Origin of the sequence: Pseudomonas siliginis, assembly GCF_024072275.1 — a bacterium.
Taxonomy (GTDB): domain Bacteria; phylum Pseudomonadota; class Gammaproteobacteria; order Pseudomonadales; family Pseudomonadaceae; genus Aquipseudomonas; species Aquipseudomonas siliginis.
This window is the reverse complement of the sequence record NZ_CP099598.1, coordinates 5,662,129-5,992,118: the sequence shown is the minus strand read 5'-3', so window position 1 is coordinate 5,992,118 and position 329,990 is coordinate 5,662,129. Positions and strand designations below refer to the sequence as shown.

The 329,990-nt window shown below is 59.3% G+C and carries 297 protein-coding genes, 1 other RNA gene and 6 pseudogenes (1 of these 304 running past the window's edge); 175 read left to right on the top strand and 129 right to left on the bottom strand.

Going from position 1 to position 329,990, the window contains the following annotated elements:
- Positions 1 to 566: 566 nt before the first annotated feature.
- The 5 genes from rpmH (at position 567) to mnmE (ending at position 4,488) form a co-directional block, all read left to right on the top strand.
- Positions 567 to 701 carry a 50S ribosomal protein L34 gene (rpmH, locus tag NF676_RS27550; RefSeq protein ID WP_003213577.1) on the top strand — a complete coding sequence of 45 codons (135 nt, stop codon included), beginning with the start codon at positions 567 to 569 and terminating at the stop codon, positions 699 to 701.
- Between the two features lie 16 nt (positions 702 to 717).
- On the top strand, positions 718 to 1,119 hold the full coding sequence (gene rnpA, locus NF676_RS27545) for a ribonuclease P protein component (RefSeq protein ID WP_024014946.1): 402 nt from the start codon (positions 718 to 720) through the stop codon (positions 1,117 to 1,119).
- Positions 1,112 to 1,357: a membrane protein insertion efficiency factor YidD gene (yidD, locus tag NF676_RS27540; RefSeq protein WP_027901580.1), complete on the top strand. Its 246-nt coding sequence runs from the start codon at positions 1,112 to 1,114 to the stop codon at positions 1,355 to 1,357. The genes rnpA and yidD overlap by 8 nt, the downstream gene beginning before the upstream one ends.
- Positions 1,358 to 1,359: 2 nt before the next feature.
- Positions 1,360 to 3,039, top strand: coding sequence for a membrane protein insertase YidC (gene yidC, locus NF676_RS27535; protein ID WP_041476523.1), 1,680 nt, complete (start codon positions 1,360 to 1,362; stop codon positions 3,037 to 3,039).
- An 81-nt stretch (positions 3,040 to 3,120) separates the two neighbouring features.
- A complete protein-coding gene (mnmE, locus tag NF676_RS27530; protein ID WP_041476524.1) occupies positions 3,121 to 4,488 on the top strand; it encodes a tRNA uridine-5-carboxymethylaminomethyl(34) synthesis GTPase MnmE in 1,368 nt (455 codons plus the stop codon).
- Positions 4,489 to 4,530: 42 nt separating this feature from the next.
- On the opposite strand, the gene NF676_RS27525 is transcribed toward mnmE, so the two are convergent.
- The 3 genes from NF676_RS27525 to NF676_RS27515 form a co-directional block, all read right to left on the bottom strand.
- A complete protein-coding gene (locus tag NF676_RS27525) occupies positions 4,531 to 6,966 on the bottom strand; it encodes a TonB-dependent siderophore receptor (protein WP_252887059.1) in 2,436 nt (811 codons plus the stop codon).
- Positions 6,967 to 7,084: 118 nt separating this feature from the next.
- Positions 7,085 to 8,035 carry a FecR domain-containing protein gene (locus NF676_RS27520; RefSeq protein WP_252887058.1) on the bottom strand — a complete coding sequence of 317 codons (951 nt, stop codon included), beginning with the start codon at positions 8,033 to 8,035 and terminating at the stop codon, positions 7,085 to 7,087.
- Positions 8,035 to 8,541, bottom strand: coding sequence for a sigma-70 family RNA polymerase sigma factor (locus NF676_RS27515; protein WP_252887057.1), 507 nt, complete (start codon positions 8,539 to 8,541; stop codon positions 8,035 to 8,037). Before NF676_RS27515 ends, NF676_RS27520 begins: the two co-directional genes overlap by 1 nt.
- Positions 8,542 to 9,111: 570 nt before the next feature.
- Here NF676_RS27515 and mnmG point away from each other — a divergent pair.
- From mnmG to NF676_RS27425, 18 genes are all read left to right on the top strand, one after another.
- Entirely contained in the window at positions 9,112 to 11,010 is a 1,899-nt protein-coding gene (gene mnmG, locus NF676_RS27510) for a tRNA uridine-5-carboxymethylaminomethyl(34) synthesis enzyme MnmG (protein ID WP_252877167.1), read from the top strand.
- Entirely contained in the window at positions 11,007 to 11,651 is a 645-nt protein-coding gene (rsmG, locus tag NF676_RS27505; protein ID WP_095182341.1) for a 16S rRNA (guanine(527)-N(7))-methyltransferase RsmG, read from the top strand. Before mnmG ends, rsmG begins: the two co-directional genes overlap by 4 nt.
- An 18-nt stretch (positions 11,652 to 11,669) precedes the next feature.
- Entirely contained in the window at positions 11,670 to 12,467 is a 798-nt protein-coding gene (locus NF676_RS27500) for a ParA family protein (RefSeq protein WP_016772400.1), read from the top strand.
- 9 nt (positions 12,468 to 12,476) lie between these two features.
- Positions 12,477 to 13,349: a ParB/RepB/Spo0J family partition protein gene (locus tag NF676_RS27495; protein WP_007960777.1), complete on the top strand. Its 873-nt coding sequence runs from the start codon at positions 12,477 to 12,479 to the stop codon at positions 13,347 to 13,349.
- A 148-nt stretch (positions 13,350 to 13,497) separates the two neighbouring features.
- The gene (locus tag NF676_RS27490) at positions 13,498 to 13,905 is read left to right on the top strand and encodes a F0F1 ATP synthase subunit I (RefSeq protein ID WP_056791105.1); all 408 of its coding nucleotides are present in this window, start codon (positions 13,498 to 13,500) and stop codon (positions 13,903 to 13,905) included.
- A 16-nt stretch (positions 13,906 to 13,921) separates the two neighbouring features.
- Positions 13,922 to 14,791 (top strand): F0F1 ATP synthase subunit A, encoded by an 870-nt coding sequence (gene atpB / locus NF676_RS27485; protein WP_016772402.1) that lies wholly within the window; start codon positions 13,922 to 13,924, stop codon positions 14,789 to 14,791.
- A 133-nt stretch (positions 14,792 to 14,924) separates the two neighbouring features.
- Positions 14,925 to 15,182 (top strand): F0F1 ATP synthase subunit C, encoded by a 258-nt coding sequence (atpE, locus tag NF676_RS27480; RefSeq protein WP_003097235.1) that lies wholly within the window; start codon positions 14,925 to 14,927, stop codon positions 15,180 to 15,182.
- Between the two features lie 58 nt (positions 15,183 to 15,240).
- Complete coding sequence (locus NF676_RS27475) at positions 15,241 to 15,711, top strand: F0F1 ATP synthase subunit B (RefSeq protein ID WP_016772403.1); 471 nt, start codon at positions 15,241 to 15,243, stop codon at positions 15,709 to 15,711.
- Positions 15,712 to 15,723: 12 nt separating this feature from the next.
- On the top strand, positions 15,724 to 16,260 hold the full coding sequence (locus NF676_RS27470) for a F0F1 ATP synthase subunit delta (RefSeq protein WP_016772404.1): 537 nt from the start codon (positions 15,724 to 15,726) through the stop codon (positions 16,258 to 16,260).
- 21 nt (positions 16,261 to 16,281) lie between these two features.
- Positions 16,282 to 17,826: a F0F1 ATP synthase subunit alpha gene (gene atpA, locus NF676_RS27465; protein ID WP_016772405.1), complete on the top strand. Its 1,545-nt coding sequence runs from the start codon at positions 16,282 to 16,284 to the stop codon at positions 17,824 to 17,826.
- Between the two features lie 50 nt (positions 17,827 to 17,876).
- Entirely contained in the window at positions 17,877 to 18,737 is an 861-nt protein-coding gene (gene atpG, locus NF676_RS27460; RefSeq protein WP_007911960.1) for a F0F1 ATP synthase subunit gamma, read from the top strand.
- Positions 18,738 to 18,764: 27 nt separating this feature from the next.
- Positions 18,765 to 20,144 (top strand): F0F1 ATP synthase subunit beta, encoded by a 1,380-nt coding sequence (gene atpD, locus NF676_RS27455; RefSeq protein ID WP_016772406.1) that lies wholly within the window; start codon positions 18,765 to 18,767, stop codon positions 20,142 to 20,144.
- 45 nt (positions 20,145 to 20,189) lie between these two features.
- A complete protein-coding gene (locus NF676_RS27450; protein WP_016772407.1) occupies positions 20,190 to 20,615 on the top strand; it encodes a F0F1 ATP synthase subunit epsilon in 426 nt (141 codons plus the stop codon).
- Between the two features lie 116 nt (positions 20,616 to 20,731).
- Positions 20,732 to 22,099, top strand: a complete 1,368-nt coding sequence (gene glmU / locus NF676_RS27445; RefSeq protein ID WP_056791096.1) for a bifunctional UDP-N-acetylglucosamine diphosphorylase/glucosamine-1-phosphate N-acetyltransferase GlmU — start codon at positions 20,732 to 20,734, stop codon at positions 22,097 to 22,099.
- A gap of 207 nt (positions 22,100 to 22,306) precedes the next feature.
- Complete coding sequence (locus tag NF676_RS27440; RefSeq protein WP_016772409.1) at positions 22,307 to 23,083, top strand: DeoR/GlpR family DNA-binding transcription regulator; 777 nt, start codon at positions 22,307 to 22,309, stop codon at positions 23,081 to 23,083.
- 2 nt (positions 23,084 to 23,085) lie between these two features.
- Positions 23,086 to 24,918 carry a glutamine--fructose-6-phosphate transaminase (isomerizing) gene (gene glmS / locus NF676_RS27435; RefSeq protein WP_252868518.1) on the top strand — a complete coding sequence of 611 codons (1,833 nt, stop codon included), beginning with the start codon at positions 23,086 to 23,088 and terminating at the stop codon, positions 24,916 to 24,918.
- A 76-nt stretch (positions 24,919 to 24,994) separates the two neighbouring features.
- Positions 24,995 to 25,921, top strand: coding sequence for a LysR family transcriptional regulator (locus NF676_RS27430; RefSeq protein WP_041476539.1), 927 nt, complete (start codon positions 24,995 to 24,997; stop codon positions 25,919 to 25,921).
- Between the two features lie 104 nt (positions 25,922 to 26,025).
- Entirely contained in the window at positions 26,026 to 26,652 is a 627-nt protein-coding gene (locus NF676_RS27425; protein ID WP_252868517.1) for a glutathione S-transferase family protein, read from the top strand.
- Positions 26,653 to 26,662: 10 nt separating this feature from the next.
- On the opposite strand, the gene NF676_RS27420 is transcribed toward NF676_RS27425, so the two are convergent.
- From NF676_RS27420 to NF676_RS27385, 8 genes are read right to left on the bottom strand one after another with little or no spacing between them, the layout of a single operon-like run.
- A complete protein-coding gene (locus NF676_RS27420; protein WP_252887056.1) occupies positions 26,663 to 27,793 on the bottom strand; it encodes a glycosyltransferase family 4 protein in 1,131 nt (376 codons plus the stop codon).
- Positions 27,794 to 28,924 carry a glycosyltransferase family 4 protein gene (locus NF676_RS27415; protein ID WP_150637253.1) on the bottom strand — a complete coding sequence of 377 codons (1,131 nt, stop codon included), beginning with the start codon at positions 28,922 to 28,924 and terminating at the stop codon, positions 27,794 to 27,796.
- A complete protein-coding gene (locus NF676_RS27410) occupies positions 28,908 to 30,275 on the bottom strand; it encodes a glycosyltransferase family 4 protein (RefSeq protein ID WP_252887055.1) in 1,368 nt (455 codons plus the stop codon). The genes NF676_RS27415 and NF676_RS27410 overlap by 17 nt, the downstream gene beginning before the upstream one ends.
- Positions 30,272 to 31,525, bottom strand: a complete 1,254-nt coding sequence (locus tag NF676_RS27405; protein WP_056791071.1) for an ABC transporter ATP-binding protein — start codon at positions 31,523 to 31,525, stop codon at positions 30,272 to 30,274. The genes NF676_RS27410 and NF676_RS27405 overlap by 4 nt, the downstream gene beginning before the upstream one ends.
- Positions 31,525 to 32,322, bottom strand: coding sequence for an ABC transporter permease (locus NF676_RS27400; protein WP_236167826.1), 798 nt, complete (start codon positions 32,320 to 32,322; stop codon positions 31,525 to 31,527). Before NF676_RS27400 ends, NF676_RS27405 begins: the two co-directional genes overlap by 1 nt.
- A complete protein-coding gene (locus NF676_RS27395) occupies positions 32,323 to 33,765 on the bottom strand; it encodes a mannose-1-phosphate guanylyltransferase/mannose-6-phosphate isomerase (RefSeq protein WP_056791065.1) in 1,443 nt (480 codons plus the stop codon).
- A gap of 3 nt (positions 33,766 to 33,768) precedes the next feature.
- Positions 33,769 to 34,740: a GDP-mannose 4,6-dehydratase gene (gene gmd, locus NF676_RS27390; protein ID WP_095181177.1), complete on the bottom strand. Its 972-nt coding sequence runs from the start codon at positions 34,738 to 34,740 to the stop codon at positions 33,769 to 33,771.
- Positions 34,737 to 35,651, bottom strand: coding sequence for a GDP-mannose 4,6-dehydratase (locus tag NF676_RS27385; protein WP_252887054.1), 915 nt, complete (start codon positions 35,649 to 35,651; stop codon positions 34,737 to 34,739). The genes gmd and NF676_RS27385 overlap by 4 nt, the downstream gene beginning before the upstream one ends.
- Positions 35,652 to 36,077: 426 nt before the next feature.
- Here NF676_RS27385 and NF676_RS27380 point away from each other — a divergent pair, with 426 nt between their 5' ends.
- From NF676_RS27380 to NF676_RS27355, 6 genes are all read left to right on the top strand, one after another.
- Positions 36,078 to 37,655 carry a glycosyltransferase gene (locus tag NF676_RS27380; protein WP_252887053.1) on the top strand — a complete coding sequence of 526 codons (1,578 nt, stop codon included), beginning with the start codon at positions 36,078 to 36,080 and terminating at the stop codon, positions 37,653 to 37,655.
- Positions 37,649 to 38,950 carry a glycosyltransferase gene (locus NF676_RS27375; RefSeq protein ID WP_252887052.1) on the top strand — a complete coding sequence of 434 codons (1,302 nt, stop codon included), beginning with the start codon at positions 37,649 to 37,651 and terminating at the stop codon, positions 38,948 to 38,950. Before NF676_RS27380 ends, NF676_RS27375 begins: the two co-directional genes overlap by 7 nt.
- Positions 38,947 to 40,101 carry an acyltransferase family protein gene (locus tag NF676_RS27370; RefSeq protein ID WP_252887051.1) on the top strand — a complete coding sequence of 385 codons (1,155 nt, stop codon included), beginning with the start codon at positions 38,947 to 38,949 and terminating at the stop codon, positions 40,099 to 40,101. Before NF676_RS27375 ends, NF676_RS27370 begins: the two co-directional genes overlap by 4 nt.
- Positions 40,095 to 40,934: a class I SAM-dependent methyltransferase gene (locus NF676_RS27365; protein WP_252887050.1), complete on the top strand. Its 840-nt coding sequence runs from the start codon at positions 40,095 to 40,097 to the stop codon at positions 40,932 to 40,934. The genes NF676_RS27370 and NF676_RS27365 overlap by 7 nt, the downstream gene beginning before the upstream one ends.
- Positions 40,935 to 41,070: 136 nt before the next feature.
- Complete coding sequence (locus tag NF676_RS27360) at positions 41,071 to 42,255, top strand: DUF3142 domain-containing protein (protein ID WP_236167821.1); 1,185 nt, start codon at positions 41,071 to 41,073, stop codon at positions 42,253 to 42,255.
- A complete protein-coding gene (locus NF676_RS27355; RefSeq protein ID WP_252887049.1) occupies positions 42,242 to 44,377 on the top strand; it encodes a hypothetical protein in 2,136 nt (711 codons plus the stop codon). The genes NF676_RS27360 and NF676_RS27355 overlap by 14 nt, the downstream gene beginning before the upstream one ends.
- Here NF676_RS27355 and NF676_RS27350 read toward each other — a convergent pair.
- On the bottom strand, positions 44,374 to 45,003 hold the full coding sequence (locus NF676_RS27350) for a LysE family translocator (protein WP_252887048.1): 630 nt from the start codon (positions 45,001 to 45,003) through the stop codon (positions 44,374 to 44,376). The genes NF676_RS27355 and NF676_RS27350 overlap by 4 nt on opposite strands.
- A 146-nt stretch (positions 45,004 to 45,149) precedes the next feature.
- Between NF676_RS27350 and NF676_RS27345 the strand changes: the two genes are divergently transcribed.
- Positions 45,150 to 45,623, top strand: a complete 474-nt coding sequence (locus NF676_RS27345; protein WP_252887047.1) for an Lrp/AsnC family transcriptional regulator — start codon at positions 45,150 to 45,152, stop codon at positions 45,621 to 45,623.
- A gap of 99 nt (positions 45,624 to 45,722) precedes the next feature.
- Here NF676_RS27345 and lpdA read toward each other — a convergent pair whose 3' ends face one another.
- Positions 45,723 to 47,123: a dihydrolipoyl dehydrogenase gene (gene lpdA / locus NF676_RS27340; protein WP_252887046.1), complete on the bottom strand. Its 1,401-nt coding sequence runs from the start codon at positions 47,121 to 47,123 to the stop codon at positions 45,723 to 45,725.
- Positions 47,124 to 47,333: 210 nt separating this feature from the next.
- Here lpdA and hflK (NF676_RS27335) point away from each other — a divergent pair, with 210 nt between their 5' ends.
- The 5 genes from hflK (NF676_RS27335) (at position 47,334) to cfaB (ending at position 54,638) form a co-directional block, all read left to right on the top strand.
- Positions 47,334 to 49,295 carry a protease modulator HflK gene (gene hflK / locus NF676_RS27335; RefSeq protein ID WP_252887045.1) on the top strand — a complete coding sequence of 654 codons (1,962 nt, stop codon included), beginning with the start codon at positions 47,334 to 47,336 and terminating at the stop codon, positions 49,293 to 49,295.
- A complete protein-coding gene (hflC, locus tag NF676_RS27330) occupies positions 49,292 to 50,320 on the top strand; it encodes a protease modulator HflC (protein WP_252887044.1) in 1,029 nt (342 codons plus the stop codon). The genes hflK (NF676_RS27335) and hflC overlap by 4 nt, the downstream gene beginning before the upstream one ends.
- Positions 50,317 to 51,366 (top strand): protease modulator HflK, encoded by a 1,050-nt coding sequence (hflK, locus tag NF676_RS27325; protein WP_252887043.1) that lies wholly within the window; start codon positions 50,317 to 50,319, stop codon positions 51,364 to 51,366. Before hflC ends, hflK (NF676_RS27325) begins: the two co-directional genes overlap by 4 nt.
- Positions 51,363 to 53,273 carry a heavy metal translocating P-type ATPase gene (locus NF676_RS27320; RefSeq protein ID WP_252887042.1) on the top strand — a complete coding sequence of 637 codons (1,911 nt, stop codon included), beginning with the start codon at positions 51,363 to 51,365 and terminating at the stop codon, positions 53,271 to 53,273. Before hflK (NF676_RS27325) ends, NF676_RS27320 begins: the two co-directional genes overlap by 4 nt.
- Positions 53,274 to 53,450: 177 nt before the next feature.
- On the top strand, positions 53,451 to 54,638 hold the full coding sequence (cfaB, locus tag NF676_RS27315) for a C17 cyclopropane fatty acid synthase CfaB (RefSeq protein ID WP_095181188.1): 1,188 nt from the start codon (positions 53,451 to 53,453) through the stop codon (positions 54,636 to 54,638).
- Positions 54,639 to 54,648: 10 nt separating this feature from the next.
- On the opposite strand, the gene cls is transcribed toward cfaB, so the two are convergent.
- The gene (cls, locus tag NF676_RS27310; RefSeq protein WP_252887041.1) at positions 54,649 to 56,088 is read right to left on the bottom strand and encodes a cardiolipin synthase; all 1,440 of its coding nucleotides are present in this window, start codon (positions 56,086 to 56,088) and stop codon (positions 54,649 to 54,651) included.
- 131 nt (positions 56,089 to 56,219) lie between these two features.
- Between cls and NF676_RS27305 the strand changes: the two genes are divergently transcribed.
- Complete coding sequence (locus NF676_RS27305; RefSeq protein WP_016772436.1) at positions 56,220 to 56,738, top strand: DUF3617 domain-containing protein; 519 nt, start codon at positions 56,220 to 56,222, stop codon at positions 56,736 to 56,738.
- A gap of 81 nt (positions 56,739 to 56,819) precedes the next feature.
- Here NF676_RS27305 and NF676_RS27300 read toward each other — a convergent pair whose 3' ends face one another.
- From NF676_RS27300 to NF676_RS27280, 5 genes are all read right to left on the bottom strand, one after another.
- A complete protein-coding gene (locus NF676_RS27300; RefSeq protein ID WP_095181190.1) occupies positions 56,820 to 57,695 on the bottom strand; it encodes a metal ABC transporter substrate-binding protein in 876 nt (291 codons plus the stop codon).
- Between the two features lie 11 nt (positions 57,696 to 57,706).
- Positions 57,707 to 58,576 (bottom strand): metal ABC transporter permease, encoded by an 870-nt coding sequence (locus tag NF676_RS27295; protein ID WP_252887040.1) that lies wholly within the window; start codon positions 58,574 to 58,576, stop codon positions 57,707 to 57,709.
- Positions 58,576 to 59,244, bottom strand: a complete 669-nt coding sequence (locus NF676_RS27290; RefSeq protein WP_252887039.1) for a metal ABC transporter ATP-binding protein — start codon at positions 59,242 to 59,244, stop codon at positions 58,576 to 58,578. Before NF676_RS27290 ends, NF676_RS27295 begins: the two co-directional genes overlap by 1 nt.
- Complete coding sequence (gene folE2, locus NF676_RS27285) at positions 59,241 to 60,137, bottom strand: GTP cyclohydrolase FolE2 (protein WP_252887038.1); 897 nt, start codon at positions 60,135 to 60,137, stop codon at positions 59,241 to 59,243. The genes NF676_RS27290 and folE2 overlap by 4 nt, the downstream gene beginning before the upstream one ends.
- 83 nt (positions 60,138 to 60,220) lie before the next feature.
- Complete coding sequence (locus NF676_RS27280) at positions 60,221 to 60,598, bottom strand: hypothetical protein (RefSeq protein ID WP_056790999.1); 378 nt, start codon at positions 60,596 to 60,598, stop codon at positions 60,221 to 60,223.
- 209 nt (positions 60,599 to 60,807) lie between these two features.
- Between NF676_RS27280 and zigA the strand changes: the two genes are divergently transcribed.
- Together zigA and NF676_RS27270 are read left to right on the top strand one after the other, a co-directional pair.
- Positions 60,808 to 62,013 (top strand): zinc metallochaperone GTPase ZigA, encoded by a 1,206-nt coding sequence (gene zigA / locus NF676_RS27275; RefSeq protein ID WP_252887037.1) that lies wholly within the window; start codon positions 60,808 to 60,810, stop codon positions 62,011 to 62,013.
- Positions 62,013 to 62,663 carry a DUF1826 domain-containing protein gene (locus tag NF676_RS27270; RefSeq protein ID WP_150637216.1) on the top strand — a complete coding sequence of 217 codons (651 nt, stop codon included), beginning with the start codon at positions 62,013 to 62,015 and terminating at the stop codon, positions 62,661 to 62,663. The genes zigA and NF676_RS27270 overlap by 1 nt, the downstream gene beginning before the upstream one ends.
- 4 nt (positions 62,664 to 62,667) lie before the next feature.
- Here the strand turns inward: NF676_RS27270 and NF676_RS27265 are convergent, their stop codons facing one another.
- Positions 62,668 to 63,024 (bottom strand): NADH:ubiquinone oxidoreductase, encoded by a 357-nt coding sequence (locus NF676_RS27265; protein ID WP_150637215.1) that lies wholly within the window; start codon positions 63,022 to 63,024, stop codon positions 62,668 to 62,670.
- 40 nt (positions 63,025 to 63,064) lie between these two features.
- Between NF676_RS27265 and NF676_RS27260 the strand changes: the two genes are divergently transcribed.
- Positions 63,065 to 64,030 (top strand): CobW family GTP-binding protein, encoded by a 966-nt coding sequence (locus NF676_RS27260; protein WP_252887036.1) that lies wholly within the window; start codon positions 63,065 to 63,067, stop codon positions 64,028 to 64,030.
- Positions 64,031 to 64,036: 6 nt separating this feature from the next.
- Here NF676_RS27260 and NF676_RS27255 read toward each other — a convergent pair whose 3' ends face one another.
- Positions 64,037 to 64,450, bottom strand: coding sequence for a DUF3301 domain-containing protein (locus tag NF676_RS27255; protein WP_252887993.1), 414 nt, complete (start codon positions 64,448 to 64,450; stop codon positions 64,037 to 64,039).
- Positions 64,451 to 64,567: 117 nt separating this feature from the next.
- On the opposite strand from NF676_RS27255, the gene pdxY reads away from it, so the two are divergent.
- A complete protein-coding gene (gene pdxY, locus NF676_RS27250; protein ID WP_252887035.1) occupies positions 64,568 to 65,440 on the top strand; it encodes a pyridoxal kinase PdxY in 873 nt (290 codons plus the stop codon).
- Between the two features lie 105 nt (positions 65,441 to 65,545).
- On the opposite strand, the gene NF676_RS27245 is transcribed toward pdxY, so the two are convergent.
- Positions 65,546 to 66,028, bottom strand: a complete 483-nt coding sequence (locus NF676_RS27245; protein ID WP_016772447.1) for an acyl-CoA thioesterase — start codon at positions 66,026 to 66,028, stop codon at positions 65,546 to 65,548.
- 278 nt (positions 66,029 to 66,306) lie between these two features.
- On the opposite strand from NF676_RS27245, the gene NF676_RS27240 reads away from it, so the two are divergent.
- Complete coding sequence (locus NF676_RS27240) at positions 66,307 to 68,070, top strand: cation:proton antiporter (RefSeq protein ID WP_041476574.1); 1,764 nt, start codon at positions 66,307 to 66,309, stop codon at positions 68,068 to 68,070.
- Between the two features lie 21 nt (positions 68,071 to 68,091).
- Here NF676_RS27240 and NF676_RS27235 read toward each other — a convergent pair whose 3' ends face one another.
- The 3 genes from NF676_RS27235 to uvrD all read right to left on the bottom strand — a co-directional run bounded on the left by NF676_RS27235 (position 68,092) and on the right by uvrD (position 71,994).
- On the bottom strand, positions 68,092 to 68,499 hold the full coding sequence (locus NF676_RS27235) for an SMI1/KNR4 family protein (protein ID WP_056790981.1): 408 nt from the start codon (positions 68,497 to 68,499) through the stop codon (positions 68,092 to 68,094).
- A 135-nt stretch (positions 68,500 to 68,634) separates the two neighbouring features.
- Positions 68,635 to 69,510, bottom strand: coding sequence for a Tim44 domain-containing protein (locus tag NF676_RS27230; protein WP_122506273.1), 876 nt, complete (start codon positions 69,508 to 69,510; stop codon positions 68,635 to 68,637).
- A 300-nt stretch (positions 69,511 to 69,810) separates the two neighbouring features.
- Positions 69,811 to 71,994: a DNA helicase II gene (uvrD, locus tag NF676_RS27225; RefSeq protein WP_095181201.1), complete on the bottom strand. Its 2,184-nt coding sequence runs from the start codon at positions 71,992 to 71,994 to the stop codon at positions 69,811 to 69,813.
- Positions 71,995 to 72,250: 256 nt separating this feature from the next.
- On the opposite strand from uvrD, the gene NF676_RS27220 reads away from it, so the two are divergent.
- The 3 genes from NF676_RS27220 to NF676_RS27210 all read left to right on the top strand — a co-directional run bounded on the left by NF676_RS27220 (position 72,251) and on the right by NF676_RS27210 (position 76,555).
- Positions 72,251 to 75,124 carry a GGDEF domain-containing phosphodiesterase gene (locus tag NF676_RS27220; RefSeq protein WP_150743149.1) on the top strand — a complete coding sequence of 958 codons (2,874 nt, stop codon included), beginning with the start codon at positions 72,251 to 72,253 and terminating at the stop codon, positions 75,122 to 75,124.
- Between the two features lie 127 nt (positions 75,125 to 75,251).
- A complete protein-coding gene (gene hexR / locus NF676_RS27215) occupies positions 75,252 to 76,118 on the top strand; it encodes a transcriptional regulator HexR (protein ID WP_007962240.1) in 867 nt (288 codons plus the stop codon).
- A 233-nt stretch (positions 76,119 to 76,351) separates the two neighbouring features.
- Positions 76,352 to 76,555 carry a PA3496 family putative envelope integrity protein gene (locus tag NF676_RS27210; protein WP_080902479.1) on the top strand — a complete coding sequence of 68 codons (204 nt, stop codon included), beginning with the start codon at positions 76,352 to 76,354 and terminating at the stop codon, positions 76,553 to 76,555.
- On the opposite strand, the gene NF676_RS27205 is transcribed toward NF676_RS27210, so the two are convergent.
- A complete protein-coding gene (locus NF676_RS27205) occupies positions 76,497 to 77,459 on the bottom strand; it encodes a LysR family transcriptional regulator (protein ID WP_095181203.1) in 963 nt (320 codons plus the stop codon). The two genes, NF676_RS27210 and NF676_RS27205, sit on opposite strands and share 59 nt — an antisense overlap.
- 190 nt (positions 77,460 to 77,649) lie before the next feature.
- Between NF676_RS27205 and NF676_RS27200 the strand changes: the two genes are divergently transcribed.
- Complete coding sequence (locus tag NF676_RS27200; protein WP_024014853.1) at positions 77,650 to 79,065, top strand: acetyl-CoA carboxylase biotin carboxylase subunit; 1,416 nt, start codon at positions 77,650 to 77,652, stop codon at positions 79,063 to 79,065.
- A gap of 11 nt (positions 79,066 to 79,076) precedes the next feature.
- Positions 79,077 to 80,885, top strand: a complete 1,809-nt coding sequence (gene oadA, locus NF676_RS27195; protein ID WP_252887034.1) for a sodium-extruding oxaloacetate decarboxylase subunit alpha — start codon at positions 79,077 to 79,079, stop codon at positions 80,883 to 80,885.
- A 209-nt stretch (positions 80,886 to 81,094) separates the two neighbouring features.
- On the opposite strand, the gene NF676_RS27190 is transcribed toward oadA, so the two are convergent.
- Positions 81,095 to 83,281: an autotransporter family protein gene (locus tag NF676_RS27190; protein ID WP_252887033.1), complete on the bottom strand. Its 2,187-nt coding sequence runs from the start codon at positions 83,279 to 83,281 to the stop codon at positions 81,095 to 81,097.
- 370 nt (positions 83,282 to 83,651) lie between these two features.
- Between NF676_RS27190 and NF676_RS27185 the strand changes: the two genes are divergently transcribed.
- Positions 83,652 to 85,001, top strand: coding sequence for a HipA domain-containing protein (locus NF676_RS27185; RefSeq protein ID WP_252887032.1), 1,350 nt, complete (start codon positions 83,652 to 83,654; stop codon positions 84,999 to 85,001).
- Positions 84,998 to 85,276, top strand: coding sequence for a helix-turn-helix domain-containing protein (locus NF676_RS27180; RefSeq protein WP_041476582.1), 279 nt, complete (start codon positions 84,998 to 85,000; stop codon positions 85,274 to 85,276). Before NF676_RS27185 ends, NF676_RS27180 begins: the two co-directional genes overlap by 4 nt.
- Positions 85,277 to 85,283: 7 nt before the next feature.
- On the opposite strand, the gene NF676_RS27175 is transcribed toward NF676_RS27180, so the two are convergent.
- Together NF676_RS27175 and NF676_RS27170 are read right to left on the bottom strand one after the other, a co-directional pair.
- The gene (locus NF676_RS27175) at positions 85,284 to 86,120 is read right to left on the bottom strand and encodes an amino acid ABC transporter permease (RefSeq protein WP_252887031.1); all 837 of its coding nucleotides are present in this window, start codon (positions 86,118 to 86,120) and stop codon (positions 85,284 to 85,286) included.
- The gene (locus NF676_RS27170) at positions 86,117 to 86,935 is read right to left on the bottom strand and encodes an ABC transporter substrate-binding protein (RefSeq protein WP_016772458.1); all 819 of its coding nucleotides are present in this window, start codon (positions 86,933 to 86,935) and stop codon (positions 86,117 to 86,119) included. Before NF676_RS27170 ends, NF676_RS27175 begins: the two co-directional genes overlap by 4 nt.
- A 113-nt stretch (positions 86,936 to 87,048) precedes the next feature.
- On the opposite strand from NF676_RS27170, the gene NF676_RS27165 reads away from it, so the two are divergent.
- A complete protein-coding gene (locus tag NF676_RS27165) occupies positions 87,049 to 87,951 on the top strand; it encodes a homocysteine S-methyltransferase family protein (protein WP_056790957.1) in 903 nt (300 codons plus the stop codon).
- A gap of 122 nt (positions 87,952 to 88,073) precedes the next feature.
- On the opposite strand, the gene NF676_RS27160 is transcribed toward NF676_RS27165, so the two are convergent.
- From NF676_RS27160 to NF676_RS27150, 3 genes are read right to left on the bottom strand one after another with little or no spacing between them, the layout of a single operon-like run.
- On the bottom strand, positions 88,074 to 88,745 hold the full coding sequence (locus tag NF676_RS27160; protein ID WP_056790955.1) for a GNAT family N-acetyltransferase: 672 nt from the start codon (positions 88,743 to 88,745) through the stop codon (positions 88,074 to 88,076).
- Positions 88,746 to 88,757: 12 nt separating this feature from the next.
- Entirely contained in the window at positions 88,758 to 89,204 is a 447-nt protein-coding gene (locus NF676_RS27155; protein WP_095181207.1) for a GNAT family N-acetyltransferase, read from the bottom strand.
- A 10-nt stretch (positions 89,205 to 89,214) separates the two neighbouring features.
- Positions 89,215 to 89,838 (bottom strand): FMN-binding negative transcriptional regulator, encoded by a 624-nt coding sequence (locus NF676_RS27150; protein WP_252887030.1) that lies wholly within the window; start codon positions 89,836 to 89,838, stop codon positions 89,215 to 89,217.
- Positions 89,839 to 89,931: 93 nt separating this feature from the next.
- Here NF676_RS27150 and pdxR point away from each other — a divergent pair, with 93 nt between their 5' ends.
- Positions 89,932 to 91,482 (top strand): MocR-like pyridoxine biosynthesis transcription factor PdxR, encoded by a 1,551-nt coding sequence (gene pdxR, locus NF676_RS27145; protein ID WP_252887029.1) that lies wholly within the window; start codon positions 89,932 to 89,934, stop codon positions 91,480 to 91,482.
- On the opposite strand, the gene NF676_RS27140 is transcribed toward pdxR, so the two are convergent.
- From NF676_RS27140 to aspA, 7 genes are all read right to left on the bottom strand, one after another.
- The gene (locus NF676_RS27140; protein ID WP_252887028.1) at positions 91,439 to 96,043 is read right to left on the bottom strand and encodes a dermonecrotic toxin domain-containing protein; all 4,605 of its coding nucleotides are present in this window, start codon (positions 96,041 to 96,043) and stop codon (positions 91,439 to 91,441) included. The genes pdxR and NF676_RS27140 overlap by 44 nt on opposite strands.
- Before the next feature lie 142 nt (positions 96,044 to 96,185).
- Complete coding sequence (locus NF676_RS27135) at positions 96,186 to 97,280, bottom strand: polyamine ABC transporter substrate-binding protein (protein ID WP_252887027.1); 1,095 nt, start codon at positions 97,278 to 97,280, stop codon at positions 96,186 to 96,188.
- Positions 97,277 to 98,302, bottom strand: coding sequence for a histone deacetylase family protein (locus NF676_RS27130; RefSeq protein ID WP_133335582.1), 1,026 nt, complete (start codon positions 98,300 to 98,302; stop codon positions 97,277 to 97,279). The genes NF676_RS27135 and NF676_RS27130 overlap by 4 nt, the downstream gene beginning before the upstream one ends.
- Before the next feature lie 199 nt (positions 98,303 to 98,501).
- On the bottom strand, positions 98,502 to 99,494 hold the full coding sequence (locus NF676_RS27125) for an AraC family transcriptional regulator (protein ID WP_095181211.1): 993 nt from the start codon (positions 99,492 to 99,494) through the stop codon (positions 98,502 to 98,504).
- A gap of 245 nt (positions 99,495 to 99,739) precedes the next feature.
- A complete protein-coding gene (locus tag NF676_RS27120; protein WP_252868484.1) occupies positions 99,740 to 100,744 on the bottom strand; it encodes an asparaginase in 1,005 nt (334 codons plus the stop codon).
- Between the two features lie 171 nt (positions 100,745 to 100,915).
- Positions 100,916 to 102,364, bottom strand: a complete 1,449-nt coding sequence (locus NF676_RS27115; RefSeq protein ID WP_150637183.1) for an alanine/glycine:cation symporter family protein — start codon at positions 102,362 to 102,364, stop codon at positions 100,916 to 100,918.
- A 484-nt stretch (positions 102,365 to 102,848) separates the two neighbouring features.
- Positions 102,849 to 104,273 (bottom strand): aspartate ammonia-lyase, encoded by a 1,425-nt coding sequence (gene aspA, locus NF676_RS27110; RefSeq protein WP_016772472.1) that lies wholly within the window; start codon positions 104,271 to 104,273, stop codon positions 102,849 to 102,851.
- A gap of 180 nt (positions 104,274 to 104,453) precedes the next feature.
- On the opposite strand from aspA, the gene NF676_RS27105 reads away from it, so the two are divergent.
- The 5 genes from NF676_RS27105 (at position 104,454) to NF676_RS27085 (ending at position 108,269) form a co-directional block, all read left to right on the top strand.
- Entirely contained in the window at positions 104,454 to 105,362 is a 909-nt protein-coding gene (locus tag NF676_RS27105) for a LysR substrate-binding domain-containing protein (RefSeq protein ID WP_024014837.1), read from the top strand.
- Between the two features lie 335 nt (positions 105,363 to 105,697).
- A complete protein-coding gene (gene purE, locus NF676_RS27100; RefSeq protein ID WP_007920220.1) occupies positions 105,698 to 106,189 on the top strand; it encodes a 5-(carboxyamino)imidazole ribonucleotide mutase in 492 nt (163 codons plus the stop codon).
- Positions 106,190 to 106,199: 10 nt separating this feature from the next.
- Positions 106,200 to 107,282 carry a 5-(carboxyamino)imidazole ribonucleotide synthase gene (locus tag NF676_RS27095; protein ID WP_041476593.1) on the top strand — a complete coding sequence of 361 codons (1,083 nt, stop codon included), beginning with the start codon at positions 106,200 to 106,202 and terminating at the stop codon, positions 107,280 to 107,282.
- A 111-nt stretch (positions 107,283 to 107,393) separates the two neighbouring features.
- On the top strand, positions 107,394 to 107,639 hold the full coding sequence (locus NF676_RS27090; protein ID WP_016772475.1) for a GlsB/YeaQ/YmgE family stress response membrane protein: 246 nt from the start codon (positions 107,394 to 107,396) through the stop codon (positions 107,637 to 107,639).
- A 93-nt stretch (positions 107,640 to 107,732) separates the two neighbouring features.
- Positions 107,733 to 108,269 (top strand): DUF3299 domain-containing protein, encoded by a 537-nt coding sequence (locus tag NF676_RS27085; RefSeq protein ID WP_056790934.1) that lies wholly within the window; start codon positions 107,733 to 107,735, stop codon positions 108,267 to 108,269.
- Positions 108,270 to 108,482: 213 nt separating this feature from the next.
- On the opposite strand, the gene NF676_RS27080 is transcribed toward NF676_RS27085, so the two are convergent.
- Positions 108,483 to 109,382, bottom strand: a complete 900-nt coding sequence (locus NF676_RS27080) for a D-hexose-6-phosphate mutarotase (protein ID WP_150637181.1) — start codon at positions 109,380 to 109,382, stop codon at positions 108,483 to 108,485.
- 57 nt (positions 109,383 to 109,439) lie between these two features.
- Positions 109,440 to 109,844, bottom strand: a complete 405-nt coding sequence (locus NF676_RS27075) for an acyl-CoA thioesterase (RefSeq protein ID WP_003229628.1) — start codon at positions 109,842 to 109,844, stop codon at positions 109,440 to 109,442.
- 377 nt (positions 109,845 to 110,221) lie between these two features.
- Between NF676_RS27075 and NF676_RS27070 the strand changes: the two genes are divergently transcribed.
- The 8 genes from NF676_RS27070 (at position 110,222) to NF676_RS27035 (ending at position 121,164) form a co-directional block, all read left to right on the top strand.
- On the top strand, positions 110,222 to 111,520 hold the full coding sequence (locus tag NF676_RS27070) for an MFS transporter (protein WP_110599782.1): 1,299 nt from the start codon (positions 110,222 to 110,224) through the stop codon (positions 111,518 to 111,520).
- A gap of 234 nt (positions 111,521 to 111,754) precedes the next feature.
- Positions 111,755 to 112,753 (top strand): phosphate ABC transporter substrate-binding protein PstS, encoded by a 999-nt coding sequence (locus tag NF676_RS27065; RefSeq protein WP_016772480.1) that lies wholly within the window; start codon positions 111,755 to 111,757, stop codon positions 112,751 to 112,753.
- A gap of 252 nt (positions 112,754 to 113,005) precedes the next feature.
- Positions 113,006 to 115,291 carry an ABC transporter permease subunit gene (locus NF676_RS27060; RefSeq protein ID WP_024014834.1) on the top strand — a complete coding sequence of 762 codons (2,286 nt, stop codon included), beginning with the start codon at positions 113,006 to 113,008 and terminating at the stop codon, positions 115,289 to 115,291.
- A gap of 16 nt (positions 115,292 to 115,307) precedes the next feature.
- The gene (gene pstA, locus NF676_RS27055; RefSeq protein WP_016772481.1) at positions 115,308 to 116,978 is read left to right on the top strand and encodes a phosphate ABC transporter permease PstA; all 1,671 of its coding nucleotides are present in this window, start codon (positions 115,308 to 115,310) and stop codon (positions 116,976 to 116,978) included.
- 143 nt (positions 116,979 to 117,121) lie between these two features.
- Positions 117,122 to 117,955, top strand: a complete 834-nt coding sequence (gene pstB, locus NF676_RS27050) for a phosphate ABC transporter ATP-binding protein PstB (protein ID WP_041476597.1) — start codon at positions 117,122 to 117,124, stop codon at positions 117,953 to 117,955.
- 119 nt (positions 117,956 to 118,074) lie between these two features.
- The gene (gene phoU, locus NF676_RS27045) at positions 118,075 to 118,836 is read left to right on the top strand and encodes a phosphate signaling complex protein PhoU (RefSeq protein ID WP_016772483.1); all 762 of its coding nucleotides are present in this window, start codon (positions 118,075 to 118,077) and stop codon (positions 118,834 to 118,836) included.
- A gap of 176 nt (positions 118,837 to 119,012) precedes the next feature.
- On the top strand, positions 119,013 to 119,951 hold the full coding sequence (locus tag NF676_RS27040) for a response regulator (RefSeq protein WP_056790928.1): 939 nt from the start codon (positions 119,013 to 119,015) through the stop codon (positions 119,949 to 119,951).
- Positions 119,952 to 120,267: 316 nt separating this feature from the next.
- The gene (locus tag NF676_RS27035) at positions 120,268 to 121,164 is read left to right on the top strand and encodes a peptidoglycan DD-metalloendopeptidase family protein (RefSeq protein ID WP_150742875.1); all 897 of its coding nucleotides are present in this window, start codon (positions 120,268 to 120,270) and stop codon (positions 121,162 to 121,164) included.
- Positions 121,165 to 121,336: 172 nt separating this feature from the next.
- On the opposite strand, the gene NF676_RS27030 is transcribed toward NF676_RS27035, so the two are convergent.
- The 3 genes from NF676_RS27030 to phoB all read right to left on the bottom strand — a co-directional run bounded on the left by NF676_RS27030 (position 121,337) and on the right by phoB (position 124,914).
- Positions 121,337 to 122,677, bottom strand: coding sequence for a hemolysin family protein (locus NF676_RS27030; protein WP_016772486.1), 1,341 nt, complete (start codon positions 122,675 to 122,677; stop codon positions 121,337 to 121,339).
- 123 nt (positions 122,678 to 122,800) lie between these two features.
- The gene (gene phoR, locus NF676_RS27025; RefSeq protein ID WP_231991049.1) at positions 122,801 to 124,087 is read right to left on the bottom strand and encodes a phosphate regulon sensor histidine kinase PhoR; all 1,287 of its coding nucleotides are present in this window, start codon (positions 124,085 to 124,087) and stop codon (positions 122,801 to 122,803) included.
- 137 nt (positions 124,088 to 124,224) lie between these two features.
- Positions 124,225 to 124,914 carry a phosphate regulon transcriptional regulator PhoB gene (phoB, locus tag NF676_RS27020; RefSeq protein ID WP_007896474.1) on the bottom strand — a complete coding sequence of 230 codons (690 nt, stop codon included), beginning with the start codon at positions 124,912 to 124,914 and terminating at the stop codon, positions 124,225 to 124,227.
- Positions 124,915 to 125,065: 151 nt separating this feature from the next.
- On the opposite strand from phoB, the gene NF676_RS27015 reads away from it, so the two are divergent.
- Positions 125,066 to 125,449: a COG4315 family predicted lipoprotein gene (locus NF676_RS27015; RefSeq protein ID WP_252877130.1), complete on the top strand. Its 384-nt coding sequence runs from the start codon at positions 125,066 to 125,068 to the stop codon at positions 125,447 to 125,449.
- 115 nt (positions 125,450 to 125,564) lie between these two features.
- Here the strand turns inward: NF676_RS27015 and ubiA are convergent, their stop codons facing one another.
- Both ubiA and NF676_RS27005 read right to left on the bottom strand, forming a co-directional pair.
- Positions 125,565 to 126,455, bottom strand: a complete 891-nt coding sequence (gene ubiA, locus NF676_RS27010) for a 4-hydroxybenzoate octaprenyltransferase (RefSeq protein WP_041476601.1) — start codon at positions 126,453 to 126,455, stop codon at positions 125,565 to 125,567.
- Complete coding sequence (locus tag NF676_RS27005) at positions 126,455 to 127,015, bottom strand: chorismate--pyruvate lyase family protein (protein ID WP_076564594.1); 561 nt, start codon at positions 127,013 to 127,015, stop codon at positions 126,455 to 126,457. Before NF676_RS27005 ends, ubiA begins: the two co-directional genes overlap by 1 nt.
- A 201-nt stretch (positions 127,016 to 127,216) precedes the next feature.
- On the opposite strand from NF676_RS27005, the gene NF676_RS27000 reads away from it, so the two are divergent.
- The 3 genes from NF676_RS27000 to NF676_RS26990 all read left to right on the top strand — a co-directional run bounded on the left by NF676_RS27000 (position 127,217) and on the right by NF676_RS26990 (position 129,018).
- Positions 127,217 to 127,384: a rubredoxin gene (locus tag NF676_RS27000; RefSeq protein WP_003177199.1), complete on the top strand. Its 168-nt coding sequence runs from the start codon at positions 127,217 to 127,219 to the stop codon at positions 127,382 to 127,384.
- Positions 127,385 to 127,403: 19 nt separating this feature from the next.
- On the top strand, positions 127,404 to 128,552 hold the full coding sequence (locus NF676_RS26995; protein ID WP_252887026.1) for an NAD(P)/FAD-dependent oxidoreductase: 1,149 nt from the start codon (positions 127,404 to 127,406) through the stop codon (positions 128,550 to 128,552).
- A 190-nt stretch (positions 128,553 to 128,742) separates the two neighbouring features.
- Complete coding sequence (locus NF676_RS26990) at positions 128,743 to 129,018, top strand: HU family DNA-binding protein (RefSeq protein ID WP_003213368.1); 276 nt, start codon at positions 128,743 to 128,745, stop codon at positions 129,016 to 129,018.
- 97 nt (positions 129,019 to 129,115) lie between these two features.
- Here the strand turns inward: NF676_RS26990 and NF676_RS26985 are convergent, their stop codons facing one another.
- The 5 genes from NF676_RS26985 to tssI all read right to left on the bottom strand — a co-directional run bounded on the left by NF676_RS26985 (position 129,116) and on the right by tssI (position 135,551).
- On the bottom strand, positions 129,116 to 129,472 hold the full coding sequence (locus NF676_RS26985) for a hypothetical protein (RefSeq protein WP_150637178.1): 357 nt from the start codon (positions 129,470 to 129,472) through the stop codon (positions 129,116 to 129,118).
- Positions 129,473 to 129,566: 94 nt separating this feature from the next.
- Positions 129,567 to 131,897: a lipase family protein gene (locus NF676_RS26980; RefSeq protein WP_252887025.1), complete on the bottom strand. Its 2,331-nt coding sequence runs from the start codon at positions 131,895 to 131,897 to the stop codon at positions 129,567 to 129,569.
- Entirely contained in the window at positions 131,894 to 132,685 is a 792-nt protein-coding gene (locus NF676_RS26975; RefSeq protein WP_252868481.1) for a hypothetical protein, read from the bottom strand. Before NF676_RS26975 ends, NF676_RS26980 begins: the two co-directional genes overlap by 4 nt.
- Entirely contained in the window at positions 132,682 to 133,530 is an 849-nt protein-coding gene (locus tag NF676_RS26970) for a DUF4123 domain-containing protein (RefSeq protein ID WP_252879114.1), read from the bottom strand. The genes NF676_RS26975 and NF676_RS26970 overlap by 4 nt, the downstream gene beginning before the upstream one ends.
- The gene (gene tssI / locus NF676_RS26965) at positions 133,527 to 135,551 is read right to left on the bottom strand and encodes a type VI secretion system tip protein TssI/VgrG (RefSeq protein ID WP_252887024.1); all 2,025 of its coding nucleotides are present in this window, start codon (positions 135,549 to 135,551) and stop codon (positions 133,527 to 133,529) included. Before tssI ends, NF676_RS26970 begins: the two co-directional genes overlap by 4 nt.
- A gap of 698 nt (positions 135,552 to 136,249) precedes the next feature.
- Here tssI and tssA point away from each other — a divergent pair.
- The 32 genes from tssA (at position 136,250) to NF676_RS26805 (ending at position 174,007) form a co-directional block, all read left to right on the top strand.
- Complete coding sequence (tssA, locus tag NF676_RS26960) at positions 136,250 to 137,812, top strand: type VI secretion system protein TssA (protein ID WP_252877123.1); 1,563 nt, start codon at positions 136,250 to 136,252, stop codon at positions 137,810 to 137,812.
- 32 nt (positions 137,813 to 137,844) lie between these two features.
- Positions 137,845 to 138,348, top strand: coding sequence for a type VI secretion system contractile sheath small subunit (gene tssB / locus NF676_RS26955; RefSeq protein WP_016772498.1), 504 nt, complete (start codon positions 137,845 to 137,847; stop codon positions 138,346 to 138,348).
- A gap of 28 nt (positions 138,349 to 138,376) precedes the next feature.
- Entirely contained in the window at positions 138,377 to 139,852 is a 1,476-nt protein-coding gene (gene tssC / locus NF676_RS26950) for a type VI secretion system contractile sheath large subunit (protein WP_016772499.1), read from the top strand.
- A gap of 9 nt (positions 139,853 to 139,861) precedes the next feature.
- Entirely contained in the window at positions 139,862 to 140,269 is a 408-nt protein-coding gene (tssE, locus tag NF676_RS26945; protein ID WP_041476611.1) for a type VI secretion system baseplate subunit TssE, read from the top strand.
- A gap of 19 nt (positions 140,270 to 140,288) precedes the next feature.
- Positions 140,289 to 140,720 (top strand): hypothetical protein, encoded by a 432-nt coding sequence (locus NF676_RS26940; RefSeq protein ID WP_252887023.1) that lies wholly within the window; start codon positions 140,289 to 140,291, stop codon positions 140,718 to 140,720.
- 11 nt (positions 140,721 to 140,731) lie between these two features.
- Positions 140,732 to 141,238 (top strand): PAAR domain-containing protein, encoded by a 507-nt coding sequence (locus NF676_RS26935; RefSeq protein ID WP_056790890.1) that lies wholly within the window; start codon positions 140,732 to 140,734, stop codon positions 141,236 to 141,238.
- 4 nt (positions 141,239 to 141,242) lie between these two features.
- The gene (locus NF676_RS26930) at positions 141,243 to 142,094 is read left to right on the top strand and encodes a hypothetical protein (RefSeq protein WP_095181221.1); all 852 of its coding nucleotides are present in this window, start codon (positions 141,243 to 141,245) and stop codon (positions 142,092 to 142,094) included.
- Positions 142,091 to 142,468 carry a hypothetical protein gene (locus NF676_RS26925; RefSeq protein ID WP_056790885.1) on the top strand — a complete coding sequence of 126 codons (378 nt, stop codon included), beginning with the start codon at positions 142,091 to 142,093 and terminating at the stop codon, positions 142,466 to 142,468. Before NF676_RS26930 ends, NF676_RS26925 begins: the two co-directional genes overlap by 4 nt.
- Positions 142,469 to 142,547: 79 nt before the next feature.
- On the top strand, positions 142,548 to 144,335 hold the full coding sequence (gene tssF / locus NF676_RS26920; protein ID WP_252887022.1) for a type VI secretion system baseplate subunit TssF: 1,788 nt from the start codon (positions 142,548 to 142,550) through the stop codon (positions 144,333 to 144,335).
- The gene (gene tssG / locus NF676_RS26915; RefSeq protein ID WP_095181222.1) at positions 144,299 to 145,306 is read left to right on the top strand and encodes a type VI secretion system baseplate subunit TssG; all 1,008 of its coding nucleotides are present in this window, start codon (positions 144,299 to 144,301) and stop codon (positions 145,304 to 145,306) included. Before tssF ends, tssG begins: the two co-directional genes overlap by 37 nt.
- A gap of 11 nt (positions 145,307 to 145,317) precedes the next feature.
- Positions 145,318 to 147,975, top strand: a complete 2,658-nt coding sequence (gene tssH / locus NF676_RS26910; protein WP_252887021.1) for a type VI secretion system ATPase TssH — start codon at positions 145,318 to 145,320, stop codon at positions 147,973 to 147,975.
- A 10-nt stretch (positions 147,976 to 147,985) separates the two neighbouring features.
- Positions 147,986 to 149,506 carry a sigma-54 interaction domain-containing protein gene (locus NF676_RS26905; protein WP_056790872.1) on the top strand — a complete coding sequence of 507 codons (1,521 nt, stop codon included), beginning with the start codon at positions 147,986 to 147,988 and terminating at the stop codon, positions 149,504 to 149,506.
- Positions 149,507 to 149,803: 297 nt separating this feature from the next.
- Positions 149,804 to 149,944 (top strand): hypothetical protein, encoded by a 141-nt coding sequence (locus NF676_RS26900; protein ID WP_003229566.1) that lies wholly within the window; start codon positions 149,804 to 149,806, stop codon positions 149,942 to 149,944.
- A gap of 18 nt (positions 149,945 to 149,962) precedes the next feature.
- A complete protein-coding gene (tagH, locus tag NF676_RS26895) occupies positions 149,963 to 151,159 on the top strand; it encodes a type VI secretion system-associated FHA domain protein TagH (protein ID WP_016772508.1) in 1,197 nt (398 codons plus the stop codon).
- 5 nt (positions 151,160 to 151,164) lie between these two features.
- Positions 151,165 to 151,665, top strand: a complete 501-nt coding sequence (tssJ, locus tag NF676_RS26890) for a type VI secretion system lipoprotein TssJ (protein WP_016772509.1) — start codon at positions 151,165 to 151,167, stop codon at positions 151,663 to 151,665.
- Between the two features lie 2 nt (positions 151,666 to 151,667).
- On the top strand, positions 151,668 to 152,999 hold the full coding sequence (gene tssK, locus NF676_RS26885; RefSeq protein ID WP_016772510.1) for a type VI secretion system baseplate subunit TssK: 1,332 nt from the start codon (positions 151,668 to 151,670) through the stop codon (positions 152,997 to 152,999).
- 5 nt (positions 153,000 to 153,004) lie between these two features.
- Positions 153,005 to 153,880 (top strand): type IVB secretion system protein IcmH/DotU, encoded by an 876-nt coding sequence (gene icmH / locus NF676_RS26880; RefSeq protein ID WP_016772511.1) that lies wholly within the window; start codon positions 153,005 to 153,007, stop codon positions 153,878 to 153,880.
- A 14-nt stretch (positions 153,881 to 153,894) separates the two neighbouring features.
- Positions 153,895 to 157,434 carry a type VI secretion system membrane subunit TssM gene (gene tssM, locus NF676_RS26875; RefSeq protein ID WP_056790861.1) on the top strand — a complete coding sequence of 1,180 codons (3,540 nt, stop codon included), beginning with the start codon at positions 153,895 to 153,897 and terminating at the stop codon, positions 157,432 to 157,434.
- The gene (locus NF676_RS26870) at positions 157,434 to 158,162 is read left to right on the top strand and encodes a PP2C family protein-serine/threonine phosphatase (protein WP_041476618.1); all 729 of its coding nucleotides are present in this window, start codon (positions 157,434 to 157,436) and stop codon (positions 158,160 to 158,162) included. Before tssM ends, NF676_RS26870 begins: the two co-directional genes overlap by 1 nt.
- Positions 158,159 to 159,160, top strand: coding sequence for a serine/threonine-protein kinase (locus NF676_RS26865; RefSeq protein ID WP_252887020.1), 1,002 nt, complete (start codon positions 158,159 to 158,161; stop codon positions 159,158 to 159,160). Before NF676_RS26870 ends, NF676_RS26865 begins: the two co-directional genes overlap by 4 nt.
- 28 nt (positions 159,161 to 159,188) lie before the next feature.
- On the top strand, positions 159,189 to 161,225 hold the full coding sequence (locus NF676_RS26860) for a type VI secretion system Vgr family protein (protein ID WP_252887019.1): 2,037 nt from the start codon (positions 159,189 to 159,191) through the stop codon (positions 161,223 to 161,225).
- Between the two features lie 5 nt (positions 161,226 to 161,230).
- Positions 161,231 to 162,250, top strand: a complete 1,020-nt coding sequence (locus NF676_RS26855) for a tetratricopeptide repeat protein (protein WP_252887018.1) — start codon at positions 161,231 to 161,233, stop codon at positions 162,248 to 162,250.
- Between the two features lie 18 nt (positions 162,251 to 162,268).
- On the top strand, positions 162,269 to 165,406 hold the full coding sequence (locus NF676_RS26850; RefSeq protein WP_252887017.1) for a glycoside hydrolase family 19 protein: 3,138 nt from the start codon (positions 162,269 to 162,271) through the stop codon (positions 165,404 to 165,406).
- On the top strand, positions 165,381 to 165,962 hold the full coding sequence (locus tag NF676_RS26845; RefSeq protein WP_136493193.1) for a hypothetical protein: 582 nt from the start codon (positions 165,381 to 165,383) through the stop codon (positions 165,960 to 165,962). The genes NF676_RS26850 and NF676_RS26845 overlap by 26 nt, the downstream gene beginning before the upstream one ends.
- Positions 165,963 to 166,419: 457 nt before the next feature.
- On the top strand, positions 166,420 to 167,814 hold the full coding sequence (locus tag NF676_RS26840; protein ID WP_150637146.1) for a TIGR01777 family oxidoreductase: 1,395 nt from the start codon (positions 166,420 to 166,422) through the stop codon (positions 167,812 to 167,814).
- A 9-nt stretch (positions 167,815 to 167,823) separates the two neighbouring features.
- A complete protein-coding gene (locus NF676_RS26835; RefSeq protein ID WP_252887016.1) occupies positions 167,824 to 170,274 on the top strand; it encodes an alpha/beta fold hydrolase in 2,451 nt (816 codons plus the stop codon).
- Positions 170,271 to 170,780, top strand: a complete 510-nt coding sequence (locus tag NF676_RS26830; RefSeq protein WP_236167776.1) for a hypothetical protein — start codon at positions 170,271 to 170,273, stop codon at positions 170,778 to 170,780. The genes NF676_RS26835 and NF676_RS26830 overlap by 4 nt, the downstream gene beginning before the upstream one ends.
- Before the next feature lie 86 nt (positions 170,781 to 170,866).
- Positions 170,867 to 171,322 carry a hypothetical protein gene (locus NF676_RS26825; protein ID WP_056790842.1) on the top strand — a complete coding sequence of 152 codons (456 nt, stop codon included), beginning with the start codon at positions 170,867 to 170,869 and terminating at the stop codon, positions 171,320 to 171,322.
- A 4-nt stretch (positions 171,323 to 171,326) separates the two neighbouring features.
- Positions 171,327 to 171,683 carry a hypothetical protein gene (locus NF676_RS26820; protein WP_056790839.1) on the top strand — a complete coding sequence of 119 codons (357 nt, stop codon included), beginning with the start codon at positions 171,327 to 171,329 and terminating at the stop codon, positions 171,681 to 171,683.
- A gap of 34 nt (positions 171,684 to 171,717) precedes the next feature.
- Positions 171,718 to 172,266 (top strand): hypothetical protein, encoded by a 549-nt coding sequence (locus NF676_RS26815; RefSeq protein ID WP_056790838.1) that lies wholly within the window; start codon positions 171,718 to 171,720, stop codon positions 172,264 to 172,266.
- Between the two features lie 169 nt (positions 172,267 to 172,435).
- Positions 172,436 to 173,509, top strand: a complete 1,074-nt coding sequence (locus NF676_RS26810) for a tetratricopeptide repeat protein (protein ID WP_056790835.1) — start codon at positions 172,436 to 172,438, stop codon at positions 173,507 to 173,509.
- A 66-nt stretch (positions 173,510 to 173,575) separates the two neighbouring features.
- Positions 173,576 to 174,007 carry a hypothetical protein gene (locus NF676_RS26805; protein WP_095181232.1) on the top strand — a complete coding sequence of 144 codons (432 nt, stop codon included), beginning with the start codon at positions 173,576 to 173,578 and terminating at the stop codon, positions 174,005 to 174,007.
- A 57-nt stretch (positions 174,008 to 174,064) separates the two neighbouring features.
- On the opposite strand, the gene NF676_RS26800 is transcribed toward NF676_RS26805, so the two are convergent.
- Entirely contained in the window at positions 174,065 to 174,427 is a 363-nt protein-coding gene (locus NF676_RS26800; protein WP_252887015.1) for a DUF6124 family protein, read from the bottom strand.
- Positions 174,428 to 174,795: 368 nt separating this feature from the next.
- Here NF676_RS26800 and NF676_RS26795 point away from each other — a divergent pair, with 368 nt between their 5' ends.
- On the top strand, positions 174,796 to 175,179 hold the full coding sequence (locus tag NF676_RS26795; RefSeq protein ID WP_056790828.1) for a hypothetical protein: 384 nt from the start codon (positions 174,796 to 174,798) through the stop codon (positions 175,177 to 175,179).
- A gap of 188 nt (positions 175,180 to 175,367) precedes the next feature.
- Positions 175,368 to 177,932 carry a hypothetical protein gene (locus tag NF676_RS26790; RefSeq protein ID WP_252887014.1) on the top strand — a complete coding sequence of 855 codons (2,565 nt, stop codon included), beginning with the start codon at positions 175,368 to 175,370 and terminating at the stop codon, positions 177,930 to 177,932.
- 88 nt (positions 177,933 to 178,020) lie between these two features.
- Here the strand turns inward: NF676_RS26790 and NF676_RS26785 are convergent, their stop codons facing one another.
- The 6 genes from NF676_RS26785 to exbB all read right to left on the bottom strand — a co-directional run bounded on the left by NF676_RS26785 (position 178,021) and on the right by exbB (position 184,863).
- Positions 178,021 to 179,421: an aminoacyl-tRNA deacylase and HDOD domain-containing protein gene (locus NF676_RS26785; protein WP_041476626.1), complete on the bottom strand. Its 1,401-nt coding sequence runs from the start codon at positions 179,419 to 179,421 to the stop codon at positions 178,021 to 178,023.
- Positions 179,422 to 179,500: 79 nt separating this feature from the next.
- Positions 179,501 to 181,576: an ATP-dependent DNA helicase RecG gene (gene recG, locus NF676_RS26780; RefSeq protein WP_252887013.1), complete on the bottom strand. Its 2,076-nt coding sequence runs from the start codon at positions 181,574 to 181,576 to the stop codon at positions 179,501 to 179,503.
- Between the two features lie 9 nt (positions 181,577 to 181,585).
- Complete coding sequence (locus NF676_RS26775; protein WP_016772533.1) at positions 181,586 to 182,515, bottom strand: hydrogen peroxide-inducible genes activator; 930 nt, start codon at positions 182,513 to 182,515, stop codon at positions 181,586 to 181,588.
- A 216-nt stretch (positions 182,516 to 182,731) separates the two neighbouring features.
- Entirely contained in the window at positions 182,732 to 183,478 is a 747-nt protein-coding gene (locus tag NF676_RS26770) for a TonB family protein (protein WP_042608108.1), read from the bottom strand.
- Entirely contained in the window at positions 183,475 to 183,903 is a 429-nt protein-coding gene (exbD, locus tag NF676_RS26765) for a TonB system transport protein ExbD (protein WP_016772535.1), read from the bottom strand. Before exbD ends, NF676_RS26770 begins: the two co-directional genes overlap by 4 nt.
- 6 nt (positions 183,904 to 183,909) lie before the next feature.
- On the bottom strand, positions 183,910 to 184,863 hold the full coding sequence (gene exbB / locus NF676_RS26760) for a tonB-system energizer ExbB (RefSeq protein WP_041476629.1): 954 nt from the start codon (positions 184,861 to 184,863) through the stop codon (positions 183,910 to 183,912).
- A gap of 188 nt (positions 184,864 to 185,051) precedes the next feature.
- Between exbB and NF676_RS26755 the strand changes: the two genes are divergently transcribed.
- Entirely contained in the window at positions 185,052 to 185,909 is an 858-nt protein-coding gene (locus NF676_RS26755; RefSeq protein ID WP_252887012.1) for an SDR family oxidoreductase, read from the top strand.
- Between the two features lie 140 nt (positions 185,910 to 186,049).
- Here the strand turns inward: NF676_RS26755 and NF676_RS26750 are convergent, their stop codons facing one another.
- The 6 genes from NF676_RS26750 to NF676_RS26725 all read right to left on the bottom strand — a co-directional run bounded on the left by NF676_RS26750 (position 186,050) and on the right by NF676_RS26725 (position 191,352).
- Positions 186,050 to 186,790, bottom strand: a complete 741-nt coding sequence (locus NF676_RS26750; protein ID WP_024014801.1) for a hypothetical protein — start codon at positions 186,788 to 186,790, stop codon at positions 186,050 to 186,052.
- Between the two features lie 65 nt (positions 186,791 to 186,855).
- Positions 186,856 to 187,236, bottom strand: coding sequence for a RidA family protein (locus tag NF676_RS26745; protein ID WP_014340863.1), 381 nt, complete (start codon positions 187,234 to 187,236; stop codon positions 186,856 to 186,858).
- Between the two features lie 24 nt (positions 187,237 to 187,260).
- Positions 187,261 to 189,366, bottom strand: coding sequence for a bifunctional GTP diphosphokinase/guanosine-3',5'-bis pyrophosphate 3'-pyrophosphohydrolase (gene spoT, locus NF676_RS26740; RefSeq protein ID WP_252887011.1), 2,106 nt, complete (start codon positions 189,364 to 189,366; stop codon positions 187,261 to 187,263).
- Between the two features lie 57 nt (positions 189,367 to 189,423).
- Positions 189,424 to 189,687, bottom strand: coding sequence for a DNA-directed RNA polymerase subunit omega (gene rpoZ, locus NF676_RS26735; protein ID WP_008030604.1), 264 nt, complete (start codon positions 189,685 to 189,687; stop codon positions 189,424 to 189,426).
- A 168-nt stretch (positions 189,688 to 189,855) separates the two neighbouring features.
- The gene (gene gmk, locus NF676_RS26730) at positions 189,856 to 190,476 is read right to left on the bottom strand and encodes a guanylate kinase (RefSeq protein ID WP_039757364.1); all 621 of its coding nucleotides are present in this window, start codon (positions 190,474 to 190,476) and stop codon (positions 189,856 to 189,858) included.
- 12 nt (positions 190,477 to 190,488) lie between these two features.
- Positions 190,489 to 191,352: a YicC/YloC family endoribonuclease gene (locus NF676_RS26725; RefSeq protein ID WP_016770639.1), complete on the bottom strand. Its 864-nt coding sequence runs from the start codon at positions 191,350 to 191,352 to the stop codon at positions 190,489 to 190,491.
- Positions 191,353 to 191,620: 268 nt separating this feature from the next.
- Between NF676_RS26725 and rph the strand changes: the two genes are divergently transcribed.
- From rph to gltS, 3 genes are all read left to right on the top strand, one after another.
- Positions 191,621 to 192,343: a ribonuclease PH gene (gene rph, locus NF676_RS26720; protein WP_027610407.1), complete on the top strand. Its 723-nt coding sequence runs from the start codon at positions 191,621 to 191,623 to the stop codon at positions 192,341 to 192,343.
- A 25-nt stretch (positions 192,344 to 192,368) separates the two neighbouring features.
- Positions 192,369 to 192,737 carry a DUF4870 domain-containing protein gene (locus NF676_RS26715; protein WP_252887010.1) on the top strand — a complete coding sequence of 123 codons (369 nt, stop codon included), beginning with the start codon at positions 192,369 to 192,371 and terminating at the stop codon, positions 192,735 to 192,737.
- A 370-nt stretch (positions 192,738 to 193,107) separates the two neighbouring features.
- A complete protein-coding gene (gene gltS / locus NF676_RS26710) occupies positions 193,108 to 194,316 on the top strand; it encodes a sodium/glutamate symporter (RefSeq protein WP_056791569.1) in 1,209 nt (402 codons plus the stop codon).
- 68 nt (positions 194,317 to 194,384) lie between these two features.
- Here gltS and crc read toward each other — a convergent pair whose 3' ends face one another.
- Positions 194,385 to 195,164 (bottom strand): catabolite repression control protein Crc, encoded by a 780-nt coding sequence (crc, locus tag NF676_RS26705; RefSeq protein ID WP_016772543.1) that lies wholly within the window; start codon positions 195,162 to 195,164, stop codon positions 194,385 to 194,387.
- 82 nt (positions 195,165 to 195,246) lie between these two features.
- Between crc and pyrE the strand changes: the two genes are divergently transcribed.
- Complete coding sequence (gene pyrE / locus NF676_RS26700; protein ID WP_056791572.1) at positions 195,247 to 195,891, top strand: orotate phosphoribosyltransferase; 645 nt, start codon at positions 195,247 to 195,249, stop codon at positions 195,889 to 195,891.
- Positions 195,892 to 195,993: 102 nt separating this feature from the next.
- Here the strand turns inward: pyrE and NF676_RS26695 are convergent, their stop codons facing one another.
- The 7 genes and pseudogenes from NF676_RS26695 to coaBC form a co-directional block, all read right to left on the bottom strand.
- Entirely contained in the window at positions 195,994 to 196,386 is a 393-nt protein-coding gene (locus NF676_RS26695) for a hypothetical protein (protein WP_056791575.1), read from the bottom strand.
- The gene (locus tag NF676_RS26690) at positions 196,373 to 196,555 is read right to left on the bottom strand and encodes a hypothetical protein (protein ID WP_052392124.1); all 183 of its coding nucleotides are present in this window, start codon (positions 196,553 to 196,555) and stop codon (positions 196,373 to 196,375) included. Before NF676_RS26690 ends, NF676_RS26695 begins: the two co-directional genes overlap by 14 nt.
- A gap of 115 nt (positions 196,556 to 196,670) precedes the next feature.
- Entirely contained in the window at positions 196,671 to 196,901 is a 231-nt protein-coding gene (locus NF676_RS26685; protein WP_236167770.1) for a hypothetical protein, read from the bottom strand.
- Between the two features lie 196 nt (positions 196,902 to 197,097).
- Positions 197,098 to 198,003, bottom strand: coding sequence for an acetylglutamate kinase (argB, locus tag NF676_RS26680; protein WP_016772548.1), 906 nt, complete (start codon positions 198,001 to 198,003; stop codon positions 197,098 to 197,100).
- Positions 198,004 to 198,020: 17 nt separating this feature from the next.
- Positions 198,021 to 199,424 (bottom strand): annotated as a pseudogene (locus NF676_RS26675) (phosphomannomutase/phosphoglucomutase); the annotation flags it as partial.
- 303 nt (positions 199,425 to 199,727) lie between these two features.
- Positions 199,728 to 200,183 (bottom strand): dUTP diphosphatase, encoded by a 456-nt coding sequence (gene dut / locus NF676_RS26670; RefSeq protein ID WP_016772550.1) that lies wholly within the window; start codon positions 200,181 to 200,183, stop codon positions 199,728 to 199,730.
- A gap of 5 nt (positions 200,184 to 200,188) precedes the next feature.
- Entirely contained in the window at positions 200,189 to 201,397 is a 1,209-nt protein-coding gene (coaBC, locus tag NF676_RS26665) for a bifunctional phosphopantothenoylcysteine decarboxylase/phosphopantothenate--cysteine ligase CoaBC (protein WP_016772551.1), read from the bottom strand.
- Positions 201,398 to 201,530: 133 nt separating this feature from the next.
- Here coaBC and radC point away from each other — a divergent pair, with 133 nt between their 5' ends.
- Positions 201,531 to 202,205, top strand: a complete 675-nt coding sequence (radC, locus tag NF676_RS26660) for a RadC family protein (protein ID WP_041476636.1) — start codon at positions 201,531 to 201,533, stop codon at positions 202,203 to 202,205.
- Positions 202,206 to 202,350: 145 nt separating this feature from the next.
- On the opposite strand, the gene NF676_RS26655 is transcribed toward radC, so the two are convergent.
- Positions 202,351 to 203,937: an ABC transporter substrate-binding protein gene (locus tag NF676_RS26655; RefSeq protein ID WP_150742912.1), complete on the bottom strand. Its 1,587-nt coding sequence runs from the start codon at positions 203,935 to 203,937 to the stop codon at positions 202,351 to 202,353.
- A 446-nt stretch (positions 203,938 to 204,383) separates the two neighbouring features.
- Here NF676_RS26655 and rpmB point away from each other — a divergent pair, with 446 nt between their 5' ends.
- Together rpmB and rpmG are read left to right on the top strand one after the other, a co-directional pair.
- The gene (gene rpmB, locus NF676_RS26650; RefSeq protein WP_007920377.1) at positions 204,384 to 204,617 is read left to right on the top strand and encodes a 50S ribosomal protein L28; all 234 of its coding nucleotides are present in this window, start codon (positions 204,384 to 204,386) and stop codon (positions 204,615 to 204,617) included.
- 11 nt (positions 204,618 to 204,628) lie between these two features.
- Positions 204,629 to 204,784 carry a 50S ribosomal protein L33 gene (rpmG, locus tag NF676_RS26645; protein ID WP_016772554.1) on the top strand — a complete coding sequence of 52 codons (156 nt, stop codon included), beginning with the start codon at positions 204,629 to 204,631 and terminating at the stop codon, positions 204,782 to 204,784.
- Positions 204,785 to 204,987: 203 nt separating this feature from the next.
- Here rpmG and NF676_RS26640 read toward each other — a convergent pair whose 3' ends face one another.
- Positions 204,988 to 205,350 (bottom strand): cupin domain-containing protein, encoded by a 363-nt coding sequence (locus NF676_RS26640; RefSeq protein WP_150742913.1) that lies wholly within the window; start codon positions 205,348 to 205,350, stop codon positions 204,988 to 204,990.
- Between the two features lie 236 nt (positions 205,351 to 205,586).
- On the opposite strand from NF676_RS26640, the gene NF676_RS26635 reads away from it, so the two are divergent.
- The gene (locus tag NF676_RS26635) at positions 205,587 to 207,080 is read left to right on the top strand and encodes an aldehyde dehydrogenase (RefSeq protein WP_041476638.1); all 1,494 of its coding nucleotides are present in this window, start codon (positions 205,587 to 205,589) and stop codon (positions 207,078 to 207,080) included.
- 262 nt (positions 207,081 to 207,342) lie between these two features.
- A complete protein-coding gene (locus NF676_RS26630) occupies positions 207,343 to 208,485 on the top strand; it encodes an MFS transporter (protein WP_252868468.1) in 1,143 nt (380 codons plus the stop codon).
- Between the two features lie 87 nt (positions 208,486 to 208,572).
- Here the strand turns inward: NF676_RS26630 and NF676_RS26625 are convergent, their stop codons facing one another.
- Positions 208,573 to 210,141 (bottom strand): phospholipase D family protein, encoded by a 1,569-nt coding sequence (locus tag NF676_RS26625; RefSeq protein ID WP_252887009.1) that lies wholly within the window; start codon positions 210,139 to 210,141, stop codon positions 208,573 to 208,575.
- Between the two features lie 61 nt (positions 210,142 to 210,202).
- On the bottom strand, positions 210,203 to 211,624 hold the full coding sequence (locus tag NF676_RS26620) for an aminotransferase-like domain-containing protein (protein WP_073470921.1): 1,422 nt from the start codon (positions 211,622 to 211,624) through the stop codon (positions 210,203 to 210,205).
- Between the two features lie 175 nt (positions 211,625 to 211,799).
- On the opposite strand from NF676_RS26620, the gene NF676_RS26615 reads away from it, so the two are divergent.
- Positions 211,800 to 212,042, top strand: a complete 243-nt coding sequence (locus NF676_RS26615; RefSeq protein ID WP_252887008.1) for a DUF1127 domain-containing protein — start codon at positions 211,800 to 211,802, stop codon at positions 212,040 to 212,042.
- 120 nt (positions 212,043 to 212,162) lie between these two features.
- On the opposite strand, the gene NF676_RS26610 is transcribed toward NF676_RS26615, so the two are convergent.
- Positions 212,163 to 213,473 carry an NAD(P)/FAD-dependent oxidoreductase gene (locus NF676_RS26610; RefSeq protein WP_252887007.1) on the bottom strand — a complete coding sequence of 437 codons (1,311 nt, stop codon included), beginning with the start codon at positions 213,471 to 213,473 and terminating at the stop codon, positions 212,163 to 212,165.
- Positions 213,474 to 213,619: 146 nt separating this feature from the next.
- Here NF676_RS26610 and NF676_RS26605 point away from each other — a divergent pair, with 146 nt between their 5' ends.
- Positions 213,620 to 213,973, top strand: a complete 354-nt coding sequence (locus tag NF676_RS26605) for a YkgJ family cysteine cluster protein (protein ID WP_095181431.1) — start codon at positions 213,620 to 213,622, stop codon at positions 213,971 to 213,973.
- Between the two features lie 120 nt (positions 213,974 to 214,093).
- Here NF676_RS26605 and NF676_RS26600 read toward each other — a convergent pair whose 3' ends face one another.
- Complete coding sequence (locus tag NF676_RS26600) at positions 214,094 to 214,582, bottom strand: Lrp/AsnC ligand binding domain-containing protein (protein ID WP_010465173.1); 489 nt, start codon at positions 214,580 to 214,582, stop codon at positions 214,094 to 214,096.
- A gap of 153 nt (positions 214,583 to 214,735) precedes the next feature.
- Here NF676_RS26600 and dadA point away from each other — a divergent pair, with 153 nt between their 5' ends.
- The 6 genes from dadA (at position 214,736) to NF676_RS26570 (ending at position 220,857) form a co-directional block, all read left to right on the top strand.
- Positions 214,736 to 216,040 carry a D-amino acid dehydrogenase gene (gene dadA / locus NF676_RS26595; protein ID WP_252887006.1) on the top strand — a complete coding sequence of 435 codons (1,305 nt, stop codon included), beginning with the start codon at positions 214,736 to 214,738 and terminating at the stop codon, positions 216,038 to 216,040.
- Positions 216,012 to 216,365: a RidA family protein gene (locus NF676_RS26590; protein WP_041476645.1), complete on the top strand. Its 354-nt coding sequence runs from the start codon at positions 216,012 to 216,014 to the stop codon at positions 216,363 to 216,365. Before dadA ends, NF676_RS26590 begins: the two co-directional genes overlap by 29 nt.
- Before the next feature lie 93 nt (positions 216,366 to 216,458).
- Entirely contained in the window at positions 216,459 to 217,532 is a 1,074-nt protein-coding gene (gene alr / locus NF676_RS26585) for an alanine racemase (protein ID WP_252887005.1), read from the top strand.
- Between the two features lie 88 nt (positions 217,533 to 217,620).
- Positions 217,621 to 218,169, top strand: a complete 549-nt coding sequence (locus NF676_RS26580) for a cupin domain-containing protein (protein ID WP_016772566.1) — start codon at positions 217,621 to 217,623, stop codon at positions 218,167 to 218,169.
- Positions 218,170 to 218,350: 181 nt separating this feature from the next.
- Positions 218,351 to 218,764 (top strand): c-type cytochrome, encoded by a 414-nt coding sequence (locus tag NF676_RS26575; RefSeq protein ID WP_039757383.1) that lies wholly within the window; start codon positions 218,351 to 218,353, stop codon positions 218,762 to 218,764.
- Between the two features lie 170 nt (positions 218,765 to 218,934).
- On the top strand, positions 218,935 to 220,857 hold the full coding sequence (locus tag NF676_RS26570; RefSeq protein ID WP_252887004.1) for an acetyl-CoA hydrolase/transferase C-terminal domain-containing protein: 1,923 nt from the start codon (positions 218,935 to 218,937) through the stop codon (positions 220,855 to 220,857).
- 132 nt (positions 220,858 to 220,989) lie between these two features.
- On the opposite strand, the gene NF676_RS26565 is transcribed toward NF676_RS26570, so the two are convergent.
- Positions 220,990 to 221,562: a xanthine phosphoribosyltransferase gene (locus NF676_RS26565; protein ID WP_042607125.1), complete on the bottom strand. Its 573-nt coding sequence runs from the start codon at positions 221,560 to 221,562 to the stop codon at positions 220,990 to 220,992.
- Positions 221,563 to 221,619: 57 nt separating this feature from the next.
- On the bottom strand, positions 221,620 to 223,629 hold the full coding sequence (gene rep, locus NF676_RS26560) for a DNA helicase Rep (RefSeq protein ID WP_016772574.1): 2,010 nt from the start codon (positions 223,627 to 223,629) through the stop codon (positions 221,620 to 221,622).
- 272 nt (positions 223,630 to 223,901) lie between these two features.
- Between rep and NF676_RS26555 the strand changes: the two genes are divergently transcribed.
- Positions 223,902 to 225,575: a putative bifunctional diguanylate cyclase/phosphodiesterase gene (locus tag NF676_RS26555; RefSeq protein ID WP_041476648.1), complete on the top strand. Its 1,674-nt coding sequence runs from the start codon at positions 223,902 to 223,904 to the stop codon at positions 225,573 to 225,575.
- 128 nt (positions 225,576 to 225,703) lie between these two features.
- On the opposite strand, the gene NF676_RS26550 is transcribed toward NF676_RS26555, so the two are convergent.
- Positions 225,704 to 227,098 carry a NorM family multidrug efflux MATE transporter gene (locus NF676_RS26550; RefSeq protein WP_236167766.1) on the bottom strand — a complete coding sequence of 465 codons (1,395 nt, stop codon included), beginning with the start codon at positions 227,096 to 227,098 and terminating at the stop codon, positions 225,704 to 225,706.
- Between the two features lie 160 nt (positions 227,099 to 227,258).
- On the opposite strand from NF676_RS26550, the gene NF676_RS26545 reads away from it, so the two are divergent.
- The 3 genes from NF676_RS26545 to NF676_RS26535 all read left to right on the top strand — a co-directional run bounded on the left by NF676_RS26545 (position 227,259) and on the right by NF676_RS26535 (position 231,754).
- Entirely contained in the window at positions 227,259 to 228,179 is a 921-nt protein-coding gene (locus tag NF676_RS26545; RefSeq protein ID WP_236167765.1) for a LysR substrate-binding domain-containing protein, read from the top strand.
- 188 nt (positions 228,180 to 228,367) lie between these two features.
- On the top strand, positions 228,368 to 230,344 hold the full coding sequence (locus NF676_RS26540) for a methyl-accepting chemotaxis protein (protein ID WP_016772578.1): 1,977 nt from the start codon (positions 228,368 to 228,370) through the stop codon (positions 230,342 to 230,344).
- Between the two features lie 195 nt (positions 230,345 to 230,539).
- Entirely contained in the window at positions 230,540 to 231,754 is a 1,215-nt protein-coding gene (locus NF676_RS26535; protein ID WP_150742921.1) for an aldose 1-epimerase family protein, read from the top strand.
- On the opposite strand, the pseudogene NF676_RS26530 reads toward NF676_RS26535, so the two are convergent.
- Positions 231,751 to 232,398, bottom strand: a pseudogene (locus NF676_RS26530) (ATP-binding protein); the annotation flags it as partial. The gene NF676_RS26535 and the pseudogene NF676_RS26530 overlap by 4 nt on opposite strands.
- A 235-nt stretch (positions 232,399 to 232,633) precedes the next feature.
- On the opposite strand from NF676_RS26530, the gene NF676_RS26525 reads away from it, so the two are divergent.
- From NF676_RS26525 to NF676_RS26505, 5 genes are read left to right on the top strand one after another with little or no spacing between them, the layout of a single operon-like run.
- Positions 232,634 to 233,185 carry a TnsA endonuclease N-terminal domain-containing protein gene (locus tag NF676_RS26525; protein WP_252887003.1) on the top strand — a complete coding sequence of 184 codons (552 nt, stop codon included), beginning with the start codon at positions 232,634 to 232,636 and terminating at the stop codon, positions 233,183 to 233,185.
- Positions 233,182 to 235,101, top strand: a complete 1,920-nt coding sequence (locus NF676_RS26520) for a TnsB C-terminal domain-containing protein (protein ID WP_252887002.1) — start codon at positions 233,182 to 233,184, stop codon at positions 235,099 to 235,101. Before NF676_RS26525 ends, NF676_RS26520 begins: the two co-directional genes overlap by 4 nt.
- Positions 235,098 to 235,991 carry a TniB family NTP-binding protein gene (locus NF676_RS26515; protein WP_252887001.1) on the top strand — a complete coding sequence of 298 codons (894 nt, stop codon included), beginning with the start codon at positions 235,098 to 235,100 and terminating at the stop codon, positions 235,989 to 235,991. Before NF676_RS26520 ends, NF676_RS26515 begins: the two co-directional genes overlap by 4 nt.
- On the top strand, positions 235,943 to 237,061 hold the full coding sequence (locus NF676_RS26510; protein WP_252887000.1) for a TniQ family protein: 1,119 nt from the start codon (positions 235,943 to 235,945) through the stop codon (positions 237,059 to 237,061). The genes NF676_RS26515 and NF676_RS26510 overlap by 49 nt, the downstream gene beginning before the upstream one ends.
- Positions 237,058 to 238,512, top strand: coding sequence for a hypothetical protein (locus NF676_RS26505; protein ID WP_252886999.1), 1,455 nt, complete (start codon positions 237,058 to 237,060; stop codon positions 238,510 to 238,512). Before NF676_RS26510 ends, NF676_RS26505 begins: the two co-directional genes overlap by 4 nt.
- 256 nt (positions 238,513 to 238,768) lie before the next feature.
- Here the strand turns inward: NF676_RS26505 and NF676_RS26500 are convergent, their stop codons facing one another.
- From NF676_RS26500 to NF676_RS26485, 4 genes are all read right to left on the bottom strand, one after another.
- Positions 238,769 to 240,508, bottom strand: a complete 1,740-nt coding sequence (locus tag NF676_RS26500; protein WP_252886998.1) for a hypothetical protein — start codon at positions 240,506 to 240,508, stop codon at positions 238,769 to 238,771.
- Between the two features lie 193 nt (positions 240,509 to 240,701).
- Entirely contained in the window at positions 240,702 to 241,340 is a 639-nt protein-coding gene (locus tag NF676_RS26495; protein ID WP_252886997.1) for an antitoxin Xre/MbcA/ParS toxin-binding domain-containing protein, read from the bottom strand.
- 158 nt (positions 241,341 to 241,498) lie between these two features.
- Complete coding sequence (locus NF676_RS26490) at positions 241,499 to 241,831, bottom strand: DUF6957 family protein (protein WP_252886996.1); 333 nt, start codon at positions 241,829 to 241,831, stop codon at positions 241,499 to 241,501.
- Between the two features lie 332 nt (positions 241,832 to 242,163).
- Entirely contained in the window at positions 242,164 to 243,144 is a 981-nt protein-coding gene (locus NF676_RS26485) for a toll/interleukin-1 receptor domain-containing protein (protein ID WP_252886995.1), read from the bottom strand.
- A 736-nt stretch (positions 243,145 to 243,880) separates the two neighbouring features.
- On the opposite strand from NF676_RS26485, the gene NF676_RS26480 reads away from it, so the two are divergent.
- The gene (locus NF676_RS26480) at positions 243,881 to 244,864 is read left to right on the top strand and encodes an AAA family ATPase (RefSeq protein WP_252886994.1); all 984 of its coding nucleotides are present in this window, start codon (positions 243,881 to 243,883) and stop codon (positions 244,862 to 244,864) included.
- Positions 244,865 to 244,885: 21 nt separating this feature from the next.
- Entirely contained in the window at positions 244,886 to 247,300 is a 2,415-nt protein-coding gene (locus NF676_RS26475; RefSeq protein WP_252886993.1) for a S8 family peptidase, read from the top strand.
- A 118-nt stretch (positions 247,301 to 247,418) separates the two neighbouring features.
- Here NF676_RS26475 and NF676_RS26470 read toward each other — a convergent pair whose 3' ends face one another.
- Both NF676_RS26470 and NF676_RS26465 read right to left on the bottom strand, forming a co-directional pair.
- A complete protein-coding gene (locus NF676_RS26470; protein ID WP_252886992.1) occupies positions 247,419 to 248,165 on the bottom strand; it encodes an SIR2 family NAD-dependent protein deacylase in 747 nt (248 codons plus the stop codon).
- Between the two features lie 58 nt (positions 248,166 to 248,223).
- Positions 248,224 to 248,397, bottom strand: coding sequence for an MbcA/ParS/Xre antitoxin family protein (locus NF676_RS26465; protein WP_252886991.1), 174 nt, complete (start codon positions 248,395 to 248,397; stop codon positions 248,224 to 248,226).
- A gap of 320 nt (positions 248,398 to 248,717) precedes the next feature.
- Here NF676_RS26465 and NF676_RS26460 point away from each other — a divergent pair.
- From NF676_RS26460 to NF676_RS26425, 8 genes and pseudogenes are all read left to right on the top strand, one after another.
- Positions 248,718 to 249,130, top strand: a pseudogene (locus tag NF676_RS26460) (GGDEF domain-containing protein); the annotation flags it as partial.
- A gap of 432 nt (positions 249,131 to 249,562) precedes the next feature.
- A complete protein-coding gene (locus tag NF676_RS26455; RefSeq protein ID WP_252886990.1) occupies positions 249,563 to 250,555 on the top strand; it encodes a TerC family protein in 993 nt (330 codons plus the stop codon).
- Positions 250,556 to 250,790: 235 nt separating this feature from the next.
- The gene (locus tag NF676_RS26450) at positions 250,791 to 251,720 is read left to right on the top strand and encodes a LysR family transcriptional regulator (protein ID WP_252886989.1); all 930 of its coding nucleotides are present in this window, start codon (positions 250,791 to 250,793) and stop codon (positions 251,718 to 251,720) included.
- A 640-nt stretch (positions 251,721 to 252,360) separates the two neighbouring features.
- Positions 252,361 to 254,073 (top strand): sigma-54-dependent Fis family transcriptional regulator, encoded by a 1,713-nt coding sequence (locus tag NF676_RS26445; RefSeq protein WP_252886988.1) that lies wholly within the window; start codon positions 252,361 to 252,363, stop codon positions 254,071 to 254,073.
- A gap of 296 nt (positions 254,074 to 254,369) precedes the next feature.
- Complete coding sequence (locus NF676_RS26440; protein WP_252886987.1) at positions 254,370 to 254,948, top strand: nuclear transport factor 2 family protein; 579 nt, start codon at positions 254,370 to 254,372, stop codon at positions 254,946 to 254,948.
- Between the two features lie 265 nt (positions 254,949 to 255,213).
- Positions 255,214 to 256,689 carry an aldehyde dehydrogenase family protein gene (locus tag NF676_RS26435; RefSeq protein ID WP_252886986.1) on the top strand — a complete coding sequence of 492 codons (1,476 nt, stop codon included), beginning with the start codon at positions 255,214 to 255,216 and terminating at the stop codon, positions 256,687 to 256,689.
- A gap of 58 nt (positions 256,690 to 256,747) precedes the next feature.
- Positions 256,748 to 257,347, top strand: a complete 600-nt coding sequence (gene wrbA / locus NF676_RS26430; RefSeq protein WP_252886985.1) for an NAD(P)H:quinone oxidoreductase — start codon at positions 256,748 to 256,750, stop codon at positions 257,345 to 257,347.
- Positions 257,348 to 257,642: 295 nt separating this feature from the next.
- On the top strand, positions 257,643 to 258,185 hold the full coding sequence (locus tag NF676_RS26425) for a putative antibiotic biosynthesis monooxygenase (RefSeq protein WP_252886984.1): 543 nt from the start codon (positions 257,643 to 257,645) through the stop codon (positions 258,183 to 258,185).
- Positions 258,186 to 258,332: 147 nt separating this feature from the next.
- Here NF676_RS26425 and NF676_RS26420 read toward each other — a convergent pair whose 3' ends face one another.
- The 4 genes from NF676_RS26420 to NF676_RS26405 all read right to left on the bottom strand — a co-directional run bounded on the left by NF676_RS26420 (position 258,333) and on the right by NF676_RS26405 (position 260,417).
- On the bottom strand, positions 258,333 to 258,539 hold the full coding sequence (locus NF676_RS26420) for an SDR family NAD(P)-dependent oxidoreductase (RefSeq protein WP_252886983.1): 207 nt from the start codon (positions 258,537 to 258,539) through the stop codon (positions 258,333 to 258,335).
- A gap of 88 nt (positions 258,540 to 258,627) precedes the next feature.
- On the bottom strand, positions 258,628 to 259,026 hold the full coding sequence (locus tag NF676_RS26415; RefSeq protein WP_252886982.1) for a nuclear transport factor 2 family protein: 399 nt from the start codon (positions 259,024 to 259,026) through the stop codon (positions 258,628 to 258,630).
- 285 nt (positions 259,027 to 259,311) lie between these two features.
- Complete coding sequence (locus NF676_RS26410) at positions 259,312 to 259,602, bottom strand: YciI family protein (RefSeq protein WP_252886981.1); 291 nt, start codon at positions 259,600 to 259,602, stop codon at positions 259,312 to 259,314.
- Entirely contained in the window at positions 259,599 to 260,417 is an 819-nt protein-coding gene (locus NF676_RS26405) for an NAD(P)H-dependent oxidoreductase (RefSeq protein ID WP_252886980.1), read from the bottom strand. The genes NF676_RS26410 and NF676_RS26405 overlap by 4 nt, the downstream gene beginning before the upstream one ends.
- Before the next feature lie 90 nt (positions 260,418 to 260,507).
- Here NF676_RS26405 and NF676_RS26400 point away from each other — a divergent pair, with 90 nt between their 5' ends.
- Positions 260,508 to 261,428 (top strand): LysR family transcriptional regulator, encoded by a 921-nt coding sequence (locus NF676_RS26400; RefSeq protein ID WP_252886979.1) that lies wholly within the window; start codon positions 260,508 to 260,510, stop codon positions 261,426 to 261,428.
- A 1,554-nt stretch (positions 261,429 to 262,982) separates the two neighbouring features.
- Positions 262,983 to 263,129, top strand: a complete 147-nt coding sequence (locus tag NF676_RS26395) for a hypothetical protein (RefSeq protein WP_252886978.1) — start codon at positions 262,983 to 262,985, stop codon at positions 263,127 to 263,129.
- A 170-nt stretch (positions 263,130 to 263,299) separates the two neighbouring features.
- Here NF676_RS26395 and NF676_RS26390 read toward each other — a convergent pair whose 3' ends face one another.
- The 3 genes from NF676_RS26390 to NF676_RS26380 all read right to left on the bottom strand — a co-directional run bounded on the left by NF676_RS26390 (position 263,300) and on the right by NF676_RS26380 (position 267,055).
- A complete protein-coding gene (locus tag NF676_RS26390; RefSeq protein WP_252886977.1) occupies positions 263,300 to 264,616 on the bottom strand; it encodes a sensor histidine kinase in 1,317 nt (438 codons plus the stop codon).
- Complete coding sequence (locus NF676_RS26385) at positions 264,613 to 265,287, bottom strand: response regulator (protein WP_252886976.1); 675 nt, start codon at positions 265,285 to 265,287, stop codon at positions 264,613 to 264,615. Before NF676_RS26385 ends, NF676_RS26390 begins: the two co-directional genes overlap by 4 nt.
- A 658-nt stretch (positions 265,288 to 265,945) precedes the next feature.
- Positions 265,946 to 267,055 carry a GGDEF domain-containing protein gene (locus NF676_RS26380; RefSeq protein WP_252886975.1) on the bottom strand — a complete coding sequence of 370 codons (1,110 nt, stop codon included), beginning with the start codon at positions 267,053 to 267,055 and terminating at the stop codon, positions 265,946 to 265,948.
- Between the two features lie 661 nt (positions 267,056 to 267,716).
- Here NF676_RS26380 and NF676_RS26375 point away from each other — a divergent pair.
- On the top strand, positions 267,717 to 268,730 hold the full coding sequence (locus tag NF676_RS26375; protein ID WP_252886974.1) for an NAD(P)-dependent oxidoreductase: 1,014 nt from the start codon (positions 267,717 to 267,719) through the stop codon (positions 268,728 to 268,730).
- Between the two features lie 531 nt (positions 268,731 to 269,261).
- Here the strand turns inward: NF676_RS26375 and NF676_RS26370 are convergent.
- Positions 269,262 to 270,104 (bottom strand): annotated as a pseudogene (locus tag NF676_RS26370) (YifB family Mg chelatase-like AAA ATPase); the annotation flags it as partial.
- Between the two features lie 383 nt (positions 270,105 to 270,487).
- A complete protein-coding gene (locus NF676_RS26365; protein WP_082530345.1) occupies positions 270,488 to 270,952 on the bottom strand; it encodes a hypothetical protein in 465 nt (154 codons plus the stop codon).
- Between the two features lie 253 nt (positions 270,953 to 271,205).
- Between NF676_RS26365 and NF676_RS26360 the strand changes: the two genes are divergently transcribed.
- Entirely contained in the window at positions 271,206 to 271,475 is a 270-nt protein-coding gene (locus NF676_RS26360) for a HigA family addiction module antitoxin (protein ID WP_252886973.1), read from the top strand.
- A gap of 212 nt (positions 271,476 to 271,687) precedes the next feature.
- Here NF676_RS26360 and NF676_RS26355 read toward each other — a convergent pair whose 3' ends face one another.
- Positions 271,688 to 271,948, bottom strand: a complete 261-nt coding sequence (locus tag NF676_RS26355) for an accessory factor UbiK family protein (RefSeq protein ID WP_007920416.1) — start codon at positions 271,946 to 271,948, stop codon at positions 271,688 to 271,690.
- Positions 271,949 to 272,342: 394 nt separating this feature from the next.
- On the opposite strand from NF676_RS26355, the gene glnK reads away from it, so the two are divergent.
- From glnK to sutA, 4 genes are all read left to right on the top strand, one after another.
- Entirely contained in the window at positions 272,343 to 272,681 is a 339-nt protein-coding gene (gene glnK, locus NF676_RS26350; protein WP_002555808.1) for a P-II family nitrogen regulator, read from the top strand.
- Between the two features lie 37 nt (positions 272,682 to 272,718).
- Positions 272,719 to 274,056 (top strand): ammonium transporter, encoded by a 1,338-nt coding sequence (locus NF676_RS26345; RefSeq protein WP_041476939.1) that lies wholly within the window; start codon positions 272,719 to 272,721, stop codon positions 274,054 to 274,056.
- Positions 274,057 to 274,271: 215 nt separating this feature from the next.
- A complete protein-coding gene (locus NF676_RS26340) occupies positions 274,272 to 274,697 on the top strand; it encodes a secondary thiamine-phosphate synthase enzyme YjbQ (protein WP_252886972.1) in 426 nt (141 codons plus the stop codon).
- A gap of 101 nt (positions 274,698 to 274,798) precedes the next feature.
- A complete protein-coding gene (sutA, locus tag NF676_RS26335) occupies positions 274,799 to 275,125 on the top strand; it encodes a dormancy-specific transcriptional regulator SutA (protein ID WP_056791627.1) in 327 nt (108 codons plus the stop codon).
- Positions 275,126 to 275,315: 190 nt separating this feature from the next.
- On the opposite strand, the gene NF676_RS26330 is transcribed toward sutA, so the two are convergent.
- From NF676_RS26330 to lptM, 6 genes are read right to left on the bottom strand one after another with little or no spacing between them, the layout of a single operon-like run.
- Complete coding sequence (locus NF676_RS26330; protein WP_252886971.1) at positions 275,316 to 276,023, bottom strand: HAD family hydrolase; 708 nt, start codon at positions 276,021 to 276,023, stop codon at positions 275,316 to 275,318.
- Positions 276,020 to 276,919: a tyrosine recombinase XerC gene (gene xerC, locus NF676_RS26325; protein WP_024014773.1), complete on the bottom strand. Its 900-nt coding sequence runs from the start codon at positions 276,917 to 276,919 to the stop codon at positions 276,020 to 276,022. Before xerC ends, NF676_RS26330 begins: the two co-directional genes overlap by 4 nt.
- 2 nt (positions 276,920 to 276,921) lie before the next feature.
- Positions 276,922 to 277,647: a DUF484 family protein gene (locus NF676_RS26320; protein WP_252886970.1), complete on the bottom strand. Its 726-nt coding sequence runs from the start codon at positions 277,645 to 277,647 to the stop codon at positions 276,922 to 276,924.
- Between the two features lie 13 nt (positions 277,648 to 277,660).
- Positions 277,661 to 278,491, bottom strand: coding sequence for a diaminopimelate epimerase (dapF, locus tag NF676_RS26315; RefSeq protein WP_041476933.1), 831 nt, complete (start codon positions 278,489 to 278,491; stop codon positions 277,661 to 277,663).
- A gap of 3 nt (positions 278,492 to 278,494) precedes the next feature.
- The gene (lysA, locus tag NF676_RS26310) at positions 278,495 to 279,742 is read right to left on the bottom strand and encodes a diaminopimelate decarboxylase (protein WP_056791636.1); all 1,248 of its coding nucleotides are present in this window, start codon (positions 279,740 to 279,742) and stop codon (positions 278,495 to 278,497) included.
- Between the two features lie 9 nt (positions 279,743 to 279,751).
- On the bottom strand, positions 279,752 to 279,922 hold the full coding sequence (lptM, locus tag NF676_RS26305; RefSeq protein WP_016772589.1) for an LPS translocon maturation chaperone LptM: 171 nt from the start codon (positions 279,920 to 279,922) through the stop codon (positions 279,752 to 279,754).
- 314 nt (positions 279,923 to 280,236) lie between these two features.
- Between lptM and cyaY the strand changes: the two genes are divergently transcribed.
- From cyaY to rnk, 3 genes are all read left to right on the top strand, one after another.
- Positions 280,237 to 280,569, top strand: coding sequence for an iron donor protein CyaY (gene cyaY, locus NF676_RS26300; protein ID WP_056791639.1), 333 nt, complete (start codon positions 280,237 to 280,239; stop codon positions 280,567 to 280,569).
- Between the two features lie 3 nt (positions 280,570 to 280,572).
- Entirely contained in the window at positions 280,573 to 280,794 is a 222-nt protein-coding gene (locus tag NF676_RS26295) for a DUF1289 domain-containing protein (RefSeq protein ID WP_252886969.1), read from the top strand.
- 254 nt (positions 280,795 to 281,048) lie between these two features.
- Entirely contained in the window at positions 281,049 to 281,468 is a 420-nt protein-coding gene (rnk, locus tag NF676_RS26290) for a nucleoside diphosphate kinase regulator (RefSeq protein WP_024014769.1), read from the top strand.
- Positions 281,469 to 281,477: 9 nt separating this feature from the next.
- Here the strand turns inward: rnk and NF676_RS26285 are convergent, their stop codons facing one another.
- From NF676_RS26285 to NF676_RS26275, 3 genes are all read right to left on the bottom strand, one after another.
- Positions 281,478 to 284,321, bottom strand: a complete 2,844-nt coding sequence (locus tag NF676_RS26285; protein WP_252886968.1) for a class I adenylate cyclase — start codon at positions 284,319 to 284,321, stop codon at positions 281,478 to 281,480.
- 182 nt (positions 284,322 to 284,503) lie between these two features.
- Positions 284,504 to 284,749 carry a TIGR02647 family protein gene (locus tag NF676_RS26280; RefSeq protein WP_003229392.1) on the bottom strand — a complete coding sequence of 82 codons (246 nt, stop codon included), beginning with the start codon at positions 284,747 to 284,749 and terminating at the stop codon, positions 284,504 to 284,506.
- 197 nt (positions 284,750 to 284,946) lie between these two features.
- On the bottom strand, positions 284,947 to 285,237 hold the full coding sequence (locus tag NF676_RS26275; RefSeq protein WP_150637099.1) for a hypothetical protein: 291 nt from the start codon (positions 285,235 to 285,237) through the stop codon (positions 284,947 to 284,949).
- 123 nt (positions 285,238 to 285,360) lie between these two features.
- Between NF676_RS26275 and NF676_RS26270 the strand changes: the two genes are divergently transcribed.
- A complete protein-coding gene (locus NF676_RS26270) occupies positions 285,361 to 286,020 on the top strand; it encodes a glutathione S-transferase family protein (protein WP_056791651.1) in 660 nt (219 codons plus the stop codon).
- A gap of 119 nt (positions 286,021 to 286,139) precedes the next feature.
- Here NF676_RS26270 and argH read toward each other — a convergent pair whose 3' ends face one another.
- Positions 286,140 to 287,534: an argininosuccinate lyase gene (gene argH / locus NF676_RS26265; protein WP_252886967.1), complete on the bottom strand. Its 1,395-nt coding sequence runs from the start codon at positions 287,532 to 287,534 to the stop codon at positions 286,140 to 286,142.
- Positions 287,535 to 287,851: 317 nt separating this feature from the next.
- Between argH and NF676_RS26260 the strand changes: the two are divergent.
- The 8 genes and pseudogenes from NF676_RS26260 to rsd form a co-directional block, all read left to right on the top strand.
- A pseudogene (locus NF676_RS26260) lies at positions 287,852 to 288,007 on the top strand (sensor histidine kinase); the annotation flags it as partial.
- Entirely contained in the window at positions 288,004 to 288,750 is a 747-nt protein-coding gene (locus NF676_RS26255; RefSeq protein WP_016772598.1) for a LytR/AlgR family response regulator transcription factor, read from the top strand. The pseudogene NF676_RS26260 and the gene NF676_RS26255, both read left to right, overlap by 4 nt.
- A 137-nt stretch (positions 288,751 to 288,887) precedes the next feature.
- Positions 288,888 to 289,829: a hydroxymethylbilane synthase gene (gene hemC, locus NF676_RS26250; protein ID WP_252882855.1), complete on the top strand. Its 942-nt coding sequence runs from the start codon at positions 288,888 to 288,890 to the stop codon at positions 289,827 to 289,829.
- A pseudogene (locus NF676_RS26245) lies at positions 289,826 to 290,524 on the top strand (uroporphyrinogen-III synthase); the annotation flags it as partial. The gene hemC and the pseudogene NF676_RS26245, both read left to right, overlap by 4 nt.
- Before the next feature lie 84 nt (positions 290,525 to 290,608).
- Positions 290,609 to 291,751: a uroporphyrinogen-III C-methyltransferase gene (locus NF676_RS26240; RefSeq protein ID WP_056791721.1), complete on the top strand. Its 1,143-nt coding sequence runs from the start codon at positions 290,609 to 290,611 to the stop codon at positions 291,749 to 291,751.
- Positions 291,748 to 292,986, top strand: a complete 1,239-nt coding sequence (locus NF676_RS26235; protein ID WP_252886966.1) for a heme biosynthesis protein HemY — start codon at positions 291,748 to 291,750, stop codon at positions 292,984 to 292,986. Before NF676_RS26240 ends, NF676_RS26235 begins: the two co-directional genes overlap by 4 nt.
- 216 nt (positions 292,987 to 293,202) lie before the next feature.
- Positions 293,203 to 293,754: a disulfide bond formation protein B gene (locus NF676_RS26230; protein WP_041476921.1), complete on the top strand. Its 552-nt coding sequence runs from the start codon at positions 293,203 to 293,205 to the stop codon at positions 293,752 to 293,754.
- Positions 293,755 to 293,935: 181 nt separating this feature from the next.
- Positions 293,936 to 294,394 carry a sigma D regulator gene (gene rsd, locus NF676_RS26225; RefSeq protein ID WP_252886965.1) on the top strand — a complete coding sequence of 153 codons (459 nt, stop codon included), beginning with the start codon at positions 293,936 to 293,938 and terminating at the stop codon, positions 294,392 to 294,394.
- Positions 294,395 to 294,452: 58 nt separating this feature from the next.
- Here the strand turns inward: rsd and NF676_RS26220 are convergent, their stop codons facing one another.
- Positions 294,453 to 295,118: an FKBP-type peptidyl-prolyl cis-trans isomerase gene (locus NF676_RS26220; protein WP_041476919.1), complete on the bottom strand. Its 666-nt coding sequence runs from the start codon at positions 295,116 to 295,118 to the stop codon at positions 294,453 to 294,455.
- A gap of 192 nt (positions 295,119 to 295,310) precedes the next feature.
- Here NF676_RS26220 and NF676_RS26215 point away from each other — a divergent pair, with 192 nt between their 5' ends.
- The gene (locus NF676_RS26215) at positions 295,311 to 296,504 is read left to right on the top strand and encodes an AlgP family protein (RefSeq protein WP_252886964.1); all 1,194 of its coding nucleotides are present in this window, start codon (positions 295,311 to 295,313) and stop codon (positions 296,502 to 296,504) included.
- On the opposite strand, the gene NF676_RS26210 is transcribed toward NF676_RS26215, so the two are convergent.
- The gene (locus NF676_RS26210; protein ID WP_095181264.1) at positions 296,501 to 296,962 is read right to left on the bottom strand and encodes a TIGR02444 family protein; all 462 of its coding nucleotides are present in this window, start codon (positions 296,960 to 296,962) and stop codon (positions 296,501 to 296,503) included. The two genes, NF676_RS26215 and NF676_RS26210, sit on opposite strands and share 4 nt — an antisense overlap.
- 50 nt (positions 296,963 to 297,012) lie before the next feature.
- On the opposite strand from NF676_RS26210, the gene NF676_RS26205 reads away from it, so the two are divergent.
- The 3 genes from NF676_RS26205 (at position 297,013) to rhtB (ending at position 300,290) form a co-directional block, all read left to right on the top strand.
- A complete protein-coding gene (locus tag NF676_RS26205; protein WP_056791667.1) occupies positions 297,013 to 298,923 on the top strand; it encodes an ATP-binding cassette domain-containing protein in 1,911 nt (636 codons plus the stop codon).
- On the top strand, positions 298,923 to 299,504 hold the full coding sequence (locus NF676_RS26200; RefSeq protein WP_056791670.1) for a mechanosensitive ion channel family protein: 582 nt from the start codon (positions 298,923 to 298,925) through the stop codon (positions 299,502 to 299,504). Before NF676_RS26205 ends, NF676_RS26200 begins: the two co-directional genes overlap by 1 nt.
- A 153-nt stretch (positions 299,505 to 299,657) precedes the next feature.
- Positions 299,658 to 300,290: a homoserine/homoserine lactone efflux protein gene (gene rhtB, locus NF676_RS26195; protein WP_024014759.1), complete on the top strand. Its 633-nt coding sequence runs from the start codon at positions 299,658 to 299,660 to the stop codon at positions 300,288 to 300,290.
- A 217-nt stretch (positions 300,291 to 300,507) separates the two neighbouring features.
- Here the strand turns inward: rhtB and NF676_RS26190 are convergent, their stop codons facing one another.
- The 5 genes from NF676_RS26190 to NF676_RS26170 all read right to left on the bottom strand — a co-directional run bounded on the left by NF676_RS26190 (position 300,508) and on the right by NF676_RS26170 (position 305,277).
- The gene (locus NF676_RS26190; protein ID WP_252886963.1) at positions 300,508 to 301,254 is read right to left on the bottom strand and encodes a penicillin-binding protein activator LpoB; all 747 of its coding nucleotides are present in this window, start codon (positions 301,252 to 301,254) and stop codon (positions 300,508 to 300,510) included.
- A 3-nt stretch (positions 301,255 to 301,257) separates the two neighbouring features.
- The gene (gene lpoB, locus NF676_RS26185) at positions 301,258 to 301,845 is read right to left on the bottom strand and encodes a penicillin-binding protein activator LpoB (protein ID WP_016772610.1); all 588 of its coding nucleotides are present in this window, start codon (positions 301,843 to 301,845) and stop codon (positions 301,258 to 301,260) included.
- A 36-nt stretch (positions 301,846 to 301,881) separates the two neighbouring features.
- Positions 301,882 to 302,253: a YcfL family putative periplasmic lipoprotein gene (locus NF676_RS26180; RefSeq protein WP_095181265.1), complete on the bottom strand. Its 372-nt coding sequence runs from the start codon at positions 302,251 to 302,253 to the stop codon at positions 301,882 to 301,884.
- Positions 302,254 to 302,269: 16 nt separating this feature from the next.
- The gene (locus tag NF676_RS26175; protein WP_056791673.1) at positions 302,270 to 303,664 is read right to left on the bottom strand and encodes a COG3014 family protein; all 1,395 of its coding nucleotides are present in this window, start codon (positions 303,662 to 303,664) and stop codon (positions 302,270 to 302,272) included.
- Positions 303,665 to 303,870: 206 nt separating this feature from the next.
- A complete protein-coding gene (locus tag NF676_RS26170; protein WP_150637080.1) occupies positions 303,871 to 305,277 on the bottom strand; it encodes a COG3014 family protein in 1,407 nt (468 codons plus the stop codon).
- 242 nt (positions 305,278 to 305,519) lie between these two features.
- Here NF676_RS26170 and NF676_RS26165 point away from each other — a divergent pair, with 242 nt between their 5' ends.
- Positions 305,520 to 307,418: an FTR1 family protein gene (locus NF676_RS26165; protein ID WP_095181268.1), complete on the top strand. Its 1,899-nt coding sequence runs from the start codon at positions 305,520 to 305,522 to the stop codon at positions 307,416 to 307,418.
- Between the two features lie 102 nt (positions 307,419 to 307,520).
- Positions 307,521 to 307,976: a YaiI/YqxD family protein gene (locus tag NF676_RS26160; protein ID WP_041476910.1), complete on the top strand. Its 456-nt coding sequence runs from the start codon at positions 307,521 to 307,523 to the stop codon at positions 307,974 to 307,976.
- A 104-nt stretch (positions 307,977 to 308,080) separates the two neighbouring features.
- On the opposite strand, the gene elbB is transcribed toward NF676_RS26160, so the two are convergent.
- Both elbB and NF676_RS26150 read right to left on the bottom strand, forming a co-directional pair.
- Positions 308,081 to 308,749 carry an isoprenoid biosynthesis glyoxalase ElbB gene (gene elbB / locus NF676_RS26155; protein WP_016772616.1) on the bottom strand — a complete coding sequence of 223 codons (669 nt, stop codon included), beginning with the start codon at positions 308,747 to 308,749 and terminating at the stop codon, positions 308,081 to 308,083.
- A gap of 167 nt (positions 308,750 to 308,916) precedes the next feature.
- Positions 308,917 to 309,576 (bottom strand): DedA family protein, encoded by a 660-nt coding sequence (locus tag NF676_RS26150; RefSeq protein WP_095181269.1) that lies wholly within the window; start codon positions 309,574 to 309,576, stop codon positions 308,917 to 308,919.
- 207 nt (positions 309,577 to 309,783) lie between these two features.
- Here NF676_RS26150 and hemB point away from each other — a divergent pair, with 207 nt between their 5' ends.
- A complete protein-coding gene (hemB, locus tag NF676_RS26145) occupies positions 309,784 to 310,797 on the top strand; it encodes a porphobilinogen synthase (protein ID WP_252886962.1) in 1,014 nt (337 codons plus the stop codon).
- An 18-nt stretch (positions 310,798 to 310,815) separates the two neighbouring features.
- On the top strand, positions 310,816 to 313,041 hold the full coding sequence (ppk1, locus tag NF676_RS26140; RefSeq protein WP_095181271.1) for a polyphosphate kinase 1: 2,226 nt from the start codon (positions 310,816 to 310,818) through the stop codon (positions 313,039 to 313,041).
- A gap of 245 nt (positions 313,042 to 313,286) precedes the next feature.
- On the opposite strand, the gene ppx is transcribed toward ppk1, so the two are convergent.
- From ppx to NF676_RS26115, 5 genes are all read right to left on the bottom strand, one after another.
- Positions 313,287 to 314,789, bottom strand: coding sequence for an exopolyphosphatase (ppx, locus tag NF676_RS26135; RefSeq protein WP_041476907.1), 1,503 nt, complete (start codon positions 314,787 to 314,789; stop codon positions 313,287 to 313,289).
- Between the two features lie 220 nt (positions 314,790 to 315,009).
- Positions 315,010 to 315,747: an amino acid ABC transporter ATP-binding protein gene (locus NF676_RS26130; RefSeq protein ID WP_007911148.1), complete on the bottom strand. Its 738-nt coding sequence runs from the start codon at positions 315,745 to 315,747 to the stop codon at positions 315,010 to 315,012.
- The gene (locus tag NF676_RS26125; protein WP_016772621.1) at positions 315,734 to 316,384 is read right to left on the bottom strand and encodes an amino acid ABC transporter permease; all 651 of its coding nucleotides are present in this window, start codon (positions 316,382 to 316,384) and stop codon (positions 315,734 to 315,736) included. Before NF676_RS26125 ends, NF676_RS26130 begins: the two co-directional genes overlap by 14 nt.
- Positions 316,381 to 317,049: an amino acid ABC transporter permease gene (locus NF676_RS26120; RefSeq protein WP_122612308.1), complete on the bottom strand. Its 669-nt coding sequence runs from the start codon at positions 317,047 to 317,049 to the stop codon at positions 316,381 to 316,383. Before NF676_RS26120 ends, NF676_RS26125 begins: the two co-directional genes overlap by 4 nt.
- A 21-nt stretch (positions 317,050 to 317,070) precedes the next feature.
- Positions 317,071 to 317,856 (bottom strand): transporter substrate-binding domain-containing protein, encoded by a 786-nt coding sequence (locus tag NF676_RS26115; protein WP_041476905.1) that lies wholly within the window; start codon positions 317,854 to 317,856, stop codon positions 317,071 to 317,073.
- Between the two features lie 256 nt (positions 317,857 to 318,112).
- Between NF676_RS26115 and NF676_RS26110 the strand changes: the two genes are divergently transcribed.
- The 6 genes from NF676_RS26110 to NF676_RS26085 all read left to right on the top strand — a co-directional run bounded on the left by NF676_RS26110 (position 318,113) and on the right by NF676_RS26085 (position 324,305).
- Positions 318,113 to 318,820, top strand: a complete 708-nt coding sequence (locus NF676_RS26110; RefSeq protein ID WP_056791723.1) for a FadR/GntR family transcriptional regulator — start codon at positions 318,113 to 318,115, stop codon at positions 318,818 to 318,820.
- Positions 318,821 to 318,940: 120 nt separating this feature from the next.
- Entirely contained in the window at positions 318,941 to 319,270 is a 330-nt protein-coding gene (gene trxA / locus NF676_RS26105) for a thioredoxin TrxA (protein WP_003206727.1), read from the top strand.
- Between the two features lie 248 nt (positions 319,271 to 319,518).
- Positions 319,519 to 320,778 (top strand): transcription termination factor Rho, encoded by a 1,260-nt coding sequence (rho, locus tag NF676_RS26100; protein ID WP_003229334.1) that lies wholly within the window; start codon positions 319,519 to 319,521, stop codon positions 320,776 to 320,778.
- 239 nt (positions 320,779 to 321,017) lie between these two features.
- Positions 321,018 to 322,484 (top strand): 4-hydroxy-3-polyprenylbenzoate decarboxylase, encoded by a 1,467-nt coding sequence (ubiD, locus tag NF676_RS26095; RefSeq protein WP_039757427.1) that lies wholly within the window; start codon positions 321,018 to 321,020, stop codon positions 322,482 to 322,484.
- Positions 322,484 to 323,452 (top strand): CDP-6-deoxy-delta-3,4-glucoseen reductase, encoded by a 969-nt coding sequence (locus NF676_RS26090; RefSeq protein WP_252886961.1) that lies wholly within the window; start codon positions 322,484 to 322,486, stop codon positions 323,450 to 323,452. Before ubiD ends, NF676_RS26090 begins: the two co-directional genes overlap by 1 nt.
- 184 nt (positions 323,453 to 323,636) lie before the next feature.
- The gene (locus NF676_RS26085) at positions 323,637 to 324,305 is read left to right on the top strand and encodes a gamma-glutamylcyclotransferase (RefSeq protein WP_024014748.1); all 669 of its coding nucleotides are present in this window, start codon (positions 323,637 to 323,639) and stop codon (positions 324,303 to 324,305) included.
- Here NF676_RS26085 and glpT read toward each other — a convergent pair.
- Entirely contained in the window at positions 324,281 to 325,630 is a 1,350-nt protein-coding gene (gene glpT, locus NF676_RS26080) for a glycerol-3-phosphate transporter (RefSeq protein ID WP_024014747.1), read from the bottom strand. The two genes, NF676_RS26085 and glpT, sit on opposite strands and share 25 nt — an antisense overlap.
- A 257-nt stretch (positions 325,631 to 325,887) precedes the next feature.
- The gene (locus NF676_RS26075; protein ID WP_122603415.1) at positions 325,888 to 326,865 is read right to left on the bottom strand and encodes an NADPH:quinone oxidoreductase family protein; all 978 of its coding nucleotides are present in this window, start codon (positions 326,863 to 326,865) and stop codon (positions 325,888 to 325,890) included.
- Between the two features lie 150 nt (positions 326,866 to 327,015).
- On the opposite strand from NF676_RS26075, the gene NF676_RS26070 reads away from it, so the two are divergent.
- On the top strand, positions 327,016 to 327,423 hold the full coding sequence (locus tag NF676_RS26070; RefSeq protein WP_056791694.1) for a flagellar basal body-associated protein FliL: 408 nt from the start codon (positions 327,016 to 327,018) through the stop codon (positions 327,421 to 327,423).
- 141 nt (positions 327,424 to 327,564) lie between these two features.
- Here the strand turns inward: NF676_RS26070 and NF676_RS26065 are convergent, their stop codons facing one another.
- Entirely contained in the window at positions 327,565 to 328,017 is a 453-nt protein-coding gene (locus NF676_RS26065; protein WP_252868452.1) for an EVE domain-containing protein, read from the bottom strand.
- A 197-nt stretch (positions 328,018 to 328,214) separates the two neighbouring features.
- Here NF676_RS26065 and NF676_RS26060 point away from each other — a divergent pair, with 197 nt between their 5' ends.
- A complete protein-coding gene (locus NF676_RS26060; protein ID WP_024014743.1) occupies positions 328,215 to 328,370 on the top strand; it encodes a hypothetical protein in 156 nt (51 codons plus the stop codon).
- Positions 328,371 to 328,405: 35 nt separating this feature from the next.
- On the opposite strand, the gene NF676_RS26055 is transcribed toward NF676_RS26060, so the two are convergent.
- From NF676_RS26055 to NF676_RS26040, 4 genes are all read right to left on the bottom strand, one after another.
- Positions 328,406 to 329,011, bottom strand: a complete 606-nt coding sequence (locus tag NF676_RS26055) for a 5-formyltetrahydrofolate cyclo-ligase (protein ID WP_125925392.1) — start codon at positions 329,009 to 329,011, stop codon at positions 328,406 to 328,408.
- Between the two features lie 80 nt (positions 329,012 to 329,091).
- Positions 329,092 to 329,270: non-coding RNA, 6S RNA (gene ssrS, locus NF676_RS26050), on the bottom strand.
- A 30-nt stretch (positions 329,271 to 329,300) separates the two neighbouring features.
- Positions 329,301 to 329,618 (bottom strand): cell division protein ZapA, encoded by a 318-nt coding sequence (locus tag NF676_RS26045; RefSeq protein WP_016772632.1) that lies wholly within the window; start codon positions 329,616 to 329,618, stop codon positions 329,301 to 329,303.
- A complete protein-coding gene (locus NF676_RS26040) occupies positions 329,615 to 329,824 on the bottom strand; it encodes a TIGR02449 family protein (protein WP_007911197.1) in 210 nt (69 codons plus the stop codon). Before NF676_RS26040 ends, NF676_RS26045 begins: the two co-directional genes overlap by 4 nt.
- 125 nt (positions 329,825 to 329,949) lie before the next feature.
- Here NF676_RS26040 and NF676_RS26035 point away from each other — a divergent pair, with 125 nt between their 5' ends.
- Positions 329,950 to 329,990 carry the 5' portion of a YecA/YgfB family protein gene (locus tag NF676_RS26035; RefSeq protein WP_041476897.1) on the top strand. It continues 520 nt past the right edge of the window, so 41 of the gene's 561 nt are visible here — the first part of the coding sequence; its start codon is at positions 329,950 to 329,952; the stop codon falls past the right edge of the window.

Below are 329,990 nucleotides of genomic sequence, written 5' to 3'. Positions count from 1 at the left end.
GGATATCCCCTAAGTTGAAAGCCGGTGAGGCAAAAACAAGCGGCCATTGTAGCGGCGAGCGGTTCACTTATCCACATGCAGGTAGGTCCATCTCCATCATTTATCAATGCGTTAAAGCATTAAAAGGCGACCAACGGCACATAAATAAGCCCTGTGGATAAACACCTCTGAGGGCACTGGACAACTGGGGGCTAAACCCGGTGGATAACCAGCCTGTGGATAACAAGCCCTTTCACACACAGCTTTTCCGATAGCGCAGCACAGGCTGAACACGGTTTTCCACTGTAGTTGTCATTCTCTGTACACCACACAAAATAAGGCCTGATAGCAGTTATCCACAGAAGATGACGTGTCTAGCTTTTACAAGCTTTACAGAAAAGCTTTAAATAATTCCCTTCTTTATTTCTATATCAGGCTGACAGGCTTTCGAGCTGAAACCCTCCCCGGATCTATTTATAAGGAAACGCTGGTTGGAAATTGACCTGAAGGCTTGCTTTCTCTAGAATCCCCGGTCTCTTAAAACGGGGGCCATTCCGGCCCGTTGTGGACGAACCAGGTAACACGACATGAAACGTACTTTCCAACCAAGCACTATCAAACGCGCTCGTACCCACGGTTTCCGTGCTCGCATGGCTACCAAGAACGGCCGCGCAGTCCTGTCGCGTCGTCGCGCCAAAGGTCGTGCGCGTCTGGCAGTTTGATAATCCGGTACTGGAGGTGAGTCAGGACTTCAGTCGGGAAAAGCGTCTGCTTACCCCCCGGCATTTCAAGGCAGTCTTTGACTCCCCTACCGGCAAGGTTCCGGGGAAAAATCTCCTGCTCCTTGCACGCAACAACGATCTTGATCACCCCCGTCTCGGGCTGGTTATCGGGAAAAAGAGCGTAAAGCTCTCCGTTGAGCGCAATCGCCTTAAACGTCTGATGCGCGAATCGTTCCGTCTGCACCAGGATTCACTGGTCGGCTGGGACATCGTTATCGTCGCGCGCAAAGGTTTGGGTGATGTAGAAAACCCCGAATTGATTCAGCATTTCGGCAAACTCTGGAAGCGTCTGGCACGCAACAAGCCCGTTCCGGCAGTCAAAACCGAAACTGTAGGGGTAGACAGTACCGATGCGTAAACTGGCCCTCGTTCCGATCCAGTTTTATCGCTATGCCATTAGTCCTTTAATGGCCAGCCACTGTCGCTTCTACCCCAGTTGTTCCTGCTACGCGTATGAAGCCATTGAAAATCATGGCCTTCTGCGCGGTGGCTGGCTGACCTTTCGTCGTTTAGGTCGCTGTCATCCGTGGAATCCCGGTGGTTATGACCCGGTTCCACCTGTCCCTACCTCCCGTTCTTCTTCGATGGCCGAGTAATCATGGATATCAAACGCACGATCCTGATCGTCGCCCTGGCAATCGTGTCCTACGTCATGGTTCTTAAATGGAACCAGGATTATGGCCAGGCTGCCCTGCCGACTCAGAATGTTGCTTCCAGTACGACTACATCCGGTTTGCCGGACACCGCCACTGGCACAAATGCTGCCAGTGACGATATTCCGCGCGCCGCCAGCGATACCAGCGCACCTGCCGAAACGCCGGTCGCCGCCAGCAAGGATCTGATTCAGGTCAAGACCGATGTGCTCGATCTGGCGATCGATCCGCAGGGTGGCGACGTTGCGCAACTGACTCTGCCTTTGTATCCACGTCGTCAGGATCGTCCTGACGTTCCGTTCCAGCTGTTCGATAACGGCGGCGAGCGTGTATATCTGGCGCAAAGCGGTCTGATCGGTACCAACGGCCCGGATGCAAACCCGGCCGGTCGTCCGGTTTATTCCTCGGAGAAGAAGGTTTACCAACTGGCTGACGGTCAGGATCAACTCGTCGTTGACCTGAAATTCAGCAAAGACGGCGTCAACTACATCAAGCGTTTCACAATGAAACGTGGGCTGTACGACGTCGCTGTCTCCTACATTGTGGATAACCAGAGCGCTCAGCCCTGGAACGGCGCAATGTTTGCCCAGTTGAAGCGCGACGCCAGCGCTGATCCTTCGTCGACCACTGCTACTGGCACCGCGACTTACCTGGGCGCCGCCCTGTGGACAAGTTCCGAGCCGTACAAGAAAGTGTCGATGAAGGACATGGACAAGGCGCAGCTCAAGGAAACCGTCACCGGTGGTTGGGTAGCCTGGCTGCAGCACTACTTCGTGACCGCGTGGATTCCGGCCAAGGGCGAGAACAATATCGTCCAGACCCGTAAAGACAGCAAAGGCAACTACATCATCGGTTACACCGGTCCGACTCTGACCGCTGCTCCAGGTGCAAAAGTTGAAACCAGCGCTGTGCTGTACGCAGGTCCGAAAAGCCAGGCTGTGTTGAAAGAGTTGTCCCCAGGTCTGGAACTGACCGTCGACTACGGCATTCTGTGGTTCATTGCCCAGCCGATCTTCTGGCTGCTGCAACATATCCACGCCATTGTCGGTAACTGGGGCTGGTCGATCATCTTCCTGACCATGCTGATCAAAGGGATCTTCTTCCCGCTGTCGGCCGCCAGCTACAAATCGATGGCGCGCATGCGTGCCGTGGCTCCGAAACTGGCTGCGCTGAAAGAGCAACATGGCGATGACCGGCAGAAAATGTCGCAGGCCATGATGGAGCTGTACAAGAAAGAGAAGATCAATCCACTGGGCGGCTGCTTGCCGATCCTCGTGCAGATGCCGGTCTTCCTGTCGCTGTACTGGGTTCTGCTGGAAAGCGTGGAAATGCGCCAGGCGCCGTTCATGCTGTGGATCACTGACCTGTCGATCAAGGATCCGTTCTTCATTCTGCCGATCATCATGGGCGCAACCATGTTCATCCAGCAGCAGCTGAACCCGACGCCTCCGGATCCGATGCAGGCGAAGGTCATGAAAATGATGCCAATCATCTTCACCTTCTTCTTCCTGTGGTTCCCGGCGGGCCTGGTGCTGTACTGGGTTGTGAACAACTGCCTGTCGATTGCACAACAGTGGTACATCACGCGTAAGATCGAAGCGGCGACGAAAAAAGCCGAGGCGTAACTTGCACTGTGGATAACACCACTCAAAGCGCCCCCTAGTGGGGCGTTTTGCTATCTGCCACTTTTGTCTGGATGCCGCTTTATGAGCACACCCCGTGAAACCATCGCCGCTGTCGCCACCGCTCAAGGGCGCGGCGGTGTGGGCATCGTCCGTATTTCCGGGCCGTTGGCCAGCGTTGCGGCAATAGCCATCAGCGGCCGAGAACTGAAACCACGTTACGCCCATTACGGACCGTTTTTCAGTGACGACCAGCAGGTGCTGGACGAAGGTCTGGCTTTGTATTTCCCGGGGCCGAACTCGTTCACCGGCGAAGACGTCTTGGAATTGCAGGGCCATGGCGGCCCGATCGTTCTGGACATGTTGCTCAAGCGTTGTCTGGAACTGGGCTGCCGTCTGGCCCGTCCAGGTGAATTCAGCGAGCGCGCCTTCCTCAATGACAAACTCGATCTGGCCCAGGCCGAAGCAATAGCCGATTTGATCGAAGCCAGTTCTGCACAGGCTGCGCGCAATGCGCTGCGTTCATTGCAGGGTGCGTTTTCCCAGCGTGTGCATAACTTGACCGAGCAGCTGATCGGTTTGCGTATCTACGTCGAAGCCGCCATCGACTTCCCGGAAGAGGAAATCGACTTTCTCGCCGACGGTCATGTATTGGGCATGCTCGATAAGGTACGCGATGAGTTATCCACAGTGCTGCGCGAAGCGGGGCAGGGCGCATTGTTGCGTGATGGTATGACAGTCGTCATCGCTGGGCGGCCGAATGCCGGTAAATCCAGCCTGTTGAATGCATTGGCCGGTCGCGAAGCCGCCATCGTCACCGAAATTGCCGGTACTACGCGGGATATTTTGCGCGAACATATCCACATCGACGGGATGCCGTTGCATGTGGTCGATACTGCAGGGCTGCGTGACACCGATGATCATGTGGAAAAGATCGGTGTGGAACGGGCGTTGAAAGCCATCGGTGAAGCGGATCGGGTTTTGCTGGTGGTCGATGCGACCGCACCAGAAGCACTGGATCCTTTTGCCTTGTGGCCAGAATTCCTTGAGTCTCGACCGGATCCGGCGAAAGTCACCCTGATCCGGAACAAAGCCGATCTGACCGGTGAAGCGATTGCTCTGGAAACCAGTGACGACGGCCACGTGACCATCAGTCTCAGTGCCAAGTCTGCCGAAGGCCTCGATCTGCTGCGTGATCATCTAAAGGCGTGCATGGGTTACGAGCAGACCTCGGAAAGCAGCTTCAGCGCACGTCGCCGGCATCTGGAGGCACTGCGCCACGCCAGCGCGGCATTGGAACATGGCCGCGCGCAACTGACCCTGGCGGGCGCTGGGGAGTTGCTCGCTGAGGATTTGCGCCAGGCTCAACATTCCCTGGGTGAAATTACCGGGGCGTTCAGTTCTGATGATTTGCTCGGACGGATTTTCTCCAGCTTCTGCATTGGCAAATAAAAGAGGGGGCTGTGGATAATTCATCCACAGCCCCTTTTTTGTTCACCAGTTATAGGACACCGTACCGAGCAAAGTACGATCCTCGCCCCAGTAACAGCGACCTGCATCGTTGCATCCCGAAACGTATTCCTTATCGAACAGGTTCTTCGCGTTCAGATCGACACTCCAGTGTGTATCGATCTGATATCCAACTGCCGCGTCGACCAATGTCACGTCGCCGGCATCCAGTTTTCCGTAGAGAGAAGGCGAAGTGTAGGCAAACGCACTGTCGAAATAACGCACGCCACCGGCCACATACAAGCCTTTCAAATCACCGTCGAGGAAGCGATATTTCGCCCAGGCCGACGCTTGATTACGCGGCACGCCGGTCATTTGGTGGCCCTTGACCAGCGACGTCGCCGAATCCTTGGTAATTTTTGCGTCGGTGTAGGTATAAGCCGCCGTGACATTAAGGTTCTGCGTCAAATTACTGTTGAGTTCCAGCTCCACCCCTTTGGCGCGGCTTTCGCCCACCTGGCGATAGGTTGACGTCGTCGCGTCGAAATAGGTGTCGTCCTTCTTGCGCAGGTCATACACCGAAGCGGTGAAAGCGGTGTCCCAGCCCATCGGTTCGTACTTCAAACCCACTTCGTACTGGCTGCTGGTGATCGGATCAAGCGGTGCGCCGGCATTGGAAATCTGCTGCACCGGCACGAACGCTGTTGAATAGCTGACATACGGCGTCATGCCGTTGTCGAACTCATACATCACGCCGCCCTGATAGGTGAACTTCTTGTCCTCGGAGCTGATGTTGCTGCCTCGCGCCACCTTGTCGCGGAAGTCACTGTCGACCCAGTCCTGGCGCCCGCCCAGCAGGAACAGCCAGTGGTCGTACTTGCTCTGAATCTGTGCATAAACACCCTTCATCTGCTGCTCGAGCAAAGTGTTCTGCACGGCAATTGGCGTGGTCGGATCGCGCAGGTAAACCGGGTTATACACATCGATCGGCCCGACAACGCCGGCATTCCAGTCCTGGTTGAACGAGGTGCGATCGTAGCTGACGCCCAACAGCACGGTGTTTTCCAGCTCGCCCGCCTCGAACTTGCCTTCGAGCTGGTTATCCAGCGAATACACCATGGATTTGTTGAAGCGATCGTAAGCGGTCACGTTCAACCGCGTGCCGAAACCGGCGTTGTTCAGATTGCCCGGCCAGGTTTCGTGGCGGGTGATGCGCGACTGCATGTAGCGCGAGTTCTGGCGGAACTGCCAGTCGTCGTTGAACGAGTGGCTGAACTCGTAACCGCTGCTCCAGGTTTCCCGTTCGAAGGTATTCCAGTCCGGGTCGCCGAGCATTGTGTCTTTGGATAATTGGCCGTTGGGATTACTCAGCAACGTGCCGGCGGCCGGCAGGCCAAGCTCCATGTTGGTGTGGTCTTTCTGGTAGTTGGCCAGCAGCGTCAGCGTATTGAAATCGTCGAAGTTCAGGGTCAGCGAAGGGGCGATATAAATCCGGTCGTCAGGAACGTGCTCGGTCTGGGTATCGGATTTGCGCCCCTGCATCACCACGCGTCCGAGAACGTTGCCGTTGTCATTGAGCGGGCCGGAGACATCTACGCCGATTTGCCGGCGATTGTTCGAGCCATAGCCCAGTTGCACTTCGCCCTGAGGCGCGGCGGTCGGGCGTTTGCTGACCAGATTGACCAGACCGCCTGGCGCATTTTCGCCATACAGCAGCGAAGACGGGCCACGGAACACCTCGACCCGCTCAAGTCCGTACGGCTCGGTGCTGGTGTCATAGCGATTGCCCTGCACGCGCAGTCCATCGCGCAGCAAACCGTAGCCGTAATCGGTGGCGTTGAAACCACGGATATAGAACAGGTCGCCAGCCAGACTGTCACCGGCGGCAAAAGGTGGGGCGAAGATCCCCGGCACGTAGCCGAGTACGTCGGTGAGTGTCTGGGATTTCTGATCCTTGATGCGCTGCCCGGTCACCACTGACACGGAACGCGGTGTTTCCGACAGCGGCGTATTGGTTTTCGTACCGATCCGGCTGTTTTGCGCCTTGTAGCCGACGTCGGCGGTGTAATCCAGATTCATTGGATTACCCAACTGCGCATTGATGTTGGTCGGCGCCAGCTCCAGGGAGTCACCGCTGGGCACGTTCTGCAGAATGTAACTGCCGGGTGCTTGTGGCACTGCCTGTAAACCCGAGCCTTGCAGCAATTGAGCGAAACCTTGTTCGACGCTGAAATCGCCATTTAAACCGGCACTGCGCAAGCGGCTGGTCTGCTGCGGCGAGAACGACAGAATCACATTGGCGGCAGCGGCGAACTGGCTCAAGGCACTATCCAGCGGGCCGGCGGCAATGGCGAAGCGCTGGGATGTCGACGCCGCGAAGGCGCTGTTGCTGATCACCAGACAAGACGCAGCGCTGGCCATCAATAAGCTGCATGCAATGCAATGTGGAGAAAAGCGCTGACGGAACGTGGGAAGACGCATGTGTGGATTAGCCCTGAAGGTGGCGAAGAGCCGCGTTTATCGCGATTACCTGTAGGGCCGGGTCAGGGCGAAAAAAGATAACCCTGCTTGAAATTATTTTTCCCCAGGCATTTTTTGATCAAGCGCTATGGCTGATCGAGATCCAATAACGGCTGAAATAACGCACGTTGATTGGCAACGAGGCCTGAAGGTTGGCCAGCACTGCGTCGGTCGAATCGAGCCGGAAAGTCCCGGAGACCCGCAGATCCCGGGCGCGGCGATCACAATGCAATACACCACTGCGATAGCGTCCCAACTCCGCGATTACATCGCCCAGGCGCGCGTCGAAAACGATCAACTGGCCGTTGATCCAGGCCACTTCTGATGACTGGAAGGAATGACTGAGGCCGATGTGCCGACTATCGAAATCCGCGCCTTCGCCTGCTTTCAGAATGAGCGCAGCAGTGGATGACTGCGCGGGTTGAACGCTGACTCGATCTTCCAGCACCCCAACTCTGGTTGAGCTGGACATCTGATGCACCGAGAACCGGGTGCCCAAAGCTTGAATCCGCCCGTCGCGGGTTTGCACATAAAACGGCCGCTGATCGCCAAGCTTGCCGGTTTGGATGAGGATTTCACCGGCACGCAGTTGAATCAGGCGTTGCGCTGCGTCGAAAGAAACATCGATGGCCGAGTCGGTGTTGAGCTGGATCTGGCTGCCATCGGCCAGGCTGATGGTGCGACGCTGACCCACACCGGTTTTATAGTCGGCCCAAACGTTGCCGAGGGATGTGTGTCGTTGAGCACTCCAGCCAACGAAGCCTGTTCCCGCTGCGAGCAGCAACAGCTTGAGCACCTGCCGGCGGTGCTGACCAGTGTTATTGAGCGCACATCGTTTCAGATCCTGCGGCAGCGTACCGAGGTGGCGCTGCAATTGTTCCATCTGGTTCCACGCCGCCAGATGCGCTGGATCGCTGTCTATCCACAACTGCCAGGCCTTTTGTTCGGCAAGGCTCGGTGGCTGAGACTGAAACTGCACATACCAGCTGGCGGCAGTTTCCAATAGCTGACGGTTTGCAGCGGCGGCCATCATGGCTGCGCCATGAGCAGGGCGCACTCAGTCAGGGCGCGGATCATGTGTTTTTTTACTGTGGTCAGCGAGACTCTCAATTGCACGGCGATCTGTTGATAAGTCAGTCCGTCGACTTGCGAAAGCATGAAGATCTGCCGTGTTCGCGGACCCAGCCCGGTCAATGCTTTATCCACAGCGATCAGGGTTTCAATGATCAGCGCCCTGTCTTCTTCGCTAATGACTGACGCTTCCGGCCGAGCTGCGAGGGCCTGCAGATAAGCGCTTTCAATCGCCCTGCGTCTATAACGATCGATGACCAGGCCGCGCGCAATAGTCGTCAGGTAATCCCTCGGCTCACGAATATGAGCTGCATTGCGCGCCGCCAGAACTCGCAAAAACGTGTCATGCGCCACATCGGCTGCATCGCAGGCGTTGTGCAGTTTGCCCTTGAGCCAACCATACAGCCACGAATGATGTTGCTCGTAGATTTGCTCGATCGCAGCGGTGTGGGCGGGTAGGGGCATGGGAGAAACTGATGTTTTAATGATAATGGCTATTATTAGCTTCTGTTACGTCCTCTCACAATAGCCTTTTCATTTCCTGCCCTTGGCTTGCCGAGCGTCACTAATCCCTAGCTGACGCTTTTTTTGCGTCCGGAAAAAGACATGTTGGCGATTTTCTGTGGACTAAGCCCTGTGAATAACTGCTCCTGAGGTCAGTTGATAAAGGGGGTTGAAAACTGGATATAACCCGCTCTGTGGATAACCATCCCTTTCATCCACAGGCTTACACCGGTTATCCAAGGGCCTCATTGCCACATGAGCACAGGGTTTTTAATCTCTGTACACATTGTAATACATGGCCTGTAGCGATCTATCCACAGAAATGGTGCTCAGTAAGAATAAACATAAAAACAAAGGTTTTATAAATTTCTCTCTTTTTTATTTTTTTTAACCTCGAGTTCTCCACAGCTGGTTAAATTTTGTGCAAAGGGTTCTTTAGAAAGGGCGAAGTCCCTATACTTGCCGACCAGGTCCAGAAACCTGGTTTCAATATTTCCTGAATGACCTACTTAAGCAGGCACGAGGTGCGTGGTGGATTTCCCTTCCCGTTTTGAAGTGATCGTCATCGGCGGCGGTCATGCCGGTACCGAGGCAGCACTGGCGTCAGCACGCATGGGGGCAAAAACCCTGTTGCTGACGCATAACGTGGAAACCCTCGGCGCCATGAGTTGCAACCCGGCCATCGGTGGCATCGGCAAAAGCCATCTGGTCAAGGAAATCGATGCCCTCGGCGGCGCGATGGCCATGGCTACCGACAAGGGCGGCATCCAGTTTCGCGTGTTGAACAGCCGCAAAGGCCCGGCAGTACGGGCCACCCGTGCGCAAGCCGACCGAATTCTCTATAAGGCCGCTGTCCGCGAAATCCTGGAAAACCAGCCAAACCTGTGGATATTTCAACAGGCTGCTGACGACCTGATCGTCGAGCAGGAGCAAGTCCGTGGTGTGGTTACACAGATGGGGCTGCGTTTCTTCGCCGATTCCGTGGTGTTGACCACCGGTACATTCCTCGGCGGACTTATCCACATCGGTTTGCAGAATTTCTCCGGCGGTCGCGCCGGTGATCCACCGTCGATTGCTCTGGCCCACCGTCTGCGTGAGTTGCCATTGCGTGTCGGGCGCCTGAAGACCGGTACACCGCCGCGTATTGATGGCAAATCTGTGGATTTCTCGGTGATGACCGAGCAGCCGGGTGACACTCCGATCCCGGTGATGTCGTTCATGGGCAGCAAGGAGCAGCATCCGCGCCAGGTCAGTTGCTGGATTACCCATACCAATGCGCGTACCCACGAAATCATCGCGGCGAATCTTGATCGTTCGCCGATGTATTCCGCTGCCGGTGAAATCGAAGGTGTCGGCCCGCGTTATTGCCCGTCGATCGAAGACAAGATTCATCGCTTTGCCGACAAGGAAAGCCATCAGGTGTTCATCGAACCGGAAGGTCTGACCACCCATGAGCTGTATCCGAACGGGATATCCACAAGCCTGCCGTTCGACGTGCAATTGCAGATCGTGCAATCGATCCGCGGTATGGAAAACGCGCACATCGTGCGTCCGGGTTATGCGATCGAGTACGACTACTTCGATCCCCGCGATCTGAAGTACAGTCTGGAAACCAAAGTCATCGGCGGTCTGTTCTTCGCCGGGCAGATCAACGGCACCACCGGTTACGAAGAAGCCGGCGCTCAAGGTCTGCTCGCCGGGGCCAACGCTGCGCTGCGGGCCAAGGGCAAAGAAGCCTGGTGTCCGCGCCGCGATGAAGCGTACATCGGCGTTCTGGTAGACGACCTGATCACCCTCGGTACCCAAGAGCCGTACCGTATGTTCACGTCCCGCGCCGAATACCGCCTGATTCTGCGCGAAGACAACGCCGACCTGCGCCTGACCGAAAAAGGTCGCGAACTCGGTCTGGTCGATGACGCGCGCTGGGCGGCCTTCTGCAAGAAACGCGAAAGCATTGAGCTTGAAGAGCAGCGCCTGAAAAGCACTTGGGTGCGGCCAAATACTCCGCAGGGCGATGCTATTGCTGACAAGTTCGGCACGCCGCTAACCCACGAATACAACTTGCTCAACCTGTTGAGCCGTCCGGAAATCGATTACGCCGGTCTGGTCGAAGTGACCGGGCAGGGCGCCGAAGATCCACAGGTCGCCGAGCAGGTTGAGATCAAGACCAAATACGCCGGTTACATCGACCGCCAACAGGACGAAATCGCTCGTCTGCGTGCCAGCGAAGACACAAAATTGCCTGTGGATATCGATTACACCAACATCTCCGGTCTGTCCAAGGAGATCCAGAGCAAGCTCGGCGCCACACGTCCCGAAACGCTGGGCCAGGCTTCGCGGATCCCGGGCGTAACCCCGGCGGCGATTTCGCTGTTGATGATTCATTTGAAAAAACGCGGCGCGGGCCGTCAGTTGGAGCAAAGCGCTTGAGTGCCAAGGTCACTTCGCAACACGCCGAAGAGTTATCCACAGGAGCCCGCGAGCTCGGTGTCAATCTCACAGAAACCCAGCACAAATTGCTGCTGGGTTACCTGGCCCTGTTGATCAAATGGAACCAGGCCTACAACCTGACCGCTGTGCGCGATCCGGACGAAATGGTTTCGCGGCACTTGCTCGATAGTCTCAGCGTGATGTCGTTTATCGAAAACGGTCGCTGGCTCGATGTCGGCAGTGGTGGTGGCATGCCTGGTATTCCGCTGGCGATCCTGTATCCGGACTCGCAGGTGACCTGTCTGGACAGCAATGGCAAGAAAACCCGCTTTCTGACTCAGGTCAAACTCGAACTGAAGCTGGATAACCTGCAAGTTATCCACAGTCGCGTCGAAGCGTTCCAGCCTGCGCAACCATTCAACGGGATCATTTCCCGGGCCTTCAGCAGCATGGAAAACTTCACCAACTGGACTCGCCACTTGGGCGATGCCGATACACGCTGGCTGGCAATGAAGGGCGTTCATCCGGCCGATGAGCTGGTAGCATTGCCGGCAGATTTCAAACTCGATAGCGAACACGCCCTGGCCGTCCCCGGTTGCCAAGGCCAACGCCATCTGCTGATACTGCGCCGCACGGCATGATTGGGAACACAAGCAAGAATGGCTAAGGTATTCGCGATAGCGAACCAGAAGGGTGGTGTGGGCAAAACCACCACCTGCATCAACCTCGCAGCATCCCTGGTCGCGACCAAGCGCCGGGTGCTGTTGATCGATCTCGATCCACAGGGCAACGCCACCATGGGTAGCGGTGTGGATAAACATGGTCTGGAAAACTCGGTCTACGATCTGCTGATCGGTGAATGCGACCTGGGTCAGGCCATGCACTTCTCCGAGCACGGCGGTTATCAATTGCTGCCGGCCAACCGCGATCTGACCGCGGCCGAAGTGGTGCTGCTGGAAATGCAGATGAAGGAAAGCCGTCTGCGCAGCGCGCTGGCGCCGATCCGTGACAACTACGATTACATTTTGATCGACTGCCCACCGTCGCTGTCGATGCTCACACTCAACGCACTGGTCGCCGCTGACGGGGTGATTATCCCCATGCAGTGCGAATACTTTGCGCTGGAAGGTTTGAGCGACCTTGTGGATAACATCAAGCGCATCGCCGAGCTGCTCAACCCGAACCTGAAAGTCGAAGGCCTGCTGCGGACCATGTACGACCCGCGCTTGAGCCTGATGAACGATGTTTCGGCGCAGCTCAAGGAGCACTTCGGCGATCAGCTGTACGACACGGTGATCCCGCGCAACATTCGCTTGGCCGAAGCACCGAGCTACGGCATGCCGGCGCTGGCTTACGACAAGCAATCGCGTGGTGCCCTGGCCTATCTGGCTCTGGCAGGCGAGATGGTTCGTCGTCAGCGCAAAAATTCACGCATTGCTGCTGCTCAGCCAACTTAAGGAATCCCCATGGCCGTCAAGAAACGAGGTCTCGGACGTGGACTCGATGCACTGCTGAGTGGTCCGACGGTCAGCGCGCTGGAAGAACAAGCCGCGCAGGCCGACACCCGCGAACTGCAACACCTGCCGCTGGACCTGCTGCAGCGTGGCAAATATCAGCCGCGCCGTGACATGGACCCGCAGGCCCTGGAAGAGCTGGCGCAGTCGATCAAGGCCCAAGGCGTGATGCAGCCGATCGTGGTACGCCCGATTGGTGGCGGCCGGTTTGAGATCATTGCCGGTGAACGCCGCTGGCGCGCCAGTCAGCAGGCCGGGCAGGAAACCATCCCGGCGATGGTTCGCGATGTGCCGGATGAAACCGCCATTGCGATTGCGCTGATCGAGAACATCCAGCGTGAAGACCTCAACCCGATCGAAGAAGCCGTCGCCTTGCAGCGCTTGCAGCAGGAATTCCAGCTGACTCAGCAACAGGTTGCCGAGGCTGTGGGTAAGTCGCGGGTGACTGTGGCTAACCTGTTGCGACTTATTGCACTGCCCGAAGTGATCAAGACCATGCTGTCGCACGGTGACCTGGAAATGGGTCACGCGCGTGCCTTGCTCGGTCTGCCGGACAATCAGCAGGTCGAAGGGGCGCGACATGTTGTCGCACGAGGACTGACCGTGCGCCAAACTGAGGCACTGGTTCGTCAGTGGTTGAGTGGCAAACCGGAGCCTGTGGAAGCTGCAAAACCTGACCCGGACATCGCTCGCCTCGAGCAGCGTTTGGCCGAGCGCCTAGGCTCTGCGGTGCAGATTCGCCATGGCAAGAAGGGCAAGGGCCAATTGGTGATTGGTTATAACTCGCTCGACGAGCTTCAAGGTGTGCTCGCACACATCCGCTGAAACATTTCCTCATGTAGCGCGCAGTCGGAAATCACTACCTGACAGTTGAATAGGGGCAGAACCGCCCCTATACTCTGCGCGCATTTTGTCGGCACAAATTATGCCAAGTTATTGGATTTCGGCAGCCGACCATTGGAGAGCAACTGTGATGGGAACCCGCACGCCAAACCGCTTGCCTTTCCATCGCCTGGCGGTTTTTCCGGTGTTGATGGCTCAATTTGTCATTCTGCTCATTGCCGCTTTGGCGCTCTGGCAATGGCATGGAGTCGTTGCCGGATACTCGGGACTTTGCGGAGGCCTGATAGCCTTGCTGCCCAATGTTTATTTCGCTCACAGGGCATTTCGGTTTTCCGGCGCCCGAGCAGCCCAGTCCATCGTCCGGTCTTTTTATGCCGGCGAGGCAGGCAAACTTATTTTGACGGCAGTGCTGTTTGCACTGGTGTTCGCAGGTGTGAAGCCACTGGCGCCGATCGCAGTATTCGGCGTGTTCGTGCTGACGCAGTCGGTCAGCTGGTTCGCTCCCCTGCTGATGAGAACAAGACTTTCGAGACCTTAGGGCGTTTGAGGCAACCATGGCAGAGACAACCGCTTCGGGCTATATCCAGCACCACTTGCAGAACCTGACTTTCGGTCAGCTACCCAACGGCGGCTGGGGCTTTGCCCACACCGCAGCAGAAGCCAAGGAAATGGGCTTCTGGGCTTTCCACGTCGATACCCTCGGCTGGTCGGTCGCGCTGGGTCTGATCTTCGTTCTTCTTTTCCGCATGGCGGCAAAGAAAGCGACTTCGGGTCAGCCGGGTGCCTTGCAGAACTTCGTTGAAGTATTGGTCGAATTCGTCGATGGCAGCGTGAAAGACAGCTTCCATGGCCGTAGCCCGGTGATTGCACCGCTGGCACTGACCATCTTCGTCTGGGTGTTCCTGATGAACGCCGTCGACCTGGTACCGGTCGACTGGATTCCTCAGCTGGCCATCCTGATCTCCGGCGATGCCCACATCCCGTTCCGCGCCGTGTCGACTACCGACCCGAACGCGACTCTGGGCATGGCGTTCTCGGTGTTCGCACTGATCATTTTCTACAGCATCAAGGTCAAGGGCATCGGCGGCTTCATCGGCGAACTGACCCTGCACCCGTTCGGCAGCAAGAACATCTTCGTTCAGGCCCTGCTGATACCGGTGAACTTCCTGCTGGAATTCGTCACCCTGATCGCCAAGCCGATCTCTCTGGCTCTGCGTCTGTTCGGCAACATGTATGCCGGCGAGCTGGTGTTCATTCTGATCGCTGTGATGTTCGGCAGCGGCCTGCTCTGGCTCAGCGGCCTGGGCGTTGTTCTGCAGTGGGCGTGGGCTGTATTCCACATCCTGATCATCACCCTGCAGGCGTTCATCTTCATGATGCTGACCATCGTCTACCTGTCGATGGCGCACGAAGAAAACCATTAAGACCAGTCTCGACTAGTCTGATGTTCCTCCCGGTCAAACGGGAGGGAGCTCCTTGCGGGGCAGCTGAAACGATTTGTTTTACCGCTTTAATCTAAAAAACCTAAACCATACGACGTAAAAGTCGGGAGGAAAGATGGAAACTGTAGTTGGTCTAACCGCTATCGCTGTTGCACTGTTGATCGGCCTGGGCGCACTGGGTACCGCAATTGGTTTCGGCCTGCTGGGCGGCAAGTTCCTGGAAGGCGCAGCGCGTCAGCCAGAAATGGTTCCAATGCTGCAAGTAAAAATGTTCATCGTTGCCGGTCTGCTCGACGCCGTAACCATGATCGGTGTTGGTATCGCTCTGTTCTTCACCTTTGCGAACCCGTTCGTTGGTCAGATCGCTGGCTGATTACTCGGATCTTCCGGGTAATTTGGTGTGATGGACAACGTAACTGCGAGGTGTTGGCGTGAACATTAATGCGACCCTGATTGGCCAGTCCGTTGCGTTCCTGATTTTTGTACTGTTCTGCATGAAGTATGTATGGCCTCCGGTCATCGCTGCTCTGCACGAACGTCAAAAGAAGATCGCTGATGGTCTGGACGCTGCCAGCCGTGCAGCTCGCGACCTGGAGTTGGCCCAAGAGAAAGCGGGTCAGCAACTGCGCGAAGCGAAAGCTCAGGCAGCTGAAATCATCGAGCAAGCCAAGAAACGCGGTAACCAGATCGTCGAAGAGGCTGTTGAAAAAGCCCGTATCGACGCTGACCGTGTGAAGGTTCAGGCTCAAGCCGAGATCGAACAGGAACTGAACAGCGTCAAAGACAAGCTGCGTGCCCAAGTGGGCTTGCTGGCTGTTGGCGGCGCCGAGAAGATCCTGGGTGCCACAATCGATCAAAACGCGCACGCAGAGCTGGTTAACCAACTGGCTGCTGAAATCTAAGCGAGGGCGATCATGGCAGAACTGACCACGTTGGCCCGACCTTACGCTAAGGCGGCCTTCGAGCACGCTCAGGCCCACCAGCAACTGGCCAATTGGTCAGCCATGCTCGGCCTGGCAGCAGCGGTGTCGCAAGACGACACCCTGCAGCGCGTGCTCAAGGCCCCGCGACTGACGAGCGCAGAAAAGGCCGCCACGTTCATTGACGTGTGCGGCGACAAGTTTGATGAAAAGGCACGCAATTTCATCAACGTCGTTGCCGAGAACGACCGTCTCCTGCTTCTGCCGGAGATCGCCGCTCTGTTCGACCTGTACAAGGCCGAACAAGAGAAATCGGTAGACGTTGAAGTAACCAGTGCATTTGCATTGAACCAAGAACAGCAAGACAAACTCGCCAAGGTTCTCAGTGCACGACTCAACCGGGAAGTGCGCCTGCAAGTTGCGGAGGACGCTGCCTTGATTGGTGGTGTCGTGATCCGCGCCGGCGACCTGGTTATCGATGGCTCGATTCGCGGCAAAATCGCGAAACTTGCCGAAGCATTGAAATCTTGAGTTTGAAGGGGCAGCAGAGCAATGCAGCAACTCAATCCTTCCGAAATAAGTGAAATTATCAAGGGCCGCATCGACAAGCTCGATGTGACCTCCCAAGCCCGTAACGAAGGCACTGTCGTCAGCGTATCTGACGGCATCGTGCGGATTCACGGTCTGGCCGACGTCATGTACGGCGAGATGATCGAGTTTCCGGGCGGCGTCTACGGTATGGCCCTCAACCTGGAGCAGGACTCCGTAGGTGCCGTGGTATTGGGCTCCTACCAGTCGCTGGCTGAAGGCATGAGCGCCAAGTGCACCGGCCGCATCCTCGAAGTTCCTGTTGGTAAGGAATTGCTGGGCCGCGTAGTCGATGCTCTGGGTAACCCTGTTGACGGCAAAGGTCCACTGGGCAACACCGAGACCGACGCGGTCGAGAAAGTTGCTCCAGGCGTGATCTGGCGTAAGTCGGTAGACCAGCCTGTACAGACTGGCTACAAGGCTGTCGATGCCATGATCCCTGTCGGCCGTGGCCAGCGTGAGCTGATCATCGGTGACCGTCAGATCGGTAAAACCGCTCTGGCGATCGACGCGATCATCAACCAGAAAGACAGCGGCATTTTCTGCGTCTACGTAGCCATCGGTCAGAAGCAATCGACCATCGCCAACGTGGTTCGCAAGCTGGAAGAAAACGGCGCCCTGGCCAACACGATCATCGTGGCTGCCAGTGCTTCGGAATCTCCTGCGCTGCAATTCCTGGCACCGTACTCCGGTTGCACCATGGGTGAATTCTTCCGCGACCGCGGTGAAGACGCGCTGATCGTTTATGACGATCTGTCCAAGCAGGCAGTGGCTTACCGCCAGATTTCCCTGCTGCTGCGCCGTCCACCAGGCCGTGAAGCTTACCCAGGCGACGTGTTCTATCTCCACTCCCGTCTGCTGGAGCGCGCATCCCGCGTTTCGGAAGAATACGTAGAGAAGTTCACCAACGGCGCAGTGACCGGCAAAACCGGTTCCCTGACCGCACTGCCGATCATCGAAACCCAGGCTGGCGACGTTTCCGCGTTCGTTCCGACCAACGTGATTTCCATCACCGACGGTCAGATCTTCCTGGAATCGGCCATGTTCAACTCGGGCATCCGCCCTGCAGTGAACGCCGGTGTTTCGGTATCCCGTGTGGGTGGTGCCGCTCAGACCAAGATCATCAAGAAGCTCTCCGGTGGTATCCGTACCGCTCTGGCTCAGTACCGTGAACTGGCGGCATTCGCCCAGTTCGCTTCTGACCTGGACGAAGCGACCCGCAAGCAACTTGAGCATGGTCAGCGCGTTACCGAGCTGATGAAGCAGAAGCAATACGCACCAATGTCGATCGCTGACATGGCGCTGTCGCTGTATGCCGCTGAGCGTGGGTTCCTGACTGACATTGAAATCGCCAAGGTCGGCAGCTTCGAACAAGCGCTGATTGCTTTCTTCAACCGCGATCACGCCGATTTGATGGCCAAGATCAACGTTAAAGGTGACTTCAATGACGAAATCGACGCTGGCATGAAAGCCGGTATCGAGAAGTTCAAGGCCACCCAAACCTGGTAAGCCGCAGCGGGAGCCGCGAGGCTCCCGCTTGCTAACCTGATAGGTGTTACATGGCAGGCGCAAAAGAGATTCGCAGTAAGATTGCGAGCATCAAAAGCACGCAAAAGATTACCAGCGCCATGGAAAAAGTGGCGGTCAGCAAAATGCGCAAGGCACAAATGCGCATGGCTGCTAGCCGTCCTTATGCGGAGCGTATCCGCCAGGTAATTGGGCATCTGGCCAACGCCAACCCGGAATACCGCCACCCGTTCATGATCGACCGCGAAATCAAGCGCGTCGGTTATGTCGTTGTGAGCAGTGACCGTGGTCTGTGCGGCGGCTTGAACACCAACCTGTTCAAGGCCCTGGTCAAGGACATGGCGGTAAACCGCGAAAACGGCGTCGAGATTGATCTGTGTGTAGTCGGTAGCAAGGGTGCGGCCTTTTTCCGCAACTTCGGCGGTAACGTCGTTGCAGCTATCAGCCACCTGGGTGAAGAGCCGTCGATCAATGATCTGATCGGCAGCGTCAAGGTGATGCTGGATGCCTACCTGGACGGCCGTATCGACCGCCTGTCCGTGGTGTCCAACAAGTTCATCAACACCATGACGCAACAGCCTACCGTGGAGCAGTTGATTCCACTGGTGGCAACCCCGGATCAGGATCTCAAGCACCACTGGGACTATCTCTACGAACCGGACGCCAAAGAGCTGCTTGACGGCTTGATGGTCCGTTACGTCGAGTCGCAGGTCTACCAGGCGGTGGTCGAGAACAACGCGGCTGAACAGGCTGCGCGGATGATCGCGATGAAGAACGCTACCGACAACGCCGGTGATTTGATCAGCGATTTGCAGCTGATCTACAACAAGGCGCGTCAGGCTGCGATCACCCAAGAGATCTCGGAAATCGTCGGCGGCGCTGCCGCGGTTTAACGGTTCAAATATTCAGAGGATCCAGCTATGAGTAGCGGACGTATCGTTCAAATCATCGGCGCCGTTATCGACGTGGAATTTCCACGCGACAGCGTACCGAGCATCTACAACGCGCTGACTGTACAAAGCGCGGCCGCAACCACCCTGGAAGTTCAGCAGCAGCTGGGCGACGGCGTGGTGCGTACCATTGCGATGGGTTCCACCGAGGGCTTGAAGCGCGGTCTGGAAGTCACCGACTCTGGCGCAGCCATCTCCGTACCGGTCGGTAAAGCGACCCTGGGCCGGATCATGGACGTCCTCGGTAACCCGATCGACGAAGCTGGCCCGATCGACACCGAAGAGCGCTGGGGCATTCACCGCGCAGCACCTTCGTTCGCCGAGCAAGCAGGCGGCAACGACCTGCTGGAAACCGGCATCAAGGTTATCGACCTGGTCTGCCCGTTCGCCAAGGGCGGTAAAGTCGGTCTGTTCGGTGGTGCCGGTGTAGGCAAAACCGTAAACATGATGGAACTGATCCGTAACATCGCCATCGAGCACAGCGGTTATTCCGTGTTCGCCGGTGTGGGTGAGCGTACTCGTGAGGGTAACGACTTCTACCACGAGATGAAGGACTCCAACGTTCTGGACAAAGTGGCACTGGTTTACGGTCAGATGAACGAGCCGCCGGGAAACCGTCTGCGCGTAGCACTGACCGGCCTGACCATGGCCGAGAAGTTCCGTGACGAAGGTAACGACGTTCTGCTGTTCGTCGACAACATCTATCGTTACACCCTGGCCGGTACTGAAGTATCCGCACTGCTGGGCCGTATGCCTTCGGCAGTAGGTTACCAGCCGACCCTGGCTGAAGAGATGGGCGTTCTGCAGGAACGTATCACTTCGACCAAGGAAGGTTCGATCACCTCGATCCAAGCGGTATACGTACCTGCGGACGACTTGACCGACCCGTCGCCAGCGACCACCTTCGCCCACTTGGACGCCACCGTCGTTCTGTCCCGTGACATCGCTTCCCTGGGTATCTACCCAGCGGTAGATCCACTGGATTCGACTTCGCGCCAGCTGGACCCGAACGTGATCGGTCAGGACCACTACGACACCGCTCGCGGCGTTCAGTATGTTCTGCAGCGTTACAAAGAGCTGAAAGACATCATCGCGATCCTGGGTATGGACGAGCTGTCGGAAGCCGACAAACAGTTGGTTAACCGTGCTCGTAAGATCCAGCGCTTCTTGTCGCAGCCGTTCTTCGTGGCTGAAGTCTTCACCGGTGCTTCGGGTAAATACGTTTCCCTGAAAGACACCATTGCTGGCTTCAAAGGCATCCTCAACGGTGACTACGACCACCTGCCAGAACAAGCGTTCTACATGGTTGGCGGCATCGAAGAAGCGATCGAGAAAGCCAAGAAACTGTAATCCCGGCGCCCGGCAACGGGCGCTAATTTAGGTTGAGGCAATCAGATGGCTATGACAGTCCATTGCGATATCGTCAGCGCGGAAGGGGAAATCTTTTCCGGCCTGGTCGAGATGGTGATTGCGCACGGTGCACTGGGTGATCTTGGTATCGCTCTGGGTCACGCGCCGCTGATCACTAATCTCAAGCCGGGTCCGATCCGCCTGATCAAGCAAGGCGGGGAAGCCGAGGTGTTCTACATCTCCGGTGGTTTCCTCGAGGTTCAGCCGAACATGGTCAAGGTACTTGCCGATACCGTGCAACGTGCCGCCGACCTGGATGAAGCTCAGGCTCAGGCAGCTCTCAAGGCTGCCGAGAATGCCCTGAACGAAAAAGGCGCGGACTTCGATTACGGCGCCGCTGCCACTCGTCTGGCCGAGGCTGCAGCCCAGCTGCGCACCGTCCAGCAGATCCGCAAGAAGTTTGGCGGTTAATCCGTCATCCGCTTGTTGTGCGATTGATAAAAAAGGGTAGCCTCGGCTACCCTTTTTTCTTTTCCGAATTTCAAACCCGGTCGCAGTTGCTGACCACCCAGGATTGGTAGCCAGTCATGTCTCTCGAAATCGTTATCCTCGCGGCCGGTCAAGGCACGCGCATGCGCTCGGCGCTGCCCAAGGTGCTGCACCCGATTGCCGGCAATTCCATGCTCGGCCATGTTATCCACAGCGCTCGGCAACTTGATCCACAACGCATTCACGTGGTGATCGGTCACGGTGCCGATGTGGTGCGTGAGCGGCTGGCAGCTGATGACCTGAATTTCGTGTTGCAGGACAAGCAACTGGGCACTGGCCACGCCACCGCCCAGGCGGTGCCGTTCATTGATGCCGACACCGTGCTGATTCTTTACGGTGATGTGCCGCTGATCGAAGTCGAAACCCTGCAACGTCTGCTCAAGCATGTCGTACCGGGGCAGATGGGTTTGCTCACTGTCGAGCTGGATGACCCGACCGGTTACGGCCGCATCGTGCGCGATGCCGACGGCAAGGTCGCGGCCATCGTCGAGCACAAAGATGCCAGCGAAGCGCAACGAGCCATCACCGAGGGCAACACCGGCATCCTCGCTGTGCCGGCCAATCGGCTGGCAGACTGGATGAGTCGCCTGTCGAACAACAACGCGCAGGGCGAGTACTACCTCACCGACGTGATCGAAATGGCGGTCAGCGATGGTCTGGTGGTTGCCACCGAACAGCCGCACGACCCGATGGAAGTGCAGGGCGCCAACGATCGCAAGCAGCTCTCTGAACTGGAGCGTCATTATCAGTTGCGCGCCGGCCGCCGCCTGATGGCTGAGGGCGTGACCCTGCGTGACCCGGCCCGCTTCGACGTGCGCGGCGAAGTCAGCGTCGGTCGCGATGTGCTGATCGACATCAACGTGATCCTCGAAGGCAAGGTCATCATTGAAGACGACGTACAGATCGGCCCGAACTGCGTGATCAAGGACAGCACCCTGCGCAAAGGCGTGGTAATCAAGGCCAACAGTCATATAGAAGGCGCCATTCTCGGTGAAGGCAGTGACGCTGGTCCCTTCGCGCGTTTACGCCCGGGCACTGTGCTCGAAGCGCGCGCCCATGTGGGTAACTTCGTTGAGCTGAAAAATGCACACATGGGCGAGGGTGCCAAGGCTGGCCATCTGACCTATCTGGGCGATGCAGAAATCGGCGCACGCACCAACATCGGCGCCGGCACCATCACTTGCAACTACGATGGCGCCAACAAGTGGAAAACCGTGCTGGGTGCTGATGTGTTCATCGGTTCCAACAACTCGCTGGTCGCGCCTGTGGATATCTCCAACGGTGCGACGACTGCGGCCGGCTCGACCATCACGCAAAATGTGGATAACGCTCAGTTGGCGGTAGGCCGAGCCCGCCAGAAGAACATCGACGGCTGGAAGCGGCCGGAAAAAATCAAAAAATCCTGATTTATCCACAATCCCCTGTGGGAGCGTGCCTGTTCGCGAATGCGGTCTCTCCGTCACGTCTTGAGTGGCTAGGACTCCCCTTTCGCGAGCGGGCTCGCTCCCACAGTCATTTCAATCTTTCTGAATTTTTCTCTTCGTGTCTTGACGGCAACCTTTCGATAGAGTTTCATTGCTTGCGTTATCTTTCGAATCGAAACTTAAGTCGCCATGTCCAAGCGTAACACTCCCCAACGTCGCCATAACATCCTCGCCTTGCTCAATGAGCAGGGCGAAGTCAGTGTCGACGAGCTGGCCAAGCGTTTCGAAACTTCGGAAGTTACGATTCGCAAGGATCTCGCCGCGCTGGAAACCCATGGTTTGTTGCTACGTCGTTACGGCGGTGCGATCACCATGCCTCAAGAGCTGGTCGCAGAAACGGCGCAGAGTATTTCCAAGTACAAGCAGGCGATCGCCCGCGCGGCGGTCAAACGCATCCGCGAGCACGCGCGCATCATCATCGACAGCGGCAGCACCACCGCCGCGATGATTCCCGAACTGGGCCAGCAACCGGGTCTGGTGGTGATGACCAACTCGCTGCATGTCGCCAATGCCTTGAGCGAACTGGAACACGAGCCGGTGCTACTGATGACCGGCGGCACCTGGGATCCGCACTCGGAATCCTTTCAGGGCCAGGTCGCCGAGCAGGTACTACGCTCTTACGACTTCGATCAACTGTTCATCGGCGCTGACGGTATCGATCTGGTGCGCGGCACCACCACCTTCAATGAACTGCTCGGCCTCAGCCGGGTGATGGCCGACGTTGCGCGAGAAGTGATCGTCATGGTCGAGGCCGACAAGATCGGTCGCAAGATTCCCAACCTGGAGCTGCCCTGGAGCAGCATCCATACCCTCATTACCGATGATCGCCTGTCTGTCGAGGCACGCGATCAGCTTCAGGCCCGCGGGATCACTTTGATCTGTGCGGCTGTCAGTCAGGAGAAATAACCATGTGTGGCATTGTCGGCGCTGTAGCTGAACGTAATATCACCGCCATCCTTCTCGAAGGCCTGAAGCGCCTCGAATACCGCGGCTATGACAGCGCCGGTGTGGCGGTTTATACCAATGACCAGACCCTGGAACGCATGCGCCGTCCGGGCAAGGTCAGCGAACTGGAAACCGCGCTGGCCGAACAGCCGCTGTCCGGTCGTCTCGGTATCGCCCACACTCGTTGGGCGACCCATGGCGCGCCGTGCGAGCGCAACGCTCACCCGCATTTTTCCGGTGACATCGCGGTGGTGCACAACGGCATCATCGAGAACCACGAAGCCCTGCGCGAACAACTCAAAGCCTTGGGTTACTCGTTCAGCTCGGACACCGACACCGAAGTCATCGCCCACCTGCTGACCCACAAGCTCAAGGAACAACCGGACCTGACTGCCGCGCTCAAAGCGACTGTCAAGGAGCTGCACGGTGCCTACGGTCTGGCGGTGATCAATGCGAGCCAACCGGATCGCCTGGTTGCCGCGCGCAGTGGCAGTCCATTGGTGATCGGCCTGGGTCTGGGCGAGAACTTCCTCGCTTCCGACCAACTCGCTCTGCGTCAGGTCACTGACCGCTTCATGTACCTGGAAGAAGGCGATATCGCTGAAATCCGTCGCGACAGCGTGCAGATCTGGGACGTGAACGGCAACGCTGTCGAGCGCCAGACCGTGCAGTACACCGATGGTGCCGAAGCCGCCGACAAGGGCGAGTTCCGCCACTACATGCTCAAGGAAATCCACGAGCAACCGGCCGTGGTCCAGCGCACTCTCGAAGGTCGCCTGGGCAACAATCAAGTGCTGGTTGAGGCCTTCGGTCCGCAAGCTGCCGAGCTGTTTGCCAAAGTACGCAACGTGCAGATCGTCGCCTGCGGCACCAGCTATCACGCCGGCATGGTCGCGCGTTACTGGCTCGAAGAACTGGCCGGCATCCCGTGCCAGGTGGAAGTCGCCAGCGAATTCCGTTATCGCAAAGTGGTAGTGCAGCCAGACACGCTGTTCGTGACCATCTCGCAGTCCGGTGAAACCGCGGACACCCTCGCGGCCCTGCGCAATGCCAAGGAGCTGGGCTTCCTCGCCAGCCTGGCGATCTGCAACGTCGGCATCAGCTCGCTGGTGCGCGAATCCGATCTGACCCTGTTGACCCAGGCCGGCCGCGAAATCGGTGTGGCCTCGACCAAAGCCTTTACCACGCAACTGGTCGGCCTGTTGCTGCTGACCCTGTCGCTGGGACAGGTGCGCGGCACTCTGGCCAACGGCGTCGAAGCCACACTTGTCGAAGAACTGCGTCGCCTGCCGACCCGTCTCGGCGAAGCGCTGGCGATGGACAGCACCGTGGAAAAAATCGCCGAGCTGTTTGCCGAGAAAAACCACACCCTGTTCCTCGGCCGTGGCGCGCAATTCCCGGTCGCGATGGAAGGTGCCTTGAAACTCAAGGAAATCTCCTACATCCATGCCGAAGCCTACCCGGCCGGCGAGCTCAAACACGGGCCGCTGGCACTTGTGGATAACGACATGCCAGTGGTGACCGTCGCGCCGAACAACGAACTGCTGGAAAAGCTCAAATCCAATCTCCAGGAAGTCCGCGCTCGCGGCGGCGAGTTGATCGTGTTCGCGGATGAGAAGGCTGCGATGACCAACGGCGAAGGTACCCACGTGGTGCAAATGCCGCACATCCACGACATTCTCTCGCCGATCCTTTATACGATCCCGTTGCAACTGTTGTCGTACTACGTCGCCGTGCTCAAGGGCACCGACGTCGATCAACCGCGCAACCTGGCGAAATCGGTCACCGTGGAATAAGTTATCCACCGTTGATCTAAGCTCTCCCACAATCGCAGCCTCGGCTGCGATTGTCGTATCCGCCCGGAGGAATTCGATGGACCGCTTTCAGGAAATGCAGATCTTCGTTGTCGTCGCCCAGGAGCAAGGCTTTTCGGCGGCGTCGCGGCGTCTGGGTCTGTCGGCGGCGAGTGTCACCCGGGCGGTGGCGGCGCTGGAGCAGCATATCGGTACGCAGCTGCTGGTGCGTACCACGCGCACCGTGCATCTCACCGAAGCCGGGCAGCGTTATTTCGATGACTGCCGGCGGATTCTTGCCGAGGTGCAGGAGGCCGAGGATTCGGCGGCGGGCAGCCATGCCTTGCCGCGCGGGCAGTTGACGATTACTGCGCCGGTGCTGTTTGGCGATCTGTTCGTGACGCCAGTGATGGCCGATTACCTTTGTCGTTATCCGGATGTGTCGATCAACGCGCTGTTGCTGGACCGGGTCGTCAACATGGTCGAGGAGGGCATTGATGTCGCGGTACGCATCGGTGAGCTGCCGGACAGCAATCAGCATGCGATTCGCGTTGGGGAAGTGCGGCGGGTAATCTGCGCTTCGCCGGGGTTTCTGGCTGAACATGGCCGCCCGGAGCATCCGCAGGCCTTGGCCGGGCTGCCGGTGGTGGCGACGTCGGCGATCGGCCAGCAACGCAATTGGCCGTTTCTCGACGGCGGTGAAGCACTCAGTGTGCGCACCGAACCGCGCCTGACCGTCACGGCCAATCAGTCGGCGATCACCGCTGCGCGCAAAGGCCTGGGCCTGACGCGAGTGCTGTCCTATCAAGTGGCGGACAAAGTCGCGGCGGGGGAGCTGGAAATCGTCCTCGCCGAGTTTGAATTGCCACCGTTGCCGATCCATGTGGTGTATCAGGGCGGGCGCAAGGCACCGGCGCGGATCCGCAGTTTTGTCGACTTCGCCGTGAAGGCGCTGCGTGAGCATCCAGCCTTGAGTGCTGCGGCGTTATTGCACGAGATGAAATAATCGATTGCAGTGGCTGGTTATTCTGTTGTTCCGGCAACCCATAGATGATGACTCCATCGGCGCGCTCATCCCCGTAGCGGCGTCACTTTCCAGCGGAGTCGACCATGCAAGCGATCAAACTCTACAACTTTCCCCGTTCCGGTCACGCCCACCGCGTCGAGTTGATGCTGTCGCTGCTGCAACTGCCGACCGAGCTGATCTTCGTCGATCTGGCCAAAGGTGAGCACAAGCAGCCGCAGTACCTGGCGATCAACAGCTTTGGCCAAGTGCCGGCGATTGATGACAACGGCGTGGTGCTGGCCGATTCCAATGCGATTCTGGTTTATCTGGCGCAGAAATATGGCAACGGACGCTGGCTGCCGGCCGACCCGGTGGGCGCAGCGCATGTGCAGCGCTGGCTGTCGGCAGCGGCGGGACCGATTGCATTTGGCCCGGCGGCGGCACGCCTGATCACGGTGTTTGGTGCGCAACTGAATGCCGAGGAAGTCATCGGCCGTGCGCACAATCTGCTCAAGGTCATGGAGCTGGAGTTGGGTAAAACTGCGTATCTGGCGGGCGAAGAGCCGACCATCGCTGACGTGTCTGCCTACAGCTACATTGCGCATGCCCCGGAGGGCAATGTCGCGCTGGACGACTACGCCAACGTTCGCGCCTGGCTGGCACGGATCGAGGCATTGCCGGGTTTTGTCGCTATGCCGCGCACGGTGGCCGGGTTGCAGAAGACGGCGTGATCTCCCGCCTTCAAGCGTAGGACAGCGCTTTTTCTGCCAACAGTTCTTGATACAACTCCGTCCACTTGCGGCCCATTTCATCGGCGGTGAACAACTGCCGATAGCGCGCTTCGGCTTTGGTCCCCATCTCGGCAGCACGCTCAGGGTTGTCCCATAGCGTACGCATGGCTTCCCGAAAGGCCTGTGGATTGCTCGGCGGCACCACCAGTCCGGTTTCATTGTGGATATTGATGAAACTGGTGCCGGTGCCGATTTCGCTGGAGATCATCGGTTTGCCGTACATCGCGCCTTCGAGCAACGAAATCCCGAAAGCCTCGGAGCGCAGGTGCGAAGGAAATACGATCGCGTAACTCAATTGCAGCAACGCCACTTTGTCCTCGTCACTCAGACGGCCGAGGAAATGAATATTGCGCAGGCCCAGCGCGGCGGCCTGTGCATGCAGTTCCTGCTCCAGCGGACCGGCACCGACAATCACCACGGGATAATCGATGTCTTTGAGCGCATCGAGCAGGATGTGCAGGCCCTTGTAATAACGCATCACCCCGACGAACAGAAAAAACTTATCCCCAAGCTGTTGGCGCCAGCGGTTCATGCGTTCGGTATCGGGCTGTGGATAACCTGCTTTATTCAGGCCGTAGGGGATAACGCGGGTCTTGTCCTGAAACTGCTGCAGCACATCGCTGGTGTGCAGATAGTTCGGCGATGCAGCAACGATGCGGTCGGCGCTGGCGAGGAAGCGATTCATCAGTGGCCGATAGAGCTTGAGCAGATGCTTTTGGCGAATGATGTCCGAGTGATAGGTGACCACGCTCGGCTTGTTCACGGCGCTGGCGAAATGCACCAGGTCCATGAACGGCCAGGGGAAGTGATAGTTGATCACGTCGGCTTCGGCGGCCAGCTCACGGAACTGCTTGAACACACTCCAGGAAAACCCGGTCGAGGCGAACTGGATATCCAGCTTCGCCCGATGTACTTCGTGCTGACCCAGTTGCACCACGGGCGGTGTCGGATTGGTGCTGAGGGTCAGCACTTGCCCATCGATGCCATGCTGAGCGCCGCTTTCGCACAACTGAAAGATGACTTGTTCGATGCCGCCGACCGAATCGGGCAGGTACGTCTTGAAGAAATGAAGAACGCGCATTCAACCTCCCATGGCCTGGCGGTAGGCACCAGCCGTAGCCTGTGCACAACGTTGCCAGGAAAAAAGTGCCGCCTGCTGCAATCCCGCTTCGCGGCAGGCCTGCCAATGCAGCGAGTCGTCGATCAGCCGGCCCATTGCATCACGCAGACCCTCGGCATCGTCCGCTTCAATATAGTTGCCAGCCGCGCCAGCCACTTCCGGCATCGCCGAAGAACGGGTGGTCACCACCGGTGTGCCACTGGCCATGGCTTCCAGCACCGGCAAGCCAAAGCCCTCATACAACGACGGAAATATCAGCGCCCGGGCGCCGGCCAGCAGTTGCGCCAATTGCTCATCGGGCAGATAGCCGAGCAGGCACACGTGGCCGCTGGCCAATGCCTGGCGCAGTGGCTCGCTGAACTGCTCGCGCTGCCATCCGGCCATGCCTGCAATCAACAAGGGAAAGCGCTGGCGCACGGCGTCTGGCAGCAGGGCGTGGGCCTGCAACGCCAGGCTCAGGTTCTTGCGCGGCTCCAGGGTGCCGACACAGAGGAAATATTCCCGTGCCTGGACGGCGTGAGCCTTGAGCACACTGTCGATTTCCTCAAGTGGCCGGGGACGGAAGCGCTCGGACACACCCAACGGCGCCACAACGAATTGCTGTGCAGGGAGATTAAAGTAGGCCTGCGCCTCGTCAGCGATCGCCTGCGAATCGGTCAGAATGACCCGCGCCTGCTCCACGCCGGCGGCCAGACGACGTTCGATTTCCCTCAAACGTGCAGGTGGCTGGGTTTCTGGAAAATGCAGGTGCGTCAGATCATGCAGGGTGATCACGGTCGGGCCGTCGAAGGCCAGCGGCCACAGGCTTGGCTCGTGATAAAGATCAATCTTTTGTGCACGCACCTGATCGAAACGTTTCTGCTCCAGCCAGCGGCGTGCCTGATAGGCCCCGGGAATTTTTCGCAGCAATGGCGTCATGCGCGAGTAGCCGGGCATGGCCGCGTCCGGCAGGGCCGAACTCCAGCCCCATCCGTGAAACAGGCTTACGTCCACATCGGGTTCGCTGCGCAAGGCGTTGACCAGTTCGGCGACGTAGTGGCCAATGCCGGTGCGCGGCGCTTGCAGGATGCGGGCGTTAAGAGCAATGCGCATGCGGCCTCGCTTGCACGCGCAGGGCCTGCTGAACATGGGCAAGGCTGCGTGTCGCCAACTGCTCACTGGCCTCGCGCCAGCCGATCCAGCGCCAGTCAGCGACGTCGCGGGCGGCGGGAAACTGTCCGCTGCGCTGATAGGTTTCGATCAGATCGGCAAGGTTTTGTGGATCCAGCAGATCGAAATACGCCATGAACTCGCCACCGATTTCGCGGAATACCGCGACGTCGCTGCCCATCGCTGGCAAACCGCGCTGCATGGCTTCTACCAGTGGCAGGCCGAAGCCTTCGACAAACGAAGGAAACACCAACGCGCTGGCCTGCGCATAGGCGTATTCGAGGCTGGTGTCGCTCAGGTCATTGAACATGAACAGGCGCCGATTCAGTTCCGGATGATTGCGGATTCGCTCAAGCAGCGCCTCGCATTTCCAGCCGATACGCCCGGCGATGCACAAGCGTGCGGTCGAACCGGCAGCCCAGGCGCGTTCGAAGGCGTCGAGCAGGTACCCATGGTTCTTGCGCGGCTCGATGGTGCTGACCATCAGAAAAACCGCTTCGGTCGCAGTGAACAGGTCACTCAGGCGCGGTTCGACCGTGGCTTCGCTGTGCTGCAGATCGAGCTCGGACCCCAGATAAAAGTAATCGAACCAGCGCTTTTCAGTCTGCTCGGCACCGACTCTGCGTTGCAATTCACCACGCACCTGATCACGCACTGTGGCGGAAATCGCCATGTAGCCATCGGCCGTGCGGGTGATCCAGTCGAACCACTCGTTGAAAACTTCGACCAGCCGCGTGTCGTAAAACTGCGGATGCGTCAGCGGAATAAGGTCGTAGATCACCGCGATCATGCCGACGCCGTCGCGTTTGAGCTGCTCGACATGGGCGAAAAAGTCCGAGTGCCAGGATGAATCCAGCAGCACCAGTTGATCGCCCGGGTGGTGTTGAAGCGGCGAGCAACGTTTAAGCAGCTGCCTGCGATTGATCCGTCTGACGAGCCGAATCGGCAGGCCGAGCACGGCAAACTGGGTCAACCGATAGCTGGCGTAAAGGAGCCGCCGCGCCAGTTTCGAAGTGCATAGCGCATCGCGGCGCTGATGCCACTGCCAGAAACGATGGGCGAGGCGCTCCAGGCGTTCACCGAAGGTTTCGAGGCTGTTCCAGAACGGTGTATCGAGTGGCGCCAGTTGCAGCACGCGGTAGAGCTGGCGATTGATCACCACCACCGGCATGCACTCAACGCCGTCAGCGCTGGCGGGCAGCTGCTTGATGACGTTGCGCACCACGCGCTGGATCCCCGAATTGATCTTGGGGTGTTTGAATACGTGAGTGCATTCAACCAAGAGGCGGGTCATGGCGCACGCTCGACAGGCCGGGCCTCGGTGTCGCGGCTGATGGTGGTTTTAGCGTCCAGCCAGGTACAGCCGACGAAGTCTTCCCGACGGCTGTTGATCACCTGGAACACCATCCCGTAGTCACGCCACTCGAAATTGCGATCCAGATGTGAGTCCAGACGCGACAGGCTCAGCGACACCGAATAGTTGCCTTTGCCCAGGCCCATGATGAAGGCGAAGCGATAGGTGAAGCGTTCACCGGCGCGCAGATCGGTCAATGCCTTGTTCAGCCGGTGGGTGTTGATGCCGTACATCATCTGGCCGAGGCGATCCTTGAGGATAAAGCCCAGCACCAGCCGTTCGATGTCCTTGCGCACTTCGACCTGCACTTCGAGCACCACCGGTTGGCCGACTTCGACAGCCTCAATGCTGCGCTGGTTTTCATCGAGCAGGCGTACGCTCAGAATCGCCGCCTCGCCGGTGCCGGAGACCGTTTGCACCTCGCCGCCGGCGAGCGTTTCCTGGCGTACTACCTGACCCTCACGTTCGGCCATCAGCGCATTGTAATAATCGAGAACCGGCTCCGGTTTGCCGCGCATGGCCACGCGCCCATCCTTGAGCAGGATCGCCGAGTCGCAAATCGACTGAATCGCGAAGCGATCATGGGACACGATCAATAACGTCGTGCCGGATTTGCGAAAGCTGCGGATGCGTTCGAAGCTCTTGTGCTGGAAATAGGCATCACCCACCGACAGCGCTTCGTCGACGATCAGGATGTCCGGGCGCCGGGCGGTGGCGACACTGAACGCCAGGCGCATCTGCATGCCACTGGAATAAGTGCGGACCGGGTGGTCGATCGCATCGCCAATTTCAGCGAAGTGCTCGATATCGGGCATCAGGGCCTGGATTTCTTCAAGCTGCATGCCCAACAACTGACCGGCCATGATTGCGTTCTGCCGACCGGTAAAGTCTGGGTGGAAACCCATGCCCAGCTCCAGCAGCGCTGCGACGCGCCCTTGCAATTCAATCTTGCCTTGGGTGGGTTGAGTGGTGCCGGTGATCATTTTCAGCAAGGTGCTTTTGCCTGCTCCGTTGGCGCCGACGATACCCACCGCTTCACCCGGAGCAATCTCGAATTCGACATCTTGCAGTACCCAGTGCTGTTGATGCCGAAGCGGCGAAAACGGAATCAGCCACTCGGCCAGCCGTGCCCAGCGGTTTGGGTATTGCTTATAGGCCTTGCCCAGGCCGGTGACGCGAATATGTCCCATCAGAGTTCATCCACCATTTCGCCGACGCGCTGGCGAAACAGCCGCAGACCGATCAGACAGAACACCACGCCAGTAATGAATACCGGCAGCAGCGAACTCCATACCGGCCACTGACCGTAGAGAAACAGGTTCTGATAACTGCTGAACAGCTTGGTCAGCGGGTTGAGTTGCAGCAGGCGCTGCACCCATTCCGGCAGGATCGTGATCGGGTAGACGATCGGTGTCAGCCAGAACCAGAACTGCAGGCAGATGCCGAACAACTGGCCGACATCGCGAAAGAACACGTTCAACACGCCAAGGACCATACCCAGCCCGGCGCAGAACATCATTTGCAGAGCAATCAGCGGAATCAGCGCCAGCAAAGCCATTCCCGGCCAGCGCCCGGTGATCAGCAGAAAACCGAGAAACAGACTGATGATGATGGCGAAATTGATCCCGGCATTGATCAATACAATCACCGGCAGGCAGATCCTCGGGAAGCTGATTTTCTTCAGCAGGTTGGCGTTTTCCAGAAACATGTTCTGACTGCGCAGGGTTATTTCGGAAAACAGTCCCCAGGCCAGCAGACCAGCGCACAGGTAGACGCTGTAGGCCATGCTGTCGTCCACACCCGGTAAACGCGCGCGCATGATCTGGGAAAAGATCACCGTGTAGACAATGATCATCGACAGCGGATTGAAAATCGGCCATAGCGCGCCGAACAGCGAATTGCGATAACGCGCTTGAAACTCGCGCTGCACGCTGCCGAGGATGAATCCACGGTAGCTGTGCAGCGAGCGGTACAGGGAAAGCAGCATTCAGACCGTCCTGCCGTATTGATCTTCGAAGCGAACGATATCGTCCTCGCCCAGGTACTCGCCGCTTTGCACTTCAATGATGACCAGATCTATCACCCCGGGGTTCTCCAAGCGATGCTTGTGGCCGGCGGCAATGAACGTCGATTCGTTCTTGGCGACCAGAGTCGTGCCGGAACCGTTGTTGGTGACCTTGGCCATGCCTTCGACCACCACCCAGTGCTCGTTGCGGTGATGGTGCATCTGCAACGACAATTTGCCACCGGGTTTGACCACGATGCGCTTGATCTTGAAGCGCGGGCCTTCTTCAAGAACGGTGTAGGTGCCCCAGGGCCGGCTGACGGTGCGGTGCAGGCGATAGGCTTCGTGGGATTTGTCCTTGAGCTGCTTGGCGACGCGCCGCACATCCTGAGCGCGGTCGGCATGGGCCACGAGCACCGCGTCGGCGGTGTCGACGATGATCAGGTTATCCACACCGACGGTCGCCACCAGCCGGCCTTCGCTCTGCACGAAGTTGTTGTGGCTGTCGATGAAGATCGCTTCGCCGCTGGCGCGGTTGTTATCAGCATCGGCGGGAATCAGCGCGGCGACCGCGTTCCACGAACCGATGTCGCTCCAATCGAAACCGGCGGGCACTACCACGACTTTTTCCGAGCGCTCCATCAATGCGTAATCGATGGAGATGTCAGTGATCTCGGCAAACAGGGTCGACGACAACTCCTGTTGCAGGCAGCCGACCGTTTCGACCGGTGCGCTGACGGCCATGCAGGCGCGGGTCTGTTCCAGCAACTCGGGTGCGTGCAGTTGCAGTTCGGCAATGAGCGTCGCGGTGGTGAAGCAGAACATCCCCGAATTCCACAGGAAGTTGCCGCTCTCCAGGTAATGCGTGGCGGTCTGCAGGTCGGGTTTCTCGACGAAGCGCTGCACCTTGGCCGCGCCTCTGGCGTCCAGCGGCGCACCGGTTTCGATATAGCCGAAGCCGGTTTCCGGCGCGGTAGGGACCACGCCGAAGGTCACCAGATAACCGTCCTTCGCCAGATTCACTGCGTGCTCGACCGCACACTTCAAGGCGTCCTGATTGACGATCAAATGATCCGCCGGCATCACCACCATGATTGCGTCGTCACCATGCAGCGCCTGTAATGACAGTGCTGCCGCTGCGATCGCCGGTGCGGTATTGCGCCCGCTCGGCTCCAGCAGAAAGTGCCCGCGATGGCGCGACACCTGAGCCGCGCAATAGTGATCCTTGCTCTGGAAGTAATACTCGCGGTTGGTCACCGTGACGATGTCGCCCCAGCCGTCCAGCAACGCCGCCGCACGCTGGTAGGTCTTGCCCAGCAGTGACTGGCCGTCGGGCAGGGTCATGAACGGCTTGGGGTGGCCCTCACGGGACACCGGCCACAAACGGGTGCCGGCACCGCCGGACAGAATCACCGGAATCAGCATGGCCTACTCCTTGGCGACGCGTTTCATGTCCGCATCCATCATCATGCGGATCAAGGTATCCAGGTCGGTTTTCGGTTTCCAGCCCAGCACGCGCTGAGCCTTGGCCGGATTGCCGAGCAGCACTTCGACTTCGGCCGGGCGGAAAAACGCCGGGTCGATCTTCACGTAGTCACGGTAGTTAAGGCCAACGTGATCGAAGGCAATGCGGCACATTTCGCGCACGGTGGTGGTGACGCCCGTGGCGACCACAAAATCGTCGGGTTTGTCCTGTTGCAGCATCAACCACATGGCCTCGACGTAATCGCCGGCAAAGCCCCAATCGCGCTTGGCGTCAATGTTGCCAAGCGCCAACTCGTGCTGTTTGCCCTGCTTGATGCGCGCGGCGGCGTCGGTGACTTTGCGTGTGACGAACTCCATACCGCGCAACGGTGATTCATGGTTGAAGAGGATGCCGCTGCTGGCGTGCAGGTTGAAGCTTTCGCGGTAGTTGACGGTGATCCAGTGGCCGTAGAGCTTGGCCACCCCGTAAGGGCTGCGTGGATAGAACGGGGTGTTTTCGTCCTGCTGCTCTGCCTGGATCAGGCCGAACATTTCGCTGGTCGAGGCCTGATAGAAGCGCGTGTGCGGGCTGAACTGGCGAATCGCTTCGAGCAGGTGCGTCACGCCCAGCCCATCGACGATGCCGGTGGTGACCGGTTGATCCCACGAGGCGGCGACAAAGCTCTGTGCGGCGAGGTTATAGATTTCGTCTGGTGCTGATTTGATTACCGCACGCTGCACCGAGCAGGCATCGGCCATGTCGCCGTCGAGGTAGACGATGTCGGCTTCGACACCCATCTCGCGCAGGCGCCAGCGTGAATCGCTGCTGCGTCGAGCAACGAGGCCGTGAACCTTGTAACCCTTGTCCAGCAGCAGTTTGGCCAGATAGGCGCCATCCTGGCCCGTGATCCCGGTAATCAGTGCACTTTTTGTCATTGTTGTCGTACTCGCATCTCCCAGTCGGACAGGATCGCCCGCAGGGATTGTTGTGTGGTGATGGCTGGCACCCATCCTGTGGCGTTGGCCAGTTTTGCGTGGCTGCCGCAGACGCGGCGCTGGTCGGCGCGACGCATGCGCGCCGGATCCGGCACCAGTTCAACGTCGACTTCGGCCAGATCGGCCAATTGCTCGATCAGGCTGCGAATGCTTTGCTCGCGGCCCGAGCAGATGTTGTAGACCTGCCCCGGTGTACCGTTTTCCAGCAGTGCGAAATACGCTGCGATCACGTCGCCGACATCAAGAAAATCCCGTGTCACGTCGATATCGCCGACTTGCAATTGCGGCGCTTGCAGACCCTGTCTGATACAGCAGATCTGCCGGGCGGCACTGGCGATCACGAAGCTGTCCTTCTGCGCGGTGCCGATGTGGTTGAACGGGCGTGCGACCAGCACTGGCCAGCCTTCACTCAGGCCCCATTGCAAACTGAGGAACTCCGCTGAAAGTTTGCTTACCGCGTACGGATTGCGTGGCAGCGGTGGTTGTTGCTCGGTGATCGGCAGGTGCTGCTCGCCGACTTGCCCGTAAACGTCGCCGGAGCTGACGTACAAAAACGTCCCGGCAAAGCCGCGAGCCTTGAGCGCCTGCAACAGATTGAGGGTGCCGAAGAAATTGATGTCGAGGGTGCGGGCCGGGTCACGAAAGGCTTCCGGCACGAAGGTCTGTCCGGCCAGATGAATGACTGCATCCGGCATCTCGGGCCAAAGGTCGATGAGGCTGTCGGCGTTCGTAAGGTCGTAGGCCGATGCGGCAGGCAGCAGCTCCCACGACGAGCCCGGCGACGCCAGACGAGACTGAATGTGTTGTCCCACGAAGCCGCTGAGGCCCGTGACGAACAGACGTTTTTTCAAACAGCGACCCCTTGGTCATGACTCGCGCCGCTTTCCCGGATGCTTTTGGGATAAGTCTGAAATACAGCGGGGAATATCCGCGCAAACAGCAGGCGAAGCCGTTGTTGTAGTTGTTTGGTTGCCAATCTGTGCCAATTGCTCGGCAATTTCAACCGGGCAAACCGTGACTGGTCAGTTCTCGTCAGCATAGTCCGATTTATTCTCGCCCGGCGGTTCCCGGACTCGCGATGGATGTGTTTAGAATGGCCTTCGTCGCGAGTTGGCCGATTGTTTTCCGGACGCCGCGACGCGGGGTGAAACTGACCACTAAAACAAGAACAGAGACGTGCCCGATGATGACGGACGAGTGCCGGCCCTGCCGACCCGATCCGACGCGCGGCCGTCATAGCATGAAGTCGCCGGGATGGCGCTTCATCGTGGGATGCCATGAATTTCATTCTCTACTCGGACGTCAACGACAGCTCCATCAGTGCCAGTCTGGGGCGTCCGGAATACAGCTATTACTTTGTCCTCAAAGCCTATCGCCCGGTGCTGGAAAGCCTGGGGCGCGTGCACGTGGCCGGATCTGTCGCCGACGTCGATGTGATTTACCGGCAATTGCTCGCCGCAGGTGAAGACAGTGTGTTCCTGTCCTTCACCCCACCGCAGAAGACCCCGGTTGATCTGGAATGCCCGACGATCTGCGTGGTGGCCTGGGAGTTCGATTCGATCCCCGATGAACAGTGGGACGACGATCCGCGTCAGGACTGGACACGCATGCTCGCACGCCACGGCCGGGTCATCACTCTGTCGAGCCACACGGCAGCGGCCATCCGCCGCGCCATGGGCGAAGCGTTCCCGGTGCTTGTTTTGCCGACGCCGTTGTGGGACAGCTTCGCAACGATTCGTCAGCAACACCAACCCATGCCGGTCAATCCCGGGACTGCACTGGCGATCAAGGGCTGTATTTTCGATTCACGCACCCTCGGCCTGTCAGCCGATGCGCTGATCCCAACGCCAATCAGCCCTGAAGAGCAGGCTGCACTGGCCGCAGCAATTGAAGCCGCGCGCCCGCCACCGTTGACGTTCAAACGCCGACTGGTCATTGCTCGACATTATCTGCGCCTGTGGGTGCTGGATCTGGGACACGAGCAGGCGGAACCAGTGCCACGGGTGAAATTTCTGCACAACTGGTACTGGGAGGGCATTCGCGATCTGCTGCCGGACGCTTTGCATGGCTGGCTGCAACAGCGTTGGCCTGAGGTGTGCGGCGCTGCGCCGGTGCCCGTGATCGAACCGGCGCCACTCGATCTGCCGGACACCTCATCGGTGGTCGAAACCACAGTCGAGGGTGTGGTGTACGTCTCGGTATTCAATCCCAAGGATGGCCGCAAGAACTGGCATCGACTGATCAGCGCATTCTGCTGGGCGTTCCGCGAAACGCCCGACGCGACGCTGGTGCTCAAGATCACCCAGAATGATCTGGCGTCCTATTACAGCGAGTTGATGACCCTGCTGGCGCAACTCACACCGTTCGCCTGTCGGGTCGTGGTGATGCACGGTTACCTCGACGACGCGCAGTACGCCAGGCTCTATCAGGCGGCCAGTTTCTACGTCAACGCGTCACGTTGCGAAGGGCTATGCCTGCCCTTGATGGAGTTCATGTCCAGCGGTAAACCGGTGATCGCCCCCGATCACACGGCGATGGAAGATTACATCGATGACTCGGTGGCGTTCGTGGTCAGGTCCAGTGAAGAGCTGACGATCTGGCCGCAGGACACGCGGATCATCTACCGCACGCTGCGGCACCGCCCCGACTGGGGCTCGCTGAAAAACGCCTACGAAAACAGCTATCGAATGGCCAAGGCCCAGCCGCAGGAGTATCAGCGGATGTCTGCCGCCGCCGTCGCGCGCATGCAGCAATACTGCGCCTTCGCGCCGGTGCGCAAACGGCTCGCGGAGTTCTTTGCGCTGACAGCAGGCCCCACCGATGCTGCGCCTGTGACGGATAACGCCTCATGCTGATCATCATTCATTCGGAAACCAACCGGCACACCATTGCGCAGAACCTCGGGCGTTCGGAGTACAGCTATTACTTCGTGCTCAAGGAGTATCGTCCGGTGCTCGAACGCATCGGTCGGGTCGTGGAAGTGGCCGATCCGCAGACGGAAGTCGATGCTCTGTATCTGGAGTGTCTGAGCCGTGGCGAGCCCTGCGTGTTTCTGTCGTTCTCGCCGCCGCATCGCACTCCCGTTCAGCTGGCCTGTCCGACGCTGCCGGTGTTTGCGTGGGAGTTCAGCACGATCCCCAATGAAGCCTTCGCGGGCGAGCCGCGCAATGACTGGCGTAGCGTCTTGCATGCCTGTGGCGCAGCGATCACCCACTCCAGCTACACGGTCAATGCCGTGCACGAGGCGATGGGTGCCGAGTACCTGATCGTCGCGGTGCCGGCGCCGGTCTGGGACCGCTTTGCTGCCCGTGGCGCGAAAATGCCCGAGCAAGCCCTGGCCACCGCCTACAGCCTGACGATCAAAGGGCTGGTCGCGGACAGCCGCACCCTCAATCTGAATGCATTCGGGCCGGCGCACCTGCGCAGCGGCAACGGCATCGACTTCGCCGCGCCGGCCTCCGAGCAGACGCTGGTGCTTGACGGCGTGGTTTATACCTCGGTGTTCAATCCCGGTGACGGGCGCAAGAACTGGGAAGACATGCTCAGCGCTTTTTGCGTTAGTTTTCGCGATGTCGAAGACGCGACGCTGGTGCTCAAGCTCACTCACCACGACGCCGAAGAAGCGCTCAGCGATATCCTCCACCATTTGTACAAAAACCAGTCTTACCGCTGCCGCATCGTTCTGATCTACGGTTACCTTGCCGATCCGGACTACGAGCAACTGGTGCAGGCCACGCGGTATGTGGTCAATACCTCGTACGGCGAAGGTCAGTGCCTGCCGCTGATGGAGTTCATGTCCTGCGGCAAGCCGGCGGTGGCGCCGCGTACCACGGCGATGATCGATTACCTGAGCACGGAAAATGCCTTTCTCATCGAGTCCACCGACGAGCTGACAGCCTGGCCCCACGACCCGCGCAAAGCCTTCCGAACCCTGCGTTATGTGACCAACTGGAGCTCATTGTGCGAGGCCTATCGGGCCAGTTACGACGTCGCGAAAAACCAGCCGCAGCGCTATGCCGAGATGTCGGCGCAGGCAGTCGTAAGTTTGCAGGCGTTCTGCAGCCAGACTGTGGCTGAACAGCGTTTGCGAGGGTTTCTGACGCAGTTGTTCGAGCATCGTGCGGCTGCCTTGGAAGCCCCCCAAGCATGAACGCCAAGCGCATCATGGACGTTGAAGTCCTGCGTGCGGTCGCGGTGCTCGCGGTGTTGTTCCACCATTTGCCGGACAATCTGTTCACTGACCCGGTGCCGTCGCTGGCCCGGATCCACGAATGGGCGCAGACGTGGTGGGGCGTCGACCTTTTTTTTGCGATCTCCGGTTTTGTCATCGCCCGCAGCTTGATCCCGGTGCTGCAAGGCTGCACGACGGGCCAGGAGCGCTGGCAACAGGTGCGCCATTTCTGGCTGCGCCGGGCTTTTCGCCTGTTGCCTTCGGCCTGGTTATGGCTGGCGGTGATCCTGCTGGCCTGTATGTTTTTCAACCGGTCCGGTGCGTTCGGTACGCTGTCCGCCAATCTTCAGGCGACCCTCGCCGGGGTACTGCAATACGCCAATTTCCGCTTCGCCGACAGCTTTTTCCAATACGAATACGGCAGCAGTTTCGTCTACTGGAGCCTGGCGCTGGAGGAGCAGTTCTACCTGCTCTTTCCGTTGCTGATCCTGTTGTTTCGCCGACACCTGGTCTGGGCATTGCTGGCGCTGGTGGCGGTGCAGATTCTGACTGTGCGCACGCCTTTGCTGATGGTAGTACGCACCGATGCGCTGGCCCTTGGCGTGCTGTTGGCGATGTGGAGTGCGCAGCCGGGTTTTCAGCGCTGGCAGCCCTCGTTCTTGCGCCGACCATGGCTTGGCATTTCAGCGTTGATGGTCATTGGAGCGCTGTTGAGCTTCATGGCCACCGACCGTTTTACCCTGGCCAGTTTCCGCATCGGTTCGATCGCCGTGCTCAGTGCGCTGCTGGTCTGGATCGCCTCGTACAACCGTGACTACCTGATGCCTGCCGGACGCATTCAGCGCTGCCTGGCCTGGATCGGCAGCCGCTCCTACGGTATCTATCTCATTCACATTCCGGCGTATCTATTGGTGCGTGAACTGATCTTTCGCTTGCAGAGCAGTGGCCTGCCGAGCCCCGCCGGACATCCCATCATTACGATGCTGATTGCCTTTGGCCTGATCGCGCTCCTCAGCGAACTCAACTACCGCGTGGTCGAAATGCCGATGCGCAATCGCGGTGCTGCACTGGTCAAGCGCCTCGACACCTCCCGAACTGCAGTTACCTCACCCGGAGCCACCTCATGCTGAGCTTTTTGAAGAAACTCTCGGCGATAACGCCTGCACAGACTGCAGCAGAACCGGTCGCTGCGGTTGCCGACAAGGTTGATCCGTACTCGCTCGGCCTTTACGACGCGAAACTCAGCGGCTGGTACAACCAGGCAACCCACGAGCTGTACACGGGATTCCCTGTGAGTGCCGACGATACGTTGCTTGATGTCGGCTGCGGTGATGGCGGCAACGTGCACTTCTGCGGTATGCGCGGAGCGAAGATCATTCTTGCCGATATCGATGGGGCCAAGGTCGAAGCCACCCGCCAGCGTCTGAGCGACACGCCGGCCCGGGACATCGAATGCCACATTACCGACTGCAACCCGCTACCGATCGCCGACGCAACGGCGACGCGTGTGGTCTCCACCGAGGTGATCGAGCATGTTGATGATCCCGCGCAGTTTCTTGCCGAACTGGTGCGTGTCGGCAAGCCGGGCGCTTTGTATCTGCTGAGCGTGCCGCATCCCAGCTCCGAGGACCTGCAAAAGGACATCGCCGCGCCGGAGTATTTCCAGAAACCCAATCACATACGCATTATCAGCGAAGACCAGTTCAAGGCCATGGTCAGCGACGCCGGGCTGGAGATCATCAGCCACAGTAAATATGGCTTCTACTGGTCGATGTGGATGATGTTGTTCTGGGAAGCCAAGGTCGATCTCAGCAACCCCGATCACCCGATGCTCGAGCACTGGGCCAATACCTGGCAAGCGGTGCTGGATTCCCCGCGCGGCGCGCAGATCAAGCAGGCGCTGGATGCGGTGGTGGCCAAGAGTCAGGTGATTATCGCGCGCAAGCCTGCGGCATCCCTGTAGGCGCTACGGCACGCTGCGATCTTTTGATCTGGAGTCTTGAAGCAAGATCAAAAGATCGCAGCCTCGTTTCACTCGTCAGCTCCTACACGGTTTTTGTGTAACCTTGCAGCCCTGTGGTTTCAGGAATTTTCAAGGTATGCGGTTGATTGTGTGTCTGTTCCTTGGCGTCTTGCTTGCGGGTTGCGAGCAACACGTCGCGCCGGCCCTCGACCAGCAACTCTACGTCTGGCAGCGCCAATGGACACCTGCGCATGAACCGGCATTGCGTGACAGTCGCGATGATTTCTCGACGCTGCGCGTACTGGCATTGCAGGCCTTTCCCGGCGAACGGTGGAGCAGGGCGCGGGTTGATCCAGCCTTGTTGAGAGCCGATGGCCGGCCGTTGATTGCAGTGATTCGCCTCGATGGCCAGTTGCAGTCGCTGGACCAGCAGCAGGTCACCGCGCAGATTCTGCAAGTCATCGCCGATTGGCAGGCGCAGGGCCTCACGTTGAGCGGCGTCGAGATCGATCACGACGCCGGTACAGCACGGCTGCCTGCGTATGCCCAATTGCTCAAAGATCTGCGCGCGACCTTGCCGCCATCGTTGCCTTTGAGCATCACCGCACTGCCGGCCTGGCTCGACAGCGCGCACTTGCCGGCGCTGTTGCAGAGCGTCGACAGCAGCGTGCTGCAAGTCCACGCCGTGAGCGATCCGCGACTGGGTCTGTTCGATCCCGAGCAGGCGTTGAAATGGGCCAAGGCCTGGGCACGTATCAGCGACAAACCCTTCTATCTGGCGCTGCCGGCCTACGGCGTTGCGCTGTTGAGCGATGACGGTGGCGCGCCGGTAGTGGAAAGCGAAGTGCAACTGGAGCGCGGCGGGCAGCGCCGGGAGTTGCTCGCCGATCCGCAGCAACTCAGCCAATTGGCCAAGACCTTGCGCGAGGATCCGCCCGAGCATCTGGCCGGGCTGATCTGGTTTCGCCTGCCGCTGGCCAACGATCGTCGCGCCTGGAGCCTGACTACTTTGCGCGCCGTGGCGCGGGGCGATGTGCTGAAGAGTCATCTGCATCTGTCATTCAAAGGGCAGGGCGGACTCTATGACATCCAGCTCGATAACCGCGGCAATCTCGACAGTCCGTGGCCCGCGCAAATCACGCTGAAGGCGCAGGATTGTGCAGGCGCCGATGCGCTCGCCGGTTACTCGTTGCAACAAAGTGCCAATCTGCTTACCTTCACCCGCCTGCGTGACGGCCGCTTGCCGGCGGGCGGGCAGCGCGCTGTCGGTTGGGCGCGTTGTGCATATATTGATCAAGGAGGTTCGCATGTTGACCCGTAACTGGCCCCGCCATCTGCTCTGCCTGAGCCTCAGCCTGCCGCTGGGTTCGGCGCTGGCCTGCGGCCCGGACTTCCCGATGCGCTTGCTCGACAACCGCGCGCAGACCTTGGCCGATTTGCCCGAGGGCAGCTTCAGCTTCGAAATCAGTCGCCTGGGTAAAACCATTGCCGGGCTGAAAAACGTCACCGCGGCGACCCATAACCCCAACGACTATGCCGAAGACAACGCGTCAGAGCTGGCGCGCGAACAGGCTGAGCAGGTGGGCCTGAGCGCTGAGCAATACGCCGTGGTCAAGCGACTGCGCGGGCTCAGCGATGCACGTCAGGCCGAGGAGCAGGGCGCCAGTCTGCCGGTGGAAATCCGTTTGTACGTTGCCGGCGCGGTGGCTTTTGCCACCGGTGATCATCAATTGGCCAGTGAGTATTTCAACAAGGTGCTGGCCCTGCCGGCGGACCAGCGTCCGTTGCGCAGCACGTGGGCGGCGTATTCCCTCGGGCGCATCGCCTTCGCCATGAGCAACGAGGCGCACGATCGCATCGAAGCGCTGGAGCAGGCGCGCGATGCCTTTCGCCAAGCCCGGCAACTGAGCATCGACGGCTTCAGCGATCCGCTGGAACTGGGCGTTGCCAGCCTCGGTGAAGAGGCGCGGGCGTTGCGCAGCGCGGGCGACTGGAGCGGCGCCATCGAACTGTACGAAGCACAGAACCTGCACGGTTCGGCCGTCGGTTACACCTCGCTCAAGCAACTGATGAACGAACTGGCCGAGTTGCCGGAATCTCAACTGGCCAAACTGCTGCAGCAGCCAGCGGTGCAGCAACTGGTCACGGCGTCGCTGGTCAGCCGCCAGGGCTGGTCATTTGGCGAGCAGCCGGCCAACGAAAAGAAATTGGTAACGCTGTTGCAGAACAGCACCCGTGGCAGCCTCGACAATGCCGATCGACTGGCGGCGATGAGTTATCAACAGGGTGACTACGCGTCTGCCAAGGCCTTTCTGGTAAACGCCGGGGACGGCGGGCTGGCCTGGTGGCTGCGGGCAAAACTCGCAGTGCGTGAGGGCGACACGACTGCCGCTGCCGCCGCCTACGCCAAAGCCGCCCAGGCCTTTCCGCAGAATGAAGACTGGGGCTATCGCCGCACGCCGGACTGGGCGTTTGAAACGGTACAGCCAAAATGCCGGGTCGAGGGCGAAAGCGCGATCCTGGCGCTGCAACGCGGCGAATACCTGCAAGCATTCGTGCAGCTGTATCACAGCAACAGCCTTTACTGGTTCGATGCCGCCACCGTTGCCGAGCGGGTGCTGACGGTCGATGAGCTCAAGCGTTACGTCGATGAGAACGTGCCGGCGCCGCCGCCATTGACGCAGCAAGAGCGCGATAACTATGTGCCGCTGTCGGTGGCCGCCAATCTGCGCAATCTGCTCGGTCGGCGCTTGCTGCGAGAAGGGCGATACGAGGAGGCGGTCGGTTATTTCGCCAGTGACGATCTGCAGCACAAGGCCCGGCTCTATGGCGAGCAACGGCTCAAGGCCGAGTCGGCGTGGTGGCCGAGCAAACGCGCCAGTGCGTTGTACAACGCCGCGTGGACAGCCCGGGAGTGGGGCATGGACATCCTCGGTTATGAGATGGCGCCTGATTACGCCACCTTCGGCGGCAATTACACGCTGGAGAGCACGAAGCTGGATGTCGGCCCGCTGATTTCCACGGCGGAAGTGCAGCGCCAGCAGGCCAGCGCCGCGCAACCGGATCAGCGTTATCACTATCGTTTCGTCGCCACGGCACTGGCCAGTCGCGCCGCCGATAACCTGCCGCACACCAGTCAGGCGTTTGCCGCCGTGTTGTGCAACGCGGCCGGCTGGAACAGCAGCCTTGAGGACCAGAGCGCGCTGTATCAACGCTACGTCAAGGAAGGCCCTTATGTGCCGTGGGCGCAAGACTTTGGCAATCAATGCCCGTACCCGGACTTCGAAAATGCCGACAAGCGCTACGTCACCCAGGTGACCGATGCCGTGCGTGGGACGCTGCGACCGTACAAGTGGCCGGTACAGATCGGCGCGATCGTCGTAGTCGCGGCCATCGCGTTATTGCTGATCACCCGTCGTCAGCGCAAGGTGCGCAAGGCTTAAGTCTGCTGAAGGAAGCTCAGGCGTACGGCGAAGCCAATCAACAGGCTGCCGAACAACCATTGCTGAACGCGCTGGGCGGTTGGACTGTGTTGCAGCCAACGGCCCAGTGCCGCGCCGGTCAGGGCAACCACGCTGTCGAACAGCAGACCGACGGCGACCAGCACCATGCCAAGCACGGCAAACTGGCTCAATACCGGCGCGCCGTGACTGACGATGAATTGCGGCAGCAGCACCGAGCAGAACAGCAACGCCTTGGGATTAAGCAGGTTGGTCAGCAAACCGCGACGGATCGCATCGCGCCACTGGCCGGGAGCAGGTGCCTGCTCTTGGTTTTGCAGACTCGGTACCAGCGAGCTGCGAAAACACTGGATGCCGATCCACAGCAGATAGGCCGCGCCGGCGATGCGCACCACGTCAAACGTCCACGGCGCCGTTTTGAACAGCGCCGCCAGCCCCAATGCCGCCAGTGCCACGTGGCAGGCGCGGGCGATGGCCAAACCCAACGCCGTGGCCAGCGCCGCCGCTCGACCTTGCCGCGCTCCGGTTTGCAATAGCAGGATCATGTCCGGTCCCGGCAACAGTAGAACTACAGCCAGGGTCAGGATAAACAGCCACAGACTTGCCACATCACACCCCGTTTTCGATGTCGATTTTCTCGCGCCAGTCTAGAGCGAGACGGCAGGGCAGGTGCTTGCGTAGTCGGCTTCAATTGTTCACAGCTTTGGCATAACCTGCTGATTTTCAACCGTCAAACTATCGGGATCTGCCAAAGATGAAACTCGACGCTTATGACCGCAAGATTCTCGCTGCGCTGCAGCGCAACGGCCGCCTGAGCAATGTCGAGCTGGCGGAACAAATCGGCCTGTCGGCCTCACCGTGTCTGCGGCGGGTGCGCATGCTGGAAGAGGCGGGGGTGATTCGAGGCTACCAGGCCAATCTGGATCGCGATGAAGTCGGGCTGGGGCTGACGGTGTTTGTCGGGGTCAAGGTCGAGCGGCACAACGAAGAACGCGCCGAGGCTTTTTATGCGGCCGTCACTGCGTTGCCTGAAGTGGTCTCAGCATTTCTGGTGTCCGGCGAATCGGATTTTTTGTTGCAGGTAGTGGTGCCTGACTTGCGCGATTATGACCGCTTTGTCAGCGGCCATCTGCTCAAGCTTCCGGGTGTGAGCGATATTCGCAGCAACTTTGCCATTCACACGGTGAAAGCACCGGGGGCGTTGCCGTTGGGGCATCTGCCGCTGTAGATCGGGTGGCGCCATTCGCGAGCAGGCTCGCTCCCACAGGGGGAACGCTTCCAAAGTGGGAGCGAGCCTGCTCGCGAAGACGGCGGCAAGGTTTGGAACCTACATCTGCGTCGCCATCCCCTCGACATTCATCGCTGCCTGCCGCAACGCTTCCGAACGCGTCGGGTGCGGATGGCAGGTCAGGGCAATGTCCTCGGCCGACGCGCTGAACTCCATCGCCACGCAGAACTCGCCGATCATCTCGCTCACGCTCGGCCCGACCAGGTGCACGCCAAGGACTTCGTCCGTGCGCTCGTCGGCAAGGACTTTGGCAAAGCCCTCGGTTTCGTGGTTGATCTTCGCCCGGCTGTTGGCAGTGAAGGGAAACTTGCCGACCTTGTAGGCGCGGCCCTCGGCCTTGAGCTGTTCTTCGGTCTGACCGACGCTGGCCAGTTCCGGTTGGGTGTAAATCACGTTGGGGATCAGCGCGTAATTGACCTCACCGGCCTTGCCGTGGATCTGCTCGACGCAGGCCATGGCCTCGTCTTCAGCCTTGTGCGCGAGCATCGGCCCGGACGTGACGTCGCCGATCACCCAGACCCCGGCGGCTTCGGTGCGATGTTGCTTGTTGGCGAGCATGCCGCGTTTGTCGGTACTGAGGCCGACGTTCTCCAGCCCCAGGCCCTGGGTGTACGGCCGGCGACCGATGGCCACCAGCACATAGTCGGCTTCGATCAGCTCAGCCGTACCACCAGCGGCAGGCTCGACGCTCAGCTGCACGCCTGTGGCGGAGCTGGTGGCGCTGGTGACCTTCGAGCTCAGTTTGAAGGCAATGCCTTGCTTGCTCAGCGCGCGCTGCAAGGTCTTGCCGGCCTCGCCATCGACGCCGGGGCAGATGCGATCAAGGTATTCGACCACGGTGACCTGCGCGCCAAGTCGCCGCCATACCGAACCCAGCTCCAGGCCGATCACCCCGGCACCAATGACCACCATATGTTTGGGCACCTCACTCAACGACAGCGCGCCGGTGGAATCGAGGATGCGCTGGTTGTCGATCTCGACGCCGGGCAGGGGAGTGGGCTCGGAACCAGTGGCAATAATGATGTCCTTGGCGCTGAGTTCGCTCTTGTTGCCTTGGGCGTCGGTCACCGTCACTTTGCCCGGGCCGTCGATGTGGCCCCAACCCTTGATCCAGTCGACCTTGTTCTTGCGAAACAGAAATTCGATGCCCTTGGTCAGGCCGCCGACGCTTTCGTCCTTCTGCTTCATCATCTGCGCGAGGTTCAGTGTTGGTTTGACCTCGATGCCGAGATTGGCGAACTCTGTCCCCACCGCAGAGGCGTACAGCTCCGACGCGTGCAGCAAGGCTTTGGACGGCATGCAACCGACGTTCAGACAGGTGCCGCCGAGGGTTGCACGTCCTTCAACGCAAGCGGCCTTGAGCCCGAGCTGGCCGGCGCGGATCGCCGCGTTATAACCGCCGGGGCCACCGCCCAGAATTACCACGTCATAGTTGCTCATGCGCTTGCTCCAGATTGCTCGATAGGGATAGCCAAGATTAGTCGCGATAAAAATTATGTACGTAATATGAGCTTCGTCGAACATTTCGGTCAAGGCTTCAGGCAAGCGACAGCTGCGGCATCTTTGAATAGAAGCAATTGTGTACGAATATTTCACAGTGTCCGTTATATCGTAACGCTATGAACGCTGAGCCTACATTTTCGGGGTGTTATGCAAGTCGATCTTGAGTTGGACGCCACGCCAGTCACCGGGCTGCCGCGCTTTCAGCAAGCAGATGCGCAGTCACGCAAATTACGTCGGCTGGCTTATGGACTCGGCGCATTGGCCGGTTTGGGCTGGGTGCTGGCGTTTTTCGTCGGCCTGTTTGCGCCGCAGTCCCTGTGGTTGCCGTTGTTGGTCAATCAGAGCGCGGCGTTGCTGGTGCTGGTCGCCGGTCTACAATCGGCGTGGTGGGTGACGCGATGGCGCGCGCGGGTGATGCATCCGCCCGCTTCGCAATCGACCGTCGAGGAGGAGGGCGCTGCAGCCGAAGGCTGGTACGAAAGGCTGCTGGAGCGATTGAGTCAGCGGGGCCGCCATCTGCTTGGACAAATCGGTGCGCCGACGTTGTGGCTCGGCGGCTGGGCGTTGCTGGTTCTGCTTGGTATTGAGCAGGTGTGGAATCTCACGTTGCCTGCGGCGGCCTTGGGGCTGTCGGCGAGCATCGGTGCGGCATTGGCGTTGTTGCTGGCGTTTGCCCTGCTGGTGCTGGAGCGGCAACTGGCGCAGGAACCGCCGGCGCAATGGCCGGAAGCGGCTGCGCTGGCGCAACTGACCCGGGTGGTGATCATCATTCTGTTGATCGGTGCGCTGTGTCTGTTGTTTGCCAGCGAAGACGCAGTCTGGCCGGCGCGTGTTGCGGTATTCAGCGCAATCCTGCCGATGTTGGTTGCCATCGAACTGTTATTGCGCGCGGTGCTGTCTGTTTTCAGCCCGCGCCGCGAACAACTCGAACCGACCCTGCTGGCGCGCAGTTTTATCGCCGATATGCTGCGTTGGCCGCCGCAGCCGTGGCTGGCGTTACAGCATGAAATGCACAACCGTTTCGGCATCGATTTGCGCCAGATCTGGGCCTTCAGTTACATGCGCCGGGCCTTGTTGCCAGTGTTGGCGGTGGTCGCCCTTAGCGGTTGGCTGCTGACCGGCGTACATGAAATTCCCCTGCAAGGTCGCGGCATCTATGAGCGCTTCGGTAAACCGGTACAGGTTTTCGGCCCGGGTTTGCATAGCGGGTTGCCTTGGCCATTGGGGCGTGTGATCTCCGTTGAAAACGGCGTGGTCCATGAACTGGCAACCAGTGTCGGCGACAAGCCAATCGCCGTGCAGTCCGATTCCGCTGAAGGCCCGGCGCCGCTGACCGCCAACCGTTTGTGGGACGCCAGCCACGTCAACGACAAATCCCAGGTCATCGCCAGCAGCCGCGGCGCGCAACAGGGCCTGCAAATCGTCAACATGGACGTGCGCTTCGTTTATCGCATCGGTTTGAACGACGAGGCGGCGCTCGCCGCGACCTATAACAGCGCCGATGTACCGACGCTGATTCGCAGCACCGCCAGCCGCATTCTGGTTCACGATTTTGCCTCGCGCACCCTCGACGGTCTGCTCGGCGACGACAGGGCAGGGCTGGCCGAGGAAATCGGTCGCGCGGTGCAAAGCGATCTGAACAGATTGAACAGTGGCGTGGAGATCCTTGCCACAGTCGTCGAAGCGATTCATCCACCGGCCGGCGCGGCGAATGCCTATCACAGTGTGCAAGCGGCGCAGATCGGCGCGCAGGCGTTGATCGCTCGCGAACGCGGGGCGGCTGCGCAGGCCACTAACGAGGCGCAGTTGCAGGCGAGCGCGGCGCGGGATCAGGCAACGGCAAATGCGCGGGAGATCAGTGCCGCTGCGCAAACGGCAGACCTGAAATTCAGCGCCGAGCAGAAAGCGTTCGCCAGTGCTGGCCAGGCTTTTGTGCTGGAGCAATATCTCAGCCAGCTCAGTCAGGGCTTGAGTAAAGCGAGGTTGCTGGTGCTCGACCATCGACTTGGCGGGAGCGCAAATGCGCCAACCATCGATCTGCGTACTTTCACACTGCCGACTGATCCGTCGTCCCCCCGCACCACCGCTCAACCAGGAGCCACCCATTGAGCCAGTCGCCTGTTCATGACGTTCACGACCACAGCGGCCACGACCACGGCCACGGCGGGCATCACCATCATCATCACGGCGAGGTGCCAGAAGCCGGACCAATTCCATGGCGGCGTGTGGCCTGGGCTGCGTTGCTGGTGGCGTTTGCCATTGCCGCCGCGAGTCTGGTGCAAGTGCGCTCCGGCGAAGCCACGGTCATCACCCGTTTCGGAAATCCGTCGCGGGTATTGCTTGATCCCGGTTTGAGCTGGCGCTGGCCTGCGCCGTTCGAAGCAGCGATTCCGGTGGACTTGCGTCTACGTACCACCTCAAGTGGTTTGCAGGACGTCGGCACCAAGGACGGTTTGCGCATCATCGTTCAGACCTACGTGGCGTGGCAGGTGCAGGGTGACCCTGAACACGTGCAGCGTTTCATGCGTGCCGTGCAGAATCAGCCGGATGAAGCGGCGCGGCAGATTCGCACCTTTGTCGGCTCGGCACTGGAGACCACGGCCAGCAGTTTCGATCTGGCCAATCTGGTCAACACTGATGCCAAACAAGTGCGCATCGGCGATTTTGAAGCGCAGTTGCGTCAGCAGATCGACCAACAGTTGCTCGCCACTTATGGCGTGCGCGTGGTGCAGGTCGGTATCGAGCGGCTGACTTTGCCCTCGGTCACGCTCAGTGCAACCGTCGATCGCATGCGCGCCGAGCGTGAAACCATTGCTACGGAACGTACAGCGATCGGCAAACGCGAAGCGGCGCAAATTCGCTCCGCCGCCGAGCGCGATGCGCGAATCGTCCAGGCTGATGCGACGGTGAAAGCCGCCGATATCGAAGCGCAATCCCGGGTCGAGGCTGCGCAGATTTATGGGCGCGCCTACGCCAGCTCGCCGCAGCTTTACAACCTGCTGCGCTCGCTCGATACCCTCGGCACCATTGTCACACCGGACACCAAATTGATTCTGCGCACCGATGCTGCGCCGTTCCGTGTGTTGGTCGACGGCCCACCGACTCTCGACAAAAAAGTCGGATCGCAGCCATGAGCAAAGAAGTTCCACGTGGAACACATGCGTTGAACAGTCCCTGGATTCAGGCCGGCCGTCTGACCTTCATCGCCTTGTATGCGATCACTGTTTTGGCCGCATTAACGTGGGCGGTCTCGAATGTGCGGCAGATTGATCCGCAAAACCGCGCAGTAGTACTGCACTTTGGCGCGCTTGATCGCGTTCAGAATGCCGGGCTGTTATGGGCGTGGCCGCAACCCTTTGAGCAGGTGATTCTGTTGCCGGCGGCTGATCGGGTGATCGAGCGTCGAGTGGAAAATCTGTTGCGCAGTGACGAGGCGTTGAAGGCTGACCGGGTGGCGTCCTTCGCTACGCCATTGAGCGATGCACTTGCCGGGTCTGGTTATTTATTGACCGGTGACGCCGGTGTGGTGCAATTGGACGTGCGAGTGTTTTACCAAGTCTCCGATCCCTATGCGTTCGTGTTACAGGGCGAACATGTGCTACCAGCGCTCGATCGGTTGGTGACGCGCAGCGCCGTAGCCCTGACCGCCGCGCGAGATCTCGACACCATTCTGGTCGCTCGCCCGGAATTGATCGGCGCCGACAATCAGGCAGCCGAGCGCCGTGAGCGATTGCGCGGTGATCTGGTGCAAGGCATCAACGCGCGTCTTGCTGAACTGAAGGCGAGCGGGCAGGGCATCGGTATCGAGGTGTCGCGGGTCGATGTGCAATCGAGTCTGCCGGAGCCAGCGATCACTGCTTTCAATGCGGTTCTGACGGCCAGTCAGCAGGCTGACAAAGCAGTGGCAAACGCGCGCACCGATGCCGAGAAACTTGCCCAGTCCGCCAACGAACAGGCAGACCGCACGCTCCAGGTGGCTCACGCGCAGGCAGGCGAGCGTCTTGCAAAAGCCTCAACCGATACCGCCACCGTCACGAGTCTGGCCACGTCTACCGACCCGCAAATGCTCCTGCGTCTGTATCGCGAACGCCTGCCGAAAATTCTCCGTCAGGCCGGGTCGGTCACCACCGTCAATCCGAAAGACGATTCCCGGTTGATCATTCAAGGAGCCAGTCAATGACCGCGACCACCGCTGCTTCAAGTCTGTTGTCCTCGGCCGAACAACGTCGCGCCGCGCGCCAATTGACCCTGGCGATGCTTGCGCTCGGGCTGCTGGGTCTGGGGCTGGTCTGGCGCTGGATACTCCCGGAGCAAATCGGTGTCAGCCAACTGCTGCTCGGTTTCGCCTCGTTGCTGGTAGCGGTTCCGGTGATGCGTTCGGCGTGGTACAGCCTGCGTTACCCGAGCCTGCACGGCATCACCGATCAGTTGATCGCGCTGGCCATGCTCGGTGCCTGGGCGACCGGTGATCTGCTCACTGCGGCGTTGTTGCCGATCATCATGATCTTCGGCCATGTGCTTGAGGAGCGCAGCGTCATCGGCTCCCAGGAAGCGATTAATGCGCTTGGCCAGTTGACCCGCAGCCATGCGCGCAAGCTGCAAGCAGACGGTTCGATCATCGAAGTGGACAACGGCACGCTCAGCGCTGGCGATGTTGTCGAGGTGCGGGCCGGTGATCGGGTGCCGGCGGACGGTCGGGTATTGTCCGGCCAGGCGAGTCTCGATACGGCGTCGATTACCGGTGAATCGGTACCGGTGGAAGCGGGCGTGGGCATGCTGGTGTTCGGCGGCGCGATCAACCTCGATGGATTGCTGCGCGTCGAAGTCACCCGCATCGGCGACGAATCCACCTTGGGCAAAGTCATCGCCCTGATGCAAAACGCCGAGCGCTCGAAACCGCCGATCACGCGATTGCTCGAACGCTATGCCGGCAGTTACATGGTGCTGGTCTTGTTGCTGGCGGCGGTGACCTGGTTCGTCACCCATGATGCACAGGCGATGCTCGCGGTGCTGGTGGCGGCGTGTCCGTGTGCGTTGGTGCTGTCGGCGCCGGCCACGGCGATTGCCGGTGTCGCCGTCGCCGCGCGCCACGGGATTCTGATTCGCAGCTCGGCGTTCCTCGAAGAACTTGCCGATCTGACCTCGCTGGTGGTCGACAAGACCGGCACGCTGACTTACGGCACGTTGCGTTTGCAGTCGATCGACAGCCTCAGTGTGGACACTAAAGAAGTGCAGGCGCTGGCCGCCAGTCTTGGCGCGGCGAGCAGTCATCCGGTGAGCCGGGCACTCGCCGGGATGGCCGATCAGGAAGCCTATTGGCCTCTGACCAAAATCCATGAGCGCCAAGGCTTGGGCGTAGTGGCGACGACAGAGAAGGGCGAAGCTGCGCTCGGTCGTCCAGAGTTGTTCGCGCAACTGGGCATCACAACGCCCCTCGTTCCTGAACACGATGGCCCGATTGCCGGCCTGGCTTTGAACGGTGAATTCCTCGCCTGGCTGCTGCTAGCAGACAGCATCAAACCGGAAGCGCGCTTTGCCTTGAGCGAATTGCGCGAACTGGGGCTGGGACGCCAACTCCTGTTGACCGGTGATCGTCAGAGCGTTGCCCTAACCCTGGCGCAGGAAGTCGGGCTGAACGAAGTGCAGGCGCAAGCGCTACCGGAGGACAAACTCAATCGCGTGCTCAAGGAAATCGATCACGGCTTCCGCCCGATGGTGGTCGGTGACGGCATCAACGATTCACTCGCGCTCAAGGCCGGCGTGGTCGGCGTGGCGATGGGCGCTGGCGGGGCCGATATTGCGCTGGCTTCAGCGGACATTGTGTTGATCGGCAGCGATTTGCGCCGCCTCGGTACCTGCGTGCGCTTGAGTCGTCAGTGCCGGCGTACTTTGCAGGTCAATGTGATCATCGGTCTGGGCTGGACCCTGGCGATCGTGGTCTTCGCGGCTTTCGGTTGGCTTGGCGCGGCCGGGGCGATGATCGCGGCGCTGCTGCATAACCTGAGTACCTTGTTGGTGTTGGGCAACGCCGGACGTTTGCTGCGCTTTCAGGAGCCATTGCTCCGGCTCGACCCTCAGGCTAAATGAAAGAAAATTCATCGAACCGCCGAGTGCACAGGCAGTCATCTATCGTAAGGCACGCCGCCTGTGGCGTTCAGCCGATGTGCCGATCACGATAGACAAGGCCGATCGAATCGATAGCCTGCTATTTTTCAAGGTTGGTCTACCCTCAGATCAGACGTCTGAAACAAGGGGGGATTTTCCATGCTTGCGCAACTTCCACCGGCCTTACAGAATCTGCAGTTACCGCTTCGCCTGCGACTCTGGGACGGCCACGAGTTCAATCTGGGGCCGACGCCCAGCGTAACCATCGTGGTCAAGGACCCGCAGATGGTCACTCAATTCACCCACCCAAGCCTGGATGCGCTGGGTGCGGCGTTCGTCGAAGGCAAACTGGAACTGGAGGGCTCGATCAGCGAGGTCATCCGGGTTTGCGATGAGTTGAGCAATGCGCTGCTCGACGAAGACGAAGACAGTCAGCCGGTGCGCGCGCAACACGACAAGGACACCGACGCCAAAGCCATCTCCTATCATTACGACCTGTCGAATGCCTTTTATCAGCTGTGGCTGGACAGCGACATGGCGTATTCCTGTGCCTATTTCGAAACCGGCAGCGAAACCCTCGAACAGGCTCAGCAAGCCAAATTCCGCCATCTGTGCCGCAAGCTGCGCTTGCAGCCGGGCGAATATTTGCTGGATGTCGGTTGTGGTTGGGGCGGTCTGGCGCGGTATGCGGCGCGAGAGTTTGGCGTCAAAGTGTTCGGTATTACCTTGAGCAAGGAACAATTGGCCCTGGCGCAGGAGCGAGTCAAAGCCGAAGGGCTGGACGATCAGGTCGAACTGCAATTGCTCGACTATCGCGATTTGCCCCAGGACGGCCGCTTCGACAAGGTTGTCAGCGTCGGCATGTTCGAACACGTCGGACACGCCAATCTCGCCGAATACTGCAAAACCCTGTTTGGTGCGGTGAAGGAGGGCGGCCTGGTAATGAACCACGGCATTACCGCCAAGCACACCGACGGCCGCCCGGTTGGACGCGGCGCAGGCAACTTCATCGAAAAATACGTGTTTCCCAACGGCGAGTTACCGCATCTGGCGATGATCTCTGCCGAAATCAGTGAAGCGGGACTGGAAATTGTCGATGTCGAAAGCCTGCGCCTGCATTACGCGCGCACGCTCGATCACTGGAGCGAGCGACTGGAGGACAACCTCGAAGCTGCGGCGAAACTGGTGCCTGAGCAAGCACTGCGTATCTGGCGTCTGTATCTGGCCGGTTGCGCTTATGCCTTCGCGCGGGGCTGGATCAATCTGCATCAGATCCTCGCCGTGAAAGCGCATCCGGATGGCAGCCACGAACTGCCTTGGACCCGCGACGATATCTACCACCCCTGAAACGGGCCACTCAGAGTATCGGCGAAATCAGCCGGGCGATCCGCATGCCGACCTGTTGCAGGCGGTGGATCTCCCGGCTTTCTTCTTTGGCCACCTCATCGGCCTGGGCGAAATCGTCATTGAGCATGTGTTCCACAGCAGCAGCGAACTCACTGTCGACGGTCAGCAACATCACTTCGAAATTCAGGCGGAACGAGCGATTGTCCAGGTTGGCGCTGCCGATGGCGCTGATTTCGCTGTCGATCAACACCACTTTCTGGTGCAGAAAACCCGGTCGATAACGGAACACCCTAACGCCGGCCCGTACCGCTTCAAAGGCATACAGGCTTGAGGCGGCGTAGACAATGCGGTGATCAGGCCGTGACGGCAACAGCAGGCGCACATCGACACCACGCAAAACCGCCAGCCTGAGTGCTGCGAATACCGCTTCGTCCGGGACGAAGTACGGGCTGGTGATCCACACCCGTTGCGTTGCTGCGTGGATGGCTTCGACGAAAAACAGCGAGCAGGTTTCATAAGCATCGGCCGGGCCGCTGGCGAGCAGTTGGCAAAGCACGCCATCCTCCGGGTATGTATCCGGAAGGATCAACGGCGGCAGAGTACGAGCAGCCCAGAACCAATCTTCGGCGAACGATTCCTGCATGCAGGCCACCACCGGCCCGCGGACTTTGACGTGGGTGTCACGCCACGGCGCCAATGGTGGTTTCTCACCCATGTATTCATCGCCGACGTTATGCCCGCCGACAAAGCCGACTACGCCATCGACCACAACGATTTTGCGGTGGTTGCGGAAGTTGACCTGAAAGCGGTTGAGCCAGCCGCTGCGCGTGGCAAAGGCTTTGACCTCGACGCCGGCATCACGCAGCGCCTGCACGTAATGATGGGGCAGGGCATGGCTGCCGATGCGGTCGTAGAGCAAATGAATTGATACGCCTTCGGCGGCTTTCTGCAAAAGCAAATCACGCAAGCGCTGGCCGAGCCGATCGTCGTGAATGATGAAGAACTGGATCAGCACGGCTTCTTTCGCTTGCGCGATCGCCTGGAAAATCGCATCGAAGGTCGCGGTGCCGTTCACCAGCAGTTGCACCTCGTTGTTCGCCAGGCACGGCATGCGCCCCAGTTTCGGCATCGCGCGCAATGAGGCATAGGCACTCGAAGCGCGAGCGGCGAGGGCTTCCTCCACCCACGGGCGCCAGTTCAACTCTGAAATGGCCAGACGCATCTGCTCGTTGGCCTGGCGCCGCGCCTTGATGTAGCCATCGAAGGTGCTGCGACCAAAGACCAGATACGGAATAAGCGTGAGGTAGGGAATGAAGATCAGCGACAATGCCCAGGCGATCGAGCCTTGCGCAGTGCGCACGGTGAGCACCGCATGGATCGCAGCGATCGAACCGAGTGTGTGCAACAGGGCGATCAGGTAACCGAAAATGTGCGGTCCGAAAAAATCCATGGGGCAGCCTTGCTCCGCGAGATGCAATGCTTAACAGACCATGTTCTGCTGCGAATGTCTCTATTTAATCGGTGCATGAACCGACGCAACCGGCCGGCGTCTAACGGCCACAACTGATCAGGAGTTTCTCGATGAACGTTCGTCTGCTGGGTTTGGCGCTGGGCCTGGGTTTGGCATTGCCGGTGGTTGCGCAGGCGCAAATGCTGCAGCCGGGGTTGTGGGAAATGTCTTCGAGCAATCTGAAGGTCGATGATCAGGCCATGGATGTGCAATCGATCCTTGGCCAGATTCAAGGCCAGATCACCCCGCAGCAGCGCGCTGCGCTGGAGAAGAACGGCATCAACATCGGCGGCAAAGGCATCCGCGCTTGCCTGACGCCGCAGCAGGTGGCGACCAACGACATCCCGTTGGCCGACCCGCAATCGGGCTGCAAGCAGCAGATCACCGAGCGCACCGGCAACCAGTGGAAATTCCGCTTCAGCTGCCCGAAAGCCCAGGGCACAGGCGTGGCGACATTCCTCAGTGACCGCGAATTCACCACCGTTGCCAATGGCACCTTCAACGCCATCGGCATCAACCAGAAGGGCAGTCTGGAAACCCGGGCAGTGTGGCTCGGCCAGGATTGCGGTACGGTAAAACCCCGCGCTTAAAACCTCCGACTCCCACAGCTGGAACCCATTCCAACTGTGGGAGCGAGCGTGCTCGCGAATAGATCGGAAGTACACCTCAAGTCATGGCTGACTCAACGCCTTGTACAGCGTATTGAGGTTGTATTCGAACAGCCCGGTAAAGGTGCTCGCCGGTCCACTCGCCGCCAATGCATCCGAGTACAGTGTGCCGCCAATGTGCGCGCCGCTTTCGTCCGCGATCTGCTTGAGCAGGCGCGCGTCCTTGATGTTTTCCATGAACACCGCTTTGACCTTCGCCTGGCGAATCTGCGTGATCAGCGCAGCGACTTCGGCGGCGGAGGGTTCGCGTTCGGTGGACAAACCCTGTGGCGCGATAAAGTCGATGCCATAGGCCTGTCCCAGATAGCCAAAGGCATCGTGGCTGGTGACGATTTTGCGATTACCCGGCGGCAGCGCGCCGAGTTTGTTTTTGGCTTCGGCGAGCAGGGCATAGATCTGCTTGAGGTAGGTCTGGCTGTTGCGCTCGTAGTCAGCCTTGTTGGCCGGGTCGGCGGCGATCAGCGCCTTGGTGATGTTGGCGACGTACAACTCAGCGTTCGCCAGATTGTGCCAGGCGTGTGGATCCGCAACGGTCTCGCCGTCTTCATCGAGCGAACGTGGAATCACCCCGCGACTGGCACTGATCACCGTTGCCTTGCTGTCGGTGCTGGTCACCAGGCGATCCAGCCAAGGCTCGAAACCGAGGCCGTTCTTGATGATCACCTTGGCTTCGAGCAGCGCCTTGGCATCGTCCGGTGTCGGCTCGTAGGTGTGCGCATCGGCGTCCGCGCCGACCATGTTGGTAATCTGCACGTGCTCGCCGCCGACCTGATGAACCATGTCGGCAAGGATGCTGAAGCTGGTGACCACCGGCAGTTTTTCGGCGGCCGACAAGGACATCGACAGCATCAGGCTGAACAGCACGAGTAGAGCGCGCATCGGGAAACACCTCATTGGGATGTGAGCAAAGGCGGGCGGCGCAGCAAACCGTGAACCGGTCCAAACACCACCGACAGCAGATAGCCGACCCCCGCGACCAGCACGATGGCCGGGCCGCTGGGCAGCGAGTAGTAGAACGACAGCAGCAAGCCCAGCCACACAGACACGCAGCCCATGACGGCGGCGACGGCAATCAGTATCGGCAGACGACGACTCCAGAATCTCGACGCGGCAGCCGGAAGCATCATCAGTCCCACTACCATCAGCGCGCCGATGGCCTGAAAACCGATCACCAGATTCAGCACGACCAGAGTCAGGAACACGCCATGAGCCAGTGGCCCGAGACGACTGACTGTGCGCAAGAACAGCGGGTCGAGTGTGTCCAACAGCAGGGGTTTGTAGATCGCCGCCATGGCCATGAGGCTGATGGCCGAGACCCAAAGCATGCCGGTCAGCGTAGGTCCATCCACGGCTAGCGCCGAACCGAACAGCAAGTGCAGAAGGTCGAGGCGCTTGCCGGCGATGCCAAGGATCAAAACGCCGCTGGCCAATGAGATCGGATAGATCGCGGCGAGGCTGGCGTCCTCGCGCAAACCCGTACGCCGGGTTATCCAGGCTGCAAGTCCTGCCATGCTCAGGCCGGCGCCGAGGCCGCCGAGCGTCAGGGCAGGGAGACTCAAACCGGCAAACCAGAATCCCAGCGCTGCACCAGGGAGAATGCCGTGGGCGACAGCGTCGCCGATCAGGCTCATCCGTCTGAGAATCAGAAACACGCCCAAGGGCGCCGTGCTGCACGCCAACACTAAGCCGCCTAGCAAGGCCCGGCGCATGAACACAAACTCGCTGAACGGCTGCCAGAAATGGCTGACGGTGGCGAGCATCAGGCGACCTGCATGTGCGGTGTCGGCTGGATCAGTTCTCGGCTGGTTCCGTACACGCAGTGGCCGTTTTTGATCAGCAGCGTATGCGGAACATGTTCTCGTACCGCCGCCAGGTCATGGCAGACCACGACCAGTGTCCGGCCCTCGGCGTGCCAGTGGTGAATGTGTTGCCAGAGCAATTGCTGGCCGAGTTCGTCGAGTGCGGCGTGAGGTTCATCGAGCAACAGCACCGGGGCGTCAGCGAGGCTCAGTCGTGCGAGCAGGGCGCGTTGTAGCTCACCGCCGGACAGGGCCATCAACGGACGCTGTTCGAGTCCACTCAAGTGCCAGTCTTCCAATGCGTTTTTCAGTCGCTGCGTGCGCAGTTGCGTCGACAGCCGGCGGCCCCAGAAACCTGCGGCGATGAGTTCTTCCAGGTTTATTGGAAATTGCCGATCCAAGTGCTGCTGTTGCGGCAGAAAGGAAATTCCGCTTTGGCGTGGAACAGCCATTTCCACTTTGCCAGCGAGAGGCTTCTGCAATCCGGCAAAGACCTTTAGCAGGCTGCTTTTGCCGCAGCCGTTGGCGCCGATGATGGCGGTCAGGCTGGCGCTCTCGAACTCAAGACTCAGAGGCGTCGTCAGCGGTTGACCGGGAGCGCCCCAGACCAGCGATTGGCAGCGGATCATATTTGCTCCCGCTGCCAGCTGCTTTCGGCGACGGCGTCATGAGCATGCAGGCTTTCGGCGTGGATCACGCGGATATGCAATTGTTTGATGCCGGGTGTGCGTTGCAGTGCCAGGTTGAGGCGGCGCGCGGCGTCTTCGCAGAACATCAGGTTTTGCCCATTGGCGAGTGCGAAGGCTTGCTCGTCGGGGCGCTTTACTGCGGTCTGCACGGCTGTGCCGAGGGCTGCTTCAGCGTCATCGATGATCGCTGTCAGCGGTAGCTCGTCGATGAAATTGTCGAGATGCAGGTGCAGTTGCGCATAGCTACGTTGGCTGTGCGGCGTCGCTACGATCCCTTTGGTTGAGCCAAGCCATGCCAAAACATCGGCATGTTGCAGAGCGTTGTTGGCGAAGTCGTCGATGAATTGCTGCTGGATCAATTGCCTTGCCAAGGCTGCCGAGCAGGGGCATGTCGAGGAATAGGGCACCTCGAGTTTTAGTTCCACGTGGAACATTTGCTGTTTCAGGCTTGCTGAAATGGTTGTCGGATAGGATTTCCAGCCGGCTAGGGGGCTGACTAACGCCGGCCGTTTCAGCAATAAGTCGGTGTGAATGTTCAGATATGCGCAGACGGATAGACCTTGGTGACTTACCAGAAAACCCTTGAGTACCTGATGCAGCAGAGCGGGAGAAAGGCTTCGCTGTTCGAGGGCTTCGAGTGCCAGATACAAGCGCGACATGTGAATACCACGCGCTTCACCATCATCGAGACTCACGCCAGCGTCGACTCTGGCGCTGAGGTGTTGGCTTTTGAGCACAACCGGTAGGGCAATCCCACGCATGCCTACCCAATCGAGTGGCAGTGCCTGGCGCGCAGATTGGGCGGCGATATCCGGGAGAGTAAGAGCATTCATGGTTGAGACCGTCGTATTGATCTCTATTTACGTTACATTATAACAATCCATTGGGCGATGCTTTTTTCATGAAAAGGTTTTCACTAGCAGCCCGTCATCCGGCTGCAAGTGAATCTGGCGCTGCTCCCTCCCGAGCTGGAAAAACGGTTGATGGTCGTCCAGCCGACACGACGGGTGTAGCCAACCCAAGCCTCGCCATCGGAGGCGATGCCGGTAAAGAAGGTTAATTGGCCGAAGCGGCTGTTGGTCTGCGCCCAATAGCGATGGCCGTCCTTCTCGAATCCGCGCAGGTAAAGCGTGGTGCCTACCGTATTGACGCTATAGGCATTGCCGTCGGCGTCCACGCATGCCAGCAAATTAGCGCTGCGTGTGCAGTGCGCAAGCGAGGGCATCTGCGCTTGGGCTTGGCCGGCCAGCGACATAGCAAAGCTCAAAAGCAGGTATTTCAACCCATTGTTCATTGAGAATTTCCACGATCGGTGCTGCGGCAAATTACGAATTCTCCTGTATCGGACTGGCCAGCTTTGATTGTTATACTATAACATCATCCGTAACCAGCCTGAGCTGCCGATTACAATCGTTTGCCTTCATTGTCCCGAGTAAATGGAGCGCAACACGCCAAGCGCACACCTGAAAGCGCAAATCGGCTGCCATTTAAGAGGATTATCCAATGTCAGCCAAATTGCCCGTCACCGTACTTTCAGGATTTCTCGGCGCCGGAAAAAGTACACTTTTGAATTACGTACTACGTAACCGAGACGGCTTGCGTGTAGCGGTGATCGTCAACGATATGAGCGAAATCAACATCGATGGCAGTGAAGTCCAGCGCGATGTCAGTCTTAACCGTGCGGAAGAAAAGCTCATTGAGATGAGCAACGGCTGCATTTGCTGTACGTTACGCGAAGACCTGCTTGAAGAAGTCAGCAAACTCGCCCGCGAGGATCGTTTTGATTACCTGCTGATCGAGTCCACTGGCATTTCCGAACCGCTTCCGGTCGCTGAAACCTTCACCTTTCGCGATGAACAAGGGCAAAGCCTCGCCGACATCGCGCGCCTGGACACCATGGTCACGGTCGTCGACGGCGTGAATTTCCTGCTCGATTACCAGGCGGCCGAAAGCCTTGCCTCTCGCGGCGAGATTCTCGGTGAAGAAGACGAGCGCTCCATCACCGATCTGTTGATCGAGCAGATCGAGTTCGCCGACGTCCTGCTGATCAGCAAAATCGACCTGATCAGCCAGCACGAGCGCGAAGAACTTACCGCGATCCTCAAGCGCCTCAATGCCCAGGCTGAAATCATTCCAATGGTGATGGGCGAAATCCCCCTGGAGAAAATCCTCAACACCGGTCGTTTCGATTTCGAGAAAGCCGCACAAGCCCCGGGATGGCTGCAGGAATTGCGCGGTGAGCACGTCCCGGAAACACAGGAATACGGCATCGCCTCGACGGCCTACCGCGCCCGCCGGCCATTCCACCCGCAACGCTTTTTCAGCTTCATCGACCGGCCTTGGCTGAACGGCAAGCTGCTGCGCTCCAAAGGCTTCTTCTGGCTCGCCAGCAAACCCACCGACGCCGGTAGCTGGTCGCAGGCCGGTGGTTTGATGCGGCATGGATTCGCCGGGCGCTGGTGGCGTTTCGTAGCAAAGAATCACTGGCCCGAAGATCAGGAAAGTGTCCAGGCGATCATGGAAAACTGGACTCCAAGCGTAGGAGATTGCCGCCAGGAGCTGGTTTTCATCGGTCAGAACATCGATTTCCTACAGCTCTCCGCCGAACTCGATGCCTGTCTTTTGACCGACGAAGAAATGGCCACGGGTGTAGAAGGCTGGCGTTTGCTGCCTGATCCATTCGGCCCGTGGCACGACGAGGCCGCCTGATGCTCGCACTCAAGGATCAGCCGCTTCTTGCCCGTCATCAGTACCAGGGCCTGACCCCGCAAACGTTGACGCGAATCCTCGAAGATCAGACCAATCTCGCCGTCTGGCAACGCCAGCTACCCGTGCACATCGCCGATTTTGCGCAATTGGTGCTGTCGCTCAACGAGCCCTTGGCGGAGTCGCTGTGTCTGGAATTGCCCGACGAAGATGCCGAACCGGATCTCGCCGGTCTGGCTGCAGGGCTGTGTGATCTGCAAGGATTCGAAGGCTTCATGAGCGACCTCAAGTGGCTGATCAGTGCCTTCGCCTGTCTGTTGGGCGCGCGGCGTATCGGCGTGCGTTTGCGCGTGCTGGACAAGGCCATGTGTCCGCGTTTCCACGTCGATCACGTGCCGGTGCGCCTGATCACTACTTACGCTGGCATCGGCAGCCAATGGCTTGAGGAGGGTGCGATGGACCGCGCGCAACTTGGCCAGTCCGATGCCGAACCGCAAGATCCAGCGTCGATTCGTCAGCTCAACAGCGGCGACGTCGCGCTGCTCAAAGGCGAAAAGTGGCACGGCAATGAAGGCTTCGGCCTGATCCATCGTTCGCCGCAACCGGCACCCGGTGAGCGCCGTCTGTTGCTGACCCTCGACTGGCTCGGCTGACACATCAGGGCTTGCGCCAGACGCCCTGGCTCTGGCCTTCGCAATATGGCTTGAGATACGCCGCATCGGTGGCCACGCCGTAATAGTGGATATCCTGGCGATAGGGCATATTGGCGACTTGCGCGTTGCTGCATACGCCGAAAGCTGCGCTCGGGCACTGGTCGACGTATTGCACCTCGACCTTCTGCCCGGCCAGCGTCGGTTGGCAGAAGCCGTCATTGAACAATTTCTGCGGAATCGTCCGGTTCTGCTGACAGACTTTGACGTCGAGCCGTTCGCCCTGTGTGTGCACCACGCAGGCCTGAGCCCACGCTTCACTCGACAGCAGCGCCAACAGCAACGACCATCCCGACCAGCGCATCTTCGATCTCCTCAATAACTGTCCGCAGAAAGTACCCGCCATGTTGCAGAACATTCCGACCCACGTCATCGCCGGCCCGTTGGGCGCCGGCAAGACCAGCCTGATTCGCCAGTTGCTGGCGCAACGGCCTGCGGACGAACGCTGGGCGGTACTGATCAACGAGTTCGGCCAGATTGGTCTGGACGCCGCGTTGCTCACTCGCGACGACGATGGTATCGCACTGGGTGAGGTGGCCGGGGGCTGCCTGTGTTGCGTCAATGGCGCGCCATTTCAGATCGGCCTCGGCCGCCTGCTGCGCAAGGCCAGGCCGGATCGACTGTTTATCGAGCCATCCGGGCTGGGCCATCCGGCGCAGTTGCTCAAGCAACTTAACGAGGCGCCGTGGCTGGGCGTGCTGGCGGTTCAGCCCTGTGTTCTGGTTTTGGACGCTCAGGCATTGCACGCGGGTAGGGACTTGCCGGACGCCCAGCAGCAAGCGTTGGCCAGCGCGGGGTTGTTGCTGTTGAACAAGGCCGAAGATCTTGATGAAACGGCTCGAGACAGAATCGCCAGCCAGTTGCCGCCCGTCAGGCTGATCTGGACGCAGCAAGCGCAACTGCCTCTGAGCGAGCTTCCGGGGCTGGCAGTAAAAGCAAACGAAGGCGCAGGTCGTCTGCCGCAGCCTACTGGATTGGCACAGCTGCCAGCCGTCTGGAGCGATCCGGCCGAACCGATTTGCCTGAGTCAGGCGCAGGAGGGGGGGTGGAGCATCGGTTGGCGCTGGCATCCGCAGCAGGTATTTGATCAAGCACGCATCGCCTATTGGCTGAGTGCGCTCGACTGGAACCGGGCGAAACTGGTTATCCACAGTACGGATGGCTGGGTTTCGGGCAATGCGCTGGAGCATGCGCAGCTGAGTTGGCAAGCCAGCGAATGGCGAAAAGACTCAAGAATTGAGCTGATCTTCGCTGAACCGCAGAACATCGAACAGCTGCAAGCCGATTTGGCGGAATGTCGGATTCAGTGAGTCAGCTCAAGGCTTCCACTTGGTATGTTCCTGGCGCCACTGGCTCAGCTCGATGACTTCTGCGCGAGGCTTGTGGACTTCGACCACCGGCGGCGTGTCGTCGAACGGCGCCGGGTAGGGTGCCAGTTCAATCTGCGCACTGTGCGCGCCGAACTGGGTGACGGTGCCGTTGTGGCGGCTTTCTCCGGTCACGGTGAACTCGAAGTTGTAGACCCGTGCCAGTCGCCTGCGACCGTTGGCATCCCTGATCAGCCCGATCTTTTTCAGCGCGACGTTACCGTCCAGCAGCTCGACGCCAACATTGGTGCAATGCTGTTTGACCCGCTCCAGCGCGCGCTCGCGCAAGCCGTGGTTGTGCCATAGCCAGGCACCGGCGGCGGCGAACAGCATCAGCACGAAGGTGTTTTCCAGGGTCAGCATCGACATCGAACTCCAAAAGATGGCGTCAGCTTAACTGTCTCGCCGGTCTGTCGTACAGGCTGTGTTTCGTCGCATACTGCGCGGCTTGAATTTCAATCGTTTTACGGAATGACCCGAATGAAACGTACGCCTCATCTGCTCGCCATCCAGTCCCACGTGGTGTTTGGCCACGCCGGCAACAGCGCTGCGGTTTTTCCGATGCAGCGCGTCGGGGTCAATGTCTGGCCGCTCAACACCGTGCAGTTCTCCAACCACACCCAGTATGGTCAGTGGGCCGGTGAAGTGCTGGCGCCGCAGCAGATTCCCGAGCTGATCGAAGGCATCGCTGCGATTGGCGAGCTGGGCAATTGCGACGCGGTGCTGTCCGGCTATCTCGGTAGCGCCGCGCAGGGCCGGGCGATTCTCAGCGGTGTGGCGCGGATCAAAGCGGTCAATCCGAAAATGCTGTACCTGTGTGATCCGGTGATGGGCCATCCAGAGAAGGGTTGCAGCGTGCCCACCGAGGTCAGCGATTTCCTTCTCGATGAAGCGGCTGCCGTGGCGGACATCATGTGCCCGAACCAGTTGGAGCTGGACAGTTTTTCCGGGCGCAAGCCGCAGTCGCTGTTCGATTGCCTGGCGATGGCACGGGCGCTGCTGGCGCGCGGGCCGAAAGCGGTACTGGTCAAGCATCTGGATTATCCGGGCAAACCGGCGGAGGGCTTCGAAATGTTGTTGGTGACGGCTGAGGGCAGTTGGCATTTGCGCCGTCCCTTGCTGGCGTTTCCGCGTCAGCCGGTGGGGGTGGGCGATCTGACATCCGGCCTGTTCCTGGCGCGCGTACTGCTGGGCGACAGCCTGTTGGCGGCATTCGAATTCACCGCAGCGGCGGTGCATGAGGTGTTGCTGGAAACCCAGGCGTGCGCCAGTTATGAGCTGCAACTGGTGCGGGCGCAGGATCGCATTGCGCATCCGCGGGTGAAGTTCGAGGCGACCGCGATCAGTCTGTAATCTCGTCGTTGTTCAAAAAAGATCGCAGCCTTCGGCAGCTCCTACATGGGTTTGCATTCCAAAATGTAGGAGCTGCCGAAGGCTGCGATCTTTTGCTTTTTGGTCTCAGGCGTCGCCCTTGATCTCCTGATAACGCTTCTCCAGTTCCTGACGAATCTGCCGGCGCTGCTGCGCCTGCATGAAGCGGCGTTTGTCTTCGCTGTTCTGCGGTTGCAACGGCGGCACGGCGGCCGGTTTGCGCTGATCATCCACCGCGACCATGGTGAAGAAGCAGCTGTTGGTGTGGCGCACCGAGCGTTCGCGGATGTTTTCGGTGACCACTTTAATGCCAACTTCCATCGACGTGTTGCCGGTGTAGTTGACCGAGGCCAGGAACGTCACCAGTTCGCCGACATGAATCGGCTCGCGGAAAATCACCTGATCCACCGACAGGGTCACCACGTAGCGCCCGGCATAACGGCTGGCGCAGGCGTAAGCCACTTCGTCGAGGTATTTGAGCAGGGTGCCGCCGTGGACATTGCCAGAGAAGTTGGCCATGTCGGGGGTCATCAGTACCGTCATCGACAGCTGGGCGTTTCCGGGTTCCATAACGTTCTCACGGATCAAGGCTGATAGCAGGAAGCGCCTCTGCGGGCACCTGGTGGCTTTTCAAAAAGCACCGTTATCGGGACGCCGCGCGGCGGGCCGCCGTCACGCCGGTAGCGATCTGTTTCCATATATTGCACCGGCTTCCAGAGCGAAGTCGCGGTGTTAACCTGCAAAAGCCCTGCCCAAGGGCAATTCCTACATTAAAAGCGGATTTTTACCCTGCTCGCGCAGAACGTCTGACGTCTGTCCGCGCGCCTCGTCATCAAGGAGCCCACGCCATGCATGCCATCAGTTTCATTCAGGATCTGGCAGTGATCATGCTGGTCGCGGGCGTGGTAACCGTACTGTTTCATCGTTTCAAACAACCGGTGGTGCTCGGCTACATCGTCGCCGGCTTCATCATCGGCCCGCATACGCCGCCGTTCGGCCTGATTCACGACGAAGAAACCATCAAGACCCTGGCCGAACTCGGGGTGATCTTCCTGATGTTCTGCCTTGGCCTGGAGTTCAGCCTGCGCAAGCTGTTCAAGGTCGGCGCCACGGCGTTCATTGCCGCGTTTCTCGAAATCATCCTGATGATCTGGATCGGCTACGAAATCGGCCGCTGGTTCGACTGGAACACCATGGATTCGTTGTTCCTCGGCGCGATTCTGGCGATCTCCTCCACCACGATCATCGTCAAAGCGCTGAATGACCTGAAGATGAAGAACGAGCGCTTCGCGCAGTTGATCTTCGGTGTGCTCATTGTCGAGGACATCCTTGGCATCGGCATCATTGCGCTGCTGTCGAGCATCGCCGTCAGCGGCACGGTGAGCTCGGGCGAAGTGTTCTCCACGGTCGGCAAGCTGTCGCTGTTCATGATCGTCGCGCTGGTCATCGGCATCCTGCTGGTGCCGCGTCTGTTGGCTTATGTGGCGAAATTCGAAAGCAACGAGATGCTGCTGATCACCGTGCTCGGCCTGTGTTTCGGCTTCTGTCTGCTGGTGGTCAAGCTCGAATACAGCATGGTTCTCGGCGCTTTCCTGATCGGCGCGATCATGGCCGAGTCCCGGCAATTGCTGAAAATCGAACGGCTGGTCGAGCCGGTTCGCGATCTGTTCAGCGCAATCTTTTTCGTCGCCATCGGGCTGATGCTCGACCCGCTGATTCTCATCGAATACGCCTGGCCGATTGCGGTAATTACCGTGGCCGTAGTGCTGGGCAAGATGTTGTCCTGCGGCCTCGGTGCGTTTATCGCCGGCAACGACGGACGGACTTCGCTGCGAGTCGGCATGGGTCTGTCACAGATTGGCGAATTTTCCTTCATCATCGCCGCGCTGGGCATGACCTTGCAGGTGACCAGCAACTTCCTCTACCCGGTCGCTGTAGCCGTGTCGGTGATCACCACGCTGCTGACGCCGTACCTGATTCGCGCGGCAGATCCGTTGTCGATCAAGCTCTCGGCAGTCGTGCCCAAGCGTCTCGGGCGTGTACTCGGCATGTATGGCGAATGGTTGCGCAGCATCCAGCCGCAAGGTGAGGGCGCGCTACTGGCGTCGATGATCCGGCGGATCCTGTTGCAGGTCGGGGTCAATCTGGCGCTGGTGATTGCGATCTTCTTTGCCGGCGCATACTTCGCCGAGCGCATCTCGTTGTGGCTGCAGGACTGGATCAGCGATCCGAGCTGGCAGAAGGCACTGATCTGGGGCGGGGCGTTGCTGGTCTCGCTACCGTTCCTGATTGCGGCTTATCGCAAGCTCAAGGCGCTGTCGATGCTGCTGGCGGAAATGGGCGTCAAGCCGGAGATGGCCGGGCGTCACACACAGCGAGTGCGCCGGGTGATCGCCGAAGTGATCCCGATTCTCTCGCTGCTGGTGATTTTCCTGCTGTTGGCAGCCTTGTCGGCCAGTATCCTGCCGACCAACAAGCTGCTGGTGCTGATCGCCGTCGTCGCGGCCGCCGTTGCGGCGCTGCTCTGGCGCTGGTTCATCCGCGTGCATACGCGGATGCAGGTGGCCTTGCTGGAAACCCTCGACAACCATAAGGAATCGTCGGGGCATTGACCCACAGGGGCGTTTGGCGGCTCAGCTTTCCAGCCAGACGTCCCGCGCCCAGTGCCACACCGATTCCCAGGTTTCTTCAGCAATCAGTTCTTCTTCGGCCTGCCACAGCACCACGGTGCCGTCTTCTTCGACACAGTAGTAGTCATCGCCGTCCTGACAGATCGGGATCAAGCTGCGATCAACACCCGCGTCCCATGCATTGGCCGCCACGTCCGGCAGATAGGTGCGCGATTGCGGATCAGTGACGGTCACTGGCTCAAGGCTGCCATAGACCACATCGCTGACGGTCAGCAAAAATTCTTTGAAGACGAACGGAATGTCGATGAACAGTTGTTCTTCGATTTCCACCAGCAGGTCTTCGTCAGGCAATTCCAAAGGAACCGGCACGGGTTCGTTGGCTTCGCGCAGTTGTTCGATGATTTCTTCCACGTCCGGGATCCTCTTGCTGAATGGCGCGGTTTATATGGGCCGGTTTATACAGTAGCTCGCCATAGATGCAACCGTGAAATGAAAAACCCCGGCCGGGGCCGGGGTTCTGTTACCGCAAGTGAAGCGCAGCAGGGATCAGCCGTTCTGGCGGATACCGGCGACCAGCCAAGGCTGGTTGTCGCCCTGCGGACGTTCCATGTTCCAGCTTTCGCTGAACACTTCGCCCTGGTCGAAACGCGAGGTTTTCGACACGCCGGTGAAGGTCAGGGTGGCGATGGTCTTGTCGGCACGATCGTCGACGCCGTCCAGTTGCACCTGCAGGTTGTCGATGTAGGTCGACTGGAAGCCATCGCCCAGATCCGCACGCTCACGCTTGAGGAACTCAAGCATTTGCGGGGTCACGAACTCGGCGATCTTGTCCATTTCGTTGGCGTCCCAGTGTTGCTGCAGCGACTGGAAGTGGCTACGCGCAGCTTCAAGGAAACGCTGTTCGTTGAACCAGGCCGGTGCGTTGATCACTGGACGGGCGGCAGCCGGAGCAGCCGAACCACCGAAGATCGAACCCATGGCGGCAGGCTTCTGCTCGAACACTTCACGCTGCATCGGCGCGCCGGCCGGAGCGAATTGCTCCTGCTGCTTGCGACGACGGGCGGCGATGAAGCGGAAGATCACGAACGCGATCAGGGCCATGATCAGGATGTCGAAGATCTGCATGCCCTGGAATCCGTCGCCCATGAACATCGACGCGAGCAGGCCACCGGCGGCGATGCCCGCCAATGGGCCGAGCCAGCGCGAAGCACCGCCGGCCTTGGCCGCGGCGCCAGCAGCACCGGCAGCGCCAGCGGTCGCTGCTGCGCCGCCCACGCCTGGAGAAGAGGGAGCCATCTGGCTGGTCTGGTGCGTCGGCGCAGCGCCGGCGCTTTTGCCACCACCAAAGCGCTTGGCGTTGGCGTCGAGGCTCATCGTCAGGCCGATGCACAACGCCATGGCGATGCTAAGAAAACGTTTCATAAAGGGTATTCCCGTTTTGTGGAGACACGCGCGCCATGTTGCACAGCTGAAGTGTTACTGGCTAGCGAGAGAGTGTTTCGGGCTTTTGCCTGACAGGTTGCGTTCAGCTTGGCGAGGCAATCAGCCGATGTACTTTTGTCTGTAGGAAAAGGCGATAGGTTCAGAGGGATTGATGCACTTGCGTCGCATAACCTGTGGGAGCGAGCCTGCTCGCGAAGGTGTCGTGTCAGGCAAATGATTGCTTGATGACACAGCGCTTTCGCGAGCAGGCTCGCTCCCACATGGGTTCAGTGCCGGTGATTAGATCGCTTCCAGCTTGGCATAGCCGAGCATCAGCCACTTGCTGCCTTCGCTGAAGTTCACCTGCACCCGGGCCTGGGCGCCGGAACCTTCGAAGTTGAGGATCACCCCTTCGCCGAAGATCGAGTGACGTACGGCCTGACCGAGCACAAAACCGGTTTCCGGAATCTCGCTGCCGTTGAACAGGCTGCTGCCGCTCATCGACTGGTTGCCGCCGAACGGTCGGCTGACGCTATTGGACAGGCGCACTTCCTGGATCAGGCCTTTCGGCACCTCGCGGACGAAACGCGACACCTTGTTGTAGGTTTCGCTGCCGTACAGGCGCCGGGTTTCGGCGTAGGTCATGACCAGATTCTGCATGGCTCGGGTGATACCGACGTAAGCCAGACGCCGTTCTTCCTCGAGACGCCCCGGTTCTTCCAGGCTCATCTTGTGCGGGAACAGGCCTTCTTCCATGCCCACGAGGAACACGTAAGGGAATTCCAGGCCTTTGGCGCTGTGCAGGGTCATCAGCTGCACGCTGTCTTCGTGCTCGTCGGCCTGAGTGTCGCCGGCCTCCAGCGAAGCGTGGCCGAGGAACGCCGCCAGTGGGGTCAGTTCTTCGTCCTCTTCGGTGTTCTCGAAGTTACGTGCGGCGCTGACCAGTTCCTCAAGGTTTTCCACCCGGGCCTGGCCTTTTTCGCCTTTTTCCGCTTCGTGATAAGCGATCAGGCCGGATTGCTCGATGACGGTTTGCGTCATCAGGTGCAGCGGCATCTCGGCGCACTTGGCGGCGAGGTTCTCGATCAGTTCGATAAATGCACCGAGCGCGCTCGCTGCACGGCCGGTCAGGCCTTTGTTGGCCACCAGCTGGCGCATCGCTTCCCACATCGATACGTCGCTGTGCCGCGCATGCTCGCGGATCGCTTCGACGGTTTTCTCGCCGATGCCCCGCGCGGGTACGTTGATCACTCGCTCCAGCGCCGCGTCGTTGCCACGACCTTCGAGCAAGCGCAGGTAGGCCATGGCGTTCTTGATTTCCGCGCGTTCGAAGAAGCGCTGACCGCCATAGATGCGGTACGGGATGCGCTCGCGCAGCAGGGCTTCTTCGAGCACCCGCGACTGGGCGTTGGAGCGGTACAGAATGGCGATATCGCTACGGGCCAGACCGGTTTTCAGCGCGCTTTCGATGGTTTCTACCACGTAGCGCGCTTCGTCATGCTCGTTGAACGCGGCGTACAGGTTGATCGCTTCGCCATCGCCACCGTCGGTCCACAGCTCTTTACCGAGACGCCCGGTGTTGTTGGCGATCAAAGCGTTGGCGGCTTTAAGGATGCCGGCAGTGGATCGGTAGTTCTGCTCCAGGCGAATCGTCTCGGAGTCCGGGAAGTCCGAAGAGTACTGATGGATGTTCTCGATCTTCGCCCCGCGCCAGCCGTAAATCGACTGGTCGTCGTCGCCGACCACCATCAGGCTGTCGCCGCCCTTGCCGAGCAGGCGCAACCAGGCGTACTGCACGGCGTTGGTGTCCTGGAATTCGTCGACCAGAATATGCCGGAAGCGCTTTTGGTAGTGCGCCAGCAGGCCCGGGTGATCGCGCCACAGATCGAGGGCGCGCAGCAGCAGCTCGGAGAAATCGATCACGCCAGCCCGCAGGCATGCCGCCTCGTAGGCTTCGTAGATGCCGCGCATGGTGGCGAGGAACAGGTCGCCGCTGGCCTGAATGTGTTGCGGCCGCAGACCTTCGTCTTTCTGGCCGTTGATGAACCACTGCGCCTGACGCGCCGGCCAGCGTTGCTCGTCCAGGCCCAGCTCGCGGATCACCCGCTTGACCAGACGCTGCTGGTCATCGCTGTCGAGAATCTGGAAGGTCTGGCTCAGGCCCGCTTCCTGCCAGTGCGCCCGCAGCAAGCGGTGCGCGAGGCCGTGGAAGGTGCCGACCCACATGCCGGCCGGGTTGATGCCCAGCAACTGCTCGATGCGATGGCGCATCTCGGCAGCGGCCTTGTTGGTGAAGGTCACCGACAGGATGGAGTGAGGTGAGGCGTTTTCGACCTGGATCAACCAGGCGATACGGTGCACCAGCACTCGGGTTTTACCGGAACCGGCGCCGGCCAGGACCAACTGACGGCCAACGGGGGCTGCTACGGCCTGGCGTTGGGCATCGTTGAGGGAGTTCAGCAGAAGGGAGAGATCATCGCGCATCGGGGCATTCTAGGGTGCGCCGCAGGCCCGGGCAAACCGTGCGTTGCATTAGCCGATGAAAGTGCTGCCGATGACGACCGGTCGGTCACTGGCTGCAGGCTTCGGCCCGTCTCGCCTGAGGGGTTGCAGCGGTGCGCAAGCGGCGGAAAATTTCCCCGCAATTGTGATCGGCAGCAGTTTGGCATCGGGATCGGCTTGTGTATGCTCCGTCCACGTTTCGGGCGCACGCCCTCCTATAAGAACAAGAACGTTGCCCATGATCCTCAGCGCCGAACTGTCGGGGCCCTCCGTGGACCCCCGGGTGATCCGCAAGCACTATGCCGTCGAAATGGCGGTGGAGCGCACGCGTCTGCTGTATCAGGGCTCGTTGTTGCCCACGCTGTTCATGTTGATCAATGGTCTGGTCTGCGCCGCTTTGCTCTGGAGCCCGCAGCGCTACTTCGTGGTCAGCGTCTGGCTGGTGTGGCTGCTGTCGCTGGTCGCGCTGCGGGTGATTCAGGTGGCCGCGTTCGATTCGGCGATTCCCGATCGTCAGGCCCGGCCAATCTGGTTCCGCATGTTCCTGCTCGGTTCGACCATGACCGGCCTGACGCTGGCCGGAGCCGGCATCGCTCTGGTGCCCGCTGACAACTTCATGCAGCAAGCCTGGGTGTTCGGCCTGATCGGCGCGGCAACGCTGTCCGCCAGCGTCGCCTACGCGGTGAGCCTGCCGGCGTTCCTCTCGTTTACCTTGCCGTGCCTGCTGCCAGCGATCGGCTACCTGTTCTGGGGCGGCGACGATCAGGCGCGGGGCTGGGGCTGGCTGGGTCTGATCCTGCTCGGTTCGCTGAGTGTGGTGGCATGGCAGGTCAATCGGCTGATCGACCGTGGATTGCTTCGGCGCTTCCAGAATCAGCATCTGATCGAGCATTTGCAGCAAGCGCAGACGCGCAGCGAACAACTCAATCAGGAGCTTGGCAAAGAGATCGAACAGCGCCGCTGTGCCGAGGCGCAATTGCGTGAAGCGCAGGTCGATCTGGAAGATCGCGTGGCCCAGCGCAGCCGCGAACTGGATGCCGCCAATCAGGCCCTGAGCAAAAGCGAAGCGCGCCTGGCGCTGGCGCTCAAGGCCAGTGAGCTCGGATTGTGGGACTGGAACCTGCAGACCGACGAAGTCCACCACACACAGATTCAGGAACTGTTCGGCCTCGCCCCGGAATACGTCACCGCGCTGCTGCGCGACCTCAAGCCACGACTGCACCCTGAGGATGTGCCGTCACTCAAGTTCGCCCTGGTCGAGCATCTGAAGGGGCGCACCGAGGATTATCAGGTTGAGTATCGCCTGCGCCACGGCGACGGCCACTGGGTGTGGATCGAGGACCGTGGCCGCGCCGTAGAGCGCAGCGCCAGCGGCCGGGTGATCCGCATGGTCGGTACTCGCCGCGATATCAGCGCCAGCAAAAGCCTCGAAGAGCAGCAGCGGCTGGCGGCCACGGTGTTCGAAGCGGCCAGCGAAGGCATCGTGATTCTCGACCCGAACTACGCGCTGATTGCGATCAACCAGGCGTTCAGCCGGGTCACCGGTTACGAGATCGACGACATGCTCGGGCGCAACGTCGTCGAGTTGCCCTGCAGCCGCGATGCCCATCGCCACTATGTGGCGATCCGGCATGCACTGGAGCAGCACGGCAGTTGGCAGGGTGAACTCGTGGAAACCCGCAAGAACGGCGAATTGTATCCGCAGTGGCTGCAGCTCAACGCGGTGCGCGACAGCCGGGGCAATGTCAGCCATATTGTCGGCTTCTTCGCCGATCTCTCGGCACGGCGTGCGTCGGAAGAACGCCTGCGTTATCTGACCCATTACGATGAGCTCACCGGCCTGGCCAACCGTTCACTGTTCCGCGAACGCCTGCACGAAGCCCATCAGCGGGTGCGGCAGGGCGGGCGCCGCAGTCTCGCATTGCTGCACATCAATCTGGATCGCTTCAAATTGCTCAATGACAGCCTCGGCCATGAAGTCGCCGATCAGCTGCTGCAAAAAATGGCGCGGCGGCTGGTCAATGCCTTGCCTGAGGCCGACACCATTGCGCGCTTGTCCGGTGACGAATTTGCCGTGCTATTCGATGCCTACGGCAATCTGTCGAGCCTGGCGCGGGTGGCGACGCGGTTGTCGGCCAAGCTGCGTTTGCCGCTGAGCGTCGACGGGCATGAATTGGTGGTCAGCGCTTCGATGGGCATCAGCCTGTTGCCGGACAACGCGCGGGAGATTTCCGCGCTGGTCAGCCAGTCGAACATGGCCATGCAGCATGCCAAACATCTGGGCGGCAACAATTTCCAGTTCTTCACCGACAGCCTGCAAGCCAGCACACTCGAACGCTTGCAGCTGGAAAACCACTTGCGCCGAGCCATTGAAGAACAGCAACTGACAGTGTTCTACCAACCCAAACTGTGCCTGCAAACCGGCCGCATGAATGCCGCTGAAGCGCTGGTGCGCTGGGATCATCCGAGCATGGGCCAGGTGCCGCCGGCAGATTTCATTGGCCTGGCCGAAGAGACCGGTCTGATCGGGCCGATCGGCGAATTCGTTTTGCGTCAGGCGTGCTGGCAAGCCTGCGAATGGCAACGGCAGGGGCTGGCGCCGATCCGCGTGTCGGTGAACCTGTCGGTGCATCAACTGCGCCAAGGCAAGCTGGTCAGTCTGGTCCGGCAAGTGCTGGAAGAAACCGGGCTGGCGCCGCACTACCTCGAGCTGGAGCTGACCGAGAGCCATTTGCTCGACAGCGTCGAACACATCATTGCCACATTCCAGCAACTGCGCGATCTGGGGGTGAAACTGGCGATCGATGATTTCGGTACCGGGTATTCGTCGTTGAGTTACCTCAAGCGCATTCCGGTGGATTACGTGAAGATTGATCAGGCGTTCATTCGCGGCTTGAGCGAGGGCAGTGCGGACGCGGCGATCACGCGCGCGATCATCGCCATGGCTCACGGACTGGCCCTCAAAGTCGTCGCCGAGGGTGTCGAGCGTGAGGATCAGCTGGCATTTCTGCGCGCCGAACGCTGCGACGAAGTGCAAGGTTATCTGATCAGCCGGCCGGTGGACGCTGCCCGTCTGGCCGGGCTCTTGCGTGATCAGGCAAATCCGCAGTAAGGGCTACATGCACCTCAGCGCGCCTGATGCCGGGACATCGAGTTACGCATTGAGCAGGCAAAATGCCCATTCATGTAGTATAACTACAAGCTTGCTACATCCTTGCCCACAAGAAGAGTCCAGCCCCTTGAATCTGCTGCAACACATCGCCCAGTCACGTCACCTGTTACGCAAGTCGGAGCTCAAGGTCGCCGACCACGTGCTGCTTGACCCTGCGGCAGTGATGCACAGTTCCATGGCCGACCTGGCTCACAGCGTCGGTATCAGCGAGCCGACCATCGTGCGCTTCTGCCGCGCCATCGGTTGTTCCGGCTTTCAGGATCTCAAGCTGAAACTGGCTCAGAGCCTGGCCGCCGGCGCCAGCTTCGGCCAGTTCGCGATCCACGAAGATGACTCCGTCGCCGACTACAGCCTGAAGATTTTCGACACCACGCTGCACACCCTGATGGAAGTACGCGAGAAGCTCGACCCGGTGGAGTTGCAGCGCGCGGTGACGCTGATGTCCCAAGCGCAGCGTGTCGAGTTCTATGGCTTCGGTGCTTCCGGAGCGGTGGCCGCGGATGCACAGCACAAGTTTTTCCGTTTGCTGCTGACCGCGGCGGCGTACTCCGACCCGCACATGCAGGCCATGTCAGCCGTTACCTTGAAACCGACCGATGTGGCGATCTGTATTTCCCAGTCGGGGCGCTCCAAGGATCTGCTGATCACCGCTAACCTCGTTCGCGAGAGCGGGGCATCGCTGATCACTCTGTGCCCGAGCCAGACGCCGTTGGCCGAACTGTCGACCGTCAATCTGGCGATCGATGTGCACGAAGACACCGAGATCTACACGCCGCTTACCTCGCGAATCGCCCATCTGGTGGTGATCGACGTGCTGGCGATGGGCGTGGCCATGGCGCGCGGGCCGAGCCTGGTCAATCACCTCAAGAGCGTCAAGCGCAGCTTGCGCAGTTTGCGTTTGTCTCCAAAAGCCGTGAAAGCCCTGGATGACTGAGCAAGGTCGTTCCGACCTTGTTCGCGAGCAGGCTCGCTCCCACAGTGGATCTCCTGAGAACATAAATTCTGGGTCATAACGGGATCAAATGTGGGAGCGAGCCTGCTCGCGAAAGCGTCCTCAACAACAGCACATCCCTGCGCACATTTCATCACATTGTCATCCCCGCGCAGCCAAACCGTCATCCCCCACGTCTATCGTGAAACTCCCGTACTCGCCTTGGGAGACTCGAAATGGCTCAGCCCTACGAAGAACGCAACAGCGCCGCGAAAACCCGTCGTCAGCAGGAAGATCAGCGCCGCATGGAATTTCGCCGCGCAATCGAGGATCGCTTCGAACTTCGCCAGCTTCAGGCCGAGATCGGCGATTTTCCCGAGATCACGCACTGGCAGGCAGCGCCCGCCGCTTCCCGTCGAAACGCTCAACCAGCGCAATAATCTGCGCCCGCTCGCTGCGGATGAACGCCAGGAAGGCGTGCGCCACCGGTGACAGCCGTTTGGCTTTGGCTTGCACCAGGCACCAGCTGCGCATCAGCGGCAACTCTTCGACCGGCAGCTCGACCAGGCCGCCGGTCGCCAGCTCCAGGTTCAGGGCGTGGCGCGTCAGCAGCGCCAGGCCCAGACCCGCCAACACGCATTCGCGCTGAGCTTCGGCGGACGCCACTTCCTGGGTCTGAGTGAAGTGCACGCGTTTTTCCTTGAAGTATTCCTCGCAGGCCAGACGCGTGCCCGAGCCCGGCTCGCGTATCAGCAGCGTGTAAGGCTCCAGATCCTGCAAGCGCAACGGGCCCATGTGTGCCAGCGGATGATCCGGGCGCGCCACGGCGACAATCGGATTATTGAGAAACGGCAGGAATTCCAGGCCCATGTCCTGCGGCACCATCGACATGATCACCAGATCATCACGGTTGTCCGAGAGGCGGCGGATGACCTGGCCACGGTTGACCACGGTCAGCTGCAAATTGACTTCCGGATGCTGGCGCTTGAATGCAGCAAACAGATGCGGCACGAAATATTTGGCGCTCGATTCCACCGCCAGTTTCAGCTGACCCTGCAGTGAACCCTGCATGTCCGACAGTTGCATGTCGAGGTTTTCCAGGCGCCCGAAAATGTCGCGGCTGGCGCGCTGAAGCGCTTCCGCCGCCTCGGTCATGTAGAGTTTTTTGCCGACATAGTCGAACAGCGGCTGGCCAATCAGCTCTTCCAGCTGACGAATCTGTAGGCTCACGGCCGGTTGTGTGAGGGACATTTCCTCGGCGGCGCGGCTGTACGAGCGTAAATCACACACCTCATTGAAGATCTGCAATTGACGCAATGTCATACGCATCAATGACTTACGCATTTTTTTCAGGCTCGGTCAGCGGTCAGTTGCTTCAACTATAAGTGTTTGCTTATGCCTGACCCAATTTTTATTCATTTTTGTTAATCCCTCAGCAGCGCTAGTGTGGACCTGCGACTGAATTGAAACATTTGGTCACGCGTCGACCTGGGTCTAGCAGGTCGTGGTGCCACCGGCTCAAGGGAACCTCCAAGTGATAAAAAAGATCCTGATCGCCAACCGTGGTGAGATTGCCGTACGCATCGTACGAGCCTGCGCCGAAATGGGCATTCGCTCGGTTGCGATTTTCTCCGACGCCGATCGCCATGCCTTGCATGTGAAGCGTGCGGACGAGGCCCACAGCGTGGGTGCCGAGCCACTGGCCGGCTATCTGAACCCGCGCAAGCTGGTGAACCTGGCGGTGGAAACCGGCTGCGATGCGCTGCACCCCGGCTACGGCTTCCTTTCGGAAAACGCCGAGCTGGCGGAAATCTGCGCCGAGCGCGGCATCAAATTCATCGGCCCGTCGGCGGAGGTCATCCGGCGCATGGGCGACAAGACCGAAGCGCGCCGCAGCATGATCAAGGCCGGCGTACCGGTAACGCCCGGTACCGAAGGCAACGTCTCCGGCATCGAAGAAGCCTTGGTCGAAGGCGACCGTATCGGTTATCCGGTAATGCTCAAGGCCACCTCCGGTGGTGGCGGGCGCGGTATCCGTCGCTGCAACAGCCGCGAAGAACTCGAACAGAACTTCCCCCGGGTCATCTCCGAAGCCACCAAGGCGTTCGGTTCGGCGGAAGTGTTCCTGGAAAAATGCATCGTCAATCCCAAGCACATTGAAGCGCAGATCCTTGGCGACAGCTTCGGCAATGTCGTGCACCTGTTCGAGCGTGACTGCTCGATCCAGCGCCGCAACCAGAAGCTGATCGAGATCGCGCCGAGCCCGCAGCTGACCCCGGAACAGCGCGCCTACATCGGCGACCTGTCGGTACGTGCAGCCAAGGCTGTGGGCTACGAGAACGCCGGCACCGTGGAGTTCCTGCTCGCCGAGGGCGAGGTGTACTTCATGGAAATGAACACGCGGGTGCAGGTGGAACACACCATCACCGAAGAAATCACCGGCATCGACATCGTCCGCGAACAGATTCGCATCGCTTCCGGCCTGCCGCTATCGGTGAAGCAGGAAGACATTCAGCACCGTGGCTTTGCATTGCAGTTCCGTATCAACGCCGAGGATCCGAAGAACAACTTCCTGCCGAGCTTCGGCAAAATTACCCGTTACTACGCCCCCGGCGGCCCGGGCGTGCGCACCGACACGGCGATCTACACCGGCTACACCATTCCGCCGTTCTACGACTCGATGTGCCTGAAACTGGTGGTCTGGGCGCTGACCTGGGAAGAGGCGATGGACCGTGGCCTGCGCGCCCTCGACGACATGCGTCTGCAGGGCGTGAAGACCACCGCCGCGTACTACCAGGAAATCCTGCGCAACCCGGAATTCCGTAGCGGCCAGTTCAACACCAGCTTCGTTGAAAGCCACCCGGAACTGACCAACTACTCGATCAAGCGCAAACCCGAAGAGCTGGCCCTGGCCATCGCCGCCGCCATCGCCGCCCACGCAGGCCTGTGAGGAATACAAGAATGAGCAAGAAAATCTTCGTAACAGACACCATCCTGCGCGACGCTCACCAATCGCTGCTCGCCACCCGCATGCGCACCGAAGACATGCTGCCGATCTGCGACAAGCTCGACAAGGTCGGCTACTGGTCGCTGGAATGCTGGGGCGGCGCGACGTTCGACGCCTGCGTGCGCTTTCTCAAGGAAGACCCGTGGGAGCGCCTGCGCCAACTGCGTTCGGCGCTGCCCAACACCCGCCTGCAAATGCTCCTGCGCGGGCAGAATCTGCTCGGCTATCGCCACTACAGCGATGACGTGGTCAAAGCCTTCGTCGCCAAGGCAGCGGTGAACGGCATCGACGTGTTCCGCATCTTCGATGCGATGAACGATGTGCGTAACCTGCGCGTTGCCATTGAAGCAGTGAAAGCTGCAGGCAAACATGCGCAAGGCACCATCGCCTACACCACCAGCCCGGTGCACACCATCGACGCTTTCGTCACCCAGGCCAAGCAAATGGAATCCATGGGCTGCGACTCGGTAGCGATCAAGGACATGGCCGGTCTGCTGACCCCGTATGCCACTGGTGAACTGGTGCGTGCTCTGAAAGCCGAGCAGTCGTTGCCGGTGTTCATCCACTCCCACGACACCGCCGGCCTGGCCGCCATGTGCCAGCTCAAGGCGATCGAAAACGGCGCCGATCACATCGATACCGCAATCTCCAGCTTCGCCTCGGGCACCAGCCACCCGGGCACCGAATCAATGGTCGCCGCGCTCAAGGGCACCGAGTACGACACCGGCCTGAATCTGGAGCTGCTCCAGGAAATCGGCCTGTACTTCTATGCCGTACGCAAGAAGTACCACCAGTTCGAAAGCGAATTCACCGCCGTCGATACCCGTGTGCAGGTCAACCAAGTGCCGGGCGGGATGATCTCCAACCTCGCCAACCAGTTGAAAGAGCAGGGCGCTCTGAATCGCATGGGCGAAGTGCTCGCAGAAATCCCGCGCGTACGTGAAGACCTCGGCTTCCCGCCGCTGGTGACCCCAACCTCGCAAATCGTCGGCACCCAGGCGTTCTTCAACGTACTGGCCGGCGAGCGCTACAAGACCATCACCAACGAAGTGAAGCTGTATCTGCAGGGCGGCTACGGCAAGGCGCCGGGGGTGGTCAATGAAAAACTGCGCCGTCAGGCGATCGGCAGCGAAGACGTCATCGACGTGCGCCCGGCCGATCTGCTCAAGCCGGAAATGACCAAGCTGCGTGCCGATATCGGAGCACTGGCCAAATCCGAAGAAGACGTACTGACCTTCGCCATGTTCCCGGACATCGGCCGCAAGTTCCTTGAAGAACGCGCCGCCGGCACTCTTACGCCGGAAGTGCTTTTGCCGATCCCGGAAGCGGGCGCCGTTGCCTCGGCGAGCGGCGAAGGTGTGCCGACCGAGTTTGTCATCGATGTGCACGGCGAAACCTACCGCGTCGACATCACTGGTGTCGGCGTCAAGGCCGAGGGCAAGCGCCACTTCTATCTGTCCATCGACGGCATGCCGGAAGAAGTGGTGTTCGAACCGCTCAACGAATTTGTCGGTGGTGGCAGCAGCAAACGCAAACAGGCCTCGGCACCAGGCCACGTGAGCACCACCATGCCGGGCAACATCGTCGATGTGCTGGTCAAGGAGGGCGACACCGTCAAGGCGGGCCAGGCGGTATTGATCACCGAAGCGATGAAGATGGAAACCGAAGTCCAGGCTGCCATTGCCGGCAAGGTCACCGCGATTCATGTGGCCAAGGGCGACCGGGTCAACCCGGGCGAAATCCTCATCGAGATCGAAGGCTGAGATAACAGTCGCGATCCAATGCTTTAAACCTCGGGGGGGCATGTGCTCCCCTTTTTTTGCCTGTGATTTTCCGACCTGTCAGGTCATTGTCAGGGACCGCATGTGGGAGCGAGCCTGCTCGCGAATGCGCCAGGTCAGCCAATAGCATCTTTGTATGATGCACCGCTTTCGCGAGCAGGCTCGCTCCCACAGGAGGCGTGCTTAATCCATCAGAACGCCATGCGCCATTGACCCGCCACGCCATACGTTCGGCTGTCATTACCCAGCTCACCCGTCAAGCCCACGCCCAGTGTGTGCGCCGCCGAAAGACCAAGATCGAGCCCCGCATCCAGCGACAGACTGTTCCGATCCAGTGCCGCGCCGGTCACTTCGAAGCGCTTGCCGCCCTTGCGCAGTTGCTGGCGGGTGTCACTGTCGATGTCACCGTAGATATGTTTCCAGCCTGCGCTCAATCGCGGGGTCAAATGCATGCCGTTATCCAGCGTATTGACCTGCGCAACACGCAGACCGAAGGTGCTGCTGAAGTTGTCGCGGGTCTGGCCGTAGACTTTCAACGCCGCGTCGCCGCCCTTTTCGTTGTAGCTGTCGCGCTGATAGCGCTGATAGCCGAGGTTGGCGTAGGGCTCGAGGGTTAAGCGATCCCGGCCCAGATTGAACCCGGCCTCGGCAAATGCTTGCTGAGTATTGGCGTTGTAATTGCCCTTGAGACGATCGCTGAAACCCTTGAACGCTACCCGCCGTGTGCTGCTGCCGTCATGGCTGGCGTAGGTCGCACCTAGGCGCAAAGACAGCGGGCCGTCCTGACGCACGGCATAGGCACCGAGGTGCCAGCTGTAGAGGTCGGCGTTGTACTGGCGGGCATCGAGTTTCGTCTGCGATTTGCCGCCAAGCAGGCCGACATGCCAGTGCTCATCGAGTCGCCAGTCAGCGCCCACGACCAGCCCTTGCGTGGCATGTTGGAGGATGCCGTCAGCGTCGCGGTCAACCTTGCCGCCGTGGCCCAGCGCCTGAACCCACACCCGTCCGGAGTCTTCGTTGCCTGCGGCCTGACGCGGTGAACTGCGCGAGCCGTCAGTAGAGTCGGAACGGTTGTCCAGTTGGCGCATCGCCGAGAGCATGCTCGTACTGACCGGCGTGATACTGCTCAGCGTGGCTTTGGCGAGGTTGGCATTGCTGCCTGCGGCAAGTTGATCGAGGGCGATTGGCGCGGTGGTTTTATCGCTGGTCAGCAGTGCGGCGACGGCGGTGTTAATGGGCTTTGCAGGCTCCGACGCGGGCTGTGCGGTGGTTTGTGCAGTTACGATTTCGTCGGGCATCGATGATTCCACCGATGCGGAGTCTTCAATCAAGGTCGCAACTGAGGTCAGGGCGGGGGCTGGAGTTGCGATCCCCGCTGTCATTGAAGCTGGAGCGGGCGTTGTCGCGATCGGTACAGCGGGAGAAGTCGGCTGCTCTGGCTCGATAATACTTCCTGCAAGTGCGCCTGCATTTTCTGTAGGAGCGAGGCTTTCAAGCGGTTCACCATTGCGAGCGTAAGTCAGTCCAACCGATTTCTTGTTGTATTGAGCCGTGGCCGTCATATACGCCAGATCGTTCTCGATCCGGCCAAACTCGCCTTTCACCTCACGGGCTTCGATGATTTTGTATTGGCTGCTCTGCGGATATTCACCCGCCGCGACGACTTTCAGGGTGGCGCCGTCAAGCTGAGCTGTGCCATCGACCTTGATCGTCTGAGAACCAGCGGGAGTGACCTCGTAAGCCAATTCGGCACTAGGCGCCAAGTGCAAATTACCCTTCACTCGAGGTGCGCCAAGCGCTGCATTGACGGTGAGCAGCCCACCTACCTCAAGATTTCCCACCGTGCCTTTACCGGCGAAACTGCCACCATTCTGGACATACACATCACCCTTGATGCTGCCAAGGTTGGTCAGTGCTCCACCGCTGTTGACCAGAACGCCTTCATGAAAATCACCCTTGGAGCTCAGCGTCCAGTCGCCTTGGGCGACGAATAACCCATTGAAGTTGCGCGTGTCGTTCAACGTGCCGCCATCCGCAGCATTCAGGAACAACACGTTATCGCCCTTACCGCCATCCAGCCGGCCAGTGAAGCTTGCCCCGTCTGCAAGGGTGATCAAGTCGTTGACGTCAGTCCCTTTGAACACGGTTTCCGGTGTCGTAAAGGTAATCGGCACTGTGCTCGCATCGTTGAGAAAACCCTGGAGCCGTTCCAAAGCCTGTTGCTTGGGGTTGGCTTCGGGCTGCTCCGTCGTTTCCATGCTTGGGGGCTGCTCGATTGCTTCAGTGGATTGCTCGGCGTTAGCCAGCGCTACGCCACCCAGCGCCAGTGAAATAGCCAGAGCCAGGTGTTTTGGTGCGAATAGGTGTTGAGTGGGCATCAGGTTCGATTTCCGTATCGAGAAAATCCAACTCTATTGCTGCCTGAAAAAAACCGATGTCGGCCGCTTCCCACATCCACGCAGGCGACATCGGATCGTTGTGTAGAAAATCCTCACTGGTGTTCACAAATCAGAGATTTTGCGCAGTGGTGGCTGTTCTTTTTCCTACGGCTTTCTCCCGTTGAAGAACCTTAACCAGCGGCACGTCAGACGCTTAACTGCATTAATTTGCGTTCAGACGGCCACATGGGAGTGCTAATCTGCATTTTGTTGCAGATATTTAAGCGCGTAAAAGTGCTCGTATGCACTATATTGCATGTATTGAAAGTTTTTCCTCGTTGAACTGCATTAAAATGCAAATGGAATCAACATGTACAACCTGACACTCCAGATCTTCACCGCTGGGCAATGGCACGACGCGATGATTCTTGACTTCGATGATCCGGAAAAAGGCTTCGAAAGCCGCTGCAGTTTTGGCTATGAAGCGGACTATCTGGTGGAAAACATCGAGTTGATCGGGTCGCCTTTTTCCCAAGCCGTGAGTGCCCTGTATCCGCTGGATTGGGAAGGTCGGCGCGCGAAGACGCCGGCCTTTGTCCACGACATCGCACCGGCAGGCGCAGCCAAGCGGTTTCTACTCGCCCGCCTGGGTCAGGAAAGACCCGCCGAGATCAGCGCCGATCTCTTTCTGCTGGGTCGCAGTACACCGGCACCCATTGGCAACATGCGAATAAAGGAATCGGCGGAAGCAGTCGATGACAGGAAGCCGATCGGATTCAAGCGCGAGGAGGTCATTAGCCGCGACAACCGCTTTCTTGAATATGCCTACGAGCTGGGCGCGGCCATCGGTGGCGCGACGGGGGCAGGTGGGGAAGCTCCGAAGCTCTTACTGGCAGAGAACAGCGCCGGGCTTCTGTATCCCGATGCGGTATTGGACGATGAAGAAGTGCGACAGCACTGGTTCGTGAAATTCGCCAGAAACAGGGGTGGGCAGACCGACCAGGACATCCTGCGCAGCGAATTCCATTACTACAAAGCGCTGCAGACATTGGGCATCGCAACCGTCGCGGCAGAAGGCCTGGCCTTGGAAGAGGCGACCAAACCGAGTTTGTGGATGCGGCGTTTTGATCGACAAGTGAAAGATGGGGCGGTGTCGCGTTTCGCCGTCGAATCGATTTATTCGCTGGCTGAAGTGACGACGCCAGGCAGCGCCATGAATCATCTGGAAGTGATCCGCATGCTCGCCGGGCTCTGGAGCAAAGCGGGTCAGGCCAGCCAGATTCCCGGCCTCGTCGCCGATTATCTGCGTCGCGACCTGATCAATAAAATCCTCGGAAACTCAGATAACCACGGTCGTAACACGGCGATCATCCGGCAAGAGAACGCTTTCCAGCTCGCGCCGATTTATGACCTCGCCCCGATGGTCATGGATGACGAAGGCGTGACGCGTACGACCAAATGGCCAAAAGAGTTGGAGCGGGCGGGAGATGTCGATTGGCGAGGTGTCTGCCGCGTATTGGCCGATAACGCAGATCCGCACGATTCGTTGGCGGGGCTGGATGCCTCTGCGCTGTTCGAAGGCCTGCGCGCGGATGCCCGCCGTCTGGCCGCACTGCCGGATATTCTTGCGGCCAGCGGTTTGCCCGCCAGAACCATGAATCACCCGAGCGTTCATCTGAAAAACCTCGAGCAACGTTTGAAAGAGTGGGACCTGCAATGAGTCTGACCGTCCTCGAGCGCACGGCGCTCATCGAAAGCATTCAGCAATCACTGGCCGAAGGCACTCTGGAAATCGGTGACGCCGTGCGCCGTTTACGGGTCGAAGTCACCGGTCTGCATCAGACCCAGTTCGCGAAGATGTGCAAGATTTCAGTGCGCACGCTGGTGCATATCGAACATGGCGAAGGCAATCAGACCCTGAAGTCGCTGAACGCGGTGTTCCGCCCCTTCGGCATGAAAATGGGCGTAGTGCGGATTCGCCGGGACACCATTTGAATGCACCTCAACTACGGCGCACATAAGCCTTGCCGTAATGCCGCTCCATCCGTGCCTGAATCAGCTCCAGCCCGATCGACAGCAGCCAGTAGATGATCGCCGCCGTGGTGAGCATTTCGATGTAGCGATAGCTTGAGCGCCCGTAGGACTGGGCGAGAAACATCACTTCCCAGACGCCCATTACCGAGATCAGCGACGAGTCCTTGAGCATCGAGATGAACTGGTTGGTGGTCGGCGGGATAATCGTGCGCATGGCCTGGGGCAGGGTGATGCGCCAGAAGATCACGCTTTCGCGCAGGCCCAGCGCCAGGGATGCTTCGCGTTGGCCGTGATCGACGCCGAGGATGCCGGCGCGGAAGATTTCGCTCAGGTAGGCGCCATAGTTCAGCGACAGGGCAATGATGCCGGCGACGATGGCGCCGGGGACGATGCCCAGTTGCGGCAGGCCGAGGTAGATCAGCAGGATCTGGATCAGCAATGGCGTGCCGCGAAAGAACGAGGTGTAGAAACTGGCGATGCCAAACGCCACGGCGCTGCTCGACAGGCGCGCCAGCGCGGTGATGAAACCGAGCAGCGACGAGGCGATGATCGAGCAGGCGCAGAGAAACAGCGTCAGCGCTGCGCCTTGCAGGAAGCCGTTTGGCGCCAGCTTCAGGCCAACGAGGTTGGGCAGTTTGTCGAGGATGATCGCGAACTTCAGGTCGAAGCTGAGGAAGAATCCGGCGAACAGGCAGAAAAGCGCAGCCCACGTCAGGTACAGGCGCGTACGGAACCCGAAAAGCTTTTGCAGGCGGGTTTCAGCCACCGGTTGCGGTGGCTGGGGCGGGGTCGGAAAGGAAGTCATTGGCTGATATCGGCGCCGATCCATTTCTGCGACAGCTTGCTCAGGGTGCCGTCCTGTTTCAGCTGGGCGAACACCTCGCGCACCTTGGCGTCCCATTGCGGGTCACCCTTTTCGATGGCCACCGAGTTGGGTTCCGAGTACAGCGGTTCGCCGGCCAATTTGAAGCGCTGATCCTGATTCAGGCGCGGCTGTGCGGTGACCAGATTGGTAAGGATTGCATCCAGGCGCACGCCGGCGCCCAGGCCCAGATCCTGGAAGGCGACGTTGTCGGTGTCGTACGGGGCGATCTGCACATCCTCGAACGGATACTGCAACTGCGTATCCTCGGCGCCTTCGATCACCAGATTTTTGTTCAGATAACTTTCGTAGCTGGAGGCGCTGGTCAGGCCGACCTTTTTGCCGCTCAGATCCTTGGCGCTGTGGATGCGATCGTCCTTGGCATTGACCACGATTACCGCTGGCGAGGCGTAGTACTCGACCGGGAAGTCGAACACTTCTGCGCGGGCCTTGCTCGGGGTCATCGAGCAGATGCAGATGTCGTAGCGCCCGCTCCAGCGACCGGCGGCGATCACGTCCCAGGACGGCGTTTCGAGACGCAGTTTGACGCCAAGCTTGTCCGCCACCGCTTTGGCAACGTCGACATCGAAACCGTCGAGTTGATTCTGCTCATTGAGAAATGAGAAGGGCGGATAGCTTTCCATGAGCACGCCGACCAGCTCTTTTTTCTGTTCGACACGGTCCAGCGTCGCGCCGCCGAAGGCTTGGGTGGAGGCCAGAATGGTCAGGCCCAGGGCCAATAGCGGTTGGAGTTTCACAGTCGCTTCCTGTTGAAAAAAGAGGTTGTTATTAACCGAGTGGTGCGTATTAAATAGTTATAAGAACGACTCTGATAGTGAGTTATTTTCATAAGCATATGAGTGAAAAGCATATGGGCGCAGCAAGTACGGTCATTCTCGATGGCGGCATGGGCCGTGAATTGCAACGCGCCGGGGCGCCATTTCGCCAGCCGGAGTGGTCGGCACTGGCGCTGAGTGAAGCGCCGCAGGCGGTCGAGGCGGTGCATGCCGCTTACATCAACAGCGGCGCCGACGTGATCACCAGCAACAGTTACGCGGTGGTGCCATTTCACATTGGCGAGGCGCGTTTTGCGGCTGAAGGCCAGGCGCTTGCGGCACTGGCGGGGGAGTTGGCGCGGCGGGCGGTGCAGGCATCCGGCAAGCCAGTGCGTGTTGCCGGTTCGTTGCCGCCGCTGTTTGGTTCGTATCGTCCGGATCTGTTCGAAGCGGATCGCGTGAGCGAGCTGCTGACGCCGCTGGTCACGGGGCTGGCCCCGCATGTGGACCTGTGGCTGGCAGAAACGCAAAGCTCGATCGTCGAGGCCCGCGCTATCCACGCCGGGCTGCCGAAGGACGGTAAACCGTTCTGGCTGTCATTCACGCTCAAGGATGAAGACACCGATGAAGTGCCGCGCCTGCGCTCTGGCGAGCCAGTGGCCGAAGCGGCTGCGGTGGCGGCTGAACTCGGCGTCGAAACCCTGCTGTTCAACTGCAGTCAGCCTGAAGTGATTGGCGCAGCAATCGACGCGGCGCGCGCAACCTTTGAGCGTCTCGGCGTCAGGATCAATATCGGCGCGTATGCCAACGCGTTTCCTCCGCAACCGAAAGAAGCCACGGCCAATGACGGGCTCGACCCGTTGCGTGACGATCTTGATCCGCCGGGATATCTGCACTGGGCGCTGGACTGGCAACAGCGCGGCGCCAGTCATCTGGGTGGCTGCTGCGGGATCGGCCCGGAGCACATTGCGGTGCTGGCGCAAGAACTGCGTTGTTAAGAAAGACCCCGCCCATTGTGGGAGCGAGCCTGCTCGCGAAAGCGGTCAGTCAGTCAACATCTGCGGTGACTGACACACCGCCTTCGCGAGCGGGCTCGCTCCCACAAGGGTATCCGTGAAGTTCAGCTACGGCATTCGGCCAGACCTTTGAGTTGGCCAGCAGGCGTCTGGTTTTCATCGCTCAGCCAGCGCTCGAACCCAGCACCAATCGCTGGCCATTCCGCATCCAGAATCGAATACCACGCGGTATCGCGGTTCTGCCCCTTGACCACCATGTGCTGGCGAAACACGCCTTCGAAGCTGAAGCCCAGACGCTCGGCCGCGTATTTGGAGCGGGCGTTGCCGTTGTTGCACTTCCATTCCAGGCGTCGGTAACCCAGCTCGAACGAATATTTGGCCAGCAGGTACACCGCCTCGGTGCTTTTCGGCGAGCGCTGCATTGGCGCACCGAAAGTGACGTGGCCGATTTCGATGCGGCCCTGCGCCGGGACGATCGACATCAGGCTGAGGATGCCTTGCACCTGACCAGTCGCACGGTCGATGATGCTGAAGAAATACGGGTCGCTGTTGGCTGCATGATTGTTCAGCCAGTCGTTGAACGCGCTGCGCTCGGGAAACGGACCGTAAGGCAAGTAATCCCAAAGCTTCGGATCGGCACCCGGCCCTTCGAGGGCGGCGTAAAGCTCATCGCCATGACGCGCCGGGTCGAGTTTTTCCAGACGAATGAAACGGCCCTCGAGCAGGGTGGCGGAGGGGGCGGGGACGCCTTTCCAGTCAGCGAGTGAAGCAGTCATGTGCGCGTCTCCTTAAAGGGCTTTACGAAACTGGATGAAGCCCGGACGTTCGGCAATGCGCTCGTAGAGCTGGATCGCCGTGGCGTTGGTTTCATGGGTCAGCCAGTGGACTTTGCAGCAACCATCGGCCTTGGCGGTAGCGTAGACATGCTCGATCAACAGCCGACCGACACCGGTGCCACGGGCTTCCGGCACCACCAGCAGATCCTGCAAATAGCAGGAATTTTCGATGCTCCAGTTCGAGCGATGATAGATGTAATGCACCATGCCCAATGCTTTGCCATCGGCCCACGCGAGGGCGGCGTGGGTCGGTTCATTCGGGTCGAGAAAGCGCTGCCAGGTGCTCTGGGTGACGGCGTCCGGCAGTTCGGTGTTGTAGAAGCGCAGGTACGCCTGCCACAGCGGCAGCCAAGCGGCGTGGTCATTGGCGCTGACCGGGCGAATGTCGATCTGGGTCATGGGTAGATCCTTAGCGCATCAGGCTGGCAAGGGTTTGATCGTTGGCGTCGGGGCTGGCGGCGAGGCCTTCGCGCACGCCGGCAATGTCTTCAGCGCTGCGGTTCTGGCTGAGCTTGCGTTTGCCTTCGAGGCGGTCAATGGGAATGGCAAACCCGACGATGGCCTTGAGCATGCCGTCGATGTATTCGGCTGGCGCATCGTCCACCGACCACGGCTGCGCGCGGCCCGCTTCATGACGGTCGGTCAGAGTGCTGACAATATCGAGCAGGCGCCCGCCATCGCTGAAAGTCTCGGCATGACCGTAGGCGTGCACGGCGATGTAGTTCCAGGTCGGCACGACTTTGCCGTGCTCGGCTTTGCTCGGATACAAGCTTGGGCTGACGTAGGCGTCCGGGCCGGCGAAGATCAGCATCGCCTCGGCACCGTCACGCAGGTCCTTCCACTGCGGATTGGCTTTGGCCAGATGGCCGTAGAGCGTGCCGTATTCGCCCTGTTCGCGATGCAGCAGCACCGGCACGTGGCTGGCTTGCAGGCCGCTTTCGCCGTGGCTGACCAGAATGGCCAGGCGCGTGGCAAGAATCAGTTCGTGCAGTTGGGACAAGTCTTCGATGGCAAAGGCGCGTGGCGTGTACATGGACAGATTTTCCTTGGCGAATGCCTGCATCCTAGGCAGGCTATTGGTCCGTTGTAAGAGCCATTGCCGAGCCATTTCATAGGTCCATTCGCCATGCCCGATCTGCCACCCTTGTCGATGCCCTTCAACCCGGCCGGTATCGAGCTTGATCGCCGTCAAGGCCTGAGTCGCCAGCTCTATCAGTCTTTGCGCCTGCGGGTGCTTGATGGACGTCTGGCCAGTGGCACGCGATTGCCGGCCAGCCGTGACCTGGCCTCGGCGCTGGGCATTTCCCGTAACAGCGTGGTGCGCGCCTACGATCAGTTGTATGCCGAGGGCTTTATCGAAGGGCGCGTCGGCGACGGTACTTACGTGGCGCAATTGGCTCAGACAGCCACGTCGAAGAAAAAACTATCCACAAATTCATCCACAGGCTTGTCAACAGGCTTACCCACAGCCTTATCCACAAATTGGCTGGATTTACCTGTGAATTCATCCAGCAAAGTTATCCACAGTGGTGGCTTTTCTCGCATTGAAAAGCACCATTTACCTCGACCACCGAGCGGTCCGCCGCGCGCTTTTCGGGTGGGTGTGCCTGCATTTGATCTGTTCCCGTTCGAGGTCTGGGCCAAGCTGAACGCGGCTTTCTGGCGTAAACCGGATCTACAGCAGCTGTGTTACGGCGACCCGGCCGGTGACGCGCGGCTGCGCGGCATGATTGCTGCGTATTTGCGCAGCTCGCGCGGCATGCAGTGCACGGCTGAGCAAATTGTGATCACCAGTGGCGCACAGCAGGGCATCAGCCTTTGTGCACAGTTACTGGTCGAGCCGGGGGACGGTGTGGCGATCGAGAATCCGGGCTATCGCGCCGCCGGGCATGCCTTCGCTGTGGCGGGGGCGAAATTGCATGGGGTGGCGGTAGATAGCGACGGTATCGATTGCAGCGCCATGGCCCGGCTCAGCGATTGTCGGGTGGCTTATGTCACGCCGTCTCATCAGTACCCGACCGGAGTGGTGATGAGTCTGGCCCGGCGTCTGGAATTGCTCGCCTGGGCCGAGCGTGTCGGCGGCTGGATCGTCGAGGATGATTACGACGGCGAGTACCGCTACACCGGCGCACCGCTGGCGCCGTTGGCCGCACTTGATCGTCAGGGGCGTGTGCTCTACGTCGGCACCTTCGGCAAGGTCGCTTTTCCGGCGTTGCGCCTTGGTTATCTGGTGCTGCCGCCAGCGCTGGTCGACGCGTTTGCGCAACGCCGCGCCGTCGATGTGCGGCATTCGGAGGTCAGCACCCAAGCGGTGATGGCCGAATTCATGGCTGCCGGGCATTTCCAGCGACATATCCGTCGCATGCGCCGGGCTGCGCTGAGCCGGCGCAACTGCCTGCTCGAAGGCTGGCCGACGGTCGCCGGTGTCGGTCAGTTGCCGGCCGTGTCGGCCGGGCTGCACCTGACCGTCGCCGTGGACAGCATCGCGCGCGAGCAGCAATTGATCGCTCAGGCCGCTGATGTCGATGTCGAAATCAACGGCCTGAGCAGCTACTGGTTACCCGACTCGACTACGCCCATGGATCAGCGCGCCGGCCTGGTGCTGGGTTTTGCCGCCGTACCAGAGCCTGCGATCAAAGCGGCGCTGTCGCGTCTGCGGCAGGCTTGGAGAGATTGAAGAACAGCGTTTCGGCGCTGCGAGTGGAAATTTCGCTGCGATGGATTTCTATCAGCCTCTGATTATCCACACCCGTTATTTCGGCGACGCCCCCCATGCGGTGCTGAGCGAGCGTTTTCATATGTCCACGCACAAATGCACCAACGGGCGCGTCGACGCTGCTGTAATGGAAATGCGCATAGCAGAGGACCTTGTCGGTATGCGCATCACGAATCTGATATTCGTCGAGAAAATCGTTCTGATGGCGCCTCAGACGCCGTCGGGTCAGGGTTTTCGAGATGTTCACTTCGCCCTTGTCCTTGAGCCACTCGACCCCGGCAGCTGTTGGCAGTTGTTGCTTGACCAGGCGGATTCGCGTGCTGGTGCCTTTTTGCTCCAGTGTCGTAGCCGCAGCGTCGAGCTTGTGGTTGAGCTCTTCGGACGGTTCATGCAGAGCAGCGGTGAGGTTACTCGCCGTTAACGCTTCATCGATCGCCGCACAGGCTTTGCGCAATAGGGTGGCGTGGTTGTGGTATTCCTCTTCGACCTCCACTGGAATGCGCGAGCCGCGTTTGAGACGCGCCTCGATGCGCCGATGAAACGCCGCCAGCCCGTCGATCAATGCCTGCCCTTCGCTGATGCTCTTGTTGAGGTTGGGCCTGGCTTTAGGCAACGGTGCAGGCCGTGCACTCTGCTCGACCCAGATACCTGGCGATTCCTCCTTGAATGTCGCGATCACTCTGGTCAGCGCCGTACCGACTTCGACCAGATCGGTGTTCTTGCCGTCGAGGCTTTTTTTCCGCTGGCCGACCAGGGTGCCCTTGTTGCGTGTCTTGATGATCTGCCGATTCGAAGCTGACGTTGAGGGTCTCGACGGACCGGCTTGCGGCACCAGTAAGTGCCGGTAGCGCAACAGGTCGGCGAGTCGGTTGTCGGCGCTATCCTTGAATGCGGCCACGCGCGCCTGCAATTGCCTGAGGCGTTCCGTGTGTATGTGTTCGGAATATTCACTCGCCAGGTCATCGAAACGCTTGTCCACGGAAGCGAACTGTTCGCTCACCTGACTCAGGGCGTCGATGCGTATGCGCAGATCACTGAGGCTTTCATCGGCGCTCAGGTCCCGCGAACTCTGAACGTTCAGCGCAGCATCTTCGAACAGACTGGCCAGCGCTTGTTGCGCCTCGACATGAGCGGTGGAATCGCCGGGCTTGATGCAGGTGTACTGGCCGAGACTGATCTGCAGGGTCTTCAGATCATCCAGCGGGTAGGGCGCCAGGCTGATGTTGTATTTCTGCTTTATCTCCAGGCCATCAGGTCCCAGCCTGGTCAGTTCATCCAGGCAGGCTTCAGCCGACTCCATTTTCTCGATAATGGTTTGAGTGGCATCGTTCAACTGTTCGAACGCAGAGGTGACCGCCTGCGATTCGCCGCGCAGTTCGTCGTCCAGTATCGCCTGCACCCTCAGTACGCGTTGCTGGTAATCCGAAGCGTTATTACTGAGCCACTCCTGCCCCAGAAACAACTGCATGTCCAACCGCTCCGGCATGACCGTGCGGTAGTTGGGAATCGATTGCTTGCAGTTGAGTGTCTTGATCAGCTGAATGTTCGCGGCATATTCGTTGTGCTGTGAATCGAGCGTGGCGAGGTACTGCGCAAGCGCTTGTTCGCGTGCCTGCGCAGGGGCATCGCGAAGGCTGTTGCGTTCGGTATCGAGAAGGCTGCCTTTGCTCTCCATCGTCAAATCGAACGCGGTGATCTGCTCGGACAATACGGCCACCTCCTGGTTTTTTTTGCCTTGCGCCACCTTGCGCCCGTCCTCCAGCCCGCCTCCGCGCAGGCGCAAACGCAGATCTATCACCCATTGGCCATTGGCGGTATAGGCAAGCTTGGGCCCGGCTGGTCGGGTGGGCTGACGCGTATCGACGATGTGCACATCGCCATGCGCGTTGCGCGCGACTTCGAACCAGCGCTCACCGACCCGGGCGTACCATTTGTCTGCGTGGGCGTAGAGGTCTCGGTACGCGCCTTCCCGGGTGGCTGCGCCAAGGGCTTCGGGCTTGCCGACCTCGAACCCGTCCAACAGCGTGGCGAGTGCCGTCGGGGATCGCTTCAGCGCCGTGATGCTGTCGATTGATGTGCCATGGAATTGGGTTAATTGCGGGCCGGTGATATCGGGCTGGCGCAGCGCTTTGACGATTCTGGCGGCAGGTCTGGTCGTCGCTGCATCCTCTTCGAGCTCCGTGGCCACGGGTGTCGATGGCGCATCGCCCACCGCCGCACGGTGGGCGAGCACCATGCCCAGCGCCAGGAGAATATCGGCGATGGCCGTCCAGGCGATCTTCCCCGATTGCTCGTTGGCGCCGTCGGTGATTTCCTGCAGATCATCCATGATCTGCCAGATCCACGCCGCTGTGCCTACGCTGCGGCCCAGGAACGGCAGCGCGGCATTGAGCATCACCCAGCCGCCCTGTTTCAGCGAGGCCCAGCGTGCTTCGGCATCGGAGACCGACTGCCGGTCGGCTTGAGTGACAAGCGCCTTGACGTTGCGTTCGTGCAGGGTTGCGAGGACGTCGCTGGCGATCACCTGAGTGCCCAGCGCGACCGCGCCTGACATATCCAGCGCAGTGGTCGGATTGATCATCAGTTGCGGGATCGTCCACACCGACGGCAGCCTGGCGGTGAAGACGAACTGGCTGTAATTGAAGCGCACATCGTCCGGCAACCAGGCCAGTACCGAGTCACGCAAATGTCGCGAATGCTGGATCGCAAAAAGCAGATTCGCGGGCCCCGGATATTGCAGCAGAGTCTTGTCAAACAGTGGTCGATACAGCACGCACGGCCCTTTGTCGGCATCGCGAGGGCCTATGACATACATGTTGTCGACAGTGTCTGCGGTGGAGCGGCTGCGATGAGCGACGAAGGCCAATGGGCGAATGACGATTTCCTCGCCATCGACGTAGCGTTCCGCGCCAGTCGTGGCGAATGCGGCGACCACGTATCGATAACCCGATTCATCGAGGCCGGCTCTACCCCGGATCTTGTGCTGCAACGCCAGCAATGGCAGCTCAATGCGCAGCTGACTGGTGTAGAGCCCTTGCAACAGCGGCGCTTGCACGGGGTCGTCTAGCAGCATGGCCTTGAGATGCGCCGGGTAGGTCTTGCCGATGTCGACCGTGCTGACCAGTTTTTCCAGAAAAGTCGCGCTCATCCACTCGGGTACCGGGCTGCCATCCTTGTACCGCACAGTCTTGTTGCCCAGCGGCAGGCCTGCGAGGTTTTGCAGGGCAAGCTCGGTCAGCGTCCATGTCTGAGCCTGAGTATTTCCCGGCAATACAAACGTGCCCCAGACCACGAGACTGGTGATGGTGATTTCGATGTTGTCGATGTTCACGTCTTTGGCGCCGGGCTGCTCCTTGAGAATCTGTTTGATCAGCGCTGCACGAGTGAACGCCTGCAGGCTGGTGATTTCGCTTTGAAAGGATTTGCCGTTGTTTTCGTGCTGCAGCGTTGTCAGATCCAGCAGGTGCCGGCTGTAACGCGTCTGATCCATGGGCAGTGCGTCGTTCAGCCAGTCCGGAAGCATCGGCTGCAAACGCTCGAAGTGCGCTTCGAGGCGCGGTGTCGGTTGAGCCGGTTTGCCGGCCGTGCCGGTATGCGGATAGACGCGTTTACCAGGGGAATCCTGAAAAAAACTGATTTCGCCCAAGGCATCTGCTTCCATGGAAATCAGCGTGCACGCCTGCTGGTCGAAGAAATTGCCCTGGGGTTCGACCAGCCGCCACTTGAGATCTTCGCCCGAGACGCTTGCGCCATATATCCGCAGCAGAGCCTCGCCGAGTTCCTCCAGTGAGTCGAAACGCTGAAAGCCCTGGGTGACCGCGTGGGTGAGAATCAACTTGCGGTCTGCGATTGTGCCGATCACTACTGCGGCATCGACCAGGGTCAAGTGCGATGACTTGTCGGAGCTACCGCGATCGAGGTCAATCAGATATGCCTTTGCCGAGTACGGGGCGGGGGCCAGGCGTTGTTGCGGGTCGGGCTGTTTGAAAATCGCCCGGGCCATGGCGATCTCGTCAGCGTCCCAGCCGACGCTGGCATCGACGTTCCACAGGTTGCGCAGTGCCTCGGACAACTGCTGCCAGCGCGGTTGCCCGGGGTAGGTGAACTCGTCCCAGTATTCGACGTGCTGCTCCTTGTAGGCGATGAACAGCAGTGGCGCCAGTTCGTTGAGCAACAGGCCGATGGCATCGATCTTTACCGGCAGATGCGCGGGTGCGGGCATGCCGGGTTGCAGGGTCAGATAATGCTCGCCATCAAGGTACGTCACCGTGGTGCCGGACAGGCCGAGCCGCACCAGGGCGTTGGTCAGCGATCCAGCCTGATACCCGTCGGGTACGACTCGACCATCCACAATAGCCCAGGTGGGTTGCACGACCATCGCCAGACGCGGGTCTATGTCGAGATTCGGATACAGCGTCTTGAGGGCATCGCGCAGCGTTTTTGAAGCGACTTCCTGCAGTGAGGGGCCAGTAACCAGCTGAGTCACGATATCGACGGCACTGGCTTTGGGAATGGCGGTCATGGTGGTTTCCTGCTCTGTCGGGACGCCGCAAGGGCGGCGGAGCAGGGCAAGTTAAAAGGCGCAACAGCGACCCGTGCGGTAGATAAAGCTGCCAGGCAAAAAAAAGACCCGCCGAGGCGGGTCTTGAGCAAACGAGCCGGTTTCAGGTCCCGGACTTGATTTTCGTCCACGCTCGCGTGCGCGCGCGTTCGGCATCCCGAGGCAGCGGCTGCAAGGTGTAGAGCGTGCTCATTGCCGCGTCGGTCGGGTACAGGTTCGGGTTGTTGCGAATGGCTGGATCGACCAGGCCGGTGGCGTCTTTGTTCGGGTTCGGATAGCCGACAAAATCGCTGACCGGGGCAATCACCGCCGGTTGCAGCAGATAGTTGATGAAGGTGTAGGCGTCCTCGGTGTTCTTCGCGCCCTTGGGAATGGCGAGCATGTCGAACCAGATCGGCGCGCCTTCTTTGGGCAAGCGCATTTCCACCACCACGCCGTTTTTCGCTTCCTTGGCGCGGTTGGCCGCTTGCGAGAAGCTGCCGGAATAACCGACGGCCACGCAGATGTCGCCGTTGGCGATGTCGGCCATGTACTTGGACGAATGGAAGTAGGTCACGTAAGGACGAATCTTCATCAGCAGCGCTTCGGCCTTGGCGTAATCCGCCGGCTTCTTGCTGTTGGGGTCCAGGCCCAGGTGTTGCAGGGCCAGCGGCAGAATCTCCGACGGCGAGTCGAGCAGGGCGACGCCGCACTGCTTGAGCTTGCTGATGTTCTCTTCCTTGAAGATCAGGTCCCAACTGTCTACCGGCGCGTTATCGCCCAGGGCTGCTTTGATCTTGGTGGGGTTGAAGCCGATCAGAATGGTGCCGTACATGTACGGCACGGCAAATTTGTTTCCAGGATCATTGGCTTCGATCAGCTTCATCAGCTTCGGATCGAGATGATTCCAGTTCGGCAACTTGCTGCGATCAAGCGGCTGGAACACTCCAGCCTCGATCTGCTTGGCGAGGAACACGTTGGACGGCACCACCACGTCATAGCCGGAGTTGCCGGTGAGCAGCTTGGCCTCGAGCGCTTCGTTGGTGTCGAAGATGTCGTAGATCAGTTTGGTCTGGCTGTTCTGTGCCTTGAAGTCGTCCAGCGCCTTGGGCGTGATGTAGTCGAACCAGTTATAGACGCGCAGCGTGCGTTCTTCGGCGTGGGCGCCAGCGCTTAGCAGGGCCGCGCACAGCGCCGAGGCGATCAGTCGCTTTTTCATTGTTCAAAACCTTCCAGCACGTTCACTGCGTTGATGCCGATTTCCTCCACCGCGTAGCCACCTTCCATGACGAACAGGGTCGGCTTGCCGAGGGCGGCGATGCGCTTGCCCATGGCCAGGTAATCCGGGCTGTCGAGTTTGAACTGCGAGATAGGGTCGTCCTTGAACGTGTCGACCCCGAGGGAGACGACGATGATGTCCGCGCCATAGCGATCGATCTCGTCGCAGGCCTGATCCAGCGCCGCGCTCCAGACATCCCAGCCGGAACCGGCCGGCAGCGGATAGTTGAAATTGAAGCCTTCACCGGCACCTTCGCCGCGCTCGTCGTCGTAGCCGAGGAAGAACGGAAACTCCGCTTCCGGGTGGCCGTGGATCGAAGTGAACAGGACGTCGCTGCGTTCGTAGAAAATCGACTGAGTGCCGTTACCATGGTGGTAGTCGACGTCAAGGATCGCGACTTTCTTGTGGCCCTGATCGAGAAAGGCCTGAGCGGCGATGGCGGCGTTGTTGAGGTAGCAATAACCGCCCATCAAGTCGCTGGCGGCATGGTGCCCCGGCGGACGGCACAGGGCGAAGGCCGCGCGTGCGCCACGCTGGATTTCTGCCTGCGCGGTAAGCGCCACTTGCGCCGCGCTATAGGCCGCTTGCCAGGTGCCGGCGGTAATCGGCGCGCCGCCGTCGAAGCTGTAATAACCGAGCTGGCCGTGCAGGCTGGTCGGTTTGATCGCACGCAAGGTCCGCGCCGGCCAGGTGTAGGGCAGCAGGTCGCCGTCGGTGTTGAACTCGGTCCAGCGTTGCCATGCACCTTTGAAAAATTCCAGATAGTCGCGGCTGTGAATGCGCGCGATCGGCTCCAGGCCGAAATCCTTCGGCGCTTCGACCGCACCGAGGTTTTGCTTCTGCACGCGTTGCAGCACATGGTCGGCACGCGACGGCATTTCGAAGCACGGCTTGAGCTGGCCATCGATGAGTTCGCAGCGGCCATGGTGCAAGTGGTGATCGTCTGAGTAGATCGTCAGCATTTGTTGTTCTCCGCAAGGCTGATTCGGTGGCTTTCAGTGTTGCGGCGCAGTTTGAATCGGAGAATGTCGGGAGCGGCCAAAAGGGGATCGATATGGCCAAAACCTCTGACCGCAATTCGCCCCTCACAACCAAAGATCGCAGCCTTCGGCAGCTCACCGATCCCTGTAGGAGCTGCCGAAGGCTGCGATCTTTTGATCTTCAGGATCTGAACTGACTCGGCGCCACGCCACTCCAGCGCACAAATGCATGACGGAAACTCGCGGTCTCGCTGAAGCCCAGCGTCTCGGCGATCCGATAGATCGGCAACTGGTCCTCACACAACATCTGCTTGGCCCGTTCGAAGCGCAGTTCATCGAGCAGTTCCTGATAGCTGCTGCCCATGTCTTTCAAATGCCGGCGCAGGGTGCGCGGTGAGCACTTCATTTGCTGCGCGAGCCCCTCGAGCCCCGGCGCGGCATTCAATTGTGCGCTGAGCAACTGACGAATCCGCCCCAGCCAGGCCTGACGTCCAGTGAACTCAAGATTCTGCTTGCGGCAACGTTCGGCCATGGCCTGATGAGTGATCGCGTCGGCCAGCGGCAGCGGCTGATCGAGCCAGTGGCGGTCGAAGGCGAAGGCGTTGTCTTTGGCCGAGAAGTGCAGTGGCGAGTTAAAGGGTTCGGCGTAGCTGTCGCGGTAGTCCGGCGCTGCATGTTCGAAGCGCGTGGCGCGCAGCGGCAGGGAATGGCCGAGCAAGTCGTCGCAGATGACTTTCAGGGACACCAGACAGAATTCGGCGTTGAACACCGCCATCGCCGCGCTTTCACGGTAATCAGCAGCGACGAACCAGACCTGCTCGCCATCGTCTTCCAGGCTCAGTTCGAACAACGTGCCCAACAGCGCCGGATAACGGATTGCCAGACGCAAAGCGTCACCGAAGGTGGCACAGGTCAGCAGGGCGTAACCGAGCATGCCGTAACAGGACACGTGCATGCGCCGGCCCAATTCGAGACCGATGTCACGCTTGAGCGCGACCGCGTTGGTGCAGACCTGCATCTCTTGATGGGTGGTGATGCGCGTATCGGCACGCTGCAGATCCGCTGCCACGATGCCGCTGCCGGCCAGTAACGCCTCGCTCGACAGGCCTTCGGCCTTGAACGTGTTGAGGATCAGCGAGACCGCGTTGAGGGTGGTGAGGTGGGAGTGGAGCATGGGATCTTCCAGCCTTGAGGTGGCTGGAACGCAGCAAGTTGCATGCCGCAGGCCCTCACCCCAGCCCACTCCCAGAGGGAGAGGGGGCCGAACGGGGGATATTGCAGAAATACACCGACGTGAGACACCGCCGCCGAATCCATAATCGACACTGTTTATAAGGTCGGTGTATAGCGCAAGACACTACGGTCAGTTCCCTCTCCCTCTGGGAGAGGGTTAGGGTGAGGGGCAATCCAGCGCCGAGCTCAGTTCAACTCACCACACAAATCCAGTTCGATCAATCGGCGCACTTCAGCCGTTTCCAGCCCGGCCCCCAGCAAGCCATGCAACTTGCCGAACGCCGCCTCGCGGGTCATGCCGCCACCGGACAACACGCCCACCCCACGCAAGCGGCTGCCAGCCTCGTAGACATCCAGCTCTACCCCGCCTTCATGGCATTGCGTCACTGCCACCACCACCACGCCGTTATCCCGTGCACGGCCAAGGCTGGCGAGGAACTTGGGGTTATCGCTCGGCCCGGTCCCGCTGCCGTAGCATTCCAGCACCAGACCTTGAATGCCGCTGTCGAGCAGGCCGTCGAGGACTTCGGCACTGATGCCGGGAAACAGCGGCAACACCGCGACTTTCGCCAGTTGCTTCGGCTGGTTGTAGTTCAGCGCGCCTGGAATCGAAGGCGCCTTCACACCACCGCCCTGACGCTCCAGGCGTTTGAACGGATGGCGGCCGAAGCTGCGCACTTTCGCGCAGCGGGTCGGTGCCAGCAGTTCGCCGTGGAAGTACAGGTGCACGCCTGGCGCCAGGCCCTGGCCGAGGGCGACCAGCGCGCCGCCGAGGTTTTCCCAGGCATCACTGTCGGTCACGCCCGCCGGCAGCATCGAACCGGTGAAACACACGCGGGCATGCAGGCCGAGCAACTGAAAACTCATCGCCGCCGCGCTGTAGGCCAGGGTGTCGGTGCCGTGCAGGATCAGCACGCTGTCGCAACCTTGCACATCCACGGCATCGACCACCGCTTCGCGCAGTTGCTGCCAGTAGGCCGGGGTCATGTTGGCGCTGTCGATCAGCGGCGACATTTCCCGAAATTGCCACTGCGGCACTACCAGCTCAGGCTGACTGTGCAGGTAGTCGCGCATCCGCGCTTCGAAACCGGACGCCGGGGCCAGACCGTTGGCGCTGGCCTGCATGCCGATGGTGCCACCGGTGTAGAGCACCATGACGTGTTGAGCGGCGGGATAGGTCGACGAGCTCATAGGATTCTCCGAAACGATGAGGGCCCTGTGGGAGCGAGCCTGCTCGCGAAAGCAGTGTGTCATTCAACAATGATGTTGGCTGAAAGTCCGCCATCGCGAGCAGGCTCACTCCTACAAGTTATTGCATCACAATAACTGACGGGCGCAGGGGATGCGCCCGTCATTCACCTGTCAGCGTTGCGCTGCAGGTACGCCTTGCGGCGCAGTTTCAGTCTGGCCCGCCGTTGCTGGCGGGTTCACCGGCCAGGCGTTGCGATCCAGATCCAGATCGGCGAATTTGCTCGAATCAAACACTGGCTGTTTGACGCCGGCGCGACGCTGCTCATCGTAGTCGCGCATCACCCGCAGGCCGACCTTGAACAGCATGGCCAGGGCCACGAGGTTGACGAAGGCCAGGCAGGTCATGGTGATGTCGGCGAAGGCGAACACCGTCGTCAGGTCCTGCATCGAACCCCATACCACCAGCGCCAGCACCAGGCCGCGGAACAGCATCAGCAGGGCGCGGTTACGGCTGAGGAACTGCAAGCTGTTCTCGCCCAGATAGTAGTTGTAGAGGATGCAGGTGAAGACGAACAGCGACAGCGCAACGCTGACGAACATGCGACCCCAGTCACCGACCACCGCAGCCAGCGAGTTCTGGGTCAGGACGATACCGTCACCTTCGAAACCCGGGGTGTAGAAGCCCGACAGCAGGATCAGCAGCGCGGTGCAGGTGCAGATCACGAAGGTGTCGAGGAATACGCTGAAAGCCTGGACCACGCCCTGCGCGCCCGGGTGCTTGACGGCGGCCACGGCCGCGACGTTCGGCGCACTGCCCAGGCCCGCTTCGTTGGCGAACACGCCACGCTTCACGCCCATGACAATGGCGCTGCCGAGCAGGCCGGCAAAGGCCGGGTCGAGGCCGAAGGCGCTCTTGAAGATGGTTTCCAGCATGGCCGGCACGTGTTCGATCTGGGTGCCGATCACGTACAGGGTCACGCCGATGTAGGCCAGGGTCTTGATCGGTACCAGCAGGTCGGAGACCGAAGCGATGCGCTTGATCCCGCCGATAAAGGTGATGGCCAGCAGCACCGCCAGGACGATACCGGTGTGTTGCGGGTTGAAGTCAAAGGCGTTCTGCAGCGAGTGGGTCACGGTGTAGGACTGCAGGCCGATGAAGGCGAAGCCGTAGGTGACCAGCAGCAGAACGGAGAACACTATCGCCATGCCTTTGAGCTTGAGCCCGTGCTGGATGTAGTAGGCCGGACCGCCACGGTACAGGCCGTCGCCATCCGCGCGCTTGTAGACCTGGGCCAGGGTGCACTCGAAGAAGCTGCTGGACATGCCGACCAGTGCGGTCACCCACATCCAGAACACCGCACCCGGACCACCGAGAGTCACGGCGATGCCGACACCGGCGATGTTGCCTGCACCGACGCGGCCGGCGAGGCTGAGCATCAAGGCCTGGAACGAGCTGAGTTGCCCGGCGCTGCCTTTGAGGCTGTCGCGGAACACCGCGAACATGTGGAAGAAATGACGCAGTTGAACGAAACGCGAGCGAATCGTGAAGTAACTACCGAGCCCGACAATGAGCACGATCAGTACTTTCCCTGAGAGGAAGTCGTTGATGACTTCGAGCATGGATTTATCCTCGCTGTTTTTTGTGGGTGCAAATGCTGGATCGGAGAAACATCGTGTTACACCGGTCTGCGCACGGCACGACGGGTGAGGCGAAGGTTTCGTCCCGGATCCATATCGCGGGTTTTGTTATTAGTTCGGGTTTCGCATGGGTTATGGCCTCGTTACCAACGACCGCTCACGCGAAGAGGGGCGGCACTATACCGATCAGTGGCGCGCCCGTCTGCACGGTAGTGGTGCAAGCGACGAAACGAGGTTGCTGCAAATCAAAAGATCGCAGCCTTCGGCAGCTCCTACAGGTGCACGTCAATCCTGTAGGAGCTGCCGAAGGCTGCGATCTTGGCGGTATCGAATACACAAAGCATCTAACGTCCTGCCCGCAAAGAAGTTAAAAAAAAGGGCTCGGGGACAAAATCCCCAAGCCCTCAAAAGGTGAGAGGTGTCTAGTCCCTCGACCTGGTGAGCGGTGCTACAAGTTCGCGTCGGCTCAGGCTTTGAGCGGAACCAGACGCGGGGCAATCATGTTTTCCGGGCGCAGGATGTCGGCGAGCATAGCTTCGTCGAGCAGACCTTCTTCGCGCACCAGTTCCAGCACGCCGCGGCCGCTTTCGAGAGCGATACGGGCGATGCGGGTGGCGTTTTTGTAGCCGATGTACGGGTTCAGTGCGGTGACCAGACCGATCGAGTGCTCGACCAGTTCACGGCAGCGCGCTTCGTTGGCGGTGATGCCGACGATGCAGTGCTCGCGCAGCATGTCCATGGCACGTTGCAGCAGGCGGATCGAGTCGAGGATCTTGAAAGCGATCAGCGGCTCCATCACGTTCAGTTGCAGCTGGCCGCCCTCGGCTGCCATGGTCAGCGCCAGATCGTTACCGATGACCTGGAACGCGACCTGGTTCACGGCTTCCGGGATCACCGGGTTGACCTTGCCGGGCATGATCGAGCTGCCTGGCTGACGCGCCGGCAGGTTGATTTCATTGATGCCGGTGCGTGGGCCGCTGGACAGCAGGCGCAGGTCGTTGCAGATCTTCGACAGCTTGACCGCGGTGCGCTTGAGCATGCCGGAGAACAGCACGAACGCGCCCATGTCGGAGGTCGCTTCGATCAGGTCGGCGGCCGGTACCAGCGGTTGCCCGCTGATCAAAGCCAGACGCTGTACCGCCAGTGCCTGATAACGCGGGTCGGCGTTGATGCCGGTGCCGATCGCGGTGCCGCCCAGGTTGACTTCGGTCAGTAGCTCCGGGGCCAGCGTCTTCAGACGCGCGAGGTCTTCGCCCATGGTGGTGGCGAACGCGCGGAATTCCTGGCCGAGGGTCATCGGCACGGCGTCTTGCAGCTGGGTACGGCCCATTTTCAGGACGTGGTCGAACTCTTTGCCCTTGGCCGCGAAGGCCTGAATCAGGCTGTCGAGACTGGCCAGCAGCGCGTCGTGACCCAGCAGCAGACCCAGGCGGATCGCCGTCGGGTAGGCGTCGTTGGTCGACTGCGCCATGTTCACGTCGTCGTTCGGGTGCAGGTACTGGTACTCGCCTTTCTCGTGGCCCATCGCTTCCAGAGCAATGTTGGCGATCACTTCGTTGGCGTTCATGTTGGTGGAGGTGCCGGCGCCACCTTGAATCATGTCGACCACGAACTCTTCGTGGTAATCGCCGCGGATCAATCGCGCACAGGCTTCGCTGATGGCAGCGTGCTTGGCTTCGCTCAGGTGACCCAGCTCGCGGTTGGCGTCAGCGGCGGCCTGTTTGACCATCGCCAGGCCCACAACCAGTTTCGGGTAATGCGAAATCGGAACGCCCGAGAGGCGGAAGTTATTCACCGCTCGCAGGGTCTGGATGCCGTAATACGCATGGGCCGGTACTTCGAGGGCGCCAAGCAGGTCGGTTTCTGTGCGGAAAGATGCAGCGGAGGACATGATAGAAATCATCTCGATAAGGACCCGGTCTGTGCCGGAACGCTGCGAATGCTAGGCTTGTGGGGATTTTTGGGCCAATGCTGTTCAGCACTGCCCTATGCACATTCGGCATAATGCCCGTGTGACGCCGCCTGTGCGGCAGACGTGTGACCTATTTTGGTGCGTGTCCGGGAGGACGTGATGAATCTGGAAAGCAAATGGCTTGAGGACTTCAGTGCCCTGGCCGCCACCCGCAGCTTCTCGCAGGCGGCCGAACGGCGCTTCGTGACCCAGCCGGCGTTCAGTCGGCGGATCCGCAGCCTCGAAGCGGCGCTGGGGCTGACCCTGGTCAATCGCTCGCGCACGCCGGTCGAACTGACGGCGGCGGGGCAGTTGTTTCTGGTGACTGCGCGCACCGTGGTCGAACAACTCGGTGAAGTGCTGCGCCATCTGCATCATCTGGAAGGCGGGCAGGGCGAGGTCATGCAAGTCGCAGCGGCGCACTCGCTGGCGCTAGGCTTTTTCCCGCGCTGGATCGCCCAGTTGCGCAACGAAGGGCTGAACATCGCCACACGGCTGGTGGCGACCAACGTTGGCGACGCCGTGCACGCTTTGCGTGAAGGTGGCTGCGATCTGATGCTGGCGTTCTACGACCCGGATTCGGCGATGCAGATGGACCCGGAGATTTTCCCGTCGCTGCACTTGGGCCAGACCGAAATGCTGCCGGTGTGCGCGGCGGATCTGGATGGCAAACCGCTGTTCGATCTGGAAGGCGAGGCCAGCGTGCCGTTGCTGGCTTACAGCGCCGGGGCGTTTCTCGGCCGTTCGGTGAACGGCTTGCTGCGCCAGCGCCAGTTGCGCTTCACCACGATCTACGAAACCGCGATGGCCGACAGCCTGAAAAGCATGGCCCTGGAAGGCCTCGGCATTGCCTGGGTGCCGCAACTGAGCGTACGCGCCGAACTGGCTCGCGGTGAACTGGTGGTGTGCGGCGGCCCGCAATGGCATGTGCCGCTGGAGATCCGCCTGTACCGCTGCGCCCTGGTGCGCAAGGCCAACGTGCGGTTGCTGTGGCGAAAACTAGAAGGTGGCGCCGCACAAAGCGCTTGAAGCTGATGAAGATCGAATGTGGGAGCGAGCCTGCTCGCGAATGCGGAGTTTCAGGCGCTGAGGTATCGTCTGACGCAACGCTTTCGCGAGCAGGCTCGCTCCCACAGGGGGATTTTTGCGGTGTTCTTTCGCTGACCTCAAGGTCAATAAAACCGGGCGTTTCGCTCATTTGACAGATGGTCGTTTCGGGGGCTGTTTATTGCTTTCTTTGCGGTATACTGCGCGGCCTTCGGCCGGCACGTCCGGCCATTTTTCGTACAATCAAGCCACGCAACCTGCGTGGCTTGTTGTTTTATGACGCGCCTGCGGGCGCTCCAGAGAGAAGAGGCGCGACGATGAGTGCACTGGTTGGCGTGATCATGGGCTCCAAGTCCGATTGGTCCACCCTTAGCCACACCGCCGATATGCTGGAAAAGCTCGGCATCCCGTACGAGGTCAAGGTGGTTTCCGCCCACCGCACCCCGGATCTGCTGTTCCAGTACGCCGAAGAGGCTGAAAGCCGCGGCATCGAGGTGATCATCGCCGGTGCCGGTGGCGCAGCCCACTTGCCAGGCATGTGTGCGGCCAAGACCCACCTGCCGGTGCTGGGCGTGCCGGTGCAGTCGGCCATGCTCTCGGGCGTCGATTCGCTGCTGTCGATCGTGCAGATGCCAGCTGGCATTCCGGTTGCCACCCTGGCCATCGGCAAGGCTGGCGCAATCAACGCCGCCCTGCTCTCGGCGAGCATCCTCGGCGCCAAGCACCCGCAATTTCACGCGGTACTGAAAACCTTCCGTGCCGAGCAGACAGACAGCGTCCTGGACAATCCAGACCCACGTATTGCCTGAGGTTGTTGAGATGAAGATCGGTGTAATCGGTGGCGGCCAGTTGGGTCGCATGTTGGCCCTGGCGGGCACTCCGCTGGGCATGAACTTCGCTTTTCTCGACCCTGCGCCGGACGCCTGTGCGGCCGCGCTGGGCGAACACCTGCGGGCCGATTACGGCGATCAGGATCATCTGCGCCAACTGGCCGATGAAGTCGATCTGGTGACCTTCGAATTCGAAAGCGTCCCGGCCGAAACCGTGGCGTTTCTTTCGCAATTCGTGCCGGTCTACCCGAGCGCCGAAGCCCTGCGCATTGCTCGTGACCGCTGGTTCGAAAAGAGCATGTTCAAAGACCTCGGCATTCCGACCCCGGCCTTCGCCGACATCCAGTCGCAAGCCGACCTGGATGCCGCCGTCGCTTCCATCGGTCTGCCGGCCGTGCTGAAAACCCGCACCCTGGGTTATGACGGCAAGGGTCAGAAAGTCCTGCGCAAACCGGAAGACGTGGCCGGTACGTTCGCCGAACTGGGCAGCGTTGCCTGCCTGCTGGAAGGCTTCGTGCCATTCACCGGCGAAGTGTCGCTGATCGCGGTGCGTGCCCGCGATGGTGAAACGAAGTTCTATCCGCTGGTGCACAACACCCACGACAGCGGCATTCTCAAGCTGTCGGTTGCCAGCACCGATCACCCGTTGCAGGCGCTGGCGGAAGATTATTCCAGTCGCGTGCTCAAGCACCTCGACTACGTCGGCGTGATGGCTTTCGAGTTCTTCGAAGTCGACGGTGGCCTCAAAGCCAATGAAATCGCCCCGCGCGTGCACAACTCCGGGCACTGGACCACCGAAGGCGCCGAGTGCAGCCAGTTCGAAAACCACCTGCGCGCCGTGGCCGGCCTGCCGCTGGGTTCGACCGCCAAGGTCGGCGAGAGCGCGATGCTCAACTTCATCGGCGTAGTGCCGCCGGTGGAGAAAGTCATCGCCATCGAAGACTGCCATCTGCATCACTACGGCAAAGCTTTCAAGGCCGGACGCAAGGTCGGCCACGCCAACCTGCGCTGCGCCGACATGGCCACCCTGCAAGCGCAGATCATCAAGGTCGAAGCGCTGATCGCCGAGTAAAACAGTTTCATGTGGCCGCGGCGGAACCATTCAGGGGCCGCCGTTCTCTCATGGCAGGATGCGAAACACTGGCTAGTCTTTCGCATATCTTCCAAATCAGAGGGAAATGCCATGGGAATTATCGGAACCATCTTTATCGGCTTGATCGTCGGCCTGCTGGCTCGGTTCCTGAAACCGGGCGATGACAGCATGGGCTGGATCATGACCATCCTGCTCGGTATCGGCGGTTCGCTGGCGGCCACCTACGGCGGCCAGGCTCTGGGCATCTATCAGGCGGGCGAGGGCGCGGGTTTCCTCGGCGCACTGGTCGGCGCTGTCGTGTTGCTGGTGATCTACGGTCTGATCAAAAAGAACTGATCGAAAGCGACAAAGCCCTCTCGGCCAGCGCGGCCGGGAGGGCTAGAATGCGCGGCGACTCACCGTCCATTCCTTTGCCTGCCGAGCACCTTCATGCGCCGTCTTCTGTTGACTCTCCTCTTGCTGGGCAGCTATCTCGCCCACGCCGGCGAACTGCCGGAAACCGACTGGCTGGAACTGATGCCCAAGTCGGATCAAAAGGCCCTTGAGGCCATGCCGGAAATCGACCACAACTCCCCCGAAGCCACCGGCACCTTCACCGAGAAGGGCGGGATGAAGCAGGCCAAGGGTCTGCCAGCGGTGATGTATTCGACGAAAACCGTGGCGTCAATGAACGACAAGCACATCCGCATCGGTGGTTACCCGGTGCCGCTTGAGTCGGATGCCAAGGGCCGCAGCACGCTGTTCTTCCTTGTGCCGTATCCGGGCGCCTGCATCCACGTGCCGCCACCACCGCCGAATCAACTGGTGCTGGTGCGGTATCCAAAAGGGTTGAAGCTGGAGGACATCTACACACCGCTGTGGGTGACCGGCACGCTTAAAATCGAAAAGGTCAGTAATGACCTGGCGGATGCGGCGTATGCGCTGGAGGCGGAGAAGGTGCGGGTGGTGCAGGAGGCTGACCTCTAAAGCGCGCCGCACATAAATTTGGGAGCGAGCCTTTGTGGTGAGGGAATTTATCTGTGGTGAAGGGATTTATCTGTGGCGAGGGGATTTATCCCCGCTGGACTGCGCAGCAGGCCCCAGCTTTTGATTTAAAAAAAAGCGGGGGCAGCTTCGCGACCCAGCGGGGATAAATCCCCTCGCCACGGGGCTCTTTGCCCTTTTGTATTGCGCTAGAGCTTAGAACGGCGTAGCGGCTACGCTGACACCCATGGTATGGCTCGCACCCGGCGCCAGGGTCACCAGATCATCCATCACATTCGCCGTTTCGATGCACAGCATGCGCTGCCAGCCATCGTTGTCCATGTCCGGCAGTGCGGCGGCGCGGTCGATCCACGGGTTCCAGATCACCGCAGTGCGCGAGCCGGTAGAGGTCAGCACGATGCGTCGTTCCCAGGTCGCATCAACGATGCTCAATTGCGGCGGAACGTCGAGGTAGATGCGGTCGGTCTCGCCGGCGAAATGCAGATCGCCGCTTTGGCTGGCCGTGTTCCAGTCGTCCAGGGTCTCGATGTAGTTGAGCCCGGCCACGCCGTCGACATGCACATTACGCACGTCACTCACGGCGAAATAGGTGTGCAGCGCCTGACTCAGCGTGACGCTGTCAGTCCCCCGGTTATGGCTGGTCAGACTGTAATGCAGTTGATCCGCCAGATGCAGGGTCAGGGTCAGATCGACTTCGTGGGGCCAGCCCGGCAGGCCACCTTCCGGGTAGGGCAGCTTGAATTCGACCTTGATGCCGTCAGCCTCTGATTCGATGTTGCCCAACTCCCAGTCCATCGCCCGCACCAGACCGTGCGCGGGGGCCGGCTGCTCGCCGGTGTACATGGCCTGCACGCTGCTCGGGTTGCGTTCGAATTTGCCAAACCACGGCCAGCACACCGGCACGCCGGCGCGGATGCTTTTGCCGGTCTTGAACTCGGCCTTGTCGTTGAGCCAGATGATCGGCGGCTGGCCGTCGATCTGATAACTGAGGATGTGCGCGCCTTGCTGGGCCACCAGCACTTCGGCCTTGCCGTGGCGGATGCGCCAGCAGTTCAGTTCATCCTGTTTCACGGCTTCAACGTTGGGCGTGTTCATGGGCAACTCTCGATCAGACACTGGGGACGACTATCGACCGCAAAACGGTCGCGAGGTTTAACGCGCGCGTGGCGGCACCGAACGGGTGCGACCGCTGCCGTCGATGGCGACGAAAACGAAAACCGCTTCGGTGACCTTGCGCCATTCGCTGGAGAGTGGGTCATCGCTCCACACTTCGACCATCATCTGGATCGAGCTGCGTCCGATTTCCAGGGTCTGGGTATAAAAGGACAACTGCGCGCCGACCGCGACCGGGACGAGGAACGCCATGCGGTCGATGGCGACAGTGGCAACGCGGCCACCGGCCACCCGGCTGGCCATGGCGGTGCCGGCCAGATCCATCTGCGCGACCAGCCAGCCGCCGAAAATATCGCCAAAGCCGTTGGTTTCGCGGGGAAGTGCGGTGATTTGCAGGGCCAGGTCGCCCTGTGGGATCGGATCTTCTTGTTCGAGCTCTATCATGCCGAGGGGCCTCTGACCCATGACTCTTCGTGGGTATTGCGAGTGGTAGCCGTCTTCAAGAAAAACGATTCAACACCGAACACACTGCGTTCGTCACGTTTTCCATCAGGCGCCTAAAGGGAAACTCTGCGAAAAAGGCTAAATCCCGAGCAAAGGACGGGCCAACAACGTTTTCGCACAGCAACCTCTTACAAATCCTGCGCAGGTGGCGAGTATATCGGTCGATAGACCCCGCGACGACCACCCGGTTCTGATTTCGACCGTCAATTACGCGCCTCTATGTGCTTTTTCGAACAATTTGCTATGGTGCCGAACCTGTCCAAGCCACCGCCAGCGTTGTTGTGGCGACAGATTCGACTATAAGAGAAGCCCTTGCCATGACCACAGCGCCTTCGAGCCTCGCGCAGCCCGAGCAACCCGCACGACCGTTGACCCGCAATGACTACAAGACTCTGTCGCTGTCCGCCCTTGGCGGGGCGCTGGAGTTCTACGATTTCATCATCTTCGTCTTCTTCGCCACCGTCGTCGGCAAGCTGTTCTTCCCGGCCGACATGCCCGAGTGGCTGCGGTTGATGCAGACCTTCGGCATCTTCGCCGCCGGCTATCTGGCGCGTCCTTTGGGCGGCATCGTCATGGCGCACTTCGGTGACCTGCTGGGGCGCAAGAAGATGTTCACCCTGAGCATTTTCATGATGGCCGTGCCGACGCTGATCATGGGGCTGCTGCCGACCTACGCGCAGATCGGCATCTGGGCGCCGATCCTGTTGCTGCTGATGCGGGTGATCCAGGGCGCCGCTATTGGCGGTGAGGTGCCGGGAGCGTGGGTCTTCGTTTCCGAACACGTACCGCAAAAGCACATCGGTTATGCCTGCGGCACGCTCACCAGCGGCCTGACTGCCGGCATCCTCCTCGGCTCGCTGGTCGCCACTGCGATCAACAGCATTTATACGCCAGCCGAAGTGTCGGATTACGCTTGGCGGATTCCGTTTCTGCTCGGCGGCGTGTTCGGCCTGTTCTCTGTGTACCTGCGCCGCTGGCTGCACGAAACTCCGGTGTTCGCCGAACTGCAATTGCGCAAGGCACTGGCCGAAGAAGTGCCGTTGCGCGCGGTGCTGCGTGACCATCGCGGCGCCATCGCGATTTCGATGCTGCTGACCTGGCTGCTCTCGGCTGGCGTCGTCGTAGTGATCCTGATGACCCCGACCGTGCTGCAAACGGTCTACCACTTCTCGGCGACCACGGCGCTGCAAGCCAACAGTCTGGCGATCGTCTTCCTCAGCCTCGGCTGCATTGGCGCCGGCGCGCTGGCCGATCGTTTTGGCGCCGGTCGCGTCTTCGTATTCGGTTGCCTGGGCCTGCTGATCAGCTCCTGGACCTTTTACCACAGCCTCGCCGACCACCCGGACTGGTTGTTCCCGCTGTACGCATTGACCGGTTTGCTGGTCGGCACCATCGGCGCGGTGCCGTACGTGATGGTCAAGGCGTTCCCGCCGGTGGTTCGCTTCAGTGGCCTGTCGTTTTCCTACAACGTCGCGTACGCGATCTTCGGTGGCCTGACGCCAATGGTGGTGAGCCTGCTGCTGAAGGAAAGTGCAATGGGGCCTGCCTACTATGTGGCAGTGCTGTGCGGGATGGGGATTCTGGTAGGCGCCTGGCTCTGGAAGAAGGGGCGCTAAAGCCCAGGATCTACTCCACCAATACCGGCCACTTCGCGAGCAGGCTCGCTCCCACAGTTGGAATGCATTTCAATTGTGGGAGCGAGCCTGCTCGCGAATGGGGACGCCACAAATCATCCAGCAAAACCCGATGCTGGCCTTTCATCCAATTGTCATATTTCAGCCATAGAGTGTTCACATGGCCTGCTGATACTTGGCCCCGACTTAACACACCCTATCTGCTAGGAGTAAGGCATGAAACTGAAGCGTTTGATGGCGGCAATGACTTTTGTCGCTGCTGGCGTTGCGACTGCCAACGCGTTCGCCGCTGTTGACCCTGCTATCCCGAGCTACACCAAGACCACTGGTGTGTCGGGCAACCTGTCCAGCGTCGGTTCCGATACCCTGGCAAACCTCATGACCCTGTGGGCCGAGAACTACAAAAAAGAATACCCGAACGTCAACATCCAGATTCAGGCTGCCGGTTCTTCCACCGCGCCACCTGCACTCACCGAAGGCACCGCTAACCTGGGCCCGATGAGCCGCAAGATGAAGGACAACGAGCTGCAGGCTTTCGAGCAGAAGTACGGCTACAAGCCGACGGCGATCCCGGTTGCCGTGGATGCCCTGGCCGTGTTCGTGCACAAGGACAACCCGATCAAGCACCTGACCATGGCTCAGGTCGATGCGATCTTCTCCTCGACGCGCCTGTGCGGTGCCAAAGCTGACGTCAAGACCTGGGGTGACCTGGGCGTGACCGGTGACCTGGCCAACAAGCCGGTCCAGCTGTTCGGCCGTAACTCGGTGTCCGGCACCTACGGCTACTTCAAGGAAGAAGCCCTGTGCAAAGGTGACTACAAGCCAAACGTCAACGAACAACCAGGTTCGGCGTCGGTGGTGCAGTCGATCAGCAGCTCGCTTAACGGCGTCGGCTACTCGGGCATCGGCTACAAGACCGCCAGCGTGAAAACCGTAGCCCTGGCCAAGAAAGAAGGCGGCGAGTTCATCGAAGACACCGAAGAAAACGCCCTGAACGGCAAGTATCCGCTGTCGCGCTTCCTCTACGTTTACGTCAACAAAGCCCCGAACAAGCCTCTGGCCCCGCTGGAAGCCGAGTTCGTGAAGCTGGTGCTGTCGAAGCAGGGCCAGGAAGTGGTAGTGAAAGACGGCTACATCCCGCTGCCAGCCAAGGTTGCTGCCAAAGCACTGGCTGACCTCGGTCTGCAAGAAGGCGGCGCTGTCGCCAAGAAGTAACACCGCAGATCCGGGGCAACCCCCCGGACCTGCTGGAACCGTGTAGGAGCTGACGAGTGAAACGAGGCTGCGATCTTTTGATCTGGCCTCTGATCGCAAGATCAAAAGATCGCAGCCTCGGTTCCCTCGACAGCTCCTGCACAGGTTTCACAACCTCGAATTCTCGACTCCGCTGCCGGACTTCCGGCTGGCGGATTTGCTGCGTCACTGCACTGTCATCTTTCTGTCATACAGGATCGCTAGGGTGTGCGCATGAATGATCTGGCCAATTCCCCAATGACTACGTCTTCCCCTCCCAAGCGCATTGATTTCAATACGCCTGAGCTGCAACGCAAGCGCCGCATCCGCGCGCTCAAGGATCGCTTCACCCGTTGGTACGTCCTCGTTGGCGGCCTGGCGGTGCTCGCGGCCATCACCCTGATCTTCTTCTTCCTCGCCTACGTCGTTGCGCCACTGTTTCAAGGCGCCGACCTGACCGCGAAAGACTCGATCACCCCGGCCTGGATGCAGGACGCGGGCAAGCCGCTGATGATCTCGCTCGAAGAGCAGAATCAGGTGGCCATGCGTGTATCCGACAAGGGCCAGGCGCTGTTCTTCGATCTCGACAGTGGCGCTGAATTGAGGCGTGTCGATCTGCCGCTGCCTGCGGGCGCCACTGTGACGTCTATTGGCGAAGACCAGCCGGGTCATCCGCTGGTGGCCGTGGGTCTGTCCAACGGTCAGGCGCTGGTGTTCCGTCATACCTATAAAGTCAGCTATCCCGATGGCAAGAAAACCATCAGCCCGGCCATCGAATATCCCTATGGCGAGGCGCCAATTGCGCTGAACGAAAGCGGCGGCGCGCTGGAGCATGTCAGCCTCAACGCCACCGACTCGACGCTGATGCTGGTCGGCTCCACTGGCTCGCAACTCAATGTGCTGTCGCTGACCAGCGAAGAAAACATGATGACCGGCGAAGTCACCAACGAGCAGACGCGCATCGATCTGCCGCAGATGACCGAGCCGGTGAAAAACATCTTCGTCGACCCGCGCCAGCAGTGGCTGTACGTGGTCAACGGTCGTGCTCAGGCCGACGTGTTCAGCCTGCGCGACAAGAGCCTCAACGGGCGCTACAAACTGCTGGAAAACGCTGACGCCCAAGTCACTGCCACCGCGCAGCTGGTCGGCGGTATCTCGCTGATCGTCGGCGATTCCAAGGGCGGTCTGGCCCAGTGGTTCATGGCTCGCGATACCGATGGCGAGCAGCGTCTGAAGCAGATCCGCACCTTCCAGATGGGCACCACGCCGATCGTTGAAATCGCTGCCGAAGAACGCCGCAAAGGCTTCCTCGCCCTTGATGCCAGCGGCAAGCTCGGCGTGTTCCACAGCACCGCACACCGCACGTTGCTGGTCGATCAGGTGGTTGAAGGCCAGGGCCTGTTTGGTCTGTCGCCGCGCGCCAACCGGGTGATCGTCGAAGCCGGCGGCAAGCTGCAACCGCTGCTGCTCGACAACCCGCACCCGGAAGTATCGTGGAGCGCGCTGTGGAGCAAGGTCTGGTACGAGAACTACGACGAGCCTAAATACGTCTGGCAATCGACCGCCGCCAACACCGATTTCGAACCGAAACTGAGCCTGTCGCCGCTGACCTTCGGCACCCTGAAAGCCGCGTTCTACGCCATGCTGCTGGCCGCGCCACTGGCCGTCGCTGCGGCGATCTACACCGCGTACTTCATGGCGCCGGGCATGCGCCGCAAGGTCAAACCGGTGATCGAGCTGATGGAAGCGATGCCGACGGTGATCCTCGGTTTCTTTGCCGGCCTGTTCCTCGCGCCGTACGTAGAAGGCCATCTGCCGGGCATCTTCAGCCTGCTGATGTTGCTGCCGATCGGCATTCTGGTCGCCGGTTTCACCTTCAGCCGCCTGCCCGAGTCGATCCGCCTGAAAGTCCCGGACGGCTGGGAAAGTGCGCTGCTGATTCCGGTGATCCTGTTTGTGGGCTGGCTCTCGCTGTACATGAGCCCGTTCATGGAGAACTGGTTCTTCGGTGGCGACATGCGCATGTGGATCTCCCATGACCTGGGCATCACCTACGACCAGCGCAACGCTCTGGTGGTCGGTCTGGCCATGGGTTTCGCGGTGATCCCGAACATCTACTCGATCGCCGAAGACGCCGTGTTCAGCGTGCCGCGCGGCCTGACCCTGGGTTCGCTGGCACTCGGCGCCACGCCATGGCAGACCATGACTCGCGTGGTGATCCTGACCGCCAGCCCGGGCATCTTCTCGGCGCTGATGATCGGCATGGGCCGTGCGGTCGGCGAAACCATGATCGTGCTGATGGCCACCGGCAACACCCCGGTCATGGAGATGAACCTGTTCGAAGGCCTGCGCACCCTGGCCGCCAACGTCGCGGTGGAAATGCCCGAGTCGGAAGTCGGCGGCAGCCACTACCGCGTGCTGTTCCTCTCGGCGCTGGTGCTGCTGCTGTTCACCTTCGTCATGAACACCCTGGCAGAACTGATTCGTCAGCGTCTGCGCAAGAAATACTCGTCGCTTTAAGCAAAGGTAGAAGTCTGTGAAACAGAACTCCCTGAAAGGATGGTTCAAGAGCGGCGCCCCGGGCGTCTGGATCAGCGGTGGCGCGGTGTCCATCGCGGTCATCATGACCATTGGTCTGTTGGCGGTGATTGCCGTGCGCGGTCTCGGTCACTTCTGGCCGGCGGACCTGATCCACGCGCATTACGACGTACCGGGCCAGGCCAATCACCTGGTGATCGGCGAAGTGGTGCAGAAAGAAGAAGTACCGCGCGCGCGTCTGAAGAGCGCCGGTCTGCCGGTGCCGGACGAAGGTCCGGAATTCATGACCCGCGAGCTGATCAAGGTCGGCAACCGTGACCTGAACGGCAACGATTTCACCTGGATCGTCGGCGAGTGGCTGACCAAGCAGACCACGCCGCCAGAATTGATGGCGATCGAGCGTCGCGAGTGGGGCAACTTCTACGGCTACCTGGTCAACGTCAAGCAGGATGGCAAGGTCATCGCCGAAGGCGAGGCCGCTTGGCCTGAACTGCAAGCGCGCATCGATCGGGTGAACGATCTTGCTGCTCAACTGAAGACGCTGGAAAAAACCGACATCGGCGCAATCAATGCCGGCCTCGAGCGAATCCGTCTGCACGGGCGCAAACTCGAGCTGGAAGGCAAACTCGACGCCACCGCACAAGCGGACATGGAGTCCGAGCGCGCCGAGCTGGACGCGCGCTACAAGGACATCGAAGCACGTCTGTCTGATTTGCATGCTCAGTTCAACCGCGACGCCTTGACCGCCCGTGACGCCAACGGCAAGGAAATCGAAATCGGTCTGGGCAAAGTGGTTCACGCTTACCAGCCGAACGGCATGAGTACCTTGACCAAGGTCGGCTTCTACTTCAGCAAGATCTGGGAATTCCTCTCCGACGACCCGCGTGAAGCGAACACCGAAGGCGGGATCTTCCCGGCGATCTTCGGCACCGTGATGATGACCCTGATCATGGCGATGATCGTTACACCGTTCGGCGTGCTGGCAGCGGTGTACCTGCGCGAATATGCCAAGCAGAACACCCTGACTCGCGTCATTCGTATCGCGGTGAACAACCTCGCCGGCGTACCGGCGATCGTTTACGGCGTTTTCGGTCTGGGCTTCTTCGTCTACGTGCTGGGTGGTTCGGTCGACCGCTTGTTCTTCCCTGAAGCACTGCCAGCGCCGACCTTTGGTACGCCGGGCCTGCTCTGGGCCTCGCTGACCCTGGCGCTGCTGGCGGTGCCGGTGGTGATTGTGGCGACCGAAGAAGGTCTGGCGCGGATTCCTCGTACCGTGCGTGAAGGCTCGTTGGCCCTCGGCGCGACCAAAGCGGAAACGCTGTGGAAAATCGTTATCCCGATGGCCAGCCCGGCCATGATGACCGGCATGATCCTCGCCGTCGCCCGTGCCGCCGGTGAAGTGGCGCCGCTGATGCTGGTGGGTGTGGTGAAACTGGCGCCGTCGCTGCCGGTGGACGGCAACTACCCGTACCTGCACCTGGACCAGAAGATCATGCACCTGGGCTTCCACATCTATGACGTCGGCTTCCAGAGCCCCAACGTCGAAGCAGCCCGCCCGCTGGTGTACGCCACCGCGCTGCTGCTGGTGCTGGTGATCGCGACGCTGAACCTGTCGGCGGTGTATATCCGCAACCACCTGCGCGAAAAATACAAAGCACTGGATAGCTGATTTTGCAGCACTGATTTTTATGTGGGAGCGAGCCTGCTCGCGAAGGCATCACCGCGGTTTCATAGACAAACCGCAGCGCCTGAATCGCGAGCAGGCTCACTCCTACAAAACCGAACCGAATTTGTTAGCACAGGGAGCCTCCCATGCAGCACGAAACACACAGCCACGGCATCAACATGTCTGCCCTGGGCCGCGACAAGCAGAGCCTCAACCTGGCGCAGGAAACCGTCGCCATCGAAGTGCCGGGCCTGAGCCTGTACTACGGCGACAAACAGGCACTGTTCGACGTCAGCATGAACATCCCGAAGCAGCGTGTGACCGCGTTCATCGGCCCGTCCGGCTGCGGTAAGTCGACGCTGCTGCGTACTTTCAACCGGATGAACGATCTGGTCGACGGCTGCCGTGTCGAGGGCGCGATCAACCTGTACGGCAACAACATCTATCGCAAGGGCGAAGACGTTGCCGAACTGCGTCGTCGCGTCGGCATGGTGTTCCAGAAGCCCAACCCGTTCCCGAAGACCATCTACGAAAACGTGGTCTATGGCCTGCGCATCCAGGGCATCAACAAGAAGCGCATCCTCGACGAAGCCGTTGAATGGGCGTTGAAAGGCGCAGCACTGTGGGACGAGGTCAAAGACCGCCTGCACGACTCGGCGCTTGGCCTGTCCGGTGGTCAGCAACAGCGTCTGGTGATCGCGCGCACCATCGCGGTCGAGCCGGAAGTGCTGCTGCTCGACGAACCTTGCTCCGCTCTCGACCCGATCTCGACGCTGAAAGTCGAAGAGCTGATCTACGAGCTGAAGTCCAAGTTCACCATCGTCATCGTGACCCACAACATGCAACAGGCGGCACGGGTGTCCGATTACACCGCGTTCATGTACATGGGCAAACTGGTGGAATTCGGCGACACCGATACCCTGTTCACCAATCCGGCGAAGAAGCAGACCGAAGACTACATCACCGGTCGCTATGGCTGATTGGGGCAGCTGCACGCCGCAAGCTTCAAGCGGCAAGAAAGAATTGGTGCGATATCAGGACTTACACATAACTGCTTGAAGCTTGCAGCTTGAAGCTTGCAACTTTCGCGGAGCGAACAATGATTTCCAAAGAAGGCCTTACCCATCACATTTCCGCGCAGTTCAACGCTGAACTGGAGGAAGTGCGCAGCCACCTCCTTGCCATGGGCGGGCTGGTCGAGAAGCAGGTCAACGACGCGGTCACGGCGCTGATCGAGGCCGACTCCGGCCTGGCTCAGCAGGTCCGTGAGATCGACGACCAGATCAACCAGATGGAACGCAACATCGACGAAGAATGCCTGCGCATTCTCGCCCGTCGTCAGCCGGCAGCCTCTGACCTGCGTTTGATCATCAGCATTTCCAAATCGGTGATCGACCTCGAGCGTATCGGCGACGAAGCCACCAAGATCGCCCGTCGTGCCATCCAGTTGTGCGAAGAAGGTGAAGCGCCGCGCGGTTACGTCGAGGTTCGTCACATTGGCGACCAGGTGCGCAACATGGTTCGTGATGCACTGGACGCCTTCGCGCGTTTTGACGCCGATCTGGCCTTGTCGGTGGCGCAGTACGACAAGATCATCGACCGCGAATACAAAACCGCCCTGCGTGAGCTGGCCACCTACATGATGGAAGACCCGCGCTCTATCTCGCGGGTGCTGAGCATCATCTGGGTCCTGCGTTCACTGGAGCGCATCGGCGATCATGCGCGCAACATCTCCGAACTGGTGATCTACCTGGTGCGCGGCACCGACGTGCGGCACATGGGCCTCAAGCGTATGAAAGAAGAAGTTGAAGGCACAAGCGCTGAAACCGCTAATGTTCCGGGCGAAGCTGACGATAAGTAAGATTGCCTGAGAAAAGCGCCCGGCCCTCTGGCCGGGCGTTTTTGTTTCTGCTTTTCAGAAGCGGATTCGAATTAAAAGCAGCACCCGCGAACGAAAAGTCCCGGCGTGACTGAAGAGTTTTGGCAATGTGCCATCAGCCAGCGTTATGCTTGCCGGGATTTTAATAGGGGTGTTGGATGAGCAAGATCAGTGTGTTGGTCGTGGACGATGCTTCGTTCATTCGTGACCTGGTGAAAAAGTGCCTGCGTAATTACTTCCCGGGGATCCGCACCGAGGACGCCATCAACGGCAAAAAGGCCCAGGCCATGCTGGCCAAAGAGGCTTTCGACCTGGTGCTGTGCGACTGGGAAATGCCGGAAATGTCCGGCCTCGAACTGCTGACCTGGTGCCGCGAGCAGGACAACCTCAAGACCATGCCGTTCGTCATGGTCACCAGCCGTGGCGACAAGGAAAACGTCGTGCAGGCGATTCAGGCCGGCGTATCCGGTTACGTCAGCAAGCCGTTCACCAACGAGCAGCTGCTGACCAAGGTCAAGCAGGCACTGAACAAGGTCGGCAAGCTCGACACCTTGATGAACAGCGCGCCGACCAAAATGAACTCGGCGTTCGGCAACGATTCCCTGAGCGCACTGACCGGCGGCAAGCCTGCCGTGGTCGGCGGCGCTGCGGCCAGGCCTGCCGCTGCCGCTACTGCACCCGCTCCAGCCGCTGCGCCGTCGCGCGGTTTGCTCAACAGCCCGCCAGTTCAGGCGCCCGGTGCATCCAAGGCGCCGGTGGGCGGTCGTGGTCAGGGCCAGTTGCGCCTGCCGAGCGGTACTCAGCAATGCGTGATCAAGGCCTTGAGCATCAAGGAAGCCCTGCTGGTAGTGAAGCGCACCGAAACCCTGCCGCAGATCCTCGACAGCGCCGTGCTCGATCTGGAGCAGGGCGACAACGCCGAGATCGCGCGCCTCAATGGTTACCTGCACGCCATCGTCGCCCACGAGCAGAAAGCCGACAGCGACTGGCTGCAACTGACCTTCCGCTTTGTCGACCAGGATGCGCAGAAGCTCGACTACATCTCGCGCCTGATCGCCCGGGGCACGGCGCAGAAGCACTTCGTGCCCGGCGCGTAAGCTTCGTCGCCCGATAGGCCGCCTTCGCGAGCAGGCTCGCTCCCACCCTGGAACGCATTCCAAATGTGGGAGCGAGCCTGCTCGCGAAGGGGCCAGCCAAAACACCACTTGTCTCCCGTGCTCTGATCGTTCCCACGCGCAGCAAAGGAATGCCTCAACCGGACGCTCCGTGTCCTCTGTGCAGGGGACGCAGAGCGTCCCGGGCTGCATCCCCACGCAGAGCGTGGGGACGATCATTTGAAACATCTGTCGACTAGCCTGGTCTGTCTCAGCTGCTAGGCTGATTCCCAGGCCTTCCTTCGACAGACTTTTGCCCATGTTCGCGCGCCTGCTGTTTTTCTGCGGTCTCTGCCTGGCCTCCCAGCTGGCGATGGCCATGACCATCTACAAATCCACCGATGCCAACGGCGTGGTCTCGTACAGCGACCGCCCGAGCAAAGGCGCAAAGGTGTTCGTGTTTCAGGACCGTATGGTCGAGCGCCTCGACCGCCAGGTGTACCTGGACATCAAGAAGCAGAAAGGCGTCGACGTGGTGTTTGCGCGCAACGATTTGTACGCGCCGGTCGAGGTTGCCCTGGCCTTCATTGGCACGAGTAATGTGCGCGGCGTGCCCGCGCGGGCGATCCGTCGCGTGCTGCCGCCGCGCAGCAACACACGGCTGGCGCTGCTGACGGCGATCAGCCGTGACCAGCCGCTGGTGTATTCGCCGCAGTTCCAGTATTCGCTGGGCGACCCCGCAGGCACCGCACAGAGCTATCGCTATCCGCTGCCCTGGCGTGGCGGGCCGTTTCGCCTGAGTCAGGGCGCCAACGGCCAGTACAGCCACTACGGGCCGAAGAACCGCTACGCCATGGACATCGCCATGCCGGTGGGCACGCCGATCATCGCCGCGCGAGCGGGAGTAGTAGTCAAGACCGAGAACTCACAGAGCGGGCGCGGTACCGATGCCTCCGGCAATTTCGTCCGGGTGCTGCACGACGACGGCACGATGGGCGTGTACCTGCATCTGAAACAGGGTTCGGTGAGTGTGCGCGAAGGACAACGGGTCAAGGTCGGCAGCCCGCTGGCGCTGTCCGGCAACACCGGCAACAGCAGCGGCCCGCACCTGCACTTCGTGGTGCAGCGCAATACCGGAGAAGGGCTGGTATCGATTCCCTATCAGTTCAACCAGCCGCTGGGGGCGTTGCCCAACTTTGCGTTGGGCAAGCAGTAGGCGCGATAGGGTGTTGAGGGTTTTTGTGGCGAGGGGATTTATCCCCGTTGGGCCGCGAAGCGGCCCCAAATATTGCAACTCTGTACTAACTGACTGCATTCAATGGTTTTGGGACGGCTGCGCCGTCCAACGGGGATAAATCCCCTCGCCACAAGAGCCCCCCAAACTCCCATCAATCGAGCATCAACACCTTGGCCAGAACAATCTTCGGCCCTTTCATCTTCTTTATGATGATCCGCAGGCCTTCGACTTCCAGCACTTCTTCCTCTTCCGGCACCCGTTTCAGGGTTTCGTAAACCAGCCCGGCAAGGGTTTCCGCTTCGATGTGATCGAGATCGATGCCCAGCAGACGTTCAACCTTGAACAACGGCGTGTCGCCGCGCACCAGCAGCTTGCCCGGCTGATAGGCAAGAATGCCGCGTTCAGCCTTGCGGTGTTCGTCCTGAATATCGCCGACCAGCACTTCCAGCACGTCTTCCATGGTCAGGTAGCCGATGATGTTGCCGTCAGCCTCTTCGACCACGGCGAAGTGCGAGCCACCCTTGCGGAACTGCTCCAGCAGCTGCGACAGCGGCATGTGCCGCGATACGCGCTCCAGCGGGCGGGTCAGCTCGGCCAGGTTGAACGACTCGGGAATGTGGTCCAGCGCGGCCAGTTCCAGCAGCAGATCCTTGATGTGCAGCAGGCCGACGAACTCCTGGCGCTCGCTGTCGTACACCGGATAACGGCTGAACTTGTGGCGACGGAACATCGCCAGGATTTCCTTCAGCGGCGCATTGAATTCGAGGGTGATCAGGTCTTCGCGGGAATTGGCCCAGTCGACCACTTCCAGCTCGCCCATTTCCACTGCCGAGGCCAATACGCGCATGCCCTGATCGCTCGGATCCTGGCCACGGCTGGAGTGCAGGATCAGTTTCAGTTCTTCGCGGCTGTAATGGTGTTCATGGTGCGGGCCGGGTTCACCTTGCCCGGCGATACGCAAAATCGCGTTGGCGCTGGCGTTGAGCAGGTAGATCGCCGGGTACATCGCCCAGTAGAACAGGTACAGCGGCACCGCGGTCCACAGCGACAAAAGCTCGGGTTTGCGGATCGCCCACGACTTGGGCGCCAGCTCGCCGACCACGATGTGCAGGTACGAAATGATGAAGAACGCGGTGAAGAACGACACGCCTTTGATGATCTCTGGCGAGTCGACGCCGACTGCGCTCAGCAGCGGCTCGAGAATATGCGCGAACGCCGGTTCACCGACCCAGCCCAGACCGAGAGAGGCGAGGGTGATGCCGAGCTGGCACGCCGACAGGTAGGCATCGAGCTGACTGTGCACGGTGCGCAGGATATGTCCGCGCCAGCCATGTTGTTCAGCGATGGCCTCGACCCGGGTCGAGCGCAATTTGACCATGGCGAATTCCGCTGCAACGAAAAAACCGTTGAGCAAAACCAGGATCAGAGCAAAAAGAATCATGCCGAAGTCGGCAAAAATGGTTGCGAGGGACAAGCCAGGGGAAGGGTCCATGATGGAGTTTTGCGGGTTCCGTGTGATTCGAAAGTAGGGAGAAACAGCGCCTGAAAGGCAGGCACAAGTCAGCCAATGTAGCGGCTGACCGTGCGATTGCCTAGTGGCGTGTGCCGGGCGGCATCACTCGGCGGCGCTGATCGCCCGTGCGCTGGCCACCTGAGCCGGGGCGAAATGGCAGGTGAACGTGCTGCCGTGGCCGGGCACGCTGCTGATCTCCATGCGCGCGCGGTGGCGCAGCAGCACGTGCTTGACGATGGCCAGGCCGAGGCCGGTGCCGCCCGTGTTGGAGTTGCGGCTGGAATCGACGCGGTAGAAACGCTCGGTCAGGCGCGGCAGGTGTTTGCTGTCGATACCGATGCCGGAATCCTGCACGCTCAGGTGCGCGCCCTGATCGTCGCCCCACCAGCGAATGCGGATGTTGCCCTCGGCGGGGGTGTACTTGACCGCGTTGAACACCAGATTGGAGAACGCGCTGCGCAACTCCGCTTCGCTGCCCTTGAGCAGCACTCCGGCATTGGCCTCGAGGCTGATGCGCTGGTTCTTCGCCCCGGACAACTGCTGCGCATCGCTGGTGATCGATTGCAGCAAGGTGTCGATCTGCACTGGCTGGTTGTCCGACGGATAGTCGGTGGCTTCCAGCTTGGCCAGCAGCAACAGATCGTTGAGCAGCGTCTGCATGCGCCCGCCCTGTTGCTGCATCTGTTGCAGAGCTCGGCTCCAGCGCGGGTTCACTTCTTCGACATTGTCGAGCAGGGTTTCCAGATAGCCGCAGATCACCGTGAGCGGTGTGCGCAGCTCGTGGGATACGTTGGCGATAAAGTCCTTGCGCATCTGTTCCAGCTGATGGATGCGCGTCACGTCGCGGACCAGCATCAGGTGTTCATTGTTGCCGTAGCGCGTCAGGTACAGCTGAATGCGCACGCGATCGTTGGTCGGCGAAGGGATTTCCAATGGCTCGGCAAAGCTGTCCTGCTCGAAGTATTCCTTGAAGCGCGGATGGCGCACCAGGTTGGTCACCGGTTGGCCGCTGTCCTGCGGAGTCTTCAGGCCGAGCAGGGTTTCAGCGGCGCGGTTCCACCATTCGAGATTGCCGTCGCTGTCGAGCATGATGACTGCATCTTTCAGCGCGGCGGTGGATTCCTGCACCCGGTCGATCACCGCTTGCAGACGCCCGCGCACCCGTTGGTCGCGGCGTTGCAGGTGATAGATGCTGTCGAACACCTCGCCCCACAGACCATAGCCATCGGGCGGCGCTTCGTCGGGTTGGTGCTGGCGCAGCCATTCGTGCAGACGCAGCAATTGCTTGAGCGTCCAGGCCAGATAAAGCCCCAGACCCGCCGCGAGGCTCCAGCCGTAATAGCCGGTGATCAGGCCGATCACCAGGCAGGCGGTGACCAGCAACAGCATGTGGCGAATCAGGGTGCCATGCCAGTTTTGATTCACAGAGGCGTCCTTAGCCGCAGCGTCAAGTTTCAAGCTACAAGCTGCAAGTCAGAGCGGCTCGCTGTTTCTTGCCGCTTGTAGCTGAAAGCTTGCAGCTGCTTTCATGCTTTTGTGGAGAACCGGTAGCCGGTGCCGCGCACGGTTTGTACCAGATTTTCGTAAGCGTCGCCGAGGGCCTTGCGCAGGCGCCGGATGTGCACGTCGACGGTGCGCTCTTCGACGTAGACGTTGCCACCCCAGACCTGGTCAAGCAACTGGCCACGGGTGTAGGCGCGTTCCTGATGGGTCATGAAAAATTGCAGCAGGCGGTATTCGGTCGGGCCCATCTCGGCGGGTTTGCCGTCGATGGTCACGCGGTGGCTGATCGGGTCGAGCAGCAGGCCGCCGACTTCGATCGGCGCTTCGCCATCGGTCGGTCCGGCGCGGCGCAGCACAGCCTTGAGGCGGGCGACCAGTTCACGCGGGGAAAACGGTTTGGTGATGTAGTCGTCGGCGCCGACTTCCAGGCCCTGGATCTTGTTGTCCTCTTCGCCCTTGGCGGTGAGCATGATGATCGGGATGTCCCCGGTCAGCTCGTCACGCTTGAGGCGCCGGGCCAGTTCGATGCCCGAGGTGCCGGGCAGCATCCAGTCGAGCAGGATCAGGTCCGGTTTGCGGTCGACGATGATGGCGTGAGCCTGCTGCGAGTTCTCTGCCTCGAGGCAGTCATAGCCGGCCATTTCCAACGCCACGGCGATCATTTCGCGAATGGGCGCTTCGTCGTCGACGATAAGAATGCTCCTGCCAACCATGCCTTAATCCTCTTGTCATTTAACTGTCTTGCGCCGCATTAGATAACGGAATTATTGCAGTCGTGTGACAGTATTTCAGGCCGGCAACATTTGCACCCATCCTCGACTAAGCTCTAAGTCCGAATCCTGACAACCACAAAAGAAGGTTTCCATGACTCAGATGACTGCTTCTTTCAAAGCCCTGCTGATGGCCGCCGCCCTGACATTGCCGGGGCTGGCCATGGCGGCCGATCCGGCGATGGAGAAGGACGGCATGTACACCGACCACAAGGGCATGACCCTGTACACCTTCGCCAAGGACTCCGCTGGCAAGTCCGCGTGCAACGACAAGTGCGCGGCAAACTGGCCGCCGTTGATGGCGCAGGCGGGTGACAAATCCATGGGCGACTGGACGGTGATCAAGCGTGACGACGGCACGATGCAATGGGCCTACCAGGGCATGCCGTTGTACACCTTCGTGATGGACAAAAAGGCCGGCGACATGACCGGCGACGGCAAAATGGACGGCGCGTGGAAAGTCGCCAAGGCCAAATAGATGCAACCCAGACGCTGTGGGAGCGAGCCTGCTCGCGAAAACGATGTGTCAGTTATCGCAGAGGTGACTGACATGACGCCTTCGCGAGCAGGCTCGCTCCCACAGGTGTCATGCATTAGCGCAGTGCGTAATCCAGCACGATCCCGACAAATATCGCCAACCCTGCCCAGTGGTTGTGCAAGAAGGCCTGGAAGCAGCGCATGCGGTCCTTGCTGCGTGTGTACCAGAACTCCCACGCATAACACCCCGCAGCCACCAGCAGGCCGAGGTGGAACCAGATCCCCAGCTCGAACTTCGACCCGGCCAGAATCAGGCAGCCCAATGACAGCGCCTGCAAGCTGAGGATGATCACCCGATCCGCCTCGCCAAACAGAATCGCCGTGGATTTCACGCCGATCTTCAGATCGTCATCACGATCGGTCATCGCGTAATAAGTGTCGTAGCCCACCGTCCACAGCAGGTTGGCAATCCACAGAAGCCACGCCGCCGCTGGCAACTCGCCGGTCTCGGCGGTAAAGGCCATCGGCATGCCCCAGGAGAACGCCGCGCCCAGCACCACTTGCGGGTAATAGGTGTAGCGCTTCATGAACGGATACGTGAATGCCAGCGCCAGACCGCCCAGCGACAGCCAGATCGTCGGCGCATTGGTGCACAGCACCAGCAGAAAACTGATGCCCATCAGCACGGCAAAGAACACCAGCGCTTCCTTCGAGCTGATCCGGCCAGCGGCCAGCGGCCGTTGCGCGGTGCGTTTGACGTGGCCGTCGACCTTGCGGTCAGCCCAGTCGTTGATCACGCAGCCGCCGGCACGGGTCAGCACCACGCCGAGGACGAAGATGACAATGTTGGCCAGCGACGGCGAACCCTTGCCGGCAATCCACAATGCCCACAGCGTCGGCCACAGCAGCAGGTAAATGCCGATCGGCTTGTCCATGCGCGTCAACTGAACGAAATCCCAGGCGCGCGGGTTCAGACGGTTGAGGGACTTGAGCAGGCTCTGATACATCAGCAATTCTCCGGATGGGCGCGGGCGGCGTCCCACAGGCTCGGCAGGAAGATTTCCGCGACCAGCACGCTCAGCGCGCCACGGTCGAAACGCGAACGCCGGCCCCACAACTCAGGAGCTTGCACCGCTGGCGGCAACCATTGTTCAGGGTAGTGGCAGACTTCAATGGCGCGGCGTTGAAATGCGCGATCGCAAAACAGCAATTCGCCCAGCGAGCGGCTGCCCAGTTCATCCATGTGTAAACCATCACCTTGCAGGGCGGCGCGCGAGGCGACGCTGCGGGCAAACACCCAGGCTTCGCCATGACCACGCAAATACACCTCACGCACCCAGCCTTCGCTGCCCTCGGCCAGATCCAGTGCCGCGCATTCATCAGCGCGCAGGGTGTCCCAGCCTTCGAACAACGGCGACACGCTGAAGCCATCCTCGGACAAACGGGTCAAACGGCGGGTCAGCGAACCTTCGTCGAACAACCAGTCCAGCGTCAACGGATCGGGGCGGGGCGTCAGGCGGTCCTGGGTCAGCCAGAGCGGGGCGGGGCAGGCATTTGAATGTTGCACAATGAGTCATTATTGGCCGCAAATGAGGCGGCGAGCTTACCATGGCGGGCGACAAGATCGAGCGGCGCCGGCTGCCGTTGCGCCGAACAGGCTTGCATCTGCCCGGCACCCTCAGTACAAAACGCCCTGAGCCGGATGGCAACGCAGCACCCATCGACCGTCCGCGCCGGCACTACGCCTGAACCCTGAGGAAGTACCTGAATGAAGAAGTGGCAATGTATCGTCTGTGGCCTGATCTATAACGAAGCCGATGGCTGGCCGGATGACGGCATCGCGCCGGGCACCCGCTGGGAAGACGTACCGGCAGACTGGCTGTGTCCCGACTGCGGCGTCGGCAAAATGGACTTCGAAATGATTGAAATCAACTAAGCAAATAGAGGAGTAAGGCATGAGCGCACCAGTCGTCATCATCGGCACCGGGCTTGCGGGCTACAACCTGGCCCGCGAGTTTCGCAAGCTCGACAGCGAAACCCCGCTGCTGCTGATCACCGCCGATGACGGCCGCTCTTACTCCAAGCCGATGCTCTCCACCGGTTTCGGCAAGAACAAGGACGCCGACGGCCTGAGCATGGCCGAACCCGGCGCCATGGCCGAGCAGTTGAAGGCCGAAGTGCGCACCCACACGCGCATCAGCGGTATCGACGCCGGCCACAAACGCTTGTGGATCGGCGAAGAAGCCGTGCCCTATCGCGACTTGATTCTGGCCTGGGGCGCGGAAACCGTGCGCGTGCCGATCGAAGGCGACGGCGGGGAACTGGTGTTCCCGATCAACGATCTGGAAGACTACGCGCGCTTCCGTGCCGCAGCCGCGGGCAAGCGTCGGGTGTTGTTGCTCGGCGCCGGGTTGATCGGCTGTGAATTTGCCAATGACCTGATCCTCGGCGGCTACGAAGTGCAACTGGTCGCGCCGTGCGAACAGGTCATGCCAATGCTCTTGCATCCTGCCGCGGCGGCGGCCGTGCAGGCCGGGCTGGAAAGTATCGGGGCGAAGTTTCACCTCGGCCCGGTGCTGACCCGCCTGGAGAAAGTCGCCGATGGCCTGGAAGCGCACCTGTCCGACGGTCAGATCATCCCGTGCGATGTGGTGGTCTCGGCGATCGGTCTGCGCCCGCGCATCGATCTGGCAGCGGCTGCCGGCGTGCAGGTCAATCGCGGCGTGATGGTCGATCGTTACCTGAAGACCTCTCACGCCAACATCTACGCCTTGGGCGACTGCGCCGAAGTCGACGGGCTCAATCTGCTCTACGTGATGCCACTGATGAGCTGCGCGCGCGCGTTGGCGCAAACCCTCGCCGGAAACCCGACCGCAGTCAGCTACGGGCCGATGCCGATCACCGTGAAAACCCCGGTGTGCCCGCTGGTGGTTTCGCCGCCGCCACGGGGCAGCGAAGGCGTTTGGAGCGTCGAAGGGCAGGGCGCCGACATCAAAGCGCTGTGCCACAGTGCCGACGGTCAGTTACTCGGATACGCCCTGACCGGCGGGGCAGTCATGGAAAAACTGGCCCTGAACAAACAGCTGCCGCCGCTGCTGGCGTAAATGCCGGTCGTTCTGTCGCAAACACCGCTCTTTTGCCCCGACAAAGGTCTTGGGGAGACTGGCGCCGCCGTTGGCGGCGTGCCATTCTCACTCCCGTCTGCCGCAGAGTAGAGCCTGCGGCGCCTTGGGCGCTGTTCCAACGAGAACAGCACGGACATAACAACAAAAAACCGTCAAAGGGGCTTCACTAATGCGTAAACCAGAACTCGCCGCTGCAATCGCCGAAAAGGCAGACCTGACCAAAGAACAGGCCAATCGCGTCCTCAACGCCGTCCTCGAAGAAATCACCGGCGCCCTGCACCGCAAGGACAGCGTGACGCTGGTCGGCTTCGGCACCTTCCTGCAACGCCACCGCGGCGCCCGCACCGGCAAAAACCCGCAGACCGGCGAACCGGTCAAGATCAAGGCCAGCAACACCGTTGCGTTCAAGCCAGGCAAATCGTTGAAAGACAGCGTCAATCCTTGATGGCGGCGTGCTCCCCTGAATGACGGGGAGAACCGCAAATGAAAAATGGGCACACCGATTGCGGTCGGGTGCCCATTTTTTGTGGCTGTCTGTTGGCTTACTGGCGTCGGAAGCAGGCCTTGCCGTTGCCGAAATCCACGGCCAGGCAGTTTGGCTCGATCGCCAGTTGCAGGTCCTGGAACAGTCCGCCCAGATCGCTGTTGGAGGCAGGCTTGGTTTTGCTTTCCAGCAGTACTGTCTGGTTCTCGACTTTCCAGGTGCCTTTGGCAAAGCCATCGGCGCTGCCATACGCCACACCGGCATCAAAGGTGCCGTCGTTTCGCAACAGCAACTCGGCGCCCATTTCCATTGCGCCGGTCAGGTAGTAATGGCCTTCCAGCTGTGGGGTGTCCGCTGACGCTTGGGAGGCGGGCAGCCACATCAGTGCGGCGAAAAACAGTGGTTTCAGTTCCATGAAATGAAGCTCCTTGGCAGTTGTAGTAGAGGGAGCGCATTTTCGAGCGTTGGATTCTGGCACAGCCATGTTTTGCCCGCCCGTTGTTCAGGCGCTACACAATCGAATCAATATCCAGCTGAAACGGCGCGCCAACTGCATGTCCACCGGTCATCGCGGCGATAGCGGCGTCGTGGTCTTCAGCGGCTGGCGGGATCATCGCCAGTTGCTCCTGAACCAGGTTTTCAGGGTGGGCGTTCCAGCGCAGCAGACTTTCCTCGACCCATTCGGGCTGGTCGGCATAGCTGCCGTAAACGTCGACCTCGGTGACCCGTTGACTGCGCAGCGCTGTCAGGCGGGCCTTGGTCATGCTGATCTTGTCTATTTCCTGATTGAGCATCAGCGTCTTGTGCGCGCGCTCCTGCTCTCGCACGTAAGAACGGTGGTTGTTTTGCAGATCGCGCTTAACGGCCCGCAGCTGTTGCTGAATATTCTCCAGGGCGCTGCTGACCCACTCGTATTCGCGATTGGTCACCAGCGAACGCTTGAGCTGCAGTGCTTCCTGCCAACGGCGCAAGCTGGCCCAGCAGCCGGGGATGTAGCTGCCGACCATTGAGTGGTGACCCCGGTCGAACAACTGCCGCAGAAACGATCCGCGTTCGGGCAAGCCGTTCGTAGCGCGCAGGGCCTTGGCGCAGCCGTGATCGACGATCGTGCTGCAACCCGGCTCCCAGAGAAGGGAGGATCGGTGGTCCTTGTCGAACTCAACGGGCATGAAATGGCGCAAAGCACCGTGATGCCCATAGTCGTCGCCAAAGAAATTGATGATTCCCCAGATCAGCAGGCCGAGGCCGGCGACCGGGTTGAAGCCCAGCACCACGGCGTTGGTTGCGTACATCGGCCCAGGCTTGGCGAAAGTATTCATCCATGTGGCGGGAACGCTCGGAACCGGGTCGTTCTGATTGACGATGCGGTGGTGGGCCAATGCTTTGGCGCTTTCGATGAAGGTGGTGTCGCCGGCGCGGGGGGCGCCGTAGGTGTAGAGCACGATTTGCGGGGAGAACTCCAGGTTGCGTCTCAGCATCTCGGACAGGATCAGTGCAACTGCACCGCCCAGACTGTGACCCGTGATCAGCAGCTTTTGCCCGCTGTAGAATTTTTCCAGATAAGTCACGATAAATGCATAAGCCGCCAAAGCGCCACCGTAGAAACCGCGGTGCACTTTGCCTTCGCCTTCGGCAAAGGGAACCTGATAGGCATCGCCGTCACGCCGGCCGTCGGGCCAGATCTCACTGGTACCGCGTACGCTGATCAGGATCAGTTCGTCGTGGTGGCAGATAAAGGCCTGGGTATCAGTACTGTTGTCTTTGTTACGGTCATCGAGACAGTGCAACTTGGCCGGGTGTTCTTGTTCGTCGCCCAACGCGGGGTCATTCACTTCGGGGTAAAGGTTCGGGTCGAACGGCACCACCTCCAGGCGTTTCGAATACGGCACGTCTTCGTACAGTGGGTAGTATTTCTGCGTTTGCGAGTCATCGACCTTCCACAACTCATCGAACTGCGGTAGCGCGTGGCCGAACCAGTTGCCGCTGCTGGGCTGTAGCGGAAAGCTTACCGTGTCGGTCTGCACCGGTTGAGTGTTGGGTTGCTGTCCGAAATCGGTGTAGCTCAGCGTCGCCATCACCGACAGCTGATAAAGGTTGAGCGCGCAGAACGCGTCGCCTGTCGACAGCATTGGCCGTAGCGCTCTCATCGGCCGTACTTCCAGCACATGATGTTTGTTCGGCAGCAGCGCGACGCCTTTGAGCGGTGGCGGGGAAAACCCCAGTTCGACGGTGGCAATCTCCGCCGCACTCAAGATGGTGTGCAGTCCGCCATCCGCACAAGTTTTATCGACGACCGTGAAGTCTCTGGACTTCGAAGCGGGGCGCATGAGCTTGTGCGCCGCCCTTTTCGGAGGGTCGCGACGAGCAGCCAGCGGCGGCAGGTGGGCGATGTGTTTTACCAGTTCACTGACTTCGACCTGGCAGTACGCATCGGTTTCGGGCAGGTCCTTGGCCGGATTGGCCTGGGTGCGAGTACCTGTTTTATGGAAGAAGCGGGTCTTTTCGGCGCGGACTTGGAGTTCGGTAATGGGGAGGGGGTAGTCCAGTCTTTTTCTCAAGTCTCGATACAGCGCGTCTGCTCCTTGAAAAGGCTTATTCAGCTTGAGCACTACCGGGCCACAATGGTGGTTGTTTACCTTTGCCCAGCCTTTCGCATCCAGTTTTCCTGTATGAACGGTGTCTTCGTAGTCGGTGATCTCATATGCCAAGCCGGCGTAGGGTGTGCCATCTCCGAACTCATTCACCAATTGAAAACTGGTCGAATGCCCGCGCATCGGGCAGGCGTGGATATCACCTTGCATGAAGGTGGTAACGCTTGTCGGTAAGGATTCAGCGTTCATGGAGTCTCGTCCGTGTTTTCGTTGCAACTTGGATAGATGGTGCAAATCCGTCCATCCACCATTCTGAAGGTGCTGAAGTCTTCATAATTTCCATTGCAATAACCACGCTGGTCCTCATAGCCTTCCCCCATACAGCGCTTCCAGCCACCAGGAACCTGGACCCAAGTGTCCCCCCAACCAGGTTGCTCTTCATTCGCTAGGTTTATTTTCAACCTCACGGTTTTTCCTGGGAGTTGATCCAGTGTGTACGCGCCATGAGGGCGGCTCCGGGCTACATTTCCTTCTTGATCCATTCCTTTACATCTCAACATTTTTATTAGGTTACGCTTGGGGCTGACTGTCCGAAAAAACCACATGCATTCGCCTGTAAACTCACCCAGGCCGTCCTCGTTGAATGTGCCCTTTAGTCGTTCCAGCAACTCTGGACGTACGAAAATCGAGGCGTAGTCCATGCTGAAGTTGCTTCGGCCTTTTCCATAAAAGCCGATGACCTTGATTTCCACTTTGTTGAGCGCCAACGGACAATCGCTGACGGTTTTGTACAACTCGATTTCCGCAGTGCTTACATATTCCATGGTGGGTTTATTGAAGCTCACCCAGAAATCCGGCTTCCCTGGCAAGCGGCAGGTTTCACCCGCTGCGGGCATGTAGATAGCCTTCAGCTCATATTTGAATCCGGGCGGAAAATCCGGAACAAACATAAAGGTGTTCGGGGTCTTCACCGTCGTACAACCCACCAGCAATCCCAGGCAACCACTCAGTATCAACCCTCGTTTCAAGTTCCTCATCGACCTACTTCTCCCTGCCAATACAACGCTTCCTGATATACCCGCTCAAAATGCATCGCCGGATCTTCACCGGGTTTGGGCAGCCATGATTTGCCTGGCCGATATCCCGGTAACTGCAAACTGCGGGTCAGCAAGAAATGCACTTGCTCCGGTTGTTGCCAGCCCCACAAGTGCGTCAGTTGAATCAGGCCCCACAGCCACTCATCGACGTCGAGCTGTTCGGCCAGCGTGGCCATGGCTTCGGTGTGTTCGCCGACCAGGTAACGGCGGGTGTTGTCGAACAGCACGTTGGCGTAGATCAGTTCCGGGGTCGGCGTGTGCAGCCACGGCGGATCCATCGGCAGCGGGTGGTGGCCGGGGTCCGGGTTGTCGATGGCGTTCCATCGTTCTGCGTGCCAATAGCAAACGCTGTTGAATGGCCCGAGAAACGCCGCGCGGTGCTCGGGTTGCAGGTGCGCCAGCGCACGTCCCAGAACCCGGTTGTCATGCACGCGGTACACCGCCTGATTCGGACGTTCGCCGGTTATCAGGCGATCGCGCCAATGCGCCGCCAGCAGATCAAGTTCGACGTGACGGGCACTGGCCAGCCAGCCCCAATTGCGCTCGGGCGTGGCGAGCAAGGTCTGGATCGCGGGATGCTGCGCCGTATCGATCTGCAACAGCAGCGGGCCGGTCGGCACCAGCGACTCGGCCGGCGTGCCGGTGTAGAGCGGACGAAACCGCTCGGTGCCGAGGTCGCGGGTCAACGCAGCGTGCTCTGCGCTGTGGCCGTCGGTGTCGAGCATCAGATACAGATCGCAGCCGGCGCGGGACTGAGCGTGCAACCATTGTTCGACCGGGCTCATGCGACTTCTCCCAGCTCGCACAGACCCGCTGCGCAGGCTTCGCACAGCGGGCAAAAATCCGCTGCCTGCTGGCGGGCGCTGTTGACGATCGACAGCGGCGTGGCGTTGATCGCAGCTGGCAGGCCGGCCTCAACTTGCAGCGGTTGTAGCGGTGCGAGAGCCGGCAGTGGCGCGCCGCCCTGAACGATGGGCACGCTGCTGAAAATCCCGCCGGCATTGATCACGATGTGATGACCGCCCGCTGACAGCGTCAGGCTCATGCCGGCATCGATCACCACGTTGCTTGCCGTGACATGCGCCTGCTGGCCGGCCTGGATCACCAGAGCGCCCAGGGTCTGGCTGCTGGTGCCGCTGACCTGCAACAAGTCGTCGGCGTTGATTACTGTGCTTCGCAGTCCTTGATGAGTGCGCGAATCCTTGCCCTCGATGAGACTGGTGCTGTCATTGCCGACATGCTCATGGCGGTCGCGCTTGATCAGGCTGCGGCTGTCGTTGAGGATCAGTTGCTCAAGGTCGCGCTGCGCGCGCAGGTAGATCTTCTCCTGCCCGGCGCGATCCTCGATCGACAATTCGTTGTAGCCGCCATTGCGCGGCGAACTCTGGCTGCGTAATACCGTGCGGGTTTTACTCGCCGGCAAGGGATGAGCGACGGCATTGACCTTGTTGGAGACGCAGCCGGTAATCAGCGGTTGGTCCGGGTCGCCTTCCTGGAAGGTCACGACCACTTCCATGTCGACCCGGGGCACGGTCACCGCGCCGAAGCCGTCACCTGCCCAACTGGACGCTACGCGTAACCAGCAGCTGCTTTTTTCGCTGTTGCGTTCAGCGCGATCCCAGGGAAACTCGACACGAACCCTGCCGTACTCATCGCAGAAGATCTCTTCTCCGGGAGGCCCGGTAACGCGCGCGGTCTGGCAGACCAGCAAGGGCCTTGGCGCGGGCAAAGGCGGACGGTAGACCACCTCTGCGGGAATGGCCCTGAAGGTATTGCGGTAGCCCTGGGAAAAACCATCGGCAGGTTTCGCCTCGCTGCTGAAAGCCTCTTCGAGTACTGCCGGTTGCTTGCCTTCGTGACTGAGACTGACCAGCAGCCACAACTCGTTGCAGTCGGCCCTGGGATGTAGGCTCAGCTCGAACAGGTGACCGCTGCGCAAAATCGGCTGATTGCTTTTGCCTTCAATCCATTGATAGTCGCTGCGATGGCGCTCCAATGCCTGACGCGCCAGCTGTTTGCCGTGCTTCTCGGACTTGATCAGCAGTGGATAGCGATAGTCCTCCAGAGCCGGCGTGAACTCGGCGGTGAAGCGGCTTTCCAGCAGCAGGCTTGGGCGCTTGAGGTCATAGTCGCGGCGGGTGACCGTGCTGGTACGGGTGTTGAAGCCCATGCTCAGGTGGTTGACCACCGGGTGTTCGGCGACCATGCCGCTATCGACCCTGAAGGGTGTGGTGCCCAATTTGCGCGCGAACACCGGGCTGTCGCTGAACACCAGCAAGTGCCTGTCGAGCGAATGCTGGTGGTGCCAGGCAATACCCTCTTCGGCGCACAGACGCTGAATGAACAGGAAGTCGCTTTCGCCGTATTGCGTGCAGTACTCACGAGGCTCACCGGCGGCGACATTGAACGTGAAGTCATCGGCCTGGATGCCATGGCCTTTGAGGACTTGCGCGATGATCTGCGGCACTGTCAGTTGCTGAAAAATCCGCTGGTCGTGGCTCATTTGCAGATAATGCAGCGCCGGTACCAGTGACAGCTCATAGCGGGTCAGGCGCTTTCCCGATTCGCCGAGCATGACATTTTCGATCCGCCCGTGAATGCCTTCGCCCGCTAACCCGAATTGCAGAAAAGCAAGCTGGCTGAGCAGGCTTTCCAGATCGAAGTCCGCGTACTCGCTCACCAGCTCGATGCGAAATGCGTACAGCTGACTGATCGCTTCGGTGCCAGTGAACGCGAGCACCTTGAAGTCGTGACGAATGGCCGGGATGTGCAATGAGAATGGCGCGCAGTGGCCTTTGCCGAACATGGGCTTGTCCTTAAGCAAAGTGAGTCAAAGCGCGATGCCGTCCTCCCTGATCGCCGCGCATGAAAAGTTGCCAAGGCAAGCTAGCGGCGCGGCAAACTAATTGATGTAAGAAGTATCCCTGAAATTTGTCAGAGTATTCCGGTGTGGAAGTCTTGGTTGGGATGCGAGAAGTGTCTGTAGGACGCGGCTCGGATAACTATCGAAGTGCCAGTATTTGCCGGGGGAGTAAAGTTTCAGAATAATGAAATGCCATCATTATAGTGGCACTTTTTGCATTGATCGTTGTCGCTGCAAACTTCTCGATGGAACCCGGTCATTTTAGGAAGTGTCCTACTTCTATTTTTTTTTGAATTTGGCATGCTGCACGCCGCTCGAGGGTGCGGGCGTCAGGTAAACTCGCCCGGCTGCGGCCGAGGCTCTGGGACAATGGTTTGGCGGGAGCCGGGAAAATGCGCTGATTTATAAACGGCATCAGGGAAACCCCTGCGACATATAGGGCGATCTCCTACAGATCGCAATGAACAGTTCGTCTTGTTGTTTAATCAGATGCTTGCTAGTGGCCATCATAGTGATTACGATGCGCCCACTTGAAAGAGCACATCTCAATTGGATGAGTCGCTGAACTGCTCTTCGATACTGTCCCGCGTTGCTGAAACTCCATTCGCGCGCATGACTGTAATCCTTAATAAAGGCCATGGATGTCCTACTCAAGCAAACTTTCCGCCCATTACCTCGAACTCGCAAAAGTCTCTGTTTCCAAAGAGAATTTCGCGGGCGAAGACGTTCGTTTTTCGAGCGAGTTCGAGGCGCTGGAAAGTGAGCTGGCCAAGGCTTCGTCGATGCACGAAAGCGGGCAGATCGACTGGCTGAAAATCCGCGAAAACAGTGAAAATCTGCTGCGTACCCAATCCAAGGATCTGCGTGTCGGCGCCTGGCTGACGTGGTCGCTGTACCAGCGCGAATCCTTCCCCGGGCTGCTTGCCGGCCTCGGTCTGCTGCACCATCTGTCGGAAAACAACTGGGCCGACGTCCACCCGCTCAAACCCCGCACCCGTGCCGCCGCGATCGGCTGGCTGGTGCCGCGTCTCGAGCAGGTCATCACCGAAAACATTGCGATCAAAGAGCAGTTGCCGATGTTCCGGCAGCTCTCTGAGCACCTGGCCGGTCTTGAGGCCGCGTGCACTGAACATCTGGGCGATGACGCGCCACTGCTGCTGCCGATCTCCCGCCGCCTGAAAACCATGATTCAGCGCGCCGCCGACAACCAGCCGGCGCCCGGCGTGGTGGGCGCGGCGGTGGCGCAGGTCAAGCAGGCCGCGACCCAGCTGCTCACTCCTGGCGCACCGATCGACAACGAGCGGGATGCGCACAAAGCCCTGCGCGCCCAGCAGGACAGCGCCCGGCCGTTGTGTGCCTGGTGGCTCAAGCAGAAGGCTACCGATCTGCGTGCCCTGCGCCTCAATCGCACGCTGCTGTGGATGACCATCGACGCCGTGCCCGAGCGCAACGCCGAGCAGATCACCGTGCTGCGCGGCCTGCCGCTGGAAAAACTCAAGCTCTATCAGGACCGTTTCGATCAGGGCAAATACGCCGATCTGCTGGTGGAACTGGAGGCGAGCCTGGCGAAGGCGCCGTTCTGGTTCGATGGCCAGAGGATGGTCTGGGAATGTCTCCAGAACCTTAACGCCGAGCTGGCCATGCGCGAAGTGGAAATCCACTTCGCGCTTTTGATTCAGCGCCTGCCGGGCATCATCGAGTTGCGCTTCCATGACGGCGCGCCGTTTGCCGATCCGTCCACCCGCGCGTGGATCGCCGCCAACGTCATGCCGCATCTGCAAAGCGCCAGCGCGCCGCGCAAGGTCGAAAGCGAGAACGTTGAAACCCAGCCGGCCTGGGAAAAAGCCCTCGAGGAAGTCCAGCCGATTCTGCGCAAGGAAGGTTTGAAGCCGGCCGTGCAGATTCTCAAGCAGGGTCTGCAATCGGCCCACGGTGGCCGTGAACGCTTCTTCTGGCAGTTCAGCCTCGCGCGGCTGTGTTTCCTGGCCAAGAAATACGAACTGGCCAAGAACCAGCTCGAAACCCTCGATCAGACATTACAGGACTCAGGCCTGCACGCCTGGGAGCCCGATCTTGCATTGCAAGTGCTGCACCTGCTGCACAGTTGCTGCGAGTTGTTGCCGCAGAACCACGCCGTACGTGAAAGCAAGGAAGAGATTTATCGCAGGCTGTGCCACCTCGACCTCGAAGTGGTACTCGAATAGGCCCCAGGGCCACAACCGCAAGGAGAAAAGCCATGGCCAAAGAAGGCTCGGTAGCCCCCAAGGAACGCATCAACGTCACCTTCAAACCCGCCACCGGCGGAGCTCAGGAAGAGATTGAACTGCCGCTGAAGCTGCTGGCAATCGGTGACTACACCCACCGCAAGGACGATCGCAAAATCGAAGATCGCAAGCCGATCAGCATCGACAAGATGACCTTCGACGAAGTGTTGGCCAAGCAAGAGCTGGGTCTGACGCTGAGCGTGCCGAACCGTCTGCAGGAAGATGGCGAGGCTGAAGAGCTGGCCGTGCAATTGCGCGTCAATTCGATGAAGGACTTCAACCCGGCCAGCCTGGTCGAGCAAGTGCCTGAGCTGAAAAAACTGATGGAACTGCGCGATGCGCTGGTGGCCCTCAAAGGCCCGCTGGGTAACGCACCTGCGTTCCGTAAAGCGATCGAAGGCGTGCTCGCCGACGACGAATCCCGCGGTCGCGTACTCGGTGAGCTGGGCCTGAACGCCGCAGCCCCGGACGCCTGAGACTCCAGTAGCCAAGGAAGCCAACACAATGAGCACTAGCGCAGCACAAGAGAAGAGCGCCGCCAGCGGCGAATACAGCATTCTCGACAGCATCATCGCCGAAACCCGTCTGACTCCGGACGACGAAGCCTACGACATCGCCAAGCGTGGCGTGTCGGCGTTCATCGAAGAGCTGCTCAAGCCGCAGAACAACGGTGAGCCGGTCAAGAAAGCCATGGTTGACCGCATGATCGCCGAGATCGATGCCAAGCTCAGCCGTCAGATGGACGAGATCCTGCACCACCCGGATTTCCAGGCGCTGGAATCGTCGTGGCGTGGTCTGCAGTTGCTGGTCGACCGCACCAACTTCCGCGAAAACATCAAGATCGAAATCCTCAACGTCTCCAAAGAAGACCTGCTGGACGATTTCGAAGATTCGCCGGAAGTCATGCAGTCGGGCCTGTACAAGCACATCTACACCGCTGAATACGGCCAGTTCGGTGGTCAGCCAGTGGGCGCCATCATCGCCAACTACTACATGTCGCCAAGCTCGCCAGACGTCAAGCTGATGCAGTACGTGGCCAGCGTTTCGTGCATGTCCCACGCGCCGTTCATCGCTGCCGCCGGCCCGAAATTCTTCGGTCTGGAAAGCTTCACCGGCCTGCCGGATCTGAAAGATCTGAAAGACCACTTCGAAGGCCCGCAATTCGCCAAATGGCAGAGCTTCCGTACCTCGGAAGACTCGCGCTACGTTGGCCTGACCGTGCCGCGTTTCCTGCTGCGTAACCCGTACGATCCGGAAGAAAACCCGGTGAAATCGTTCGTGTACAAGGAAACCGTTGCCAACAGCCACGAGCACTACCTGTGGGGCAACACCGCTTACGCGTTCGGCACCAAGCTGACCGACAGCTTCGCCAAATTCCGCTGGTGCCCGAACATCATCGGCCCGCAGAGCGGTGGCGCGGTTGAAGATCTGCCTCTGCACCATTTCGAAAGCATGGGCGAAATCGAAACCAAGATCCCTACCGAGGTATTGGTTTCCGACCGTCGTGAATACGAACTGGCCGAGGAAGGCTTCATCTCCCTGACCATGCGCAAAGGCTCCGACAACGCGGCGTTCTTCTCCGCCAGCTCGGTGCAGAAGCCGAAGTTCTTCGGCATCAGCGCAGAAGGCAAGGCGGCAGAGCTGAACTACAAGCTCGGCACCCAACTGCCGTACATGATGATCGTCAACCGTCTGGCTCACTACTTGAAAGTGCTGCAGCGCGAGCAACTCGGTTCGTGGAAAGAGCGTACCGACCTCGAGCTGGAACTGAACAAGTGGATCCGTCAGTACGTTGCCGACCAGGAAAACCCGAGCGCCGAAGTGCGTGGCCGTCGTCCGCTGCGCGCTGCGCAAGTGATCGTCAGCGACGTTGAAGGCGAGCCGGGCTGGTACCGCGTGAGCTTGAACGTGCGTCCGCACTTCAAGTACATGGGTGCCGATTTCACCCTGTCGCTGGTTGGCAAGCTGGACAAAGAGTAAGAGCGACTCATGGACGGATACGGCAGCCTGTTCGAACGCCTCAACGGCGACGCACAACTACGCAAGGGCAACAGCCTTGAGGCTTGTGCCATGGCGTCAGTGGCTGCCCATCTGGCCAAAATGCTCAGCACCCGGGCCGGCAGCGTGCAAACGCTAGCCGACTACGGGTTGCCCGATCTCAATGACATGCGTCTGAGCCTGCACGACTCCCTGAGTCAGGCACGTCTGGCTATCGAAAACTTCATCGAAGCCTACGAGCCACGCCTGAGCAATGTGCGTGTCATTTCCCTGCCGCGTGACCACGATCAACTTCGCCTGGCCTTCAGTATCGAAGGCCTGCTGGAAGTCGAGGGTTTCAAGCGTCAGGTCAGTTTTTCCGCGCGCCTGGATGGCAGCGGTCAAGTCAAGGTGAATTAGGACCATGCGAGAGAGCGCCGTGAATCAAGGTGTTTTGCCAAAGTTGGGACGGAGCGTGTTGCTCTTTCTGGTTCTAACCGCCACTGCCCTGATTTCAGTTGCCTGTTACGTGAAAACGACGGCAGCACGGCTGGCCGACGAGTACTCGATTGTCTGGAGTGACAATGGAACGTGCTCCCTCCGCTCCTACATTCCGCAGTACTCAGCCATTGGCATACCCGGAAAGCTGTTCAAGCTGTTCGCCAGCGAAGCCTTTTTCCGCGTTTACGCAAAAGACGGCACGCTGTTGAAATCGTCCGAATGGTTGCTTTGGCAGAACGAGTTCACTTTCGATGAACGTTCGCAGTGGGTATCCGGCCATGCGATTTATCCGACAGCGACCGGTTACGAGGGCTGGAATATTCCAGCGTGTGGACAGGAAATAAACAGTCGTCAAGTGAAGGTCAACTAAGGAGATCCCCGATGTCTGGCAAACCCGCAGCACGCGTATCCGACCCCACCGCTTGCCCGCTCCCCGGCCACGGTACCAACCCGATCGCCGCCGGTTCCGGCGACGTGTTTTTCGATGGCCTCGCGGCCGCCCGCCAAGGCGATGCCTCGGCGTGTGGTGGTGCGCTGTCGGGCGGCTTGGCGACCACTGTTCTGATCAACGGCAAACCGGCTGCGACAGTAGGTTCGGTTGGATCTCACGGCAACAAGGTCACGGCTGGGTCCGGGACGGTGATTATTGGCAATTCGCATACGCCAGCGCCGTTTGTGCCGCCAGAGCCTGTTGTTATTCCCGGAGTCTTTAACCGTGTTTTTTCCTTCCATGCAGCGGATGGACAGCCCGTCGAGAACTTGAATTACAGAATGGTTTCTGAGAGTGGATTAGAAAAAGCAGGACGTTCATCGGCGGCCGGTGGCACGGGATGTTTCTCGACGGGTAAACAAGGCGAGATGGTTACCATCTACGTGTCGGCGGAGTAAGCACGTGGAAACCTCTATTGTTATCGATGGCATCGCACATATTTTCGAGACCTCCGATGGTAAAACGGAGTTGAAAATTGAAGGCGAAACTACGCCTAGCGAGGATAAAGAGCCGAAAAAGCTTCCTTTGCCAAGTATGTGGCTGATAACTAGAGGCAATGGCGTGCCTCTCTTCGCGGTAAAGCCGAATGCGACAGATGCACAGTTCAGAATCATGACGGCCGAAAAACTGTATGCGGAAGCCATTCAGTGGTTTGAGCCGTTAGCTGATAATTATCGGGAAAAATCTTGGATAAATCCCGAGTCCAAAGTCGCTGGCACCGATGCATACAATGCATATAAACAATTTACTTGGGCGGAAATTGCCAAGTTTGCAGCTGTTGACAGAATGTCGATTAGCTTCGCCGCTAAAATGCCGGGTGATTGGAAAAACAGTCCGGAGGGCGGTTCTGGATTCTTGTTGGTCATGATCGAGGGCGAACCTTACTGGGCTGACGGTGTAGGGCAAATACCATTCGCTACCGATACATACCGGTTATATCTGGAGGAAACCAAGTCCGTGGAAACGGCTATCAAGAAAACCGTTGAAACCGGCATGGAGTATGGCGATGGTCTTCCTATATTTCCGAAGGAGGACAAAACCAATGAATACGATAACTACATGGTGCTGCGCGGTGCTTTGTGGGCCTCCGAGAACTTTGATCTACGTACGGAAACGGTAAAAGTATTTGTGGGGCGAATGGGCTATCGCGAGAAAGTAATTACGAGCACGGTTTATCTCGGCGTTTCCGACCAGAAGTTGAAAAGCTTCATTACGCAGGGCTCTGTAGATACGTACGGAGAGTGGAAGAGATGATGACGAGAATAGCTGGGAGCTTGCTCGTCCATTTTTTTACCTGCGTAATTTACGTCGTTGTTAATTACTATGGTGTTTCTCTCTATAAATTTTTATTCGGCGGGTTAACGTCCCGTGGTGCTTCCATTGGAATTGCCATGTATATGGTTTTTTACTTATTCATTTTTGTTAATTTGCTCGTTGCTGTAATTCCGAATCGACGTTTTAAGTTGTGTGTTGTGTTTTTTATGGTGGCCTTGATATTGGTTTATCTGCTGCCGCTTTATCCCGTTCGAGCGTTGGCCTATATCGTTCTAACAGGCGGACTTACTACGCTGGCGATATTGGTGGCCGGCAAGTTTGAAAGGTTTTTGTTGGCCCGGGGTGCGAAATGATTTTTTTCGTTTTCCGCTATTAGTGCTTTTGGTCGATTAATTTTTCAAATCAAACGAATCAATACCCAGGCAGCCAGAAATGTCCTTTAACCACTACTACCAAAGCGAACTCACCGCACTGCGCCAGCTCGGTCGCCGTTTCGCCGAGCGTAGTCCGGCGCTGGCGCCGTATCTGGGGCAGGCCGGGCGGGATCCGGATGTAGAGCGGTTGCTCGAAGGCTTTGCATTCCTCACCGGGCGCCTGCGCCAGAAGCTCGATGACGAACTGCCGGAGCTCAGCCATTCGCTGATGCAGTTGCTGTGGCCGAACTACATGCGCCCGCTGCCGGCGTTCAGCATTTTGCAGTTTGATCCGCTCAAGCGTTCCGGCCCGGCGCTGCTGGTTGAGCGCGATACGCCGATCGAGAGCAAGCCGATAGAAGACGTGCGCTGCCGCTTCCGCACCTGCTATCCGACCGAAGTCTTGCCGCTGGATCTGGCTGCGCTGAATTACTCGGTGAAGGGCGATGGGTCGCTGCTCAGCCTGCGTCTGGAAATGAGCGCTGACGGCCACCTCGGCGAACTGGAGCTGAGCAAGTTGCGCCTGCACTTTGCCGGTGAGCGCTACATCAGCCAGATGCTCTACCTGAGCCTGCTGCGCAACCTCGACGGCATCGAACTGATCCCGCATGACGGCGCCGGCAAGCCGATCAATGGCGTCAGCGGCAAGCCGATGGCGTTCAAGATTCCCGGCGACCGGGTGAAACCGGTGGGTTTTGCCGAAGAAGAAGCGTTGATCCCGTATCCGCTGAATACCTTCCGTGGCTATCGCTACCTGCAGGAGTATTTCGCCTTCCAAGACAAGTTCCTGTTCGTCGACGTCAACGGTCTGGACATTCTCAAGGCGCTGCCGGAAGACACGCTCAAGCAGATGCGTGGCCTCGAATTGCGTTTCGACATTCGCAAGAGCGGCATCATGCGCATGCGCCCGACCCTCGATAACGTGAAGCTGTTCTGCACGCCGATCGTCAATCTGTTCGAGCACGACGCTCTGCCGATCCGTCTCGACGGCAAGCAGGACGAATACCTGTTGCTGCCGGCGGAATACGACCTGGAAAACTGCGGTGTGTTCTCGGTGGAAACCGTCACTGGCTGGAAGCCCGGCGGCCTCGGTTATCAGGAGTACGTGCCGTTCGAATCCTTCGAGCACGACCCGAGTTTCGACGTGCCCAACAGCCGTCCGCATTACAGCATTCGCCAGCGTTCGTCCTTGTTGCATGACGGCCTAGACACCTACCTGAGCTTCGGCATCCGCCACACCGAAGCCCACGAAACCCTGTCGATCGAGCTGATGTGCACCAACCAGAACCTGCCGAAAAAGCTCAAGCTCGGCGACATCTGCATGGCCAGCGAGCAGACCCCGGAATTCCTCAGTTTCCGCAACATCACCCCGGCCACTCCGAGTTTCGCGCCGCCGCTGAACCGTGACTTCCTGTGGAAGCTGATCAGCAACATGTCGCTTAACTATCTGTCGCTGGCCGACGTCAATGCGTTGAAGGTGATTCTGGAAACCTACGACCTGCCGCGCTACTACGACCAGCACGCGGAAAAGGTCAGCAAGCGCCTGCTCGGCGGCCTCAAGCACATCAAGCATCACCACGTCGACCGCCTGCATCGCGGTCTGCCGGTGCGCGGTTTGCGCACCGAACTGACCATCGACCCGGAAGGCTATATCGGCGAAGGCGACCTGTTCGTCTTCGCTTCGGTTCTCAACGAGTTTTTCGCGCTTTACGCCAGTCTCAATTCATTCCATGAGCTGCGGGTAAAAAGCACACAGGGAGAGGTGTACCAATGGACACCACGTATGGGCCTGCAGCCCCTGCTTTAAGCGGGCTGACCAAGGTAATACGCGAGTACTCGCTGTTTCAGGCCGTGCTGCTGGTGATCGACCGGCTGCGCGAGGCACACCCGCATCTGAGCGAAGACGATCTGTACGACCAGGTCGAGTTCCAGGCCAACCCGAGCCTGGGCTTTCCGCGCAGCGACGTCGATCGCGTCGAGTTTTTCGAAGAACACGGCAAGATGCGCGCGCGCATGCGCTTCAACCTGATCGGCCTGGTCGGCTCTGGTTCGCCGCTGCCGGCGTTCTATGGCGAACAAGCCCTGGGCGACAGCGAGGATGGCAACCCGACGCGCAATTTCCTCGACCTGTTCCACCATCGCCTGCAACGGCTGATGCTGCCGATCTGGCGCAAGTACCGCTACCGCGCGAGCTTCCAGAGCGGCGCGATCGATCCGTTCTCGGCGCAACTTTTTGCGCTGATCGGCCTGGGCGGCGACGAGATCCGCAAGGCCAAGGAACTCAACTGGAAACGCCTGCTGCCGTACCTCGGTCTGCTCAGCTTGCGGGCGCACTCGGCGGCGTTGATCGAAGCCGTGCTGCGTTACTACTTCAAGCACGAAGACCTGGTCATCGAGCAGTGCATCGAGCGCCGCGTGGAAATTCTCGAAGAGCAACGCAATCGTTTGGGCCGCGCCAACAGCGTGCTCGGTGAAGACCTGGTGCTGGGCGAGCACGTGCGCGACCGCAGCGGCAAATTCCGCATTCATATCACCGAACTCGACTGGCAGCGATTCCATGAATTCCTGCCGATCGGGTTCGGCTACCAGCCGCTCTGCGCGCTGGTGCGGTTCACCTTGCGTGACCCGCTCGATTACGACATTCGCCTGGTCCTGCGCCAGGAAGAAATCCGCGAACTGCGCATCGGTGAGCAGAACGCCTGTCGCCTCGGTTGGACCAGTTGGCTGGGACGCGAGAAAGCGGACGGCGTGGTAACCCTGGGCAGCAAAATTCATTAAGGACGTGAGCCATGATCAACGTAGACCTGCAACAACTCATCCAGGCGCTGGACGCCGAAACCCGTCGTGATCTGGAACGTTCGGCCGAGCGTTGCGTCGCCCGTGGCGGCAGCAAGATCCTCGTCGAAGACTTGCTGCTGGGCTTGCTCGAGCGCCCGAACGGCTTGCTGTCGCGCGCGCTGCAAGATGCTGACGTCGACGCCGGTGAACTGACCGCTGCATTGCAGTCGCGGGTCGAGCACAGTGCTTCGCGCAACCCGGTGTTCGCCCCGGAACTGGTGCAATGGCTGCAAGACGCACTGCTGGTGGCCAACCTCGAACTGGGCCAGACCCAGGTCGAAGACGCGGCGCTGATCCTGGCGTTGCTGCGCAACCCGATGCGTTATGCCGGCAGCCGCTATCAACCGCTGCTTGCCAAACTGAACATTGATCGCCTGAAAGAATTTGCCCTGTCGCAACAGGAGCAACCGGCGGCCAACGGCAAACCGGCCGCACAGGGCGAATCGCTGTTGCAGCGCTTCACCCACAACCTGACCCAACAGGCCCGCGACGGCAAACTCGACCCGGTGCTCTGCCGCGATGGCGCGATCCGCCAGATGGTCGACATCCTTGCCCGTCGGCGCAAGAACAACCCGATCGTCGTCGGTGAGGCCGGTGTCGGTAAGACCGCCATCGTCGAAGGCCTCGCCTCGCGCATTGCTGCCGGTGAAGTGCCGCAGGTACTCAAAGGCGTTGAATTGCTGTCGCTGGACATGGGCCTGTTGCAGGCCGGCGCCAGCGTCAAAGGTGAATTCGAGCGTCGTTTGAAAGGCGTGATTGATGAGGTCAAAGCCTCGCCAAAACCGATCATTCTGTTCATCGACGAAGCTCACACCCTGATCGGCGCGGGCGGCAATGCCGGCGGTTCCGACGCGGCCAACCTGCTGAAACCGGCACTGGCCCGTGGCGAACTGCGCACCATCGCTGCCACCACCTGGGCCGAGTACAAGAAATACTTCGAGAAAGACCCGGCGCTGGCGCGTCGCTTCCAGCCCGTGCAACTGCACGAACCGACCGTCAGCGAAGCGGTGACCATTCTGCGTGGTCTGGCTCAGGTCTACGAGAAGAGCCACGGCATCTACCTGCGCGACGACGCGGTGGTGTCCGCTGCTGAATTGTCCGCGCGTTACCTGGCCGGTCGGCAACTGCCGGACAAGGCTGTAGACGTCCTCGACACCGCGTGCGCCCGCGTGCGCATCAGCCTCGCTGCGGCCCCGGAAAGCCTCGAGCGCCTGCGTGGCGAACTGGCTGAAGGCGGCCGCCAGCGTCAGGCCCTGCGCCGCGATGCCGAGGCCGGTCTGCTGATCGACCACGAAGCGCTGGAGGCGCTGGAAGCGCGGCTGGACGAAGCCGAAAGCGAGATGGTTGCGCTCGAGACCCTGTGGACTGAGCAGAAAGAGCTCGCCGAGCGTCTGCTGGAACTGCGTCAGCAACTGGCCAAGGCCCGCGAGGCTGCAGCTGTTGAGCCGACCGTCAGCGTGGAAGAAGACGCCGAAGGCACCGTGATTGAAACTCTGGTCGCCGAAGTCGAAGAAGGCCAAAGCGTCGAAGCGCTGGAAGCCCAATTGCATGAAACCCACGCCGCGTTGACGGCTGCGCAAGTCAAAGAACGCCTGGTCAGCTTCGAAGTCTGCCCGCGTCTGGTCGCCGAAGTGATCAGCGCCTGGACCGGTGTGCCGCTGGCGCAACTGGCCCGCGAGCACAACGCCAAGGTCGCCAGTTTCGCCACCGATCTGCGCACACGCATCCGTGGTCAGGAGCAAGCCGTGCACGCGCTGGATCGTTCGATGCGCGCAACCGCTGCCGGTCTGAACAAGCCTGATGCACCGGTCGGTGTGTTCCTGCTGGTCGGCCCGAGCGGCGTCGGCAAGACTGAAACCGCGCTGGCCCTGGCTGACCTGCTGTACGGCGGCGACCGCTTCATCACCACCATCAACATGTCCGAGTTCCAGGAAAAGCACACCGTCTCGCGTCTGATTGGTGCGCCACCGGGCTACGTCGGTTACGGCGAGGGCGGCATGCTCACCGAAGCCGTGCGCCAGAAGCCGTATTCGGTGGTGTTGCTCGATGAAGTCGAGAAGGCTGATCCGGACGTGCTCAACCTGTTCTACCAAATCTTCGACAAAGGCGTGGCCAACGACGGCGAAGGTCGCGAGATCGACTTCCGCAACACGTTGATCCTGATGACCTCGAACCTCGGCAGCGACAAGATCAGCGACCTCTGCGAAAACGGCGCACGTCCGACTGCCGAAGTCCTCGAAGAAACCATTCGCCCGGTACTCAGCAAACATTTCAAACCGGCGCTGCTGGCGCGGATGAAAGTGGTGCCGTACTACCCGGTGGGCGGCCCGGTGCTGCGCGAGCTGATCGAGATCAAACTCGGCCGTCTCGGCGAGCGCCTGAACCGTCGTCAGTTGGAGTTCAGCTGGTGCCAGAACCTCGTCGATCACCTGTCCGAGCGTTGCACACAAAGCGAAAGCGGCGCGCGCCTGATCGATCATCTGCTCGATCAACACGTGCTGCCGCTGGTGGCCGATCGTTTGCTTGATGCGATGGCGACCGGCGAAAGCCTCAAGCGTGTGCATGCCACGCTCGACGGCAACTCCAGCGTGACCTGCGAGTTCGTCTGAGGTGGGCGTGATGTTCACTCAGGTGCCGCAGCCGCTGGTCTATGCCGAAGCGTTGCTGGCGCAGTTCGCCAGTCTGTCGCGGGCGGCGGACAGTGCTGCGCTGCTGGGTGAATTCGTCCGTGGCCTGGCCGAGCTGAGTGGCTGCGAACTCACTCAGCTGTATCTGCTCGACGCCACCCACACTTGCCTGGGGATGAACGCCGAGTGCCTCGACGGTGCGTTGCAACCGCGTCAGGCGGCGAGCCTGCCAGCGGATTACAACGGCGAGCAACTGCTGCAATTCGCCCTGTGCCAGAACCGCGTGGTGTGCCTCGACGACCTGACCGGCAGCCTGCACGAAACCAGTTTTCTACCGGCGGCGAGCACGCCGTGGCAGTCGCTGTTGTGCGTGCCGCTGGTCAATCAGCACAAGTCGGTCGAGGGCTTGTTGCTGTGTGCCAGCCGTCGGCGTACTGACTTGCAGGGTTTTGCCGATTCCCTCGGCCAGCTCGGCTCGTTCGTGCTCGGCCAACTGCATCTGCTGCAACGCCTGCGTCAGCCAGCCGCCGAATCGGCCACCGCCACACGCAGCGTGCCGAGCATCAGCGGCTACGGCCTGATCGGCAAAAGCGCGGCGATGCGCCAGACCTATTCGCTGATCAGCAAGATCCTTCACAGCCCGTACACCGTGCTGTTGCGTGGCGAGACCGGCACCGGCAAGGAGGTGGTGGCGCGGGCGATCCACGATTGCGGCCCGCGTCGCTCCCAGGCGTTCATCGTGCAGAACTGCGCGGCGTTTCCGGAAAACCTGCTGGAAAGCGAACTGTTCGGCTACCGCAAAGGCGCCTTCACCGGCGCCGATCGAGATCGCGCAGGGCTGTTCGACGCGGCCAATGGCGGCACGTTGCTGCTCGATGAAATCGGCGACATGCCGTTGTCGCTGCAAGCGAAGATTCTGCGCGTGTTGCAGGAAGGCGAGATCCGTCCGCTGGGTTCTAACGACACGCACAAGATCGACGTGCGCATCATCGCCGCAACGCACCGTGATCTGGCGGCACTGGTCAGCGAAGGCAAGTTCCGCGAGGACTTGTACTACCGCCTCGCACAATTCCCGATCGAGCTGCCGGCCCTGCGTCAGCGCGAAGGCGACATCCTCGATCTAGCCCGGCATTTCGCCGAGAAGACCTGCACCTTTCTGCAGCGTGATCCGGTGCGCTGGTCGGATTCGGCGCTGGAGCATCTGTGCGGTTACACCTTCCCCGGCAACGTTCGCGAACTCAAGGCACTGGTCGAGCGCGCGGTGTTGCTCTGCGAGGGTGGCGAGTTGCTCGCCGAGCATTTTTCCCTGCGTCTGGAACCGATGCCCGAAGACAACAGCGGCCTGAATCTGCGCGAACGGCTGGAGCAAGTCGAGCGCACATTGCTGCTCGATTGCCTGCGCAAGAACGACGGCAACCAGACCCTCGCGGCCCGCGAACTGGGCCTGCCGCGGCGCACGTTGCTGTACCGCCTCGGGCGCCTGAATATCAATTTGGGTGACTTTGATGGTTGAGCTACAGCACTTCTTCGAACCCAACACATACCCTGTGGCTAGGGGATTTATCCCCGTCCGGCTGCGCAGCAGTCGCAGTCCGGCATATACGGTTTCACTGAGAGACCGCGCTGGCAGGTTTTGGGGGCGCTGCGCACCCCAACGGGGACAAGTCCCCTCGCCACGGGAGGTCGCCGTACCTCCAGGCTATGGCTCAAGGCCCCGATCTAGAGGCTTCGAGCCCACCTCAAAAACTTATTTCAGCGCCGCCCGCAAGGGTCGGCGCTTTGTGCTTTGTCTACACCTGGAGACCCTCTGATGTCTGTTCGTCACTGGCACGCTGTCCTGCTGACCCTCGTCGTTCTATGCGGCCTTGGCGGCTGTAGCGGCAATTACAAATTCAACGACAACGACTATCGCCCGTTGGGTGATCCGCAAGCGGTCAATCGCGGCAAGTGACCGCAAGGAGCATCAAACATGGAATTGGTTTTCGAAATGCTGAACACCAAGCAGTTCGTGCCCACCGAGCTGTGCCAGCGGACCTTCAAGCAGGCCGGCGGCGTGATCGGGCGCGGCGAGGACTGCGACTGGATCATCCCTGACCGCAAGCGGCACCTGTCCAATCATCACGCGATTGTCAGCTACCGCGAGGGCTCGTTCTTCCTCACCGACACCAGCAGCAACGGTGTCCAGGACGGCAGCAGCGGCGCGCGCCTGCACAAGGGCGAGCCGGTGCGCATCGAGCACGGCAGCACCTACATTCTCGGCGACTTCGAGATCCGTGCGCGGCTGGTCCGTGACCCGGCGACCTTCGACGGCGAAGTCGGCCGCCCGCGCGCCGCTGGCAGCATCATTCCGGACGACGCGTTCCTCGACCTCGACCCGCTCAACGCCCTCGAACAGCAAGAGCGCGTCTACTCGGAAATCGATGAGCTGCTGTCGCCCACCGCCAAGCCGGAAGACTCCCGTCAGCGTGCCGACTACGCGCGCATCGACATGGAAAGCCTGATGGTCCCGGAGCTGATTGCCGCCCCGGTCGAACCTGAGCCGGCGCCTGCACCGAAAGCCGTCGAGCGTCAGAGCGAAGGTTTCTGGGAACACTTCGGCGCGGCGCTGGGCGTCGACGTCAAAGGCCTCAGCCACGACGAACGCGAAGCGCTGGCGCTGAACGCTGCGCGGCTGCTGCGCCAGAGCATCGGTGGTTTGCAGCAGAGCCTGCGCACCCGCTCGGAGCTGAAAAACGAGCTGCGTCTGGCCCAGACCACCGTGCAGGGCACCAACAAGAACCCGCTGAAATTCGCCGTCGACCCGAGCGAAGCACTGCAAATTCTGTTGCAGCCAAGCAAGCCCGGCCATCTGCCGGCCGAGCAGGCGATCTCCCGCGCATTCCGTGATTTGCAGGCGCACCAAGTGGCGCTGCTGACTGCCAGTCGCGCCGCCGTACGCGGCACGCTGGAGCACTTCTCGCCAGAGCAACTGACCCTGCGTTTCGAGCGCGACAGCAAGCCATTGATTGCAACATCGGGTGGGCGCTGGAGAGCGTTCGGCCGCTATCACCAGGCACTGCGTCAGGACGATGACTGGAGCGAGCGTCTGCTGGCCCGCGACTTTGCCCAGGCCTACGAAGAACAGATCCGCCTGATCTCCACCCTCCACACCGACCACCAAGGATGATGCGCATGTCTCGCCGCTCGACCGCTTTTTTCAAGACGCTGACTGCGCTCACCGTGCTGGTGCTGCTCGCTGGTTGCTCGTCGCTGTCGCCGTACTCGAAAGTGACCAAGATCAACCTCAAGCTGACCGGCAGCGATCAGCTCAATCCGGACCTCAACGGGCGGCCGTCGCCGATCGTCGTGCGTCTGTTCGAACTCAAGCACCCGGTGACCTTCGAGAACGCTGACTTCTTCAGCCTCTACGAACGCGCCAAGGAATCCCTCAACCCGGACCTGGTGGCCAGCGAAGAACTCGAACTGCGCCCGGGTGAAACCGTGGAACTGAAACTCAGCGTGGAGGAGGGCAGCCGTTACGTGGGCATCCTTGCTGCCTATCGCGACCTGCCGGATACGCAATGGCGCCACACCGTGCAGATCACTCCGCTGGAACTCACCGAGGCTGATCTGACCCTCGATCAGGCCGGTATCCGCAATACCCAACAAGTGCTCGCCAAGGCGGATGACTGATCATGAACACCCATAAAGTCATTTGGCAGGAAGGCATGCTGCTGCGACCGCAGCACTTCCAGCACAACGATCGTTATTACGATCACCAGATGAAAACCCGCACGCAATTGCTCGGTGGCTACACCTGGGGTTTTCTCAATCTGGAAATCGACTTGCAGTTCCTCAACATGGGCAAACTGGTGATCAGTGAAGCCTCGGGGATTCTGCCGGACGGCAGCCTGTTCGAACTTGGTGGCAACACTGAGCCGCTGGCGCTGGACGTGCCGCCGAACACCGGCAACACGCCGATCTATCTGGCGCTGCCGCTGGTCACTGGCAACCACATCGAGGCCCGGCGCCCGGAGCAATCCGACGTGCTCGCGCGCTACACCGCGTATGACGCCGAAGTCGCCGACTCCAACGCCGGCGATGATTCCGCCAGCCAGGTCAGCTGCGGTCGCCCGGATTTCAAACTGTTGCTCGGCGAGCAGCAGAGCGATCAGGCCTACGTGAAGCTGAAAATCTGCGACGTGCTCGATACCACGCCCGACGGCGTGATCAGCCTCGACCCGGACTTCGTGCCGACCTACATTCAGGCCCACGCCTCCAGCTATTTGCTGTCGTGCCTGAAAGAAGTCATCAGCATGCTCAGCCACCGTGGCGACACCATTGCCGAGCGGATTCGCTCCAACGGCAAGGTCGGCGGTGCGGAAGTCGGTGACTTCATGATGCTGCAACTGATCAACCGCACCGAACTGCTGCTGCGTCACTATCTGGGTCTGGAGCAGGTGCATCCGGAAGAGTTGTACCGCACGCTGCTGACCATGCTCGGCGATCTGGCGACCTTCTCCGGCGAGAGCAAACGCCCGCGTCTGGACAGCCGCTATTCCCACGCCGATCAGGGCGCGAGCTTTCGCAAACTGATGGAAGCGATCCGCCAAGTGCTGTCGATGGTGCTCGAACAGCACGCCATCGAACTGATCCTGCAGGCGCGTCAGTACGGCATCATCGTCTCGCCGTTGCACGATCACAAACTGCTCGGCTCGGCCTCGTTCGTGCTGGCAGCCAGTGCCAACTGCGACTCCGAAGAACTGCGTCAGCGCTTGCCGCAGCACCTCAAGGTCGGCCCGGTGGAGCGCATCCGCCAACTGGTCAACCTGCACTTGCCGGGGATCAAGGTCAAACCGTTGCCGGTGGCCCCACGGCAGATCGCGTTCCACTCGAACAAAACCTATTTCATCCTCGAACTCAGTTCCGAAGACCTGGCACAACTCGAGCGCTCCGGCGGTTTCGCGTTCCACGTGTCCGGCGAATTCGCCGAGCTTGAACTGAAATTCTGGGCCATCAGGAACTGACCGACATGATCAAGGAAACGGATTACAACCAGGACGACAAAACCGTCCTGCTCGACCGTCAGGGCCACGGACCGGCATCGAGTCCGCTGACCGACTTCGCCGCGCCGCCGCGTTTCGAGCAACTGGAAGAACGCATGATCTACGCCGCGCGCCTGCGTCCGGCGGAGGCGTTCAATATCAGCCTCAACTCGCTGGTGGCGGCCTCGTCCGACCTGCTCTCGGAAGTGGTGCGTCTCAAGCACAGCGAGACCCGCGAAGACCTGTACGCGCTGAATGAGCGGCTGACCGCCGGGCTGAAATTGTTTGAAGTGCGAGCCCTGCACAACGGCGCCGAAAGCAGCCAGGTAATGGCCGCGCGTTACGTGCTCTGCACCGTGGTCGACGAAGCCGTCGTGACCACGCCGTGGGGCAACGAAAGCGAGTGGTCGCAGATGAGCCTGCTGAGCAGCTTCCACAACGAAACCTTCGGCGGCGAGAAGTTTTTCCAGCTGCTCGATCGGCTGTCGAAAAACCCGGTCAAGCACCTGCCGATGCTCGAACTGATGTACCTGTGCCTGTCCCTCGGTTTCGAGGGCAAGTACCGCGTGCAGGCGCGCGGCATGCTTGAGCTTGAAGGCATCCGCGACGCCTTGTACCGGCAGATCCGTCAGTTGCGTGGCGACGTGCCGCGCGAGTTGTCGCCGCACTGGGAAGGTCTCAACGATCAGCGCCGCAACCTGGTGCGCATCGTGCCGGCGTGGATGGTGGTGCTCTTTACTCTGGTCTGCCTGGTGGTGATGTATTCGGGCTTCGCCTGGGTCCTGAGCGAACAACGCGACACCGTTCTGCATCCTTATCAGCCGCTTGATCCAGCCGCGGTGCAACCGCAGGCGCAGCCGTAAAACAGGGACGTGTGATGAAAAAGTTTTTCAAGAAAGTCGGCGCCTTCCTGCGCCAGACCTGGGTCTGGACTCTGCTGCTGGTGCTGTTCGTGGCGCTGCTGGTGTGGTTCGTCGGCCCGTTGTTGGCGGTCGATGATTACAAGTTCTGGGAAAGTGCGACCTCGCGCCTGCTGACCATCAGCGTGCTGTTCCTGATCTGGGGCCTGACCATGGTCTTCGTCAGCTGGCGCGCCGGTATCCGCAAGAAAGCCGAGGAAGAAAGCGAGGACGGTCAGGACCGCATTCGCCGCGAAGAGCTGATCGACGAAGAACAGAAAGAGTTGAAGGCGCGTTTCAAGGACGCGCTGAAAACCCTGAAGACGTCGAGCCTGTATCGCGGTCGCAGCGAGCGCTGGCGCAGTGACTTGCCGTGGTACCTGCTGATCGGTCCGCAGGCCTCGGGCAAAACCAGCCTGCTGGACTTCTCCGGTCTGGAATTCCCGATCAACAAGATCGACCGCAAGCTGACCCGCGACACCCTCGGCACCCGTCATTGCGACTGGTATTTCGCCGATCACGGTGTACTGATCGACACCGCCGGGCGTTACACCACTCAACCGGACGCCGAAGTCGACGGCAACGCCTGGACAACCCTGCTGGAGCTGCTGCGCAAGCGTCGTCGCGGTCGTCCGTTGAACGGCGTGCTGGTGACCATTCCGGTGGAAACCCTGACCGGCGGCAGCGAGCAGGACATCGAAACCCTCGCACGCCAGGTGCGCAGCCGTCTGCAGGATGTGCATCAGAAACTGCACGTCGACGTGCCGGTGTATTTGGTCCTGAGCAAGGCTGACAAGCTGCTCGGCTTCGACGAGTTCTTCGATCAACTGACCCGCGAAGAAAGCGATCAGGTGCTCGGCACCAGTTTCCGCAAGGATCAGGTCGGCACCGACGTCACGGTCCTGCGCAACGAGTTCGAAGAGCTGCTGCGCCGCCTGAACAGCCAAGTGATCATGCGCATGCACTCCGAGCGCGACACTCAGCGCCGTGGCCGCATCCTCGACTTCCCGCATCAGCTCGGGCAGATCGGCGAGCGCCTGTGCCTGTTCGTCGACATGGCGTTCACCGGCAACCGCTATCAGCGCGCCACGCAACTGCGCGGCTTCTACCTGACCAGCGCGCCGCACCTGACCCAGGAAATGGATTCGACCACCGCCGGCATCGGCGCCAGCCTGGGCATGAACGCCGGTGTGCTGCCGACTCTGCGCAGCGGTCGTTCGCGATTCATCCACCACTTGCTCAGCCAGGTGATTTTCCCCGAGGCCGATCTGGCCGGTCTGGACAAGCGCGAGCGCAGCCGCATTCATTGGGGCCAGCGTGCGCTGTACGTCGGCGCTCTGGCGGCACTGGCACTGTTCGGCATGCTCTGGGCCGGTGGTTTCTCGGCCAACTACGAGCGTCTGGAAAACCTGCGCACGCTGGCGCAGAACTGGACCCAGCAACGCTCGGCCGTGACGCCGCGCGATGACGCCATGGGCGTGCTGAAAGTCCTCGACACCAGCTACGCCGCGACCCAGGTGTTCCCGAACAAGAGCGACGTGTCGTACCACGAGCGTGGCGGCCTGTATCAGGGCGAAGAGATCAACCCGGTGGTGAAAACCGCCTACGAGCGTGAGCTGGAAGCGCAGTTGCTGCCACGGGTGGCGACCATGCTCGAGGGGCAGATCCGCGCCAACATGAAGGACCGCGATCGCCTGCTCAACAGCCTGCGCGCGTACCTGATGCTGAACATGAAGGATCGTCGCGACGCGGCGTGGCTCAAGGACTGGGTCGCCACTGACTGGTCGCAGCGCTACACCGGCAACACCGCTGTGCAGAATGGACTGAACACGCACCTCGAGCGTTTGCTCAAGCAGCCGTTCATCTACCCGCTGAACGATCAACTGGTCACGCAGGCGCGTCAGGTCCTGCGCAGCGAGTCGTTGGCCAACGTGGTTTACCGCATGCTCCGCGAGCAGGCGCGCAACCTGCCGGACTACCGCTTCAGCCAGCACCTCGGCCCGCAAGGTTCGTTGTTCATCGGCACTGAATACGTGATCCCGGGTTTCTACACCCAGCAGGGTTATCAGCAGTATTTCTCGGTGCAGGGCGCGGCGCTGGTCACCGACATCCTGCGCGACAACTGGGTGCTGGGCGAAGGCGCGGGCATCAGCGACATGGATTTGCGTCGCCTGATGGTCGAGCTTGAGCAGCTGTACTTCCGCGACTACGCCAACTACTGGAGCGAAGCCGTTGGCCAGGTCGCACTGCCACCGATCAGCGACGCTGGCGAAGGCGCCGAGCAACTGGCGGGCCTGACTTCGGCCAACTCGCCGGTCCTCGCGCTGCTCACCGAAGTGCGTGAAAACACCCGCTTCGAAGCCGCGGCTGATCCGGTCGATGAAGCCGGCGAAGCCGCCGATGCGCTGGCCGGGCAGAAAGGCAAACTGGGCAAGGTCGGCAAACTCGCCGCCGCTGCCGCCGACAAGGCTTCGGCGCTGAACGTGGCGAAGAACCTGCCGGACACCGCGAAGAAATCCCTGCAACGCCGCTTCGAACCGCTGCATCGTCTGCTCGACGACAACAACGGCCCGGGCGCCGACCTGACGCCAGCGTTCAGCGCACTCAACGACCTGCAACTGCAACTGGCCGGTCTGGCCCGTTCCAGCACGCCGGAGCAAGCCGCGTTCGAGATGGCCAAGACGCGCATGAGCGGCCAGCGTGATGCGCTGACCAACCTGCGCAATGCCTCCGGTCGTCTGCCGCGTCCGCTGAGCGTGTGGTTCAACGTGCTGGCCGAGGACTCGTGGCGTCTGGTGCTCAACGATGCCTATCAATACCTGAACGGCCGTTATCAGAACGAGCTGTACAGCGTGTATGGCAAAACCATCAGCAAGCGTTATCCGTTCAGCGCCAGCAGCACCAGCGACGTGGCGATCAGCGACTTCCGTGAGTTCTTCCGTGCTCAAGGTACCGTCGACCGTTTCTTCGACAGCTACATGCGTCCATTCGTCAGCGGCGATCCGGGCAACTACCGCATGCGCAGCGTCGACGGTCACAGCCTGCCGGTATCGAAGGTCTACCTCGATCAGATGGCGGCGGCGCAGACCATTCGCCAGAGCTTCTTCTCGATCAACCCGGCCGAGCCGACGGTGCAGTTCAAGCTTGAGCCCTACACCCTCGATCCGGCGGTCAGCCGCTCCGAATTCAAGTTCGGCGACAAGACCATGGAATACCGTCACGGCCCGATCCTGCCGATGACCTTCAAGTGGCCGACCGATGCTGAAGACGGTCGCACCAGTCTGGTCATGGACAAGATGGCCGGGCGTCCGATCGGGATCGAGAAAAACTCCGGCCCATGGTCGCTGTTCCGTCTGTTCGACCTGATGCAGACCGAGTACCTGAACGGTCGTGACGTGCTGGTACTGAAAGCCGACGTGGGCGGCCTGCGCGCCAACTACCTGCTGACCAGCCAGCGCACGCCGAATCCGTTCGACATGGGCGTGCTGCGCACCTTCCGTATGCCGGTGCAGCTCTGATGCTGGTGGCCAGTCCCTGGCGCAGCGCGGCGCGTACCGACCCGGGCAAGGTGCGGGCGCGCAACGAAGATGCCTTCCTCGACTCGCCGCAGCATGGGCTGTGGGTGGTCGCGGACGGCATGGGCGGTCATCAGGGTGGCGACATCGCCAGCCAGTTGATCGTCGCCAGCCTGGCTGAGTTGCCGCAACACGAGGACTTCGACGAACGCCTCAAAGCCATCCGCCAGTGCCTGCACTGGCTGAACCGGCGCTTGGGCCAGGAGTTGACGGTCACTGCCGGACGCCACGACAGCATCATGGGCAGCACCGTCGTCGCGCTGCTGGTGGAAGGCAATCGCGCGGCCTGCATCTGGGCCGGCGACAGCCGTTGCTACATGTGGCGCGGGCAGCGGCTGTATCAGCTGTCCAAGGACCATTCGCTGCAACAGCAGCTGATCGACGAGCAGCAAATGAGCGTCGAACAGGCGGCAGCGCACCCGGCGGCTCAGGCACTCACCCGAGCCGTCGGCGCCGCCGACACACTGACCCTGGATGTGCTTGAACTCGAGGTCTATCCGGGCGATGTGTTCTTGCTCTGCAGCGATGGTTTGTATCAGGGCCTGAGCAGCGATGCCCTCGGCAACGCCCTCAGCCTCAGCGCGCCGCATGTCGCGCTGGAACGTTTGTTCGACGGCGCTCTGCGGGGCGCCGCGCGCGACAACCTGACTGCCGTGGTGATCCGCCAATGAGTGAACTCGAATCGCCCATCGATGACCTGCTGATCAACGAAGAGCAGGCCAACAATCTGACCTACTTCGCCTTCGCCAAGGAGAACAAGGCAGAGCCTTTGCTGGCGCCGACCAAGGCCAGCATCGGTGCGCTGCCGGATGTACTCGCCGGTCGCTACCACCTCGAGCGTCTGCTCGGGGCCGGTGGCATGGGCGCCGTTTACCGGGCGCGGGATCTGCTGCATGAGCAGTTCGGCGATCCCGATCCTTACATCGCGCTGAAAATCCTCAGCGAAGAATTTGCCGAATCGCCGGACGCCAGTGCCTTGCTCTACAGCGAGTTCGCCCTGACCCGACGCCTGCGCCACGACAACGTCGTGCGTGCACACACCTTTGAAGTCGACACCGACTGCCAGCGGGCCTTCATCACCATGGAATACATGCGTGGCCTGACCCTGGACAAATTGCTCTGCGAGCGGCCTCTCGGCCTGCCGTGGCAAGAATTGCGTGACATCGTCCTGCCGCTGCTCGACACGTTGGCCTACGCCCACCGTCGCGGCGTGCTGCACGGTGATCTGAAACCGAGCAACGTCATGCTCAGCGAAGACGGCCTGCGCCTGTTCGACTTCGGTCTGGGGCAGGCAGAGGAGGGCACCTTGCCCGGCCTGCCGCACCTGAGCCGCGAGCGTTTCAACGCCTGGACCCCGGGCTACGCCGCCCCCGAACTGCTTGAGGGCCAACCATTGTCGGCCAGCGCGGACGTGTACGGCGTGGCCTGCGTGATCTATGAACTGGCGGGCGGCAAACACCCGTTCCGCCGCTTGCCCTCGACCCAGGCCCGCGACGAGCACCTGGAGCGCGAGCTGCGCGCCCCAGCGAATCTACCCCAGCACGGCTGGCAAGCGCTGCGAACCGCGCTGAGCTTCAACCCGGCAGAACGCACCATCACTGCCCAACAATTGCGTGACGCCTTGGGCGCCACTTCGTCCTGGCTGCAACGTCTGCGACTTCGGGCGTAACGGATGACATTCGAACAGGGAGCACACGATGTTCAACTCAGCTAACGAAACCCACTTCAGCCTAAAGGTCGAAGACTACGTCGGCGACCTGCAAGTGCTGTCGTTCACCGGCACCGAAGGCATCAGCCAGGCGTATCGCTTCGACCTCGAACTGGTCAGCGAAAACCCCGATCTGGACCTCGAACAACTGCTGCACAAGCAGGCGTTTCTGGCATTCGATCCACAGGGCTCGGGCATCCACGGGCAGATCTACCGCGTCGCCCAGGGCGATGCCGGCAAGCGCCTGACCCGCTACAAAGTCTCGATCGTGCCGCAACTGCAATACCTGCATCACCGCACCAACCAGCGCATCTACCAGCAGATGTCGGCGCCGAAAATCATCGCGCTGATCCTTGAAGAGCACGGCATCAAGAGCAACGCCTACAGCTTCCAGCTCAGCCAGCCGTGCCCGGATCGCGACTACTGCGTGCAGTACGACGAAACCGACCTGCATTTCGTCCAGCGCCTGTGCGAAGAAGAGGGCATTCACTACCACTTCCAGCACAGCGAAAAGGCCCACCTGCTGGTGTTCGGCGACGACCAGACCGTGTTCCAGAACCTTGGGCAGCCAACCGCCTACGTGCAGGGCAGCGGCATGGTCGCGGACGAGCCGGTAATCAAAGCCTTCAAGTTGCGCTTGGAAACCCGCACCACGCGCACCACTCGCCGAGACTACGACTTCGAAAAACCGCGCCTGCGAATGGAAGCGGCGTACAAACCTGACGGCGACAGCACCGAGCCGGATCTCGAAGATTACGACTACCCCGGCCGCTTCATCGACCGCGCGCGCGGTAAATTCCTCAGCCAACGCGCCCTCGAACGCCATCGCGCCGACTACCGCCAGGCGGAAGGTCGTGGCGACCAGACCAGACTGGTCAGCGGTCACTTCATGGAAATGTCCGACCACCCGCGCAGCGAGTGGAACGACCTGTGGCTGCTCACCGAAATCTTCCACGAAGGCAAACAACCGCAAGTCCTCGAAGAAGGCGTGACCAGCGACACCACCGACAACAAAGACGACTTCCACCAAGGCTACCGCAACACTTTCCTCGCCACTCCGTGGGACGTGTTCTACCGCCCGGCCCTCGAACACCCGAAACCGCGCGTACTCGGCAGCCAGACCGCCATGGTCACCGGCCCCAAAGGCGAAGAAATCCACTGCGACCAACACGGCCGCATCAAAGTCCAGTTCCACTGGGACCGCGAAGGCCTGGCCGACGACAAAACCAGCTGCTGGCTGCGCGTCTCCAGCTCCTGGGCCGGCGACCGCTACGGCGCCATCAGCATCCCGCGCATCGGCATGGAAGTCCTCGTCACCTTCCTCGAAGGCGACCCCGACCAACCGCTTGTCACCGGCTGCCTGTACCACAAGGAAAACCCGGTGCCGTACGCACTGCCGGCGAACAAGACCCGCAGCGTCTTCAAAACCCTCAGCTCCCCGGGTGGCGGCGGCTACAACGAACTGCGTATTGAAGACAAGAAAGGTGCGGAGCAGATCTACATTCATGCGCAGCGTGACTGGGATGAGAACGTTGAGCATGACCAGAAAATTCGGGTCGGTAATGAACGTCATGACACGGTGGTGAAAAACACCTACACCGAGCTGAAGGCAGAAGAACACCGCACGACGATTAGCGATCGCAAGATTGAAGCGAAGCTGGATGACCACCTCACGGTTGGGCAGAACCAACATGTGAAGCTGGGGACTGCGCAACTGACCAGTGTGGGGAAAGAGATACACCTCAAGGCTGGGGACAAGATTGTTATTGAGGCGGGGACAGAGCTGACCGTATTGGGTGGCGGGAGCTTTATCAAGCTCGATGGCGGTGGGGTTACGGTGGTTGGGCCGGTGATCAAGATCAATGCGGGTGGTTCGGCTGGGTCGGGGACTGGCATTGGGATTAAACCGCCGGTGCTGCCGGGGGCGGCGGATAAGGATAAGGCGGGGAGTTTGATGGATCAGGCGTTGTTGAATGCACCGCCTGAGAAAGTTAAACCGAAGGCTTTTTTTGTGTTTTCCGAGTGATCGACATGAATCGTGTTTTGAAGAAGAGCAATGGCATCGCGATAGCGGTTTTCACCGCGTCGCTGTTGAGCCTGTTTCATGGCAGCGCTTATGCGGATGAATGCCCGTCCGAGGATTTTTCCCAGTTTCTGCCGGCGTTTTCTGCGAATGCCGAAACTCAGCAGCGGTGGACTGCGATGACGGTGAAGTCGCTGGTTTTGAAACCGGTGGGAGATCATGGGGTTTTTGAGCCTAAAACGATGGGGCTTACTAGCACCAATTTAGCGTTTCCGTTGATGGCGCCTGTAGGCGCGGACAAGACTGAAGGCGTAGAGGTTGAGGAGATTGACGATAATCATTTCAACGTAGTGGATAAGCGAGCAGGTAATAGCAACATCAAGATTTTTAATTTTTCTCGCCAAGCGTGTTGGGTGCTTGAGGGGGTTGAAGATTGGTCGATCAGTGAGAAAGATCTCGTAGAGACGAGCAAGCCCCGCATGAGCGAGGCAGAGAATTTTTGCTTTCAACGTGCAGAGGCCTTTAGAGGCCTAGGGGGGCTGGAGCAGTACCGACTCACAGGTGAGTTGTTTGAAGCTTCCTTGGAAAACTATCTATGCGCAGCCGCTTCCGGTGATCCCCAGGCTAGTTTGAATGCAGCAAGCTTGAGTCTTTCCGGAATGGCTCCGCAGTTGCAAACGGAGAAGGTTGAGCAGCTATTCAAGGCAGCAGCGACCACTCTGCCTGAGGGGGCGATGAGCCTCTCGTTGTTTTATTGCGATGGAAACAACATTTCCTCCAATGGCCCTTGCCAGCATCCAGCACAGGCCGAGGAAGCGCTGACGCAAGCGGCCCGTATGGGAAGTGCTTTTGCGATAAATGCACTCGGGCGTGCCTTTGAAACTGGAGAGCTGGTAACGAAGGACATGTCCCGGGCGGTTGCGTGCTACCAAGTGGCTGCCAAAAAAGGCAGCAAAGGGTCTATCGCACATTTGGAACGTCTAAATAAACAGACCGCTGAAATTACTAAAGCGAGCTATTGCTACTGATTATTGCAGGAAGCAGAAATGACAGAGCCACTAGATTTATCAAGTAACTATACGAGTGCTAACTATAGATATAAGGAAGGAGGAGATGGTTTCGTCGTAGAAAATGGCAAAAAAATCGTCGATTGCTCTCATATGGTAAACCTGTTGCTCACAGGCGCTGGATATCAAGTTCCTTACCAGAATACGGCGGGGCTAAATAGTGCAGCCGCACTTCAATACTATGATGTAATTAGTCCTGCTAATGTGAGGCGAGGAGATATCGTACTCTGGATTAACGTAATCTCTAATCGAGATAATAAAACGCTAAATCATACGGGTATCGTAGAGCACTATGATAGTACGCTGGACTCTCAATATGGTGAGTTTTTTGGGGCGCAAAGCTCTGGTCCAGCTACTGCAAAGTTTGGTGCCTATAGCAAAGCATATTTTTGGCCAGTCCCTACAAAATTTCTAAGGGTTAAGGAATCGACTCGGACGGGGGAAGGATCCGCACCTGCACCTGCACCTGCACCGGTAGAATCTACACCATTAATGAATTTTCAGTACCCGTTTAGAAAAGCGGACGGATCGCAATTTAAGGATGCTGAAGAAATCTTTAAAGCACTTGAGAGTGAAAGCTCAGGTAACTTTTTACTTGGGAATCATGGATTTTGGCATGGCGGTATTCATATCACGCATAAGACTGCTCCGCAGTGTGTGAGAGATGAACCTATTCGTTGTATTGGAGATGGTGTCGTCGTAGCCTATCGGTTGAATGAGGATTATTTAAAGACTGAGTTTGAAGGTTCGAGTACTACAGAGGAATTGAAGTACTCAAATTCATTCTGCCTTGTCAAGCACGACTATAAATCACCACCTAATAAAGAGGTCGTGCCCAATACTAGTAATGAACTCGTATTTTATAGCCTGTATATGCATTTGCTACCATACCAGAGGTACGCGGATGAACCAGAACAGACGGGCCATCAGAAAATAAAGATGATCGCAAGTGGGTTTAAAGCTCGAAGCGATGTTGCTGGTGCGACTGGCTGCATCGAATACGGTTCGATTTCTGCTGGAACTCAAATTGAAATACTTGAAGAGCACTCTGATCACATCCACGCGAAAGGCAAACTAATTAAAGGTACAGTAGGTGGACGCACGCCAGGACAGGATTTCTGGTTCGCCTACAAGCAAAACGGTGTTGCATACCCAAGAGGTGATGGCAGTGCGAGCTGGAAAGCAATAACTGCACCGGAGCGAAAGAAGCCAGATTATTGGAAGGGCAAGGTCAGAGCTATAGTTACCGGCTCTGGGCTTACCTTAAGGGTAGCCCCCTCACCGCAGAGTAACGGCGCTTTAGCTGGGGCTGCAATGAGACAGGTAAATAGTCTGGGGCAAAACGAAGATTTAGTACTTTGTACAAATAGCGTAATAGAATTTGATAGTGGGAAAGTTTTTAGCCTGAAGATTGGCTCTAAGTCATACAAAATGGCGGAATGTTGCTTCGTGCCAAGTACTTCTGGCACTGCAACCGGTTTGAAAAGCCATTCCACTCCTGTCCCAGCAACTTTTTGGGCTTGTGTTGAAAAGCCTTATGTTCAACTGCTTGGATTGATTCCTACGGAGTTTGACAAGGTCGTAGCTATGGATACGGCAATTAAGGCAGGTGACGTAATCGGCTTTCTTGGTTTAAATGAAACATTGGCAGGTCCTGATGGAGGGGTTTCGAGAAGTTATCAAGTCCATGTGGAAATTTTTTCGGCAGATCCGAGAATTGAGGATTTCTTGAAAAACAAGGCAGCAGTGAAGCAAGGAAAGCAATACTTGCACTTGCCAGCGAATACAACTTTGAAAAGTAAGCCCCCTCTAACTGGGGTTGTGACAATTTCGAATGAAACCTTTGTGGAGCTTGGGAAAACTGTTATCTATAAGGACCCTGAAGAGTGGTACGAAGTAACCGTAGTTGATGAATCAGAAAGCAAATCGGGTTTGCTCAAAAAAGAAGGGGCGGAGCTTATTGCTCAGCACGACTGGGAAAAACTAGGCTTTCGCGTCGTTAAGGAATCAAATTCAAATTCTGATGGTTTTCTGGATCCTGATGATATGCCAGAATTCTTCCAGACCTTATATAACGACTTGGATCGATTTGGTAACAGAGATCAAAAAGTCACTCCCGAAGATTTCCCGATTGCACTCAAGAATATTGAGTTCAGGGATCATTGGTCAAAGCTCATTGCATATCACCCTACGGAGTGGAAATCTAAGTCGGACTCTTCCAAATGGGCGCGGCTGGATACATTGCTGGAGAATTACCCATCTGTTCTAAATCACGAAAAAGAACGAATAGATAGTTTAATATTTTGGGATGATTCAGTTATACAGTCTAAAGGCTTAGGTGATGGCGTTTTATGGCATTTTCATCCAATTGCATTTCTTGGTAATCAGATCGGTAGTCGCGGAAAAATAAAGATCACCGTCGAGATGTTAAAAAGGGTATTTGAAGGACTAAAAAATACCTCCGAACAAGATGTCTTATTGGCGGAAGTTGCCACCCAGCTAAATGAAAACTGTGAAAGATATAAATTAGATACTCCGTTGAGGTTGAGTCACTTTTTTGCTCAGGTAAGGCAGGAAATTGGATCGAAGTGCGCGGTGGTAGAGGACTTTACCTATGGAGTGCCTGGCCTAAAGGGTACATTTAAGTATTTTAGGGATCACCCTGATGAAGCAACACTTTATGGATATCCAGGATCTAATAAATATGTGTCTCACGAAAATCAGATCGCGATAGCGAATCGAGCATATGGCGGGAAATTAGGTAACGGCAATATATCGTCTGGTGAGGGGTGGAAATATCGTGGTAGAGGTCTTAAACATTTAACGGGTAAAGCAAACTATCAAGCCTTTAAGGATTATCATAAAACGTTCTGGGATGAAGAAGTTGATTTTGTTGGTCAGCCGGATATCTTGCATACACAGTTTAAATACTCTGTTCGTTCGGGTGTTTATTTCTGGCTTAAAAACAATATTTTTGTAGAAGCGGATAAGGGTGATGCGGACGAAAACGTAGATGCTGTTACTCGTATTATTAACAGAGATACTGATAGTTATGATGAACGTCGGAAGCATTTCCAGAGGATATATAAAAATGAAAAAATATTTGAAACTGTCTAAAATTCGTTGCATTTTTGCGATGGTCATAAGCTTGGTCGTATCCAATGTGTTAGCAGATGCGGCACCTACATTGAGTGAGTTTCATCCAGCGGTCGTGGCTTCAGTAGGAGAAAAAAAGATTGCAGTGTTCTTTTTAAAAAATAGTCTGAAAAAACTGGTGAACGGAGAGTATGTTGCTGACGCCGAAATATATTATTCTCCGATTGGTTCAGATAAAACATTTTTCAAATATGTTTGGAAAGTTGAGGGTGATCAAATTGCCTCCGTCTTCTTCTACGATTGGAAATCTCCGGAGCGACGCGGTAAATCAATGTATGTCTTGGTGAAGAGCAAGCTGTCTGACTCCGCGTTTGATGGTTTTTCGTATTCAGTCATGGAGCTTCCGCTCAGGGTCGATGGTGAAAACGCTTCATTGCTCTATTTCACAGGTGACCCATCTGATCCAGCTTTGGAAAACTGCAAGGATGGAAAGGACTTAGTTTCTGGAGCGAAGGTGGTTTGCAGTTATAAAGACGCTGCAAGTATTAAAAAATATTTTACCGCGCAGGATAAATGAAATTTCGAAGTCGCATATGGGTTCGGCTTTGTTAGTTTCGTGCGATGGCTATTTTATCGTTGAGCATGAGTAAATCTGCCCCGTTTGGGTGAAATGGAGACATGGGTGAAATGGGGACAGTGAAATGGGGGCAGACCACGATTTTAGCAATTACCCGAAAAACGCGGTCTGTCCCTATTTCTTTTATGGTCTGTCCTCTTTTTCTTTTAGCCTGTTATCAAATGGCGGCTGACAAAGGTGACCAGTTGGGCGTCTTCAACGTGGGGCGATTGGGATCGTCAGCCACGGCGCCGATCAAAGCCAGCCACTGCATTTGAATTTCGAGGGGCTGTTTGAGGCGGTTTTTGCAAAAGTTTTGTCTGAATCCCTCACGCTAAAACGTTTAACGCTTGAGCATCTGACGACCGCGATTTTCCTTTAAACTCCTCACCCCCAAGGAACGCGCTCAGGACACGGAATGCCAGCCTCTTCTTCCTCGCTTCGCCCAGCGTTGGTGCTTTGGCTATATGCCGCTGCGATCACGCACATCCTCGCCGGTCTTACCCTGACCTGGGCCGGTGACTCCGGCTTGCTCGATGGCTACCTGCAAGTCCTCGAACTGTCGTTCTGGGATGCCGATGCGGTTCCCACCGCCGGCCACGAACAACAAGTCTGGTGGCTCGCGCTGTTCGGCGCGACGCTGCAAAGTTATTCGCTGTACATGCTCGCGCTGGTGCACTTGGGCAATCGCTTGAAAGCCCCGGCAATCTGGGGCTGGTTGAGCGCCGGCATCCTGTTATGGGCGCCGCAGGACATGTGGCTCTCGGCGCAACAACAGGTCTGGTCGCACCTGTGGCTCGACGGTTTTGCGTTGCTGGTTTTACTGCCACCGTTGTTTTGGCTGTATCGGCATGACCGCCGAAACTCCCCTTCAGTAAAGACTCCGAGCCAATCCAACCCGTTTGCCGGCGGCGCTTTCAAGCGTGTGCTGATCACTGGCGGCACCGGGTTTATCGGTGAAGCCTTGGTCAACCAACTGCTAGACGCCGGCCATTCGGTCAGCGTCCTAACGCGCGATCCGTTGGACGCGGCCAACCTGTTCAACGGCCGCGCTCGCTGTGTGCATTCGTTCAGCGAGCTCAGCCACGACGAAGCCTTTGACGTAGTGATCAATCTCGCCGGCGCCCCTGTCGCCGGCCCGCGCTGGACTCCCAAACGTCAGGCGCAACTGCTCGCCAGTCGAGTCGGCACCACCGAAGCGTTGATAACCTGGCTGAAACACACCAAGCACAAACCAACGCTATGGATTCAAGCATCAGCCATCGGTTTCTACGGCGTGCGCGATGCCAGCGAAAGCCTCGACGAACACGCCAGCAAGGGCGATGGCTTCATGGCCGAACTCTGCGCGCGTTGGGAAGCCGCCGCGCAACCGGCCACCGAGTTTGGCGTGCGTCAGGTGGTGCTGCGTCTCGGTGTGGTGTTCGGCCCGGGCGGTGCGTTGACGCCGCTGCTGATGCCGTTACGCCTGGGTTTCGGCGGGCGCATGGGCGACGGTCGGCAGATCATGAGCTGGGTGCATCGCGACGATGTGCTTCAGGTGATCGCGCGGGCTTTCAACGACGACACTCTACGTGGCATCTACAACATGGTCGCGCCCGAAACGGTCAGTCAGGCCGCGTTCGCCGAGCAGGTCGGCAAGGTCCTCAAGCGCCCGGTGTGGTTGCACATTCCCGCCGCGCCAGTGCGTGCATTGGCGGGGGAGATGGCGCAGTTGTTCTTCGACGGTCAGCGCGTGGTGCCGCAGCGTTTGACCGAGGCCGGCTACACATTCCGTTATCCAACTCTCGACGCCGCTCTGCGCGATCTGACCTGAGTGCCGCTCATGAGCAAGCCCTTGATGTACCTGCTGGCCGGCAACGGCAGCGCCGCCGATTGGTGGGACGACGCGCTGCCGCACTTCCAGCGCTACGAAGTCGTGCCGCTGGAGTTGCCGGGCTTCGGCGCGAATCCGCAGCCGCCTTGCGAGGATCTGGCGGACTACGCGCAGACTTTGTTGGCGATGACGCAGAAGGGCAGCGCGATCATGGCGGTCGGGGTCAATGCCTTGCTGGTGCTGCACGCGTTGCAACGTCGGCCCGGGCACTTTTCCCGCAGTGTTCTGTTGGCGCCGGTTGGGGCATTTTTGTGGCAGCGGCGCTTGCCGGCACTGATGTCGCCGCTGCCGATCCGCAAGACCATCCACTGGCTGCTGTCGAACAAGCCCACGCTGTTCGCGCGCAAGTTTTCCAACCAGACCTGGACGCCTGCGCAGTACCAGCGCATGGGCGCCGGTTATGCGCGCTGCCGTGCGTTTGTGCCGCACTGGGATCTGATTCGCGCCGATACCGCGTTGCCACTGCTGGAGTGGATCACCGATCCGGTCGAGCTGGTCTGGGGCGATCAGGACGCGGTGCTCGGCATCGAGCAAGCGGCGGCGTGGTCGGCGATTCTCGCCCGCGCAGATCTGACCATCAGCCTCAAACCCGGTTGGGGTCATTACCCGTGGATCGACTCGCCCGCGCAGTTCGCGCAGTGGCTGGAGTCGGGCGAGCGCGGGTTTGTCGCGCACACCAAGGGCGGGCGTTTGCGCTTGGCTGAACTGGCGGGGCAAGCGGTACCGGCAGCACTGACGCTCAACGATTGCAGCGATCCGCGCCTGCCGGCATTTCTCGCTGCTCAACCTGATGTGACCTGGGCGGTGCGCTCCTCCAGTTATGGCGAGGATCAGGCCGATTCGGCGAATGCCGGTTTGAGCATGACCTATCTGCGCGAGCCGACCGCCAATGTGCCGAAACGCATTGCCGAACTGACGGCCGAAGGTGTCGAGGAAGTGGTGGTGCAGCGCTTCATCACCCCGGTCGTTTCCGGCATCGCTTTCGTGCGCCATCTCTCGGTAGAACTTGAGTGGGTGGAAGGCCATCTCGAATCGCTGGCCGACGGTCACGTCAGCCCCTCGCAGGCAACGCTTTCGCGGCTCGGCGATGCTTGGCGCAGCGGCACGTTCACGCCATCCCATGGCTTGACCGAAGACCTGCTCTGGCACTTTCTGCAAGACGTGTTGCGCGTGTTCCACTACGTGCCTGGCGACGTCGAATGGGCCTGGGATGGCGCGCAACTGTGGCTGCTGCAATACCGACCGATTAGCGATTACGGCTGGCGCCGCCACCTGACCGCCGCCAACATCGCCGAGATCTTGCCGTCGCAACCGAGCGTGCTGGTTGAGTACGCCCAGCGCCGCGCGGCAGCGAGTATCCCGGCGATCATGGCGCGCTGGGATGCGCGGGTGTTGCAGGATAACGAGCCGTTTACCGCAGTGTTCGGCGGTGCGTCCTACATCAACAATGATCTGTTTCTCGCCCGGCTGGCCGACTGGGGCATCAGCGCCGATAACTACGCTGGTGAAGTTGGCGGGGCGACTCCGCATCTGCCGTGGCAACCGCTCAAAATGCTGCGTTCGTTGCCGCTGTTTTTGCGTATGCAACGCAGGGCTCGCGTCCATTTGCTGAACCTTGAAAATGGCTTGCAGCGCTTCGATCGGGAGCTGGCCGAACTTGTCGCCCAAGGCGCCGATGGCCAACAACTGGCGGACTGGTTCACCCGGTTTTACGTGTTCGTGGTGCAAGGCAATCTGTGCATTGCCACGGCGCTGGCCAGCAGTGGCGGTGATTGGCTGGGCCGCCCGCCGACCGCTTACGACAACCTTGAAAACAGTCCGCATCGATTGCCGTGGGAAACCGATCCGGCCACGCCTCGGCCTGCGTCGAGCGAACTGCCGCTACAGCCATTCCCGCAATGGCCAAATCTGATCCGCTTCGCGCATTCGAGCGGCCTGCCGGGCCTGCGTGGCTACTACCTGCAAGTGCGCGAGTGGTATCGCGACAACCTCATGCGAATCTTCTTCCGTCTGCACCACGCCATGCCGCTGGCGGATCGCGAGCACTGGTTCGCACCGCATCCCGACGTTCGCACCCGAGACGGCAGCTTCTGGCAGGACGGTCGCGAAGGTGCGGAGCTGGCCACCGGGTTCATGATTTATCCGGGGCAGGTGCAAGGCATCCTCGGCGCCGACATCCTGCTCGAAGACACCCTCGATCCGGGGCGGCATGCGCACTATCAAGCGGCGCAGGCGGTGATTGCGCGAATGGGCGGGCGCTTGTCGCATGGCTCGACGTTGTTGCGCGAGTTGCGCAAGCCGTCGGCAGTGATACCGCAGGTGGATCCCGCGTGGGTGGGGTGTGAGGTGTTGTATCGGGATGGTGAGTTGGAATTGATCAATTCGAAGGATGCGAAGTGAAACGATTGCTGGTGTTATGTGTGAGTTGGTTGCCGATAGCGGTTATGGCGGCAGATGTTTGCAATCAGGAAACTGACTCAAAATATTTCTTATCGCAATGGTCGCAAAGCGGTGAACATCCGGAAGACATACTTTCCAGTCTTGATGGAAAAGAATTTTCTATCGATCCGGGCCACGTGGTTTTTCGCGGCGATCTAAATGGCGATGGCATCGAAGACTTCATCTTCAATTCCCGCGTCGGCATTGGTTCATCAATGGATAGCACATTTGCCTTCCTGATCCAGTGCCGTGGTTATTTGAGGTATTCGGGCGGCGATTACTTCGCCGGGGTCAAAGTTCTGGACGGCCCACCCAAGGGGGGAGGTAAGTTCAAGGACATCGAGATCTACTCCTACATCAGGGACAGGCACGGGCGGATTCGCTACAAGGGTGAAAAGGCCATGACACGGCCACATCTGTGGCAATTCGACCCGCAGACACAGCGTTATGAAGGGCAGGCTGAGTAAGCCGACGGTCCCCGCTGCATTTACGGAGTTACTACGTGAAAGGATTTTCGGTTCTTCTCGGCAGCTTGATATTAGCTGCCGCGTCCATGGCATTCGCTGCCGATCCAACCTTCAAGGATTACACCGTCACGCCAGTTTTCACCGGCCCCAACCATAAGCTGGTGCCGCAAGAAAACAGCAGCCCAATGATGGATCAGGCACGGGTGCAAGCCCTGAAAGGCAAGGTCAACTTCGCCGGCCATTACATCCTGCACAGGCTCGGCTGTGGCGGCAGCGCCATTTGCGGCGAAGTGCTGGACGCTCAGACTGGGGAAGTCGTTGGTGGTCTACCGAATGCTTACGACGGCAGCTCGTTCGGCATGGTTTTCCAGCCCGACAGCAGCTTGATTATCGTGTCCGGCATCACGCTCGACGGCGAAGAAGATGCGCAGGGGAATGCTTTGGAGAGCGGCAACCGGGATCGTTACTACGAGTTTGTGAGCAACGAATTCCGGCTGCTGAGCATGACCGACGTTGAATCGTCGCCGATGGATGAGGAGTGAGTGGATGAACTGGTTTTTCATTCGGCCTGTGCTGATTGCGCTTTCGCTTTTACCTCATTCACTGCCCGCGACTGCCAGTGAAGGGAGTTGCTACGGCTACCTTACTGAGCTTGTCAGGAGCAGCGATTTTCCGTTTCGTTATGTCGGCAAGGACAAGGTCAACCTGCTGATCGACGAGGACGACGGTGAAGTAGTGCGCGCTCAGCTGCTTTTCGACACCGACGGCAGCGGCACGATTGGCTGGATCAAATACACCCCGGCTACCCGTGTATTGCTCAATAGCTCGGCGGAGTTGGAGGAGCCAGTGGCATTGTCATTCGATGCCAAGTTTGCGGACGGCTATGCGAAGTGCTTGGCGTAGCAACAGGCCGGCTAACGGCGAAAAGGATTTCTCAATGAATCAGCTTTTGTTCGCCGGGAGCCTGGCATGGTTGTTCTCTTCCCCAGCCTTCGCCACGCCGACGGATGCTTACACCCAACGCGATGTCATGCAGTGCGGCGGTGTTGAAGTGGTGTTGGTGTCGTCCTGCCGATCGGTGACGGTGGATGGTGCGCAAACCCACGTCATCCCGGTTTGCTCTGACCAAACCATCAACATCGGCGGCAAAGTGCTTCGTCGCGATATCAGCAAAGTTTTACAACTCACTTCCGACGGTGCGAAGACGAAAATGTTGAGCAATGTTGTTGTGGCGATGGATTGCGTGGAAGGCACCCAGGGCAGCCTTGTTTCGATAGGCGGATATGGCGGTTGTGGTGCCTGCGCGGAGTGGCATGGGTATTACTCGACAGCAGGGCGATTGGAGCAATACAGCTTCGATAATAACCAACGCTCTTTTGGCTCGAAGGGATCTCGGGAAGAGCTGATCAAGGCCTATGGCGTTACGAAGAGACAGTTAATGTCAGAAAGCCCGGTGGTGAAGAGGATCGTCTATGGCCAGCCTTAAGTGGGTGTTGATGATCAGCAGTTTGTTCAGCGCTACCAATGTCTCGGCAAGAAGAAGCGCAGCGTTATTACCGCGAGTACCGCGACGCGATGAGTGCCGCCGGTAAAGCGCAGAAGATTCCGCAACGCGTCGTTGAGCGATCTGAAATTCAGGGACTGAGACAGTGAATATGTTCTTCCGCTTTATCGTGTTGAGCCTTGGGCTGCTAATCACTTCATACGCACTCGCTGCCCCACAAGTCCTGAAGGAAATTCCGGCTAGCTTGCTGGGTGATGCATCACGGCAAAAGGTATTTGTTCTGACAGGGGGTGCGGACGAGGCCTCCAATCGGTTGTTGATCGCGCCGGTGCAGGCACGTAATGAGGAAATTTTGCTCGATACGTCGAAGGCGCTGCCTCTGATCAAGAGTCAGTACTCGTCCGCTCTTCAGGGTGTCTTCAGCGTCCATGTACTCAAAGGTCGCCCTGGCGTCATGACCGTCATTGATCCTCAGGCTGAGGAAGCTGTGGTCAAGCAACCGTTCGTTGAGGCTGGGGATTACATCGCGCTGGCAACCAGCGAGGAAGATAACGCGGTTTACAACTTCAACCTGTTGTTCGCCTTCAACAAAGGTTCAAAGCAGTTTGAGCTGAAAGCTCTGCTGGAAGTGGCGAACAACGACTCCTGTGACCGGTCGCTTGTTAGCGTAGTGGAGCTGCCGGTGCAGACACTGGGCCCCATCACTCTCGCTTCTTTCGATGGGCGTGAAGTGCTGCAGAAGCTGCAGGTTGCTCGTACTGGCAGTATTGAGGGCGTTAGAAAGAAATTGATGACTGTCGATTCGGCTGATTTGCTGGATATGGCGCTGGCAGCCTACCGAAAGGGTGATGACTCTTCCTTCAAGGATGCGATGAGCTACGCGTTGATGGGCGGTGGTTCGCATGACACTTGTCCCCCGGATAGCTATATCGTCGCAAAGTACTACTACCCGCAGCGTCCCGGCTGGTCCAACGACCTCGGTTTTCTGCTCGGCGAGGCGGGTTACTACGCTGAGTCGATTGAGTTGCTCAATGCAGTGATTGCCAACCACCCAAACAGGACGGTTGCTTACCTGAATCTCGCTGACAGTTATTGGGCCGTGAACGATAAAGAGCGGGCGGTGGCGGCGTACAAGCAATACGCATCGCGAATGTCTGAAGCGGGAAAAGCTTCGAAAATCCCGGCGAGGGTGGGTGAGCGCAGCGCTGTGGCGCCCGAGGCGTGACAAGAACTCGTTGAGTTGCTGTAACTGTGTGTTCTGTACCCATGAACCGCTAAAGGAATATTCGGTTTGAAATTTTCGTCTGCATTGATTTCCGCGTTGCTCGTTTTCGTTCCTCTGGCGGCTCATAGCGAGGTCACGACCGAGGTATTTTGCTTCCGTTCCTACGAAGGCAAACCCATAAATTTTGAATTTAGAACCTATTACGACTCTGTCGCCAAGTGGAGCGGTGCTGGCGTCAAGTACAGCAAGTCGAAGAAGGCCATCACTCTGGTTCATCGCAATACTGAACAAGAGGAATTGGTCTATGGCCGGCCCTACCAGTACACGACAAATTGGGTTGAAGTAGTTGATGGCGCACTGACAGGTGAGTATCAGATGGTCACTCAGGGTGGCCGGGTTGATGCGATGACGTATACGAATTACAAATCTGCAAAGAAGTATTCGTTTGAAAACGATTACAACGTGGATTCGAAACCTGAAACAGGTTGCCAGTGGTGAAGCAGGGAATATTGAAAAAGGGGACTTAACGTCCCCTTTTTTCATCCGCAAATCTCGCTACGACTTGGCCGCCACGCTTCGCACTTCAATCTGGTCGAGCGTCCCTTCCACCATCAATCTCACCCCGTCCGCCATTCTGCTCAGGGCCAGCGCCACTGAGCGGCGGGAGCCGTGGAGGTCGTCGGCGAGGTCGCAGGCGATGACGCTGAAGGACAGGAGGTCTTCGGAGGCGTTGGCCATGAGGGCTTCGGCATCGATGTCCGGGTTCAGGCTGAACAGGCCTTCAGGGCGTGGGGCCTGAGAGAGGTCAGATTTGCCGAAGTGGTGATCGAGGGCGCGTTCGGCGGCTTCATGTAATTTTCTTGAATCGAAGGATTCGTAGGGGGAGGTGTCCTCGGTGTTGGTATTTGAATTGGTCATCGGTGTAAATCCCTTGGAGTAAGAAGAAATTGCTCCCGAATTCGGACTTGCACATCCGGTCACCGAATACCCGATGACGCAGGAAGCCTATCGGTGATCTTCAAGCTCGCCTAGTTCACGGACAGCCCCGCACTTTGCAGGAAACTTCCCATGGATTCGCGGGGCGGAAGATCAAAAGATCGCAGGCTTCGCCAGCTCCTACAGGGATGTGTTTCAACAGGTGTAGGACGTTGCTTGCGGAATCGTGACTTGGCGGTCATCGTGCGGGAAATGGTCTGCATCCTCTTCCAACAGCTTCAGATACTGGCGTTATCGTCCGAATCCCTTACACTGCCCCGGCCGTTCATTTTCCTTTTGAGGCTGTGCGCATGAAATTTCGTTTTCTCCTGTGGATGATGGGTTTGTTGATGGGTAAGGCCAGCCGGACAAATCCTGCGTTCCAGCAGCAGTTGGGTGACAAGGATCTGGTGTTTCAGCTGCAGACGCTGGACGGGAAAGTGGCGCGGCATTTCGTGGTCAAGGATCAGCGCATCACCAGCAAGTCTGGCGTGGTGCCGGAGCCGGCGTTTGCGATTGCGTTTAAAGACGCGGGTTATGGCTTTGCCACGATGCAGGCGAAGAACAAGCAGTTGGCGTTTATGCAGGGGATTCAGGACAAGTCGATCCAGCTCAAGGGCAACCCGGCGCTGGTGATGTGGTTTCAGGGGTTGATGAAGTATTTGAAGCCGAGGAAGGCAAAGGCCAAGGCTTGAGATTTTTTTGGGTTGGCTTCAAGCGAAGCACAATGAAGAATCGTGCGTTCTTTGGCTCGCAAAGTCTTTATTCAGGCCTGTAAAGACGGTCGAACTGTCATTTCTGTCAGGTGCTTTGCTCATCTTCGCGATGCTCTACTCAAGCTCCGGTCCCGTAAAGGACGCCACGCACTTGATGGAGCAAGAACATGACTCAGGCTCAGGACTTGACCACCCCAGGTACCCCCGATCCCTCTTTTGCCCTGAATGGTTTATTGAAATTACCGATACCGGGCATTGCGAGCCATGAGGCTGCGGCCGTTTTGGCCCTTCCTGACGGGAAGTTGCTGGTCGCTCTTCCTCTGGAAGGAAGTGACGCGCTGCTGGCCATCGCCCGATTGAACGAAGACGGTACGCTCGACAAGTCCTTCGGAAGTCATGAGACGGGTTTCGTCGAGATATCTTTGAACGGCGCTAGCATCAGCACCGTGTTTGGGCTCGATGCGTTGCGGGACGGCGGCTGGCTGGTGCGCGTTCAATACTTCACACAGAAGGCCGTCGATGCCGGCCAAGCAATGATCCGCTTGAAAGGCGACGGTGAGCTGGACGATTCGTTCGGCGATAAAGGCGTGAGTTTATTTTCTTTCTACAAGATCCCGGGCTCCACGCTTGCGTCGTCGGCAGGGGCGAAGTCAAGCCAAAAGTCCCCCGCTACAAATGCCTCTACCGTCTCTGCAGTTCAGCAGGCCGATGGCAAAATCGTCCTGCTCCATTTCCTGCTGATCGATGAGCCATGGCCATCGCCCGTCGTGATGCGTCTTTTGGCGAACGGCTCGCTCGATCCATCATTTGACGGCGCGGGGTACGTCTTGGTGGATGTCGGTGCCACCTCGAACACCGCCGGCGCTATCGCTGTTCAAGCCGATGGCAAAGTATTGGTTTGCGGCGTTTTTCAGAGTGGTGAGACAGCCTCCGGAGTTTTTCTGGCACGTTTGGACGTAGCGGGGAAGCTGGATAAGGATTTCAACAACGGCCAGGCGAAGCTGATTTTCGACGAGGATGGCGAGAGCTCTTTGAACGCTGTTTCGGTGCGCGAAAGTGATGGCAGGATCGTTGCGGTGGGTGACGCCTGGCAAAAGAACGTCCATGGCGGGTTGGTGGTTGTGCTGAACGCCAGTGGAGCATCCAATCTTGTATTCAATAATGGCCAGCCTCTGTTTTCCCCGTTACTGCCAGACGGATTGACGTGGCGGCATACATCACAGCTCGACGGCTCGATCATTGTCGTTGGAGCCGGTGATTCCGCGGTAATTACCGCGCGCTTTCTCGCAGACGGCAAGCTGGACACGGCCTTCAACGGTATTGGCTATACGCTCTTCGATAACGTAGCGGGGCCAGTGTTTCCTCATGATCTGGCAATCATGGAGGACGGTCGGATAGTGGTGTCCATGACCCACACCAGCCTTTCTGACCCTTCCCGGGTGGATGGCTGGATCACTCGCTATCTAAGCGCAAACCTGACGAGTGGCACGCTGAATTTTGATCCGTCTTTTGGCGAAAACGGCATTGTCAGATTTCCGCTTGGAGGATTGTCTGAGTTTGACGTAAGAGCGGTATTGGCTCTGCCGGACAACAAGTTGCTGGTGGCTGTTCGTCGACGCAAGGATGGCCTGGAAACGCTGATCGCCCGGCTTCTGGAGGACGGCCAACTGGACCTCGGTTTTGGTGAAGAAAAGACCGGATTCGTCGAGATTTCACTCAAGGACGGTTTGTATATGCACTCGATGCTCGAGTTGACGCCGTTCCCGGATGGCGGTTGGCTCGTTCGTGCCGAGTACCAGAACAATGGGCCTGATGTTTCTGCCGGGCTGGTTGTCGTGAAACAAGACAAAGATGGACGGCTGGATCACAACTTTGCTGAACAGGGTGTGCGTTACCTTCCTTATGCGCAGATGGGGAGCGCGGGTCATGGCGACAATGTCTTGCGGCAAGACGAGAAAATCCTGCTGGTCGGATCCGTCGAAGACGACGCTGGCCGTGTGAGCGGCGTCGTCATGCGGCTCAATGCGGATGGCTCCGACGACACCACGTTCAATGGCACGGGTTTCGCGCCTGTCGAGCTCGCTGGCATTGCACACCAACATAGTTCTGCGCAGATGGTCGCGCATCAACCTGACGGCGCTGTGGTGGTTGGTGGCAGCTATAGCGGGCCATCTTCGGGCGCTTACGTCATTCGATTCGACGCTAACGGCAAGATCGACAGGGAGTTTGGCGAGAGCGGTAACGGAGTCGTGATCATCTCTGGTGAGGATGAGATCCACCTGTCCGCCATTTCAATTGTGGATAGCAAGATTGTTCTTGCAGGGGCTGCCGTAAGGGACGGTGGCATGCGTGGAGTGATTGCGGTCCTCACGTCCAAAGGCTCCTACAATCTCGTATTCAATAACGGTAAACCGTTGTTCTCCGACTTTGTCCCGCAAGGTTTGAGATGGTTGCGCTGTGTAGCGCGACCTGACGGTTCAATCGTCGTCAGCGGCGACACCGGAATCGGAGTCACCGACGATGATCCGAGTGCGATCACGGCGAAGTTTTTGGCGGACGGAACACTGGACCTGTCATTCAACGGCACAGGGTTCAGCATCTTCGACGAGGCCGGGGTCCTGGAGGCTCTTCATGACATGACGGTACTGGGGGACGGCCGAATTGTAGTGGGAGGGTATTTCATTGGAAGCTTCCCGAATCCGCAGGGCTGGGTGATTCGGTACCGCGGTTGATTACGCCAATAATCAACAGTTGGCCGCAACGCACCCGCTCCTGAAGATCGCATCGATCTTGTGGGAGCGGGCTTGCCTGCGAAGCTTTTCAGGCCTGGCTGAACTGCGAAGCCAGTTCACGCAGCAGCACTTCAGCCTCAAGCACTTTGCTGACGACATCGTTGGCTTTGTCACGGCTCAGGCCGACGCGTTCAAGCAGGGCATCCGGAATATCTTCATCCGGCCCGGAGCCAATCCCGCGGCTGCGTAGCAGGCGTACGGCCAGGCAGACGAGGTTCGGGTATTCGGCGTAGGCGCCGTCGTAGCTTGGGTCGTGCTGGAAGCGCAGGGCGGTGGCCAGTTCATCCGGCATGTCCCAGTAGCGCATCAGCCACGAGCCGATCTGTTCACGGCTGATACCGAGCAGGTGTTGCTCGATGTAGCTGTGGCACAGGTGCGGGTTGACCTCCAGGTGGCGGCAGATCAGCGAGAAGTGCGGCGGAAACACGTGGGCCAGCAGCAGGTAACCGAAGTTATGCAGCAGACCGGCCAGATACGTCAGGCCGGCTTCCGGGCGCTGGGCGCGCGGCATGGCGCGGGTCAGGCCTTCGATGACGGCGGCGGTGTAGATCGACTGCTGCCAGTACGGCGTGGTGTGTTGCGGGTGGTCTTTGGGCAGGCTCAGGGTCTTGCCGAGGGCCAGGCCCAGCGCGAGGTTGATCACCAGATCGAAGCCCAGCACGCGGACGATCGCGTCTTCCACCGAACGAATCTTGCCCGGCGAGGCGTAGTACGGCGACGCCGCCCAGCTCACCACTTGCGCGGCCAGCGCCGGGTCGGTTTCAACCACGCCGGTGATGTCGTCGATGGTGGCATTGGGGTCAACGCGCAGCTTGATGATTTTTTGCGCGGTTTCGGCCAGCGGCGGAATCTCGATGGTCGCTTCCAGACGCTGCTGAATGCGCCGCGCGGTGAACGCCTGCACGGCCTGGGTGATTTCCTCGCGGTCATCGTCCGGGCGGTCGAGGTTCGGGCGGATGCTGCTCAGGGCTTCGCCGAAGTTGGCGGCGCTGGCCTTGGTCAGCATCGATTTGAAGTCTTCGCTGCTGATTTCCAGCAGCAGGCCCGGCTCGCCGGAGTTGATCAGCAGCTTCGGCTCGCGCAGCAGGCTTTCTTCGTAGAGGCACGGCGAACTGGTCAGCGCCGGCAGGCCTGGGAGCAGGCTCAGATTGTGTTTGCCGAGCATCTTTTCCAGGCGTTCGGTGGACACGGCTGTGAGTCGGCGACCAGTGAGTTCGGCGAGGCGATTGAGATCCAGCAACTGGCTCTGTGGAAACAGCACCATCAACGCGCCCACGGCGTCGTCCAGCAACACGGCCTGCACTTTGCGCGAGGCATTGAGGCCGTGGTGGTCGAGCACTTCTTCGTAGGCAACGCCCAGCTTGTTGAGCAGCAGCCGAATAACAGACGGAGCTTGCGGAGATTCGGGGACGAGAGCAGCTTCGGTCATGGTCTGTATCCGTTTTTGAAACAATGGCAGGAGTATAACCAGCTCTGTAGGAACGATCCTGCACAAACTGCGACGGTGCTCACACTTGGCCGTATTGCTGCCCATGCCGCAGCCAACGGTCAAGCAATGGGCTGACGTGGGTCGGCCAGCGCTCCAGCAAAGCCTGGGCTGCATCGCGCACGGCGGGCAATAAATCGGCGTCGCGCATCAGGTCGGCGACCTTGAATTGCAGCAGGCCGGTCTGGCGGGTGCCGAGCATTTCCCCGGGGCCGCGCAGTTCGAGGTCCTTTTCGGCGATGACGAAACCGTCGTTGGTCTCGCGCATGATGCCCAGGCGCTGGCGACCGATCTGCGACAGCGGCGGATGGTAGAGCAGTACGCAATGGCTGGCGGCGCTGCCCCGGCCGACGCGACCACGCAACTGGTGCAACTGTGCGAGACCAAGGCGTTCAGGGTTTTCGATGATCATCAGACTGGCGTTGGGCACGTCGACGCCGACTTCGATCACTGTAGTGGCGACCAGCAGTTGCAGGTTGCCGGCCTTGAACTCGGCCATGACGGCGGCTTTCTCTACCGGTTTCATGCGCCCGTGAATCAGCCCGACCTTCAATTCGCCGAGGGCGGCGGTGAGGTCTTCAAACGTGGTTTCGGCGGCCTGGCAGGTCAGCTCTTCCGATTCTTCAATCAGCGTACACACCCAATAGGCCTGACGACCTTCAGCGCAAGCGCTGCGCACCCGTTCGATGACTTCGACGCGGCGGGTGTCGGTGACCAGCACGGTGTTGACCGGCGTTCGCCCGGGCGGCAATTCATCGAGGATCGAGGTGTCGAGGTCGGCGTAGGCGCTCATTGCCAGCGTGCGTGGAATCGGTGTGGCGGTCATGATCAACTGATGCGGACACATGCGCCCGCCGACGCCTTTCTGCCGCAGCGCCAGACGCTGCTGCACGCCGAAGCGGTGCTGTTCGTCGATGATCACCAGCGCCAGATTCTTGAACTGTACTTCGTCCTGAAACAGCGCGTGGGTGCCGACCACCATTGGTGTTCCGCTGGCGATCTGCTCCAGCGCGGCGACGCGGTTTTTGCCTTTGAGCTTGCCGGCCAGCCACGCGACTTCAATGCCCAGCGGTTCGAGCCAGCGCTTGAAGGTGATGAAGTGTTGTTCGGCGAGGATCTCGGTCGGCGCCATCAATGCAACCTGGTAACCGGCCTCCAGCGCTTGCAGTGCGGCGAGGGCGGCGACCACGGTTTTCCCCGCGCCAACGTCACCCTGAATCAGGCGCAACATCGGTTCGTGCTGACTGAGGTCGTAGGCGATTTCGTTGCCGACGCGCTGTTGCGCGCCGGTCGGGTTGAAGCCGAGGTTTTTCAGATATTTCGGTGGCAGCTTTGTGGCTTTCGGCATCGCCGGCGCGCGCAGTGAACGCATGCTTTCGCGCAGACGCTGTTGCGACAATTGATGCGTGAGCAGTTCTTCGAAAGCCAGGCGATGCTGCGCCCAGTGATGGCCAAGGGCGAGTTCTTCGACATCGGCATCGGCGGGCGGGTTGTGCAGGTAACGGATCGCGTCGGCCAGCGGCGCCAGTTGGTAGTCGCGGGCCAGTTCGGTCGGCAGCCAGTCCGGCAGGGTGCTCGGCTTGAGCAGCGTCAAGGTCTGCATGCACAACTGGCGCAGGCGCTGCTGGGTCAGCCCTTCGGTGAGCGGGTAGACCGGGGTCAGGGTTTCATCCACTGGCGGCGGTTCGTCGCCGGTGATGGCGCGGTATTCGGGGTGGTAGATTTCCAGGCCTGAGGCGCCGGGCCGGGCTTCGCCGTAGCAGCGAACCCGCGTGCCACGCTTGAGCCCTTCCTTCTGCGCGTTGCTGAAATGGTAGAAGCGCAGGCTCAGCCCGCCGGTGCCGTCCTGCAAGCGCACGACCAGGCTTCGGCGGCGACCCATGACCACGTCGGCACCGCTGACGGTGCCTTCAACCACGGCGTCCTGACCCGGCCGCAGCGCACCGATCGGCACCACGCGGGTGCGATCCTGATAACGCAGCGGCAAGTGGAAGAGCACGTCCTGCAGATTCTCGAGGCCGACCTTGGCCAGTTTCTCGGCCATGGCTTCGCCGACACCCTTGAGTGCCGTCACCGACACTTGCGACAGCTCCGTCATGACGCTCGCTTAACCGGCCGTGACCGGCGCCGTTGGCTTGGCCACCGAGCACAGGCGAATGGAATCGGCGAGGATCTCGATGGCTTTCGGCCGTGGGAAGCTCGCGCGCCAGGCGATCGCCACGGTGCGGAACGGCACCGGCGCGGTCAGTGGGCGCACTTCAATCACGCCGGGGGCGTAGTGATGGCTGTCCACCGCCGACAGCGGCAGGATCGAGATGCCCAGGCCGGACGCGACCATGTGGCGAATGGTTTCCAGCGAGCTGGATTCCACCGTGGTGTGCTTGGCGCCGTCATTGCCCTTGGTCAGGGTCGGGCAGGCTTCGAGCACCTGATCGCGGAAACAGTGACCTTCACCGAGCAGCAGCAGGCTCTTGTCGTTGAGCAGGCCGGCGTCGATGGATTCTTTCTTGGTCCACGGATGCTGGGCCGGCATGAGCACGTAGAACGGCTCGTCGTAAAGCGGCAGGGTCAGCACGTCGGCTTCATTGAACGGCAGGGCGATGATGATCGCGTCGAGCTCGCCGTTGCGCAGTTTGTCGCGCAGCACGTGGGTAAAGTTTTCTTCGATGTACAACGGCATCTGCGGGGCGACCCGGTGCAGTTGTGGAATCAGATGCGGGAACAGGTACGGGCCGACGGTGTAGATGGCGCCGACTTTCAGCGGTGCGGTCAGCTGGTTCTTGCCGGCTTGGGCCAGTTCGCGGATGCCCTGGGCTTGTTCGAGGACTTTCTGCGCCTGGGCGACGATGCCTTCGCCGACCGGGGTCAGGCGCACGGCGCTTTTGCTGCGCTCGAAAATCAGCACACCGAGTTCGTCTTCAAGTTTTTTCACGCCCACCGACAGCGTCGGCTGACTGACGTGGCAACGCTCGGCGGCATGGCCGAAATGCTGCTCTTGGGCGAGGGTAACGATGTAGCGTAATTCTGTGAGGGTCATAGCAAGCGTCCATGAAGATGCGCGCCAAGCATACCGGCTGCAATCGATAGACGCACGTTATCAGACTGCGGGCTGAGTGCGACACCGGTCGAGGTCGGTTTGCCGCTGGCAGATATGCAAAAGGCACCTTTCGGTGCCTCTTGGCTTGGTTCTCTCGGCTGGCGGAGAACCTTGTGGGAGCTGGCTTGCCAGCTCCCACAGGTATTGCGGTGTTGCTTAGCGGCGGCGTTCGAGCGAATAAACAAACGGCGCAACAATTTCGATCGAGCCGTTGTTGAGCATGTCGGCCGGCGGCTTGGGCAGCGGTTGCGCGCGGCGGATCATGTCCAGGGTGGCCCGGTCCAGATCAGCGTTGCCAGAGCGGCCCACCAGTTCGAACGACAGCACATTACCTTCGCCATCGACCACGAAGCGCAGACGATTCAAACCTTCCTTGCCCCGCGACTGCGCACTCTGCGGGTACTTCTTGTACTTCTGCAGATGCGCGAGCAGAGTGCCTTGCCAACTCGCCTTGGCCGCCAACTGAGCCGGCGACGGGCCGGGTGCGGGCTGGGCGGATTTCTCCGTCGGTGCCTGGGTCGGTTGGGTATCGGCCGGTTTCTCCTCGGAAGGTTTCTCCTTCGGCGGTTCGGGCAGCTTTTTCTCGACCGGCTTTGGCGGTTTCGGCTTGGGCTTAGGCTTGGGTTTGGGTACCGCGATTTCCGCTTTCGGTGCTTCAGCCAGTTTCGGGATCGGCAACTCTTCAACCGGAGCCGGTGGCTGCGGCGGTGTGACGACTTTCGGCGGAGCCGGCGGTGGCGGGGCAGGCAACGGGGCCAGCTCGACCATCATTGCCTGCGGCGGCAATTCGATGGGCGGGCGGGCGGTCCAGTTCAGCGCCAGCGCGATGGCCAGCGCGTGCACGCCCAGCACCACGGCCAGGCTACCGCTGTAACGCGTCAGCTTATGGCGCGTCGTGATCATTTCTTGGCTGCCGTCTCAAGTCCGACCAGACCAACCTTCAGGTAACCGGCGGCGCGCAGGCTGTCCATCACGCTCATCAGGTCGCCGTAATCCACGCCTTTGTCGGCCTGGAAGAAGATGGTGGTGTCTTTCTTGCCCTGGGTCTTGGCGTCGAGGGTGGCGCCGAGGGTTTCGGCTTTCACTTCGTCGTCACCGAGGAACAGGCGCTGGTCCGCTTTCACACTGAGGAACACCGGTTTCTCTGGCCGCGGCGCCGGTTTGGCGGTCGAGGCCGGCAGGTCGACTTTGATGTCCACAGTGGCCAACGGCGCGGCCACCATGAATATGATCAACAGCACCAGCATCACGTCGATGAACGGCGTGACGTTGATTTCGTGGTTCTCGGCCAGATCGTCGTCTGCGCCTTCTTTCAAATGCAGGCCCATGGCCGATTACCCCACTTTAACCATGTGCGGCTGCGAGCTGCGCTCAGGCTGGTGGTCGAGATCGCGGCTGACCAGCAGCAGGACTTCTGCCGAGGCATCGGAGACCTGCGCCTTGTAACCGGCGATGGAACGGGCGAAGACGTTGTAGATCACCACCGCAGGGATCGCCGCAACCAGACCCAGTGCAGTGGCCAGCAGGGCTTCAGCGATACCCGGTGCGACAACGGCGAGGTTGGTGGTCTGGGTTTTGGCGATGCCGATGAACGAGTTCATGATGCCCCACACGGTACCGAACAGACCCACGAACGGTGCGGTCGAACCGATGGTGGCGAGGACGCCGGTGCCGCTGCTCATGTTGCGACCGCAGGCAGCAACGAGGCGCTCGAGGCGGAAGCTGACACGCTCCTTGATGCCTTCTTTCTCGCGGCTGTTGACCGACAGGCGCATCTCTTCGAGCGCGTCGTGCACCAGCAGGTTGGCGAGGGTGCCTTCCTTGCCGGCCGTGGCACTTGCTTCTTTAAGGGTGGTGGCTTTTTTCAGTGCAGCGATTTCGCCACGCAGACGACGCTTGGCGCCCATCAGCTCGAAGCCTTTGGCGATCCAGATAGTCCAGGTGATGATCGAAGCGATGGCCAGACCGATCATCACGATTTTCACGATGATGTCGGCGTTCTGGTACATACCCCACGGCGAAAGGTCGTGGGCCATGCCCAAGGTGTTGTCGGCTTCGAGGGCTTCAGGTGCGTCAGCGGCGTCGACAGCCTGCACCGGATCGGTGGCGGCTGGTGCAGCCGGAGCGGCAGCGGGTGCGCTCTGCTCGGTGGCGGCTGGGGTGGCGGGTGCTTGAGCGTCGGCGAAGGCGGCGGTCGGTGCCAGCATCAGGCTGAGCAACAGAGCCGCGACGGCGCTCCAGGCGCGAGGTCGAGTGGTTGGCGAAGCGGGAGTTTGATTACGTGTCATGCTGGCCGGACCTGAGATAGAAAAACGTTGTTGCTCTTCCAGGCCTCGTGAGGCCGAGAACAAAAGTGGCGTGCATTATTGCAAGTAATTCTTGTTAACAAAAGTAATAGAGTAACTTTTTTTCCTTCATTGCTAGCCGTTCGTCCTGTGCCAGAGCTAGTCTGTGCCTTTCTGATGGGAGTTTTCTGATGTCCGCGCCTTCTGTTTTGATTGCCGGTTGTGGTGATGTCGGCAGTCGTCTGGCCACGCAATTGCTGGCGGCTGGCTGGCAAGTTCATGGCCTGCGCCGCGACGTTTCCAAGCTGCCGGAGGGTGTCATCGGCGTCGCCGGCGACCTGTTCAGCGAAGAGTGCCCGGCGACCTGGCCGGTAGGCGCTGTCGATTATCTGGTGTATTGCGCTGCGGCCACCGATCACGACGAAGAGGGCTATCGCAAGGCCTACGTGCAGGGTTTGCAGAATGTGCTGAGCTGGCTGGGTGACTATGGGCAAGTGCCCGAGAGGCTGATCTTCGTGTCCAGCAGCAGCGTGTACGGCCAGCAGGACGGAGCATGGGTGGATGAGACCTCCGAGACGGTCGCGGCCGGATATTCAGGTCGCTTGATGCTCGAAGCCGAGCAGGTCGCGCTCAATAGCGGCATCCCGGCAAGCGTGCTGCGCCTGACCGGCATTTACGGCCCGGGCCGCGAGTGGCTGCTGACTCAGGTGCGTCGCGGCTATCGCGTGGCTACGGAGCCACCGCTGTATGGCAATCGTATTCATGCCGATGATGCAGCGGGGCTGCTGGCGTTCTTGCTGGAAAAAGACCGCGAGGGCGTCAAGCTGGACGAGCTCTATATCGGTGTGGATGACGCGCCAGCGCCATTGGCCGAGGTGGTGGGCTGGTTGCGCGAGTACCTGGGTGTGACTGAATGGGCGGACGACGCCAGTGTGCGGCGCACCGGCAGCAAGCGTTGCAGCAATGCGCGGGCGAAAGCGTTGGGGTGGGTGCCGAAGTATCCAAGTTACCGCGAAGGCTATGCAGCGATTCTTAAAGGTAAGTGCTGAATTTTCAGCAACACAAAAACCACTGTGGGAGCGAGCCTGCTCGCGAATGCGGTATGTCAGTCATTATCAGTTCGACTGACCCACCGCGTTCGCGAGCAGGCTCGCTCCCACATTTGATCTTCTGAGGTTTCGGAAGCAGGTTACTGTTTTTCCAGCAACCACTTGCGCTCACCCGCGGCAAACTGCGGTTGCTCATCTGCCAGCGCAGCATTGACTGCCTGCAGAATCTCCAGCTCCTTGCCCTTGCGCACAAAGATCCAGTTATTGCCCTGGCCATTGAGTTGCAGCCACATGCTGTCGTTGCCATTGCTCATGGACGCGCAATCGCCGGCCAGACACAAGGCATAACGGTCAACGCCCGGCAGGCCGGTCACCTGGCCGTCGGCCTGGAACTGCACGGTGCCGCCTTCACCCTGGCCGCTGGCGATGGTCCAGTTGCCGCCCAGGTATGCTGAGTAGAGCGCGCGTTCGAAGCTGGCACCGATTGGCGCGCCTTCCGGCACGGGGATCTGTGCGCGATCGAAGACTTGTTCGGGTTCGTTGTCGCTGGCAGCTTGCTGCAGGCGCCCGCCATCGCGTTTCAGTTCGCTGGCGGAGCTGCCGTAGAAATCGACTTTCCAGGCGCCGGACTCTTCGCCCAGCAGCCGTCCTTCGACGTTCTCAAAACCGTTGGTGTAGCGGGCCTGACCGGCCTTGGTGTTGACGTCCCATTCCAGATTCGGGCCGTAGGCCTGCAGCGCTTCACGCAGGGGGCCGCCCTTGGCGGCGGCATCGATCGCCACCTGGTTGATCCAGGTGCCGCTGATGTCACGGTCGGCAGGGTCGCTGGCGCAGCCGCCGAGAAACAGGGCGAGCAGCGAGAGAGCTAGCGCTTTGCGCATGGTGAAATCCTTTCAAAACCTTTTCTTGCGGCAGTCGGCGCGGCGTGAAGGCCGCGCCGTGCGCATCACTCGATGACCAGAATGGCATCCATTTCAACCTGCGCACCCTTCGGCAGGGCGGCCACGCCAATGGCGGCGCGGGCAGGGTATGGCTGGTCGAAGTACTTGCCCATGATCTCGTTGACCTTGGCGAAGTGGCTCAGGTCGGTGAGGAAGATGTTCAGTTTGACGATGTCCTTGAACGAACCGCCGGCAGCTTCGGCCACGGCTTTGAGGTTCTCGAAGACCTGGACGGTCTGGGCTTCGAAGCCCTCAACCAGTTCCATGGTTTTTGGGTCCAGAGGAATCTGGCCCGACATGTACACGGTGTTGCCTGCCTTGATCGCCTGGGAGTAAGTACCGATGGCGGCCGGGGCCTTGTCGCTGGTGATGACGGTTTTGGTCATGTAGGACTCCTTGTAATAGGCAGGTTATGCGCGCATGCGGGTGATGCGGATCACCCCGGTCAAGGCGCGCAGTTTCTTGATCACGCGGGCCAGGTGCACACGGTCGTGGACGCTGACCACCAACTGCACGACGCTGATGCGACCATCGCGTTCGTCCATGCTGATTTTCTCGATATTGCCGTCGGCCGCGTTGACGCTGCTGGCCAGCAGGGCGATCAGGCCGCGCTGGTGTTCCAGCTCGACGCGCAACTCGACGTTGAATTCGCCGGTGACATCCTTGGCCCACGAGAGCTGGATGCATTTTTCCGGGTTGTGCCTGATTTCGCTGATGTTGCGGCAGTTATCCAGGTGCACGACCATGCCTTTGCCCGCCGACAGATGCCCGACAATCGGGTCGCCCGGGATCGGCGTGCAGCATTTGGCGTAGCTGAGCACCAGGCCTTCGGTACCGCGAATCGCCAGCGGACCTTCCGGGCTCGGCAGCTGCTCACCTTCGCCGAGCAGGCGACGGGCAACGACATAGGCCATGCGGTTGCCCAGGCCGATGTCTTCGAGCAGGTCTTCGATCAGTTCGAGGCGGTACTCGGTAAGCATTGCTTTGACGCGCTCTGCCGGGATCTTCTCCAGGGAGCTGTCGAAACCGTTGAGGACCTTGTTCAGCAGGCGTTCGCCAAGACTGATGGACTCGGAGCGGCGTTGTAGCTTCAGCGCATGACGAATGTGCGTACGCGCCTTGCCGGTAACGACGAAGTTGAGCCATGCCGGGTTCGGCCGGGCGCCGGGAGCGCTGACGATCTCGACCGTGGAGCCGCTTTGCAGCGGTTCGGACAGCGGCGCGAGACGACGATTGATCCGGCAGGCGATGCAGCTGTTGCCGACATCGGTGTGCACTGCGTAGGCAAAGTCGACCGCCGTGGAGCCTTTTGGCAGCTCCATGATCCGGCCTTTGGGCGTGAACACGTAGACCTCGTCCGGGAACAGGTCGATCTTCACGCTTTCGATGAATTCCAGCGAGTTGCCGGCGCGTTGCTGCATTTCCAGCACGCCTTTGACCCACTGGCGAGCGCGGGCGTGCGTGCCTTTGGGCTGCTCGTCGCCGCTGGATTTGTACAGCCAATGGGCGGCGATGCCGTTGTTGGCCATTTCTTCCATTTCGCGGGTGCGGATCTGGATCTCGATCGGTACACCGTGCATGCCGAACAGCGTGGTGTGCAGCGACTGATAGCCGTTGGCCTTGGGGATCGCGATGTAATCCTTGAAGCGCCCTGGCAACGGTTTGTACAAATTATGCACAGCACCCAATACGCGGTAGCAGGTATCGACCTTGTCGACGATGATCCGGAACGCGTAAACGTCCATGATTTCGTTGAAGGCCCGACGCTTGCCGCGCATTTTCTTGTAGATGCCGTAGAGGTGTTTCTGCCGACCGCTGACTTCGCCCTGGATGCCGTCGATGGCGAGGCAGTGACCGAGGGATTCTTCGATCTTGTTGACGATTTCCCTGCGGTTGCCCCGGGCGCGTTTGACCGCCTGGTAGATCCGCGCGGAACGCATCGGGTGCATGGCCTTGAAGCCGAGGTCTTCGAATTCGATGCGGATCGCGTGCATGCCCAGCCGGTTGGCGATGGGTGCGTAGATCTCGAGGGTTTCCTTGGCGATACGCCGGCGTTTTTCGCCGGACAGCACTTCCAGCGTGCGCATGTTGTGCAGACGGTCGGCGAGCTTGACCAGGATCACCCGGATGTCGCGCGCCATGGCCATGGCCATTTTCTGGAAGTTTTCCGCCTGGGCTTCGGCCTTGGTCTCGAAATTCATCTGGGTCAGTTTGCTGACCCCGTCGACCAGTTCGGCCACGGTTTCACCAAACTGCGCTTGCAGCGCTTCCTTGGCGATACCGGTGTCTTCGATCACGTCATGCAGCATCGCGGCCATCAGGCTCTGATGGTCCATGTGCATGTCGGCAAGAATATTGGCCACGGCAAGAGGATGCGTGACATACGCCTCGCCGCTGCGACGGCGTTGACCGTCATGGGCTTGTTCGGCGTAGAAATACGCTCGGCGGACCAGGTTGACCTGGTCGTTGCCGAGGTAGGTCGATAAGCGATCGGCGAGGGCGTCTATGCTCGGCATGATGATTCCTGCCGAAAGCTGTGACCCCGCGCCGTGCTACGTCGACCAGGCATAGGCTTAGACGGCCTCGTTCGACTCGTCCTCGAACGCTGCGAACAGCGGTTCATCCTGGACGATTTCCTGCTCGGCGATGAACTCGTAGCTCATCAGGCCTTCAGCAATTTCACGCAGCGCGACAACGGTCGGCTTGTCGTTTTCCCACTGCACCAATGGCTCTTTGCCGCCGGTGGCCAGTTGACGGGCACGCTTGGTAGAGAGCATGACCAGCTCAAAGCGGTTTTCCACGTGTTCTAGGCAGTCTTCAACGGTTACGCGGGCCATGGTATTCCTCGGAGCGAATGCAATATGCGCGCTGCCCGGTTGGGCGAGCGGACTGAGCAGTTTAAAAAATCACCAGCGATTAGGGAAGCGCTGATTTTTTGACCAGACCCTTCAACGCGCTGCAAGCACCAATGTAAAGCGCTTGCAGGCATTTTGGGAAGTGCTGTTTTAGCCGAGCAATTCAGCCAGCAATTTGCCGAAACGCACTTGCTGGCGTTTCTGTTGCAGCTGATTGGCGCGGAAAATCGCTTTCAGATCGTCCAGCGCGTGGGCGAAATCGTCGTTGATGATCAGGTAATCGTAATCGACGTAATGGCTCATCTCGCTGACCGCTTCGCGCATGCGGCCGTCGATGATCTCGTCGCTGTCCTGGCCGCGGTTGGTCAGGCGCTGGTGCAGGGCTTGCAGCGATGGCGGCAGGATGAAGATCGAGCGCGCTTGCGGCATCAGCTTGCGCACTTGCTCGGCGCCTTGCCAGTCGATTTCCAGAATCAGGTCGTGACCTTCGTCCAGAGTCTGTTGCAAACGGCTTTGCGAGGTGCCGTAGAAGTTGCCGAAGACTTCGGCGCGTTCAAGGAAGTCGCCGTGCTCGCCCATCTTCACGAACTCTTCGCGGGTCACGAAATGGTAGTTCACGCCATCCACTTCGCCCGGGCGCATGGCGCGGGTGGTGTGCGAGACCGAAACGCGGATCTCCGGGTCGGCGTCGGTCAACGCCTTGACCAGACTGCTCTTGCCCGCGCCCGATGGCGCGGAAATGATGTACAGGGTGCCGGTGTGTTGGGTCATGTCAGGGTAGCCTTACTCAATATTCTGCACTTGTTCGCGCATCTGCTCGATCAACACCTTGAGGTTGACGGCGGCCTGGGTGCTGCGCGGGTCGAAGGCTTTGGAGCCGAGTGTGTTGGCTTCGCGGTTGAGCTCCTGCATCAGGAAGTCCAGACGCCGCCCGGCGGCACCACCGGACTTGAGCACCCGGCGGACTTCGATGATGTGAGTGCTCAGGCGATCCAGTTCTTCGGCCACGTCGCTTTTTTGCGCGAGGATGACCATTTCCTGTTCCAGGCGCTGCGGGTCGAGCTCGGCCTTCATGTCGGCGAAGCGATCGAGGACCTTCTGGCGCTGGGTGGCGAGCATCTGCGGCACCAGTTCACGCAGGGTCACCACGTCCTCTTCGATGGAGGTCAGGCGGTCGTTGATCAAGCGAGCCAGCTCCGCGCCTTCGCGCTCGCGGCCAGCCTTCAGATCCTTCAAGCCCTGATTGAACAGCGCCAGCGCTTCGGCGTTCAGCGCTTGCGGGTCGGTCGCATCGGCCACCAGCACGCCGGGCCAGGCCAGCACTTCCAGCGGATTCAGCGCGGCGGGATTCTTGATCAGCCCGGCAACGGTTTCCGCAGCGGCAACCAGTTGTGCGGCGCGTTCGCGGTCCACTTGCAGCGGTTTGCCGGTGCTTTCTTCGGTGAAGCGCAGCGTGCATTCCAGTTTGCCCCGCGACAGGCCCTGACGCAGTGCTTCACGCACGGCGCCTTCGAGGTCGCGAAACGATTCGGGCAAGCGCAGGTGCGGTTCCAGATAGCGGCTGTTGACCGAGCGCAGTTCCCAGCTCAGGGTGCCCTGAACGCCGGCTTTCTCGACGCGGGCGAAGGCGGTCATGCTGTGCACCATGGCGGTGACCTCGCAATGCAGATCGGCGCGAAACGCTGTTTCGCAGGCGCGATTTCAATGAATTTAAGCCGACTGGCAGCAAAGGCGCAGGATTGTAGCGCAGTGCGGCGAATGCGCCCAAACACACGGTGTGACAAAGCGCTGCAGCCCGTCGGTTATGCGCGCTTGAGGGGCTTCGGTCGTCGGCCGGCGGTTTTAACCAGTGCCCACTCGCGGTGCAGGGCTCTATAATGCTCGGCAGTTTTCCGTCCTCAGTACAGGTATCCCTATGAAACGTCCAAGTGGTCGCGCTGCCGATCAGCTCCGCTCGATCCGCATCACCCGCAACTACACCAAACACGCCGAGGGATCCGTACTGGTCGAATTCGGTGATACCAAAGTCATCTGCACCGTCAGCGTCGAAAATGGCGTGCCGCGCTTCCTCAAAGGCCAGGGCCAGGGCTGGTTGACTGCCGAGTACGGCATGCTGCCGCGCGCCACCGGCGAGCGTAACCAGCGTGAGGCCAGCCGTGGCAAGCAGGGCGGTCGTACTCTCGAAATCCAGCGTCTGATCGGCCGCTCCCTGCGCGCGGCGCTGGATATGTCCAAGCTTGGCGACGTGACCCTGTATGTAGATTGCGACGTGATCCAGGCCGATGGCGGTACTCGCACCGCGTCCATCACCGGCGCCATGGTTGCGCTGGTCGATGCCCTGAAAGTGATCAAGAAGCGCGGCGGCCTGAAAGGCGGTGACCCGCTCAAGCAGATGATCGGTGCAGTCTCGGTGGGCATGTACCAGGGCGAGCCGGTGCTGGATCTGGACTATCTTGAAGATTCCGCTGCTGAAACCGACCTGAACGTAGTGATGACCAGCACCGGCGGTTTCATCGAAGTGCAGGGCACTGCTGAAGGCGCGCCGTTCCAGCCTGAAGACTTGAACGCCATGCTGGAACTGGCGAAGAAAGGCATGAACGAGATCTTCGAACTGCAGAAGGCTGCACTGGCCGACTGAGGTTTTCGACCACAAGGAGGACATGATGAGTGACGAGCAAGAGTTGCTGCCCAAACCGAGCCTGGAGGTTCGCCAGTGGGCAATGTTCTGTCACCTGTCCGCCTTGCTGGGGATCTGGATTCCGTTCGGCAATCTGATCGGGCCGTTGATCCTATGGCAGATGAAGCGCGAGAAAGACCCTTTTATCGATGCACAGGGCAAAGAGGCGTTGAATTTTCAGATCACGGTGGCGATAGCCTCAATGATCTGCTTCCTGCTCATGCTGCTGATCATTGGTTTCTTCCTGTTTGGTTTGTTGGCGATCGCCGCACTGGTCCTGACGATCATTGCAGGGGTCAAAGCCAACGAAGGTTTCCCATACAGATATCCGTTCACCTGGCGATTGATCAAGTGAAAGTCTGTTGTGTCGCAATATGAAAATACCCCGACTTATCGGGGTATTTTTATTTGTGCAACTTAATAATTGGTTTTTGTTGTAGGACTAGTCTGTTAACGATGTGCGGTTTGGCATTTATTTGCTGATGTTCCTCTATTACATCTTTGGTCACAACTGATCGGTCCAGTGCTTATTCCCGTTCTTGTTATTGGCGCGAGCTGGTTGTTAAAGTTGCCCGATGTAATGTTTCGGTTGAAACATTCCGATATGTTCAAGCCATCGATGGCACTTGAATTCCCCAGTAATCAGTGTTGAGAAAATCAGCCGGTTCACCCGTCGAGCCCAGGTAAACGCTCGCCTCGTGAATACTTAGCCAAGAATAATCCACATGATTGAGCTCGATTTCTACGGCACGCTCGTGGCCGCTTCTTTAGTACTGCTGCTCGGACGCGGACTTGTTACGCGTGTCGGCTTTCTGCGAAGTTACAATATTCCTGAACCGGTAGCAGGCGGCCTTGTGGTTGCCGTGCTCCTGTTGATATTGCGCACTTTCGACATTGAAGTCCGCTTCGATACATCATTGCAAACCCCCCTGATGTTGGCTTTCTTTGCCACCATTGGCTTGAGTGCTGACCTTGCCAGTCTGAAGAAGGGCGGCCGCATTGTCGGTATCTTCCTGCTGGCGGTCATTGGCTTGCTGGTGGTGCAGAACGCCATGGGCATCGGGTTGGCAACCCTGCTCGGGCTCGACCCTTTGATGGGCTTGCTGACGGGCTCGATCACGCTGGCCGGCGGCCACGGCACTGGCGCTGCATGGGGCGCGGTGTTCAGCGAGAAATATGGCCTGGCGTCGGCTTCAGAGCTGGCGCTGGCCTCAGCGACGTTCGGTCTGGTGCTGGGTGGTCTGATCGGTGGGCCCGTTGCCCGGTTGCTGATCAAGCGCGTGCAAGTGCCGGGTTGCAATCCGCAACAAGCGCCGCGACTGCCAAGAGGTTTTGAACAGCCAAACAAGGAACGCTCAATCACGCCGTTTTCGTTCGTCGAGACGCTGGCGCTGATTGCCGTCAGCCTGCTCGCTGGCAACCTTCTGAATGGCGTTCTGCATGGCACTGCGTTCGAACTGCCGACGTTTGTTTGCGTGCTGTTTGTAGGTGTGGTGTTGCGCAACAGTCTGTCAGCACTTGGCTTGTATCAGGTGTTCGAGCGTGAAGTTTCCGTGCTCGGCAATGTCAGCCTCTCGCTGTTTCTGGCGATCGCGCTGATGTCGCTGAAGCTTTGGGATCTGGCGGCGTTGGCATTGCCGATCTTCATCATTCTGGCCGTGCAGGCGCTGGTCATGGCGCTGTTCGCGATTTTCGTAACGTTTCGGGTGATGGGCAGCAACTATGATGCCGCCGTACTCGCTGCGGGACACTGCGGCTTTGGGCTGGGTGCCACGCCTACGGCCATTGCCAACATGCAAGCGGTGACGCAGCGCTATGGCCCTTCGCAAATCGCGTTTCTGGTGGTGCCGATGGTAGGAGCGTTCTTCATCGATATCGTTAACGTCATCGTGATCAAGCTGTACCTGGCCTTGCCATTCTTCGCTGCGGTTTAGGAAGCACGGCGCATAAAAAATGCCCGCATCTCACGATGCGGGCATTTTCTTTGGCTGCGATACGACGCTTAGATGGTCAGCGTCCAGTCGTAGTCGACGATCAACGGCGCGTGCTGCGAGAACCGTGGCTGACGCGGCAGGCGTGCACTGCGCACCGAGCGACGCAGGCCCGGGGTCAGGATCTGATAATCGAAACGCCAGCCCAGATTGAGCATCTCGGCCTGTTCGTTATCCGGCCACCAGCTGTACTGATCGCCTTCGCGGCTGACTTCGCGCAGCGCATCGACGTAGCCCATGTTGCCGACAATCTCGTCCATCCAGGCGCGTTCCGGCGCCAGGAAGCCTGGAGATTGCTGGCTGTCGCGCCAGTTCTTGATGTCGAGTTTCTGCTGCGCAACGTACAGCGAGCCACAATAAATGTACTCGCGACGTTTGCGTCGCTGTTTGTCCAGGTACTTGCCGAAATCGTCCATGAGCTTGAACTTCTGGTTCAAGTCCTCATCGCCGTTCATCCCCGAAGGAAACAGCAAGGTGGCAATACTGACTTTGTCGAAATCTGCTTGCAGGTAGCGCCCGTAGCGGTCGGCCGTCTCGAAACCGAGACCGCTGATGACAGCCTTCGGTTGCAACCGCGAATACAAAGCCACGCCGCCTTGGGCAGGGACTTCAGCATCGCAGGCATAAAGGAAGTAGCCATCCAGTTGGAAGGCTGGGTCATCCAGTTCAAAGGCGGAGGCACGGGTGTCCTGCAGGCAGATGACGTCGGCATTCTGGGCTTGCAGCCAACTGAGCAAACCGCGCTCGACTGCCGCCTGAATACCATTGACGTTCACACTGATGATCCGCATAAATGGCCCCAAAAATCGCGTGCGTGTATGATACACGGCGTCAAGCTAATTAGCTAAATCCGTGGTATTTGGGGTTTTTTTCATGCAAGCGTATCAGCGCGATTTCATTCGTTTTGCCATCGATCGCGGCGTTTTGCGCTTCGGTGAGTTCACCCTGAAGTCCGGGCGCACCAGTCCCTACTTCTTCAACGCCGGCCTGTTCAACTCGGGTTCGGCCCTGGCGCAGCTGGGGCGTTTCTACGCCGCCGCCATCACCGAGAGCGGCATCCCCTTCGACGTTCTGTTTGGCCCGGCTTATAAAGGTATTCCGCTGGCGGCCACGACCGCCGTTGCGCTGGCCGAGCATCACGATCGTGACCTGCCGTGGTGCTTCAACCGTAAGGAAGCCAAGGCCCACGGCGAGGGCGGCAGCCTGGTTGGCGCGCCGCTGACTGGCGAAGTCTTGATCATCGACGACGTGATCACCGCCGGCACCGCCATTCGTGAAGTGATGCAGATTATTGCTTCCCAGGACGGCGCCAAGGCCGCCGGTGTGCTGATCGCACTGAACCGCCAGGAGCGTGGCAACGGCGAATTGTCGGCCATCCAGGAAGTCGAGCGCGACTTCGGCATTCCGGTGATCAGCATCGTCTCGCTGAATCAGGTGTTGGAGTTCCTCGCCGACGATCCGCAGCTCAAGCAACACCTCCCAGCCGTGGAAGCGTACCGCGCCCAATTTGGCGTGTGATACGCACCTGTAGGAGCTGCCGAAGGCTGCGATCTTTTGATCTTGTTTTTCAGGATCAAGATCAAAAGATCGTCCGATCGCGGCCCGAGCCTTCGGCAGCTCCTACAGTGGTCTACGCAGTTTTTGCCATTTGATCAGCAGTCTCAGCGCCAGTCCCGCATTGACCAGCGCAAACACCAGCAGCGCTACAACCACCATCACGTACAAAGTGCGATCCACATCGAAATCCCACAAATCCAGCGTGCTGCTGTCGATGATGCTAACCGCAGCCGGCAAGTTGACGTAAAACAGCGCCACAAACGCGCACGTCAATGGCAATGCTCGCCAGTAGAAAGCTGCCATCACGTTGTCTCGACTGCGCTTGCGGGCCTGCGAACCTTTTTGAAATTCATCTTCAGCCAGCGCTTCATTGAGCGCCGGCCACGCCAGATTGAACATGAACGTGGTCAGGGTCAGCAGCAAGCCACTGACCGCGACGATGTCACTGAACGGCATTCAGACCCAGCGTTGCGCAGAGCAATGCGTGGGAATCTTCGCTGATCTCGAATTGCCCGGCGCTGCCCTTGCGTTTGGTGATGGGTTTGAAGGTCGGCTCGTTCTGGGTGATGAGCATGTTCAATTCATCGCGGATCACGTCGAGCTGATCACCACCAGAAAAGCGCATGGGCGATTTCGGCGTCGCCGATGCGCAAGGTCTTTTTCACCGGTTCCTTCTGTTCCTGCTCGAAAGCGTCGGCGTCGATCGTGAACGAGATCTGCATGGCTCAGGCGCTCCGGGATTATTTTTTGCTGGCAGCCGGCTTTTCGGTTTTTTCCGGGTACGGATCTTGAGGGGCGTCACCTTGGCCGGTGAGGGTTTTCCAGCCGTTCAGGACATGCACTGTTTTGCGAAACTGCGGGCAGGGCGGCATTGAAGTCTTGGCTTGATTGGAATAACGATGACCGCAGTCCACGCATTCGTAGGTGCCTGCTGAAACATCGCTGCCGTAGGGAACGTAATCTTTCTGCATGAGTGAATCTCCGTTGGATGAGGGGAAGATCCTATGGAGATTTGTTCTGGAGGGATGTCGGACGTTTCGCTGTGTCGAGTCAGGCGTTTCCTGCGCGCACAAAAAAGATCGCAGCCTTCGTCAGCTCCTACAGAAATTTCGCATCAACGAAATTTGCAGGCGCTGCCGCAGATTGCGATCTCCGGTGTATCAGCGATCAAGGACGCTTGCGATTGCTGATCAGCGTACCCACGCCAGTATCAGTGAAGATTTCCAGCAGAATCGCGTTCGGCACACGACCGTCGATGATCAACGAACTACCTACGCCACCCTGAACCGCTTCCAGTGCGCAGCGGATCTTCGGCAGCATGCCGCCGTAGATCGTGCCATCGGCGATCAGGTCGTCGACCTGCTGCGTGCTCAGGCCGGTCAGCACGGTGCCCGACTTGTCCATCAGGCCGGCAATGTTGGTCAGCAGCATCAGCTTTTCAGCTTTCAGTGCTTCGGCAACCTTGCCCGCCACCAGGTCGGCGTTGATGTTGTACGACTCGCCGTTCTCACCGACGCCAATCGGCGCGATGACCGGGATGAAGTTGCCTTTGACCAGCAGATTCAACAGCTCGGTATTGATGCCGACGACTTCGCCGACATGGCCGATGTCGATGATTTCCGGCTGGGTCATCTCCGGGGTCTGGCGGGAGACGGTGAGCTTCTTCGCCCGGATCAGCCCGGCATCCTTACCGGTCAGGCCGATGGCGCTGCCGCCATGGCGGTTGATCAGGTTGACGATACTCTTGTTGACCTGACCGCCAAGGACCATTTCCACCACGTCCATGGTCGCCGCGTCGGTAACGCGCATGCCGTCGACGAAGTGGCTTTCGATCGACAGGCGCTTGAGCAGATCACCGATCTGCGGGCCGCCACCGTGCACGACCACCGGGTTGATGCCCACGGCTTTCATCAGCACGATGTCGCGGGCGAAGCCGGTTTTCAGCTCCTCGCTTTCCATCGCGTTGCCGCCGTATTTGATCACCAGGGTCTTGCCGACATAGCGTCGGATGTAAGGCAGCGCTTCGGACAGGACCTTGGCAGTGTTGGCGGCGGCTTCGCGTTCGAGGGTCATTCAGGGCTCCGGGTGGATCAGAACGGTAGTTGGAGATCAGGTGCAACGCGTTTCAGTTGGGCGTGGAACACATCCTTGATGCGCTGCAATTCAGCCTCGTCATCGGCCTCGAAGCGCAGCACCAGCACCGGTGTGGTGTTGGACGCGCGCACCAGGCCCCAGCCTTTGGCGTAATCGACACGCACGCCGTCGATGGTGGTCAGGTCGGCGCCTTCGCCCCACTGAGCATCGTGCAGTGCATCAATGATGCTGAATTTGCTCTCTTCGGTCACATGGATATTGATTTCCGGCGTGGAAATATCGTTCGGAAAGGTCGCAAACAGCTCTTCAGCAGTGGATTTTTCCTTGCTGAGGATCTCCAGCAGACGTGCGGCGCTGTAAATGCCGTCGTCGAAACCGAACCAGCGCTCCTTGAAGAAGATGTGCCCGCTCATTTCGCCGGCCAACAGCGCGCCGGATTGTTTCATTTTCTTTTTGATCAACGAGTGACCGGTCTTCCACATTAGCGGCCGACCACCGTATTCCTTGATCAATGGCACCAGGCGACGGGTGCATTTGACGTCGAAGATGATTTCCGCGTCCGGGTTGCGCGCCACTACGTCGCGAGCGAACAGCATCAGCAGACGATCCGGGTAGACGATGCTGCCGGTGTTGGTCACCACGCCAACGCGGTCGCCGTCACCGTCGAAGGCCAGGCCGATATCGGCGTTGGTCTCTTTGACTTTGGCAATCAGGTCTACGAGGTTTTCCGGTTTGCCCGGATCCGGGTGATGGTTCGGGAAGTTGCCGTCGACTTCGCAGAACAGCGGGATGACTTCGCAGTTCAGCGCTTCGATCAGTTGCGGGGCGATCACGCCGGCCGCGCCGTTGCCGCAGTCGACCACGACTTTCAGGCGGCGGGCCAGTTTGATGTCCTGGACGATTTCGGTGTTGTAGCGGTCGAGGATTTCGACCTGAGTGACGCTGCCCTGGCCGCTGCTCAGGTCATTGTTCTTGATGCGCTCGTGGAGCACCTGAATCTGCTCGTTGGCGAGGGTGTCGCCGGCGATGACGATTTTGAAGCCGTTGTAGTTCGACGGATTGTGGCTACCGGTGAGCATCACCCCGGACTTGCCGGCCAGCACATTGGCGGCGTAGTACAGTGCCGGCGTTGGCACCAGGCCGACATCGCTGACGTGGCAACCGCTCTCGGCGATGCCGCGAATGAGTTCCGCGACCAGCTCCGGGCCTGACAGGCGACCGTCACGACCGACCGACACGTTCGGTTCACCCTGGGCCAGGCTCTGCGAGCCGATGGCGCGACCGATCCAGTAGGCGGTTTCACCGTTGAGGTATTCCGGCACGGTGCCACGAATGTCGTAGGCGCGGAAAATGCTGTCAGGCAGCGTCGGGGCGATCTTGGCGGGGGTGCTCATCTGTGGACATGCTCCATCTCGAAAAGGGCGGGACAGACCGGCGAAAGATTCGACGGCAGGCTCAAACTGAAGGGTATGACGGCGTTTTCCACAGAGAGTTCGTGCTATGAAAGGGCCATGACGCCTCGCCTGGCGTGGCTTTCGGCCGGCAAAACCTTGATTTACGGTGTTAATACCTGCCGCCGATGTAGCGCATTTTTTGTGGCGAGGGGATTTATCCCCGTTGGGCTGCGCAGCAGACCCAAAATCTTGGGGCCGCTTCGCAGCCTATCGGGGATAAATCCCCTCACCGCAATAATTTCTATTCGGTTATTTGGTGCCGGTATGGCCAAAACCACCGGTACCGCGCTCGGTCTCGACAAACTCTTCAACCATTTCGAAATGCGCCTGCACCACCGGTACCAGCACCAATTGCGCCAGGCGTTCGCCGACAGTCATGGTGAAGTCGCTCTGGCCGCGGTTCCAGCAGGAGACCATCAGCGGGCCCTGGTAATCGGAGTCGATCAGGCCGACCAGATTGCCCAGCACGATGCCGTGTTTATGGCCCATGCCCGAGCGCGGCAGGATCAGCGCGGCGAGATTCGGGTCGCCGATGTACACCGACAGGCCGGTGGGAATCAGCACGGTTTCACCCGGTTTGATCACGATGTCCTGTTCCAGCATGGCGCGCAGGTCGAGGCCGGCGGAGCCCGGTGTGGCGTATTGCGGCAGCGGGAATTCGGTACCGATGCGTGGATCGAGGATCTTGGCTTGCAAAGCGTGCATGTAAATTAAACCTGGTTCAGACGTTCGGCGATAAAAGTGACCAGTTGGCGAGCGATCTTGCTCTTGCTGGTCTGGGCGAAAACCGTGGCGTGCAGCTCACGGTCGATGACGCTGCAGGCGTTTTCTTCGCTGTTGAAACCGATGCTCGGGTTGGCGACGTCGTTGGCGACGATCAGATCGAGATTCTTGTCCTTCAGCTTGCGTGCAGCGTAGTCGAGCAGGTGTTCGGTTTCGGCGGCGAAGCCGACACTGAACGGACGGTCGGGACGGGTCGCGATGGTGGCAAGGATGTCCGGGTTGCGCACCATTTGCAGGACGAAGCCGTCGCCGCTTGTAGGATCTTTCTTGAGCTTATGCGGAGCGACGACCTCCGGGCGGTAGTCCGCCACCGCTGCCGACGAGATGAACACGTCGCAAGGCATGGCCGATTCGCAGGCGGCGAGCATGTCGCGGGCGCTGACCACATCGATCCGCGTCACGCGATCAGGCGTCGGCAAGTGCACCGGGCCGCTGATCAAAGTGACACGGGCGCCGGCTTCCACGGCTGCTTCGGCGAGGGCAAAACCCATTTTGCCGGAGCTGTGGTTAGTGATGTAGCGCACCGGGTCGATGTTTTCCTGAGTCGGGCCGGCGGTGATCACCACATGCTTGCCGGTCAGGGCCTGGCGCTGGAAGCAATCAGCGGCGAGCAGGGCCAGATCGGTGGCCTCCATCATGCGGCCCATGCCGACGTCGCCGCAGGCCTGGCTGCCCGAGGCCGGGCCGAAAGTCTTCAGGCCACGGCTTTCCAGCAGTTGCAGGTTGGCCTGGGTCGCCGGGTCGCGCCACATCGCCTGATTCATCGCTGGCGCGACAGCAACCACGGCGTCGGTGGCCAGCACCAAGGTTGTCAGCAGATCGTTGGCAATGCCTTGGGCCAGACGGGCGATCAGGTCGGCGGTGGCCGGGGCGATCAGCACCAGATCGGCCCATTTCGCCAGCTCGATATGACCCATGGCGGCTTCGGCGGCAGGGTCGAGCAAGTCGAGGTGAACCGGGTGGCCCGACAGGGCCTGCATGGTCAGCGGGGTAATGAATTCGGCGCCGCCATGGGTCATGACCACGCGCACTTCGGCACCCTGGTCGATCAGGCGGCGAACCAGATCGGCGCTCTTGTAGGCCGCAATGCCGCCGCCGACGCCCAGAACGATGCGTTTCCGATACAGCCGCTGCATAGGTCTGCCTTTCATTTCGTTGATGACGGCGGCGCGATACCCCTCCCCAGGGTTGAATCGACCGCCAAAAAGATGGGCTACGATATCACAGCGACCGCTACGGAACAGCGGCGCCCACAGACAAGGAGGTGCTATGAGTATTCGCGATTGGCCGGCGGCGGAACGGCCGCGGGAAAGGCTGTTGGAACACGGCGCAGGGAGTCTTTCGGACGCTGAGTTGTTGGCGATTTTTCTGCGCACCGGATTGCCCGGAAAAAGCGCTGTCGACCTCGCCAGACATCTGCTGACGCAATTCGGTGGCCTGCGTTTGCTGCTCGAGGCCGATCAGGACGCATTCAGCAAACAACTGGGCCTCGGCCCCGCCAAGTTCGCGCAGCTGCAAGCCGCGCAGGAAATGAGCAAGCGCCATCTGGCCGAGCGCTCACGACAGAAACCGGCACTGGAGAACCCTCAGGTCGTCCGCGATTACCTCAAGGCGATGCTGCGGCATGAGCCGCACGAGGTGTTCGGCTGCCTGTTTCTCGATTCGAAACATCAGGTGCTGAATTTCGAGGCGCTGTTTCGCGGCTCGATCGACAATACCAGCGTGCACCCCCGGGAGGTGGTGAAGCGCGCGCTGGCCAATAACGCGGCGGCGGTGATCCTCTGTCACAACCATCCGTCCGGCAACACCGATCCTAGTCAGGCCGATCGGCTGCTGACCAAGCGCCTGCAGAAAGCGCTGGAGCTGATTGACGTGCGAGTGCTCGATCACTTCATCGTCGGAGACGGCGAACCGCTGTCGATGGCGGAGTGTGGCTGGATGTAGTTCTCGGCGCCGATTCTGGACCTTGTGGGAGCGAGCCTGCTCGCGAAGGCGTTTTATCAGTCAGCATCATTGTTTGCTGAATGACCGCTTTCGCGAGCGGGCTCGCTCCCACAGATTGTTTCCATCCACCGGTGTGTCAGGCAGGTTATTTGAGGCTGACCTTGGAATAATCCTGGCGGCCGAACGGGCTGACGGAATAACCCTGAACATCCTTGCGCGTCAAAGCGTAGGCCGTCGGGTGCGCCAGTGGCAGCCACAATGCCTGCTGCTGGATCTGCGCTTGTGCCTGCTCATACAGCTTGGTGCGCACGCCTTGCTCGCTGGTGGTCTTGCCGGCGCTGATCAGCTTGTCCAGATCGGCGTTGCAGTACCGCGCGAAGTTGGTCCCGGACTTCACTGCCGCGCAGGAAAATTGCGGGGTGAGGAAGTTGTCCGGGTCGCCGTTGTCGCCGGCCCAGCCCATGAACAGCAGATCATGTTCGCCGGCCTTGGCGCGACGAATCAGTTCGCCCCATTCGATCACACGAATTTCTGCCTGGATGCCGATCTCGGCCAGATCCGACTGCAGCATCTGCGCGCCGAGACTCGGGTTGGGGTTGAGCAGGCTGCCCGATGGCCGCGTCCAGATTGTGGTCTGGAAGCCGTCCTTCAAGCCGGCCTTGGCCAGCAGCGCCTTGGCCTTGGCCACGTCGTGCGGGTAGCCCGGCAGGTTCTTCGCGTAGCTCCAGGTGTTCGGCGGGTACGGGCCATTGGCCGCTTCGGCGGTGTCTTCGAACACGGCTTTGATGTAGTTGGCCTTGTCGAAGGCGAGGTTGATCGCCTGGCGCACTTCCGGCTTGTCCAGCGGCGGATGCTGGCTGTTAATGCCCACGAAAGCGGTCATGAACGCGTCAGTCTTTTCGACTTTCAGCGTCGGTTCCTTCAGCGCGGCCTGTACATCCAATGGTTTCGGCGACAGGGCGATCTGGCATTCATTGCGCCGCAGCTTTTGCAGGCGCACGTTGGCGTCCGGCGTGATGGCGAAGATCAACGGGTCGACGGCAGGCTTGCCATGGAAATAATCCGGGTTGGCCTTGTAGCGAATCGCCGCGTCTTTCTGAAAGCGATTGAACACGAACGGACCGGTGCCGATCGGCTGGCTGTTGAGTTTGTCGGTGGCGCCGGCCTTCATCAGTTTGTCGGCGTATTCGGCGGAATAGATCGAGGCGAAGCCCATGCTCAGGGTCGCGAGGAAGGTCGAATCCGGATGATCAAGCGTGAAACGCACGGTGAGCGGGTCAAGGGCGTCGATCTTCTTGATCAGGGTTGGCAGTTGCATCGACTGCGCATGGGGGAAGCCGCTCTGGGCGACTTTGTGCCACGGGTTGGCCGGGTCGAGCATGCGGTCGAAGCTGAATTTTACGTCTTCGGCACTCAGCTCGCGGCTCGGCTTGAAGTAATCGGTTGTGTGAAATTTCACCTGCGGGTGCAGCTTGAATACATACGTCAGGCCGTCGGTGCTGACTTCCCAGCTGTCGGCCAGGCTCGGGATGACCTTGCCACTGGCGGTGTCGAAATCCACCAAGCGGTTCATCAGTACGTCAGCTGAAGCATTGGTGGTGGTCAGCGAGTTGTACTGCACCACGTCGAACCCTTCAGGGCTGGCCTCGGTACACACGCTCAACGCGGCGGCCTGGGCGAGGGGGCTCAGCAGGAGCGGGGCGAGCAACAGGGGTAGGGCAGCGAGGCGCATGGTCGGTTTCCTTTACAGATCGAAGGCCCATCTGCAAGTGCAGTCTGGAAAAGTCCTACCCTAGAGCTCTGAATTGCAAATGACTATCCCCTTTTTGCATTTTCAGGCGCACTTTTGCGCGGTTTCGAGCGTGGGCAGGGGGATGAAAAGTCTGAATCGCCTGTAGGACGGGATTTCTGCGACGAGTGGTCAAAACTGGCCGCAGCCTTTGTCCAAGGCGTCTGCGGCGGAAAAAATCGCCCTTTTGCCGATTGATTGCACACCGATTGTTGTTGCACCCCGGTCTTTCTGGTATAAAGCAGCGCTCTTTTCTAGGGGCCCGGTTCCTTCACTGTAGGTGTAGCCGGTAAGACCTCTAAAGAAACGCGGCGCCTGGCGCCAAATGACTGAGAGATTAAGCGGCCAACCCATGCCGGGTTGGGCATGTGGTTTTAGAGGGCTGAGGCATGTCGAGAGTATGTCAAGTTACCGGTAAGGGTCCGGTGACTGGGAATAACATTTCCCACGCAAACAACAAAACCCGTCGTCGTTTCCTGCCGAACCTGCAGCATCACCGCTTCTGGGTTGAAGAAGAGAAACGTTTTGTGCGTCTGCGCGTATCTGCCAAAGGCATGCGTATCATCGACAAGCGTGGCATCACTGTCGTGCTCGCCGAACTTCGCCGCGATGGCAAGATTTAAGGGAGCTAATCATGCGTGAATTGATTCGTTTGATCTCGAGCGCCGGTACTGGTCACTTCTACACTACCGACAAGAACAAGCGTACTACCCCGGACAAAATCGAGATCAAGAAATATGATCCGGTTGTTCGCAAGCACGTGATGTACAAGGAAGGCAAAATCAAGTAATTGATTTTTCCTGACTGCGAAAAAGGCCCGTATCGTGAGATACGGGCCTTTTTTTTGCCTTGGATTCTGCGGTGACCGGTTAGGCCTTATCGCTGGCAAGCCAGCTCCCACATTGATTGCCGGTCTTCACAGAACCTGTGTCATGCACAAAACCTGTGGGAGCTGGCTTGCCAGCGATGAGGGCCGATCAGCCAGCAAACATCTCAAGCCTTCTGTTCAAAGATCACATAAACCTTGCGGCAAGCCTCCAGCACTTCCCAGGTGCCGCGAAAACCCGCCGGGATCACGAAGCGATCGCCAACGCGCAAGGTCTTGGCATTGCCATCGCTGTCACGCAATACCGAAACCCCCTGCAGAATCTCGCAGTACTCATTCTCGGTGTAATTCACCGTCCACTGGCCCACCGCGCCTTCCCACACACCAACACCCATTTGCCCACAAGGGCTGTCGTATTGATGAAACACCGCCTGCTCAGGATCGCCCTTGAGCACTTTCGCCGGGTCCGGGCGATAACGCTCGGCTTCGCTGCTGGCGAGGCTGATGTCGACGACGTTCTGGATGTTCATTGTTGTTTTCTCCGTTAATGACGGCGCGTTGGCTGGAATGAGCCAAAGTCTATGTTTATTAAAATGAACACCGCAAGGCCGTATGGCCAGCTTATGTCAAATATATTGAAACAAACCCGGTCGCTGGTTTAGGGTGGCGGGTGCCTCGGGCCGAAAGTGCAGGCTGGCCGGGCAGAATTCTTGAACAGCGCCGCAGCGCTTGCGGTGCTCGTATTCAATAAGAGGAGGACACCCGAATGACCACCCTGACTCGTGCCGACTGGGAACAACGCGCCCGCGATCTGAAAATCGAAGGCCGCGCCTTCCTGAATGGCGAATACACCGACGCCGTTTCCGGCGAAACCTTCGAATGCATCAGCCCGGTCGATGGCCGCTTGCTCGGCAAGATCGCCAGCTGCGACGCCGCCGATGCTGACCGTGCTGTAGAAAACGCCCGCGCCACCTTCAACTCCGGCGTCTGGTCGCGCCTGGCGCCGACCAAACGCAAAGCCACCATGATCCGCTTCGCCAGCCTGCTGAAACAGCACGCCGAAGAACTCGCGCTGCTGGAAACTCTCGACATGGGCAAGCCGATCAGCGATTCGCTGTACATCGACGTGCCGGGTGCCGCGCAGGCGCTGAGCTGGAGCGGTGAAGCGATCGACAAGATCTACGACGAAGTCGCCGCGACCCCACATGATCAACTGGGCCTGGTGACTCGCGAGCCGGTGGGCGTGGTCGGCGCTATCGTGCCGTGGAACTTCCCGCTGATGATGGCTTGCTGGAAACTCGGCCCGGCGCTGTCGACCGGCAACTCGGTGATCCTCAAGCCGTCGGAAAAGTCGCCGCTGACCGCCATCCGTATCGCTGCGCTGGCCATTGAAGCCGGGATTCCGAAAGGCGTGCTCAATGTGCTGCCGGGCTATGGCCACACCGTCGGCAAGGCGCTGGGTCTGCATAATGATGTCGACACGCTGGTCTTCACCGGCTCGACCAAGATCGCCAAGCAACTGATGGTCTACGCCGGCGAATCGAACATGAAGCGTGTCTGGCTGGAAGCCGGCGGCAAGAGCCCGAACATCGTCTTCGCCGATGCGCCGGATCTGCAGGCCGCCGCTGAATCCGCCGCCAGCGCCATCGCCTTCAACCAGGGCGAAGTCTGCACCGCCGGTTCGCGTCTGCTGGTCGAGCGCTCGATCAAGGACAAATTCCTGCCGATGGTGATCGAGGCGCTGAAAACCTGGAAGCCCGGCAATCCGCTGGACCCGGCGACCAACGTCGGTGCGCTGGTCGATACCCAGCAGATGAACACCGTGCTGTCGTACATCGAATCCGGCCATAGCGATGGCGCCAAACTGGTCGCCGGCGGCAAGCGCATCCTCCAGGAGACCGGTGGCACTTACGTCGAGCCAACCATTTTCGATGGTGTGAGCAATGCGATGAAGATTGCTCAGGAAGAGATTTTCGGCCCAGTGTTGTCGGTGATCGCTTTCGATAGCGCCGAAGAAGCCATCCAGATTGCCAACGACACGCCATACGGTCTGGCCGCAGCGGTGTGGACCCAGGACATCTCCAAGGCGCACCTGACTGCCAAGGCCCTGCGCGCCGGTAGCGTGTGGGTCAACCAGTACGATGGTGGCGACATGACCGCGCCGTTCGGTGGCTTCAAGCAGTCGGGCAACGGTCGCGACAAATCGCTGCACGCCTTCGACAAGTACACCGAGCTGAAGGCGACGTGGATCAAGCTGTAAACCGCTAAGGGGAGCCTGATTCAGTCAGGCTCCCGAACCAGACAGAGATCCCCTGTGGGAGCGTGCCTCTGTGGTGAGGGGATTTATCCCCGTTCGGCTGCGAAGCAGTCGCTAAACCATTGCACGCGGTGTACCTGGTACATCGTGGTTGCAGGTTTTGGGGCCGCTGCGCGACCCAACGGGGATAAATCCCCTCGCCACAGGGGCTCGCTCCCACAGTGATTTTGTGGTGCATATAAAAATATCCACAGGAGCGTGGAACATGCGGTGGGCGACGTATTTCGCCGTGTTGGCGTCTGTCTTGAGTGTCGGTCTGGCCCTGGGGGTCAGCATGCCGCTGGTGTCGTTGCGTCTGGAGGGCTGGGGCTACGGCTCGTTCGCCATCGGAGTGATGGCAGCCATGCCGGCAATCGGCGTGCTGCTCGGGGCGAAGGTTTCCAGCCATCTCGCTGCGTATTTCGGCACGGCGAACCTGATGCGCCTGTGCCTGTGGGCCGGGGCATTGTCGATCGGCCTGCTGGCGCTGCTGCCGAGTTATCCGATCTGGTTGCTGCTGCGGTTGCTGATCGGTGTGATCCTGACCATCGTGTTCATTCTTGGCGAGAGCTGGATCAATCAGCTGGTGGTCGAGCAGTGGCGCGGGCGTCTGGTGGCGCTGTATGGCAGCAGCTATGCGCTGAGCCAGCTGTCCGGTCCGTTGCTGCTGGGTGCGCTGGGTACCGAGCATGATTACGGTTTCTGGGTCGGGGTCGGTCTGCTGACGCTCTCGCCTTTCCTGCTGCTGGGGCGCAGCGGCGCGCCGAGCAGCGAGGCCAACAGCGTCACGTTTGGCGATCTGTGGGGCTTTGCCCGTGAGCTGCCGGCGATTGCCTGGGCGGTGTCATTGTTCGCCGCGTTCGAAGCGATGATCCTGACGTTGCTGCCGGTGTACTGCCTGCAACAGGGGTTCACCGCCGAAATCGCGCTGGCCATGGTCAGCACCGTGGTGGTCGGCGATGCGCTGCTGCAATTGCCGATTGGCGCCCTGGCCGATTACCTGTCGCGGCGCACGCTGTTTGCCGGGTGCGCGGTAGTGTTAATGCTGTCGAGTCTGGCCATTCCAATGCTGCTCGACACGCTGCTGATCTGGCCGCTTTGGGTGCTGTTCGGCGCCAGTGCTGGCGGCTTGTTTACCCTGTCGCTGATTCTGATTGGCGAGCGTTATCGTGACGATGCGCTGGTGCGCGCCAATGCGCATATTGCCCAGTTGTGGGGTGTCGGTTGTCTGGTCGGGCCGTTGGCGGCGGGGGCGGGGAGTCAGTGGATCAACGGGCATGCGTTGCCACTGTTGATGGCGGCTGGGGCTTTCGGGTTGGTTATCCTGTTGTTGCGCCAGGGCGCCTTCGGCAAAATCCAGACTGCTTGAGATCAAAAGATCGCAGCCTTCGGCAGCTCCTACAGGGCAAACGCATTTCCAACTGTAGGAGCTGCCGAAGGCTGCGATCTTTGCTTTTTACAGCATCCGCTCCAGGCCGACGCTGGTGCTGAACCATGAGTTGAAGCGCCGCCACCAGCTCCCAGGCTCCTTGGTCAGAGTGTGCATCTGGCCGTTGTCTTCGGTGACCCAGACGACCTTGCCGTCCTCGAGTTTCGCCTGATAACTCAGGGTCGGCGCCATGCCTTGCAGCGCCAGTGCGCGCACGTGCTCGGCCAGTTCCGGGCTGTCGACGAGCACGCCGACTTCGGTGTTCCACAGCACCGAGCGCGGGTCGAAGTTGAACGAGCCGATAAACGATTTGCGCCGGTCGAAGATCATCGCCTTGCTGTGCAAACTCGAATCCGAACCGCGAAACGACTTGCTGTAGAACACTCGCGGCCCGCTGCCGTAGTTATCCCCAGGCTGGCGGCGCAGTTCATAAAGTTTCACCCCGTGTTCAAGCAACGCCTTGCGATAGGGCGCGTAACCGCCATGCACCGCCGGCACGTCAGTGGCCTCCAGTGAATTGGTCAGCAGGCTCACGGAGACCCCGGCATCGGCGCGCCCGGTCAGGTAAACCAGCCCCGGCTGACCCGGCACGAAGTAGGCGGAAATCATGATCAGCTCTTTGCTGACGCCGGTCAGTTCCGGCGCCAGTTGCGTGGTCAGCAGCAGATGCGGATCGGGTTCGCCCTTGGACAGGACCTTGCTCGGTGCATCCCATAGTGCCTGGTTCCAGGCCCAGATCAGCTCTCTGCGCCAGATGTCCATGCGCGGGTCGGTGGTGAACTTCATCAACTGCTGATACAGCGCGTGGTTCTGCTTGCGGGTTTCTTCCAGCGACTCTTCCAGGCGCGTGCGCGTGTTTTGCAGGTCGGCGGCGGTCGGTTGGCTGGAGAGGAATTCGTCGATCGGCTTGCTCAGCGCGCTGTTCCAGTACTGGTCGAAACTGTGTCCGAGCTGCTCGGCCACCGGGCCGATGCTGAGCATGTCGATGTCGGTGAAATTCAGGTTGGGTTCGGCGTCGAAATATTCATCGCCCAGATTGCGCCCGCCGACGATGGCCGCGCTGTTGTCCGCCAGCCACAACTTGTTGTGCATGCGCCGGTGCTGCACGGACAGATTGAACAGTCGTCCGGCCGCACGCGTAACGCCGGTGCTGCGTCCCAGGTGCAACGGATTGAACAAACGAATCTGGATCTGCGGATGTGCCGCAAGGGTGGCGATGATCTGGTCGAGGCCGTCGCTGGTGGTGTCATCGAGCAGGATGCGCACGCGCACGCCACGGTCGGCAGCCTTCAACACTTCCTCCACCAGCATCCGCGTGCTGATGCCGTCGTGGACGATGTAGTACTGCAAATCGAGGCTGACCTGCGCATGACGAATCAGCTCGGCGCGGGCGGTAAAGGCCTCGCCACTGTCCGAGAGCAGGCGAAACCCCGACTGCCCTTTGTAGGGCGCGGCCTGAGCCTGAATCGAACGGCCGAAGCTGGAGTCCGACGCCGGCAGGGCCTGGCTTGGTTCGCGCGACACATCAAGGCTGGCGCAGCCGCTGAGGAACGAGGCGAGTATCAGTAAAGCGAGTAGGGGCTGTCTGAAGCTCACGTAGGGTCGTTCCGGTTGGCGGCTGAGGTCGGCAATTTGGACGCTGGGCGCGCAAAAAAGGTCAGTCGGTCTCAGCGAGTAATTTGATTGCCGCAGCGCCGACCTTGCGCACCGCTTCTTCGATTTGCGCTGTTGGTTTGGCAGCGTAGTTCATCCGCAAACAATTGCGGTACTTGCCCGAGGCGGAAAAGATGCTGCCAACGGCAATCTGTACGCCCTGATCGTGCAGCGCACGATTCAGTTTCAGCGTGTCGAAACCTTCCGGCAGCTCCACCCAGAGCATGAAGCTGCCCTGCGGGCGACTGGCGCGGGTGCCGGCCGGGAAATAGCGCGTCACCCAGTCGATCATCGCGTCACGATTGCGTTGGTACTGCATGCGCATACGCCGCAAGTGCGGCTCGAAATGGCCGGCCTTGATGAATTCGGCGATGGCGATCTGCGGTTGTGGCGCGGTGGAGCCGGTGCTGATGTATTTCATGTGCAGCACTCGCTCCAGATATCGGCCCGGCGCCACCCAGCCGATGCGCAGCCCTGGCGCCAGGGTCTTGGAGAACGAGCTGCAGAGCAACACGCGGCCGTCTTCGTCGAAGGATTTGATCGTACGCGGGCGCGGGTAGGTATAGGCCAGCTCGCCATACACATCATCTTCGATGATCGCCACGTCGAAACGCTGGGCGAGCGTCAATAACGCGCGTTTGCGCGACTCGGGCATGACGTAGCCGAGCGGGTTGTTGCAGTTTGGGGTGAGCTGAATGGCCTTGATCGGCCACTGTTCCAGCGCCAGTTCCAGGGCGTCGAGGCTGATCCCGGTGAGCGGATCGGTGGGAATCTCCAGGGCTTTCATGCCCAGGCCTTTGAGGGTTTGCATGGCGCCGTGAAAACTCGGCGAGTCCACCGCGACGATGTCGCCCGGCTCGCAGATCGCATGGATGCTGGTGGACAACGCTTCGTGGCAGCCAGTGGTGATCACCAGTTCACTGGCGCTCAACTGGCAGCCGGAATCGAGCATCAGGCGCGCGATCTGTTCGCGCAGTTCGAGGTTGCCGTGGATGTTGTCGTAATACAGACCGGGCATGTCCTGCCGCCGACTGATTCGCGCCAGCCCGCGCAGCAGCGGCTTCATGGTAGGTGAGCCAACATCGGGCATGCCACGTCCCAATTGCACGACGTCCTTGCGCGGTACGGCGCGGATCAATTCCAGCACCTGATCCCATTGCGAAATCTCTACCGGCCGTTGCGCGGGGCGGCCTACTGCGGGCAGCTCCGGCAACTCGCGTCCGACGGGGACAAAATAGCCGGACTTGGGTTTTGGCGTGGCCAGACCGCTGTCTTCTAGCACGCGATACGCCTGCTGCACCGTGCTCAGACTGACTCCGTGTTCGACGCTCAAGGCACGCACCGACGGCAAGCGGTCGCCCGGACGATAGAAGCCTTGTTCGATGCGGGTGCCGAGCAATTCGGCGAGGTTTACATACAGAGTCATGGTGGCCTCGGTGCGTCTTGGTGAAAACCAGTACAGATGCGGCAAAAATCAATCATTCAGTCGGCGAATCGGCAAATCTGTATGGATTTAATACTGGTTCTTTGAGTCTGTAATGGTTTTGCTCGCCCGCGCATCATGGAATCTCTGGCTACCCAAGTAAACAGGAGCAACGAAAATGAACGGCTTGAGCGATGTGCGGCTGACGTTACACAGTCAGGAACTGGCGGCAGGGCAAAAGGACAACGCGCGCAATCTGCTGCGTAATGCGCCGTCCGGCCTCAGTCGCTGGGAGCTGTTCTGGCATCGTCTGCACACGCGTAAGGCGTTGCTCGGCCTGACAACGGAGCAGCTCAAGGATGTCGGGTTGACGCGGGAGCAGGCAAGGGAGGAGGGGTTGAAGCCGTTTTGGCGGATATGAATACCACAGATCGTTCCCACGCAGAGCGTGGGAACGCCGCCCCGGACGCTCTGCGTCCGCTGTGACGCAGAGCGTCACTGGATGCATTCCCACGCGGAGCGTGGGAACGATCCTGATTCGTCAGACCAACTCTTTCAGCCGATGCCACAACATCCCCAACGCCAACAACGGCGAGCGCAAATGCTTGCCGCCCGGGAAGGTGATGTGCGGCACCTTGGCGAACAGATCAAAGCCGCCGCCGTGCTGCCCGCTGATTGCTTCGGCAAGCAGCTTGCCGGCCAGGTGTGTGGCATTCACTCCGTGGCCCGAATAAGCCTGGGCGAAATACACGTTCGGCTGGTCGGCGAGCCGGCCAATCTGCGGCAAGCGGTTGGCACCGATGCCGATCATCCCGCCCCACTGATAATCGATTTTCACCCCGGCCAGTTGCGGGAACACTTCAAGCATCTTCGGTTGCATATAGGCGCCGATGTCTTTCGGATCGCGTCCCGAGTAATGACATGCGCCGCCAAACAACAAGCGTCGATCCGCCGAGAGCCGGTAGTAATCCAGCGCCACCCGCTGATCGCAGACCGCCATGTTCTGCGGCAGCAGGTTGTGCGCCTGCTCTGCGCTCAACGGTTCGGTGGCGATGATGTAGCTGCCGGCGGGCAGGACCTTGCCGCTCAGTTGCGGGTTGAGGTCATGGAGATAGGCATTGCAGCCCAACACCAGAGTCTTCGCCCGCACCGAGCCCTGCGCCGTGTGCACCTTAGCTTCGGGGCCGTAATCGATGCGCGTCACTGCCGATTGCTCGAACAACTGCACGCCCAGTTGCTGCGCCGCTGCCGCTTCGCCCAGCGCCAGATTCAGCGGGTGCAGATGCCCGGAGCCCATGTCGATCAAGCCGCCGACATAGCGTTTGGAGCCGACCACAGTGTGCATTTCACTGGCCTGCAACAGACGGGTTTCGTAGCGATAACCCAGGCTGCGGAGTTCTTCGGCATCTTCGGCGAAACCGTCGAGATCGGAAGGTTTGTTGGCGAGGTCGCAGTAGCCCCAGGTCAGATCGCAGGCAATGCCGAAACGCTCGACGCGCTGGCGGACAATCTCCACCGCTTCCAGGCCCATGAGTTTCATTTCGCGCACGCCCTCGGCACCGATGACATTGGCGAACTGATCAAGGCCGTGACCGACACCGCGAATCAACTGCCCGCCGTTGCGACCGCTGGCGCCCCAGCCGATCCGGTGCGCTTCCAGCAACACTACGCTGAAACCGCGTTCGGCCAGTTCCAGCGCCGTGTTCAACCCGGAAAAGCCACCGCCGACCACGCAGACATCCGCCACCACCTCGCCTTGCAGCACGGGATGGTCAGGCTGCGGCAGGCTGCTGGCGGCGTAATAAGAGGCAACGTGGGGTTGGCTCGCGGTGGTCGGGGCGCGGGCGGTCATGGGCATCATCCAACGGCTGAGTGTCGAGAAAATTTGACGGAGCATAAGCCGCGCGCCCGAACGTGGGCAACATCGGTCGGCCTGCGGTGTCTGGATCCGGACTTTTGCGGCACAATCATCAGCCCGCCACTTTGGTCAACGTTTCGATGAGCTGCAACAGCCAGAAAATCCGCAACTTGCGTCAGCAGATCCCCACGTTCGACTGCGTGCCGGGCTGCCACGACTGCTGCGGCCCGGTGACCACGTCGCCCGAGGAAATGGCCAGGCTGCCGCGCAAATCCCGCGCCGAGCAGGATGCCGCGCTGGAAGAACTCAACTGTGTGCACCTGGGGCCGAATGGCTGCACGGTGTATGAAGAGCGGCCGCTGATCTGTCGATTGTTTGGTACGACCAAGACCCTGCCGTGCCCGAACGAGCGGCGGCCGGTGGAGTTGATACATCCACGGGTCGAGAAGCAGATTTTCGAGTACATGGCGGCGAATCGGCAGGTGTTGGTTTAAGTGATCGTTCCCACGCTCTGCGTGGGAACGCCTCTTCGGACGCTCCGCGTTCGGCCTTTGGGACGCAGAGCGTCCCGGGCTGCATTCCCACGCAGAGCGTGGGAACGATCATTGCGGTGATCAGTCCGGAATCGGCAGGCAAAGGCTCTCTTTCACCTCTTCCATGACGATATAGCTCTTCGATTCACGCACATGTGGCAGCTTCAACAGAATGTCGCCGAGCAGTTTGCGGTACGAGGCCATCTCGGAAATCCGCGCTTTCACCAGATAATCGAAATCCCCTGACACCAAATGACACTCCAGCACATGCGGCAGCTTCAGCACCGCGCGTCTGAATTCTTCGAATGTGTCGCCGGATTTGTAGTCGAGGCTGATCTCGACAAACACCAGCAAGCTACCCTTCAAGTGCTGCGGATTGAGCCGGGCGTTGTAGCCCATGATGATCCCCTCGCGCTCCAGGCGCCGCACGCGCTCGGTGCAGGGCGTGGTCGAGAGACCGACCTTTTCCCCGAGTTCGGTAAAGGAAATCCGCCCGTCCGCCTGGAGGATGCGCAGGATGTTGCGGTCGATCTTGTCCAGCTCACGTTTGGTCTGAGTGTTGGTACGCATAGGGGATGCGCCTCCGTGAAAAGGGTTTTTGCCGAGAATTGTCGCCAAATATAGGCGCTTATATAGTGAAAAGCACTGGCATTTCTTTTTTACACTGCGCCCATCATTGCTCTAACAAACAGTTCGGCGAAAAGCCGCGATGAGGGATTGAAAATGCGCGTCATGGTCTTGGGTAGCGGCGTCATCGGTACCGCCAGTGCTTACTATCTGGCCCGTGCCGGGTTTGAAGTGGTGGTGGTCGACCGGCAGCCTGCTGCGGCCATGGAGACCAGTTTCGCCAACGCCGGCCAGGTCTCGCCGGGTTACGCCTCGCCGTGGGCTGCGCCGGGCGTACCGCTCAAAGCGATCAAGTGGCTGCTGCAACGCCACGCGCCGCTGGCGATCAAAGCCACTGCCGACATCGACCAATACCTGTGGATGGCGCAAATGCTGCGCAACTGCACCGCCAGCCGTTACGCGGTGAACAAGGAGCGCATGGTGCGTCTGTCCGAGTACAGCCGCGACTGCCTCGATGAATTGCGCGCCGAAACCGGTATCGCCTACGAAGGCCGCAGCCTCGGCACCACGCAGTTGTTCCGTACTCAGGCGCAACTGGATAACGCCGCCAAAGACATCGCCGTGTTGAAAGAATCCGGCGTGCCCTTTGAAGTCCTCGACCGCGCCGGCATTGCCCGCGTCGAACCGGCTCTGGCAGGCGTGACTGACATTCTCGCTGGCGCGCTGCGTCTGCCCAATGACCAGACCGGCGACTGCCAGATGTTCACCACCCGTCTCGCCGAAATGGCGCGCAAGCTCGGCGTGGAATTCCGTTTTGGCCAGGACATCCAGAAACTCGACTACGCCGGTGATCGAATCAACGGCGTGTGGATTGACGGCAAGCTGGAAACCGCTGACCGCTACGTGCTGGCGCTCGGCAGCTACTCGCCGCAACTGCTCAAGCCGTTGGGCATCAAGGCCCCGGTGTATCCGCTCAAGGGCTACTCGCTGACCGTGCCGATCACCAACCCGGACATGGCGCCAACGTCGACCATTCTCGACGAGACCTACAAGGTCGCGATCACCCGCTTCGACAACCGCATCCGCGTCGGCGGTATGGCCGAGATTGCCGGTTTTGACCTGTCGCTTAACCCGCGTCGGCGCGAAACCCTGGAGATGATCGTCAACGACCTTTATCCTCAGGGCGGCAATCTGGCCGAGGCGAGTTTCTGGACCGGCCTGCGTCCGACCACGCCGGACGGTACGCCGATCATTGGCGCCACGCCGTTCAAGAATCTGTTCCTCAACACTGGTCACGGTACGCTCGGCTGGACCATGGCCTGCGGTTCCGGCCGTTTGCTCGCCGACCTGATGGCGAAGAAAAAGCCGCAGATCAGCGCCGAAGGCCTCGATATTTCCCGTTACGGCAACCAGACCCAGGAGTCCGCAAAACATGTCAATCCAGCGCCAGCTCACCAATGAGCGCATGAGTCAGATCGTCAGCCACAACGGCACCGTGTATCTGGCCGGGCAGGTCGGCGACGACTTTGACGCCGGAATTGAACAGCAGACCCGCGAGGTGCTCGCCAATATCGAGCGCCTGCTCGATCTGGCCGGGACGGACAAGCAGCATCTGTTGTCGGCGACGATCTACCTGAACGACATTGAAGCGCACTTCGCCGGGATGAACGCGGTGTGGGACCAGTGGCTGCCAAAAGGCGCCGCACCGGCCCGTGCCACCGTCGAAGCGAAGATGGCCAAGCCAAGCATTCTGGTGGAGATATCCATCGTCGCCGCGCTGCCATAACGTTTTACAGATCCCTCTCCCGGTGCTGTTGACGGTTCGCGTCGTCAGTCAGCGCCGGTTTTTCTTCCCATGACCGCCCAGAAGTCTGCCGCCATGCGTCCTGCCCGTGCCCTGATCGACCTTCAAGCCCTGCGCCACAACTACCGAATTGCCCGCGAAGTCACCGGCGCCAAGGCGCTCGCCGTGATCAAGGCGGACGCCTACGGCCATGGCGCGGTGCTTTGCGCCCAGGCGCTGGAAGCCGAGGCTGACGGGTTTGCGGTGGCCTGCATTGAAGAAGCACTGGAGCTGCGTTCCGCCGGGATTCGCGCACCGGTATTGCTGCTGGAAGGCTTCTTCGAAGCTGACGAGCTGGCGTTGATCGTCGAGCATGATTTCTGGTGCGTGGTGCATTCGCTGTGGCAGCTCGAAGCGATCGAGCAGGCGGTGCTGAGCAAACCGATCACGGTGTGGCTCAAGCTCGATTCCGGCATGCATCGCGTCGGCCTGCATCCGAAAGATTATCCAGCGGCGTACCAGCGTCTGCTGGCCAGCGGCAAAGTGGCGAAAATCGTGCTGATGAGCCACTTCGCCCGCGCTGATGAACTGCATGCGCAAAGCAGCACCGAGCAGGTCGCGGTGTTCGAAGCGGCGCGTCAGGGTCTGGCGGCGGAAGTCAGCCTGCGCAACTCGCCAGCCGTGCTCGGTTGGCCAGAAATTCAAAGCGACTGGGTACGCCCGGGCATCATGCTCTACGGCGCGACCCCGTTCGAAGAAGCCAACGCAGTGGCCGAACGCCTGCAACCGGTGATGACCCTCGAATCGAAAGTCATCAGCGTGCGTGAATTGCCGGCCGGCGAGCCGATCGGCTATGGCGCCAGATTCATCACCGACAAGCCGATGCGCATCGGCGTGGTCGCCATGGGCTACGCCGACGGTTACCCGCGTCAGGCGCCGACCGGCACGCCGGTGCTGGTGGCCGGCAAACTCAGCCGCCTGCTGGGGCGTGTGTCGATGGACATGCTCTGCATCGACCTGACCGACATACCGGAAGCGGGCCTCGGTTCCAACGTCGAACTGTGGGGCAAAAACATCCTCGCCAGCGATGTGGCGAAGTGGGCCGATACCATCCCGTATCAGATCTTCTGCAACCTGAAACGTGTGCCAAGGCTCTATTCCGAGGGTTGACGCCGCTGCGGGGGCCAAGTGTTGTAAATACTGAACGCTGTCGCCATGATAACGCTCAATATTCTTACAACATCAGGAGGCTCCCGCCTTGGACGTCGGTGAACGACTGCAATCGATCCGCAAGCTCAAAGGGCTTTCCCAGCGTGAACTCGCCAAACGCGCGGGCGTCACCAACAGCACCATTTCGATGATCGAAAAGAACAGCGTCAGCCCATCGATCAGTTCGCTGAGAAAGGTGCTCGGCGGCATTCCCATGTCGATGGTCGAGTTCTTTTCCGAAGAGATCCTGCAGGACCAGCCGACCCAGATCGTCTACAAGGCCAATGAGCTGATCGACATCTCCGACGGCGCCGTGACCATGAAACTGGTCGGCCGCGCCCACCCGAGCCGCGCCATCGCCTTCCTCAACGAAATCTATCCGCCGGGCGCCGACACTGGCGAAGAAATGCTCACCCACGAGGGCGAGGAAACCGGAATTCTGGTCGAAGGCCGCCTCGAACTGGTGGTGGGTCTGGAAACTTTTATCCTCGAAGCCGGCGACAGCTACTATTTTGAAAGTACCAAGCCGCATCGTTTCCGTAACCCGTTCGACGTGCCGGCGCGACTAATCAGCGCAGCCACGCCGGCGAATTTCTAAGCAGAAGGCGCCAAGCCAATACGGCAAAGGCCCCAGAACCGTTTTACCGATGGGCAACAAGACCCCTCTAACCATGGGGTTGTTTCAGTACAGCGGCCTACCCGCTATACTTGCGCCCGCCTGCGAACCGTGGCCGCAGGCGTGAATAGCCACCATTGAGGGTGAACGCGTGAACCTAATTATGAAAATGCTGGCTGCACCAGCAACCGTACTGGCCCTCTGGGCTGTCAGCGCTCAAGCTGCGACAAATGACGACATCGCCAAGCGCCTCGAGCCCGTCGGCCAGGTGTGTGTTCAAGGACAGGAATGCAAGGGTATGGAAGTGGCTGCTACCGCTGGCGGTGGCGGGGGAGCAAAGGCCCCTAAAGACGTGATCGCCAAGCACTGCAACGCTTGTCACGGCACGGGCCTGCTCGGCGCGCCGAAGATCGGCGACAAGGCAGCCTGGAAGGAACGGGCCGATCATCAGGGTGGTCTGGACGGCATCCTCGCCAAGGCCATCACCGGCATCAACGCCATGCCGCCAAAAGGCACCTGCGCCGATTGCTCCGATGAAGAGCTCAAGGGCGCGATCAAAGAGATGTCCGGTCTGTAATCAGCGCCGGCTTTGAAAAAAAACCGTCTTCGGACGGTTTTTTTGTGTCTGTGGTTTCTGGTTTCCGATTCATTCAGGCCCTGATCCCTCCAAACCAAACACTGTCCTTTGCAGCAAACTCAAGGCAATCTCGGTCTACCCCTATCAACAGAACGGGCGGGAGGCTTCAGATGGTGCAGTTGTGTTCGATCGAACAGGCGGTGGACGATGTGCTGGCGCGTTTGCCTGCGCACATCCACATGGGCCTGCCGCTGGGGTTGGGCAAGCCGAATCACTTCGTTAACGCGCTATACCGGCGCATCAAGGAGCTGCCCGAGCGGCAGCTGACGATCTATACCGCGCTGTGCCTCGGTCGGCCGAATCTGGGCGATGGCTTGCAGAAGCGCTTTATCGAGCCCTTTGTAGAGCGGGTGTTTGGTGATTATCCGGAGTTTGATTTTCTCGCCGATCTGCAGCGCGACAGTCTGCCCGCCAACATCCGTATCCAGCAGTTTTTCATGCAGCCGGGCAGTCTGCTCAACAGCGCGCCGGCGCAGCAGGATTACGTCAGCAGCAATTACAGCCATGCTGCCCGCGACATCAATGCGGCGGGCCTGAACCTTGTGGCGCAACTGCTGGCCAGCAACAGTGAGCATCCCGATCGTCTGAGCCTGAGCTGCAACCCGGACATCACCCTCGACCTGTTGCCGATGATCGCCAAGCGCCGCGAGGCGGGGGAGACCATTGTGCTGGTCGGCCAGGTGCATACGGATCTGCCGTACATGCCCGGCGATGCGGAAGTCGACATCGACACGTTTGATCTGCTGATCGACGAGAAGGACAGCAGCACGCTGTTTTCCACGCCGAACATGCCGGTGGGCTTTCAGGATCATTTCATTGGCTTGCACGCCAGTACGCTGGTGCGCGATGGCGGCACATTGCAAATTGGTATCGGCTCGATGGGGGATGCGTTGACTGCTGCGCTACTTGCCCGTCAGGCCGATAACGCCGGTTATCAGGCGTTGCTCGATGACATCAACCTCAGTCAATGGGCGCAATTGATCCAGCGCGAGGGCGGCACCACGCCATTTGCCAAAGGCCTTTACGGTTGCAGCGAGATGTTCGTCAACGGGCTGCTGGTTTTGGCGGATGCCGGGATCATCCGGCGCAAGGTCTATCCGGATGTGCCGACCCAGGAGCAGGCCAACGCTGGCACCCTCGATGAAGCGGCACAGCCTGACGGTATCTGCGTCCACGGCGGCTTCTTCCTCGGCCCGCGCAGCTTTTATGAACGTCTGCGCGAGTTGCCGCAAAGCAGGCTGCTTGAATTCAACATGACCCGCATCAGCTACATCAACGAACTGTACGGCCAGGAAGAGCTCAAGCGCTTGCAGCGCATCGATGCGCGCTTCATCAACACCGTGTTCACCATGACTCTGCTCGGCGCCGGGGTGGCTGATCAATTGGCAGATGGACGCGTGCTCAGCGGTGTCGGCGGCCAGTACAACTTTGTTGCTCAGGGCCATGCGCTGGAAGGCGCGCGATCGATGTTGATCCTGCGCAGCTGGCGCGAATCGGGCGGCGAGGTCAGTTCCAATATCGTCTGGGACTACGGCCACTGCACGATCCCGCGGCACCTGCGTGACATCGTCGTCACCGAGTACGGCATCGCCGACCTGCGCGGAAAATCCGACGCAGCGGTGATCGAAGCGCTGCTCAACATCAGCGATTCTCGCTTCCAGCCGGGGCTGATCGAGCAGGCGCAGAAAGTCGGCAAGCTGCCAAAGGATTTCCGTATCGATCCACGGTTTGCCGATAACACACCGCAACGCTTGCAGGCGATTGCCGCGCGGCACCCGAACCTGTTTCCGGAGTATCCGCTGGGCTGTGATTTCACCGCGATCGAACGTGATCTGCTGCGGGCGCTGAACTGGCTGAAGAGCAAGTTCAAGCTGACTGAGATTCTGGAATTGGGCAAGGCAGCGCTGGATGCGCCGGAGGCCTCAACGTTCCCGGAACATCTTGAACGGATGCAACTGACGAATCCGGAGGGCCTGAAAGAGGACCTTTTCCAACGCCTGCTGCTCACAGGCCTCAAAGCTACCGCGCAATAACTGACTACCCCCAGAACCCACTGTGGGAGCGAGCCTGCTCGCGAAAGCGGTGTGTCATTCACTCAACAGGGTGACTGACACAATGCATTCGCGAGCAGGCTCGCTCCCACAGGGGAAACTCGGTGCCGCTGGTTACTCGATGAAGGTAACGACGCCATCCTTCAGCGATTTCACCCGGGCCAGCGACTCGACGCGGTAGCCCTGCGAGTCCAGTTCGGCGCGGCCGCCCTGGAACGACTTCTCGATGACGATGCCCAGACCGGCAACGGTGGCGCCGGCCTGTTTGATGATCGAGATCAGCGCTTGCGAGGCCTTACCGTTGGCCAGGAAGTCGTCGATGATCAGCACGCGGTCGCTGCTGGTCAGGTGGCGCGGGGAAATGGCCACGGTGCTTTCGGTCTTCTTGGTGAACGAGTAGACGGTCGCCGAGAGCAGGTTTTCAGTCAGGGTCAGCGACTGTTGCTTGCGGGCGAAGATCACCGGCACGCCGAGGTTCAGACCGGTCATGATCGCCGGGGCGATGCCCGAAGCTTCGATGGTGACGATCTTGGTGATCCCGGAATCCTTGAAGAGCGCGGCGAATTCGTCACCGATCAGCTTCATCAGGGCCGGGTCGATCTGGTGGTTCAGAAAAGCGTCGACTTTCAGGACCTGATCGGAAAGCACGATGCCTTCTTCGCGGATTTTTTTGTGCAGTGCTTCCACAACAGCTTCCTCTGTTGGCGCGATGGGCGCCGAAGGTAGATTAAAAAGTAGTCGATTCTAGCGCTTTAACATCGCGCGTATATCGGCCAATGCGCTATTGCCACGCACGGCTTTGACTTCAGTCGGGGTGTCGTCGTTGCCTTCCCAGGCCAGATCGTCCGGCGGCAGTTCATCGAGGAAGCGGCTCGGCGCGCAGTCGATGATTTCGCCGTACTGCTTGCGCTTGGCTGCGAAGGTGAAGGCCAGGGTCTGGCGGGCGCGGGTGATGCCCACGTAGGCCAGGCGACGCTCTTCTTCGATGGTGTCGGCTTCGATGCTGGAACGATGCGGGAGGATTTCCTCTTCCATGCCCATGATGAACACGTAGGGAAATTCCAGCCCTTTGGACGCATGCAGCGTCATCATCTGCACACCTTCGGCACCGTCCTCTTCTTCCTGCTGGCGCTCGAGCATGTCACGCAGCACCAGTTTGCCGATGGCGTCTTCGACGGTCATTTCGCCGTCTTCGTCTTTCTCGAGGGTGTTTTTCAACGCCTCGATCAGGAACCAGACGTTGCCCATGCGGTAGTCCGCCGCCTTGTCGCTGGAGCTGTTGGTGCGCAGCCAGTTCTCGTAGTCGATGTCCATGACCATGCTGCGCAGCGCCGAAATCGGATCTTCGCCGGCGCACTGCTCGCGGACCTTGTCCATGAAGCGCTTGAAGCGCGCCAGGCGATCAGTAAAGCGGCTGTCGAGATGTTCGCCCAGGCCAATTTCGTCGGTGGCGGCGTACATCGAGATCTTGCGTTCGGTGGCGTAGTTGCCGAGCTTTTCCAGGGTGGTCGAGCCGATCTCGCGACGCGGCACGTTGATCACGCGCAGGAAGGCGTTGTCGTCATCCGGATTGACGATCAGGCGGAAGTAGGCCATCAGGTCCTTCACTTCCTGACGACCGAAGAAGCTGTTGCCGCCGCTCAGGCGATACGGCACTTGGTGGTGCTGCAGCTTCAATTCGATCAGCTTGGCCTGGTAGTTACCGCGATAGAGAATCGCGAAATCGCTGTAAGGGCGGTCGGTGCGCAAGTGCAGGCTGAGGATTTCCATGGCCACGCGCTCGGCTTCGGCGTCCTCGTTGCGGCAGCGGATCACGCGGATCTCGTCGCCGTGGCCCATCTCGCTCCACAACTGTTTTTCGAATTCGTGCGGATTGTTCGAGATCAGCACGTTGGCGCAGCGCAGGATGCGGCTGGTGGAGCGGTAGTTCTGCTCGAGCATGACCACTTTCAAGGACGGGTAGTCGTCCTTGAGCAGCATCAGGTTTTCCGGGCGCGCGCCACGCCAGGCATAGATCGACTGGTCATCGTCGCCCACCACGGTGAACTGGTTGCGCTTGCCGATGAGCATCTTCACCAACAGATACTGACTGGCGTTGGTGTCCTGGTATTCGTCGACGAGCAGGTAACGGACCTTGTTCTGCCACTTTTCGAGAATGTCGGCGTGTTCTTCGAAGAGCTTTACTGGCAGCAGGATCAGGTCATCGAAGTCCACCGCGTTGAACGCCTTGAGCGTGCGCTGGTAGTGGGTGTAGACGATCGCGGCGGTCTGTTCCTTGGGATTGCGCGCGTTTTCCAGGGCCTGGGCGGGCAGGATCAGGTCGTTTTTCCAGGCGCCGATCATGTTCTTGATCTCGTCGACGCCGTCGTCGCCCGCGTATTCCTTCTGCATGATGTCGGTCATCAGGGCTTTGACGTCGGTCTCGTCGAAGATCGAGAAACCGGGTTTGTAGCCCAGCCGCGCATGCTCCTTGCGGATGATGTTCAGGCCCAGGTTGTGGAAGGTGCAGACGGTCAGGCCACGCCCTTCGCCGGCACGCAACAGGGTGCCGACCCGCTCTTTCATTTCGCGCGCGGCCTTGTTGGTAAAGGTCATGGCGACGATGTACTGGGCGCGGATGCCGCAGTTCTGGATCAGGTGCGCGATCTTGCGCGTGATCACGCTGGTCTTGCCGGAGCCAGCACCGGCGAGCACCAATAGAGGGCCGCCGACGTAGTTCACGGCTTCTTGCTGCCGGGGATTGAGTCGGGACATACGAAAATTCGGGAGTCGTTGACGAAATGGGCCGGCATTTTAACAGGCTCAGCGATTTGTGCTGCTCTGTCCGACTTGTGACGCAACACGCGATTCAAATTTGCCGGTTTTGTTACTTTCACGCAGGATACGCGGGGATTTTGCGGCTAATGTTCTCATTCGTGACACAAAATAACGTTTCGATGCCGTTGTCATCAGACAACGCATTGGTCATTGTTCAGCACACCGGCATAATGCCCCGCCTACATCATTGCAGAGTCTAGGGAGTCAGCTTGTCTACGCCTGTCGAACCCTTGCGTTTGCTGCTACTGGCCGAAGAGCCAGCGTGGACAGCGTTGTTGCGTGAGTGTCTGGCTCCGATGGGGAGCGCGGCGGTGCTGATCAGCGCGCCGAACTGGGATTCGGTCAGCCGCCTGTTCGAAGACAACCGCCACGCGGTACTGCTGACCCTGCCAGCGTTGCAACCGGCGCCCGGGCGTTGCAGCCTGCCGACCGTTCTGCTGCTGGAGCACGAACCGGCCACCGCGCCGGTCGGTGTCAGCGACTGGCTGGTATTCGACGCCCTCGACGCCGGCATGCTCCAGCGTTGCCTGCGCCATGTGCGCGAACGCGGCGTGCTGGAAAACACTCTTCAGCGCCTCGCCGAACAGGACCCGCTGACTGGCATCGCCAATCGCCAGGGCTTTCAGACCCTGCTTACTGCGCGTCTTGCCGAGGGCGACGGGCGCGGTCTCGCCCTCGGCCATCTTGATCTCGACAATTTTCGCCATGCCAACGACGCCCTCGGGCATCAGGCCGGCGATCGCTTGATCCTGCAAGTCGTCGCGCGGCTGAAAAGTCAGCTGGAGGCCGGCGATCAACTGGCACGGCTGGGCAGCGATGAATTCGCTCTGCTGATCGATACCCGCCGCGCGCCGCAACGCGCCGAGTGGATGGCCGAACGCATCACTGAGGCGTTGGCCGAACCTTATTGGGTCGACGGCGAGAGCCTGCTGATCGGCTCCAGCCTTGGCATCGCCCATGCCCGCGCCAATGGCGGTGCCGATCCACTGATGTGGCACGCCCATATCGCCATGCAGCAGGCCAAGAGCACGCAGGGCTGCACCTTTCATATCTTCAACGAACGCATCAACCGCAACGCACGAAGCATGGCCGACCTCGAAAGTGAACTGCGCCGGGCGTTGCGCCGCGATGAGCTGGAACTGCATTACCAGCCACGCCTGAATCTTGAGGACGGCCAGATTGTCGGCCTCGAAGCGCTGGTGCGCTGGCGTCATGGCGAGCGCGGTCTGTTGCCACCGAGCGAGTTCGTCCCGCTGGCCGAGCAGAGCGGTCTGATCGTGCCATTGGGTTACTGGGTGATTTCTCGCGCCTTGCGCGACATGCAGGCTTTGCGCGAGCAGGGTCTGCCGGCGCTGCACATGGCGATCAACCTGTCGTTCCGCCAGTTTCAGGACAGCCAGTTGCTGCCGACACTCAGCCGTCTGATTGCCGAGCGCGGCGTCGAGGCGCAGTGGCTGGAATTCGAACTGACCGAAACCGCGGTAATGCGGCGCAGCGATCTGGTCAAACAGACCATGGACGCCCTCGGCCGCCTCGGTGTGCGCTTCTCGCTGGACGATTTCGGCACCGGGTTTTCGTCGTTCGTGCACCTCAACAGCCTGCCCATCACATTGCTGAAGATCGACAAGAGTTTTGTCGGCGGCATGGAACAGCGCGAAGAGAACCGCAAACTGGTGCACGCGATGATCAACCTTGCGCACAACCTGCATCTGGAAGTGGTCGCCGAGGGCGTCGAAACGCCGGAGCAACTGGAATTGTTGCGCGGGTTCGGCTGCGATCAGGTACAGGGTTATCTGATCAGCCGGCCGTTGCCGTTGGATGAGCTGGTGGAATATCTGACGTCTGGATCGAACCAGCAGCCGGCCCTGGAAATCGTCGGTTGATCACAATTGTTGCGGCCGGCGCAAATCCCCGTGGGAGCGAGCCTGCTCGCGAAGGCGTTATGTCAGCTGAATGATCTGGGCCTGGCACTCGGTCTTCGCGAGCAGGCTCGCTCCCACAAAGGAAACCCTCATTCGGCCTGGGGGATGTTGAAACCTTGAGCTTGCGGCTCGCGCCGAATCATCCGCTTCATCTTCCATTCGAACGCCAGCGTCAGGCTCACCGCCGCACACGCCAGGCCCAGCGCCAATCCCCACCAGACGCCCGTCGGCCCCCAGTTGAGGTGGAACGCCATCCACCACGCCGCCGGTGCGCCAATCAGCCAATAGCAAGCCAGCCCCACGAGAAACGTAGTCTTGGCATCCTTGAGCCCGCGAATACAGCCCATGGCAATCGTCTGCGTGCCGTCGAACAGCTCGAACCACGCCGCTACTGCCAGCAGGCTCACCGCCAGACGGATCACCTCGGCAAACGCCGGGTCATTATGGTCCAGGAACAGGCCGACCAACTGGTTCGGCCACAGCCAGAACACCAGGGCGAAGCCGAGCATCACCACGGCGCCGAAAGCGATACCGACACGCCCGGACATCCGTGCATCGACCAGTTGCCCGGCGCCGTAGTGTTGGCCGACGCGCATGGTGATGGCATAGGACATCCCGGCCGGGACCATGAAGGCCACCGACACGATCTGCAGGGCGATCTGATGCGCACCCATTTGCGTACTGCCCATGGTGCCCATGCACAACGCGGCAAAGGCAAACAGCCCGACTTCCACCGCATAGGTGCCGCCAATCGGCAGGCCCAGGCGCCAGAGTTCTTTCAGGTATTGCCGGTTCGGCCGCGACAGACCGGCGCGCAACGGATAAGCGTCATAAGCCGGATGCCGACGGATATGCCAGGCCAGCGCCAGTGCCATGCAGTTGGCGACAATCGCCGTGACCAGACCGATGCCGGTCAGACCCAGTTGCGGCAGGCCGAACATGCCGGTGATCAGCGCGTAGTTGAGCAGGAAGTTGGCCACCGTGCCGGCGAGGCTGATGACCATCACTGGCGTCGCCCGGCCGATTGCACTGGTAAAGCCGCGCAGCGCCATGAAGCTCAGATAACCGGGCAGGGCGAAAGGCAGGGCGATGAGGAATTGCCCGGCGGCGTTGACGTTGGTTTCGGTCTGGCCGAACAGCAGCAACACAGGTTTGAGGTTCCACAACAGCAGCCCGGCGCCGAGGGCCATCAGCCACGCCAGCCACAACCCGGCCTGGGTCAGGCGCGCGGCACCGATGATGTCGCCGGCACCCTGACGGATCGCCACCAATGTGCCAACTGCGGCAATCACGCCGATGCAGAAAATCGATACAAACGAGTAGCTCGCCGCACCGAGGCCGCCACCGGCCAGCGCTTCGGGACTGAGGCGCGCCATCATCAGGGTATCGGTCAGCACCATCAGCATGTGCGCCAATTGCGAAGCAATCAGCGGCCCCGCCAGCCGCAGAATGGCCCAGAGTTCGGTACGCACAGGATGCTGCATGGTCATCACCACCCAAATATCAGAGGAAGCAGAAGAGCGTCGATTCTCGGCGCTTGGCAGGCTTTGCACAAAGGGATAAAAAGGATGGGTGGCATGATTAATACTCATCCTGAAACGTACCCGCCGAATTGGCTATATCCCCGCTACTGGAGCTTTTTGTATGTCCCGACGCCTTCCGCCGTTGTATGCCCTGCGCGCATTCGAAGCGGCAGCGCGACACAGCTCGTTCACCCGCGCGGCGGAAGAATTGTCGATCACCCAGAGCGCGGTCAGTCGGCACATGCGCACCCTTGAAGAACACTTCGCCTGCCGGCTGTTTCATCGCAGCGGGCGCAACCTGCAACTGACCGAATCGGCACGGCTGCTGCTACCCGGAATCCGCGAAGGCTTCGCCGCCCTTGAGCGCGCCTGCAATACCTTGCGTGCCGAGGACGACATCCTGCGCATGAAAGCGCCATCGACCCTGACCATGCGTTGGCTGCTGGCGCGGTTGAGTCGCTTCCGCCATTTGCAGCCGGGCAATGAGGTGCAATTGACCAGCGCGTGGATGGACATTGATTCGGTGGACTTCAACAATGAACCGTTCGATTGCGCGGTGTTGCTCAGTGACGGGCATTTCCCACCGGACTGGGAAGCGAGCCTGCTGTTTCCCGAGGAATTGATTCCGGTCGGCGCGCCGAACCTGCTCAATGACCAACCTTGGGATGTAGCGCGTCTTGCGACCGCCGAACTGCTGCACCCGACCCCGGATCGCCGCGATTGGCGCAGTTGGCTGGAGCGCATGGGCCTGTCCGATCAGGTCTCGCTCAAGGGCGGACAAGTGTTCGATACGCTGGAGCTGGGCATGATCGCGGCGGCGCGCGGCTACGGCGTTTCGATGGGGGATCTGTTGATGGTTGCCGAAGATGTTGCGCAAGGGCGCTTGAGCCTGCCGTGGCCTACGGCCGTCGCCAGTGGCCTGAATTATTACCTGGTCTGGCCAAAGCCGCGTCCGGGAGGTGAACGTTTGCGCCGCCTCAGCGATTTTCTGCAGAGCGAAGTCCGCGCCATGCAACTGCCGGCGGTGGCGCGCTTGAGCTGAAACGTTCGAGCCGGCACAATGCCACTACTGCGCCATACCCACGCAATGCGCTCAAGTATTCGGTTTTACCGCCGACTACGAGCTTGTGGAACCGTCGTGCCGGTTCCGCGTTACACCCCACTATTAGAATATTTTCCGGGCAATTACCGCGATCAAGGAGGATTCGGTGGCTCGGCCAGGAGCTGTTCATGTCTCAACCTCGTGCTCGGATCGCCTCGCAGCTGGGTCTTGCCCTTGCTGTGATACTGGCGATAGTCATCAGCGGCAGTACGGTGTTCGCCTTGCGTTCGCTGGATTCCGCCAACCTCGCCACCCGTGAAGAGCATCTGGCCAGTGAGGCCCGGCTGCTGGCCGATCAACTGAGTACCTTCCACGGTACGCTGCGCGAAAGCACCCTGCGCCTGAGCGGTCTGTTCGAAAAACGCTTCGGCAGTGGCCTGAGTGTGCACCCTGATCAGCCAGTGACCGTGGCCGGCGTGCAGACCCCGGGTCTGCATCTGGGCAACGAAGTGCTGAACAACAACTTCAAGGAAGTTGACGAGTTCAAGCAGATGACCGCCGGTGTGGCCACGGTATTCGTGCGCAGCGGCGAAGACTTCATTCGCGTCAGCACCAACGTCAGCAAGCAGGACGGCACCCGTGCCATCGGCACCGTGCTCGATCATGCCAACCCGGCCTACGCGAAGTTGATGGCGGGGCAGAGTTATGTCGGTCGCTCGCTGCTGTTCGAGCGCTACTACATGTCGCAGTACACACCGGTGCGCGATGCGGGCGGCAAGATCATCGCCGTGTTGTACGTAGGTTTCGATTACACCGACGCGCAGAACGCGCAGTTCGCCAATCTCAAGCGCTTCCGCATTGGCAAGACCGGCTCGCTGGCCCTGCTCGACGAGCAGAACAAATGGCTGGTGCCGATTGCCGGCGTCGAAAACCTGGATCAAGCCGCCCCGACCATCAACAACCTGGTGAAAACCCCGGGCAAGGGTGAGTTCTGGAGCGACAAGGGCGAGGACTTCTACAGCATCGCCGTGCCGTTTGAAGGTGGTCCGTGGTCGGTGGTGGCGAGCATGCCGAAAGCCGAGATCCGCGCGGTGACCTGGAGCGTCGGTACGCAACTGGCGATCGGCAGCCTGCTGGCGATGTTGCTTGCGGTCGGTTCCGTGGTCTGGCTGCTGCGCAGCAAACTCGCGCCGCTGGGCGATCTGGTGCGTCAGGCTGAGGCCTTGGGTGCTGGTGATCTGAGCGTGCGTCTGAACGTATCGAGCCACGATGAAATCGGACAGCTGTCCCGCGCGTTCAACCAGATGAGCCAGGCGCTGTCGACCATGGTCGAGCACATCCGCCGCGCCTCGGAAGAGGTCAACAGCCGTGCGCAGGCGCTGTCCGGTTTGTCCGGTGGTGCTTACGAAGGCATGGAGCAGCAGTCGGGCGAAATCACCAGCATGGCCGGCGCCGTGGAAGAGTTCAGCGCGACGTCGTTGAACATCGCCGACAACATGGGCGCGACCCAGCGCCTGGCGCAGGAAAACGCTCAGCAAACGCAGATCGGCCGCAGCTCGATGGAAGAAGCGTCGTCGTCGCTGGAGCAGATCGCCGGTGCGCTGAACAGCACCGCCAGCGTGATCAACACGCTGGGGCAGCGCTCTCAGGAAATCGGCGGAATTGTCGGTGTGATCACCTCGATCGCCGAGCAGACCAACCTGCTGGCACTCAACGCTGCCATCGAAGCCGCGCGTGCCGGTGAACAAGGTCGCGGTTTTGCCGTGGTCGCGGACGAAGTGCGCAGCCTCGCCTCGCGTACCCGTCAGGCGACCGATGAAATCTCCAGCATGATCCACAGCATCCAACAGGAAACCGGCAACGCGATCAGCACTATGGAACAGGGCAACGTGCTGATGCAGGAAGGCCTGTCGCGCAACGCCAATGTCGCCTCGGCGCTGGCGCGGATTGACGAGCAGAGCCGTTCGGCAGGCCAGCAGTTTGCTGCGATCACCACCGCCACTCAGGAACAAAGCAGCACTGCGACGTTGCTGAGCAGCAATTTGCAGAGCATCGCCTTGGCCAACAGCGAGCAGCGTGAGGTGGTGTCGAACCTGGCTGTCACCGCGAAAGAGCTGGAGAAGCTGGCGGCGGATCTGCGTTCCGAGGTTGACCGCTTCCGTTGATGCATCTTTGAAACAGCTATCGCGAGCAGGCTCGCTCCCACAGTAGTCGGCGTAATTCACAAATATTGTGAAGGCCCGATGTCCCTGTGGGAGCGAGCCTGCTCGCGAATGCTTTTCTCCCACCGCTTCTTTACACTTGCTGAAACGTTTCCGCAGCGCTATAAAAATGGCACAACTCCAATAAAGGCTGCTGCCATGACCCCGCTCAAACTCCTCGTCGCCCTCGGCGCATTCTCTGCCGCTTCTCATGCCATGGCTTGGGACTATGTCCTGCTCGACGCCAACACTCCGGCAAAAAACCGGACGATCACCAGTGAGCAACTCGGTGTAAAAACCGCCAAACCGTTTTCCGTGACCTTGCGTACTCTGCATGGCGGTCGTCAGGAGGGCGTCAGCATCGTCGACATCGATAACGGCACGATGAAACTCTCGGTGGTGCCAACCCGTGGCATGAACGTGTTGCAGGCTTCGGTGGGCGACGTGCGCATGGGCTGGGATTCGCCGGTCAAGGACGTGGTCAACCCAGCGTTCATCGAACTCAACGGTCGCGGTGGTCTGGGCTGGCTGGAAGGCTTCAATGAGCTGGTCACCCGTTGCGGTTACGAGTGGGTTGGCCATCCCGGCATGGACAACGGCGAACTGCTGACCCTGCACGGTCGCGCCGCCAACATCCCGGCCAGCACCGTCACTTTGCACATCGACGAGAAGCCGCCGTATGCCATCACGCTGCGTGGCGAGCTGAAAGAGCAGGCATTCAAGAAAGTCGATTTCTCGGTAGCGACCGAACTGGTCACCGAACCGGGCAGCGCAAGCTTCGCCCTTAACGACACCCTGACCAACAACGGCGACTATGCGAAGGAATATCAGGCGCTGTATCACAGCAATTTCAGCACGCCGTTTCTTGAGCAAGGGGCAAAATTCGCTGCGCCGGTGAAGCAGGTATCGCCGTTCAACGACAAGGCCAAGGGTGACCTGCCCGACTGGCAGACCTATCGCGGGCCAACCAAGGATTACGACGAAACCGTCTACAACGTCGTGCCTTACGCCGACGCCAAGGGCGACACCTTGACTGTGTTGCACAACAAGGCCGGTAGTCTCGGCGTATCCGTTGGCTTCAACACCGAGCAGTTGCCGGTGTTCTCGCTGTGGAAAAACACCGACACCCAGGGGCAGGGCTACGTCACCGGGCTGGAGCCTGGGACGAGTTTTTCCTATAACCGTCGCTATCAGCGGCCGTTGAATCTGGTGCCGACCATCGCCCCAAAACAGCACAAGCAGTTCCAGATCAGCTACAGCCTGTTGGCGGATAAAGCTGCGGTGGATAACGCCTTGAAGCGCGTGACCGAGATTCAGGCCGGGCGTGATACCGAAGTGCGTCAGGCACCGCTGGTTGATCTGACCGAGCATTAAGGTGTCGCCGGCCGGTATTGCAGTGCCTCGGCCAGATGCTCGCGGGTAATCGCATCGGCCTGCTCAAGATCCGCCAGTGTGCGCGCGACCTTGAGCAGGCGATGCGCCGAGCGCAGCGACAGGATTAGTCGCTCGCATGCCGCCTCCAGCCATTTCTCGTCAGCTGTGGATAACTTGCAGTGACGCTTGAGCCCCGGCAGATCGAGAAACGCATTGGCACAGCCCTGACGCTTCTGCTGTCGTTCGCGAGCCTCGGCCACCAGAGCCGCAGCGCTGGCGCTGTTTTCGCCGGGCTTGGCTGCCGGATTCAACGCGGTTGCCTCCCGCGCCACGGTCAGGTGCAGATCGATACGATCCAGCAGCGGCCCTGACAACTTGTTGCGATAGCGTTGGACCATATCCGGTGTGCACGAGCATTTGCCGCTGGGTTCGCCAAGATATCCACAGGGGCACGGATTCATCGCGGCAACCAATTGAAATCGCGCGGGGAAACGTACGCGATCCTTGGCCCGCGCGATGACGATATGTCCCGACTCCAAAGGCTCGCGTAAAACTTCCAACACCTTGCGATCAAACTCCGGCAACTCATCGAGAAACAGCACGCCGTGGTGGGCGAGGGTGATCTCGCCGGGTTGCGGTTTCGAGCTGCTGTGACATTTGGGAATAGATGCAACGCACCTACGCTGTGCTCCGCATTCTGACGTATGATTTACCCAAATATTATGCAACTCAAACCTATGAATAGGTGCAACTGGCCTCATTATGGATAGCAATAGCTGCAACCAGCCTCGGTTTTCAGTTGCAAGGCGCATAAAATCTACGACGCGAAGCCTTTCTGGAGTGTTCGCTTTTCGCGGACAGGGCGTTGCCTTTGAGTCCATGCTTGAGCGTGACTTCCTCAGTCGCATGGATTTCAGGAAGGATGTTCTGGCTGTCATTTCGCAGCCGGTGCAACTGGATTTCGTTGCTCGCAGCGGTCGATCCTATACCTATACCCCCGACTATCTTGTTCATTTCCACTCTCACACTCATCTGCGCCCCATGCTGGTAGAGGTCAAACCGGCTGAAAATTGGCGTGAGAATTGGCGCGACCTTTTGCCGAAATGGAAGGCAGCGTTGCGGTATGCGAAGGACCGAGGCTGGCGCTTCCACATCTATGACGAGTCGCGGATCAGAGGCCAGTCGCTGAAGAACATTCAGTATCTGGAACGGTTCAAGAATGCGGATTACGCCGATCAGGATTTGGACGCCATTATTCGTACGGTCTCTTTCAAGGGCATTGCATCGATCAGCTATCTCGTGGCACTGCACTTTCAAGGTGCTGAGGCCTTAGGCAAATCGCATATCTTTCATCTCATCGCGACCCGTCAGTTGGATTGCGATATTTCCGGGCCTCTGAGCGATTCGCTAGAAGTCATGGTGGCCGAATGAATGACTTCATGAGTGAACAGCCGAAGAGAGGCAAGATCGACCGGTCTTTCGTGAACATTGCGCCGGGCCAGCTTGCTTGCTTTCAAAAAGAGACCTTCCGGATAACCCAGGTACTGGATTTCCAATCCGTGCTTGCGATTAACGTGGAAACCGGGCAGCCGAAGGTTTTGCAAGTCGGCGAGCTCAAACCGTTTCTTGGAGACAAGGTAAGAGGGCCTTACGCCGATTACGATCTTGAGGATATCGGTGCCGAGGAATGGGCCATTGCGCAGAAACGGTACGCGGTCATCGCACCTCTGCTGGGCATTGAAGGGCAATCGCGAAGCGTGGTCGAGCAGCGCGCGAAAGATGCCAGTGTTGATACCGTCACGGTGTACAGGTGGCTGCGCCGCTACAAAGAGCAAGGCGAAGTTACTGCACTGATTCCGCTCAAGCGTGGCTGGGGTAAAGGTCGGTCCAGGATCTCGGAAGGCGTCGAGAAGATTATTGCCGAGACCATTGATGACTTTTACCTGACCGAACAGCGCCCGGATGTTGCCTCGACGGTTTATGAAGTCAGAAAACGTTGTAAAGCACTAAATCTGTCACCTCCGACCGTATCGACAGTACAGGCGCGCATCAAGAACATCCCTGATCGGACCCGTTTGCGAAGACGTGGCGACAGAGAGCTCGCGGGCAATAAATATGACCCGCGTCCTGGTGGGCTCAACACTGAGTACCCGCTCCAGATCGTACAAATCGACCATACGCCGGCTGACATGATCATTGTCGATGATGTCCACCGACGTCCTATCGGTCGTCCGTGGCTGACACTGGCAATCTGTGTGTACTCGCGAATGGTGACCGGCTACTACCTCTCGATGGATGCTCCTTCTGCGGTCTCGGTAGCAATGTGTGTTGTGCACTCCATTCTGCCCAAGGAAAAGTGGCTGGCACTTCACGGGGTCGATGCTGAATGGCCGGTGTGGGGAAAAATGGGCACTTTGCACAGTGACAACGGTGCTGACTTCAAGACCAATAGCCTTGTGCAGTCCTGTGTGAACCACAATATCCGCCGTGACTTCAGGCCAAAGAAAAACCCGCAATGGGGCGGACACATTGAGCGCTGGATGGGCACGTTCGCCGGCATCAACAAAAAAGACCGGGGCGCAACCTTTAGCAATCCTACCGAGCGCCGAGAGTACGACTCTGAGAAGCAGTCGATCTATACGTTCGCCGAATACGAGCAGCGGTTGGTCAGAAACCTCATCAAGTACAACAACAAATTCCATGAAGAGATCGACATGGCGCCGATCAAGAAATGGAATCTGGCATTCTTCGGGGATAAAGAGCACGACCCGATTGTGCCGCTACCGCCTAGGGTCGCGGATCCGTGGGGTTTCCAACTCGACTTCTTGCCTGCGACGCTGAGAACCATCCACCCCTATGGCGTGGAAATGGACGCGATGTATTTCGCTGAAGCACTGCGGCCGTGGATAGGTGCAACCGATCCTAAAACAGGCAAGGCTCGAAAATTCCTTTTTCGGCGCGACCCTCGTGACATCAATCGAATCTGGTTCTACGACCCGGCGTTGAAAGAACACTTTGAGGTGCCGATCATTCGTGGCAGATACGCCGGCGTAACGGTGGGCGAGTACGTCAACGCCAAGAAAAAAGCGAGGAAGGCCGGCCGCGACGCGGTCAACCACGACGTTATCGAACGGATGTTGGACGAAAACAAACAGCAGGAAACTGAGGCTGCCGTGCGCACCAAACAGGCCCGCAAAAGTGTTCAGAAGCGGACGAACAACACCAAACAAACTACGCCGGCTCGGCCCACGCCGCACGTCGAGCCCAAGTTTCCACCTATTGGATTACCTGAATCCCCGCAACTGTTGTCGGTGGATGAAGTGGACACCTTTGGAGAAGTCTGGTGACCAATTACGCCCATATCACACCGCAGTTCAGAGACGTGATGGAAAAGTCCGATCTTGATCGGCTCGCATTTTTGGATGAGCCTCGATGGGTTGATTACCAGGCTGCTAACAATCTGATGGACATCCTCAATGGCCTGCTTCGCAAGCCCGAGCGTCCTCGCATGCCAAACCTCATGCTTGTCGGTGAGTCCAATACGGGCAAAACCACGGTGGTCACCCGGTTCAAGGAGCTATCAGGGCAGCCCTACATCAGCGACGATGCGGTCAGCGTGCGGCCGGTGATTTGCGCTGAAGTTCACAAGCCCGATGAGCGAGAGCTGTATAACGCCATCCTTCGAGAGTTCTGGGCACCTCACAACCCAGTGGCACCGCTGGAAAAGCTTCGTCATCAGGCTATTCATCTCTTGCGTGATGCGCGTACTCGCATGCTCATTCTTGACGAAGTGCATACGATCAACAACGGATCGGCTGCCAAGCGCATGGATGTCATGAACGAATTGAAGATGCTGTCGAACATCCTACACATTCCTTTGGTGTTGGTCGGCACTCGAACAGCACTTCAGCTACTGGTCCTGGATTCGCAGTACTCAAGTCGGTTTGAGGTAGTTTCATTGCCCAACTGGTCAGTGAATGCCGAGTTCCAGCGTTTCCTGAAAAGCTTTGAGTCAGTGCTCCCGCTTAGATCCGCTTCAAAACTGTACTCGCCGGAGCTCACCCCGCTCATTCACGCTATCTCTAATGGCAACACGGGCAACATCGAATACCTTTTACGTGAGTGTGCAAGGGAGGCGATTCGAAACGGTTCGGAAGTGATTGACCGTCGACTGCTTGAGAAAAACCAATGGATGCGTCCTACCAGTGCAGATGGGGTGCGGGAGCGAGTCCTGTAAATCCGGTCTGGCCGATGGTGCCAGCTCTTCTGCAAGACGAAGTTATCTCATCCTGGCTAATGCGATGTGCTTTGGCCCAAGGTTGCGATGCAACGACGCTCACAGGCGAGGTCTGGCCAAGGCTGAGGTACTGGTGCAGCGATCCGGACAGAGAGTTATCTATTGAAAATTTGCTGCACCTGACTCGCCTTGCTGGCATTCCGGCAGCGGCGTTTCAGGCGGCCACTTTACAGCCGCTATATCAATTGATGACCGGAACTGCGGAATTCCCAAGGGGAATAGCGCCTTGGTTTCTCTGTCTGGGGTGCCGAAATCGACGTCGGAGCGGCGGCCTTCAATACTGCCCAAAATGCTTCAAGGAACGAATTCCTCATTACTTGGTACAGGATCGGCTGGCCTGGCACAGCGCATGTCCGCTGCACCGGGTGACCCTGCTGGACCGCTGTGAATGCTGCCATGCGCCGTTATGCCCTCATCTGCTTGCTCCACCTGAGCAGACGCTAGGTCGGTGTCATCGCTGCGGATATGAGCTGGGCTTCGCTTCAACCGAGATAGCACCGATCAATGCTCTGAGTTTCCAGCTTGCGGCAGATGAGCTGTTTTCCAAACCTACCCTGCGCTATGGCGAGAACCATCTGCTTCTGACTGAATGGTTTGCTCTGTCGCGATGGATGATTGGTATATTGCGCACCGCCGCACGTACACCCAGCCCCTGCACGGAGATTTTTTTCCGTGAGCTTGGTGTGAACCTGGCCGAACTTAGGCCTCCACCAACGGGGTTGCCATTCGAGTATTTGTCACCCGTGGACCGCGCAGGCCTCTTGGCCCACGTCTGGAGCATGCTGGAGGTCGGTCCCGAGCGATTGATGGCCGTGACCGAGCGTGAGCGCGTCCGCCCATCGCTGTTGCTGCCGCGCTCGGGAGAGTTACCGGCCTCACTTGCCAGGCTTGGTGCAGTGCTGAAAAGCAGTCGACGCCGTAACTACAACTTCGTCCAAGTCGGAAACCCGCGCTCTGTGAAAAGCGTGTTGATGAGATGGCAACGATTGCTTAGGAAGTTTCAACGATGACGCCTCCGGAACTGCCGCTGAAATGCGATGAATGCCAAGGCATCGCATCGAAGATTCACCGGATCCACAAGGGGCGGCGATTCTGCAGCACGTGCTATGCCCGACTGTTCAAGCGCCGATTGTGTTTTGGCTGTGGCAATTTCGGCCGGCTCCCCGTATTTGAAAAGGACGCCAAATGCATCCGCTGCGAGTCGAAAGCGCCCTGTGTACGGTGTAAGAAGACCGGAAAGCCGGTCGGATTGATGACGGTCTATGGCCCGGCATGTGCCAGCTGTGCACATCACTTTTCCGAACCTGAGCCTTGCCAGCGATGCGGCAAGCTATCAACAAAATTAACCCGAGTCCTAGCGATCAATCCCGATGTTCGCTGCTGCGCTCAATGCGCACGGGCCGGCGCGGCCACATGCCCGGATTGCCGGCATCACCGTTTCTTGATCCAGTGCGACGATGGTCTCATGCGGTGTAAATTGTGCGCTGAAAAAGGCGAAGTTCAGTGTGTCAGCTGCACCCGGTTGATGCCGGCGGGACGCAAAAACGAATGCGAGACCTGCGCTTGGGAAAAGAGCCTTGATCGTCGCGCGCATATTCATGCCGAACTGTTCGCCCATGCCAGCACGCGTCAACGCTTCAATGAGTTCTGCCTGTGGCTCAAAAACCAGATGGGGGCTCAGAAGGCGGCCCTGAAACTCAAACATTACGTACCCTTTTTCAGCTTCCTGGATGCGCATCCCATTGGATTACCCTCGTACGTTTTCCTGCTCGAACATTTCGGTGCAGAAGGGCTTCGTAGGATGCAGACCCCAATGCTATGGCTCAATGCGCGGTACGGTGTCGCGGCAGATGAGCAATTGCGCAACGAACATTCTGAAAAACGCAGAATTCAAGAGCTGATCGAGTCGACGCCCGCCGGCGTTGGCTTGGAAGCACTGCTGGGTTACCGAGAGTATCTTCGGGCCAAACAAGGCGACGGATCTACGTCGATCAGTTCTGTTCGGCTCTCCTTGCGTGCCGCGAAAAACGTGTTGGCTTCAGCTTCACAGCAGTTCGATACGTTGCCCACGCAGAAGACGGTGACGGCATATCTCACTCAGTCGCCGGGACAGCGTGCCACCGCGCAGGGCTTCATTGGTTACCTGAATCGCACCAATGGACTCAGCCTTACAACAGAACTCAGCGAGCGTGCGGTAGCAAGGGCGAAAAATCGTAAGCTGGAGGCCACGCTATATAACTTGTACTACACCGGAGGCGAAGGGGAAGCCTACGAGCGTGCGTGGATCAAGGCCGCACTGATGCTGTTGCACGGGTTGAGGAGCGTGAACAAGAAGACGTTCTCGTATAGCGCTCTCGTGGTGCAGGGAGTCGCTGGTTTTAATGTTGTGATCAACGACCAAACGTATTGGATACCTAGCTCTATTTCCGGAACTTCCTTGTTAAGTGATCCTATGATCTGAGGCAGATTGATATCAGATCGATGGAGATGGGGCACAAATCGAAGGCTACATGCCCAATGGACTTGAGCATCCATTTCCATTTTTTGCCGATGGCGCTTTAGATTCCGCTACCCAAACGGATGGAGCGGCCGTTGCAATTTTGCGATGAGTATTTTTGCGATGCGCGATGTTGCTGGGGATCCCAGGTGTATCAAAATTACGGAGTTTATGTTCGGAGCATAAACTCCCTAATTTCAGTACATATCTCCGTCTCTGATCAGATGAGCGTGATACCCAAGCGGTAGAAGGCGTAGAAGATCGTTGTGTCGACGTCGGAGTGATGCCGGAAGATGTTGTGCGGATGTCTCAACGGTGTTTTCAGATTTCCGAAGTTACCGTTGGCAAACCGGATTTCAGCGCAAATTCTGGAGATCTCGACCAGCGCCTCGGCTTCGTTGTTAATTTCTACCAGAAGTCCTGAAATTTTCTCTTCACCGTACACGGTGCCTTTTCGAATTTTCTTGCGCTGGAGTTCAAACAGGTAGAAAGAGCGGCCGCTGATCTTGATGCGCGCAACCAATATTCCTCGTCGACGGTTGGCATTTTCTTTGTATGCCAGCCATGTTCGATTCTTATCCTTTGGAGCCTCGGACTGGGTAAAGGCTGGCAGTGCCAGCAATCTGAAGTCTGCGCTCTGCACGAAACCCTGGCGCTCTGACTGCCAAGCCAAGCTAGAGAAGCGGTTTTTGCCCCGGTAGAATTGAAGCGCCTCCCATACAGCTTGAAGTGCCCCTCCATCTCCCAGGATGTGCTTTGCGACTGCAGTGAATTTGCCGACGCCTTTGTTGTAGCCCTGCGGGTCTCCAGTGGAAAACACCTTGGCCGTTCCCGTCGGGATCAGAATGGCCTTTTTATTTGAAAGCGATCGCTCGTCAAATGACACGGTATGCGGGCATTTTGGCCCGAGGATTTGAAATCCAGGGTCAGGTTTTGACCATCGAGCAGATTTTTGATCGGGTTCCTGACGGTCGGTGATCACAAACGGATCTTGTGGCTTTGTCGCTTCAATCTTGACCCTCATCGTGTCGAGAAAGGCCGGATCTTGTTCAGTATCAACCTTGGAGTATTTGACCCGGCTTATCTCGTAGGGATGATCCTGCGGCTGACTCATGCCTGTGACTTCGTAGCACAGAAATGTGGTGTGATTGTTGATCCAGCGGCCACGAACCTTGACCCTGGCGGGGCCCTGAAACCAAGGCTTAACCTGCAGGCTCGTTTCCTTCATGTGCTTGCCGTAAGCATTGTCCAGTGCGGCGTAGAGCAGCTTGGCGGCGTCTTCGGTATATTTGTTGTATAGGGCGTGTGCGAGAAACAGCCCATCGTCGTCCGGAACATTGGGGTGTGGCTTAACAAGCCACGTGTTGGGATCTTTGTGGGTGTCGGCATAGAGAAGCTCTCGCACCTTGGGCCACGGGTAGGTCGTCAGTACCCGGGCCATGTCCGACGTGCTGCCATAACACCGGTACAGAAACTCAATACAGGGGATCAGGAGGTTTTTGCCTTTCGGTAGGGGGAAGCTGAGAAACTCAGTCAGCACCTTGTCCGTTGGCTGGCTTCTAAGCGGATAATCAGTCTTGAAATAGGGAACGGGTTGGTGATTGCCTTGGATACTGACGTAGGACCAGACACCTTCAGTGAAATCCACAGAAAACTCTTTGTCTTTACCCAGGTCGGTTTCGGCAATGCACTTTCCACCTTGCCAAATGGTCCCCAGGCGAAAACTTCCCAAACGGCTTACGCCGATCAATGCAGGCGTCACGCCGGCAGGCTCATCGTTGCGGTCTAAAAACCGAAAGATGACCTCCACGACCGGTATGCTTTCAGCATCGAAGTTTTTTCTAATGCGTTCGTAAGACCAGACCACCACTGTTCCATTGCGGATGTGCCTGATGGCATCGCCGTCTTCGGTAGTGCAAAGATTGTCGCGGGGAGGAACTCGCTTAATTCGATGAAACAATTCGCAACTCCGAATATGCAGGAGCATCAAGCTCGTCGCTGATTAATGGCTGACTAAGCGTGGACTCGCGCATATCGTCCTGAGTGTTTGAAGCTCCGCCAGAGAGGCTGTACGTTACCTGCAAAAAAGGGTCAGCACCAAGTCGGCACCTCATGCAGTCCGATCATTTTCTTCAGGATCTCTGCAAACAGGGTCAGAACGACATCCCTTCCGATGCTTGAGCAAGAAGCTCCTCCACCTGACGGGATCCAACGGTTGTGGAGAGCATCTCAATCGGGCTTTTGCCCGAGAAATGGGACTTCGGTTTGGACAGCCAGCGCATAGCCTTGTCAGTGTCACCAAAAAAGGACTCGGCTAAGGCAATGGTGTGTGCCAGGCGAAACAGGTGATCACTTTGGCTCGCGGTTAGTCGCTCAACTGTGGCCAACTTTGTTTTAAGCGCTGGGGTGGGAAGGATTGCGTTCAAAGTACCGGGGCTGATGAGCCCTAAGTCGCTCATTGCCGTAAGGGTGGTCGCCTCAACGCCAGCGTCGATAATCTCGTGAATTTGCTGTGCAGTCGCGTCGACGGGGATATTGAGAAGAACCTTCATGCGGTTTCGATAGCTGTCATCGGCTTGGGCGCGTAAGACGTCGGTGGGCCTTGGAGCATCAAGCATCTTCGAGCGTACGGGTGTCAGGATGATCGTGTCGCCGGCGACGGTGATAGCCAGCTCATCCCCGATGCCCAGACCCATTTCCTGCAATAGGGCAGCAGGTAAATCGACAATGACATCGCCACTGCCATCATGGGTGGCCTGGGCCTGAACGGACCAGTGTCTGTCTTTCTTCATATCATCCACCTGACGTGCAGTCTGCGAGAAAGGATGCCCTATCCTCGCGCGCGCAACGGCATCTGTCATGGATAAAATAGCATTCGCAGGATGCCAGGGCTTGAATGCGATAAGTGGTCCACTCAGTGCTAGGCCCGCAGACGCTGGCTGTTTCTCACTCAACTCAGACTCAGTAAATCACTCAGCGTAATGCTCTGGCGCGTGCCCGTGCCGAGCAGGACGTACAGCGTATTTCTTGTGAAAAAGAGCCCTTCGTGTTCGTATCTCAGTTGAAACGTGCTGCGTACCCAGTCTCCTCGGTTAAAGCGCTCGCGACTGTCGACCACGACGTTGCGCGCATAGACCAGCACTGGTTCGAGGCCACGGGAGCGTAAAGCGTCATACTCCTCACCGCAGGGTTCCAGCTCCAGCAAGGTCCAATCCCGCACCAGACAGTACGAATACTCGCCAAAATTGCTTTGTACAAAGTCGATTGCATCTTCAGCTGACAAATCGCATCCGTTGATGGTCTCTCCTTGCCCACTCAAGAGTTGCTGTAGCCTTAAGAGATCCATTCGCGCATGCCCTCTTAGAGAGTTCTCGTTCAACTGAGCGCGGGCGGTTGTTCAGCGGTACCGCTGGAGCTCCTCGGATTGATGGTGAAAGCGTGTCCTGTCGATTGTCAAACAGGCCTGTTAGGTACCCTCGTGATACGGCGATGGCTTATACGATTGGGCGTCCCGGCTATTTGCAACTCGGCATTTTTTCAGTGTGCTTTCTACAGACCGGCTTGCGCGAGCCGTCCAGATAATCTCCGAACGGCTGGTGCGTTATGTCCTAACAGCTACGCGCGATCGCCACCCTCATCTGCGGCGTCAAGTAATTTTTCCAGCGCTTCATAGCCTTCGTCGCGGCGCATGAGGAAGCCGATGACATCATCGGCATCGAATCTGAATGGCTCAGATTCCAGGACTGTCCTGAAAAACGTGTTTGCTAAAACGATACCGCCTTGATTCAGCCAGGGCTCTGCTTTTCTACCATCGAGTTGATCAAAAAATACCGATAAAACCGCAGTCGCCAATGGGCGCATTTCGCTGGAAGAGGAGGAAAGCTCCCAATGCCAGCGTCCTTTGGTAGGGCAAAACGTTAGGCAATCATCGTTCAGCATGTAGTTCCAATTGTTGCTTTCCCACATCCACGGCGCGGGCTGAAGCATACTTGGAGGGGTGCCTTCTCTATAGACGGTCACTTCATGGTTTCGACCATTACCCCAAACCTCGACCGGTCGCGCTTGGAAATATTTGAGGGCGCGCTCGCGTAGTTTGAAGGCTGCCAGTCGAGCATTGACGCCACTTTGCACCTGCGCAGGTGTCCTACCCTCGGCCACTTCCATCACTGCCGTTCCGATATCAATGTTCAGTTGATGCAGAGGTTGCAGATCCAGGTAAAGGCGTCCGATTAAAGGCTCAGGCAGCTGGTCAGCACACCCCGCTTCTAGGATGACCGGCACAATCCGCACGCCCGGTTCATTAGCGATCTCGGCAAGCATTTTCAGCTCACGGTGCAAACCTGAACCTTTCTGTTGGGCGGCTCTGATGTAGTCCTGATCACACAAGCATAAGATCTGGACTGGCCGCTTGGACAAGGCTTTGGCAATAACGCCATCGATTGAATCTCCGTAGGCGATGCTGTCCCTATCCCAAAATACGTCATGGTTCCAACTGATTTGGGTAAGGACACGTTGGCGAACCCACTCTTTGTTCTCAAACCCGTTGCCCCATGCGTAGGAGAGGAAGATGTGGCCACGGTTTTCTACTTCAGTCATTTTTCGGAGTCTTCTGTAACAAGGGAGCGACATCACCAGGTCACTGGTCTGGGGTGACGAATTGCTATGCACACGTCAACAAAAAGACCTTACCGAGGAATGGTGAAGGCTAAAAGCTATCATGTTGGAAATTATTGAGCTTTATTGCGGGTGGTTGTTCGAGTCTTGCCTGATTTGTAGCGGATGAGGCGGCCAGCAAACAGCGTCAGCTGCGCACTGAGCCACTGTCTCCGTTGCCAGTTACTTTTCTTTCTCTGAATAGAGTCTATAAATATTTTATTGATAGGCGAAAATAAACTCACTTTGCAGTGTCCGAAAAATTTCGGCACTCCCCTCAGTGTTAATTACCAAGCCTAAAGTTAGTTTTAGGCCGAAAGCTCTATCGCGACGATCAATATTTTTTGTTTGCGTTATTAACAATCATGATGTTTTAACAGTCTGACTATCTCTCGATGCGGGTGCTTGAACGCAGTTTTTACAGCTGCTGCCGCTCGTCGTTTTATTCAATAAAACCAAGAAAAACCGAGAGAAATACTGGACAAAAACCCACCGTAGGCGATACTCTTGTGTATAACTTAATGTGAGGAGTTTTAAAGACTCTTTACGCTAAAAAATGGAATGGAGTCCTCATATGTTAGCTCGCAATAATTCAGCCTTTTAGTTGCACTGCTTAGGGCAGGAATTGGTTTCATGAGTTGACGACTCTGAGAAACAACCTTATGGCAGGATATGTAAAATGGCGAATGGAAAAGTACTCAGGCAACTTGTAAAGGCGGGTGCTATCGGAGATCTGGCGGCGTTCCGTCGTGCCTCTGAAGCTATCATCGAAGAAGAGCGCCAAAAACAACATCACTTATTGGCAAACGATTTAGAGCAGATCCTCTATGGGGGGGATATGCATGTTCAGTCTGCACGTAAACCGCAGTTTACTGCGGACATTCCTGTGGACAAGGAACGTGGACTTCCTTTGCTCGATATCAGGCCACCCAAGCGATCGCTGGAGGAGATCATCCTCCCTGAAAGCAGCGCCTTGATGATCGACGAGATGTTGGAAGAACATCGACGTGCAGAGGTACTTCGTAGCTATGGCATGAAGCCGTCAGGCAAAGTGATTTTCTTTGGCCCGCCTGGATGCGGCAAGTCCTTGGCTGCTGAAGTCATTGCTTTCGAACTGGATCGCCCTCTGGCAATTGTTCGTCTCGATGCATTGGTCTCTTCGTTTCTGGGTGAAACAGCAGCGAATTTGCGCAAGGTCTTTGATTTCATTGCGAAACATCAATTTATCGTTCTTTTCGACGAGTTTGATGCCATTGGGAAAGAGCGTGGTGATAGTGGTGAGCACGGCGAGCTACGACGCGTAGTTAACGCGGTGTTGCAGATGATGGACGCCTACGACGGGCAGAGCCTTATTCTGGCAGCAACTAACCACGAGAATATTCTGGATTCGGCGATTTGGCGCCGGTTTGATGACGCCATTGAGTTTCCGTTGCCTGATCACAAGCAGCTGATGGCATTGTTACAGCTGAAATTGCGAGGGACTCGTCGTCAGTTCGAACTGGATGATCCCGAGTTGCTAAAAGAATTCGATGGAAAAAGCGGTGCGGATGTGGAACGTGTTGTCCGGCGCGCTGTGAAGCGTATGATATTGCGTAATCAGGAGTTCCTCACGATCAAAGAACTACGTAATGCACTGGTGCGGGAGGGACTTCGCAAGCACTAACCAGCTATCAAGGACGATGAATTGGCAACTTACAAACACCTGAGTTTTGAGCGCGAAAACCTGGACAATCGTCGTCGGACGAAAAATCCCCCCAAGTTCACCAAGCGTGATGACTTGCGGGGGCATGGCCAGAAGCTTAACGGCTATTTTTCGACGGCAGCGGGCGTTGCTGCAAAGCAGCACAAGTCTGCCGAAAATTCCCCGTTTGTATTCAAGTTGCAGTACGACGGCGCGATGACTTTTGAAAATCTCCAGAAGCATGGCCTGGAATTCATCAGTCAGGAGGGCAAGCAGGTTTGCGTGGTGTTCGCCACCGAGGCCGGGCTGGCCATCTTTCAAGACCACCTGAGCAAGTTGGGCGTGCTCGGGCAGAATGTTAGCTACAAGCAGATTCTGGAAGCCATCGAGGGTATCGATGCGTGGTCCGCCGAGGATCGCAAAAGCTGGGCGTTACGCCATATTGGCCTTCCAGGCTCTGAAACATTCACACTGGACGTCGAACTCTGGCCACATCATGTCACCAATCATCCGGCACGCATTCGCCTATGTGCCGCATTCGAAAAGTGGCTGGCTGACAACGGCATCAAGACCATCCACAAGCTCAACTTCGACAGTTTGGTGATGTACCGCGTCGAGGTGAGCGATGCTCAAGCACAAGGGCTGCTCAACCATAGCGACGTGCGCATGGTCGACCTCATTCCCCAGACCGGCATTTCTTACCCGCAATTGAACCGCGACATTGCTCAGATCCCGGCAAATATTCCACGCCCCGCCGAAGATGCGGCGCGTGTGTGCATCCTGGACAGCGGTATCAACACCAACCATCCGTTGCTTCGATCGGCCATTGCAGAAAGTGAATCATTCGTGGCGGGTCAGGACGCATTCGATGAGGCTGGCCACGGGACAGCCGTCGCCGGCATTGCGCTTTATGGCGACGTGGAAGCCTGTGATCGAAGCAACTTCTGGAATCCGCAAATCTGGCTTTACAATGGCAAGGTCATGCGCAAATGCCCTGACACCCACAATGCTATTTATGACGAACACTCGGTAGAAGCGACTCTTACAGAGGCGGTTGAGCACTTCGTGGGACTAGGCTGCCGAATCTTCAATTTGTCACTGGGAAACACTAACGCTCCTTACGACGGTACACACATTCGCGGTCTGGCCTACATCCTCGATGTGCTTGCGCGTAAACACAACGTGCTGTTTGTCGTTTCAACCGGCAATTTCATGGGCTCTGAAGAGCCGGCTGTACCCTTGAATAGCTGGAGAGAAGAGTATCCCGAATACCTGCTTCATGAACGCAGTGTCATCATTGACCCGGCACCTGCGTTGAATGTGCTCACCGTCGGCAGCATTTCCCGTCACGACGCGACTTTCGACAGTCAGCGTCACCCCGAAATCCATCAGTTGTCTCCAGCATCGGAGAACCAACCTTCGCCGTTCACCCGACATGGCCCGTCGGTGAAAGGGGCTCTAAAGCCGGAGTTGGTCGCTCATGGTGGCAACCTGGCGTGCCCGGTGCATTACAACAATCAGCAGTGGAAGACCGACATGCGAGGTCTAGGCGTGCTGACGATGAACCATCAGTTCCAAGGCAATACGCTGTTCAAGGAACTCAGTGGTACCAGTTTCTCTGCGCCTTACATCACTCATTTGGCAGGGCGTCTGCTGAATGAATACCCGGAGGCTTCAGCCAATCTTCTGCGAGCCATGCTCGTGAACCATGCCTCTCTGTCGAGCGAGGTGGAGAGCACTTTCTCGGAGGAGATGCGCAAGGGTTACAAAGCCAATAAAGCGACCTACAACCGTGAGATTTCCCGCGATGTGGGTGGATACGGCCAGGTGAGTGAAAGTGACTTGTTCCGATCCTCGGATCAATGCGTTGTATTGATGTGCGAAGAGAGCATTGAGAAGGATGCGTGCCAGTTTTATGAGCTGCCTCTTCCTGCTACCTACCTGCGCAAGACTCGGGGCCTCAGGGAGTTGTGCGTCACGCTGGCCTACTCGCCCGCAGTGCGTACCACTCGCCTGGACTACCTTGCGACCCAGATCAGTTTCCGTTTGGTTAAAGGGGCTTCACTGGACGAGGTGCAGGCCTACTTCAACAAGGACAAGCAGGAGGAAAATGAGACCCGTAGGGACGACGCCGAGCCTAACCGGGATATCTCCGCTCAACTGAGAAGTCGCGGTACGGTGCAGTCATCCAAGTGGACTTTCAAGCAACGCAATCCTGCTGAGAAATGGTTTGTCGTCGTGATTCGTCAAGATCGGGAGTGGAATCACCCGGATGTCTTGGACAAAGAACCCTATTCGCTCGTGGTGACAGTAGCTGACCGCGATAACGAGCGGGCTCAGCTGTATACCGAGATCCAAGCTCAGCTCGAACTGCAACTTCAGGCGCGAGAAGAGGCCAGACAGCGGGCGGCTGTTTAGTCATTTCAAGCCGCATTTTCATGATGCGCATTCGGTTGGGGCCGGACGTCGGGAAGAAAGGCCAGTGATTGCTTCACGGCACGGGTCATTCGACCTGATCGTCACCCGGGAGGCTGATCTACGAAACTAAAGCCGGGACGATTTCTGTTGCCCTTCCGACCAGACACAATTCCCGGCTGCTCCGCTGCGCAACTTGCACAGGATTGATGTGCACGACGTATGCACCGGCGCGCAAAGCAATGGTTGGAATCTCTGCCGCCGGGAAGACCACCCCCGAAGTGCCGATCGACAGCAAAACGTTGCAATCTTTTGCAGCCAGAACAGCGCGTTTCCATTCGGCCGCTGGCAGCTGTTCGCCGAACCACACCACGCCCGGGCGTAGTTTGCCGTTACAGCGGGGGCAGCGAGGCGGTTCGATCCTTAAACCCTCGCTTGCAATGGGTTCTTCGAAGGCAAATATCGTGGGAGTTCTATGGCAGGCAAAGCATTTCGGCTGAGACAGGCTACCGTGCAGGTGGATCACATGCTCGGATCCAGCTCGCTCGTGCAAATCGTCGATATTTTGGGTGATCACCGTCACCTCTCGCGTTCTTGCCATTTGCGCAATGGCCTGATGCGCAGAGTTGGGCAGGGCATGCGCGACCTGGGCTCGGCGCCACAAGTACCATCCCCAAACCAAGGCGGCGTCCTCGCGAAATGCGTTGGCCGTTTCCAGCTTCTCCGGATCTTGGAGAGCCCATAGACCGGTCAGCGGATCGCGGAAGGTCGGTATACCGCTTTCGGCCGAGATGCCGGCCCCGCTAAACACCACTATTCGCTGTGCCCCCGCGACCAGCGAGGCTACACCTCCGACAGTATTGGCCATCTTGGTTTCCGTTACTTACAACGCTTGTCTGTGCCAGTAAGGAATGTTTCTGGCGATCTCAATACACGCCATATTCGATACGACCCAGATACTCCCTGATCCGCTGACAACCATGCCCATCATTCACAACGCTGCAAGGCGGTTGATAATCCAGACCACGGGCGGGTTGGTTGAACCATTGCTCGGCGCGATCACGGCTGCCGAGCACCATGGCGGCTTGGTCCAGGATCATGTTGCGCCGCACCAAATAGGCTTGGTGGTGCCTGCTAAGGCATTTGGCGGTAAGACAAGCCTTCTTATCCATCGACCAGCAAGGTTGGGATTGTGCGTTGGAATGCATCGTTGCCACCTGCGAATTGCGTCATTCAGCGCATTCAGCATACAACGGCCCTAGGCATCAGAGCAGTGCACCTCGTCGAACAGAGAAGATTCGTAGGACACAATTTGGGACGAATCACAGAGTATTTGAGCCCCCCGTTTCGGCCTTCCCGAACCTAGCACATCGTTCCAGCAGTGGATAAAACTCCGCGAAATCCGTGCTAAGCGGCTCATAAAACCCATTTGGCCTTATTGATGATCGATGTCGACCACTTCAAACGCTTTAATGATCGCTACGGCCATCTGTTGGGAGACGAGTGCTTACGCAACTTGGGCAGAATCATCCAAGAAAACATCAGACGCCCCGGAGATTTGGCCGCACGATTTGGTGGCGAAGACTTCGCAGTGGTGCTTCCTTCCACTGACTACGTCGGAGCCTTTATCGTCGCAGAAAAATTCGCAACGCTGACCTGCTCGCGCACATCGATCATAAAGACAGCGGTCTGGGCATCGTAACCATCAGCATCGGGGTCAGCGCGTATAATCCCAAAGCCGAAGGGACGCCGAACGCTCTGATCGGTGCTGCGGATAAAGCGCTCTACATCGCCAAAACCAGCGGGAAAAACAAGAGCGTAATCGCCGATTGACAACAATTCCGTTCGGCCTGACTAGGCAGAAAGTGCCACAGTTTATTAACGGGAGTAGATCCTAGACGGCTCGTTAGCCTCCTCTAGCTGTCGCAGGCCACTCTCGGTCGTAAGCGTCCGGCCAACACTCCTCTGCGCGAGCAAGGTCGCAATCCTCTGGCGCGGTGTAAGCGTCCGGCAATCCCGTCTCGACAGCCATTGTAGTGAGCTAAGAATTCCGATGAAGCTGCGGTCGCCAAAGAGCGCGTTTCGGTATAGGAGGAGTACCCGATGCCAGCGTCCCACTTCGAAATAACTTGCAACCCTTGTGTGATTGAGAAACCACACGTTCCTTTCTAAATTTCTTCTCACAACGCCGGGCCCCTCTGACAGCGAGTCGCTGCCATGTCGGAGTTGCAGTTTGTACAACTTCGACACTAGAGGAGGGGGCTCATGACTGCCCTGGAACCGTTCTTTTCTGCCGAGTTTCTCGGCACTGCTACTTGGTTGTGGCTCGTTTTTGTCAGCATCGTTTTGGGCCTTTTGATCTTCGATCTTGGGTTGCTGCACCGTGAGCATCGAGAGATCGGCGTCCGTGAAAGCCTGTTGCTATCTGCTGGCTATATCGCCGCCGGTGTGCTGTTCGGCCTCTGGGTCTGGCAGGTCAAGGGCGGTGATGCCGGGATGGATTTCTACACCGGCTTTCTGATCGAGAAATCGTTGTCGATGGACAACGTCTTCCTGATGGCGATGATCTTCAGCTTTCTCTCAATTCCGCGTAAGTATCAGCACGAGGTGCTGTTCTGGGGCATTCTCGGTGTAATCGTGCTGCGCGCTATCATGATTGGCCTGGGCGCAGCGCTGATCGCCGAGTTCAGCTGGATACTCTACGTGTTCGGCATCTTCTTGCTGTTGACCGGGGTAAAGATGCTGTTCAGCAAGATTGATGCCCACCCGGACCTTAGCGATAACCTGCTGGTGAAGTTCCTGCGCAAACACATGCGGGTGACCGATCGCTTGCATGAAGGACACTTCTTCGTTCGCCAGACCGATGCCAGTGGCAAGTCCTTGCTGTGGGCGACGCCGTTGTTCCTGGCCTTGGTGCTGATCGAGTGCGCCGACTTGGTATTCGCTGTGGACAGCGTACCGGCGATCTTTGCCATCACCCAGGACCCGTTCATTGTCTACACCTCTAACATTTTCGCCATCCTCGGCCTACGTGCGCTGTATTTCGCTCTGGCGACGATGATCCACCGCTTCGCCTACCTCAAGTACGCCCTGGCGCTGGTGCTGGTGTTTATCGGCGGAAAGATCTTCATGGTTGGCATTATCGGCAAGATTCCGGCAGTCCTGTCCCTGAGCGTGACGGTGACTTTGCTGCTTGGCGGTGTGCTGCTATCGCTTTGGAAAACCCGTGATCAGGCCTCCAATGGCCCGCAGGTATAATTCCACGGTGGTAACCGAATGTTAAAGACACGAGCTACAGAATAACCAGGGTGGCTAACCGGTGTAATGGTCGATGCTCAGCTAATCGCCGACGCTCGTAAGGAGTCGCGTCCGCTTTGTATCGGTCCTCTGATTACGCCGAAAATCAATTTTCTGCTGGTTATTGTGCAGAGCGCGCTGCGCTTGAACAGTCTGTCTGAAAGGCATGCAATTCAATTTTTTTGTGGATTAAAGCGTGAATAAATTATCTGAAATGCATGCTTTCGTAGCAGTGGTTGAGACAGGAAGTATCTCCGAGGCCGCTCGTCGTTCGGGTACAGTCAAGTCGATCGTTTCTCAGCGAATTCAGCAGCTAGAGAAACGCCTTGGATGTGTCCTGCTAGAACGTGGTCGGCAAACTCGCATGACCGAGTCAGGTGAGGTTTTTTACCGGTATTGCACCGGAATTCTTGCTGATATTGAAAACGCTGAGAATGCAGTGCTCACGCCCCAGTCGAAGGTCTGTGGGCATCTGCGCATTGCAGCTCCGATGGCTTTCGGTATGAGGTATTTGACGCCAATTCTGGCCTCCTTCGCAAAGCGATACCCCGAGTTGCACATAGACGTTGAATACGATGACCGCCGCGTCAACCTGCATGAAGAGGGTTTTGATGCGGCGGTGCGTATAGGTGAGTTACCAGACTCTTCGCTGATGGCAAAAATCATCACTCCCAACCGGCACATAATCTGCGCTAGCCCTGACTATCTGGATGTTCGTGGCACGCCACAGGTCCCTCAGGACTTAGCGCAGCACCTCGCCATTTTATATGTGAATCGCGAACCACATGGTATGTGGACACTACCGGTGAATGGAGCATTAGAGTCCTTTCGGGTGCGCAGCCGAATGCGCACCAATTGTGGCCATCAACTCACGGAGGCGGCAAAAGCGGGCCTCGGGCTCGCTATATTGCCGACCTTTCTGGCGGCGCAGGCGGTTGTGGACGGAGAGCTGATTGAGGTGCTGGAGCCCTATGCCCCCAGAGGAGGAAATATTTCTGTGGTTTATCGTCAATCGCAGAAAAACTCGTACAAGCTTCACGCGCTGACCAGCTTCCTCATCGAGCAAATAGGAGCCCCACCGATTTGGGACCAGATGCTTGCACACAGTTCGCACTCACAAAATTGACTCGTTCGGAAAAAACGAAACTCCGGTTCGATTTTTCCAGACTTATGTAGGGGAGCTTCCCGACTTATCATTTCTCCAACTGAGCCCGCTCTATATGCTCGCCTGGAAATACTAATGTCGACAAGGCTATTTCCCTACCGATCTCTGTGCTAACTCGCCGGGATCGTGTTTGTCCAATTCTCACAGGGTACTAGTTCAGCGTTTGGATCTGGATTAGTGGAAAGTCGGAAAGACGATAGCAATGCCGCCGTTCAAAGCACGGTATGAAACTGCTCGCGGTGGCAGATGACCAGTCGGTCAGTGGGTTCAGCCGATTCTCTATAAATCATTTGCTTGGTTACCGAATCGTAACGATGAGAGTGTTCTTATACCGTCTCGTTTTCGATCAATTTGTAGACCGAGGCAAATGCAGGCGACGTTCCCTACGCGTTATGGTCAACCCCTCCCATCACGCCTTGATCATGGTTCGGATGCAATCCGTTCACCCTTTGCAGCCCGCGCCTTCGGATTACCGGAGCAAGACGGCTTTACACGTCCATACTGACTAGTAACACGTGTATCACAATGACCTGTTTTAGTCCTCTCACTCGGTGACACAGATCAGCCGAGCTATCAAAAACAATAATCGAGACGTCCTTTAATGGCTATTAGCTATATCTCAGGCATCAAGCATTCCGACTACCAGGACCTGAGTGAACAGATTCGCTTTCAAAGCACCGAAGGCAAGATCTGGTTTGGCGAGCAACGTATGTTGCTGATGCAAGTGTCTGCGATGGCGAATTTCCGCCGTGAACTCATTAATACTCTCGGGATTGAGCGCGCCAAGGGATTTTTCCTGCGGCTCGGCTACCAGTCCGGGCTCAAAGACGCCGAAATGGCTCGCAAGCTCCGGCCAAACAGTCCGGAGTTGGAGATGTTCCTGGTCGGACCGCAGCTGCACTCGTTGAAAGGCATGGTCAATGCGAAGCCCATTCAGTTAGAGGTTGATCAGGAGGCCGGGCATTTCTACTGCGAGCTTGAATGGATTGATTCCTTTGAGGTCGAGAGCTGCTTGACCGAGGTGGGCCTGATGGAAGCGCCAGTTTGCTGGTCTTTGCTGGGCTACGCATGTGCGTATAGCTCTTCGTTTATGAAACGCGAAATCATCATTCAGGAAACGAGCTGTCGCGGGTGCGGTGATGAGCGCTGCATCATTATTGGGAAACCCGCTGAGGAATGGGAGAACGTCGAGGAATTCAGACGGTACTTTCAATCCGATCCAATTATAGAGGAACTGTATGAATTACAGTCGCAGATCAGCTCACTGCGCACATGCTTGGAAAAGCAAGAAGGCCATTACTACGGTATAGGGCGCTCCTCTGCCTACGTAAAGGTATGCAAGACAATCGACAAGGCAGCTAAGGGCAAGGTCTCAGTCCTGTTGCTTGGAGAAACAGGCGTTGGGAAGGAGGTAATAGCTCGGAGCGTACATCTTCGTAGCGATCGCGCCGAGCAAGCATTCATCGCGGTGAACTGCGCTGCCATTCCCCAGGACTTGATCGAAGCCGAACTGTTTGGCGTTGAAAAAGGAGCGTTTACCGGTGCCAATCAGACCCGCCCGGGGCGCTTCGAGCGCGCAAGCGGCGGCACCATTTTTTTGGACGAGCTAGTAGAACTAACGCCCAGAGCACAGGCGGCATTGTTAAGGGTGCTGCAAGAGGGGGAGCTAGAACGTGTAGGAGACTCTAGGACCCGCAAGGTCGATGTGCGAGTAATTGCTGCCACCAACGAGAGCCTCGCCGATGCGGTCAAGGCAGGCCGGTTTCGCGCGGATCTTTATTACCGACTGAATGTGTTTACAGTCCAAATTCCCCCGTTACGCGAGCGTCTTGAAGATCTACCACTTCTAGTCGAGCACTTTCTAAGCAAGTTTCACCTGCAGTATCACAAACGAACGTTAGGTCTATCAGACAAGGCTTTAGAGCTTTGTCTCAATTACGCTTGGCCCGGAAATATCCGCGAATTAGAGAATGTCATTGAACGCGGCATCATCCTGACTGACAGCAATGAAACTATAGGACAGGACGCTCTTTTTGCAGTCTCCCCAAAGGTAGACAGTGCGCCCGGTGATCGTCTAAGCGCCGATGGCGGGCTGGTTCAGGTTGGAGATACGGTAAGCACAGCCGATTGGGTCACCCAAATCTTCGAACAGAACATAAGCTTGGAAACTGTCGAAGAGCATCTAATGCGACGCGCAATGGACATTGCTCAACAAAATGTTGCGCTTGCCGCTCGAATCCTCGGTTTAACCCGACCCGCGCTAGCTTACCGCCTTAAGAAGAGCGGCATTTTGGATGAAGATGCGATCGATTGACTTCAACTGGCTGTTGCGCGGGACCAAAAATGATTGCAACAGATTTGCGAAATTAATCAAATGATCAATTCATTGCTTTGATTTATCAAATGATGAATTTTTTCTCTTCACTAAACGATGGGCCTAATCAAAGAAACATTCTTAGATAGCCTATCCTATTGATGCATGAGGAATTTCATTCAATTTTCTCTGTTGGCACACCCTGTGCTTAGCTATAGCCACTGCTAGATACTCACCGGTACTTAGCAACGTGTAGGTCTCCCGCACCTCAAACAATAGATAAACGGAGAAAGTTCATGATTAGTCCTAAAAGTAAGTCGCTCTTGACAGCGGTCACCCTCGCCGCGGGTATTGTTACTGTGACTCCAGCGGTCGCGCAGTCAAATAGCGAAGCAACGTCCGACGCTTCGCTTTCGGTAGTCATGGAGTTCCTAGCAAATACAGCACCCGATAAAGTTGAGGCCGCTGCCGAGAAGCTGGCGGCTCCAGACGCCACTTACGTTTCTCTTAACTTTGATAATCCAGAGTTAAGAAAAATCATGCCTTGGACGGGCACAAACAAAGGCCCGAAAGCCTTTAGTTCTTTATTCATGAAGGTCCAGGATTACTGGAAAATCGAGAACTTCACTATCGACAGTAAATTCTCTTCCGGAGAAGAGGTTGCGATTTTCGGAAGATTCACTTACCGCTCGGTGGCGGTCGGCCGCGTGTTCACGTCGCCGTTCTCCATTCATGCCAAGGTCCATAACGGTAAGATGACGTATTTCCAGTTCATGGAAGACACATACGCGTCTGCCAGTTCCTTCCGCCAGTCCGGCTCTTGGACCGTAAAGACCTCTTCGAGCGCAGCCCCCTTTACTGTGGGCTCGGATTAACGATCTCGATCGCGAGGACCACGCCTAATGCCGGCATCCGAAAGAGTGGAAACACTCCTAGCTTGCCGGCACATGGCACCCACATGGGGGAGTACCTCATGCAAGCATCTCTCCCTATACGATTCGCACTCTCACAGTGCCGTTGCGCCTTGTCTTTAAAGTTTCGGGGCGCTCACCAATGTGCGCTCAATTGTGGCCAAACGGATCGTAGCCATGCGGTGAGAAGGCCCGACATTCCATACAAAGCGCAACGCAGGAGTTAGCCATGAATATTCCTATCCCGCACACGTCCAGACATGCGTTGAATTGGATCGGCGGCGAATGGATGGGCTCGGATACGATTCGAGGATCCATCAACCCTGCCAACTTCGAGGTGATTGGTACCTACGCCGAAGGGGGTGTTGAAACCGCTGAAGCGGCCATCGTCGCGGCGAAACGCGCAATGCTAGAGACCGATTGGGTACACGACCGAAAGCTACGCGCGCGCGTGCTCGACAACCTTGCAGACGCGTTCGAACGCAATCGGGGCGAGCTCATCAAGATTCTTTCAACCGAAAACGGCAAAGTTCAACCCGAGGCCAGCTTTGAAGTCGATCTTTGCGCGCCGTCACTGCGCTATTTCGCAGGCATCGTGCGCACTGAGGCCGGAAGGGTCGTGGACTCCAAACCGGGCCGAATAGCGTTAATGATGCGCCAGCCGATGGGCGTGGCTGGAATCATCGTACCGTGGAATTCCCCGATAATCCTGACGGTGCGATCACTCGCACCTGCTCTGGCAGCCGGCTGTGCGGTAATCATTAAGGTGCCGGGCAAGAGCGCACAGACCGCCGCTACCCTATCCAAGATTTTCAGTAACGTAACGGGACTGCCCCGCGGCGTGATTAATGTTTTAACCGACGAAACCGGCGATGGGGCGAAGCATCTTGTTGCCTCGCCAGATGTACCGATTATTAGCTTTACCGGCAGCACCGGCACCGGCAAGGCAATCGCGCTAAGCGCCGCACCGCACTTTAAGCGCGTTGGACTGGAACTGGGCGGCAAGACGCCATCTATTGTGTTCGACGATACGGATCTCGATCTCGCGTTACCCATCTTGGAAAAGTCAGTGACGATGTTTGCGGGCCAGTTCTGTGTGACGGGGCAGCGGTTGATTGTGCAGGATGGGATCGCCGACGAGTTTCGCAAACGTTTCGCAGAACGCCTGTGTGCGGTAAAGGTCGGGCCTGCCGCAGACCTGTCGAGCGACATGGGCCCGATGATCGACCGCGAGAACGTTGAGCGCGTAGATCATCTGGTTGAGCGCGCCATTGCGCAGGGCGCGCAAGCCATTGTGCGAGGTGGTCCGGTGATCGAAGGCCCGCTGTCGAAAGGCGCTTTCTTTCGCCCCGCGTTTCTGGAAGTGAGCGATTCGACGATGCCAATCGTGCAGGAAGAGACGTTCGGGCCGGTGGTAACAATGCAGAGGTTTGCTACGGAACAGGAGGCCGTCGCGTTGGCCAATGACAGCATCTACGGCTTGGGAGCGAGCATCTGGACACGCGATCTCTCCAAAGCGCTGCGGATCGCGCCCCGGATTGAAGCGGGTATGGTTTGGATCAATGAATGGGGCGCACTCGGCGAGGACACCGAGGAAGGCGGCGCCAAGCACTCGGGACTTGGCCGCCTCAATGGTGTGACGGCGATCGACGACTTCACCGAGGTCAGAACCATCACGCTTAACCCAGGCGTGATGAATGCCTAGGAGTGGCCAGTTTTGTTCAAACACATCATTCCGATCTATGCGTGCAGAGGAAATAGTAATGGCTAAAATTTTAGTGCTTTATCACTCCATGTATGGCCACATTGAGACCATGGCGAACAAGATCGCAGAAGGTGCCCGCAACGTTCCAGGAACGGAGGTTGTGATCAAACGGGTTCCTGAAACGATGAGCCCAGAAGCCTTCGCCGAAGCCGGCGGCAAGACTAATCAAAATGCCACAGAGGCGTTGCCGTCAGAACTGGCTGATTACGATGCAATCATCTTTGGTACCCCGACTCGCTTCGGCAATATGTCCGGACAAATGCGCAACTTCCTCGACCGAACAGGCGGCCTTTGGGCTAAGGGCGCTCTGGCTGGAAAAGTTGCCAGCGTGTTTACCTCAACCGGAACTGGCGGTGGCCAGGAAATGACCATTGCCTCCACCTGGACCACATTGGCACATCACGGAATGGTCATCGTGCCGATCGGCTATACGACCCCAGCACTCTTCGATGTCTCGAAGGTAGGAGGAGGTACTCCCTATGGTGCATCTACCATTGCCGGTGGTGATGGTTCTCGACAGCCCGATGAGCGGGAGATGGAAATTGCTCGCCATCAAGGCGAACACGTTGCTCGCATCGCATCCAAGCTGCACAACTAAAAGCAAGCTCAGCCCCCTGAGACTCCATTCGGGGGGCTCTAAAACAACATACTTACAGCAACAAGTAACCCGTCCGTCAAGGGGGATCGTTCAAGACGGAAATGGCCAGCCTTGCCTCTTCGGCAGAGCGGCTCGCGCGAACTCGGCCCGCAGGGCATTGCGGTCAATCTTGTGCTGCGTGGATCCACCGATACAGAGTCGATCCCAGCTAATGTCGAGAATGCCGTTTTTCAGCGCAGCCTATCATGGGTAGACGAACGCATAGGCTGCCAAGCAGAAATAGGGGATAACGAGCATGTCTGAAATTGCAGGTGTCGTAGTCAGTCATATCATTCGCCCGGCGCACGAACAGGCATTCGTCGAATGGTCGAAAAGAATGAGCGAGGGAGTTTACGCAGCTTCTGGCTTTCGCTCACTCATCCGATTTGATCAGGGACCGGCGATATCCCACACGCTTGTGCAGTTCGACTCCCAGGTACAACTCGACAGTTGGCTGGGGTCAGACGCATTCCTGCTGTTGCGTGCGGAGGGGGTAGATTACTCATTAAGGACCATCCAGCCGCAAGTCGGCCAAACTGGCGTCATCAGTATTCCAGGATCAGCCAGCATGCCCAAATGGAAGCAGGCGGCTGCGACCTGGCTTGGCGTCTATCCGACGCTTGTTGCGGTAACTGTGGTCATGGTCCGCCCCCTTACAGACTCAGTGAACTGGCTCGTCCTCCTGACAGGCAGCTCGGTAATACTTACGGTAACCCTGACCTGGGTGATCCTGCCTCGCGTTCATCGAGTCCTGCGCCCATGGATGTTCGCAGAGTCGGATAAGGACGGTGGCCGGTGATGCGCAATTATTACTCGTTCGCGTTACGACGTGTCTGCGGAATGCTTAACCCTCCGGCACATTGATCTGCGATGCAGCAGCCATGAGGCGGATTTTTCTCGTGCTTGAAGCACCTGCGCATGCTGCAGATTGATACAGCGTTCCACTTCACGCTACTCCGACTCGCTTCGGCAATATGACGGCTATAGCGGCGTTATTGACTAGAACGTCGAGTTTGCCGAAGTAAGCGACCACTTCGTCGACCAGCGGCGTCGCAACGGACATATCAGCTTGATCACTTTTGATTGCCAGAGCACGAACGCCTTTGGCCTTTAGCTTCGCAACGACAGCCTCCGCCTTCTCGGCAGATGCCACGCACCCATCAAGCGCAACTCGCGCTTTAGGTTAAGGGGCTGCCTTGGTGAGATTTGCTTTCAGTTTGGCTTAGTTCGCGTGCTGCTCATCAATTGAAAGTTTCTACGGCATGCATGGGGTCAGTGTATTCACGAATTTCAACGATCCTTCCCTCTCGGAGCCGGAAAAAAATGTGGTAGTCGTTTTCGTAGCGCTTTCCATTTTTTGTATCACCGAAAGACCGTGCTTCCGCAGCTACACAGTCTTCTTCAGCGATTAGATGTTTAACCTCCATTTTCAAACCGCCATTAAACAACGCAAACAGGCCATAAATAACAGGCGTCATATCTGCTTTACTCTTTAACCCAGCGAAAGAAAATAGATGAGGCTTACCATTCACCCACCAAGTTGCGTCGTCAGTCATGAGACTTAGGGTTCGGTCTGCATTTTCAAGCTCAAAGCTGCTGAAAAAATCCCGTACTACAAGCTTATTTTGAAGCGTACTCATATAACCTCTTATATTCGAGTATTCCGCAGAACGGCTAAAAGACACACTGCTGCTTCGTCCAATTGCATCCCTGACAAGGTAATCGCCTTGTGCGGATCTACTTTCGACCGGCAGCGTTGATTTCTACGCTTTACTCCAACACGACTCGGCAGGTTTCAATATGAAAACTAAATTTTTGGCCAGCTGTTGAAGCGTGCGCGCACAGGGCATGCGGAGAGCAAAGAATGTGCTACCGCATGCTGCACCTTTCATGAGCGATTGACGCTGCTCTAATCAGATCACTAATCAGGAGCTCACTAGTCTCTCGTAATCGGAAAAAGGCTTAAGCGCGCAATACTGCACAAGCAACAGATTCTCTCTGACGTAGGGGAGTGCCTCGATGTATTGACGAGCTTCTTCAAAAGTCATGGACTCGAGCTCGAACGCAGCGCCCGGACCATCGGCTAGTCCATGGACTGCACGCACGATGCCGTCAGCGAAGCCTTGCCACACATGCTGAACCTCTCGCTTGGCTAGGCGCTTGAAGTCCTCCGGTGCTCCATCAGCGCGGCGAGTCAGGATAACGAAGGTCTTCACGGCAGCACCTCTGTTTCCGGTGACTGCGTCTGCATTCCTTCGCCGTAGGCAATATGCGCCATGATGCCGGTCTGGCCTGCGGCCACGTGCGGCTTGAGCTCGTTAGTGGAGGTATAATCACCTCCATTTTGGGGCCGGAAAGGGATGGGCGCGTCCTCAAACAAACCCTCCAGACGGCTGCGCCAAGCCTCTTTGGCTGCGGCAGCTCCAGAGTCGTTCAACCCACCAGTGCCGTATACAGCGAACGTGGGGAGCACGTCGAACCCAGGAAAGTAGAGCGAGCCGTGCGTAATCGGAAACAGTAACTGTTCAAGCGGTCCGTTGATCCCACGCGGTGAATAGTCCACGGCGGGGCCCCCGACGGCGACCGACAAAATGGCCCGCTTTCCCTTGAAGGCACCATCTCCGTAGCGATAGGTGTTGCCTGCGTCCTTGAAGTTGTGGGCAAGTCCGGCTGCCCAAACACGATCTATCCATCCCTTCATGATGGCCGGCATACCGTACCACCAGAGCGGGAACTGAAAGATGACAGCATCTGCCGCTAAGACCTTCTGTTGTTCTAACGCCACGTCCGCTGTCTGGCAGCCGTGACGATAGGCGTGAGCAGACTCTGCGCCAAACGATAGCCGCTGAGTGTTCGCTCGATCGGGAAAGTCGTGCTCGTCGAACGTTGCTTTCCAGCCCATGGCGTATAGATCAGATTGCAGGACCTCGTGCCCTTGCGCAGTCAAGCATTCAACAGACACATCCACCAGCTGCCGCGTTAGCGACGAAGGCTCGGGTTGGGCATGGATAATCAGTACTCTTTTCGACATGGAATGACGGCTCCGCTGTGATGTCGATGAAGTGTCGCGGGGCTCGGACAATCTGTGAAATCGAAAAATTTTCCTGCTAGCATAAGCCTGATGGATACCAGACGCCTTGATCTCAATCTGCTTGTTACATTGGAGGCCCTTCTCATCGAGCAGAACGTGACTAGGGCGGCCGCCCGTCTGCATTTGAGTCAGCCAGCGGTCAGTGCACAGTTGGCCCGCCTGCGCAACGTCTTCAACGACCCTCTTTTGATCCCCGCGCAGCGTGGAATGACCCCCACCGCCAAAGCCTTGGAGCTGCTCGTCCCGCTTCGCCAAGCACTTGACCAGGTAAGGGCCGCCGTCACTAATCACCTGGATTTCGAGCCCGCGACGGCGAGCTTGACGGTATCAATTGCCTGCACGGATTACGTGCAGGCGGCCTTGATCAAACATCTCGTTGTCGCCATGCGACGCGAAGCGCCGGGTGTCCGTATCGCACTGCGCGTCCTGGACGTACCACAACTGGAGCTGCAAATGACCCACGGTGAGGTGGATCTCGCCGTGATAAACATGACCGGGGCGCCGCCCGCACTGCGCTCGCAACACCTCTACGATGAGAGTTACGTGCTGATCGGGCGCCGTGGGCATCCAAGCTTGCGCGCGGATCTGACCGTGGATGAGTTCGCGCAGCTGGAACATGTCGTCGTGTCACTACGCGGCGGAGGCTTCTCTACCTCGGTGGACGACGCCTTGGTAGCGCGGGGGCTGCGGCGTAACGTAGTTCTGTCAGCGTCGTCATTCCTTCCAGTACCGGAGTTGGCCGCGCAGTCGGATTGTGTGGCCCTGGTTCCACGTCGTCTCGTAGAAGATCGGGGCGAGCAGCTCCTGTGCGTAGCCCCCCCATTACCGGTGGAAGGTTTTGCGATTGGCATGTTCTGGCATGAGCGGTCGGATGGGCACGCCGGCTTCAAATGGGTGCGTGAGTTCATCGCTCTTGTAGTCGATTCTCGAGCATCCATGCTCACAGAGTAGAACCTGGTTCAACTGAATCGAACAGTCTGGCTGGGTAGTCAGTCGCATTATTAGAATCCGACCTCACGTAGCTCGCGGATTCTCTGGTATTCGCGGCAGACATAGCTTCGAACCTGAAATAGTGATCGTCTGCTTCTGGCCGATTCTCTTGGAAAAGTCAGCGTTGGTTACGGCGACGTAACGATCCGATGTAGGCGCTGAAGTTTTATATGAGAGGCCAGAACCGGCTTGCCGGTGTTTGTCTTCGCGACTGGTAAAGGGCCGTCTTTAGCTGGTCCCGAGTAAGCGATGCCTGTTTGAATGCATCGTTAGGCCGCGTCAAGGAGAGTGCCAATCCAACGACGCGCGCGTGAACCACCATATGCACCAGCCATGAATATCAGCGACCACGCTATTAGGAACGCTATTCCAATGACGATTAGTGGGCCTGACGGCATGAACAGAACGTGGTAGAGGAACTGTCCGGCAATGCTGCCAAGATAGAGCATCCAAATAGACTTGGGTGCGAGAAGTCCTGAAACGAGTCCAGCAAGAACCAGGGCTCCGAAGTAGTACACGCCACCTGCATCCCACGGTTCGGCGTGCCCAGTTACCATTGGCGAAATAGCCCAGATTAGGGCACCGGCTAAAGCTGCGACCAGGAACGATGGGATCAAAGATCGGTTCATATCGGCCTAATGTTTGGTTAAGGGGCGGGCTTTCATCCCTTCCGAGTGAGCGGAGCGAACGGCTCGAACCGCTTGTTATGGCCCGCGGGCATTTAGCCAGCTAAACCCATGTGCGGGAATCTTATCAAAATTAGCTGACACTGCTGCATCGGTCAGGTTGCCATTATTTGTACCCACTCCATGTTCCTGCAATCTTGGCCCATCAGGTTAGCGCCTTGGCGGCTTAGCCAATGTTCTGTTAAGCCACTCAAGCTCATTCCAAACTGGAGCTCTAAAGGATGCTACAACCTCGTTTTACCTCAAACTCTCGATCCTTGCTGCCGCTGTACTTTGCCGCCTTTGTCGGCGCTGCCGGCTTATCTGGATGCATGTCGGGTGCAGAGAGGCATCAGGCGAATTTTAATGAGGATGCAAATACATGTCGCAGTTTCGGGGCAGATTATGGCTCGGCTGCGTACAGCGAATGCATGCTGACGCAGCAACACCGACGCGACGCCAAACATCGTGAGTCGCTTGAACGAACCCAGATGACCTCCGATATTGCTAGAGACGGTCAAATCATGGCTGATCGGGCGCGCAAACAACGCTGTGATCGCGATCCGAACAGAAAGGAATGCCGAAAATAAAAGGCAAGGTTTACTACCTGCTCTTCTCCAATATAAGCAACGGTACTGTTTAAGCAGAGCTCTTATCTACGGCAATGCAGGTAGTCCATGTGAATGATGAGGCGGCTCCTAATTAGCATAATGATTTCAAACCCAAAGTAGCTAACTTGCGTCACCCTATATGGAGGGCGTGAGTCTTTTAAGCAAGCTCATCGAAAAATGGCGCCCCAGTCTTTGGAGCGCCAGTTCAGATGTTCAAAAAAAATTGGTGGAGACACGACATGCATTGGGAATATTTAGTGATCGAAGAGATGTTGGATTCCGGCAAACTGAACGAGCTGGGCGCACAGGGGTGGGAGCTAGTCGAGGTCGTATCGCCTGGGCATTTCGTGCTGCATTACTTTTTCAAACGTCTGCTGAAAGAATGAGTACGCTCCGTCAGCTTGCTTCACAGTGACTGACTCCCCTCACTGCCGCGACTCATCTGTTACTGAACGAGGGGTGGCGTGCGTTCTGGGAGAGCTTTTTTATGGTTGACTGCGCGATTGCGCCGGTTGAACAGCCCTTCAAGATTGAGAGAACACAGACCGCGCGATCTTCAGCGAGTGGTGAGATCAACCCGCACGTTCGTTCCGCCGCCAGCCGCGTCGAATATTGACACTGTCCCACCATGCCGCTCGACCACCTGCTGAACCAGATTGAGGCCGAGACCGCTTCCCGAAGACCGTGGGCGCAGCCGGTGGAAAGGCTCGAAAACGCGCTCGCGGTCCTCGGCAGGAATCCCTGGACCGTCGTCCTCTACCTCAAACGCGGCCCCCACAACACGTACAGTGACATGGCGCCCGCCATGTTCAATGGCGTTTTGGACTAAGTTAGTGACCACGCGTTCCAGGGCTGCTGCATCCCCCCGGCATGGCAGGCTGTGATCGATCTGAACCTCAATGGTACGATCCGACGCGATCACTAGGGGAGCCAAGTCTCCCACGACGTGCCGAACCAGCTCTACTAGGTCTAGTTCCTCGACCTTCATGTCATTATCGAGCCGTTGAAGGTCTAGCAACTGCTCGGCCAAAGTGGCCAACCTCTGCACGTCCGCTCCAAGCCGGCGCGTTTCCGCATGCTCTGCACCTTCCACCTTTACGCTCAGGATAGCGATGGGCGTACGTAGTTCGTGGGCGGCCGAAGCAATGAACCTACGCTGCCGCTCGTAACCTTCATCAAGACGCCGCAGTGCTTCGTTCACTGCGCTGACAAGAGGCGCTATCTCGGTTGGTACATGCTCCTCGCTCAGTCGCCGGCCACGGCTGTCCGTGTCGATCTGTTCAGCCTCTTGCGCGATGCGAGAGACCCCAGCAAGCGATCGCCTGACAATCCACGGTGTGACAACGAGCGACGTGAGCACCAGTAGCAAAAAGATCGGCAGGATGACGACGTTGGAAGCGATCAGAACAATAGCGCTCAGTTCGTTAAGCCCGCCATGTCCGAGGATCGTCAGAGTCCCCGCAGGCCCGACCTCCCTGCGGATCACTGCCGCCAAATCGTACGGCGCCTCGCGAGCCCGCAGTTGGGCATAGGACAAGTCGCTCAGTCTGCCAATAAGCGAGGCATAGTGTGGGGGCACACTTCCGAACGCCACGCTTTTGCCAGCGTCGTCCTCGGACACGAACCATAAGTCGCGTGTCGTCTCGCGCAATTCGGCCAATTCTGGTGTCATGCGGACGGCAAGATGACCATCGTCTTGACGTATTATGGCGCGGGCGATCACAGGGACGATCTGTTCATCGGTATATGGGCCTCCGCTGTCGATGCGGATAGCCACTGCGAGGAGTATCGCGAACGACACCATTAGTGTCAGTAGATGAAAAGCAAGCGGATAGACGATCAGCGGCCGCTTGAGAGAGAGAGACTTTCTCACAATGACTCGCGCAGCAAGTAACCGACGCCCCTGATAGCGTGGATCTCGATGCCTGCCCCGGCTTCGCTCAATTTCCGGCGGAGCCGCGAGATGTGCGAGTCCAGCGTATTCGATTGCACCTCGTCATCAAAACCGAAAACAGCCTGTTCAAGCGATTCGCGCAGTACTGTTCTGCCGCGTCGCTTCATCAGCGCCGCGAGCACACGCAGTTCACGGCGCGGAAGTTCCATACGCACACCTCCCACCGCCACCTCCTCGTTTGATAGATCGAAGACAAGGGCGCCTGCACGGATATCCTCACCGGCCAGATCGGCGGGGCGCCGCATAATGGCTCGGATGCGTGCCAGCATTTCGTCAAGTGAAAACGGCTTGATGAGATAGTCATCGGCACCCTCGTCAAGTCCAAAAATCCGGTCAGAGATTTCACCGCGCGCACTGAGCACGATGACCGGAAGACCGGGATTACCCGCACGCAGGGTCGGAACGAGTGAGAGCCCGTCACCGTCCGGCAGGGTGCGGTCCAGCAAGACTAGGTCGAAGGGGGCGAGCATCGCCGCCACTCGCGCGGTCGCCAACCGGTCGGCGTGATCGACAATGAAGCGCTCCCGCTCCAGCGCTACGCGTAGTGTATCCGCCAGTTGAAGCTCGTCCTCGATCAGTAAAATTCTCACCTTAGCACCTCATATCTGCGCCGCCGAACCTTGCAGTAATAGTTTCTTGCACCCGCTGATCTGAGGCTCGCTGAGGCAATTCACCAAGGTAAGGCCGATGTGCAGCCAGTCAGATTTGTTTCCGCTCTTCATCACATGCTAATTCCTGTTGCCCCCTCACCGCGACAATGGAAAACGTGCAATCCACGACAACATCACTGCAGGAATCGAAAGCAAAATGGAATACAAGACGCCAACCGCCAAGAGTGGACCTACTCCAGATGTCACAACTACACGCGGTATCTGCCCCAACATCACGATCGGACCAACCATCCACGTTCGCCGAAACATTAGCCCAAGCATTAGCGACAGCGCCAGAGAGGCGGGATATAAGGTGGTCCAGTAGCATTGCGCGTCCCATGGCTCAGTCACACCTGCCAACCATGACGCTATTAGCCAAAAAGCTAAACTTATTACGAAGGCCAAAGTTGTGGGTGACCAAATATTGTTCATTGAGGGCATTTCCTTGCAGTTGGCTTTGTCGTTTCGAATCGAATGGCAGTACACTTTTAGCGATAAATTTTTTGATTGTTGCTTGATTGTAAAATCGATAAGTCCATTTTTATATTGGTCAATATATGCATATATCGAAAGCATAAATTTAGGGAGGCGTAATAAGTCAGTCGATACGCGCAAGGTCTTTATTGCGGGCAAATATCACACGATTTCGGCCGCGGCGTTTGGCTTCAAACAAAGCGTCATCTGCTATTTTTAATAGCTCTTGAAACGCTGAACTGTCACGATTGTATGAGAAAGTGGCACCAATGCTGATTGTTAGGCCAACTTGGTTTCCCTCAATAATTCGAGCATGAAGTTCAATTTTTTTACGCAGGCGCTCAGCGGTTCCTCGTGCCTCCGCCGCATCAATGCCGACCATCACTATGGCAAACTCTTCGCCACCCAAACGGCCGATGATATCTTTTTTGCGAAGTTCGGCTTTAAGTATGCTGGCAACCTTTTTTAGCGCTGCATCGCCAATGGCGTGACCAAAAGTATCATTGATAGATTTAAAGTTGTCTAAATCGAGCATCATGATTGTTGCCGCTAATTCTCCGTCGTAGTTTTCAATCCCTGCGGTGGACTCACGTAAGAAATGGCGGCGGTTAGATAACTGCGTAAGATCATCTCTGTTGGCCTGCTGCAAAAGGTATCTTTCTCGATCGATAAATAACAGCAGAGGTAGCAGCATGCTGGCTATCGCCGTGAGCAGTAAGTGGCTGACGAGTGTAAACTTTAAATAGAGCTCTTCGCGCAGTGTTGGCAGTATTTGCCATGGATCAATGTGCAAATAAATTTCAGCACACATTGCTGTTATATGAAGCATCAAAACAACTTGCAATAAGCTGGATGTTAAGCGCTGCGTTGAGTTTAAGCCTAAGAGTGTAATGCACCAGGCGCATGCTAAAGCTATAACGATCGCCGTTAAAATTGGCGCGCCGTGAGGTGAATTATATGTAAATAAAAGCAGTGCAGAGTAAACCGCCATTGCGGTGCCGACTAAATTTGTCGGCAAGGCTCTTTCTGTGCCATGAAAAAAGCGCAGTAATCCGGTCCCTATCAGGACGGGCGGTAGTGCTAATAAACTGTGGGCCAGCCAGACGCTAATCAGGGGTGTGACTTGATACAGGCGAGACGACGCAAGCAGGCTTGCAAAGACAAAAATAATACATGACGCAATCCAGTGTATGAGCGCTTGCCGTCCTAAGCCCAGTTTTATCAGCAATAGCATATAGCCTGCTGCCAACAAGTTTATAGTTAGCGTGCATATTATAATTATGGTCAAATCTATACCAGGCATACTATTCTGCTGAACCAAATAAACCAGTTTGCACCCATAGGGCCGAAAAATATACTAGCTTATGTCGCCTAAATGGATTACTCGATTTCGAGTGGCGCGCGTTTGTCGGGGTGTCGGCATTTAAATCCGCAATTTTCCGATCAGGGATTTTCGCCGATGTAGGCTGAGCCGGCAAGTGCTTACGAAACTGAATTGGGTTATCTGTCACAAAAAGGACGAGAGGTTGAGTTTGATTACGGATTGAGCCTGGGTTAGTAAAAGGGAACTCAACTAGTCGATGTACTCTTTAATAGATCAGCAAAGAGTTGAGGAAGATTTGAGTGCAGGTGCGCCCAAATAGCAAACTCGATTAGGCTCATTCCGAGTTGCTAGCGCACAGCAACGAACGGCTCAGTTGAGAGTCAGAGGCCATAGGCAGATAGGGCGCTTGTGAAGTACGTATCTACGATTGCAAATCGATTCGCTTGCACGTGACTAGAGAAATCTTTTCAAAGGTCACTCAGCGCTCTGAGCTTCGCAACAACTTGGAACCATTGCGGGGAGTGGCTTATCAACAGTGAGTCGTAGCCTAAAACGCTCAGGGGGTACATCTATGTCACATCACCCAATTTTGTTCCTCGGTGGCTCTGGGGCCATCGGTCATCGCTCAGCTAAAGCACTGCGTGCAGCGCATCCCGACATTCCTTTGCTGATAGGTGGCCGAGATCTGACAAAGGCTCAACAAGCCGCGCAAGAAATCGGCGGCGCAGAGGGTGTGGTTATAGATATTGCCGCCGATGACTTGGGATTAGGCGATCGGCACGTCAGCGCGGTCGCAATTTTTTATATGGATCATGCCCTCGCTGGTCTGCGTTTTGCGCAGAACCGCAAGGTGCCACACCTTAGTATATCTTCCGGCGTCTTCGAAATCGCGCCGCAGATTGCCAGGTTCATTCATAACCCTGGCGCTGCGCCCATAGTGTTGGGTTACGAGTGGCTGGTGGGAGCAACCACTGTGGGAGTGCTGCACCTTGCTGAAGCGTTTGCCCGGATAAGCGATATCCGTATTGATGCATTGGTAGACGATCAGGATGGCGGAGGACCTACCGTGGCGAAGGATTTCGAACATCTGAATAAAATGTTGCCTTCCGCACTGACTCGGCGCGATGGAAATTTCATCTGGCGAGAAGCTGAAGATGCAAAAGTAACGTTCCTAGCACTGGATGGTACACCGATACAGGGGACGGGCTTTTCATCGATCGATGTCGCTGGCTTGGCGGCCGCTACAGAAGCGCCTAATGTGCAATTCAATCTCGGTAGCGGGGTGAGTTCTTCCCGGCGCGCGGGGCGATCACTTTCAACTGAAATACTTATTGAGATGATGGGCAAAGATCATGAGGAGCGCTCGCTTCACACTCGCCACGCCCTCGTGCACCCTTCGGGGGCGGCCGCGCTCACAGGGTTAAGTGTTGCGATGTTGCTGGAGCGATTACTAGGACTCGATGGTCAGCCGCCTACACCGGCGGGTCTGTACTTTCCTTATCAGTTAATCAAAGCCGGTGCTTATCTGGAGAGACTCAGCAAAGAAGGTGGTGAGCTGATTGAAATGCAAGTGCAACTGGATTAGTTCCCTCGAAATCTTATGCCTTCGAGCTAACCACTGATGAGGTTCGAGACGCTCATCAGTGGGCGAGCTCCCCGATAACTTCCATAGAATAGAATTTCCTGCCTTGGATAAGCCCTGTGCCAGCTTAGGTTCTTCTCCTGATGTTTTTTCCCCAAAGTCGATTGTCCCGAGTAAAAGACCGAAATTTCCTTGGACTGCTTTATCGATCAATGGAGATTCTCGGACAATCACCGATTCTCTGCTGAGGTGTCAGCGATCGGGTGTGGCAAAGCGCGTAGGTAATGCAGAAGGTCGTTCATCCAATGTTCTTACTTGTCTATCGTCGGAACAAGTGCACGATCAGAAAGCAAAATTTCGGTAACGTCTTAGCTTACGTGTAGCAAGGTCAGGCGTGCGCTCCTTCCAAAGTTTGCCATTCGTGGTGAGTGCCTTAAAAACGCTAGCCGAGATGGGGATTCAGTCGCGGATTGACGCGGTGTGTCAGTTGCATCTATTTCCGTTCAGTTGCATTTATTTTCAAATGTCACAGCTGCCACCGACCAATGCCGGCCCTGAAGCCGAATGGTGCGGTTGCCTGAACGGCCGCTGCGGCCAGTGAGTCAAGGGAACCCCGCTGGCGACCGATTGAATCGCTGCCACTTCCAGCGCCTCGCATTCGGAAAGCGGCGGCAGCAAACCCGGCAGACGACTGGCCAGCAGCGTCTTGCCGGTTCCCGGTGGCCCGCTGAACAACAAATTGTGAGCTCCCGCTGCGGCAATCAGCAGTGCGCGCTTTGCGGCTGTTTGACCCTGCACTTCGTTGAGGTCGGGATAGGGCTTGGCAGCGTGCATCAAACCATCGGAAACGTAAGGCTCGACCGGCGTGTGCCCATTGAAATGCGCCACCGCTTCCAGCAAATGATCCACCGCAAACACCTTCAACCCCGACGCCAGACACGCCTCCTCGGCATTCGCTCGAGGCACCACCAACGCCCGCCCGGCCTTGCGCGCCGCCAGTGCCGCCGGCAGCACACCACGCACCGGCCGCACGGCACCCGACAGCGCCAACTCGCCCAGACATTCCACCTCGTCCAGGGTCAGGCAGGGCACCTGCACACTCGCCGACAGAATCCCCAAGGCAATCGCCAGATCAAACCGCCCGCCATCCTTGGGCAGGTCCGCCGGCGCCAGATTCAAGGTGATCCGCCGCGCCGGAAATTGCAGTCCGGAATTGATGATCGCGCTGCGTACGCGATCCTTGCTCTCCTTCACCGCCGCTTCAGGCAGGCCGACCATGGTCAGCGACGGCAGACCGTTGGCCAGATGGACTTCGACGGTAACAGCGGGGGCTTCCACGCCAATCTGGGCGCGACTGTGGACAATGGAGAGGGACATGGTCGTTCCTTGAGCTGAATCGGGGAGCCGCTTCCTGCGGGTTTTTGAAGGGTAGTTGAGCCGGGTTTCGGTGCTGAAATAGAGGTTTACAAGACGTATCCAGAGCCGATGGGCTGTCACTGCTTGCCTGAATTAGAGCGTTGACTCTCGCACGGCATTGAAGGATCATCCCATTCGAGGACTGCAACTGCGCATTCGTCGGGACTGGGCACCAGCAAAAGCTCCCCCGCATTTTTGGCAGCAGAGAAAGCTGGTTTCTCTGAAGTAGTGACGACGGGCTAGCCTGTCGGATTCTGAACCCAAGGCCGTAAAGCCAGGAGCTAAAGAATCGCTGCGACTACTCCTCAAAAAATACTTAAAAGGCGTCCATCGGACGCCTTTTTTTATTTCTGATTTGGTGGTGCTCGTGGTATCTGCCCCACTAACGTGCCATGTGCACGTTTTTGCGGGTACCAAGTCACCACGAAGTAACCAAATCCTGTGGCGCGCTCGTGTCGCGGTTCAAGAATCAGTGTTCCCATAGATGTCCTCAGTACCGCGACCCTGTTTCCACATCGTTGTTCTTTGAACTCACAATAGATTTGCGCCCCCGGGACGATCATTTTCGCAACAATCGCTGCTACCCCATCGGCAGTCTGGCAACCATGCTTGAGCAAATCGGCACTATGGGCTTCCCAAATGTGCACTACGCCAAAACCACTATTCGCTCGACGGTGAATACCTACCCGCAGATAAATCTTCCCGCCTGGCAAGCCGAATTTTGGCATATCGGGGATCGTGCCAAAGATGTAACCACCATCTGGATGCTGAACCAGCGTGTTTTCTTTGAGCTTGAGCAAATCAGACAAGAGGGATCCAGAACCAGAGTGTCTGGCGATCAATGTGTATCGCCTGGAACTCGACGAATAGGATCGACCAGCGCAGGCGAAAGCCACCAGCCTAATCACAGCGAAGAGCTCACGGAATCAGGCGCAGACGCTGATGTTTGTAGGGCCATGCCCTAATATTTGTAGGACGCTGGCGAAAGGGGTGTGAAGGTCTTGTATCCGGGAGTCGGATGCTCCAGTTGGCCACTCAACGCAGCCTCTGGAGGCGAAAAAAATGGACCGCAATGGTATGCGCCCGATTCATCCGGGCGAGGTTCTGAATAAGGAATTCATGGAGCCGTTGGGCATGACCGTCATGGATCTGGCCATGCCCACGAACTGGCCCGAAAGTGAGATCGAAAAGCTTGTGAAATGCCAGCTCAGGATCTGCGCCGATCTGGCAATCAGCCTCGCCATTCAGCTCAACACTACGCCTGAGTTCTGGATGAATCTTCAGTCGACTTACGATTTGCGCAGAGCCCAGCTCCGGCATGCGGGCTCATAGCGATTGCAGCATCCGCGAAGCCCTTTTCCACCATGGCCCTGCCCGGGTCGCCCAACCCTCTGCTGAACATTCAGCATCAGATGAGCTTAGAAACCTGGGCTTTTTGGCGCAATCGGACGGCGGTCATAAAGGTTGTAGGACGTTGCCGGGATGGTTGAAGGGCTGAAGATCAAAAGATCGCAGCCTTCGGCAGCTCCTACAGGGGACGCGAATTATTCAGCGGGCGGTGTCAGCTTCGCTTCCATCTCGGCAACCTTGGCTTCGAGGCTTTCGAGGCGGGCGCGAGTACGCGCCAGCACTACCATCTGACTATCGAACTCTTCCCGGCTGACCAGATCGAGTTTGCTGAAGGCACTTTGCAGCAGCATTTTGAACTGGCTTTCGATCTCGGCTTTCGGCAGCGGGGTGTCGCCGCTGAAGAGGCGGGAGGCGGTGCCGCTCAGGGCGTCGAGGAAGTCTTTGGGCGCGAGCATGGGAAATGTCCTGGAAACAATGGCCGGCAGTGTATCACGCAGTGTCTATAGTCAATCCCGTTGCACGGATGCACGCTTTTCGCGCAGGGGGACGGACGGTGGCGCACCGTTGTTGTGCGTATCGGCAAAAGCTTTTCTGCCCGAGCGCTTGCAACAGGTGCCAAGCGATTGAAATGCAGGGTTTTTGCCGAGCTGGCAAGGTTTCTGCTTAGTCACCCTCGACCCATGCACTGATGCAGTCGCTGTGACGAATGCAGTGCGGCAGACGAAGCGGGGAGTTTCGTCTGATGCGGTTAGCTGGCGTCAACGATGCGTTACAAAGCCAGGCACTGCGCTTAGACTTGAGACGGGTTTGTTTTCCTGGGGCAAGTCCACCAATTCGGGAGAGAGTTTCATGAAGCTAGTCACTGCCATCATCAAGCCGTTCAAGTTGGACGACGTGCGCGAGTCGCTGTCCGAAATCGGCGTGCAGGGCATTACCGTCACTGAAGTCAAAGGCTTCGGCCGGCAGAAGGGTCACACCGAGCTGTATCGCGGCGCGGAATATGTGGTCGATTTTCTGCCCAAGGTGAAAATCGACGTGGCCATCGACGACAAGGACCTGGATCGGGTTATCGAGGCGATAACCAAAGCGGCCAACACCGGCAAGATCGGTGACGGCAAGATCTTCGTGGTCAATCTGGAACAGGCGATCCGCATCCGTACCGGCGAAACCGATACCGACGCGATCTAAGCGCCGCCACAAACCCAACGCCCCAGGAGAAAACAATATGACTCTGCGTAAATTCGCAGGGCTAGGCGCCCTGTTGTCCATCGTAATGCCCGGCATCGCCATGGCGGCAGACGAAGTGGCAGCGCCAGTCCTCAATTCCGGCGACACCGCCTGGATGCTCACCTCGACAGCGCTCGTGCTGTTCATGACCATCCCCGGTCTGGCGCTGTTCTACGGCGGTATGGTTCGCTCGAAAAACATTCTTTCCGTGCTGATGCAGTGCTTCGCCATTACCGGCCTGATCAGCATCCTGTGGGTCATTTATGGCTACAGCATTGCCTTCGACACCACCGGCATGGAACAGGGCGTCGTCAACTTCAATTCGTTCTTCGGCGGCATGGGCAAGGCGTTCCTCGCTGGTGTCACGCCTTCGAGCATCACCGGCCCGGCGGCGCTGTTCCCTGAAGCGGTCTTCATCACCTTCCAGATGACCTTCGCGATCATCACCCCGGCGCTGATCGTCGGTGCGTTCGCCGAGCGCATGAAGTTCTCCGCGATGCTGATTTTCATGGGCATCTGGTTCACTCTGGTTTATGCACCGATCGCGCACATGGTCTGGTCCGGTAACGGCGGCCTGATGTGGGACTGGGGCGTGCTCGACTTCGCTGGCGGCACCGTGGTGCACATCAACGCCGGTATCGCCGGTCTGGTCGCGTGCCTGGTACTGGGCAAGCGCAAAGGCTTCCCGACCACACCAATGGCTCCGCATAACCTCGGCTACACGCTGATGGGCGCGGCGATGCTGTGGGTCGGCTGGTTCGGCTTCAACGCTGGTTCCGCTGCTGCCGCCAACGGCACTGCCGGTATGGCCATGCTGGTTACCCAGATCGCCACGGCCGCTGCGGCACTGGGCTGGATGTTTGCCGAGTGGGTCACCCACGGCAAGCCAAGCGCACTGGGTATTGCTTCGGGTGTGGTCGCCGGTCTGGTCGCGATCACTCCGGCCGCTGGCACTGTAGGCCCGATGGGTGCACTGGTGATCGGTCTGGCCGCAGGCGTGGTGTGCTTCTTCTGCGCCACCACCCTGAAACGCAAACTCGGCTATGACGATTCCCTGGATGCCTTCGGCGTGCACGGCATCGGCGGTATCCTCGGCGCGATCCTCACCGGTGTGTTTGCCGCACCGGCACTGGGCGGCTTCGGCACCGTGACTGACATTGGCGCGCAGGTCTGGATTCAGATCAAAGGCGTCGGCTTCACGGTGATCTACACCGCGATCGTGACTTTCATCATCCTCAAGGTGCTGGACGCCGTCATGGGTCTGCGCGTAACCGAGGAAGAAGAGTCGGTCGGCCTCGATCTGGCACAACACAACGAACGCGGCTACAACCTGTAAGTACGCGCGATAAAAAAACTGCCCGGTTCGCCGGGCATTTTTTTGTCCGGGATTTGTCATTCAAGGTGCGGCTGAAAGGATTTTTCTTACGGCTTTGGTCGTCTTTACGACGAGGCTTTTTCTGCGGGCAATCGCTTACATCGCTGCAGGAATATTAGGGCCTTTGTTTTTTTTCAGAGCACGCTAGAATGCGCCCCGAACGAGCGGAGAACTGTATGTGGCAACAGACTCTGATAACCCTGCGGGCAAGGCCCCGGGGCTTTCATCTGGTGACGGACGAGTTACTCGCAGGCTTGCCTGAACTCAAGACCTGTCGGGTCGGTCTGTTGCATTTGTGGCTGCAGCACACGTCGGCATCGTTGACCATCAACGAGAACGCCGATCCGGCAGTTCGTCGCGACTTCGAACGATTTTTCAATCGTCTGATCCCACAAGGAACAGACGGCTACGAGCACAACGACGAAGGCCCGGATGATCTCCCGGCGCACTTCAAGGCCAGCGTGCTCGGTTGCCAGATCAGTCTGCCGATTGCGGCAGGGCGTCTGGCACTGGGTACCTGGCAAGGGATTTATCTGGGCGAGCACCGTGATCATGGCGGTGCCCGTAAAGTCCTCGCCACCTTGCACGGTGAACAGGCATGAGCCGCTGCCGGGCAGCGGCAGAAGATTTTTCAACGGCGGCTTCGACAGCCGCCAAAGCTGGTCTATAACTAATCTGCTTTTGGCAAGTCATGAGGTAGAACATGAGCGACGATGATCTGGAAAACGACGACCTCGAAGTAGGCGACGAAGACGAGGCCGAGGAAGGCCTGGAAGCGGCAGCGGAAGACGTTACCGAAGACGATGGCGGTGACGACACGCCGGCCCCGGCTGCCAAAGGCAAAGCCAAGGCTGCGGTCTCGGTCGACGAGTTGCCGAGCATCGAAGCCAAGAACAAGGAGCGTGACGCCCTGGCCAAGGCCATGGAAGAATTCCTTGCGCGCGGCGGCAAGGTGCAGGAAGTGGAGGCCAACGTGGTCGCCGATCCGCCCAAGAAGCCGGACAACAAGTACGGCAGCCGCCCTATCTGAGGCGCGTCGCTCGCTTGCTGAAAAAGCCCGCCGTCGCTGCGGGCTTTTTTATGCCTGAAATAAATCCGTTGAAAGCAAATGCAGTCCTCTGTGGGAGCGAGCCTGCTCGCGAAGAGGGCATGTCAGCCGACATACATGTTGAATGACACACCGCATTCGCGAGCAGGCTCGCTCCCACAGGGTTTGTGGATTATTTCGAGGTGGCATTCCAGCGGGAGAGGACGACGGGCAATTCGGTCAGGCTGCGAATTTCCGCATCCGGCAAGCGCTCCGCCTCCCAGACCTTGCCTGTCGGGTTGAACCACACCGCGCGCAACCCCGCCTGCTGCGCCCCGGCGATGTCATCGCCGGGATGATCGCCGACATGCACCGCCGCTTCAGCACCCACACCACCGCGCTGCAACGCTTCATGAAACAGCCGCGCATCCGGTTTGGCGATGCCGATGTCTTCGGCACACAAGGCGAACCTGAAGTAATCCGCCAGCCCCAGCCGGCGCACGTCGGCATTGCCATTGGTGACCACGCCGAGGGCGAAATGATTGGCGAGCAGCTCCAGCAGCGGCTCGACCTCCGGGAACACTTCGATCTGATGCCGCGCATGCAGGAACACTTCAAAAGCCTTGTCAGCCAGCTCCGACGCTTCGCCGTGGGCATACCCGGCTTCTTCCAGCGCATGGAGCAGCACACGTCGGCGCAGCGCGCTGATGCGGTGTTTGAGGCCCGGTTCGCCCGCCAGCACTCGCTCGCGAATCGACCACAAATGCTCCACCGGCACCGCGCCCAGGTTCGACGCATGCTCGCTCAGCCATTCGCGCAACACGGTTTCAGCGCTGGCGATCACCGGCGCGGTATCCCACAAAGTGTCGTCGAGGTCGAAGGTGATCAACTGAATGCTCATGAATCATCGCCTTTCATGCGTTTGGCCCGGGGATGGGCGCTGTCGTAGACCGCCGCCAGATGCTGGAAGTCGAGGTGGGTATAGATCTGCGTGGTTTTGATATCGGAGTGGCCGAGCAATTCCTGCACCGCGCGCAGATCCTGTGAAGACTCGAGCAAATGGCTGGCGAACGAGTGCCGGAGCATGTGCGGATGCAGGTTCTGCCCCAGTTCGCGCTCGCCAGCCAGTTTGACCCGCACCTGAATCGCGCGCGGGCCGAGACGCCGACCTTGCTGGCTGACAAAAACCGCATCGTCCGCCGGGTTGGTCATGGCTCTAAGCGGCAACCAGTGTTCCAAGGCTTCGCGGGCCTTGGTGCCAACCGGCAACAGTCGGGTCTTGCTGCCCTTGCCGAGCACCTGAACCATGCCGTCGGCGAGGTCGAGTTGATCGAGATTGAGCCCGGTCAGCTCGGACAGGCGCAGGCCAGAAGAATAGAACAGCTCAAGAATCGCCTGATCACGCCGGGCGAGAAAATCGTCCTCGACCGCACCTTCCAGCAGCTGCAATGCGCGGTCGGTATCAAGGGTTTTCGGCAGGCGCCGTTCGCCTTTCGGCGGGGCCAGGCCGGTGGCCGGGTCGTGGTCGCACAGGCCTTCGCGATTCAAGTAGTGATAGAGCCCGCGCACCGCCGAGAGCAGGCGGGCGAGGCTGCGCGAGGACTGGCCTTGCGCATGCAACCGGGCGATCAGGCTGCGCAGGCGCTGGATGTCCAGCGCGGCCCAGCTGCCGATGTTCTGCTTGATGCACCAGCCGAGGACTTTATCGAGGTCGCGGCGATAAGCCGACAGGGTGTGCGGCGACACCTGTCGCTCACTGCGCAGATGTTCGCAGTAAGCGTCCAGTTGTCGTTCCATGGTCAGCGTACCGAGCGCAGCGAGCTGTTGACCCGTGGCAGCACACGGCCCATGACCTCGGCGATGTAACTGAGGAACAGGGTGCCGACCGAGCTCTTGTAATGCTGCGGGTCACGGCTGGCGATGGCCAGAATGCCGTGAATGCCCTGATGGCTGACGGCAACCACGGCGGTCGAGCCGATCTGCTGGCGCTGTTCTTCGCCGAAGAGGAAATCCAGCTCATGTTCACGGAGGCTGCCGCTGACGCTTTTGCCTTCGGTGAGCAGGCCGCCGATCGCGGTTTGCGCGTCGGCGTGAGTCACCCAGCGGCCGACCGGTGCGGGGTTGTCGCCGAGCAGGATCAGGCTGACGAAAGGCACCTGGAAATCCTGACGCAGGCTGTCCTCAACGCTGATGACCACGTCTTCCAGGGTCGATGCATCCATCAGCGCGAGAATCAGGCGGCGGGTCTTTTCGAACAGGCGATCGTTGTCGCGGGCCACGTCCATCAGATGCGAAAGGCGATGGCGCATCTCGATATTGCGGTCGCGCAGGATGGTCATCTGCCGCTCGACCAGCGACACGGTGTCGCCGCGTCGGTGCGGGATGCGCAACGACGGCAGCAGCTCTTCGTGCTCGACGAAAAAGTCCGGATGAGCCCCCAGGTAGGCGGCAACCGCGGCTGCCTCGAGGCTCTCGGACGCTGATTCGTCGGCTGGTCGGGCGGGTACCTGTGGCTTGTCGGTCATGATTTCTGCTCGCTCAAAGACGCACTTGTCCTTCGTATACACGCACTGCCGGACCGGTCATCAACACCGGTTCGCCCGGGCCGGCCCACTCGATGGACAGACGCCCGCCGGGCAGGTCGATCAACAGCGGCGAATCCATCCACCCCTGACTGATGGCCGCCACCGCCGCCGCACAGGCGCCGGTGCCGCAGGCCTGGGTTTCCCCGGCGCCGCGCTCCCAAACACGCAGTTGCGCGCGATGGCGATCGATGACCTGAAGGAAGCCGACATTGACCCGCGCCGGAAAGCGCGGGTGGTGTTCGATCTTCGGCCCCAGTTCATGCACCGGTGCGCTGTTGATGTCGTCCACGCGAATGACCGCATGGGGATTGCCCATCGACACGGCGGCCAGTTCGACCGTGGTGCCATCGACTTCCAGCTGATAGCTGCTGGCCTGGGCCGGCGCCTGGAATGGAATGTCTGCCGGCACCAGGCGCGGCGCGCCCATGTTGACGCCGATCTGGCCGTCGTTACGCACGTCCAGTTCGATGATGCCGCCCTTGGTCTCGACGCGGATCTGCCGCTTGGCGGTCAGGCGCTTGTCGAGCACGAAGCGGGCGAAGCAGCGCGCACCGTTGCCGCACTGCTCCACTTCCGAACCGTCGGAGTTGAAGATCCGGTAGCGGAAATCCACATCCGGGTTGCTCGGCGCTTCGACGATCAGCAACTGGTCGAAACCGATACCGGTGTGGCGGTCGCCCCATTGCTTGGCGTGTTTGGGCTGAATGTGCGCGTGCTGGCTGACCAGGTCGAGGACCATGAAGTCGTTGCCCAGGCCGTGCATTTTGGTAAAACGCAGCAGCATGGGTTACTCCGGCAGCAGGCTTTCGCCGGCAAACAGCTCGGCCACGGTTTCGCGGCGACGCACTTCAAAAACCTGATCACCATCCACCAGCACCTCGGCAGCACGGCCACGGGTGTTGTAGTTGGAACTCATGACAAAACCGTAGGCGCCGGCCGAATGCACCGCCAGCAGATCGCCTTCTTCCAGCGCCAGCTCGCGGTCCTTGGCGAGGAAGTCGCCGGTTTCGCAGATCGGGCCGACGATGTCGTACTTGCGTGCAGCGCTGTCGCGCGGTTTCACCGCGGTGACGTCCATCCATGCCTGATACAGCGCTGGACGGATGAGGTCGTTCATCGCCGCATCGACGATGGCGAAATCCTTGTGCTCGGTGTGCTTGAGGTATTCGACCTGTGTCAGCAACACGCCGCCATTGGCAACGATGAAGCGGCCTGGCTCGAACACCAGCGCCAGATCACGCCCGTCGAGACGTTCGCGCACAGCCTTGATGTAATCGGCAGCCAATGGCGGCTCTTCATCGCGATAACGCACGCCCAAACCACCACCGAGATCGATGTGGCGCAGGTGAATGCCGCAATCGCCGAGGCGGTCGACCAGATCCAGCAGGCGATCGAGCGCATCAATGAACGGCGGCAGGGTGGTCAGTTGCGAACCGATATGGCAGTCAACACCGACCACTTCCAGGTTCGGCAGATGCGCGGCGCGCACGTACACGTCTTCGGCATCGGCAATGGCGATGCCGAACTTGTTCTCTTTGAGACCGGTGGAAATGTACGGGTGGGTGCCGGCATCGACGTCCGGGTTCACGCGCAGCGAAACCGGGGCGCGAACACCCAGCTCGGCGGCGACTACTTGCAGGCGCTCAAGCTCATCGGTGGACTCGACGTTGAAGCAGTGCACGCCGACTTCGAGGGCGCGGCGCATGTCGTCACGGGTCTTGCCGACGCCGGAGAAAACGATCTTGTCGGCGCTGCCACCAGCGGCCAGTACACGTTCCAGCTCGCCACGGGAAACGATGTCGAAACCGGCGCCGAGACGGGCCAGGACATTCAGTACACCGAGGTTGGAGTTGGCTTTGACCGCGAAGCAGACCAGATGCGGCATGCCGGCCAGCGCATCGGCGTAGGCCAGATACTGCGCTTCGATGTGCGCGCGCGAGTAGACATAGGTGGGCGTGCCGAAGCGGTCGGCGATGGCGGACAGCGCCACACCTTCCGCGAACAGCTCCCCGCCACGGTAGTTAAAAGCGTCCATGGCGATCCCTTAGTAAACGTCGTGCTTGTGAGCCTTGGATGGCTGCTTCTGCGAAGACTGGGCTTGTTCGGCCGGGTCCTGATCGTCATCCGGCAGGTACAGCGGGCCTTTTTGACCACAGGCCGAAACGAGGCAGGCAACCGCGACGAGCGCAGCAAGGGAAGAGATCAGGCGCTTCATGGCGAAATCCTTGAAAATGCGTTAATTGCGCCGGAGTATACCGGCCACCCGGCAGCTTGCCTATGCGAGGGGGTTCCCGTCCGGCGGGGCTCCTGTGATGCGCATCATCCCTGTGGGAGCGAGCCTGCTCGCGAAGGCGTCGGCAAATTCAACAGGCTCGTTGCCTGACACACCGCTTTCGCAAGCAGGCTCGCTCCCACGGGGGCGGTGCTGGATGGGCCGACAGGTGCTTGGTCGTTAATCTTTGCAATCGGCCGGCAGCGTCCGTATCTTTCGGCGCTTGAGCCTGATCAGACATTTTTGAGGTTGCCGCAATGAGTTTGTCCGAAGCCCGTTTCCACGATCTGGTCGATGCTACCCAGCAGACGCTGGAAGATATCTTTGATGACAGCGACCTGGATATCGACCTGGAGAGCTCGGCAGGTGTCTTGACCGTCAAGTTCGAAAATGGCTCGCAGCTGATCTTCAGCCGCCAGGAGCCGTTGCGTCAGCTGTGGCTGGCGGCCGTGTCCGGTGGTTTTCACTTCGACTACGACGAAGAAAGCGAGCGCTGGATGTGCGACAAGAGCGAAGAGCAATTGGGCGAAATGCTTCAGCGCCTCGTCAAGCAGCAGGCTGGCGCCGAATTCGATTTCGAAGGTCTGTGATTCGTGACGGATGCCGCGCCTGTTCGCCCGCCGAAACCGCTCTACAGCAACGTCAGCCCGGCGGTGCCTTCGCCCTGCATCGGCGTATGCCGACTGGACGAACAGAAAGTCTGTCTCGGCTGTGCGCGCCACGTCGAGGACATTCGCGAGTGGCGCTCGGCGGATGATCAGCGGCGCCGGGTGATTTGCCAGCAGGCTACCGCACGAAAATCCCAAGCCTGTTGATATCGTGGCGAGGGGATTTATCCCCGTTGGGTCGCGTAGCGGCCCCAAAATCTATACGGCTGCTGCGCAGCCGAACGGGGATAAATCCCCTCGCCACAAGGGTTTCACCCAGGCAAAAAAGGGCGTGACTTGTATATTTTTTGAGCTGTGATAGTGTCCGCGAACGCCTCAAACCACCGAGGCACGGTGAAAACCCCGTCTTTTTTGGCGGGGTTTTGCTTTTTTTGTGCAGAAGAAAGGAGTCTGCCTGGATCATGACCGCACCTTCCATCACCCTTACCCGTCTGGACGTGCAACGTCTGGAGCGCCTGATCGACAGCCTGAGCGACAAAGACCAGGCTGCGCCGGGCGTGATTGCGCTGCAAACCGAGCTGGACCGCGCCGATACCGTGGTCGGCCACGATGAAGTGCCCGCCGATGTCGTGACCATGAATTCCCGCGTGCATTGCCGCGAAGAAGGCAGTGGCAAGGATTACCACCTGACGCTGGTCTATCCCAAGGACGCCAACGCCGACGAAGGCAAAATTTCCATTCTGGCGCCGGTCGGCAGTGCGCTGCTGGGCCTGAAGGTCGGTCAGCATATCGATTGGCCGGCGCCGGGCGGCAAATCGCTGAAACTGACCTTGCTGGAAGTGGAATCGCAACCGGTCAACGGCGGCGCCTTTCCCGAATAAATCCCCGCTTCAAACCTGTTCGAGCGCTTCATTCAACGAGCGCTCCAGGTCCGCCTTGTAGCGCAGATACAGATTGCTTGAACTGTGCCCGTCACCGAGCAGACCCGACAGGTCGAGGTCGGTGATGTAGCAGCGATAACGCTCGGTCTCGCGACGCTGCTCGACGATCTCCCGGGCGACCACGCTGAACAACTGGTCGCCATGCTCCAGCTCGCTGAATTCCCGCTGATTGCAGTACAAGGTGACCTGCACTTCGCCGGGTGCGGCTTTGCCGATGATTGCCTGCACGTCGTAGAACGGTTTGTTCACCGGGGTCTGCGGTGTTGGTCGGGTTTCGACCCTGCGCGAGCGCCCCGGGCCTGACGGCAACAGCTGGTAATACAAAGTCTCGGGGCTGCCCGCAGGGCCACCGTCCATCGGCAATTGCGCTTCACGGCGGTACTGGATCGATTGCAGAAAACGCTGCAGCGGCACCAGCAGACTCTGCTCGTCGTGGTATGGCAGCTGCTGTTGCCACAGCGCATTGAATTCATCCAGCACGTACAGCTCCGCCTGCTGTTCGCTGATGCGATAGAACACCTGAATGCACTCCGGCTGACCCATCGGCAGGATCAGCGCGAGGTCGTGATCTTCCAGCGCCATCGGGTCGAGGTGCAGCGGGCTGTAGCGCGGTTGTTCTTCGCCCAGATAATCGAGCAACGCCGGCAGGGTGGCGAGGGCGACATGGTTGACCTGACCCGGCACCAGCTCCAGCACGTGATAGTGCTGCTGCACCTGAATCAGGTAGCGGTGATTCAGCTCGCTGAGCAACAGGGTCTGCGCGGTGTCGACGATTTCTTCGACGCGGCGGGCAATGAATTGCGCGCGGTTGTGGCAGAAGCAGCGCACTTTCAGCGACGGCTGCACAGGGCCGCGCGGCAGGTTGTTGAGGTAATCGCGCAGGCAGTCGAGCAGCGCATGCGCGCCGTCGAAACGATTGACCAGCACTTCGTTCCAGCTGTTGAGCGTGACCTGATCGAGGGTCAGCACCAGGTTCTCGCGCACACCGGCATAGCTCAGCGAGTCGGTGCGCTCGGTGGTCATCAAAATGTTCAGATCACGGTGATGCTTGAGCGGATCGACGCCGACGTTGATCAGCAGCAGCACTTCGCTGGGCACGGCGGCGCGCAGCAAGGGCTCTTCGGCGACGGTGGACAAGGGCAGGGCGATGCACTGCTGCAGGCTGCCGAGCAGGTTGAACAGCTCGAACTCGCTCAAGTCGCTGGTGCCCGGATGCAGGGCCAAGCGCGTACTGCTGTCGATCACGCCGTTGCGGTGGCACCAGGTCAGCAGTTCAAGTAGCTCGCGACTGCGCTTGATCGGCGCGAAGTGTTCCCACTCCAGCGCCGTCAGGCTGCCGTTGTACAGGCCCCACTGGGTCTGCCCCGGCTCCTTTTTGTTCGGCGACTGCACCAGGGTCAGGGTGTCTTCGGCCAGATCCGGGGCGATGCCCGGATTGATGAACTCGACCTTGTCGGCCTTGCGCTCGAACGCTGCGTACAGGCGCCGGCCGAGGACGTTGAGGTCGCGCTTGTTGATCAGGCTGACAGTCTGTTCGCTGCGGGCGAACTGGGTCAGGAAGCGATAGCTGTAATTGAGTTCGTTGACCAGCGCGCGGCGCTCGGCGCTGACCTGGCGGACTTTCCACTGACTGCGGCTGTCGAGCAGCGCCAGTTGCCGTTGATCCCAATGCCACTCGCCAGCCAGGCGTTCGAGCAGTGTGCGTTGCCAGCCCTGGCTGCGGCTGTTGCCGGTGAGCTTGCGGTTGACCTTCAGATACAGCGCGCGGCGCACCAGCTCAAGACGTTCCGGTTCGTTGCGGGCGATCAGGTATTCCTCGATACGCCGGTACACCACCATGTACGGGTCAAGCTCATCGAGATCGAGCTGATTGGCGAACACGGCTTTCTTGAAGCGTAGACTCAGGCACTGCACGTGCGGGTGTTCGCTGGCGTACACCTCGGTCAGCAGCAGTTTGAGCACCGACTTGTAGGGCGACTCGATGCCTTTGAACAACTGCCACAACCCAGCGCCGATGAATTCTCCGGGCGGAATGGTTGCCATCGGCCCGAGATCGAGGGTTTCATCGGCGCGAATAAAGCGTTTAGACAGCAGGGTGTGGGTGTAAGCGTCGTAGGCTGTTTCTTCATAGACTGGCACCAGCCACCAGATCGGCGTGCGCCCGGCCAGCCAGATCGCCGTGCGATAAAACTCGTCGAGCAGCAGATAGTGCTGGGTGCTGCCGCAGTTTTCCGAACTGAGCTGAGCATCACGTTCGCCTTTGACGAAGCGCGCCGGGTCGATCAGGAAGAAATGCGCCTCGGCACCCTGGCTCGCGGCCCAGGTTTCCAGCAACTGGCATTTCTTGCGTAGCTCGGCGAGTTCGCTTTCGCTCAGATCTGGGGCATGGCAGACCCACACATCCATGTCGCTCTGATCGGCCTGTGCCAGCGTGCCGAGGCTGCCCATCAGGAACAAACCGTGAATCGGTCGCGGCGGGTTGCTGCCATGGCGCGGTTTGTAAGAAAACGAGCGGGTCAGGCGCTGCGCCTCGGTCAGCGCATTGGCGTCCGGCTCATAATTCGAGAGACCGGCCGGCGTACTGCCCGAGACATAGCCGGGCAGCAACGGATGATTGACGTGAAAGAACAGCGGCAACAGCGTCAGCACGCTTTGCTGGCGCGTCGACAAACCTTCGAGGGCGCGGCCGAGGCGGCCTTCATTGAGTTTGAGAAAACGGGCGCGCAGTTGGCTGAGTACCTTGCGGTCGATGCCTTCGTCCAGGTCGGGGCGGATTTCGTGGGTGCGCGTCATGTCAGCTCAAACCGGCTTGCAGGCTCGGACGTAGAGGGTCTCGGAATGGCCGCAGTTTAGCCTCTGCGCAGCAGGAGGTTTAAGCTGAATTTGTTTTTTGACGTCAGATTTTCATCGGCAGTGATCAGGCTGGCCCGCGGAAATCCCGTGGCAGGAGTTTCCGTGGGCAAAGTCGGAAAAAGTCAGGCGGTTTCCTGCTCTCTCAGAATCGTCAGTACGGTCTGCACGTTTTGCGCGGCATCGCGGCCGAGGCTGGTCAGATAACCGCCATCGGGCTGGTCGGTGAGTTCTTTTTCGAAGAGGCGTTTGGCGGCGGCTATGTGTTTCGGGGCAGCGGTCTGATGAATTTTCAGACCTTCCTGGGAACTGTCCAGGTTGAAGAGTGCAAGGACTTCCAGTTCGGCAACCAACTCAGGGGTAAGCGACATAAGGACTCCAGACTTTCTAGGAATTGGACGACAGCGCCTCTAAGGTGAACCCGCTGGTGCAGCATGTCCAGTGCTCGGATCAGGGGATTTTGTCTTGAGGCGAATTCCAGTGTAGTCCGCATAAAAAAGATCGCAGCCTTCGGCAGCTCCTACAGGAGATTGGTGCAGGAGCTGCCGAAGGCTGCGATCTTTTGATCTTAGAGCTTTTCCGGTGGCAGCTCTGGCAATGCGCGCAAGGCTGCTTCATACCATTCGGTGTTGAACGCGCGGTCTTCATCGAGCATCGCGTCAATCTCATAGGCAAGCACGTGAGCCATGAGGTTGAGGATCTCCTCACGTTCCATGCCGACCAGGGTCAGCTTGTTCAATGTCGCCTTGGCCGCCGGCGGGTTGTCGCTTTCGATCTGGTTTTCGATGGCTTCGATCAGCGTCGCTTCGGTGAATGCTTCTTCGTCGTCATCGTTGACGATATCTGTCGGCTCGCTCATGGCAGGCTCCTCAGGGAAAGGCGCCAGTTTACCCGCATTCAGCGGCGTGATGCTGCTGGCGGGAAACGTCGCGGCGATCTATAAACAGGCACTGCCCACCCCGCACGGCCTGGAGGCTCTGTGATGTTCAAGCTCTACGGATTTGCTGTCAGCAACTACTACAACATGGTCAAACTGGCGCTGCTGGAAAAAGGCCTGCCCTTCGAAGAGGTGACGTTCTACCCGGCGCAAACCCCGGAGTCACTGGCGATCAGCCCGCGCGGCAAGGTCCCGGTGCTGGGTGTCGACGCCGGTTATATCAACGAAACCGCGATCATTCTCGAATACCTCGAACAATCACAAAAGGGCACGCCGCTCCTGCCCAGCGATCCGTTCGAGCGCGCGCAGGTATTGGCGATTGCGAAGGAGATCGAGTTGTACATCGAGTTGCCGGGGCGTGCCTGCTATGGCGAGGCGTTTTTCGGTATGACGTTGCCGGAGGCGATCAAAGAGAAGACCCGGACGGAGCTGCTGCTGGGCTTCGCGGCACTCGGCCGCCACGGCCAGTTCGCCCCGTATGTGGCGGGTGACAGCCTGAGCATTGCCGATTTGTATTTCCTCTACAGCGTGCCGCTGGCCTGTGCGGTCGGGCAGAAGCTGTTCGGGATTGATCTGCTGGCCGAGATGCCGCAGGCGAAGGCGCTGCTGGAGCGGTTAGAGCAGAATCCGCACGTGCAGAAGATTGCGGCGGATAAAGACGCGGCGATGCCGGCGTTTTTGGCGATGATTGCAGCCAAGAAATGAATTTTGTAGCGCTCTGAAGTCAGTCATCGCTGGCAAGCCAGCTCCCACAGGGCTATGGGTCGAACGCAAAATTGTGTTCCACATAGAACCCTGTGGGAGCGGGCTTGCCCGCGATGCTTCTAGCGGCTGGCCAGCAGGGCCTGACCGCGCGCCACCGCAGCCCTGACCTGCGCCGGCGCAGTCCCGCCGATATGGTCGCGGGCATTCACCGAGCCTTCCAGGGTCAGCACGGCAAACACGTCCTGCTCGATCTGATCGCTGAATTGACGCAGTTCTTCGAGGCTCATCTCGGCCAGATCCTTGCCCGTGTCCACGCCGTATTTCACCGCGTGGCCAACGATTTCATGGCAATCACGGAACGGCAGGCCACGGCGCACCAGATAATCCGCCAGGTCAGTCGCAGTGGAGAAACCGCGCAGTGCCGCTTCACGCATGATCGCGTGTTTCGGCTTGATCGCCGGGATCATGTCGGCAAACGCGCGCAGCGAATCGCGCAGGGTGTCGGCGGCGTCGAACAGCGGCTCCTTGTCTTCCTGATTGTCCTTGTTGTAGGCCAGCGGCTGGCCCTTCATCAGGGTCAGCAGGCCCATCAGCGCGCCGAAGACGCGGCCGGTCTTGCCGCGTACCAGTTCGGGCACGTCAGGGTTTTTCTTCTGCGGCATGATCGAGCTGCCAGTGCAGAAACGATCCGGCAGATCGATGAACTGGAACTGCGCGCTGGTCCACAGCACCAGCTCTTCGGAGAAACGCGACAGGTGCATCATCGCGATGCTCGCGGCCGAGCAGAATTCGATGGCGAAGTCGCGATCGGAAACGTTGTCCAGCGAGTTGCCGCCGACGGCGTCGAAGCCGAGCAGTTGCGCGGTGTATTGGCGGTCGATCGGGTAAGTGGTGCCCGCCAGCGCGGCGCTGCCCAGCGGCATGCGGTTGGTGCGCTTGCGGCAGTCGAGCAGACGCTCGTAGTCGCGGCTGAGCATTTCGAACCAGGCCAGCATGTGGTGCCCGAAAGTTACCGGCTGCGCGGTCTGCAAGTGGGTGAAGCCCGGCATGATGCTTGCGGCCTCACGCTCGGCTTGCTCCAGCAGGCCTTTTTGCAGGCGGGTGATCTCGGCGAGGATCAGGTCGATTTCATCGCGCAGCCACAGGCGGATATCGGTGGCGACCTGGTCGTTGCGGCTGCGCCCGGTGTGGAGTTTTTTACCGGTGACGCCGATGCGGTCGGTCAGGCGTGCTTCGATGTTCATGTGCACGTCTTCGAGGTCGACGCGCCAGTCGAACTGGCCGGCCTCGATTTCGCCCTGAATGGTCTTCAGGCCATCGATGATGCTGTCGCGCTCGGCATCGGTCAGCACGCCGACCTTGGCCAGCATGGTGGCGTGGGCGATCGAGCCCATGATGTCGTGGCGATACAGGCGCTGGTCGAAAGTGACGGAGGCGGTGAAGCGGGCGACGAAGGCGTCGACGGGTTCACTGAAGCGGCCGCCCCAGGACTGATTGGTCTTGTCAGTGCTCATGAATTCGCTCGTATCGGCTTGAAGAAATGGCGTGAAACGCTGGCGCGGATAATAACAGGGTTGCCAATCCTGTCGCTGACACCGGTCGATACGTTTTTTCGCGGATGTGTCAGGCATGTCCGGCGCGGTCTGCAAGGAATTTACAAAAGGATATTTTTTGATTGAGCAATATCGTTCCGACGAACGTCTACAGTGGACATAAGGGTCGGTGCGAATGCGGATCATGCAAAGGTCCGGCCACTGGCTATAAGAAGAGGGGGCGGGTGAGTTGTACAACGGTCACCCACCGCGAGAAACGCAGGAAACACTGGGCTCTGAGCCGTTCGACCCGGACGCTGGCAAATATTGCTGGCCGACGTACGGCACTTTTTGGCGCTCGGGCTAGTCTTAGCGTGGATCGCGGTGACGGAGGTCACTACACCTGTCTACGCTATCCTTGTGCGAGACTCACGCAGGAATCCAGCGCAATATGAATGTCCTGATCGTTGATGACGAACCCCTGGCTCGCGAGCGCCTAAGCCGTATGGTGAGCGAGCTCGAGGGTTACACAGTCCTGGAGCCCAGTGCCACGAATGGCGAGGAGGCGTTAGCGCTGATCGACAGCCACAAGCCGGATATCGTGCTGCTCGATATCCGCATGCCGGGCCTCGATGGCCTGCAGGTTGCTGCCCGACTGTGCGAGCGAGAGACGCCGCCGGCCGTGGTGTTTTGCACCAGTCCCGATGAATTTGCCGTGGAAGCCCTGCAGGCCAGCGCCGTGGGCTATGTGGTGAAACCTGTGCGAACCGAACACTTGAATGAAGCCCTGAAGCGGGCTGAACGTCCCAACCGGGCGCAACTCTCGGCCCTGACCCGTCCCGCTGCCGAAAGTGGCAACGGCCCACGCAGCCACATCAGCGCACGGACCCGTAAAGGCATCGAGCTGATTCCGCTGGATCAGGTGGTCTACTTCATCGCCGACCACAAATACGTGACCCTGCGTCATGAAGCCGGCGAGGTGCTGCTCGACGAACCCCTCAAAGCCCTCGAAGACGAATTCGGCGAACGCTTTGTGCGTATCCACCGCAACGCGCTGGTCGCTCGCGACCGCATCGAGCGCTTGCAACGCACACCACTGGGACATTTCCAGTTGTTCCTCAAAGGCCTCAATGGCGATGCGCTGATTGTCAGTCGGCGGCATGTTGCCGGTGTGCGCAAGATGATGCAGGGGCTGTGACCCGGTCTTCGCCGGGCCTTTCGAGTTCTTTTACCCGGCATGGCAGGCCAGGGAGGCCGCGCCGGTTCTGATTCAGGTCAAAGTGAAATTGGCTGAGCTGTTATTATCCGCCGTATCTATTCAGTACGGATTGTTCCATGTCCCCTCGCGAAATCCGCATCGCCACCCGTAAAAGTGCGCTGGCCCTCTGGCAGGCCGAATACGTCAAAGCCCGTCTCGAGGCGGCCCACCCGGGCCTGCTGGTGACGCTGGTGCCCATGGTCAGTCGCGGTGACAAGCTGCTCGACTCGCCACTGTCGAAGATCGGCGGCAAGGGCCTGTTCGTCAAGGAACTGGAAACCGCGCTGCTGGAAAACGAAGCTGATATCGCCGTGCATTCGATGAAAGACGTGCCGATGGACTTCCCGCAAGGCTTGGGTCTGTTTTGCATCTGCGAGCGTGAAGACCCGCGCGATGCTTTCGTCTCCAACACCTACGCCAGTCTTGAAGGGCTGCCTGCCGGTGCCATCGTCGGCACCTCGAGCCTGCGTCGGCAGACGCAATTGCTGGCGCGTCGCCCGGATCTGCAGATCCGGTTCCTGCGTGGCAACGTCAACACCCGTCTGGCCAAGCTCGACGCCGGCGAGTACGACGCGATCATCCTCGCCGCTGCCGGCCTGATCCGCCTGGGTTTCGAAGAGCGCATCACATCGGCGATCAGTGTCGATGACAGCCTGCCGGCCGGTGGCCAGGGCGCGGTCGGCATCGAATGCCGCAGCGCCGACCACGAAATCCACGCCTTGCTCGCGCCTTTGCATCACGCCGATACCGCTTCGCGGGTGAATGCGGAACGCGCCCTCAACAAACATTTGAACGGCGGCTGCCAAGTGCCGATCGCCTGCTACGCCGTGCTTGAAGGCGAGCAGTTGTGGTTGCGCGGTCTGGTCGGTGAGCCGAGCGGTGGCAAGCTTCTCAGTGCCCAAGCCCGGGCGCCGCGTGCCGACGCGGAAACCTTGGGTGTGCAGGTCGCTGAAGACTTGCTCAAGCAAGGCGCTGACGACATTCTCAAAGCTGTCTACGGCGAGGCGGGTCACGAGTGACAGCCTGGCGCCTGCTGCTGACGCGCCCGGCAGACGACTGCGCGGCGCTGGCCGAACAGCTGGCCGGGCACGGGATTTTCAGCAGTTGTCTGCCGCTTTTGGACATTGTTCCGCTGCCGGTCTCTGACACTATTCGCCAAGCGATTTCGCGATTGCCCGCTTGCAGCGCAGTGATCGTGGTCAGCAAACCGGCGGCGCGGATCGCGGTGGACTTGCTCAAGTCTGAAGGTGCGCCGCCATTGAGCATGCCGTGGTTCAGCGTCGGCGCGGCGACCGCAGGCATTCTTCGCGAACACGGTCTCGATGTGAGCTTTCCGGTTGACGGCGATGACAGTGAAGCCTTGTTGCAATTGCCGCGTCTGCGCGAGGCGGTCAGCCAGCCCGGCGCGCAGGTGATGATCCTGCGCGGCGAGGGCGGTCGTGAACTGCTCGCCGAGCGCCTGCGCGCGCTTGGTGCTAGTGTCGAGTATCTGGAGTTGTATCGCCGTGAACTGCCAGCCTATCCGCTGAACGAGCTGCCACGGCGGATCGAAGCGGAACGCTTGAACGGGCTGGTGGTCAGCAGTGGACAGGGTTTCGAGCACCTGCGGCAGATGGCCGGCGATGCCTGGCCGAAGATCGCGCCGTTGCCGTTGTTTGTTCCAAGTCCGAGAGTCGCCGATCTGGCACGTGCCGCCGGGGCTCAAACAGTTGTGGATTGCCGCGGCGCGAGTGCCGCGGCTTTGCTGACGGCGTTACGGGAATGTCCCGTGCCGTTTTCTAATGCAAAGGATGGATACGTGAGCGAAACAGCCTTGCCAAAAGATGACGTCCAGCCTGCGCTCGATGCCCAGGTTGAAACTCCACCACCGGCCAAAGAGCCGCGCCGAGGCAATGGACTGGCAATTGTCGCCCTGCTGCTCGGCGCCGCCGGTGTCGCCATTGGCGGCTGGGGTGTCTGGCAGGTGCGCCACCTGCAGAACAACACGCAGCAACAGTCGAGTCAGGTGCAGGCGCTGAACGATCAGGCGCAGAGTCTGAAGCTCAACGAACAGCGTCTGACCGAACGCCTGGCGCAGCTGCCCGGTGCTGACGAGCTCGCCGAGCGCCAGCGTCTGGTCACGCAATTGCAGGGCGATCAGCAGCGCCTCAATCAACGTCTGGAAACCGTCCTCGGCGCCAGCCGCAAGGACTGGCGTCTGGCCGAGGCCGAGCACTTGCTGCGTCTGGCCAGCCTGCGCCTTTCAGCGCTGCAGGACATCAGCAGCGCCCAGGCACTGGTGCAGGGCGCCGATGAAATTCTCCGTGAGCAGAACGATCCGGGTTCCTTCGCCGCGCGCGAGCAAGTGGCGAAAACCCTGGTCGCCTTGCGCAGCACCGAACAGCCGGATCGCACCGGGCTGTTCCTGCGTCTCGGCGCGCTGCGCGATCAGGTCATCGACCTCACCGAGCTGGCGCCGGAGTACAAGGATCGCGGCGAGTCCCTGCTGGGGCTGACCGCCGATGGCGATGGCGCCGGTCGCTGGGCGCAGTGGTGGGACAAGGTGTCGCGCTATATCCGCATCGATTTCAACGCTGACAAAAACGTCAAACCGCTGCTGGCCGGGCAAAGCCTGAGCCAGGTGCGCCTGGCCCTGAGCCTGGCGCTGGAGCAAGCGCAGTGGGCGGCGCTCAACGGTCAGGCGGCGGTGTACACCCAGGCGCTGGCCGAGGCACGCGATGTGCTCAAGGGCAATTTCAACCCGGACAATCCGCAAAGCAAAGTCATGCTGGAACAGGTCTCCGAGCTGAGCAAGGAACCGGTCACCGTCAAGACGCCGGATCTGACCGGCACCTTGAGTGCGGTGCAGGGGTATCTGGAGCGGCGTAACGTCAATGCTGAAGAATCGGTGAAACCGTTCGCCAAGCCTGCCGCCAATGCTGCGCAGGAGGCGACCCCATGAAGCGCCTCTATGTAATCGTGTTTCTGGTCATCGCCGCGACGGCAGCGCTGGGCCTGGCGATTGCCGAGCATTCCGGTTACGTGCTGGTGGCGTACAAGAGCTTCCGCTACGAATCGAGCCTGTGGGCGACCTTGGCGGTGATAGCGGTGCTGTGGCTGCTGTTCTGGGGCATCAAGGTGCTGGTCGAGCTGGTGATGACCTCCACCGGCGTGGTCAATCCGTGGTCGCGACGCAATCGCAGCCGCCGCGTGCAAGTGGCGATCGAGCACGGGCAGCTGGATCTGGCTGAAGGTCGCTGGCCCAGTGCGCAACGGCATCTGACCCGCGCGGCGGAAGCCGAGCGCCAGCCATTGCTTTATTACCTCGGCGCCGCACGTGCGGCGAACGAGCAAGGTCAGTACGAAGAAAGTGATCGTTTGCTCGAACGTGCGCTGGAGCGTCAGCCGCAAGCCGAATTGGCAATTGCCCTCAGTCACGCACAACTGCAAACCGATCGTGGCGACACCGACGGTGCGCTGGTGACCTTGCAGGCAATGCATGAACGGCATCCGCGCAGCGCGCAGACGTTGCGTCAATTGCAACGTCTGCATCAGCAGCGTGGCGAATGGTCGGCGGTGATTCGTTTGCTGCCTGAGTTGCGCAAGGACAAAGTGCTGCCGCCGGCAGAACTGGCCGAGCTCGAACGGCGCGCCTGGGGTGAGAACCTCTCGCTGGCAGCGCATCGTGAAGAAGACGGTACGGTGGGTCTGCAATCGCTCAAGCGGGCGTGGGAACAGCTGACTTCGGCGCAGCGTCAGGAAGCACCTTTGGTACTGGCCTATGCCGAGCAATTGCGCCAGCTGGGCGCTCAGGTCGAGGCCGAAGAGGTCCTGCGAGCAGCGCTCAAGCGCAAATACGACAGCCATCTGGCGCGGCTTTATGGTCTGGTTCGTGGCAGTGATCCTGCGCGTCAGTTGCAGACGGCCGAAGGCTGGCTCAAGGAGCACCCGGCCGATCCGAGCCTGCTGCTGACCCTTGGACGCCTGTGTCTGCAAACCAGCCTTTGGGGCAAGGCCCGTGACTATCTGGAAAGCAGTCTGCGCGTGCAGCGCAATCCGGAGACCTGTGCGGAGTTGGCCCGTCTGCTTGCACAGCTTGGCGATACCGAGCGCAGCAATCAGTTGTTCCAGGAAGGTCTGGGGCTGCTTGATGAGCGCCTGCTGGCGGCGCCTCTGCCAGTCCCGGCGAAGGTCTGAAAAGCGAGGGAGGATGCTCCCTCGTGAACTTCGATGACCGAAAATTCCCCTTCTTTGCGCTCGAGAGACAAAGTCCTACAAAGCGCTTCACCGTTTCCTATCGAGCCTGTCGGGTTTTCCCTACACCTGTGGTGAACTGTCGGCAGGCCCTTGCCTTGAAAGGCTGACACGCTTTCCTCTACCGTAACCGTCTGTCTCTACTGTTACGGAAAAGCCATGTCGTTGGCCTGCTCACGCTCCTTGTTCTTCATGGCTTTCATTGCGGGGGCCTTTGCTCTGGGAGCTTCCTATTACCTCGAATACGCGGTCGGACTGACGCCTTGCAGTCTGTGCCTGGTGCAGCGGTTGTTCCTCACATTGCTGTGCATCGGCTGCGGCGTGGCGGCGGTGCATGGCCCCCGGCGCGTTGGCTTATGGTGGTACTGGCTGTTTGCGCTCGGCGCCAGTCTGGGTGGAACCACCGCTGCGTGGCGGCAGGTGTTGATCCAGAGTGACTCGATGCTGCAACTGGTCAAATGCTCGCCTACCGTGGAGTCACTGTTCAGCGAACTGCCGTGGATTTGCGCCTTGCAACGGATGTTCAACGGCGGCGCTGATTGTGCGGATATTTCCTGGACACTGTTCGATTTGAGCATCCCCGAATGGAGCCTGCTGTTTTTTGTCGGTGTGTCGATCCTTGCGGTTTATCAGTTGCTGCGTCTGATCTGGAGCGCTCTGCAACGACCGGTCAGCGACGAAGCGTCGCACCACATGCTGGTCAGGGATTAAACACTTGTATGAACTTTATCTCCTGCGTACCTTGAAGCCACAGGCGTGCGGGCATAATCTGGCCGGCACGTGTCATTGGATTTATGTTGCTCGATGACGCTCTGCCCGATCGTCCACCAGTCAAATCAGAACAGGGGCGTGGGTGTAGAGCAGCATGACCCACAAGGGAAGAGAGATCGCCATGCTCGAAAGTTGTCAGAATGCTCAGGAACGTTGGGGTGGAGTTCATCTGCTGATCGACCGCTGGTTGCAGGAGCGTGAAGTGCTGATCGGCGCCTACGACAAGCTCGGTGCGCAGCCTGATTCGCTGTCCGAAAGCCGCAAACCCTTGTTGGAATTCTGCGGTGTACTGGTCGATTACGTATCGGCGGGTCACTTCGAAATCTATGAACAGCTGACCGGCGAAGCCAAGGCGTTCAACGACAAGCGCGGCCTGGAACTCGCCGAAACCATCTACCCGCGCATCGACGTCATTACCGAGAAGCTGCTCGCATTCAATGATCTGTGCGATGAAGGCAAATGCGTTGCGGAGAAATTCAAGGAATTGGGCGGCTTGCTGCACGAGCGCTTTGAACTTGAAGACTGCCTGATAGAAGTGCTGCACACGGCACACAAGGAAGAAGATCCGGTTCAGGCCTGATCCACGTCCTTCATGAAAAAACGGTGCGCCCGCAAGCGCACCGTTTTTTTATGCCTGATCAGCTCGTCGCGCCACGCAACTCCACTTCAAAAACCAGAGGCGTGAACGGCGCAATCAGGTCGCCGGCACCGTCGGCGCCATAGGCTTGATCCGATGGAATCACCAGCCGCCATTTCGCCCCCACCGGCATGTTCTGCAAGGCGGTGCGCCAACCGGCAATCACGCTGTCGAGGTTGAACCATTGCGGCTGGGTGTTCTGATCGAACACGGTGCCGTCCGGCAGCTTGCCGACATACAGCACCTGCACTTTGCCGTCCGGGCCGGCCTTGGCGCCAGTGCCCGGAACCAGTTCAGTCAGAAGGATGCCATCGGCCAGTTCCTTCACCCCCGGTTTGGCTTTTTCTGTGCTGAGAAAGCGTTGCTCGTTTTCCATCGCAGCATCGCTCGACTGCCGTGAAGCCTGCTCGGCATTTTGCGATTCATGGTCGGCCAGAATCTGTTCGATACGCGCTTCACTCAGCGCCAGTGGCTTGCCCTGATACGCCTGTTGCAGACCTTCGATCAGCGCCTGGATCTGCAACTGCGGCACCTCTTGGCGCAGTCGTTCGCCGAGGCTGGCACCGAGGCTGTAAGCCAGATCATGAGCATCGTTCGCCGTGGTTTTTTCATCGGCATACGCCGTCGAAAAAAACACGCAGAGGGACAAAATAAAGTAGCGCGACATGGGCACTCTCCGACCTGAGATGCGGGGGATTATGCCAGTGCAAACGTCTGCATCGGTGAACTGCTTTTTCCTCGGCGCAGAACATTTCGGCTGCGGTGCAACGCAACGGTGCAGATACTGTCAACATGCCCTAGCGGCGGTATCAGCAGAGGTCTAGTATGAGCCGCACTCACGTCAGCCAGGAGGTAAACCATGTCGGCCACCAAGAAGCCTGTAAATACTCCGTTGCACTTACTCCAACAATTGTCGGGCAGCCTGCTCGAGCATTTGGAAAACGCTTGCTCGCAAGCCTTGGCTGATGCTGAAAAACTGCTCGCCAAGCTGGAAAAACAGCGTGGCAAGGCGCAGGAAAAACTGCACAAATCGCGCACCAAGTTGCAGGACGCCGCCACTGCCGGCAAAGCCAAGGCTCAGAACAAAGCCAAGTCTTCCGTGAAAGAACTCGAAGAGCTGCTCGACGCTTTGAAAGATCGTCAGTCCGAAACCCGCAGCTACATTCTGCAACTCAAGCGCGATGCTCAGGAAAGCCTGAAACTGGCCCAGGGTGTTGGTCGCGTTCAAGAAGCAGTGGGCAAAGTTCTGTCGTCGCGCTCGGCCAAACCGGCAGCAGCACCAGCGAAGAAAGTCGCTGCTAAACCTGCTGCAAGCAAAGCCCCGGCGAAGACCGCTGCGGCGAAACCTGCTGTTGCGAAAACCGCCGCCAAACCAGCGGCGAAGGCGCCAGTGAAAGCGGCTGCCAAACCAGCGGCGAAAACTGCAGCGAAGAAGCCGGCGGCGAGCGCGGCAAAACCGGCGGCTAAAACCACCGCAGCCAAACCTGCTGCAGCCAAGCCAGCAGTGAAAGCCACCCCTGCTAAAGCCGCTGCAAAACCGGCCGCGAGCAAAGCTGCACCGGCGAAAACCGCAGGCGCCAAACCTGCTGCCAAAGCAGCAGCGAAACCAGCAGCAAAACCTGCTGCCAAGACCGCCGCTGCGAAGCCTGCTGCCAAGACTGCGGCCAAGCCGGCCGCCGCCAAACCTGCTGCGAAAGTGGCGGTAAAACCGGCTGCCAAACCAGCCGCAACATCGGCAGCAAAACCTGCGGCAAAAACCACTGCTAAGCCGGCCGCCGCCAAGCCTGCTGCCAAACCCGCTGCTGCCAAGCCTGCCGCTGCTGCAAAACCGGCCGCCAAGCCAGCCGCAAAACCAGCGGTGAAAAAGCCTGCAGCTGCCAAGCCAGCCGCGACCAAAACGGCTACCGCTCCAGCGGCCAAGCCTGTCACTGCCGCTACCCCGGCTGCTCCAGCTGCGTCGGCACCGTCGTCCGCCGCCCACTCGACCCCTTCGACTGCGCCAGCACCAGCCGCTTCGTCGAACGTCAGCAGCACCCCGACCAGCGCTTCCTAAGTGCCGGTTGCCGCGACGCGCAGCACTTGCAGCGCGTCGCGGTTCAGGCTGGCGGCATTGCCGGCCAGGTCTTCAAGCCAGGTCACCGAACCTGCATCGTTGCGCGTCCACTCCTGCGCCACACCTTCAAGGCGTGAAAGCAAGGTGCGCTCAGCTTCAAGCTCCAGTGATTTGATCTGCTCGCGCATGCCGGCCACCACCGCATCGTCGACGGCCCGCGCTTTCCATTGCAGGCGCAGGGTTCGCAGCGGCTGCACCACTTCGATATCCCATGGCGCGGTCAAGGCCTTGAGCAAGCGTACGCGCGGCTGATCGCAGGCCACCGCGCGCTGCTCCAGCCACAAACCGCACAGCAGCAGGCAGACATTGGCGCCCGCCGTTTGCAATTGCAGGCAGGCATCTTCCACACCCGGGCGGGCGTAGACATCAAGGGCAAAGCTCCACAGGTCAGAGGACATCGTGCTACTCGCGCCAGTTGTGAGCGAAGCTGGTAGACTCCGCCGCCATTATGATCCGACTTCAGAACCTGACTTTACAGCGTGGCCCGCAACGTCTGCTAGAAGACGCCGAGCTGACCCTGCACGCCGGCCACAAAGCCGGCCTCATCGGCGCCAACGGTGCCGGCAAATCCAGCCTGTTCGCCCTGCTGCGCGGCGAGTTGCACCCGGATTCGGGCGACTGCCTGCTGCCGGCCGACTGGCGCATCGCACACATGCGTCAGGAGGTCGACACCCTCGAGCGCTTGGCGGTCGATTATGTGCTCGATGGCGACCTGCGTCTGCGCGAGGTGCAACGCGAGCTTGCCGCCGCCGAGCAGGCCCATGACGGCACCGCACTGGCGCGTCTGCATGCCGAACTCGACAGCGCCGACGGTTACACCGCCGATGCGCGGGCGCGCAAGCTGCTCGCCGGTCTTGGGTTCACCAATGAGCAGATGGATCGTCAGGTAGGCGATTTCTCCGGTGGCTGGCGGATGCGTCTGAATCTGGCACAGGCACTGATGTGCCCGTCGGATCTGCTGCTGCTCGACGAACCGACCAACCACTTGGACCTCGATGCGATCATCTGGCTCGAAGAGTGGCTGAAGAGTTATCCGGGCACCTTGCTGCTGATTTCCCACGATCGGGATTTCCTCGACGAAGTGGTCGATCACGTCGCCCATGTCGATCAACGCAAACTGACTCTCTACCGGGGCGGCTACACCGCGTTCGAGCGCGCCCGTGCCGAGCGTCTGGCCCAGCAGCAACAGGCCTACGAGAAGCAGCAGGCGCAGCGTGCGCACATGGAAAGCTACATCGCCCGTTTCAAGGCGCAAGCGACCAAGGCCCGTCAGGCGCAGAGCCGGATCAAGGCGCTGGAGCGCATGGAAGAGCTGTCGGCGGCCCACGTCGATTCACCGTTCGACTTTGTCTTCCGTGAGTCGACCAAGATCTCCAGTCCGCTGATCGACCTGTCCGATGCACGCCTGGGTTATGGCGACAAGACCATCCTCGAGAAGGTCAAGCTGCAACTGACCCCGGGTGCGCGGATCGGTCTGCTTGGGCCGAACGGCGCGGGTAAATCGACGCTGATCAAGAACCTCGCCGGCGAGCTCGAACCGCTGGCCGGGCGCCTGACCCGTGGCGAAAACACCGTGGTCGGCTACTTCGCCCAGCATCAGCTCGACTCGCTGGACTCCAAGGCCAGCCCGTTGCTGCATTTGCAGCGCCTCGCGCCGGGTGAGCGCGAGCAGACCTTGCGCGATTTCCTCGGCGGCTTCGACTTCCGGGGTGCGCGCATCGATGAGCCGGTGCTGAATTTCTCCGGTGGCGAGAAGGCGCGTCTGGCCCTCGCGTTGATCGCCTGGGAACGGCCGAACCTGCTGCTGCTCGACGAACCGACCAACCACCTCGATCTGGAAATGCGTCTGGCGCTGACCATGGCCCTGCAGGAATTCAGCGGTGCGGTGCTGGTGGTCTCTCACGATCGGCACTTGCTCAAGAGCACCACCGACAACTTCTATCTGGTCGCTGACGGCAAGGTCGAAGAGTTCGACGGCGATCTCGAAGACTACGCGCGCTGGCTGGTGGAATACCGTCAGCGCAATGCGCCGGTCAGCAACACGCCGGTCAACCCGGACAAGACCGACAAGAAAGCGCAGCGCCAGGCGGCGGCAGCGTTGCGTCAGCAACTGGCGCCGCACAAGCGCGAGGCCGACAAGCTTGAAGCCGAGCTGGGCAAGCTCCACGAGAAACTGGCCAAGGTCGATGCCAGCCTCGGTGACAGCGATATCTACGAGCCGGCGCGCAAGAATGAATTGCGTGATCTGCTCGCCGAACAGGCGAAATTGAAGGTTCGTGAAGCCGAGCTGGAAGAAGCCTGGATGGAAGCGCTGGAAACCCTGGAAAGCATGCAGGCGGAGCTGGAGGCGTTGTCCTGATGGAAGCCTTCAAGCTGCCTTTCTCGGCGGTGTGGGTCGAACCGTTGTGGTTCACCGCGCAGATTCTGCTGATTCTGCTGGCCGGTTACCTGACCCAGCGTTTCGTCGCCAAAGGCCTCACTCGCCTGGGTGAGCGCTATCCGTTTCCGCCGCAGTTGCTGATGCCGCTACGCGGCGTGTTGCGCTGGCTGATCATGGGCAGCGCGCTGCTCTTCGTGCTCGAGCGCCTCGGCGTTTCGGCCACGGTGCTGTGGACGGCGCTGTCGGGATTTGTCGCGGTGGCGGCGGTGGCGTTCTTCGCCATGTGGAGCGTGCTGTCGAACCTGCTCTGCGCGATTCTGATCTTCACCGTCGGGCCGTTCCGCCTCGGCGACGTAGTCGAGCTGGTGGATACCACCGACAAGCCTGGCGTCAAAGGCCGGGTGATCGCGATCAATCTGCTCTACACCACGCTGGTCGAGGCCGAAGAGTTGGGCACCGGCAGCGCCATGGTGCAGGTGCCGAACAGCCTGTTCTTCCAGCGTTCGGTGCGGCGTTGGCGCGGGACAGATGTGTTTCCGTCGAGTGGCTTTGAGAAGTAGCTTTTCCAGCAAGATCAAAAGATCGCAGCCTTCGGCAGCTCCTACATTTGGAATACGATCCCTGTAGGAGCTGCCGAAGGCTGCGATCTTTTGCTTTTAGCCCCAAACAGCATTAGTTTTGACGACTTGTTACAGCATCAGCCGAGGTGTGCGATGGAGCTTCAAACATGGCTGGCATTTTTTGCCGCCTGCTGGGTGATCAGCCTGTCCCCGGGCGCGGGCGCCATCGCGTCGATGTCCAGCGGTCTGCAATACGGGTTCTGGCGCGGCTACTGGAACGCACTGGGCCTGCAGATCGGTCTGGCGGTGCAGATCGCGATTGTCGGCGCGGGTGTTGGCGCTGTGCTCACCGCTTCGGCCACAGCATTCCATGCGATCAAATGGTTCGGTGTCGCCTATCTGGTTTACCTGGCGATCAAGCAATGGCGGGCGCTGCCCATGGACATGAGCGATGACGCCGCAGTGCGGCCGATCGGCAAGCCGCTGGCTTTGGTGTTTCGCGGCTTTCTGGTGAACATCAGCAACCCCAAGGCGTTGGTGTTCATGCTCGCGGTGTTGCCGCAGTTCATCAATCCCCATGCGCCGCTGCTGATTCAGTATGTGGTGATCGGCGTGACCATGGTTTTCGTCGATCTGATTGTCATGGCCGGATACACCGGACTGGCGTCGAAGGTGCTGCGCCTGTTGCGCACGCCCAAGCAGCAGAAACGCATGAACCGCACCTTTGCCGGGTTATTCATTGGCGCGGCGGCGTTCATGGCGACGTTGCGCAAAGCGGCGGCGTAAACCGCTCGGACAGAAAAAAGGCGACCTCAAGAGGTCGCCTTTTTCATTTCTACCGAGACATCGGGGCAAGCGAGCTTTTGTGGCGAGGGGATTTATCCCCGTTGGACTGCGCAGCAGTCCCAATCGTCTTGAATCAATAGCGAGGGCCGCTTCGCGACCCAACGGGGATAAATCCCCTCGCCACAGAGCCCTTCGCCACAAAAGTCCTCAGATCGGCTCAGCGTAAAATCACCGGCGCCGTATCACGCGGCAGATTATTGCGCTGCGGCGCTTCACGCGGCTGCTCATAACCGTCACCGCCACCGAGTTGCATGCTCAGTTGCCCGGCCACGTCTTCGCCCAAGGCCTTCGACACCTCACGCACCACCCGCGGACGGTTCAGCGAGATCTTGATGTCGCGATGGTTCACCAGTTTGGTGTCCTGCGCTTCGCCCATCGCCGTGAAGGCCGAGGTGATCTCGTAGGTCTTGGTGTTGATCAGGCTGAAATCCGCCACCAGCGTCAGGCCCAGTACCGCCGAGTAGCTGTCGGTGTGCGCCAGCTCGTTGATGTCCTGGGTGAAGTCGATATCGGACACGGTGCCGAACAGCACGTAGTCGGCGCCTTTGAAGTTGCCGGCCTTGATGCGCTTGATCACGTCATACACATCGCCTTTGGATGGGGCGGTATACGGCGTGCCCTGCACCAGCTGGAACATGCCGGTACGCAGGATTTCACCCTTGATGTCGCCGGTGAATTTGCGCAACTCGCCCTGTTCGATATAGCTGGTGGTCGCTTCGATCTCGTTGTAGCTCGAAGAACCGCTGGCGCTGTAGTAACTCTCGCGGTGATTGCTCTGCGCCGAAACGATGTGGATGTATTGCTCCACGCGCTCCTGATACGCCAGATCCGTCACCGCGACTTTCGGGGCCGCCTGCGCGCTGAACGCGCAAGCCAGGGCCATCATGCCAATCCATGTGCGCATCGATCAACGCTCCGTGGTTTTGCGGATCTCTTTTTCATCCATCCACTCGGCCAGACCGCTTTCGACGTCAATCAACTGCAGGCTGAATTTGTAGAAGACGTCCTTGTAGTCGCTGCTGCGCTTGACGATCGAGCTGATCGAGCCTTCGATGCGGTACTTGGCGGCAACCATGTTGCCGGTCTTGGCCACGGTGCTTTTCTTGTACAGGCCGCTCTGGTTTTGCAGCTTGAGCTGGTCAACCTGGCTCTGCATTGCATTGTTGTCGCTGGCAAAGCGCGCGACACCGGTCTTCATCAGCTGGGTCTTGATGCTGGTGGTGATTTCGCGGGTGTCGATGTACTCGCTGGTCTTGTTCTTCACATCGTAGACCTGAACCACCGGACGGCCCTGCAGAATGCCGGACTGGGCCAGCGAGCGGGTCATCGACTCGGCGATCATTTGCAGGTCGGTCGAACCGAATTCGTTGGTGACGGTTTCAACAGCCTTGGTGTCGCCGTAGCTGATGTTCTTGCTGCCCAGGGTCGGCGAGGTGTTGGCGCAACCGGAGGCGAGCAGGGCGATGACGGCGATGCAGGAAAAGCGTGCAAACATGAGAAAGCTCTCTCAATCAGAAATAGGGTGGCGGGCTTAAGGCGTCTTGATTTCCAGACGGAAATCCACGGCTTTCGGGGTCGGGGCGATGGCCTGAATGAAGCTGGTCTGGGCGCCGTACATCATCTGGCTTTTCCACACTTCTTCTTCGGCAACCGGGAAACCTTCGGCGCCGAGCCAGGCGAAGCGGTAGTAGAAAATCTTGTTGCTGTTAAGGGTGTTGCTCAACTGCACGTTGACGGTCATGAAGCCGTTTTCACGAGCCACGCGCATGGCGCCGACGACGATGTGTTTCTGCGGGCCCATGGCCACGACTTTGCTCGCGGCGCTGCCCGGCTCTGGCGGTGGCGGGGTAGCGCAGCCTGTCAGCAAGGCGAGGGCGGCGACGGCGATGATCTTCAAGCGCATTGCAAAGACTCCGTTCTTAAGGTTGTTTGAGGCTGGCGACGTTGGTCGCGGCAGCGCTCGGCATTACGTGAGCAGCGATGCCGCCAGCGAATACCTGGTTGCCCACGGCACGCAGGCTGATCACTTGGTAGCGCTGGTCGACAGTGACCTTGACCACCGAGCCGCCGACGGCGCTCGGCAGGGTAACCTGATGCTCACCTTTTTTCAGGCGCAGACGCACCACTTGGGTGTTGTCCGGCAGGGTGCGCCATGTACGGGTATCGGCACCTTCGAGCACTGCTGAAGAAATACCCACGGCGAGACCGGCCAGCGGATTGGTTTCGTTGATCTGCTTCTGCGCCACGCCTTTGGTGATCGCGCGCACGGTGGTGCGCACGATGATCCCCGGCATGTCATCACGCAGAGCGCGGCGGGACATGGCGGTGGTGCTGTTCAGTGCGGTCAGGTCGACCTGCTTGCCGTCGACGCCGATCTGCGCAAAAGGCGCGGTGGAGGTGTCCGGTTTGATGATCGGGAACGACAACGGGGTGATCACCACGTTGTTGGAAATCGGCAGCGGCAGCGGTACGCGAATCGAGTCACGGGCCGGGGCCAGACCGCTCTGCACGACGATGAGAATGTCGCTGTCATCGGATTTGGAAGGCTTGTCGAGGTTGACCAGCGCCTGCTCGAGCAGCGGCGTGTTCGGGCGCAATTCGGCAGCCTTGCGATAACCCGGCGCGGCCAGATCCTTCTCGCCCAGGGCTTCGTAAACGAAACCGGCCAGGTAATGGCTGAACGCACTCTGGTAGCTGTTTTTCAGGCCGACCACTTCCGGCGCGTCGAGGCTGGCCACCGGATAACCCTGCAGATCCTTGTACTGGGTCTTGATGCCTTCTTTCTCGGCCTGTTCTTCGCTCTTGAGGTATTCCTTGTCGCGCAGGTCAGCGATCACTGCTTCGCGTTCGTGAGTCTTTTTGATCGCCGTGCGGGCACCATCGAAATCGTTGACCGCCAACAGGTTCAGAGCCATCTGCGTGGTCAGCATGACTTTTTCGTAGTCATAGCCTTCGTAGCGACGCACCTTGTCGTTGACGATGAAGCTGCCGAACTGCGCCAGGTACTTGGCCGAGTCGAGCTTGACCGCGTCTTCCCATTGACCGACCACCTGATCGGCGCTGCCCCACGCGTTCTGGCTGCCTGACAGGTCGCCCTTGGCGCGCAGCAGTTCGCCTTTCTCGAAGTAATAGAGCAGGTCTTTGTCGGTGCCGGTGTTGTTCTTTTCCAGCAGGGTCAGCGCGGCGTCGACGTTGCCGGATGCCAGTTGCTGATTGGTCTGGGCCAGTTCGGAATCGTAGTTGCGAAACGCTGCGCAGCCGGACAACAGCGTGACGGCGCTGAGCGCGAGCAGCATGGGAGCGCGGAATGCCATGGGTACTTCTTCCCTGAGTAACAAAACTTGCAGCCGCGTGTGCTGGTCGGGCTGGTGTGACCTATCGACGGTGGCGCTGGCCTCCTGCCAATTCCTCATGCGTGAGGAGCTTTTGATGCCGGCTCGCTGGGCGAGGGCGCGGCATTATAAACGTGGGGTGATGGCTATGTAATAGCTTTTTGGGTGCATTTTCAGATGCGGTGCCATCACTTCTCCGCAGAAGCGGGTGTATCCGACGCGGGTTTTTGATTCGGTACAAAGGCTGATCCGACGGTATAGACCTGATCCCGGAATACCCGCAGGTGCAGAATCTGGCGGTCCTGGTCGACGCGCATTTCAAAAGGGTGGTCGATGGACGCAGGCGCAAAACGGAAGGTATGCAGGCCTTTTTTCAAGCGCAGGCGGGCGACCAGCGTCTTGTCCGGCAACGCTCGCCATGTGCGGGTGTCGGCTTCTTCGAACGGATCATGCTGAGTGACGATCAACGAGGCTTTCGCCGGGTTGCGCTCGTTTTCCTGCGCTTGACCGATGGCGGCCATGTTGGCGCGGAACATCGCCCGCGAGATGATTTGCGGCATGTCGTCGCGCAGTGTGCGCATGGACATATCGGTCACGCTATTGATCACTACCAACGGCTGTTTGCGACCGTCTACGGTGATATGGCTGAAGTTGGGTGTGACCGCGTCCGGCACCATCACCGGGAATGAAATGGGCGCAATGATGACCAGCGTTTCGTTCAGACGAACCGGGATCGGCACCTGCACGGAGCTGCGAGCCGGGGCCAGGCCACTCTGGATAATCAGCAACACATCGCTTTCATCGGCTTTCGCTGGCGGTTTGTCGAGATTGCGCAGGGCCTTTTGCAGCAAGGGCATATCCGGCCGCAGTTCGATCGCCTGACGATAACCGGCCGCCGCGAGGGCGCGTTCGCCGAGGGCTTCATAGGTGAATCCGGCCAGATAGTGGCTGAACGCACTCTGATAGCCGTTTTTCAGCTCAACGACCTGCGGCGCATCAAGCAAGGCGACCGGGTAGCCTTCCAGTTCCTTGTAATGGAGAACTTTGCCTTGAGCTTTTGCCTGTTCCTCGGCCGCTTCGTATTGCTTTTCACGCTGGCGGGCGATCAATGCTTCGCGTTCGTGGGTTTTCCTGATGTCTGCGCGGGCGCCGGCAAAGTCATTGACGGATAGCTGGTTCAAGGCCATTTGCGTAGTCAACATGACCTTTTCGTAATCGTAGCCTTCATAGCGCCGCAGCTTGTCGTTGACCAGCATCGTGCCCATTTCATCACCGAAACGGGCCAGTAATTTCATCGCGCCGGACGGGTTGGCTTCCTCGCGCTGGAAGATCATGCGGTCGGCATTGCGCCAGGCGTCCTGGCTGTCGGGCAGGGCACTGCCAGCGCTGAGGATCGCGCCTTTTTCCAGGTAATACAGCAGATCCTTGTCTTCCCACGGGTTGTTCATTTCCACCAGTGCCAGAGCCCCGGTCAGATTGCCCCGGGTCATTTGCTCGGTGGTCTGCTGCATTTCAAGATCGTAGTTGCGATAGGCGGCACAACCGCTCAACTGAACAGCGACGCAAAGCAGCAAAACGAACGGAAGACTCCGCATTGAGGTTGATTCCTTGCGCGCAAATGCTCTGGGGCGGGCAGTATAAAGTGGATGGTGGCAAATGGCTGCGATCTTGATCGAGCGTCAATCGGCAGCGGGCAGTGCGGCAATACTCGGCGACAAACGCTGCTGCCGTCTGCCGGGTATTTCCTGCCAATCAAAGCGAAACGCCGACAAAGCTTGAGAGAAATGTCTTCGAAGTGAACAATATGTAACTTCGCATTTCCATTTGAGATTCGTTCATGACTGCCTCGTCCCGATTGCTGGCCTGGCTGCTGTTCCCGTTATTGTCCCTGAGCAGCCTGCCGCTGCTGGCCGATACCGTGGAAGGCGCGCCGCAAGCGTTGCACCTGCTCGATTACATCAGTGCCGATTACCCGCCGACGGTCGCGGCAGGCAAAGTCATCGACGATGGCGAATACCGCGAGCAGCTGGAATTCACCCAGGTTCTGCAAGGCTTGATCACTGCATTGCCAGCCAAACCGGAAAAAGCCGCGCTGGAACAGGGCGTCGAATCTTTGCACGCCGCCATCACTGCGAAGCAGGACGGTGCTGATGTCGCCCGTCAGGCCCGACAGCTGGGGGCGAAACTGGCGGTGGCTTATGAAGTCAGCCAGGCACCGATCATCACTCCGGACCCGACACGCGGTGCGCCGCTGTATGCGCAAAATTGCTCGGTGTGCCACGGCGACACTGGTGCTGGCGACGGCCCGGCCGGTGTCGGTCTGACCCCTGCGCCAGCCAACCTGCGCGACGCTGCGCGGATGGATCACCTGAGTCTGTACGCGATCTACAGCACCCTCGGCCAGGGCGTCGAAGGCACCGACATGCCGGCGTTCGCCGATCAGCTCGATGATCGCCAGCGCTGGGATCTGGCCACCTACATCGCCGGCTTCAGCGCCGATGCGGCGGCCGCCAAGTCCGACAAGGTCTACAACATCGCCGACCTGGCCCGCCAGACCCCGGCCGAGGTGCAGGCTGCCGAGGGCGCAGAGGTCGCGGCGACGTTCCGTGCCCAGCGCGCGCAACCGCCGCAGGTCAAGCGCGGTCCGGCGCAGTTGCTCGATTACACCGCCGCCACGCTGGACAAAAGCCTCGCGGCCTACCGCGCCGGTGAACACGATCAGGCCTATGACCTGTCGGTGGCGGCGTATCTGGAAGGCTTCGAACTGGTCGAAAGCTCGCTGGATAACGTCGATGCCAACGTGCGCAAGGACACCGAAAAATCGCTGATGGCGTATCGGCAGTCATTGCAGGATGGTCTGCCGGTCGAGCAGGCCGAACAGCGTCTGGACGCGGCCAAAGCCAAACTCAAGGAATCCGCCGGCCTGCTGGGCAGCGATGGTCTGAGCTGGTCGCTGAGCTTCATCTCCGGCCTGCTGATTCTGCTGCGCGAAGGCCTGGAAGCGATTCTGGTGCTGGCGGCGATCCTCGCCTTCCTGCGCAATACCGGTCAGCAATCGGCAGTACGCAGTGTCAACGTTGGCTGGGGTCTGGCACTGCTGGCAGGTCTGGGTACCTGGGCACTGGCGGCGTACGTCATCGACGTCAGCGGTTCGCAGCGTGAGTTGCTGGAAGGCGCCACCGCGCTGTTTGCCAGCGTCATGGTGTTGTGGCTCGGCGTGTGGATGCATGACCGCCGTCATGCGGCGGCCTGGCAGGATTACATCAAAAGCAGTCTGGTCGGCGGCGGTGGACGTTTCGGCTTTGCGATCCTGGCGTTCTTCTCGGTCTATCGCGAGTTGTTTGAAGTGATCCTGTTCTACGAAACCCTGTGGCTGCAGGCCGGTCCAGCCGGGCACAACGCCGTGCTGGCCGGCGGCGCGACGGCGCTGGTGCTGCTGGTCGGCCTGGCCTGGGTGATTCTGCGCGGCTCGGCGAAACTGCCGCTGACGCTGTTCTTCAGCATCAACGCCGCGCTGTTGTGCGCGCTGTCGGTGGTGTTTGCCGGGCATGGCGTGAAGGCCTTGCAGGAAGCCGGGATCTTCGGCACACGGCCGGTCGCGTTCTTTGAATTCGACTGGCTGGGGATCCATGCCGATGCCTATTCGCTGACCGCGCAGGTGGTGGCGATTGTGGCGATTGCTGTGCTGTATGGGCGCAGTTGGGTGGCGGAGAAGCGTCGGGTTTCGGCTGCATAAAGGCATTCGCTGCGCTCATATTCGCGAGCAGGCTCGCTCCCACAGGTTCGGTATGTATCCTGTGGGAGCGAGCCTGCTCGCGAATTTTTTGGAGGCAAGAACATGCGTGTATGGATTGATGCCGACGCCTGTCCACGGGCGGCGAAGGATCTTGTAGTGAAATTCGCCCTCAAGCGCCAGTTCGAAGTGGTGCTGGTAGCCGGGCAGCCGCAGACCAAGCCGGGGCTGGCCATCGTCAAACTGATCGTGGTGCCGAGCGGGCCGGATGCGGCGGATGATTATCTGGTCGAGCACGCCGTGCCGGGCGAGCTGGTGATCTGCAGCGATATTCCGCTGGCCGATCGGCTGGTCAAGAAGGGCGTGGCGGCACTGGATCCGCGCGGCAAGGAGTTCGATGCGCAGAACATGGGCGAGCGGCTGGCGGTGCGGAATCTGTTCACCGATCTCAGGGAGCAGGGCCAGATGAGCGGCGGCCCGGCGCCGTTTGGCGAGCGCGAGAAGCAGGCGTTTGCCAATGCGCTGGATCGGATTCTCACCCGGCTCACCCGCAAGCCCTGAAAAGATCGCAGCCTGCGGCAACTCCTACAGGGGCGGTGTATGCCGCAATATCACGGCGCGACACGAAACCTGTAGGAGCTGCCGAAGGCTGCGATCTTTTGATTTCAAGCGTCGTTTTCGTGAGTCAGTTCGAGCACGCGGTCGACCAGTTTGTTGATCCCCGAAGCCGCTTCACTGATGGTCTGCGCCAGCATGTACGCCGGGGTGGTGACCAGTTTGCGCGCCTTGTCTTCGACGATTTCCGTCACGGCGCACTCTTCGTGGGTGGCGCCCATTTTGTTCATGGCCGCAGCGGTGTCGGCGTCGTTGCCGATGGTGCAAGTCACCCCCGGGCCATAGATTTTCGCCGCCAGCGCCGGTGAGATGCAGATCAGCCCGACCGGTTTGCCCGCTTCGGCAAATGCTTCGGCCAGGGCTAGCACTTCAGGTTGTACGGTGCAGCCGGCGCCTTCGATGGCGAAGTTCGACAGGTTCTTTGCCGCGCCGAAACCGCCGGGCACGATCAGTGCGTCGAAATCCTCGACATCGGCGTCGCGGATATCCTTGACGTTGCCCCGGGCAATCCGCGCCGATTCCACCAGTACGTTGCGCGATTCCGGCATTTCTTCGCCGGTCAGGTGGTTGATCACATGCAATTGCGCGATGTTTGGCGCGAAGCACTGCACCTGTGCGCCGCGCTGGTCGAGGCGCAGCAGGGTGATGACACTTTCCTGGATTTCGGCGCCGTCGTACACGCCACTGCCGGACAGGATCACTGCAACTTTTTTGCTCATGGGCTTCTCTCCAGATTCATGGCGCTCAATGTCCCTTAAATCGTCGCGCGTGGCCATAGGGGCATGGCTGGCGTGCGCGGGAACAGAGCGCTCTCTCAATGGATCGCAACGGCGGCGGGGTGTTCATTATTTGCCTGGAATGCGCGTGGCAGCCGCCAGCGAATGGCTTATTCGGCTGGCGTTTTCGGCCCGGCAGGAGGGGGCGCTTCGGCCTGGCGCAACTGCTCTGCCTCGGCGGCCTTGGCGAGCTGCTCGTCCTGATAGATTTTCTTTGCCAGTTGCGCATTCTTGAAGCGGCGCCGCAGCCACAGGCCCAGCCCGAGGATCAGCAAGGCGCCGAGCACCCATAGCTCGTACTTCTTGATGCTGCCGAGCATGCCTTCCAGCACTGCGCCGAAGTGGTAAGCCGCCGCAGCCAGTGCGGTGGCCCAGATCGCCGCGCCGATGCCGTTGAGCAGCAGGTAACGTCCCGGTGGATAACCGGACAGGCCGATCGCCACCGGCATCACGGTGCGCAGGCCATAAACGAAGCGGAAGCTCAGGACCCAGATGTCCGGATGTTTGCGGATGTGCTCGAGCGCACGGTCGCCCATCATCTGCCAGCGCGGCTTGCGCGCAAGCAATTTGCGCCCGTGCTTGCGTCCCAGGAAGTACCACAGCTGATCGCCGGCATAGCTGCCGAAGAACGCCACAACCACCACCAGGTTGATGTCCATGTATCCACGGAACGCAAGGAAGCCTGCGAGCACCAGAATGGTTTCGCCTTCGAAGAACGTGCCGAGGAACAAGGCAAAGTAGCCAAAGTCGTGCAGAAATTGTTGGAGCATTGTCTGGGTGCTGGCGAAATGAACGCGCAGCCTAACCCTTCGGGCACATTCATGAAAGTGTCCAAATGTGTCTCGACGTGAACATTTCCTACATCGACAATGGATTGCGGCTACCTGTCACAGAGCACACATAACTGTCATCTGTTAGTCATAATGGCCGTCTATAACTGTCACGCTCGCCCGTTTGCCCGGGCTCAGGAGTCTGCCGTGAGCTTTACCACCGCCAATCGTCTGTTCCCAGCCACTCGTCTGCGTCGCAATCGTCGTGATGATTTTTCGCGGCGGCTGGTGCGTGAAAACGTATTGACGGTCGATGACCTGATCCTGCCGGTGTTCGTGCTCGACGGTGAAAACCGCCGCGAAGCCGTGGCCTCGATGCCGGGCGTCGAGCGACTGACCATTGATCTGCTGCTTGAAGAAGCGGCGAAATGGATCGAGCTGGGCATTCCGGCGCTGGCGCTGTTCCCGGTCACGCCGGCTGAACTGAAATCCCTCGATGCTGCCGAAGCGTGGAATCCCGAAGGCATCGCCCAGCGCGCCACTCGCGCCCTGCGTGAGCGGTTCCCGGAGCTGGGCGTGATCACTGACGTGGCGCTGGACCCGTTCACCACCCACGGTCAGGACGGCATTCTCGACGAAGACGGCTACGTGCAGAACGACATCACCGTCGATGCGCTGGTGCGTCAGGCGTTGTCCCACGCCGAAGCCGGCGCGCAGGTGGTGGCGCCATCGGACATGATGGACGGCCGCATCCAGGCGATACGTGAGGCGCTGGAAATTGCCGGCCACGTCAACGTGCGCATCATGGCCTACTCGGCCAAGTACGCCAGCGCCTACTACGGCCCGTTCCGCGATGCCGTGGGTTCGGCGTCGAACCTCGGCAAGGCCAACAAGGCCTCTTATCAGATGGACCCGGCCAACAGCGACGAAGCGCTGCACGAAGTCGGTGCCGACTTGTCCGAAGGCGCGGATATGGTCATGGTCAAGCCGGGCATGCCCTACCTGGACATTCTTTTTCGCGTCAAAGATGCCTTCAAGGTGCCGACCTTCGTCTATCAGGTCAGTGGCGAATACGCCATGCACATGGCCGCTATCCAGAATGGCTGGTTGAGCGAAGCGGTGATCCTCGAGTCACTGACCGCCTTTAAACGTGCCGGTGCAGATGGCATCCTGACTTACTTTGCCGTTCGTGCCGCTCAATTGTTACGAGAGCAGAAATAGCCCTCCCAGGAACATTCCATGAATACCGAAGGACTCACTGAAGTTGCCGTAAAAGAAGCTCAGCCGGTGGTCGAGCAAATCACCGAAACCCCGCCGGAACTGGAGCCTGCGCCACCCGCGCCGGTTGCCGAAACCGCTGTGGCGGTGCCGGCGATCACCATTCCCGGCCTGGATGACAGCAGCCTGTACATCCACCGCGAGCTTTCGCAATTGCAGTTCAACATCCGCGTGCTGGAACAGGCGCTGGACGAGTCCTACCCGTTGCTGGAGCGGCTGAAGTTCCTGCTGATCTTCTCCAGCAACCTCGACGAATTCTTCGAGATCCGGGTCGCCGGGCTGAAAAAGCAGATCACCTTCGCCCGTGAACAGGCCGGTGCTGACGGCTTACAGCCGCATCAGGCGCTGGCGCGGATCAGCGAGCTGGTTCACGGTCACGTTGACCGCCAGTACGCGATCCTCAACGACATCCTCCTGCCGGAGCTGGAAAAGCATCAGGTGCGCTTCATCCGTCGGCGCAACTGGACGACCAAGCTCAAGACTTGGGTACGCCGCTATTTCCGCGACGAGATCGCGCCGATCATCACCCCGATCGGCCTCGACCCGACGCACCCGTTCCCGCTGCTGGTGAACAAGAGTCTGAACTTCATCGTCGAGCTCGAAGGCATCGACGCCTTCGGGCGCGACTCCGGTCTGGCGATCATTCCGGCGCCACGTCTGCTGCCGCGGATCATCAAGGTCCCGGAAGAAGTCGGCGGCGCTGGCGACAACTATGTATTCCTGTCGTCGATGATCCACGCCCACGCCGATGACCTGTTCCAGGGCATGAAGGTCAAAGGCTGCTACCAGTTCCGTCTGACCCGAAACGCCGACCTGGCGCTCGATTCCGAAGACGTCGAAGACCTCGCCCGCGCTCTGCGTGGCGAGTTGTTCTCGCGGCGCTACGGTGACGCGGTGCGTCTGGAAGTCGCCGACACTTGCCCGAAACACCTCTCGGACTACCTGCTCAAGCAGTTCAACCTGAGCGAGACCGAGCTGTATCAGGTCAACGGCCCGGTCAACCTGACGCGTCTGTTCAGCATCACTGGCCTCGATAGTCATCCGGAGCTGCAATACACGCCGTTCACCCCGCAGATCCCGAAACTGCTGCAGAACAGCGAAAACATCTTCAGTGTGGTCAGCAAGCAGGACATCCTCCTGCTGCACCCGTTCGAGTCGTTCACGCCGGTGGTCGACCTGCTGCGTCAGGCCGCGAAAGACCCGCACGTGCTCGCGGTTCGCCAGACCCTGTACCGCTCCGGCGCCAACTCGGAGATCGTCGATGCGCTGGTCGACGCCGCGCGTAACGGCAAGGAAGTCACTGCGGTGATCGAGCTGCGCGCGCGCTTCGACGAAGAATCCAACCTGCAGCTGGCCAGCCGTCTGCAAGCGGCGGGCGCAGTGGTGATCTACGGCGTGGTCGGCTTCAAGACCCACGCCAAGATGATGCTGATCCTGCGTCGTGAGGCTGGCGAGATCGTCCGTTATGCGCATCTCGGTACCGGCAACTACCACGCCGGTAATGCCAAGCTCTACACCGACTACAGCCTGCTGACCTCCGACGACGCCTTGTGCGAGGACGTCGGCAAACTGTTCAGCCAGTTGATCGGCATGGGCAAGACGCTGCGCATGAAAAAGCTGCTGCATGCGCCGTTCACCCTGAAGAAGGGCATGCTCGACATGATTGCCCGCGAAACCCAGTTTGCCCTCGAAGGCAAACCGGCGCACATCATCGCCAAGTTCAACTCGCTGACCGATCCGAAGATCATCCGCGCGCTGTACAAGGCCAGCCAGTCCGGCGTGCGCATCGATCTGGTGGTGCGCGGCATGTGCTGCCTGCGTCCGGGCATCGCCGGGGTCTCGCACAACATTCATGTGCGCTCGATCATTGGCCGCTTCCTCGAGCACACGCGGGTGTTCTACTTCCTCAACGGCGGCGACGAGCAGATGTTCCTCTCCAGCGCCGACTGGATGGAGCGCAACCTCGACAAGCGCGTCGAGACCTGCTTCCCGGTGGAAGGCAAGAAACTGCTGACTCGGGTCAAGAAGGAGCTGGAGCTGTACCTGACCGACAACACCCACAGCTGGAGTTTGCAGTCGGACGGCCGCTACATCCGCAACACACCCACCGGCAACCAGAACCCGCGCAGTGCCCAGGCGACGTTGCTGGAGCGGCTGGGCAGCCCGATATTGCCTGTCAGCAGTTAAGTGCCGAAGGTCAAAAGCCCCTCACCCTAACCCTCTCCCGGAGGGAGAGGGGACTGACCGAGGTGTCTTGCGTCATACACTGACCTGAAATACCTGATCGAACTCTGGCCTCAACGCTAGTACAAATCGGCTCCCTCTCCCTCGGGAGAGGGCTGGGGTGAGGGGAGAGCTACACCGCCGCTCTCAAGCCAAACCCAATAAAAAGGCGATCCTAACGGATCGCCTTTTTTGTGCCAGCCAGTTACTCAGTGCACCGTGAGAACAATCCCCACCCGCGTCAACCAGTCCGCCTCAAGCCCGAAATCCGCCTGGGTCAGCTGATTTTCATCCAGCCAGTTCTCCGGGAATTCCACATCGAGATGGTCGCCATTGGCATGCAGCGCCACCTGCGGCATCGCCTGGGTTCCACGAATGTGATGGAACAGAATGGCGAACCGCAGCAGCACGCACAGGCGAATCAGCTTGATGCCGTCATCGCCGAATTCGGCGAACTTGTCCTTGGGAATATTGCGCCGGTGCCCGCGCACCAATAGCGCGAGCATCTGCTGATCCTCGCGGGAGAAGCCGGCCAGATCGGAGTGTTCGATCAGGTAGGCGCCATGCTTGTGGTAGTGATAGTGCGCGATGTCGAGGCCGACTTCGTGGACTTTCGCCGCCCAGCCGAGCAGTTCGCGCCAGATACCGTCATCCAGTTCCCAGTCGACGGCGACCTGATCGAAGGCGTGCAGGGCCTTGCGCTCGACCCGCGCCGCCTGTTCCAGATCGACGTGATAGCGCTCCATCAGCGAGGTCAGGGTGCGTTCGCGCACGTCTTCGTGATGATGGCGGCCGAGCAGGTCGTAGAGCACGCCTTCACGCAGCGCGCCTTCACAATGGTCCATGCGTTGCAGTTCGAGGGCGTCGAAGATCGCTTCGAGAATCGCCAGGCCCGCCGGGAAGATCGCGCGGCGGTCAGGCTTGATGCCTTCGAAATCGATCTTGTCGGCGTCGCCCAGCTTGAACAGTTTGCGCTTGAGCCACGCCAGGCCTTCGGCGTTGACCTCGCCGCTGCCGTGGCCGCCAGCCTTCAGGGCCAGGCCGATGGCGCGAATCGTACCGGAGGAGCCGATGGCTTCATCCCAGGTCAGGCGATGCAGGGCGTGCTCGATGCTCATGATTTCCAGGCGCGCCGCCGTGTAGGCCTGGGCGTAGCGGGCCGGGGTGATCTTGCCGTCCTTGAAGTAGCGCTGGGTGAAACTCACGCAGCCCATTTGCAGGCTTTCGCGCAGCAGCGGCTCGAAGCGCTGGCCGATGATGAATTCGGTACTGCCGCCGCCGATGTCGGCGACCAAACGTTTGCCTGGGGTGTCGGCGAGTGTGTGCGAAACGCCGAGATAGATCAGGCGCGCTTCTTCACGGCCGGAGATGACTTCAACCGTGTGGCCGAGGATTTCCTCGGCGCGGCGGATGAATTCGCCACGGTTGCGCGCTTCACGCAGGGCGTTGGTGCCGACGATGCGCACGGCACCGAGCGGCATACCGTTGATCAGTTGCGCAAAGCGCTTGAGGCAATCGAGGCCGCGCTGCATCGATTCTTCGTTGAGCTGGCGCGCATCGTCGATGCCGGCGGCCAGTTGCACCTTCTCGCCGAGGCGCTCGAGAATGCGGATTTCGCCGTTCTGGGCCTTGGCCACGACCATGTGAAAGCTGTTGGAGCCCAGGTCGATTGCGGCGATCAGGGACAGATTCTTGGCTTGGGATTGCGGCATGGTCAGGGGGTCTCGGTCGATAACCCCGACATCGTGCCACGATCAAACGCTGGCGCCAACGCGCATGGTTCAAACCGCCGGAGCGCGCACCCCGAACCTGATCGTTCCCACGCTCCGCGTGGGAATGCCTCACCGGACGCTCTGCGTCCGCTTTTGGGACGCGGAGCGTCCCTGGCTGCATTCCCACGCGGAGCGTGGGAATGATCAGGATGAGGCTGCTTCAGGCTGTCGCTTCCACCGTGCCAATAAAGTTCGCCAGCTCGGCCGTCTGCGGATTGGCAAACAACACCTTCGGATCGCCCACCTCATGCACCTTGCCATGGTGCATGAACACCAGTTTGTCGCCCACCTCTCGGGCAAAGCGCATCTCGTGGGTGACCATGATCAGCGTCATGCCTTCCTTGGCCAATTGCCGCACCACGCTGAGTACTTCATTGACCAGCTCAGGGTCCAGCGCCGAGGTGATTTCATCGCACAGCAGCACCTTCGGCGACATCGCCAAAGCCCGGGCGATCGCCACCCGTTGCTGCTGACCACCGGACAAACGGTCCGGGAAGGCATCGAATTTCTCCCCGAGCCCGACTCGCTCGAGCATTTCGCGCGCCAGTTCGGCTGCCTTGGCCTTGGGTACTTTCTGCACCACTTGCGGCGCGAGCATGACGTTTTCGCCGACGGTCAGGTGCGGGAACAGGTTGAACTGCTGGAAGACCATGCCGACCTTCTGCCGCAGGCTGCGCAGATCAGCGCGGGCGGCGTCGAGGTATTCGCCGTCGACTTCGATCACGCCATCGTTGATCGATTCCAGGCCGTTGAGCGTGCGCAACAGGGTCGATTTGCCCGAGCCGCTGCGGCCGATGATCGCCACGACCTGGCCTTCCTCGACGCTGAGATCGATGCCTTTGAGTACGTGGTGATCGCCGTAGTATTTATGCAGGGCGGAAATTCTAAGCAGAGGCATGCAGTCTCCTTTCCAGGTAGCGCGCACTGAGGGACAAGGGGTAGCAGAGCAGGAAGTAGCCGAGGGCGACGAGGCCGTAGACCATGAACGGTTCGAACGTGGCATTGGCGAGCATGCCGCCGGTCTTGGTCAGTTCGGTGAAGCCGATGATCGAGGTCACCGCTGTGCCTTTGACCACTTGCACCGAGAAGCCCACGGTCGGCGCCACGGCGATGCGCAGCGCTTGCGGCAGGATCACGTAGCGCAACTGCTCAAGCGGATTGAGCGCCAGGCTCGACGAGGCTTCCCACTGACCGTGGGGAATGGCCTCGACGCAACCGCGCCAGATCTCCGCCAGATAGGCGCTGGTGAACAAGGTCAAAGCGATCGCCGCGGCCATCCACGGCGAAATCTCGATGCCGGCCAGCGCCACGCCGAAGAACACCAGAAACAGTTGCATCAACAGGGGCGTGCCCTGAAACAGCTCGATCCAGGTGCGGGCGATGCTGCTTGGCAGCGTGTTCTTGGAGATGCGCATCACCAGAATCAGCAGCCCGACGAGGCCGCCGCCAATGAACGCCACCAGTGACAGCGCCAGGGTCCATTGCAGGCCGGTGAGCAGGTTGCGCAGGATGTCCCAGAAAGTGAAATCGCTCATTGGCTGCTCCTCGCAATGAACCGACGCCCGAACCAGTTGAGCAACTGGCGGATCAGCAGCGCCATGCACAGATAGATCAGGGTGGTCAGCGCATAGGTTTCAAAGGCGCGGAAGTTGCGCGACTGAATGAAGTTGGCGGCGAAGCTCAATTCTTCCGTGGCGATCTGCGAACACACCGCCGAACCGAGCATGACGATGATGATCTGGCTGCTCAGCGCCGGCCAGACCTTGCCCAGCGCGGGCAGCAGGACGACGTGGCGGAACGCTTCGAAGCGCGTCATCGCCAATGCCGCAGCCGCTTCCAGCTGCCCGCGCGGAATCGCCTGGATGCCGGCGCGGATGATCTCGGTCGAATAGGCGCCAAGGTTGATCACCATCGCCAGCACTGCCGCCTGCCACTCGGAAATCTGCACGCCGAGCGACGGCAGGCCGAAGAAGATGAAGAACAGTTGCACCAGAAACGGCGTGTTGCGGATCAACTCGACGTAGACGCCGAAGATCGCTGAGAACGGGCGGATCTGCCACGCTCGCACCAGCGCGCCGACAATGCCCACGCCGACCCCGAGCAGCGCGCCGATGGCGGTCAGCTCAAGGGTGAACAGTGCGCCGCGCAGCAGCAGGTCGGTGTTTTCCACCACCGGCAAAAAATCGAACTGATAAGCCATGAAGGTCTCCCGCGCAGTCGATCAGAGATCGGCCGGCAGCGGCTCTTTCAGCCAGGTCTGCGAGTTCTTTTCCAGCGCGCCGTCAGCCTTGGCGGTGTTGAGGATGTCGTTGACCTTGGCCAGCAACGCCGCTTCGTTCTTGTTCACGCCCACGTAGACCGGGGAATCCTTGAGCTTCACCTTCAGCGCCGGTACGCGCTTGGGGTTCTTCTCGCTGATGGCCACCATTACCACGTTGCCGCTGGCGATCAGATCGACCTGGCCTGCCAGATAAGCAGCGATGGTCGAGTTGTTGTCTTCGAAACGTTTGATGGTCACGCCTTCGGGGGCGACTTTGCTCAGCTCGATGTCTTCGATGGCGCCGCGGGTGACGCTGATGGTCTTGCCCTTGAGGTCGTCGAGGCTGGTGATCGCGGCGTCTGGCGGACCGAACACGGCGAGGTAGAACGGCGCATAGGCGCGGGAGAAGTCGATGACTTTCTCACGCTCGGGGTTTTTGCCGAGGCTGGAGATCACCAGATCGACTTTGCCGGTGGTGAGGAACGGGATGCGGTTGGTGCTGTTGACCGGGGTCAGTTCGAGTTTGACCTTGAGTTGGTCAGCGAGCAGTTTCGCTGTGTCGATATCCAGGCCGCGCGGCTTCATGTCCGGGCCGACCGAGCCGAACGGCGGGAAGTCCTGGGGCACGGCAACTTTCAGCGTGCCGCGTTTGACCACGTCGTCCAGACCGTCGGCGTGAGCGGGGGCCTGGCACAGCAGCAGGCCGGCAAACAGGGAAGCGAGGAGGGCGCTGTAACGCTGGGTCATGGACAATCTCCGGATCGGCGGGAAGTGGTTGCTGCGATCGGACAGAGCATGGGCCGTGCCAACAGGCGGATTTCGCCCCGGCAGGCCGCGGCACCAGCGACTTCGTTCGGTCTTACTGGTCTGAACAGTCAACTCGGTTTTCGCACTGCGATGGCGCATCGGCAGTGCGCGCCGAACCCCGCTGGGGCACGACTTGCCGGACTCGACGAATAGCTTTACAACTAGCCGCACCTTGGCCCTGACGCGTCCGCACATCATGAATTCGATCTCCCGCGCCGTACCCGAAGTGGCGCTGCAAGCGATCCGCAAACTGATCACCGAACAGGGCTTCGGTGCCGGCGACGCGTTGCCTTCGCAACGGGATCTGGCGCTGCAACTGGGCGTCAGCCGGGCATCGTTGCGTGAAGCGCTGTCGTCGCTCAGTGCACTGGGCGTAGTCAGCATTCAGCCGGGCAAGGGCGTGTTCGTGCAGTCGCCGGTCGAATTGTCGCGCGGCGACAACGCGCCAGGCTGGTCGTTTGCGGCGCAGGCATCGCCGCTGGATATCTTTCAATTGCGCTATGCGCTCGAAGGGTTTGCAGCAGGTTTGGCGGCAGTGACGTTGAGCACGTTCGATCTGGATGCGCTGGAAGACAACGTTGCGGCCATGCGCGAGCAATTGAAGCTCGGCGACTTTGAGGCAGCGGCGAAACTCGACTTCGAATTCCACCGACGCATCCTTCTTGCCAGCGGTAATCAGGCGATGCTGAGCATTCTCACCGCCAGCGCCGAGATCTTCCTCGAGAGCCAGAAACTGCCGTTCATCCGCGCCGAGCGCGCCATGGAAACCTGGCAGGAACACCGCAAGATCCTCCGCGCACTGGCGCGCCGCGCCTCGGCGGCGGCGCAGAAAGCCATGCAGGAACACGTGCGCAACGCCGCCCTGCGCACTGGAATCGCCTTCATCGCTCCCGCCACGGCGTGACTTGAGCTATACCCAAACTCATCAAGGGCCATAGCAACACTCAATCATCTGCGGCTTCCTGAACAAGGGAAGGGCGGCTATGATGGGCCACGTTTTTTTGCTTACAACCTGGAGAATTCCATGAGCAGCGATCTGATCAAACACGTTAGCGACGCTAGTTTCGAAGCCGACGTACTCAAGGCCGAAGGCGCTGTCCTGGTCGACTACTGGGCTGAATGGTGCGGCCCTTGCAAAATGATCGCACCGGTTCTGGACGAGATTGCCGAGACTTACAAAGGCAAGCTGACCGTCGCCAAACTGAACATCGACGAAAACCAGGAAACCCCGGCCAAGCATGGCGTGCGTGGTATCCCGACGCTGATGCTGTTCAAGAACGGCAACGTTGAAGCGACCAAGGTCGGCGCACTGTCGAAGTCGCAGCTGGCGGCTTTCCTCGACGCCAACATCTGAGCGTCGCAGTAAAACGCTGAAAAAAAGCCCCGCAAATCGCGGGGCTTTTTGCATATTCAGGGCTAGACGCTCCGAAACTCAGGTGGTACATTCGGCCCCGCACTGGTTTCTCCAATGCCCCCTGCTAGCCGTCGCCGACGCACTCCTTTTCGAATTAGTTCGCGATCCTGTCGCCTTCTCCGCGGCGCGGCCTCATTAAGCCAAAAGCTTAATTTCCCCCCCTCCATAAATGATTACGTCATTCCTATATGAATCTGACTGAACTCAAGCAAAAGCCGATTACCGAACTGCTCGAATTGGCCGAACAGATGGGCATAGAAAATATGGCCCGTTCGCGCAAGCAGGACGTGATTTTCTCCCTGCTGAAAAAGCACGCGAAAAGCGGCGAGGAAATCTCCGGTGATGGCGTGCTGGAGATTCTCCAGGACGGCTTCGGCTTCCTGCGCTCCGCAGACGCTTCATACCTCGCCGGCCCTGACGATATCTACGTCTCGCCGAGCCAGATCCGCCGTTTCAACTTGCGCACCGGTGACACCATCGTTGGCAAGATCCGCCCTCCGAAGGAAGGCGAGCGGTACTTCGCCCTGCTCAAGGTCGACACGATCAACTTCGATCGTCCGGAGAACGCGAAAAACAAGATTCTCTTCGAGAACCTGACGCCGCTGTTCCCGACGGTGCGCATGAAGATGGAAGCCGGCAACGGTTCCACCGAAGACCTCACCGGTCGCGTGATCGACCTGTGTGCACCGATCGGCAAAGGCCAGCGTGGTCTGATCGTCGCACCGCCGAAAGCCGGTAAAACGATCATGCTGCAGAACATCGCAGCGAACATCGCCCGTAACAATCCTGAAGTTCACCTGATCGTGCTGTTGATCGACGAGCGTCCGGAAGAAGTGACCGAAATGCAGCGCACCGTGCGCGGCGAAGTGGTTGCCTCGACCTTCGACGAGCCGCCGACCCGTCACGTGCAGGTTGCTGAAATGGTGATCGAGAAGGCCAAGCGCCTGGTCGAGCACAAGAAAGACGTGGTGATCCTGCTCGACTCCATCACCCGTCTGGCCCGTGCCTACAACACCGTGATCCCGAGCTCCGGCAAGGTATTGACCGGTGGTGTCGATGCCCACGCCCTGGAGAAGCCGAAGCGTTTCTTCGGTGCCGCGCGTAACATCGAAGAAGGCGGCTCGCTGACCATTATCGCCACCGCGCTGGTTGAAACCGGCTCGAAGATGGACGAAGTGATCTACGAAGAGTTCAAGGGTACCGGCAACATGGAACTGCCTCTGGATCGCAAGATCGCCGAGAAGCGTGTGTTCCCGGCCATCAACATCAACCGCTCCGGCACCCGCCGCGAAGAGTTGCTGACCGCCGACGACGAACTGCAGCGCATGTGGATTCTGCGCAAGCTGCTGCACCCGATGGACGAAGTCGCCGCCATCGAGTTCCTGGTCGACAAGCTGAAAACGACCAAGACCAACGACGAGTTCTTCTTGTCGATGAAACGCAAGTAAGACGCTGGCGTTTCAGCAAAGGACGCTCCCGCGAGGGGGCGTTTTTTTTTGCCCCGAAAAATCTCGCGCCCATCACGGATATCTGTTGATGGGCCGATTCTGCGGCGTCGGCAGCGCACTCCCGAGTTGGAGGCCTGCGCCTTCGCCGCAGCGCGGGGGCCACAATCGAGCAATGACGGGCTGCTGTTTGCCCCTCAGAGCAGGTAGGATGTACGCCTATTTTGAGGGTGCCATCGTCAATGAAATTCAAGGATCTTCGGGATTTCGTGCAGCAGCTTGAGCAGCGCGGAGAGTTGAAACGCATCCAGATTCCCGTCTCGCCGGTGCTGGAGATGACTGAGGTGTGCGATCGCACGTTGCGGGCCAAAGGCCCGGCACTGCTGTTCGAGAAGCCTACCGGTTACGACATTCCGGTGCTCGGCAACCTGTTCGGCACCCCCGAGCGCGTGGCCATGGGCATGGGCGCCGAGTCGGTCAGCGAGCTGCGCGAAATCGGCAAGCTGCTGGCCTTCCTCAAGGAGCCGGAGCCGCCGAAGGGCTTGAAGGACGCGTGGTCGAAACTGCCGATCTTCCGCAAGATCATTTCGATGGCGCCGAAAGTCGTCAAAGACGCGGTGTGCCAGGAAGTGGTCATCGAAGGCGACGATGTCGATCTGGCGATGTTGCCGGTGCAGACCTGCTGGCCCGGCGACGTCGGTCCGCTGATCACTTGGGGCCTGACGGTCACCAAAGGCCCGAACAAGGAACGCCAGAACCTCGGTATCTACCGCCAGCAAGTGATCGGCCGCAACAAGGTGATCATGCGCTGGCTCAGCCATCGTGGCGGCGCTCTCGACTTCCGCGAGTGGTGCGAGAAGCACCCGGGCCAGCCGTTCCCGGTGTCCGTAGCCCTTGGCGCCGATCCGGCAACGATTCTCGGTGCCGTGACGCCAGTGCCGGACAGCCTTTCCGAATATGCTTTCGCAGGGCTCTTGCGCGGCAACCGTACCGAACTGGTCAAGTGCCGTGGCAACGATCTGCAAGTGCCGGCCACCGCCGAAATCATCCTTGAAGGCGTGATTCATCCGGGCGAAATGGCCGACGAAGGCCCGTATGGCGACCACACCGGTTACTACAACGAAGTCGACAGCTTCCCGGTGTTCACCGTCGAGCGCATCACCCACCGGATCAAGCCGATCTATCACAGCACCTACACCGGGCGGCCGCCGGATGAGCCGGCGATTCTCGGCGTGGCGCTGAACGAAGTGTTCGTACCGATTCTGCAGAAGCAGTTCCCGGAGATCACTGACTTCTACCTGCCGCCGGAAGGCTGCTCGTACCGCATGGCCGTGGTGACGATGAAGAAGTCGTATCCGGGGCATGCCAAGCGCGTGATGCTCGGTGTCTGGTCGTTTTTGCGACAGTTCATGTACACCAAGTTCGTTATCGTCACTGACGACGATATCAACGCCCGCGACTGGAACGACGTGATCTGGGCTATCACCACGCGCATGGATCCCAAGCGCGATACGGTGATGATCGATAACACGCCGATCGACTACCTCGACTTCGCCTCGCCGATCTCCGGCCTGGGCTCGAAAATGGGCCTGGATGCCACCCACAAGTGGCCGGGCGAAACCACTCGCGAGTGGGGTCGCGTGATCGTCAAGGACGACGCCGTCACCCAACGGATCGATGCCATCTGGAATCAGTTAGGAATAGATTGATGCGTGTAACCCTGCAGCCTTCCGGAGCAGTGCTCGAAATACAGCCCGGTGAGCGGATTCTCGACGGCGCGCGGCGTCTGGGCTATGACTGCCCGCAAAGCTGTCGCAACGGCAATTGCCACGTGTGTGCAGCGCTGCTGGTGGAGGGCCGCGTCGAGCAGGCCGGCAAAGTCCACGATCATGGCGAGTTCTACACCTGCATCGCCGCACCGCTGGAAGACTGCGTGCTGCTGTGGGATGGCGTGCTCGCGCTGGGTGAACTGCCGGTGCGCAGCCTGTCGTGTCAGGTCATCGAGTGTCGCGAGGTCGGCGGCGACACCTGGCGCGTGCGTCTGCGTGCGCCAGCAGGCAAGCCGCCGCGCTATCACGCCGGGCAATATTTGATGATCGAGCGCGAGAGCGGTGAGAAGTCGGCGTTCTCCATGGCTTCGGCACCCCACGGCGGACGTGATCTGGAAATCCATGTGCTGGCGCGCGAAACCAGTGCGTTGAGCCTGATCAAGCAGCTGCAACGCAACCCGATGGTGCGTGTCGAGCTGCCCTTTGGCGACACCCATCTTGCGGAGCTGCCCGACGGTCCGCTGGTGTTGATCGCCGCCGGCACCGGCATGGGCCAGATTCACAGTCTGATCGAACATTGCCGCGCCGAAGGCTTCAAGCATCCAGTGCATCTGTATTGGGGCGTACGCCGCCCGGAAGATTTTTATCAGATCGAGCACTGGGACGAATGGCTGAAGCTGCCCAATCTGTTCCTGCACAAAGTGGTCAGCGACCAGTGCGGCTGGGAAGGGCGCTGCGGGATGCTGCACGAGGCGGTTTGCGAAGATTTCCCCGATCTGAAGGCGCTGCACGTCTATGCCAGCGGTTCGCCAGCGATGGTTTACGGCACCTTGGACGCGCTGGTCGAGGCGGGCATGGATGCGCATCAGATGCGCGCCGATGTGTTCGCCTACGCGCCGCGCTCCTGATACTTATAACTTGGCATATAGCCGATCGGTATTTATCTAATTAGGCAAATACCGCTAGGTTATATATCAATCAGGCATTTAAGCAGTGGCACTTAATTTGCCTTAAAACATATGTGCCTTATTGTTACAGCGGTGCGTTCTATTAAGTAATTCTTCACCCGCGGGGAGCTGAACGCTATTCGCCATGAGCGCCATTGAAAACGCAATTCTGAACCTGGCTTACCCTCCGCGGCTCGATCTTGGGCCGCAGCTGACGCACGAACAGCTTCTCGCTTCCATGCAATCGACCATGGCGCGCCACAAGGGCGGGCCGGTGTGGCTGTTCGCCTATGGTTCGCTGATCTGGCGCCCGGAATGCACGGCAGTCGAGCGCATGCGCGGTCGCGTGCATGGCTATCATCGCGGCTTGTACCTGTGGTCCCACGAGCATCGGGGTACGCCGGAAATGCCCGGCCTGGTGTTCGGTCTGGATCGCGGCGGTTCGTGCAGTGGCTTTGCCTACCGCTTGCCGGAAGACAATCTCGATACCGCGCTGTATGCCCTGTGGAAACGTGAGATGCCGTTTCCGTCGTATCGCCCGCACTGGCTCAATTGCCGGCTCGAAGATGGCACTCAGGTGCAGGCCTTGGGCTTCGTGCTGGAGCGTCACCTGCCGAGCTATGCTGGCAACCTGCCGGACCATGTGCTCAGCCAGGTGTTCGCCAGCGCCAGCGGGCGCTACGGCACCACTCGCGATTATGTCGAGCAGACCGCGCACGCCCTGCGCAGCCACGCCATGCCGGATCGAAATCTGGAGGCGCGGCTCAAGCGCTGTAAATCACACAGCGATCAGGCGACCGCTTCACGGCTCTGACTGGCGACTTGCTTGTGCCACAGCGTTGGCGCAAGGAACGCCATCGCCAGCAGGCAAGCGCCGACCAGCAGCACGAAACCGCCATCCCAGCCGAAGTGGTCAACGGTGTAGCCCATCGCCGCACTGGCCGCGACCGACCCCCCCAGATAACCGAACAGACCGGTGAAGCCCGCTGCGGTACCGGCGGCTTTCTTCGGCGCCAGTTCCAGCGCTTGCAGGCCGATCAGCATCACCGGGCCGTAGATCAGGAAGCCGATCGACAGCAGGGCGATCATGTCGACCATCGGGTTGCCTGCCGGATTCAGCCAGTAAACCAGGGTCGCGACAGTCACCAGGGCCATGAACACCATGCCGGTCAGGCCACGGTTGCCACGGAAGATCTTGTCCGACATCCAGCCGCACAGCAGCGTGCCCGGGATGCCTGCCCACTCGTAGAAGAAATAGGCCCACGAGGTTTTGTCCACGGTGAAGCCCTTGGCTTCCTTCAGGTACGTCGGCGCCCAGTCCAGCACGCCGTAGCGCAGCAAGTAGACGAAGACGTTGGCCAGAGCGATGTACCAGAGCATTTTGTTGCGCAGCACGTATTTGACGAAGATTTCCTTGGCGCTGAATTCGTCTTCGTGGCTGGCGTCGTAGCCTTCCGGGTAATCGTTCTTGTACTGCTCGATCGGCGGCAGGCCGACTGATTGCGGGGTGTCACGCATGGTGATGAAGGCGAATACCGCCACGCCCAGCGCGACCGCTGCCGGGACGTAAAACGCCGCGTGCCAGTCGTTGAACAGACCCATGCCGATCAGGAACAGCGGGCCGATCAGACCGCCGCCGACGTTATGCGCCACGTTCCACACCGAGACCACGCCGCCGCGTTCCTTCTGCGACCACCAGTGCACCATGGTCCGCCCGCTCGGCGGCCAGCCCATGCCCTGCGCCCAGCCGTTGATGAACAGGAGAATGAACATCATCGTCACGCTGGACGTTGCCCACGGCGCGAAACCGAAAATGAACATCACCCCGGCCGAGACCAGCAGACCGAACGGCAGGAAGAAGCGCGGGTTGGAACGGTCGGACACCAGGCCCATGAGGAACTTCGACAGACCGTAAGCAATGGCGATCGCCGACATCGCCAAGCCGAGGTCGCCACGGCTGTAGCCTTCGTCGATCAGGTACGGCATGGCCAAGGAGAAGTTCTTGCGCAGCAGGTAGTAACCGGCGTAGCCGATAAAGATACCGGCGAAGATCTGCCAGCGCAGGCGGCGGTAGGTGCTGTCTATTTTTTCTTCAGGCAATGGAGCCTGATGTGCGGCAGGACGAAAGAAAGCAAACATTCAAGAGCTCCAGTTTTCTTGTTTTGACTGCGGATGCGAATGTTACAGTTTCGTTACCGAAAATAGCATCGCTTCACGTCGGCAAAACAGCGGAAATTTGGGCAGATGAGCGTTCCTTTATGAACATGTCGCTCTGAGATAAGAAGGCGGCGCTGAGGGAATGGTGGCTCGGGTGGGTTTCTGCGGTTTAACGTGTTGGCGAGGCGGATCTGAGCGTTAAAGCGATCCGGATGGTTGCTCCGGATCGCTCCATGTTGTTAACGAACCTGAACGACAACCTTGCCCACAGCCTTGCGCTGGCCGAGATCATCGATCGCCTGCGCGGTATTGCTCAGCGGATACACCTGCGATACCAGAGGTTTCAGCTTGCCCTCGGCAAACCAGGCAAACAGCTGCTGGAAGTTGGCTGCGTTGTCCTGGGGCTGGCGCTGGGCAAAGGAGCCCCAGAACACGCCGAGCACCGCCGCGCCTTTGAGCAGGGCGAGGTTGACCGGCAGTTCGGGGATGCGTCCGCTGGCGAAGCCGACCACCAGCAGGCGGCCGTTCCAGGCGATGGCGCGGATGGCCTGGTCGAACAGGTCGCCGCCGACCGGGTCGTAGATCACGTCGGCGCCCTGGCCGTCGGTGAGGCGTTTGATCTCGTCCTTGAGGCTGGCTTCGCTGTAATTGATCAGCTCATCGGCGCCGGCAGCCTTGGCCACCGCGAGTTTCTCGGCGCTGCTGGCGGCGGCGATCACGCGGGCGCCCATGGCTTTGCCGATCTCCACAGCGGCGAGGCCGACGCCGCCCGACGCGCCGAGCACCAGCAGGGTTTCGCCCGGTTGCAGGTTGGCGCGTTGCTTGAGCGCGTGCATCGACGTGCCGTAGGTCATGCTGAATGCAGCGGCGACGTTGAAATCCATCGACGGCGGAATCGGCAGGACGTTGTAGCCCGGCACCGCCACCTGCTCGGCAAAACTGCCCCAACCGGTCAGCGCCATGACCCGGTCGCCGACTTTCAGATGGCTGACCTTTTCCCCGACTTCGCGCACCACGCCCGCCGCTTCACCGCCTGGCGAAAACGGGAAGGGCGGTTTGAACTGGTACTTGCCCTCGATGATCAGCGTGTCCGGGAAATTGACTCCGGCAGCGTGCACGTCCAGCAGGATTTCATTCTTCTTCGCGACAGGACTGGCGACGTCTTCCAGCACCAGCGATTCGGCAGGGCCGAAGGCTTTGCACAGCACGGCTTTCATCAGGGCTATTCCTTTGGGAGTGATGGCCGATAAGTGTAGGTGTGTGAATCAACGGGTCAACGAGCATGCCCGGCCCTGATAGTCAGCCATAAGCTTGTGCTTGCGCGGCGGGTCGTTATGCTAGGCCGCAAACCGGATAAGGAGCGAATTGTGAAAGCGTGGATCATGTTGTTGCTGGCCCTGTCTCTGCCTGTGGCAGCACTGGCCGAAGAAGCCAAAGAAGGCGAGGCGCCGAAGGTCAATTACATCACCCTGAGCCCGCCGTTCGTCGGCAACTATGGCCTGGACGGCACCGCCAAGCTCAAGGTCTACAAGGCCGATGTGGCATTGCGTGTGACTGGTGAGGAGGCGACCAAACTGGTCAAGGCCAACGAGCCGCTGATCCGCAATCAGCTGGTGGCGTTGTTCACTCAGCAGTCGACCGAGGCGATGGGCAGCATCGAGGGCAAGGAAAAGCTGCGTCAGGAAGCGTTGAAGCAGACCCAGCAGGTCATGAATGACGAGACCGGCAAGCCTGTTGTTGAGGATCTGTTGTTCAACAACCTGATCATTCAGTAAGTCATTCGCTGTCCGGGCAGGCCCCTTCGCGAGCAGGCTCGCTCCCACAGGGTTATTCGGTGAATGCAAAAATGTGCATCACCACCAATCCACTGTGGGAGCGAGCCTGCTCGCGAAAGCTATTTATCAGGCAAAAATGAATCAGGGTTTGAGCGCGATAACTGCCGCCCACTGCTCCGTCGTCACCGGCATCACCGACAACCGCGAGCCTTTCTGCACCAGCGGCATTTCTGCCAGCGCGGTCTGCTGTTTCAGGTAGTCGAGCTTCAAGACTCGCGCAAAGGTTTCGACGTGCGCCACGTCGATGGCGCTCCAGGCATTCTTCTGCGCGGTGGCCTTCGGATCGAAGTAATGGCTCTGCGGCTCCAGCGCCGTCGGATCGGGATACGCTGCTTGGATAATTTTGCCAATCCCGGCAATCCCCGGCTCGGGGCAGCTGGAATGGTAGAAAAAGAACTCGTCACCGACCGCCATCGCCCGCAGGAAATTGCGCGCCTGATAGTTGCGAACCCCGTCCCAGCGCGCTTTGCCGAGCTTTTCCAGGCCCTTGATCGAGAGTTCGTCGGGCTCTGATTTCATCAGCCAGTAGGCCATGTCGTGTGCTCCTGAAGCGGTCATTGGGCAGGTTGTCGGGCAATTTTATGACAAACCGACAGTCGGTTGACGTCAGCGTTTGCGCACAGGTTCACGTTGCCGCAAAATGCCGGCCTTTAAAGCTTGACGCTGCTGCACGGCCTACGAACGGAAACCGCTGCTGTCATCGTGATGATGTGCCTTGAGGGGGGCAATCGATGAAACGCAAACCGGATTTGCTATGGACTTTGGTAATTTTGTTTGGCCTGGGTGTGGTGACCACCGGTTACGCGCAGAGCCTGTGGGCGAACAAGACCGACGCGCCGATTGAAGTGGCGCAACAGGTGCAACAGTCGACCGCTTTCAAACGCTGAACCTATCTCTTCGACGCCGCTGTTCCATGCGGCGTCTACTCTGCGAAATACCACGCCTTGTCGGTGACCGTGCCTTGTAACGGCACATCCCAGCTCGCCTGCGCCAGACGCTCGACCTTCTGACACTCATGGGCCAGGCCCAGCAGCGTCGGCTTGCGCCAGTTCTTGCGCCGGGCCAGATAGGCGAGGCTGCGATCATAAAACCCGCCGCCCATGCCCAAGCGTCCGCCGACATCGTCAAACCCCACCAGCGGCAACAGCACCAGATCCAGCGTCCAGACCTTGCGTTGCCGAGCCAGATTGGCCCGGGGCTCGAGGATGCGGAAACGATTGGGCGTGAGCTTTTCGCCGGGGCGGATGCGCTGGAAGACCATTTTCGTTCGTGGCCACGCGCTGAGTACCGGCAGATAAGTCGCCTTGCCGCGACGCTGGGCTTCGCGCAGGAGCAGGCGCGGATCGATTTCACCGTCGGTGGGCAAATACAGAGAGATATGTTTCGCCCGGCGAAAGTGCGGGTCTTGCGCCAATTGCCGGAACAGGCCTTTGGCAGCCCGGCGTTGTTCGCCCGGCGTCAGTGCGCGGCGCGCCTTGCGCAGCAGGCGGCGGAGTTGCGGGCGGGGCAGCAGCGCGGGTTCGGTCATGGTTCGGCTTCGGCAGGTGGATGCAAAAACGTACGCATAAAAAATCCGATGTCGGCATACACCGACATCGGATTCGAATCAGGCTCCCCGGATGAACCGCTGTCAACTCAGCCCTTGAACCCGAAAGTTCAAGGTGGAAGAAGCAGTAGACTTTAAGGCTTTCCGTCTAGCGGACATGCACACCAGCCCAACGTGCAACTTCCAGGGTAGTGCGAATCGGCTCCGGGACATCGTCAACTGGCAAGCACCCCAGGGAGTGCCGCGAGTATACCTCAAGCTGTCAGTCGAATCAGCCCTTGGCGGTGTTCTGATCGTCGGCCAGGACCAGATCGACACGATCGAGCAAGTCGCGTACCTGTTCGCGGGTCGAACCGCTGGCCTGGATGTCCGGGCGCTCTTCTTTGTGCAACAGGTCGTGGGTGATGTTCAGCGCGGCCATCACGGCAATGCGATCGGCGCCGATGACTTTGCCGCTGCTGCGGATCTCGCGCATCTTGCCGTCCAGGTAGCGGGCGGCACTGACCAGATTGCTGCGTTCTTCCGGCGGGCAGATGATCGAATACTCTTTGTCGAGGATCTGCACGGTAACGCTATTGCTTGAACTCATGAGTCTTGCTCCAGGGCCTTGAGGCGCGAAATCATCGATTCGACCTTACGCCGGGCGATTTCGTTTTTTTCAATGAGGTGAGCGCGTTCCTCGCGCCAGGTTTTTTCCTGAGCTAGTAAGAGTGCGTTTTGACTCTTAAGTTGCTCGACTCGGCCAATCAGCAGTTCGAGTCTGGCCATCAGCGCTTGCAGGTCGGTGTCTTCCATTGGGTCCACGTGTTCGTCTGATGGGTGGTAACTGGCGGACAGCCTTTAATGGTCTTGGCGGGGCTGTCGATGTAGGATACAAGGCCTTCATTCTAGACATAGCGCCGTCTGGCGCCTAGCTGCCCATGACCATTGCGAATTCCCCGTACCAAGCCTTTGCCACCCT

Excerpts from the sequence above, each read along its gene's own strand:
- rpmH (WP_003213577.1), top strand. The coding sequence starts at position 567 with ATGAAACGTACTTTCCAACCAAGCACTATCAAACGCGCTCGTACCCAC.
- yidD (WP_027901580.1), top strand. The coding sequence starts at position 1,112 with ATGCGTAAACTGGCCCTCGTTCCGATCCAGTTTTATCGCTATGCCATT.
- yidC (WP_041476523.1), top strand. The coding sequence starts at position 1,360 with ATGGATATCAAACGCACGATCCTGATCGTCGCCCTGGCAATCGTGTCC.
- mnmE (WP_041476524.1), top strand. The coding sequence starts at position 3,121 with ATGAGCACACCCCGTGAAACCATCGCCGCTGTCGCCACCGCTCAAGGG.
- NF676_RS27525 (WP_252887059.1), bottom strand. The coding sequence starts at position 6,966 with ATGCGTCTTCCCACGTTCCGTCAGCGCTTTTCTCCACATTGCATTGCA.
- NF676_RS27520 (WP_252887058.1), bottom strand. The coding sequence starts at position 8,035 with ATGGCCGCCGCTGCAAACCGTCAGCTATTGGAAACTGCCGCCAGCTGG.
- NF676_RS27515 (WP_252887057.1), bottom strand. The coding sequence starts at position 8,541 with ATGCCCCTACCCGCCCACACCGCTGCGATCGAGCAAATCTACGAGCAA.
- NF676_RS27500 (WP_016772400.1), top strand. The coding sequence starts at position 11,670 with ATGGCTAAGGTATTCGCGATAGCGAACCAGAAGGGTGGTGTGGGCAAA.
- NF676_RS27495 (WP_007960777.1), top strand. The coding sequence starts at position 12,477 with ATGGCCGTCAAGAAACGAGGTCTCGGACGTGGACTCGATGCACTGCTG.
- NF676_RS27490 (WP_056791105.1), top strand. The coding sequence starts at position 13,498 with ATGGGAACCCGCACGCCAAACCGCTTGCCTTTCCATCGCCTGGCGGTT.
- atpB (WP_016772402.1), top strand. The coding sequence starts at position 13,922 with ATGGCAGAGACAACCGCTTCGGGCTATATCCAGCACCACTTGCAGAAC.
- atpE (WP_003097235.1), top strand. The coding sequence starts at position 14,925 with ATGGAAACTGTAGTTGGTCTAACCGCTATCGCTGTTGCACTGTTGATC.
- NF676_RS27470 (WP_016772404.1), top strand. The coding sequence starts at position 15,724 with ATGGCAGAACTGACCACGTTGGCCCGACCTTACGCTAAGGCGGCCTTC.
- atpA (WP_016772405.1), top strand. The coding sequence starts at position 16,282 with ATGCAGCAACTCAATCCTTCCGAAATAAGTGAAATTATCAAGGGCCGC.
- atpG (WP_007911960.1), top strand. The coding sequence starts at position 17,877 with ATGGCAGGCGCAAAAGAGATTCGCAGTAAGATTGCGAGCATCAAAAGC.
- atpD (WP_016772406.1), top strand. The coding sequence starts at position 18,765 with ATGAGTAGCGGACGTATCGTTCAAATCATCGGCGCCGTTATCGACGTG.
- NF676_RS27450 (WP_016772407.1), top strand. The coding sequence starts at position 20,190 with ATGGCTATGACAGTCCATTGCGATATCGTCAGCGCGGAAGGGGAAATC.
- glmU (WP_056791096.1), top strand. The coding sequence starts at position 20,732 with ATGTCTCTCGAAATCGTTATCCTCGCGGCCGGTCAAGGCACGCGCATG.
- NF676_RS27440 (WP_016772409.1), top strand. The coding sequence starts at position 22,307 with ATGTCCAAGCGTAACACTCCCCAACGTCGCCATAACATCCTCGCCTTG.
- glmS (WP_252868518.1), top strand. The coding sequence starts at position 23,086 with ATGTGTGGCATTGTCGGCGCTGTAGCTGAACGTAATATCACCGCCATC.
- NF676_RS27430 (WP_041476539.1), top strand. The coding sequence starts at position 24,995 with ATGGACCGCTTTCAGGAAATGCAGATCTTCGTTGTCGTCGCCCAGGAG.
- NF676_RS27425 (WP_252868517.1), top strand. The coding sequence starts at position 26,026 with ATGCAAGCGATCAAACTCTACAACTTTCCCCGTTCCGGTCACGCCCAC.
- NF676_RS27420 (WP_252887056.1), bottom strand. The coding sequence starts at position 27,793 with ATGCGCGTTCTTCATTTCTTCAAGACGTACCTGCCCGATTCGGTCGGC.
- NF676_RS27415 (WP_150637253.1), bottom strand. The coding sequence starts at position 28,924 with ATGCGCATTGCTCTTAACGCCCGCATCCTGCAAGCGCCGCGCACCGGC.
- NF676_RS27410 (WP_252887055.1), bottom strand. The coding sequence starts at position 30,275 with ATGACCCGCCTCTTGGTTGAATGCACTCACGTATTCAAACACCCCAAG.
- NF676_RS27405 (WP_056791071.1), bottom strand. The coding sequence starts at position 31,525 with ATGGGACATATTCGCGTCACCGGCCTGGGCAAGGCCTATAAGCAATAC.
- NF676_RS27400 (WP_236167826.1), bottom strand. The coding sequence starts at position 32,322 with ATGCTGCTTTCCCTGTACCGCTCGCTGCACAGCTACCGTGGATTCATC.
- NF676_RS27395 (WP_056791065.1), bottom strand. The coding sequence starts at position 33,765 with ATGCTGATTCCGGTGATTCTGTCCGGCGGTGCCGGCACCCGTTTGTGG.
- gmd (WP_095181177.1), bottom strand. The coding sequence starts at position 34,740 with ATGACAAAAAGTGCACTGATTACCGGGATCACGGGCCAGGATGGCGCC.
- NF676_RS27380 (WP_252887053.1), top strand. The coding sequence starts at position 36,078 with ATGAATTTCATTCTCTACTCGGACGTCAACGACAGCTCCATCAGTGCC.
- NF676_RS27375 (WP_252887052.1), top strand. The coding sequence starts at position 37,649 with ATGCTGATCATCATTCATTCGGAAACCAACCGGCACACCATTGCGCAG.
- NF676_RS27370 (WP_252887051.1), top strand. The coding sequence starts at position 38,947 with ATGAACGCCAAGCGCATCATGGACGTTGAAGTCCTGCGTGCGGTCGCG.
- NF676_RS27365 (WP_252887050.1), top strand. The coding sequence starts at position 40,095 with ATGCTGAGCTTTTTGAAGAAACTCTCGGCGATAACGCCTGCACAGACT.
- NF676_RS27360 (WP_236167821.1), top strand. The coding sequence starts at position 41,071 with ATGCGGTTGATTGTGTGTCTGTTCCTTGGCGTCTTGCTTGCGGGTTGC.
- NF676_RS27355 (WP_252887049.1), top strand. The coding sequence starts at position 42,242 with ATGTTGACCCGTAACTGGCCCCGCCATCTGCTCTGCCTGAGCCTCAGC.
- NF676_RS27345 (WP_252887047.1), top strand. The coding sequence starts at position 45,150 with ATGAAACTCGACGCTTATGACCGCAAGATTCTCGCTGCGCTGCAGCGC.
- lpdA (WP_252887046.1), bottom strand. The coding sequence starts at position 47,123 with ATGAGCAACTATGACGTGGTAATTCTGGGCGGTGGCCCCGGCGGTTAT.
- hflK (WP_252887045.1), top strand. The coding sequence starts at position 47,334 with ATGCAAGTCGATCTTGAGTTGGACGCCACGCCAGTCACCGGGCTGCCG.
- hflK (WP_252887043.1), top strand. The coding sequence starts at position 50,317 with ATGAGCAAAGAAGTTCCACGTGGAACACATGCGTTGAACAGTCCCTGG.
- NF676_RS27320 (WP_252887042.1), top strand. The coding sequence starts at position 51,363 with ATGACCGCGACCACCGCTGCTTCAAGTCTGTTGTCCTCGGCCGAACAA.
- cfaB (WP_095181188.1), top strand. The coding sequence starts at position 53,451 with ATGCTTGCGCAACTTCCACCGGCCTTACAGAATCTGCAGTTACCGCTT.
- cls (WP_252887041.1), bottom strand. The coding sequence starts at position 56,088 with ATGGATTTTTTCGGACCGCACATTTTCGGTTACCTGATCGCCCTGTTG.
- NF676_RS27305 (WP_016772436.1), top strand. The coding sequence starts at position 56,220 with ATGAACGTTCGTCTGCTGGGTTTGGCGCTGGGCCTGGGTTTGGCATTG.
- NF676_RS27300 (WP_095181190.1), bottom strand. The coding sequence starts at position 57,695 with ATGCGCGCTCTACTCGTGCTGTTCAGCCTGATGCTGTCGATGTCCTTG.
- NF676_RS27295 (WP_252887040.1), bottom strand. The coding sequence starts at position 58,576 with ATGCTCGCCACCGTCAGCCATTTCTGGCAGCCGTTCAGCGAGTTTGTG.
- NF676_RS27290 (WP_252887039.1), bottom strand. The coding sequence starts at position 59,244 with ATGATCCGCTGCCAATCGCTGGTCTGGGGCGCTCCCGGTCAACCGCTG.
- folE2 (WP_252887038.1), bottom strand. The coding sequence starts at position 60,137 with ATGAATGCTCTTACTCTCCCGGATATCGCCGCCCAATCTGCGCGCCAG.
- NF676_RS27280 (WP_056790999.1), bottom strand. The coding sequence starts at position 60,598 with ATGAACAATGGGTTGAAATACCTGCTTTTGAGCTTTGCTATGTCGCTG.
- zigA (WP_252887037.1), top strand. The coding sequence starts at position 60,808 with ATGTCAGCCAAATTGCCCGTCACCGTACTTTCAGGATTTCTCGGCGCC.
- NF676_RS27270 (WP_150637216.1), top strand. The coding sequence starts at position 62,013 with ATGCTCGCACTCAAGGATCAGCCGCTTCTTGCCCGTCATCAGTACCAG.
- NF676_RS27265 (WP_150637215.1), bottom strand. The coding sequence starts at position 63,024 with ATGCGCTGGTCGGGATGGTCGTTGCTGTTGGCGCTGCTGTCGAGTGAA.
- NF676_RS27260 (WP_252887036.1), top strand. The coding sequence starts at position 63,065 with ATGTTGCAGAACATTCCGACCCACGTCATCGCCGGCCCGTTGGGCGCC.
- NF676_RS27255 (WP_252887993.1), bottom strand. The coding sequence starts at position 64,450 with ATGCTGACCCTGGAAAACACCTTCGTGCTGATGCTGTTCGCCGCCGCC.
- pdxY (WP_252887035.1), top strand. The coding sequence starts at position 64,568 with ATGAAACGTACGCCTCATCTGCTCGCCATCCAGTCCCACGTGGTGTTT.
- NF676_RS27245 (WP_016772447.1), bottom strand. The coding sequence starts at position 66,028 with ATGGAACCCGGAAACGCCCAGCTGTCGATGACGGTACTGATGACCCCC.
- NF676_RS27240 (WP_041476574.1), top strand. The coding sequence starts at position 66,307 with ATGCATGCCATCAGTTTCATTCAGGATCTGGCAGTGATCATGCTGGTC.
- NF676_RS27230 (WP_122506273.1), bottom strand. The coding sequence starts at position 69,510 with ATGAAACGTTTTCTTAGCATCGCCATGGCGTTGTGCATCGGCCTGACG.
- uvrD (WP_095181201.1), bottom strand. The coding sequence starts at position 71,994 with ATGCGCGATGATCTCTCCCTTCTGCTGAACTCCCTCAACGATGCCCAA.
- NF676_RS27220 (WP_150743149.1), top strand. The coding sequence starts at position 72,251 with ATGATCCTCAGCGCCGAACTGTCGGGGCCCTCCGTGGACCCCCGGGTG.
- NF676_RS27210 (WP_080902479.1), top strand. The coding sequence starts at position 76,352 with ATGGCTCAGCCCTACGAAGAACGCAACAGCGCCGCGAAAACCCGTCGT.
- NF676_RS27205 (WP_095181203.1), bottom strand. The coding sequence starts at position 77,459 with ATGCGTAAGTCATTGATGCGTATGACATTGCGTCAATTGCAGATCTTC.
- oadA (WP_252887034.1), top strand. The coding sequence starts at position 79,077 with ATGAGCAAGAAAATCTTCGTAACAGACACCATCCTGCGCGACGCTCAC.
- NF676_RS27190 (WP_252887033.1), bottom strand. The coding sequence starts at position 83,281 with ATGCCCACTCAACACCTATTCGCACCAAAACACCTGGCTCTGGCTATT.
- NF676_RS27185 (WP_252887032.1), top strand. The coding sequence starts at position 83,652 with ATGTACAACCTGACACTCCAGATCTTCACCGCTGGGCAATGGCACGAC.
- NF676_RS27180 (WP_041476582.1), top strand. The coding sequence starts at position 84,998 with ATGAGTCTGACCGTCCTCGAGCGCACGGCGCTCATCGAAAGCATTCAG.
- NF676_RS27175 (WP_252887031.1), bottom strand. The coding sequence starts at position 86,120 with ATGACTTCCTTTCCGACCCCGCCCCAGCCACCGCAACCGGTGGCTGAA.
- NF676_RS27165 (WP_056790957.1), top strand. The coding sequence starts at position 87,049 with ATGGGCGCAGCAAGTACGGTCATTCTCGATGGCGGCATGGGCCGTGAA.
- NF676_RS27160 (WP_056790955.1), bottom strand. The coding sequence starts at position 88,745 with ATGACTGCTTCACTCGCTGACTGGAAAGGCGTCCCCGCCCCCTCCGCC.
- NF676_RS27155 (WP_095181207.1), bottom strand. The coding sequence starts at position 89,204 with ATGACCCAGATCGACATTCGCCCGGTCAGCGCCAATGACCACGCCGCT.
- NF676_RS27150 (WP_252887030.1), bottom strand. The coding sequence starts at position 89,838 with ATGTACACGCCACGCGCCTTTGCCATCGAAGACTTGTCCCAACTGCAC.
- pdxR (WP_252887029.1), top strand. The coding sequence starts at position 89,932 with ATGCCCGATCTGCCACCCTTGTCGATGCCCTTCAACCCGGCCGGTATC.
- NF676_RS27140 (WP_252887028.1), bottom strand. The coding sequence starts at position 96,043 with ATGACCGCCATTCCCAAAGCCAGTGCCGTCGATATCGTGACTCAGCTG.
- NF676_RS27135 (WP_252887027.1), bottom strand. The coding sequence starts at position 97,280 with ATGAAAAAGCGACTGATCGCCTCGGCGCTGTGCGCGGCCCTGCTAAGC.
- NF676_RS27130 (WP_133335582.1), bottom strand. The coding sequence starts at position 98,302 with ATGCTGACGATCTACTCAGACGATCACCACTTGCACCATGGCCGCTGC.
- NF676_RS27125 (WP_095181211.1), bottom strand. The coding sequence starts at position 99,494 with ATGCTCCACTCCCACCTCACCACCCTCAACGCGGTCTCGCTGATCCTC.
- NF676_RS27120 (WP_252868484.1), bottom strand. The coding sequence starts at position 100,744 with ATGAGCTCGTCGACCTATCCCGCCGCTCAACACGTCATGGTGCTCTAC.
- NF676_RS27115 (WP_150637183.1), bottom strand. The coding sequence starts at position 102,364 with ATGCTCGAAGTCATCAACGACTTCCTCTCAGGGAAAGTACTGATCGTG.
- aspA (WP_016772472.1), bottom strand. The coding sequence starts at position 104,273 with ATGTCCTCCGCTGCATCTTTCCGCACAGAAACCGACCTGCTTGGCGCC.
- NF676_RS27105 (WP_024014837.1), top strand. The coding sequence starts at position 104,454 with ATGAATCTGGAAAGCAAATGGCTTGAGGACTTCAGTGCCCTGGCCGCC.
- purE (WP_007920220.1), top strand. The coding sequence starts at position 105,698 with ATGAGTGCACTGGTTGGCGTGATCATGGGCTCCAAGTCCGATTGGTCC.
- NF676_RS27095 (WP_041476593.1), top strand. The coding sequence starts at position 106,200 with ATGAAGATCGGTGTAATCGGTGGCGGCCAGTTGGGTCGCATGTTGGCC.
- NF676_RS27090 (WP_016772475.1), top strand. The coding sequence starts at position 107,394 with ATGGGAATTATCGGAACCATCTTTATCGGCTTGATCGTCGGCCTGCTG.
- NF676_RS27085 (WP_056790934.1), top strand. The coding sequence starts at position 107,733 with ATGCGCCGTCTTCTGTTGACTCTCCTCTTGCTGGGCAGCTATCTCGCC.
- NF676_RS27080 (WP_150637181.1), bottom strand. The coding sequence starts at position 109,382 with ATGAACACGCCCAACGTTGAAGCCGTGAAACAGGATGAACTGAACTGC.
- NF676_RS27075 (WP_003229628.1), bottom strand. The coding sequence starts at position 109,844 with ATGATAGAGCTCGAACAAGAAGATCCGATCCCACAGGGCGACCTGGCC.
- NF676_RS27070 (WP_110599782.1), top strand. The coding sequence starts at position 110,222 with ATGACCACAGCGCCTTCGAGCCTCGCGCAGCCCGAGCAACCCGCACGA.
- NF676_RS27065 (WP_016772480.1), top strand. The coding sequence starts at position 111,755 with ATGAAACTGAAGCGTTTGATGGCGGCAATGACTTTTGTCGCTGCTGGC.
- NF676_RS27060 (WP_024014834.1), top strand. The coding sequence starts at position 113,006 with ATGAATGATCTGGCCAATTCCCCAATGACTACGTCTTCCCCTCCCAAG.
- pstB (WP_041476597.1), top strand. The coding sequence starts at position 117,122 with ATGCAGCACGAAACACACAGCCACGGCATCAACATGTCTGCCCTGGGC.
- phoU (WP_016772483.1), top strand. The coding sequence starts at position 118,075 with ATGATTTCCAAAGAAGGCCTTACCCATCACATTTCCGCGCAGTTCAAC.
- NF676_RS27040 (WP_056790928.1), top strand. The coding sequence starts at position 119,013 with ATGAGCAAGATCAGTGTGTTGGTCGTGGACGATGCTTCGTTCATTCGT.
- NF676_RS27035 (WP_150742875.1), top strand. The coding sequence starts at position 120,268 with ATGTTCGCGCGCCTGCTGTTTTTCTGCGGTCTCTGCCTGGCCTCCCAG.
- NF676_RS27030 (WP_016772486.1), bottom strand. The coding sequence starts at position 122,677 with ATGGACCCTTCCCCTGGCTTGTCCCTCGCAACCATTTTTGCCGACTTC.
- phoR (WP_231991049.1), bottom strand. The coding sequence starts at position 124,087 with ATGCTGTTGCTGGTCACCGCCTGCCTGGTGATCGGCCTGATCACCGGC.
- phoB (WP_007896474.1), bottom strand. The coding sequence starts at position 124,914 with ATGGTTGGCAGGAGCATTCTTATCGTCGACGACGAAGCGCCCATTCGC.
- NF676_RS27015 (WP_252877130.1), top strand. The coding sequence starts at position 125,066 with ATGACTCAGATGACTGCTTCTTTCAAAGCCCTGCTGATGGCCGCCGCC.
- ubiA (WP_041476601.1), bottom strand. The coding sequence starts at position 126,455 with ATGTATCAGAGCCTGCTCAAGTCCCTCAACCGTCTGAACCCGCGCGCC.
- NF676_RS27000 (WP_003177199.1), top strand. The coding sequence starts at position 127,217 with ATGAAGAAGTGGCAATGTATCGTCTGTGGCCTGATCTATAACGAAGCC.
- NF676_RS26995 (WP_252887026.1), top strand. The coding sequence starts at position 127,404 with ATGAGCGCACCAGTCGTCATCATCGGCACCGGGCTTGCGGGCTACAAC.
- NF676_RS26990 (WP_003213368.1), top strand. The coding sequence starts at position 128,743 with ATGCGTAAACCAGAACTCGCCGCTGCAATCGCCGAAAAGGCAGACCTG.
- NF676_RS26985 (WP_150637178.1), bottom strand. The coding sequence starts at position 129,472 with ATGGAACTGAAACCACTGTTTTTCGCCGCACTGATGTGGCTGCCCGCC.
- NF676_RS26980 (WP_252887025.1), bottom strand. The coding sequence starts at position 131,897 with ATGAACGCTGAATCCTTACCGACAAGCGTTACCACCTTCATGCAAGGT.
- NF676_RS26975 (WP_252868481.1), bottom strand. The coding sequence starts at position 132,685 with ATGAGGAACTTGAAACGAGGGTTGATACTGAGTGGTTGCCTGGGATTG.
- NF676_RS26970 (WP_252879114.1), bottom strand. The coding sequence starts at position 133,530 with ATGAGCCCGGTCGAACAATGGTTGCACGCTCAGTCCCGCGCCGGCTGC.
- tssI (WP_252887024.1), bottom strand. The coding sequence starts at position 135,551 with ATGTTCGGCAAAGGCCACTGCGCGCCATTCTCATTGCACATCCCGGCC.
- tssA (WP_252877123.1), top strand. The coding sequence starts at position 136,250 with ATGTCCTACTCAAGCAAACTTTCCGCCCATTACCTCGAACTCGCAAAA.
- tssB (WP_016772498.1), top strand. The coding sequence starts at position 137,845 with ATGGCCAAAGAAGGCTCGGTAGCCCCCAAGGAACGCATCAACGTCACC.
- tssC (WP_016772499.1), top strand. The coding sequence starts at position 138,377 with ATGAGCACTAGCGCAGCACAAGAGAAGAGCGCCGCCAGCGGCGAATAC.
- tssE (WP_041476611.1), top strand. The coding sequence starts at position 139,862 with ATGGACGGATACGGCAGCCTGTTCGAACGCCTCAACGGCGACGCACAA.
- NF676_RS26935 (WP_056790890.1), top strand. The coding sequence starts at position 140,732 with ATGTCTGGCAAACCCGCAGCACGCGTATCCGACCCCACCGCTTGCCCG.
- NF676_RS26925 (WP_056790885.1), top strand. The coding sequence starts at position 142,091 with ATGATGACGAGAATAGCTGGGAGCTTGCTCGTCCATTTTTTTACCTGC.
- tssF (WP_252887022.1), top strand. The coding sequence starts at position 142,548 with ATGTCCTTTAACCACTACTACCAAAGCGAACTCACCGCACTGCGCCAG.
- tssG (WP_095181222.1), top strand. The coding sequence starts at position 144,299 with ATGGACACCACGTATGGGCCTGCAGCCCCTGCTTTAAGCGGGCTGACC.
- tssH (WP_252887021.1), top strand. The coding sequence starts at position 145,318 with ATGATCAACGTAGACCTGCAACAACTCATCCAGGCGCTGGACGCCGAA.
- NF676_RS26905 (WP_056790872.1), top strand. The coding sequence starts at position 147,986 with ATGTTCACTCAGGTGCCGCAGCCGCTGGTCTATGCCGAAGCGTTGCTG.
- NF676_RS26900 (WP_003229566.1), top strand. The coding sequence starts at position 149,804 with ATGTCTGTTCGTCACTGGCACGCTGTCCTGCTGACCCTCGTCGTTCTA.
- tagH (WP_016772508.1), top strand. The coding sequence starts at position 149,963 with ATGGAATTGGTTTTCGAAATGCTGAACACCAAGCAGTTCGTGCCCACC.
- tssJ (WP_016772509.1), top strand. The coding sequence starts at position 151,165 with ATGTCTCGCCGCTCGACCGCTTTTTTCAAGACGCTGACTGCGCTCACC.
- tssK (WP_016772510.1), top strand. The coding sequence starts at position 151,668 with ATGAACACCCATAAAGTCATTTGGCAGGAAGGCATGCTGCTGCGACCG.
- icmH (WP_016772511.1), top strand. The coding sequence starts at position 153,005 with ATGATCAAGGAAACGGATTACAACCAGGACGACAAAACCGTCCTGCTC.
- tssM (WP_056790861.1), top strand. The coding sequence starts at position 153,895 with ATGAAAAAGTTTTTCAAGAAAGTCGGCGCCTTCCTGCGCCAGACCTGG.
- NF676_RS26870 (WP_041476618.1), top strand. The coding sequence starts at position 157,434 with ATGCTGGTGGCCAGTCCCTGGCGCAGCGCGGCGCGTACCGACCCGGGC.
- NF676_RS26865 (WP_252887020.1), top strand. The coding sequence starts at position 158,159 with ATGAGTGAACTCGAATCGCCCATCGATGACCTGCTGATCAACGAAGAG.
- NF676_RS26860 (WP_252887019.1), top strand. The coding sequence starts at position 159,189 with ATGTTCAACTCAGCTAACGAAACCCACTTCAGCCTAAAGGTCGAAGAC.
- NF676_RS26855 (WP_252887018.1), top strand. The coding sequence starts at position 161,231 with ATGAATCGTGTTTTGAAGAAGAGCAATGGCATCGCGATAGCGGTTTTC.
- NF676_RS26850 (WP_252887017.1), top strand. The coding sequence starts at position 162,269 with ATGACAGAGCCACTAGATTTATCAAGTAACTATACGAGTGCTAACTAT.
- NF676_RS26845 (WP_136493193.1), top strand. The coding sequence starts at position 165,381 with ATGAAAAAATATTTGAAACTGTCTAAAATTCGTTGCATTTTTGCGATG.
- NF676_RS26840 (WP_150637146.1), top strand. The coding sequence starts at position 166,420 with ATGCCAGCCTCTTCTTCCTCGCTTCGCCCAGCGTTGGTGCTTTGGCTA.
- NF676_RS26835 (WP_252887016.1), top strand. The coding sequence starts at position 167,824 with ATGAGCAAGCCCTTGATGTACCTGCTGGCCGGCAACGGCAGCGCCGCC.
- NF676_RS26825 (WP_056790842.1), top strand. The coding sequence starts at position 170,867 with ATGGCATTCGCTGCCGATCCAACCTTCAAGGATTACACCGTCACGCCA.
- NF676_RS26820 (WP_056790839.1), top strand. The coding sequence starts at position 171,327 with ATGAACTGGTTTTTCATTCGGCCTGTGCTGATTGCGCTTTCGCTTTTA.
- NF676_RS26815 (WP_056790838.1), top strand. The coding sequence starts at position 171,718 with ATGAATCAGCTTTTGTTCGCCGGGAGCCTGGCATGGTTGTTCTCTTCC.
- NF676_RS26810 (WP_056790835.1), top strand. The coding sequence starts at position 172,436 with ATGTTCTTCCGCTTTATCGTGTTGAGCCTTGGGCTGCTAATCACTTCA.
- NF676_RS26800 (WP_252887015.1), bottom strand. The coding sequence starts at position 174,427 with ATGACCAATTCAAATACCAACACCGAGGACACCTCCCCCTACGAATCC.
- NF676_RS26795 (WP_056790828.1), top strand. The coding sequence starts at position 174,796 with ATGAAATTTCGTTTTCTCCTGTGGATGATGGGTTTGTTGATGGGTAAG.
- NF676_RS26790 (WP_252887014.1), top strand. The coding sequence starts at position 175,368 with ATGACTCAGGCTCAGGACTTGACCACCCCAGGTACCCCCGATCCCTCT.
- NF676_RS26785 (WP_041476626.1), bottom strand. The coding sequence starts at position 179,421 with ATGACCGAAGCTGCTCTCGTCCCCGAATCTCCGCAAGCTCCGTCTGTT.
- recG (WP_252887013.1), bottom strand. The coding sequence starts at position 181,576 with ATGACGGAGCTGTCGCAAGTGTCGGTGACGGCACTCAAGGGTGTCGGC.
- NF676_RS26775 (WP_016772533.1), bottom strand. The coding sequence starts at position 182,515 with ATGACCCTCACAGAATTACGCTACATCGTTACCCTCGCCCAAGAGCAG.
- NF676_RS26770 (WP_042608108.1), bottom strand. The coding sequence starts at position 183,478 with ATGATCACGACGCGCCATAAGCTGACGCGTTACAGCGGTAGCCTGGCC.
- exbD (WP_016772535.1), bottom strand. The coding sequence starts at position 183,903 with ATGGGCCTGCATTTGAAAGAAGGCGCAGACGACGATCTGGCCGAGAAC.
- exbB (WP_041476629.1), bottom strand. The coding sequence starts at position 184,863 with ATGACACGTAATCAAACTCCCGCTTCGCCAACCACTCGACCTCGCGCC.
- NF676_RS26755 (WP_252887012.1), top strand. The coding sequence starts at position 185,052 with ATGTCCGCGCCTTCTGTTTTGATTGCCGGTTGTGGTGATGTCGGCAGT.
- NF676_RS26750 (WP_024014801.1), bottom strand. The coding sequence starts at position 186,790 with ATGCGCAAAGCGCTAGCTCTCTCGCTGCTCGCCCTGTTTCTCGGCGGC.
- NF676_RS26745 (WP_014340863.1), bottom strand. The coding sequence starts at position 187,236 with ATGACCAAAACCGTCATCACCAGCGACAAGGCCCCGGCCGCCATCGGT.
- spoT (WP_252887011.1), bottom strand. The coding sequence starts at position 189,366 with ATGCCGAGCATAGACGCCCTCGCCGATCGCTTATCGACCTACCTCGGC.
- rpoZ (WP_008030604.1), bottom strand. The coding sequence starts at position 189,687 with ATGGCCCGCGTAACCGTTGAAGACTGCCTAGAACACGTGGAAAACCGC.
- gmk (WP_039757364.1), bottom strand. The coding sequence starts at position 190,476 with ATGACCCAACACACCGGCACCCTGTACATCATTTCCGCGCCATCGGGC.
- NF676_RS26725 (WP_016770639.1), bottom strand. The coding sequence starts at position 191,352 with ATGGTGCACAGCATGACCGCCTTCGCCCGCGTCGAGAAAGCCGGCGTT.
- rph (WP_027610407.1), top strand. The coding sequence starts at position 191,621 with ATGAAACGTCCAAGTGGTCGCGCTGCCGATCAGCTCCGCTCGATCCGC.
- NF676_RS26715 (WP_252887010.1), top strand. The coding sequence starts at position 192,369 with ATGAGTGACGAGCAAGAGTTGCTGCCCAAACCGAGCCTGGAGGTTCGC.
- gltS (WP_056791569.1), top strand. The coding sequence starts at position 193,108 with ATGATTGAGCTCGATTTCTACGGCACGCTCGTGGCCGCTTCTTTAGTA.
- crc (WP_016772543.1), bottom strand. The coding sequence starts at position 195,164 with ATGCGGATCATCAGTGTGAACGTCAATGGTATTCAGGCGGCAGTCGAG.
- pyrE (WP_056791572.1), top strand. The coding sequence starts at position 195,247 with ATGCAAGCGTATCAGCGCGATTTCATTCGTTTTGCCATCGATCGCGGC.
- NF676_RS26695 (WP_056791575.1), bottom strand. The coding sequence starts at position 196,386 with ATGCCGTTCAGTGACATCGTCGCGGTCAGTGGCTTGCTGCTGACCCTG.
- NF676_RS26690 (WP_052392124.1), bottom strand. The coding sequence starts at position 196,555 with ATGCGCTTTTCTGGTGGTGATCAGCTCGACGTGATCCGCGATGAATTG.
- NF676_RS26685 (WP_236167770.1), bottom strand. The coding sequence starts at position 196,901 with ATGCAGAAAGATTACGTTCCCTACGGCAGCGATGTTTCAGCAGGCACC.
- argB (WP_016772548.1), bottom strand. The coding sequence starts at position 198,003 with ATGACCCTCGAACGCGAAGCCGCCGCCAACACTGCCAAGGTCCTGTCC.
- dut (WP_016772550.1), bottom strand. The coding sequence starts at position 200,183 with ATGCACGCTTTGCAAGCCAAGATCCTCGATCCACGCATCGGTACCGAA.
- coaBC (WP_016772551.1), bottom strand. The coding sequence starts at position 201,397 with ATGCAGCGGCTGTATCGGAAACGCATCGTTCTGGGCGTCGGCGGCGGC.
- radC (WP_041476636.1), top strand. The coding sequence starts at position 201,531 with ATGAGTATTCGCGATTGGCCGGCGGCGGAACGGCCGCGGGAAAGGCTG.
- NF676_RS26655 (WP_150742912.1), bottom strand. The coding sequence starts at position 203,937 with ATGCGCCTCGCTGCCCTACCCCTGTTGCTCGCCCCGCTCCTGCTGAGC.
- rpmB (WP_007920377.1), top strand. The coding sequence starts at position 204,384 with ATGTCGAGAGTATGTCAAGTTACCGGTAAGGGTCCGGTGACTGGGAAT.
- rpmG (WP_016772554.1), top strand. The coding sequence starts at position 204,629 with ATGCGTGAATTGATTCGTTTGATCTCGAGCGCCGGTACTGGTCACTTC.
- NF676_RS26640 (WP_150742913.1), bottom strand. The coding sequence starts at position 205,350 with ATGAACATCCAGAACGTCGTCGACATCAGCCTCGCCAGCAGCGAAGCC.
- NF676_RS26635 (WP_041476638.1), top strand. The coding sequence starts at position 205,587 with ATGACCACCCTGACTCGTGCCGACTGGGAACAACGCGCCCGCGATCTG.
- NF676_RS26630 (WP_252868468.1), top strand. The coding sequence starts at position 207,343 with ATGCGGTGGGCGACGTATTTCGCCGTGTTGGCGTCTGTCTTGAGTGTC.
- NF676_RS26620 (WP_073470921.1), bottom strand. The coding sequence starts at position 211,624 with ATGACTCTGTATGTAAACCTCGCCGAATTGCTCGGCACCCGCATCGAA.
- NF676_RS26615 (WP_252887008.1), top strand. The coding sequence starts at position 211,800 with ATGAACGGCTTGAGCGATGTGCGGCTGACGTTACACAGTCAGGAACTG.
- NF676_RS26610 (WP_252887007.1), bottom strand. The coding sequence starts at position 213,473 with ATGACCGCCCGCGCCCCGACCACCGCGAGCCAACCCCACGTTGCCTCT.
- NF676_RS26605 (WP_095181431.1), top strand. The coding sequence starts at position 213,620 with ATGAGCTGCAACAGCCAGAAAATCCGCAACTTGCGTCAGCAGATCCCC.
- NF676_RS26600 (WP_010465173.1), bottom strand. The coding sequence starts at position 214,582 with ATGCGTACCAACACTCAGACCAAACGTGAGCTGGACAAGATCGACCGC.
- dadA (WP_252887006.1), top strand. The coding sequence starts at position 214,736 with ATGCGCGTCATGGTCTTGGGTAGCGGCGTCATCGGTACCGCCAGTGCT.
- NF676_RS26590 (WP_041476645.1), top strand. The coding sequence starts at position 216,012 with ATGTCAATCCAGCGCCAGCTCACCAATGAGCGCATGAGTCAGATCGTC.
- alr (WP_252887005.1), top strand. The coding sequence starts at position 216,459 with ATGCGTCCTGCCCGTGCCCTGATCGACCTTCAAGCCCTGCGCCACAAC.
- NF676_RS26575 (WP_039757383.1), top strand. The coding sequence starts at position 218,351 with ATGAAAATGCTGGCTGCACCAGCAACCGTACTGGCCCTCTGGGCTGTC.
- NF676_RS26570 (WP_252887004.1), top strand. The coding sequence starts at position 218,935 with ATGGTGCAGTTGTGTTCGATCGAACAGGCGGTGGACGATGTGCTGGCG.
- rep (WP_016772574.1), bottom strand. The coding sequence starts at position 223,629 with ATGTCCCGACTCAATCCCCGGCAGCAAGAAGCCGTGAACTACGTCGGC.
- NF676_RS26550 (WP_236167766.1), bottom strand. The coding sequence starts at position 227,098 with ATGCAGCATCCTGTGCGTACCGAACTCTGGGCCATTCTGCGGCTGGCG.
- NF676_RS26545 (WP_236167765.1), top strand. The coding sequence starts at position 227,259 with ATGTCCCGACGCCTTCCGCCGTTGTATGCCCTGCGCGCATTCGAAGCG.
- NF676_RS26540 (WP_016772578.1), top strand. The coding sequence starts at position 228,368 with ATGTCTCAACCTCGTGCTCGGATCGCCTCGCAGCTGGGTCTTGCCCTT.
- NF676_RS26535 (WP_150742921.1), top strand. The coding sequence starts at position 230,540 with ATGACCCCGCTCAAACTCCTCGTCGCCCTCGGCGCATTCTCTGCCGCT.
- NF676_RS26525 (WP_252887003.1), top strand. The coding sequence starts at position 232,634 with ATGCTTGAGCGTGACTTCCTCAGTCGCATGGATTTCAGGAAGGATGTT.
- NF676_RS26520 (WP_252887002.1), top strand. The coding sequence starts at position 233,182 with ATGAATGACTTCATGAGTGAACAGCCGAAGAGAGGCAAGATCGACCGG.
- NF676_RS26510 (WP_252887000.1), top strand. The coding sequence starts at position 235,943 with ATGGATGCGTCCTACCAGTGCAGATGGGGTGCGGGAGCGAGTCCTGTA.
- NF676_RS26505 (WP_252886999.1), top strand. The coding sequence starts at position 237,058 with ATGACGCCTCCGGAACTGCCGCTGAAATGCGATGAATGCCAAGGCATC.
- NF676_RS26495 (WP_252886997.1), bottom strand. The coding sequence starts at position 241,340 with ATGAAGAAAGACAGACACTGGTCCGTTCAGGCCCAGGCCACCCATGAT.
- NF676_RS26485 (WP_252886995.1), bottom strand. The coding sequence starts at position 243,144 with ATGACTGAAGTAGAAAACCGTGGCCACATCTTCCTCTCCTACGCATGG.
- NF676_RS26480 (WP_252886994.1), top strand. The coding sequence starts at position 243,881 with ATGGCGAATGGAAAAGTACTCAGGCAACTTGTAAAGGCGGGTGCTATC.
- NF676_RS26470 (WP_252886992.1), bottom strand. The coding sequence starts at position 248,165 with ATGGCCAATACTGTCGGAGGTGTAGCCTCGCTGGTCGCGGGGGCACAG.
- NF676_RS26465 (WP_252886991.1), bottom strand. The coding sequence starts at position 248,397 with ATGATCCTGGACCAAGCCGCCATGGTGCTCGGCAGCCGTGATCGCGCC.
- NF676_RS26455 (WP_252886990.1), top strand. The coding sequence starts at position 249,563 with ATGACTGCCCTGGAACCGTTCTTTTCTGCCGAGTTTCTCGGCACTGCT.
- NF676_RS26445 (WP_252886988.1), top strand. The coding sequence starts at position 252,361 with ATGGCTATTAGCTATATCTCAGGCATCAAGCATTCCGACTACCAGGAC.
- NF676_RS26440 (WP_252886987.1), top strand. The coding sequence starts at position 254,370 with ATGATTAGTCCTAAAAGTAAGTCGCTCTTGACAGCGGTCACCCTCGCC.
- NF676_RS26435 (WP_252886986.1), top strand. The coding sequence starts at position 255,214 with ATGAATATTCCTATCCCGCACACGTCCAGACATGCGTTGAATTGGATC.
- wrbA (WP_252886985.1), top strand. The coding sequence starts at position 256,748 with ATGGCTAAAATTTTAGTGCTTTATCACTCCATGTATGGCCACATTGAG.
- NF676_RS26425 (WP_252886984.1), top strand. The coding sequence starts at position 257,643 with ATGTCTGAAATTGCAGGTGTCGTAGTCAGTCATATCATTCGCCCGGCG.
- NF676_RS26415 (WP_252886982.1), bottom strand. The coding sequence starts at position 259,026 with ATGAGTACGCTTCAAAATAAGCTTGTAGTACGGGATTTTTTCAGCAGC.
- NF676_RS26405 (WP_252886980.1), bottom strand. The coding sequence starts at position 260,417 with ATGTCGAAAAGAGTACTGATTATCCATGCCCAACCCGAGCCTTCGTCG.
- NF676_RS26400 (WP_252886979.1), top strand. The coding sequence starts at position 260,508 with ATGGATACCAGACGCCTTGATCTCAATCTGCTTGTTACATTGGAGGCC.
- NF676_RS26395 (WP_252886978.1), top strand. The coding sequence starts at position 262,983 with ATGCATTGGGAATATTTAGTGATCGAAGAGATGTTGGATTCCGGCAAA.
- NF676_RS26380 (WP_252886975.1), bottom strand. The coding sequence starts at position 267,055 with ATGCTATTGCTGATAAAACTGGGCTTAGGACGGCAAGCGCTCATACAC.
- NF676_RS26375 (WP_252886974.1), top strand. The coding sequence starts at position 267,717 with ATGTCACATCACCCAATTTTGTTCCTCGGTGGCTCTGGGGCCATCGGT.
- NF676_RS26360 (WP_252886973.1), top strand. The coding sequence starts at position 271,206 with ATGGACCGCAATGGTATGCGCCCGATTCATCCGGGCGAGGTTCTGAAT.
- NF676_RS26355 (WP_007920416.1), bottom strand. The coding sequence starts at position 271,948 with ATGCTCGCGCCCAAAGACTTCCTCGACGCCCTGAGCGGCACCGCCTCC.
- glnK (WP_002555808.1), top strand. The coding sequence starts at position 272,343 with ATGAAGCTAGTCACTGCCATCATCAAGCCGTTCAAGTTGGACGACGTG.
- NF676_RS26345 (WP_041476939.1), top strand. The coding sequence starts at position 272,719 with ATGACTCTGCGTAAATTCGCAGGGCTAGGCGCCCTGTTGTCCATCGTA.
- NF676_RS26340 (WP_252886972.1), top strand. The coding sequence starts at position 274,272 with ATGTGGCAACAGACTCTGATAACCCTGCGGGCAAGGCCCCGGGGCTTT.
- sutA (WP_056791627.1), top strand. The coding sequence starts at position 274,799 with ATGAGCGACGATGATCTGGAAAACGACGACCTCGAAGTAGGCGACGAA.
- NF676_RS26330 (WP_252886971.1), bottom strand. The coding sequence starts at position 276,023 with ATGAGCATTCAGTTGATCACCTTCGACCTCGACGACACTTTGTGGGAT.
- xerC (WP_024014773.1), bottom strand. The coding sequence starts at position 276,919 with ATGGAACGACAACTGGACGCTTACTGCGAACATCTGCGCAGTGAGCGA.
- NF676_RS26320 (WP_252886970.1), bottom strand. The coding sequence starts at position 277,647 with ATGACCGACAAGCCACAGGTACCCGCCCGACCAGCCGACGAATCAGCG.
- dapF (WP_041476933.1), bottom strand. The coding sequence starts at position 278,491 with ATGCTGCTGCGTTTTACCAAAATGCACGGCCTGGGCAACGACTTCATG.
- lysA (WP_056791636.1), bottom strand. The coding sequence starts at position 279,742 with ATGGACGCTTTTAACTACCGTGGCGGGGAGCTGTTCGCGGAAGGTGTG.
- lptM (WP_016772589.1), bottom strand. The coding sequence starts at position 279,922 with ATGAAGCGCCTGATCTCTTCCCTTGCTGCGCTCGTCGCGGTTGCCTGC.
- cyaY (WP_056791639.1), top strand. The coding sequence starts at position 280,237 with ATGAGTTTGTCCGAAGCCCGTTTCCACGATCTGGTCGATGCTACCCAG.
- rnk (WP_024014769.1), top strand. The coding sequence starts at position 281,049 with ATGACCGCACCTTCCATCACCCTTACCCGTCTGGACGTGCAACGTCTG.
- NF676_RS26285 (WP_252886968.1), bottom strand. The coding sequence starts at position 284,321 with ATGACGCGCACCCACGAAATCCGCCCCGACCTGGACGAAGGCATCGAC.
- NF676_RS26280 (WP_003229392.1), bottom strand. The coding sequence starts at position 284,749 with ATGTCGCTTACCCCTGAGTTGGTTGCCGAACTGGAAGTCCTTGCACTC.
- NF676_RS26275 (WP_150637099.1), bottom strand. The coding sequence starts at position 285,237 with ATGAGCGAGCCGACAGATATCGTCAACGATGACGACGAAGAAGCATTC.
- NF676_RS26270 (WP_056791651.1), top strand. The coding sequence starts at position 285,361 with ATGTTCAAGCTCTACGGATTTGCTGTCAGCAACTACTACAACATGGTC.
- argH (WP_252886967.1), bottom strand. The coding sequence starts at position 287,534 with ATGAGCACTGACAAGACCAATCAGTCCTGGGGCGGCCGCTTCAGTGAA.
- NF676_RS26255 (WP_016772598.1), top strand. The coding sequence starts at position 288,004 with ATGAATGTCCTGATCGTTGATGACGAACCCCTGGCTCGCGAGCGCCTA.
- hemC (WP_252882855.1), top strand. The coding sequence starts at position 288,888 with ATGTCCCCTCGCGAAATCCGCATCGCCACCCGTAAAAGTGCGCTGGCC.
- NF676_RS26235 (WP_252886966.1), top strand. The coding sequence starts at position 291,748 with ATGAAGCGCCTCTATGTAATCGTGTTTCTGGTCATCGCCGCGACGGCA.
- NF676_RS26230 (WP_041476921.1), top strand. The coding sequence starts at position 293,203 with ATGTCGTTGGCCTGCTCACGCTCCTTGTTCTTCATGGCTTTCATTGCG.
- rsd (WP_252886965.1), top strand. The coding sequence starts at position 293,936 with ATGCTCGAAAGTTGTCAGAATGCTCAGGAACGTTGGGGTGGAGTTCAT.
- NF676_RS26220 (WP_041476919.1), bottom strand. The coding sequence starts at position 295,118 with ATGTCGCGCTACTTTATTTTGTCCCTCTGCGTGTTTTTTTCGACGGCG.
- NF676_RS26215 (WP_252886964.1), top strand. The coding sequence starts at position 295,311 with ATGTCGGCCACCAAGAAGCCTGTAAATACTCCGTTGCACTTACTCCAA.
- NF676_RS26210 (WP_095181264.1), bottom strand. The coding sequence starts at position 296,962 with ATGTCCTCTGACCTGTGGAGCTTTGCCCTTGATGTCTACGCCCGCCCG.
- NF676_RS26205 (WP_056791667.1), top strand. The coding sequence starts at position 297,013 with ATGATCCGACTTCAGAACCTGACTTTACAGCGTGGCCCGCAACGTCTG.
- NF676_RS26200 (WP_056791670.1), top strand. The coding sequence starts at position 298,923 with ATGGAAGCCTTCAAGCTGCCTTTCTCGGCGGTGTGGGTCGAACCGTTG.
- rhtB (WP_024014759.1), top strand. The coding sequence starts at position 299,658 with ATGGAGCTTCAAACATGGCTGGCATTTTTTGCCGCCTGCTGGGTGATC.
- NF676_RS26190 (WP_252886963.1), bottom strand. The coding sequence starts at position 301,254 with ATGCGCACATGGATTGGCATGATGGCCCTGGCTTGCGCGTTCAGCGCG.
- lpoB (WP_016772610.1), bottom strand. The coding sequence starts at position 301,845 with ATGTTTGCACGCTTTTCCTGCATCGCCGTCATCGCCCTGCTCGCCTCC.
- NF676_RS26180 (WP_095181265.1), bottom strand. The coding sequence starts at position 302,253 with ATGCGCTTGAAGATCATCGCCGTCGCCGCCCTCGCCTTGCTGACAGGC.
- NF676_RS26175 (WP_056791673.1), bottom strand. The coding sequence starts at position 303,664 with ATGGCATTCCGCGCTCCCATGCTGCTCGCGCTCAGCGCCGTCACGCTG.
- NF676_RS26170 (WP_150637080.1), bottom strand. The coding sequence starts at position 305,277 with ATGCGGAGTCTTCCGTTCGTTTTGCTGCTTTGCGTCGCTGTTCAGTTG.
- NF676_RS26165 (WP_095181268.1), top strand. The coding sequence starts at position 305,520 with ATGACTGCCTCGTCCCGATTGCTGGCCTGGCTGCTGTTCCCGTTATTG.
- NF676_RS26160 (WP_041476910.1), top strand. The coding sequence starts at position 307,521 with ATGCGTGTATGGATTGATGCCGACGCCTGTCCACGGGCGGCGAAGGAT.
- elbB (WP_016772616.1), bottom strand. The coding sequence starts at position 308,749 with ATGAGCAAAAAAGTTGCAGTGATCCTGTCCGGCAGTGGCGTGTACGAC.
- NF676_RS26150 (WP_095181269.1), bottom strand. The coding sequence starts at position 309,576 with ATGCTCCAACAATTTCTGCACGACTTTGGCTACTTTGCCTTGTTCCTC.
- ppk1 (WP_095181271.1), top strand. The coding sequence starts at position 310,816 with ATGAATACCGAAGGACTCACTGAAGTTGCCGTAAAAGAAGCTCAGCCG.
- ppx (WP_041476907.1), bottom strand. The coding sequence starts at position 314,789 with ATGCCGCAATCCCAAGCCAAGAATCTGTCCCTGATCGCCGCAATCGAC.
- NF676_RS26130 (WP_007911148.1), bottom strand. The coding sequence starts at position 315,747 with ATGCCTCTGCTTAGAATTTCCGCCCTGCATAAATACTACGGCGATCAC.
- NF676_RS26125 (WP_016772621.1), bottom strand. The coding sequence starts at position 316,384 with ATGAGCGATTTCACTTTCTGGGACATCCTGCGCAACCTGCTCACCGGC.
- NF676_RS26120 (WP_122612308.1), bottom strand. The coding sequence starts at position 317,049 with ATGGCTTATCAGTTCGATTTTTTGCCGGTGGTGGAAAACACCGACCTG.
- NF676_RS26115 (WP_041476905.1), bottom strand. The coding sequence starts at position 317,856 with ATGACCCAGCGTTACAGCGCCCTCCTCGCTTCCCTGTTTGCCGGCCTG.
- NF676_RS26110 (WP_056791723.1), top strand. The coding sequence starts at position 318,113 with ATGAATTCGATCTCCCGCGCCGTACCCGAAGTGGCGCTGCAAGCGATC.
- trxA (WP_003206727.1), top strand. The coding sequence starts at position 318,941 with ATGAGCAGCGATCTGATCAAACACGTTAGCGACGCTAGTTTCGAAGCC.
- rho (WP_003229334.1), top strand. The coding sequence starts at position 319,519 with ATGAATCTGACTGAACTCAAGCAAAAGCCGATTACCGAACTGCTCGAA.
- ubiD (WP_039757427.1), top strand. The coding sequence starts at position 321,018 with ATGAAATTCAAGGATCTTCGGGATTTCGTGCAGCAGCTTGAGCAGCGC.
- NF676_RS26090 (WP_252886961.1), top strand. The coding sequence starts at position 322,484 with ATGCGTGTAACCCTGCAGCCTTCCGGAGCAGTGCTCGAAATACAGCCC.
- NF676_RS26085 (WP_024014748.1), top strand. The coding sequence starts at position 323,637 with ATGAGCGCCATTGAAAACGCAATTCTGAACCTGGCTTACCCTCCGCGG.
- glpT (WP_024014747.1), bottom strand. The coding sequence starts at position 325,630 with ATGTTTGCTTTCTTTCGTCCTGCCGCACATCAGGCTCCATTGCCTGAA.
- NF676_RS26075 (WP_122603415.1), bottom strand. The coding sequence starts at position 326,865 with ATGAAAGCCGTGCTGTGCAAAGCCTTCGGCCCTGCCGAATCGCTGGTG.
- NF676_RS26065 (WP_252868452.1), bottom strand. The coding sequence starts at position 328,017 with ATGGCCTACTGGCTGATGAAATCAGAGCCCGACGAACTCTCGATCAAG.
- NF676_RS26060 (WP_024014743.1), top strand. The coding sequence starts at position 328,215 with ATGAAACGCAAACCGGATTTGCTATGGACTTTGGTAATTTTGTTTGGC.
- NF676_RS26055 (WP_125925392.1), bottom strand. The coding sequence starts at position 329,011 with ATGACCGAACCCGCGCTGCTGCCCCGCCCGCAACTCCGCCGCCTGCTG.
- NF676_RS26045 (WP_016772632.1), bottom strand. The coding sequence starts at position 329,618 with ATGAGTTCAAGCAATAGCGTTACCGTGCAGATCCTCGACAAAGAGTAT.
- NF676_RS26040 (WP_007911197.1), bottom strand. The coding sequence starts at position 329,824 with ATGGAAGACACCGACCTGCAAGCGCTGATGGCCAGACTCGAACTGCTG.